Below are 461,373 nucleotides of genomic sequence, written 5' to 3' on the forward strand. Positions count from 1 at the left end.
GTTGCAACGACCGACAGGATCAGACGCGTGAACACGTCCGGCACGTTGAGCTGGCCCGTCCATGTGCTGTGCGCCAGAATCATGTCCGAGCGGAAGACCGAGACGGGCAGTCCGAATTCGTCGAACGCATTGCGCAACAGCACTTCACCGGCCCACTTGGAGTTGCCGTAGCCGTTGGCGTACGAATCGTCCACCGCCCGCGATGGGCTGTCGACGCGTATGTCGCCGTTCTCTCGGAATTCCTCGACGCCCGCTGCGACGGCCACCGTCGACAGATAGGTCACGGGCTTGACATGGTCGGTCAGCGCCAGCCGGATGATCTCGGCCGTGCCGACGACGTTGGGTCCGAAGAGGTGCTCGTACGGCAGGGCATGGTTGACGAGCGCGGCCGGGTGGACGATGCGATCCACCCGTTCGGCCAGTGCCTCGAACACGTCGCGGTCCAGGCCGAAGTGAGGTGTCCCGAGATCGCCCGCCACGACCTCGAGTGCGGCGTCGGCCAAGGTTCGATAGCGCTCCGACAGTCGTGCGTCTCCACTGTCGAACGCTGCATCGAGTCGAGCTCGCGCGTCGGAATCGGAGCGCCCGCGCACCAGACAGATCACCTTTCCGCCGGTCTCGGCCATGCGCCCCAACCATTCCAGGCAGAGGAAACGACCGAGGTATCCGTTGGCACCGGTGAGCAAGACCGTGCCGGTCCGTTCTCGCGGGCCGGCAATTCGGTGTGCGGCGTCGAGTAGGGCGTCGTCGAGAAAAGCCGACAGACGCAGGTCGGAGGCTCGTGCCACAGCGGCACCGCGGCCGTGCACCGAGGCGAACGTCGCTGTGTCGGAATCGTTGTCCCGGGCCGAGGAGATGTACTCGGCCAGCGCTGCCAGGTCCATGGCGGGCCCGGTGATCACCCCGACCGGAACATCGACATCGTAGATCTCGCGGAGAAGCGTGGAGAACGTCAACGCCGACAACGAATCTCCGCCCAAGTCGCTGAAGTGCGCGTCGGGACGGATATCGGACCCGGCGCATCCCAACAGGGCCTGGGCCGCGTCGCCGACGGTGGTCAGAACGGGGGCATCGGCACCGGTACGCCTGAGTTCGCGTAGGCGATCGTTCTGACCGGTCTCGAGTTCCGCGTAGCGACGTTCCAGTTCTTCTCCGTAGCGCTCGACGAGTTTGGGTCGCAGTTGCTTACCTGCCCCGGACAAGAGTCCGTTCTCCTGCGTGAACGGGTCGTGTTCGATGACTACTTCACGTGGAATCTCGTACGAATTCAGCGCTTCCGTGCGTGCGATCTGCTGCAACGATTCGATGACCGAACCCGCAGTCGTGTCCGGGTCGGCCGGTACGACAACTGCCAGAAGGTATGCCCGCTGGCTGTTGCCGTACACGAATATCTGATTCACCAGCTCGCTGGTACCGAACAGGGCTTCCAGGCGCGCCAGCGCGACGAACTCGCCCTGAGCCAGTTTCAGAACGTTCTTGCGTCGGTCGACGTAGGCGAGTCGGTCCGGCTCGATCTCGGCGACGACGTCCCCGGTGCGATAGAAGCCCTCGGAGTCGAAGACGTCGGCCGTGACGTCCGGGCGCTTGTAGTAACCGGGAATGATGGAGGTCGTCTTGAGCAGGAGCTCACCGCGCGGATGCGGTGTGTCGGTGGAGAAGTAGCCGAGTTCGGGTACGTCGTCGAGCTTGTATTCGATCACCGGCGGCCGCTGAACGACGCCGTCGTGCAACACCATTCCGGCTTCTGTGGAGCCGTAGTTGTCGCGCACCCGAATATCGAGCAGCTCGGAGACGAAGTCCTTCACCTCGTCGGCAATCGGCGCGGTACCGACCATCGCTGCGAGGACGCGACCGCCGAACTGTTCGATCCTGTTGCGCTCCAGCACTTCTCGTCGCGTCCTGTCGGCGTCGCCACCGGCAGTCCGTTCGGTTTCCCGGTCGATCTCGGCAAGAACGTTGTGCCGAATCATCTCGCAGACCCGCGGGATCAACAGTGCCATCGTGGGCCGAGCGAGCGCGAAATCCTCGAACAGGGTCGACAGGTCGCTCGCCCCGGCGAAGTGGACGGTGCCGCCTGCTGCAAGAGTCGAGAAGACGAGGCCACGGCCGGCCAGGTGACTCATCGGAAGATAGTCGAGAGTGATGACCGGGAAGGCAGGCCCGTCCGTGGACTCGGAGGAAGCTCCGGTGTGGTGCCAGGCGCCGGTCCAGGCTCCGCACACGATTCGCTCGGTGTGCATCGCTCCCTTGGGGGTTCCGGTGCTGCCGGAGGTGTAGATCAGTGTCGCGAGTCGGTCGGGATCCTCGGCATCGGGTAGGGGAACCGACGGTAGTTGCGCCCCGTCGCGAACCAACTCGGTGAGCGGACGAACGAAGACTCCCGCCTGTTCGGCAACGCTGCGCGCGGTCTCCATGATCTGTGTGTGCGCGTCGATCGCACCGTCGTAATCGAGGACGACGATTCTTCGGATGGATCGACAATGCGTGGCAACCTGGACCGCGACGGACAGATTGTCGACATCGGCTGCCAGGACGACGGGCTCGACTTCCGCGGCGATGGCCGAGAGTTGGCCCGCGGTGGCACCGGCCTGCAGCGGAACGGCGATTGCGCCGAGCCGAATCGTGGCCAATTCCGCGACGACGTAGTCGGCACTCGCGAATCCCAGGGTTGCGAAGAAGTCTCCCGAAGCGATACCGAATGCGTCGTGCGTCAATGCCGATGCCAGTGCACCTGCGTCGTTCCAGGCTCGGCCGTAGGTGACGGTTTCGAAGCGCGGGAGCAGGCGGAGAGTGGTCGTGTCGTCGACTCGTGCGATCTCCCGGGCCCGGCGGCCGAGTGCCGGCCGATCGGAGTAGCGCGTCATGATCTCGGCAACCACGCGGGCCAGGTTGGGCGACAACTCCTGGGCGGCGTCGGCCACTGCGCTGTCCGGTTCGGCGGCTCGGAACTCGTCATCGATCCGGTGGAGCTCGGTGAAGCGATCGCGCCCTCTGATCTCTCGCTCACGTTCGCTGTCGACGGCCAGTGTGTGCGTCATGCTCGACTCCCCTCCGACGATGCGCACCGGAACAGCCGGGCGCTGTCGATTGCTCGATCAAATATCGTTATCAAAGGTAAGCATATGCCGATGTGGCTTTTTTGAATCGTGATGCTGCTCATAGTCCGATTCGCCGTAAATGTCTGCCCGGCTGCGGCTTTCGACATTGCCCCGGTCGACCGCCCGCAGCCAGGACCGTTTGTCGCGACGCTCGGCGTGGCCGTCGCAACGCGACTTGTATGGTGAGGAAAGTAGTCACGTGCGTCACAGCGCTCACGCAGGAGTGGAACCTTCGGAACGACCCATGCGGTGGCGGTGCCCCCTCTCGATCGGAGAAGTGAATGTCGGACGTCCTCTCGCGACGCGACCTGGATTTTCTGCTGTACGAATGGTTGGACGTGGCGGCACTGACTGCTCGACCTCGGTTCGCAGAGCACTCGAAGGAGACCTTCGACGCGGTCCTCGATCTCAGCGCGGATATCGCCCGCAAGCACTTCGCGCCGCACAACAAGAAGGCGGACGCGCAGGAGCCGACGATGAACGCGGACGGTTCGGTGGAGCTGATACCGGAAGTGAAGGCAGCGCTCGATGTCTATGCGTCGGCGGGTTTGATCGCCGGGCAGTTCGACGAGTCGATCGGCGGCATGCAACTGCCAGCGACTGTCTCCCGGGCAGCGATGGCGTTCTTCCAGGCCGCCAACGCCGGGACCTCCTCGTACCCGTTTCTCACCATGGCCAACGCCAACCTGATCGCGACGTACGGCACGCCGGATCAGGTGCGAGATTACGTCCGTCCGATGCTGGACGGGCGCTGGTTCGGCACCATGTGTTTGTCGGAACCGCAGGCCGGCTCCTCACTGGCCGACATCACGACCAAAGCAGTACCGCAGGGCGACGGTAGCTTCCGAATCACCGGCACCAAGATGTGGATTTCGGGTGGAGATCACGAACTGACCGAGAACATCGTTCACCTGGTGCTCGCCAAGACGCCGGGCGGACCGCCGGGGGTCAAGGGAATCTCCCTGTTCATCGTTCCCAAATTCCTTCCCGATGGCAACGGGGGTACGGGCGAGCGCAACGACATCGTGCTCACCGGACTCAATCACAAGATGGGCAACCGCGGCACCACGAACACGCTGCTGGCGTTCGGCGACGGAACCCACTCTCCCGGTGGGCAACCCGGAGCGGTCGGCTTCCTCGTCGCCGAGGAGAACCGCGGATTGTCGTACATGTTCCACATGATGAACGAAGCGCGGATCGGCGTCGGATTCCTTGCGATAGCCCTCGGCTACGTCGGCTACCTGAAGTCGGTGGAGTATGCGAAGACCCGTACGCAGGGCCGACCACTCGGCGCCAAGGATCCGGCTGCACCTGCGGTCGCGCTGATCGAACACGCCGACGTTCGGCGAATGTTGTTGGCGCAGAAGTCCTACGTCGAAGGGGCGCTGGCGCTCGGACTCTACTGTTCGCGCCTGGTCGATCATCAGGACTCTGCGTCCGACGACGCCGAAGCAGCACGATCGACGTTGCTGCTCGACGTACTGACGCCGATCGCCAAGAGCTGGCCGTCGCAGTGGTGCCTCGAAGCCAACAGTCTGGCCATTCAGGTGCACGGCGGCTACGGATACACCCGCGACTACGACGTCGAACAGCACTACCGCGACAATCGACTCAACCCGATTCACGAAGGCACACACGGTATTCAAGGTCTGGATCTGCTCGGACGGAAGGTGATCATGCAGGGCGGCGCTGGATTGGCTCTGCTGGCCGAACACATCGGGCAGACAGTCGATCGTGCGCACTCGGGAGGCGGTGACGCTGCTCGTTACGCGGACGAACTGCACGCACGCGTCGGCAGAATCGTCGAGGTCACCGCTGCGGTGTGGGGCACCGGCGATGCCGCTGTGGCACTGGCCAACTCCACGGCGTACCTGGAGGCGATGGGGCACACGGTCATCGCCTGGATGTGGCTCGAGCAGTTGCTGGCCGTCGGCACGAAGACCGGAGACTTCTACGACGGAAAGCGTTCCGCAGCAAAATACTTCTACGTCTACGAATTGCCGAAGGTGGACGTCCAACTCGACCTGTTGGCGAAGCTGGACCGCACCACCCTCGATATGTCGCCCGCTTGGTTCTGATCAACAGTCACAAGGAGATTCACACATATGTCGATCTTGGACAAATTCCGCCTGGACGGTCGCGTCGTCATCGTCACCGGTGCATCCTCCGGACTGGGCGTGGCCTTCGCCAAAGCAGCCGCCGAGGCGGGAGCGGATGTGGTGCTCGCCGCACGGAGAGTGGACAAGTTGGCGCAGACCGCCGAGTTGATCGACAGCGTCGGAGGGCGCTCGGCCACGGTCGCCACCGACGTGGTCGACCCGGATCAGTGCACCGCGATGGTCGAGTCCGCGATGGCGGAGTTCGGGAAGGTGGACGTGCTGATCAACAACGCCGGAGTCGGCACGGCCTATCCGGCAACTCGTGAGACGCCCGAGCAGTTCCGCTCGGTGATCGACATCAACCTGAACGGTTCGTACTGGGCAGCTCAGGCCTGTGGACGGGTGATGGCACCCGGCAGTTCGATCGTGAACATCTCGAGCATTCTGGGGCTGACGACGGCGGGCCTACCGCAGGCGGCCTACAGCGCCAGCAAAGCGGCCATCGTCGGCCTCACCCGCGATCTCGCCCAGCAGTGGGGCGCACGTAAAGGCATCAGGGTCAACGCGATTGCGCCAGGATTCTTCCAGAGCGAGATGACGGACTCGTACCGGCCTGGATACCTCGACTCGATGGCTCCGCGAATGATCCTCGGACGCAAGGGTGATCCAGAGGAGCTGGCCGCAACCGCGATCTGGCTCGCCTCGGACGCCGGGGGATACGTGACGGGTCAGACCATCGCGGTCGACGGCGGGATCACGATCACCTGACCGCCGCTACGACGTTGCCGTCACCGCGATCCCTTCGCGGATCAGTCTGCGCGCAACCACGCATGCGTCCTCGGTGTCGAGGCCCGGCATCGAATCGAGGCGGCACGGAGCGCCCTTCATCAGGCTCTCGATCGCGTCGGCGCACTGAGACGGCAGCGTGACCGTTTTGTTCCTGAGCACCATCGATACGCCGTCGTTCGTGTGCGAGATCCGCGCGAAGATGCCGGGCCGCAATCGAATCGAGTTGTCGCCCCGCAGCGCACCCATCGCTGCGACGCTCGCCAGTGGACGGACCGGTTCCGGTCTGACGAGGTCGTCGTGACGATCTGCGACGCGTTCGGCGAGACGACGTACCGCGTCGGGGTCTCGGTCGATCTCGTCGAGCGCGGCGCGCATGGCGTCCACAACTCGGTGTACATGCGGGACGATGGACTCCGGGTCGGAGTGGTCGAGGCCGGCAGGGAGGGGAGCACGCAGACTCTCGACGTCGCCGAGCGCCTTCAGCACGTGGTGGGCGAGGTCGTAGTCGTTGTACGACGCGACGCCGATGGTCAAGTGCACGGAGGTGTCGCCGAGCGCCTGGGCAGAATGGATCCACCCGCGCGGCAGATAGAGCACGTCGCCGGGCTCGAGGACGACGTCCAGTTCGGGAGTGTTCGATGCATGGTCTTCGACGGCCGACCGTCGATCCGACCACGGTTGATTGTTGAGCGGATGCACGTGCACCGGCGAGTGAATGCTCCACCGCTTCGTCCCCGCGATCTGGACGACGAACACATCGTGCACGTCGTAGTGCGGTGAGAAGCCCTGGGACGCAGCCGGTGTGACGTACGAGTTCACCTGCACCGGATGACCCAGCTCGCGAACGAGATCGCCGACGAAATGAATCAGCGGTGGCCACAGCCGGTGGAGGCCCTGCAGAACCAGCGTGTTCCCGGCAGCGAACGCAGCCAGCACCGCACCCGAATCCACTTGATCGGTCACCTCTGCTCCGAACCCGCCGGAGGCCGTGAACTGCGTTTTGTCCAGCAAACGGCCGTCCTTGGCCATCCGCACGAACGGGGTACGCACACCGCGTTCGGCTATCAGCTCGTCCACTGCGTCGAGTGTCATCAGATCGTCGAACGACCCCGGCAGTTCGGCGGATCGGGTGAGTTTGGGTGCGGCTCCCCAGAACCGGTCTGCGAACTCCCCGAAGTCGGTACCGGTGAGACGACCGAGCGCGGACCGGTTTCCCGATCCGCGCTCGCCGCTCGGCTCAGTGCTCAAGCGGTGCCGTCCGCACCGCCGTCGTGCCCATTGGGGTTGGATCCGCCGTCGGCCGGGCCCTCGCCCGCACCGGCGGGGCCGTCTGCTCCGCCGTCGTGTCCGTCAGGATTGGATCCACCGTCGGCCGGCCCTTCACCGGCTCCGGCGGGGCCGTCTGCTCCGCCGTCATGACCACCGGGGTTCGATCCGCCGTCTGCGGGTCCCTCGCCTGCGGCTCCGCCCGTGGTGGTGATGTCGTCGTCGTTGATGCTCATCGAAGTCCTTCCGGTCGTAACGGTTCGTGTACCCGCGCAGCGCGAGAACACCGGGGGTATTGACGCAAACTCTGCTTCTCAAACAGCGGTCGCGCCGTGAATCTCAGGCAGAGTCGTCGGCGATCTCGGGCGCGTTCTCCCGCGTCGCCATCCCGCCTCCGCCGCCGCCGTCCACGGGCCCTGGTCGGCCGCCCTTCGGCGTGTCCGAGGCCTTCTCGGACTCGGTCGGGTTCTCGTTGTCGGTGTTCTCGTCGCGTCCCATGGTTCGACAGTAGACCGCCGCGAAGGCCGTGGGACCATGGAACGATGGATCGATCCCGAGCGCAGCACGTGGTGCTGCTCGACGACGAAGGCCGTGCCGTCGGCACACACGACAAGACCACCGTTCACACGCTGGACACGCCACTTCACCTGGCATTTTCCAGCTACGTGGTGAGAGCGGACGGCGCTGTTCTTCTCACGCGTAGGGCGTCGAGCAAGACGACGTGGCCAGGGGTGCTGACCAATACGTGTTGTGGCCACCCGGCTCCGGGAGAGAAGCTCGACGATGCAGTGCTGCGCCGGATCGGTGAAGAACTCGGCCTTCGTGCGGAATCTGCCGAGTTGGTACTGCCGCACTTCCGGTACCGGGCCGTCATGGACAACGGAATTGTCGAGAACGAGATATGTCCGGTGTACCGAGTGCAAGTCGACGAGCACGCGACACTCGATCCGGATCCGGCCGAGGTGGACGAGACTCGATGGGTGTCGTGGCGTGAGTTCTCCGCAGGGGTGCTCGGCGGCACGATCGATGTATCACCTTGGTGCCGAACGCAGGTGGAGCAGTTGACTGCTCTGGCCGACGAGCCACTCGGCTGGCCTGCGTCGCCGGACGACCTGCTACCACCCGCCGCCCGGCCCGCCGATACCCGCTGATCTCGCCGGGCCTCTAGGGTTCGTACTGTGACTGACGACGATTCGGGTAGGCCGAACGAGGACCTGCTCGATCGAGCGTCCATCGCGCGCGAACTCGGCCGTTTCTCCCATCGCACCGCCGAATCCGGCGGACTGCGCGCCGCTGCCGTCGCCGTTGCGGTCGGTGGACCGCCGGGGGACAGGCGCATGCTCTTGACGAGGCGGCCGGATCGGTTGCGCGCGCATCCGGGCCAGTACGCGTTGCCCGGCGGCGGGGTGGACCCGGGCGAATCCACGATGCAGGCCTGTTTGCGGGAACTGGCCGAGGAGTTGGGGATTCGAGCCGAGGAGACCGACGTTCTCGGAAGGTTGGACGACTACGTCACTCGATCCGGGTATGTCATCACTCCGTTCGTGGTGTGGGTCGGCGATTACTCGTCCACGTTGTTGCCCAGTGAGGACGAAGTGGCCGAAGTGTTCGAGGTGACGGTCGACGAACTCGACGTCGACGCCCAGTTCGTGTCGATTCCGGAATCGACACGTCCGGTCATTCGCTGGCCGTACCGAACCGGGGCCATCCATGCTCCGACCGGTGCGATCGTCCACCAGTTTCGTGAGGTGGCGCTGCACGGTCGACACACCCGAGTCGCGGACTTCGAGCAGCCGGTGTTCGCGTGGCGCTAACGTGGCCGCAGGCCCGGTGCGCACACCGCGGCGAGCAGGACGACAAGGAGGTGATCGCCGATGACGAACGACCGTGAGCTCGAGGTATCGGATCGCATCGCGACCATTCCCAACCTGCTCAGCGCAATCCGTCTGTTGGGCGTTCCGCTGTTCCTCTACCTGATGCTGGGCCCCGAGGCCGATGGGTGGGCGTTGGTGATACTGCTCGTCAGCGGTGGAACCGATTGGCTCGACGGCAAATTGGCTCGCATGCTCGGCCAGGCATCGAAGCTGGGTGCCATTCTCGATCCGCTGGTCGATCGGCTCTACGTCGTCAGCACTCTGGTGGCGTTCGTTCTGCGCGGCATCATTCCCTGGTGGGTTGCGGCCATACTCATCGGGCGCGACGCCGTGCTCGGATTGACGATGTTCGTCTACCGCCGCCGGTCTCTTCCGCCTCCGGACGTCATCTATCTCGGTAAGGCCGCCACGTTCGTGGTGATGATCGCGCTGCCGGTCCTGCTGGTATCGGCCGGCAGCAATTCGGTGGCGGACGCCGCGGGACCGCTCGGATACGCGTTGCTGATCTGGGGCACGGCGCTGTACACCTGGACCGGTCTGTTGTATCTCGGCAAAGCGATCGCCGTCGCCAGGGCAATCGATCCGACTGTTGCCGGCACCTGACGGTGGAGCCCGCGGAACGACCAGGGCGGTCGAGTTCACAGGTCAGGAGGAATCCGGTCCCGTCGTTGTTGACGTCGTTGCTGACCGACCATCTGGACCCGGTATACGACGCCGCGGCCGCCGAACGTACTGCGCAGCACACCCGCAAGCCGCGGGTTCCTGCGGCGTTCTGGTTGTTGGGGGGTGCCGTCGTCGTCGGGGTGATCTTCGGCATCGCGTTCTCGCAACTGGCGTCCGGTGCAGCCGATGTCGACCGTGCGGGTGCCGATGCGTCGGCTGCTGTTCGAGCCGCGCAGGATCGCAGCGCCGATTTGGAAGTGACGCAGCAGGCCCTGGCCGAAGAAGTGTCCTCGGAGCGTGAGAGAGCCCTTCGGTCCGATGTCTCGGGCAGTGCGCTGCTGGAACGGTTGAGTGCTGTCGAGTCCGCTGCTGGCATCGATCGGGTGTCCGGACCTGGGCTCTCGGTCGTCGTCACCGAACCGGTTGTCGAGGACGACACGTCGGATCGGTCGGTTCGCCGGGGTTCGGGCGCAGCCGTGCTCGATCGGGACATCGCTGCGATCGTCAATTCGTTGTGGGCGAGCGGGGCGGAGGCGGTATCGGTGGACGGTGTTCGAGTCGGACCGAACGTCACCATCCGGCAGGCGGGTGGGGCGATGCTGCTGGACAATCGCCCGATCGACTCACCGTACGAGATCGACGCGATCGGGCCGCCGCAGCGTATTCAGGTCCAGTTCGTCGTCAGCGACGCCTATCTGCGGATGAGTACGGTGGCGCAGTTGTACGGCGTCGGATTCACGGTGCGCCCGGCCACCGATCTCGAACTCGGTCCCGCTGCTGTGAGAGAGTCGTTCGAGGCAGAGGAGGCAGGCCCACGATGACGGAGCACGATCCACCGAATGCCGTACCGGCCGAGTCCGAGGCGCAGGTGTCGTCGGATGCGCCGATCACTCCGACCCACGGTGTCTATGCCCTCGCAGCGATCGCCGCACTGGTGGTCGGCGTCGTCATCGGGACGGTCGCGGGTCCTCAGGTTCCCGCTGTGGTTGCGCCGTATCTGCCGATCGCCGTCGTCGCGGCGATCGACGCAGTGTTCGGTGGTGTACGGGCTTTCCTCGACGGAATCTTCGACGCCAAGGTGTTCGTGATTTCGTTCGTGTTCAACGTCCTGGTCGCGGCCTTGATCGTGTGGCTCGGTGACCAGCTCGGAGTGGGAACTCAGCTGTCCACGGCAATCGTCGTCGTCCTCGGAATTCGTATCTTCGGCAATGCTGCCGCCCTACGCCGACGTCTGTTCGGTGCCTAGACCATGACGGCAGGCGGCGGTCGACACGGATGGCGTGCGCGGCGTCCCGAGGCAGAAGGGCGAAGGCGCGGAGCGGTATTCGGCTTTCTGGCGCTCGCGCTGCTGTGCGTCCTGGGAATCGGCCTCGCAACGCAGGTACGAGAGACGAGCACGACCGATGGCCTGGAGAACTCCCGGCCCGAGGACCTTCTGGTCGTCCTGGACACCCTGACCCGACGCGAGGCGTCCATCCGGGACGAGATCGGCACCCTGCAGGCCACCCTGGCGACACTGCGTCAGTCCGGTTCGGGATCGGAGGCAGCAGTGGCGGAAGCGCAGGAGCGACTGTCCGCGTTGTCGATTCAAGTCGGCACCGTCGCGGCCCAGGGGCCGGGGGTGACAGTGGTGATCGAGGACCCCAATTCGGGCGTGGGATCGGACGTGCTGCTCGACGCGATGCAGGAGTTGCGCGCGGCCGGTGCCGAAGCACTCCAGCTCGAGGGCGGCGGCAATGCCGTGCGCATCGGTGTCGACTCGTGGATCGCCGGTTCTGCGGGTCGGGTGGTGGTCGACGGGCGAGAACTGCGTGCCCCGTACACCTTCACTGTCATCGGAGACCCGCCGACTCTCGCATCGGCACTGAACATTCCCGGAGGGGTCGTGGACACGGTGACTCGCAACGGTGCAACGACGAACATCGCGCAGTCGGACCAGGTCACGGTGTCCGCCTTGCGGGACCCGCGCCCGCGTCAATACGCTCAGCCCGGAAACTGACCGCCTGATTGCCCCGGGCCACGATCGAAGGGAATGCCGCGTTGAGCGACATCGACACACCAGCTGATCTGTACTACACCCCCGAGCACGAGTGGGTGCAGCGCACGGGGCCTGCAACGGTGCGGATCGGTATCACCGATTTCGCGCAGTCGCAGTTGGGCGACGTGGTGTTCGTTCAGCTTCCCTCCATCGGCGACACCGTCACCGCGGGCGAGTCTCTCGGCGAGGTCGAATCCACCAAGAGTGTCTCCGACGTGTTCAGCCCTCTGACCGCGAAAGTGGTTGCCGTGAACCAGGATCTGGACGGCGAGCCGGAGAAGGTGAATTCGGGCCCCTACACCGGAGGCTGGCTGATCGACCTCGAGGTTTCGACACCGGAGGAGTTGGACGCGGCACTGGCGCAGATGCTCGATGCCGCCGGATATGCTCTCATCACGGCCGAGTGATCGGCCGGCTGTCGACACCGGCCAACAGGCCACACGGCCCCCGCCGCGCAGGGTACGGTCGACACCGAGCGAATACCCTGTCGGGGCGAAGGTCCAGCAAGCTGTACGACGCTACGCACCACCGAACGCCAAGCAACACCCGATGTGAAGACCATGTACTGCGTTACCCGCGGCGATCGCTGCCTCGGGTGAACGGACTGAGAAGGAGTAACGGTGAGCCAGAACGACAACGACAGCAACTATGGGGAGTCACCGGCAGAGACCACCTCGGTCTTCCGCGCGGATTTCCTGCAGGAGCTGGACAACTCCGCGGCCACCCAGAGCACCGAAGCTCCGGTATCGGGTGTCGAGGGGTTGCCTGTCGGTGCCGCGCTGCTCGTCGTCAAGCGGGGACCCAACGCCGGGTCACGGTTCCTGCTCGACCAGCCGACCACTTCGGCCGGTCGGCACCCCGACAGTGACATCTTCCTCGACGATGTCACCGTCAGCCGTCGGCACGCCGAGTTCCGGCAGGACGAGGACGACTTCCAGGTCGTGGACGTCGGCAGCCTCAACGGCACGTACGTCAACCGGGAGCCGGTCGACTCGGCCGTGCTGGCAAACGGTGACGAGGTCCAGATCGGCAAGTTCCGGCTGGTGTTCCTCACCGGACCGCGCGGTGGCAACGGATCTCAGGTCGGCGACACGTCTGCGGGTGCAGGAAGCCAGTGACCGCCGTCGGGCAGCAGTCCAACGGGGGGATGTCGATTGGCTCCGTCCTCGATCGACTTCGGCCCGACTTTCCTGATGTCACCATCTCGAAGATCAGATTCCTCGAAGCCGAGGGTCTGATTTCGCCGGAGCGCACACCCTCGGGGTACCGACGGTTCTCCATCGCGGACTGCGAGCGTCTGCGCTTCGTACTGACCGCGCAGCGCGATCAGTACCTGCCGCTCAAGGTCATCAAGGAACAGCTCGAAGCCATCGACCACGGGGTCGCCACCGTGGAACGGGCCGACGCGACGGTCAAGCGTCCGCGGTCGCTCACGGTCGCTGCCGGTGAGGTGTCGCCCGAGGAGTTTCTGCCCGATCGAGAGGTTCGTATCGCCAAGGCAGACCTCCTCGCTCAGGCGGGGATCGACGATGCGTTTCTGACCGAGCTGCTGCGAGCCGGTTTGATCACTCCCGGGCAGGCCGGTTTCTACGACGACGGAGCGGTGACGCTCGCCCGAACCGCACACGCGATGTTGCAGTTCGGTCTCGAAGTGCGCCACCTTCGAGCGTTCAAGCTCGCGGCGGACCGCGAAGCCGGGTTGGTTGCGCAGATCGCCGGACCCGTTGCCAAGGGCCGAGACGCCGGTGCGCGCGATCGCGCGGAGGAAATGATCCGTGAGTTGGCCGCACTGTCCTTGACCTTGCACACCTGTCTCGTCAAAGCGGCGGTGCGCGGTGCGCTCGACCGGTGACGCGCTCTCGTGTCGTTTCGAATTCCAATAGACTGGGCTGAGCCGGTCTTCAGCGCAGTCCGGATTTCTCGAGTTGAGAGGCAGACACGATGAGTGAGATGCGTGTGGTCGGTATTCGTGTCGAACAACCGCAGAACCAGCCCGTGTTGCTGTTGCGTGAGGCCGACGGCGACCGGTACCTCCCGATCTGGATCGGTCAAACAGAGGCTGCTGCAATCGCTTTGGAGCAGCAGGGCGTCCAACCTGCTCGGCCTCTCACCCACGATCTCGTCAAGGACTTGATCTCGGCACTGGGGCACCAGCTCAAGGAGGTGCGCATCGTCGATCTGCAGGAGGGCACCTTCTACGCCGATCTCGTGTTCGACAAGGACATCAGAGTCTCCGCTCGGCCGTCGGATTCGGTTGCCATCGCACTTCGGGCCGGGGTGCCGATCTTCGCCGAGGAGCCCGTGTTGGCCGAAGCCGGGTTGATCATGCCCGACGAGCGCGAGGACGAGGTCGAGAAGTTCAAGGAGTTCCTCGAATCCGTGTCTCCCGACGACTTCAAAGCCACCGACGGGTAACAGAAGAGTCTCAACCTCAACTTTAGGTTCAGGTTTACGGCGCGTTGCGTTGAATCTGCACGATCGTCCCCATAACGTTCGTGCCAGTGAAGTTCATCGCCGCTGCTGGTCCGATCCGGTGCAGTTCACGCCTCTTCGACAGCTGCCGAGGCGTACTCTGGCCTGGTACACGGTATGACTTCACGCGAGTACACCGAGACATCTCCAGTGTCTCGGACGGATCGCAGTACTGACTCGATCCGAACGCAGTGAGACATCCGAGAGGGAGCAGTCAGTGGGAGATCAGCCGCAGCAGCATCACGGCAGTCGAGAGTCCGCAGCCGCAGGCCGGACCGAGGACACGCCCGTCGGTGCCGATGCTCGGGTCGACACCTCCGACCAGGCGTCGAACGCCCGAATCGAAGCGCCCCAGGACATTCAACCGGGATTGTTCCCCGACGACTCCGTGCCCGACGAACTCGTGGGCTACCGCGTGCCGAGTGCCTGCCAGATCGCCGGCATCACGTACCGCCAGCTCGATTACTGGGCCCGCACCGGGCTGGTCGTGCCATCCATCCGCGGCGCAGCGGGGTCGGGAAGCCAGCGGCTGTATTCGTTCAAGGACATGCTCGTCCTCAAGATCGTCAAGCGCCTGCTCGATACCGGGATCTCGCTGCAGAACATCCGCGTCGCCGTCGACCACCTTCGCCAGCGCGGTGTGGGCGACCTCGCCAACATCACGCTGTTCTCGGACGGCACCACCGTGTACGAGTGCACGTCGGCAGAAGAAGTGGTCGACCTCCTCCAAGGCGGGCAGGGCGTGTTCGGTATCGCCGTGAACGGCGCGATGCGCGAGCTCACCGGCACCATCGCCGACTTCCCGGCCGAACGAGCCGACGGCGGTGAAAGCCAGTCGAGCCCCGAGGACGAGCTGGCGTCGCGCCGCAAGAATCGCGCGAGCCGCAAGACCGGCTAGACTTTCCTCGTCGCGCCCGCGCGGGAGAGTTCCGAGGCACCCAGTCTCGGACGCCGAAGGAGCAACACCTCCCCGTCAATCTCTCAGGCACACGGACCGTGTGGGCTTCGACAACTCTGGAAAGTGGTGGGAGCACCCACCCGCCCAAGGGGAAAGGTGCCGGCGCGCTTGTCTGGCGCGCCGTGTCCGACCGAATCTCTCAGGCGCGCGCGTCAGCGGGCACACGACAGAGGGGGAGGAGCGGCCGGAGCGCATGCCTCGGTCGTCCGACGCCTCGTCTTTCCGGCACCTGGGAGCACATCGTGACCGACCGAACCGCCTCGTCCGCACACACTTTCGTCGACCGCCACATCGGCCCCGACGCCACCGAGTTGGTCCGCATCCTCGACACGATCGGCGTCGACAGTCTCGACGAGCTGGCCCGCAAGGCCGTTCCGTCGTCCATCCTCGACACCGTGGTCGACGGCGTTCCCGAGGGCATGGCAACACTGTCGCCTGCCCTGAGCGAGCACGAGGTACTCGCCGCACTGGCCGAGCTCGCCGGGCAGAACACCGTGGCGACGTCGATGATCGGCCTCGGGTACTACGACACGTTGACCCCGCCGGTGCTGACCCGGGGAATTCTGGAGAATCCGGCCTGGTACACCGCGTACACGCCGTATCAGCCCGAAATCAGCCAGGGGCGGCTGGAAGCACTGCTGAACTTCCAGACCATGGTCGCCGACCTCACCGGCATGGACGTGGCGAATGCGTCGATGCTCGACGAGTCGACGGCCGCCGCCGAATCCATGACCTTGATGCGGCGCGCGAACAGAGCTTCCAAGTCCCCTCGGCTACTGGTCGATTCCGACATCTTTCCGCAGACCGAGGCCGTATTGGCCACTCGCGCCGAGCCGTTGGGGATCGAACTGGTCTACGCCGATCTGGCCGACGGCCTGCCCGACGGGGAATTTTTTGGTGTGCTGGCGCAGCTGCCGGGAGCATCGGGCCGTCTGGTCGATCACACGGCGACGATCGAGGCCGCGCACGAACGTGGCGCGTTGGTTGCCGTGGGAGTGGACCTGCTGGCCGCCACCGTGGTGACTCCGCCCGGTGAGATCGGCGCGGACGTCTGCTTCGGAACCACCCAGCGGTTCGGTGTCCCGATGGGATACGGCGGACCGCACGCCGGCTACCTCGCAGTGCGGTCAGGTCATTCCCGTCAGCTACCCGGCCGACTGGTCGGGGTCTCGCTCGACGCGGACGGCCACCGCGCCTACCGTCTGGCGCTGCAGACCCGCGAGCAGCACATCCGCCGCGAGAAGGCGACCTCCAACATCTGTACCGCTCAGGTCCTGCTGGCCATCGTCGCCGCGATGTACGCCAGCTACCACGGCGCAGACGGATTGCGGGCCATAGCGACTCGGGTGAATGTGCATGCTCGAAACGTGGCCGCAGGTCTGCGAGAGGCAGGCATCGACGTGGTGCACTCGGAATTCTTCGACACCGTCCTCGCGTCGATCCCGGGCAGGGCCGAGGCCGTCGTCGACGATGCCAAGCAACGCGGCATCAATCTGCGGTTGGTCGACGCCGACCACGTCGCCGTAGCGTGCGACGAGGCGACGACACCCGAGCACATCGCGAACGCACTCGCAGCGTTCGGTGCAGAAACCGCCGGTGCCGGAGCCGAGTCGTTGCCGGCGAACATGACGCGCACCTCGGAATACCTCACGCACCCGGCATTCACCCGGTACCGGACCGAGACGGCCATGCTGCGCTACCTGCGCGCGTTGTCCGACAAGGACATCGCTCTCGATCGCAGCATGATTCCACTCGGTTCGTGCACGATGAAGCTGAACGCAACCGCGGAGATGGAGTCCATCACCTGGCCGCAGTTCGCCCGTCAGCACCCCTTCGCTCCGTCCTCGGACGTGCCCGGTCTCCTGAGGGTGATCGCCGACCTGGAACGGTGGCTGGTGGACATCACCGGCTACGACGCGGTCAGCCTGCAGCCGAATGCCGGCAGCCAAGGCGAATACGCGGGACTGCTCGCCATACGTCGCTACCACCTCGGCAACGGCGACGCCGAACGCACCGTCTGCCTGATCCCGTCGAGTGCCCACGGCACCAACGCAGCCTCGGCGGTGATGGTGGGTATGCGCGTCGTCGTCGTGGCCTGCCGTCCCAACGGTGACGTCGACGTCGACGACCTGCGCGCCAAGATCGCCGAGCACGCCGACACCCTCGCCGCGATCATGATCACCTATCCCTCGACCCACGGCGTGTACGAGCACGAGATCTCCGAGATCTGTGCAGCGGTCCACGACGCAGGCGGTCAGGTGTACGTCGACGGTGCCAACCTCAACGCCCTCGTCGGTTTGGCGCGCCCCGGCCGATTCGGCGGCGACGTCAGCCACCTGAACCTGCACAAGACATTCTGCATCCCGCACGGAGGCGGCGGGCCCGGTGTGGGACCGATCGGTGTGCGGTCGCATCTGCAGCCGTACCTGCCGGGGCATCCACTGGCCCCACAGCTCGGTTCGGGACCGACGGTGTCCGGTGCCCCGTACGGCAGTGCCTCGATCCTGACGATCACCTGGGCCTACATCGCGATGATGGGTGCGACGGGACTTCGGCAGGCGACGTTGACTGCCATCGCGTCGGCCAACTACATCGCCCGCCGCCTCGACGAGTACTTCCCGGTTCTGTACACCGGCGACAACGGCATGGTCGCCCACGAGTGCATTCTCGATCTGCGAGGGTTGACCAAGGACACCGGAGTCACTGTCGACGACGTTGCGAAAAGATTGGCGGACTACGGTTTCCACGCGCCCACGATGAGCTTCCCGGTGCCCGGAACACTGATGGTCGAGCCGACCGAGAGCGAGAACTTCGAGGAGATCGACGCGTTCTGCGACGCGATGATCGCCATCAGGGGAGAGATCGATCGCGTCGGATCGGGCGAATGGACCGTCGAGGACAACCCACTTCGAGGCGCACCGCACACCGCTCGGAGCCTGGCCGCCGAATGGGATCACCCGTATTCACGGGAACTCGCTGCTTACCCCGCGGGCTACGACCGACCGAAGGTATGGCCCGCGGTGCGACGCATCGACGGTGCACACGGTGATCGCAACCTGGTGTGCTCGTGCCCACCGATCGAGGCGTTCGCCTGAGCCTGGAACATTGCCCGCCACGTCGGCGTGGCGGGCTCTGTTTTACCCGTGTCGGAGGCTTCAGCCCCGGGTGAGTTCGAGCATCGCGATCTCGGGCGGAGCGGCGACGCGAACCGGTGGACCCCACGCGCCCGCACCCCTGGTGGTGTACAGCGTGGTGTTGCCTATCGTGTCCAGCCCTTCGACACTGGGCTGCTGGAGCGGCACCAGGTACCGAATCGGCCAGATCTGACCCCCATGCGTGTGCCCGGACACCTGCATGTCGACTCCGAAGTCGGACGCCTCCACCGCCTGCAACGGCTGATGCGCCATCAACAATACGAATCGATCCGGGTCGATCCCGTCCAATGCCGCGGCGAGATCGGGTTCGTACGGTGCCGGTGCGGTGGCGTCGTTGATGCCGGCGATATCGATCGCGGCGTCACCACGAGTGATCGTCGTGCGCTCGTTGCGTAGAACGTCGATGCCGAGCGTGGACCAGAAGTCGAGCCATTCGCCGCCGTCACCCGCATAGAACTCGTGGTTGCCGCTGACGGCGAACACACCGAGCGGGGCGTCGAGGTCGCGGAGCGGCTCCAGGTCTTCTCCCACCAGAGCAACCGTGCCGTCGATGAGATCGCCGTCGAGCAGCACGACATCAGGATTTCGAGCGTTGATCGAATCGACGACCTTCCGTACGAACCCCGCACCGCGGGAGGGGCCCGCGTGCAGGTCCGATACCAATGCCACTCGGACGCCGTCGAATTCGGCCGGTAGCCTGTCGAGCGCAACGGCGGTGTTCGTCACCCGCGGAGTTGCCGCCTCGACGAGTCCGTACCCCACTGCGACTACGCTGACGAGTGACACCGCCGCTGAGCCGATCCTCGACACACGCAGTCGAGCCGCGGACGAATCGCGATGCCGCGCCGCGAAAACCACTCTCACGACGGTGCAGATCACGGCCACCAGTACGGTTCCCAGGAACAGGTACAGCACCACGGCGAGCCACGTGAGCCCGACGAACGCGGGGCCCCGTGCCCAGGACGGATCGAATGCGACGCCGCTGCCGAAGCCGATCACCGCACACAGCCACAACAGCGCCAGCACAGCATCGACAGCCCTCTTGGGACGTGTCGGCATTCCGGTGACGGAAAGGAATCGCCAGTGTAGGAACAGGGTGACGAGGAGCAAGAAGACACCGACGAAAATTACGCGAGACATGTTCTAGTACAACAACTTTCCGAGTAGATCGAAGAAATCCGGAGAATCCGACGTCGGCACGGTCGTCGCGGTGCCGCCCGTCCGGGCCGAGATGTCGGTGAACGCGGTCGCGTCGGTGTTATCGCCGATCATCACCACGTTCACTGCGACCGGACGTTCGGCATCGGATGCCGAGTTCAGGTCGGTGAGCAGGTCTTGGGTGGACAGCGATGGGTCGTCGTTGGGACCGTCGGTGATCAGCACCACGGAATTGACGCGTCCGGGGACGAACCCGGCCACGGCATCGCGATAGGCGGCCAGCAACGACCGGGCGGAATACGACGCGGATTCCGGTGTCAACGCCACTGCAACGGAATTCAGCGCGTCGCGCCTGGAAGCCGCTGCGACCTGAGCCGCCATCGGGCCGGTCGGAACGTCGACGCGATAGGGGAGCGATTCGTCCAGATCCTCGCTGAAGCTCCACAGGCCCAGCTCGGTGGAGTCGGGTACTCGCTGGAACTGCTCGCCGAGGGCGCGAACCGTGTTCTGCAGCCGAGTCGCACTGCCCTCGCTCGTGCCCATCGACTCGGACACGTCGAGCAATACGGTGGCTCGACGAGGCAGGACCGGATTTCGCAGCACGTCCAGCAGCGCGTCGGCAACCGGTCCGGAGGGAGCAGCGACGGTGCCGGAGTTCTGTGTTTCGCCGACGCCGAAGCCCGCATCCGTGAGCAGCTGCGCGCCGTCCGGCTGGCGGACGAAATCGACGAATGCGGCGGCCGCCCTGGTCGAGGTCTCGTCGCCGGAGAGTACGGCCGCGGGATGATCGGCAACGGGAGTGAAGCCCTGAGGTCGAACGGCGGTCAACGTCGACGAATCGGTCGACGCCAGTTGCTGTTCGGTGACCGGAACAGCGTGGACGGGGGCGTCGGGGCCGGGCGAGCTCTCCAGGGCGGCGAGTGAGTCGTAGGTTGTGGATGCAGACGTTGCGGAGGCTCCGGTGTCGGTGACAGCAAGCTCCGACACGGCCGAGACCAGTTCTCTCGACGAGACCTGGTCGAGGGTCAGTGCAGTGGCCGGATCGCCGCGTACCCCGGCAGCGATGGCGGCGAGCGCGAGTGTGGTTGCGCCGGCATCGGATCCGGTCGGCAGTGCGAGACGGAGTGCGCCCCACTCGCCGAGGCCGAGTGCCTGTGGGTCGCGTTGCAGGCGGACCAGGTCGGCCCAACTCACCGACGTGAGAGAGTCGGCCACGGCGGACGGCACCGCGAGTGCCACCGGACTCGCCGCGAGTGGCCGCGGGGTGCCGTCGAGGGCTCCTCGGTCGGTCACGGCCGCGACGTCGCCCGACGATTGAGGTATCCACAGGCCCGGCCGAGCGCCGAGTGCTCCGACGTCCCAGTTGTCGATACCGGCGTTCAAGGCCATCCGGACGGCATCGGAGGCCGTGGCTCGAACCTGCACCGTCACACAGTGATCACGGACCACCGGTGCGGTGTCGTTGAACCGAGCAGCCAATTGTTCGACCGGCCCGGAGATGTCGGGATCGGCGGCGACAGTGAGCACCGCCGATCCCTCCACACAGGTGTCGGCAGCTTCGACCCCTTGATCGAGGATTCGATCCCGCAGTTGAAACCATCCGAACACGGCCGCAGCGAGCACCGCGATCGTGATCACGACGATCACGGGTCCGGCGGCTATCGAACGCCCGCGCCCTGTGTTCCGATGTTCACCCACGTGATCGACAAGTCCGTCAGGCGTTGACGGCCTTGTACTCCCGTCGGCGACGATGCAGGATCGGCTCGGTGTAGCCGTTGGGCTGGCTGGTGCCCTGGAAGATCAGGTCGCTGGCAGCCTGGAAAGCGATGTTGGTGTCGAAGTCGGGAGCCAACGGCTTGTACGTCGGATCGGATTCGTTCTGACGGTCCACCACCGGGGCCATCCGCTTCAGCGACTCGCGCACCTGATCTTCGGTGACGATGCCGTGGCGCAGCCAGTTCGCGATGAACTGACTCGAAATACGCAGCGTCGCACGGTCTTCCATGAGTGCGATGTCGTTGATGTCGGGAACCTTCGAGCAGCCGACGCCGTGGTCGATCCACCGCACGACGTAGCCCAGGATCGACTGCGAGTTGTTGTCGAGTTCGTTCTGCTTCTCCTCGTCGGTCCAGTCCGTGGACGGTGCGAGAGGAATTTCGAGAATGTCGTCGACGGTGGCGCGCTTGGCCTGTGCGATTTCGTGCTGACGGGCGAAGACATCGACCTTGTGGTAGTGCAGGGCGTGCAAGGTCGCAGCGGTGGGGGAAGGAACCCACGCAGTGTTGGCACCGGCCTTGGGGTGGCCGATCTTCTGCTCGAGCATGTCGTGCATCAGATCGGGCATGGCCCACATGCCCTTACCGATCTGTGCCTTGCCTTCGAGGCCGGCAGCGAGACCGGTGTCGACGTTGAAGTCCTCGTAGGCGGCGATCCACTTCTCGCCCTTCATCGCTCCCTTGCGTACGACGGGACCTGCCTCCATCGAGGTGTGGATCTCGTCGCCGGTGCGGTCGAGGAAGCCGGTGTTGATGAACACGACGCGTTCGGACGCAGCCTGGATGCACGCCTTGAGGTTGACCGTCGTGCGGCGTTCCTCGTCCATGATGCCGACCTTGAGTGTGTTGGCCGGCAGGGAGAGAACCTGCTCGACACGGCCGAACAGCTCCGCGGTGAACGCGACCTCGTCCGGTCCGTGCATCTTGGGCTTGACGATGTACAGCGAACCGGTGCGTGAGTTCGACAGCACATTGTCCGAGGTCAGCGAGTGCATGCCGGCGAGCGAGGTGAACAGAGCATCGAGAATTCCCTCGGGCACCTCGTTGCCGTCGGCATCGAGGATCGCATCCGAGGTCATCAGGTGACCGACGTTGCGGACGAACAGCAGCGAGCGACCGTGCAGCGTCAGTTCCGAACCGTCGACCGAGGTGTACGTGCGGTCCTTGTTCATCGCACGGGTGAAGGTCTTGCCTCCCTTGGAGACTTCCTCGGTCAGATCGCCCTTCATCAGACCGAGCCAGTTGCGATACCCCAGAACCTTGTCGTCTGCGTCGACGGCCGCGACGGAGTCCTCGAAGTCCATGATGGTGGTGACAGCGGACTCGAGCAGGACGTCCTTGACGCCTGCCCCGTCGGTCTCGCCGATCGGGCTCTCGGGATCGATCTGGATCTCGAAGTGCAAGCCGTTGTGCACGAACAGAATTGCCGACGGTGCGTCCGGGGTGCCCTGGTAGCCGAGCAGCTGTGCCGGATCTTTCAGCCCGACCGTGCTGCCGTCGGCGAGGGTCACCGTGAGCGAGGCGGCATCGACGACGTATCCGGTGGTACCGACGTGCGAGCCGGAGCTCAGGGGCAGCGCCTCGTCCAGGAAGTTCCGCGCGAAGGCGATGACCTTGTCGCCACGGACCCTGTTGTAGCTGGTGCCCTTTTCGGCACCGTCGGTCTCGGGGATGGCGTCGGTTCCGTAGAGAGCGTCGTACAGCGAGCCCCACCGTGCATTGGACGCGTTGATCGCGAACCTGGCATTGAGGACCGGCACCACCAGCTGCGGGCCTGCCGTGGTGGTGATCTCGGTGTCCACACCGGACGTGCTGATCTGGAAGTCTGCCGGCTCGTCGAGCAGGTAGCCGATCTCCTTCAGGAATGCCTTGTAGGCGGCGCGATCGTAGTTCGGGCCCGCGTGTTCGCCGTGCCAGGCGTCGACCTTGCCCTGGATCTCGTCGCGGACCGCCAGCAGTGCCTTGTTCTTGGGAGCGAGATCGGCGATCACCGACGCGGCACCGGCCCAGAAGGCATCGGACTCTACGTCGGTACCCGGCAGCGCCTCCTTCTCGACGAAATCGAATAGGACCTTGGCGACCTGAAGTCCACCAGCCTGCACACGATCGGTCATGAATTCCTCACTCTTTCCGGTCACGGACACCGGTGACCGGTGTCCCCACGACAACGCTGTCGATGTTACTCGGCGGTAGGTCCGACGCCGAACTCGCCGCCGACCAGTAAATTCTGGCATCGAGCGATCAACGCCGAGCGCAGAGGTGCCGCTTCGCTCGACAGTTCTCCCTGCGCGCGCACGTATTCGGCTCGTCCGGCCGGTGTCTCGATCCGAATGGGTTCGAGATCGAAGCCGCTCAGGTCGTACGGACTCGCGCGCATGTCGATCGTTCGCGCGTGCAGGGCCAGCTCGAAGCAATCGGTGAGAAACTCGGAATCGATCAGTGGCCCCAGCTTGTAGCACCACTTGTAGAGATCCATCGAGGCATGAATACAACCGGGTTGCTCGGATGTCAGACGCGACTCCGGTGACAGCGGAAGAGCGTTGCGCGGCGCTGCATCGGGGGTGAAGAACCGGAAGGCGTCGTAGTGTGTGCAGCGCAACGTCATCGAATCGACCACGGCGTCGGTTCCCTCGTGCCCCAGGCGCAGTGGCACCTGCTCGTGCCGCTGTGCCGAGGTGCCCCCGCGGTAGACCATCGCCCACTCGTGCAGTCCGAAACAGCCGAGCACCGGTTGCCTGTCTCGGGTTGCGGCGAGCAGGCCGAGGGTGAATTCGATGCTCGATCGTCGACGCTCCACCAGATCCGACCGCACCCGAAAGCCCGGTCCGTCGTCGGTGTCGACCTGCTCGTAGGACGCGAACGCCGCGAAATCCTGCGCGCGATCACCGGTGAGGACGACGCCGTGACCTGGATTCCATCGACGCAGCTGACCCGGGCGGTGGCTGTAGTAGGTGAACAGGAAGTCGAGTACCGGATGCACGCCGCCGTGGCCCCGGTCCGTCAGATAGTCACCGACGAGGTCCTCCACCCGTGCCGCGTGCGCGGCACGGCGGGAGGTCCACTGTCCTTCGCTCAACGTCGAGTCGGGCATTCACACGTTCCGTGGGGGAGCGGCCGCAGACTTGAAGCTGGACGACGACTGACCCGGACGCGGACCGGCCACCCGGTGCGTGCCGTCCCGAACCGTTCCGACGAACTCCTCGACCAGGTCCTCGAGCGCGACGATGCCGACCGTGGCACCCGTCGCGTCGTGCACGGCACCGAGATGGCTGCTGGCCCGACGCAACTTGGTCAGTGCGTCGTCGAGCACGGTGTCGATGGAGACCACCGGTAGTGCTCGCACGTCGCTGCGCGGAATGACCGTGTCCGGTCCTGCCGATTCGTCGGCCATGGCTTCGAGTACGTCCTTCAGATGCAGGTAGCCCACGAGTGCCCCCGAGGCGTCGCGGACCGGATAACGAGAGAATCCCGTTTCGATGACGGCGCGTTCGACGGAGCCCAGTGTGGGTCCGAGGGTGTGCTCGGGTCCGGACAACTCGATGCTGCGAACCTGGTGAGAGGGAATCAGGACCTCGGCCACGGTCCGTCCGGACGTCTCGAGGGCTTGCCGCAGTCGTCGATGCTCCTCGGCATCGATCAGTCCCTCGGATCGTGATTCGCCGATCATCTGCGACAACTCGACCGCAGACACCGAGGAACTCAGCTCGTCCTTGGGTTCGATCCGCAGTAGCCGAAGGGTCAGGTTGGCGCACATGTTGTAGAACGAGATCAGCGGCAGTGCCACCTTGATGAACAGCAGATGGATGGGCACCAGAACCATGGCAGTGCTCTCCGGACCCGCGATGGCGATGTTCTTGGGCACCATCTCGCCGATGAGAATGTGCAGAACGACCACGAGCGTCAACGCGATGGCGAAGGCGATCGGGTGCAGGAAGGACTCGGGAATACCGACTGCCTCGAGCGGCACCTCGATCAGGTGTGCCACCGCAGGCTCCGCCACGCGTCCGAGAAGAATCGAGCAGATCGTGATGCCGAGCTGGGCCGCCGCAAGCATCTGCGACAGGTTCTGACCGGCCTCGATGACGCTTTGCGCACGCTTCTTGCCTTGCGCGAGTAAGGCTTCGAGGCGATCCCGCCGGGCCGAGATCAGGGCGAACTCGGCCCCGACGAAGAATGCGTTGCCGGCGAGCAACAGGACGGCTAGACCGACGCCGAGGAAATCACCCATCGATCTCACCCTCCGACCTCATCCGAGCCACCGCAGCCGCGTCGACGGGCAGAAGAACCACCCGGTCGATGCGGCGGCCGTCCATCCGAAGCACCCGGGCCACCCAGCCGCCGTCTCGTTCGAGTGGATCCTCGTTCGCCGGGGAAGGCAACAGAACTGCATCCCCCTCGGTCGGAATACGACCCAACTCCGTCAGCACGAGACCGCCGATGGTTTCGTACTCGCCCTCGGGTGCCGAATACCCCGTGGCCGACGCGACCTCGTCGATACGCAGCAGCCCTGCACAGTCCCATCCGTCGCCCGATCTGGAGACATCGAGTTCCGGCTCGTCGTGTTCGTCGCGCACGTCACCGACGATCTCCTCGATGAGATCCTCCATGGTGACCATGCCCGCGGTGCCGCCGTACTCGTCGACGACGAGCGCGACCTGCATACCGTCGGCGCGTACCCGCTCCATCACTGCGTCGCCGTCGAGACTGGACGGTACGACGGGAACGTCGCGGGCCAGGGATTCGACCGTCGTCGACCGTCGGTGCGCCCCGGCGACGGTGAACGCGTGCTTGATGTGAACGACGCCGACGGTGTCGTCCAGGTCGCCGTCGACCACCGGAAAACGTGAGAAGCCGGTCCGCGCAGCCGTTTCGATCAGATCGGCCACGGTCGCGTCGGTGGCGAGTGTTTCTATCTTCACTCGCGGCGTCATCAGTTCCTCGGCCGTGCGATCGCCGAACTGCAACGACCGGTCCACCAGTCGGGCGGTGTTCTCGTCGATCGACCCCTGCCGCGCCGACGTGCGGACCAGCGAACCCAGCTCCTGCGGCGACCGAGCGGATCTCAGTTCCTCCGCCGGTTCGATTCCGAGCCGGCGCACCAGCCAGTTCGCCGAGCCGTTGAGTCCGTTGATGGCCCACTTGAACACCAGTGAGAACCCGGCCATCGCACCGGCGGTGACGCGAGCGGTCGACATCGGTTTCGCGATGGCGATGTTCTTGGGAACCAGCTCACCGAAGATCATCGAGAACGAGGTCGCCAGGATCAGCGCCACTGCGAGCGAGATGCCGGCGGCGAGGGTCTCGGATGCGCCCAGCGTGTCGGCCACCGGCCGAATGAAACCGGCCAGCACCGGTTCGGCGAGATAACCGGTGATCAGCGTGGTGATGGTGATGCCGAGTTGGGCACCGGACAGCTGAAACGACAGTGTCTTGTGGGCGTGCAGAACTTGGCGTGAGCGGAGGTCACCGTTGTCGGCCTGTGACTCGACCGCACTGCGTTCGAGGGCAGTGAGGGAGAACTCGGCCGCGACGAACAGCGCGGTGCCGGCCGTCAAGGCCACGAAACCGAGCAGGCTGGCGATGGTGATGAGAAGTTCCACGCGTCAACTCCGCCTGAGCCGAGGCCGTCGAAGCTGGGACAGGAGCATTGCGCCGCCGGAGTGCACGTGGCTGCCGAAATCGTGTTCGCCGGGTTTCTCTCCCGGCTCGATAGAGGATCCCTCCGAAGTGGAACCGTCGTCGTGTTGTTCTGCGGTTGCCGTGACGGCAACCGAGATAGTGGGTGCCTCGGGCACCTGATTCCCTTCTGTCGGTTCGCGTTGCGGTCCCTTCATGGGGAGCCGACGTCAGGCCACACGCCGAGAATCGATTGCTCGAATTGTCGACGAGTGACGAGCGCGAACAACTGTGTCTGCTGTAGGCGAGAGTCTAACCGTGTCCGGTCGTCACCACCCGGAGGGCAGGGGCCGCCCCTCGGCGAATCCGGCGGCGGACTGGACTCCCAGAACGGCTCGTTCGGCCAACTCCGGCAGCGAACGGGCTCCCGCGTACGTACAGGTACTGCGAACTCCGGCGCAGATGTGATCGATCAGATCCTCGACACCCGGCCGATCGGGATCGAGGCGCATCCGCGAACTGGAAATGCCCTCCTCGAACAAGGCTTTCCGGGCCCGGTCGAACGCGCCGTCGGTGGCGGTGCGGGCGGCAACGGCTCGCTTGGACGCCATGCCGAAGCTCTCCTTGTACCGATTGCCGGATGCGTCGACTCGCAGGTCGCCAGGCGACTCGTAGGTGCCGGCGAACCACGAGCCGATCATGACGTTCGCAGCACCGGCGGCCAGCGCGAGAGCAACGTCACGGGGATGGCGCACACCGCCGTCGGCCCACACCGAAGCCCCGAGTTCGGCTGCCGCAGCCGAACAATCGGCCACAGCCGAGAACTGGGGGCGTCCGACGCCGGTCATCATTCGCGTCGTGCACATCGCGCCCGGTCCTACGCCGACCTTGACGATGTCCGCGCCGGCCTGCACCAGATCGCGCGTCCCCTGGGCGGACACCACGTTGCCGGCCGCCAGGGGAACGCCGAGATCGAGAGAGCGCACAGCAGCGAGGGCTTCGAGCATCTTCTGCTGATGGCCGTGCGCGGTGTCCATGACGAGCACATCGGCACCAGCCTCGACCAGTGCGGTCGCCTTCTCCGCCACATTGCCGTTGATACCGACGGCGGCAGCGATGCGCAGGCGTCCCGACGCGTCGACCGCGGGCGCGTAGATACCGGTCCGAACGGCACCGGTCCTGGACACGACACCGGCCAGGGAGCCGTCGTTCTCGACGACAACGGCGAGATGGGCATGTGCCGCTTCCATCAGCTCGAAGACTTCCTGAGGCGACGCATGGCGAGGTGCGCGCACGAAATCGGCCGACGCCACGGAACTGAGTCGAGCGAATCGGTCGACGTCGGCACAGGCGCTCTCGGTCACCACTCCGATCGGCTTGCCGTGTTCGACGATCACGACCGACCCGTGTGCGCGCTTGTGCACCAGCGCCAAGGCGTCGGACACGGACGCATTGGGGCCGAGGACGACAGGTGTGTCCGCGATCAGGTCACGGCTCTTGACGAATGCGACGGTCTCGGCAACGGCCTCGGTGGGCAGGTCCTGCGGGATCACGGCGATCGCTCCGCGACGTGCGACGGTCTCTGCCATCCGCCGTCCCGACACCGCGGTCATGTTCGACACGACGATCGGGATGGTGGTGCCCGAACCGTCGACCGTGCTCAGGTCGACGTCGAACCTGGACGTGACGTCGGTTCGGTTGGGGACGAGGAAGACGTCGTCGTAGGTGAGATCGTAGGGCGGAAGGTGACCATCGAGGAACTGCACGCTGATCGAGACTACCGGTCGGGCGCATTCGGGGCCGAAGCCACGTCCCCTGTCTCCGTTTCGATGCGGGTCGACGCCTGGGTCCGAGACAGTCGAATCGTCGTCACCACCATGACGAACACCGCTACGGCGATGACGGCGAGGGACGTCCCGTCGGTTCTGATTCGCTCGTCCAGGACCGTGATGCCGATGAACGCAGCGCCGAGTGGTTCGCCGATCGTGACCGCCGGTAGTGAGGCGGACAGCGGACCGGCCTGGAAGGCTCGCTGCTGCAGATAGAACCCGAGAACTCCGGATCCCACCAGCGCGTAGGTCTGCCAGGCTGCCAGGGCTCCGAGCAGGTCGCTCTCCACCAGATCGGTGACGAACTTCGTCAGAGCCGCAGCCAGACCGAACAGCAGCCCTCCCGCGGCTCCGAGCAGCAGAGCCCGCGCGCCGGGCGCTCTCAGTACGAGCCCGCCCACCGCGGCGCCACCGATCACGACCGCGGCGATGATCAGCGGAATGATCCAATCGGCCAGCGGGGCGTCGGTATTGCCTTCGCTGGGATCGCCGACCACGATGAACACCGCAAGGGCGGTGGCCAGGAGAACGGCGAGTGCCCACGTCGAAACCGGGAGTGCCCGGCCCGTCAATTTCGCCGACATCGGGAGTGCGAACAGCAGGGCGGTGACGAGCAACGGTTGCACGACCAGCACCGAACCGACCCACAGTGCAGCGATCTGAACCGCGTAGCCGCCGCCGTCCCCGAGTACGCCCACCCACCATCTCGGGCTTCGGATCAGAGCCGAGAGCAGCGATGTTCCCTCCGGAACCGACGCGGCGGCGCTCTGCTGTGCCACCGACGCAGAGGCGAACAGGAATGCCGACACCAGCGCGAGCAGGATCGACAACCAGGAGGCGGTCACCCGCGTCGTCCTCGGGTGCCGCCTCGCCTGCCTCCGGAACGCCCGGGTCGCTCGTGTCGGGCGGGTGCGGCACCGCGCCGCGAACTACGTGGGGCGGGTGATTCCGTCGCCTCGGCCGGGAGCGGTCGGCCGATGGGGGTACGCGCCCCCGTCAACCGACGCCACGAGGTGGGATCGGTCTCGGTGTCGATCACCGTCGCCGAGACACCGGCGTCGCCGGCCATCGCACGCACGTGATCGAGCTGATCGGCGGTGGCCAACGTCACGACGGTTCCGCTGGCTCCGGCGCGCGCAGTGCGGCCCGCGCGGTGCACGTAGTCCTTGGAGTCCAACGGTGGGTCGACGTGAACCACGAGGGTGACGTCATCGACGTGAACCCCCCGTGCTGCGACATCGGTGGCGATCAGCGCGGTCGACTCGCCGTCGCCGAAAGCGGCCAGCGAGCGTGTGCGGTGAGCCTGAGTCTTGTTGCCGTGCAACGACGATACCGATACACCCAGACGGCGACAGTCGTCGGTGAGTCGGTCGACCGCGTGAGTGGTCCGGACGAACAGCAGCGTGCGACCGTCCCTGTTGGCAAGTGCGGCAGCTACTTCGGTCTTGCGGGCAGCGTCGACCCTGAACACGTAGTGCGCGATGTCGGGCTCGCCGACCGACTCCGCCGTCGAATGTTCGGCCGGATCGTTCAAGAACTTCTCGACCAGGCGGTCGACGTCCTCGTCCAAGGTCGCCGAGAACAGCAGTCGCTGCCCGCCGGCCGGTGTCGCGGCGAGGAGCGAATCGACCTGGGGCAGAAATCCCATGTCCACCATGCGATCCGCCTCGTCGATCACGGTCACCTCCACGCGATTCAACGTGATCGAGCGTCGGGCGAGCAGGTCGTTGAGGCGACCGGGGGTGGCAACCACGATGTCGATTCCGCGCTGGATCTCTCGGACATTGCGCTCGAGCGGGACGCCGCCGACCACACTGACGCTGCGTAGGCCGAACGTCGCACCGTGGATGTCGAGGACTTCCTGGATCTGGAGCGCGAGTTCGCGAGTGGGAGCAAGCACGAGCCCACGCGGAGCACCGGGCTCACTGCGACGGCCGGCAAGCCGCACGAGCAACGGAAGCCCGAACGCGAGAGTCTTTCCCGATCCGGTCGGAGCACGGCCGAGAACATCGCGGCCCTCGAGCGCATCGGGCAGAGCCGCGGACTGGATCGGAAACGGCTCCGAGACACCCGCTTTCCTGAGCGAGTGGACGAGAACCACGGGCAGTCCCAGTTCTGCGAACGATCGAACGGATTGACCCGGCATGGCTGTGACCCTACCGCTGCGTCGACCACGCGTCGGAATCTTCTTGTCGGTGCCCCGCGCAATACTTCGAGTAGAACGCACGTTCGATCGGCGTTCGGCACCGTGATCGCCGAGGGGGCGATCGCACGCAGAGTGTGGGGGAGCTATGTGCAAGATGTGTCAGGGCTACAGCGTCGACGAGTACATCGAAGGTGTGAAACGCACCATCGACAGGTGTGGGTGGGCCTTGCAGTACGTGGAATCGGAAATCGATCTCGACGGTATCCATCCGGCGTTCTGCTACACGGTCGGTCTGACGAATTTCGGCAGCCCGGAGATCGTCATGACCGGACGCGGGCCACATGAGTCCTCGCGAATTCTCAATTCGCTGGGCGCCTCGGTGGCCTCGGGAATGCTCGAGCTCGAATCCGGAATCGGTTGCACTGCAGCAGGATTCGAGCTGTTCACCATCGACGTACCGGACTGTGCGGAAATTCTGTACGCAGCCTCCGACGTCTACGGCCAAGGGTGCTTCAGTGCGGTGCAGGCGGTGTGGAAGGACCTCGAAGGTGCACTGCCGTGGGAAGGAATCCCGTCGACGGTGGTCCAACCGATTCTCGGGCCGGTACCCGGCTGACCGGTTCCCGTGCTGTACCGGTGGCGCTGCGTGGTGAACGCAGCGCCACCGGCGGAAGCTTCTCGGTCAGGCTTCGATCTCGGAACGATCGCCGCTCCACAGAGTGTGGAACTTTCCTTCCGAGTCGGTTCGCTCGTAGGTGTGCGCCCCGAAGAAGTCCCGCTGACCCTGTGTCAGAGCGGCAGGTAGACGCTCTGCCCGCAACGCGTCGTAGTAGGAGAGCGAGGACGCGAACGCGGGGACCGGAATGCCCAGTGAAGCCGCGGTGATGACCACTCGACGCCAGCTGTCGATAGCGTTCTCGATGGCATCACGGAAATACGGGGCCAGGATCAAACTGGGCAGTTCGGCGTTGTCGTCGTACGCGTCCTTGATGCGATCGAGGAACCGAGCGCGAATGATGCAGCCACCACGCCAGATCGTGGCGAGGTCACCGGGATGCAGATTCCAGTCGTATTCGGTGCTGCCCGCGGCGATCTGATCGAAGCCCTGCGCGTAGGCGACGATCTTGGACGCGTAGAGAGCCCGACTGATGTCGTGCGTGAACTGCTCTGCGTCGGTCGGCTTGTCGGCGAGTGTTCCGGAGGCGAGTCCGACGGCTGCCTTGCGCTGAGCGCGTGACCCCGACAGAGCCCGAGCGAACACGGCCTCGGCGATACCGGTGACGGGAACGCCGAGGTCCAAAGCCGCCTTGACGGTCCAGCGACCGGTGCCCTTCTGCTCCGCAGCGTCGACGATCACGTCGACGAGAGGCTGACCGGTCTTGGCGTCGACCTGGCGGAGAACCTCGGCGGTGATCTCGACGAGGTAGCTCTCGAGGTCTCCGTTGTTCCACTCGGTGAACACGTCCGCTACCTGAGCGGGCGTGTATCCGAGCGCGTCACGGAACAGGTTGTAGGCCTCACCGATGAGTTGCATATCGGCGTATTCGATGCCGTTGTGGACCATCTTGACGAAGTGGCCGGAGCCGTCGGGCCCGATGTGGGTGCAGCACGGCGTGCCGTCGACCTGCGCCGCGATCGATTCCAACAGCGGTCCGAGGGCCTTGTAGGACTCCGCGGGTCCGCCCGGCATGATCGACGGTCCGTTGAGCGCGCCTTCTTCGCCGCCGGAGATACCGGCACCGACGAAGAGCAGTCCACGCTCTTTCATGGCGGCCTCGCGCCGGATGGTGTCGGTGTAGAGGGCATTGCCACCGTCGATGATGATGTCGCCCTCCTCCATCGCGCCTGCAAGTTCCTCGATCACGGCGTCGGTCGGGTCGCCTGCCTTGACCATGATGAGCACTCGGCGCGGCTTCGCGAGGGCGGCGACGAACTCCTCGATGGTCTCGGTGCGGATGAAGTTGCCCTCGGTGCCGTGCTCGGCGATCAGGGCATCGGTCTTGGCCACGCTGCGGTTGTGCAATGCGACGGTGTGACCGTGATGGGCGAAGTTGCGGGCGATGTTGGAGCCCATGACGGCGAGTCCGGTGACTCCGATCTGAGCCAGTTCTGTCGGTTCTGCTGCTGAGGTCATACAGACAGCTTTCCTTGCCGCGAGATTTCGCGCGAGCCAACCCCCCGGCCGGTGTCGAAGCCGGCCACCGCCAACGACGAAGGGTGCCGCATTCGCGAAGAATGCGGCACCCGTTCGTGCATTTCGGGTCGGATCACGACCTCACGGTGACGAACCGATCAGTGGCTGCGAGCCGGACCGTCGAAACCGTCGTACGAACGCCGTTCCGTGCGGCTGCGGAAGCCGCCGGACCGGTGCTCGTCCTGGCGGGGACCGGATGCCGGACGGCGATTGTCGGAGCCACGGCCTTCGTATCCACGACCCTCGGAGCCGCGGTACGAGCCCGAATCGGAGCGACGCGGACGATCGCCCTGGTAGCCCTCGCTGCTGCGGGGGTTGGATCCCTGGTATCCGCCGCCGCTGCGCGGGTTGGAGCCCTGGTAGCCGGTGCGGGGACGGTCGCCCTGGTAGCCCTCGCTGCTGCGGGGGTTGGATCCCTGGTATCCGCCACCGCTGCGCGGGTTGGAGCCCTGGTATCCGCCACCGCTGCGGGGGTTGGAGCCCTGGTATCCGCCGCCGCTGCGGGGGTTGGAGCCCTGGTAGCCGGGACGGCTGTTCCGGTCGCGGGGAGCGGACTCGGCGCGCAGGGGCTCACCGGTCGGCTTCTTCGCTCCGGTGATGCTGTTCAGCTCGGCCGAACCGGGCGAGACGTTGACGGCGGTGGCCTTGACGCCGGCCATCCCGGTCAGACGCAGAACCTGACGACGCTGGTTGGGCAGCACGATCGCGACAACGGTGCCCTTCTCTCCCGCGCGTGCCGTACGTCCCGCGCGGTGCAGGTAGTCCTTGTGGTCTGCGGGCGGATCGACGTGGACGACCAGGTCGATACCGTCGACGTGGATTCCACGAGCAGCAACGTCGGTGGCGACGAGGACGGGTGTACGGCCGTTCTTGAAGCGCTCGAGAACGCGGGTGCGCTGATTCTGAGCCTTGCCACCGTGCAGTGACTCCGCGGCGATACCGAGCGCACGCAGGCGGTCGGTGATTCCGTCGCAGCCCAGCTTGGTACGCGCGAACATGATGGTGCGACCGCCTTCGCGGGCACCGATCTCGGACAGAACGAGATCCTTCTGACCCCGGTCGACCATGAGCACGTAGTGATCCATGGTGCGGACGCTGGCTTTGCCGTCCTGGGTGGAGTGCTCGACGTGATCGGGCAGGAACTGGCGTACCAGCGACTGAACCTCACGGTCGAGGGTGGCCGAGAACAGCATGCGCTGTCCGTCTGCCGGAGTGTCGGCGAGGACGGCACGAACCTCGGGCAGGAAGCCCATGTCGGCCATCTGATCGGCCTCGTCGAGCGCGGTGATCTCGATGGAGTCCAGGATGCAGGTGCCCTGACGCAGATGGTCGGCGAGGCGACCCGGGGTGGCGACGAGGACGTCGACTCCGCGCCGGAGCTGCTCGACCTGCTTGTTGAACGGGGTGCCGCCGACGGCGGGCATGACGCGCAGGCCCTGCGCATTGGCGTAGGGGGCGAGGGATTCGACAACCTGGAAAGCGAGCTCGCGGGTGGGGACCAGCACGAGCGAACGGGGGCGCTTGGCCGCCGGGCGGTCGGTGTGCAACGACAGGCGCTGCAGGATCGGCAGGCCGAAGGCGAGGGTCTTGCCCGAGCCGGTCTGCGCACGGCCGAGGACGTTCTTACCGGCGATGGCGTCGGGGAGTGCCTTCTCCTGGATGGGGGAGGGCACGGTGATCGAGTTGCGCGCCAATGCGGCGACGACTGCCTCGGGCAGTCCGAGATCGGCGAACGTGAATGCCGGTGCCGCTGCGGGCGTCGGGACTGCCGTGGTGTCGGAAGCGGTGGAAACGGGTGTGTTGGAAACAGCGTGGGTCACGCAGTAAAGCCTCTCCGGATTGCGGGCACGCCAATAAGCCCGAAGCTGAGAGCACCCGAAGAACCGGGAAACACGAAAAACAGCCAGAACACATTGATACGAGCCAGGGCACTGTCACCTGGCCATCAGAATGCAGACGAGAACTGCATAAAGTGGGGCTGTTTGTGCCATTTCGATTGCTAGGCCGCGATGGCGACCGGTCTCTACTGTACGGGACGTACCGCCGATTGTTCGACTCGAGTCGATGTGACCTGTGCGACCCCGATCGCCCGCGGGACTCACCCGACGAGCTTGCTCAATTCCTCCAGCCACGGCATGGCGACGTAGATCGTGGGAAGAACGAGGATCACCACGGCCGCAGCGTAGGCAGCCGCAGCGATGCGCACATCGGCACCCGGGCCGCTCAAGCGCTGGACACGGATGAGGGTGTGCGGCCCTCCGGCCGCCATCGCACCACGCGGTGCAGTCGACCCGGCGCAGGTGACCAGGGCTCTGGCCAACGGCGTCGGTCCGGTGACCTTGACCGCCGAGTCGTCGGCGAGCAGCTCGACCAGCAGCTGCACGCTGCCGAGCGCCGACTTGCTGCGGACGATCCGAGGGAACGCTTCGTTCACGGCGGTGAATGCTTCGAGGACCAGGTCGTGGCGGGCGCGCAGGTGTGAGCGCTCGTGACTGAGGATGGCGGTGACCTCCGCCTCGGAAAGACTGGCCAACGTTCCACGGCTGAGCACCACCCGCTGACGCAGACCCGGTAGGCAGTACGCGATCGGTTCCGCCGCGTCGAGCACGCGGATGTCTGCATCGCGGAGACCACGGAAAGGGTTCTCGCCCCGATCGCTTCGATCCAGCAGATCGACGAGCACGCGATGTCTGGAACGTCGACGACGGGTTCTGACCGCTACCTGAACGACGGAGAACATGAGCTTGGCACCGATGCCGAGCGTGATGGCGAGGACGACGACGTAGAGGATCCACAGGGGCAGGCCGAGAGCGTCGATCTCGTCGGTCGGTGCCGTCGTGGGCCGACCGTCCGGACCGGGGACCAGCAGCAGTCCGCCGATCGCGAGGCCCGAGCTGAAGGCCGAGAGCACAGCAGCGAGGGCAATTGCCTGCCAGAGCACCAGAGCCGCGCGTGGTGACCGGTACGGCCAGCTCGCGCGGGCGAGCACTGCCGGAACCGGCCCAGCCAGGATCAGCGCGAGTACTGCGAATACCAGCGCAGTCGTCGAGTTCATGTCCTCACTTACTGCCGCGAGCGTCAGTCCGTCGGACGGCCATCTCCAGCCGAAGGGGACTTCGATGTCGATTGTGCCACTTCCAGAGCGGCGAGCGCCTCACGGAGGGCGGCGGCTTCGTCGGCCCCGACCTGTCCGACGAAGTGGACGAGTGCCGCTGCGCGTCCACCCGATGCCGGTGCCTGCGACAGCGCGTCGACCATCAGGCTCGCGACCAGCTCGTCGCGGCCGTGCAACGGGGCATAGCGATGCGCTCTGTCGTCGCGTTGCTGCACGACCAACTTCTTCTTCGCCAGCCGCTGCAGCACCGTCATCACTGTCGTGTACGCGAGTTCGCGATGCGTCGCCAGCGCCTCGTGCACCTGTCGAACGGTCTGGGGATCCGACGACTCCCACAGATGGTCCATCACTGCACGCTCTAGTTCACCAAGACCAGCCATTCGTCCGAGTCTACGGCTACTCCGACGCGGATGCGTACTACTCGTGGTAGTACCGACCTGTCGGCAGGTGTGGGATCGGTCATAGGCGGTGTCGCGACGAATCGGCGGGTCTCGACCGCGGGAATCCCGCGGCGAATATTCTGTGCTGTGATCGTGCCGCCCCTCGGCCCGACTTTCGAGAAGTGAGCGGAGACGAAGGCGTGGACTGGTTCGATTCCCTGTCGTTGATCGACGGCCCGGTACCGGTGATCGTGTCCGTTCTCGGTGCCCTCGGTGGTCTGTGGCTGCTCTTGTCGAGATCGCGGCGATACGCCACGCGTGCGCTGCCGATCGCCGCGACGGCATCGATCGTTGCCACGACGATCGGCTACGTGGTGGTCGAGAAGGTGTGGCGACCGTTCCCGGACCCGATAGAGACCGCGATCTACGTGTGGATCGGCGTCGGTCTCGCTGCGTTGTTCACGATGGTTCCCAGGTCGTTGGCCGCTCGAGGGGTGCTGGGCACCTCGGCGTCCGTGCTGGCGACGGTGTTCGTGGTGGCGGCGTCGGCCCTGCACGTCAACCTGGAGTTCGACGCATACCCCACCGTGGGCAACGCTCTCGGGGCCGAGTCCGCGGCGCGCATTCAGTTCTCGGATGTGCCCGCTGCGGTGGCACAGACCGTCACCGGCACGCCGCTCGACTCGGTCTGGACCGCGCCCGCCGACCTGGCGTCCGCCGGGAGAATCACCTCCGCCTCCATTCCGGCCACTGCGTCGAACTTCTCCGCACGAGATGCGCAGATCTACCTGCCGCCCGCCTACTTCGCCGATCCTCGTCCGCTCCTTCCGGTCCTCGTGCTGCTCGCCGGTCAGCCGGGAGCACCCGAGGATTGGCTCAACGGTGGGAAGCTCGCCGAGACCATGGACAACTTCGCTCGCGATCACGCGGGCCTCGCGCCGGTCGTCGTCGTCGCGGACGGAACCGGGTCGTCGATGGCCAATCCGCTCTGTGTCGACTCACCCCTGGGCAACGTGGACACGTATCTCTCCCGCGACGTTCCCGACTGGATCGACACTGCGCTGCAGGTCGATCCGAATCGCGCGCACTGGGCGATCGGTGGATTGTCTTACGGCGGTACGTGTTCGATACAGATGGCGACCAATCATCCCGATGTCTATCCCACGTTTCTCGACCTGTCCGGTCAGCGCGAGCCGACTCTCGGCGATCGAGACCGAACGGTGCAGCAGGCCTTCGGAGGAAACTCCGCGGCGTTCACTGCCGTCAATCCGCTCGACCTGCTGAAATCACGTCGGTACCCCGACTCGGCCGGTATTTTCGTCGTGGGGTCGGACGACAACGACTACAAACCGGGCCAACAGGAAATGTACGACGCGGCGAAGGCCGCCGGAATGGATGTGCAGTACGTGGAGGTACCGGGCGGACACAGCTTCGCTGTGTGGTCGGAAGGCCTCCGACGTGAGCTCCCATGGTTGGCGACGAGGACAGGGTTGATTTCGTGAACGTGACCGATCCGGAACGACCGTCCGCGGCCGACGCCGAGACACCGACTTCGGGTGTGGCAGGCGCGCACGATCCCGGCGAACCGTCCTGGATGCGCACGCGCACCGAGTCTCTGAGGTCGGGTGCGTCTGCGGTGATGCGCCAGCTTCGCCGGCTGTGGTCGCTCATCGTGTTCGGTGCCGTGGGAGCACCGGTCAGTTTCGCGTTGCTCGCCGTCGTCTGGGTGATGGGCATCGTCGCCGCTGTCGTGGACGACCGGGGCGAGATGGACAGGTACTTCGCTGTGGGCATCATGCCCTTCGAGCACTGGCACCTGTGGACCCCGCTCACCTCGGGTCTGGCGGCACCCAACATCGCGGGATGCGTGGTGGCCACTATCGGGGTGTTGGTCGCCGCCGCTCCGATCGAGCGCCGGATCGGATCCCGTCGCTTCGCCGTCGCGGCCTTGGTGACCCAGGTGGCCGGTTCGCTGTTCGGCCTCGGTCTTGCGGTCCTGGCCAAGACCTTCGACGCGGATTGGGGGTTCCGGTTGCACGTCGGAACCGCTGTGGGTCCGACGACCTGGATCTTCGGCGTCGTCCTGGTCGCGACCTCGCGGATGGATACGTTGTGGCGCAGGCGTATTCGTGTCGGTGTGCTGGCCCTGTTGGTGACGTTGGCTCTGTTCGGTGGGCACCTGCAGGACGTCGTTCGGCTCGCCGCGGCGGTGATCGGTCTGATCGTGGGCCCGTCGATCATCGGTCGGTCGGCACGTGGCCCGCGATTGGCCGGTACCCAACGCGAAGGTCGGGTGCTGGTTGCGTTGATCGTCGCCGCGAGTGCCCTCGGCCCGGTGCTGGCGGCACTGAGCCCCAACGCTGTCGGGCCGTTCGCGGTACTGCGAGATGTGGTGCGGGGGGTTCCGTACACGGCGGCCGAGGTGCGCGAGATCTGCGCCGACGCGACCACCGACCCGGTCGAATGCCGTCGTGGTCTGCTCGATCTCAGACTCGGGGGAGTCGGCCCGACCATCCTGAGCATCATGCCGTCGCTGTTCCTGCTGGTGGTCAGTGACGGCCTGCGCCGAGGAAGGCGATTCGCGTGGGCGATGGCGGTGGTCTCGCAGGGAATTCTGCTCGCGCTGTCGGTGGCCAACTTCGCGATCCGGTTCCTCGAGTCCGGTGACGACCAGTCCCTGTTCTACGGTTTGGAATCGCCGACGGCGTACCGCACTGCGGTGCCGTTCCTGCTGCCGCTGATCGTGTTGTTGGTCCTGTTCGTCACCCGGAAGTTCTTCGACGTGTCGGCACCTTCGGGAACCTATCGGCGATGGGCGGCCTCGGTGGTCGGGGTGGCGGTCGTACTCGCTCTGATCTACTCGATCGGTGGGTATCTGGCCCGAGGCGGATTCGCCGATTCGCCATCGTTCGGCGGCTTGCTGGCGGACTTCCCGCAACGGTTGATTCCCCCGGTCTACCTGCAGTGGCTCGAGCCCTCCCTGCTACCGCAGAACACGCCGACCACTCTGCTCTTCGAGTGGACCGGCGTGGTGTTCTGGGTGGTGGTCTGTGTGCTCGCCGCGAGTACCTTCCTGACCCCGGTGTACGGCAGCGAGACCGACGCCACCGAACGGGCACGCGAATTGCTCATGTCGAGCAGCGGGTCTGCCCTGTCGTGGATGACGACCTGGCGCGGCAACAAGTACTGGTTCGGTCCCGACGGCCGCAGTTATGTCGCCTACCGAGTCATCTCCGGCGTTGCACTGACCACCGGGGATCCTGTCGGTCCGCGGGAATCCCTGCGGGACAACGTCGTCGACTTCGCCGAGTTCGCATCCGAGAACGGATGGATACCGTGCTTCTACTCCGTCACACCCGACGTCCGCCGCATCACCGACTCCCTCGGTTGGGGAGGAATCCAGGTCGGTGAGGAAACGGTTCTCGACCTCGACGGAATCGCATTCACAGGTAAGCGATTCCAGGACGTGCGGACTGCGCTGAACAGAGCGAAGAAGGCCGGCGTCGTCGCCGAGTGGATTCGCTTTCCTTCTGCCCCGCTGGCGATCACGGACCAGATCACGGCGATCTCGGAGGAATGGGTCGCGGACAAGGGCATGCCCGAGATGGGCTTCACTCTCGGCGGTCTCGAGGAGGTCGACGACGAGAACGTGCGGTGCCTGATCGCCGTCGACGAGCACCGGACCGTGCACGGTGTGACCTCGTGGATGCCGGTGTACGAGGACGGCGTCATCGTCGGATGGACGCTCGATTTCATGAGACGGAGATCCGAGGGCTTCAGGCCCACGATGGAATTCCTCATCGCTTCGGCCGCTCTGCTGCTCGAACAGGAGGGGGCTCGATTCCTCAGTCTGTCGGGAGCACCCCTGGCCAAGGTCGACGAGAAGCAACCCGAACATGTCTCGAGTGCCGAGCAGTCGACGCTGTCGGGCTTGCTCGAACGGTTGCTCGACGTCCTCGGACGCACCCTCGAACCTGTATACGGATTCCGTTCACTACTGGCGTTCAAGTCGAAGTTCCAGCCTCGCTACGAACCGATGCACATGACGTTCGCCGATCCGGCCGCACTTCCCAGCATCGGTAATGCAATCGGTCGGGCGTATCTGCCGGACGTGTCGATCGGTCAGGGCTTCAAGCTGGTGCGCACGATGATCGAGCGGTGAGCAGCGTCGTCAGATAGCGGTGAACGGGCCTGTGGCAGAACGATTCCGAGATCTCACAGGCCCGCCGACCGATCCGTACACGTGCCGGGTTCCGATCGGAACGATGAGGGGACGATCGGACATCGGATCGTCGATGACTGCGGCCTCTAGGCCGAACACGTCGAGCAGAAGCTGCTCGGAGATGACATCCTGCGGCCGACCCGCGGTGATGATCTCTCCCTGCTTCATCACGATCAACCGGTCGCTGTAGCGAATCGCCAGGTTCAGATCGTGCAGGACCATGACGATGGTGCGGCCCAGTTCGTCGTGCAGGCGGTCGACGAGATCGAGGACCTCGATGGAGTGCGCCAGATCGAGGTACGTGGTCGGCTCGTCCAACAACAGAATATCGGTGCCCTGTGCCAGTGCCATCGAGATCCAGGCGCGTTGCCGCTGGCCCCCGGACAGCTCGTCGACGGGTCGGTCGGCGAGGTCGCCGACTCCGGTCAGTTCGAGTGCGTTCGCCACCTCGGCCTCGTCGTCCGAGCTCCACTGCCTGATCCACGACTGGTGCGGGTGACGACCGCGCGAGACCAGATCTGCGACGGTGAGGCCTTCGGGGGCGGTCGGTGCCTGAGGCAGCATTCCGAGGGTGCGGGCGACCTCCTTGGTCTTCATCGAGGAGATCGCTCGTCCGTCGAGCATCACACTGCCGGCCTTGGGTTTGAGCAGGCGGCCGAGTGAGCGCAGCAGCGTGGACTTTCCGCAGCCGTTGGGTCCGATGACCGTGGTGATGACACCGGTGTGTATTTCGAGGTCCAGGTGTTCGACGATGGTGCGGTCGCCGTAACCGAGGCTCAGATCGTTCGCGATCAGACGCGAGGTGTGGCTGGTTGTCATACGGAGGCCTTTCGATTACTGCGAACGAGTAGGTAGAGCAGGAACGGTCCGCCGAGGGCCGACGTGACGATGCCGACCGGGAGCTCGACGGGCAGAATCGTGCGAGCGATCAGATCGCTTCCCACGACGAGCAATCCGCCGAGCAGTGCCGACGCGATGATCGGGGGGCCGGGCGTTCGCAGCACCCTCAGCGCTATCTGGGGAGCGGCGAGCGCCACGAACCCGATGGGTCCCGCGGCGGCGGTGGCGATCGCGGCGAGTGCGACGGCAGCGAGCAGCATCATCGCCTGACTGTGTTGCAGACGAATTCCGAGAGATCGTGCGTTGTCGTCGCCGAGTCGCAGGGCACCGAGCGTGAACGTCGCGACGACGGTGCCGCCACCGACCAGGACGACGGCAATGGCAACCGGCCAGACCGCGGCCCAGTCCGCTCCGTTGAGCGACCCGTTGAGCCAGACCTGAGCGCGGGAGACGTCGTTGATGTCGGCGCTGATCAGCAGCCAGCCGACCACGGCGGTGAGCATGGCGTTGACGGCGATGCCGACCAGAATGAGGCGGAACCCGTCGACGCCCTTTCGCCAGGCGAGGGCGTAGATGGCGATCGCGGTGAGCAGCCCGCCGAACAGTGCAGCGAGAGGAAGACCGAGGGTGGCCAGCAGCCCGCTGAAGCTGCCTCCGCCGAGCACGATCAGTGCGACTGCCGCGGCACTGGAACCGGCGGTGATTCCCAGGATGTCGGGGCTGGCAAGGGCATTGCGAGAGATCGATTGTGTGATCGCGCCGGATATACCGAGGGCGGCCCCGACGAGGAGCCCGGTCAGTGATCGGGGCAGTCGCAGGTCCATCACGATGAATCGTTCGATCCTCGAACCGCCGCCGAGCAGTACGTCCAGGACCTGCGCGATCGACAGCGGGAAGTCGCCTCGGCCGATGTTCACGCACATGACCAGCACCAGCGCCGCCGCCAGGAGGACGGTCGTAAGGACCATCACCGGCCGTCGGACCATGGAGATCGGACCGAGGCGGAACGCGGGCCGGGTGCGAACGACGCCGGGGCCGGGTGCCGGTGTGGGGGACTGCAGGTCGGTGGTCACAGGCTGACCAACTTCCGGCGTCGAACGAGAGCGATGAAGAAGGGTGCCCCGATCAGTGCCAGAACGATGCCCACCTGAAGCTCGCCCGGGCGCACCACGACCCGACCGATGACGTCGGCGATCATGAGCATCACTCCGCCCATCAGGCCCGCGTAGGGCACGAGCCAGCGGTAGTCGGGTCCGGTCACCGCGCGGGCGATGTGTGGAACGACGAGGCCGACGAACGCAATGGGCCCGCACGCTGCCGTCGCGGCACCGGTGAGCAGGGTGATGGCGAGGATCCCGACGGTGCGGGTGATCGCGACGTTGGTCCCGAGCGATCGCGCGACGTCCTCGCCGAGGCTCATGACGTTCAGGCCGGGTGTGCTCGCCAATGCGATGAGCACGCCGATGACCAGGAAGGGCAAGACCTGCCACAGTACGTCGAGGCCGCGTCCTGCAACGGATCCGACCACCCAGAAGCGGTATCCGTCCAAGCTGGTCTGATCGAGCAGTACGACGGCGTTCGTCATGGCCGAGAGAAAGAATGCGACGCCTGCCCCGGCCAAGGCGAGATTGACCGGACTCGATCTGCCCGACCCGATCGAGGAGAGACCGAACACGACGATGCTCGCGACCGCCGAACCGGCGAATGCGAACCACAGGTACTGACTCGGTGAGGTGAACCGGAACAGGTAGATGGCCATGACGACGAAGAACGCCGCCCCGGAATTGAGGCCGAGCAGGCTGGCGTCGGCCAACGGATTGCGGGTGTGCCCCTGGATGAGAGCGCCTGCGATGCCGAGCGCAATTCCTACGACCAACGCGAGCACCGTGCGGGGAACTCGCAGCGTACGCACGATGATGTCGGTGTCGGTGCCCGTCGAATTCAGCAGGGCGTGGGCGATTTCGGCGAAGGTCAGTGGTCGCGCGCCGATGGCGATGCTGGCGAGTATTCCGGCGACGAGAGCTGCGACCAGGACGGCCAAGCCGAGCAATCTTCGGCGCCGAATCGCGGCGACCGAACCGTCCTTGGAAATCGGCTCGAATCCCTCCGCTGCCGCGGTCTTCTCTCGAACGATCTCGGACGACGAAGCGTCGATCCCGAACTGGCGCCGGAGGGCACGGCGAACACCGATGGGACCGTGCGTGGCGCTGTCACGCAGTGTCAGACCCATCCAGCGGCGGCCGGTGCTCTGGCCTTCGTTGCCGTCGCGGTAGCCGCGATTCCAGACGAACAGGGCTACGGCGACGCCCACCGCGATGGTGCCGAACACGATTCGGTCCGCCTGGCCGCCGCCGTTGTCGTCGCGAAGAGCGTCGACGATCGACCAGCCGACGAACAGAGGGACCAGCACGATCAGTGCGTCGATCGCGGCTGCAGCGATGCGGGAGCTACGCGGCGGCGGCCCGGTGGGCACGTCTTCGGTCCCGTACGGCTCGTCGGAAGACCGGCGTGCGCCGTGGGGGCCGAGTAGCGGAGCTGTTGTCACAGTGCTCGTGACTCCTCGCTGTTTTCGAAGGGACTCGGTTTAGGTTACGGAACCCTTCCTCGGCATGTGAGGTGAGGTAAGGGTAGCGGTGCCTGACCCGCTTTACGATCTGGTTAGGCTAACCTACATTCATTGGGTAGGGGTGCGACGCGTGCACCCGCCGAGAACCTAAGGAGCGATCAGGTGTCAGTTGCAACAGCGTCATACATGGGCTGGGCCGATGTGCATCGATTCTCGAGTCGATCCGGCGGGGCGGCGCTGTTGGCCGACTCGTGCGCGACCCTGCGTGCACTCAACCCCGATTACCCGCGGATGTACGCGGTGGCAGCCATGGCGAACGAGGGCAAACGCCGTTGGTGGCAGTTGGCGGTGGGACTCGACGACGGTCGCGTCGAGCGGATGTATCGACGATCGCTCGAGGATCTCGATGTTCCCGAGGCTGCGGCAGTGCAGGTCGCAACGGCCCTCATTCACGCCGTCGTCGGACGAGTGGCCGCGTTGCTGGTTCTGGAGGCACGCGCCTGGGATCCGGGCATCGACAATCTGTGGATCCACATGGACAGTGACGGCGGGATCGATTGGGCTGGAGTGGCATCGCCGATCCTGCGAGTGCTGCCCGAGGATTCCGCTGCGGGTGAGCCCGGCACGGTCACACTTCCGTGTGAACAGGCTCTGTTGGTCTGGACTGCGCATCGATGCACGACGTCGCTCGGCGCGGTGTTCCGGGCGATCGCCGACCGCGCACCGCTGGATGCGCGTGTCTTCTGGGCTCTGGTGGGTGACGCCATCCTCGGGGCCTCGACGTATGTGCCGATTCTGGCGGGGGCGAGCGCATCGGCAGGTGCGCGCCGGGGTCAGATGCTGCTCGACGCCATGGTCGCCGCCGGTGCTCCCGTGCGATCACGCGTCGGGGTTCCGGGGCGAGCGAGACTGCGGGCATCGTGAAGGCCTTGCGCCACAACTAAGGTTTGCCTATGCTGACTTCGTACCAACGGACCGCGCCGGAGTCCTGAGGGCTGCAGTGACTCCCGGTCCTTGCCACGGTGGGTCTCTCGTTCTTCGACGAACGAGAGGCCCACCGATTTTTGTGGGTCCATCGTCGTGTATCTCTGAACGGGAGTCGACAGCCGAGTCGGCCACACTCTCGACGCAACCGGAAGGCACAGCAATGACGGACTCGAACGGCACCACGGGGGAGACCTCCTTCGACACGATGACGCCGGAACAGCTCACCGAATTGTGTGCAGGAGGGTTCGACGGGGCCGTCGGCCTCCGATACCTCGAGGTCTCCGGCGACGAGGTACGCGCGGAATGGACCGTCACCCCGCAGCTTCATCAACCGGCGGGAATCATGCACGGGGGCGTGCTGTGTTCGGTGGTCGAGTCGGTGGCGAGTATCGGTGGATCGGCGTGGTTCGGCTCGCGCGGCCACGTCGTCGGAACCAACAACAACACCGACTTCCTGCGCGCGACTCGGTCGGGAACCCTGAGCGCGCACGGACATCCGATTCATCGAGGACGGACGCAGCAGCTCTGGCAGGTCGACATGACGGACGAGAACGGACGCCTGGTTGCTCAGGGCAAGGTCCGGCTGGCGAATATCGAAAACACCGCGCATCTGGGACAGTGATGCCCATGACGGGACACAGCGACAGCGCCGACTCTTCCTTCCGGTCGGGCGCAACGGGACTGACTGCCGACGCGTTCGATCGCCTCGAATCACTCTTCGGTCCCATCGACGACGAACTCGCGCAGCATTATCCAGGTGACCGAGTCGGTGGCCAGCCCTCTCACACCGTCTATGTGTCGGCCGCTGATGCGTCGGCGGCTGTGCCGGCCGAATGGGGTGCCGCCGCCCTGGCAATCCTGGACGCCCACCCCGAGGCGTTCGCCGGACTCGACACCCAGAACGCTATGCCTCTCGTGCGCGACCGGCTCGGCGGTGCGCCCATCCAGGACCTCAGATTCGATTTCGAGGACGGTTACGGGTGGCGATCCGATGTCGTCGAGGACCGTCACGCGACCACGGTCGGGGCTGCCCTGGCCACTCTTGCCGACGATCCGGCCGGTCCGACGTGGCTCGGAATTCGCGCCAAAGGGCTTGCCGCACATGAGCGTCGGCGTGGAATCCGCACCCTCGAGCTGGTCCTGGACGGAGCCGGGGGAGTGCCGGACGGCTTCGTATTCACCGTACCCAAGCTCCGTGCCGTCGAGCAGGTAGCCGCTGTGGTCGCCTTGTGCGAGGAACTCGAACGTGCGCACGGTCTGCCCGATCGAGCCCTTCGATTCGAGCTGCAGATCGAGAGCCCACAGGCGGTGATCGGGGCCGACGGCACGGCGACCCTCGCGCGGGCGATCACCAGGGCGGACGGCCGCTGCACCTCCCTGCACTACGGGACCTACGATTACAGCGCCGCCTGCGGAATCACCTCTGCGCAGCAATCACTCGCCCATCCGGTGGCAGACCATGCGAAGAACGTGATGTTGGTGGCAGCGGCACAGACCGGGGTATGGGTGTGCGACGGTTCGACCCAGGTGGTGCCGACGGGCGATCCGACGCAGGTGGCGGCATCCGCTCGTCGACACTTCGAGCTGGTCACCAGATCCCTCGAGCGCGGCTTCTATCAGGGTTGGGACATGCATCCCGGCCACCTGGTGACGCGATGGTCGGCGACATTCGGCTTCTTCCGTCAGGCCATGCCGGTCGCTGCTGCTCGGCTGGGCAGCTACCTCGATCGCCAGGGTGGTGAGGTGATGGACGAGCCGGCGACGGCGCAGGCGTTGGCAGGTGTTCTGGTGCGGGGCCTGGATTCGGGCGCGTTCGGCATCGCCGAGCTGCAGAACGTGTCTGCCGGCATCGACCGAGACGTGCTGCGGGGGCTGCTCGATCGATCGGTGACAGTGCCTCTCGGATGAGGTGCGTCGGCGCGCTCCGCTGCCGGTAGGTCGCAAGCGTGTCAGAATTGCCGGGCACCATCACCGATCGGGACGGAGAACTCCAATGCGGTTGTCTCCGCACGAGCAGGACCGACTGCTCGTCAGCTACGCGGCCGAACTCGCTCGGCGTCGCCAGGCACGCGGCCTCAAACTCAATCACCCCGAGGCGATCGCGGTCATCACCGATCACCTCCTCGAGGGTGCCCGCGACGGACGATCTGTCGCCGACCTGATGTCCTCGGGACGCGAGATTCTCGGTGCCGACGACGTGCTCGACGGCGTGCCCGAGTTGCTCCCCGAGGTGATGGTGGAAGCGACTTTCCCCGATGGTACGAAGCTGATCACCGTGCACGAGCCGATCTCCCCCAAGCGGGGTGACGGTCACCTGATTCCGGGCGAGATCATCACCGTCGCAGGCGACATCGAGATCAACGAAGGTGCCGAGGTGATATCCATGGCCGTCGTCAACGCGGGAGATCGCCCGGTGCAGGTGGGTAGTCACGTACATTTCCCGCAGTCCAACGCTGCGCTGCAGTTCGACCGCGAGAGGGCGCACGGTTGCCGCCTCGACATACCCGCGGGCACGGCAGTGCGTTTCGAGCCAGGAATCGAACAGACGATTCGGCTCGTGCCACTCGGTGGCACGCGCGAGGTCCACGGATTGAGCATGACACCTCCCGGAAAGTTGGACAGCTGATGGCGCGCATGAGCCGCAGTCGATACGCCCAGTTGTTCGGCCCGACGACGGGCGATCGAATCCGCTTGGCAGACACCGATCTTCTGATCGAGGTGACCGAGGACCGCAGTGGTGGACCAGGCACAGCCGGTGAGGAAGCCGTGTTCGGCGGCGGCAAAGTCATCCGTGAATCGATGGGGCAGTCCCGAGCCACCCGCGCGGACGGCGCTCCCGACACGGTGATCACGGGAGTGGTCGTCGTCGACTACTGGGGAATCATCAAGGCCGATCTCGGTATTCGCGACGGACGGATCGTGGCACTGGGCAAGGCGGGCAATCCCGACACCATGACCGGGGTGCATCCCGATCTCGTCATCGGCCCGTCCACCGAAATCATTGCGGGCAACGGAAAGATCGTCACGGCCGGCGGCATCGACTGTCACGTCCACCTGATCTGCCCGCAGATCAAGGAGGAGGCTCTCGGTGGCGGCATCACCACCGTGATCGCAGGCGGTACCGGACCCGCCGAGGGCAGCAAGGCCACCACCGTCACCCCGGGTGCATGGCACCTGTCCCGGATGCTCGAGTCGCTGGACGATTGGCCGATGAACATCGTGCTGCTCGGGAAGGGCAACACGGTCAATCCCGACTCGATGTGGGAGCAATTGCGCGCAGGCGCATCGGGATTCAAGCTGCACGAGGACTGGGGGTCGACCCCCGCCGCGATCGACGCATGCTTGCGCGTGTGCGAGGACGCAGGTGTTCAAGCTGCTCTGCACTCGGACACCCTGAACGAGGCCGGATTCGTCGAGACCACTCTCGATGCGATCAAGGGACGCGGAATCCACGCGTATCACACCGAGGGTGCGGGCGGCGGGCACGCACCCGACATCATCACCGTGGCGGCGCAGCCGCACGTGCTCCCCAGCTCGACCAACCCGACCCGTCCCCACACCGTCAACACCCTCGACGAACATCTCGACATGCTCATGGTGTGCCATCACCTCAGTCCATCGATTCCGGAGGACCTGGCTTTCGCCGAGAGTCGAATTCGTCCGTCGACGATCGCAGCCGAGGATCTGCTGCACGACATGGGTGCGATCTCGATGATCGGCAGCGATGCTCAAGCCATGGGCCGGATAGGTGAGGTCGTCCTGCGTACGTGGCAGACGGCGCACGTGATGAAATCTCGTCGCGGATTCCTGGCCGGCGACAACGGAGCCGACAACAACCGCGTCATGCGCTACGTCGCGAAATACACCATCTGCCCGGCCGTCGCACACGGCCTCGACGACGAGATCGGTTCGATCGAACCGGGCAAACTCGCCGACCTGGTGCTGTGGGATCCGGCCTTCTTCGGCGTCCGTCCACACATGGTCGTCAAGGGCGGCATGATCGCGTGGGCAGCCATGGGCGATGCGAACGCGTCCATCCCGACCCCGCAACCGGAACTACCTCGTCCGATGTTCGGGGCGTCACCCAAGGCTGCGGCCGCGACGTCGTTGCATTTCGTTGCCCCGCAGGCGATCGAGGACGGACTGGCCGGGCGTCTGAACTGCGATCGCCGGCTCGTTCCGGTCAAGAACGTGCGCGGTGTCAGGAAGTCGGACATGGCACTGAACGACGCTCTACCCGATATCCGAGTGGATCCCGACACCTTCACCGTCCGTATCGACGGTGACGTGTGGACCGAGCAGCCGGCAACCGAACTGCCGATGGCGCAGCGATACTTCCTGTTCTGATGCCCGATGCCCGCCTCCAGGTGACGACGCTTCTCTCGCTTGCCGATTCACGCCTCCCCACCGGTGGCCACGTGCACTCGGGCGGCGTCGAGGAAGCGATCGCCTCGGGGTTCGTTCGAGACATCACGACGCTCGAAGCATTTCTGCGACGCCGTATCCGAACCTCCGGAGCGACGACGGCGTCCATTGCCGCATCGCTGGTGCACGGGTCGTCGAGCACGGACCGGGCCGATGCCGAATCCGACGCACGAACCCCGTCTCCGGCCGCCAGATCTGCCTCCCGCGCTCAGGGTCGCGGACTGCTCCGGCTGGCCAAGTCCGCCTGGCCGCACCATGATTGGTCGTCGATCGGACGGAAGCCGCACCTCGCTGTTGCCGCAGGGCATGTCGGACTCGCGGCGGGTCTGTCGGTGGCGGACACGGCCGCGGTGCAGGTCTACATCACCATGACCGGGTCGGCGATCGCCGCGCAGCGTCTGCTCGCCCTCGACCCGGCCGAAGTAGCGGCGACCACCATCCGGTTGGGTGACTTCTGCGACGACGTGACCGCCACGGTGTGCGACTGCCTGCCCGAGCTGATGGAGTTGTCGGATCCCTTGCTGGACATGTTCGCCGAAGCCCACGCCATCCGCGATCGGCCGTTGTTCGTATCCTGAACACGGATCCATTTTTCCTCTAGTGACAAGGAGTTCGACATGCCCCCGCACCTGATCGACGGTGAGCCCCACGACCACGGTTTGGATCGCCCCAAGCGCGCACGGGCGGCAGGCGACGCGCTGCGAGTCGGAATCGGTGGGCCCGTCGGCTCCGGCAAGACGGCGTTGGTGGCCGCGTTGTGCCGCCAGCTGCGCGACGAGCTCTCACTCGGCGTGCTCACCAACGACATCTACACCACCGAGGATGCGGACTTCCTGCGTCGGCACGCGGTGTTGCCCGACGAGCGGATCACCGCAGTACAGACCGGTGGCTGCCCGCACACGGCAATTCGTGACGACATCACGGCCAACCTCGACGCCATCGACGATCTGATCGAGAACAACCCGCCCCTCGATCTGATTCTCGTGGAATCCGGTGGCGACAATCTGACGGCGACGTTCTCGTCCGGTCTGATCGACGTTCAGATATTCGTCGTCGACGTGGCCGGGGGAGACAAGGTGCCGCGCAAGGGCGGTCCCGGTGTGACGTTCTCCGACCTGCTGGTCGTCAACAAGACCGACCTCGCCCCGTACGTCGGAGCCGATCTCGGTGTCATGGAACGGGACGCGGCCCAGGTGCGCGAGGGGCGGCCGACTGCGCTGATCTCCCTCACCGACGATCCCGCGGCGACCACCGTGCTCGAGTGGGTGCGAGAGCAGCTGAAGGTGATCGCCGACGCCGACGCGCATGCCCACACGCACTGAGCGTCGATGCACACAGAGCTCTGCATCGACGCGAGCCGCAGCCGGAGCCCTCGTATCACCTCGGTGGGCGGACTCGCGGGCCGCCAGACGGGACCGGACACAGTTCACCTGATCGGTACGGCGGCAACTCCTCTCGGCGGAGACACCATCGTTGTCAGAATATCGGTGGCGGCCGGGGCGCATCTGGAGGTGCGCAGTGTCGCAGCCTCGTTGGCGATGCCGGGTGGGCTGCACCGTCACTCGTCCGCGCAGTGGCACTTCGAGGTCGGTGCAGGCGCATCGCTGATCTTCGATCCCGAACCGATGGTCGTCGTCTCCGACGCCTCGCATTCGGTGATCAACACCGTTGTACTGGAGAAGGATTCGACCCTACGGCTGCGTGAGCGTACCCAGATCGGCCGCTTCGAGGAAGCGGCGGGGCACTGGAGCAGTGCGATTCGATGCGATGTCGGGGGTAGCCCGCTGCTACGCCATCGAGTGGAACTGGGCGCGGGATCGGTTGCGCACGACGCGTTGTCGGCACCGCTGTCGATGTCCAGTACTCTGCGCTATCCCGATACCCGGGCGTCCGAGGTCGATCTGGCCGACGGCACCGTCCGGCTGGCGTTGGCCGGCGGTGGCTCGCTGAGTACCTCGGTGGGGCGTCGTCTGCTGCCCGTCGAACCGGGGATGTGAGACCGGCCGCTCGGACAACGAGCAACGCATCGGCCGACGGTATCCCGTCGGCCGATGCGTTGTGTCAGAGCTTGTTTCGGTCGATTCCCGGTTCGGGGTCGATCAGCCTGCTGCCTTCTCGCGTTCGTGCTCCGACTCGTCCGCGGCTGCCTCGACGGCCCCCGCACGCTCGAGGGAATTGAGTTGCTCGATGGCCAGTCGCGCGAACACCTGCTGCTCGGTCGACGCCATCTGCGCGCGGCCCTTGCCGAGGAACGTCACGAACCACGAGATGACGGTCGTGATGCGACTGCGGTAGCCCACGAGGTAGTACAGGTGCAGAGCGAGCCACATGAGCCAGGCGATGAATCCGCCGAATTCGAGTTTGCCGACCTTGGCGACCGCGTTGAATCGCGACACCGTTGCCATCGAACCCTTGTCGAAGTACTTGAACGGGGCCCGCTGGGCGGGATCGTCCTGGCCCTTGACCGATGCCTTGATCAGCTTGGCAGCGTAGGTCGCGCCCTGAATGGCACCCTGCGCCATGCCCGGAACGTCCTTGACCGACATCAGGTCGCCGATCACGAACACGTTCGGGTGGCCCTTGACGGTGAGGTCCGGTTCCACCAGCACACGTCCGGCGCGGTCGGTCTCCGATCCCGACTGGTCGGCGAGCTGCTTGCCGAGAGGGCTGCCCTGCACGCCTGCGGACCAGACCTTGCACTGCGCCTCGATGCGACGCGTGGTGCCGTCCTTCTCCTTGACCGTCAGGCCGTCGTTGTCGACGTCGGTGACCATCGCGTTGAGCTGGATCTCGACGCCGAGCTTCTCGAGCCGCTCGGCGGCCTTGCGGCCGAGCTTCTCGCCCATCGGCGGCAGTACGGCGGGGGCGGCGTCGAGCAGGATGACGCGGGCGTCGCGGGGATCGATGTTGCGGAAGGCACCGTCGAGGGTGCGATCGGCGAGCTCGGCGATCTGCCCGGCGAGCTCGACGCCGGTGGGGCCCGCGCCGACGACCACGAAGGTCATGAGACGGTCCTTCTCCTCCTGATCGTCTGAGAGTTCGGCCTGCTCGAACGCACCGAGGATGCGTCCACGCAGCTCGAGTGCATCGTCGATGGTCTTCATGCCGGGTGCGAACTCAGCAAAGTGATCGTTGCCGAAGTAGGACTGCTGCGCGCCCGCTGCGACGATCAGGCTGTCGAACGGGGTGACGGTGATGCGTTCGAGAAGTTTGGACGTCACCGTCTTGGCCTCGAGATCGATGTTCAGCACGTCTCCGAGCAGCACCTCTGCGTTCTTCTGCTTGCGCAGAATGACGCGGGTGGTGGGAGCGATCTCGCCGACGGACAGGATGCCTGTCGCGACCTGATAGAGGAGAGGTTGGAAAAGGTGGTGTGTCGTCTTGGCGACGAGGGTGATGTCGACGTCGGCTTTCTTGAGGGCCTTGACGCCGAACAGACCTCCGAACCCGGAACCGATGACGACGACGCGGTGACGCTTCGATTCGAGCGGTTGGATGCTCATTACCTGCTCCCTAACGATTGCGGTGTGAGGTCAACGGTAGTCGCCATCCATCGCGACGTCTCGACAAGGTCGTCGTGTCCGTGATGGCAGTGCACACCTATCGGGCGGCTGCTGCGCGCTTCGCAAGTTCCACGGTCGCGGCCCGCAGTTCGGTGGCCGAGTCGATCGGAGTCGCATAACCGACCCGTGTGTACGCGATTCCGCGCGGAGTGAACACCTTCAGATCCAGTCCGTAGCGGTCCGCGGCCGTGCACTCGGCGGACGTGGCATCGGGAAAGCCGCCCAGTTCGCGGGCCATCGCAGTCAAGGACGACGAGTGGTCGGCGTTGAGGTGCTCTATCGCGTACCCCGAGGTCGGCGACACCGGATCGGGCGCAGCCTGGGAATACGCCTCGGCAGTTGCCGAATCCATTCGGCCGTATCCGCCGACCCACCGGACACGATGCACGCGCATGATCCACAGCGTGAAGTCGCTGTAGTCCAGGTAGTACTTCGCCGCCGGTACGCCGTCGAGATGCGCTGCGCGGGCCGCGGCCAATTCGTCACCCTCGGGCCGCTCGACCACGCCTGCCAGCGTGATTCGGCCCGATGCCAGCGGATCGGTCTGCGATTGCGGTGCCACGATCGACAGGCTCATTCGTTGATCGCCTGCGAGGTTGCGTCCGTGCTCGGCCATGCGCGAGACACACAGAACCGGCGCGCCGTCAAGCAATCCGTAGGTCACGAACGAGGCCCAGGGATCGCCGTCCGCGGTCAGGCTCGCAAGAGTTGCGGTGTTGGTGGACGCAGCGATCGTGCGCGCTTCTTCGGCCGCTGAGGGACGACGGTCGTCGACGACCGGGGCCAGGGGAGGGGGAACGGACGGGGCGTCACCGGGATCGCCGTGATCGAGTGCCATGCGCAGAAGCTTACGACGGCGACCTACAGGAGGTCTCCGGCATGAATCAGGGCGTCGGCGACGAGTGCGACGCCGAGCACGACGAAGATGACGCGCACCGTCGGAGGGCCGTACCGCATCAGGGCTCGGACGGTCGCGGTGAACGCGCGCCTGGAGCGTCGACTCTTCCTCGACGCCAGAATCAGAACGAGGACGGGCGGTAGGAGCCCGATCAGGCAGTAGACGACCACGATGGCCGGCCACCACGGCGGACGCGGATCGTAGGTCGAGAGCATCGTCAGCCCCGCGAGGTACGGCACTGCCGTCGGGCCCTGCACCAGACCGATCGTCAGTCCGGTCAAGGCGACGACGGGGATGCTGGAGCCGGCTCGAGCCGCCCACTCCGGTGGGCGGCGCTCGGTGGTGCGCAGAGCACCGAGTGTGATCAGTACCAGCCCGACCGCGAGTTCCGTGCGATACCGCACCGTGGGAGTGATGGTGATGTCGAACAGATCGGTGAAGAAGTCGATGCCGAGAACGGTGAGGATGCCGAATGTGGTCGTCGCCGTGAACACTCCGCCGACGAAGGCCAGCCCGGCTCGGAACGGGGACCGGCGGGTGGTTCTCGCGTGCACTGCGATGGCTGCGGTCACGCCGATCAACAACACGTCGAGCGAATCGAGTATCGCGAATCCGACGAGAGCGAGCAGCAAGGTCACCATGGAGGGTTCAGGGTATCGATCGGGTGAAATCGACCTTCTCGGTGACGACGGCCTCGGCGGTCCGGCCGGGAGCGGTCTGGTTGTCCCAGTACATGTTCGTGTGCGCGATGACCTGGGCAGGTGGCGGCGCGCCCCACTCGGTCAGGTCCTCGGCGGTGTGGGCATCGCTCACCAGCGTCACGTCGTATCCGCGGACCAAGGCTCCGTGCAGCGTGGACCTGATGCAGAAGTCCGTGTGCGCGCCGGCTATGACGACGTGCCCCACGCCGAACGAAGCGAGGTCGGCTTCGAGACCGGTGTCCTCGAAGGCGTCGCCGTGCTTCTTGTGGACGATTCGATCGCCTGGAACCACGGGCAGAGCGTCGAGAAGCTTCCACCCGTCCGTCCCGAAGCGCAGCTCCTTCTCGGCGGAGTGCTGCACCCAGATCACCGGCGTGCTCGTCTCTCGGGCTCGCGATACCAGGGTCACGATGTTGTCGACGACGGGCTGCCGGTCGTGGACGGCGACCATCACGTCGTTCTGGACGTCGACGATGACCAGTGCGGTGGCGTTCCGGTGGGCCAGGGTGGTCACGAACTCAGCTCCCTACGTACGCGGCCAGGTGCCGGCCGGTCAGGGTCGAACCGTCTGCCACCAGATCGGAAGGTGTTCCCTCGAACACGACGAGGCCTCCGTCGTGGCCGGCACCCGGTCCGAGATCGATGATCCAGTCGGCGTGGGCCATGACGGCCTGATGGTGCTCGATCACGATCACCGACTTGCCGGAGTCGACCAGCCGGTCGAGCAACCCGAGCAGCTTGTCGACATCGGCGAGATGCAGCCCGGTGGTGGGCTCGTCGAGCACGTAGATCCCGCCCTTGTCGGCCATGTGCGTCGCCAGCTTGAGGCGTTGGCGTTCGCCACCCGACAGTGTGGTCAACGGCTGGCCGATCTTGAGGTATCCGAGCCCGACGTCGTTCAAGCGCTGCAGAATCTTGTGCGCCGGTAGCAGTTTGGCCGCGCCGTCGGCGAAGAACTCCTCGGCCTCGGCGACCGACATCGACAGCACCTCGTCGATGTTGCGTCCGCCGAAGTGGTACTCGAGTACCGATGCTTGGAATCGCTTGCCCTCGCACTCCTCGCACACCGTGGCGACGCCGGCCATCATCGCGAGGTCGCTGTAAATGACGCCCGCGCCGTTGCACGTCGGGCACGCGCCTTCGGAGTTCGAGCTGAACAGCGCGGGTTTGACGGCGTTCTCCTTGGCGAACGCCTTGCGGATCGGTTCGAGCAAGCCCGTGTACGTCGCGGGGTTGCTTCGCCGCGATCCACGTATCGCCCCCTGATCGACCGAGACCACATCGTCTGTCCCCGAGAGCGATCCGTGAATGAGCGAACTCTTGCCCGAGCCTGCGACGCCGGTGACGACGACCAGCACACCGAGTGGAACGTCGACGTCCACTTCGCGGAGATTGTGGGAGTCCGCGCCGCGAATTTCGAGCACCTCGGAGAATTCGCGTACGGATTTCTTCAGTGATGCCCGATCGTCGAAATGCCGACCGGTGACGGTGTCGCTCCGGCGCAATCCGTCGACGGTGCCCTCGAAACAGACGTGCCCGCCTGCGCTTCCCGCACCGGGACCGAGATCGACGACGTGGTCTGCGATGGAGATCGTCTCGGGCTTGTGCTCCACCACCAGAACGGTGTTTCCCTTGTCCCGCAGCTGAAGCAGCAGGTTGTTCATCCGCTCGATGTCGTGGGGATGCAGGCCGGTGGTGGGCTCGTCGAACACGTACGTCACGTCGGTCAACGACGATCCCAGGTGACGAATCATCTTGGTGCGCTGAGCCTCTCCACCGGACAGTGTTCCCGACTGACGATCGAGGCTCAGGTAACCGAGCCCGATCTCGACGAACGAGTCGAGGGTCTCACCGAGCGTGGTCAGCAGTGGTGCCACCGACGGTTCCTTCAGGCCGCCGACCCACTTCGCCAGGTCGCTGATCTGCATGGAACATGCGTCGGCGATGTTGATGCCCTCGATCTTCGACGACCGAGCGCCCTCGTTGAGTCGGGTGCCGTTGCAGTCGGGACATGTCGTGAAGGTGATCGCGCGTTCGACGAATGCGCGGATGTGCGGCTGCATTGCGTCGACGTCCTTGGACAGGAACGATTTCTGGATCTGAGGCACGAGACCCGAGTAGGTCAGATTGATGCCCTCGACCTTGATCTTCGTCGGCTCGCGATAGAGCAGATCGTCGAGTTCCTTCTTCGTGTATTTCGAGATGGGCTTGTCCGGGTCGAAGTACCCACAGCCGCGGAAAATGCGCCCGTACCAGCCTTCCATGCTGTAACCGGGGATCGTGATCGCGCTCTCGTTCAATGACTTGCTCGCGTCGTAGAGCGCGGTGAGGTCGAAGTCGCTGACGGCGCCTCTGCCCTCGCAGCGCGGGCACATGCCACCGGTCACGGAAAAGGACTTCTTCTCGGTGGTCTGCCTGCCGCCCTTGTCCACCTTGTACGCGCCTGCACCGGACACCGATGCGACGTTGAACGAAAAGGCCTGTGCGGAGCCGATATACGGCTTTCCGATTCGGCTGAACAGGATCCGGAGCATGGCGTTGGCGTCGGTCGCAGTGCCGACGGTGGAATGGGGATTGGCGCCCATGCGCTGTTGATCGACGATGATGGCCGTGGTGAGTCCGTCCATGACGTCGACATCCGGTCTGCCCAGCGTGGGCATGAATCCTTGAACGAAGGCACTGTAGGTCTCGTTGATCATGCGCTGTGATTCGGCCGCAATCGTACTGAAGACCAACGAGCTCTTGCCGGAGCCGGAGACGCCGGTGAACACGGTCAGTCGGCGCTTGGGTAATTCGACATCGATGTCCTGAAGATTGTTCTGCCGCGCCCCCCGCACACGAATCAAATCGTGACTGTCGGCAGCATGCGGTGCCGAGCCCTGCGTGACCTTCTTCGTCGCCATGAGCAGTCAGGCTAGTCGTACCGGAACGTGCCTGCTTCTCGATTCCTGATCGATTTCGGTGGCCGAGAGGGCAGCGTCGAGTCGTCTCAGATCGGCCGCGGAGGACTCCAGAAGTGGGCGTCGCACGGTCGCGTCGGAGATGACGCCGATCCTGGCGAGTGCGGCCTTGGCCATGACGGCTCCCTGCGTCGTGCGCATGACGGCGTCGGTCAACGGCAGGAGTGATCGCTGTACTGCGTTCGCCCGGAGCAGGTCGCCCGCGCGGACCGCATCGATCAGCTCGGCGTAGCGGTCTGCCACCACATTGCCGGTGACGCTGACCAGTCCTGTTGCACCGGAGGCTAGGTAGGGGAGCGCGAGTTCGTCGATTCCGCAGTAGTAGGCGAGGTTCGTCGAGGACATGACGGTCATGGCCTCGTACAGGTCACCCTTCGCGTCCTTGACGGCACCGATGAGAGGGTGACGAGAGAGTGCCTCGAGCGTCGACGCCTCGATGGCCACACCTGTGCGCGCCGGGACGTCGTAGACCATGACGGGCAGCTCACCTGCCTCGGCGATGGCGACGATGTGCTCTGCGATGCCGGTCTGGGTGGGGCGCGAGTAGTACGGAGCGGTGATCAACAGTGCGTCGGCACCGGCTGCCGCTGCGGACCGAGCCATCTCGATCCCCGTGGAGGTGTCGTTGGTGCCGACTCCCGCGGTCACACGAAGAGCGTGATCGCGATGACGACGTGTCCGGGAAATCAGCTGCGAGATTTCGTGGCGCGTCAGGGTAGGTGCTTCTCCGGTCGTTCCGGCGACGACGACGCCATTACACCGTGTTGCCGACAGATGCGCGAGAAGGGCATCGACGCCCCCTCGGTCGAGCGATCCATCGGGGTGCATGGGGGTCGCCATGGCGACGACGTTCGTGCCGAAGCTCGTCGAGGCCGGCGACGCAGTGGTGATCATGGTCCGAGTGTGGACCGCCCGATAGATGAGGTCCAGCGAGGCATTTTCCGTAATACTGCGTATTTTTGCTTCATGATCGATGTCAGTGCTCTGCACGCCCTGCGGGCCGTCGCAGCCCTGGGCACTCTTGCGCGGGCGGCCGACGAGCTCGGCTACACCTCTTCGGCGATCTCCCAGCAGATCAAACGACTCGAACGGCAGATCGGTACCCCGGTGCTGGCGCAGGCCGGTCGGGGAGTCGTGCTCACCCCCGCAGGTCGGGCGGTGGTCGAGTCCGCGGGGGAGGTGTTCGACGCTCTCGAACGGTGCGTCGAGGCGGCTCGATCCGCAGACGAGGGCGTACCACGTGGGGTAGTTCGGCTGGTCGGATTCTCGACCGCGGTGCGCGGCTTGCTGGCGCCCGCGCTGGTCGAGCTGAATCGACGGTATCCGGATCTGACCGTGCACATCAGCGAGGAGGATCCGGATCGTGCACTGCACAGCGTGTATTCCGGTACCGCAGACCTGGCGTTGGTGCACGACGCAGACGGGGTATGGGTGCCCGCTCCTCCCTCGGTCGTTCGGCAACCGATTCACACGGACTTCGGCGACGTGATCATGAAGCGAACTCACCCCCTCGCTCGACGGAAGACCGCGTTGACCCATGCCGACCTCGCTCGGTACCCGTGGGTGACGAGCCCGGCCGGGACGGTATGTCACCAGTGGTTTCGTCGGCTGTTCGCCGAGGCGTCCGCCGAGGTCGACGTTCGCCATCTCGTCGACGACTTCTCCACGCAACTCGCGCTGGTCGAAGCCGACGATGTTCTCGCTCTGGTACCGCGCCTCGCGCGTCCGCTGCTCGGAGCCGGTCTCGTCGCGGTGCCGCTCGAGCACGCTCCCGCTCGTGAGGTGCAGGCTGCGTGGCGGCGCAGCGCCGACGCCAGCCCGGCCATTCATGCCGTGCTGGACGTCCTCGATGCGGCCTCGCGCTGAGTGGTCAGCAGCACCAGCCGTCCGGTCGCGCGTGTCATCGCCACGTACGTGTCGACGGCACCCTCGACTCCTGTCCCGAAGGAATCCGGGTCGATCAGAACGACCAGATCGAATTCGAGTCCCTTCGACAACTGCGGAGTCAGGGATCGGATTCGCTCCGACTCCGGAAATGCGGGATTGCCTATGACGCAAGCGATTCCGGAGGGATTCGAGTCCAGCCATCGGTCGAGAATTGATGCCAGATCTGCCGTGTCTGCGTATTCGACGGGCACACCGGTGCTGCGGATGGAGACCGGAACATTGGCGTCCGGCAGAGCCGCGCGAATCACCGGCTCGGCCGCGGCCATGACTTCCCGCGGGGTGCGGTAATTGACACCGAGGGTGGCGATCCTCACCCGGTCGAGTCCGACCCGTCCGAGCCGTTCGGCCCAGGACTCGGCGAACCCCTGCCGCGCTTGCGCCCGGTCTCCGACAATGGTGATGCTGCCCGACGGGCATCGTCGCAGGACCATCTGCCACTGCGCGTCGGTCAACTCCTGCGCCTCGTCGACGACGATGTGTGCGAACGGCCCCGCCGAGGGATCCGTCGGGATCTCCTCGAAGCCCGCCGAATCGACGAGTGCATCGCGAATTCCGTCCTGCCGCAACTGTGCAGCCATCATCTCGTCGTCGTCCGCGGCCATGAGTTCGTCGACCACGCGGTCCATTCGCGCACGCTCCGCAGCCGCGGCCAACTCGCGACGTCGAGTGCGGCGTGAATGCTCGGGATCTCCGAGCCGCATTCGTGCGGCGTCGAGCAGCGGCAGATCGGACACCGTCCACCGCGTCGGATCGGGTCGCTGGAGTGAACGAATCTCCTCGGGGCCGAGCCAGGGTGCGCACCTACGGAGATACGCCGGAACGCTCCACAGATCTGCGACGAGGTCGGCAGCGTCGATGATCGTCCAGGATCGTTCGAGCTCCGTGCGCAGAGGCTCGTTGTTCTGCAACGACTTCCGTATCTCGGTTGGGTCCTCGTCACCGTCGTAGCGGTCGGCCAGAATCGTCAGTAGCAGGTCCCAGACCTGTTCGCGAGCCTCGTTGTGCGCAGTGCCGGGATCGGGTGCCTCGAACGCCTCGGCCCAGTCGTCCGGCGTCAGCCTCAGGTCGGCCCACTCCGTCTCCACGATCATGTTCCGAGTCGGCGGCTGCTCGTAGAACGCAACGGCCGCCTCTATCGCCACGCTCATGTCGGCGGATGCCTTCAGTTGCGCCACAGCAGGATTCGGCTCTTCGACCACGTCCGTGCCTTCGGCGACGAGATCCCGGAGCGTGCAGGTCCGCACACCGTCCTCACCCAGACTCGGAAGGACGTCGGAGACGTAGGCGAGGTACGGCTCGTGTGGGCCGACGAACAGCACGCCGCCGCGGCTGTGTCCCAGACGCGACTGCGTGTACAGCAGATACGCGGTGCGATGGAGTGCGACCACGGTCTTCCCGGTTCCCGGGCCACCGTCGACGACCAGCGCGCCCCGGGCGTCCGCTCGAATGATGGCGTCCTGATCTGCTCGAACGGTGCCCAGCACGTCACGCATTCGCGGTGAACGTGCCGTACCCAGACTGGCGATGAAGGCAGACTGATCGTCGAGTGCAGCGTCGGTGATCGGTCCGGTCAGGTCGAACACCTCGTCCCAATAGTCGGTGATGGTGCCGTTCGTCCACCGATATCGTCGACGACTCCGCAGCCCCATGGGATTGGCGTGAGTGGCACCGAAGAAGGGTTCGGCCGCGGGGGAGCGCCAGTCGACGAGGAGTTGTTCACCCGATGTCCCCAACAATCCGAGTCGTCCGATGTACACCGGCTCGTCCGTATCGGAGGCCACGACTCGACCCAGGCACAGATCCACCCCGTACCGACGAAGTGAACGGAGACGTCCGCCCAACCTATGAATCTCGAAGTCCCGCTCCATCACCTCTCGGCCCATTCGGCCCGACGACTTCTGCGCGGCCTCGAGCTGCGCCGCGGTATCGGATCGAGACTTCTCGATGCTCGAGCGTATCGCGGAGAAGTGTCGTTCGTCGTGGCCGATCAGCGCTGGATCACGTTTGCGTGCGAGGCTGTCGGGTAGGGCGAAAATGCTTGGGTGCACATGCTTCACAGGACTCCGATCGAATGGTTCTCGGTTGCAGCGAGCCATTCTGAGCCCTGCACGGGGTCTTGCCGCAAGCCCCGGGGTGCGCTATATGTTGAAAGTGGAAAGACGTTATCGTCGCTTTCCGATTCCTCCGCGATTCATCCGGCACCGAGAAGCAGATCGGCGATGGCACCGGCACCGACCGGCCGGCCCAAGAGGTATCCCTGCGCGAAGTCGCAGCCGGTAGCGGCCAGTGCCTCCAGTTGCTCCTCGGTCTCGACGCCCTCGCCGACGACGGTGACGTCGAATGCGCGTGCCAGTGCCACGATGGCCGAGACGATCGCGCGAGCCCTGGGAGCGGGCAGCCGGGCGATGTACGACTTGTCGATCTTGAAGCACTCGAACATGGGGTAGCGGTCGAGATACGACATGGAGCTGTGGCCTTTACCCATGTCGTCGAGCAGCAGAGCCACACCCATTGCGTGCAGGGCAGAGACGGTGTCGGCGACCCGTTCGGTGTCCGCGACCCACACGGTCTCGGTCACCTCGAGTCCGAGAGCGAAGGCAGGCAGTCCTGTCTCTGCGAGTATGGACGCGACCTCGGCGGGAAAGTCGGGATCGCGGAGTTGCAGCGCGCTGACGTTGACGCGAACCACGATGTCGGAGAACGTCCGCCATCGCGCCGCGGCCGTGCAGGCGGTACGCAGCGCCCATGCGCCCAATGGTGTTGCAAGACCTGTTCTTTCGGCGACGCCGACGAACTCGCTCGGTTCGATGGGGCCGAGCTCGTGGTGATTCCAGCGGGCGAGTGCCTCCACCGCGACGATTTTCCGCGACGCGATGTCCACCAACGGTTGGTACGCGAGAGTGAGCTCGTCGGCGCGCAGCGCCGCTCGCAGATCTATCGACAGTGACCTGATGCGATCCGCGTCGTAGAGATCGGTGGGATCGAAAACGGCATGCCCGCCGGTCCCACTGTCCTTCGCGCGGTACATGGCCAAGTCGGCGCGGTGGATCAGCTCGTGCCGAGTCGAATTCGGTTCGGACACCGCGATACCGATGCTGGCGCTCAAGGGAATGGGCACGTCCTCGGCCGAGAAGGGAACCGCAATGGAACTCGTGATGTGTCGCGCCAATTCCTCCGCATGAGCCACGCTGTCCACACCCTCGCAGACGATCAGGAATTCGTCGCCGCCCAGGCGCGCGATGGTGTCGGCGTCTCGGATCGCCGAGGCGAGCCGTTCGACGAACTTGACCAGCGCCCTGTCTCCGGCGTCGTGTCCCAAGCTGTCGTTGATGATCTTGAAGTCGTCGATGTCGAGCAGCAGAAGAGCCACGGTGCCGGACTGTTGTCTCGCGCGGTTCAGTGCCGAATCGATGACCTCGTATGCGAGGGTGCGGTTGGGTAGACCGGTCAGGGCATCGTGAGTACTGCGTCGTCGCAGTTGAAGTTCGAGGTCGATGCGTCGTATCGCCGCGGATACGATGCCGGCCACCGAACTGAGGAACGACACCTCTTCGTCGCGGTAGAGACGGGCCTCGACGCTGTGAATGGAGAGAACTCCCCACGCTTTTCCGGCGGCGGTGAAGATGGGAACTCCGACGCCGCTGCGCAGGCCGAGCGAGATCATCGTGTCGGTCCGGAATCGATTCTCGGTGTGACAGTCGTTGCACACGACAGGCTCCGAGAGGGTCAGGGCGAGTCCCACCAACGAACCGTCCCCGGAGGGAATGTCCTGACGCATACCGAGTACACCGCTGGCCGCGTCCATGGTCAAGTACGGGTCGGTCGGGTGCTCGAGGTGGGCGATGGCGGAGTTTCCCACGCCGATCAGGGTGGCTGCGGTGGCGGTTGCTGCGGTGAGCAAACTGGGTAGCTCGGCGATGACGGCGAATCGGCTCAGATCGGCCAGAGCCTTCTGCTCCTGAGCATGACGACCGGCGACCACTGCATCGGCCGCGATCCTGGCATTGCGCTGCTCCACCGTATGTCGGTGCCGAATGGTGGATGCCACCACGTCGGCGCCGCCGTCGTCACGAGGGATCACATAGGACGACACCACCACCGGCATGCCGGTCCCGGTCACGTGATGGCGCAGCTCGCAGTACCCCTCCCATTTGCCTTCGGAGAGCAGCCCGGCGGCGATGTCGTCGGTGAGATCGACTCCGTCTGAGGTGAGCAGTTCCAAGGCCGAGAGTTGGCCGACATCGGCCACGTCATCGAGTCCGATCAGGGTTGATCCTGCGGGATTGATGTACAGAATTCTCCCCGTGAAGTCGGACAGCGCAACGAAGTCCGGAGAACGTTCCAGGAAGGATCGAAGACTCACCGGATCGTCCGGGAGATCGAACATCGGCCCTCCGATCCGTTTCGCTCGGGATACGAGCGCATCGCACCCATGTTATTCGTGGTTCACGTTCCAAGGGTGCGAACACGACGTAGACCTGTGTGTGCGGGGCGGACGGATTCGCTCGTCGCCGCTCGTCGGTCTGTCCACCGTGGGCGTCGAGGGGACGTTCATCGACGAAGATCGCCACGTCGCCCACCATCGTGACCTCGACCCGCTCGAGTCTGGCGGACGGCGGAACGGTCACCACACGATCGTCATGTTCTCGACACGAACGCGACCGAAGAATCGATGTCGTCCCCGGAGAGGAACGCAGCTGATCGTGACAACGATCTCGCAGTCGCCCCACACGGTCGGTGGCCGAGCGGGCTCACGGTGTCGATCACCTGGGTGGACGGCGACGTCGAACTGACGGTGCGCTTCGCGCTGTCGAGTGTCATGACGCCCGAGAATTCGTGAGCGTTGCAGGGGGCGAGACTGCAGTCCAAACTGGGACCCATCATGACGAACTACGATCTGCGCGCGAATCCACGAAAACTGCGGCCGCGTCCTGCGGTCCCGCGCGAGGCGGCGATCGAACTGACGTCCAGCGGGGTGCCTGTTTCCGAGCGTGACTTCTTCATCGAGGAATTCCGCGGGGTCACGATCGTGATTGCCCTTCCCGTGTTGAGCAGCGCTGCGCTCGAGGCAGTGAAACGAACGGTCGGGGAGTTCGGTCCTGGTGATACGCGATTCATTTTCGTGGTTCCGGTCGACCACGTTTCGCAAGTCGCCGCCGCAGTCAATGGTGTGGCCATGGAGAGTGGAACTGTCTGGAATGACGAGTCCGTCGCCCGTCTGTGGCTCGCTATCGCAGACTCGGAATGCGTCGTGATCGGGGCGGAGGCAACCGCGGTCGCGCGCACCGCAGGCACCGTGTCTGCGAGCGTGCGGGCTTCGAAGATGGTTCTGACCGACCCGGGAGGAGGTTGGGGCGATCCTCCTCGCAGCTTCGCCGACATGGACCTGCACCGCGAGCGACTGGTCGCTCATCTGGCCGAACGGGGTCTCGACGACTTTCCGTCCGCGGCCGAGGCGGCACTTGCCGGCGGTGCATACAGCGTAAACCTCTGCCGCGGCGAGGATCTCGAGTTCGAGCTGTTCACATTCGACGGCCGGGGGACCGTCCTAACCCAGGGGCGCTACCTCCACTTGGCGTCCTTGCAGGTCGACGATTTCCCTGCAATCGAGGCGTTGGTCGCACAGGGAGTGCGAGAAGGAGTCCTCAAGCAGCGCAGTCGGATAGAGATTGCCAGGATGGCGGTCGGAGGACTCGGTGCGCGGGTACTGCGTACCGGGCACCTCGCCGGTATCGTCGGGCTGGAGATAGACCGTTACGCAGGAACGGGATTCGCTGAAGTGTCGGGTCTGATCACAGTCGCCGAGTTCTCCGGACTGGGAGCGGGTGGCCTGCTGATGGACGGACTGTTGGAGGAGTGCCGCACGAGGGGCATCGAAAACCTTTTTGCGGTCACCGTCAGCAGTGAAGCCGCGGAGTTCTTCGTCAAACGCAATTTCGTCGAAGTCGGGCACCGGGAGGTCCCTGCGGCGAAATGGGATGACTACGACGCCCATCGACTCGAGGCTGCACGGTGTTTTCTTCGATCCGTCTAGACGGATCCCTATGAACAGTCACGGGGCAGCGCCTGCACTCGATGCGGTTGCGACTACTTGACATAATGTTGATTATCGGCAAAAAGATGGCGCAGCTCGGAAGCTGACTGGCCGGTCGGCACGGCGGTCGGGTTCGTGTGAGTCGAAATGTACGGGTGTGTCTGCATCCACTCTTCCGCCGGCGTGCGCGCAGTTTTCGAGCATCGATCCGGCCGTCCGCCGTTGGCCGGCTCGGCTCTTCGCTGTGATTGGATGACGTGCGCGTATCCACCTGATCCAGGCCACCTCTGGGGCCGCTCCTGGGTCGGCCCCGTTTCACTACTACGAAACGTCACAGTGACGTTTTGAGGTGATGCGGCGGGAGCTGGAATCTTCTCAGTGCGACGGTGATCATGTCGAAAACGGTCATTTCGATCGGTATCAGCTGATTCCGTGGTCGAAGCGCACGTTTCTGCTACTGTCCGTGAAATTGCTCGGTGCAGATACCAGCCGAAGGTCACCCGATGTTCGCCGTTCGTCCGTTCATCTCGGCCTCGGGTCGACGTGTGTCGTCGCAACAGCGCGCGGACAGTTCGGTGGCGGGGCTGTTGGATCTGGACGCGACTCGAACTCGCGTCATTCGATTACTCGTCGGCTCGGGGACGTTGTCGATCGGTCTCATCGGTTTACTGAGCGCACCGTCCGAGGAATACAGCGGTTGGCGAGTGCATGCGGTGGTAGCAATCAGCCTGACCGCGTTTCCGGTCGCGTTGCGTTGGTTCTTCGGTCGATGGCCGGGACCGCGTCTGCTGACTGCATTCATCGTGTATTCGGATGTATCGATCGCCGCCGGTCTGTTGTTGAAGGACACGACAATGACTGCGATCGGCGGCACGGTACTCTTCGCCGTCATCACCACTCTGGCTGTGGTGGCGGTGCCGCTACTCCCCTGTCTCGTGCACATCGTTTTCGCCACCGGCGTCCTTGCGGTGGTGGCCGTACTCACCGTGCACGCGGACGTCGCCAGCGGCTGGGTCGTTGCCGCACACAGTTCGACCATGCTGTTGATGTTCGCGTCTCCGCTCATTCTGATGGTGTACGTGAGCGAGCTCAGATCTCGGGCGCGGGAGTCGCTGGTGGACCCGCTGACCGGCCTGCACAACCGTCGCGGGCTGTTCGCTGCAGTAGCTGCTACCGCGATGACGACGCCGGATGTGGAACCGAAGGTGATATGCGCCGTCGCCGCCGATGTCGACGGGATGAAGGGTGTCAACGACAGCTACGGACATCACACCGGCGACGCGGTTCTCGTCGATGTGGCCCAGCACATGCGAGCGCTGGCGGCCAACCGCTGGATCGTCGCACGACTGGGCGGTGACGAGTTCGCGTGCATTGCCGTCGGGCGACCTGCCGACCTCACCGACCGAACTGCAGAGCTCGTGGAGCGCCTCGGACGGGCCCGGATGTTGTCCGGACTCACCGTCAGTGTCGGGTCGGCAGTGGTACCCGTCGACGCGGACAGTGATGTGCGGCAGTCCGCACACGACGTACTCCGCATCGCGGACTCGGAGATGTATCGAGCGAAACGCAGTCGCTGGCCGGCGTGAGAGCAGACACCGAGCGAATTCGTCGTCACCGCAACGTCATCGAGTTTTCAGATACCACCGTGGGAGTGCCACCCACAACGTGAGCAGAAGGGTCAGAGCGACCAGTGCCGCTACGATGCCGACGAGCGGACCGACCACGAAGTCGAACGTGAGAGCCACTACTCCCACCAGTGCGATGCCGAGCATGAACAGGCCTGCGATCGCGAGTCGGTTGCCGACCCGTACGAGTGCATCGATTTCTTTGTGACGGAACAGAATTCGGTGCATTCCCACCGGCGCAATCAAAAGGATGGTTGCAACGATCGACGCACTGACGGTGATCAGATACACCGCTCGGCCGAATGTGGACACGTCGTCGAACCGTTGTTGGAACGGCAGGGTCAGGAGAAATCCGGTCAACAGCTGAACCCCGGTCTGTTCGACGCGCAGTTCCTGAAGTAACCCGAGCCAGTTCCTGTCGAGCTGCTGAGTCGGCGTCTCTCCCCTGGCCCGTGCATTCCACTCGGCATTGGGAGGTATCGACCGATCGGTCACGGGCTCTCCTTGTGTGTTGCCGGTTCGGTCACCGGTCGGGTGACGCCGTCGACGGCGGGTGTACCACGATCGTCGGCGAGAGCGTCGTTGCCCTGGACCGGGGACGCATGGCCAACCTGGTCCGCCAGCTCCAAGCCCGCTCCCGCGTATACGTTGAAGGCGATGTCGACACCGTGATCCCTGGCCCACTGCACTTCGTCGTCGTAGCGCGCGACAGCAGCGACCGTGCCACTGAACCCGGATTCGCGCAGACAGGCGAGGGCAGTGACGTTGGCGCCGTGACGCGGCATCGCCAGCACCGCGATTCGAACCGACTCGGAGTGGCGTAGTTGGTTCCAGAAGTCCAGGTCGGTCGCGTCGCCTTCGATCACTCGCAGGCCCTGGTCGGCGAGTCGGCGAATGCGTGGCCCGTCGTAGTCGACACCCACCACACCGAGGCGGTAGTGGTCGGTCAGCCGCTGATACGCCGCGAACCCGACACGCCCCATCCCGATCACGACGACCTCTGCATCGCCGGCGTCACCGGAACGTTCCTCCGGATGCAGACTGTTCTCGTCCTGCTCGGGCAAACGAGTCGCAATCTTCTCGACCATCAGGTGCCCTCGTCCGTTGACCAGCGCCGACGCCACGAAGCTCAGGGCCACGGCTATCGACATCTCGACCAGCCATGCCGGTGCCAGCAGGCCGGTCGTCACTCCGACCGAGACGACGATCAATCCGAATTCCGAATAGTTCATCAGGCTCAACCCGGCAAGGAGAGCTGTTCGATATCGCAACTTCATCAGGGCGAACAACGCGAGATACAGCACGGACTTGAGCGGCAACAGAAACACCATGAGCAGTGCGACGCCGAGACTGGGCAGGTCGGGTAGACCGGACAGACCGATCGAGACGAAAAAGCCGACCAGCAGCAGTTCCTTGATGTGGAACAACGATCGAGACAGCTCGGACGATGCCGGATGCGACGCCAGCAGCACACCGATGATCAGTGCACCCAGGTCTCCTTTGAGACCCAGTGCGGAGAACAGCGCGTAACCGGGCACCAGCGCCATCACGATGCCGAAGAGGGATTGCATCTCACCGTGACCCAGTCCGCTCCATACTCGTCGGAGGATGCGAGTGACGGGCCACAGCAGCACCAGCATCAGCGCCCAGGGACTGGGCAGCGTGCCGCTGGTGACGGTCAGGAACACCACGGCGACGATGTCCTGCATCACCAGGACACCGATCGCCACCCGTCCGTAGAGGGCGTGTGACTCCCCTCGCTCCTCGAGAACCTTGACCACGAAGACGGTGCTCGAGAACGACATGGCGAAGGCGAGCAATGCGATCGTCGTCAGGCTCTGCCCGGACAGCATGGCCAACCCCGCCACGGCAGCCAGCCACAGAACGGTGGTACCGACCACGACGCTGATCACCAGATGCACCGAGGTGGTCAGCCACACTTCCCGTCGCAGCAGAATACGAACGTCGAGCTTGAGACCGATGGCGAACAACAGCAGCGTCACACCCAGATCAGCGAGCAGCTCGAGCTGGGGCACCTCACCGACGTCGAGTGCATTGATGACGAAACCGGCAGCCAGAAATCCGACCAGTGGAGGCAGCCGTACCACCATGGCAAGTCCACCCAAACCGAAGGCGATGACGAGGTAGATCGCGGCAACTGTCATGCACGGTCCCTTTGCTGGTGGGCTGCAACCGGATCTCCAACGGATCGTTCGACATCGGCACATGCCGTCGGAGTGTCCTCAGTATCCCGGCAAGACCGCAATTTCACAGCGCACGAGGCTCGACGCGAACGGCGGTCGACGAAGCGGATCGCTTCGTCGACCGCCGTTCCTACGTGACGCTTCGGCTGGGAACTTTCAGAGCTCGAACTCGGCCGGATCGATTCCGACCGCGAAGCACGCGTTGCGCACTGCGGCCTTCTCGTGATCGTCGAAATGGCCGTCTGCGCCGCCGATGATGATGCCGATCTGGATGACGGCTCGTGCTTGGTCGGGCTTCGATTTCAGTTTGCCGATCGTGGCTGTCGCCTCGACCTTCCCGAAATCGAAATCTCCTTGCAGCTTGTCGCAGTACCAGTCGAATTTCTGCCGAAGTTCGTCGGGCTCGAACACTCGCAGTGCCTCGTTACCGGCGATGAGAGAGGCCGTCTTCTGGCGCTCGGCAGGATCGATGGTGCCGTCGGCCGCCGCGATCAGGGCGCACATGGCCATGCTGCCGTTGGCGAATTCCTTGTTTTTGAACTGGCTGGTCTTCGTCTGCAGCTGGCCGTTCAATTCCTGTGCCTTGGACTTGAGTTGATCCCAGAACGCCATGGAGCTCCTCACTAGGTGGTACTCGCCCGCACAGTCGCGCGGGCTTCGACCATTGTCCACGTAGTCGGTGAACTGGAGAGGAACTCCAGCTCAGCGCAGCCGTTCTGCATCGTGCGCCTTGGCCAACAGTTCGACGCACAGTCGGTGCAATTCGGCGGCGTCGGCACCCTCCGTCACCGCAGTGCTGACGTCCTCGGCAGCACACCGAACTTCGAACGCTCTGTCGGCCGCCGCCGATACCTCCTCGGCGGTCAACACGACAGCGTCGTCGGGAATCGACGTCCCTTTGGTCGCGCTGCGTTGCTCGTAGGCGCGTTGACGGCACGATTGACGGCAGTACCGCCGCTTCCGGCCGGTTCCGGAATCGGCGACCGGGCGTCCGCACCAGGTGCATGTCTGGTCGCGGCGGGTTCTGACGGACATGGTCGTTCAGCCTACTGCGGCCGCGAGGTAAGATCGCCCGATAAGCTGCGCCGATCGGACCGCGCCTGGACCCATCGGCTCGGGAACGAACCGACGTGCGGCGACGTTGTAGATCAGTGGGTAGACGGTGTAGTTCGAAGTCGACGGATGGCTTCGGCGCACGTACCTACTATCGATGGAGAGGACTTCACCATGGCAGATCGTGTACTTCGAGGTAGTCGGCTGGGAGCGGTCAGTTACGAGACCGACCGTGATCACGACCTGGCACCCCGCCGCGTTGCGCGCTACCGGTGCGACAACGGCGAAGAGTTCGACGTACCGTTCGCCGACGATGCCGAGATTCCCGGAACCTGGGCATGCCGCAACGGCCTGGAAGGGTCGCTGATCGAAGGCACCGCGCCGGAGGCCAAGAAGGTCAAGCCTCCCCGCACCCACTGGGACATGTTGCTCGAGCGTCGCTCGGTCGACGAGCTCGAAGAACTCCTCAAGGAACGCTTGGACCTGCTGAAGGTGAAGCGCCGCGGCGCATGACCGTCGCCGCTCACTGCACCGCCTGATTGGAAACAATCCGGCGGTGCAGTTTTTTTTGTGCTATTCGAACCTGCTGAATGTTTCGATGTGCTTTGTCGCATTAATTGTCCACCGAACGAGGATTCCAATACGATCGACTGGCGGTGTCAGAGTCCGAGGTGACATCATCGAGTATCGGTTGTCACACAAGTGGACGATTCGTGAACGGTTGCCGTAACAGTTATCGGACAATATCGATAAACAGCAGGCACCGGAGTCGAATAAACCAGGGGGCATCAACACGTGAGCCAGGATTCTGATCAGCGCTCGACCGACGCCTTGCGTACGGCGGCCTCCGATGCGAAATCGGAAGGTCATCGCGCAGTCGGCGAGCAGAAGCTTGCGGAGTTGAGGCGCGAGTTGGACGGAATCGACGAGGTTCTGCGCGCTGCAATTCGAGACCGCATCGATGTGTGTGTACGAGTTGCACACGTAAAACGTGAACATGACATTCCGATGATGCAACCAGGCCGCGTCGGACTGGTGACCGAACGAGCACGAGAATTCGCGTCGGCCAATGGACTGTCTCCCGATTTTCTCGAAGATCTGTATCGATCGATGATTGCAGAGGCATGTCGCGTCGAGGATTCGATCATCGATTCTCCGACGCCCGGGCCCGGCCTCGACAGTGAACGGTAGAAGCACTCCGATGACGATCCATACGCTCCTGGTGGACAATTACGATTCGTTCACCTACAACCTGTACAGCCTTCTGACCGAGGTGAACGGTCGACCGCCCACTGTGGTCAAGAACGACGTCGAGTGGACGTCGCTGAATTTCGACGCCTACGACAACGTCGTGGTCTCGCCCGGTCCCGGGCGTCCGGATGTGGAGCAGGACTTCGGGATCAGTGCCCGCGTGATACTCGAGTCGGGTCTACCGATACTCGGCGTGTGCCTCGGGCATCAGGGTCTGTGTCATCTGTTCGGTGGCAGTGTGGATCTCGCGCCCGCGCCGATGCACGGCAGGATCACCGACATCACCCATACGGGTGTGGATCTGTTCGAGGGGATTCCGTCGCCGTACTCGGTGGTGCGATATCACTCACTCGTCGTAACCCGCACCCCTGCCGACTTCGAGGAAGTCGCGTGGACGCCCGACGGACTGGTCATGGCCGTTCGTCACCGCAGCAAGCCCATGTGGGGAGTTCAGTTCCATCCCGAGTCGATCAGCACCGAATACGGCCGCGAACTACTCGCGAATTTCCGCGATCTGACGTTGGCTCGATCGAGTGCATCGAGTGATGCGCGTACTCAGGATTCGATGTTCACCATCGAAACACGTTCGCTGGAGGGGGCTTTCGACTCCGAGCAGGTCTTCGAAGCTCTTTTCGCGGACGGCTCGAAGAGTTTCTGGCTGGACGGCAGCGCGGCTCTCGAACCCGACTGCAGATTCACCGTCATGGGCGACTGCTCGGGTCCCCACGCGGAGTACGTGACCTATTCGGTAGCCGAGACCACGGTGACCGTGCAAGGTCCAGACGGTACGACCGAGCGTATTCACTCGACGTTCTTCGACTACATCGACGACCGTTTACGAGAGCGGGCCACTCCCCCTCGGCACGACCTACCGTTCGCTTTCGGTCTCGGTTACGTGGGGTACCTGGGCTACGAACTCAAGGCCGACACCGGTGGGCAACTGGTGCACACCTCTGCGACTCCCGACGCGTCGATGGTCTTCGCAGACCGCGCGTTGGTGTTCGACCACGAGGCAGGCACCCTCTATCTGATGGGGTTGGCCACCACCCCCGGGGATCCTGTGTTGGCGACGTGGTTCGACTCGGTCACCGATACCCTGCATGGTCTGTCCCGAAAGGTCGCCCCCGACAAGCGTCCGGGTGTGCCTGCCTCCGGCACTCCCTTGCTCGGAGCCGATCGGTCGCTCGAACCCCGCCTACGCCACGACCGTGCCCACTACCTCGATCTGATTTCCCAGTGTCTTGCCGAGATTCGTTCCGGTGAGACGTACGAGGTCTGTTTGACCAACACGGCGACCGTGGCCGGTTCCATCGACGCGACCGCCACCTACTCGTACATGCGCGAAATCAACCCCACTCCGTACAGCGCCCTGCTGAAGTTCCCCGAGCTGTCGGTGTTGAGTGCGTCTCCGGAACGCTTCCTGCGCATCGACGCCGACCGCATAGTCGAGTCGAAGCCGATCAAGGGAACTCGTCCTCGCGGAGCCACCGCGCAGGAAGACAACGCACTGAAGGCCGATCTCGTCGCGAACGAGAAGGACAAGGCCGAAAACCTGATGATCGTGGACCTGGTGCGCAACGACCTCGCCCAGGTCTGCGTGCCGGGGTCGGTGCACGTGCCGAAGCTGTTCGATGTCGAAACCTATGCTCCCGTACACCAATTGGTTTCGACGGTCCGTGGGCGCCTGCGCGACGACGCGTCGGCCGCGGACTGTATCCGCGCTGCGTTTCCGGGTGGATCGATGACTGGAGCTCCGAAGATCCGCACGATGGCGATCATCGACAAGCTCGAAGACGGACCGCGGGGGGTGTACTCGGGTGCCATCGGTTACTTCTCGATCACCGGCACCGCGGATTTCTCGATCGTCATTCGCACGATCGTGGCCACCGAACACGAAGTGACGTACGGCGTCGGCGGCGCGATCGTCGCTCTCTCCGATCCCGACGAGGAGTTCGAGGAGACCATGGTCAAGGCTGTGTCGATGCGCCGCGCGCTGACCGGAAGAACCGAAAACAGCGGGTAGGGCACTGACGCCCTACCCGCTGTTCGACACTCCCCGACTCGGGGTCGACGTGCCTACGGAGTGGTGAAGTACTCGAACACTGCAGGCTGAGCCTGCGGGTTTCCGTTGCTGGTACCGATGACTGCGCCCGCGACCGTACCGATGACGGTTCCGATGATGCACCCGGAGATGAAGTTCGGGAAGATCGACACACAGCCGATAGCGAAACCGAGGCCTGCGCCGATCGCCGTGCCGACACCACCACCATTGTTCCAGCCGATCGCGAGCTGGTTGACCATGTTGTCGAACGCCTGCTGCTTGGTCCGCGGACCGGCGACGTCGGCGACGGGAACCGTCTGCGGAGTCAACGTCAGTTCGCGACCCTCGGCACCGATCAGCGGTGCGATCGAGTAGACGGTGCCGTTGACGGTGTACTCCAGCGGGACAGATGCAAGCGTGGCACCGGCCTGGTCGATGACGGACACGGTCTCGCTTGTGGCGTCGACCCGGAACAGTCCGGCATCGAGGATGGTGGTGACCGTTCCGTCGGGGTTGACCGACGTCTCGTAGTTCACCGTGTCCGACGACGGGTCTGCCACAGCATGGCCCGCTCCGGTGGCCACCGCAGCGGTCAACGCCACCGCTACCGTTGCTGTTCTGATCAGTTTCACTTATGTCCCCTGGTGTTGGTTATTCGCCTTCGGCGGCATTCGTGCCGAATGCCGATGGTATTCGCAGATGTGCTCTTCGACGTGAAGAACACACCAATCGTTATTCGGGTGTATTTCCGAGATGAGAATCGACGACAGGCCCGATCACGTTGGCAGCGTCCGCATTGGTCATCTCGTTGTGGAAAACGTCGACATCGTGGATGACGATATCTCCTGTGACATACGGCCGCCATTCCTGCGGGGATCGAACAATTCCATCGCTCGCGCCCTTCGTTGCCGAGAAGAACAAAACATCTCCGTCGAAGACGTCCGGGATGAACTCGGCCATCATTCGAGTCGAGTTCTCGAATCCCGCATTGATACGACGGAGGTCATCGGCGGAGACGCCGGTCGTCTGACCCAACGACTCGTCGAGCAGTTCGACCCCCCGTTCGTAGGTCAGTGGCTCTGTCGACGCCTGAGCCGACAGGTCGAGCCCCAATCCGGCGAGCAGATTCTCGACGCTCAACGCTCCCTCGGCCTGTTCGCCGTCGTGTCCGTCCACGTAGCTGTCGAGGAGAGCAAGGGTGGCGACGTCGCTGCCGGTGCTGCGCAGTTCCACCGCTATCGCATGAGCCAGTGAGCCGCCGAGCGACCACCCCAGAAGGTGGTACGGACCGACCGGCTGGACGGCGCGGATCTCGTCGGCGTACCGGTGGGCGAGATCGCGAATGGATCCGAAGCTCGACCCTTCCACGATGCTCGGCAGCTGCAGGCCGTACACGGGACGGTCGTCGCTCAGGTGTGAGACGAGACCGGCGTATCCCCATGACAATCCGATTCCCGGGTGGACACAGAACAACGGGGCCTTGGACCCGCTGCCGCGCAGCGGAATCACGACTCCGAACACAGAATCGAGGTCGGCGCCCCCCGCGTCGGCATCCGCGGCGACCCGCGCGGCCAACCCTGCCGGCGTCGGATCGACGAACAGTGCCTGCAGCGGCACCCGAACCCCGATGGCGTTCTCGATGGCAGGCACGATCTTCGTGGCCACCAGCGACGTTCCGCCCAACTCGAAGAAGTTGTCGTCCATGCCGACCCGTTCGACCCCGAGAACCTGAGCGAACGCGTCGGCGATCGCGGCTTCGACATCGGTGCCCGGTGCCCGGTACGGAGTTGTCGACACGGTCAGCTCGGGAACCGGCAGCGCCCGTCGATCGAGCTTGCCCACCGGAGTGAGCGGAATGTCGTCGAGCTCGATGATCGCCGACGGAACCATGTGCCGCGGGAGCACTTTGGCCACGCGATCGCGAAGTGCCTCGGTGTCGACCGATTCGCCGTCGGCCGCGAGAACGTAGGACACGAGGACGGTGTCACCGGACGCAGCCGTGTGACCGATCGTGGCGGCGAATCCGACCTGTTCGTGCTCGGTGAGAGCGGAGTCGATCTCACCGAGTTCGATACGGAAACCGCGCACCTTGACCTGGAAGTCACTGCGCCCGACGAACTCGACGGCCCCGGCACTGCCCCAGCGCACGACGTCGCCCGTTCGATACATCCGATCGCCCGGAGTGCCGAAGGGATCGGCGACGAAACGCTCGGATGTCAGTCCGAAACGACCGAGGTATCCGCGGGCGGTGCCTGGACCGGCGATGTAGAGCTCGCCCGACACTCCGGCCGGGACCGGTCGGAGTCGTGCGTCGAGCACCAGGAACCGGAATCCGGTTCCTGGCCTGCCGACGTCCACTGTGCCACCGGGCACCAAAGGTCCACCGACGCTTGCCTGAATGGTGGTTTCGGTCGGACCGTAGCCGTTGAACATCGTTCGGCCCGGTGCCCATTTCGCCACCAACTCGGGAGTGCAGGCCTCGCCGCCGACCGCGAGGACCCGAACGGTGCCCAGACGTGTCTCGTCGATCGACGACAGCGCCGCCGGCGTCAGGAACGCATGCGTGACGTGTTCGGATTCGAGCAGGTCGGCCAAGTCGCCGCCGCCGAAGACTCCCGGCGGCACGATGACGACGGTGGCACCGACGCCGAACGCCATCGTCAGCTCGTAGATCGATGCGTCGAAACTCGGCGACGCGATGTGCGAAACACGCGAATCCCGAGTGGGGCGGAATCGCTCGATCACCTCGGCCTGGAGGTTGGCCAGGCCACGGTGCCGTACCGCAACGCCCTTCGGCCGACCGGTCGAGCCCGAGGTGTAGATCAGGTAGGCCGGGTGGTCGATGTGCAGGGTGGCCGTGCGATCGGCATCGGTCACCGCGTCCGCCGGGTAGCGAGAGAGTTCCGCGGAGGTCTCCGGATCGTCCAGAACCAGCCACGGGACCGTGTCGGGCAGCGAAGCCCTGTTGTCGATGTCGGTCAGACCCATTGCGGCATGGGAATCTTCGAGCATGTGCGCAATTCGGTCCGCCGGGTAGTTCGGATCGACAGGCAGGAACGCGGCACCGGTCTTCGCCACAGCCCACACCGACAGCACCGACTCGATCGATCGAGGCAGCGCCAACGCGACGAACGTTTCGGGACCGACCCCGTAGTCGATCAGCATCCGAGCGATCCGGTTGGACCAGCTGTCGAGATCGGCGTAGGACAGGCTGATGCCTCGGTAGGTCACGGCCACTGCGTACGGATCGAGCGCGACCGCCGCCGCGAGCAACTCCGGCCACGTCCGAACTGCCGCGTCGGCGTTTCCTCGTGCAGGCACCAACGCGCGCTGCTCGTCGCCACCCAGAAGCTCGATGTCTCCGACCACCGTGTGTCGGTCGCGTCCGACGGCAGCGAGAACTCGGATCAGTCGCGCCGCGATGGCCTCGACGCTGGACGCGTCGAACAGCGATGTGGCGTAGTCGAATGCAGCCTCGAAGCCGGACGGACGCCCCTGGTCGTCGAAGGTCTCGGACAGCAGCAATTGCAGATCCTGCTTGGCCACCGGAACGTCGAAGTCGAAGCCTTCGACGCGTAGGTTCGGCAGCTCGAGCGAGGCCTTCTCGTTGTTCTGGAACGACAGCGCGACCTGTGACAGCGGAGCGTAAGCCGTCGAACGCGTGGGATTGAGAACCTCGACGATTCTCTCGAAGGGCATTTCGGTGTGATCGAATGCGTCGAGGTCGTGTGTCTTGACCTGGTTCAGCAGATCGTCGAACGTCGCGGACTCGTCCACTCGGCTGCGCAGCACGAGCGTGTTGACGAACATGCCCACGAGGTCGTCGAGCGCCGCGTCACCGCGCCCGGCCACCGGGGTGGTGATCGCGATGTCGTCGGTGCCGCTCAGGCGGGCCAGAACGACCGCGAACGCGGCGTGCAGAACCATGAACATGCTGACGTTCTGTTCGCGCGTGATGGCGACGAGGGCGCGATGGATGTCGGCATCGACGGTGAACCGGACTCGGCCGCCGCGGAAGTCCTGAGTGGTCGGCCTCGGTCGGTCCGTCGGCAACGGCAACAGATCGGGAAGACCCGCAAGCGCGGTGGACCAGTGCTCGAGCTGAGCCGCAGCCACACTCGACGCGTCCTGCTCGTCACCCAGCAGCGAACGCTGCCAGATCGTGTAGTCGGCGTACTGGACGGGCAGCGGCTGCCAGTTCGGTGCCTGACCGGCACTGCGCGCCGAGTAGGCGAGCACGACGTCGCGAGCGAGAGGTGCCATCGACGCGCCGTCGGCGGCGATGTGGTGCACCACCATGGCGAGTACGAAGACGGGATCCTCCGACGCGTCGTTGTCGGCGTCGAGCACCTCGAACAGCTCGACGTGCACCGGGATCTCGGTGGTCACGTCGAATCCTCGACCGGCCAACAGAGCCACGCGATCGGTGAGAACAGCGGCATCGATCCGTTCGGATTCGACCGCGGGCGCGACCTCGGCAGCCGGGTGCACGAGCTGCACCGGGAACTCGGGGCCGTCGGGGAAGGTCGTGCGCAGGGACTCGTGGCGCCCCAGAACATCGACCACCGCGTCGGCCAGCGCAGCGGTGTCGAGCCGTCCGGTCAGTTTGACGACCAACGGCACGTTGTACGCCGCCGACGAGGTGTCGAACTGGTTGATGAACCACATCCGCTGCTGAGCGAGCGAGAGCGGAATGTGCTCCGGACGCGTCGCCGCAACGAGGGCCGGCCGCTGCGTACGTGGGTCGGCCGAGCCGACTGCGCTCGCCAGACCCGACACCGTCGGGGTCTCGAAGATCGTGCGGACCCCGATCGATGTACCGAATTCGGCATTGACGCGAGCGATCACTCGCGTTGCGCTGAGAGAGTCGCCACCGAGCTCGAAGAAGCCGTCGTCCGCACCGACTCGACCCACCTCGAGGATCTCGGCGAAGGCCGCCGCGACCGTCAGCTCGGCAGGCGTGCTCGGCTCGCGGTACGACGTGGCCGTGCCGAACTCCGGTACCGGAAGTGCTGCGCGGTCGAGCTTGCCTACCGGTGTGAGCGGAATCGACTCGAGCACGACGATGGCGCTCGGAACCATGTGCGACGGCAGCGCGGCGGCGAGATGATCGCGCAGAACGGCCGTGTCGAAGGTATCGACCGTCTCGGCCGGGTCGTCCCCGGTCAGGCGAACGTAGGCCACGAGAACGGTGGCACCGGTCGGCCCGGGAGTTCCGAATGTCGCCGCGAAGTCGACCGCCGGATGAGCAGAGAGCGCTGCGTCGATCTCACCGAGTTCGATGCGGAAGCCACGGACCTTGACCTGGGAGTCGCTGCGACCGACGTACTCGATGGTCAGATCCGGCGACCAGCGCACCACGTCTCCGGTGCGGTACATGCGCGCACCGGGTGCGCCGAACGGATCGGCGACGAATCGTTCGGCCGTCAACCCCATCCGATCGTGGTAGCCGCGGGCCAATCCGACGCCCGCGAGATACAGCTCACCCACAACCCCGACGGGAACCGGCTGCAGTCGCGAGTCCAGAACCACCTCGTACACGCCCCGCACCGGTCCGCCGATCGAGACCGGCTCGCCGGCCACCATCGGTGCACTGATGTTGGACATGATCGTGGCCTCGGTCGGTCCGTATCCGTTGAACAGGTTGCGGCCCGGAGCCCACTTGGTGACCAACTCGGCCGGGACCGCCTCGCCGCCGACGACCACGTCGGCGAAAGTGTCGAGCCCCGCGGGATCGACAGAGGCGAGGGCGGACGGGGTGATGAAGCCGTGAGTGACCGATTCCTCGGCCAGCAACGATGCCAGCTCGGCTCCGCCGTACACGGTGGGCGGAACGATCACCATCGTGGCTCCGACGCCGAACGCGAGCAGGTACTCGAGCACGGACGCATCGAAGCTGGGCGACGAAACATGGAGCGTGCGTGAGTCCTTCGTGACTCGATAGCGCTCGCGTTGCTCGGTAGCGAAGTTGTCGAGGCCGGAGTGGGTGACCACGACCCCCTTCGGAACACCCGTCGAACCCGATGTGTAGATGGTGTACGCGGCACTCGAGAGGGTGACGCGACCGTGGCGTTCGTCGTCGGCGATGGGCTCGTCGCTCACCGCGTTCGGCCCATCGGTGGCGAGGTCGTCCAGAACGATCCACGGCACGGTCGACGGCAGATCGTCGAGGTGACTGCGGGTGGTGACACCGAAAGACGCTCCGGAGTCGGCCAGCATGTGCTCGATGCGATCGGCCGGGTAGTTCGGATCGACCGGCACGAACGCGGCACCGGACTTGGCGACGGCCCAGACGGTCAGCACCGACTCGATGGATCGTGCGATTCCGAGCGCCACGAACGTTTCGGTACGCACACCGTGACCGAGCAGGATGCGGGCGAGACGGTTCGACTGTCGATCCAGCTCGCGGTACGTCAGCTCGCCGTCGACGCTGCGCACCGCGACGGCATCCGGGTCGACGGCAGCTGCGTCGGAGAAGATCTCCGGCAGCAACCGAGTCGATCGGCCTTCGAGTCCGAATACCGGCGCCAGCGAACCGAGTTCGGCATCGGCGAGCAGACTGAGCCGAGCCAGCGGCTGTTGCTCGTCGGCCAGTACCGCATCGAGTACCCGCTCGACCCGATCGACGATCGCGTGCACGTCCTCGATCTCGAACAGTTCGGGCAGGTACTTGGCCTTGAGGTTCAAGCGCTCGTCCACCGACGACACCAGGGTGAGCGGGTAGTGCGCGGCATCGGTTCCGAGGATGTCGGTCACCTGCATGCCGGCGAAATCCGTTGCCGCAGAAGCTCCGGCGCGATCGACCGGGTACGACTCGAACACGGTGAGCGTGTCGAATGCGACGCCGGCACCGGCTGCGCGCTGGATGTCGGTCAGACCGAGGTAGTGGTGGTCGAGCAGTGCTGCCTGTTCGGCCTGCACGCGATCGACCAGAGCACCCAGAGTCTCGGCCCGATCGAGCGTGACCCGAACGGGCAGTGTGTTGATGAACAGCCCGATCATGCCTTCGATGCCAGGGACCTCGGGCGGCCGACCCGACACCGTGGCACCGAAGACGACGTCTTCGCGTCCGGTCAGAGTGGCGAGCACGATGCCCCACGCGGTCTGAACGAGGGTGTTCAGAGTCGAACCGCGGCGCGCTGCGAAATCGCGCAGTGCCGCTGTGGTCTCGATCGACAACGACCTTTCCGTCTCGCTCGAGACGGTGGACAACTGTCGGCCCCGATCACCGGTGACCAGCAAGGTCGGCTCCTCGACACCCGCCATCGCACTGACCCACTGCGCCGTGGAGATGGCGACGTCGCGTTGCCGCATCCACGCGAGGTAGTCCCGGTATGCGGGCACACGCGGCAGCATCGAATCGTCGGACTCGGTGACGTAGAGCGTGATCAGTTCCTTGACGACCAGAGGCGTCGACCAACCGTCGAGCAGGATGTGGTGGTTGGTCAGCAACAGTCGCCAGTGATCGTCGGCGAGGGTGATCAGCGTGAATCGAAGCAGCGGCGCCGAGTCCATCTCGAACCGCACACCGCGATCGGCGGCGAGCACGGCCTCGAGCGCGGAGTCGACGTCGGCCTCACCGCGTAGATCGACCTCGGCCCAGGGAACCGTCACCGAATTCTGCACGATCTGCAGGGATTCGCCGGCGCTGTTGTGCACGAACGCTGCTCGTAAGTTCGGATGGCGAGAGACGAGCTTGTTCACGGCGGAGTGCATCCGCTCGGCATCGACGACGCCACGCAGCTCGAGGCCGAGCTGCACCATGTAGGCGTCGACGCCCGCAGTGTCACTGCCGACCTCGCCGGCGAGGCGCGCGTGGAACAGCAAGCCGGCCTGCAGCGGCGACAGCGACCACACGTCGTCGAGGTCGGGGAACTGCTGCTCGAGCACCTCGATGGAGCGCTGATCGATGTCCACCAGCTCGAGGTCGGACGGGGTCAAGCCTCCCGCACCCTGCACCGAGGCGTGCTCGGTGATCGCGGTCAGCGCCTGCGTCCACAGTTCGATCAACCGATCGACCTCGTCGGAATCGAGGATGCCCGCCGGGAACGCGAAGGTGGCGTCGAGCTGCGGACCGTCGGGCGTCGAGGTGGTGACGGCGTTGATGTCCAGCGCAGCCGGCACGGGCATGTCCGGATTCTGCGCGTCGCCGAGCTCGGCATCGGCGACGGGAATCCAACCGACGTCGGCCATGCTTTCGGTGGAGCCGGTCGCGAATCGTCCGAGGTAGTTGAAACTGACCTGAGGCGCGGCGAAACCGGAAAGCGCCTCGGTTCCAGCCGAATCGAGGTACCGCAACATGCCGTAGCCGATTCCGTGATCCGGGATCTCGAGCAGCTGTTCCTTGACCGCCTTGATCAGTGCACCGGCGGAGTCGCCACCCGACAACGCGTCGGCGACGTCCACCGAACCGAGGTCGAGTCGCACGGGGAAGATCGTGGTGAACCAGCCGACGGTTCTGCCGAGATCGGCTCCGGGAACCACGGCGTCTTCACGGCCGTGGCCTTCGAGCGTGATCAGGGCGCTGCTGACAGCGGCTCCCCGTTCACGACGCCACGCGGTCAGTGCCAACGCCAAGCCGGCCAGGAGGCCGTCGTTGACGCTGCCACGGAAGACGTTCGGCACCGTGGTCAGCAAGCGCTCGGTCACCTCGACGGGAAGTGATGTGCGGATGCGCTGCACGGTGGCGTCGACGTCGATGCGCTTGTCGAGTGGTCGCGAACCGATCGTCGGATCGGCACCGCTCAGAATGCGCTGCCACAGCCCGATCTCGTCGGCGCGGCTCGCCGTGACCTCGGCCAAACCGGTGGACCACCGCCGCATCGATGTGCCGATCGGTGCCAGCGCAGGCGCGTCGCCGGCGATGATCTGGCTCCATGCCGTTGCGAGATCCGGCACGAGGATGCGCCAGGACACGCCGTCGATCACGAGGTGATGCGCGACGACGAGCAGTCGGCCGGACCCGTTCGGGCCCTGGAACCACACCATCTGAACCATGACGCCGTCGGCTGGGATCAGTCGATCTGCTGCGGCGTCGAGCTCCGTTGCGGCGCGGGAAGAGAATGCGGCACCGTCCACGGAATCGACCGAGACCGCATGGATGACCGACGCGGCGGACACGGTGCCGATCGGAGATACTTCCTCGTGCCAGATGCCGTCGGCATCCTGGTACAGCCTCGACCGGAGCATGTCGTGACGATCGAGCACCGCCTGGACGGTGCGCTCGAGCGTCTCGGTCTCGATGCCGACCGGAAGCTGAAGCAGGGCGGTCTGGGTGTAGCGGCCGAAGTCGGTGCTGCGGTCCAGCATCCAGCGAACGACGGGTGTCAGAGGCAGCGAGCCGACTCCCCCACCGTCGAGCTCTTCCAGCACGACGGCGTCGCCCCCGAGAACGACGACCTCGGCCAGCGCCGCAACGGTCTTGCGCTCGAAGATGTCGCGCGGAGCCAGGACCAGACCGGCCGCCTTGGCACGTGAGACCAGCTGGATGGACATGATGCTGTCGCCGCCGAGCGCGAAGAACGAGTCGTCGACGCCGACGGTGTCGAGGCCGAGCACGTCGGCGAACAATCCGGCAAGGATCGACTCGACTTCGGTTGCAGGCAAACGGCTTTCGGTCACGTTGGCCGAGAAGTCCGGAGCCGGCAGTGCACGGCGATCGAGCTTTCCGTTGGCAGTGAGCGGCAGCTCGTCCAGCACTATCAGCGCAGCCGGAACCATGTAGGACGTCAGCGAGTGCCCGACGAAATCCAGAACGGCGGAGTGGTCGAGGGTTCGACCCGCCTCGGCAACGACATATCCGATCAGGCGATCACCGGATCCGTCGTCACGGACCGAGACCACGGAGGCCGCGACACCGTCGTACGCCAGCAGAGCACTCTCGATCTCGCCGAGCTCGATGCGGAAGCCGTGCAACTGCACCTGCATGTCACTGCGGCCCAGGTATTCCAGTGCACCGTCGCGATTCCATCGCGCGGTGTCGCCGGTGCGGTACATCCGGGCACCGGGGTCTCCGGACGGATCGGCGACGAAACGGGTGGCCGACAGCCCGGCCCGGCCGAGGTAACCGCGAGAGAGCTGTGCCCCCGAGACGTACATTTCACCGGTCACGCCCGGCGGCACCGGATTGAGACGGGTGTCGAGAACCGCGACGTGCAGCGCGGGAATCGCCTGACCGATGACGCTGGCCGAGGCCGAGGCGGCGAACTGTTCTGTCAGGGCCAGGTGACTCACGTGGACGGTCGTCTCGGTGATGCCGTACATGTTGACCAGAGTCGGAGCGGATTCGTCGTGCCGGGCGTACCAGCGAGCCAACTGACCGAGATCGAGTGCTTCTCCGCCGAAGATCACGTACCGCAGCGACAGATCGGAGTCCGCGGTTCCGGCGAGGTTTCCGGTCGCAACTCGATCCGCTTCCGCGAACTGGTAAAACGCCGTCGGTGTCTGGTTGAGAACCGTGACCTTCTCGCGTACCAGCAACTCGCGGAACAGCTCCGGGGAGCGCGCGGTGTAGTAGTCGACGACGACGAGTGTTCCGCCGTGCAGCAGCGGTCCCCACAGCTCCCATACCGAGAAGTCGAACGCATACGAGTGGAACATCGTCCAGACGTCGCGATCGTCGAAATCGAAGAGATCGGCTGTGTTCGCGAACAGCGTCGCCACGTTGCGGTGCGCGATCTGCACGCCCTTGGGGCGACCGGTACTGCCCGAGGTGTAGATGACGTACGCGATCGAATCCGCGCTGGTGCCACCCGAGCGGTCCGCATCGGTCAGCGGGGCACCCGACATGACGTCCAGTTCGGCGATCAGCTCGGGCGAATCGATCTCGAGGACATCGAGATCCGAGGCGGGCACTGCCGCACTGTCGGCAACCGTGGAGATCACACAGACGGGCGAGGCGTCCTCGAGCATGAACGCGAGCCGATCCGCTGGGTAGGACACGTCGATCGGAAGGTAGCCTCCACCGGACTTGATCACCGCGAGCAGAGCGACGATCAGCTGCTCGTTGCGCGGCATCGCGACCGCCACGAGCGATTCCGATGTCACACCGCGCTGGACCAGAAGCCGCGCGAGTCGGCTCGACCGGTCGTCCAACTCGGCGTAAGTCAGCGTGTGATCGCCGAAGACGACCGCACGCGAGTCGGGGTATCGCGCTGCTGCGGTGGCGAATCGATCGGCCAATGTCGCGTCGGATGCCGCGAGACCTGCGTGGTTCCACTCACCCGTCATGGCATCGAGCTCACCCGGGAGCAAGAGGTCGATGTCGCCGACTGCGCGCTCGGGATCGGTTGTCACCGAGGCGAGCACAGCACCGAATCGTGCCGAGAACTCCTGGACGGACGATTCCTCGAACAGATCGACCGCGTAGGTGATCGCGGCGGTCATCCCGGCCGGCGCACCGGACTCGTCGTACTGCTCGGCGACGGTCAGCTGCAGATCGAACTTCGCGACGTGCGCGTCGATGTCGACGGCCTCGACCGTGAGCTCCGGTAGTTCGAGCGCGGCCGAGGTGTTGTTCTGGAATTCGACCAGCACCTGGAACAGCGGCGAACGGTCCGTCGAACGCGCGGGATCGAGAACGTCGACCAGTCGCTCGAACGGAACATCGGTGTTGTCGAACGCCGCCAGATCTGCTGTGCGGGTGGCACGGAGCAGATCGTTGAACGAGAGCCCCGGTGTCACCTGGGTACGCAGAACCAGCGTGCCGACGAACATGCCGATCAGATCGTCGAGCGCGGCCTCGCCTCGACCGGCGATCGGCGTTCCGACGGCGATGTCCTCGGTGCCGCTGATGCGTGCCATCAGAATCGACCATGCCGCGTGCACGGCCATGAAGACGGTCGCCTCGTTGGTGCGCGCCGACTCGACCAGTGCCGAATGGGTTGCTCGGTCGATCTCGAACCGAACACTGTTGCCGCGCATGGACTGCCGAGTGGGCCGCGGGTGATCGAGCGGCAACGGCAGTACGTCGGGAAGATCCGCGAGAGCGGTCTTCCAGAAATCCAACTGCTGCGCGGCGAGGGACGCGGGATCGGCCTCGTCGCCGAGGACGGTGCGTTGCCAGATCGCGAAGTCCGCGTACTGAACGTCGAGTGGTGCCCACATCGGAGCGCCGGTCGCTACGCGAGAACCGTAGGCGACCATGACATCTCGCGCCAAGGGTGCCATGGAGGCACCGTCGGCGGCGATGTGGTGCACAACGATCGACAGCACGAATTCGTCCGCTGCAACCCGATACAGCACCGCGCGGAACGGTAGATCGGTCGTGACATCGAAACCTGTTGCGGCAGAGGCAGAGATGGCCGACACGATCTCGTCGGCGGCCAGATCGACGACGGCGAGATCGGTTCTCACCGTCTGCGCATCGAGGATCTTCTGCTCGGGGCGCTCACCGTGGCTCGGGAACACCGTGCGCAGCGACTCGTGCCGTTCGAGAACGTCCCCGACCGCCGCACTCATCGCGTCGATGTCGAGTCGACCCGTCAGCCGGACCGCAAGCGGGATGTTGTAGGCCGCAGAGTCGACGTCGAATTGGTTGATGAACCACATCCGTTGCTGCGCGAGCGACAACGGAATCGAATCAGGTCGCGGCTTGGCCACGAGTGCGGGACGGCGCTCGGTGCCGGTCGGATCGCTGTGTACGCGCACCGCAAGCGACTCGACAGTGGGAGCCTCGAACAGTGCACGCACGCTGATCGTGGTGTCCAGGGCGGCATTGACCCGAGCGGTGAGTCTGGTGGCGCTGAGCGAGTCCCCACCGAGGTCGAAGAAGCTCGAATCGATTCCGACACCGCCGTCGATCCCCAGTACCTCGCCGAAGATGTCGGCAATGACCTGCTCGGTGTCGTTGCGCGGTGCACGCGAATCGTCCCCGAGATGAAGATCGGGTGCGGGCAGGGCGTTGCGGTCCAGCTTGCCGGCCGGTGTCAGCGGAATCGATTCCAGGGCGACGAAGGCCGTCGGGATCATGTGGGTCGGTAGCGAATTCGACACATGACTGCGCAGAGACGCCGCATCGATCTGCTCGCCGGACCGCGGAAGGACGTAGGCGACGAGAATAGTGTTACCGGCCGGACCGTCGACACCGACGGTGGTCGCGAACTCGACGGAAGGATCATCGGTCAGGACGGCGTCGATCTCGCCCAGTTCGATGCGGAAACCGCGCACCTTGACCTGGAAGTCGCTGCGCCCGACGTATTCGAGCGTTCCCGACTCGGTCCACCGGACGACATCGCCGGTGCGGTACATCCGCGCACCCGGCTCGCCGAAGGGATTCGCCACGAAACGCTCGGCCGTCAGGCCGAATCGGCAGTGATAACCCCGGGCGAGCGCCGGACCGGCGAGATAGAGCTCACCCGCAACACCGACGGGTACCGGGTGCAGTCGCGAGTCGAGGACGACCTCGCTGAACCCGATTGTCGGCGAACCGATGTCGATCGTCGAATCGATATGCAGCTGATCGCTGACGGACGAGAAGATGGTCGCTTCGGTCGGACCGTACGCGTTGAACATCCGGCGGCCCGGTGCCCAGCGGGCGACGAGTTCCGGAGGACAGACGTCGCCACCGGTCGCGACGACTCGCAGCTCCGTCAGGCCGTCCGGATCCACCGATGCAAGCGCGGCTGGGGTGACGAACGCATGCGTCACCTGCTGCGCAGCGAGCAGCTGAGCCAACTCGGCTCCACCGTAGACCGACGTCGGCGCGATGACCATCGTCGCGGCACCGGAGAGCACCATCAGCAGTTCGAGAATCGAGGCATCGAAGCTCGGAGACGCGAACGCCAGAACCCGAGCGTCCGGGGTCACCTCGAAACGAGTGCGCTCCTCCTCCGCCAGGTTCGCCAACCCCCGGTGAGTGACGGTGACGCCCTTGGGCACACCGGTCGAGCCGGAGGTGTAGATCAGGTACGCGACCTGATCGATGTGAATCGGGCGGATTCGGTCGCCGTCGAGAACCGGCGCGGTCGAGTGACCGGCGATGTCGGCGCTCGTGTCGTCGTGATCGAGAACGGTCCACCGGGCGGATCCCAGACCCTCGACGGCTGATGTGTGCGCGGACACGGTCAGGCCGAGCGAGGCGTTCGAGTCGACGAGCATGTGCTCGACGCGATCGCGCGGGTAGTTCGGATCGATCGGCAGGAATGCCGCGCCGGTCTTCGCGATCGCCCAGATTCCGAGTACCGATTCGATGGAACGTGGCAGAGCCAGTGCGACAACGGTTTCCGGACCGGCACCGCGAGCGATCAGCGTTCGGGCGAGAGCCGAGGACTGCGCGTCGAGCTCGGCGTAGTCGACCGTGCGCCCGTCATTCCACAGAGCGGTGCCGTGCAGGTTGCCCGCAGCAGCGGCGGTGAGGATGTCCGGGAGCAGTCGAACTGCTTCGGCAGCCGGCCCCTGGACCGGTGCCAACCGGACCAGTTCGTCGTCGGACAGCAACGACAGGGACCCCACGAGTCGACCGGTGTCGGTGGCAATGGCGTCGAGGACCCGCACGATCCTGTCGACCGTCGCCTCGACGACGCTGTGCTCGAACAACTCCGGCAAGTACTTCGCCTCGATGTGCAGCCGGTCGTCGACCATGGCGACCAAGGTCAGCGGATACTGCGCTGTGTCGCTGCCGTCGTGCACGTCGTGCACCTGCATTCCGGCGAGGTCGGTCTCGGCCGACAATCCCGCGCGGTCCATCGGGTAGGACTCGAACACCGTCAGGGTGTCGAAGGCGACGGCCGGTCCCACCGCACGCTGGATGTCGGTGAGGCCGAGGTAGTGGTGATCGAGCAGAGCGGCCTGTTCGGCCTGCACCCGCTCGAGGTACTCGCCGAGTGTCTCCGACGGATCGAGCACGATCCGCACCGGCAGAGTGTTGATGAACAGACCGACCATGGCCTCGATGTCGGAGACCTCCGGCGGGCGTCCGGACACGGTGGCACCGAACACGACGTCGGAGCGTCCGGTCAGAGTGCCGAGCACGAGGGCCCACGACGCCTGCACCATGGAGTTCATCGTCACGCCACGTACACGAGCGACGCTGCGCAGCCGGTCCGTCTGCTCCACATCGAGCGAGACCAGCGACCGACCTGCCAACGTCGACTCCTGGCGTCGGCTCTCGACCGGCGTCAACAGGGTCGGCTCGGACAAGCCTGCGAGCGCGTCGGTCCACGCGGCCAGTGCCGACGAACGGTCACGCTTCGCCAGCCATGACAGGTAGTCGCGATAGGCGGGAACCCGCGGGAGCACGGTTTCGTCGCCGTCGACCACGTAGAGCGTCAGCAGGTCCTTGAGCAGCAACGGTGTGGACCAACCGTCGAGCAGGATGTGGTGGTTGGTCATCACCAGACGCCACTCGCCGGGTGCCACCGTGATCAGCATGAAGCGCAACAGAGGTGCCTGCGCCATGTTGAATCTGGTGGCGCGGTCGTCGTGTTTGATGCGATCGAGCTCGACGGCTCGATCGTCGGCGTCCAGTCCGGTCAGGTCGATCGACGACCAGGGAGCGTCCACGTCGTGGTGAACGATCTGTATGGACTCGCCGTCGTCGTTGTGAACGAAGGCAGTCCGCAGGTTCGCGTGTCTACGCAGGAGCGCTCGAGCAGCACGTCGGAACCGTGCCTCGTCGACGCTTCCGCGCAGCTCCAACACGAGTTGGACGATGTAGGCGTCGACGGACTGATCCGACAGCTCGGCGTGGAACAGCAATCCGGCCTGCAGGGGCGTCATGGACCAGATGTCGTCCAGCGTGGGATAGACCCGTTCGAGGTGGTCGATGGAACTCTGATCGAGCCGCACCAGATCGAGGTCGGACGGCGTGAAGCCACCGGCCCCCGGTCGCTGGGCGAGCTGTGTCAGCGCGGTGAGGGCCTGACGCCACAACTCCGCCAGTTCGGTGACCTCGGCGGCGGCGAGCACCCCGGTGGGGAAAGCGAACGTCGCCTCGAGGCGCGGGCCGGTCGGCGTCGCGGTGGTGACGGCATTGATGTCGAGCACTGCTGCTACCGGTAGATCGGCGTCCTGCGAATCGCCGACACCGGAGTCGTCGACCGGCAGCCAGCCGTGTGCACGCAGCTCGTCCGGAACGTCGGTGCTGTAGCGCCCGAGATAGTTGAAACTGACCTGGGGAGCCGGGAAGTCGCGCAGAGCAGCGGCGCCGTCCTCGTCCAGGTAGCGGAGCATGCCGTAACCGATGCCGTGATCGGGGACCGCCAGCAACTGCTCCTTGACCGACTTGATCAGTCGCGCTGCGTCGGCACCGCCGGCGAGTGCGTCGTCCAGGTCCAGACCGGCGAGGGTGAGCCTGAGCGGGTAGATCGTGGTGAACCAACCGATGGTCCGGCCCAGATCGGCACCGGGTACCACGTGGTCCTCGCGGCCGTGACCCTCCAGCGAGATGAGAGCGTCGTCCACGGTCACTCCCCGACCACGTCGCCACACCGCCGTGGCGAGCGCGAGTGCGGCGAGCAGACCGTCGTTGACGCTGCCGTGGAACGCATCGGGCAGTGCTGTCAGTAGCCCCTCGGTGACGTCGGTGGACAACGTCATCTCGACCTTGTCCACCGTCCGGTACACGTCGATCTCGCGATCGAGCGCGCGTGATCCGATGAGCGGATCCGGTTGTGCCAGAACGTCGCGCCAGATCGCCAGCTCGTCGCCGCGGGTGGCGGTGACCTCACGCAACCCGTGCGACCACCGACGCATGGAAGTGCCGACCGGAGCAAGCTCAGGAGTGTTCCCGCCGATGATCTGGGCCCATGCCGACGCGAGGTCCGGAACCAGGATTCGCCAGGACACGCCGTCGATGACCAAGTGGTGGGCGACGACCAGCAGACGGCTCCCCTCGGGGCCGGCGTCGAACCACACCATCTGGATCATCACACCGGAATCGGGTGCCAACCGGCCGACTGCTGCTTCTGCCTCGGCCGTTGCCTGCTTCGAGAACCCTTCTCCCCGAACGGTCGTCGACGCCACGCGGTGCACGACCGAGTTCGCCGCGATCGATCCGGCGGGAAGCACCTCCATCGTGGGGTGCTCACCCCGGTGCAGAACGCCGCGGAGCATGTCGTGGTGATCGAGGACCGTTTGCACGGTTGCCTCGAGCACATCCAGCTCGATATCGACCGGGAGGGTGAGAACCGCCGTCTGCGTGTGCTTGTCGAGGACAGCCGTCCGATCGAGCATCCAGGCGACGATCGGAGTCAGCGGTACGTCACCGACACCGCCACCTGGCAATTCCTCCAGTACGAGAGGTGCAGTGCCGTCTCCGGACGCGACCACCTCGGCCAGTGCCGCAACGGTCTTGTGCTCGAACACATCTCGTGGCGACAGGGACAATCCGGCTGCCTTGGCACGCGAGACCAGCTGAATCGACATGATGCTGTCGCCGCCGAGAGCGAAGAACGAATCGTCGACGCCGACGCGGTCCAGTCGAAGAACCTCGGCGAACAATCCGGCCAACGTCTTCTCGACCGCGTTGTCCGCATCGCGACCGGCCGTGACCTGAGCGGACCAGTCCGGTTCGGGGAGTGCGTTTCGGTCCAGTTTGCCTGCGGGAGTGAGAGGAATGGACTCGAGCATCACGAACGCCGAGGGCACCATATGCGCAGGCAACACCGAACCGGCATGCTCGCGCAACGCATCCGCCTCGACCCCGGCACCGGCCACCGGCAACACATACGACACCAACAACGTTGCCCCAGCAGCACTCTCACGACCGATGGTGACCACGAAATCGACACCCGGCACCGCAGCCAACACCGAATCGATCTCACCCAACTCGATCCGGAAACCACGCACCTTCACCTGGAAATCGCTACGCCCCACATACTCCAACGCACCCGAAGCATTCCACCGCACCACATCACCGGTGCGATACATCCGCGAACCCGCACCACCGAACGGATTGGCCACGAACCGCTCCGCCGTCAAACCCAACCGCGCGTGATACCCACGAGCCAACGCCGGACCCGCCAGATACAACTCACCCACCACACCCACCGGCACCGGATTCAACCGCGAATCCAACACCACCTCCGCGAAACCGATCGTCGGCGAACCGATATCGACCGACTCCCCCACCACCAACGCCGACGAGATCGACGAGAAAATCGTCGCCTCCGTCGGACCGTACGCATTGAACATCCGCCGACCCGGCGCCCACCGCGCCACCAACTCCGGCGCACACACATCACCACCGGTCACCACCACCTCGACCGACTCCAACCCCACCGGATCCACCGACGCCAACGCCGCAGGCGTGACGAACGCATGAGAGACCCGCTCCTGCGCCAACAACGACGCCAACTCCACCCCACCGAACACCAACGGCGGAGCAATCACCATCGTCGCCCCACCCGAGAACGCCAACACGAACTCGAGAATCGAGGCATCGAAACTCGGCGACGCAAACGCCAACACCCGCGACGACGGACCCACACCGAACCGAACCCGCTCCTCGGCAGCCAAGTTCCCCACACCACGATGAGTGACCACCACACCCTTGGGCACGCCCGTCGAACCCGACGTATAGATCAGATACGCCGCATCATCGAGCCGCAACACACCCGAACGCTCGGCATCCAACACCGGAGCAGACGACCGAAACGCCAGATCCGCCACCACATCGGCATCATCGAGCACCACCCACGACACCCCACCCACACCCGACAACACACCCACATCGGCACCCAACGTCACACCCACCACAGCACCCGAATCGACCAACATGTGCTCGATCCGATCCACCGGATACTTCGGATCCACCGGCAAGAACGCACCACCGGCCTTCGCCACCGCCCACACCGCCACCACGGACTCCACCGACCGCGACAACGCCAACGCCACGAACGACCCCGGACCCACCCCACACGACATCAACATCCGCGCCAACCGCGACGACGCCGCATCCAACTCACCATACGAAACAGACCGCGACCCCGACACCACCGCAACACCACCGACACCAGCAACACCCACAGCACCAGCCAACAACTCCGGCAACACCACACCCGCCACAGACCGCGGCCCACGAACCGGAGCCAGCGAGTCGTACTCGTTGGCAGACAAGATTTCGATGTCACCGACTCGGATGGACGGCACGGCGGTCACGGCGTCGAGGATTCGTACCAGGCGATCGGCGAGAACTCGGACGGTATCCGCGTCGAACAGTTCTGTGGCGTAACGGAATCCGGCTTCGATGCCGACCGGTGCGCCGGACGCGTCGAATTCCTCCGAGATCGTCAACTGCAGATCGAAGTTGGAAATGTCGTTGGGTAGCTCGATGCTCTCGATCGACAGTCCGGGCAACGTCACGGTCGGTCGGTCGGTCTGCTGGAACTCGAGCATCACCTGGAACAACGGCGCATGGGCAGTCGACCTCGCGGGATCGACCGCGTCCACCACCCGTTCGAACGGGACATCCGAATGCGTGAACGCGGCCAGGTCCACGGAGCGAACGTCCGAGAGCAGGTCCTCGAACCGCATCGAGCCGGGAACCTGAGTGCGCAGAACGAGGGTGTTGACGAACATGCCGACGAGTTCGTCGAGTGCGGCGTCTCCTCGGCCCGAGATCGGCGTTCCGACCGAGATGTCCTCGGTACCCGAGAGTCGGGCCAGCAGTACGGCAAGAGCCGCGTGCACGATCATGAACGAGCTCGAATTGTGTTCGGCGGCAACAGTAGCGAGGCGGGCATGAACCGAGGCGTCGATCTCGAACGTGACGCTGTCGCCGCGCAGGGAAGCCACCGCGGGACGCGGGCGGTCGGTCGGCAGCGTCAGAACCTCGGGGCTGCCGGACAGTGTCTCGACCCAGTAGGCGAGCTGCTTGGCCATCAACGACTCGGGGTCGGACTCCGCGCCGAGGAACCGGCGCTGCCACAGTGCGTAATCGGCATACTGCACCGGCAACGGTTCCTGGCTGGGTGCATGCCCTGCGGCGCGGGCACTGTAGGACACCATCAGGTCGCGGGCCAGCGGGGCGCTCGAGAACCCGTCGGAGGAGATGTGGTGTACCACCATCACGAGCACATGCTCGTTCTCGCTGACCCGAACCAGTCGAACTCGCAGCGGAACATCGGCCACGACGTCGAAGCCCGAGCCTGCGACGTCGGCGATCAACTCCATGACGTGGCGCTCGTCGTTCGCGAGGATCGGAGTCAGATCCGGCAGTGCAGATTCCACGTCGAGGATCGACTGCACCGGAGCGTCGTCGGTCAGCGGGAACATCGTGCGCAGCGACTCGTGTCGACCGAGCACGTCGGCGATGGCCGAGTGCATCGCATCGACATCGAGCGCGCCGCTCAGGCGCATGGCGAACGCGACGTTGTAGGCAGCCGATTCGGTGTCGTACTGATTGATGAACCACATCCGCTGCTGGGCCAGCGACAGGGGCACTGCATCCGGTCGCTCCTGCGGGACCAGCCGAGGGGCGGCTGCAGCGTCGTGCTCACCGAGTTCGATGCCTGCCGACAGCGCTCGCACGGTGGGGGCGTCGAACAGATCCCTGATACCGATATCGGTTCCGAGTGCCGCATTGATTCGCGCGACCAACCGCATCGCGATCAGCGAGTTGCCGCCGATTTCGAAGAAGCTCGACGTGACACTGACCTGGGCCATACCGAGCAGATCGCCGAAGACTCCGGCGACGATCTCCTCGACCGGGTTCTCGGGCCCGAAGAATTCCGATGCAGCGACAGTGAATTCGGGCGCAGGCAATGCCTTCCGGTCGAGCTTGCCGCTGGCGTTGACCGGCAGCGAGTCGAGTACCACCACGTGTGAGGGCACCATGTACCCCGGGAGACGGCGCGCGGCCTCGGCCGTCAGATGCGCGGGATCGACGGCGTGGCCGGGCGCACCGACCACGTAGGCCACGAGGGTCTCACCGGTGTTCGGGTCCTTGTGCACCAGTGCGATCGCCTGTGCGACCGATTCGGATCGAAGGAGAACCGCTTCGATCTCGGGCAATTCGATCCGGAGCCCTCGCAGCTTGACCTGAAAGTCCGTGCGGCCGATGTACTCGAGCTCGCCGTCGGCGCGCCAGCGCACCAGATCACCTGTGCGATAGAGCCTCTCGCCCGGCTCGCCGAACGGATCCGCGACGAAGCGATCCGCTGTCAGGTCGCCTCGGCCGACGTACCCGCGAGCGAGTTGCACACCGGCGAGATACAGCTCGCCGGGAGCACCGATCGGAGCCGGTCGCAACGACGCGTCGAGCACGTACAAACGCGTGTTCCACACCGGTGCGCCGATGGGAATCGAGACGGACTCGCGCCCGGTCACGTGGTAGTAGCTGACGTCGACTGCCGCCTCGGTCGGACCGTAGAGGTTGTGCAGTTCCGCGAGTGAGAACTGCGCGAACTGCGCCGCGGTGGCAGGTGGAAGCGCCTCGCCGCTGCAGAAGACCAGTCGGAGCGAGACACATTCCGCAGCCCGTGCCCCGGCTGCGAACACCGCGAGCATCGACGGCACGAAGTGCGCCGTGGTGATGTGCTCCTGCGCGATGATGCGGGACAGATATACGGGATCGCGGTGTCCGTCGGGTTCGGCCACGACGAGCTTGGCACCGACCTGTAGTGGCCAGAAGAACTCCCACACCGAGACGTCGAACGTCGCCGGAGTCTTCTGCAGAACGGTGTCCGCAGGCTCGAGGTGATATTCGTGCTGCATCCACAGCAGCCGGTTCACGATGGCCGAGTGCGTGACTGCGACACCCTTGGGCCGACCGGTCGAGCCGGAGGTGTAGATGACGTATGCGGTGTTCGAGCCGTGCAGTCTTCCCAGTCGGTCCGAGTCGGTGATCGTGGAGTGGTCGCGATCGGAGACGTCGAGCAGATCGACGGCCAGGACCGGAGTTGCAACCGGGATGTTGATCCAGTCGCGACTGGTGGTGAGGATGCACACGGGCTGGGCGCTGGAGAGGACGTAGGACGACCGCTCGACGGGATGGTCCGGGTCGATCGGTACATAGGCACCACCGGCCTTGATGATCGCGTACATGCCGACGAGCAGATCGATCGACCGGCGAATCGCCAGGCCGACATGGGATTCGGGGGTCACGCCGAGCGAGATGAGATGACGCGCGAGCTGATTCGCGCGTTCGTCCAGTTCGAGATAGGTGATGTGTTCGTCCTCGAACACGAGCGCTGTCGAGTACGGACTGCGCTGTACCTGTCGGTCGAACAGACTGCTGAGCGTCATGTCGGCGCCGCCGGCCGGAATCTGCTGGTGGACCGGAGGTTCGATCAGACGTGCGGTGTCGTTCCACTCGAACAGGACGAGTTCCCGCTCCGCGGCGGACAGAATGTCGATGTCTGCGGTGCGTACGTCCGTCGACGTTCCGATGGTCGACACGATCCGCAGGAAGCGATCGACGAACCGGTCGATGGTTTCGGGATCGAACAGATCCGTGGCGTAGGTGAACGACGCCGACAGTGCACCGGACGGGTCGACAGGCTCCTGATCCACACGCAGCTGTAGATCGAATTTTGCCGTGTCGGTGCCGATCTCCTCGAACCGAACGGTGAGATCGGGCAGCTCCAACGTGACGGCTGCATTGTTCTGGAACTCGAGCAGAACCTGGAACAGCGGCGAGTGGTCGGTCGACCGCACCGGATCGAGTACGTCGACCAGACGCTCGAACGGGATGTCGGTGTTGTCGAAGGCGGCGAGGTCGGAGCGACGAGTGTCGGCGAGCAGATCGGTGAAGGTTGCTTGCGGCTCGACCTGTGTTCGCAGAACGAGGGTACCGACGAACATGCCGACCAGGTCGTCCAGGGCCGCGTCGCCTCGACCGGCGATCGGCGTACCGACAGCGATGTCCTGAGTTCCGCTCAGCCGCGCGAGCAGGAGTGCAAGCGCCGAATGAACAACCATGAACAGGGTCGAGTCATGTTCGGCAGCAACCGAACTCAACCGTGCGGCGACGTCGGCCGGAATCGTGAACGGGGTGACGCTGCCGCGCATCGACTGCCGGATGGGACGCGGACGATCGAGCGGCATCGGCAATACGTCCGGCAGATCCGCCAGAGCCGACTGCCAGAATTCGATCTGCCGCGACGCCACCGAGGTGGAATCGCTCTCGTCGCCGAGAACGGCGTGCTGCCACAACGCGAAATCCGCGTACTGGACGGCGAGTGGCTCCCACACCGGAGCCGAACCGGCGGATCGGGCACCGTAGGCGACCATCACGTCTCGGGCCAGCGGTGCCATCGACGCACCGTCCGCCGCAATGTGGTGGACGACGATGGAGAGTACGAAGTCTTCCGAACCGGTCCTGTACAGCACCGCACGGAAGGGAAGATCGACCGTGACGTCGAATCCTGTTGTCGCGGCAGCACGGACGAGCGTATCGACCGAGCCGGCGTCGACGTCGACCACATCGAGGGGCAGGTTCGATCCGGTGACGTCCTCGACCTGTGTGATGACCTGGTTCGGCAGATCGCCCACGGTCGGGAACACGGTGCGGAGCGACTCGTGCCGGGACAGAACGTCGCCGACGGCCGCAGCCATCGCATCGACGTCCAGTCGACCGGTCAGTCGCACGGTGAGCGGGATGTTGTACGCGGGCGAGGACACATCGAACTGGTTGATGAACCACATCCGCTGCTGTGCGAGAGACAGTGGGATCGAATCGGGCCGGTCCACGGCGACGAGCACCGGACGGCGATGCAGCGATGCGCCCTTGGCCTCGGCGCGTTCGGACAGGGTCCTCACGGTCGGCGCCTCGAAGAGGTCCAGCACCTTGAGATCGGTTCCGAGAGCCGAATTGACCCGAGCGATCAGACGCGTTGCCACGAGGGAGTTTCCGCCGAGATCGAAGAAGCTGTCGGTCACGCCGACCCGGTCGACCTCGAGAACATCGCGGAACACGGTCGCCACTGCGGCCTCGTACTCAGTTTCGGCGGCCTCGAATGCACCCTGCGAACCGAGTTCGGGTTCGGGGAGTGCGTTTCGGTCCAGTTTGCCTGCGGGAGTGAGAGGAATGGACTCGAGCATCACGAACGCCGAGGGCACCATATGCGCAGGCAACACCGAACCGGCATGCTCGCGCAACGCATCCGCCTCGACCCCGGCACCGGCCACCGGCAACACATACGACACCAACAACGTTGCCCCAGCAGCACTCTCACGACCGATGGTGACCACGAAATCGACACCCGGCACCGCAGCCAACACCGAATCGATCTCACCCAACTCGATCCGGAAACCACGCACCTTCACCTGGAAATCGCTACGCCCCACATACTCCAACGCACCCGAAGCATTCCACCGCACCACATCACCGGTGCGATACATCCGCGAACCCGCACCACCGAACGGATTGGCCACGAACCGCTCCGCCGTCAAACCCAACCGCGCGTGATACCCACGAGCCAACGCCGGACCCGCCAGATACAACTCACCCACCACACCCACCGGCACCGGATTCAACCGCGAATCCAACACCACCTCCGCGAAACCGATCGTCGGCGAACCGATATCGACCGACTCCCCCACCACCAACGCCGACGAGATCGACGAGAAAATCGTCGCCTCCGTCGGACCGTACGCATTGAACATCCGCCGACCCGGCGCCCACCGCGCCACCAACTCCGGCGCACACACATCACCACCGGTCACCACCACCTCGACCGACTCCAACCCCACCGGATCCACCGACGCCAACGCCGCAGGCGTGACGAACGCATGAGAGACCCGCTCCTGCGCCAACAACGACGCCAACTCCACCCCACCGAACACCAACGGCGGAGCAATCACCATCGTCGCCCCACCCGAGAACGCCAACACGAACTCGAGAATCGAGGCATCGAAACTCGGCGACGCAAACGCCAACACCCGCGACGACGGACCCACACCGAACCGAACCCGCTCCTCGGCAGCCAAGTTCCCCACACCACGATGAGTGACCACCACACCCTTGGGCACGCCCGTCGAACCCGACGTATAGATCAGATACGCCGCATCATCGAGCCGCAACACACCCGAACGCTCGGCATCCAACACCGGAGCAGACGACCGAAACGCCAGATCCGCCACCACATCGGCATCATCGAGCACCACCCACGACACCCCACCCACACCCGACAACACACCCACATCGGCACCCAACGTCACACCCACCACAGCACCCGAATCGACCAACATGTGCTCGATCCGATCCACCGGATACTTCGGATCCACCGGCAAGAACGCACCACCGGCCTTCGCCACCGCCCACACCGCCACCACGGACTCCACCGACCGCGACAACGCCAACGCCACGAACGACCCCGGACCCACCCCACACGACATCAACATCCGCGCCAACCGCGACGACGCCGCATCCAACTCACCATACGAAACAGACCGCGACCCCGACACCACCGCAACACCACCGACACCAGCAACACCCACAGCACCAGCCAACAACTCCGGCAACACCACACCCGCCACAGACCGCGGCCCCCGAACCGGAGCCAGGCGAGCGCGTTCGGCGGTGGACAGCAGGTCCACATCGCCGATCCTCAGATCCGGCTCGCCGATCACAGCGTCGAGCACGCGTACGAGGCGGCGGGCGAGCTGAGCCATGCTCGCGGCTTCGAACAGTTCTGTGGCGTAGTCGAAAACGACCGCGACATCGTCGGACTCGTCGACGGTGACTACCAGGTCCATGCCAACCCCGTCACGCGGCAGCGCGGACGGACCGAACCGGAGCGCAACCTGGGCAAGGGGGCTGTACGACTCCGAGCTCGGCAGACCGAGGGCCGTGACGACGTCCTCGAAGGACGTCTCCCCGTGCGCCATCGCAGCATCGAAGTCGGTTCCGGACGCATCGACGAAATCGGCGAACGAGTGCCGGACGTCGGGTCGGGACCGCAGCACCACGGTGTTGCCGTCACCCGCAGGCACGGCGATCGACACGTCGTCGGTGTTGGCCAGTCGCGAAAGCAACACGGCGAGAACGGATTCGAGCACCACGAACGGAGTCGTGGAACGTTCGGCGGCCAACCGAGCCACTGCGGACCACGATTCGGATCCGATGGTCACCTCGTGGGATGCGCGAACATGACCGATGCGCGAGGGGCGCGAACGGTCGGTCGGAAGATCGAGGAGATCGGGGGCATCGGCGAGCCGGTCGGTCCAGTAGGCGAGCTGGGCTGCGGCGCGACGTCGACGTTGGCCTTCGCGTGCGCTGTCCGGATGTACGTCGACAACGGCGACATCGGGTCCGGCCGCGATGAAGGATTGCACCATGTCGACGAAACTCGAATGGTGTGCGGTGAGATCGTCGTCGTCGTACCGGTTGGGGTTGGCCCTGAAATCGACGAACGTCCTTGCCGGAGAACCGCTCTGATAGACGTTGACCAGAAGGTCCTCGACAGGACCCGAGGTCACGATGTTGAATTCGCCGACGATCGAGCCGAGTTCGATCTGCTGATGAAACAGCATCATGTTGACCATCGGGCCGGACAGTTGCTTGTCGCTGCCCGAAGCCGCCAGCTCACGCCGAATGTCCTCGATGCTGAAACGCTGGTGCCGCAGGGCCCCCATCAATTCGAGCTGGACCTGCTGAACCAGCTCGCCGACGGTCGCGTCCTGGGGTACATGGATCGGAATGGGTGCGACGTTGACGAGCATCCCACCGGATCGGCGAAGCAGTGCGGTGGTGCGCGCGGACACCGGGATGTTGACCGAGACGTCCTCCCGCCCGGTCATCCGCGAGAGGTAGCAGCCGAAGGCGGCGATGAACACCGCGGCCGCGGTTCCGCCCTTGGTCGCGTCGGACGCTTCGAGCTCGGTGACGACATCGTCGGGTAGAGCGACGCTGCGCAATTTACTGGCGGCGATCGTGCGCCCGGCAGTGTTGGACAGGGTGGCTCCGTCGTGGATGTCCGCGGCGCGAGCGGTCCAGTACTCCTTGTCCGTCTCGAAGCGAGACGACGTCCGGTATTCCTGATCGAGCTCGTAGAGCCGCCGAAGCTCGGCCGCCTTGCTGGGGGCAGGCTCGACGTGTTCGACGGCCGCGGTGTACAAGGCTGCGGTTCGATTGACGAGCGTCATCGCACCGTAACCGTCGAGTGCGACGTGATGAATCTTGCTGTACCAGAGGTTGCGATCGTCCTCGACCTGAATGATCCAGCTCTCGACGAGTGGATCGTGTTCCATGTCGACAGGTTGGACGTAGTTCTCGTCGATCCAGGCCAGCGCAGAGGTCATGGGATCGTCTTCGCCGCGCAGATCCAGGTAGTGCACGGACTGATCGATGGAGTGATCGACCATCTGGACCGGTTCGCCGTCCACCTCGGCCAGTCTCAGGTAGGCGGATTGAAATTCGTGTGCTGCGAGAGCCGACGCGTCCTGGAGAACGGCGATGTCAAGATCGCCGCGGAGGTCGACGTATTGCGCGATACAGACCGGGACGTCAGGAGCCAGCTGTTGAGCGAACCACATGCCACGCTGAGCGGACGACAGCGGGAACCCGTTCTCGAAGCCGGGGCCGGTCGGAGGCGTCTGAGACCCACCGGTGATTGCGGCGCGCATTCAGATGCCCTTCGGCGGCACGGTCACGACGACGAAGGCCGACGTCGAGTCGATCGACTCGGAGCCCTCGGGTCGGTTGGGAGTGTCGAGCCGCGGCGGCCTGTGCGCGCGATTGAGCAATTCTGGCTTCCGTTCTGGTCTGCGTTCGTGTCGTTTCACACACGTTCGGTGGTGATATGGCTCTGTATCAATTCGTCGCGCATCACCGATCGGATTGAAACAGGGAGAGAACCCGGTTCTACCGGATGGAACAAACCGCGAGTTCTACGAATGAGTGTGTGGTGACTCTCGAATCCATTGTCCTGTACGACACGAACTCCCCTCCCCGCCAGGCGTACGACACGCTCGACACTGTCGGCGTCGGTGCAGCGCTCACATACCAACGCGAGACTGTCGGTCATCCACTGAAAGTCGAGCCCGGAAATCCCGCGTCGAGCATCCCAGCGGCTTACAAAGATACAACATCGGCAAGGTTCTTTTGGACGGTAATCATAAGAACCATCGATCGCCGTCTCCAGCCTGTTACAGAAGTGACCGCGAGTGCTACTCGAACAGATGCTATTCGGTCGATCGAATGACTCCGCGTGCCGGGTCGAACGCCTTTGCCCTACTCGTATCCGACTCGGCGACGCGAAAAACCCACTGTTCACCGACTCGGCGATTGTTTCACGAGGCGGAACGGCGGCGCCCGGACAGAAGCGTTGCGCCGAGTGCTCCGACGGCTGCCAGACACAGCACCAGTTCCGATCCGACGCCGATTCGTGTCGCGACGGTGAGGGATTGTCGCAGTACGACACTGGACACCAGCACGTCAGGGGTGAACAGCGGCGTCTGCTGCAGAACGTGTCCGTCGGGCGACACGATCGCGCTGACGCCGCTCGTCGCCGCCACCACAACTGTTCTCCCGTGCTCGACGGCGCGCACTCTGGACATCGCGAGTTGTTGGTAGGTCATTTCGGTGTCACCGAAGGTCGCGTTGTTGGTGGGTATGGCGATGAACTCTGCGCCCGATCGGACCGATTCCTCGAGGGCGCGATCGAATGCGACTTCGTAGCACGTCGCTATTCCGGCCGCTATTCCCCCGGCGCGTACCACTCCATTTCCGTCGCCTGGGACGAAATAACCCGCTCGGTCGGCATATTCCGAGAACAAGCGGAAGAAACTTCGGAATGGCAAGTATTCGCCGAACGGTTGAATTATCTTCTTGTCGTGCCGCTCACCGGGCCCATCGGTACCGTTCCACGCAATCACCGAATTGGTGTTCGTGCCATCGGCATTGACCAGTACGGTGCCGACGAGAATCGGAGCCCCCACGGCCACCGACGCCTCTGTGATGAGAGTCGCAGCGTCGGCATTTCTCAACGGATCGATATCGGACGCATTCTCGGGCCATACGACGAGATCCGGAGCAGGCTGCCTGCCGGCCTCGACGTCAGCGGCCAACGTCATCGTCTCCCGCACGTGATTGTCCAGCACCGCTCGCCGCTGTGCGTTGAAATCCAGACCCAGCCGCGGAACGCTTCCCTGGACCGCCGCGATCGTCACCGTCCGTTCGTCGCCCTCCGGTGCAGCGTTGCTGTGCAGCGTCGGTAGCAGCATCAGCGCCACGATGGACGCCACCGTCGTTGCGGCGACCGGTCCGAGGTACGAACGCACTCCTCCTCGTCGACCGACCGCGAACAGCAGAGCAGCCGCTCCGGTTCCGGTCAGCGCCACCCCGAAACCGAGCAACGGTGCACCCCCGATGCTCGCCAAGGGAAGCAGCCAGCCCTCGGGTTGTCCGAATGCCAGTCGACCCCACGGAAAGCCACCGAAGGGAACACTCGATCTGAGCCATTCGGTCAGGCTCCAGGCCAATGCCATGGACAACGGCCACCATGCACTCCGTGCCGCCAACACCCCGAGCACTCCGAACAGGCCGACGAAGACCGATTCGGCGAGGGCGAGCGCCAGCCAGGGCATCGGTCCCACGTACACACCGATCCATGGGAGCAGCGGAACGAAGAATCCCAGGCCGGCGGCACAGCCGTAGCCGAATCCCGCTTTCAGCGATACCGAACCACGGCCGCCGAAGCCGGTCAGAACGAGGGCCAGCAGCGCGATACCCAGCGGTGCCAGGAACCACAGGGTTCGCGGCGGAAAGCTCGCGAATATCAGCGCACCACCGGCAACTGAGAGCGCAGTGGACAGTGCGGCCCGGCGCAGCCGCTCCGCCGATGACACCACCATCTCGACACCCGAAGCGGACTCAGTTCTCATGGATGACCTGTCCGCGATGCACGGTCATCGAGCACCGTGGAGCCGTGGACGACGGGTCGAGACCGGGCAAGGGGGATACCCCCGCGCGTGGGTCCGTCGACCACCGTTGCACGCTGTCCTTGGGTGCTCGGACGACGAGCTCGTCGACCTCCCACACCGCAAAGGACGCGGGAGCCCCCGGCACCAATGTCCCTGCCAATCCGTCTCGGACTCCGCCCGCGCGCCATGCTCCGCGGGTGGAGGCCGAAAACGCTGCCCGGGGCGAGATGGCACTGCCCGGCGTGCGGTGATCGACCGCCGCCCTGACCGTCGCCCACGGATCGAGTCGGGTGACCGGCGCATCCGACCCGAACGCGAGCGACACCCCCGCCGACGCCAAGCGCGCGAACGGATGCAGCGCCGACGCCCGGTCTGCGCCGAGCCGTGCCGAGTACAACCCTTCCGTGCCGCCCCACAGTGCGTCGAACATCGGTTGCATGCTGGCGATCACGCCCCACGACGCCAATCTGTCGGCCTGTTCGGGTGCGACCATGGCCAGATGTTCGAGCCGGTGCCCGCACGCGGCGACGGCAGGAGTTCCGAGTTCGGCCACCACCTGCTCGAATGCAGTGACGGCAGCCGAAATCGCCGCGTCACCGATGACGTGGAAACCAGCCTGCACTCCTGCCGTCGTGCACGCCGAGATGTGTGCTGCGATCGCATCGACGTTCTCGTACGACACGCCCGATCCGGCATCGTCGGCGTACGGCGACGACAACCATGCGGTCCGCGACCCCAGCGAGCCGTCGACGAAGATGTCGCCGGCCAACCCGTGGGCACCGGTGCTCTCGAGAAGCTGTCGGGCCTGCTCGGCCGTCTCGACCAGCTCGCCCCAGTATCCGCGCACCTCCACTCCGTGTCGGGTGGACATCAGTTCACGGAAGTCGTCGATCCCCGACACGATCGGACCGGCACATTCGTGGACAGCGACGATTCCCTGCGCCGCAGCACTGTCGAGCGCAGCCGTTCGAGCCCGATCCCGGGTATCGGCCGTCATCATCGACCGCGCGGTCAGCCTGGCAAGGTGATGAGCGGCAGCGGTGAGCGGAGACTGCCCCGCGAAGCCGCTGGTCGATTCGATACAGGCGGCGGCAACGCGCAACGGCGTCGAGACGGCGGCCGAATGCGCATCGATGCGAGCGAGATACACCGGGCGCCCGGGCGCGGCCGCATCGAGGTCGGCTGTCGACGGTGCGCGACGTTCGGGCCACTCGGTTTCGTCCCACCCGTGTCCCCAGACGAGAGCGTCCGACGACGACGATGCGTGGTCGGCGAGCACCCGCATACAGTGTTCGAGCGAGATACAGCCGGACAGATCGAGTCCGACCAACGACAGCCCCAGGTCGGTGACGTGCACGTGAGTGTCCACGAACGCCGGTGCCACGAAGGACCCGGCCAGATCGGTGATGCGGACCCCTGGGTGGAGCGCTCGCCCGGTGCGATCCTCACCGATCCAACTGACGATTCCATCGGTCACGGCCATGGCGGTGGCGTCGGAAGCCATCGGACTGTAGATCCGTCCGCCGCAGAACAATTCGGTGGTCACGAACGACCAGTCTGCCCCTACCGGTGTGGCTTCCGGAAATCCCCACCGGCGGGATCGAACCGGTCCGCCTCGATCACCTGTCCCTCGAGGATCAGCGCAGAACCGGATGCATTCGGCGCGCGAGTACTCCTGTCGACGTCATCGTCGAGGATCTCACCGTCGATGACGGTGGGGCGCATGCGCCGGGTCGCGGTCGCAACCTGCGGCAACCAGCGTGCGGCGGCCCACATCACCGCTGGGCGTAGCAGCCACCTGGTCGGCGGGATCATCAAGAGCAATCCGATCACCGTGGTCACCAGACCCGGCACGAACATCGCGACCGACCCTGCGGCGAAGAGAGCTCCATCGGCCACGGCTCCGCCGGCCGATCGTTCGCCTCTCGATGCCCTCTGCAGACCGTCCAACACGCGTCTGCCCTGCGATCGCACCAGCAGTGACCCGACCAGCGATCCGCCGATCAGCAACACCACTGTCCAGAGCACACCGAGTGCGCTTCCCACGGCGACCAGCGCTGCGACCTCGACCACGACATAGAGTACGAACAGAGCGAGCATGACGGTCCTTTCTTCGCTTCATCGGTACAACGCGCGGGGCATCGAAATCGCTCCCGGTGTGACCGGTTTGCCGGGAGATTCTCAGGAACCCGGCCGCACGAGTCCGGTTTCGTACGCCAGCACGACCGCCTGAACTCGATCACGGACACCCAATTTCGTCAGAATTCGGCCGATGTGGGTCTTGATCGTCGCCTCGGACAGATGCAGTGCGGTCGCGATCTCCGCATTGGACAAGCCGGTCGCCAGGTGCACCAGCACCTCGCGCTCACGGCCGGTGAGAGCGTCGAGAACGGAGGCGTCGGTGGTCGACGGAGTCTGTGCGACGAACCTCGAGAGCAAGCGCTTGGTCACCTTCGGTGAGACGACGGCGTCGCCTGCGGCCACGCTGCGAATCGCGGAGACCAGGTCCTCCGGTGGAGTGTCCTTGAGAAGGAATCCACTGGCCCCCGCCCTGAGTGCACCGAGGACGTGTTCGTCGAGATCGAAGGTCGTCATCACCAGAACCTTGGCGTCCGAACCGGATTCGGTGATGGTGCGGGTAGCGGTCACGCCGTCGACACCGGGCATCCGGACGTCCATCAGCACCACCGCCGGTGCCAGTCTCGCTACGGCTTCGACGGCACTTGCCCCGTCGGCCGCCTCCCCCACCACCTCGATGTCGTCCTGCGCCTCGAGCACCATGTTCAATCCCATGCGCATGAGTTCCTGGTCGTCCACGACGACAACGGTGATCGACACCGACCCAACCTAGCCCTCACTCGATCGGCAGTGTCGCCCGCACGAGCCAAGTGCCGTGTGGCGTCCGACCCGCATGCAGGGTTCCTCGAAGCACCGCTACTCGCTCACGCATTCCGAGCAGTCCGTGCCCACCGCCGTCCGCGGACGTCGGTGCGCCCGAGCCGGTGCCGTTGTCGGAAATCTCGACGGTGACCGTCTCCTCCTCGCGAACGACCTTGACGACGGCGCGCGGCGCATGGCCGGCGTGCCGGAGAACGTTGGTCAGCGATTCTTGGACCAACCGATGAACTCCGAGGCTGATCGCCGGGCTGATGTCGTCCAGATTTCCGGTCTGTTCGAGTTCGACGTTCAACCCGGCCCGACCCATCATCTCGACGACACGCGCCAGTCCCGCTGTCCCGTACTGGGGCATGTCGTCCGAGTCGGGCGACGTCCGCAGCAACGCGACCGTTCGACGCAACTCCGCGAGCGCCGACCGGCCCGTGGCGGAGATGTTGGCAACGGCCTGCTCTGCACGCTCGGGGTTGCGTCTGATCGCATACGAGGCACCGTCGGCCTGGACCACCATGACACTGACGCTGTGGGCAATGACGTCGTGCAGCTCGCGTGCGATGCGCGTGCGCTCGGAGATCACCGCTTCTTCGGCGCGTCTGTCCCTGTCGTACTCGGCCACGACGAGACGGGCCTGCGTCGCTTCGTCGTATGCCCTGCGGGCACCGAGAAATTCCGCCGCAACCCACGACAGCGCGTACATCAGCGCGCTGAACAACAGCGTCGTGAAGACCGGTTGGTCGAACAGGTACAGGCTCGCGGCGGTGTACGCAGCGAGCGCGACGGCATAGATGCCGGCCTGGATTCGACCGACGTACGCAACCAGGGTGTAGAGCATGATCGGCAGGGCCAGAGCGGCCGGGTGACCGTTGTACGCATCGCCCGCCAGGCTGCCTGCTGTGTCGGAGGCGAGCGCGGTGACGAGAGTGAGCGCTGCGATCGAGCGCGGCAGACGGCGCCGCCATGCAACGGGAATCGTCAGCACGACCGAGAACACCAGGAACAACGGTGCGTTGAGACCGTCGACCGAGCTGACGAACACCAGAATGTCGAGGACGAACAGCCCGGCCGCCAGCAGGGCGTCGGCCACGAACGGCTGCCCACGGAGCCACAGACTGAATCGACGCATGTGATTGAGTTTGCCGTATGACTGCTGCCGACTGGGGATTGCTGATGGTCGCTGCCACGGCCGCCGGTTGGGTCGACGCCGTGGTGGGCGGAGGTGGTCTCATCCTGCTGCCCGCCATCCTTCTCGTGGCCCCTCAGCTGACGCAGCAGGCGGCGCTGGCGACGAACAAGGCAACTGCCGTGTTCGGTACCGTCGCTGCCGTCGTCACCTTTTCGCGGAAGGTCCCGCTGAACTGGCCGGTGCTGATTCCGGCCGCCGTCCTTGCCGCCGTGGCCTCGGCCGCAGGCGCTGCTGCGGTGTCGTTGATCGATCGCGAGCTGTTCATCCCGATCATCATGGTCGTTCTCGTCGGTGTGGCCGTACTGGTCACCTGCCGTCCGACCATCGGCCGAACGGCGGCACCGTCGCCGCCGACCCATCGCAAGGTTCTGATCGTCATCGGCTGCGCAGCCGCCGGAATCGGCTTCTACGACGGCATTCTCGGGCCCGGCACCGGAACGTTCCTCATCATCGCCTTCGCCACGCTGCTCGGTACCGAGTTCGTGCGCAGCGCCGCGATGGCCAAGGTGATCAACGTCGGGTCCAACGTCGGTGCCCTCGCCTTCTTCGCGGTCACCGGCAGCGTCTACTGGCAACTCGGAGCGGTCATGGCGGTGTGCAACGTGTTCGGTGCCGTCCTCGGGTCGCGTACAGCGGTCGCCCGCGGTGCCGGATTCGTGAGAATCGTCCTGCTCGTCGTGGTGGTGGGGATGGTCGTCCGACTCGGATGGCAACAATTCGGCTAGCGTCTTCAGGCGTGACGAGACAATCGGATCGGTCGGTCGACGCCGACTTCCTGGCTCTGCCCCTGCAGGCCCTCGCGGACGCCGCCCTGAGCACGGCACGGACCGCCGGGGCAACGCACGCCGATGTTCGCGTGCAGCGCTCGACGACTCAGTCGATCTCGCTGCGCGACGGCTCCGTTCAATCCGCAGTCGACGCCGGGGAGATCGGTCTCGCCGTGCGGGTCGTGGTCGACGGGACCTGGGGTTTCGCATCGCACGCCGAACTCGGCACCGACGCTGCCGCAGCCACGGCCCGGAGCGCAGTCGAGGTGGCCACAGCGCTGCGCGCACTCAATCGTGAACGCGTGGAACTCGCTGCCGAGCCGGTGTACTCGAACGCAACGTGGGTGTCGGAGTACGACATCGACCCCTTCGAGGTACCCACCGCCGAGAAGGTGTCACTGCTCGCGGAGTATTCGTCCCGGCTGGCCGCGTCGGATGGCGTCGACCACGTCACCGCCTCGGTTCTGCAGGTCAAGGAGCAGTCGTTCTACGCGGATCTGGCCGGCAGCAGCATCATTCAGCAGCGGGTTCGACTCCATCCTCAGTTCGAGGCCACCACCGTGGATCGATCCGCCGGTGCGTTCGAGACCATGCGTACCCTCGCGCCACCGGTCGGACGAGGCTGGGAGTACCTGGGTGAGAACGGCACCTGGGACTGGGCCGACGAGCTTGCGCAAATACCCGAATGGTTGGCCGAGAAGGTGAAGGCACCGTCGGTCGTGGCAGGACCGACGGATCTCGTCATCGATCCGACCAACCTGTGGCTCACCATTCACGAATCGATCGGGCACGCAACGGAATACGATCGGGCCATCGGCTACGAGGCCGCTTACGCCGGCACCTCGTTCGCGACTCCGGACCAGCTGGGTACGTTGCGCTACGGATCGCCCATCATGCACGTCACCGCGGACCGAACCGAGGTCAACGGTCTGGCCAGCATCGGCTGGGACGACGACGGAGTGGCATCGCAGAAATGGGATCTGGTGCGCGGCGGGACGTTGGTCGGCTACCAACTCGACCGAGTGTTCGCCCCGAAACTGGGTCTCGAGCGGTCCAACGGGTGCTCGTACGCCGATTCTGCGCATCACGTGCCGATCCAGCGTATGGCGAACGTGTCGCTGCAGGCCGACCCCGACACCGATCGATCCACAGCCGACGTCATCGGTGAGGTGCAGGACGGCATCTACGTCGTCGGCGACAAATCATGGTCGATCGACATGCAACGGTACAACTTCCAGTTCACCGGCCAACGCTTCTACCGAATCCGCAACGGCGTGCTCGACGGCCAGGTGCGTGATGTGGCGTACCAGGCGACCACCACCGAATTCTGGGGTTCGATGGAACTGCTCGGTGGACAGTCCACGTGGCGACTCGGCGGCGCATTCAACTGTGGCAAGGCCCAACCCGGGCAGGTTGCCGCCGTCAGCCACGGCTGCCCCGTCGCGTTGTTCCGCGGCGTCAACGTCCTCAACACCCGATCGGAGGCAGGCCGATGATCGCTCCGCAGCTCGTGATCGAACGTGCACTCGCCCACGCGAGTGTCGACGACACCATCGTGATCGTCACCGACTCCAGTGACGCAACGTTGCGGTGGGCCGGAAACTCCATGACCACCAACGGAATCGCCACCTCGCGTCGTTGGGAGGTCATCTCGATCGTGCGCGGGGCGGACGGCACTCGAGTCGGTACCGTGTCGTCGACGAGTGTCGACCCGGACGACATCGAGGCGGTGGTGCGGGCGAGCGAATCGGCAGCACGATCGGCAGAGACCGCGGAAGACGCGATGCCGCTGCTGCCTTCGGATTCGGTCGGGTCCGCCTCCGGATCGGAGAACTGGGACCGCAGTGCGACGCACACGTCGATCGACGTGTTCGGTTCGCTGGCAACGGAATTGAACGTCGGATTCGACGGCGAGGACACGCTGTACGGATTCGCGCAGCACACCGTCGACAACGTCTGGCTCGGAACCTCGACCGGTGTGCGCCGTACGTTCACCCAACCCACCGGATCGGTCGAGATCAACGGCAAGCGATCCGGGGCGAGCGCCTGGGTGGGCACAGGAACAACCGACTTCCAGGACGTCTCGGTCCGAACCATGTTGGCGGAACTGTCCACCCGACTCGGCTGGGCCCGAAACACCGTCGAACTGCCCGCCGGTCGGTACGAGACTCTGCTGCCCCCGTCGGCGGTGGCCGATCTGATGATCTACCTGATGTGGACCATGGAAGGCCGTGGAGCGCAGGAAGGCCGCACCGCTCTCTCGCGGGCCGGGGGAACGAGAGTCGGTGAGAAACTCACCGACCTGCCGCTGACGCTGTACTCCGACCCACGCGCATCCGGACTCGAGTACGCGCCGTTCGTGATCGCCGGCTCGTCGAGTGATGCGGTATCGGTGTTCGACAACGGCATGGACATCGAGCGGGTCGACTGGGTGCGCGACGGTTCGGTCGCGGCCCTGTCCTACCCGCGTGCCGCCGCGCAGAAGTTCGGGGCACCCGTCGCGGTGCCGGGCAACAATCTCGTCATGACCGGCGGCACCGATACTCGGCTGGACGAGATGGTTGCCGCAACCGAGCGGGGCCTGCTGCTGACCACTCTCTGGTACATCCGAGAGGTCGATCCCACCTCGCTGCTGCTCACCGGGCTGACCAGAGACGGGGTCTACGCCATCGAGGACGGTCGGATCACCGGCGCAGTGAACAACTTTCGCTTCAACGAGAGCCCGCTCGATCTGTTGCGACGCGTCACCGAGGCAGGCGCAACGGAGGCGATACTGCCGCGCGAGTGGAAGGACTGGTTCACTCGCACGGCGATGCCGCCGCTACGCATCCCCGACTTTCACATGTCGTCGGTGAGCGCCGCGCAGTAGGGCTCGGTAGCGCGACCTACTTGTCGGGGCCGGAGAGCTCGAGTGCGATGTTGTCGGGGTCGCGGAACTCCACGATGGACAGTCCGGGCCCGGCGTCCTTGATGCCCTCGTGCGCGATACCCAACTCGTCGAGTGTCTTCACGGCGTCCTCGAGGGCGGCGCGGGTGTCGACGGTGAAACTGAGGTGATCGAGTCCGCAACGGTCCTCGGCGAATGTGTCGTCGCTCGGTGCGACCGGGCGCAGACCGAGCAGGCCACCACCGAATTTGTAGATGACGCCGCCGAAGAGGAACCACAGCGCCTTCTTGGTCTCTTCGTCCGCGTCGGGATCCCAGGCGTACGCGACGTCGAAGCCGAACACCGAGTCGTAGAACGACCGGGACCGTTCGATGTCGCTGACGGTGAGGCGAACATGGTTGTAATCGGTCACTGCGATTGGCACGTGGTGCTCCATTCCGGCAGCAGGGGAAGCTGCCTCACGAAGCATTCGGAACCGCGCATGCGAACGATGGCACCGCTCGCAACTCAGGCGGCGGTGATCGCCAATCCGACGGAACCGCTCTTGCCCCGTCGCAGCACACTGCCCTTGACCGTGAGCCATCCGATGAGTCCGTACTTCGACGCGATCGCCGAGCGAGCCTTCTCCGTCTCGGCCGCGTCGAGAATCTCGGCCCGTGCGTCGACCGCGTCGCCCTGAGGGTTACCGCGCATGTCGCACGGTGCCAGCGTGACTGCGGGGTTGCGGCGAATCCGTTTCACCTTCCACGAATCGGCCACCGTCCAGACCAGCAGCCGATTCCCGTCGAGGGCACCCCACAGCGGAGTCGGAACCCCGGTGCCGTCTTTCTTGAACGTCGTCAGCAGTACGTACTTGCCTTTGGCAATGTCTTCGAAGGTGGCAGCCATACTGCTCAGAATACGTCGCTATTCGCCCTCGAGCTCGCCCTCGGTTTCCAGATACACCTTGCGCAACCCGTCGAGAACCTGCTTGTCCGGCTCGGCCCACATCTTCCGTTCGGCCGCTTCGAGCAGCCGCTCCGCGATACCGTGCAGCGCCCACGGATTGGACTGTTGCATGAACTTCTGGTTCTGCTCGTCGAGCACGTACGTCTCGGCCAGCTTCTCGTACATCCAGTCCTGCACCACGTCGGTCGTCGCGTCGTAGCCGAACAGATAGTCCACGGTCGCCGCCATCTCGAACGCGCCCTTGTACCCGTGCCTGCGCATCGCCTCGAGCCACCGCGGGTTCACCACCCGGGCGCGGAACACTCTCGCGGTCTCTTCCGAGAGCGTGCGCGTGCGAACCGATTCCGGCCGCGTGCTGTCACCGATGTACGCCTCGGGCGACTTCCCGGTCAACGCACGCACGGTTGCGACCATGCCTCCGTGGTACTGGAAGTAGTCGTCGGAATCGGCGATGTCGTGCTCACGCGTATCGGTGTTCTTGGCGGCAACGGCAATGCGCTTGTAGGCGGTGCGCATGTCGTCCGAGGCGGGAACGCCGTCGAGACCACGGCCGTACGCGAAGCCGCCCCAGGTGGTGTAGACCTGCGCCAGGTCGTCGTCGCTGCGCCAGGTCTTGCTGTCGATCAGCTGCAGCAACCCGGCACCGTACGTCCCCGGCTTCGATCCGAAAATGCGTGTGGTGGAACGCCTTTCGTCACCGTGCTCGGCGAGATCGGCCTGCGCATGCGCTCGAACGTAGTTCTGATCGGCCGGCTCGTCCAACGCGGCGACCATCCGAACCGCATCGTCGAGCAATGCGAGCACATGGGGAAATGCGTCACGGAAGAACCCGCTGATGCGGACCGTCACGTCGATGCGGGGTCGGCCGAGCTCGACGAGATCGATCACCTCGAGCCGAGTGACTCGGCGCGACGCCTCGTCCCACACCGGTGACACGCCCAACAGTGCGAAGACTTCGGCGATGTCGTCACCGGAGGTCCGCATGGCCGACGTGCCCCACACCGACAGCCCGACCGATTTCGGCCACTCGCCGTGGTCCTGGCGGTAGCGAGCGAGCAGTGACTCCGCCATCGCCTGACCGGTCTCCCACGCCAACCTCGACGGCACGGCCTTCGGATCGACGGAGTAGAAGTTGCGGCCGGTGGGCAGAACGTTGATCAGCCCGCGCAGCGGTGAACCGCTGGGCCCTGCCGCGATGAAACCGCCGTCGAGCGCGTGCAGTACCTGGGCGATCTCGCGTGAGGTCCCGCGCAGTCTCGGAACGACCTCGGCTGCGGCGAACTCGAGAATCTGTGCAACCACGCCGCCGTGCTCGCCCGCAACTCGCGCGGCCGCTGCGGGATCCCACTGAGTTGCCTGCATCGCCGCGACCAATCCGTGGGCGACGGCCTCGATACTGTCGACGCGGGTGCGATCCTCGTCTCCGTCCTCGCTCAGACCCAGCGCCTCGCGCAGACCTGGAACCGTCTGCTCCCCGCCCCACATCTGCCGAGCACGCAGCATGGCCAGAACCAACTCGACCTCGGCATCGCCGACGGGTTCCTGGCCGAGAATGTGCAGGCCGTCGCGGATCTGCACATCCTTGATCTCGCACAGCCAGCCGTCGACGTGCAACAGCATGTCGTCGAACACTTCCTCGTCGGGGCGCTCCTCCAGTCCGAGGTCCTTGTGCATCTGCGCCGCGGTCATCAGCGTCCAGATCTGCTGGCGGATGGCAGGCAGCTTGGCCGGATCGAGTGCCGAGATGTTCGCGTGCTCGTCGAGCAATTGCTCGAGCCGGGAGATGTCACCGTAGCTCTCCGCACGCGCCATCGGCGGAATCAGGTGATCGACGAGAGTGGCGTGCGCGCGACGCTTGGCCTGCGTGCCCTCCCCCGGATCGTTGACGAGGAACGGGTAGATCAACGGCAGGTCGCCCAACGCCGCATCGGTTCCGCAGGAGGCGGACATACCGAGTGTCTTGCCCGGCAGCCATTCCAGGTTGCCGTGCTTGCCCAGGTGGACCATGGCGTCCGCACCGAAGCCGCCGTCGGCCTCGGTGGCCGAGATCCACCGGTAGGCCGCCAGATAGTGATGGCTCGGCGGCAGGTCCGGGTCGTGATAGATCGCAACCGGCTTCTCGCCGAATCCCCGAGGTGGCTGCACCATGATCACCACGTTGCCGAATTGCATTGCTGCAATGACGATTTCACCGTTCGGATCGGCAGACCGATCGACGTAGAGATCGCCCGGCGCCGGGCCCCAGTGCTCGATCACGCCGTCGCGCAGATCTGCGGGAAGCTGCTCGAACCACCGGCCGTACTGCGCGGCCGAGATGCGAATGGGATTGCCCTCGAGCTGGGCGTCGGTGAGCCAGTTGGGATCCTGGCCGCCGCGGGCGATCAACGCGTGAATGAGTGCGTCACCGTCGCGAGCAGCCAGACCGGGCACCGAATCCGGGCCGTCGAGCGGTCCGAGGTCGTAGCCGGCGGCGCGCATGTCCGACATCAGCGCGATCGCGCTCGCCGGAGTGTCGAGACCGACGGCGTTGCCGATCCGCGCATGTTTGGTGGGATAGGCCGAGAACATCAGCGCGATGCGGCGGTCGGCAGCGGGAATATGCCGCAGCCGGGCGTGCCGCACCGCGATGCCCGCCACCCGAGCAGCACGCTCGTGGTCCGGAACATACGTGGTCAACCCGTCGTCGTCGATCTCCTTGAACGAGAACGGAACCGTGATGAGCCGGCCGTCGAACTCCGGGACGGCGACCTGCGTGGCCACGTCCAGCGGGGAGAGTCCGTCGTCGTTCTCGGACCACGTCGCGCGAGAACTCGTCAGACACAGTCCCTGGAGGATCGGGACGTCGAGGGCAGCGAGTTCGGCGACGTCCCAGGCCTCGTCGTCCCCGCCTGCCGACGCTCCGGCCGGTTTGGTGCCTCCCGCGGCGAGAACGGTGACGATCAGGGCATCCGCCGACTTCAGCGTGTCGAGCAGGTCGGCTTCCGCGGTGCGCAGCGACGCGCAGTAGATCGGGAGCGCGGTGGCACCGGCGTTCTCGACCGCGGTGGCGAGAGCGTCGATGTAGGTGGTGTTACCGGCAAGATGTTGGGCGCGGTAGTAGAGGATCGCCACCGTCGGACCGTCGGAACTCGCGGCGGAGTGGCGCTCGAGGTGACCCCACGTCGGGAGGTGTCGTGGTGCGTCGAAACCGTGCCCGGTCAGCAACACGGTGTCGGAGAGAAAGTTGTACAGCTGACGCAGGTTGTCGGACCCACCTTCGGCCAGATAGTTGTGCGCCTGCGCGGCGACGTTCGCGGGGACCGTCGAGATCTCCATCAGGTCGGCGTCGGGTGCCTGCTCGCCGCCGAGTACGACGACGGGCAGTCCGGTGGCGAGGACGGCGTCGATCCCCGACTCCCAGGATCGACGAGACCCCAGGATGCGCACGATGATCAGCTCTGCCGTCGCAGCCATCGCCGGTATGTCCTCGGCGAGAAGGCGAGAAGGGTTTCCCCAGGTGAAGTCGGCTCCACTGGCACGGGCACTGAGCAGATCGGTGTCCGATGTGGACAGCAGCAAGAACACGGGTAACGCCCTCCTCGGGGGTTTCGCGCCCCTGGAAATCGGTGTCTCGGTCTTCGACTCGTCGGCGAGAGGGTCTGACTCCTGCCCCGTCCCGAGGGACTGGATGGGGCGTCACAGTGGCGCGACCGTACCGGATTCTCGCCGGTTTCCTCTCGGCCTGAGCCGTGGACATCGAATGCTACCGGGGCGAGCATGGAATCGAGCCACCCGCTGCGCTTGTAGCCTGGTGACCATGAGTTCGCCAGAGAGGTCGGTGCCCGACGGCTGCCCCGGAGCGCTGACGACCCATCTGGCCGCGGACGGGCCGCTGGCACGAGTTCGGCTGCCGGGCGGAGTCGTGTCGCCGGGCCAGATGCAGGTGCTGGCGCAGGCCGCTGCAGAGCTGGGTGACGGCACATTGGAACTGACCTCGCGAGGCAACATCCAGGTGCGCGCGGTCTCGGATCCGGACGGCTTCGCGAGCAGGCTGGCCGACGCAGGATTGCTTCCGTCCTCGACGCACGAGAGGGTCCGCAACATACTCGCCTCTCCACTGTCGGGCCGGGTGGGCGGCCTCACCGATGTGCGTGCGCTGATCGGCGCGCTGGATGAAGGCCTGCGCGCACGAGCCGACCTGGCCGAACTGCCGGGGCGAACGCTCTTCGCGCTCGACGACGGCCGCGGCGATCTGTGCGGACTGGAACCGGACTTCGGTGCCTACGCCCAGCCCGACGGTTCGTTCGCTGTGCTGCTGGCCGGCCGGGACAGCGGCGTTCGCGTGGACCGCGACAAGGTCGTCTCGACGCTGCTGGACTGCGCCGGTGCCTTCGTGGAACTGCGGCAGTCCCAGTGGCGGGTGGCCGAACTGGATGACGGCCCGGCGCAGATCATCGACCGTCTCGGGCTCTCGGCCGGCCCCGCCCTGACGTTGCCCGCACCCGTGGAGGTGCCACCGATCGGATGGCTCGACCAGGACGACGGTCTGGTGGTGCTGGCCGCAGGCTTGGCCAACGGTGTTCTCGGGGCGCGGCTCGCCGAGTTCCTCGCCGCCATCGACCGTCCGTTGATCATGACGCCGTGGCGATCGCTGATCGTGTGCGACCTGGACGAGGAACCGGCCGAACAGGTCGTCCGCGTGCTCGCCCCGATGGGACTGATCTTCGACGCAGCATCTCCGTGGATTCGGGTGAGTGCGTGCACCGGATCGCCGGGGTGCGAGAAGTCGTTGGCCGACGTGCGAGCCGACCTCTCCGCGGCAGTCGATGCCCGGATGACGCCGCGCGACGAGCGGCAACACTGGTCCGGGTGCGAACGGCGTTGTGGACGGCCCAAGGGCGAGGTGACCGACGTCATCGCGACGGGAATCGGCTACCGCGTGTCCTGAGTGGGTGCCTTCACCCCAGGTGCGACCGGTTTTCTGCTGAGGGGTCCCTCTCCCCTATCGTGAAACGCATGCACGACTACGTCCGCGACGGCGCGGAGATCTATCGGCAATCGTTCGCGACGATCCGAGCCGAAGCAGATCTGTCTCGGTTCGCACCGGACGTGGCACAGGTCGTCGTGCGCATGATTCACGCGGTCGGAGAGATCGATCTGACCGAGACCATCGGCTACACCCCCGCGGTCGTGACCTCCGCTCGCGCGGCACTGAACTCCGGCGCGCCGATTCTGTGCGACGCCAACATGGTTGCCGCCGGTATCACCCGTCGTCGTCTTCCGTCCGACAACGAGGTGCTGTGCACCCTGTCCGATTCGCGGGTGCCGGAGCTGGCGAAGCGGATGGGCACCACGAGAACCGCTGCGGCGCTGGAGTTGTGGGGCGACAAGCTCGACGGTGCCGTCGTCGCGATCGGCAATGCACCGACTGCGCTCTTCCACCTGATGGAGATGCTCGCGGCCGGAGCGCCGAAGCCGGCGGCCATCGTCGGCGGCCCGGTCGGATTCATCGGGGCGGCCGAGTCGAAGGAGGACCTGATCGCTGCGGACCTCGGCGTCGAGTATCTGGTCGTTCGAGGCAGACGGGGTGGCAGTCCGATCACCGTCGCGGCCGTCAATGCCATCGCGAGCGAGCAGGAATGACCACTACCGGAAAACTGTGGGGTGTCGGCGTCGGTCCCGGCGATCCGGAGTTGTTGACGGTCAAGGCCGCTCGTGTGATCGCCGAGGCCGATGTGGTCGCTTTCCACAGTGCGCAGCACGGTCGCAGCATCTCCCGCGGACTGGCGGCCGGGTACATGCGGGACGGGCAGCTCGAGGAACATCTGGTCTATCCGGTGACCACCGAGACCACGGCGCACCCCGGCGGATATCAGGGTGCGATCGACGAGTTCTACGAATCCGCTGCCGCACGGCTGGCGTCCCATCTGGATGCGGGACGCTCCGTAGTGCTTCTCGCCGAGGGCGATCCGCTGTTCTACAGCTCCTACATGCACATGCACAAACGGTTGGCCGACCGCTTCGAGGTCGAGGTCGTGCCCGGCGTGACGTCGGTCAGTGCGGCCTCGGCCGCGCTGGCAACTCCGCTCGTGGAGCGAGACGAAGTGTTCACCGTGCTTCCCGGCACACTGCCCGCAGACGAACTCACGCGCCGACTGCGCGGCACCGACGCGGCCGTGATCATGAAGCTGGGCCGGACCTACCCCACGGTGCTCGAGGCACTGGAGCGTTCCGGCCGGTTGGGTGAGGCGCGCTACGTCGAACGCGCCAGCACGCCCCAGCAGCGAGTACTCGACGCCACAGACGCCGACAACGTGCCCTACTTCTCGATGATCGTCGTGCCGAGCCCGTCCAACCGAGCCGAAACGCGCACCGGCACCGGAGAAGTGGTCGTCGTCGGCCTCGGTCCAGGCGACGACGCATGGACGACCGACGAGGTGCGCGCCGAACTGGCCGCCGCCAGCGATCTCGTGGGCTACGTCACCTACATCGATCGGGTACCTCCGAGACCCGGACAGGTTCGACACGCCAGTGACAACAAGGTCGAATCCGAACGCGCCGCCTTCGCACTCGATCTCGCCAAACAGGGTCGCCGAGTGGCCGTGGTCTCCTCCGGCGATCCGGGGGTGTTCGCGATGGCCACCGCCGTGATCGAAGTGGCAGCCGAGCAGCAGTGGAACTCGGTACCGGTACGGGTGGTGCCCGGAATGACGGCCGCCAACGCCGTCGCCAGTCGAGTGGGCGCACCGCTCGGCCACGACTATGCCGTCGTCTCCCTCTCCGACCGCCTCAAGCCCTGGGACGTCGTCGCAGCACGGCTCTCGGCGGTAGCCGGAGCCGACATGGCGATCGCAATCTACAACCCGGCCTCGAAATCACGAACGTGGCAGGTTGCGGCGATGAAAGACATTCTGCTCGAGCACCGTTCGTCGCAGACCCCCGTGGTCATCGGACGCGCAGTGGGCAGCGCGCAGGAATCCGTTCGCACCGTCACGCTCGGCGAACTCGACCCGGAGTCGATCGACATGCGGTGCCTGCTCATCATCGGATCGTCGATGACGACGGTGGTCGAGACGGGAAGCGGACCGAAAGTGTTCACCTCCCGCCGGTACCCGTCAGAGGGTGGAGCGTAGTCGATTCGTCAGCCAGTCCACGGCGGCCGCGATGTCGAACACCGTCGGCGCCGAGCCGGTGCGCGCAGGACGGTCGACCACGATCACCGGAATCGATGCCGCTCGGGCAGCATCGAGCTTGGCTCGCGTCATGTCGCCGCCGCTGTTCTTGGTGATCAACAGGTCGATTCGGTTGTCCGCGAGCATCATCGCCTCGTGGTCGACGTCGAAGGGACCACGGTTCAGGTGCAGCGTCATGTGCGGCGGGACCGGGCCGGTCGGAGGGTCGATCGCTCGGACCAGAAACCACGAGTGATCGACACTCGCGAAATGATGAACACCCTGCCTGCCGGTCGTGAGGAACACCCTGCTTCCGGGGGTTATCGCCGACGCCGCGTCGGGCAGTGAGGCGACCGAGGTCCATCGATCACCCTCTCCCGCGGTCCACGGTGGCCGCGTCAGTACCAGCAGCGCGACCGACGCTTCCCGCGTGGCCTGCTCGGCGTGTGCACCGATGGTGGAGGCGAACGGATGTGTCGCGTCCACCACCACGTCGATTGCGTTGTCTCGCAGCCACACTGCAAGGGCGTCCGGACCACCGAAGCCACCGATTCGCATCCGTCCGACGGGCAGAATCGGCTCGGCAACCCGTCCGGCCAACGAGGTGATCGTCTCGATCCCCTGCACCGCGCCCAGAGCGACCGCGAGTGCCCGCGACTCCGTCGTACCACCGAGAATCAGGACTCTCACCGTTCGGTCGCAGTCCATTGTTTTGTCGCACACCATTGCGTGACCGGCAGCTGCGGTCTCCACGTCGTGAACGCGCCCAACGGTTCACCGCGATAGATCTGGAACCTGCGGAGCTCTCCGCCGTACTTCGCCGCCGCGGTCAGCAACAACGAATCCGATTCTGCGGTCACCGAATTGGCGACCAGTCGTCCGCCGGCGCGCACCGCGTTCCAGCACGTCTCGAGCATGTCGGCCCCGGTCAACCCGCCACCGATGAACACCGCATCCGGTACCGAATACGAGTCGAAGACCGCAGCGAAGCTCCCCGGGGCATCGCCGTGCACCACGAGCCCCGGAACTCCCAGGCGCAGTGCATTGGTCTCGATCTGCTCACGGCGTGCCTGCGAGCTCTCGAACGTCACTGCGCGACAGGATCGGTCGGTCCGCATCCATTCGATGGCAATGGTTCCCGAGCCGCCTCCGATGTCCCACAGCAACTCTCCGGGTGCCGGCGCCAACGCGCTGAGAGTGAGTGCTCGAACCTCCTGCTTGGTCATCTGGCCGTCTCCGGTGTACGCAGAGTCGGCGAGGCCGGGATTGCGGGTGTGGCGGGGCGCGTCGGGATCTCGGACACACAGCAGTGCAACGACATTGAGTGGGTCGACGCCCTCGAACGTCGACTCTCGGGCGATTCCGCCGACGACCCGCTCGGCCGGTCCGCCGAGCTGCTCGAGGACGGTCAGTTCACTCGATCCGAAGCCGTTGGCGCACAACACAGCCGCGATCTCGCCCGGCGTACTGCTGCCCCTGCTCAACACCAGTATCCGACGACCGTCGGCCAACTCGGGCAACACCGTCTCGGCCGGGGTGTTCACCAGGGACACCGTCGAGGTGTCCTGTAGTGCCCAGCCCAGTCGCGCGCATGCCAGTGACACCGAGGACGGTGCCGGGTGGACCCGTACGCGATCGGCACCGAACTCCCGCACCAGCGTGACCCCGATGCCATGGAACATCGGATCCCCGCTGGCCAGCACGCAGACGCGAGCACCTGCGCAGGCGTCGAGCATCGGCCGTAGATTCGGCACCAACGGACTGGGCCACGTCCTGGTCTCGGTGCAGTGCTCTCGCACCTCCGCAATCTGGCGGGCCGAGCCGAACACCACATCGGCGTGCTCGATCGCCGTGCGGGAACCGACAGACAGTCCGTCCCAGCCATCCGCACCGATTCCGACGACCACGATCGGGTTGGGCACCGGTGCCACCATCAGCGCGGCATCCTGCGCCAGAGCCATTGCGGCAGTAGACGCATGCCGAAGAACACCGGTCGCAGAGTGCCGGGGATCCACACGGTGGCCCGACGCTTGCCCAGCGCGGTGACCACGCCGTCGGCGACCTGATCCGGTGTACTCGACATGGGCGCGGGTGTCATCCCCTCGGTCATGGAACCGATGACGAATCCCGGACGAACGAGTAGGAGATGGACCCCGCTGCCGTGCAGGGAATCGCTCAGTCCGCCGGCGAACCCGTCGAGACCGGCCTTGGCCGACCCGTACACGTAGTTGGCGCGCCGCACTCGAACTCCCGCCACCGACGAGAACACGACCAGGTCGCCGCTCCCCTGCGCTCGGAGCAACTTCGCCACATGCGTCAGCACCGAAACCTGCGCCAGGAAGTCGGTGGTGATGACGTCGAGAGCGTGCTGAGCGTCGTTCTCGGCGCGCGCTTGATCCCCGAGGATGCCGAACGCCAACACCACGATCCCGATCGGACCGTATCGCTCGGCAATCCGGCTCACGAGCTCGGCGTGGGTGTCCATCGCGTTCGCGTCGAACTCGACGGTGTGAACGGCGTCCGCGCCTGCCTGCTGCACTCGTCGTTGCTGGGCATCGAGGTCGCTGCTGCGCCGAGCTGCCAGTACGACGGTTCGGCCGGAGGCGAGTCGGGTAGCGACCTCCAGTCCGATCTCGCTGCGCCCACCCAACAGCAACAGCGTTCCGGCCGCGGGTTCTGCTCGTCTGCTCACGCCGACCAGTCTTGCCGATGAAATCGCATTCACTACAGTCGGGGCATGGCCGCCATTCCCGCAGACGCGACTGCCCTCGCCGACGACGCATTCGAGTTCCTTGCCGAGCGGCATCTGGCCACTCTGACGACACTGCGACCCGACGGAACCCCGCACGTGGTCGCCGTCGGGTTCACCTACGATGCCGAATCCCGCTGCGCTCGGGTCATCACCAACGACGTATCGCAGAAGGCGATCAACGCCGGCCGTGGCGCCTACGCCGCCGTCACCCAGATCGACGGCGCCCGCTGGTTGACGTTGGAGGGCCCCGCGTCGGTCCGAAACGATCGTGAATCGGTCGTCGATGCGGAGAACCGCTATGCGCAGCGCTACCGCGTACCCAGGGAGAACCCCACCCGAGTCGTCATCGAGATACAGGTCCAGCGGGTACTGGGTAGCCGTTCGCTGCTCGACCGGTAGCGGGCCGTCCCGTCGGCTTTCACCGCCAGGGAAGCACGGTCAGGTTCGGCCATTCGGTCGTCCACCGGGCAGCCTTGGCCTCGTACACGTGCCGCATCGGCAACCGCGGGTTCGGCCGCACGATTCCCGCGAAGAGATCCTCGAATCCGTGCGGTGCGTACACGACGTCCGTACCGCCCTGGTCGGTGGTGATGCCGAAGCAGCACGTCGTGGAGACGAAGTGATCGATCGCATCCTCGGTGCTTCGGTACGGTGCGATCGCAGTGCCGAAATGCTGCTCGTACCACAGGTGTACCCGCGCCTCGTTGCGTACTTCGACGTCCACACCGAGGTCGGCGAACACCGATGCCGCGCGCTCGATCACCTCGTTCTCCGATTCGTAGGACAGATCGGAGTCGTCGAAGTAGAAGAAGTCGTAGTCCCGGATACCCGCACGAAGGTCCCTACCGGCCAGGTGGTTCCAGACCGTCTGGAACAGGCCACCCGCCGTCAGGTACCACCCGGGAAGCTTCAGTTCTGGTGCACGTCGAAGTATCTCGGCGACAGCAGGATTGGATCGAACGATCGAGACGAACTCGGGCTCGCCTCGATTCGTCACGCCGGCAGGACGGCCAGGCCGTGCGGCCGCAGGTTGACCGACTCGCACCCGTCCGCGGTGACGACGACGATGTCCTCGATGCGCGCACCCCACTGTCCGCGGAAGTAGATTCCCGGCTCGATGCTGAACGCCATTCCTTCGGTCAGCGTGATGTCGTTGCCGGCAACGATGTACGGCTCCTCGTGCACCGACAGGCCGATCCCGTGCCCGGTCCGGTGCAGGAACGCCTCGCCCAGACCGGCGTCGACCAGCACGTCGCGGGCTGCCGCATCGATGGACTGCGCCGTGACGCCGGGCACCACCGCATCGACAGCTGCCTGCTGGGCCCGCTCGAGTACCGCGTACTGCTCGGCGATCTCTGCCGAGGGCTCGCCGAGACTGTAGGTGCGGGTCGAGTCGGAGTTGTATCCCGGTGCAACGGGTCCCCCGATGTCGATCACCACGATGTCGCCTGCCTCGACGACTCGATCGGAGACCTCGTGGTGCGGGTCGGCACCGTGAGGCCCGGACCCGACGATGATGAATTCCGGTGCTGTGTGGCCTTCTTCGACGATCGCGGCCGCGATGTCCGAGGCGATCTCCGCTTCCGTGCGGCCTACTCGAAGCCACTCGCCCATCCGGGCGTGCACGCGGTCGATGGCGTACCCGGCGCGGCGCAACGCGTCGATCTCGGCCGCATCCTTGACCATTCGAAGTTCGCGAAGCACGTCGGTGGCCAGCACCGGGACCGTGCCGAAGACACCCGCCAACGGCACGAAATGCAGGGCAGGCATGGCGTCGGCGACGGCTGTTCTCGTTCCGCCGGGAACTGCCGCTGCCACCAGTGCGTACGGATCCACACCGTCGACCCAGTCGACGAGCGTCAGAGACAGCTCCTGCGCCGCGGAATCACCCAGTGCGGCGAGCTCGAGCCGCGGAACCACGACCGTCGGGGTGCTGCCGTCTGCCGGAACGACCAGAGCGATGAGACGCTCGAACGAGCTGGCCTTCGATCCGATCAGGTACTGCAGATCGGGACCCGGGGTGATCAACAGGGCATCCAAGCCTGCTTCCGACGTCAGGCGAGCCGCGCGGGCGAGTCTGGACGCGTAGACATCGCTGGAGAAACGTGAGGAACTGACCGAAGAATCGACACTCATACCTTCAGGCTAATGCCGTACGGCAAGATGAGCCCCATGACCGCCCCCGGAAAGTCTCCGTTGCTGCTCCTCGACGGTGCGAGCCTGTGGTTCAGGGCCTACTACGCACTGCCCGAGTCGATTACGGCCCCCGACGGGCGACCCGTCAATGCCGTTCGCGGCTTCCTCGACATGATCTCGGCGTTGATTGCGCGCACCGAACCCAGCCGACTCGCTGTGTGCCTCGATCTCGACTGGCGCCCACAGTTCCGCGTCGACCTCGTGCCGTCCTACAAGGCGCATCGTGTTGCCGACGCTGCCCCGGAGGTCGCCGAGAGCGAAGAAGTTCCGGAGACACTGACACCACAGGTGGACATGATCATGGATGTGCTCGCCGCATTGGGGATCGCGACCGCAGGCGCAGACGGTCTCGAAGCCGACGACGTGCTGGGAACCCTGGCAGCACGCGAGCGTCAGGACCCGGTGGTCGTGGTCAGCGGGGACAGGGATCTACTTCAGGTCGCCGCGGACGAACCGAACGAGGTGCGCGTTCTGTACGTGGGACGCGGTTTGGCCAAGGCCGAATTGTTCGATCCCGCACTGGTTTCCGAGCGCTACGGTGTTCCGCTTCATCGAGCGGGTGCGGCGTACGCGGAACTCGCCCTGCTGCGCGGCGATGCCTCGGACGGCCTGCCCGGTGTCAAAGGGATCGGTGAGAAGACGGCATCGACGTTGATGCTGAACTACGAATCCGTCGCTGCGTTGCGCGCTGCGGCCCTCGACCCAGCATCGGACATGGCCAAGGGCATCCGGGCGAAGCTGGCCAATGCGAGTGAGTACCTGGACGCCGCACTTCCCGTCGTCCGAGTTGTCACCGACGCCGATGTCGTCCTGTCGAAATCCGACGAGATTCCGGCCGAGCCCGCCGATCTCGACGCGCTGAACACACTCGCCGAAACCCTCGGTATCGAGAACGCCGTGGCCCGCCTCGTCGCTGCCATGGCGGCCACGGCCTCGACAGCCTGAACGGCCGACCGACGCGGGACTACTTGGGTAGGGAGACCTCGTAGTTGGCGTCGTCGTCGAGGAAGGTCAACGTCACCGTCTTGAACGCACCGTCGACCGTCAGGGTGCAATCGACACTGGTCTTTGCCTTGACCTCGATGTTCTGGGGGCAGGACACACCGGAGACGTCGGACGCCCCGTAGGACTCGGTGACGACCGTGCGAATGCCCTCCTCGGCCGCCGCGGTATCGAGGGTGGTCGTGCGGCCGAAGGCGAAGAACAACACCACAGCGATCACTGCGACCACGGCGACGACGGCACCCGCGATGATCAGAGGCTTCTTGGACTGTGATCCGGCCCGCCCTGGCCCCTGCTGATTCGGGTATTGCTGATTCGGATACGGCTGGTTGGGATTCCAGGGCTGCTGCGGCGGCTGTCCGTACTGCCCTTGTCCGTACTGCCCACCACCGAATTGCTGTGGTGCGTAGGGGTTCTGGTAGGCCGCATCGCCCGAAGCAGGCACGCCGGCACCGGGATAGGGCGCGCCGTACTGCTGACCGGCCGGATACTGACCGGCCGGATACTGACCGGTGGGGTTCTGGCCCTGGGGGTAGCCGCCCTGCGGATTCGTGCCCTGGGGGTAGCCACCCTGCGCGTTCGGGGCCTGGGGGTATTGACCCTGCGGGTAGCCGGCAGATGGGTACTGGCCCTGGGGATACTGCCCCTGCGGGTACTGGCCGCCGGGCTGCTGCGGGCTCTGCCCGTACGGCGTGGCCGGCGGCTGTCCGTACTGACCCCACGCCGACGGCGTCGGTTGATCGGCCGAGGGGCCGCCGGGTTGCGTCTCCGGCGTGTCGTTCGCGGCACCGTCCTGCTGATCGGGCTTGCGCGACCAGCTGTTGTCCGGATCGGTCGGACCGTATGGGCCGCTCATCTCGCCTCCACTGAAAATTCGGATTCGTCGGGGGTACAGTATCCCGCCCGTACGACTCTCCGCTGTACCGACCCGGCAGTCCGATTCGCTCCTGTCATGCGGCATCGACGGCGACCACACCGCGGCGCAGAGCCGCGATCGCCCGCGCCGCAGTGCGCGAGAGTTCCGGCTCCGGGGCCGCGAGCCGAACCTGATCCAACAGGTCGATCACCTGCCGACACCAGCGCACGAAGTCTCCGCCCGACAGTGCTTTGCCGTTGTCGCCCGCGGTGACGAGAGCATCGACCAACGAATGGTTCGACGCCCACTTGTAGATCGCCTTCACGAATCCCATGTCGGGCTCTCTCGTCGGCGGAAGCTTGTGCCGAACTTCGTCGGACCTCAACTCGTGCCACACCCGCACCGTCTCGGTCAGCGCGTGTCGAATCGGACCCGTCGGACCGTGCGGAGTGATATCGCCCTCCGACCTGGACTCGTAGACCACCGCCGAGACCACCGCCGCCAACTCTGCCGGAGAAAGGCCTTGCCACAGGCCGCCGCGCAGGCATTCGGCGACCAGGAGGTCGGACTCCGAATAGATCCGACTCAGCCGTGCGCCGTCGTCGGTGACCTTCGGATCCTTGCCTGCCGTCACGTACCCGCGGTCGGCGAGCAACGCCAGGATACGGTCGAACGTTCGGGCGAGGGAGTTCGTCGTCGCCGATACCTTCTGGCGCATCGTTTCGGTCTCCCGAGCCAGCCGGTTGTAGCGCTCACCGGTGCGGCCGAGCTCGTCGCGATCGGGGCGCGCGTGCACCGGATGCGATCGAATGGCTCTCCGAAGCGTGGCCAGTTCCTTGTCGTCCGCTGCGGTCGATTTGCGGCGGACTCGGTCCGACGGCTGCGAGATTCCGCGTGTGACCAGGGCGGCCGCGAGATCGCGCCGGGTCTTGGCGGTGCGATGATCGACGAAGCGCGGAAGGCGCATGGTGCCCAAAGACGTTGCAGGCGAAGGGAAGTCCGCTGCCGAAAGCCGCCCGGCCCATTTGTCCTCGGTCAGTACGAGCGGCCGCGGATCGGCCCGGTCGTCATCCGCCTCCAGGACCACCGCAAGACCGCTGCGGCGACCGGTCGGCACCGAGATCACGTCGCCGCGCCGCAAGGCACGGAGTGAATCGACTGCCTTGTCCCGTCGATCGGACCTGTTCTGGCGTTCGAGGGTCTTCTCACGATCCTTGAGCCGCTCACGCAGCCGCGCATACTCGAAATACTCGCCGTCGGGGCCGCCGAGGCGTGCCCCGAGCGCCTCCAACGTCTGCATGTTCTTCTCGATGCCGCGCACCATCCCGACGACGGACCGGTCGGCCTGGAACTGGGCGAATGACCGTTCGAGCAACAGACGCGAATCGGCCGCACCGAACTGTTCGATCAGGTTGATCGACATGTTGTATGCCGGCGCGAACGAACTGCGCAGCGGGAAAGTGCGGGTCGACGCCAGACCGGCGACCTCGGTCGGCTCCGTACCGGGCTGCCACAGCACGACGGCATGCCCCTCGACATCGATACCGCGCCGTCCGGCCCGGCCGGTCAGCTGGGTGTACTCCCCCGGCGTCAACTCGGCGTGTGTCTCACCGTTGAACTTGACCAGCTTCTCGAGCACGACGGTTCGAGCAGGCATGTTGATCCCGAGAGCCAACGTCTCGGTGGCGAAGACCGCCCGGACCAGGCCCTTGACGAACAACTCCTCGACGGTATGCCGAAAGACCGGCAACATCCCGGCGTGGTGAGCGGCGAATCCACGCTCGAGCGCGTCGCGCCACTCCCAGAAGCCCAGGACCTCCAGGTCCTCGCGTGGCAGCTCCGAGGTGTGCTTCTCGACGATGTACCGAATCTCCTCGGCCTGCTCGGGCGTGGTCAGCACCAGCCGCGAACGCATGCACTGGGTCAGCGCGCCGTCACAGCCTGCGCGGCTGAAGATGAATGTGATCGCCGGGAGCAGACCTTCTTCGTCGAGTTTGGCGATCACATCGGGTCGGGCCAGTGGGCGGTTGTTCGCTCCGCTGCCGTGACCGCCACCGCGACCTCCGCCGCCTGCCCGACCGCCTCGGCCTCTGCTGTGTGGTGCATGCCAGCGGTCCATCGAGTCGAGGGACTGACGTTGTTTGACGTGTCGTACGAGTTCCCGATCGACGACGATCTTCTGACTGCCGTCCGCCGACTGGGCTCGCGTGTCGAACAGATCGAACAATCGGCGACCCACCATGATGTGCTGCGACAGGGGTACTGGGCGGTTCTCGTCGACCACGACCGAGGTGTCTCCGCGGACCGTGCTCATCCAGGCACCGAACTCCTCGGCGTTGCTCACCGTGGCCGAGAGGCTGACCAGTCGAACGTCGTCGGACAGGTGCAGGATGACCTCTTCCCACACCGCGCCTCGGAAACGGTCGGCGAGGTAGTGCACCTCGTCCATGACGACGTGCGAGAGACCTCGCAATGCGTCCGAGGATGCGTAGAGCATGTTGCGCAGCACTTCGGTCGTCATTATGACGATGGGGGCATCGGGGTTGATCGACGAGTCTCCGGTCAGCAGCCCGACCGTGTCACGCCCGTACCGCGCGGTCAGCTCGGCGAACTTCTGGTTGCTGAGCGCCTTGATCGGGGTGGTGTAGAAGCACTTGCGCCCGGCGGCGAGCGCCAGGTGCACCGCGAATTCGCCGATGACGGTCTTGCCTGCACCGGTGGGGGCGCAGACCAGAACGCCGTGACCGTTCTCGAGTGCCGTACACGCGTCCACCTGGAACCGATCGAGCGGGAAACCGAGTTCGGACGAAAAGCGTTGCAGCTGGGTGGGTCGGGGGCTCGTCCCCGTATCGACGATCGGCTCGGTCATGCGATCGACCCGACGGTTCGGCCGCGCTCAGATCGTGTCGTCGTACTGTGCCTGCACTCGGGTCGCGGTACCGAAGCCGCTGGACGGCGGTGTCGGAGCGACGGCATCCGGTGACTCGATCGAACTTGCGCCGTCGATGCGCGTTGCTTCGTCATCTGACACATCACCCCATTCGTCTCTTCTCTTGCGCAACTTACGCTTGTCGTGAATCCGCGCAATCTGCACTGCCATCTCGAAGAGCACCGTCAACGCCAAGGCCAAGGCCAGCATCGAGAAAGGGTCCTGCCCCGGAGTCGCGATGGCCGCGAAGACGAACAGCCCGAAGATGAGACCTCGACGCCACGCCTTGAGTCGCTCGTAGGTGAGTACGCCGACGAAATTCAGGGCGACGACCAGCAACGGAATCTCGAAGCTGACGCCGAAGATGATGAGGAGGTTGATCAGGAATCCGAAGTACTGGTCACCGCTGAGCGCGGTGATCTGGACGTTGTCACCGATCGAGAGCAGGAAGTGCAGGCCCTTGGCCACCACGAAGTAGGCCAGGACGGCTCCGGTGACGAACAGCACCGCGGCTCCGGTCACGAACGAGACCGCGTATCGACGTTCGTTCGCGTACAGACCCGGGGTGATGAACGCCCAGATCTGATACAGCCAGATGGGACAGGCCAGGACGACACCGGCGGTGAACGCGACCTTGAATCGCAACAGGAACTGATCGAACGGCCCGGTCGCCAGCAGACGACACTGGTCGTCGTTGCTCAGATTCGCGCGGAGGCTCGGATCGAGCGTGCAGTAGGGACCTCGTAGGAGGTCGCCGAGGCTCTCGACGCCGACGATGGTGTGCGAGTACCAGAAGAACCCGAAAGCAGTCGTCAGCGCGACGGCGACCAACGACCACAGGAGCCGGGTTCGCAGCTCGTACAGGTGATCGACCAACGACATCGTGCCGTCGGGATTGACTCGGCGCTTGCTACGCCGCGGATCGAACGGAATGCGCATGGTGTTCTACGGTCAGCCTTCTTCGGTCGGACGACGGCGCGGAGCCGTCACCGACAGCAGTGAACCTTCGGTGCCACCTGGCACCGAAGGTGTGCTGAGCGGCCGTGCGCTCAGGCAGACTTCGCGTCGTGCTGGGTCTCGGTGTTCGGCTGCACGACAGGCGCAGGCGAAGGCAGCTGAGCGGGAGCGGTCGGCTGCTGCGCCGTCGCGGTGTCGGCGTCGGACTTGCCGTCGTTCTGCATCTCCTTCACCTCGCTCTTGAAGATGCGCAACGACCGGCCGAGTCCGCGAGCAGCCTCGGGCAGCTTCTTGGAACCGAACAGAATGATGACGACCACCGCAACGATGGCCCAGTGCCAAGGACTGGTGAATCCCATGCGAACCTCCTACAGATCAGATGAATCGAGCGTACCCGACCGCGGGCATCGCCTCCGGCAGCAGCGGGTGTCGGTTTGCCCCGTGTTCACGTGGGGACGGTGCCGTCCGCGCTGGTGGCATCGAGCTCGGCATACGCATCCAGGGCCGAGCGGGCACGATCGCGGACGGAGTTCACCAAGGATTCAGGTGCCAGTACCGTGACGCCGCCGCCGAAGCCCAAGGTCAATCGAGTCATCCACTGCAGCGTCGCGAACCTCATCGTGACCACGATGGAACCGTCGGCATCCGCGGCGACCTGCGTCATCGGGTAGTAGTCCAGAATCCAGGTGAAGGAGGGCGACACCTTCAGCCGCGCCTGCGAAAGCGAGGGATCGTCGTTGAAGATCTCGAAGGCGTCCTCGTCCTGCACCGATTCCGGAGGCGCGGCGGGTTCGTCGAGTTCGGTTGCCGAGTCGATGCGGTCGAATCGGAACAGCCGCACTCCCTCGGCGCTTCGGCACCACGCCTGGACGTAACTGTTGTCGTCGACGACGACCGTCCTGATCGGGTCCACGGTCCGTTCGGTGACGACATCCCGCGATGCGGAGTAGTAGGTCAGCTGCAGGGCATGCCGGTGACGCAGCGCAGAACGAACGGTACTCGAGACCGGTCCCTCCTCGGCACCTGCGCTGTCGTGATCCGACGAGAGCGGCACGTTGGCCGCAGCCGAGCCCGCTGCGGTCTCGATCTTCGCGATTGCGCGCTGAGCGGCGGACGGGTCGACCATGCCGGGCATGGACGTCAGGGATCGAAGCGCAACCAACAGGGCCGTCGCCTCGGTCGACGTCAGGCGCAGCGGTCGATCGATTCCGGCCGAGAACGTGACGTCGATGCTCTCCTCGGAGAACGACAGATCGATGAGATCACCCGGACCGTAACCGGGCAGACCACACATCCAGAGCTGATTGAGATCGGCCATCAACGTCGCCGTCGACACCCCCAGCTCACGCGCGGCCTCCTCGGCACTCAAGCCGGGATTGGCCATGAAGAACGGCACCATGTTGAGCAACCTGGCCAGCCGAACCGACAGTCGTGCGCTCATCGCTGGTTCTCCACGTCGGCCGCTGTCTGCAGGGTCGAGATCACGTCGGCGCGCAATTCCGCGGGTTCGAGAACCACCGCATCCGCGCCGTGACCGGCGATCAACCGCGAGACCCAATCCCAGGACCGCACGGGCACCTCGACGACCGTGCCGCTTCGGGTGCCGAGACTCTGCACGCCCACCACCGTTCCCATTCTGCGCAATTCCAGCGCCCTTCCGTCCTGCAGCCACACTCGGGCCGTGCCCGATACCGAGGACGTGCCCGCCACTCGGCGGACGATCTCCTGCAGATCGACACCGTCGGGCTTGCGGACGCTCTGCGGGGTGCCGAACGACTTGACCTCGTCGCCGATTCGGGACAGGCGAAACGTGCGGGTGTCGTCGCGGTCCACGTCGTGCCCCACCAGATACCAGCGGCCGCGAAACGTCACGACGCCCCACGGCTCGACGGTTCGGGTGGTGAACGGCTCGGTCAACGACGGGCGGTGTTGGAACCGTACCGACTTTCCGTCGTCGATCGCGGCCAGCAGGGCACCCAGGGCGGGTTCGGAGCCTCGGGTACGGGCGGGAACCGCGGTCACCGCTGCGGCGGACTCGTTCTGGTCGACCTGAATTCCGGCGGCGCGGAGTTTGAGCAACGCACTCTGTGCCGCCGAGGTGAGCTCCGGCGATTCCCACAGTTTGACCGCTACTGCGACGGCGGCCGATTCCTCGCTGGTGAGGTCGATGTCGGGAAGTTCGTAGGCATCGCGGTTGATGCGATAGCCCTCGACGCCGCCGAACCTGGTGGCGGTACCGGTTTCCAACGGGACACCGAGGTCACGCAGTTCGTTCTTGTCTCGCTCGAACATTCTGCTGAACGCTTCGTGGCTGGTGGAGTCGTCGTATCCGGCAACGCTCTCGCGGATCCACTCCGCGGTCAGGAACTGACGTGTCGACAGCAGACAGATGACCAGATTCATCAGGCGTTCGACTTTGGTGGTGGCCACGACAGTCGAGCCTAGTTGCTCACCGGTGGACGCAGCGGTAACGACCCGACTGCGTCCGGCACTACATCGACGCGATCAACCGTTCCACTCGCTCGTCGACCGATCGGAACGGGTCTTTGCAGAGCACGGTTCGCTGAGCCTGGTCGTTCAACTTCAGGTGTACCCAGTCGACGGTGAAGTCGCGACCCGCTTCCTGAGCGGCCGTGATGAATTCTCCGCGCAGCTTGGCCCTGGTGGTCTGCGGCGGCAGATCGACGGCCTCGTCGATCTGCTCGTCCTCGGTGACTCGCTTGGCCAGACCCTTGCGCTGCAGCAGATCGAACACTCCGCGGCCGCGCTTGATGTCGTGGTAGGCCAGGTCCAGCTGAGCGATCTTGGGATCGGACAGCTCCATCGAGTAACGGTCCTGGTAACGCTGGAACAGTTTGCGTTTGATGACCCAGTCGATCTCGGTGTCCACCTTCGCGAAATCCTGTGTCTCGATGGCGTCGAGCGTTCGTCCCCACAGGTCGACGACCTGCTCCACCTGAGTGTTCGGCTCGCGCGTCTTGAGATGCTCGACGGCTCGCGAGTAGTACTCGCGCTGGATATCGAGGGCGCTGGCCTGTCGTCCCCCGGCGAGTCGAACGGGGCGACGTCCGGTGAGATCGTGACTGACCTCGCGGATTGCGCGAATCGGATTGTCCAGCGCGAAATCTCGGAAGGACACGCCCGCCTCGATCATCTCGAGAACGAGGGCTGCTGTACCGACCTTGAGCATCGTCGAGGTCTCGGCCATGTTCGAGTCGCCCACGATGACGTGCAGTCGGCGGTACTTCTCGGCGTCGGCGTGCGGCTCGTCGCGCGTGTTGATGATCGGCCGCGAACGAGTGGTGGCCGAGGAGACGCCTTCCCAGATGTGCTCGGCGCGCTGCGACAGGCAGAACGTCGCAGCCTTCGGCGTCTGGAGCACCTTGCCAGCGCCACAGATCAACTGACGCGTGACCAGGAACGGCAGCAGAACGTCCGAGATTCGGGAGAACTCGCCGGCACGGTGGACGAGAAAGTTCTCGTGGCAGCCGTAGGAGTTACCCGCCGAGTCGGTGTTGTTCTTGAACAGATAGATATCGCCCCCGATGCCCTCTTCGGCCAGGCGCTGCTCGGCGTCGATCAGCAGGTCTTCCAGTACCCGCTCGCCTGCGCGGTCGTGGGTTACCAGCTGCAACAGACTGTCGCACTCGGCGGTGGCGTACTCGGGATGCGAGCCCACGTCGAGGTACAGGCGGGCTCCGTTGCGCAGAAATACATTCGAGCTGCGACCCCACGAAACGACTCGGCGGAACAGATAGCGAGCCACTTCGTCCGGACTCAGCCGTCGATGTCCGTGGAAAGTACATGTGACACCGAACTCTGTCTCGATGCCCATAATTCGTCGCTGCACACTTCGACACTACAACGCAACCCGCGGATCGATGTGTCGGAGCGCCCCGATGTCGTCCGTCCGTGAGGATGCCGTCGCACGTGCCTAGGCTGGGCGTCATGACATCCACGCGCACCCCGATCTCAACGGCCGTCCACGCGTGGGATCTGTCCCTGGTGGCACGAAGCGCCGCCCTGCGGCAGAGCAGAGCGGACGGTGGACTGCGTGCCCTGAGCAACGCCGCCGATCACGGTCGTCTGTGGCTCGGGGCGGCTGCGCTTCTCGTGGCCGCAGGTGGCCCGGCCCGACGCGGCGGCGTCCGGGGGCTGGTGGCGCTGGCCGGTGCGAGCTCCGTGGCGAACGGGCTGCTCAAACCGCTGTTCCCGCGGACTCGTCCCGATTCCGAGTCCGTTCCCGTCCTGCGTCAGGTTCTGGCTCCGCCGGTGTCGTCGTCGTTTCCCTCGGGCCACTCGGCGTCCGCAGCTGCGTTCGTCACAGCGGTGGCGATCGAATCCCCCGTCGCAGGCGTGCTGCTGGCACCCGTTGCGGCCGCGGTGTGTTACTCGAGGGTCCACGTGGGCGTGCACTGGCCGACGGACGTCATCGCCGGCGCCGCTCTCGGCTCGGCCATCGCGTTGTCCACTCGTCGGTGGTGGGCCGTGCGATCGGAAAAGCCTGCCGATCTCGGCTCCCCGGTCCAGGTCGAGCCACTGCCGGGCGGCCGGGGGCTACTGGTACTCGTCAATCCGGGGTCGGGCACCGATTCGGACGCGGTGCCCGATGCGATCCGTCGAGCACTTCCCGATGCCGATCTGTTCGTGCCGAATCCCGATCAGGACTTCAACGAGCAACTGGAGCAGCGCATTCGGAGCACGTCCCCACGTGCCCTCGGTGTCTGCGGTGGTGACGGAACCGTGGTCAGCGTCGCCGCATCCGCGGTGCGCAACGGATTACCGCTCGCAGCATTTCCGGGTGGCACCCTCAATCATTTCGCGCGCGACACCGGATTGACCGTCGTGCAGGACACCGCTGCCGCCGTGGAAGCGGGCACCGCCGAACTGGTCGACATCGCCGAGGTGTCCGTCGACGGCCGCAGTGTGTCGTTCGTCAACACCGCAACGTTCGGTGGCTACCCCGACTCGGTTCGGCTACGTCAGAAGTTGCAACGCCGAATCGGCAAATGGCCCGCGGCCGCCATCGCGATGACGCGGGTCCTGGCGGCTGCGGAACCACTGAACATCGGACTCGACGGCACCGAGCAGTCGGTCTGGATGCTCTTCGTCGGCAACGGCAATTATGTACCGGCCGACCAAGTACCCATGTCTCGCAGCAGTATTCACACCGGCACCCTCGATGTCCGGTTTCTTCCGTCCGAGCCGAAAGCGTCCAGAACCAGACTGCTGTGGGCAACGTTGACCGGCACCCTCGGGTCCTCGCCCGCCTACGTCCGTCGAGCGGTGAAGGAGTTGACCGTCGAGGTGGAGGGTGCCCCCGTTGCCCTCGCGGCCGACGGCGAAGTGGTGGGCGACGGACGAAGGTTCGAGTTCACCAGTGACAAGAACGGCCTCGCGCTCTACCGAAAGCGATAGCGCGCGAGGCCGAACGAGTGTCGGGACCATCGGTCAGGACGGCGGTGCACCTTCGGTGTCGGGTGCCGTCTCGACCGCTGCAGTCGGCGCCGGCAACATGTCCTCCAGCGCAGCCCCGGCAATGCGTCTGAACGCTCGTCGCGGCCGCGCCTGGTCCAGCACCGCGACCTCGAGCGCCGACACCTCGAGAACCTTCTTCTCCGGCTCGCCGCCCGCCGCGGGCGGCGCAGTCGGGCCTGCCGTGAGTGCGTCGACGGCCACACGTACCGCGTCTGCCAGGTCCAGCCCGGCGCGATAGGTGTCCTTCAGTGCGGCCACGATCGGCTCGGTCGTCCCGCCCATGACGACGAAATCCTGCTCGTCGACGATGGATCCGTCGTAGGTGATGCGGTAGAGCTGCGTGGCGATCGGCTCGTCCTGGTGCGACACCTCCGCGACACAGATCTCGACCTCGTACGGCTTGAGCTGCTCGGTGAAGATCGTGCCGAGTGCTTGCGCGTACGTCTTGGCAAGCGAACGGCCGGTCACGTCGCGCCGATCGTAGGTGTAGCCCTTGATATCGGCGTGCTGGATACCGGCCTTGCGCAGGTTCTCGAACTCGTTGTACTTGCCCACGGCCGCGAAGCCGATCCGGTCGTAGAGTTCGCTCACCTTGTGCAACGCGGTCGAACGGTTCTCGGCGACGAAGAGGACCCCGTCCGCATACGTCAGCACGATGACGCTGCGGCCGCGGCCGATTCCCTTGCGCGCCAACTCCGAACGATCGCGCATGATCTGTTCGGCAGATGCGTAGTACGGCATCGTCATGGTGCGCTACCCCCTTCGCTCACTTGCTGGCCGGCCCGAGTGTGGTGCTCGGCACCACCGGAATGCGCTGCACTCTCCGTCCGCTCCGCGAGAACCGACCGAGCTGCAGCCGAAATCCTCTCGTGTGCAACGTCGTCCGCCCCAACACTGGTGATGGCAACTGCCGTCGGGTAGATCCCGCGGGTGACGTCAGGACCGCCTGTGGCCGAGTCGTCGTCGGCGGCGTCGTACAGCGACTCCACCGCTGCACGAATCGCCTCCTCCTCGGTCATTCCGGGGCGATAGAGCTTCTTGAGCGCGGACTTGGCGAACAACGATCCCGATCCCACGGCGTGGTAACCCGAACGCTCCTCGTATCGCCCGCCGACCACGTCGTAGGAGACGATGCGTCCGGCTCGATCCGGGTCCGAGATGTCGATGTCGAATCCGACCAGCAACGGGACGGCGGCGAGCCCTTGCATCGCGGCACCGAGGTTGCTTCGCACCATCGACGACAGCTTGTTCGCCTTGCCGTTGAACGTGAGCGGCACGCCTTCGATCTTCTCGTAGTGCTCGAGTTCGACGGCGAAGAGCCGAACCAGCTCGATCGCGATGCCCGCGGTACCGGCGATACCCGCGGCGGAGTAGTCGTCGGTGACGTAGACCTTCTGCATGTCGCGGTTGGCGATCAGATTGCCCTGCGTGGCTCGCCGGTCACCCGCGATCAGAACGCCGCCTGCGTAGGTCAGTGCAACGATCGTCGTCCCGTGTGGAGCGATCCCGGACTTGTCCGAGCCGCCGTTCGCAGTGTTGGTCGCCAGATCCGCCGCGATACCGCTCTCGGGCAACAGATGAGGGGCGTGCCGACGAAGATAATCGGAGAACGACGAGCTGCTCGTCCCGAATGGGATCGCCGTTCCGTCGCCTGCCGACCGTGGGTCCGAACGATCCACCGTCACTGGCCGCCCTTCTGAACGTAGGCGCGGACGAAGTCCTCGGCGTTTTCCTCGAGCACGTCGTCGATCTCGTCGAGAAGGTCGTCGGTCTCCTCGGCCAGCTTCTCGCGTCGTTCCTGACCACCGGCTCCGGTGTCGCCGGGAACCTCATCGTCGTCGCCGCCGCCAGAGCGCCGTGTCTGCTCCTGTGCCATAGTCGCCGACCTCCTCCGTGTATCGAGAAAACAGATCTACTGCACTCTCACCGGTCGATCCGAGGTGCACCGTCGTGGATGTGCAAGTGCAACCGAACGTTCCGCCGAAAGTGCACGGACCTTTACCCTACCGACTGACCGACTCCGCCGGTCGACAAGACACCGCCTTTGGTCGGCGTCGGTCCCGGGGTGCGTCAGTTGGTGAGCTGATCGACGAGCTCTGCGGCGCTGTCGACCGACTCCAGCAGTGCACCGACGTGCGATTTGGTGCCCCGGAGCGGCTCGAGAGTCGGGATGCGAACGAGGGAGTCACCGCCGAGATCGAAGATGACCGAGTCCCAGCTCGCCGCAGCGATGTCTGCCCCGAACTTGCGCAGGCACTCGCCGCGGAAGTACGCCCTCGTGTCCTCCGGCGGCGTGCCGACGGCATCGAGCACCTGCTGTTCGGTGACCAGTCGATCCATCGACCCACGAGCGACCAGCCGGTTGTACAGGCCTTTGTCCAGCCGAACATCGGAGTACTGCAGGTCGACCAGATGCAGTCGCGGAGCCGACCACCCGAGCCCCTCGCGCTGGCGGAATCCCTCCAGCAGGCGCAGTTTCGCGGGCCAGTCCAGCAGATGGGCGCACTCCATCGGATCCCGCTCGAGAAGGTCGAGGACCATGGCCCACTTGTCGAGCACGTCGAGTGCGCGCGCATCGTCACTGCCCTCGGCAGCGACGAACTTGGCAACGCGCTGGTGGTAGATCCGCTGCAGCGCAAGCCCGGTCAGTTCGCGGCCGTCGGCGAGAGCGACGGCCTTGCGCAGCGTCGGATCGTGGCTGATCTGATGGACTGCGGTCACCGGCCTGGCCAGCTGCAGATCGGACAGGTCGACGCCGGCTTCGATGATGTCGAGCACGAGCGCTGTGGTGCCGACCTTGAGGTAGGTCGACATCTCGGCGAGATTGGCGTCGCCGATGATGCAGTGCAGGCGGCGATACTTGTCCGCGTCCGCGTGCGGTTCGTCGCGCGTGTTGATGATGCCGCGTTTGAGGGTGGTCTCGAGGCCCACCTCCACCTCGATGTAATCCGCCCGCTGCGAGAGCTGGAAGCCTGCTTCGTCGCCGGACTGGCCGATTCCGACGCGTCCGGACCCGGTGATGACCTGCCTCGAAGCGAAGAACGGCGACAGACCCGCGATGACCGCCGAGAACGGCGTCTCGCGCGACATCAGGTAGTTCTCGTGAGTGCCGTACGACGCGCCCTTACCGTCGACGTTGTTCTTGTACAGCTGCAGGCGCGGCGCTCCCGGGACGCTCGACGCATGGCGGGCTGCGGCTTCCATCACCCGCTCGCCTGCCTTGTCCCAGATGACTGCGTCCAGCGGGTCACGTACCTCCGGAGCCGAGTACTCGGGGTGGGCGTGATCGACGTACAGGCGAGCACCGTTGGTGAGAATCATGTTGGCTGCGCCGATCTCGTCGGCGTCGATCACCGGTGCGGGGCCACTGAAGCGTCCGAGGTCGAAGCCGCGAGCGTCACGCAGAGGCGATTCGACCTCGTAGTCCCAGCGCGTGCGCTTGGCCCGGGGAACTCCGGCGGCCGCCGCGTAGGCGAGCACTGCCTGGGTCGACGTCAGGATCGGGTTGGCGGTGGGTTCGGTGGGCGAAGAAATGCCGTACTCGACCTCGATACCGATGATGCGCTGCATGTGTCGAGCCTAGACGTCGACCGAAGAGCGCTTTCGGGGCGCGCCCTGTGCGGACGCGCCCCGAAAGTGGTGTTCGACGAAGCTACAGGTACTGGCCGGTGTTGGCCTCGGTGTCGATCGCCCGGCTCGCGCTGGCGTTCTTGCCGGTGACCAGCGTGCGAATGTAGACGATCCGCTCGCCCTTCTTGCCGGAGATTCGAGCCCAGTCGTCCGGGTTCGTGGTGTTCGGCAGGTCTTCGTTCTCGGCGAACTCGTCGACGATGGAGTCGAAGAGATGCTGAATCCGCAGACCGCTGTTTCCGGTTTCGAGTACCGACTTGATGGCGTACTTCTTCGCGCGGTCCACGATGTTCTGGATCATGGCCCCGGAGTTGAAGTCCTTGAAGTACAGAACCTCCTTGTCGCCGTTGGCATACGTCACCTCGAGGAAGCGGTTGTCGTCGCTTTCGGCGTACATGCGCTCGACGACGCGGTCGATCATCCCTCGGATGCAGGCTGCGCGGTCTCCAGCGAACTCCGCGACGTCGTCGGCGTTGACCGGCAGCGAATCGGTCAGGTACTTGGAGAAGATGTCCTGTGCCGATTCGGCGTCGGGCCGCTCGATCTTGATCTTGACGTCCAGGCGACCGGGCCGCAGGATCGCGGGGTCGATCATGTCCTCACGGTTGGAGGCACCGATCACGATGACGTTCTCCAGCCCCTCGACGCCGTCGATCTCGGCGAGCAGCTGCGGAACGACCGTCGTCTCGACGTCGGACGAGACGCCCGAACCGCGGGTTCGGAAGATCGAGTCCATCTCGTCGAAGAACACGATGACCGGGGTGCCCTCGGACGCCTTCTCCCGTGCGCGCTGGAAGATCATGCGGATGTGCCGCTCGGTCTCGCCGACGAACTTGTTGAGCAGTTCGGGGCCCTTGATGTTGAGGAAGAACGACTTCGCTTCCTTGGCGTCCTGCCCGCGGGCCTCGGCGATCTTCTTGGCCAACGAATTGGCAACGGCCTTGGCGATCAACGTCTTTCCACAACCGGGAGGGCCGTAGAGCAGCACACCCTTGGGCGGACGCAGGGAGTACTCGCGGAACAGATCCTTGTGCAGGAACGGAAGTTCGACGGCGTCGCGAATCTGCTCGATCTGTCGCCCGAGGCCACCGATGTCCTCGTATCCGACGTCCGGCACCTCTTCGAGGACCAGGTCCTCCACCTCGGCCTTGGGGACACGTTCGAAGGCGTAGCCGGCCTTGGTGTCGACGAGCAAGGAGTCGCCGGGGCGAAGTTTGCGGGACGGTTCGTCCGGGTCGATCGGACCCTCGTCGTTGACCATGTCGATCAACGGCTTGGCCAGCCACACGACTCGTTCCTCGTCGGCGTGACCGACGACGAGTGCCCTCGACCCGTCGCCCAGAAGCTCACGCAGAGTGCTGATCTCGCCGACCTGGTCGAAGGTGCAGGCCTCGACGATGGTCAACGCTTCGTTCAGTCGCACCGTCTGTCCCGGTGCGAGTGAATCGGCCTCGATGTTCGGTGAACACGTCAGCCTCATCTTGCGTCCCGAGGTGAACACGTCGACCGTGCCGTCCTCGAACACGCTCAGCAGAACGCCGTAGCCGCTCGGTGGTTGGCCGAGGCGATCCACCTCCTCCCGGAGCGCGATGAGCTGCTGTCTCGCCTCTTTGAGGGTGTCCATCAGTTTCGCGTTGCGCAGAGACAGTGAATCGACGCGACCTTCGAGTTCGCGTACCTGCTCGGGGGACTCCCCCAGTTGACGGCGCAGCGAAGCAGCTTCGGCTCGCACGGCGTCCAGTTCGGCTCTGGCCGCGGCCACATCCGGATTGTCTGTTGAGCTCATGAGCGACTCCTCCCAGTGACGATCTATCAACGCTACCGGCACCGGCCCGAATGTGCGGACCGACACCACGATCGGGACGTGTGAGCACTGCGTCTCGACCGCACCGAGCGTCGGTCGAATTCATGTTAGCCTCACCTGACCAAACAGCGGACCGACCACGGAATCAGGGGCTTCACCAGTGAAGATGCGTAATTTCTCGGTAGCTGTCGCGCTCGCGACGGCGGTGATGTCGGTAGCCGGGTGCAGCTCGGCCGATGAATCCGATCAGACCGATCACAATTCGACGTCGGTCGCCGAGAGCAGCGTTCCGGCAGCCGATGCGCCCGCCGTCGCGCCGCCGACATCCGGTGAACTCGAAGCATCTCTGCTGCAATTGGTGGCCCCGAACGTCGACGCGGCGACGAAGGCGGCGTCGGTCGAGAACGGGCAGGCACGCCTGACCAACCTCGAAACGATGACCGCGGCCCTGGCGAACTACGGCGCGATCACGTTCGAGGTCGCCGAACCGACGGTCGAGGGCGAGACGTCGACCGCCGACGTCGCGATCGCCACCCCTCGGGGAACGGCAGCTCCGGCCCCTCAGACCTGGGTGCTGATCGATGGCGACTGGAAGCTCTCCGATGCCAGCACCTGCCGGATTCTCGCAATGGGACAGGCTCCCTGCGCCTAGACCGAGAGGTCGGAATCCCCGCCGACGCCGATCGTCAGCCCTTGCCGGATCGACGCTGCGGCTTCGGCGTGACAGTGCCCTCGGCGAGGCGTCGAACACTCACGAGGAATGCGGTATGCCCCTGCATCCGATGCTCGGGCCGAACCGCCAGTCCCACGACGTGCCAACCGCGCACCATCGACTCCCACGAACGGGGTTCGGTCCAGCATTCCTGTGCGCGTAGGGCTTCGACGACCTTGGACAGCTGCGTCACCGTCGCGACGTAGACCAACAGCACTCCGCCCGGAACGAGAGCTTTCGATACGGCGGGCAGTGCGTCCCAGGGGGCCAGCATGTCGAGAACCACCCGATCCACCTGCTCCCCCGGTCGATCGACACCGAACCGATCCACGTCGGCCACCGTCAGGTGCCAGTTGGACGGCCGCTCGCCGAAGAACGTCTCGACGTTCTTGATCGCGTAGTCGGCATGGTCCTGGCGGATCTCGTAGGAGATGACCGTTCCTTCCGTACCCACCGCACGCAGCAGCGAGCACGTCAGAGCGCCCGATCCGGCACCGGCCTCGAGTACGCGGGCTCCGGGGAACATGTCGCCCTCGTGGACGATCTGGGCTGCGTCCTTGGGGTAGATGACCTGCGCGCCACGCGGCATCGACAGCACGTAGTCGGTCAACAGCGGCCGAAGCGCGAGGTAGGGGGTGCCGTTGACGGACGTGACGACGCTGCCCTCGTCGGCCCCGAGCAGTTTGTCGTGGGTGATCCCGCCCCGGTGCGTGTGGAATTCCTTGCCCGCCTCGAGCACCACCGTGTAGTGACGGCCCTTGCCGTCGGTGAGCTGGACTCGGTCTCCGACGCGGAACGGACCGCTGCGGGCGGGTCCGGTCGGTACCGGCTCGACGGGCATCCGGTCGTCGATCGTCGTAGCGTCGTCGAGTTCGATCTCGTCGACGGTCGCGGTGACCACCTCGTCTGCACCTGGAGCCGGAACGTCGACGATCGCGTCGACCTCGGAACCGTCGCTCGCCGCGGACGCGGAATCACCGAAGGACACAGCATCATCGGACGGCACAGCGGAACCTGCTTTCGTTGCTCTGTTCGACGCCCGACCTGTTGGTCCGACACCTGGGACGACTCGACGTGCCAGACTACGGCCTTGACCGAAGATGTCGGACCAACGGCATAGTCTCGCAGTCGTGAGTATTTCCGTGTCGACGCCCATCGACTTGCCTCTACTCGACCTCGGCGACAGCGCGCGACCGCCGCTGGCGGTGCCGAGCCCCCGCAGCACGCCGGCGTTGTCGCCCTCCCGCGCAGGCGATTTCAAGCAGTGTCCTCTCCTCTACCGCTTTCGCGCGGTCGACCGCATTCCGGAGGTCTCCACCGAAGCTCAGGTCAAGGGAACTGTGGTGCATGCCGCACTGGAGGCTCTCTACGCGTTGCCTGCGCAGGACCGAGTGCCGGCGACTGCGCGCGACCTGGTGGATCCGGCGTGGGAGCGAGTGGTTGCCCAGTCGCCTGCCATCGAGTCGTTGGTTCCGGCCGACGAGCGGACGGCTTTTCTCGATCGCGCTCGGGCTCTGGTCGCCGGATACTACGAACTCGAGGACCCCACTCACTTCGAGCCCGAGTCCTGCGAGCAACGGGTGGAGATCGATCTGGACGACGGCACGCCGCTTCGGGGATTCATCGATCGAATCGACGTCGCACCCAACGGCATGATTCGCGTCGTCGACTACAAAACCGGTCGGGCACCGCGGGAGTTCACCGAGTCCAAGGCGCTGTTCCAGATGAAGTTCTACGCCCTGATGATCATGCGCATGCGCGGCGTCGTTCCGGCGCAACTGAAATTGATGTATCTGGCCGACAAGCAGGAACTGACCTACGCTCCGGACGAAGACGAGCTGCGCAGGTTCGAGCGCATGCTGTCTGCCATCTGGAAAGCGATTCTGGCTGCAGGCGAGACCGGTGACTTCCGCGCCAAGAAGGGCGCACTGTGCAAGTGGTGCGACCACCAGGCCCTGTGCCCCGAGTTCGGCGGCACTCCCCCGCCGTATCCGGGTTGGCCGCAGACGGCCCAGGCTTCTGCGGTGGCCGAGCAGTGACGATTCCGAACGCCTTCTTCGTCCCCGCCGGTGTCGGCAGTGAAGGCCACGAGAGGGTCACCGCCACCGAGCACACCGTCAGCCTGTGGGCACCGACGATGCAGCACGGGGCACCGCCGTCCGCCCTGTTGGTCCGTGCACTCGAGCGCGTCGACGCGCGCGAGGACACCCGGATCAGTCGGGTGGCCGTGGACATCCTCGGACCGGTTCCGGTCGGCGACATCGAGATCCGAGCATGGACGGAGCGTCCCGGTACCAACATCGAGCTCGTCGTGGCGGAACTCTGGGCGGCCGGTGCCTCGGGAACTGCGCGCGCTGTCGCCCGGGGCAGCGCATGGCGTATGCGCACCACGCCGACGGACGACGTGGCTCACTCGGGCGATCCGGTGATGCGACCGGTGAGCGACGGTGTCGACTACACCTTCGGTGGCACCTGGTCGTCGGGTTATCTCGACGCCGTCGAGTTCAAGATCCTCACCGGACTCGGAGCCGACGGACCGGGTGAGATCTGGGCCAGGCCCACACCCGTTCTCGTGCAGGGTGAATCGATGACGCCCCTGGAACGACTCTTCTCGATTGCGGATATCGCCAACGGCATCGGCGCGAAACTGCCGATCGACGAATGGACGTTCTTGAACACCGACCTGACGGTGCACGTATTCAGGGTGCCGCAGGGTGAATGGGTAGGAGTCTCGGCGGAGACCTCCACCGGTCCCGACGGTATCGCCATGTGTGCAGGCACGCTCAGCGATGAACTGGGACCGGTCGGGCGCATCGCGCAGACGGTATTGGTTCGGCGTCGCACCTGACGAGCGAGAACGATCGGGGGCACCCGCGGCGCGCACGCAACGCGCGAAACGACCCGTCGGCTGACCGGACTCAGAATGCTCGGCAGGACCTGATGTCGGAAGCGAGGATCGCCTTGGCACCCAGCTCGGCGAGCTGATCCATGACGTTGTTGTGAACCTTGCGAGAAACCATGGCGCGCACGGCAACCCAGTTGTCGTCGACCATCGGGGCGAGGGTCGGCGATTCGATTCCCGGGGTGATCTTCACGGCCTCGTCGAGGATCGCCTTGGGGCAGTCGTAATCGAGCATCAGGTACTGCTGCGCGAAGACGACGCCCTGGACACGGGCGATGAGTTGCTTGCGTGCGGAGTCGGTGCCCGGAGCGCCTGCTCGTTCGATCAACACACCCTCCGAATCGCAGAGAGATTCGCCGAAGGCCACGAGGTTGTTCTGACGCAACGACCGTCCCGACTCCACCACGTCGGCGATCGCGTCGGCCACACCGAGCTGGATGGAGATCTCGACCGCACCGTCGAGGCGGATGACCGTAGCCTCGAGTCCTCTGGCGGCCAGATCCTTACGCACCAGGTTGGGATAGGACGTGGCGATGCGCAGTCCGCCCAGGTCCTCGGGTGCCCACTGCTTGCCCGCGGGTGCGGCGTAGCGGAAGGTCGATCGGCCGAACCCGAGTGCCAGCCGTTCCTCGACCGCGGCACCGGAATCGAGCGCCAGGTCGCGTCCGGTGATACCCAGATCCAATTGCCCGGATCCGACGTAGATCGCGATGTCCTTGGGGCGGAGAAAGAAGAACTCGACGCCGTTCGCCGGATCGAGAACCGTCAGGTCCTTCGAGTCGCTTCGGCGTCGGTAGCCGGCTTCACTGAGAATTTCGGCGGCGGACTCGGAGAGAGCGCCCTTGTTGGGTACGGCTACGCGCAGCATGGAGTGTCCTTGTTCGACGAGTTCGTGAGCGACAAGCGGATCGAACTCACAGATGTTTGTAGACGTCCTCGAGTTCGAGGCCTCTGCCCACCATCATCACCTGGACCCAGTAGAGAAGCTGCGAAATCTCCTCGGCGAGCGCCTCGTCGCTCTCGTGCTCGGCAGCGATCCACACTTCACCTGCTTCTTCGAGGACCTTCTTGCCCTGGAAATGAACTCCAGCGTCCAACGCTGCGACGGTGCCCGAACCCTCAGGACGGGTCTTCGAGCGATCGGTGAGCTCGGCGAACAGCGAATCGAAAGTCTTCACGACTGGATATTCTTTCACGTCGTCACTCGGGTACACGAATACGGTCGAGATTAGGGCGTTCGGCCCGACCAGGCCCGGCGAACGTCCTCGGCAGTGAGTCCGACGAGACCGTCGCGAATCGTGTATCCGGGTGCCGCCTGCACTGCGATCTCGGAGGGAACCACCAACACCGGACACCCCGCCGTGTGGGCAGAGAGCGATCCGGTGGGCGAATCCTCGACCGCAAGGCACGACGCGGCCTCGAGTCCGAGCAACGCAGCACCGCGCAGGTACGGTGCCGGGTGCGGTTTGCCTGCCTCGACCTCGTCGCCGGTGACGGTGATATCGAAGTACTCGCGGCCCAGGGTGTCCAGTGCCCGCTCGACCAGACCGCGTTCGGTGTTGGTGACCAGCCCAGTGGACAGGCCCATCTCGCGCACGAGCGCAAGGGCGTCCTTGGCACCTGGTCGCCACGGAATCCCCTCGGCGAACAGGTCTCCGACGCGGGCGGTCAGCCATTCGCGCCCCTCGGCCAGATGATCGTCGGTGACCTCCACCGAGGCGTTGGCCAGCACCTTGCTCAGCGCGTCCCGCATCGAGTTACCGAGGGTGCTCTCGCGTACTTCCGCGCTGAGTTCGGTTCCCAGGGAGCGGGAGTACTCACCGATAGCGACGTCCCAGATCTTCTCCGAGTCGAGCAGTGTGCCGTCCATGTCCCACAGGACACCGTGCAGGTGAGTTGGACTAGACATTGAAGTACTTGGCCTCCGGGTGATGAAGCACGAATGCATCGGTCGACTGTTCGGGGTGCAGCTGCAGTTCCTCGGAGAGCTTCACGCCGATCCGCTCGGGTTCGAGAAGCGCGGCGAGCTTGATGCGGTCCTCGAGATCCGGGCAGGCTCCGTAACCGAACGAGTAACGCGCACCGCGATATTCGAGTTTGAAGAAGCCTTCGGCCTCGGTGGGATCCTCCGAGGCAACGGAATTGCCGTCGGACAGTTTCAGTTCCTCGCGTACCCGGCGATGCCAGTACTCGGCCAAGGCCTCGGTGAGCTGAACTCCGATTCCGTGGACCTCGAGGTAGTCGCGGTACGAGTCGGCAGCGAACAGCTCGTTGGCGAAGTCCGCGATGGGCTGACCCATCGTCACCAGGTTCATCGGCAGAACATCGACCTGGCCCGATTCCCGTGCAGCCGAACGCGATCGAACGAAGTCCGCGATGCACAGGAACCGGTCGCGGTGCTGACGCGGGAACGTGAATCGGAAGCGTTCGGGCGCGTCGGGTTCGGGTTCGGTGAGCACGACGACGTCGTCGCCCTCGGACACCGCCGGGAAGTATCCGTACACCAACGCCGCATGCGCGAGGATGCCGTCGGTGCTCAGGCGATCCAGCCAATAACGCAGGCGCGGTTTGCCTTCCGATTCCACCAGATCCTCGTACGTGGCACCTTCGCCCTTACGTGCACCGCGCAGACCCCACTGCCCCAGGAACAGAGCCCGCTCGTCGAGCAGCCCCGAGTACTCCGACAGCGACACGCCCTTGACGATGCGCGTGCCCCAGAAGGGTGGCACCGGGATGTCGATATCGGCAGCGACATCGGATCGCTCGGGCACGACCACCGGTGCCTCGGCGGCCTTGCGCTTCTCGGCGATTCGCTTGGAGCGCTCGTGACGTTCCTTGCGCTCGGCCGCCTTGGCCTTCGCGGCGAGTGCCTCGGGGCTGTCCGGAGCCGGACCGCCGCCACGCTTGGTGGTCATGATGGTGTCCATCAACCGAAGACCTTCGAACGCGTCTCGCGCATAGTGCACGTCGCCTTCGTAGACGTCCTGCAGATCGTTCTCGACATAGGACCGCGTCAGCGCGGCTCCGCCGAGGAGCACCGGGAATTGCTCGGCGACACCGCGCGAGTTGAGTTCGATCAGGTTGTCCTTCATGACCACCGTCGACTTCACCAGCAGCCCGGACATGCCGATCACGTCGGCGCGCTTGTCGATCGCGGCTTCCAGAATGGTCGAAATCGGTTGCTTGATACCGAGATTGACCACCTCGTAGCCGTTGTTGCTCAATATGATGTCGACGAGGTTCTTGCCGATGTCGTGCACGTCGCCCTTGACGGTACCGAGCACGATGCGGCCCTTGCCGTCGTCGTCGGTCGCCTCCATGTGCGGCTCGAGATACGCCACAGCAGCTTTCATCACCTCGGCGGAGGCGAGCACGAACGGCAGCTGCATCTGCCCGGAGCCGAACAGCTCGCCCACGGTCTTCATCCCCGAGAGCAACGTCTCGTTGATGATCTCGAGCGGCGGCTTCTCGGTCATCGCGGTGTCGAGATCGGCGTCGAGGCCGTTGCGTTCACCGTCGACGATGCGCCGTTCGAGTCGCTCGAACAGCGGCAGTCGGCCGAGTTCCTCGGCGCGGGATTCGCGAGCGGAGGCCGCGGAGACGCCCTCGAAGAGCTGCATGAGCTTCTGCAGCGGGTCGTAGCCCTCACTGCGGCGGTCGTACACCAGGTCGAGTGCCGTCTCGCGCTGCTCGTCGGGAATCTTGTTCATCGGCAAGATCTTCGACGCGTGCACGATGGCGGTATCGAGACCGGCCTGCGTGCATTCGTGCAGGAACACCGAGTTGAGCACCTGGCGTGCAGCGGGATTGAGGCCGAACGAGATGTTCGACAGCCCGAGGGTGGTGTGCACCTTCGGGTACTTCTCCTTGAGCTGCCGGATCGCCTCGATGGTCTCGATGCCGTCGCGTCGCACCTCTTCCTGGCCCGTCGAGATCGGGAAGGTGAGGGTGTCGACGATGATGTCCTCGTGGCGCAGGCCCCAGTTCTCGGTGATGTCGGTGATCAACCGGTCCGCGACTCGCACCTTCCACTCGGCCGTACGTGCCTGTCCTTCTTCGTCGATGGTCAGAGCGACGACAGCGGCACCGTGCTCCTTGACCAGACGCATGATCTTCTGGAACCGCGAGTCGGGCCCGTCGCCGTCCTCGTAGTTGACCGAGTTGACCGCGCTGCGGCCACCGAGGTGCTCCAACCCTGCTTCCAGGACGGCAGGTTCGGTGGAGTCGAGCATGATCGGCAGGGTCGACGCGGTCGCCAGGCGGCTGGCCAACGCGGCCATGTCTGCGGCACCGTCGCGACCGACGTAGTCGACGTTGAGATCGAGCATGTGGGCACCGTCGCGCGTCTGATCCTTGGCGATGTCGAGGCACTTCTCGTAGTCCTCGGCGAGCATCGCGTCGCGAAATGCCTTGGACCCGTTGGAGTTGGTGCGCTCACCGATCATCAGGATGCTCGCATCCTGTTCGAACGGAACGGCGGTGTACAGCGAGGACACGCCCGGCTCGGGTGCAGGCCGACGTTCCAGTTTCGTTGCCCCGTGGACCATGTCGGCAACCTGGCGGATGTGTTCGGGCGTGGTGCCACAGCAACCGCCGACCAGAGCCAACCCGTACTCGTTGACGAAACCGCTCAGAGCCTCGGCCAGTTCGGGGGCGGTCAGGGGGTACTCGGCACCCTTCGCGCCCAGCGTCGGCAGGCCGGCGTTGGGCATGACCGACACCGGAAGTCGTGAATGCTTGGACAGATGCCGCAGATGCTCGCTCATCTCGGCCGGACCGGTCGCACAATTGAGCCCGATCATGTCGATACCGAGGGGTTCGAGTGCGGTCAGTGCGGCACCGATCTCGCTGCCGACGAGCATCGCGCCCGTCGTCTCGACGGTGACGTGGGTGATGATCGGGATGCGGACGCCGAGGCGGTCCATCGCATGCTGACTGCCGATGATCGCAGCCTTGACCTGCAGTAGATCCTGGCAGGTCTCGACCAGGATGGCATCGGCACCGCCGTCGATCATGCCGAGGGCGGCCTCGGTGTACGCGTCGCGCAGTCGGGCGAAGGGAGCGTGTCCGAGGGTGGGGAGCTTGGTGCCCGGGCCCATCGAGCCCAGCACGTAGCGGCCCATTCCATCGCGGCCGGGGCCCATCTCGTCGGCGGTCTCGCGCGCGAGACGGGTGCCCTTCTCCGCGAGTTCACGGATGCGGTCCTCGATGTCGTAGTCGGCGAGGTTCGGCAGGTTGCACCCGAAGGTGTTGGTCTCGACGGCGTCCGCGCCTGCCGCGAAGTACTCGCGGTGGATCTCCCGCAGGACATCCGGCCGGGTGTCGTTGAGGATTTCGTTGCAGCCTTCGAGACCGATGAAGTCGTCGAGAGTCAGCTCGGCATCCTGGAGCATCGTGCCCATCGCGCCGTCGCCGATGACAACGCGACGTGAAATCGCATCGAGCAGACTGGGCTTGTGTTCAGCGGGCATCACTACAGAGTAGTGGGCACCGATGTTACGTCGGGTCGTAGGCTGTCGTGGTGAGTCCCCGAAACCTCGATGGCCAGTCCCCGATCGACGACGGTACCGAAAATACGGACATTTCAGGTGCCGGATCGGATGTGCCTCTCGATGCTGCATTGATCGAGGCCGTCCACGACGCTGTGGCCAACGCCACAGATCCCGACGATCTCGATGATCTCGACGACGACATTCCCGAGTTGCGCTCCCCGATCCTGGTGGCTGCCTTCGAGGGGTGGAACGACGCAGGCGATGCGGCCAGCGGTGCGATCGAACATCTGGAGCTGATCTGGGACGCCAGCCCGTTGGCCGAGCTGGACTCCGAGGACTACTACGACTACCAGGTCAACCGCCCGACCGTCCGCCAGGTGGACGGCGTCACTCGCGAGATCGAGTGGCCGTCGACGCGGCTGTCGGTGTGTTCGCCTCCCGGCAGCTCACGCGATGTGGTGCTGCTGCGCGGAATCGAGCCGAACATGCGCTGGCGCAGCTTCTGCGACGACCTGCTCGAATTCGTCGAACAGCTCGGCGTCGAGACCGTGGTGATCCTGGGAGCCCTGCTGGCCGACACCCCACACACCAGGCCCGTTCCGGTGACCGGTACCGCCTACAGCACCGAGTCGGCCGAACAGTTCAACCTCGAACAGACCCGCTACGAGGGACCGACCGGAATCACCGGCGTGCTGCAGGACGAGTGCGTCAAGGCCGGGGTGCCCGCGGTCTCCTTCTGGGCTGCTGTTCCCCACTACGTCTCTCAGCCGCCCAACCCGAAGGCGACCGTGGCGCTGCTGCAGCGGGTCGAGGACGTGCTCGACATCGAGGTACCTCTCGGCGAACTGCCGACCCAGGCCGAGGAATGGGAAGAGGCGGTGACCGAGATGACGAAGGAAGACGAGGAGATCAGCGAATACGTCCGCAGCCTCGAGGAGCGCGGCGACGCCGAGGTGGACATGTCCGATGCGATCGCCAAGATCGACGGCGACGCCATCGCGGCCGAGTTCGAGAAATACCTGAGGCGACGCGGTCCGGGCAACTTCGGACTCTGACCGACCGCACACGAGGGACCGGGAGCCGGTGAGGTCTTTCTGATCCCGACGTAACGTCACCGCAGCGGTGACGTCACCCCGACCCCGCAACCTCGTGGGTATGGCCAGCACACCGCGATTCCTGCACGGCATCTTCTCCTTCACCGGGAACGGTCTGGACAAGCCAGAGCTGATCGATCCCAGCCTGAGCTTCGTCGTCCCCGAGGGTGCGACTGCTCAGCCCCTGTACTTTCGCGGCGGAAACTCGAGCGACGAGCTGGTGGTCGTGACCCTGCTACGCGACGGCAGCCCGATGCGCATGTTCCCGATGGGCGCCAAGAGCGGAGTGAACATTCCGCTGCGCGTGGTCGAGGACGTGGATCCGGACACGGTGCTCGAACTGGTGATTGCCGCCCCTGCCGGAACCAGCGGAGAGGTCGTCGTCGATTTCGGTCTGGTGCTGATCTGATGACCGCAGGCAAGCAGCGACTGTTGGTGGTCGGTAACGGGATGGCCGGTGCCAGGGCCGTCGAAGAAATCATCAAACGCGACGGCAGTTCGCTGTTCGAGATCACCATGATCGGCGACGAGCCGTACGGCAACTACAACCGAATCATGCTCTCGCACGTGCTGTCCGGCGAGGCCACCGTCGACGACGAGGATCTGATCCTCAACCCGATGAGCTGGTACAGCGAGAACGGCGTTACGTTGCACGCCGGGGACCGCGCGGTCACGCTCGACCGGTTCTCCAAGACCGTCGTCTGCGAGAGCGGGCGGTCCGTCGACTACGACGTGCTGATCATCGCCACCGGCAGCAACACGTTCTTCCCGAACATGGACGGCCTGCGCGAGTCCGACGGCAGGCTGGCGCGCGGCGTGTTCGGCTTCCGCACCATCGCCGACACCAACGGCATGCTGCAGATGGCGCAGTCGCGTGACGACGTCTCGGCGGTCGTCATCGGCGGCGGACTCCTCGGACTCGAAGCCGCCTACGGCTTGCGCACGCAGGGTCTGGAGGTGAACGTGGTGCACTCCCCCGGTCACCTGATGAACCAACAGCTCGACGAGCGCGGCGGACGGGTGCTGCGCAACAAGATCGAGTCCCTCGGCGTGGGCGTGCACACCTCCAAGCGGACCACGTCGGTGTTGCGATCCGAGGACGGCGTCGTCACGGGCGTCGGGTTCAACGACGGCACCTCACTCGACGCGGACATGGTCGTGGTCACCGCGGGTATTCGTCCCAGTGTCGATTTCGCTCGCGCCGGAGGTCTGGTGATCGAACGAGGAATCGTCGTCGATGACCAATTGCGTTGCGAGGACGAGGGTTCCATCTATGCCGTGGGTGAATGCTGTCAGCATCGCGGCGAGGTCTACGGTCTCGTCGCGCCGCTGTGGGAGCAGGCCGTCGTGTTGGCCGATGTGCTCACCGGAGCCGATCCCACTGCGGCGTATCACGGTTCGCGGCTGACCACCAAGCTCAAGGTGGCCGGCGTGGACGTCGCCTCGATGGGGATCACCGCGCCCGAACGCGACGACGACGAGTTCGTCCAGTTCTACGAGCCGCGCAGTGGCACCTACAAATCGGTGATCGTCCGGAACAACAAGCTGGTCGGTGCCACCCTGCTCGGCGACATCTCCAAGGCCAACTTCCTGACGCAGGCGTTCGACGAGAAAGTGCCGTTGCCCGACGAGCGCATCAGCATGCTCTTCGACATGGGAACTCCCTCCGCGGCAACGGGAGCCGCCGAACTGGCCGACGACGTGCAGGTGTGCAACTGCAACGGTGTCACCAAGGGTGCCATCGTGGCCTGCGTGCACGCGGGCGCGAAGAACCTGAGCGACGTGACCGCGAAGACCCGTGCGGGCAAAGGGTGCGGATCCTGCAAGGGTCTGGTCCAGGACATCATCGCGTGCGCTGCGGGCGGTGCGGTCGAGGCCGATCCCACCGCCGACTGGTATGTGCCCTGCATCCCCATGACGAAGCCCGAGCTGATCGACGCCGTTCGGGCGCAGGATCTTCGGGCGGTGTCCGCGGTGTTCGCGGCGCTGGCGACCGAGGGAACGGAGGACGCCGCCGCCAAGATGCCGTTGGCATCGTTGCTGCGGACGGTGTGGGGCCCGGACTGGGTCGACGAGCGCGGCGCACTGTTCATCAACGACCGCGTCCACGCCAACATCCAGCGCGACGGCACGTTCTCGGTGGTGCCGCAGATGAAGGGTGGCGTCACCACCCCGGATCAGTTGCGCAGGATCGCCGACGTCGCGGACAAGTACCACGTTCCGCTGGTCAAAGTCACCGGCGGACAGCGGATCGACCTTCTCGGCATCAAGAAGGAGGATCTACCGAAGGTGTGGGGCGATCTGGACATGCCCTCCGGCTTCGCCTACGGCAAGAGCATGCGCACGGTGAAAACCTGCGTCGGCAGCGACTTCTGTCGCTTCGGCCTCGGCGACTCGACAGCCCTGGGCATCGCCCTCGAAGAGCGGTTCCAGGGCCTGGAGACCCCCGCGAAGTTGAAGCTTGCGGTCGCGGGCTGCCCGCGCAACTGCTCGGAGGCACTGTGCAAGGACTTCGGCGTCGTCTCGGTCGGCGAGGACAAATGGGAGATCTACGTCGGTGGCGCGGCAGGCGCACACATCCGCAAGGGTGATCTACTGGCCACCGTGACAGGGGCCGAGGAGGTTCTCACCGTGGCAGGCAGGTTCATCCAGCACTACCGCGAGAACGCTCAGTGGCTCGAGCGAACGTACGCATGGGTTCCCCGTGTCGGCCTGGAAGAACTGCAGGCCGTGCTGATCGACGACCGGGACGGCATCGTCGCCGGACTCGACGAGCGGGTGCAGGCATCGGTGGACGGGTACGTCGACCCCTGGCAGGACCGCGCGGCACCGAAGTCACCGGCCCAGTTCACCCCGTCGCTGCCCCTGCTTCCGCTCCCACAGGTACCGGTCCGATGAGTGTGCCGGTCGGGGCCGTGGAGGACATGACACCCGGCGAGGGACGCGCCTACGTGGTGGACGGCAAGCAGGTTGCCGTGTTCCTGCTCAGCGACGGCTCGGTGCGGGCGATGGATGCCGTGTGCCCGCACAAGGGTGGGCCACTGGCAGACGGTCAGATCGACGGATCCATCGTCGTCTGCCCACTGCATCAGTACACGTTCTCGCTCGACGACGGCACCTGCCCCAGCGGCATAGGCTCCGTGCGCACCTACCCCGCCGCAGTGGTGGACGGAAAAGTGACCGTGGAGCTGTAACCGGCACGGTTCAACGACCGAGACCCTGCGCCCCCTGGGCGTTTCACAGGCTCCACTCCTACCCCCTACCCTGTTCCAGTGAGCGATTCAGGTGAGGACGCGCGGCGGGGAGTCGCGAACGCGTTCGTGGTGGAAGATCGTCTCGGTCTGTTCTCCTTCGCCGTTGCCGAGAAGCGATCCGAGTACCTGGCCGTTCTCCGGGCATTCGACACCGCACGAGCCAACTACGTCGTCCTGCTGCACTCAGGAGACGTGGCCGACCTCATCGCACGCAGCCCGGGTCGGCACGACGCACTGACCACCCTCGACATCGCACCCCTGCTCGATCAGCTCCACGCCTGGGGTCTGCTCGAACGCAGCTACGACGGCACCCGCGCCGCGACACTCGCCGAGTACCGCAACCGTCACTTCGTCTACCAGTTCGGTCAAGCCGGCTACAAGGCCTACCGCGCGGTCGAGGATGTGCTCGGAGCCCGCCTGGACGACGCCGCGCTGTCGCGGCTGGTGCTGCCCGAGCTGCTGGCCGACATGCACGAGCTGGCCGAGGCGAACCGTCAGGCCGACGGCGATCGCATCTACCGCAAGCTCAGCCGACTCGATTCGACGCTGTCGGAGATGGCGACCCGCGCCGCCCACTTCTATCTCGTCCTCGGTGACCTCGTGCGCACCACGGAGATCACGCCGGAGTCGTTTCTGGTCCACAAGGACGCCCTGCTGACGCACATGCGTGAATTCAGCTCCGATCTGACCCGCTACGCACCGAAGCTCGCCGAGGCGATCGCACTCGTCGAGAGCACCGGGATCGAGGAACTGGTCGAGCGAGCCGCGATCAGCGACGAACGAGTCTTCCTCACCGTCGCCGAACGCCGCGCCGACTGGACCGATCGCTGGGCGGGCCTGTCGCACTGGTTCGTCTCGGCCGAGTCCGAACTCAGCGAGTCCGAGCGACTCCGCGAGGGCACGATGAGCGCGATTGCCGCCGTGCTGTCGCTGCTGCGCCGCGTCACCGAAACCCGCAGGGGTGGTGTGAGCAGGGAAAGCCAACTGCGGCATCTGGCCGGCTGGTTCGCTGCCACGCCTACCGAGGACAGCGCGCACGCCCTGTTCCATGCCGTGTTCGGTCTCGGCAGGCCCAGGCACCTGTCGATGGTGCATCCCGACGCCGACATCATCTCCACGTCCCGATCGTGGTGGGAGGCACCGCCGGTCGAGATCTCGCGCACCCTGGCCGAAACCGGGCGCACCCCCACCCCCGGCGTTCCGGGTCGGGTACAGCGCAACGACGGCGGCATCAGACGGCTCAGGGAACAGCAGCTCGAATCGCAGCGATCACGAAGTGCCGCAGCGCAGTCGCTCGCGTCGACCGGAATCCACGACCGAATTCTGAACGAGCAGGAAACCGAGGTGCTCTTGAGCCTGCTCAACGCTGCGTTGACCGCGCGGGTGCGCGTGAGCGGTCGCACCTCCGACTCGTCCGGATCGGACAGCGGCGTGCGCCTGACGCTCAGCGACAGCGACCGTTCGACGATCGTGCGGACCAGCAGAGGCCGATTGCATCTGGACCGCCTCGCGCTCGAGGTCAGCGAGGTGGCACGCCGATGAGAGCTCGTGAGATCTCCACCCTCGCACTGGATTCCTACCAGCGGGCCGCCCGAGTCGCGCTGTCGAACCACCTGGTGACCACGACGTATCCCGATAGGATTGCGCTGCCTCTGCTGCGTCGATGGGCGACCGAACTGCGCGAGGACCTGCTCGAACTGTTCGGATATCGCCTCGAGGTCACCGAGACCACGGCACGTCTGTACCCGGTGATCGATCGGCTCGACGACAGCCAGCCCGCGCGAACGTCCACCGACCGAATCTTCGACCGCCGCAGATACGCGTATCTGGCACTGGCACTGGCGGCCCTCGGCCGGGCGGGCAACCAGATCACCCTCTCCGAGCTGGCCGATCATGTTGCGGCAGAAGCAAGTCAAGTAGACGGAGTAGAGCTGACGACCGACCGAGCAAGCGACCGAGACGCGTTCGTCGACGCGATCGGGTGGCTCGCTACACGCGGAGCCATCGCGTTGGCCGACGGTGATGCGACCGGCTGGGCGAACAACCCGTCCGCAGGCGAGGCCCTCTACGACATCGACCGTCCCGTCGTCGTCGCCATGTTCCGGCCGCCGCGCGCCGTGCAGCACCTGCGATCGATTCGTGGTCTACTGGCCGGCTCGGACTCCCCGATCGATCCCGAGGATTCGGACCCGGGACAGACCGACTCCGGGCGTGAGGCAGATCCGAAGGAAACGCTGCGCGCGGTCCGCCGAGCGTTGGTCGAGCAACCGGTCGTCTATCACGACGATCTCGACCGGAACGGCCGAGCCGCCATGGCCGCGTCGCGCACCGTTGCGGACGTCGAGTTGCTGACCGGCCTCGTTGCCGAGCGTCGCGCCGAGGGAGTCGCCCTCATCGACACCTCGGGACGACTGTCGGACCACCGGTTCCCCAGCACCGGAACCATTGCCCAGGTCGCACTGCTGATTGCGGGCGAGATCTCGGACCGAGTGATCGATCCCGAAGCACCCGCGCTGGCAACCCACCCCCTACCCGACGGCGACGCCCTGATCGAGCAGCTGGACGGCGCCATACCCGACGGCGGGATCTTCGGCGATCTCGCCGAATTCGGGTTCGGTTCCGATGCAACGGCATCGGAAGATGCGGACGAGAAGAAGCTGTATCCGTTGATCGAGGACAGTTGGCTGACAACGGTCGTCGACGATCTCGTCGAACGCTTCGGCCGCACCTTCGCAGCTCAGTGGCAGACCGATCGGGATGGACTGCGAGTGCGGGCGATCGCGCTGCTGCACCGACTTCGACTGATACACAGCGTTTCCGGCGGCGTACTGGTGCTGCCGGTGATCGCGCGCTACCGCGACGTGATGGTCAGCGTGCGTGATCGAACTCCACAGGACTCACTGTTCGGCACCGCACGAACCACCAGCACCGCAGAAGCACCCAGAACCGCACAGTCCATCAGTAACGAATCGTCCGAAGTAGAGGCCTGAGTAGATGACCGCACACTCGACACGCTTTCGGCCGACACGAGCAGGGATCGTCAACCTGTGGGACTACCGCGATCAGGAGTTCTCGTTCGCCGACGGTCGCCTGGTACTGCGCGGCCCCAACGGATCCGGCAAGACCAAGGCACTCGAAGTGCTGTTTCCCTTCGTCCTGGACGGCCGCATCGAACCACGCCGGCTCAATCCCTTTGCGGGAGAGGAGCGGACGATGAAGTCCAACCTGCTCTACCGGGGGCAGGAAAGCGCGCATTCTTACGTGTGGATGGAGTTCGGCCGCGGATCTCGTCAGGATCCCGAATCGGTGACGGTCGGAATTGGAATGCGGGCGAGCCGCCACAACGACAAGGTGACCCGCTGGTACTTCGTGGCCGACGGCCGAGTGGGCGTGGACTTCTCGTTGTTGGGTTCCGACGACCGACCGTTGACGAAGAAGCAGCTCGGTGAGCAGCTGGGCACCGACGCCTTGACCGATCGCCCGGTGGACTATCGCGCCGCGATCGATGCCCGCATGTTCGGGCTGGGCGCGCAGCGATACGACCAGCTGATCAATCTCATTCTGACGCTTCGCCGCCCGCAATTGGCGAAGAACCTCGACCCCAAGGGACTCTCGCAGGCGTTGACCGACGGACTGCGACCGTTGGACGAGCAGCTGGTACTCGAGGCTGCTCGCTCCTTCAGCGACATGGAGGAGGTGGGCCGGGCGCTCGAAGGATTGGCGCAGGCCGATCACGCCGCCAGGAACTTCGTTTCGGTGTACTCCAAATACCTTCGGGTGCAGACTCGATCGGATGTCGAGCAGGTCTCGCGCCGGCTGGAGGCGGTGACTCACGCGACCACCGCACACTTCGCCGCTGCCGCCCTGAAGGACCGGCGCCTGCTGGAACGGGCGGCTGCGGAAACCCGATTCGACGAGGCCGAACGCGCACTGGATCAGGCCGTTGCGGACCGCGAGACTCTGCAGCGCTCGAGCGCATACGAGGGCAAGCAGCAACTGGACGACCTGGCCGAATCCGCCGCGAAGCTGGAGATCTCGACCGCCCAGCAGGCCGACCGCGCCCGCAAGGCGCACGCCGAACTGGAACAGCGCACCACCGAGGCGGCGCGTGCCGACGCCGCACTCCGGGACTCCGTCGCCGCGGTTACCCGTGCCGAAGAGGAACTGCAGACCGCCGCCGAGGACGCGGGCATCGCCTGGACACCACTGCCCGGAACAGCCCGCAGCGATCAGATCGGCACTGCTCTGCGCGGCCATGCCGAGGAACGCGACGGCGACGTGCGGGCGGTTCGCGAGGCGCTGGGAACCGTCGAGAAGGCGTCGACCGAGCGCGCCCGTGCGGAGAAGGCCGCATCGAAGGCTCGCGAGATGCTCGAGGCGGCGTCGGCTGCGGTCACCGAGGCCGAGGCGACCGTCGACCTGGAGAAGGCGCAGTTCGCGTCGGGACTGCGGGCCTGGTGGTCGAACAATTCGGCGCTGTACTCCTCGGCGGGTATCACCTCCGCAGCGTTCGAGGCCCTCGATGCCGCGTTGGCGGGCATCGGCGACGACGATGCCCCGAGCCTGGAATCGGTGCTGGCCGACCAGACCGCAGACGCGGTCGACGCACTTCGTGCCCGCCAGGCCCAGGCGCACGTGGACGTTTCGACCCGCACGGCCGAGCTGAACTCGCTGCGTGACGAACTGTCTCTGGTTCGGGCCGAACACGACGACGCGCCGCCGCCGTTCGCGGCACGAACCGACTCTCGTGCCGAACTGTCCGGTGCGCCACTGTGGCAGCTGGTTCGGTTTCCCGATTCGGTCTCCCCCGCCGATGCGGCAGGGATCGAATCCGCACTGCAGGCTGCGAATCTGCTCGACGGCTGGGTCCACCCGATCGCGGACTTCCCCGTCGACTCGAGCTCGGAGCAGTATCTGTCGCCGCTGCCGGAGGCCTCGAGGCCGACCGGAACCACGCTGGCGTCCGTCCTCGAACCCGAGCCCGGCACCGCCGTATCCGAATCGCGGATCCTGGACGTTCTGAATTCGGTTGCACTGCAGCAGGATCGAGGTGCCGACTCGGGTGGTGCCGTCTCGATGAGCGTCGACGGTCGGTACCGGCAGGGGGTGCAGCAGGGCCGACACATCAAGACCGATGCCGAGTACATCGGCGCGACGGCCCGTGCACGGCGCCGAGAGCAACGGATCACCGAACTCGGTGCCGCGATCGATGCCGCGACAGCCGCACTGGAGGCCGCGGCGGCCGACGAGCGAACTGCCCGCGAATCGGTGCAGGCACTGGCCGCGGCGGCCAAGCAACTGCCTCGTGTCTCGGCCATCGTGAAAGCGCAACGCGCCGTCACCGCCGCCGCAGGGGCGCTGCGCACGTCGACGCAGAGTTCGGCTGCAGCGGACCGAGAGTTCGACCAGGCGATCGCAGACCTGTCCGCGAAGGAGAAGCAGCTGCGTACCGTCGCCGTGGCTCACCGCACCCCACACATCGGTCGAGACATCGATGCCCTCGCCGCGGCGATCAGGCATTTCGAGCACCAGGGCTCGGTGGTGATCCGCAAGCGCGGCGATCACACGCGCGAAGCAGAACGCGCCCGCGAAGCAACCAACCGACTCGAAGAAGCGAGTGGCCTGGCCGAGGAGCTCGCCGAGGAAGCCGCGATCGCCGACGAGAACTACCGACAGCAGGTGCAACGCCTCGAGCTACTCAGCGAGAAGCTCGGTGCCACCGCAGAACAGATCGACACCGATCTCGAGAACGCACGCGAACGCATCGAGAAGTGCCGCGCCGAGCAGCGGGCCGCACGCAAAGCGGACAAGGAAGCAGGCGAAGCGATCGGCAAGGCCGAGGGGGCCTGCAACACAGCACTGGAAAGCCTGCGCGGTGCCGTCACCGAAACCCTGGGTGACGCCGTGCGGCTCGCGCCCTACGCTCGCAAGGACCTTCTCGGCATTCTCGGCGTCCACGAGGCGTACACCTGGCCGGCGAGCGACTCGGCGTGGTTGAGCGTGGAGCAGATTCTGTATCGGGTGCAGCAGGCCGAGGGTCCCGACGACGAGGTTCCGGTACTTCCGCCCGTCGTGCGCGCTCTGCATTCGGCGCTCGATGCGGCGACGGCGTCGGTGAAGGTCAGTGACTCGAGCCGAAAGTCGACCCGGACAGCCCTGACGAGTGCGCTGCAGGAGTTCGACTCGCAACTCGCTGCGTCGGGTCAGGACTATCGACTGCAGTGGGATGCGCCGGACGGTTTGACCGTCGTCCGTGTTCAGGACGAGCAGGGCTACTCGTCGGTCGGAGATTTCGCCGACCGAATCGGTGCGGCGAGAGCCGATCAGGAGTTGTTGCTGACCGAGCAGGAGCGCCGAATTCTCGAAGATGCGTTGCTGACCGGCCTGGCGCAGCAGATTCACGAGCGCACCGTCGACGCACGCGAGCTGATCGCGCAGATGTCCGCCGAGATGAAGCAGCGCCGCATGTCCTCGGGCAACACGATCGGTGTGCACTGGGTGCTCGCGGACAACCTCGACGACGGTGCCAGGGCGGTGTCCAAACTGCTCGACCGCGACGCCTCGGCGTTGAACCAGGACGATCTGGCCGCGATGCGCGCGCACTTCGCGTCGGAGATCAGGATCGCTCGCGCGGCGCATCCGGAACGGTCCTACCCCGAGATCCTGTCCACGACACTGGACTATCGCCGCTGGCGCGTGTTCGCCTTCACCCTCATCAGCGGTGACGGCAACGAGGATCGTCTCACCGTCGCACGCCACAGTGCGCTCTCGGGCGGTGAGCAGTCGGTGTCGCTGCATCTGCCCCTGTTTGCCGCTGCGCACGTGATGCTCTCGTCCGCCGATCCACATTCACCTCGGCTGCTGGCGCTGGACGAGGCCTTCGCCGGAGTCGACGACAACGGCCGCAGCGAATTGCTCGGCCTGAGTGTGCAATTCGATCTCGATCTGTTCATGACCGGATACGACCTGTGGATCACTTACGGTGATGTGCCCGGTTGCGCGCACTACGACCTGGCGCATTCGGCAGCCGAGAACACCGTCAGCGCAGCTCTTCTGGTGTGGGAGAACGGCGAACTGTTCGCCGAGCACGACGGCACCGACCTCGCGGCCGCACTCGGGTCACCGCTGACACGCCGTGTGCCGACCCGAACCGAAGGTGGGCTGGAGTTTGACCGGTAACAGCGAATGGCGAGGCAGCGCCGAATTGGCTGCACTGCTCGATGCGGCACGAAAGAAGTTGGAGTCCAACTGGCTTCGCGTCGGTGGCAACATCACCGTCGACCTGAGCGAGGCCCCGGAACTGTGGCGTCTGTGCAGCGCGATCTCTCGGTCCAATTCCAGTCTGCATTCGCGAGCGCGTAGCGCCAGACTCGACCTCGAGCGGTTCGACGCGTGGCTGAGCCATCCGCTCAACGGTGGCCTCGGACTGATCGACACCCTCTCTCAGCAGGCTCCGTTGCAGGACAAGAAGCAGATCGCAGCCGACAAGGCTCGGGTACGTGCCGAGGCACTCGATCGGGCCAGGGAGGTTCTCGGTGGCGGGACCGATAGGGAGTGGGTCGAGTACTGGATCGCCTCCTTGCTCAATCAGGACGGCACTCTCGGGGGCCGCGTCGCCGTCGATGCGCTCGCGGTGGCGACACAGGTCCTGGCGCTGCTTCCGGTCGACGGGATGTCGCTGACCGAACTCGCGGAACTGGCCTGCGGTGATACGAAGGCGCTCTCGGGCGGCGGTGCCCCGAAGCTCGTCCTCGACGCTCTGTCGTTGCGCGAGAACGTGCCTCGGCCCGTCGATCCGGTGGGAACAAGGGCATTGTGGGAGACCGCGGGCGTGTCGGTCGACTCGGTGTCCAGCCGGGTGCTGGTGCTCGGCTACCGCGTCGATGAGGCCCACACGGTGGCTCGTTGGCTGAACGACGCGGCGGACGTGGGCATCCCCTTCCCCGTCACCGTGGACATGCTCTCGCGCGGCCCGCTCACCAACAGCTCGTCCACAGTGTTCGTCTGCGAGAACGTCGCCGTGCTCGCCGCCGCAGCCCGCACCCTCGGCTCGAACTGCGCGAGCCTGATCTGCACCGACGGTCAACCCTCGGCAGCGGTGCACCGGCTGCTCGCCTCCCGAGCGCCCGGCACCACGATTCGGTGGCGAGCCGACTTCGACTGGGCCGGAGTGCAGATGGTGACCCGAGCCATCTCCCGATACGACGCGGTGCCGTGGCGGATGGACGTCGATTCCTACCGACGCGCACTCGATGCACGCAATTCCGAACCGCTGAAGGGCCATCGAACGGACAGCCCGTGGGATCCGGAACTCGCTGCCGCCCTCCGCGACTCGGGCCGAGCAGTCACGGAGGATCGACTGATCCCGGATCTGCTGACGGATCTGCGGCTGGGACCTGCGACCTAGTTCGGGACGAGATCAGCGCAGCGCAACCCCGAGCAGAGCATCGACCGCATCGGCGAAGGCACCGGGCGCGCCCGCATCCGATCCGCCGCGTTCGACTGCGAAACTCGCCCACGCGTCGAGCGCATCGAGGGCCTTGGGGGTGTCCAGATCGTCGGCCAGGTGCTGCCGCAACCGGTTGATCACGTCGTCGGCCGATGCAGCGCTGTCGAGCGCCGCGGCCCGACGCCACAGTGCGAGCCGAGTGTGAGCGCGTTCGAGAACCTCGTCGGACCACGGTCGATCCTGGCGGTAGTGCCCGGCGAGCAGACCGAGTCGGACAGCTGCGGGGTCGACGTTCTCGGCGCGGAGCTTGGATACGAACACCAGATTGCCGCGGCTCTTGGACATCTTCTCGCCGTCGAGCCCGATCATCCCGGTGTGCACGTAGTGCCGGGCGAAGCGCGGATCACCGGTCGCCGCCTCGGCGTGCGCGGCCGAGAACTCGTGGTGCGGGAAGATCAGATCGCTTCCGCCGCCCTGAATGTCGAAGCCGGTACCGATGCGGTTGAGCGCGATGGCTGCGCATTCGATGTGCCACCCGGGCCGCCCCGGACCCCACGGCGACGGCCACGACGGCTCGCCCGGCCGTACTGCGCGCCAGAGCAACGCATCGAGTGGATCCCGCTTACCGACCCGATCGGGGTCGCCCCCGCGTTCGGCGAAGAACGTATCCATCGTGGCTCGGTCGTATCCGGACTCGTAGCCGAACTGCTCGGTGGCATCGGCACGGAAGTACACATCCGGGTATTGGGCGTCGTCGACGACATACGCCGCACCGGACGCGACCAGCTTCTCCACCAGTTCGACGACCTCGTCGACGGACTCGACGGCACCGATGTAGTCGCGCGGAGGGAGTACCCGGAGCGCTTCCATGTCGGCGCGGAAGAGTTCGATCTCACGGGTTCCCAGATCGCGCCAGTCCTCGCCGTCGCGGTCGGCGCGCTCGAACAGTGGATCGTCGACATCGGTGACGTTCTGCACGTAGTGCACGTCCGTGCCCGCATCCCGCCACAGCCGGTTGATCAGGTCGAACGTCAGGTACGTCGCCGCGTGCCCGAGGTGGGTGGCGTCGTACGGGGTTATTCCGCAGACGTACATCCGAGCCGTCGAACCGGGGGTGACGGGACGGACCTGGCGGTCGGCGGTGTCGAACAATCGAAGCGCTGGACCCTGTCCGGGAATTGTCGGGATCTCCGGGCTCGACCAAGAATGCATGCGGTCGAGCCTATCCGAGCCCGATCAGAAGGCGGGCCAGGGTATGGGTCTGCTCGAGCGAGGTTCCGGCATGATCGGGCGGGCGATCAACTCCTGCGCCCGGTCGAGAACCGCGACCGTTTCGGTCAGGGTGATCTTGTCGACCAATCGAGGAGCGGTGACCGTGTCGAACGTCTCGACGAATCGCACCACGTCGGTCATCAACGCATCGTCCACCGCCTGGCCCGCCCAGCCCCACAGCACCGTGCGCAACTTGTTCTCGGCGTGCAGGCAGATGCCGTGATCGACCCCGTACACGTAGCCGTCGAGACCTTCGAGCGCGTGCCCGCCCTTGCGATCGGCGTTGTTGAGGATCACGTCGAGCACCGCCATCCGCTGCAGCCGTGGATCGTCGGCGTGGATGAGCGCGATCTCCTCGCCCTCGCCGTCGTACGCCTGCAGTACCGGAATCCAGCCCGCAGGTACGAGATCGGGACGGCAGATATCGACCAGGTCGACGCGTCCCTCGGCGTGATCGTCGGGCGTGTCGATCCACTTCTGCACCATGCCGGGACCGAACGGGCCGTCGCGCAGCACCGTCGGCGGGATGACGCCCCAACCGAGGGCCTCGGAGATTTCGTACGACGCCACTTCCCGGCCCGCAAGAGTGCCGTCCGGAAAATCCCACAGCGGGACTTCCCCGCGAACCGGTTTGTACACGCACCGGACGGCCTTCTCGCCCTCGCCCGCCTCGCACACCAGCGTGGCGTTGCTGGCCGACACCACCCGACCGACGACGGTCAGGTCGCCGGTCTCCATGGTTTCGCGGCCCTCGAACGGCGGCAGTTCGACGGTCAAGACTCGTCGACCTCGGTCACCGGACCGAACGTCGCGCCGCGTCGGTAACCGTTGGTTCTGATGCAGACGTGTCCCTCGGGAGCCAACGGCTGTCCGCACAGCGGGCACGGAGCACGGCCCGCCGCGATGACGCGTTCGGACCGCACCGCGAATTCGCGGGCCTGTACCGGGGTGAGGAACACCCGAACGGCATCGGGGCCCTCGTCGGTGTCGTCGAGAACGACCGATTCGTCCACCTCGACCTCGCTGACGGCCAACAGCTCCACCACGACGGCGTTGGCATCGGCGTCCCAGCCGAGCCCCATCGTGCCGACACGGAACTCGGTGTCGATCGGAGTCAGCAGCGGACTCGTGTCGACCGTATCGGCCTCCTCGGCCGGTACCTCTGCCCCGAAACGACGGTGCACCTCTTCGAGGAGAAGCCCCATCCGGTCGGCCAGTACCTGGACCTGCTGCTTCTCCAGCGCAACCGACACCACGCGGGCGTCGTGCACCGCTTGCAGGAAGAACGTTCGGTCGCCCGGTTCACCAACGGTCCCGGCAACGAAACGATCAGGGGTGCGAAAAACGTGTATGGCGCGCGGCATTGCACCTCCTAACGACTCGAACAGCTCCGCGAAGCGATTCGCGGAACTTTCATTATCGGCCACGGATCGACCGTGGACGGTATTGCTTGCCCTCCAGCCTGCCACCGATCGGGGTGTCAGCGCCGAATCGGAGCTCTAGGTGCCTGCCCCACCACCGACTACCGCGTCCGAAGAGTCCGCGTTGCCCGCTTCCGGCGTGCTGGGCTCCTCGGCTTTGGGTACGAACACGCTCAGGTCGGACCCGGTGTCGTTGGTCCGCAGTACGAAGGGTCGCGTCGAGGTGTAGCGAACGACACTGATCGATGCCGGATCGGCGACGATGCGCTGGAACGAATCGAGGTGGGCACCCATCGCGTCCGACAGCACCGACTTGATGACGTCCCCGTGCGAGCACGCCACCCACAACACGTCACGGCCGTGATGGGCGGCCAGCCGGGCGTCGTGTTCGCGCACGGCCTGCACGGCCCGTTGCTGCACCGTGGCCAGTCCTTCACCCTCGGGAAACACCGCGGCCGACGGATGCTGCTGCACCACCTTCCACAGCGGCTCGGCCAGCAATTCCTTGATCGTTCGACCGGTCCACTGCCCGTAGTCGACCTCGACCAACCGGTCCTCGACCAGCGGCGTGAGCCCGAGCCTGGCAGCCAACGGCTCGACGGTCTGCTCGCACCGCAGCAGCGGCGAACGAACGATCTCCGCGACCGGCAGGTCGCCGAGACGGTCGGCGACCGCCTGCGCCTGTTCACGACCACGATCGTCGAGCTCGACTCCCGCGCTCCGACCCGCGAGCGTGCCTGCGGTGTTCGACGTCGAGCGGCCGTGCCGAAGCAAGATGACTGTCATTGCACCGAGCCTAACGACCGGGGTCTTCCGACTCCGCTCCGGAGGCCACTGTGCCGAACGACTAGGTGGCGGACACGACCCCGCCGGCCAACAGACCGAGCACCACGACACCCAGCACGATGCGGTACCCGACGAACCAGTACAGCGAGTGGTTCGCGACGAACTTGAGCAGCCAGGCGATCGAGGCGTAGCCGAGGGCAAAGGCGATGATCGTGGCCACCAGCAGCTGCGGACCCGACGCGGCCAGTCCCGAGCCGACCGGCTCGAAGGCGTCGGGCAGCGAGAAGAGACCGGAGGCCGTGACCGCCGGAATGGCGAGCAGGAACGAGAATCGCACCGCTGCCTCGCGTTCGAGTCCGAGAAACAGGCCGGCGCTGGTCGTCGCCCCGGAACGGGACACACCCGGGATCAGAGCGAGACACTGCGCCAGACCCATGACGATGCCGTCCCGGGTGGTCAACTTCTCGATCGGGCGTTCCTTCCGGCCGACCTTCTCGGCGACTGCGATGACGACGGCGAACGCGATCAACATGAACGCGATGAGGTACAGGTTTCGGGCACCGGTTCGGATCTGGTCCTTGAACAGCAGTCCGAGAACGCCGATGGGAATGGTGGCGATGATCACGTACCACCCCATGCGGTAGTCGAGCCCGCGTTCGTCCTTCTTCGTCAGACCGACGAACCACGCTTTCACGATCCTGACGATGTCTCGCCAGAAGAACAGCAGCACAGCGGCTTCGGTGCCCAGCTGGGTCACCGCGGTGAAGGAGGCACCTGCGTCCTCGTTCCAGAACACACTGGACACGATGCGCAGGTGCCCGGACGAGGAGATCGGCAGGAATTCGGTCAGGCCCTGCACCGCACCGAGGACGATCGCCTGCAGCCACGTCATGTCGATCATGCGGCGTCACCCTCCGAGATCGGTGTCGATGGACTGATCACTGTCGATGCGCGGCCGCCGGCCCGCCCCCTGAGTTCGCGATTCACGGGCACGACCGTACCCGGCGCGGCACGTACGCACCGGGCGGCGCGGCGCACTACTGTGCACTGGCGGCAGTGCAGTTCGACACCGACGATTACACGTAAAAGGACATTCGGCACATATGAAGCAGAGATCGGTCGGCACCAGCGGACTTCGAGTCTCCAGACTCGGCCTCGGCACCCTCGGATGGGGTAGCGGAACCGACGGTGACGACGCCGCGGCGCAGTTGTCGGCGTTCGCCGAGGCCGGTGGCACGCTCGTCGACACGTCTCCGGCATACGGGGACGGACGCGCGCAACGAGTGCTGGCCGAGTTGCTCGACGACGTGGTACCGCGGCACGAATTGGTGATCAGCAGCGCAGCGGGTCTCAGTTCGCGCTACGGCCGCTATCACGTGGACTGCTCGCGGCGCGGACTGCTCGGCCAACTCGACGCCACGCTGCGCGAACTGGGAACCGACTACCTCGATCTGTGGCAGGTGGCCACCTGGGACCCGATGACTCCAGTCGACGAGGTCGCCGCCACACTCGACTACGCCGTCACCAGTGGACGGGTCCGCTACACCGGAGCCCGTGGCTACCTCGGGTGGCAACTGGCGACGGCGGCAGGAGCAGCAGGCACCGGACGGATCGTGGCCACACAGGCGGAGTACTCGCTGCTGGCCCGCGGGATCGAGGACGAATTGATCCCCGCCGCAGACCACCACGGCATCGGTGTCCTCGCCGCGATTCCCCTCGCGGGCGGCGTGCTGACAGGCAAGTACCGCAGCGGAATACCGGCGGACTCACGCGGTGCCGACGAGGTGCACGCAGAGTCCGTGCTGACGTACCTGATCGACTCTGCCGTCAGCATCGTCGACGCCGCCGTCACCGCCGCCGACGGGCTGGCGACCTCTCCCCTGGTCGTCGCGCTCGCGTGGGCTCGGGACAGGCCGGGTGTGAGCAGCGCGATCGTGGGGGCTCGCGATCTGGCTCAGTTGATGGGCGCGTTGATGGCCGAGGAACTCGAGCTGCCGCCCGCGATCGCGTCGGCCTTGGACGACGTCAGCGCCTGATCGCCTGCGAACATCGGACAGGCTAACCTTCGGTGGTGACCGTCAACCGTCTCGCCGCCGTGCTCCTCGTCGCCGGACTCCTGGTCGGCTGCTCGGCGAACACCCCCGCCGCAGGACCCGCGGACTCGATCGGCCCCCGCACCGCCGTCGTCGACGATCCGAATCCGGAACCGATCGCCGACGATCCGGCCGAGGTACTGCCCGTCACCGTGACCGGATTCGACGGCGTCGCCGTCACGGTCACCGACAACAGCCGCATCGTCGCCGCCGACCAGTACGGCACGCTGGCCGAGACCGTCTTCGCGCTCGGGCTCGGTGAGAACCTCGTCGGGCGCGACACCTCGGCCGCATTTCCCGCGGCCGAGAACGTGCCCGATGTCACCCCGACCGGCCATTCTCTGAGTGCCGAGGGGATTCTGGCGCTGTCGCCGACCGTCGTCCTGACCGATACCAGCATCGGTCCACGCGCCGTGCAGGATCAGATCCGAGCCGCCGGCATTCCCGTCGTGTACTTCGATCCCACCCGCACTCTGGCAGGCGTCGCCACCCAGATCGAGGCCGTGGCGGCCGCCCTCGGTGTGCCCGACGCCGGGGCTGCCCTCGCCGAACGAACGAACGCCGAGATTTCGGCAGCGGCGAACGAGCCACCCGAGTCCACCGAACCGCCGAAGATCGCGTTTCTGTACATGCGCGGGCCTGCGATCACGATGCTCGCCGGGCCCGGCTCGGGAGCGGATGCACTGATCGAGGCTCTCGGAGCCAGGGACGCCGGTGTCGAATCGGGTCTGACCGAGCAATTCGTGCCGATCACCAGCGAAGCCCTGATCGCCGCAGCACCCGACGTGATTCTGATGATGACCAAGGGCCTGGAATCGATCGGTGGAATCGAGGGTCTGGAGCAGATCCCCGGAATCGCCCAGACCCCCGCAGGCCGAGAACGCCGGGTGGTGGACATGGACGACGGGACCATCCTCAGTTTCGGCCCGAACACCGGAAAGGTGTTGGTCGCACTGTCGAAGGCCGTGTACGACCCGGCGTCATGACGAACCGCACACTCGCCGAACGCCGCACGGGCCGAGGACGGGTTCTTGCCATTTTCGGAGCCCTGGTTGTGGCGCTGGTCGGCCTGGCGTTGATCTCGGCCGTTGTGGGGCAGGTGCCGACGACTCCGCTGGAAGTGTTGGGCAGCCTCGCGCATCGGGTGGGACTCGAGATCGGCCCGATGCCTGCACATCCCAGCGGCGAGGTGACGCTGTGGCAGGTCCGATTCCCACGGCTGACGCTGGCAATTCTCGTCGGCGCGTGTCTGGGCTGCGCGGGTGCGCTGCTCCAGGGGGTGTTCGCCAATCCACTGGCCGAGCCGGGTGTGGTCGGGGTCTCCTCGGGCGCTGCTGTCGGGGCCAGCTCGGTCGTCGTGCTCGGCGGCAGCTTCGCGGGAGTGTGGAGCGTGGCGTTCGCCGCCTTCGTCGGCGGGCTCGTCACCACGGTCGCCGTGTACTTTCTCGCTCGCAACGCAGGCCGCACCGAAGTGGTGACGCTCATCCTCACCGGTGTTGCAGTCAACGCCTTCGCCGGCGGTGTCATCGCGTTCTTCACCTTCGTCGCCAGTCCCGCCGCCCGCGATCGGATCGTGTTCTGGCAACTGGGGTCGCTCGCGGGCGCAACCTGGGAGTCGGTGGCGGTGGTCGGCCCGCTCGCGCTGCTCGGAATCGGCACCTCCCTGGCGATCGCCCGCCGACTCGACCTGCTTGCGCTCGGTGAGAACGTGGCACGCCATCTGGGCGTGAACGTCGAACGACTCAGACAGTTCGCGATCGTCGTCGTCGCCCTGCTCGTTGCGTCCGGGGTGGCTTTCACCGGAATCATCCTGTTCGTGGGTCTGGTGGTTCCGCATGCCATGCGGATGGTGCTCGGCCCCGCGCATCGACTCCTCATTCCGGCCAGCGCCCTCGCCGGGGCGGTCGTGCTTCTTGCTGCAGACCTCGTGACGCGGACTCTCGTCGCGAACGTCGACCTGCCACTCGGCATGGTGACGTCGCTGGCGGGTGCCCCGTTCTTCTTCTGGCTGCTTCGCCGTACCCGGGCTCGCCAGGGGGGTTGGGCATGATGGGACGCACAGCACGCCGCGACATCCCGGTCATCCCTGAACCGGGTTCGAACGCCCTGGTCGCCCGCGGAGTCTCCGCACGACGTGGGGACGCGACGGTGTTGTCCGGGGTCCACCTCGACGTGGTGGCCGGCGAGATACTGGCGCTGGTGGGACCCAACGGCGCAGGCAAATCGACGCTGCTGTCGGTCCTGGCGGGAGACACCGAGCCCAGCGCCGGATCGGTGCTGCTGGGCGACGAACCGCTGTCCCGCATCCGCTCGGTGGACGTGGCGAGGCGACGCGCTGTGCTGCCTCAGCAGCACAGCGTCGGATTCGCGTTCACGGCCGGCCAGATCGTCCGGATGGGCCGAGCCCCCTGGGCCGGTACCTCGGCGGCACGCCACGACGACGACCGCATCGAAGCGGCCATGACTGCATGCGAGGTGACGGCCTTCTCGCATCGACCGTTCGCATCGCTCTCCGGCGGCGAGCAGGCCCGGGTCGCACTGGCCCGCGTCATCGCCCAGGACACGGCGACGATCATGCTGGACGAGCCCACCGCAGCACTCGACCTGGGACATCAGGAGTCGGTGATGGCCGTGGTGCGTTCACTCGCCGCCGCAGGCCGCGCCGTGGTCGTCGTGCTGCACGATCTGGGCCTCGCGGCGGCCTACGCCGATCGCGTCGCGATCCTGGACTCGGGTGAACTGATCGCAACCGGTCCGCCGCGGGAGGTGCTCACCGCCGCAACGCTGGCCCGGGTCTATCGACACCCCGTCGACGTGTTCGATCATCCCGACACCGGCGAACAGCTGGTGGTTCCCCACCGTGTCAGAAACCTTCCAACACGGAATTGACCCGGTTGAAGAAGGACCGCACTGCCGTGGTGTCGCGCTGTGACGCATCGGACAGCTGCTGCGCGTGGGCGACCGCATCACGCACCACTCCGACGATGCTGCGCTCGTCCGTCAGATCGACTTCGGTGACCGAATGCTCGGCCACCGCTTCGACCTCGGACCGGTCCGGTACCGGGGATTGCACATCGGCGCGGTATATCTCCACGTACAGGGTGCTCCTGTGCACCCGAAACGCGAACGCCCGGCCGTCGTCGGTGCGCCCGAAGCCGTTCGGATGCGTTCCCGCGTTCACTTCCTCGACAACGAAGTGTGTTTCCTCGGTTCCCACGTCCACTCCCATGTCGTGCACTGACCTCGGACGATCACGCTACCGCGTCCTCCGCCGCGACCGGTCGGCAACCAAATCCGCTGTGGTGGATTTCGCCGAGATCGCCGCACGCTGGTACAGATGTGGCAGCGCCTCCACCGGCAGCATCTTCTCGAGGAAGTAGGTTCGGCCTCATGCGAACACCGTCGACCCGTTCGATTCGGGCGGCAGTCGCGTCCGCGCTCGCCGTCGTCACAGTCCTGTCGGTCGGCGGCTGCTCCAGCGACGACGAGAACGCCGACGACATCTCCGTCGAGCCCCTACCGCCGGCGGAGTCCCCCGAACCGACCGTGACCCCCGCCGGTACCGTCGGCGCGTTCGCGCCCGTGGACGCCCTCAGTTTCGACCCCGTCACGCGAACCCTGGTGGCGCTGACCGACGCATCGACGACGGTGACCCTCGTCCGCGACGGCACCGCAGCCGAGACCCGCGTGGTCGACCTGGGCTCGACGGCAGCAGAACTCGTCGCCGGACGGGACTCGACAGTGCTCGTCCCGATGGACGGCGCCGTCGCGAGGATCGCCGTCGCGGACGGACAGCGCACCGACCTGACGGTCGACGCCGACGCGCTGTCCGCAGCAGACCTGCCCGACGGCACGACGGCCGTCGGCGACGACACCGGCGCGGTGCGCGTGCTCGATCCGAACGGTCAGGTCACCACCACGATCTCCGGCGGCAGCGTGACCTCAGCCGATGCTCTGGCCAGTACACCGAACGGTGTCTCGGTCCTCGATCGTCGCCAGACGTCGGTGACCGACCTGAATCTGGACGACGGCACCCTCGGAGTGGCCTTGCGCGCAGGCGAAGGTGCCGCGGAGATGACGAGCGACGAGTTCGGCCGCCTTCTGGTCACCGATTCGACCGGTACCGAGTTGCTCGTCTTCACCTCACACGACCTGCTGATGCGGCAACGGTTTCCGGTCGGGTCGCAGCCGTGGGCGATCGCCTACGATGAGCAGTCCGGTGTCGCATGGGTGACGCTTCCCGCGTCCAACGAGGTGGTCGGGTACACACTCGACACCGGAATTCCGGTCGAGGTCACGAGGTTGGCCACTGTGCGGCAGCCGAATTCGGTTGCCGTCGACGCCGACACGGGCGACTTGTACGTGGGATCGGCAACCGGTGACGGGCTGCAGCGTATCCCCGCTGCGGGTCGCTGAGCTCGAAGCAGGAGTGGAGCCTGCAGGAACGACCGATAAGGACGGAGGAGGCATGTGAACGCACACGAGAGTTCGGCACCTGGCCGCGCGAAGATGCCCGTCGGATGGGAAGTGTCGCCGTCCGACGACTGGGAGTACGTGCCGTTGCGGTTGCCACCGGACGTGACCCGTGTGACGGCCTCGATGCGTCTGGCGATTCAGGCGGAGTTCGGTGGCTGGGAACTGTCGCGGGTTCGCCTCTACACCGACGGCAGCAGGCGTGTGCTGCTCAAACGCAAGAAGACCGCGCATCACATCCCCGAGCCCGGAATCTGAGCGCCTCGCAGTACTGTTCGACCGCACGATCGCTGAATCACAGCACGAGTTCTACCCTGCCAGATCGACCGGAGAGAAGACCGTGGGAGACCGCCTGTACCGCGTCCTGTTGCGCCTGATGTTCCTCGTGCCACCGGAGAGGATTCACCATCTGGCGTTCGGTGTGCTTCGCGCTGTCGCCGCGGTGCCTCCGCTCCGCTTTCTGGCCGAGAAGATGTTCGTGGTCGACGATCCACGACTGCGCTCGACGGTGTTCGGCGTCGACTTCCCGGCTCCGCTCGGTCTCGCGGCCGGTTTCGACAAGAATGCCGACGGAATCGATGCGTGGGGGCCGATCGGATTCGGTTTCGCCGAGATCGGCACCGTGACTGCGCAGAGCCAGCCGGGCAATCCGACTCCGAGACTGTTCCGGTTGCCTCTCGACCGGGCCATCGTCAACCGCATGGGCTTCAACAACCACGGTGCCGAGCACGCGGCCCAGCGCGTCCGTGCCAGGCGCACCGGTATCCCGATCGGCGCCAACATCGGCAAGACCAAGCTCGTCGAGCCGGACGGTGCCGCCGCGGACTACACGGCCAGCGCCCAACTTCTGGGCCCGTTGGCGGACTTCGTCGTCGTCAACGTCAGCTCCCCCAACACCCCTGGACTGCGTGACCTGCAGGCCGTGGAATCGCTGCGACCGATCCTGGTGGCGGTGCAGTCGGTGGTGACGGTCCCGGTACTGGTCAAGATCGCCCCCGACCTGTCCGACGAGGACATCGACGCCGTGGCCGATCTGGCCGTCGAACTCGGTCTCGACGGGATCGTGGCCACCAACACGACGATCTCCCGCGCCGGTCTGCGCACCGACGCAGAACTGGTTGCAGGAATGGGAGCCGGCGGCCTGTCCGGTGCTCCGTTGGCCGACCGCTCGCTCGAGGTACTGCGACGCCTGTACCGCCGAGTGGGTACGCATCTGGCGCTGATCTCCGTCGGCGGAATCGAGACCGAGGCGCAGGCATGGGAACGCATCACCGCGGGCGCGTCGCTGGTGCAGGGCTACACCGGGTTCGTCTACGGCGGCCCGCTGTGGATCGAGAACATTCACCGCGGACTGGCCGCTCGGCTCGAGCAACACGGATTCGCCACGATCGCCGATGCGGTGGGCTCGGCGAACAAGCCCTGAACCGCCGGGTGCCGGAACATAAATCCGGCACCCGACGACCGAGCTCAGGCCTCGTAGATGCCGGTGAGGACCGCACGACCGATGGCGTGCGAGAACAGATTGAAACCGAGGTAGGCCGGGGTGGCCGTCTCGTCCACTTCGAGCCGTTCCACGTCCACCGCGTGAACCACGATGAAGTAGCGGTGCGGGCCGTGGCCTGCCGGCGGTGCAGCACCGATGTAGCGGAACAGGCCCGCATCGTTCTTGAGCGTCACCGCGGTGCTGGGCACCCCGGTCCCGCCGTCGTCGCCCGCGCCGGACACCAGCGATGTCGTCTCGACGGGGATGTTCGCCACTGCCCAGTGCCAGAAGCCGGATGCCGTCGGCGCGTCGGGATCGTAGACGGTGACAGCGAAGCTCTTGGTGCCCTCGGGGAATCCGGACCAGGACAGCTGCGGGGAGTTGTCGTGCCCACCGGCTCCCATGATTCCACTGACCTGCTGAGCGGCCAGTGTCTTGCCGTCTTCGACGTCCTCGGACGTCAACTCGAAGGACGGTAGGTCCGGAAGCGAGTCGTATGGGTTGTACGCCACGATGGTTCCTTTCGTATCAGCTGTGCAGCAAGAAGTGTTCGAGTACCTGTGTACCGAACTCCAACGATTCCACGGGTACTCGTTCGTCGATGCCGTGAAACAACGCCGCGAAATCCAATTCCGGCGGCAACTTCAGCGGAGCGAAGCCGAAACAGCGAATACCGATGCGCGCGAATGCTTTTGCGTCGGTTCCACCGGAGAGCATGTAGGGAACGGTTCGACCGTTCGGGTCGTGTGCCAACACTGCGTCGTTCATCGCATCGACGAGATCACCGTCGAAAGTGGTCTCGTACGGTTCCAGTTTCGTGATCCACTCGCGTTCGACGTTCGGGCCGATCAACTCGTCGACCTCCTTCTCGAAGGCCGCCTGCCGCCCCGGCAGCACTCGGCAGTCCACCACTGCCGTCGCCGTCTGCGGAATCACGTTGGCCTTGTAGCCGGCCGAGAGCATCGTCGGGTTCGCTGTGTCGCGCAGGGTCGCTCCGACGATGCGGGCGATGCTGCCGAGCTTGAGCAGGGTGCCGTCGATGTCCGGTGACGTCGGATCGAAATCGAGCCCGGATTCCTCCGAGACCGCCTGCAGAAACTGCGAGACCGACTCGGTGAGCACCAGCGGGAACGTGTGATTGCCCAGTTTCGCCACTGCTTCGGCCAGGTACGTCACGGCGTTGTCGTCGTGCAGAAACGATCCGTGCCCGGCTCGCGCCTTCGCCGTCAGCCGCATCCACGCCAGGCTCTTCTCCGCCGTCTCGACCATGTAGAGCCGCTTCTCGGTGCCGTCCGGGCGGGGGACGGTCAGGGAGAAACCGCCGACCTCGCCGACTGCCTCGGTGACGCCCTCGAACAGGTCCGGTCGGTTGTCGACCAACCAGTGGGATCCGTACTTGCCGCCTGCCTCCTCGTCTGCCAAGAACGCGAACAGGATGTCGCGGGGTGGGACGGTTCCGTTGGACTTGAACTGTCGGGCCAGCGCCAGGGCCATGCCGACCATGTCCTTCATGTCCACCGCGCCCCGGCCCCACACGTACCCGTCCTCGACGGCCCCGGAGAACGGATGCACGCTCCAGTCGGCGGGCTCGGCCGGCACGACGTCCAGGTGTCCGTGGAGCAGCAGCGCGCCGCGAGAGGAGTCCGATCCGCGCAGCCAGGCGAACACGTTTCCTCGACCGGGGGCCCCGGACTCGACGTACTCCGTCTCGTAGCCCACTTCCTCGAGTTTGCTCGCCACCCACTCGGCACATTCCTTCTCGCCGACCGTGGTGTCGAGCTCCCCCGTGTTCGAGGTGTCGAACCGGATGAGGGAACTGACGAGATCCACGACCTCGTCGAGGGCAACGGTGGCGTCGATATCGGTTGGGTTTCCGGGATTGCTCACATCGTTGGGCACACGTCGTTCCTACCACCAGAATCCGCTCCGGGCACCATGAGAAACGGCCTCGAGGACGAACTGACGTGGGGATTTGGGTTATCGGGAACCCGTCGGATAATCTTACGCAGCACACAGCGGCCGGCTGTGAAAGCAACAAAAGAATATGCGGCAGCGGTCGCACTTGTCCGAGTGGCGGAATGGCAGACGCGCTAGCTTGAGGTGCTAGTGTCCTATTAACGGACGTGGGGGTTCAAGTCCCCCCTCGGACACCGTCTGAAAGATGTAGCCAGACAGAAATTTTCACAGATCTGAGTTGAGACAGACGAAACGGACCCTGATTCTTCGGAATCGGGGTCTTTTTCGTTCTGCACTCGCTCCCTTCGGCTCGAAGGGGCCGATGCTAGGAGACCGACGATGAACGCGATCGACCCGACCGATCTCGAGACGTGCCTGCGCGTGCTGAAGCAGGCGGCCGAGCTGGACAAGAACCATCCCGATTCGATCGCTGTCCAGCGCGCCTCCGGTGCCATGTTCAAGGACCTCAAGCGTGCTCGACGCGTCGCGGCACGCAACGCTGTCAACGCGGCCGACCGCGCCGTCGTCGCCGCCACCGCAACAGGATCCCCGGACCGGATCGACGACGAGACAGCAGGCCTCTCCCTCACCTCCCGCGCCGAGGGAGACATCGCGGGCACGCTGATCAAGGCCCGCCCCTGCTACATCTGCAAGCAGCGCTACACCCACGTCGACTCGTTCTATCACCAGCTGTGCCCGGAGTGCGCGACGCTCAATCGCGGCAAGCGCAACGCTCGAACCGACCTGTCCGGACGTCGGGCGTTGCTGACCGGCGGGCGAGCGAAGATCGGCATGTACATCGCTCTTCGACTGCTCCGCGACGGTGCTCACACCACGATCACCACTCGCTTCCCCAACGATGCCGTACGTCGCTTCGCAGCGATGGACGACAGCGATCAGTGGCTGCACCGTCTGCGCGTCGTCGGTATCGATCTTCGCGATCCGGCTCAGGTGGTGGCACTTGCCGACTCCGTCGCCGCCGAGGGGCCTCTGGACATCCTGATCAACAACGCCGCACAGACCGTCAAACGCTCCCCCGGTTCCTACAGTGCACTGGCCGATGCGGAAGCCGAACCATTGCCCGCCGCCCTGACCGAGGGGGCAGGACCGCAGCGAATCACGTTCGGCAAGACCAGCGATGCGCACCCCGCGTCACTGGCGAGTTCGTTGCCCGCCACGGCGATCGGCGGCCGATCGACTGCTGCCCTGAGCGCGGACGACGTGGCCTCCCTCGCCATGGTCGCCGGCTCGGTCACGGCCGAGAGGATCGAGAGCGGGCTCGCCATCGACGCCGGGGGTCTGGTACCCGATCTCGCCGAGACCAACAGCTGGATCCACACCGTCGAGCAGGTCGACCCGGTGGAACTGCTCGAGGTGCAGCTCTGCAATTCCGTCGCACCCTTCATCCTGGTCTCGCGGCTCCGCACCGCGATGGAGGCCTCCGACGCTCGACGAAAGTACGTCGTCAACGTCTCCGCCATGGAGGGCCAGTTCGGCCGCGCATACAAGGGGCCGGGCCATCCCCACACCAACATGGCCAAGGCCGCGCTGAACATGCTGACGCGCACCAGCGCGAAGGAGATGCTCGACAGCGGAATCCTGATGACCGCCGTCGACACCGGCTGGATCACCGACGAACGGCCGCACCCCACCAAGATGCGGCTCGCCGACGAGGGTTTCCATGCTCCACTCGACCTGGTGGACGGGGCCGCGCGGGTGTACGACCCGATCGTGCAGGGAGAGCTCGGAAACGACCTGTACGGCTCGTTCCTCAAGGATTATCAGCCCTCACCCTGGTGATTTTCGCGTGCGTCCCCCTCGGCGAACGCGTACTGCGATACTCGTAACTCGAAGTCGTTGCGCGTGAGCGAACGGCCCATCTTCACGCACCGATAGGCGGTCACCATGGGCGAGGACGTCGAGCGCCGTAAGTTCACCAGGCAGGATCGGCACGAGTTCCGCCAGAAGGTCCAGGACTGTCTCGATGCCCTGGCGGTCATGTTGGCCGACGAGACCTTCCACGTCGGTGAACCGCAGATCGGCATGGAGATCGAGCTCAATCTCGTCGACGACGACATGGAGCCGTCGATGGCCAACGCCGCCGTGCTCGACGCCATCGCCGACCCCGACTATCAAACCGAGCTCGGACAGTTCAACATCGAGATCAACGTCGACCCTCGGCCACTGCGCGGTGCGTCGATCGCCGAGTTGGAGACGGACCTGCGCAGATCGCTGAATGCGGCGGACGAACGCGCCCGCACCTCCGGTAGCCGTCTGGCCATGATCGGCATGCTCCCGACTCTGGACGAGGAACACTTCGAGCACCGGTGGCTCTCGGCGAATCCGCGCTACGACCTGCTCAATCAACAGATCTTCGCCGCGCGCGGTGAAGACATCGAACTGAAGATCGGTGGAGTGCGGCTGCCCGGTGCCGCTGCCGCCGAGGACCTCGACATCGTGACAGACACGATCCTGCCCGAGGCAGCCTGCACGTCGGTTCAGCTCCACCTGCAGGTGGCTCCGGACGAGTTCGCATCGTATTGGAATGCAGCGCAAGCTCTTTCGGGCGTACAGGTGGCGCTCGCCGCCAACTCGCCGTTCTTCGCCGGTCGCGCGCTGTGGCACGAGACTCGTATCCCGTTGTTCGAGCAGGCCACCGACACCAGGCCGCAGGAGCTCAAGAATCAGGGAGTCCGACCACGGGTGTGGTTCGGCGAACGGTGGATCACCTCGATCTTCGATCTGTTCGAGGAGAATTCGCGCTACTTCCCTGCGTTGCTTCCCGTCTGCAGCGAAGAGGACCCCAAAGCTGCGCTGGCCGAGGGCAAGACACCGTCACTGTCCGAACTGCGCATGCACAACGGAACCGTCTACCGGTGGAACCGACCGATCTACGACCGGTCCGGCGACGGCCACCACATTCGGCTCGAGAATCGTGTCCTCCCGGCCGGCCCGTCGGTGGTGGACACCCTCGCCGACGCGGCGTTCTACTACGGAACCGTCCGCGCACTGGCCGATGCAGACCGCCCGCTGTGGTCCCAGATGTCGTTCGACGCGGCCGAGGAGAACGTGCACTCCGCTGCCCGCGGCGGGTTCGATTCGATGCTCTACTGGCCCGAGGTGGGCTGGGTGAGTCCGCAGGAACTGGTGTTGCGCCGGCTGCTGCCACTGGCCGACGCCGGCCTGGCCGCCTACGGCGTCGACGCGCCGGTCCGCGACCGCTATCTCGGGGTGATCGAAGCGCGGTGCCTGGCCAAGCAGTCCGGCTCGGTGTGGCAGCGCAACGCCGTCGTCGCCCGTGAACGCGCCGGTGAGAAGCGCGATCGCGCCCTCGCCGGAATGCTCGGCGACTACGTCACCCTCATGAACGCCGGAGAACCCGTGCACACCTGGACGAACTGACGGCGCGTCGACTCACGGGGGTGACCCGCGTTAGTGTCGCTGGTATGAACTCGCCAGCATCCGACTCGACCGTCGGCCCCGATCGCACTCACGACATCGTCGTCTACGGCGTCACCGGCTTCGTCGGGAAACTGACGGCGAAATACCTCGCCGAGCATGCACCGGCCGACACCCGGATCGCCCTCGCCGGGCGCTCGACGGCGCGGGTGGAGGCCGCCAGGAAGGACCTGGGCTCCAGGGCTCAGCAGTGGTCCGTTCTCGAGGCCGACGCCACCGACGTCGCATCGCTCGAGGCCATGGCCCGATCGACCCGCGTCGTCATCACCACGGTCGGCCCCTACGCCAAGTACGGCCTGGAATTGGCGACGGCGTGCGCCGAGGCCGGGACGGATTACGTCGACCTCACCGGCGAGGTGCTGTTCGCTCGCGAGAGCATCGACACCAATCACGAGATCGCTCAGCGCACCGGGGCCCGCATCGTCCACTCGTGCGGCTTCGATTCCATCCCGTCCGACATCGGCGTACACGCCCTGTACGAGGCCGTCACCGCGGACAACGCCGGGGAGCTGACCGACACGACCCTGGTGGTCACGTCGATGTCCGGTGGGGTCAGCGGTGGCACCATCGACTCGCTGCGAGGGCAGATCGAGGCGATGAAGAAGGACAAGCGGGCCCGACGCATCGCCGCGCGGCCGTACTCGCTCAGTCCCGATCGCGGCCTCGAGCCGCAACTCGGTCGCCAACTCGACACCGTACTGATCGACGGCAAGAAGATCGACCCGAGCCTGCGCGGTTGGAAAGCACCGTTCGTGATGGCCTCGTACAACACGCGAGTCGTCCGGCGGACCAACGCACTTCGCGACTGGGCCTACGGAAAGCAGTTCCGCTACAGCGAGGTGATGAGTGTCGGCTCGTCGTTCGCCAGCCCCGTCCTCGCCGGTGCTCTGTCGGCTGGGCTTTTCGTCGGCGTGTCCGCGATGACTGTGCTTCCGAGCAAGGTGCTCGATCGCATTCTGCCCAAGCCGGGCACCGGCCCCAGTGAAAAAGCCCGCGAGAAGGGACATTTCACGGTCGACCTGTACACCCTCACCACATCGGGGGCTCGCTACCGGGCCCGGGTCAAGGCCTCGGGAGATCCCGGCTACAAGGCCACCGCAGTCATGCTGGCCGAGTCGGCACTCGCACTCGTGCACGGCGGTGACGCCCTGCCGAAGGCCAGCGGAGTCCTCACTCCGGCCACTGCGATCGGCGACGTCCTCGTGGACCGTCTCAATGCTGCCGGTATGGAGATCTGGGCCAAGCGCAGTTGATGTCGGGAACGGCAGTCCCCTCGGCGCGGTGCCCGCACCCGTGAGTGCTTGGCTCGCGGCGACACTGCCGGTGGCGACCATCGCTGCCGAATCGGTCGGTGCCCTGGGTACCGCAGTCGGCAGGCTGAGGGGTGTTCTCGAACCGTCTTCGACCGGCGCGGTCCCGACGGCATCGGCGGAGCGGATAGCAGCATCGTTCATGGGGGACTCGATGGTGCGCCTCGACGGTGCACCGGTGCAGCCGTTCGCAGATCTGTCCGGCTTCTTCCGCGTGTCCGACGGCTGGGTGAGAACTCACGCGAACTATCCGCACCACCGGACTGCGCTGCTCGAGACGGTCGGTCTCGACGAAGATTGCGGCACTGAAGAATTCGCGGAGCGGGTGGCGGGGATCACCGCTGTCGAGCTCGAATGGTCGTGCGCACAGAACGGCGCTCTCGCAGTGCGGGTCCGCACCGAAGACCAGTGGCCCGCCGAGCCCGCAGGTGGTGCAGCCGAGTCCGGTCCGGTGATTGCACGCTCGAACGACACGGGCTCCGACACATGTCGAGTTCCCCGATTCCGAGGGACTACCGCTGCTCCGCTGGCCGGGGTCCGGGTGTTGGACCTGACCCGCGTCATCGCCGGACCGGTGGCCACCCGCGCGCTCGCCCTGTTCGGTGCCGAGGTGCTCCGCGTGGATCCGCCCCACCGCCCCGAGATCAGCTGGCAGCACATGGAAAACGGTCAGGGGAAGCGTTCGGCGACGGTGGACCTGAACACGCGTGAAGGGCGTGCAGTGATGAACCGACTGCTCGAGTCCGCCGATGTCTTGGTCACCGGGTACCGCCCGGGCGCTCTCGCACGGTTCGGACTAGAACACCGAGCGGACGTCCTGCATGGACGGGTCAGTGCGTGGAGTACCCACGGACCATGGTCGGATCGGCGGGGCTTCGACAGTCTCGTCCAGGCTGCCACCGGCATCTCGGTACTCGAAGGCAGTGGTGGAGAACCCGGGCACCTGCCGGCCCAGGCGCTGGACCACGCCAGCGGGTATCTACTGGCCGCAGGGATCGTCGGCGAGCTGGCCGATCGCGCGAACAGAACGGGTTCGACCGCCTCCGTCGAGGTGTCGTTGGCCCGGACGGCCGCATGGCTACTGCAACTACCAGGGCGGGATCCGCATCACGGCCCTCGGGCGACGCCGCCGCCCGACTGTGTCGTGACCCACGGGCGTGTCACGACAGCACGGCCGGTTTTCGACGATCATGCCGACTACCCGTTTCCCGCACGCCCGTGGGGCACCGATGAGGCAACCTGGGGGTGAAGGCGAGCCGAGGCCGGATCAGTGGCGTCCGGCGGTCGCCGCTGCCTCGGAATAGAGCTCCTTGGCTTCCTCGGTCGAGTCGACCTGAGGCGGTGAGCCTTCCAGAGGTTGGGTGGCGGACTCGCGCAGGAATCCGACGGCGACGAGGCCGACGAGACCGCTCACGACGAGGTAGTACGCAGGGATCATCGGGCTACCGGTCGAGCTGACCAACGCCGAGGTCACCAACGGCGTCGTACCCCCGAAGATCGACACGGACAGGTTGAAGCCGATCGACAGCGCCGCGTAACGAATCCGGGTGGGAAACAGGGCCGGTAGCGTCGATGCGCTCGGCGCCGCGAAACAGGCCAGAACGAGGCCGAGGAGCAAGCACGCGATCAGCGGACCCAACCACCCGCTACTGCGCAGCAGCAAGAAGCAGGGCACCGCGAGAACGATCTGCCCGACGGCACCGAAGACGAACACCGGTTTGCGGCCGATTCGGTCGGTGAGCCTGCCGACACCCACGATGACGCTCACCACGACGACCATCGCCGACAGGACGAGCAAGTCCGCACTGAGCTGACTTCGACCGACGACCTCGGTGAAGTACGTGGGTAGATATGACGTCACCATGTAGTTGGTCACGTTGTACAACAACACGATTCCCATGCAGATCAACAGCGCCCGCCAATGATCGGTGAAGATCTTCCCGATCGACCTCCGGCCGCTCTCCTGCGCCTTGACCTTGTTGTCGTGTTCGTCGAGTTGCTTGCGGAACGCGGGCGTATCTTCCAGCTTGAGCCGCAGGTACAGCCCGATCAGCCCCATCGGACCCGCGACGAAGAACGGTATGCGCCAACCCCATTCGATCATGGTGGCGTCGCCCAACACCGCGTTGAGGATCGTCACCAGGCCCGAGCCCATCGCGTAACCGACGAAGGTGCCGAAGTCGAGCCAACTTCCGAGGAACCCGCGCCGCTTGTCGGGTGAATATTCTGCGATGAACGTCGTTGCACCGCCGTATTCACCACCGGTGGAGAAGCCTTGGACCAAGCGGGCGACGAGCAGCAGAATCGGTGCCCAGATGCCGATGGTCGCGTAACTGGGGATGAGGCCGACAGCCAGAGTGCCGATCGCCATCATGATCATGGTGGCGGCCAATACCTTCTGCCGACCGATCCGGTCACCGAGCGGCCCGAAGAACAGGCCGCCGAGCGGACGAACGACGAACGCTGCCGCGAACGTGGCGAACGTCGAGATGAGTTGCACCGCAGGCGTGGCATCGGGATAGAACACCTTGCCCAACGTTGCCGCCAGATAGCCGTACACACCGAAGTCGAACCACTCCATCGTGTTGCCGAGAGCAGCTGCCGAGACGGCGCGCTTGAGCATCGGCTGATCGACCACAGTGATGCCCTCCTCCGAGAGGGCCGGCTTCGTGCGCATCCGTTTCGAGAACGCAACGCGGCGAAGATGCTGGACGTGGCGGCGTCCCCATGTGGCCTGCTCTCGGCCGGGTTCGAGACTGGGCACTGATGTCATTCGTTCAACGTTAGCCAGACAAACGATTCGTTTTCAAACGACCGCTGTGCAGATCGACGCACACACTCGGGCGAATGCCCAGGTGAACGCGCGCAACGACGAATGTGCCACACCGCTTTGGCAATCGAGGCATTACGGTCAATGCGGACAACGGTTTCCGCGGCGGATTGTCACCGAACGGGCGGGTACTGGCACGATGGACCAGTGCCGAACCACGATTACGGACTCACGCTGAACTGGACGGGCAACCGCGGTGCTGGGACCACCGGTGCCGAAGCCTACGACCGCGATCACATCGTGTCGGCACCCGGGAAACCCGACCTGCACGCGAGCTCCGATCCGAGCTTCCGCGGCAATCCCGAACGCTGGAATCCCGAGGAGATGCTCGTCGCCTCGCTGTCCAGTTGCCACATGCTCTGGTACCTCGGACTCGCGGCCGCATCCGGAGTGGTGGTCACCGAATACACCGACTCCCCCACCGGAGTGATGACCGAACAATCCGATGGTTCGGGTCAGTTCGTCGAGGTCACCCTGGCTCCGGTCGTGACCGTTGTCGACCCGTCGATGGTGCCGCGCGCCGAGAAACTGCACGCGTCTGCGTCGTCGAAGTGCTTCATCGCGCGATCGGTCAACTTCCCGGTGCGGCACACCCCGACGACCGAGGTCGCATCGTGACCGTCCCCATGATCGTCGACGTCGACACCGGAATCGACGATTCTCTCGCCTTGCTGTACCTGCTGGCCAGCGACGATGCCGAGATCCTCGGTATCGCATCCACCGCGGGCAATGTGCCGGTGAACCAGGTTGCTGCGAACAATCTCGCCTGGCTCGACCTGTGCCGCGCGGGTGACGTCGAGGTCTCGCTCGGCGCACAGGTACCCCTCGTGGCGCCGCTGATGACCACCGAGGACACCCACGGCCCGCAAGGCATCGGGTACGCGGAGCTTCCGGTGTCCACGCGGTCGCTGTCCGGCCGGGACGCCACCACGATGTGGGTGGAGCTGGTTCGTTCGCGACCGGGTGAGATCACCGGACTGGTCACCGGTCCGCTGACCAATCTCGCGCTGGCGATCCGTCGGGATCCCGAGCTACCTCGACTGCTGAAGCGACTGGTGTTGATGGGCGGCGCATTTCAGCACCAGGGCAACACGACACCGACTACCGAATGGAACATCGCCGTCGACCCCGAGGCCGCAGCGGAAGTGTTCGCAGCCTTCTCCGGACTACCGCCGGAACGACATCCCATCGTCTGCGCGCTCGACATCACCGAGACCATCGAAATGACCCCCGATCACATCCGACGGCTGGCAGCGCGAGCGCGGAGCCTTCCGCCCGAGGTGATCTCGCCCGACGACGCACCGGGTGTTCGATCGACGGCGTCGAACCCGATCGTGCGGCACTTCTCCGATGCGGTGCGGTTCTACATGGAATTCCATCGCGATCACGATCAGGGATTCTTGGCGCACATGCACGACCCCTTCGCGGCGGCCGTCGCACTGGATGCCGATATCGCCACCTACCGTCATGCGACCGTCGACGTCGAACTCGTCGGAACCCTCACGCGCGGAACGACGGTCGCGGACTGGCGCGGTATGTGGGGCAAGGCCCCCAATGCGGCGATCGCAACACACACCGATCCCGAGGCATTCTTCGATCGACTCATCGAACGCGTCGGAGCTCTTGCCGACCGGCTCTATCCCGCGCTCCCGGCCGCCGGGGCAGATTCAGGAGTCGAACGCGTCGAGTAGCTCCTGGGCGGCCAGCGCGGCCGTCAGAGAACCGTCGCGTACCCGGGCTTCGACGTCGCCGCGGATGGCCTTGACGGACGGGTTCTGCGCCAGCCGGCGCAGCAGTTGGTCGTTGACCATCGTCCACGTCCAATCGACCTGCTGCTTGCGACGCTTCTCCGCGAATTCGCCTGCGTCACTGAGCACTTGCTGATGGCGCAGCACGGTGTCCCAGTACTCGTCGAGTCCGGTGCCCTCGATGGCGCTCATGGTCAACACCGGGGGCTTCCAGATCGCATCGTGCGGATAGATCAGCCGCAGCGCGCCCGCCAATTCCCGCGCCGCGTTCTTCGCGTCGGTCGCGTGCTTGCCGTCGGCCTTGTTGACGGCAACCAGATCGGCGAGTTCGAGAACGCCCTTCTTGATGCCCTGCAACTGATCTCCGGTACGCGCGAGCGTCAGGAACGTGAAGCAGTCGACCATGTTCGCGACCGTCACCTCGGACTGCCCGACGCCCACCGTCTCCACCAGAATGACGTCGAAGCCTGCCGCTTCGAGGAGCACGATCGTCTCCCTCGTCGCACGTGCGACACCACCCAGGGTTCCCGAGGTCGGAGACGGCCGAATGTATGCGTTCTCCTGCACCGCGAGACGCGACATCCGGGTCTTGTCACCCAGGATCGAACCACCGGTACGCGTCGACGACGGATCGACGGCGAGCACCGCGACCCGGTGCCCCTTCTCGATCAAGCGCATCCCCAGCGCGTCGATGAAGGTCGACTTGCCGACCCCCGGCACGCCGGTGATACCGACGCGATGGGAACCACCCGCATCGGGCAGAACCCGAAGAAGCAACTGCTGAGCCAGATCACGATGATCCGAGCGAGTGGACTCGACCAGCGTGATGGCACGCGCCAGCCCGGATCGCTCGTTCGCACGGACCGAATCGGCCACCGCGTCGATATCGATGGTTCGGCCTCTCGGCGACGGTGCACCGGTCGGAGAACCCGTCTTGTCGTTCGGAGAACCCATACTCAGGCGTTGGCCTCGCGTGGTGCGTGCCCCAGCGCAACGGACAGCTTCTCCACCAGCCCGATCGCCGCGTCGGCGATGACGGTGCCCGGAGGGAAGATCGCCGCAGCGCCCGCCGCGTAGAGCTCGTCGAAATCACCGGGCGGGATGACGCCACCGACGACGATCATGATGTCCTCACGGCCGACTTCGGCCAAGGCCTGTCGCAAGGCGGGCACCAGCGTCAGATGGCCTGCGGCCAGCGACGACACCCCGACGACGTGCACGTCGTTGTCGGCGGCCTGCCGGGCCACCTCCTCGGGGGTCTGGAACAGCGGGCCGACGTCGACGTCGAAGCCGATGTCCGCGAACGCCGTGGCAATCACCTTCTGACCTCGATCGTGCCCGTCCTGACCCATCTTGCACACCAGGACGCGAGGCCGACGGCCCTCGTCCTCGGCGAACTGCTCGACCAGCGCGGTGGCGCGGGTGATGTTCTCGGATTTGCCTGCCTCGTCGCGGTACACACCACTGATTGTCCGGATTTCGGCCTGATGGCGCCCGTAGACCTTCTCCAGTGCATCGGAGATCTCGCCGACGGTGGCCATCTTGCGTGCCGCGTCGATGGCGAGAGCCAGCAGGTTGTTCTCCATCCCCGGCTGGTCCGAGGCCGCCGCTCTGGTCAGGTTCGCCAGGGCTGCCTCGACCTCGGCGGTGTCCCGTTCGGCCCGCAGCCGCTCGAGCTTCTCTATCTGCTCGCGCCGAACCTTGGAGTTCTCGACCTTGAGCACCTCGATGGTGTCGGGCTCGTCGGGAACGTACTTGTTGACGCCAACCAGGGGTTGACGGCCGGAGTCGATCCGCGCCTGGGTGCGGGCCGCAGCCTCCTCGATGCGCAACTTGGGGATGCCCTCGCCGATGGCCTGAGCCATGCCGCCTGCTTCCTCGACCTCGGCGATGTGTGCCCGAGCCCGATTCGCGAGCTGGTGGGTGAGCCATTCGACGTAATGCGAGCCGCCCCACGGATCGATCGGGCGCACGGTGTTGGACTCCTGCGCGATGAGCAGCTGGGTGTTGCGGGCGATGCGCGCCGAGAAGTCCGTCGGCAGGGCGAGTGCCTCGTCGAGGGCGTTGGTGTGCAGCGACTGGGTGTGCCCCTGGGTGGCCGCCATCGCCTCCACACAGGTGCGGGCAACGTTGTTGAACACGTCCTGTGCCGTCAACGACCAGCCCGACGTCTGCGAATGAGTGCGCAGCGAACGGGATTTGGCGCTCTTGGGCTCGAACTGCTGCACGAGCTCGGCCCACAGCAGACGCCCGGCACGCAGCTTGGCGACCTCCATGAAGAAGTTCATTCCGATGGCCCAGAAGAACGACAGTCGCGGTGCGAAGGTATCTATGTCCATGCCTGCATCCAGACCGGCCCGGATGTACTCGACACCGTCCGCGAGGGTGTAGGCGAGTTCGAGATCGGCTGTGGCTCCGGCTTCTTGGATGTGGTAGCCGGAGATGGAGATCGAGTTGTACTTGGGCATCTTCTCGCTGGTGTACGCGAAGATGTCCGAGATGATGCGCATCGACGGTTTCGGCGGATAGATGTAGGTGTTGCGCACCATGAACTCTTTGAGAATGTCGTTCTGGATGGTGCCGGCGAGTTTCTCCGGCCCGACGCCCTGCTCCTCGGCGGCCGCGACGTACAGCGCCAGGATCGGCAGCACAGCGCCGTTCATGGTCATCGAGACCGACACGCTACCGAGGTCGATGCCGTCGAACAGTTGCCGCATGTCGTAGATGGAATCGATGGCGACGCCTGCCATTCCGACGTCACCTTGCACTCGGGGGTGATCGGAGTCGTAGCCGCGGTGGGTGGCCAGGTCGAACGCGACCGACAGACCCTTCTGGCCGGCCGCCAGGTTACGGCGGTAGAACGCGTTGGACTCCGCCGCCGTGGAGAAACCTGCGTACTGGCGGATGGTCCACGGCTGGTTGACGTACATCGTCGGGTACGGCCCGCGGAGAAACGGCGGAGCACCCGGGTAGCTGTGCAGCGGGTAGCCCTCGGCCTCGGCGGCTGCACGGTCTGCCTCGGTGAACACCGGCTTGACGTCGATGCCCTCGGGGGTGGACCACACCACCTGCTCGGGCGTGTAGAAGTTGGCCTTCGCGCCCTGCCGTACATGGGCGTCGACGTCCTGGGCCGACGGCGGCGTCGGCGTCGGCTCGTCGGGGTCGACCAGTGGCACGTCGGCGAAACTGCCGATGGTGTGCGAGATTCGGTTCTCGTCGGTCGTCACTTCGAGGCTCCCAGGGTGTCGAGAAGTTCGGTCAGCACTGCCACGGCGTCGATCTTCGCGGTCAGAAATCCGTCGGGACGCGAGGTGCCCTCGGTGCCGGTGAAGATCTTCTCGGGGCCGGCAAGCAGCACCTGGGTGACGCCTGCGGCCCGCAATGCATCCACGGCAGTGGCGGCCTCGTCGGCGTACCGCTTGTCGGTTCCGCACACCACCGCTATCCGAGCTCCGGACGTCTCTACCGATCCGGCGATTCCGTCGACGGTCAGGGGGCCGGGATCGACGGCCTCGATTCCGCCCGACGCCAGCAGGTTCGACGCGAACGTCGTTCGGACATTGTGTTCGGCGACGCTGCCCAGCGGCACCAGGAGCACCGTCGGGCGCGAATCGTGCTCGGCCAGATAGGCATCAGACCGGTCTCGCAGCGACTCGAATGCCCGGCCGTACCGATACACCGTTGTCGAGCCCTGCGGCGCGGTTCGTTGGGGATCGAGCGGAGCCTCGGCCAGGTTGGGAAATTCGTTGACGCCCGTCAGCGGGGTGACTCGGTGAGCGATGTCGGAATCGCGTTCGGCGCGGGTCTTCTCGATCGCAGTCATCAGCGAACCGTCGTCGACGGCGGCGCGGAAACCTCCGGACGTTTCGATGGTCTGGAAGAACTCCCAGGCCTTCGCCGCGACCGCTGCCGTCAGCTCCTCGATGTACCAGGACCCGGCACCGGGATCCAGGACCCGTCCGAGATGCGCTTCTTCGAGCAGCAGCAGCTGGGTGTTTCGGGCGATACGGGCCGCGAATGTCTTCGACACCCCGGCTGCGCCCCCGGCGAGTGCCGCATCGAACGGGAGCACGGTCACCGAATCGGCACCGCCCACTCCCGCTCCGAACGACGCCAGCGTGGTCCGCAGCATGTTCACCCACGGATCCCGCTGCGACATCATCGCTTCCGAGGTCACCGCATGCTGAGGAGCGTCGCCGGCGTCGGGGACTCCGCACACCTGCGCGATGCGCGCCCACAGCGTGCGAGCGGCCCGGAACTTGGCGATGGTCTGGAACTGGTCGTCGGTGGCCGAGAACCGGAACTCGATCTGCCGCAGGGCATCGGCGATGCCGATACCGGCATCGGTCATGGACCGGAGGTACTCGAGCCCTGCGGCGATCGCCGCACCGAGCTCCTGTGCGTCGCTGCCACCGAGATTGTGGAACACGGTGCCGTCGACCGTGATCGCACGAATCGTCTCGGCACGACCGATCGACTTGCGAGCCAGCTCGAGCGCCTCGGTCATCTCGATCGACTCGGTTCCGCTCAACCCGGCTGTGAGAGTGGACACGCCCAGCCGGATGTCGACTGCGGCGCGCTCGTCGATATCGGCGGAGTCGAGCACCTCGAACACCGCCGCTGCCGCTGCGGACACGTCCCCGCGCGCATCGATCGTCAGCGGTGCGAGCTCGAGAAACACCCCACGCAGAACCTCCGGCAGAGCGGTCGGGTCGACGCCACCGTCGCCGACCGTCAACCACAGGGCGCTGGTGCCGTTGGAGAGCGAATCGAGAATCTGGGTGTTCGCAGTCGCCGCGTCGTCGGCACCGTCGCCCCGGACCGAGCCGTGGCGGGTGCACACCTTCCAGCCCGCGTTGACGTCGCGGTGGGGGTCGCGTCCCCGCAGGTAGGGGAACTGCCCGGGCAGCGGACCTTCCGGTCGTTCGTCGAAGGCGGTGTACAACGGGGACACGGTGATCCCGTCGTACGTCGTGGAATCGAGTAGGTGTTCGGCATCGGCCGGCAGATCGGACACCTCGACCCGACGCGATTTGGCCAGGACACCTGCCACTGCCTTCTGCCAGGCCGCATGAGCGCTGCGTGCGGCATCTTCGTGCGACGCGATGGACACGTGTGCTGCTCCCTCGGTTCGGCCGGGTAGTCCTTCGCCCGACGTGAAGTGATGCTAACCCCACCGAGTTGCACATTATCGTGAGGATCACCTCACGTTCGATCGTGCAGCGCGGCTCTCGGACTCGGGAGGCGACGAGGTGTCGTCTCACGCCGGTACGCTGGCCTCTCGTGACCCGGCACCTGCGTGACGTTCGACTGATCGCGCTGCTGGCGGTGATTGCCGTCTTCGCTCTGGTAGCGGTGTTCGCACCCCATCCGAGTGTCGAACAGATTCGTGATTGGGGTGCGTCCGTCGGTCCGGCATTCCCGCTCGTGTTCTTCGGTGTGCACGCGATCGTGACCGTTGCGCCTGTCCCGAGAACGCTGTTCACGCTCAGTGCAGGAGTGTTGTTCGGGCCCCTGACCGGTCTGGCGGTCACCATCGGCGCGTCGACCGTCAGTGCGATGCTGGCGCTGCTGTTGGTCCGTGCCATCGGTCGCGACGCCGTGGCAGCGCGGATGTCGCACTCGGCTCTCGATTCGGTGGACGAGAGTCTGCGTCGACGAGGATGGCTGGCCGTCGGCTCCCTGCGCCTGATCGCGCCGGTGCCGTTCTCGTTGGTGAACTACGCGTGTGGGGTGTCGGCGGTTCGGCTCGTCCCGTTCGCCCTGGCGACGGCCGTCGGGATGCTGCCGGGCACGCTCGGAATCGTCCTGATCGGCGGAGCGATCGGAGGCCAGACACATCCGGCGCTGCTGGTGTTGTCTGCGGTCTGTATCGCGATCGGTCTGAGTGGGCTGGTGGTGGATTGGCGGCTCTCGCGAGGTTCGCGATCCGTGCCTGCGCCTGCGGGCGGTCGACAGGCCGGGAACCTTGATTCCGACGAATCAAGCCTTGAAGCTTGACTGGACCACATCAACGATCTAGCCTTGTCCGATGTTCGTGCTGACCGTGGACCAACGACGCAGTAGACGCGATATCGATCGCGTGCCCGAACTGCTCGAACGCTATCGCGACCACGAACTGATCCGGCCCTTCGAGCGCACCGCAGGAGACGAAGTGCAAGCCGTCTGCGAGGACGCCGCTACCGTCGTCTCGATCGCTCTCGAACTGGTCGCCACCCCGCACTGGAGCGTCGGCATCGGCATCGGTTCCGTCGAACTCCCGCTACCCGAGACGACTCGCGCCGGACGCGGACCGGCGTTCGAAGCAGCCAGAGACGCCGTGACCCGAGCCAAGAACGCCCCGGCTGCGCTCGCCGTCAGCGGTCCCGACGACGCTGCCGCCGAGGACGCGGAGACGGCATCGACCCTGGTTGCGCTGCTCGTGATCAGACGATCGGACCAGGGGCGAGAAGCGGTGGAACTCATGGCCCGCGGGTTCTCGCAAACCGAGGCGGCCGAACGGTTGAAGATCAGCAAACAAGCCATGTCGCAACGACTCTCGGTAGCCGGCTGGCACGTCGAGAACGCAGGTCGCACCCTGGCGACTCGACTGCTAGACACCGCGAACACGACGGGAAACCACAGGCCATGATCGTTGCCACCCTGGTGCTACTGGCACTGACCGCAATCGCCGCTATCGTCCCCACCGGCACCGGGATTCGCCGATGGCTGCCCACCGTCGCCGCGTCGAGTCTCCTCGTGGCAGCGGCAGTCCTGGCCACGGTGGCCGGACCGGCCTACGGTCTCGGCCATGCCGTCGGAGTCGTCCTGAGCGTCGTCGCAGCAGCCCTGGGTGGAACGGCGGCGGTACCCACCGTGTTTCGCATCGCACGACGACGCAGCGACTCGACCGGAGACGATCCGGTCGAGCCGCTGCGTGGTGGACTGACCATAGGCGTCCTCGAACGCGTGGCCGTCGCCGTGTCGATTCTCGCCGGATGGCCGGAGGGCATCGCGATCGTGCTGGCAGTCAAGGGCCTCGCGCGCTATCCAGAACTGCGCGAATCCCATGCCTCCGAACAGTTCATCATCGGTACCTTCGCCAGCGTCCTGTGGGCTCTGGCCGCTGCCGGGGTCGGCACGGCCCTGATCAGCTGATCGGGGCCGTCCCTCAACGCTGTTCCGGCTCCGGCTCCGGCTCCGCCTCCGGCGACGCCGCCAGGGCACCGACGTCGAACCCCTTCGACAGCTCGGGCGCGGACGCCAGCGACGTGTCGACCGGCTTGCGCGCCACCGCTTCTGCAGCCTTGACCGCCTCGGCGACCGCCGGATCGGTCTTGGTCTCGAACCATTCGGCAACCTCGTCCGAATCGTCCTCCGGCTTGGGCTCGTTGCCGGCCGACTCGTTGGGCTCGTACCGGAACACACCGTCTTCGCCGGGCGCACCGAGTGTCTTGGCGAACCCCTTGAGAGCGTCACCGAAATCGCTCGGGATCATCCACACCTTGTTCGCATCGCCCTGAGCCATCTGCGGCAGCGTCTGCATGTACTGGTACGCGAGCAACTCGGGCGTCGGCTTGCCTGCCTTGATGGCGCCGAACACCTTCTCGATCGCCTTGGCCTGACCCTGAGCTTCGAGGTACTTCGCGGCGCGGTCACCCTGCGCCCGCAGGATGCGGGACTGGCGCTCGCCCTCGGCGGTGAGGATGGCTGCCTGCTTGCCGCCCTCGGCCGCGAGAATCCGGCTCTGCTTGTCTCCCTCGGCCGTCTTGATCGCCGATTCGCGATGGCCTTCGGCGGTGAGGATGGTCGCTCGCTTCTCGCGATCGGCCTTCATCTGCTTCTCCATCGACTCCTGGATCGAGGGCGGCGGGTCGATGCTCTTGAGCTCGACTCGGGCCACGCGCAGGCCCCAACGGCCGGTGGCCTCGTCCAGTACGACCCGCAGCTGCCCGTTGATCGAATCACGCGAGGTGAGAGTTTCCTCCAGCGTCATTCCACCGACGACGTTGCGCAGAGTGGTGGTGGTCAACTGCTCGACACCGACGATGTAGTTGTTGATCTCGTACACGGCCGATTGCGGGTTGGTGACCTGGAAGTAGACGACGGTGTCGATGGACACGGTCAGGTTGTCCTTGGTGATCACCGGCTGCGGCGGAAACGACACGACTCGCTCACGCAGGTCGACCTTGGCACGGATACGGTCGACGAACGGCACGAGAAACGTGAGCTGACCGGACACGGTGCGCGTGTAGCGGCCGAGCCGCTCGATCACGGCGGCCTCGGCCTGCGGGACGATCGAGATGGACTTGGCCATCAACACCGCGACGAATGCGACGATGACAGCCAGTGCGATGAGTGCTTCCACGTGGCTACGGTCCCTTCCATACGACGGCGGTTGCGCCGTCTATTTCCATCACGGTCACGGTGGTACCCGGGGCATAGACCTCGGTCTCGTCGAGTGGACGAGCGGTCCACACCTCCCCACCGAGCTTGATCTGGCCTTCGTGGGCAGTGACCTGCTCGAGAACGATCGCACTCTTGCCGGTGAGCGCAGCCATCCCCATCGGGGTTTCGGGCGGAGTCGCGAAGCGACGCAACAGTATCGGTCTCAGACCGAGCACCAATGCCAGCGACAGGACGCCGAAGACGATCGCATCGGCCCACACCGGGAAGTCGGTCAGAGCCGATACGCCTGCGGTGCCGAGCGCGCCGCCGGCGATCATGAGAAGAAAGAAGTCGCCCGTCAGTGCCTCGGCACCGGCGAGAACCACTGCCGCTATGAGCCAAATGATCGCTGCCACAGCCTCCATCCAAGCACGAATCGGACAATTGCCGGTGCGTTGCTGGACACAGCCCTACTCGGTGACGAAGTCGACCAATTGCTCGACGGCTCCGATCAACGGTGCTTCGAGATCACGGAAGCTCGACACCGACGAATACACCCGACGCCACCCCTCCCGCGGACTGCCCCACCCCAACTCTCGACAGATTCCGGTTTTCCAATCCTCACCCCGCGGGATCTTCGGCCAAGCGTCGATGCCGACAGCAGCGGGCTTGACCGCCTCCCAGACGTCGATGAACGGATGACCGGTGACCAGAACGTGTTCGCCCAGCGACCTCGTCAACTTCGACTCCTTGGAACCGGTCACCAAGTGGTCCACCAGAACTCCCACACGGCGGCCCGGTCCGGGACCGAATTCCGCCAACCGCTCCCCCAGATTGTCCAGACCTTCCAGATGCTCGACGACCACGCCCTCCACCCGAAGATCGTGTCCCCACACACTTTCCACCAGGGCCGCGTCGTGCACGCCCTCGACCCAGATGCGACTGGCGCGGGCGGTGCGCGCGCGCAGGCCCTCGACCTTGGTCGAACCGGATGCGGAGCGCGTCGGTGCCGCCGCAGCCGCCGCAGGCTTGGGCCGAACCAGGGTGACCCGACGTCCGTCGATCAGGAACGCCGCCTCGCGCAGGGCGAACAGCCGCGTCGTGCGGGCACCGTCCTCGAGCCGGACGAAATCTCCGTCGTAGGTGCGCTCGAAGCCGACCACGGCACCGCAGTACCCGGTGCCTGCATCTTCGACGACCAATCCGCGCTCGGCCGACACCTCCGGTGCCGGAACCTTGCGCATGCGACTGTGCCCTCTGAGAATGTCTCCGCCGTACATGTCGTTCACGGCGACCAACGCTAGCGACACCGGCGTCCCGAGCACGGTTCGCCACGCCGACCTATGCTCGTGAGTCGTGTGTTCCTCAAGCGCAAGTCTCGCCCTGTGGGCCGGTTCCTGGCTGGCCGGTGCCAGCTCGCCCGACGACGTCATCGACGCCATGTACGAGTGGGCACCTATGCATCTGGTGGGTGCAGGCGATGCGGACGCGGCAGTGAATTTCGGGCTCGAGCATCCCGGCTACGCCGATGGAATCGCGGGCCTGCTGCACGCGATCAGGGCGGCTGCAACAGCGTCGACTCCCGAGGCCGGCGACGATCGAGTCAAACTCGTTCTGCCTGCCCCCGGCGCAGTGACTGGACTGCCCGCGAACACGGATTTCTCGCGTGCCGCCCTGAACGCGGGGCAGGCCGTGATCGTCGGGACCTCGGGCAACGCCGGCATCGGTGTGGTGCCCGTCGTGGAGGGACCGGATGTGTTGCGCTGGACCGTCTACTCGATCGTCGTCCCCGAGCACGGTCATCGAGATCAGGGGTTGGGTGAGGCCGAGTACGAAATGCGTGAGGCCGTGCGCGGCGCAGCGGACGCTCTCGCGCAGATGCAGTCGCTACCCACCCGCACCCTCGACACCGATCCGCGCACCCGTATCGCCGCACTGATCGCCGACGCGGCACGGCATCGCTACCCGGCAGAGATGTCCGACAGAGCGTTCCGCGTCCTCGAATCGGCAGATCGGGTCGCCGCCATTCTGACGGTCGCGGCGGGATCGGCTCCGTCGGAGGCACCGACCGCGTCGGCAGCCGCGGCCCGTGAAGAACTCGTTCGACCGCTGTGGGCTGCGGTGCGCACCGCGCGCACCATTGCGGTCGCGACGAGCATCGAAGCGGCGATGCACTCCGCCTGACACCCCGTCGGACGCAGGTGCCGGGCGGACGCGTTCACGACGTGGCTGCGGGCCTGGAGGGCCGGGTGGGCTGCTCACAACAGCCGACGGCGCAGCGACTGCCGTCCAGCGTCGAACCGTAGCCGGGCACACTGCCGAGGCCGCGGCACCGTCCACCGACTCGGTATTCGTCCACGAGCTCGCGAATCATCTGCGGAAAACGCGCATCGGATCCGGGAGTACCTGCACGGGCGAAGGCCATTCCCAGTTCACGGGCTTTCTCCTCCGCTTCGGTGTCCAGATCCCACACGACCTCGAGGTGGTCGGACACGAATCCGATCGGACACACGATGACGGCGTCGACGGACTTCTCCGACAGCGCTTCGAGGTGATCACAGATGTCGGGGTCGAGCCACGGCACCTGCGGAGGGCCGGAGCGGGATTGCCACACCAGGTCGTAATCGTCGACGCCCGACGCGGCTGCGACGAGCCTCGATGCCTCGGCCACCTGACGGCTGTAGAGGTGACCGCCGTCCTGGGGCGGGCCCGCATTGGCGTCGGCGGCCGAGGGGATGGAGTGTGCGGTGAACACCAGACGTGCACCGGCGCGGTGCTGCTCGGGCAGCGAGGCTCGCGCCGATGCGACGGCGTCGCCGAACGCGTCGACCATCAGCGGGTGGTCGTAGTACTGCCGGATCTTGAGCAGATGCGGTGCATCGTCACCGACGGCGGCGCGGGCCCGGGCGATGTCCTCGTGGTACTGCCTGCATCCGGAGTATCCGCCCCACGCGGAGGTCGGGAAAACGAGCGCGTTCCTGATTCCGTCCGACTTCATGGTCGCGACGGTGTCCTCGATCATCGGATGCCAGTTGCGGTTTCCGAAATAGATCGGCAGATCGACTCCGGCGGAATCGAATTCGCTGCGGAGCGCCTCGATGATGTCTCTGTTGAGTCGGTTGATCGGCGAGACTCCGCCGAAGTGCATGTAGTGCTCGACGACGGCGTCGAGCCGCTCGGGCGGCACTCCACGACCGCGAGTGACGTTCTCCAGGAACGGGCGTACGTCGGCGGGCTGTTCCGGCCCGCCGAACGAGAGCACCAACAATGCGTCGAAGTCTCCAGGGGTGGTCATGTTTTCCATTGTGCCCCCGTCGCCGACCGGCCCCTGCGGGGGTCCGATCGGCGAACCAAACCTCTCGGCGGGCGCACGTGCGGGTGCGCCCACCGCGGCATCACATGTTCTCGGGCAGGTACGTGTTGTGGCTGGCTCCGCCGTCGACGTACACGATGGATCCGGTGGTGCCGGGCAGCCAATCCGAGAGCAACGCGACGATGGACTTGGCGACGACGGTGGGGTCGTTGACATCCCAACCGATCGGGGCAGCACCGTCCCAGTAGACGTTGAGCTGGTTCATCTTTGCCGCGTCGTCCGTGGCCGTACCCGCGATGGCCTTGGCGGCGAGGGTCTTGATGGGGCCGGCAGCGACGAGGTTGGAGCGAATGCGCTTGGCGGCGCCCACTTCCCGGGCCACGTAGCGGTTGACCGATTCGAGAGCAGCCTTGGCCACGCCCATCCAGTTGTAGTACGGCATCGACGTACGAGGATCGAAGTCCATTCCGACGATGGAGCCACCCTCGTTCATGACCGGCAGAACTGCACGCGCAAGCGATGCGTAGCTCCACGCCGAGATCTCGAATGCCTTCGCGGCGTCGGGGCCGGGGCCGTCGAGGAACGGCTTGGCGTCGGGGCCCATCAGGGTGCGGGGCGCGAATGCGATCGAGTGCAGAACCCCGTCGATACCTTCGGGCGCGACCTCGCGAACGCGGTCGGCCAACGCCGCCAGGTGCTCCTCGTTGGTGGCGTCGAGCTCGATCGCCGGCGGCACCTCCTTGGGTAGACGCTGTGCGATGCGGTCGATGAGCCGGAGCCGATCGAACCCGGTGATGATCACCTTGGCACCCTGCTCCTGCGCCATGGCCGCGGCGTGGAACGCGATCGAGGCATCGGTGATGATGCCGGTGACGAGAATGGTCTTGCCTTCGAGCAATCCGCCCATAGTGCTGTGTTCCTTAGCTTTCGAAGATGAAATCGATGACGTCGAACTGAAAAATACTGTGCAAGAACGGCTCTCAGTGACCCATGCCCATGCCGCCGTCGACGGGGATGACGGCACCGGACACGTAGGAGGAGTCGGGGCCGGCCAGGAAGCTCACGACCGCCGCGACGTCCTCGGGCTGCCCCAGACGCTGAAGCGGGATGAATTCCTTGGCCTTGCCGCGTAATTCGTCGGAGAGTTCTGCGGTCATGTCGGTTTCGATGAATCCCGGGGACACCACGTTCGCGGTGATCGAGCGTGATCCGAGCTCACGAGTGATCGACCTCGCCATGCCGATGACACCGGCTTTCGAGGCGGCATAGTTGATCTGCCCCGGTCCGCCGGCCATGGCCACGACCGAACTCAGGAAGATCATCCGGCCCCAACGCGCGCGCAGCATGGCACGGTTGGCGCGCTTGGCGACCCGAAAGGCCCCGGTCAGGTTCGCGTCGATCACGCGCTGGAACTGCTCCTCGGTCATGCGCATCAGCAACGTGTCGTCGGTGATTCCGGCGTTGGCCACGAGCACCTCGACCGGACCCTGCTTCTCCTCGACCTCCTTGAAGGCCGCGTCCACCGAGGCGGAGTCGGTGACGTCGCAGACGACTCCCAACAGCCCGTCGGGGGCGCCGGAGCCGCGGTGGGTGACGGCCACCTTGTGTCCGTCGGCTAGGAGCCGCTGGGCAATGGCGAGACCGATACCTCGGTTACCTCCGGTGACGAGTACCGATCGCGCGATGAAGTCAGGTGTGGACATGCCTAGCAACCTATCTGTTCGTCCTGGAATGACAAAGCGAAACTTACTGGTGAGTAAGAACAAAGATCACGGCAGACGTTGCCGCATCACCAACGCCGAACCGAGGCCGACCGATATGCAGAGAACACCGAGTATCAGCCACGGACGCGACGCGTCGCCGCGGGTGATCTCGAACCCGATCTGTTCTTCGAGGGTGTCGTAGACGTCTCGGAGACCCTCGAGCGACGACGCGGAGAAGAAGCTGCCGCCGGACAGGTTCGCGATCTCTCGCAACGACGGATCGTCGACCGGTACGGGGACGCGTTCGACGCCGTTCTCGTCCTCGATCTCGACCGAGCCGTAGCTGGTGCCGAACGAGATCGTGGAAATGGGCACGTTCTTGTCCTTGGCGGCACGCGCCGCGGTGTACCCGCCGCGTGGGTCGTCGAGGTTCTGCGGGACGGTCTGCTTACCGTCCGAGAGCAGCACGATGCGCGCAGGCGGTGCCGCGTCGCCGCCGCCGAGGATGGCACCGAGAGTGTCGATGGACTGGAGCGAGGTGAAGATCGCCTCGCCTGTGGCCGTTCGCTCGCTGAGCTGCAACTTGTCGATGGCGGACTTGGTGGCCTCGCGGTTGGCCGTTGGCGAGACCAGAACCGAGGCCGTACCGGCGAACGCGACCAGTCCGAGATTGATGCCGGGTGTCAGACCGTCGGCGAAGGATTTCGCTGCTTCCTGCGCGGCGGCCAACCGAGTCGGCTCGACGTCCGTGGCCTCCATGGACAGTGACACGTCGATCACCAGCATGACCGTTGCCCGGTTCCGGGGCACGCGTTGATCGGCGGTGGGGCCGGCCAACGCGACGGTGAGGAACATCAGGCCGACCAGAACGAGAGCCGTCGGCAGGTGCCGCAGCCGATTGGGCCGATCGGGTGCGACGGACTCGAGCAGTTCCATGTTGGAGAACCGCAGTACGTGCTTCTGCTTGCGCCGCTGGACCCAGACGTAGCCGACCGTCAGTGCGACGACGACGACGAGAAAGCCCAGCCACCACGGCGAGGCGAAATCGGTCAGGCTCATCGCGGCGCCCGCGCGGTGTTGGTGAACCCGGCCCCGATGGTGTGCCTGCGTGCGGTCACGAACCGTACGACGTCGGCGATCCAGTCACCGTCGGTACGGAGCGTCAATCGAGGTGCGCCGCACCGCCGCAGCGCTTTCTCCACGTCGTCGCGGTGTGCCGCGGCTGCGCGCGCGAAATCTGCCCGCAACCGCGGTGTCGTACTGAATTCGCGAGTACGACCGGATTCCGGATCGTGGAGAACGACGTCACCGACGTCGGGCAGTTCGAGATCACGTGGGTCGAGGACCTCGACGGCCAAGACGTCGTGCCGCGCGGAGATGGCCCGGAGCGAGCGCTCCCAGTCGATCGGCCCGAGAAAGTCGCTGATCACCACTGCCATTCCACGGCGTCGTTCGGGGCGTCGCAACGCTTCGATGGCCGCGCGCAGGTCGCCGCGCACACCGTCGGCTGCAGCAGGAGTGGTGGCAATGGCGCGAAGCATCGACTGCGTGTGCACGCGGCCGCCCCGTGCCGGAATGCGGTTGGTGTCCGAACCTGTTGCCACCACCGCGCCGATTCGATTTCCGCCACCGCCGGACAGGTGCGTGATGGCAGCCGAGGCCGCGACCGCGAGGTCGCGCTTCTCGCACCCGGTGGTGCCGAAGTCCAGGCTGGCCGACAGATCGACCACGAGCCAGGTCTCCAGCTCGCGGTCGGCGACGGACTGCCGCACGTGCGGATGCGTCGTACGCGCGGTGACCGACCAGTCCATCTGGCGAACGTCGTCACCCGGCTGGTACTCCCTGGCATCGCCCGGCTCGGACCCCGGACCGGGTATCAATCCGAGATGGTCACCGTGCAACACCCCGTCCAGCCGTCGACGCACGGTCAGTTCCAGGGTCCGCAGCGCTGCGGCCAGCTTCGGATCACGCAGCTCACCCGAGCGGAACGACGGTGGCCGGGAAACGACGGCTCGGCCCGCGGAGGCGGTGTCGGGTCCGCTCACTGCCCCGGCGTACCGATCGATGATCCGTCACCGGACGGCTTCTGCAGAGACGGTGCGGGCTGGCCGTACTGCCCGGCTTGCGGATGGCTCTGGGGCCCTGGCTGCTGGGGACCCGGCTGCTGGGGCGCAGGCGGTTGGCCCTGGCCGGGAAACTGACCGGGTGCCGGGTACTGCCCCTGCGGCGGGTAGGGCCCCTGCGGCTGACGTCCGTCGAAGTGCTGCCCGGCCGGACCCCCTCCGTTGCTCTGCGGCACCGGTACCGCCTGCGGCGACACCTGCGGTAGACCGACGGTCTGCAGCACCCGGGAGATGACCGTCTCGGGGGTCACCTCGTCGGCCAGAGCGTCGTAGGAGAGCACGAGACGGTGCCGGAGCACGTCGGGAATGACTTCGAGAACGTCCTGAGGAACGACGTAGTCGCGACCACGGAGCAGAGCCAGTGCGCGGGAGGCCGCGATGATGCCGAGTGTCGCACGTGGCGATGCACCGTAGGCGATCCAGCTCGCCACGTCGTCCATCCCGAACTGCTCGGGCGTTCGGGTAGCGGCGATGACCCGCACCACGTAGTCGACGAGCGCGTGGTGCACGAACACCGAGCTGGCCAGATTCTGCAGCCGAACCAACTCGGCCGGGTCGAGGATCTGCTTGGGCTCGGGGGCCTTGATGCCCATGCGGTAGACGATCTCGCGTTCCTCTTCGACCGTCGGGTAGTCGACGACGATCTTGAACAGGAACCTGTCTCGCTGAGCTTCGGGAAGGGGGTACACACCCTCGTTCTCGATGGGGTTCTGCGTGGCCATCACCAGGAACGGGTCGGGCATCGGGAACGTCTTGCCGCCGATGGTCACGTGCCGCTCCGCCATGACCTCGAGCAGTGCGGACTGAACCTTGGCCGGTGCACGGTTGATCTCGTCGGCCAGCACGAAGTTGGCCACGACGGGTCCCAGTTCGGTGTCGAACTCCTCACGGCCCTGACGGTAGATCCGGGTGCCGACGAGGTCGGTGGGCACCAGGTCGGGAGTGAACTGAACTCGTGAGAACGAACCACCCACCACCCGTGCGAAGGTCTCGACGGCGAGGGTCTTGGCGACACCGGGGACGCCCTCGAGCAACACGTGTCCGCGTGCGAGCAACCCCACCAGAATGCGCTCCACCAGTCGGTCCTGACCGACGATCACGCGCTTGACCTCGTACACGGCCTTCTCGAGAAGTTGGACGTCCTCGGCCAGGGCCGGACTGTCCACCCGCTTCGGCTCCGCACTCGGTGGATTCGGAGTCGCAGACTCGACTCGCGTCGACCCCTCGTCGTTCGAAATCCGGCCGTCACGTGATGTCACCAAGAATTCACCGCTTTCAGTCGATCGTCGTCGGGCTCGTTTCGTACCGCCGCAATCAACTATTCCAGGTGATCGGTGTGTGCGCCGAAAGGCACCCCCGACGGGAAGCCGGAGTGGAGCCTGCGGAACGACTCGAGAAGCCGGAGTGGAGCCTGCGGAACGACTCGAGAAGCCGGAGTGGAGCCTGCGGAACGACTCGAGAAGCCGGAGTGGAGTCTGCGGATCGCGGTCAGGACACCATGCGCACGGCGTACGGCGTCATTCCGCTGTAGCGAACGTCGGACACCTTCACCACCGAACCCGATTGCGGGGCTTCGAGCATCTTGCCGTCGCCGAGGTAGAGCGCGACGTGTTGGCTGGCGTTGGGTCCGTAGAAGATCATGTCGCCGCGCTTCATCTCCGAGGACGGTACCTGCTTACCGGCGGTGTATTGGTAGCCGGTGTAGTGCGGTAGCGAGATACCCAGTCCTGCGAAGGCGTAGATCATCAGCCCCGAGCAATCGAAGCCGACCTTGTTGTAGTCGCCGTAGGTGTCGGCGACTCCGCCGTCCCTGATGCCCTTGGTCGGTCCGTTCTCGTCGCCGCCGCCCCAGGAGTACGGCACACCGAGCTGGCTCATTCCGCGGTCGATCGCCAACTCGACAGCTGCGCTGCCGGTGACGGACGGGGTCGTGGAGGTCTTCGGTTTGGTGGGCGTCTTGGGCTTGGTGGGGGTGGTGGGCGTGGTCGTGGTCGAGCTGTCCGAGTCGGTCGACGCGCTCGAATCGTCGTCCACGTCCACGTGCGAACGCTGGCCCTCGGCGATGGCGGCCGCGCGTTGCTGCGCCGCCAGGTTGGCCGACACTCGGGCAGCTGCCTGCACAGCAGCTTCCTTCGCTGCGGCCGTGGCGGCGGCGATGGCCGCGTCCTCGGCCGCCTTCTGCGCCTCCCAGTCGCCGTATGCGGCTCGCTGGTCTTGCAGACCGGCGACGTTGCTGCGGGCGGCATCGAGTTCGGTCTGCGCCGAGTCGCGCTCCGATTCGATCGTGGCCTTCCGGTCGGCCTCTGCCTGCAGCGCGGCCTGCGCCTCGGCGATGGCCTGCTCGGCCTCCGCCTTCTTCGCCTCTGCTTCCGAGGCAGCGGCGTCGGCCTGCTGCTTGGACTCACGCGCTGCCGAGTCGCGGTTCGCCTGCTCGGTACGGGCTCGCTGTAGGCCGTCGAGTACTGCGTTCTGACTGTTGGAGAGAATCTTCAGGACCTGGGCGCGGTCCAGGACGTCGTCCGGTCCGCTGGATCCCAGGAACGACGCCATCGAGGCGACGCCCGAGCCCTGGGTGTAGCTCGATTTGGCGAACTCGTCGAACTTGGCCTGGGCCGCCTGGATCTGGGTGCCTGCGTCGGCGAGAGCCTGCTGTGCGGCACCGACGACCGCGGCGGCCACGTCGGCCGCGTCGCGCGCATTCTGCAGATCGACCAGGGCCTTGTTTACGCCTTCGCGCTTCGACGCGACCTCGTCGTCGAGTTGGGCGAGCTGCTGGTTGGCCGAGGCGATCGCGTCGATCAGTTGGCCGACTCGGCCGAGGCTCGAATCGACGGCGCTGCCCGCGGCGGCGATGTCGGTGTCCGAGGGGTTGGGCGGTGGCGGTGGTACCGCGGCGGCAACCCCGGGAAGGGTCGCCGTCAACGCGAGAACGAGGCCTGCGCCTACCAGCACGAATCGGGTACGGACGAGTGCACGGCGGTGAGTTCCGCGGACTTGACGTCGGCTCACAAATGTCTCCCTCGGGTCCGGCATTCACTCGGGTTCGCGTCGAACCGTCGTGCCGTCGGGAAGCTCTCCGTCCTCCACCCCGATCGCAGGTGACGGTGAGCGCTCTCGCCGGGCAGGAAAGAAACACGCAGCGATACGACAGGTGCGAACCACGTCAGTCACACCCGAAGCAGTGGCCTCCCGAGTTCCCCACGGATGACAACCGCCTTCTGCGACACTCCTTCCCCAGCAGTGCCAATGGCACCGTACGACACTTCGCACCCTAAAGAAACTCCAGTCACAAATGACACATTGGTAATTTCACCAGGCACAACGCCGTGAACTCGGGGTTTACCGAAAACAATTTTTCCGACTTTTTCGGACGACCCGACGGTCACCATCGGGGCGGGGTCGAACGGGGCGAGCGTCGGTCGGTCGAACGACACTCCGACGCGCGTGTTCAGTCGGCGACGGACTCGCTGTGCGCGCGGTCGTTCGACTCCGAACGCGAGCGATATCTGCGGACCTTCACGACGGCGGTCAGTGCCGCAACCGCGGCGACCACGACGACCAGGCCGCCCGTGAGCAGACCCCACGGTGTCTGATCCTCGACGAGGGTGTCGACGAAGTTGTCGGCCGCCACGACGTGGTTCCCGGTGTAGGTACGGTCCTGGCCTGCTTCGAGGGTCACCCGGCTGATCGAGTCGCTGAACGTACCCACCTGCCCTGGGCTGAGCACGAGAACAGTCCCGCCCTCGCGTGCTCCGACAGCGGTTGCGAGGTCTCGAAGTTGCGAGTCGTGGCGAGGTTCGGTCGGCACGATGACGATGCTCAGATCGATGCCGTGGTCCTCGGCGCGCGCGACGGCCGCGGACAAACCGGCCTCCTCGTCGGCGGGGGCACTGACGCCGGACTCGCGGACCGTGGCGACGATGCTGTCGACGTCCAGACCTGCCGGTATATCGGTGGCAAGTGGGGAAACGGCGTGAATCGGCTCAGGCATCTCTCGTCCAGTCGGTAGGAACCAGTCGGCTCGAACCCTACGTCACCGCCACGTGCGAACCTGGTTGCCCCGCAGGTCCGGCTTCACTACTGAGGTCGCCCTTCATTGCGCAGCCGGGAGCACTGCGTGAGGATCGTCGTGTGGTTCGGTGCCTCCAGACCCACCGAGGACCCGACCGCAGGTTTTCACAGGACAAGCGTACTGTTAGACTTCCATCGAGACACCGACCGTGCGTCCGCCCCGAACTCTCGCTACCGAGATTCGAGGCCGAGGCCCGCAGTCGGCGCCTCGCTTCAACCGTCGACACAGCCCCGTCGGCGGTGTGCCTCATAGACGAGTGGAGCTGAAGTGACCGCAAGTAAAGATTCATTCGGTGCAAAGGGCACCCTCGAAGTCGGAGAGAACTCGTACGAGATCTTCCGACTGTCGGCCTTGCCCGGTGCCGAGAAGTTGCCCTACGCACTGAAGGTCCTCGCGGAGAACCTCCTTCGCACCGAGGACGGTGCAAACATCACCGCCGACCACATTCGTTCGATCGCCTCGTGGGATCCGTCCGCGGAACCGAGCTTCGAGATCCAGTTCACCCCTGCACGCGTCATCATGCAGGACTTCACCGGCGTTCCCTGCATCGTCGACCTCGCCACGATGCGTGAAGCCGTCACCACCCTGGGTGGCGACCCCAACAAGGTCAACCCCCTCTCCCCCGCCGACATGGTCATCGACCACTCGGTCATCCTCGACGTCTTCGGCCGCGCCGATGCTCTCGAGCGCAACGTCGACCTCGAGTACGAGCGCAACGGTGAGCGCTACCAGTTCCTGCGTTGGGGACAGGGCGCGTTCGACGACTTCAAGGTCGTCCCTCCGGGCATGGGCATCGTGCACCAGGTCAACATCGAATACCTCGCACCGACGATCATGACCCGCAAGGGCCAGGCCTACCCCGACACCTGCGTCGGCACCGACTCGCACACCACGATGGTCAACGGCCTCGGTGTGTTGGGCTGGGGCGTCGGCGGTATCGAAGCCGAGGCGGCCATGCTCGGCCAGCCCGTCTCGATGCTGATCCCCCGCGTCGTCGGTTTCAAGCTCTCGGGTGAGATCCAGCCCGGCGTCACCGCGACCGACGTGGTGCTGACCGCCACCGAGATGCTGCGCAAGCACGGCGTCGTCGGCAAGTTCGTCGAGTTCTACGGCGAGGGCGTGGCCGAGGTTCCGCTCGCGAACCGCGCCACCCTGGGCAACATGAGCCCCGAGTTCGGTTCCACCGCAGCGATCTTCCCGATCGACGAGGAAACCATCAACTACCTGCGCCTCACCGGCCGCAGCGACGAGCAGCTCGCGCTCGTCGAGGCGTACGCCAAGGAACAGGGCATGTGGCACGACCCGAAGAACGAGGCCGTGTACTCCGAGTACATCGAACTCGACCTCAACACGGTCGTTCCGTCCATCGCAGGACCGAAGCGCCCGCAGGACCGAATCCTGTTGTCCGAGTCCAAGGTTGCCTTCCGCAAGGACATCCACAACTACGTCGAGGAGAACCACCCGGCGCACGAGGGTGACAGCAAGCTCGACGAGGCACTCGACGAGTCGTTCCCGGCCAGTGATTCCGCTTCGCTGAGCTTCGCCGAAGAGGACTCCGTCGACGTACGTTCTGCCGCATACGGTTCCGAGGGCCGCCCGAGCAAGCCGATTCGGGTCACCACCGACGAGGCCGGCGAATTCGTCCTCGACCACGGTGCCGTCGTCGTCGCAGGCATCACCTCGTGCACCAACACCTCGAACCCGTCGGTCATGCTCGGCGCAGCACTGCTCGCCCGCAATGCCGTCGAGAAGGGGCTGTCCACCAAGCCGTGGGTCAAGACCAACATGGCACCCGGTTCGCAGGTCGTCACCGACTACTACGAGAAGGCCGGCCTGTGGCCGTACCTCGAGAAGCTCGGCTACTACCTCGGTGGTTACGGCTGCACCACGTGCATCGGTAACACCGGTCCGCTGCTCGAGCCGATCTCGAAGGCGATCAACGACAACGACCTCTCGGTCACCGCAGTCCTGTCGGGCAACCGCAACTTCGAAGGCCGCATCTCCCCCGACGTGAAGATGAACTACCTGGCTTCGCCGCCGCTGGTCATCGCCTACGGCCTGGCGGGCACGATGGACTTCGACTTCGAGACCGACGCTCTCGGCGAGGATCACGAGGGCAATCCGGTGTTCCTCAAGGACATCTGGCCGTCCTCGCAGGAGATCGAGGAGACCATCCAGTCCTCGATCAGCCGGGACATGTTCAGCAAGTCCTACGAGACCATCTTCGCCGGTGACAGCCGCTGGCAGAACCTGTCGACCCCCGAGGGCGACACGTTCGAGTGGGATCCCAAGTCGACGTACGTGCGCAAGCCTCCGTACTTCGACGGCATGACGATGGACCCGGCTCCCGTCGAGGACATCAAGGGTGCACGCGTGCTGGCGCTGCTCGGCGATTCGGTCACCACCGACCACATCAGCCCGGCCGGTCCCATCAAGGCGGGTACACCTGCCGCGCAGTACCTGGATTCGCACGGCGTCGAGCGCAAGGACTACAACTCGCTCGGTTCGCGCCGCGGAAACCACGAGGTCATGATTCGCGGAACGTTCGCGAACATCCGCCTGAAGAACCAGCTCCTCGACGACGTCTCGGGTGGCTACACCCGCGACTTCACGCAGGACGGCGGACCGCAGTCCTTCATCTACGACGCGTCGCAGAACTACCAGAAGGCCGGCATCCCGCTGGTCGTGCTGGGCGGCAAGGAGTACGGCAGCGGCTCCTCACGTGACTGGGCCGCCAAGGGCACCTCGCTCCTGGGCGTCAAGGCCGTCATCACCGAGTCGTTCGAGCGCATCCACCGCTCCAACCTCATCGGCATGGGCGTCGTTCCCCTGCAGTTCCCGGCCGGTGAGAGCGCATCGTCGCTCAAGCTGGACGGCACCGAGACCTTCGACATCGTCGGAGTCGCGAAGCTGAACGAGGGCACCACCCCGAAGACGATGACCGTCATCGCCACCAAGGAAGACGGCTCGAAGGTCGAATTCGAGGCAGTGGTTCGCATCGACACCCCGGGTGAAGCGGACTACTACCGCAACGGCGGCATCCTGCAGTACGTGCTGCGCAACATGATCAGAGGCTGAGTGCGCGTCGTCTGACGTACGCCTCGAACGGCGATGGGCCCGGAACCGACAACGTGTTTCCGGGCCCATCGCCGTCTCGGTCGAGGCCCTCATCGAAAGTAGGAAACCCACACGTGCCCAAGGTCAGCGAAGACCACCTGGCTGCCCGTCGAAGCGAGATTCTCGACGGCGCGCGTAAGTGCTTCGGCGAGTTCGGTTACGAGGGCGCGACAGTACGGCGTCTCGAAGAAGCCACCGGCCTGTCGCGCGGAGCCATATTCCACCACTTCAAGGACAAGGACGGGCTCTTCCTCGCGCTGGCTCAGGAAGATGCCCGACGCATGGCCGAGGTCGCGGCCACTCAGGGTCTGGTGCAGGTGATGCGAGACATGCTGGCGCAACCCGAACAATTCGAATGGCTCGGCACGCGGCTCGAGATCACCCGACGATTGCGCACGGACGCGGACTTCCGGTCCAGCTGGGCCGAGAGGTCGGCCGAGCTGACCGACGCCACACTCGGACGACTCGAGCGTCAGAAGACCGCAGGACGACTGCGCGACGACGTACCCAACGACGTCCTCGCCGACTACCTCGATCTCGTACTCGACGGCCTGGTGGCTCGCATTGCGTCCGGCCACGGCGGCTCGAACCTCGCCGCGATCCTGGACCTGGTCGAGGAGTCGGTCCGCAGGCAGGACTGAGCATTGTTACGCGAGCTGGATCAGTTCCAGGTATTCCTGCGACCAGTGGTCCTCGGTGCCGTCGGGAAGCAGAATCACTCGTTCGGGTGAGAGCGCTTCGGCGGCACCGGGATCGTGGGTCACCAGTACGACAGCGCCCTTGTAGCTGCGGAGCGCGTCGAGCACCTGCTCACGGGAGATCGGGTCGAGGTTGTTGGTCGGTTCGTCGAGCAGGAGAACGTTCGCCGCGGAGGACACCAACCCGGCGAGAGCCAAACGGGTCTTCTCGCCACCGGACAGTGTTCCTGCCGGCTGGTCGAGCTGGGGCCCGGTGAACATGAAGGCTCCGAGCAGCGACCGCAGTTCCTGTTCGCCGGTGTCGGGTGCCGCGTGCCGGATGTTCTCCCAGACCGACGCGTGGTCGTCGAGGGTGTCGTGTTCCTGTGCGAAGTATCCGACGCGCATGCCGTGGCCGGGTTCGATCTCACCGGTATCCGCCTTCTCGGTTCCGGCGAGGATCCGCAGCAGCGTCGTCTTGCCTGCACCGTTGAGCCCGAGCACTACGACACGGCTGCCCCGGTCGATGGCGAGGTCGACGCCGGCGAAGATCTCCAGCGATCCGTACATCTTGGTCAGGTTCTTCGCCATCAGCGGCGTCTTGCCGCACGGTGCCGGCTCGGGGAAACGAATGTGCGCCACCTTGTCGGACACCCGTTCGGCATCGAGGTTGGCGAGCAGCTTGTCGGCGCGCTTCGCCATGTTCTGTGCTGCAACGGCTTTCGTCGCCTTGGCCCCCATCTTGGCGGCCTGCACGCGCAGTGCCCCGGCTTTCTTCTCCGCGTTGGCGCGCTCACGACGGCGACGCTGCTCGTCCGTGGCGCGGGCGTCGAGGTACTTCTTCCAGTTCATGTTGTAGATGTCGGCTTCGCCGCGGACGGCGTCGAGGAACCACACCCTGTTCACCACGTCTCCGAGCAGTTCGACGTCGTGGCTGATCACGATGAGTCCGCCCTCGTGGTTCTGGAGGAATCCGCGCAGCCAGGTGATGGAATCGGCGTCGAGGTGGTTGGTCGGCTCGTCGAGCAGCAAGGTGGTGTTCGATCGTCCACCACTGCCGTCGGACGCGGCGAACAGAATGCGAGCCAGCTCGACGCGTCGACGCTGTCCACCGGACAGGGTCCGTAGCGGTTGGCCGAGGATGCGGTCGGCCAGGCCGAGGCTGTTGCAGATGCGGGCCGCTTCGCTCTCGGCTTCGTAACCGCCGAGGGAGGCGAAACGCTCTTCGAGTTCGCCGTATTTACGGACGGCTTTGTCGAGCAGCGCCTCGTCGGCGACCTCGGCCATCAGCGCTTGCTGCTTTTCCATCTTGTGCAGGAGGGTGTCCAGGCCACGGGCCGAGAGCACGCGATCCTTGGCCAGCACGTCGAGGTCGCCTTCTTTGGGATCCTGCGGCAGGTAACCGAGTTCGCCGGTGCGCACGACCTCGCCCGCGTAGGGCTCGCCTTCGCCCGCCAGGATGCGCAACGTGGTGGTCTTTCCTGCACCGTTGCGACCGACCAACCCGATGCGGTCGCCCGCCTGTACCCGGAGCGCGGGCCCCTCGGTGGACAGAAGGGTCCGCACACCGGCACGAACTTCCAGGTCGGTGGCGGTGATCACGCGTGAGCTCCTAGCGATTGCCGAACAAGATCGTCGCCCGTCGACCGACGGGCGAACCATGCCGCCGAACAGCACAGCAAACCCCCATTTTAGCTCAGCATTCACGTGCCCTCACCCAGGAACGACGGTGACACCGGTAACGTCTGATCGATGACCGACGCCTCCGAAACAGTCAGCTCTTCCAGCGCGCCGACCCTCGATCTCGCCGGGCGCACCGCACTCGTCACCGGCGGCAGCCGAGGCATAGGCAAGGCCATCGCCGCGGAACTGCTCGCCCGCGGCGCGAACGTCGCCATCACCGCTCGCAAGCGCGAACCTCTCGTTGCGGCGGCAGCGGAACTCGGCGATTCCGTGCTCGCGATCGACGGTAATGCGGGCGACCCGGAGCACCGACGCAACGCGGTCGCGAGCACCGTGGAGACCTTCGGTTCACTGGACATCCTGGTCAACAACACCGGCATCAACCCCGTCTACGGCTCACTCATGGACGCCGACCTGGCCGGCGTGAGCAAGATCTTCGACACGAACGTCGTGGGTACCCTCGGATTCGTCCAGCAGGCGTTCCATGCCTGGATGGGCGAGCACGGCGGCGCGATCGTCAACGTCGCCAGCGTGGCCGGCATCCGCTCCACCGGCGTGATCGCCGCGTACGGCGCATCCAAAGCCGCTCTGATCCGCCTCACCGAGGAGCTCGCCTGGCAGCTCGGTCCGAAGATTCGCGTCAATGCGGTGGCTCCGGGCGTGGTGAAGACGAAATTCGCCGAGGCTCTCGTCGCCAACGGCGAAGACGCGGCAGCGGCCGGCTATCCGATGAAGCGTCTCGGCAATCCTGAGGACGTAGCGGCCCTGGTGGCCTTCCTGGTGTCGGACGCGTCCTCCTGGATCACGGGCGAGACCGTGCGCGTGGACGGTGGTTTGCTCGCCACCGGCGGAATGTGAACGATTTCTCGGCCGACGTCGCGGTGGTCGGACTCGGTCCCGCGGGGCGGGCCGTCGCCCATCGGTGCGCCGAGGCCGGACTCGATGTGCTCGCACTCGATCCACACCCGTCGCGCACCTGGACACCGACGTATTCCGCTTGGGCCGACGAGTTGCCGTCGTGGTTGCCTCCGACCGCCGTCGCCTCGACTGCACAGAAGCCGGCGGTATGGACCGACCGTCATCGGATCATCGACCGGACGTACTGCGTGCTGGACACACCTGCCCTGCAAGCGACCCTGTCCCTCGACCGGGTCCGAGTGCTGGCGGGGACAGCCGTCGACGTCACCGGTTCCCGGGTGACGACCGCCGACGGCACCATCGTCGACGCTCGTCACGTCGTCGACGCCCGCGGCACGCTCGATTCTCGGGACCTCGCACAGCAGACGGCGTACGGCATCGTCGTCGACCGGGACCGCGCCGAGCCGATCCTCGAAGGGTCGGACGCCTGGTTCATGGACTGGCGCACCGACAACGGAGCTCGGCCCGGTGAGGCCCCGAGTTTTCTCTACGCCGTGGCGCTCGACGAGGATCGGATCCTGCTCGAGGAGACGTGTCTGGTCGGCCGGCCACCGCTGGAACTCGCACTGCTTCGATCGCGGCTGCACCACCGGCTCACCCGTCGGAACCTGGAACCGACCGGCGACGAGGACGTCGAGCGAGTGCGGTTCTCGGTCGAACCGCCGCCTCGGTCGCGGCTGCACACCGGGCGAGGCGGACCGGTGCTCTTCGGTTCCCGCTCCAATCTGATGCATCCGGCCACGGGGTACAGCGTTGCGGCGTCGCTGGCGACGACGGATCACCTCGTCGAGAGATTCCGAGGCGGTGGACGTTCGCGCCCGATGCGCCCGGTGCACGTCTGGACGGTTCAGAAGCTTCGCAACCTCGGGCTGCGCACGGCACTGGCTCTCGAACCCGAGATGGTCCCCCAGTTCTTCTCCAGCTTCTTCTCGCTCCCGGTCGAACTGCAGCGCTCGTACCTGTCCGGGTACGACGACGCCCTCGGAACGATGACCGCGATGCTGAAGATGTTTCCGACGCTCCCGGGATCGGCCAGGCTCGCGATCGCGCGCACGATAGTGCGCACTCCGGGCCGCGGCTGAGTTTCCCGTCAACGGTCGACACGCGGGCGCCCGGTCGGCGATCATGGACAGATGCGCAGCATTTGGAAGGGCTCGATCGCCTTCGGACTCGTCAATGTTCCGGTGAAGGTCTACTCGGCCACCGAGCAGCACGACATTCGGTTTCATCAAGTGCACGCGAAGGACGGCGGGCGCATCAAGTACGACCGCATCTGTCAGGAATGCGGCAAGTCGGTGCAGTTCGCCGATATCGACAAGGCGTACGACTCCCCCGACGGGGAACGCGTCATTCTCACCGACGACGACTTCGACAAGCTGCCTGCGGCGGAGAAGCACGAAATTCCGGTTCTCGAATTCGTGCCGACCGAGCAGATCGATCCGATCCTCTACGACAAGAGTTACTTCCTCGAGCCGGACTCCGCGTCACCCAAGGCCTACGTGCTGCTTCGGGAGACGCTGGAGGAAACCGAACGCACCGCGCTGGTGCATTTCACTCTGCGACAGAAGACCCGCCTGGCCGCACTACGCGTGCGCGACGACGTACTGGTGATCCAGACACTGCTGTGGCCGGACGAAGTCAGGGCCGCAGAGTTTCCTTCGCTCGAAGACGCGCCGTCCGCGCGCCCGCAGGAAGTGAAGATGGCGACGTCCCTGGTCGAAAGCATGTCCTCGGAATTCGATCCCACCGAGTACACCGACGACTACCAGATCGAACTGCGCAAGCTGATCGACGAGACGCTCGCCAACGGCGGTGAGAAGGTCATCCACACCGAGACGGAGAAGGACGACGACGGAGAGGATGCCGAGGTCGTCGATCTCGTGGCGGCTTTGCAACGCAGCGTCGAGGCGGCAGGCAAGAACACGAAGTCGGGGTCCTCCACATCCGCTTCGGCGAAGAAGACACCCGCGAAGAAAGCCCCGGCGAAGAAGGCGGCCGCCAAGAAGACGGCAGCGAAGAAGTCGACCCCCGCCAAGACCGCCGACTCCAAAGCCGACGAAGCCAAGGGTGCGTGAGGGGGCCGACTCGGCCGTACGTCAGACGGTGAAGCCGAGGGCCCTGAGCTGCTCGCGACCGTCGTCGGTGATCTTGTCCGGACCCCACGGCGGCATCCAGACCCAGTTGATCTTGAGGTCGGCGGCCAGACCGCTGCGCACGAGCGCGCCGCGAGCCTGATCCTCGATGACATCGGTCAACGGGCATGCCGCCGACGTCAGCGTCATGTCGACCGTGACGATGTCGTCGGCGTCGATCTTGATGTCGTACACCAGTCCCAGGTCGACGACGTTGATCCCGAGTTCGGGGTCGACGACGTCGCGCATCGCTTCTTCGAGGTCCTCGAGCACCTTGATCTCGTCGGCGGTCAGAGCCACAGGAGTGGTCTCCGATGTCTCCGACGCTGACTGGGTCGTATCTGTTGTATCCGTCATGATCACTGTCCTCCGGAAAATGCCGACTGGGCGGTCTCGCCCGTCGTGACTGTCGAATCTGCGTCCACTACCTGAACAACCGCGTCCTTGAAAGCCATCCATCCCAGCAGGGCGCACTTGACACGGGCCGGGTATTTGGCCACACCGACGAACGCGATTCCGTCACCGATGACGTCTTCGTCGCCTTCGACGGTACCTCTGCTGCCGACCATGTCGCTGAACGCGTCGACCGTCTTCAACGCATCGGCGACGCTCAGTCCGACAACCTGGTCGGTGAGCACCGATGTCGCCGCCTGGCTGATCGAGCAGCCCTGGCCGTCGTACGAGACGTCGGCGACGGTGCCGTTCTCGATCTGCACGCGCAGTGTCACCTCGTCGCCGCAGGTGGGGTTGACGTGGTGTACCTCGGCACCGAAGGGCTCGCGCAGTCCACGGCCGTGCGGGTGCTTGTAGTGATCGAGGATCACTTCCTGGTACATCTGTTCCATGCGCATCTACCGCTGACCTCCCCCGCCGTTGTCGGTGGTGCCGAAGAACGACTGTGCGCGGCGAATCGCCTGTGCCAGAACCTGCACTTCCTCGACCGTGTTGTAGAGCGCGAACGAGGCGCGCGCTGTCGCAGCCACACCGAACCGACGATGCAGGGGCCACGCGCAGTGATGTCCGACGCGGATGGCGACCCCCTCGTCGTCCAGGATCTGTCCGAGGTCGTGGGCATGAATGCCGTCGACCACGAACGACACCGCCGAACCGCGGTCGACGTTCTCCGTCGGTCCGATCACGCGAACACCGTCGATCTTCGCGAACTCGGCGAGAGTTGCTGCGACCAAGGCCTTTTCGTGCGCGGCGATGACATCGATGCCGATGTTCTCCAGGTATTGCACAGCTGCGCCGAGTCCGACGACCTGCGAGGTCATCGGAACCCCGGCCTCGAACCGTTGCGGCGGCGCGGCGAACGTCGTCTTCTCCATGGTGACGGTCTCGATCATCGAACCGCCGGTGATGAACGGAGGCATCGCTTCGAGGAGTGCAGCCTTGGCGTACAACACGCCGACCCCCGATGGACCGAGCATCTTGTGACCGGAGAACGCGGCGTAGTCGACGTCGAGCGCGTGGAAATCGACCTTCATGTGCGGCACCGACTGGCATGCGTCGAGGACGACGAGTGCGCCCACCGCCCTGGCCCGACGCACCAATTCCTCGACCGGAGCGACCGCGCCGGTCACGTTGGACTGATGCGTGAACGCGAGAACCTTTACGGCAGAGGACAATTCGAGCGAGTCGAGGTCGATTCGGCCGTCGTCGGTGACGCCGTACCAGCGCAGCGTGGCACCGGTTCGAGCTGCCAGTTCCTGCCACGGAACGAGGTTGGCGTGGTGTTCGAGTTCGGTGACGACGATCTCGTCGCCGGGACCGAGGTGGCGATCGAATCGCTGATCGGCAAGCACGTACGTCACGAGGTTGAGTGACTCGGTCGCGTTCTTGGTGAACACGATCTCGTCGACGTCGGCACCGACGAACGACGCGATGGCGGCGCGCGCACCCTCGTAGGCATCGGTGGCCTCTTCGGCCAACTGATGCGCCCCGCGGTGTACGGCGGCGTTGCACGTGGTCAGAAATTCACGCTCGGCGTCGAGTACCTGCACGGGCCGCTGAGAGGTGGCACCGGAGTCCAGATACACCAACGGCTTACCGTCTCGCACGGTACGCGAGAGGATGGGGAAGTCGCGGCGAACCGTGGCGACATCGAACGATGCCGCCACCGCCGCAGCTGCGGGTGCAGCCATACTCATGCTCCGGTGGTCGCGGCCTGCGTGTAGCCGGCGTATCCGTTGGCCTCGAGCTCGTCGGCCAGCTCTGCACCGCCGGACTTCACGATTTCACCGTTGACGAAGACGTGGACGAAGTCGGGCTTGATGTAGCGCAGAATGCGGGTGTAGTGCGTGATCAGCAGCACTCCACCGTCTTCGCGCTCCTTGTACTTGTTGACACCCTCGGACACCACGCGCAGAGCGTCGACGTCGAGGCCGGAGTCGGTCTCGTCGAGGATGGCGATCTTGGGCTTGAGCAGTCCCAGCTGAAGAATTTCGTGACGCTTCTTCTCGCCGCCGGAGAATCCCTCGTTGACGTTGCGCTCGAGGAAGTTCGCCTCGATCTCGAGCTCGCTCATCGCGGTCTTGGCTTCCTTGACCCAGTGCCGCAGCTTCGGAGCCTCACCCCGCACGGCGGTGGCGGCGGTGCGGAGGAAGTTCGACATCGACACGCCCGGCACCTCGACCGGGTACTGCATCGCCAGGAAGAGGCCGGCGCGCGCACGCTCGTCGACGCTCATCTCGAGCACGTCTTCACCGTCGAGGGTGATGGTGCCCGAGGTCACCGTGTACTTCGGGTGGCCGGCGATGGCGTAGGACAGGGTCGACTTGCCGGAACCGTTGGGACCCATGATCGCGTGCGTCTCACCCGACTTCACGGTGAGGTCGACACCCTTGAGGATGTTGATGGGCTCCGCAGTGGCGTCGGAGTTGGCGACGCTGACGTGCAGATCGCGGATTTCGAGTGTGGACATCAAAAAGTTCCTTTGTGCAGTCGAGAAAGGTTCGGGTGTGACCTACGCGCCGACGACGGCGAGTTCGGTCTCGATGGCAGCGTCCAGGCGCTCGCGCACGGCGGGGACCGGAATCTTGTCGATGACCTCGTGGAAGAAGCCGCGGACGACGAGTCGGCGAGCGACCTCCTCGGAGATCCCACGAGCGCGCAGGTAGAACAGCTGCTCGTCGTCGAAACGGCCGGTGGCACTGGCGTGGCCTGCTCCGACGATCTCCCCGGTCTCGATCTCGAGGTTCGGTACCGAATCGGCGCGCGCGCCGTCGGTGAGAACCAGGTTCCGGTTGAGCTCGTAGGTCTCGGTTCCCTCGGCCTCGGCGCGGATGAGAACGTCGCCGATCCAGACGGTGTGCGCGTCGTGCTTGCCCGGGCCCACTTCGCCCTGCAATGCGCCCTTGTACATGACGTTGGACTTGCAGTGCGGAGCCGAGTGGTCGACGAGCAGACGCTGCTCGAGGTGCTGGCCCGCGTCGGCGAAGTACAGACCCAGCATGTCGGCGTCACCACCGGGCGCGCTGTAGCGCACGGTCGGGCTGATGCGCACCAGGTCGCCGCCGAGACTGACGTTGTAGTGCCGCAGCACGGCGTCGCGTCCCAGGAGTGCATGGTGTGCCGCCACGTGCACGGCGTCGGACTGCCAGTCCTGGATCAGCACGACGTGCAACTGCGAGCTGTCACCGAGAACGAACTCGATGTTCTCGGCGTACGTGCCACTACCTCGCTGGTCGATCACGACGGTGGCGCGAGCGAACGTGCCGAGTCGGATCTGGAGGTGACCGTAGGCGACGTGGTCGACACCGGGACCGTCGACGGTGATCTCGATCGGATCGGCCACCTCGACTTCGTTCGGCACGGAGACGATCGTGGCCTCGGTGAACGCCGAGAATGCCTGAGCGGCAATACGATCGGCAGGAACGCCGGCCTTGCCCAGTCGCTCGTCCTCGCGCCCGACGGTCTCCACGGTCACCGATTCCGGGGCGCCGACGGTGACCTGAGCGGCCCCGTCGGCGACGGCGGAACCGTCGTGCAGGCCGCGCAGCCGACGCAGCGGCGTGAAACGCCACAGCTCGTCACGACCCGACGGGATCTCGAACGCATTCACGTCGTAGGACGTGAACTGAGCGCCCTTGTTCACGACGAGCTTCGACTTGTCTTCCTTGGCCGACTCGGGGTTTTCGGATGCCACGGCACCCATCACTCCGGTGAGGGGGTTGTTCACTTATCCGACCGACCCTTCCATCTGCAGCTCGATGAGCCGGTTGAGCTCGAGCGCGTATTCCATCGGCAGTTCGCGAGCGATCGGCTCGACGAAGCCGCGCACGACCATCGCCATCGCCTCGTCCTCGGTCATGCCGCGGCTCATCAGGTAGAACAACTGATCGTCGCTGACCTTCGAGACGGTGGCCTCGTGGCCCATCGAGACGTCGTCCTCGCGGATGTCGACGTACGGGTAGGTGTCGGAACGACTGATCGTGTCGACGAGCAACGCGTCGCACTTGACCGTCGAACGCGAACCGTGCGCACCCTTGTTGATCTGGATCAGACCGCGGTACGACGTCCGGCCGCCGCCGCGAGCGACGGACTTGCTGACGATGTTCGACGACGTGTGCGGTGCCAGGTGCAACATCTTCGAGCCGGTGTCCTGGTGCTGGTCCGGGCCTGCGAACGCGACCGAGAGAACCTCGCCCTTGGCGTACTCACCGGTCATCCAGACGGCCGGGTACTTCATGGTGACCTTGGAGCCGATGTTGCCGTCGACCCACTCCATCGTTGCGCCTGCCTCGGCCTTGGCGCGCTTGGTGACGAGGTTGTAGACGTTGTTCGACCAGTTCTGGATGGTCGTGTAGCGGCAACGACCACCCTTCTTGACGATGATCTCCACCACGGCGGAGTGCAGCGAGTCCGACTTGTAGATCGGCGCGGTGCAACCTTCGACGTAGTGCACGTAGGCACCCTCGTCGACGATGATCAGCGTGCGCTCGAACTGACCCATGTTCTCGGTGTTGATCCGGAAGTAGGCCTGCAGCGGGATGTCCACGTGGACGCCCGGCGGGATGTAGATGAACGATCCACCGGACCACACCGCGGTGTTCAGTGCGGAGAACTTGTTGTCGCCTGCGGGGATGACGGTTCCGAAGTACTCGCGGAACAGCTCCGGCTGCTCCTTGAGGGCGGTGTCGGTGTCGAGGAACAACACTCCCTGAGCCTCGAGGTCCTCACGGATCGAGTGGTAGACGACCTCGGACTCGTACTGGGCGGCGACACCGGAGACGAGGCGCTGCTTCTCCGCCTCGGGGATGCCGAGCTTGTCGTACGTGTTCTTGATGTCCTCGGGCAGGTCTTCCCACGTTGCAGCCTGCTTCTCGCTGGACCGCACGAAGTACTTGATGTTGTCGAAATCGATGCCGTCGAGGTCGGAACCCCAGTTCGGCATCGGCTTGCGCTCGAACGTCTTGAGCGCCTTGAGACGCGCCTCGAGCATCCACTCGGGCTCGCTCTTCTTCTGCGAGATGTCGCGGACGACGGCCTCGGAGAGACCGCGCTTGGCGCTTTCACCTGCTACGTCCGAGTCGGCCCAGCCGTATCCGTAGGTGCCGAGCGAGGCGATGGTCTCGTCCTGGGTCAGCGGCGCGGTGGGTGTCACCTGGTCTGGTGTGACGGTCATGCGGGCTCCTTCCGGAGGCGTGGGCGTTCTCCGACACGGGGCTGCGCGTCGGGAGTCTTCTTGTCGGAACTATCGGTGTTCGAGTACCGCGTCGATGACAGCGGTACGTGCGTCGTACACGCGCAATTACCGTTGGCGATGGTCGCCAAACGCTGCACGTGCGTGCCGAGGATCTCGGCGAACGCGGTCTGCTCGGCCTCGCACAGCTCCGGAAACTCGGAGGCGACGTGCGACACCGGGCAGTGGTGCTGGCAGATCTGCACACCGTTGCCCACCTGACGGGTGGTGGCCGAGAATCCGGCCGCGCTGAACGCGTCGGCGATTCGGTCGGCGGCGTCCTCCACGGCATGCGCATCGGATCCCGCCGCAGGCTCCACGTCGGCCACGATGGTGTTGACGCGTTGCCGAGCGAATGTCTCGATTGCCGCGTCTCCCCCGATCTTGCGCAGCTGCCGCATGGCGGCACCGGCAAGATCGTCGTAGGTGTGGCCGAGACGGTTGCGCCCGGCTGCGGTGAGCTGGAAATGCTTGGCCGGTCGGCCCCGGCCACGTTGCCGAGCACCTGCGGGGGTGGTGATGCGGGCCTCGCCCGCGTCGATGAGTGCGTCCAGGTGACGTCGGACACCCGCAGCGCTCAACCCCAGCCGAGTACCGATGTCGGAGGCGGTGATGGGGCCCTCTTCCAGCAGTAGAGTGACCACAGCGCTCCGCGTCTGCCCCTCGGGGGCCGACGTGGGTCGCACCGACGAAACGCCTGCGCCGGACGCCGAAGACTCGACACTTCCCGGACGCACGAGCGAGCTCTCGGTTGTTTTCACAACACCAGTGTGACGGAATTGCGGTACCCGGTCCAGCAAGGGTGCCCTATGCAGGGCGCTCGTCCGACGACGTGGCCGATGCCGTGCCTGCGGATGGAGCACGGTGCAGGCCGTGCGCGAGTGCACAGCTACGCTCCCACTGTGCCATCGACCGACAGTGAGCCCAGTTCCGAGAGCTCACCTTCCGCGAGCGGTTCCGAGTCCTCCTCGGCGTCCGGCACATCGAAGTCCACCCCGGGCGCGCTCGTCCAGCGGTTCGTCGTGGTCCCCGCCCGTCGAGTCATCGGCCTGGAACCGACGCCTCCCGGCGGGGCGGTCGCCACCCTGCACGGAGACGAGCAGGAGGCACCGGGGCTGAACCCCTCGGAGACGAACCAACTCAGGAACATCCGTCGTTTCGGTGCCGCGGGTGCGCTGCTGATGGCGATCGGTGCCCTCGGCGCGGGCGCGCAGCCGGTGCTGCAGAACCCGATCGCGGGTGTCCGACTGCTGAGCTTGCCGTCCCGAATGGCGACCACCGCACTGGCCGTCACGATGACCGGAACCGTCATCGTGGTGCTCGCGTGGTTGCTGTTGGGAAGATTTGCGTTGGGACGAACGCGATCGGGAACCACTCCGCGTCGACTCACTCGTTCCCAGATGGACCGCACGCTGCTGCTGTGGATCCTGCCGTTGTCCGTGGCACCGCCCATGTTCTCGCGTGACGTCTACTCCTACCTGGCACAGAGCGAGATCACCGCGCGCGGACTCGACCCGTACGAGGTCGGTCCGGTCGACGCGCTCGGGGCCGACAACGTACTGACCCGAACGGTTCCGAACATCTGGCGGGAGACCCCGGCACCCTACGGTCCGCTGTTCCTGTGGATGGGCCGTGGAATCACGTACCTGACCGGCGAGAACATCGTCGCCGGCATTTTCCTCCATCGCCTGCTCGCTCTGGCGGGAGTAGCGCTGATCGTCTGGTCGCTGCCACGTCTGGCTCGGCGCTGCGGGGTCGCGTCGGTCACGGCACTGTGGCTCGGCGCCGCGAACCCGTTGGTGCTGTTCCACCTGGTGGCCGGTATCCACAACGAAGCCCTGATGATCGGGCTCATGCTGGCGGGTACCGAACTGGCACTTCGCGCGATCGAGCACTCCGGAGCGCTACGCGGTACCGACATCGCGTTCCTCGTCGGCGGAGCAGGCCTGATCGCACTGTCGTCCGCGATCAAGATTCCCTCGCTCATCGCGCTCGGCTTCGTGGGAATGGCGCTGTCGAGGCGGTGGGGCGGGACCCTGCGATCCGTGATCCACGCGGCGCTCCTGCTCGGCTCGATCGCCATCGCGGTCCAGGTGGCGGTGAGCCTGGGCAGCGGTCTCGGCTTCGGCTGGATCAACACTCTGGGAACTGCCGGAGTGGTGCGCAGCTGGATGTCGATCCCCACGATCCTCGGTCTCGGCACCGGATTCGTCGGTGTGCTCCTGGGCCTCGGCGACCACACCACCGCTGTGTTAGGTCTCACTCGCCCGATCGCAGCCGTCGTCGCGGGCATCATCGTCGTCCGCATGCTCATCGCCGTCCTGCGTGGCCGCCTGCATCCGGTCGGCGCACTCGGCGTCGCACTCGGAGCCGTCGTCCTGCTGTTCCCCGTGGTGCAACCCTGGTACCTGCTGTGGGCGGTCATTCCGCTGGCGGCGTGGGCCACGACTCCCTCGTTCAGGCGTCCGGCCATCGCCTTCTCGTCGTTGGTGAGCGTGATCCTCATGCCGAACGGCAGTGAGTACCAACCGTTCCAGATCGTGCAGGCCGCCGTCGTGACCATCCTGACGATCGCGGTGCTCTATCTGCTCACGCGAAACCGGATGCCGTGGCCCATCCGCACCGGACCACCGGAACGCGACCTCAGCACCGACGAATACGCTGAGTCCTCGTGATCTCCGGGACGTCCGACGCGGCGCAACCTGTCGTACAGCTGACCGACGTACGCAAGTCGTACGACGGTGTCAGTGCCGTCGACGGACTGAGCCTGAACATCGGCCCCGGCGAGGTTCTCGCGCTGCTGGGCCCCAACGGAGCAGGAAAGACCACCACCGTCGAGATGTGCGAGGGGTTCGTCGTGCCGGACAGCGGCTCGGTCCGGGTCCTCGGACTGGACCCCGTGGCGCAGTCGGCGCAGCTGAGGCCACGCATCGGCGTCATGCTCCAGGGCGGAGGTGCGTACCCCGGTTCCAAGGCAGGCGAGATGCTCCAACTCGTCGCCTCGTACTCGGCCGACCCCCTCGACCCGGCATGGCTGCTCGACTGCCTCGGCCTGACCTCTGCAGTCCGCACCCCGTACCGGCGGCTCTCCGGTGGGCAACAGCAGCGGCTGGCTCTGGCCTGCGCCATCGTAGGGCGGCCCGAACTGGTGTTCCTCGACGAACCGACCGCCGGGCTCGACGCCCAGGCCCGGCTGCTGGTGTGGGAATTGATCGACGCCCTGCGCCGCGACGGTGTCGGCGTATTGCTCACGACACATCTGATGGACGAGGCCGAGCAGCTCGCGGATCGGCTGACGATCATCGACAACGGCCGCGTAGTCGCCTCGGGCACACCCTCCGAGCTGACCAAGCAGGGTGCCGAGGGCCAACTGCGCTTCACCGCACCCCCGGGACTCGAACTGTCCATGCTCGACGCGGCACTCCCCCCGGGTTACGTACCGTCGGAACCGACGCCCGGCTCCTATGTGGTCTCCGGTGTGATCGAGCCGCAGATTCTGGTGATCGTCACGTCCTGGTGCGCACAGCAGGACGTGTTGGCCACCGAATTGCAGGTCGACCAGCGCCGCCTCGAGGACGTGTTCCTCGAACTGACCGGCAGAGAATTGAGGAAGTGACCGTGCGCAGAGAAGCCCGGCTCGCCGACAACCGATTCGAGACAGGCCTGTTCGCGCCTCGCCCGCAGCCCGCCTCGGCTGCGCGGATGCTGCTCGCACAGACCCGTCTCGAACTGAAGTTGTTGCTGCGCAACGGTGAACAGTTGCTGCTGACGATGTTCATTCCGATCACCCTGCTGATCGGATTGACCCTGCTGCCCTTCGGCGAACTCGGTGCCGACCGAGTGGCCCGCGTCGTCCCGGCCGTGATGATGGTGGCCATCATGTCGACGGCGTTCACCGGCCAGGCGATCGCTGTCGGCTTCGATCGCCGCTACGGCGCGCTCAAGAGGCTCGGGGCGACACCCCTTCCGCGGTGGGGCATCATCGGCGGCAAATCCGCCGCCGTGGTGATCGTGGTCATTCTGCAATCGATTCTGCTCGGCTCGATCGGCGTCGCTCTCGGATGGCGCCCGAGCGCGACGGGTCTGTTGCTCGGGGCCGTCATCATCGCTCTGGGAACCGTCACCTTCGCGTCGATGGGACTGCTGCTCGGCGGCACCCTGCGCGCCGAGATCGTGTTGGCGCTGGCGAACATCGCCTGGTTCGTGATGCTCGGCATCGGCAGCGCGGTGTTCGTGGACGACCAGATCCCCCAGGGACTGCAGAACGTCGCACGCATCGTGCCGTCCGGCGCGCTCGGTGAGGCACTGAGCAGAGGTGTGTCCTCGTCCTTCGACATCTTCGGTGTGGTCGTACTGCTGGTGTGGGCTGCGGTGTGCGGCACCCTCGCGGTACGCACGTTCAAGTTCACCTGAGCGGGGCTCGCCACCCAACGACGCTCGCCACCCAACGACGCTGTGTAGTTGATCGGCGTTTACCATCGAGGGGTGCTGTACAGAGCGTTCTTGCGCGTCGTCGATATCCTGCCCGTGCCCTCGCTTCGAGTGCAGCGGGTGCTGGCATTCATTGCGATCCTGACGCAGGGTGGCATCGCTGTCACCGGCGCCGTCGTTCGTGTCACCGGTTCCGGACTCGGGTGCCCCACGTGGCCGCAGTGCTTTCCCGGTAGCTTCACTCCCGTCGGGGTGTCAGAGGTCCCCGTTCTGCACCAGGCCGTGGAGTTCGGCAACCGTCTGCTCACATTCGTGGTGGTTCTCGCGGCCGCCGCGGTCGTCATCGCCGTCACCAGGGCACGGCGGCGTCGGGAAGTGCTGTTCTTCGCGTGGCTGATGCCGCTCGGTACCGTCGTACAGGCCGTCATCGGCGGATTCACGGTGCTGACCGGACTGCTGTGGTGGACGGTAGCCGTTCACCTCGTCGTCTCGATGGCCATGGTGTGGCTGGCCACGTTGCTGTACGCCAAGGTCGGCGAGAGCGATGCGCCGGCCGAGTCCACGCCGACGGTGCCGGGTGCTCTGCGAGCGCTGACGGGGCTGTCCGGGATCGCTCTGACGGGCGTGCTGATCGCGGGCACCATGGTGACCGGAGCCGGCCCGCACGCGGGCGACAAGAGCATCGAGGAACCGGTACCGCGTCTCGGTATCGAGATCGTGACGCTGGTGCACGCACACTCGCAGTTCCTGGTCGGCTACCTGGCCCTGCTCGTCGGATTGGCATTCGCGCTGTATGCGGTTCGTGCGCCGAAGGCGGTCACGTTCCGACTCAACGTCCTGATCGGCCTGGTGCTGGCGCAGTCTCTGATCGGACTGGTGCAGTACTTCACCGGGGTTCCGGCCGTGCTCGTCGCCTTCCACGTGGCCGGTGCGGGCGCATGTACCGCCGCCACCGCTGCAGTCTGGGCGGCCTGCCGCACTCGCGGTCCGGTGGCGACCGAGACGGTCGAGACCACCGAGGACGTCGCAGTTCGCTCGTGACGATCGGTCGAGCTTCGAACAGGGTGGAGGGGCAGCCGGCCTCCCCCTCAGATGGCCGACTGCCCCTCCACTGACTTCGACGCATCGGGTACCGAGATGGTTCCCGCCGGATCGAAGGAATTTCCGCAGTTTTCTCCGCTCAGACGATCGCCTGGTTGCGCGCCTTCGGGAACTTCTTCTGACCGGCCACCCACCCGGCCATCTTCTCGTAGTGTCCGGGGGCCGGATTGACCGAACTGACCAGCTCGCGGTCCCATTCGGCCTCGGTCAACTGGTCGAGACCGTCGACGATCGCGCGGGCGATGGCGGTCGTCGCCACCACCTGGTCGCCCAGTACGCCGTCGGCACCGACCATGGTGAGCCGAGTTCCTGCTCGACCGATCGGCTGGATCACCACGTTGGCGGAGTTGCCGTGGTCGGCGAGAAAGCTCTTCACGGCCGCGAGTGTTCCCTTCGGAACCTCGTTCGACTCGTTCTTCTCGATGCCCGCGCTGTCGATTTCGGTAGCCATGCCGACACGATACCGAGGCCGTCCGCGTCGCCCGCATCCACCCGTCGAGTCGTTACTGATCGGTAACTTCGGCCGCGTGCGTGTGTTACCCGGATCCGTGTACCCGAGTGTGACGCGCCCGTGTAGAACGGTCTCATGCGTGCCATTCGAATAGACAACACCGGCGGACCCGAGGTCATGAACGTCGTCGACATTCCGATACCGACGCCGGGACCGGCTCAACTACTGGTCCGGATCGAGGCCGTCGGCATCAACTACATCGACACGTATTTTCGACGCGGTCTGTATCCACGCGCGCTGCCGTACGTTCCCGGCGACGAGGGATCCGGGGTGATCGAACAGGTCGGAACGGACGTCACCGACTTCGCACCGGGACAGCGCGTCGCCTGGGCCGCAGCGCCGGGCAGCTACGCGGAATACGTACTGGTCGACGCCTCGTCGGCCATCGCGGTTCCCGAGGGCGTTCCTGCCGATCAGGCCGCCTCGGCATTGCTGCAGGGTATGACGGCGCACTACCTGATCGAATCCACCTACCCGGCCCAGCAGGGTGACACCGTCCTCGTGCACGCCGGCGCAGGTGGCGTCGGACTGTTGCTGACGCAGATGGCGGTGGCGAAGGGAGTGAACGTCATCACCACGGTCTCCACGGATGCGAAGGCCGAGCGGTCCGCGCAGGCCGGTGCCGCCCACGTGTTGCGCTACGAAGAGGACATCGCTGCTCGCGTGCGCGAGATCACCGACGGCGAGGGTGTCCATGCGGTGTACGACGGCGTCGGTGCCGACACTTTCGAGGCAAGTCTGGCGTCGTTACGGATCAGAGGGACGTTGGCCCTGTTCGGAGCGGCGAGCGGTCCGGTCCCGCCCCTGGACCCGCAGAGGTTGAACGGCGCAGGATCGCTGTTCCTCACCAGGCCGACACTCGCCCACCACATACGGGACCGGGCCGAGCTCGAGTGGCGGGCCGGAGATGTGTTCGGGGCGATATCGCGTGGCGCGCTCACGGTCGAGGTCGGCGCTCGATACGCGCTGGAGGACGCCGCGCAGGCCCACATCGATCTGGAGTCACGCCGAACGACGGGATCGATCGTGCTCGTTCCCTGACCGATCCGTCGGGTGACGCTCGCTCAGGAGAGAAGCTGGGCGAGCGTCTGCCAGCCGAGGACCGAGTCGACGGCCAGGCCGCAGAACACCAGTGCCAGGTATTCGTTGGAGAGGATGAACAGCTTCAGTGGCTTGACCGGAGTTCCCGCTCGCACGCCTGCGTACAGGCGGTGTGCGACGACGAGAAACCACACTCCCGACGCCACGGCGACGGCCGCGTAGACGATGCCCGAGCCCGGTGCCAACGCAAGTGTTGCGGCAACGGTGGCCCACGCATACAGCACGATGTGCTTGGTGACCTTCGTCTCCGACGCGACCGCAGGCAGCATCGGTACGTTGGCCGCCTGGTAGTCCTCCTTGTAGCGGAGCATGAGCGCCCAGGTGTGCGGCGGCGTCCACAGGAAGATGACCAGGAACATCACCAGCGCTTGCCACCCGATCGTGCCGGTCACAGCGGACCAGCCGATCATCACCGGCATGCAACCGGCCGCGCCACCCCACACCACGTTCTGCGAGGTGCGCCGCTTGAGCACCAGCGTGTAGACGAAAATGTAGAAGCAGATGGTGACGACGGCGAGCACACCGCTGAGCAGATTCGTGGTGGCCCACAGCCAGAAGAACGAGAACACACCGAGTACGAGCCCGAAGATCAGCGCGTGCGAGACGGGCATGGCACCGCGGGCGAGCGGGCGCTTCTCGGTGCGCTTCATCACCTTGTCGATGTCTGCGTCGACCACCATGTTCAGCGTGTTGGCACTGGCCGCGGCCAGCATTCCGCCGAAGAGGGTGGTGAGGATCAGCCACGGATCGACGTTTCCCCGGTCGGCCAGCAACATCGCCGGAATGGTCGTGACGAGGAGGAGTTCGATGACCCGGGGCTTCGTGAGCGCGACATACGCAAGAAAGAGTGCGAATGCTCTACGTGGGGCGGACGTCGCCGGCGCGGCCTGCGTCGGCTCACCTGTCTCGTCTGCTCCGAATCCGGGGCCGCCGGCGAAACCGTGTCCGCCCGGCTGCTGCCCAATTCGCACTGCGTCTCCTCGCACGACTGTCGTTCTCTGGCGCTCGGCCACTTGCTCACGCGCCACCGGCACGCGGGTTGTCTCTCGACGGCGACACTTCGGCGCCTGCGCGCACGGGCAACTCCGCGACCACAACCGCGGGAGCCGACGACCGTGCGCCTACTACGACCGATGGTAGACGGCGGGGTTTGCACCTCCAATTCGCAGGGCACCCAAAGTGAGGAATACGTCGCCTACGAGTAACCCGCGCGCAATCGCCCGGGGGAAGGCACGACAGTAGGGTCGGACAGAACTAGGCTGGTGGAGGACGTCCTTCGGCACCGACCACATGCGTGCTCCACCCAGGCGCATTGCAGTCGCCGCCGGGCGACGATTCCCCGGAGCCACAACTCGAACGAATGTCAGGAGATTTCTGCTCGTGTCGATCACAGACGATATTGACGTCCTCACCACGGCGCACCACCCGAGCGACTGGACGGACCTGGACACCCGAGCGGTCGACACCGTTCGTGTTCTGGCAGCGGACGCAGTGCAGAAGGTCGGCAACGGCCACCCCGGAACCGCGATGAGCCTGGCTCCCCTCGCCTACACCCTCTTTCAGCGCACCATGCGTCACGACCCCACCGACACGCACTGGATCGGCCGCGACCGGTTCGTGCTCTCGTGCGGGCACTCGAGCCTGACTCTCTACCTGCAGCTGTACTTGGGCGGCTTCGGTCTCGAGCTCGCCGACATCGAGGCACTGCGCACCTACAAGTCGAAGACTCCCGGACACCCCGAGTTCCGCCACACCGACGGCGTCGAGATCACCACCGGCCCGCTCGGTCAGGGACTCGCCTCCGCCGTGGGCATGGCCATGGCGGCGCGGCGCGAGCGCGGTCTGTTCGATCCCGAGCCCGCACTCGGTGAGAGCCCGTTCGATCACTACATCTACGTGATCGCCTCCGACGGAGACATCGAAGAAGGCGTGACGTCCGAGGCGTCGTCTCTGGCCGGCACTCAGCAGCTCGGCAACCTGATCCTGTTCTACGACGACAACAAGATCTCCATCGAGCACTCCACCGACATCGCTCTCTCCGAGAACACGGCCGCGCGCTACGAGGCCTACGGCTGGCACGTACAGGTGGTCGAAGGCGGCGAGAACGTCACCGCGATCGAAGAAGCCGTCGAGGCTGCCAAGGCCGTCACCGACAAGCCGTCGATCATCGTGCTGCGTACCATCATCGGCTTCCCGGCCCCCACCATGATGAACACCGGCGCAGTCCACGGTGCCGCACTGGGCGACGAGGAGATCGCGAAGGTCAAGCAGGCCCTCGATTTCGACCCGGCCAAGACGTTCGAGGTCACCGACGAGGTCATCGGCCACACCCGCAAGCTGCAGGAGCGCGGCCGCAAGGCCCACGCCGAGTGGACCGTCCAGTTCGACGCCTGGGCCGCCCGCGAGCCCGAGCGCAAGAAGCTGCTCGATCGCCTCACCCAGGGCACGTTGCCCGAGAACTGGACCGACGTTCTGCCCACCTGGGAGCCCGGCAGCAAGGCCGTCGCCACGCGTGCCGCGTCCGGTGAGGTTCTCAACGCCGTCGGACCTGTTCTCCCGGAACTGTGGGGCGGCTCGGCCGACCTCGCAGGCAGCAACAACACGACGATCAAGGGTGCGAAGTCCTTCGGCCCCACGTCCATCTCCACCGACGACTGGGACGCCGAGCCGTACGGCCGCACCCTGCACTTCGGTATCCGTGAGCATGCGATGGGCGCGATTCTGTCGGGCATCGTGATGCACGGCCCGACCCGTGCATACGGCGGAACGTTCATGCAGTTCAGCGATTACATGCGGCCTGCGGTCCGGCTCGCGTCACTCATGGACATCGACCCCATCTACGTGTGGACCCACGATTCCATCGGCCTCGGTGAGGACGGCCCGACGCACCAGCCGGTCGAGCATCTCGCCGCGCTGCGGGCCATCCCCAACCTCTCGGTGGTACGCCCCGGCGACGCCAACGAAACCGCGTTCGCATGGCAGGCAGTGCTGGCCAGGTCCAGCAGCAGCGGACCCGTCGGCCTTGCGCTGACGCGTCAGGGCATCCCGATTCTCGAGGGCACCAGCTACGAGGGCGTCTCGAAGGGCGGATACATCCTCGTCGAGTCGTCCAAGGCGACCCCCGACGTCGTGCTGATCGGTACCGGTTCCGAGCTGCAGTACGCCGTGGAGGCACAGAAGCAGCTCGAGGCGCAGGGCATCGCCGCCCGCGTCGTCTCGATGCCGTGCGTCGAGTGGTTCGAGAGCCAGGATCAGAACTACCGCGACCAGGTGATCCCGCCCACCGTCAAGGCCCGGGTGTCGATCGAAGCCGGCATCGCGATGCCGTGGTGGAAGATCGTCGGCGGCTTCGGCGAGATCATCTCGCTCGAGCACTACGGCGAATCTGCCGACGCTGCAACACTTTTCCGCGAGTTCGGCTTCACGGCCGAGGCCGTCACGGCAGCCGCACAGCGCTCCATCACCAATGTGAAGGGATAATTCATGACCCAGAACAAGAATCTTGCAGAACTCTCCGCCGCCGGAATCTCGGTATGGCTGGACGACCTCTCCCGTGATCGCATCCGCTCGGGCAACCTCCAGGACCTCATCGACACGAAAAGTGTCGTCGGAGTGACCACCAACCCGTCGATCTTCCAGGCGGCCCTGAGCAAGGGCGAGGCGTACGACGAGCAGGTGAACAAGCTCGCCGGTGAAGGTGCCGACGTCGAGACCACCATCCGCACGGTCACCACGGACGACGTTCGCGAGGCCTGCGACATCCTGATGCCTCAATACGAGGCAAGTGCAGGCGTCGACGGCCGCGTGTCCATCGAGGTCGATCCGCGCGTGGCACACGACGCCGACAAGACGTACGAGCAGGCCGTCGAACTGTGGAAGATCGTCGACCGTCCGAATCTGCTGATCAAGATCCCGGCGACCGAGGAGGGGATTCCCGCTATCGCCAAGGTGATCGGCGAGGGCATCAGCGTCAACGTCACGCTCATCTTCTCCGTCGAACGCTACGAGCTGGTGATGAACGCCTACCTCGACGGTCTGGAGAAGGCGCGTGCGGCCGGCCACGACCTCGACAAGATCCACTCGGTCGCGTCGTTCTTCGTCTCCCGCGTCGACAGCGAGATTGATTCCCGTCTCGATGCAATCGGTACCCCCGATGCCGAGGCACTCAAGGGCAAGGCCGCTCTGGCCAACGCTCGTCTGGCGTACGTGGCGTACCAGCAGATCTTCGAGGTGGCCCCTCGGTTCCGCGAGCTCGTCGGCAGTGGCGCACGCCCGCAGCGTCCGTTGTGGGCGTCGACCGGTGTGAAGTCCGACGCCTACCCCGACACCATGTACGTCACCGAGCTCGTCTCACCGAACACGGTGAACACGATGCCGGAGAAGACCATGGACGCGGTTGCCGATCACGGCGAGATCGTCGGCGACACCGTCTCGGGCAAGGGACCGGAATCGCAGGAGATCTTCGACCGCATCTCGGCGCTCGGGATCGACATCACCGACGTCTTCCTGACGTTGGAGAACGAAGGCGTCCAGAAGTTCGAGGCGGCCTGGAACGAGTTGCTCGAAGCCACCGGCGAGCAGCTTCGCCAAGCAGGTCAGAAGAGCTGACCGACTGTGCCCACCGCAGAAACCGAACCTCTCCACTCCGCGGACTGGGTCAACCCACTCCGCGACGCGCGGGACAAGCGGCTCCCCCGCATAGCGGGCCCGTGCAGCATGGTCATCTTCGGAGTGACCGGCGATCTCGCGCGTAAGAAGCTCATGCCTGCGGTGTACGACCTGGCGAACCGGGGGCTTCTACCCCCCGGTTTCGCCTTGGTCGGCTTCGCCCGTCGGGAATGGCAGAACCAGGACTTCGCGAAGATCGTGCACGATTCCGTGCGCGATCACGCGCGCACTCCGTTCAGCGAGGAGGTCTGGAACACCCTCGCCGAAGGATTCCGGTTCGTCCAGGGCACGTTCGACGACGACGCAGCGTTCGACGAGTTGTCGCGGACACTGACCGAACTCGACGAGACCCGCGGCACCGGCGGCAATCATGCCTTCTACCTGTCCATTCCGCCCAGCGCCTTTCCCGTCGTTCTCGAGCAGCTGTCTCGGTCCGGTCTGGCGCAGGGCGAGGACGGTAATTGGCGACGTGTGGTGATCGAGAAGCCGTTCGGCCACGACCTGCAGAGCGCGAAAGAGCTCAATGCCGTCGTCAACCGAGTGTTCCCCGAGGACACCGTGTTTCGCATCGATCACTACCTGGGCAAGGAGACGGTGCAGAACATCCTCGCACTGCGCTTCGCGAACCAGTTGTTCGATCCGATCTGGAATGCGCACTACGTCGACCACGTTCAGATCACGATGGCCGAGGACATCGGATTGGGTGGTCGCGCAGGGTATTACGACGGAATCGGTGCCGCCCGCGACGTCATCCAGAACCACCTTCTACAGCTCCTCGCCATCACCGCGATGGAGGAGCCGGTCAGCTTCAACCCCAAGGAGCTGCAGTCGGAGAAGATCAAGGTGCTCTCGGCGACAAAACTCGCCGAGCCACTCGATCGAACCTCGGCGCGCGGTCAGTACACCGCGGGGTGGCAGGGCAGCCAGAAAGTGAAGGGGCTCAAGGAGGAAGAAGGGTTCGACTCCGAGTCGAACACCGAAACCTACGCCGCCATCACCCTCGAGGTGGATACGCGGCGATGGGGTGGGGTGCCCTTCTATCTCCGTACCGGCAAGGCACTCGGGCGCCGAGTCACCGAGATCGCGATGGTGTTCAAACGCGCCCCGCACCTGCCGTTCGACGCCACGATGACCGAGGAACTCGGTCAGAATGCGTTGGTGATCCGAGTCCAGCCCGACGAGGGCGTGACGATGCGGTTCGGCTCCAAGGTGCCGGGTTCGAGCATGCAGGTGCGCGACGTCAGCATGGACTTCAGCTACGGCCAGGCGTTCACCGAATCCTCCCCCGAGGCCTACGAACGACTCATCCTCGACGTGCTGCTCGGCGAGCCGTCGTTGTTCCCGGTCAATGCCGAGGTGGAACTGTCGTGGAAGATCCTCGATCCGATCTTGGAGTTCTGGGCCTCCGGCGGCACCGCGGAACCGTACGAAGCCGGTACCTGGGGGCCCTCCTCGGGTGACGAGATGATGCACCGCACCGGACGCGAATGGAGAAGACCGTGATTGTCGACATCCCCGCCACGACGACGGCCGAGGTCGGCAAGAAGTTGGTGGAGGTGCGCGAAGCAGGCGGTGCGGTGACCATCGGCCGAGTGCTGACTCTGATCGTGGCCAGCCGTGATCCGGCCAAGGCCGAACGAGCGATCGACGCGGCGAACGAGGCGAGCCGTGAGCATCCGTGCCGCGTCATCGTGCTCATCCACGGAGATCGGTCGGCCGAGTCGAGCCTCGACGCGCAGATCCGGGTGGGCGGCGACGCCGGTGCATCGGAGGTCGTCGTGTTGCGCCTGAACGGCGAACTCGCCGACCACGAACACAGTGTCGTCATCCCGTTCCTGCTGCCCGATACCCCGATCGTGGCCTGGTGGCCGGACGAGGCACCGACCGTTCCGGCGAAGGATCCGTTGGGGCGCTTGGCGATTCGACGCATCACCGATGCCACGAACTCCCCCGACACCACCGCGACGATCAAGGGACGGCTCAGCAGCTACACCGAGGGCGACACCGATCTGTCCTGGAGTCGCATCACGTACTGGCGTGGCCTGTTGGCCACCGCGCTCGACCAGGCTCCGTTCGAGGCTGTCGTCTCGGCCACGGTGTCGGGACTGGCCGAGGAGCCCGCACTCGACATCCTTGCCGGTTGGCTGGCCGCGAAGCTGGACGTGCCGGTCCACCGCCGTGCGGGTGAGCTGAAAGTCGAGCTGATCCGGGAGAACAGCAGCATCTCGCTGACGCGACCGCAGACCGGTAAGACCGCAACCCTGCGGCGTACCGGTCAGCCCGACGCCGAAGTCGCACTGGCGCGGCGCAACACGCGCGAGTGCCTCGCCGAGGAACTGCGCAGACTCGACACGGACGAGATCTACGAACTCGCCTTGAACGGACTGTCGAAAGTGAGCTATGAGTAAGACATCGGTACTCCAGTACCTGGACGCACAAGCCCTTGTCGACGCAGCGCGATCGCGCTTCGTCGACGTGATCACCGCCGCGCAGGCCGAGCGAGGATCTGCGTCGGTGGTGCTGACCGGCGGTGGCACAGGAATCGCATTGCTGGAGGCGCTGCGCACGGACTCCGGCTCGATCGACTGGGGCAGAGTGGACGTCTACTTCGGTGACGAACGCTTCCTGCCCTCGGGCGATCCCGAGCGCAACGAAGTTCAGGCCTCGGATGCGCTGCTCGATCACGTCGATGTCCATCCGGATCGGGTGTTCCGGATGGCCGCATCCGACGGACCACACGGAAGCGACCCCGAAGTTGCCGCGGCAACGTACGCACAGATCCTGCATTCCGGATCCGAAGGCGAGCCGACGCCTCGGTTCGACGTCCATCTGCTCGGCATGGGCGGCGAAGGCCATATCAATTCACTCTTCCCCCACACCGATGCAGTGCGCGAACAGCATCGCTTCGTCGTGGCGGTCGAGGACTCCCCCAAGCCCCCACCGGTGCGCATCACACTGACGCTGCCTGCGGTCCGCCGCGCGCAGCACGTGTGGTTGCTCGTCTCGGGAGCGAACAAGGCCGATGCCGTCGCTGCTGCGGTGGGCGGGGCCGATCCCGACGACGTCCCGTCGGCCGGAGCACTGGGCACCGAATCGACGGTCTGGTTCCTCGATACCGGCGCAGCGTCCAAGCTGGACACGGTGTGAGAGCCCGGAGCTAGTCCGGTTCGACTGCGTCGGGGTCACGTCCCGGCCACGCATCGTCGTAACCGCCGACGCACCGAACACGTCCTGATGTCGAGCGATCTATCCGCCTACCGTTCGCACGGTAGGCGGATCCCTCGCGCCAGGCATCGGTGTCGTTGCTGCACTGCCTCATACCTCGTTGGACGCTTCTCGCCGCCGACCGGTTCCACGCCCCCCGTGCGGGTCAGCCGCTGTTACGCAGTGCCGTCGCGAGACCGTTCATCGTCAGCAGGATTCCTCGCTTGACGCGTTCGTCGTCGTCCCCGTTTCGGTAGCGCCGGAGCATCTCCACCTGCATCTGATTGAGCGGCTCGAGGTACGGGAATCGGTTGTGCACGGAGCGTTCGAGAGACGGATTGTCTTCGAGCAGTCGACTGTGACCGGTGATCTTCAGGTACATCCGCACCGTCGTGGCGTGCTCGGCCTCGATCATGCCGAAGATACGAGCCCGGAGATCGGCGTCGGGAACCAACTCGGCGTAGCGAGCCGCGATGCCCAGATCGGACTTGGCCATGACCTGCGCGAGGTTGGACAGAACCGTCTGGAAGAACGGCCACTTCCGGTAGAGGTCGGTCAGCACCTCGAGCCTGGAATCGTCGTCGCCGACCCACTCCTCGAACGCCGATCCCGTTCCGTACCACCCGGGCAACATCACGCGGCACTGACTCCACGACATCACCCAGGGAATGGCACGCAGGTCGTACACCGAGTTGGTCGGCTTCCGCGATGCCGGACGGGAGCCGATGTTCAGCTCCCCTACCTCCGCAACGGGAGTCGACGTTCGGAAGTACTCGACGAAACCTGGCTCCTCGTGCACCAGACGGCCGTACGCTGCGCGTGCCTTGGCGGCCAGATCGTCCAGAATGTCGTACGCGGCTTCGGCACCGTCACCGAGGCCCTCGACGTCGAGCAGAGTCGATTCGAGAGTTCCGGCAACCAGGGACTCGAGGTTTCGTCGCGCCAAGGACGGCTCCGCGTACTTCGCTGCGATGATCTCGCCCTGCTCGGTCAGACGCAGGGATCCCTGCACCACACCGGGCGGCTGCGCCAGGATCGCGTCGTAGCTCGGACCGCCGCCGCGGCCGACCGTGCCACCGCGACCGTGGAAGAGCCGCAACCGGATCCCCGTCTTGCGCGATGCCTCGAGTAGATCCAACTCGGCGCGATACAGCGCCCAGTTGGCCGCGAGGTATCCACCGTCCTTGTTCGAGTCGGAGTACCCGAGCATGACTTCCTGGTTCATGCCGCGACCGGCGACCAGCGCGCGGTAGATCGGAACGTCGAGCGTGGCCAGCAGAGTCGCCGCGCCCTGCTGGAGGTCCTCGATGGTCTCGAACAGCGGAACGACACCGACGGTCGAGGTCGGTGCCGAACCGTCGGTGCCGGGGTCGAAGATGCCGGCCTCCTTGAGCAGCAACGCCGCTTCGAGCATGTCGCTGACCGACTGGCACATGCTGATGATGTAGTTCTGGATGGTGTCGGGGCCCAAGTGGTCGATGGCCTCCTTGGCCGCCCTGACGATGCCCAGTTCCTTCGTCGCGAGCTCACTGAGCTGCGCGTTGGGGCCGACGAGCGGCCGCCTGGTCGCGAGTTCCCGCGACAGCACCGACACCCGCTCGTCCTCGCCGAGGGACACGTAGTCGGGGTGAACACCGGCCCAGGCCAGCAGCTCGGCGACCACCTCTTCGTGGGTCTCCGAGTTCTGCCGCATGTCCAACGCCTGCAGATGGAATCCGAACGTCTCGACCGACTGTCGAAGCCGGAGCAGTCGATCGTCGGCGATCAACGCGTCACCGTCCGCACGAAGTGCCCGGTCGATGACGTCGAGGTCGTCGAGGATGTCCTGCGGGCCGTCGTACTTCTGCGCTCCGAGGTCGATGCCGGAGACCGGTACGGCGTCGAGCACCGCCTCGGCGGTGGCGGTGAGCCGAGCCCGGATGCCGACCACCGCGACCCGATACGGCTCGTCCGATCGGCGGTCGTCCGGTTCGGCCGATGCGCCGGCCAGAGCCGCGAGCTCCTCGGTGACATCCACCAGGCGCGCGGACATCGACAGTTCCTTCTCCAGCGCGACCAGCTCGTCCAGGTAGTGCTCGAACGCGACGTAACCCGCCTGATGTGTCGCAGTGTGCACCACGTCGGCGGTGACGTTCGGATTGCCGTCGCGGTCGCCGCCGATCCAGGAACCGGGGCGAAGGATGGGGCGCGGCAGAAGATCGTCCTCGGGCCACCGTGCGCGCAGCGCGGCACGCACATCCGCATTGAGGGCAGGCATGACGTCGAACAGAGACGACTCGAAGTAACGGAGGCCGACCTCGATCTCGTCCTGAATTCGCAACCGCGACAACCGAATCAGAGCTGTCTCCCACAGGGTCAGTACCTGCCTGCGGATCTGCACGTCGATGGCGGCCAGTTCCTTGGCCGCGCGGGCGGCCTTGCCCTCGACCGCCGCAACGGCGACATCGCGGCGACGCATCAGCTCGGTGATCTTCGATTGCACGTCGAAGATGGTCCGTCGACGTGTCTCGGTGGGGTGCGCTGTGATCACCGGGGCGACCAACGCATCGGTGAGAGCGGCTGCCACCTGCTCGCGCGACGGTGCCGCGGCATCGATCTTGAGCCAGGTGGCGTCGAGGCTGCTGTCCTGCGGCGGATCCTGGCGGTCGAGGTGAATCGCGCGGCGACGTTCGCGGTGCAGGTCCTCGGCGAGATTGGCCAGCAGCGAGAAGTGACTGAACGCGCGAATCAGTGGAACTGCCTGTGCCACTTCCACATCGGTGTAACGTCCGACCGAATCGTCACGCTCGATCTCGGATCTGCGTACCGCGAATGATTCGACGCGCGCTGCCTCGATCAGGTCGAAGACGTCCTCGCCCTCGTGCTCGCGAATGATCTCGCCCAAGATACCGCCGAGATAGCGGATGTCCTCACGGAGAGGCTCTGTCAACTCTCGACCCTGAGCTGTCGGTGGGACGAAGGCTGGGGAACCGACTGACTCGTAGGAGGATTCGCTCATCCACCCAGTATCGTCGCTCCGTCACCAACTCGCACTCGGAGCCGAATTCGATCAGGTGTACTTGATCTCCAGACCGATACCGAGGATGGCGATGAGCCAGATGATGCCGGTGAAGACCGTGAGGCGATCGAGATTCTTCTCGACGACGGTCGAACCGGAGAGGCTGGACTGCACTCCGCCACCGAACAGGCTGGACAATCCGCCGCCCTTGCCGCGATGCAGCAGGATCAGCAAGATCAGTGCCAGGCTGGTGATGACCAGCAGAATATCCAGAAACAGATCCATGTCCACCTCAAACTCGATTCGATGCCTTCAGCAGCCTACCTGGCCCCGTGAACGGCTTCGGACACCCCGCCGAAGCGAGGTGCCCGAAAACCGTTCGTCGTAGCGTTGCCGATCAGGGCAGGGGTCCTCCTGCAGCGATGGCCGACAACGTGGCGAACTCGTCGGCCTTGAGCGAAGCGCCACCGACCAGTGCGCCGTCGACATCGGGCTGACCGACGATCTCGCCGACGTTCTTGGCGTTGACCGATCCGCCGTAGAGCACGCGTACGCCTGCGGCGACCTCGCCCGAGGAGAGCGACTTCAACTCCTCGCGGATGGCACCGCACACTTCCTGAGCGTCCGACGCGGACGCGACCCGGCCGGTTCCGATCGCCCACACCGGCTCGTAGGCGATGACGACCTTCGAGATGTCCTCGGCCGACAGTCCGTCGAGTGACCCGCGGAGCTGCGCGACGTTGTAGGCCACGTGCTCGCCCGCCTCGCGGATGTTCAGACCCTCGCCGATGCACACGATCGGAGTCAGTCCGTTCTTCAGCGCCGCCTTCGTCTTGGCGAGAACGACGGCGTCGTCCTCGTTGTGCAACGTGCGTCGTTCGGAGTGACCGACGACGACGAAGGTGCACCCCAGCTTGGCCAGCATCGATCCGCTGATCTCGCCGGTGAACGCACCCTTGTCCTCGGACGAGACGTCCTGTGCACCGTAGGTGAGCAGGAGCTTGTCGCCCTCGACCAGAGTCTGGACGCTCCGGATGTCGGTGAACGGCGGGATCACCGTGACGTCGACCTTGTCGAAATACTTCTCGGGCAACGAGAATGCGATCTTCTGCACCAGCGAGATGGCCTCGAGGTGGTTGAGATTCATCTTCCAGTTGCCCGCGATGAGCGGCTTACGTGCCATGCGTTACGCCTCCAGGACGGATAGGCCGGGGAGCTGCTTGCCTTCGAGGTATTCGAGGGATGCACCGCCGCCGGTGGAGATGTGCGAGAAGCCGTCGTCGGGCAGTCCGAGGGTGCGCACCGCAGCCGCGGAGTCGCCGCCACCGACGACGCTGAACGCGCCCTTCTCGGTGGCTTTGATGATCGCTTCCGCGATGCCCTTGGTGCCGGCCGAGAACTTGTCGAACTCGAACACTCCTGCCGGTCCGTTCCAGAAGACGGTCTTCGCATTCGAGAGCACGACAGCGAAACGACTGACCGAGTCGGGTCCGATGTCCAGGCCCATCCAGCCGTCCGGAATTTCGGACGCCTTGACGGTCTTCGCCTCGGCGTCCGCCGCGAACTTGTCTCCGACGACGATGTCGACGGGCAGGTGGATCACGTCGCCGAAGCGCTCGAGCAGGTCCTTGCAGACCCCGATCTGATCCTCCTGCAGCAACGAGTTGCCGACCGAATATCCCTGCGCAGCAAGGAAGGTGAACGCCATGCCGCCGCCGATCACGAGGGTGTCGACCTTGGGGGCCAACGCCTCGATGACGCCGAGCTTGTCCGAGACCTTGGAGCCGCCGAGCACAACCGCGTACGGACGCGCAGCGTCCTCGGTGAGCTTCGCCAGCACCTCGACCTCGGCAGCGACGAGGGTGCCCGCGTAATGGGGCAGCAGCTGCGCCACGTCGTAGACCGACGCCTGCTTGCGGTGCACGACGCCGAATCCGTCGGAAACGAACGCCGCGTCGTCGCCGGCCAGAGCCACCAGCTCGCGAGCCAGGGCAGCTCGCTCGGACTCGTCCTTGCTGGTCTCGCGCGGATCGAAGCGAATGTTCTCGAGCAGCAGCACGTCGCCGTCCGTCAGACCCTCGGCGCGAGCCTCGGCGTCCTGACCCACGACGTCGCCCGCGAGCTGAACATGGCGTCCGAGCAGCTCGCCGAGTTTCGCGGCGACCGGAGCCAGGCTGTACTTCGCGTCGGGCTTACCGTCGGGACGACCGAGATGCGCGGTGACGATGACCTTGGCACCGGCCTCGACCAGAGCCTCGAGAGTCGGGATCGACGCCTGGATACGGCCGGGATCGGTGATCGTGCCGTCCTCGAGCGGGACATTGAAGTCCGATCGCACGAGGACGCCACGGCCTTCGACACCGGCATCGAGCAGATCCTGCAGTGTCTTGACAGCCATCGGTGTCAGAGGGACTTGCCGACGAGACCGATGAGGTCGGCGAGGCGGTTGGAGTAGCCCCACTCGTTGTCGTACCAGGAGACGATCTTGACCTGGTCGTCGATGACCTTCGTCAGCGGCGCGTCGAAGATCGACGAGTGCGGGTCGGTGACGATGTCCGAGGACACGATGGGATCGGTGTTGTACTTCAGGATGCCCTTCAACGGTCCCTCGGCAGCAGCCTTCATCGCAGCGTTGATGTCGTCGGCGGAGGCCGACTTCTTCAGCAGCGCGGTGAGGTCGGTGACCGAGCCGGTGGGGATCGGAACCCGGAGCGCGTAGCCGTCGAGCTTGCCCAGCAGCTGCGGGAGCACCAGGCCGATGGCCTTGGCTGCGCCGGTGCCGGTCGGCACGACGTTCAGAGCCGCAGCGCGAGCGCGACGCAGATCGCTGTGCGGGCCGTCCTGCAGGTTCTGATCCTGTGTGTACGCGTGGATCGTGGTCATCAGTCCCGAGACGATGCCGAACTCGTCGTCGAGAACCTTGGCGATGGGGCCGAGGCAGTTGGTGGTGCACGACGCGTTGGAGATGATGTTCTGGCTGCCGTCGTACTTGTCGTCGTTGACGCCCATCACGATGGTGATGTCCTCGCCCTTGGCGGGCGCGGAGATGATGACCTTCTTCGCACCGGCGTCGATGTGACCCTGGGCCTTCGCAGCGTCGGTGAAGATGCCGGTGGACTCGACGACGACGTCGACACCCAGGTCACCCCACGGAAGTGCGGACGGGCCCTCGCGCAGCGACAGTGCCTTGATCTTCTGGCCACCGACGACGATGGTGTCTTCGCCCTCGAGCGAGACATCGTGCGGCAAACGGCCCAGGATCGAGTCGTACTTGAGCAGGTGTGCGAGCGATGCGTTGTCGGTCAGGTCGTTGACAGCAACGATTTCGATGTCGGTGGTACCGAGCGCCTTCTGCGCGTCGACAGCCCTGAAGAAGTTACGCCCGATGCGGCCGAAGCCGTTGACGCCTACCCGGATCGTCACTGTTCGCTCCTAAAAGTTGTGAAAACAGATGTCTGATTGTGCCTGCGTGCGGGGTGCCACACGCGGTTCCCACCCTAGTGTGCGCGCAGGCAGAGCGCGCGCATCACGTGATCGGGCCGATCACGCCTCGTCGAGCAGCTCGGCGGTGACCGCGGACTCGGTGTCGGGAATTCCGGTTTCCTTGGCCTTGCGATCGGCCATGGACAGCAGGCGTCGAATTCGGCCGGCCACGGCGTCCTTGGTCATCGGAGGGTCGGCCAACTGGCCCAGTTCCTCGAGTGACGCCTGCCGATGCTGGACTCGGAGCGATCCGGCTGCGGCCAGATGGTCCGGCACGTCGTCGCCGAGGATGTGCAGGGCGCGCTCGACTCTCGCTGCGGCGGCGACGGCGGCCCTGGCCGAGCGGCGCAGGTTGGCGTCGTCGAAGTTGGCGAGCCGGTTCGCAGTGGCTCTGACCTCGCGTCGCATGCGTCGTTCTTCCCAGATCAACCGGGTGTCCTGTGCTCCCATGCGGGTGAGCAGGGCTCCGATGGCCTCGCCGTCGCGGACGACCACTCGATCGGTGCCGCGGACCTCACGAGCCTTCGCGGCCACTCCGAGGCGGCGGGCGGCTCCGACGAGCGCGAGCGCCGCCTCCGGTCCGGGGCAGCTGATCTCCAGGGCCGAGGACCTACCCGGTTCGGTGAGGGAGCCGTGCGCCAGAAATGCGCCCCGCCATGCCGCCTCGGAATCCCCCACCGTGCCGCCGACGACCTGTGCGGGGAGGCCGCGAACCGGGCGTCCCCGCAGATCCAGCAGGCCGGTCTGGCGGGCCAGCGCTTCGCCGTCCTTGGCCACTCGGACCACGTACCGCGAGGTCTTGCGTAGCCCGCCTGCGCCGAGCATGTGCACGTCGGAGGAGTAGCCGTACAGCTCGAAGATCTCCCGCCGCAGCCGTCTCGCAATGGACCCGAGGTCCACCTCGGCTTCGACCACCACCCGGCCCGCCACGATGTGCAGTCCACCGGCGAATCGCAGCAGTGCGGACACCTCGGCCTTGCGGCAACTGACCTGGCTGACGGTCAGCCTGCTCAGCTCGTCCTTGACCTCCGCTGTCATGGCCACGAAGTGATCCCCTCTCTGCGTGCGGCAGTCGGTGCGGTGCCGCCGGTGGGCGACACGATGGAGCCGAGAGCCGCGGCAAGCTTGCCGTAATGATGTGCGTGGGTGCCGTTTTCGGCAACGTCGACGTAGACGACCTCGGCACCGAGCCGGGCCGCAGCCCGCGCCACGTGCTCGCGGTTGCTGCCTTCCGGGACCGAGGCGGAATCGACCAACACGTAGTCGATTCCCAAATCCGGTGCGTGTTGGGAGAGTACGTGGACATGGCGCTCGGCGGAGAATCCGGTGGTCTCACCGAGTTCGGGGGCCAGGTTCAGCACCAGTACCTTCGGCGCGCTCGTACGAGCCAGCGCGGTGAGCTGATCCGGCACCAGTACGTGCGGGATCACGCTGGAGAACCACGATCCCGGTCCGAGCACCACGAGGTCTGCCTTCTCGATCGCAGCGAGTGCATCCGCGGACGCCGGCGGTTCGGGGGGAAGCAGCCGAACGCGGCGAACCTTGCCGGGAGTCGTCGCCACCGCCACCTGTCCGCGAATGACGCGGCTCACGCGCGGATCGTCCTCGAGACCGGAGACGTCGGCCTCGATGTCGAGTGCGATCGGCGACATCGGAAGCACTCGTCCGTCGATTCCGAGCATCCGCACCATCTCGTCCAGTGCGGCGATCGGGTCGCCCAGTACCTCGGTGAGGCCGGCGAGGATGAGGTTGCCCACCGAGTGCCCGGCCAGCGCGCCCGTGCCACCGAAGCGGTGCTGGAGGACGTCGGTCCACAGCTGTGTTCGCTCGTCCGAGCGTGCCAGCGCGGCCAGCGCCATGCGCAGATCCCCGGGCGGAATGACGCCGAGCTCGGCCCGCAGACGTCCCGAGGATCCCCCGTCGTCGGCGACCGTGACGATGGCGGTGACGTCGTGACCGAGCAACCGGGCCGCCGACAGCGTTGCGTACAGGCCGTGACCGCCTCCGAGTGCGACGATCCTGGGGCCCGATACCGGTACTTCGGTGTCGACCTCGCTCATTCGCGACCCAGATCCCGATGCAGCACCCGCACCGACACATCACCCTGATCGGCGAGAATCGCGGCCAGTGCCTCGGTCATCGCAACACTTCGATGCTTCCCTCCGGTGCAGCCCACGGCCACCGTCATGTATCTCTTGCCTTCCCGCACGTATCCCTCGATCGTTAGATTCAGCAGATGCGTGTACGTCTGCAGGTAGTCGCGTGCCCCGTCCTGCCCCAGCACGTAATCCCGAACGTCCGCGTCCTGGCCGGTGTGTTCGCGCAGCTCCGAAACCCAATGGGGATTGGGCAGAAAGCGCACGTCGCAGACCAGGTCGGCGTCCATCGGCAGGCCGTACTTGAAGCCGAACGACTGCACGGTGACCCCGACGCCGGTGGTGTCGGACTCGCCGAACACCGTCTCGATCTTGCCCCGCAGTTGATGCACCGACAGGGATGTGGTGTCCACGGTCAGATCCGCGGCCGCCTTGACCTGGGCGAGTCGCAACCGTTCGGCGGTGATGCCCTCGGTCAAGGTTCCGTCCTGACCGTCGTTCTGCAGAGGATGGCTGCGCCGGTTGGACTCGAATCGACGGATCAACACGGCGTCGGACGCGTCGAGGAAGAGCACTCTGTTGCGCACGCCCTTGGAATCGAGTTCTTTGACCACCCAGCCCAGATCGCCGGTGAACAGGCGACTTCGAACGTCCATCACCAGCGCCAGTCGCTCGATTCTGGGCTTGGACTCGCGGCCGAGATCGACCATCTTGGAGATGAGCTCCGGCGGTAGGTTGTCGGCGACGTACCAGCCGAGATCCTCGAGAATCTTGGCCGCCGTGCGCAATCCTGCTCCGGAAACCCCGGTGACCAACGCCACTTCGATCTCGTCGTGCCGCGACTCCCCCGCGGAGGGCTGTTCGAGATGGTCTTCGGACGGTGGGTGTCTCTGTGTCTGGTGTTCGCTCACTACGAAGCCTGTCCCGCCGATTCCACGCGCGGTGCGATCGCATGTTCCGCCGTGTTCTCGCCCGATGTCGTTGCAGTTGCGCTGCCATCATCGCCTACATCGGCGTCGTCCGTGTCGGAACCCAGTGCGGCCAGCACCGACTTGGCTGTGGTCTCTCCGATCCCGGGCACCTCGACGATCTCCGCGACCGTCGCGCGTTTGAGGTTGGCGACGGAACCGAAGTGTGCCACCAGCGCCGTTCGACGCGACTCGCCGAGTCCGCGAACCGAATCCAGAGCCGAGGCCGTCATGCGTCGCGATCGCTTGCTGCGATGGAACGTGATCGCGAACCGGTGCGCTTCGTCGCGGACCCGTTGGAGCAGGTAGAGCGACTCGCTCGTACGCGGAAGGATCACCGGATCCTCCTCCCCCGGAACCCATACCTCCTCCAGCCGCTTCGCCAGACCGACCACGGCCACGTCGGTCACGCCGAGCTCGTCCAGCACGGCCGCGGCAGCGGCCACCTGAGGGGCACCGCCGTCGACGACGAACAGATTGGGTGGATACGCGAATTTGCGCGGTCTGCCGGTCTGTGGATCCAACGCCGCTTCGGGGGCGAGATCGCCTCCGGTCCCCTCGGCCGAACCGTCCGCGGAGTGCCGTAGGAACCGGCGACGGGTCACCTCGGCGATGCTCGCCACGTCGTCGGAGTGCCCGTCGCCTGCCGCTTCCTTGATCGCGTAGTGGCGGTAGTCGCTCTTGCGGGGCAATCCGTCCTCGAAGACGACGAGCGAGGCCACCACATCGGTTCCCTGCACGTGGGAGATATCGATGCACTCGATGCGCAGCGGTGCCGAGTCCAGATCGAGTGCCTCCTGAATACCCTGCAGCGCAGCCGATCTCGATGTGAAGTCGCCCGCGCGCTTGAGCTTGTGCTGCTGCAGGGCTTCCTTGGCGTTGCGTTCGACGGTCTCGGCCAACGCCTTCTTGTCGCCGCGCTGGGGAACACGCAGAGTCACGTTCGAGCCCCGAAGTTCACTGAGCCAGGCCTGAACCTCGTCGGCGTTGTCCGGCAGGACCGGAACCAGCACTTCCCTCGGGACGGCGTTGGAACCACCGTCGTCACCGCCCGGTGCCTGTGCGGACAGGGCGGCCTGCTCGCCGTAGAACTGCGTCAGGAACTGCTCGACCAGAGCGGGCAGATCGGCCTCGTCCTGGCGTTCGATCACCTCTCCTGCCTTCTCCACCACCCAGCCGCGCTGCCCGCGCACGCGGCCGCCTCGGACGTGGAAGACCTGAACGGCAGCTTCGAGGGCGTCGGTGGCGAAGGCGACGAGATCGGCGTCGGTGCCGTCGCCGAGCACCACCGCCTGCTTCTCCAATGCCCGACGCAGCGCACCGACGTCGTCTCGCAGACGTGCGGCGGTCTCGAAATCGAGGTCCTCGGATGCAGCCTGCATCTTCTTCTCGAGCTGACGAACCAGCTTGTCCGTCTTTCCGGCCAAGAAGTCACAGAAATCCTCGACGGTCGCCCGATGCTCCTCGGCGCTGACCCGTCCGACGCACGGTGCCGAGCACTTGTCGATGTAGCCCAGCAGGCAGGGCCGGCCGATCTGATTGTGGCGCTTGAACACTCCGGTCGAGCACGTGCGCGCGGGAAATACTCGCAGCAACAGATCCAGCGTCTCGCGAATGGCCCACGCGTGCGCGTAGGGGCCGAAGTAGCGGACACCCTTGCGCCGGGGTCCGCGGTAGACGAACAACCGAGGAAACTCCTCGTTCATCGTCACCGCGAGCATCGGATAGCTCTTGTCGTCGCGGTAGCGGACGTTGAACCGTGGATCGAATTCCTTGATCCAGTTGTACTCGAGCTGGAGGGCCTCGACTTCGGTGGTCACCACGGTCCACTCCACCGATGCCGCGGTCGTGACCATCTGGCGAGTACGTGGATGCAGCGAGGCTATGTCTGCGAAGTAGGAATTGAGTCGACTGCGGAGGCTCTTGGCCTTTCCCACGTAGACGACGCGGCCGTGCGGATCGCGAAATTTGTACACCCCCGGCTCCACCGGGATGGTTCCGGTGGCCGGGCGGTAGGTAGCGGGGTCGGACACGGCATCCACGTTAGCCGTCGGGTCCGACGTTCTCCGCATCCGCAGCTCAGCCGCGGTGCGGAGGTAGGACGTCAGTCCCGATCGACCGGGATGTCCGGAACGGAGGCGGCGGGCGCGTAGGTGCGTTCGAGAGTGCGGAACTTTCGTACGGCCGCGACCGCATGGTCACGATCGTTGGACTGGATGGCCATCACATTGATGAACTCGTCGTCGGGAATGTCGATCCTGGCCCACATGGCTCCTTCGGGGAAGGACAGACCACGCACCAGATCCCATTCGATCAGACGCTCCGACAACAGGTTCCGCACCGCGACACCTGCAGGCCCGACGCGAATGCGCGGGCGCGTCAGCACGAGCGCCAGGCCTCCCAGAAGAAGTCCGATACCTGCCATCGCCAGTTGGTCCGCGGTTCTGAAGTACACCCCGGTCGGCGAGACCCTCAGCAGGACGGCCACGGTCGAATGCGCCACCACGAGCAACACCGCCGTCGCGACGGCGTAGCGAGCCGACTTGCGCGACTTCACCACCATGTCCCACTCGGCGGACGGTGCGCTGCCGGTCACGTGAACTCCTGATTCGTCCAGGGTTGGCGTAGGTGTTTGAGAGTCAGCGCTGTGTCGATCGCGGCCGCCGTGGCCTGCGCGCCCTTGTCCTCGAACGAACCGGGCAACCCTGCGCGATCGAGCGCCTGCTGCTCGTCGTTGGTGGTGAGCACGCCGTTGGTGACCGGAGTGCCCTCGTCGAGCGAGACGCGCGTCAGCCCGGCCGTGACGGCGTCGCATACGTACTCGAAATGCGGTGTGCCACCGCGGATGACGACGCCGAGTGCGACGACGGCGTCGTGGTTGCGGGCCAACGCCTGCGCGACGACGGGCAGTTCGATGGCTCCGGCCACACGGATGACCGTGACGTCCTCGATCCCGGCCGACTCGGCTTTGCGAAGTGCACCGTCGAGCAATGCCTGAGAGATCTTCTGGTGCCACTGACCGGCGACGATCGCCAGTTTGAGATCACTGGCGCCTGCGAGCTGCAGGGTGGGTTCGCCTTCGCCGCTCATGAGGTGGCCCCGTTCTCGGATGCGGGAGTGGAGCCTGCGGAACGACCGTTCTCGTACTCGTCCAACCCGGTGAGGTCGTGGCCCATCCGGTCGCGTTTGGTGCGCAGGTAGGTGAGGTTCTCGGCGTTGGCGCGCAACGGCATCGGCACTCGTTCGGTGACGTGCAGACCGTAGCCGTCGAGTCCCACTCGCTTGGCGGGGTTGTTGGTCAGCAGCCGCATCGACGAGACGCCGAGGTCGACGAGGATCTGAGCACCGATTCCGTAGTCACGGGAGTCGGCCGGCAGGCCCAGTTGCAGGTTGGCGTCGACGGTGTCGGAGCCTGCGTCCTGCAGCTGGTAGGCCTGGAGCTTGTGCAGCAGACCGATTCCGCGACCTTCGTGTCCGCGCATGTACAACACGATGCCGCGTTCCTCGGCGGCGACCATCTCCAGGGCCGCGTCCAACTGTGGTCCGCAGTCGCAGCGGAGTGATCCGAACACGTCGCCGGTGAGGCATTCGGAGTGCACTCGAACGAGGACGTCGTTGCCGTCTCCGTCGGGGCCCGCGATGTCGCCGCGGACGAGCGCGACGTGCTCGACCTCGTCGTAGATGCTCTGGTAGCCGACGGCGCGGAAGGTGCCGTGGCCGGTGGGGATCCGGGCGTCGGCGACGCGGACGACGTGCTTCTCGTGCTTGCGACGCCAGGCGATGAGGTCGGCGATGGAGATGAGGGCGAGGTCGTGCTCGTCGGCGAAGACGCGCAGTTCGTCGGTCTGGGCCATCGCGCCCTCGTCCTTCTGGCTGACGATTTCGCAGATGACGCCTGCAGGCCGCAGGTCTGCCATGCGGGCGAGGTCGACGGCGGCTTCGGTGTGGCCGGGGCGACGCAGCACTCCGCCGTCCTTGGCGCGCAGCGGTACGACGTGGCCCGGACGGGTGAAGTCGTTGGCCCCGGTGTCGGGGTCTGCGAGCAGTCGCATCGTGGCCGCCCGGTCGGAGGCGGAGATTCCGGTGCCGATGCCCTCGCGGGCGTCGACGGTGACGGTGTACGCGGTTCCGTGCTTGTCCTGATTGGTGGCGAACATCGGCGGCAGGCCCAGCCGGTCGCAGTCCTCACCGGAGAGTGGAACGCAGAGATAACCGGAGGTGTAGCGGACCATGAAGGCGACCAGTTCCGGGGTGGCCTTCTCGGCGGCGAAGATGAGGTCGCCTTCGTTCTCGCGGTCCTCGTCGTCGACGACCACCACTGCTTTGCCCGCAGCGATGTCCGCAACTGCGCGCTCGATACTGTCGAACCTGGTCACCACGGTGTGCTCCATACGTCTCGGGCCTGGCTCAGCGCCCTGGAAATTCTCCGATGCACCATCGATTGCGTGCATGTCAACAGTACTTACTGTGCGTCGATCGTCTGCAGCCGCTCCACGTACTTGGCGATGACGTCGACTTCGAGGTTGACCGGCGATCCGACCTCGGCCGTGCCGAGAGTGGTCAAGTCGAGGGTGGTGGGGATCAGGGAGATCTCGAACCAGTGCGCTCCGTCGTCGACGCCGAGTCCGGAGACGGTGAGCGAGACGCCGTCGACGGTGATCGAGCCCTTCTCCACGACGTAGCGCGCGACCGAGGTGGGCAGTGCGATGCGCACGACGGTCCAGTTCTCGGACGGCGATCGGCCGATGATCGTTCCGGTGCCGTCCACGTGACCCTGTACGAGGTGTCCGCCGAGACGGCTGCCGAGCGCGGCCGCACGTTCGAGGTTGACGCGGCTGCCCACGTCGAGGGCACCGAGGCTCGAGCGGTTCAGCGTTTCCTGCATCACGTCGGCGGTGAATCCGCCGTCGGGCAGCACCTCGACGACGGTCAGGCACACCCCGTTCACCGCGATGGAGTCGCCGTGGCCTGCATCGGAGGTCACCACCGGGCCCCGAACGGTGAACCGGGCGGCGTCGGGCAGTTCGTCCTTGGCGACGATCTCGCCGAGCTCTTCGACAATTCCGGTGAACATCTACTTCGCTCCTTCGGGCACGACGCCGATCAGAATGTCGTTGCCGATCATGGTGACTGTCTCCGTGCGGAACCGAATTGCGTCGGCAATTGTTCCGATGCCCGCATTCTCCACCGCTGTGGGCCCGCTGCCCAACACCGCCGGTGCGACGTACGCCACGACGCGGTCCACCAGGCCCGCAGCGAGGAATGCCCCGGCCAACGTCGGGCCGCCTTCGATCTGGATGTCGGTGTGCTCGCTGAGGGCGTCGATCACGGCCGCGGGGTCGTGTGTGTCGAGGAACACCGTGGGGGCGTCCGTCCCACGTATCGCTGCGGTCGACGGTATCGACCGCGATCCGACGACGACGCGCACGGGTTGGTGCGGCGCGAGGGTCCCGTCCGGACGTCGTGCGGTCAGTCGCGGGTCGTCGGCCAGCACGGTGCCGGTTCCGACGACGATGGCGTCGAGCTTGGCCCGCTCGGCATGGACGTGCGCCCGGGCCTGCGGTCCGGTGATCCACTGGCTCGTGCCGTCCGCCGCGGCGCTGCGTCCGTCGAGGGTGGCGGCATATTTCCACGTCACGTGCGGCCGACCGGTGCGTTGCTTGTGCAACCAGGCGCGCAGCGGCCCCTGCCGCACCGCGATCTCACCGATCCCCTGTTCGACGCGAATGCCCGCCGCGCGCAGGGCTGCCGCGCCGCCCGATGCGAGCGGATTCGGATCGGCGACGGCGTGCACGACCGCCGCGATGCCCGCGTCGATCAGGGCCTGCGAGCACGGTCCGGTGCGGCCGGTGTGGTTGCAGGGTTCGAGGGTCACCACCGCGGTGCCGCCGCGCGCTCGGTCACCGGCCTCGGCCAGCGCGACGATCTCGGCGTGCGGACCGCCGGGCGGACGCGTCGAGCCGATGCCGACGACGACGCCACCGGCATCGAGAATCACCGCACCGACCGCGGGATTGGGACTGCTGATGCCTCGGGCGGACTCGGATGCCTCGACGGCGAGGGCCATGGCGTCCGCGACGGACAGTGCTGCGCCCTGGCCGTTCATTACGACAGGTGGTGTGATGCGCGGGCGGCTCGGTCGCGTAGGTCGCGCACTGCGGCTGCGGGGTCGGCGGTGTTGTAGACGGCCGATCCGGCGACGAAGCAGTCGATTCCGGCCTCCGCGGCCTGCTCGATCGTGTCGGAGTTGATGCCACCGTCGATTTCCACGACCAGTCGCAGATCCCCGGAATCGACAAGTGCTCGAACGGCTTTCGCCTTCGCGAGTACCTCCGGCATGAACGACTGCCCACCGAAGCCCGGCTCGACGCTCATCACCAGCAGCGTGTCGAAGTCGCGCAGGATCTCGAGGTACGGCTCGATGGGTGTTCCCGGCTTGACGGACAGTCCGGCTTTGGCTCCCGCCGCCCGGATGTCGCGCGCAACCGCGGACGGGTCGTCGGTCGCTTCGGCGTGGAAGGTGACGTTGTACGCACCCGCCTCGGCGTACGGCGGTGCCCAGCGGGCCGGGTCCTCGATCATCAGGTGGCAGTCGAGCGGAATGTTCGTCGCCTTCAGCAAGCTCTCCACGACCGGCAGCCCCAGGGTGAGGTTGGGTACGAAGTGCGCGTCCATGACGTCGACGTGCAACCAGTCGGCTCCGGACACCGCCTCGGCTTCGGCGGCGAGCCGGGCGAAATCGGCGGACAGAATGGAGGGGGCGATCATCGGGGAAACCACGATTGACGAGCCTAGCCCAGCCGGTATCGTTCGCCCATGACCACCATGGATTCCGTGACAGCGGTGATCGCCGAGTTGCCCGAGGTCACCGAGAGTGTCCGGTACGGCCGTCCGGCGTGGTCGGTGGGCAAGAACGTGTTCGCGTGGGTCCGCCCGTTCAGCAAAGCCGATCTGAAGCGGTTCGGCAGCGAGATCCCGCCCAGCGGACCGATTCTCGCCGTCCGCACCGCGGATCTCAACGAGAAGGAAGCGATTCTCGCCGCACACCCGCGGGCGTGTTTCACCATCTCGCATTTCGACGGGTTCGCTGCCGTTCTGGTCGACCTCGACAACACCGAGGACGACGAACTGCGTGAACTGATCATCGACGGGTGGCTGGTCCACGCCCCGACAGACGTGGCCGAGACGTTCCTGGCCGGCAACTGATCACACCGCTTCCCGGTCACGACGGCTCACCGGTCACATCGGCTTACGCAGCGCCGCCATGAACATTGCGTCCGTGCCGTGTCGATGCGGCCACAATTGCACCGATGTACCGTCGCCGAGTTGCGGCACTCCTGGGACCAGCTCGCGGGTGTCGAGCTGTTCGACGCCGTAGCGGCGGACCGCGTCGGCGACGACGGCGGTGGTTTCGGACAGGTGCGGCGAACACGTCGAATACAGCACCACTCCGCCCGGGCGGACCAGCTCGATTGCCGCGGCCAGCAGTTCCTTCTGCAATGTCACCAGTGCCGCCACATCGGAGGGCAGTCGTCGCCACCGGGCCTCGGGCCTGCGGCGCAGGGCACCGAGCCCGGTGCAGGGCGCGTCCACGAGCACGCGATCGTAGCCGCCATCGAGTCCGGACTGCCTGCCGTCGACGGTGTGCACCGTCACCGGAAGGTCCTTCGTCGTCTTGGACACCAGATCGGCTCGGTGCGGCGTCGGTTCGACGGCGTCGACCGTGGCACCGTCGATCTCGGCGATGGCACCGAGGAGGGCAGCTTTACCGCCCGGTCCGGCGCACAGGTCCAGCCACCGGCCACCGTCCTCGCCGACGAGCGGCGCCAAGGTGAGCGCTCGGCCGACGAGTTGACTTCCTTCGTCCTGCACCCCGGCCAGTCCGTCCCGGACGGCGTCGAGCTTGCCGGGATCTCCGCCGTCGAGGTGCACTGCGTACGGCGAATAGGGTCCCTCTTCTCCCCCGGTGATCAGCGCCAGTTCCTCGGCGGAGATCTCACCGGGCCGAGCCACCAGGTGGACCGAGGGACGGGCGTCGTCGGCCTCGAGCACCGCGGCGAGTTCACCGGCGTCGGCACCGAGTGCATCGGCGAAGGCCTGCGCGATCCACTTGGGATGGGCGTACTCGAACGCGAGGTGGCCGACGGGATCGGTTGCCGCAGCGGGCGCGAGCTCGTCGACCCACTGGGCAGCCGTCCGCTCGGACACGCGGCGCAGTACCGCGTTGACGAAACCTGCTTTGCCGGTGCCGAATTCGGCCCGAGCCAGGTCCACCGACGTGGCGACGGCCGCGTGCGGTGCCACTCGGGTCCGGAGCAGTTGGTAGGAGCCGAGTCGCAGAATGTCGAGCAGCGGCCCGTCGATCTCGGCGGCAGGCCGACCGGCTGCATGGGCGATCACCGCGTCGAGCACACCACGCGCGCGGGACGCGCCGTAGGCGAGTTCGGTGGCCAGTGCCGCGTCGCGCGAGTCCAGTTTGCGCTCTCGTAGCAGGCCCGGAAGCACCAGATTGGCGTAGGCATCCCGCTCGCGTACCGCCTTGAGGACGTCCCGGGCAGCCCGGCGGGCAGGGTCGATCGCGTCGACGGCACGCGGTCCCGCGCCTTGCGGGGGCCGGTTTCCCTTCGGCCCGCGGGCTCCGGGCGACTTCTTGACGTGCTTGCGAGCTGGACTGGACTCGCGCTTTCGGGGCCTGTCGGGTTCTGTCATCGTGCTACCGCCGTATCGTCCAGCCGAGCGCCGCGCGCCCAGTCGAGTGCCTTCATGAGCTTCTTGCCCTGCGGCTGAACTTCGCCGAGAACCACTGCCGTCGTGCCTGTTCCGATGTGTACGCCGGACTTTCGCACCGATATCTCGCCCGGGGCCAACGTGTCCTCCGAGGGCGTTGTCGGAGCGATCTTGACGCGAAGTTCACCGATCGTGGTCCATGCGCCCGGTGCGGGGGTGACCGATCTGATGTGCCGGTCGACGAATGCCGCAGACCGAGTCCAGTCGATGCGCGCGGCGTCGACGCTCACCTTGCTCGCGTAGGAGATCCCGTCCTCGGGCTGTGGATGCGCGGATGCCGTCCCGTCCTCGATCGCGTCGAGGGTGGCAGCCAGTAGGTCTGCTCCGCTCGACGCCAGTCGGGTGAGCAGGTCCCCCGTCGTATCGGTTGCGCGCACCCGCTCGGTGACGACGCCGAGTACCGGGCCGGTATCCATTCCTGCGTCGAGCAGGAAGGTGGAGGCGCCGGTGATCTCGTCGCCCGCGGCGATGGCGGCCTGTACCGGCGCGGCACCTCGCCACGCGGGCAGCAGCGAGAAGTGCAGATTGATCCAGCCGAAGCGAGGGATGTCGAGCACCGGCTGCGGCAGCAGTGCCCCGTATGCGACGACCGGACACACGTCGGGCGCGAGTTCGGTGAGCTGTGCGACGAAATCCGGATCCGAGGGCTTCGCGGGTGCGAACACGGGGATTCCGTGCTCGTCGGCCAGCAGGCCGACCGGTGAGCGCATCGTCTTGCGGCCCCTACCGGCTGCGGCGTCGGGCCGGGTCACCACCGCGATCACCTCGTGGCGTTCGGACTCCAACAGTCGCTGCAGCGACGGGACTGCGGGCTCCGGTGTACCGGCAAAGACGACGCGCACTCGAGCAACTCCCTGGATGGACGAAAGGATCTCGGGTGTTCATCCTAGGGAGTCGCGAGCGCCGCGGACGATTCCGCAGGTGCCGATCACGTCGCGTCGGGGGCGTCGACCGTGTCGTCGGGATCTCGATCGGTCGGACCGTCGTCGGCGAGGATCCGATACAGCGACCTGCGTGCTTCGGTGAGGATCTCGGCGGCCTGCTCCACCTGTGCCGGTGTGCCGACTCCGGCGACCTGACCGGCTGCGCCCATCAACTGGCCGATCAGGGCCCGAAGATCGCGAGCGTCGACACCGACGGACTCTGCCACGTCGTCCCATGGGCTGCCCAGATCGCCGCGATGAGCGTCGACGTGCGTTCGCCCCTCGTCGGTCAGCGCAGCCGTCTTGCGGCCGGCCACCTTGTCGATCAGGACCAAGCCCTCGTCTTCGAGTTGGGACAGGGCCGGATAGATGGAACCCGGACTCGGCTTCCAGGTTCCGTTGCTCTTCGCGGCGATCTGCTGGATCAGTTCGTATCCGTGCATCGGACGTTCCTCTAGCAGTAGCAGGATCGCAGCGCGCACGTCCCCGCGTCGTCCGCGTCCTCCCCGACCCCGGCCTCGACCGAAGTCTCCGTTCGGCCCGAAACCGCCGGGACCGAAGCCGGGGCGCATGCCTTCCCGTCCCCGTCCGAAAGGGCCACCCTCACCGTGCCTGTTCCGTTCACCATGAGCTCTCCTTCCACGGCCTCGTTCTCGCGGACCGTGATCGTCCGACGGGCCTCGATCGTCGCTCTGCGCGACCCACATCTGAAAGGGCGCGCCTCGCATCTGGCGACGTACTGCGCGGCGTCCGAATTCGTGAGCGAATCCCTCGAATGCGTGATTCATGTCGTTCTCCTTTGTATCGATTGCAAGTCGACGATATATCGTCAATAGAACTTTGACAATACCCAGAGGCAACCTCTACGTTTTCCGGATCCGAGGAACACGTCGTGGATCGCTTCCGCTCGTTAGAATGGCGCGGTCGGTGCGAGCTCACGTCCAACGAACCGTGTACAGCGGCCGGCTCGACAGCGATCGCTCACGAACGAGGGGGGCCGTGTGGCCGGATCGACGAGGCGACGCGTGACTGTCGTTCTCGGCTGCGTCCTGGCCATCGTTCTGCTCGCCGGCTCCAACGTTCTCGGCCAGAGAATCTCGGTACTGATCGACGACGTCGCACAGCTCGCAGGTGGCATCACCGCAACGGTCGTCTGCTGGCGAACGGCGTCGAGACGGACGGGCTCCGAACGGCAGTGGCGCGTTCTGATGGCCGCGGGAATGGCGTGTTGGAGCGCAGGCATGGCCGTGTGGGCTTTCTATCGATCCGCTCTCGACATGCCACTGCCGAATCCATCGGTCGCCGACGTGGGGTTCTTTCTCTTCCCGATCTTCGCCGTGCCCGCGCTGCTCGCCTTCGTCGGCCCGTCGCCCCGGCGGGCGGCCGCAGGTACACGCCATGTCTGGGTGATGTCGTTGCTCGACGGGGCCGTGGTCGTCGGGTCCCTCTTCGTTCTGTCCTGGGCCACCGTCCTCGGGGCGGTCGTGCACTCGTCGGAATCGGAGTCCATCGCATTCCTCGTGGCGATCATGTATCCCATCACCGACCTCGTTCTCGTGGCCATGATCGTGCTGCTCGCCGTGATCCCGAAGATCGCGTCGCGTTACCGAACGCAACTCACCCTGCTCGGTGCCGGAATCCTCATGATGGCGATGTCCGACAGCATCTACGCGTACCTCGTCGCCACCGGTGCGGACTTCATGCCGGTTCTGACCGACGGCGGATTCATCGCAGGCACTGCACTCATCGCTCTCGCGGCCGCCGCCCCGAGGACCGTCGAGGACGATCCGCCTGGTCCGCCGATACACGGCTCGTCACTGCACGGATCGGCGACAGCTGCGCGGGTGTACACCGAGACCGTCACCGGTGAGAGAACACAACTGTTGTTGCCGTACGGGCTGATGGGCGCGATAGGGATCGTGCTGGCGATACTGCGCGTGCAGACCGGGGACCTGGATTCGACGGTGGTGGTACTCGGGGTGGCGGTGGTGCTGCTCTCGCTCGTGCGCCAGGTGATCACCCTGGTTCAGAACGACAATCTGCTTCGGAGCCTGTCTCTGGCCCAGGCCGAGCTGACGTATCGCGCGCACCACGACGGACTCACCGGGCTGCTCAACCGGTCGTCGTTCGACGAACACCTTCGAGCGGCGGTGAACGACGCCAGGGCGGGCCGGGGCCGCGCCGTCCTGCTGCTGATCGACCTCGACGACTTCAAGAGCGTCAACGACAGATTCGGCCACGGCGGCGGCGATCGACTACTCGTCGAACTCGCCCGCCGCCTCGACCGATGCGTGGTCGACGGAGTGGTTGCGCGCTTCGGCGGCGACGAGTTCACCGCCCTGGTGAACGCGGATCTGCGAACCGGCCGTACCACGGCGGTCCGCATCGCCGAGGCCATGCGGACCGCGCACGAGATCGACGGCCATTCGGTGTCGGTCGGCGCGTGCGTGGGTGTGGTGCAGATCGGTCGTCCCGACCGCACCGCCGACGCGACGACGACCGTGGCCGGCACCGACACCTCCGACGTCGACGAGGACGAGCTGATGCGCCTCGCCGATCGCGCGATGTACAAGGCCAAGCGCTCGGGCAAGGCCGGCGTCTACGCCTACGACACCGCAGGAACACTCAGCATGGTCCCGAGCGGTTCCGATCAGGCAAGCTTGGGAATCAATCCGAAAATGGTTGCAGGCGAACCGGATCCGGCCCGGTTGATCGGTCCGCCGACCAGAACGTAGGCACCCGTGGTCGGTATCGACTCCAGATTGGTCAGGTTCTCGAGACTGATCCGACGCCGGTCGTAGAGCTTGACCGATACCGGATAGGTTTCGTCGTTGCCCAAGTCGGGTCCGAAGGTGTCGGTTCCGAGGGCACCTCTGTCGGCGAGCCTGCCCGTGTCGATCAACCACTGCGCCGCCTCCGCCGAGAAGCCGGGTTGGTGCGTCACGCCGTCCGCGTCCGCGTTCGCGTAGGCGTCGGTACCCCAGCGTGACGCCCATCCGGTCCACAGAATTACGGCCGCGCCGTGCGGAATGGCTCCGTTGACTGCTTCCCAGTTCTGCAGGTCGGCCACGGTCACGGCGTAGTCGGCGTCGGCTGCCGCCCGATCACGAATGTCGATCTTCACCGCGGGCAGAAACAGATCCTCCGGATCGAGCTGGTCGGCGGTCAGCCCACCTTCCTGGAAGTGTGCGGGCGCTCCCCAGTGCGTGCCGGTGTGCTCGCCTTCCTTGACGTACTGGAGGTAGAAACCGTCGTCCGCGACGGTGAACGCCGTCTCGAGCGAGAATTCGGGATCGCCGGGAAAAATCGGGGTGAGCGCCGGATCGTTGACGTGCGACAGAGACACGATCCGTAGCAGTCGATACAACGGAACGGCCGGTGTCGGCGGCTGCGCCGAGCCGGTACCGGGCAGGGCGTCGGCGGAGGCAGGTGCCACGAGCCGGGCTCCGATCACCACTGCCAAACCTGTTGTCGCACGGCGAAAGAGCTGCCTTCTCTTCATGTCCCCGACCCACCTCTCATCGGCGCCCCGTGCGCCGCCCCGACGCAACCTTAGGCCACGGCTGCCCCGGACGGCAGTGTCAGCCGATTCGAATCGGGTCTATCTGAACCCGCACTCCGCCGCCGAGCTTCTTGGCGCTACGAGATGCCTGAGCGGCGGCCAGCGCCCGCGCCAAGGCCGCCCCGGTGCTGCGCGGCACGCGTATCAACAGCCGCTGCACATCACCGGGAAGCACGTCCTCACCGCCGCCCGCGGGTGCGCGTTGGCCGTCCGGCAGATCGACCGGTCCGAGTATCTCCACTGCCTCGGGCAGATCTGCACCCTCCACCAGCGCCGTGATCGCATCGGTGGTTCCGTCGATCGCCGCGACGTGTACGGCGGGCGGGAACCGTACCTCCACTCGTTCGTCCAACTGACTTCTGGCGTGCCACAGAGGATCCCAGCGAACCAGCGCCTGCACTGTCGGTATCTCGGACTCGGCGACGACGACAACGCGACCTCCCGCAGAGCCGGGCCGGACCAACGCGGCGGCCGTCATCCACCGACGCAGTGTCTCCTCTGCCGCGCGCAGGTCTGCCCGGCCGAGCAGGGCCCAGCCGTCCAGCAGAAGAGCTGCGCCGTACCCACCGTCGACCGTCGGCTCGGCACCGACGGTCGACACGACCAGACCGGCACCGGGTCGGACGGAGTCGAGCACGGCGGCACCTCCCGAGTTGTGTATCGGTACGCCGGGAAATGCCCGTCCGAGTTCCTCGGCGGTGCGGCCCGCTCCGATCACGACCGCCCGCAGGTTGCGTGATCCGCATACGGTGCAGCGATGCGCGGTGTCGGCGATTCCACACCACGAGCAGGTCGGACTGCCGGCTCCGTCGCTTCCAGGGGCCGACGGCAGGGCCAACGGCCCGTTGCACCGGCGACACCGAGCCGGGTGCCGACACTTCGCACACGCCAGTGACGGCACGTATCCGCCGCGCGGAACCTGAACCAGCACAGGCGAATCGGCTTTCAGTGCGGCTCGCGCCGCCTCGAACGCGATGGCGGGAAGCCGGGCGACACGGGCTGCCGGGTCCCGCGCGAGCGCATGGTCCGAGTCCGCCAAGGCCACCACATGGGGTTGACGCTCACGGACCAGCTCACGAGGAGCCACCAGATCGTGTGCCCAACCGGAATCGACGAGAGCTTCCGCCTCCGCCGTCCGCGAATGTCCGCCGACCACCACCGCCGCCCCGGATACGTGCGCTCGGAGCAACGCGACTTCTCTGGCGTGCGGATACGGCGAACGGGGCTCGGCGAAGCTGTCGTCACCGTCGTCCCAGACGGCGATCATGCCCAGAGTGGACACCGGAGCGAACACGGCGCTGCGCGTCCCCACCACAACGACCGGGCCCGATCGCAGACCGCGCAACCATTGCCGATACCGCTTCGCCGGACCCAGTCCGGCCGACAACGTCACCACCCGGTCGGCTCCGAGCAGAGCCGTGCAGGCCGTTTCCAGTCGATCGAGATCACGCTGATCGGGTACCACCACCACGGCGGATCGACCGGCGGCGACGGTCACGGCAGCGGCCTCCGCCAGCCGCACCGGCCACCGCTCACCGGGCAATGCCTGCCACACCGCGCGGGGTACGCGTCCCGATGCCAACGCGTCGAGGAAGTTCGAGCCGTGGGTGTAGGCCGACCATGCCGACCTGTCGACGGCAGGCTCGACCGGGGGCTCGACGACGGGTGTCGGTTCCGCCTCGACTCGGGCGTGGCGAGCCGGGATCGCCAGACGCAGTACGTCCGCTCTGGTCCCGGCGTACCGATCGGCCACCGCCTCGGCCAGTTCCGCGATCTCGGGAGTCAGAACTTGCTCTGCCGACACCACCCGATCGAGCCAGCCGAGCTTGCCGGAGTGCTCGGTCTCGGCCAGTCTGGCCAGCACGAAGCCGTCGACCAGTCGGCCCGCGAACCGAATCCGAACTCGCACACCGGGCCGAGCATCGCTGCTCATCTCCTCGGGTACGAGGTAGTCGAACTCTCGGTCGAGATGCGGCAGCGGCAACATCGGGAGAATGCGCGCGATCGGGAGATCCGACGCCGCCACCCGCGCTACGCCCGCCACCGCACCTCCTCCTCGATTCTCACCCCACACTCGATGACGGAGCACCGAGCCGGTGCGAGCAGGGTACGTGCCGAACGGTCGACGCCGAACTCAGAGTCCGGCAGCCTCGCGGAGCTTGCCTGCGCGATCGGTGGACTCCCACGGGAGATCGATGTCGGTGCGGCCGAAGTGCCCGTACGCCGCAGTGGGCGCGTAAATCGGTCGCAGCAGATCCAGATCGCGAATGATGGCACCGGGGCGCAAGTCGAACACCTCGCTGATCGCCGCCTGAATGCGCGCGGGATCGGTCTTCTCGGTGCCGAACGTCTCGACGAACAACCCGACCGGCGCGGCCTTGCCGATGGCGTACGCCACCTGGACCTCGATGCGATCGGCGAGCCCAGCCGCGACAGCGTTCTTCGCGACCCAACGCATCGCGTATGCAGCGCTGCGGTCGACCTTGGACGGGTCCTTGCCGGAGAATGCGCCGCCGCCGTGCCGTGCCATGCCGCCGTAGGTGTCGACGATGATCTTGCGACCGGTCAGCCCGGCGTCACCCATCGGACCACCGAGCACGAACTTTCCGGTGGGATTGACCAACAGACGTACATCGGACGTGTCCAGCGTCGGCACGTCCAACTCGGCGAGTACCGACCCCAGTACCTTCTCCCTGATATCGGGGGTGAGCAGGTTGTCGAGATCGATGTCGGCCGCGTGCTGAGTCGAGATCACCACGGTGTCGAGGCGAACGGCGTTGTCACCGTCGTATTCGATCGTCACCTGTGTCTTGCCGTCCGGACGCAGGTAGGGCAGAACCCCACTCTTGCGGACCTCGGTCAGCCGCCGAGAAAGACGGTGCGCCAACGCGATCGGCAACGGCATCAATTCGGGAGTGTCGGTGTTGGCGTAGCCGAACATCAACCCCTGATCCCCCGCGCCCTGACGGTCGATCTCGTCGTCGGACAGTCCTTCGACTCGGGCCTCGTGCGAATGATCGACGCCCTGCGCGATCTCGGGAGACTGCGCGCCGATCGCGACGTTCACACCGCACGAATTTCCGTCGAATCCCTTGGCCGACGAGTCGTACCCGATCTCGAGCACCTTCTCGCGCACGATCTTGGGGATGTCGGCGTAAGCGGTGGTATTGACCTCACCCGCAACGTGGACCTGGCCGGTGGTGACGAGGGTCTCCACGGCCACCCGAGCACGCGGATCCTCCGTCAACAGAGCATCGAGAATCGAATCGCTGATGGCGTCACAGATCTTGTCGGGATGACCCTCTGTGACGGACTCGCTGGTGAAAAGCCGACTACCGGACTTGCTCACGGACTTCCTCTCGACGCATGTTCCTGTCCGACCCGACGCCGCGCGCCGGTCGGGCACTCCATGAAAATTTGACGTTCCCTCGGTGTTATCGCCCCTGCCGGAGCCAGGCAAACCTCTACGGCCTCACACGTGGTGCTCAGCACGGCAGCCGGTGCGACATCGCTCGTGCACCCTCACCGTCGTCACTGTGTCGACCTCGTTCGGGGACTACGTGCGTCGAGCATCTGCGCCACAGAATCCAGTACGCGGCTCGCGAGAAGCGCTTTGGAGCCCTCGCCGAGCGCATCCTCGGAACCGTCGGAACCGAGCAACCATCCGTCGTTGTGGTCGACCTCGAAGGCCTTACCGTCACCGACAGCGTTGACCACGAGCAGGTCGCAGCCCTTGCGTTCGAGCTTGGCCCGCGCGTACGTCAGTACGTCTCCGTCCGCGTCACCGGTCTCCGCCGCGAATCCGACGATGACAGTGGACGATTCGAGCTCACCGTCGCGGCGAGCCGAGACGAGGCCTGCGAGTATGTCGTCGTTGCGGACCAACGGGATCGACGACGGCTCGTTCGCCCCCTTCTTGATCTTGCTGCCCGCGATGGACTCCGGGCGGAAGTCGGCGACCGCGGCCGCCATCACCACTGCATCGACACCGACGGCGAGTTTACGAACCGCATCCTGCATGTCCGACGCCGTCTTGACGTGCACCACGTCGACCGCGGCCGGATCGTCGAGGTCGCTGGTGTACCCGGCGACCAACGTCACCTGGGCTCCGCGTTGCGCTGCCACGCGGGCCAGTGCATATCCCTGCTTGCCCGAGCTTCGATTGCCCAGAAAACGGACCGGATCGAGAGGCTCACGAGTGCCGCCGGCAGACACCAGAACATGCCGTCCTTCGAGGTCACGAGGAAGCGCATCCGCTCGCTCGGTCACGAGCATCGACAGTGCGAAGATCTCGTCCGGCTCCGGCAGCCGACCCGACCCGGTGTCACGTCCGGTCAGACGACCAGACGCAGGTTCGATCACGTGTGTACCGCGCGAACGAAGCGTCGCGACGTTGGCGACCGTGGCCGGGTGCTCCCACATCTCCGTGTGCATCGCGGGAGCCAGGACCACCGGGCACCGCGCGGTGAGCAGGGTGGCCGTCAGAAGATCGTCGGCGCGTCCCCCGGCGATGCGCGCCATCAGATCTGCGGTGGCGGGGGCCACGACGACGAGGTCCGCCTCCTGACCCAGGCGCACGTGCGGGACCTCCGGCACGTCCGCGAAGACTCCGGTGTGCACCGGTTGGCCGGACAGCGCCTCGAACGTCGCACGCCCGACGAACTCCAGAGCGGACGCGGTCGGGATCACCCGTACCTCGTGTCCGCTCTCGGTGAAGCTGCGAATGAGCGAACAACTCTTGTAGGCGGCGATACCTCCGCCGACTCCGACGACAACGCGCAAGTCAGATGTCCTCTGTGAGGTTCTTATTCGCCTTCGGTGTGCTCGAGCAGATCCGCGTGGATCTCGCGGAGAGCGATCGACAGCGGCTTCTCCTGCAGACCCGGCTCGACGAGAGGTCCGACGTACTCGAGGATGCCGTCACCGAGCTGGTTGTAGTAGTCGTTGATCTGACGTGCACGCTTGGCTGCGTAGATCACGAGGGCGTACTTGGACGAGGTGCGGGCGAGCAGCTCGTCGATGGGTGGATTGGTGATGCCGAGCGGCGTGTCGTAGGCCGGCAGAGCGCTGCGTCCGTCGAAGTCGGAAACGGCCGCTGAAATGCTGCTCACTGATGATCTCCTGAAATTGCATCGTTGGTGCTACGAACTAGCTGGTCGGGGCCTCGTGCGCCGTGAAACTGGTCAGCTGTTGCCGACCGACGACCTACCGACCAACAAGGATACCAACTGTTCGCACGAATGGTCGACATCGGTATTGACGACCACGGTGTCGAACTCGTCCTGTGCGGCCAATTCCACCCGTGCGGTCTCCAACCTCCGCTCGGTGGCCGCGCTCTCCTCGGTCGCGCGCCCGACCAGTCGGGAGACCAGGTCGTCCCATGTCGGTGGCGCCATGAACACCAACAAGGCCTCGGGCTTGGACACCCGCACGGCACGCGCACCGGCCAGATCGAGCTCGAGCAGCACCGGGCTGCCCGCCTCCAGCGCGGCCTCGACGGGTGCGGCCGGAGTTCCCGACCGCTGCAGACCACCGTGAATGCTCGCCCACTCGAGCAGCTCGTCGTCGGCGATCATTCGATCGAACTCGCCGGCGGAGACGAAGTGGTAATCCTGCCCGTCCACCTCGCCCGGCCGCGGCGATCGCGTCGTGACCGACACGCTGAAGACCAGCTCGGGCAGCGCCGCACGCACGAGCCGAACGACACTGGACTTGCCGACGCCGGAGGGGCCGGACAGCACCACCAACCGGCCGCGCTCGTTCTCCGGGACCGATGTCGCCGCAGTGTCACTCACCGTCGTCAGGCCTCGAAATCGAACTTCGTCAACAGCGCCTTGCGCTGCCGATCACCGAGACCGCGCAGTCGACGGGTTGGCGCGATCTCCAATTCCGTCATCAACTCCGCGGCCTTGACCTTGCCCACCTTCGGCAGGGCCTCGAGCAGCGCGGAGACCTTCATCTTTCCGAGGATCTCGTCCGTCTCGGCGTCTTCGAGCACCTGCTTGAGGTCGGTGCCGCCGCGCTTGAGGCGCTCCTTGAGTTCGGCGCGCGCTTTCCGGGCGATCGCAGCCTTCTCGAGGGCAGCGGCGCGCTGCTCGGGGGTCAACTGGGGAAGGGCCACTGTCGGTTCCTCCGTCTTCTCGTTTCTGGGCGATACGACGCACACGATCGCTGTCGGCACGTCGACCATCGGTCTTCCACTGCCACCGATCGCGGTCATCAGCGCTGCGCACTGGCGATCAGCACTGTTCGTCGGCAGCGTTAGCGACCGTACCGACGACCCGCGTGAACCGCTAACTCGCCCCCGAGCGCCGATGCGCCGCAGCATCGACTATGCGAGACCGGCTTCGATCTCGTCGCGCAATCGTGTCGCCGCATCACGCAAGGCCGTCACCGACGGGCCAGCGGCCAGGACACCGCGAGAGGAGTTGGGCAGCAACAGCTCACGCGAATCGCGGAAGATCTCCGCGAGATCGGCAACCGTTGCTCCCTGCGCTCCCAGACCAGGCGCGAGAATCGGACCGGTGTAGTTCGACAGGTCGAGACCGTGATCACGAGTGGCACCGACGACTATCCCCACCGTGTCGGCATCGACGCGATTGCGCGCGGCTGCGGCGTCGACGATCGACTGAGCCACCGACCCACCGTTCGACGTCGTGGCCTGCTGCAGGGCCGAGCCCTCCGCATTCGAGGTGCGGGCCAGCACGAACAGCCCGCGCCGGTATAGCACCGCTCGATCGACGGTCTCCCCCAGCGAATCGAAGCCCAGGTACGGCGAGACCGTGACGGCATCGGAGGACAACGGCGAATCGGGTTCGAGCCAGGCCTGCGCGTACGCATCCATCGTGGTGCCGATGTCGCCGCGCTTCGCATCGGCGATCACCAGGGTGCCCGCGTCCCTGAGCACACTGACAGTGCGTTCGAGCACCGCGTACCCGGCCGATCCATAGGCCTCGAAGAACGCCACCTGAGGCTTGACGATCGCCACCTCACCGACGAACGCTTCGACACACAGCTCGGCGAACACCTCGAGACCGTCCGCCGAGCGTGGTAGGTCCCATGCCTCGAGCAGAGCCGGATGCGGATCGATACCGACACACAGTCGACCGCGCGCCGCGACTGCCGAACGCAGACGATCCGACCAACTCCGATCGTGCGTCATTCCACTCCCAGCCCCTGCTTCAGACCCGCATGCAGATCCTGCAACGAGCGAACACCGATTCCGCCGGCGATACCGGCTTCGATGCCCTGCACGGCTGCCGACGCGCCCTGCACCGTGGTGATGCACGGAATGTTCTGCGCCACTGCGGCGCTACGGATCTCGTACCCGTCGACGCGGGGGCCCGAGTTGCCGTACGGGGTGTTGATCACCATGGCGATGTCACCTGCGAGTATCCGGTCGACGATGGTCCGCTCCCCCTCCGGCACGTCCTCGCCGGACTGCTTGTACACCTGCTCACACTTGATTCCGTTGCGCCGCAACACATCTGCAGTGCCTTCGGTCGCCAGAATCGTGAAGCCCAGATCCGCGAGTCGCTTCACCGGGAAGATCAGTGATCGCTTGTCCTTGTTGGCCACCGACACGAACACCGCGCCGCCCGCAGGCAACGAGCCGTAGGCGGCGGTCTGACTCTTGGCGAAGGCGGTACCGAAATCGAAGTCGATTCCCATCACCTCACCGGTGGACTTCATCTCCGGGCTGAGCAGAGTGTCCACTCCGGTTCCGTCCGCACGACGGAACCGGTTGAACGGCAACACCGCTTCCTTAACCGCGATCGGGGCGCCGGCCGGTACGGTGCCACCGTCTCCGGTCTCGGGCAGGATGCCTGCGGTCCGCAGCTCGGCGATGGTCTCCCCCAGCATCACTCGGGCGCAGGCCTTCGCGAGCTGTACCGCAGTCGCCTTGGAGACGAACGGAACCGTACGGCTCGCACGCGGGTTGGCCTCGAGAACGTACAGGATGTCGTCCTTGAGTGCGTACTGCACGTTGAGCAGGCCGCGCACGCCGATGCCCTTCGCGAGAGCCTCGGTGGACCGCCGGACGTTCTCGATGTCGGTCTTGCCGAGTGTGATCGGCGGCAACGCGCACGCCGAGTCGCCGGAGTGGATACCGGCCTCCTCGATGTGCTCCATGATGCCGCCGATGTAGACCTCGGTGCCGTCGCACAGTGCGTCGACGTCGATTTCGACCGCGTCTTCGAGGAACCGGTCGACCAGCACCGGCCGGTCGTCCGAGATCTCCGTCGCGTTGGAGATGTACGTCGCGAGCGAGGCCTCGTCGTACACGATCTCCATGCCGCGTCCGCCGAGAACGTAGGACGGACGCACCAGGACCGGGTACCCGATTCCTGCGGCGATCTCACGGGCTCCGTCGAACGTCGTCGCGGTGCCGTACTTCGCTGCCGGCAGTCCGGCTGCGTCGAGCACCTTGCCGAATTCGCCACGATCCTCGGCGAGGTCGATGGCCTCGGGCGATGTTCCGACGATCGGGACGCCTGCGGCCTTCAGTCGCTTGGCGAGTCCGAGCGGGGTCTGCCCGCCGAGCTGGACGATGACGCCCCGCACCGTGCCCGACGCCGCCTCGGCCCGGTACACCTCGAGGACGTCCTCGAAGGTCAGTGGCTCGAAGTACAGGCGGTCCGCGGTGTCGTAGTCGGTGGAGACGGTTTCGGGGTTGCAGTTGACCATCACCGTCTCGTAACCGGCCTCGGACAGGGTCTGCGCCGCGTGCACACAGCTGTAGTCGAATTCGATGCCCTGGCCGATGCGGTTGGGACCCGAGCCGAGGATGAGCACCTTGGGGCGGTCCGGCTGCGGGGCGACCTCGGATTCGGCTTCGGGGTCGAGCTCGTAGGTGCCGTAGTGGTACGGCGTCTTGGCCTCGAACTCGGCGGCGCAGGTGTCGACCGTCTTGTAGACCGGATGCACACCGAGCTCGGTACGGAGCGCCCGCACACCGTCCTCACCGTCGAGTTCGGGGCGCAGAGCCGCGATCTGGCGGTCGGACAGACCGTGATACTTCGCCTGGCGCAGCAGCGCCTCGTCGAATTCGGCCGCCTCGCGAACCTGAACGCCGAGTTCGTGGATCTGTTGAAACTGGTCGAGGAACCACGGGTCGATCTTGGTCGCCTCGAACAGCTGCTCGAGGGTGGCACCCATTGCGAAGGCCTTCTCGATCCCGTACATCCGACCGTCCTGAGGAACGGACAGGTCCTCGAGCAACGCCTCCAGGCTCTCTGCCTCGACCTCGGGGCCGGTCCAGTAGCCTGCGCGCTTGGTTTCGAGCGAGCGCATCACCTTGCCGAAGGCCTCGGTGAAGTTGCGGCCGATCGACATCGCCTCGCCGACGGACTTCATCGTCGTGGTCAGCGTGCCGTCGGCACCGGGAAACTTCTCGAACGCGAACCGCGGTGCCTTGACGACCACGTAGTCCAGGGTCGGCTCGAAGCAGGCCGGGGTCTCGCGGGTGATGTCGTTGACGATCTCGTCGAGGGTGTAGCCGATGGCCAGCTTGGCCGCCATCTTCGCGATCGGGTAACCGGTTGCCTTGGACGCCAGCGCCGACGAGCGTGACACACGCGGGTTCATCTCGATGACGACGAGGCGACCGTCCGCTGGGTCCATCGCGAACTGGATGTTGCAGCCGCCGGTGTCGACGCCCACCTCGCGCAGGATGTCGATGGAGAGGTCGCGCATCTTCTGGTATTCGCGGTCGGTCAGCGTCATGGCCGGGGCGACGGTCACCGAGTCGCCGGTGTGCACGCCGACGGGGTCCACGTTCTCGATGGAACACACGATGACCACGTTGTCGCGGCCGTCGCGCATCAGCTCGAGCTCGTATTCCTTCCAGCCGAGGATGGACTCCTCGATGAGGACGTTCGCCGTGGGCGAGGCCGCAAGTCCGCCGCCGGCGATCCGGGTCAGGTCCTCGTCGTTGTACGCCAACCCCGAACCGAGACCGCCCATCGTGAACGACGGACGTACGACCACCGGGAAGCCGAGCTCGGCGACGGTCTCGCGGACCTCGTCCATCGTGTAGCAGACGGCCGACTTGGCGGACTCGCCACCGACCTTGGCCACGATGTCCTTGAACTTCTGCCGATCCTCGCCGCGCTGGATGGCGTCGAAGTCGGCACCGATCAGCTCGACGCCGTACTTGGTGAGAATGCCCTGATCGTGCAGCGCAACAGCGGCATTGAGCGCCGTCTGTCCACCCAGAGTGGCGAGCACTGCCTGAATGGGGTGACCCTGCTCGGCTTCGCGGGCGAAGATCTTCTCGATGAACTCCGCCGTGATCGGCTCGACGTAGGTGGCGTCGGCGAACTCGGGGTCGGTCATGATCGTCGCGGGGTTGGAGTTGACGAGGCTGACCCGCAGTCCTTCCTCGCGCAGCACTCGGCAGGCCTGGGTGCCGGAGTAGTCGAACTCGCAGGCCTGACCGATGACGATCGGGCCGGATCCGATGACCAGGACGTGGTTCAGGTCTGTGCGGCGTGGCATTACTTCTTCTCCTGAAGGACGCTGGTGAAACGGTCGAAGAGGTAGGCGGCGTCGTGTGGACCGGCCGCGGCCTCGGGGTGGTACTGCACGGAGAAGGCGCTACCGCCGATCAGCTCGACGCCCTCGACGGTGCCGTCGTTGGCGCAGGTGTGACTGATCCGGGCTCGGCCGAAGTCGGTGTCGAACTCCTCGCCCGCTTCGCCTTCGAGTGCGAATCCGTGGTTCTGCGCGGTGATCGCGATGCGGCCGGTGGTGTGCTCGATGACCGGGATGTTCATACCGCGGTGGCCGAACTTCATCTTGTAGGTGCCACGGCCGAGTGCGCGCCCGAAGATCTGGTTTCCGAAGCAGATACCGAACAGCGGCAGCTCACGCTCGAGCACTTGCCTGGTCAGTGCAACGCTGGTGTCGGCCGTGGCCGGGTCGCCCGGTCCGTTCGACAGGAAGACGCCGTCGGGGTTCAGTTCCAGAACCTGCTCGATGGTGGTGTTCGACGGCACCACGTGCACGCGGATACCGCGCTCGGCGAACATCCGCGGGGTGTTGGTCTTGATACCGAGATCGACTGCGACGACGGTGAATCGAGCATCCCCGGTCGGCTCGATGGTGTAGCCGGCTCCGGTGGTCACTTCACCGGCGAGGTCGGCACCGAGCATCGACGGCTGACCGACCACCTGCGCGAGCATCTCGTCGGAGGTGCCGAGGGCGTCGCCCGAGAATACTCCGGCACGCATGGACCCGCGGGTGCGCAGGTGCCGGACCAGGGCGCGCGTGTCGATTCCGGCGATGCCGACGACGTTCTGCGCCTCGAGCTGGTCCTGCAGCGTTCCGGTGGAGCGCCAACTCGAGGTGCGGCGTGCCGGATCTCGGACGACGTAGCCGGCGACCCAGATCTTGTTGGGATCCTGCGCGCTTGCAGCTTCGCCGTCCTCTTGGTTCCAGCCGGTGTTACCGATCTGCGGCGCGGTCGCGACGACGATCTGTCGGTGATAGCTCGGGTCGGTGAGAGTCTCCTGGTACCCGGTCATTCCGGTGCAGAACACGGCCTCGCCGAGGGTGCGCCCCTGTGCGCCGAATGTGGTGCCGCGGAATGTCCGGCCGTCCTCCAGAACAAGAACTGCGCTGCTCACGCGGTTTCCTCCTTGGTTTCTCCGGTGGAACTCGCTGTCCACACCGGGTAGATCTGCTTGTCGTCGGCCCGGAAGCCGGTGTCTATCTCGGTCCCCGTCGGCAGCTCCCAGCGAATGACCAGGAGCCCGTCCTTGGTCATGACCTTGCCTGCCAACCCGCGTTCGGTACGGATCGCGCGGATCGATTCCGCCGGGATCCAGATGGGAGATTCACCGTCTCGGTCGAGCAGGATGCCCTTCTCGTGTCGGGACAGTTCACCGGTGGCGCGGTGGCCGATGTCGCCGACGGCGATGCGGTCCTGCCAGCTCGGAGCGATGGTGCTGCCGACGTACAGGCCGGTGCTCGGCTCGACGAGGGTTGCTCCCAGATCGTCCGGCACGGCCGGGAAGTCACCGATTCGCTCTTCCTGGCGCTTCTGCCGTCCTCGCCAACCCCAGAAGATCAGCGCGATCATCAGTGCCCAGAACAGGATGAATCCGATGACGATGAGAACTCTGTCCACGGCTCTACTCTCCCGCTCTGTTCGCCACGGCTCCGTCGCGGACGGTGATTCGCCCGCGCAGCACCGTCGTGGTCACCTTCGAGGAGAAGCTCATGTCCTCGAACGGCGTGTTGTGTGCGACGCTGGCCAGCTTCTTGCCGGAGACCGTCCAGCTCGCTTTCGGGTCGACCAGCGTGAGGTTGGCGATCTCGCCGACCTCGATGGGCCGTCCCTGATCGGCCAATCCGACGATCTGGGCGGGACGCTCGCTCATCACCCGCGCCACGCCGCGCCAATCGAGCAGTCCCGGGGTCACCATCGTGTCGACGACGATGGACAGTGCGGTTTCGAGCCCGAGCATTCCGGGACGGGCGATCGAGAACTCACAGCACTTGTCCTGCTCGGCATGCGGCGCGTGATCGGTTGCCACACAATCGATCACACCGTCGGCCAAGCCCTTGCGCAGGGCGTCGACGTCGGACTTCTCGCGCAGTGGTGGGTTCACCTTGTTGATCGCGTCGTACGTCTCGAGCCGCGAATCGTCGAGCAGCAGGTGATGCGGGGTGACCTCGGCGGTGATCGAAATACCCTGTCCGCGTGCCCATTTCATCAACTCGACGGTGCCTGCAGTGGATGCGTGACAGATGTGCACCCGCGCACCTGCGTCACGAGCCAGCAGGGCGTCGCGAGCGACGATCGATTCCTCGGCCGCACGCGGCCAACCGGCCAGTCCGAGGCGCGCCGCCGTCGGGCCCTCGTGTGCGACGGCACCGACGGTGAGCCGGGGTTCCTCGGCGTGCTGAGCGATGAGCACACCGAGGGAACTCGAGTACTCCAGCGCCCGACGCATGATCAGTGGATCGTCGACGCAGTGGCCGTCGTCGGAGAACATCTTCACCCGGCCGATTCCCGCGGCCATCGTGGCCATCTCGGCGAGCTGCTTGCCCTTCAATCCGACGGTGATCGCTCCGACGGGGTGGACGTCGACGAGACCGACTTCCTGCCCCCGACGCCATACGTGGTCGGTCACCACCACCGAGTCGGCGACCGGGTCGGTGTTCGCCATCGCGAACACCGCGGTGTAGCCGCCCAGAGCTGCTGCGGCCGAACCGGATTCGATCGTTTCGGTGTCCTCGCGGCCGGGCTCGCGCAGGTGCGTGTGCATGTCGACGAATCCCGGCAGCAAAATCTGGCCGCGGGCGTCGACGACCTCGGCTCCGTCGGCGTCGAGGTCAGAGCCGATCCCCGCGATCTCCTCACCGGCGATCAGGACGTCGGTCTCGGGGCCCTCGCCGTACAGCAGCACGCCGCGCAGCAGAACGGAGGTCGCAGGTGCGGTCACGACGCACCCCCGTCCGAACCGACCAGCAATCGGAACAGCACCGCCATCCGCACGTGAACTCCATTCGTAACCTGTTGCAGGACTGCAGTTTTCGGAGAGTCGGCCACCGAGGACGCGATCTCCATACCGCGCAGCATCGGACCGGGGTGCAGTACGACGGCATGCTCGGGCAGCAGGTCGAGCCTGCGCTGCGAGAGCCCGTACGTGATCGAGTACTCACGAGCGGAGGGGAAGAATCCGCCGTTCATCCGCTCGGCCTGCACTCTGAGCATCAGCACCGCATCCAGTCCGGGAAGTTCGGCGTCGATGTCGTGCGAGACCCGCACCGGCCAGCCGGTCACTCCGACGGGCAGCAGGGTCGGTGGTGCGATCAGCACCACCTCGGCACCGAGCGTGGCCAGCAGGATCGCATTCGAGCGCGCCACCCGGCTGTGCAGGATGTCGCCGACGATCGCGATCCGACGGCCGGCGATGTCGCCGAGTCGTTGGCGCACCGTCAAGGCGTCGAGCAGAGCCTGGGTGGGGTGTTCGTGCGTGCCGTCGCCTGCATTGATCACCGCGGGGCCACCTCCAGGAGTGGAGCCTGCGGAACGACCGACGAGGCCAGGAGTGGAGCCTGCGGAACGACCGACGAGGCCGGGAGTGGAGCCTGCGGAACGACCATCGGTGGTGCTGCCGGTGCCCTGATCGGCGGTCCATTGGGCGATCTGATGTGCGGCACCGGATGCCGGGTGCCTGACGATCAGTGCATCGGCTCCGGCGGCGCGCAGCGTCATCGCGGTGTCGCGGAGCGACTCCCCCTTCGACACCGACGAGCTGCTGGCGCTGACGTTGATGACGTCGGCGCTCATCCACTTGCCTGCGACCTCGAACGAGACGCGGGTACGTGTCGAGTTCTCGAAGAACACCGTCATGATGGTGCGTCCGCGCAATGTCGGGAGTTTCTTGACTTCGCGGCCGAGAAGCGCCTGCTCGAATCGTTCGGCTTCGTCGAGGAGTTCGGTGGCCGATTCGGCCGTCAGGTCGGCGACCGAGAGCAGATGCTTCATCGAGCGGATCCTCCCTCGGACAGGCTGACCCCGTCGCGGCCGTCGTGTTCGGAGAGCAACACCGACACGTCCTCGGTGCGCGCTGTGGGGACGTTCTTGCCGACGTAGTCCGCCCGAAGCGGAAGCTCGCGGTGGCCGCGGTCGATCAGGACTGCGAGCTGCACGGCGCGGGGGCGGCCGAGGTCACGGAGGGCGTCGAGCGCAGATCGCACGGTTCGGCCGGAGAACAGCACGTCGTCGACAAGCACCACGAGTGCGTCGTCGACACCGCCTGCGGGCACCGACGTACGTTCGAGCGGACGGTGCGGCTTGTTTCGCAGATCGTCGCGGTAGAGGGTGATGTCGAGAGAACCCAGCGGGGGGCGTACTCCGGAGAATGCCTCGATACGTTCGGCGAGACGTTCCGCCAACGTGGTCCCGCGGGTGGGAATGCCGAGGAGCACCACGCGCGGCGAGTCGGCGGCGTCGAGGGCCGTCTTCTCGATGATCTGGTGGGCCATGCGGGAGATGGTGCGCCCCACATCGGCCGAGGACAGCAATTCGCGAACGGCGGGGTTCGCGGACGAGCTTTCGGGCGCAGGCAAACTACGACCTCCTTCTCCGCCTCTCTGGACGGATCGTTAAAGGATGTCTGACAACAACTGCGTAGAGCCTAGCAACGCTCTGCGAACCACGACCAGCAGGCTCGCAGAGCGTTCGGTCACACGGGCGTCGACCGGTCGATCACTGCTCGGCGTCGACCGATGCCTCACCGGACGCGTCGGACTGTGTACGGCTCGAGACCGCCGCGGCCGCGGCGCGTACCTGCGGCGCGACGAGGACGATCTGACCCAGTACGCCGTTGACGAAGCCGGGCGAATCGTCGGTGGACAACTGCTTGGCCAGCTCGACGGCTTCGTCGACGGCCACGACCGGTGGAACATCGGTGGCGTGGAACAACTCCCACACCGCGACGCGCAGGATGGCCCTGTCCACTGCGGGCAGACGGGTGAGCGTCCAGTCCTTGAGGTGATCGGCGATCACGCCGTCGAGGCGATCGAGATTCTCGGCGACGCCCTCGACCAGGGTCGAGGTGTAGTCGCTGACGGGAGCGATGGTGTCGTCGCCGCGTGCGAGTTCGATTCGCTCGGTGGTGAGGTTCACCGGATCGACGTTGCGCGCCTCCGCCTCGAACAGAAAGTCCACCGCGCGCTTGCGGGCCTTGTGGCGCGCACCCAGCTTCTTCGCACCGGGGGCACCGTTCTGCGAGGCGGAGGAGGTCGACTTCTTCGATGACACGTTAGGAGTTCACACGCCCGAGGTAGTTTCCGTCACGCGAGTCGACCTTGAGCTTGTCGCCGGTGTTGATGAACAGCGGCACCGAGATCTCGGCTCCGGTCTCGAGGGTTGCCGGCTTGGTGCCACCGGTGGAGCGATCACCCTGCAGGCCGGGGTCGGTGTGCTTGACCTCGAGCTCGACGGTGACGGGAAGCTCGACGTACAGCGGAACGCCCTCGTGCATGGCGACCTGCACGCGCAGGTTCTCGAGCAGGAAGCGTGCGCCGTCACCGACGGTTGCCTCACCGATCGAGAGCTGGTCGTAGGTGTCGGCGTCCATGAACACGTAGTCGCTACCGTCGTGGTAGAGGTACGTCATGTCGCGACGGTCGACCGTTGCGGTCTCGACCTTCACACCGGCGTTGAACGTCTTGTCGACGACCTTGCCCGAGAGCACGTTCTTGAGCTTGGTCCGCACGAATGCGGGCCCCTTACCCGGCTTGACGTGCTGGAATTCGATGATCGACCACAGCTGGTTCTCCAAGTTGAGAACCAGTCCGTTCTTGAAATCGCTGGTGGAAGCCACTTGCTTCGCGTCTCCTCAATCGTTTGTGCGCGTGACGCGCCGTCGGTCACGTGCTTGGATTCGCTCCAGCCCGCGCGCTAGACGGACGTGAGTTCCTTGCTTGTCAGGGTGAGCAGTTCCGGACCCCCGTCGCGAACGACGAGTGTGTCCTCGATCCGAACGCCGCCGCGACCGGAGAAGTAGACACCCGGCTCGACGGTGACCGCTGCACCGCTCAGCAGTGTACCGGTGCTCGTCTTCGCGATTCCCGGCGCTTCGTGGATTTCCAGACCGACGCCGTGGCCGAGCCCGTGCAGGAAGTACTCCCCGTACCCCGCATCCTCGATCACCGAGCGCGACGCGGCGTCGACCGAGGCGGTGGTCACCCCTGGAGCCAGAGCGTCTCGACCGGCTGTCTGCGACCGCTGCACCAGCTCGTACAGATCGCGCTGCCACTGCGCGGGAGTCCCGATGACGAAGGTGCGAGTCATGTCCGAGTGGTAGCCGCCGACGAGTGCACCGAAGTCGAGCTTGACGAAGTCTCCGTCGGCCAGCACCGCATCGGTCGGCCGGTGATGCGGGACCGCCGAATTGGCTCCGGCAGCGACGATGGTCTCGAACGACACAGCATCGGCACCGTGATCGAGCATCGACGACTCCAGCTCGCGGGCGACCTCACGCTCGGTCCGGCCTGCACGGATCCCGCCCCCACCGATCAGGTCGGCCAGCGCGTCGTCGGCGGCGCGGCAGGCGTCCCTGAGCAATCCCACCTCGAACTCGTCCTTGACCATGCGCAACGACTCCACGACACCCGGTGCGCGCACCAACTCCACGGCACCGTCGAGCTCCGACCACGCTCGGTGTGCATCCACTGTCACCACGTGGCTCTCGAAGCCCACGCGACCGGTGTTGCCCGCGACCGACGATCCAAGCAGATGCACCGCCGACGCCCGGTCGATCTCGGCGCGCAGATCCGGGACCTGTTCGGCCACCTGAGTGACGTACCGACCGTCGGTGCAGATCACCGTCCGATCCTCGTCGCCGGCCGAATCGGCCGCCGAGACCAGCAACGCGGCATTCGAGCCGGTGAATCCGGTCAGGTATCGGACGTTGAGGAGATCGGTGATCAACATCGAATCGAGTCCGTCGGCGGCCAACAGTTCTCGTAGGGCACCACGACGGGCACCGAAATCGGCAGGCATGGTTTCGACATTACCGGGCGTGGCACACGCTCCGTTCGACTCGACCGGGTCATCGAACTTGTGGGCCCCGACACACAAAGTTCGACGTGCGGATATGCTGTGCCGCATGACTGGGTGGGCAGTGCGTGGCATAAGTATGGGATTGGTCAACGTCGTCGTTCGACTGCTGCTGGGGGCGGCAGTGTCGATGTGGCCGCTGAGCGGATCGGCACTGCGCTGGGTGGCCTACGCCCTCGTGCTGCTCGTCATCATCGTGTGGGCCGGCATCGACGGAATCCGCGACCGACGCAGGCACCCCGACCCCGACGACGGCGAGGACCTGACCATGGTCTGGATCAAAGCCGCAGTGGTCGGCGGGCTCCTCGGAGGTCTCCTGAGCTGGATAGTCGACTTCTTCGTCGACTTCAGCCTGGGGCAGAACGGTCTGGTCTTCGAGTTGACGTCCGGAGCCGCGTTCACCATTCTCACCATCTTCATCGCCGCGAGCATCGCGGTGTTCGCGGGAAGGCAGATCGTCAACCGCGAGGCCAAGAAGAAACTGGCCACGTCGGACGCCGAACGCGCGCACGACCGCCAGCTGGTCAACGCCGGTCAGGAGAATCGGTCGAGACAGGGCGAGGCAACGCAGTCCGAACCCGCGCGGTCCGAAACTCAGCGGTCCGAAACTCAGTGGGCCTCCGAGCACGGCGAAGCCGACACCGAGGTGTTCTCGGCGGTGGACGCAGACGGCAAGCCGCGTCTGGACAAGCGTGGACGTCACGGCAGCGCCGACGGTTCCTGACTCCCCCACATCGACCGACGGGCGGTGATCGACGCTTTCGCGTCGATCACCGCCCGTTCTTCGTCCGTACCCGAGTCGCCTCTCACGAGGTCACAACAGAATGGCCGACCCACCTGCGGCCGGGGCCTCGCGACCGACCGCGGAGAATGCGGCGACGAGCAGTGCCGGGTCCGGCCCCTCGAGCCGTCCGGGCTTGGCGAGACCGTCCAGAACCACGAACCGCAACAGCCCGGCCCGGTTCTTCTTGTCCGTCTGCATGCCCTTGAGCAGATCCGAGAACGCGTGCTCGTCGTACGTGACCGGCAAGCCCACCGATTCGAGAATCGAACGGTGGCGGTCGGCAGTCGCGTCGTCCAGGCGTCCGGCCAGGCGTCCGAGCTCGGCCGCGAACACCAGACCGACCGACACGGCGGCACCGTGGCGCCATCGGTACTGCTCCCGCCGCTCGATGGCGTGCGCGAGCGTGTGCCCGTAGTTCAGAATCTCGCGCAGGTTCGACTCGCGCAGATCCGCCGCCACGACCTTCGCCTTGACCTCGACCGAGCGCCTGATCAGCTCCGGCAGCACGTCGCCGGTCGGATCCAGCGCTGCGGCAGGATCCGCCTCGATGATGTCCAGGATCTTCGGATCGGCGATGAACCCGGTCTTGATCACCTCGGCCAGGCCCGAGACGATCTCGTTCTTCGGCACGGTCTCGAGCGTCGCCAGATCGATCAACACGGCGGCCGGTTCGTGGAACGAGCCGACGAGGTTCTTGCCCGCATCGGTGTTGATGCCGGTCTTGCCGCCCACGGCCGCGTCGACCATTGCCAGCAGCGTCGTCGGCACGTGGACGATACGGACTCCGCGCATCCAGGTCGCGGCAACGAAGCCGGCCAGGTCCGTTGCCGCGCCGCCGCCCAGACTGACGATGGCGTCGCTGCGGGTGAGACCGATTCGACCGAGAACCTCCCAGCAGAACCCCGCCACCGCCAGATCCTTGCCGTCCTCGGCATCCGGGATCTCGATGCGGTGAGCGTCGATTCCCTTGTCCGCCAACGCAGCTCGCACAGCCTCCGCGGTCTCGGCCAGCGGAGGTTGGTGGAAGATCGCCACGGTGGCCGTTCCGGCGAGCTCGTCGACGAGGTCCGTCAACAGACCTCGGCCGATGATCACCGGGTACGGGTTGGCTGTCTCGACCTGGACGCGCACGGGCTCTGTCATCGAATCACCTTCATCTACTGGGGGTTTCTCTCGTTCGCATCGCGCCCGGGAACAGGGGCGATCGCCGTCAGCTTCGCCACCAACTGGCCCACGACCCGAGCGGGGCTGCGACTGTCGGTGCGCACTCGCACCGTGGCCACCGAACGATAGAGAGGTCGCCGATGACGCATCAGTTGCTGGTACTTCGCACGCGGGTCGGGGCCGGCGAGCAGCGGCCGAACCGTGTTCGCACCGGTTCGCCGAAGCCCCTCGGCCACACTGATCTCCAGGTACACCACGGTGTGCCCGGACAGTAGGGCGCGGGTCGCGGGCGAGAGCACGGCACCACCGCCGAGGGAGACGATCCCGTCGTGCGAGGCCAGAGCACCGGCGACTATCCGCTCCTCGATCTGCCGAAACGCCGGTTCGCCGTCGTGCGAGAAGATGTCGGCGATCGTGCGACCGGTGTCTCGCTCGATGGCCACGTCGGTGTCGAACAGGTCCAGGTCCAGCGCCTGTGCCAGCCGTCGACCGATCGTCGACTTACCTGCTCCCGGCGGTCCGACGAGGACCGCGTACGGGGTCATCGTGGAGGTCGGGCGGCGGTGCCCTTCACGTAGTGGTCGACGTTGCTCGTCGTCTCCGCCAGCGAGTCCCCACCGAACTTCTCCAACGCTGCCTGCGCGACCACCAGGGCGACCATGGTCTCCGCGACGACGCCTGCAGCCGGAACAGCGCAGACGTCCGAGCGCTGATGAATGGCCACTGCCTCGTCACCGGTCGTCATGTCGACCGTTGCCAGCGCACGCGGAACCGTCGAGATGGGCTTCATCGCCGCCCGCACTCGCAGTGCCTCACCGTTGGTCATACCGCCCTCGATGCCGCCTGCGCGGTTGGTCGAGCGCAAGACACCGTCGGGCCCGGGCTTGATCTCGTCGTGGGCGACGCTTCCGCGTCGACGTGCGGTCTCGAAGCCGTCCCCGATCTCGACCCCCTTGATGGCCTGGATGCCCATCAGTGCTGCGGCCAGTCGGGCGTCGAGTTTGCGTTCTCCGGAGACGAACGATCCGAGGCCGACGGGTAGGCCGTGCACGACGACCTCGACGACGCCGCCGAGGGTGTCGCCGTCCTTCTTCGCGGCTTCGATCTCGGCGATCATCGACTCCTCGGCGGCCTTGTCGAAGGCGCGAACCGGGGAGGCGTCGATCGCGTCGAGGTCGGCACCTGCGGGCGGCGGTCCAACGTAGGGGTCGGACGCACCGATGGAGATCACATGGGACACGACGTCGACGCCGAACGCCTGCTTCAGGAACAGACGGGCGACAGTGCCGATGGCGACCCGGGCGGCGGTCTCACGAGCACTGGCGCGTTCGAGCACCGGACGAGCGTCGTCGAATCCGTACTTGAGCATTCCGGAGAAGTCGGCATGACCGGGCCGCGGCCGGGTCAACGGAGAGTTGCGCGCAAGATCCGCGAGCACTGCGTCGTCGACGGGGTCGGCCGACATCACCTGCTCCCATTTGGGCCACTCGGTGTTGCCGACCTCGATCGCAACCGGCCCGCCCATGGTGCGTCCGTGTCGAACACCGCCGGTGAGGGTCACTTTGTCGGCCTCGAACTTCATGCGGGCACCACGGCCGTAGCCGAGGCGACGGCGCGCGAGTTGAGAGGCAATGTCGTCCGAGGTCACCTCTACTCCCGCGACCATTCCTTCGAGGATGGCGACGAGAGCGGGTCCGTGGGATTCTCCGGCAGTTATCCAGCGCAGCACTCGAACATCTTTTCACGCCAGGGACGCCGCGGATGCCAGCAGGGTGGCCGCGCACATGGACGGCCCGTGCGCGATGCGCGCGCGCCCGTGCCCGAACGCCGCGACGACCGACCCCACCACGGCAGTTACCACCGGTGCCGACAGTGCGGCGATCGCCCATCCTTCCTCGCCGCCCACGCATGCGATCGATCCCACCGACCAGGCGAGTTTGACGTCCCCCGCTCCGAACGCCGCCGGCGCGAGAAGGTGAACGACCAGGTAGATCGTGAACAGCAGAGCGCCGCCGAGCACTGCGCTCGCCGAGCCGGTGACGACGAGCGCGATCGTCACCACGATCGCTCCGGGGACGGTCAGGACGTTCGGCAACCGGCGCTGCTGCAGGTCGACGGCGCTGAGGGCGGCGAACCACCACATCGTTATGCACAACGAGAACGCGTACTCGGAGCCGCCGAACCGCCACCAGACCCATCCGGTCCCGATCGCAGACAGCAGCGGCAGGAGCCGAGGATTCCATCGGACCAGGCAGCGGCGCATCGTCATCCCCGCGGCGGCGCCGACCACGACCGCGACACACAGACCCGTCATGATCGAAGGGTTGCATCGCGGTGGCGGCCGGCTGTGACGAAAGCCCAGGTGGCAGATTGCCCTGTGTACAACTCACGGCCTGTGGACAACTCGCGGCCCGTGGACTATCGGCGGACGAAGCTCACCGCACGGTGGCCAGCGCGTCCCGCATGATCGCTCGTGGTGCCGGCTTGCCGGTGAATTGCTCCACCTGCCCGTACGCCTGATTGAGCAGCATCGACAATCCGCTGATGACGGTTCCACCGGCCGCCTCCACGGCAGCGGCCAGGGGCGTCGGCCAGGGATCGTAGATGGCGTCGAGTACCAGCGGCGCATGGGCGAGATCCGACGCGATGTCGGCCGCTCCGGCCGCCGGAACGGTGCTCACCAGTACCGCCGAGGCCGCTGCGAAAGTGGCGAGACGAGGGTCTGTCATGTTCACGAACTCCGCGCGCATTCCCGCGGCGACGGCGCAGTCCAGTGTGTCCCGGGCGCGCTCGGCCGACCGCGCGACCACGGTGACCGTAGCCGCTCCGAGCCCGGCCAGCGCCACGATCGCCGGCCTCGACGTTCCCCCGGCACCGACCACCGTCACGGTGCTACCGGACAGGTCCGCGACTCCGGCGTCGCGCAGTGCACCCACGATTCCGTCGACGTCCGTGCAGTCGGCGCGCCAGCCCGACGCGGTCCGCACCAGGGTGTTCGCCGAGCCGGCCAGAACTGCCCGCGCGGTGCGTTCGGTCGCGTACTCCAGAGCAGCAACCTTGCCCGGCATGGTGACCGACACGCCGACCCATTCGGGGCCGAAACCGTCGAGCAGGCCGGGCAACTGCTCACCGGTGCAGTCGATGCGCTCGTAGGTCCAGTCGGTGAGGCCGAGCGCGCGGTACGCAGCGCAGTGCAGCACCGGCGACTTCGAGTGTTCGACGGGGCTACCCAGCACCGCGGCGCGCACGTCAGCGGCCGCTGTCGAGGAAGCCACCCTCGACCTTGGTGATGTTGGCCAGGTGTTCCTCGTAGCTGCGGGTGAACAGGGTTTCGCCCGCCTGGTTGATGGTCACGAAGTACAACCAGTCACCGTCGGCGGGCATCTCGACCGCCTGCACCGCACCGATACTCGGCGAGGAGATCGGGGTTGCCGGTAGCCCTTCGCTGGCATAGGTGTTCCACGGGGTGACGCGGGCGCGGTCGGCGTCGGTGGTGGCCACCTCGGTGGTGTCGAGCGAGTAGTTGACCGTCGAGTCGAACTCGAGCTTCTGCGGTACGGCGAGGCGATTGAGAATCACCCGGGCCACTTTGCTGAAGTCCTGGGGCAGGGACTCACGCTCGACGAGCGACGCGGCGACGAGGGTGTCGTACGGAGTCAGCCCGGAGTTGGCGCCCGCGGTGAGAATTCCGGTGTCCTCGTAGCGGGTGGCACTCTCGGACACCAACTGCTCGAGGATGTCGGTCGGTGACGCGCTGGGATCGAAGTCCCAGGTTCCCGCGGCGATCAGGCCCTCGAGCTGCCGATCGCGGTCCGGGACTCCTTCGACGCGATCGGTGGCCCAGTCGGGCACGCCCAGGGCAGCCGGGTCGTCCACAGCTCCGGCCGCGTTGAGGTCGTCGTAGCTCACGCAGGTCGGGGTTCCACTGCCGGTTCGGTCCACGCAGCTGGCCTCGGAGATCAGGGTGTAGATGCCCTTCTTGACCGCACCGGTGTTCACGTCGCGAGCGTCGTGCAACTGGCGGCCCTCGGAGATCACCATGTTGCCCACTCGGGACGCGGGGTCGACCAGTTCGGAGACGGCCTGCGAGGCAGGCACGTTGCTGGCGAGCAGATAGAAGCCGGGTTGAACCGAGGTGATGGCGTTGTTCGACAGCGCTGCTTCGAGGAACGCACCCGAGCTGGCCACGACACCTTTGTCCGCTGCCTGGGTACCGATCTGTTGCGCGGTGTCGTTCGGATGAACCTGAATCACCACGCCGTCCCCCGGTGAGCCTGCGGCGAAGTCCGCGTTCGGTGTCGTGCGATTGCCGAACTTGTTCACCGCGAAATACCCTCCGCCTGCCACTGCCACGATCAACACGAGCCCGAGCACCGCAGCCACCAAGCGGCCGCGACGCTTGCGGCTGGACGCGGCTCGGTCCTTGCGGCTCGCAGCACGGCTGCGTCCGACCTCCTGGGGCACCGCTGGGCGCTCGGCCTCGCGATCGGGCTCGCGATCGCCGTGACGAGAGGCCCGTGGGTGCGGCTCCTGCCGCTGCGGATGGCCGTGCAGGCTGCGGTGGAACTCGCTGCCCTCGTCCACCGAATAGCCGATCGGGTCGGTGTGCGCCTCGTCCGCGCGCGGGTCTCGGCGGTCCCGATCGGGCCCTTGGTAGTTCACTCGTCGACCTCCGTCGATCCTGAATTCGTCGCTGCACGATCCGATACGGCGCGGCGCTCGTCGAGCCACCCCTGCAGTATCGCCACCGCCGCAGCCTGATCGATCACCGATCGTTGGTTCTTGGCTCGCACTCCACTGTCCCGTAACGCACGCGATGCGCTCACGGTAGTCAGTCGCTCGTCGGCCATCCGAATCGGAACATCACCCAACCGCCGGTACAGGGAACGGCCGAATCTCTCGGCTGCCTCGACGGCGCTGCCGCGTTCTCCGCGCAGCGTCCGCGGAAGCCCGATCACGATCTCGACTGCCTCGTACTCGGCGACGATCTCCGCCACTCGCACCACGTCCGGCGCGTCGGGACCCTTGATCTTCGAGCGCGGCACGGTCTCGACCGGCGTGGCCAGCACACCGTCCGGATCGCTCGCGGCGATGCCGATGCGGACGCTGCCGACGTCGATGCCGATACGACGGCCACGTCCGGGATCGTCGGCACCGGGCCGATCGGGGCCACGCCCCTGAGTCACCACGATCGTCAGTGGGTCGTGAGTTCGGTCAGTCGAGCCCGAGCGGCGTCGATACCGGCGTCGATTCCGGCGACGTCCGATCCCGATCCCTGGGCCAACTCGGGCTTGCCGCCGCCTCGGCCACCGATGCTCGGACCGAAGGCCGCCACCAGATCGCCTGCCGCGACGCCTGCATCCTGAGCTGCCTTGTTGGCCGAGACCACGAACGGGACCTTGCCGCTGACGGTGCCGAACAGCACCACCACGGCCGGATCGGTGCCCAGTCGTCCTCGAATGTCGCTCACCAGGGTGCGCAGATCGTTACCGCCGACACCCTCCGGTGCTCGGGCAACCACCGCTCGCACGTCACCGAATCGCTCGGCCTTGCCGACGAACTCACCTGCCGAGGCCAGCACAGCGGCGGCCTTGACGGCGTCGAGTTCCTTCTCCGCCACCCGCAGTCGCTCGACCAAGGTCTCGATGCGCGCCGGGACCTCCTCGGACGGAACCTTCAGCGAGGAGGCGATGCCGGCCAGCAGCGCGCGTTCCTTGGCGAGGTAGCGGTAGGAGTCGAGGCCGACGAATGCTTCGACTCGGCGCACTCCGGAGCCGACGGACGATTCACCGAGAATGGTGACCGGTCCGATCTGCGACGAGTGCTGCACGTGCGTACCACCGCACAGTTCCATCGAGAACGGTCCACCGATCTCGACCACCCGCACTTCGTCGCCGTAGTTCTCGCCGAACAGGGCCATCGCGCCCATCTTCTTGGCGCTGTCGAGGTCGGTGACCAGGGTGTTGACCGCGAAGTCCGAGCCAACCGCGTCGTTGGCGACGTTCTCGATGTCGTCGCGCTGCGCCTCCGAGAGCGCGCCCTGCCACGAGAAATCGAATCGAAGGTAGCCGGGCTTGTTCAACGAACCCGCCTGCGTCGCGTTCGGACCGAGGACCTGTCGCAGGGCCGCGTGCACCATGTGGGTACCGGAGTGGCCCTGCGTCGCACCCTTGCGCCAGGCGTGATCGACGTCGACGTGGACGGTGTCGCCCTCGGTGATCTGCCCCGACTCGACCACGGACTTGTGGGTCCAGAGCTTCTTGGCGATCTTCTGCACGTCGTCGACCTTGACCGAGAGCCCGGGCGCGGTGATGGTGCCGATGTCGGCGATCTGGCCACCGGACTCGGCGTAGAGAGGGCTGCGGTCGAGAATGATCTCGATCCGCTCTCCCGCAACCGCGGTCGGAACCCGGACGCCGTTGGAGATCAGGGCCAACACCGTTGCGTCGGAACCGAGTTCGTCGAATCCGGTGAACTCGGTCGGCGAACCGTCGACGAAGTCCTTGTAGACCGTCAGGTCGGCGTGTGCGTGCTTACGGGCGCGAGCGTCGTCCTTGGCCCGGTTGCGCTGCTCGGACATCAGCGACCGGAATCCGTCCTCGTCGACGGACAACCCCGCCTCGGCGGCCATTTCGAGCGTCAGATCGATCGGGAACCCGTAGGTGTCGTGCAGTGCGAACGCTTCTGCGCCGCCGATCTTCTTCGCACCCGACGCCTTGACTGCCTCGGCGGCACCCTCGAACAGCCGTGAACCCGAGGTGAGGGTCTTGAGAAACGCGGTCTCCTCCCCCACAGCGACGGTGAGAATTCGATCGAAGTCGGTGACGAGGTTCGGGTAGGACTCGGCCATCGTGTCGCGCACGACGGTGATGAACTGCGCCATCGTCTCGTCGGGTGCTCCGAGCAGCCGTGCCGATCGCACGATGCGGCGCAGCAACCGACGCAGCACGTAGCCGCGGCCGTCGTTGCCGGGGTTGACGCCGTCCGAGATGAGCAGCGCGGCGGTGCGCGCGTGATCGGCGATGACGCGGAAGCGGACGTCGTCCTCGTGATTCGCACCGTAGGCGCGTCCCGAGAGCTCCTCGGCCTTGGCGATGACCGGTCGGACGAGGTCGGTCTCGTAGACGTTGTCCACGCCCTGCAGTAGGAATGCGACGCGCTCGACGCCCATGCCGGTGTCGATGTTCTGCTTAGGCAGCGGACCGAGAATTTCGAAATCGTCCTTGCTGATCCCCTTGCCGCGTTCGTTCTGCATGAACACGAGGTTCCAGATCTCGATGTACCGGTCCTCGTCGGCCTCGGGACCACCCTCGGCACCGAACTCGGGTCCGCGGTCGTAGTAGATCTCCGAGCACGGGCCACAGGGCCCGGGAATGCCCATGGACCAGTAGTTGTCGGCCATTCCGCGACGTTGAATTCGTTCGTCGGGCAGGCCTGCGATCTCCTTCCAGAGCTCGATGGCCTCGTCGTCGTCGAGATACGCAGTGGCCCAGATCCGCTCGGGGTCGAACCCGTACCCGCCGTCCTCGACACTGTCGGTCAACAGCGACCAGGCATGCCGAATGGCGTCGCGCTTGAAGTAGTCGCCGAACGAGAAGTTGCCTGCCATCTGGAAGAACGTGTTGTGGCGGGTGGTGATACCGACGTTCTCGATGTCGAGGGTGCGCACGCACTTCTGAACGCTCGTCGCCGTCTTGTACGGCGGCGTCTGCTGACCGAGGAAGAACGGGACGAAGGGGACCATGCCCGCATTGACGAACAGCAGATTCGGGTCGTCGAGGATCAACGACGCACTGGGTACTTCGGTGTGTCCCGCCTTCACGAAATGGTCGAGGAAACGCCTGCGGATCTCATGGGTCTGCACTGATACAGGTTAGCGTCCGAGGCCGTGTACCGACTCGAGGGCCTATCGGCCTCGGATGATGCGTCGCAGTTTCCCCACTCTGGTCGCGATTTCTCGCTCGGCACCGTGTTCGGTGGGCTCGTAGTAGTTCACGCCCACCAGCTCGTCCGGTGGGTACTGCTGCCCCAGCACGCCGCCGGGACTGCTGTGCGGGTACCGGTATCCGACGGCGTTTCCCAATCCTTGCGCTCCCTTGTAGTGGCCGTCGCGTAGATGCGGCGGCACCGATCCCGACTTGCCCGCCGCCACGTCGGCCATCGCCGCACCGAGTGCGCCGATCACCGCCCCGGACTTGGGCGCGGTCGCCAGGTGGATCGTGGCCTGCGCCAGAGCCAACCGCGCCTCGGGCATCCCGATCATCTGCACCGCGCTGGCAGCGGCCGTCGCGGTCTGCAAGGCGGTGGGATCGGCCATCCCGATGTCCTCGCTGGCGTGCACCACCAGACGCCGCGCGATGAACCGCGCGTCCTCGCCTGCCGTGATCATCCGAGCCAGATAGTGCAGGGCGGCGTCGACGTCGGACCCTCTGATCGACTTGATGAACGCACTGATGACGTCGTAATGCTGGTCCCCGTCGCGGTCGTATCGCACGGCGGCCTTGTCGACACTGGCTTCGACCGTCGCGAGGTCCAGCGTTCCGTCGGTCGCGGCACCCGCTGCCGCCTCGAGAGCCGTCAGCGCTCGGCGGGCGTCGCCGGCCGCGAGACGCACCAGGTGATCCATGGCGTCCTCGGCGATGGTCACCGCGCCGTCCAATCCGCGCGGATCGTTGGCGGCACGAGTGAGCAACAACTCGATGTCCTCGGATCCCAGCGGTTGCAACTGCAGCACCAACGACCTGGACAGCAGCGGAGACACCACCGAGAACGACGGGTTCTCGGTGGTCGCAGCCACCAACAGCACGATCCGATTCTCGACGGCGGCGAGCAGTGCATCCTGCTGCGTCTTGGAGAACCGGTGCACCTCGTCGATGAACAGCACGGTCTGCTCACCCGAGAGGAGTCGGCGTCGCGCCAATTCGATGACGTTACGCACTTCCTTGACTCCGGCCGACAGGGCCGACAGCGCCTCGAACTTGCGTCCGGTCGCCCCAGAGATCAGCGACGCCAGCGTCGTCTTGCCGGTTCCCGGTGGACCGTAGAGCATCACCGAGGACGCACCGGAGCCCTCGACGAGCCGCCGCAGCGGTGCGCCGGGAGCCAACAGATGAGACTGCCCCACCACCTCGTCGAGGGTCGTCGGCCGCATTCGCACCGCCAGCGGGGCGTCGGGCCTGACATAGGCGGACGTCGGACGGGATTCGGCGATCGTCGCCTCCGGTGCCGCAGGACTGTCGAAGAGTCCGTCCTCGCCGAACTCGTCGCTCCCCGAGATGTCCCCGCCCGAGATGTCACTTCCGAAACCGCTGCTCACCGGTCGAACGCTACCGATCCGACCGCTGCGAGCGCGAACGACGTCTTTCTCAGCGCTCCCACTTCGTCCGCAGAGCGGTTCCGACCGACGTCGCGTACTCCGCGATGCCTGTTTCGCCGACGCGCGCCGCACTGTCCGCCAGCACCGCCCACCGCGAGATCAGTGCCTGCGACCGCGGAACCGACAGGTGGTGCGCCCGCGCGGCTGCGATGCGAGTGTGGTCGTCGGGCAGGAACCAGTAGGTGCTCAGCCACACCCAGATCAGACGCGCGTCGAGGATCTTGCTCGCCAGGGCGGTGTCGTCGGCCAACGCAGGCCAGATGCCCACCACTTCCGCGCGCCAGGCGTCGATCATCGCCTGCTCGCGATCGTGCGAGAGCTCGAAGCTGCACAGGCAACCGGGGAACGACGCCAACGCGTAGGTGATGTCGAGGGTGGCGTCACGGAATCCGCCCCACTCGTAATCGAGGAATCGCACGCCTTCGTCGTTGACGATGATGTTGTCGGGGCACAGGTCGGACGGGCTGAAGGCACGGAAGGCTCCGTGCGCGAACAGCCGTCCGCTGCGAGAGACGCGATCGAGAATCGCATCGGGGGTGGCTCCGACGCCCAGGAGATCGGTCAGCATCCCTGGAACCTCGGCGAGCGCGCCCGGTATCTGGGCGGAGATCCCGTCGGTCGAGTCCGGTTGCCCCACCCGACGCAACAGAGCGGCGAAGTCGTCCTCGCGGCCGACGGTGGCGGCGTGCATGCGGCCGAGTGCCTGGGCCATGGCCATCAGAGAATTGGTCACCGCGGCTTCGTCGGAATTGCGCAGCAGAGTGGTGATGGGACTGGCGTCGCCGAGATCGCTGAGCACCAGCAGCCGCGCATCGAGATCGTAGGCGTGCAGCTCGGGTCCTGGCCTGCTGTCCGTGGCCAGGGCGTTGGCGAACTGGTACGAGGCCGCCTCGCGCAGGAACGCACTCGAGCTGGAGATGTCGGCGAGCTCAGCGGGCTGTCCGGATTCGGCAGGCAGGTCGCGGACCTGCTTGATCACCAGGGTGCGGGGAAGTTGAAACGGGTTCTCGGAGACTCGGACTCGCAACACGATCGCTTGGCCGCTACCCCCCAGGTTCACCGGGTCGATCAACGTCACCGGAGCTCCGGTGCGTTTGGTGAGGAGTCGCTGAGCTGCTGCTACTACCTCTGATACAGGGTCTGCCAGTGTTGCGGTCATCGATGTCCAAGCTACCCGTTCGGTGCGTTCTGCTGTGCTGTGTCGACGACTACGAATGAGACACGATTGTCCGTTTTGCGGCATTTTTCGTTCTACATCCCCAGATTCGACCAGATGGTCGGTTACCCCCGAGCCATCAGATTATGCCGGGTTCGCTACAGCGGTGCAACGTCCACCGACACGGCGATGGTGCTCTCCTCCGCCTCGGTGTAGATCACCCCGCGCAGTGGAGGTACATCGGCGTAGTCGCGTCCCCACGCCACGGTCGCGTACCGCTCGTCCACCAATTGATCGTTGGTGGGATCGAAGGCCAGCCAACGATCGTTCGGCATCCACACCGCAGCCCACGCATGGGTCGCGTCGACACCGATCATCCGCTCCTTGCCGGGCGGAGGTTCGGTGGCGAGATAACCCGACACGTACCTCGCCGCGAGACCCTGGGACCGCAAGCACGCGATCGCGAGACGAGCGAAGTCCTGACACACTCCCGATCGCGCGGCGAGCACGTCGACCACGGTGGTCGAGACCGTCGTCGAGCCCGAGAGATAGCGAAAATCGGTGAAGATCCGATGCGTCAGATCGACCACGACGTCCGCCAGAGGACGACCCGGCCAGAAGCTGGGTGCGGCGTAAGCGCGTACCTCGTCGGTGATCTCCGGGGTCGGCAGATCCAGAGCGAACTCCACAGCCGACGCGCGAGCCGGATCGGCAGGCACGTTCGCACCGAACAGCGCCATCCGAGCTGACTCCCACGACGCCGTCGCCGGCCACGACGTGGTTTCGTCCGCCGGGCGCGGATACACCTCCACGAGAGAATCCGCCGTCACCACCAGTTTCTCGTGGTCCTGGGTGACGTGGAAGTACACATCCTCGTTGCCGTAGACGTCGACACCGAAGGATTGATCGGTCGGTGCCGGCTCCACCGTGACCGACTTCTCCACGCAGTGCTGCCCGTCCATGTCGCGCGGAGCCAGGAATCCACGGCCGTAGGACGAGGTCACGCGGTCGGAGTACGTGTAGGTGGTGATGTGCTTGATTCGATACCGACGACTCATCACCGCACCCCGTTCGCAGATCGGATGTTCGAGCTGCCCCACAACGGCTGCGTGCCGCCGGGCAACGACATGTGCGTGGCGAGGACGACGCGAGACAACTCCTCGAGTGAGTCGTGGATCCCGTCCACCAGTTCGAGCAACTCCACCCGGCGACCGTTCGCGTCGACCGACTCGAGATCGCCCGGGTCGACCCGTCGCAATCGCACCCGCATCTGCTCGACGAGCTGCTCGGGCCGTGACGTGCCCGAGGCATCGGGCAACGAACCCAGATCGTCCCGAAGCCGGTCGAGCTGGTAGACCAGCGCTCGCGGGTTGCCTTCGTCGAACAGCAACAGCTGCGCGACGGCCGCCGGACGCGCGCGCCCACTGTTGCGTCTGCGGTAGATCACCGAGGACTCGGCGGCGGACAACACCGAATCGATGACCGCCTGTTCCGTGGACGGGGTGAGAGCGTGACTCAGGGTGGCCGAGAGCAGCGCAGTCAGCTGCAGACCACGCTCGATCCGCTTACCGGCGTCCATCAGGTACCAGCCCGCGTCTCGCACCATCGATTCCGACGCCAGGCCGGCCAAAGCGAGCAGACCACGCAGCACACTCGACTGCGACGACGCCAGTTGCGCGCCGTTGTGAACTGGTGACTCGGCCAGCTCCTCCAGCGCGGTGTCGATGCGGTTCAGAACCGCCCAGGTGTCGTTCGAGAGCTGGTCGCGTACTGCGCGCGCCGCTTGCTGCATCCGGTCCACCGATTGCGCCAGCGAACCCATACGGCCCGTCGACAGCATCAGCGAACGCATTTCCACGGTCGCGTCGCCGTGGTTCTTCTCGTCGAGGAACCCCGGCCAGGTACGCGAGACCTTCGTGACCGCTTCGAGCAGGATCGGCAGACTGTCGCTGCCCTCGAGCCACGGCATCGAGCGGTAGTCCTGATTGCGTTCGCGCGCAGCGATCAGCAAGCGAGTCATGTCCTCGGCACGTTCGCTGTAGCGCCCGAACCAGAACAGATCACCGAGCACACGCGGAGAGCTGACGACATCGACGTTGGACGCGGCGTACTGCGGCAACTCCTCCACCGTGGCGGGAGGGGTGTGCGGAGCGGAGTCCGCCGGGGTGACCCGTTCCACCGACTTGACCCACACGTCCTTCGACGCCACCGTGATGAGCGGATCGGTGACCGGCGCGGTGAGCACCACCTGCCCCAGGCCGCCGCGCATCGGTGTGTACCCACCCCGTTGCGCAACCGTGAACAGCCGCATCCCCACCTGCGCAGGGGCTACCGCCAACTGCGACCCCGACTCGCCGTCGATCGACGAACCGACCGGAGCCAGCGAGAACTCGGGGACTTCCTGCCCGGTCCACTTCCACGGCTCGGCCACGATTCGATCCCACAACTCCCTGGCTGCGACGTCGGTGAGATCGTGCCCCACCACCGTGCGACGCGAGGTGGTCGACCGCAGTACCAGCGAACGCAGCCGGCTGCCGATGTGCGAGAGCTGATTCGGGTCACCGCCCCAGTAGGTCCGTACCGAACCGAGAATCAGATCCTCGTCCAGCAGCGCACGGCTCAACGCCGGAAGCAGCGGAAGCAGAGCCGGGTTCTCGAGCACACCGCTACCGAGGGTGTTCACCACGCTCACGGCCCCGCGGCGTAACACCTCGACCAGACCGACGACACCCAGGTGCGAATCCGGACGTAGATCGAGTGGGTCCGCAAACTCGGCGTCGACTCGGCGCAGCACCACATCCACCCGGCGCAACTTGCCGAGCGACCGCATCCACAGACAACCGTCACGGACCACGAGATCGGCATTCTCCACCAGCGGAAAACCGAGAACCGTTGCGAGATAAGCCTGATCGAATGCCGTCTCGGAGTGCGAACCAGGACTGAGCACCACCACGACCGGATTTTCGGCCGACGCGGGCGCAGCATCGCGAAGCGCCAGGCGCACCGCGCGTGCGAACGTCGAGAGCGGCCTCGGATTGCTCGCCTGGAACAACTCGGGCATCGCGCGAGACATCACCCGTCGATCGGCGAGCGCGTACCCCACTCCCGACGGTGCCTGCGTGCGGTCGGCGACGACTCGGAAGTCACCGTCCGAACCTCGGGCGACATCGGCGGCATGCATGAACAGCTGATGCGGCCCCGGAATGGTGATCGCGTGCGCAGTGCGCAGATAACCCGGATTACCGAAGACCAACTCCGGCGGAATCAACCCCCGACGAACGGTTTCCTGGGCGCCGTAGATATCGGTGAGCACCGCGTCGAGCAGCATCGACCGCTGAACCAAACCGGCTTCCAGACGATCCCACTCATCGGCCGCGACCACCAACGGAACACTGTCCAACCCCCACCGAACAGCACTGGGCAATGCCTCGCTGCCACCCGACGGCGGAATGGGGTTGTACGTGATGCCGTGGTCGTCGACCAGACGGCTCACCCGCGACTGCAACGTCTGCATGGCACCGGAGCCGGCCTCACGCATACCGTCGACCAACTCCGCCCAATGCGGACGAACGGCGTCGTCGGCGTCGAGCAACTCGTCGAACCGGTCGACGCGACCGCTCACGGCCTCGCGCCGACCGCGGTACGCGAGCCACGGCGACCCGGCACCACTCGAAACACCGTCGTTCCTGCCGGCTCCACTCGAGACATCGTCGTTTCTGCCGGCTCCACTCGAGACATCGTCGTTTCTGCCGGCTCCACTCAGGGTGGTATCCACGGGCACCATCGAGCCGTTGTTCCTTCCGTCGGTCGATCACACTCCGCCGCCGGGCGGCTCCGCTTGCTGCGGACCCACCCGATACGCGTCGGACCGAGATCGCTACCGGTCGACTCGTTCTCCTGTGCAGTCGCGTCTCAGGACGTGATGACTCCGGTCCGGCGCAGGTCGAGCATGCCGGGCGCGGACACATCGATCGCTTGGCGAGCGTGCATCTCGAGCAATCTTGCTACGTCCACCTTCCCCGAGGTGAACCCGCCCTCCTCGAAGCGGCCGTTGCGGCGAGCCTCGGCTTCGACCGAGTTGACGGGAGGCCCCTCGTACGAGCGCCCGCCCGGATGCACGACGTGGTACGAGCATCCACCGACTGCGCGTCCGGTCTGCATTTCCACCAGGTCGAAACGCAGTGGACTCTGCACCTCGATCGTCGGGTGCAGAGCGCTCGGCGGCTGCCAGGCGCGGTAGCGCACACCGGCGACCTGAACGTCCTGACGCTCGGTGCGCACCATCGGTACCGGCACACCGTTGCACGTCACCATGTATCGGCCCGCGTCGGCTCCGGCGACCCGAACCTGGATCCGCTCCACCGAGGAGTCCACGTACCGCGCGGTGCCGGAGGACGTCGACTCCTCGCCGAGGGTGTTCCAGGGCTCGATCGCGCCACGTAGTTCGATCTCGGCATCGCCGACCACGGTGGTGCCGATCCGCGGGAATCGGAATTCGGTGAACGGATCGAGCCAGCTGGTGTCGAAGTCGATACCGTGCTCACGGAGGTCCTCGGCCACGCGGCCGATGTCGCTGATCACGAAGTGCGGAAGCATGTATCGGCCGTGCAGATTGGCACCGTGCCGGATCAGCGGAGCCTCGAGCGGGGTGTCCCAGAATCGCGAGACCATCGATCGCACGAGCAGTGACTGCACCATCGCCATCTGATGGTGCGGCGGCATCTCGAACCCGCGCAGTTCGAGCAATCCGAGTCGGCCGCGGGTGGAGTCGGGGCTGTAGAGCTTGTCGATGCAGAACTCGGCGCGGTGCGTGTTGCCGGTGATGTCGGTGAGCAGGTGCCGCAGTGCTCGGTCGACCACCCAGGGCGAGGCCGATCGATCGGCCCCGGTCAGTCGCTTGATCTCGCTGAATGCGACCTCGAGCTCGTAGAGCGATTCCTCTCGACCCTCGTCGGCGCGAGGTGCCTGCGAGGTGGTGCCGATGAAGCGGCCCGAGAACAGGTACGACAGCGACGGGTGCCGCTGCCAGTGAGTGAGCAGCGACACCAACAGATCCGGTCGACGCAGAACGGGTGAATCGACCGGCGTCACGCCGCCGAGAGTGATGTGGTTGCCGCCGCCGGTTCCGCGGGTGGTGCCGTCGTTGTCGAATCCTTCGGTGCTCAACCGGGACTGGCGAGCCTCGAGGTAGAGACGCTCCATCAGTTCGTTCTGTTCGGCCCACGAGGAGGTCGGTTGCACGTTGACCTCGATCACACCGGGATCCGGTGTGACAGTGAGGGTTTGGATACGCGGATCCGACGGCGGGCCGTAGCCCTCGATCACGACGGGGGTGTCGATGGTCGACGCCGCCTGCTCGACGCGTGAGACGAGGTCGACGAAATCGTCCAACCGATCCATCGGCGGCATGAACACGTGCAGGATGCCGTCACGGACCTCGGCGACCAGAGCGGTGACGGCGGTGCCGCCGACCCTGGACGTCTCGTCGACCAACTGCGCGTACCGCGACTCGGCCGGGTTCACCGCGCGCGGCGGCTGCTGCGTGAGCTGCGGTGTCGGCAGATCCGGCTTGGGGGCGGTGGGGTCGGCCGGGTTCTCGACCGGTCCCCCGTCCCAGGAGATCGCTCGCAGGGGCAGCCGCAGGCCCGCAGGAGAATCGCCTTCCAACAACACGATTCGGCCACGGCGCAACTTCCAGTCCGAGCTCTCCCAGCCGGACCCGTCCTCGGTGCGCGAGATGGGCAGCACGAATGCCGCCGGCTCGTCGGTGCTGGCATCGAGCCGTTCGAGCAGTCGCTTCCTGGCGTCCGCGGAATCGGCTCCAGGTTCGAGGTCGTCGTCGTCGGCGGGCGGGTCACCGTAGGGCTGACGAACCAGGTCCAACAGTTTCACCAACGGGTCCTCGTAGGCGGGACGCGCTTGTGAGGCAGGCAGTCCGAGAGCCTTGACCAACTCGTCGATCAATTCCTGCGACGCCGAGTTGTCCACCGGTTCCGGGCGCAGATCCTCTGCCAACCAGGGATCGGCGATCAGGTCGGAGTCGTGCCACAGGGCTTGACCATCGGTGCGCCAGAACAATCCCACTTGCCACCGTGGCAGCGGCTCACCCGGGTACCACTTGCCCTGACTGCGTTGCACCAGGCCGTCCGGTGCATAGATGGTGCGAAGCCGTTCGGCGAGCACACTTGCCAGCTTGCGCTTGTGTGGGCCATCGGCCGTGGTGTTCCACTCGGGCGCTTCCTGATTCTCGATCGCGACGAATGTGGGCTCCCCGCCGACGGTCAGTCGAATGTCCTGATCGAGCATCCGCTTGTCGATCTTCTCGGCTGTCGCCTTGATCGACTCCCACTGTTCGGCGGTGTAGGGCAACGTCGTTCGCGGATCCTCGTGGACGCGTACGACGGTGTTGGAGAAGTCGAGTTCGGCCTTGCACTTGCTCGTGGCACCGGAGATCGCGGCGGCAGTCGACGGGTGTGGCGTCGCCGACAGTGGAATGTGACCTTCGCCGGCGAACAGGCCGGAGGTCGGATCCATCCCGACCCAGCCCGCACCGGGGAGATAGACCTCGGTCCACGCGTGCAGATCGGTGAAGTCCTCCACCGGCCCGGACGGGCCGTCCAAAGACTTGACGTCGGAGGACAACTGAACCAGGTAACCCGAGACGAAGCGCGCGGCCAGACCCATCTGACGCAGGACCGACACCAGCAACCACGCCGAGTCGCGGCACGACCCGACGGCGGACGTCAGGGTCAGATCCGGGGTCTGCACTCCCGGTTCCATCCGCACCGAGTACCCGACGTCCCCCATCACGGCTTGGTTTGCCATCACGAGAAAATCGATGGTGCGCAACGACTCTCCGCGTTCGACGACGGCTGCCTGTAGCTTCTCCACCCATGCCGAGACCACCGGGCCCGGTCCTGATCCCGCCTTGCCCTCGTCCACCGGGCGCAGGTACGGCTCGAGGTCGGGAAGGTCGTGCTCCTCGTACGCGAACCCGAAGTGCTCGGCCCATTCCTCGACGAAGAAGTCGAGGGGGTTGATCGACGCCATGTCCGCGACGAGTCCGACGGTGATCGACAGGTGGTCGGTTCGCTCGGGGAAGACCACCCGAGCGAGGAAGTTTCCGAACACGTCCTGCTGCCAGTTGACGAAATGCTCCGCCGGTTCGATCTTCAGCGAGTACGCCTCGATGGGAGTACGCGAATGCGGTGCCGGTCGCAGCCGAATCTCGTGCGGAAAGATCTTGACGGTGCGGTCGAATTTGTAGCTGGTGCGGTGTTCGAGTGCAACCTTGATGCCCACGGCGAGCCCCTCGTGATAGTCCCGGTATGGGTAGAACACCCAACCCTAGTAGGACCGGGCCCGGTGCGCTCGGCGAGAAATCGTGTCCGAAATGTGCCGACCGGGCAGGCGCGTAGTCCTTGACACCCCCTTCGTGGTGCGGTTCGCTCAGCGAGAATCGAGTACTCGTTCGACGCACGTCACAGTTTGCAATCAAAGGGAATCTCGTGAGCGACAATCCATCCGACGGACCGCACTACGGCTCCGATCCGAACCGACCCCAGTACCCCACGAATCCAGCGTCCGGCTACCCGCCACCCGGCAACTACCCGCCCCCGGGCAACTATCCACCGCCGCCGGTCGGCGGCAACGCGGCCTTCGGCATGGGTTCCCCGCTGCCCGGCGGCGCGCAGCCCGGCAGCCTCGGAGCACGGTTCGCCGCCCGCTTCCTGGATGGGCTCGTTCTCGCGGTCGTCCAGTTCATCCTGTACGTGATTCTCCCGAGCGGGTTCTTCGGAACTGTGCTGCTGAGCCTCGCGTCCGCACTCCTCGGCTTCGCGTACTTCACGCTGCTCGAGTCCTCGCGCGGCCGGACCCTGGGCAAGCAGCTCCTCGGTCTGCGAACCCTCGGCGCATCGGGCGGACTGCCCACCCAGGCCGAAGCGGCCAAGCGCAACGCCTTCCTGCTGCTGAACGTGGTACCGCTGCTCGGCACCTTCCTGGTGATCGTGGCGTACATCGTCATTGCGGTGACCATCAACTCGAGCCCGACCAAGCAGGGCAAGCACGACGAGTTCGCCGGCGGAACCCAGGTCGTCGCCATCTCGTAAACCCCATCCACGCACGAGCGGACCTCCGACACACGGCGGAGGCCCGCTCGTCTGCGTCCGGGTGTTCAAGGGCCTCGACGCCCCGAATGACCCCATTGCTCCCGACCACAGACCAGGAGAACGACGTTGAGCGACAATCCGACCGGCGAACCCCGGCCCGGCGAGGGATCCGATCCCGACCGCACCGACACGCCCAACACTCCCCCGCCGAGCACGGGAAACACCCCGCCGACTCCCGGCGGTCAGTACCCACCCCCGACCGAAAGCTACCCGCCGCAGGGCAACTACCCGCCGCAGGGGAACTACCCACCGCAGGGCAGCTACCCACCGCAGGGTGGCTACCCGCCTCCCGGCAACTACCCACCGCAGGGGAACTACCCACCGCAGGGGAACTACCAACCGCAGGGCGGCTACCCACCTCCCGGCAACTACCCACCGCAGGGTGGTGCACCCGGCGGCTATCCACCGCAGGGTGGTGCGTACCCGCCGCCGCCCGGCACCTATGGAAACCAGGGCTACGGGCAGACGCCACTGGGTCCGAATCCCGGACGGCTCGACGTCGGGGCAGCGCTGAGTTACGGGTTCGACAAATTCAAGGCCAACGTCGGCCCATGGCTCGGAATCACCGCCATCGTGTGGGCCGTGACGGCTATCGGTCTCGCCGTGGTCTTCGCGTCGACGTTCACCGCGGCAATGGTGGCAGCCGACAGCGGCGACACGACATTCACGGCCACGACATCCGGGGTGGCCGTCGTGCTGACGGCGATCATCACGTTCGTGTCGTATTTCGTCAACGCCGCGTACGTTCGAGGTGCGCTGGACGAGACCGGTGCCCCGCAGAAGCCGTCGTTCGGTAGATTTTTCCAGCTCACCAACGTCGGCCAGATCGCCGTTCTCGCACTGATCTGGACGATCGTGAGTGTGGTGGTCAGTTTCATCCCGTTCCTCGGAACGGTCGTTCTGATCGTGATCGGCTTCCTCGCCAATTTCGCACTGACGTTCCTGATCGATCGCAATCAGACGGCGATCGAATCCATCAGATCGAGTGTCGACCTGACCGTGAAGAACTTCGGTCCCGTGGTGTTGCTCCTGCTGCTGCTGGCCGCGATCAACATCGTCGGTGCGCTGCTGTGCGGTCTCGGTCTGCTGTTCACCATCCCGATCTCGGTGATCGCAACCAACTACGCCTACCGCGTACTGACCGGTGGGCCGCTGTCCCCCGCACGCTGACCTGCCCGACAACAGACGACTGTCCCCGTAGCGCACAGCGCTACGGGGACAGTCGTTTTCGAAACTTCTCAGGCCTCGGCCGGTTCTTCCTTCTTCTCCGGCTTGAAGTCGACGCCCGATTCCTTACGCTGCTGCGGGGTGATCGGGGCGGGCGCGTCGGTCAACGGGTCGATGCCGCCACCGGACTTGGGGAACGCGATGACCTCGCGGATGGAGTCGACGCCGGCGAGCAGCGCAGTGATGCGGTCCCAACCGAACGCGATACCGCCGTGCGGCGGTGCGCCGTAGGAGAAGGCGTCGAGGAGAAAACCGAACTTCTCCTGGGCTTCTTCCTTGCCGATACCCATGATCGCGAACACCCGTTCCTGAATGTCCTTGCGGTGGATACGAATACTGCCGCCGCCGATCTCGTTGCCGTTGCAGACGATGTCGTAGGCGTAGGCCAGTGCGGATCCGGGATCGGTGTCGAACGTATCCATCGACTCCGGCTTCGGCGACGTGAAGGCGTGGTGCACGGCAGTCCACGCACCGGATCCGACGGCCACGTCACCACTGGCGGTGGCGTCGGACGTGGGCTCGAACAGCGGAGCGTCGACGACCCACACGAATGCCCATGCCTTCGGGTCGATCAGGTCGAGCTTGCGAGCGATCTCGCCGCGCACGGCACCGAGCAAGCCACGTGATGCCTTGATCGGGCCCGCGGAGAAGAAGATCGCATCACCGTTGTTCGCGCCGACGTGCGCGGCGAGGCCGTCACGCTCGGCGTCGGTGAGATTCTTGGCAACCGGGCCACCCAAGGTGCCGTCCTCGCCGACGAGCACGTAGGCGAGGCCTTTGTGGCCACGCTGCTTGGCGAATTCCTGCCACCGGTCCAACTGCTTGCGGGGCTGCGATGCACCACCGGGCATGACGACGGCACCGACGTACGGGGCCTGGAACACTCGGAACGTGGTGTCGGAGAAGAAGTCCGTGCATTCGACCAGTTCGATGTCGAAGCGGAGATCGGGCTTGTCCGAACCGTAGCGACGCATCGCCTCGGCGTAGGTGATCCGTGGAATCGGAGCCGTGAAGTGGTGGCCGACGAGCTTCCACAGCGACGCCAGGATCTCCTCCGCCAGGAGGATGACGTCGTCCTGGGTGACGAAGCTCATCTCGACGTCGAGCTGAGTGAACTCCGGTTGACGGTCGGCGCGGAAATCCTCGTCTCGGTAGCACCGGGCGATCTGGTAGTAGCGCTCGATACCGCCGACCATGAGCAACTGCTTGAACAGCTGCGGGCTCTGCGGCAGAGCGTAGAAGCTGCCCGGCTGCAACCTCGCCGGCACCAGGAAGTCGCGGGCGCCCTCGGGAGTGGATCGCGTGAGCGTCGGAGTCTCGACCTCGACGAACTCGTGGTGCGCGAGTACCGAGCGGGCTGCTGCGTTGACGTGCGAGCGCAGGCGAATGGCGTGGCCCGGTCCCTCGCGACGCAGATCGAGGTAGCGGTACTTGAGCCGCGCTTCCTCGCCCGGCTGGTCGTCGAGCTGGAACGGCAGCGGCGCGGCCTCGGACAGGACCTCGATCTCGGAGGCCTCGACCTCGATCGCACCGGTGGGGATCTCGTAGTTCGCGTTGCCCTCCGGACGACCCTCGACCTTGCCGGTCACCTTCACCACGTATTCGGCGCGCAGGCGGTGGGCCTGCTCGAGTGCTGCGCCCTCACGGAAGACGACCTGGGACACACCGGACGCGTCGCGCAGATCGATGAAGATGACGCCGCCGTGATCGCGTCGGCGGGCCACCCATCCCGTCAGCGTCACGGTTCGGTCGACGTGCTCGGGGCGTAATGAGCCGGCGAGGTGGGTGCGCAGCACGGGTGTCCTTTCGAGAAAAATCCGCTGATCGTGTTGTTCGATCCTCGATCCTACGGAGCACATCGCCGTAGAAGGAAACGAGATCGCAACGCGGCATGCGAAGCTGAGGCCGACAGTGGCGGTATCGGTTCGCATCACAGATGCGCGCTCGGCGGAGGGGAACTCCAGCATGACGTTCAGAGAAGGCTCGCAATCGACACCAGGCCGAGTCTCCGTCGGTGGCAGCGGAGGGGGTGGCGGACGCGGCAAGTTGGCGATCGGAGGCGGCGCGGGTGGACTGGTCGTCATCGTCCTTGCCCTGCTGTTCGGCGGCGATCCCGGCGCGATCCTGAACCAGATCAGCGGCGGCGACAGTTCCGCCGGCCAGAACGACTCCGGGTCGTCCGGAACGCTCGACTGTGACGTCACAGAGGCGAACAGCAACGTCGACTGCCGGGTGGATTTCACGGTGGCGAGCCTCGATACCGTGTGGGAATCGCAGCTGCAATCGCAGACCGGCGTCGCCTACGTCCAGCCGGCCGTGAGATTGTTCTCCGGTTCGACCGGCACCGGCTGCGGCAACGCCACCAGCGCCGTCGGGCCGTTCTACTGCCCGGCCGATTCCACCGCCTACTTCGACACGAGTTTCTTCCAGGTACTCGTCGACCAGTTCGGCTCCAGCGGCGGACCACTCGCACAGGAATACGTGGTGGCGCACGAGATCGGCCACCACATCCAGAATCAGCTGGGCGATATCGGACGCGCGCAGGCCGATCCCCAAGGACCCGAGTCCGGTGGCGTCAAGGTGGAGTTGCAGGCCGACTGCTACGCGGGAATCTGGGCGCACTACGCAGCCGAGACGGTCGACCCGAAAACTGGAGTCCCCTTCCTCGAGCCGCTGACCGCTACCGACATCGACGACGCACTCTCGGCGGCGTCGTCGGTGGGCGACGACCGCATCCAGCAGGCATCCACCGGCCGCGTCAACCCCGAGGGTTGGACGCACGGTTCTTCTGCGCAGCGTCAGGCATGGTTCACCGCGGGCTACGAAACCGGACAGGTGGCGGCCTGCGACACGTTCTCGGCACGCGACCTGAACAACCCCTGATCATCCAGCTCAGAACAGGGTGAGAGCCGGCCCCGAGGTCACCGGTGCTCGGGGTTCGGCGGGCTCGTTGGCGGGCAGCGAGCGGGTCTGCTCGGCGGCGAACCCGTAGGTGTCGAGCAGCGGATCGATTCTCGCTTTGAGCCACTGCTTGTACTCCGGAGTCACATAGGCCCCGTGTCCGTAGAGCTGACGGTATCGACGCACCAACGCGGGGTGCTCCTTCACCAGCCAGCTCATGTACCAGTCCTTGGTGCTCGAACGCAGATGCATCGGCAGCGCCGTCACGGTTGTCGCACCCGCCTCTGCCAGGGCACCGATGAGGCCGTCCAACTGCTTGGCCCCGTCGGTGAGAAACGGAATCACCGGTGCCACCAGAACGCCGCAGTCCAGGCCCGCGTCGCGGACCGCACGAACGAGATCCAATCGCGCTCGTGGACTGGGGGTTCCGGGCTCGAGCTGCTTCTGCAGGTCGGCATCGTGAATGGCCAGGCTGATGCTCACCTGCACCTCCACCTGCTGCGCAGCCAGCGTCAACAGGGGCAGATCACGCCGCAGCAGTGTGCCCTTGGTGAGAATGGAGAACGGCGTCCCGGATTCGGCCAATGCTCGAATGATCCCCGGCATCAACCGATATCGCCCTTCCGCGCGCTGATAGGGGTCGGTGTTGGTCCCGAGCGCCACCGGCTCCCGTTTCCACGACCGGCGCGCGAGTTCCTTGCGCAGTACCGCAGCAACGTTCGTCTTCACGACGATCTGCGAGTCGAAGTCGTTGCCGGAGTTCAGATCCAGATATTCGTGCGTCGGGCGGGCGAAGCAGTATCGACATGCGTGCGAGCACCCGCGCATCGGATTGACGGTCCACGAGAAGGGCACCTGAGATTCGCTCGGCACTTCGTTCAGAGCGCTCTTGCACAACACTTCGTGGAAGGTGATGCCCTCGAACTCGGGCGTCTGGACGCTGCGGACCAGTCCCGATCGCTCGAGCCCCGGTAGCGCCCCGTCGTCCGCGGCATCGAGAGTCTGGCCGGCCCATCGCATGCACACAGTCGAACATTTGTTCTATGTCGTGTCAAGGGCGGCTCTCCCCCGCGGATCCCCGCTCGGGCATGGTCACCGGAAGGCGATAGCGTAGGTCCCCAGCCGATCCTAGGAGTGCACCACAAGTGACCGCCCCGAACACACCGACCCTCGAGCCGATTCTGCGTCTCGGCCTCACCCTCGGACCGGGAATCGACATCGGCTCGGTGCCGGCCGGTGAGCGGGTGGTCACCACCGTGCTCGGCGGCGCAGCTCCCGGCCCCGACATCGAGGGCACCCTCGCCGCCGGGTCGACCGTCGTCAGCGTGACGCGGCCCGACGGATGCACCGAGTTCAGCACCGACCTCGTCCTGGAGTTGGCAACCGGCGGTTATCTCTCGCTCGACTACCGCGGAGTTCAGTTCGGGCCGGCCGAGGTGATCGACGCTCTGAACGATCCCGAGCGTGAGGTGGACCCCGCCACGTACTACTTCCGCGGCACCCTTCGCGTGTCGACCGCGGTCCCGAAGTTCACCTATCTCAACCGTGCGCTCGTCGTCACGTCCGGATCTCGCTCGGCCGAAGCCGTCGTACTCGACGCATTCCTGGTCACCTGATCCCGGCTCAGTCGAGCAGGTGGGCGACCTCCCGGTCGGTCAGAGTCGCCTGCGGAGTTCGTCCCTTGCTACGGACGAGTTCGACGGCGCGGTAGAGCGGCCGTTGGTCGAGCCCGGCGTCGCGTGCCTCGGCGCGCAGCTGATCGACCAGCACCGATGCGATCGCCGCAGCCGGCACCAACTCGGTGGTCCACAGCGAGTCGGCGAGGGTGCGCAACGACAGAATCGGCAGTTCCCGGCCCCCGTCCCTGGTGTAGAGCGCAAGCGGAACCACGACGTGGGTACGCCCGTCGTAGAGCCGTAGCGAGATCTGATCGATTCCGGCCGTCCGAATGGTCAGTTCGGCGGTCACCACCTCCGGCATCTTCAGTCGGCGCGTGCGCAACCCTCGTGCACACAGTTGCGGACCGTCGAGCCAAATCCGGCGGCGCAGACCGAGCCAGCCGGACAGTACCGCGGGACCGCCGACGATCACTCCGACGAGAACTGCGACCCACACCGGCGCGAACAGCGCCAGCACGACGGCGACAACGATCCCGATCGCCGCCGACCCGACCATGATCTTGCGCAGGCGCGGTTTCAGGAACTCCACCGAGACCAGGTCCAGTGCTACCGGCCCCGCGTTGGACCGGGAGTCACCGGGCGGGGACTCACCGGGCAAGACGCGCTCCGAGGGCGTCGACCACGTCGGCCATCGGAACGGTGTCCTGCTCACCGTTCGAAAGGTCCTTCACCAGAACCGCTTCGGCAGCGAGTTCCTGATCCCCGAGCACCAACGCGAAACGTGCTCCGGATCGGTCGGCGGCCTTCATGGCACCCTTGATTCCGCGATTCCCGTAAGCCATGTCCACCGCTATTCCTCGTTCGCGTAGCTGAGCCGCGATGTCGACGATCGCCAGCTTCGCACCGGCACCCATCGGAACACCGAAGACCTGGCATCGTGCCGTCGCGCCCGCAGTCTTGCCCTCGGCGGCCAGGGCCAGCACCGTGCGGTCGACCCCGAGGCCGAACCCGATTCCGGAGAGCGCCTGCCCGCCGAGCTGTTCCATCAAACCGTCGTAGCGGCCGCCGCCGCCGATGCCCGATTGTGCGCCGAGTCCGTCGTGCACGAATTCGAACGTCGTCTTGGTGTAGTAGTCGAGGCCACGCACCATTCGCGGGTTCACCAGGTACGGGACGTTCATCACGTCCAGGTAGGCCAGCACTTCGTCGAAGTGTTCCTTCGCCGAATCCGAGAGGTGATCGAGCATCAGCGGTGCGTCCGCGGTCATCGCGCGCACCTCGGGCCGCTTGTCGTCGAGCACACGAAGCGGGTTGATCTCGGCACGTCGGCGAGTGTCCTCGTCGAGCGGAAGGGCGAACAGGAACTGCTGCAACAGCTCTCGGTACTGCGGTCGACAGGTGTCGTCGCCGAGCGAGGTGATCTCGAGCCGGAAGCCGGTCAGACCCAGGGCCCGGAAACCGGCGTCGGCCACGGCGATGACCTCGGCATCCAGTGCAGGGTCGTCGACGCCGATCGCCTCGACCCCCACCTGCTGCAGCTGCCGGTAGCGGCCGGCCTGCGGGCGTTCGTAGCGGAAGAACGGCCCGGCGTAGGCCAACTTGACCGGTAGCGCTCCCCGATCCAGTCCGTGCTCGATCACCGCGCGCATGACTCCGGCGGTGCCCTCGGGGCGCAGCGTCACCGATCGGTCTCCGCGATCGGAGAAGGTGTACATCTCCTTGCTCACCACATCGGTCGACTCCCCGACCCCACGGGCGAACAGGCCGGTGTCTTCGAAGATCGGCAGTTCGATGTGGCCGTAGCCGGCGGTGCGGGCTGCGTCGAGCAACCCTTCGCGTACGGCGACGAACTCGGCCGAGTTGGGCGGGAAGTAATCGGGAATGCCCTTGGGCGCGGAAAAGGCGGTCGGCTTGCTCACGCTCACAGCTTTCCTTGCCCGGGGTCGGTGAGTCCAACGAGGAACGGGTTGGATGCGCGCTCCTGGCCGATCGAGCTCTGTCCGCCGTGTCCCGGGAGCACCACCGTGTCGTCGCTCAGAGGGAGCAGCCGAGTCGCGATGGAGCGCAGCAGTTGATCGTGATCGCCGCCGGGCAGATCGGTGCGCCCGATCGACCCCGCGAAGAGGGTGTCCCCGGTCAGAGCCAACGGAACCGAGCCGTCGGGCCCGTCGGCGTGAGCGAGGAACACCACCGATCCCTGAGTGTGCCCGGGGGTGTGTACCACCGTGAATTCGATTCCGGCGAGTTCGAGCCGTCGACCGTCCGTGAGCTCGATCACCTCGGCCGGTTCGTGGAACTCGAGGTCGCCCAGTACCGCCGCCAACGTCGGGCCGGTTCCCTTGATCGGATCGGCCAGCATGTAGCGGTCCTCGGGTGCGATGTACGCCGGGATGCCGTACTTTGTGCAGATCGGCTCCACCGACCACGTGTGGTCCAGATGGCCGTGCGTGAGCAGTACTGCGGTGGGGGTGAGCGAGGACTGCGTCAGGAAGTCGATCAGCGGATCCGCGGCGTCCTGACCGGGATCGACGACGACGCACTCGGACGCGTCGTCCTGGGCCAGGATGTAACAGTTCGTCTGAAACATGCCTGCGGGGAATCCGGTGACGAGCAAGACAAACGCTCCTAAATGGCTGAGGCCGAAGTACCGAACAAGCTTAGTGGGGCCGATCCCGTCGGGTCCCCCCAGCATGCTCTCAGGCAGTGATGGCAAACTCGCGTTGGCCGATTCTCGGCCGGTTACCACACGATCGGTCCGTGCAGCGAGCGGGCGAGGTCGTTTTTCGACAAGCGGGAGGAACACGAATTGCCCAGCAACGAGCAACGGCGCGAGGCTGCCAAACGAAAGCTCGAACGCCAACTCGTACGCCGTGCCGAACGAGCCCGGCGTCGTAAGCAATTGACGATCGCCGGTTCCATTCTCGGCGTCGTTGCGGTGGTGGCCGTCGTCTCGGTCGTGTTCGTGGTGACCCGCGGTGACGACGATGCCAGTACCGCCCAGGAATCCTCGACGTCGGCACCCGCCGATTCGATCATCGCAGCCGGACGCACCGAGCCGTTGCCCGAGACGGTGAACTGCTCCTACCCCGCCGCGGCGGGGCCTGCGGCCAAGCCGAACACTCCCCCGCGTACCGACAACGTGCCGACCAGCGACGAGCCGCTGAGCTACAGCATGACCACGACTGCGGGAAACATCGGTCTGACGCTGAACAACCCCGAGTCTCCCTGCACGGTCAACAGTTTCGTCTCGCTCGCCAATCAGGGTTACTTCGACGGCACCACCTGCCATCGACTCACCACGGGCGCGGGTCTGCAGGTTCTCCAGTGCGGCGATCCTACCGGCACCGGCTCCGGCGGACCGGGCTACCAGTTCGCCGACGAATTCCCCACCGATACGTTCGCCGAAGGCGACCCTGCCGCGCAGACCCCGATCTCCTACCCACGTGGAACGTTGGCCATGGCCAATGCGGGCCCGGGAACCAACGGCAGCCAGTTCTTCCTCGTCTACGGCGATTCCGAACTGCCGCCCGCCTACACCGCGTTCGGCACCATCGACGAGACCGGACTCGCCACCCTCGACGCCATCGCGGCCAAGGGAGTCGAAGGCGGCGCGTCCGACGGAGCCCCCGCCGAACCGGTCGACATCACGTCCATGTTGAGCGACCTGTGAACCGCACCTGGGCTCTGACGATCGCGATCTCGGCCACCGCGCTGGTTCTCGCAGGGTGTTCCGGTTCGACCGAACCGGCAGCAGCGCCGGCCACCACGCCGTCGTCGACGACCACCACGACAACCGAAGCACCCGCGCCGCGGCCTGCACTCGATCTGTCCCGTTTCGGGGCTCTGCCGCCCGTGCCGCAGCCGACGACCGACACGGTCTCCTGCTCGTATCCGGAGCAGTCTCCGGCCGTCAAGCAGGTCACCGCTCCGGCTACCGACAACGTCGACGTGTACGGAACCGTCGATGTGACGTTGTCCACCACTGCAGGTCCGATCGGCATCACACTGGACCGGACACCAGCACCGTGCACGGTCAACAGTGTCGTGAGCCTCGTCGAGCAGGGGTACTTCGACGGCTCGCCCTGTCATCGACTGACGACGTCACCAGGCCTCGAGGTACTGCAGTGCGGTGACCCGTCCGGTTCCGGTCGAGGCGGACCGGGATACACCTTCGCCAACGAGTACCCCACCACCGCGTACACGGACGATCCGGCGCAGGCCGAGAACCCGGTGGTCTACCCCCGCGGAACGCTGGCGATGGCCAATGCCGGCCCCGACACCAACGGCAGCCAGTTCTTCCTGGTGTACGCCGATTCGGTGCTGCCGCCGCAATACACGGTGTTCGGCACCATCTCGGACGCCGGTCTGCAAACCCTGGACGCCATCGCAGCGGGCGGGGTGACCGGTGGCTCGGAAGACGGCGCACCGGCGACTCCGGTGATCGTGGAATCGGCAACGGTGTAGCTCCGATCGAACGACGAGAGGGTGAGCAGAGATTCTCTGCTCACCCTCTCGTCGTTCTCCGGACCGCTCAGGCGGCCGACGTCAGCCGGTACACGTCGTACACGCCCTCGACGTTGCGCACGACGTTCAGCACGTGCCCGAGGTGCTTCGGGTCACCCATCTCGAACGTGAACTTGCTGATCGCCACCCGGTCCCCGGACGTGGCAACCGATGCCGAGAGAATGTTGACTCGCTCGTCGGCGAGCGCCTTGGTGACGTCGGAGAGCAGTCGGTGACGGTCCAGTGCCTCGATCTGGATGGCGACCAGGAACACCGAGGACGCCGACGGTGCCCACTGAACCTCGATGAACCGCTCGGACTGCTCTTCCAGCGATCGTGCATTGGTGCAGTCGGTGCGGTGGACACTCACCGATCCACCACGGGTGACGAATCCGAGGATCTCGTCTCCCGGCACCGGCGTACAGCACTTCGCGAGTTTCGCGACGACGCCCTCGGCACCGGTGACCAGCACGCCCGCGTCGCCGACCTGACGGGGTCGAGTGGGAATGGTCGACGGTGTCGACCGCTCGGCGAGCTCTTCCTCGACGTCGCCGACTCCACCGAGATGGGCGACCAACCGCTGCACCACGTGGCGAGCGGATACGTGATTCTCGCCGACCGCGGTGTAGAGAGCGGAGACATCGACGTACCGTAGCTCGTGCGCGATCGCCGACATGGACTCGGCATTCATCAAGCGCTGCAGGGGAAGTCCGCCTCGACGGACCTCCTTGGCGATGCCGTCCTTGCCTGCCTCCAGGGCTTCCTCGCGACGCTCCTTGGCGAACCACTGGCGAATCTTGGTCTTGGCTCGCGGTGAGGCGACGAATCCCTGCCAGTCCCGACTCGGGCCTGCGGTGGCGGCTTTCGAGGTGAACACCTCGACCACTTCACCGTTGTCGAGTGTTCGTTCCAGGGCGACGAGTCGACCGTTGACCCGCGCGCCGATGCAGCGATGTCCCACTTCGGTGTGCACGGCGTACGCGAAGTCGACCGGGCACGATCCGGCAGGCAGGGTGACGACGTCGCCCTTGGGGGTGAAGACGAAGATCTCCTTGACCGCGAGGTCGTAGCGCAGCGACTCGAGGAACTCCCCCGGATCGGCGGCTTCTCGCTGCCAGTCGAGCAACTGGCGCATCCACGCCATGTCGTCGACCTCGGCGTTGTCCTGCGAGTGCTTGCCCTTGGTCTCCTTGTACCGCCAGTGTGCCGCGATGCCGAACTCGGCTGTGCGGTGCATGTCGCGCGTACGAATCTGCACCTCGAGGGGCTTGCCCTCCGGTCCGATCACCGTGGTGTGCAGCGACTGGTAGACGCCGTAACGCGGCTGCGCGATGTAGTCCTTGAAACGGCCCGCCATCGGCTGCCACAGCGAATGCACCACGCCGACAGCGGCGTAACAGTCACGGATCTCGTCGCACAGAATTCGGACGCCCACGAGGTCGTGGATGTCGTCGAAGTCGCGACCCTTGACGATCATTTTCTGGTAGATCGACCAGTAATGCTTCGGGCGACCCTCGACGACCGCGCTGATTCTCGACGCGGCGAGCGTCGCGTTGATCTCGGCCCGAACCTTCTCGAGGTAGGTGTCGCGGGACGGTGCCCGATCGGCGACGAGCCGCACGATCTCGTCGTACTTCTTGGGATGAAGAATCGCGAACGCCAGGTCTTCGAGCTCCCACTTGACCGTGGCCATTCCGAGCCGATGGGCAAGCGGCGCAATGACTTCCAACGTCTCCTTGGCCTTGCGCGCCTGCTTCTCCGGGGGAAGGAACCGCATGGTGCGCATGTTGTGCAACCGGTCGGCGACCTTGATGACCAACACCCGCGGATCTCGCGCCATCGCGATGATCATCTTGCGGATCGTTTCGCCCTCGGCTGCGGTTCCGAGCACGACCTTGTCGAGTTTGGTCACCCCGTCCACGAGATGGGACACCTCGTCGCCGAACTCCTCGGTCAGCTTGGCGAGCGAGTATCCGGTGTCCTCGACCGTGTCGTGCAGCAGAGCTGCAACCAGCGTTGTCGTGTCCATCCCCAGCTCGGCCAGAATGTTGGCCACGGCGAGCGGATGCGTGATGTAGGGATCGCCGGACTTGCGCATCTGCGAGGCGTGCAGCTCGTCGGCAACGTCGTAGGCCCGCTGCAGCAGCGTCAGGTCTGCCTTGGGATAGAGCTCACGGTGCAGGCTGACGAGTGGCTCGAGCACCGGTTTGACCGCCGCGCTGCGCCCAGCGGTGATGCGGCGCGCCAGGCGTGCGCGGACCCGCCTCGACGCGGAGGTGGGAACGGGTGCCGAATTACGGGTTCCGGACGGAGCCTGCGAATCGGTCGCCGCCGGGTCGTGGGGAACCGGGCCGTGGGGAACCGGAGCGTCGACGGCCGGGCGGACACCATCGGACGCGGACTCGTCGGTCGTGACGACGTCGACTCCGGTCCGATCGGCAACTCCGGTCCGATCGGCAACTACGGGCCGCTCGGGGACGGCAGGCCCGTCGGGCAAGGGTTGATCGATGTATCGGGTCACTCTCATCACCTCCTGCCACACATTCCGCGCTGTCGTCGAAACGTCAACGCATTGTGACAGAGACTTTAGTCCTCATACTCGAACCAGGCAGCCGAGCGGGTAGCCACTGCACTTGTCGCGCCCGCCCAGAACGGCGATCTCGAGAACGACAGCGGCACCGACGATCACCGCTCCCTGCTCGGTCAACAACCGAGCCGTTGCATCGACGGTACCGCCGGTCGCCAGCACGTCGTCGACCACGAGCACTCGTTTTCCGGCCACGTCGATCGCAGTCGGGATCTGCAGTGCGGCGGTTCCGTACTCGAGTTCGTACGACCGTGAATGCACCGGAGGCGGCAGCTTGCCCGCCTTGCGCACCGCCAGCACACCGCACCCGAGTTCGAGGGCAACTCCGGCACCGAGCAGGAACCCCCGTGCATCGATACCCGCCACCAGGTCGACGTCCTCGAAACCCTGCGCCAGCTCCGACACGACACTGCGTAACGCCGGTCCGTCCGCGAACACCGGCGTCAGATCGCCGAAACGAACGCCCGCGACGGGGAAGTCGTCGACCCACCGCGTCAGCCTGGTCACCGCGGCGGCAGCACCCGCTCGCTCGTCCACGTCGTTCATCGAAGAAGCACCCACCGATCCATGTTCCAACCGGCACCTGCGGCCGTCGGGTTGGGCACCACGTCCTGCATGCCGTCGCTGACGACGGTGGTCCGTGGCTCGTTGTACAGGGGAAGCGACGGCATGTCGTTCCACAGGATGTTCTCACCCTCGGTGGCCAGAGCCAGCACTCGCTCGGGGTCGTCGGTCACCGCCAACTGATCGACGATGGAATCGATCCTGCCGTTGCTGTATCCGCCGACGTTCAGGCCGATTCCCGTCCGCAACGAATACCGTGCGGTGACCGCGGCAGCAGAACCCGACGGTCCGGGAAGGGATCCGCTGCTACCGAGCACGGCGTCGACGGCCCCGGCGCGCAGTGCGGACGGTGTGAAGTCCGGTGAGCTCGCGTCCTCGACGGTGATGCCCGCAGCCGCGCAATCGGCAGCCATGCGACTCACCACCTGGGCGCGGCGCGCGTCCGGTCCCCGGTAACCGACACGAACGGTCAGAGCATTAACGCCCGCAGCCTCGAGTTCTCGGCTCGCCTGGTCCAGGTCCGAGCGCTGGTATCGATCGCCCACCACCGTTGCGACCGACGGATACTCGAGCGTGTCGGGCTGGACGAGACGAGAGTCGACGACGCCCGAACCCAGACCCGCCGCCTCCGCCTCGAAACCGGGGTGACCCAGAGTGTCGAACAGGTCCGACCGCGGGATGCACGCGGCCACGGCTCGACGAGCACTCGCATCGGCCAGCACCCCCTGGGTGGCGAACGTCAACTGCTCGACGCCCCGCGACGGTTCCTCGGTCGTCGTGAATCCCTCGGTGGTCCCGAGGTCGACGGCACCGGCACCGTGGTCGATCACGTCCAACGATCCGTCCGCGGACTTCGCGGCCAGGTCGGTGCCCTTGGGCCAGACCACCACCTGCTGGGTCTGGGGTGGGTTTCCCCACCAGGCGTCGTTCGCCACGAGCACGAGACCGTCCTCGGCGGTGTAGGACTCGATGCGGTAGGGGCCGGCCGAGGGCAGTAGCGCGAGGTCGATCGAGCCCGGTGTCAGGGTCCAGCCGGTGTTCCAGAAGTCGGCGATACGGGTCACCACGTCGTCGTCCTCGGCCAGGATGGGATCGACGACGTTCGGCACGCCCGCTGCGCGAGCCGCGACATGTGCCGGTAGCAGGTCGGTGGCTCCGAACAGGGCACGCCAGTTCTGGTAGCTGCGACCGGACGCGAAGACGACCGTCGCTTCCTTGGCCCCCGGTACGCAATCGATGCGCTCGATGTCGGAGTACCCGGCCGTCGACGCCGCGTCGAACAGGGGGCGGTCGGTGGCGAACTTTCCACTGTTCGCCGCCCACGCCAACACCAGATCGTCACAGGCCATCGGCGCACCGTCCGAGTACGTCGCCGCGGGGGCGATGGAGTACTGCACGGTCAGGGTGTCGCCGGGAACCACGGACACGGTTCCGATGTCGTTGTCCGACAACGCGTCTCCCTCGGGCCCGAGATAGCTGAAGCCCACCTGCACCCGAGTGAACGCCTGCCGGGCTCCCGACGCCGCGCCGTCGACGGTTCTCGCGTTGTAGGTGTCGACCACATTGTCGAACGAATAGCCGATCGAGGGCACCTTGTCTTCGGGCGACGAGCACGCAGTGATGGACACCGCACCGACACTCGCTGCCACCAGTGCCGCGCTCCACCGTCGTTTCACGTGCACTCTCCGTCCCTGTCGAGGATGGACATCTACCGTCGCTTCTTGTTTCGCTTTCCGGTGGGCCGGTTGCCCGGCTGCGGAGCCGACGCCTTCGGGGCGGCCACACCGACGGCCACCGGTTCCGGAGCGTGGCCTGCGGCACGAGCTGCCGCTTCGGCGCGCTTGGAGTGGACCTTGCGCGTGTGAACTGCGACGGGACCCCACTTCTCCTTGAGCGTCACCAGCAACGGAGTGGCGAAGAAGATCGACGAGTAGGCACCGACGATCATGCCGACCAGCTGTACCAGAGCCAGGTCCTTCAGCGTGCCCACTCCGAGCAGCCACACCGCGATGATCATCAGTGCGATCACCGGGAGGACACCGATAACGGTGGTGTTGATCGAGCGCATCAGGGTCTGGTTGACGGCCAGGTTGGCCTGTTCGGCGTACGTCTTGCGATGCAGGTTGAGGATGCCGCGAGTGTTCTCCTCGACCTTGTCGAACACCACCACCGAGTCGTACAGAGAGAAACCGAGGATCGTCAACAAGCCGATCACGGTTGCAGGCGTCACCTCGAACCCGACGAGCGAGTACACGCCTGCGGTCACGAGGAGGTCGAATGCCAGGGCGGCCAGCGCCGCCAACGCCATGTCTCGCTCGTATCGGACACCGATGTAGATGCTGACGATCACCAGGAAGACCACGAGTGCGATCAGGGCTTTCTGGGTGATCTGGCTACCCCACGTCTCACTGACGTCGGACACACTGATGGCGTTGGGGGTCGCGGTACCGGAGTTGTCCTGCGGCTGGAATGCCTCGAACAACGCCTGGCGAAGGGTGTCCACTTCGGCGGGGTCGAGTGCTTCGGAGCGAATCTGCACCGTTGCTGCGGCACCCGAACCGACGGTCTGCACCGACACCGGCGGCATGCCGAGCGAGTCGTCGTACACGGTTTCGACCTGCTCGGTGGTGATGTTGTCGGCCGCGGGCAGCGCAATCCGCGTTCCGCCCTCGAAATCGATACCGAGGGTGAAGCCGCGGACGACGAAGCTCAGCAGGCACACCAGCACGATGACGCCGGTGAGGATGTAGTAGAACCGGCGACGACCGACGATGTCGAAGGCACCGGTACCGGTGTACAGCCTGGACAACCAGCTGTGCTTGGGCTGGGCGGATTGATCGACACCCGAGTCGTCGAGGGGCGATGGGGTCGACGTGGTCGTGTCCGACATGTCATGCCTCCTTCGACGGCGCAGCGCCGGTCTTGACGGCGAGTGCCTTGTTGGCTGCGCGCTTGCGTTCGAGCGCGATCTGCTGGACGGCACCGAGACCGTTGACGGACGGCTTGGACCAGAACGTGGATTTCGACGCCAGGTACACCAGCGGCCACGTCACCAGCACCACGACGATGATGTCCAGGATCGTCGTGAGCCCGAGCGTGAACGCGAAGCCGCGGACCTGACCGACGGCCAACACGTAGAGCACTGCGGCGGCGATGAAGCTGACCGCATTGCCCGACAGGATCGTCTTGCGTGCGCGTGCCCAACCGCGAGGAACCGCCGATCGGAAGCTGCGGCCCTCCCGGATCTCGTCCTTGATGCGCTCGAAGAACACAACGAACGAGTCAGCGGTCATGCCGATACCGATGATCAGGCCGGCGATGCCGGCGAGGTCGAGCGTGAAGCTGATCCATCGACCCAACAGAACGATGATTCCGTAGACGACGAGACCGGCCAGCGCCAACGACAGCGCAGTGAGCAGCCCGAGGGCCCGGTAGTAGAGCAGGCAGTAGACCAACACCAGAGCCAGTCCGATGGCACCGGCCAGCAGTCCGGCTTCCAGAGAGGCCAAGCCCAGCGTTGCCGACACCGTCTCGGCCTCGGAGGACACGAAGGACAGCGGCAGGGAGCCGTACTTGAGGGTGTTGGCGAGCTCGGACGCGGTCTGGTTGTTGAAGTTGCCGGTGATCGAGGTGGCGCTGCCTGCAGGGGTGGCCCCCTGAATGACCGGCGCACTGATCACCTTCGAGTCCAGTACGAACGCGGCCTGCTTCTGGAGATTGGCCGCGGTGAACTGAGCCCAGGTGTTCGAGCCGTCCGTGTCGAACGTCAGGCTGACCTGGAACTGGGCCTGCTGACTGTCGAAGCCGGAGGTCGCGTCGGCTATCTGCTGGCCGTCGATGATCGTCGGACCCAGCAGGTAGACCGCTGTTCCGTCGGTCGAGCACGCCACCAGGGGAAGCGCCGGATCGTCGTTGCCTGCGAGCGGGTCGGCGGCGTTGCAATCGAGGGACTGCATGGCCAGCTGCTGGATCTGCGGATCCTCGCTCTGTCGGAGCGTCTTGGCGTCGGCGATCTCCTGCGCTGCGCGCTCGGCGTCGGACAGGTTCGCGTCGGTGGCGGGATCGTCTGCCGCCGGTGCGTCGGTGGCGGGCGCATCGGTGGTGGGGGCGGGAGCCGGATCGACCGTGGTCGGATCCTGCGCCGGGAACACCCGGTTCTGCGGAGTGGCCGGGTCTGCGGGCGCAGCCGGATCGGCCGAAGCAGCAGGGTCTGCCGGTGCAGCAGGATCGACCGGCGCGGCCGGGTCGACCGGGGCCTGCTGCGAACCTGCTCCCTCGCCTGCCGACGGAGCTACCGAGCTCAGAACCGGTCGAATGAACAGTCGCGCCGTCTGCCCGAGAGTGCGCGCCTGGGAGCTGTCGTCGCCGGGCACCGTGATGACGAGATTGTCGCCGTCGATGACCACCTCGGAGCCCGAGACACCGAGACCGTTGACACGAGTCTCGATGATCTGCTGCGCCTGCTTCAGGCTGTCCTGCGTCGGCGCGTTGCCGTCGGGTGTCCGCGCGGTGAGTGTCACGCGCGTGCCGCCCTGCAGGTCGATTCCCAACTTCGGCGAGGGGTCTTTGTCTCCGGTGAAGAAGACCATGGCGTACACCGCTGCCATCAGCACCGCGAAAACGGCGAGATAGCGGGCGGGTTGCACCGGTCCGCTGGAAGGTGCCACGGTGTGTGTTTCTCCTCTGGGCGATGAAAAGTGTCGGTTCCTGCAGGGCCTGGCGGCCCGATGTGTCGGCGATGAGCGGTGCGATTGTGCACCACATCGGTCACCGCAGAGAAAACCGCTGCCGGATACTGTCTCCGACAGCGGTTTCGATCACATCCTGCTCACTCTTTTTCCAGCCTCTTCGACGTCTGCTCGATGGTCTCGTCCGGCCGACTCACGTCCGCCTTGCTCAGCGACGGTCCAGCGGTGTCGTTCGAGCCGAGCGCCGTGATGTCCGACTCGGTGGTGGCGTCGAGGTCGGTGTCGTCGAACTCGGAGTCGTCGGGCAGAACCTCACGTACCACTGCACGCGACCAGGTGGTGATCACGCCGTCGGCGATCTCCAGATCGATGGTGTCGTCCTCGACCAGGACCACTCGGGCGTACAGGCCTGCGGTGGTGACCACCTCGTCACCGATCTTCAGCGAGTCCTGCATTTCCGTTGTCTTGGCCAACACCTTCTTCTGTCGACGCGCATTGAGAAACAGCGGTACCAGAAGTGCCACGATCAGCAGCGGGAACAGCAAATCCATCGGAAGGTCAGTCCTCGAAGTCGGGTTCGAAATACGTCATTGTCTCGTGCGAGAGCGTCGCCGGTGCGGGCCTCGCAGCTACCCAGTGTGCCATTACCTGGAACCGGTCCGGTCCGTTCGTGTCCTGTTGTGCCCGATTCATTCGAATAATCCCTGCTGGACCTCCGAGGATCGGACCGAAATTCCACCCACCGCGAGATCCGGTGGCGGCGTCAGACCGAGGTGTTGCCACGCAGCAGCGGTCGCGACGCGCCCGCGGGGGGTACGGGCGATCATTCCGGCACGTACCAGGAACGGCTCGCACACTTCCTCGACCGTCGACGGTTCCTCCCCGACGGCGACGGCCAGCGTGGACACACCCACCGGCCCTCCGCCGAAGCTCCGGATGAGCGCGCTCAGTACGGCGCGGTCGAGTCGATCGAGCCCGAGTTTGTCGACGTCGTACACCACCAGGGCGGCCTTCGCGGTGTCCTGAGTGACGGTGCCGTCGCCGCGCACGTCCGCGTAGTCGCGGACTCGGCGGAGCAATCGGTTCGCGATACGGGGGGTGCCACGCGAGCGCCCGGCGATCTCCGCGCATCCGTCCCGATCGATCGGCACACCCAGGATTCCCGCGGACCGCATGAGGATGCGCTCGAGTTCGTTCGGCTCGTAGAAATCCATGTGCGCCACGAATCCGAACCGGTCGCGCAGCGGTCCGGTGAGCGCACCCGACCTGGTGGTGGCACCGACGAGGGTGAACGGTGCGACCTCGAGTGGAATCGACGTCGCTCCCGGCCCCTTGCCGACGATGACGTCGACGCGGAAATCCTCCATCGCCAGATACAGCATCTCCTCGGCCGGGCGAGCGATGCGATGGATCTCGTCGATGAACAGCACGTCGCCTTCGACCAGGTTGCTGAGCATCGCTGCGAGATCGCCTGCCCGCTCGAGCGCCGGACCCGACGTGAGCCGCAGCGAGGTTCCCAACTCGGCGGCGATGATCATCGCCATACTGGTCTTGCCGAGGCCCGGCGGCCCGGACATGAGGATGTGATCGGGGGTTCCGCCGCGCATCTTGGCACCCGACAACACGAGCTGCAGCTGCTCCCGCACCCGAGGTTGACCGATGAAATCGGTGAGGTTCTTCGGACGCAGACTCGTCTCGACATCCAGGTCGTCGGACATCGGGTCCGCACCGACCTGGGATTCTGCGAACCGATCTTCCTCGGTCACCCGGGCCTACCTGGACTTTCCGAGGTATGCCAGCGCCGACCTCAGCGCGGTCGACGTCGTGGCCTCGGGCTGCTGAGCGAGCACCGCGTCGGTCGCTTCCTCGGCCTGTTTCACGGGGAATCCGAGACCGATCAGCGCCTCGACGATCTGGTCTCGCATCGAGTTGCCGACTCCGGATCCCGGCACGGCCGCGCTTCCTGCGCGTCCGACCACTGCGTCGACCTTGTCGCGCAGCTCGACGACCATTCTCTCCGCGCCGCGCTTACCGATACCGGGAACCCTGGTCAGTGCTCCGATATCACTGTCGGCCAACGCAGTTCGCAGTGCGTCGGGCTCGTGTACGGCAAGAGTTGCCATGGCGATCCGCGGGCCGACGCCGGTCACGGTGAGGAGCAACTCGAACAGCTCCCGCGACTCCTTGTCGGGGAATCCGTACAGCGTCTGCGAATCCTCGCGCACGATCATGGTCGTCAGGAGGGTCGCTTCGCTCCCCCGGTGCAAAGTGGCCAACGTGGCCGGCGTGGCGTTGACGCGGTACCCGACGCCCGCAGCCTCCAGCACGGCGTGATCGAGCGCGATGTCGAACACCGAGCCCCTGATCGACGCGATCATCGGGCGCCCGCCTCCTTCTTGGCCATTTTCTCGATCCTGCGTGCCACGACGGCGCGAGCTTTGCGCTCCTCGGCCAGACGAGCGTCGTACTTGCGTTTCTGTTCGGCGGCCATGGCCTCGGCCTTGGCCATGCGGGCGATCATGGGCGCTCGCCAGCAATGACAGATGCCGAGGGCCAGCGCGTCGGCGGCGTCGGCGGGAGTCGGTGCCGTCTGCAGACCGAGAATGCGCATGACCATCGCGGTCACCTGAGCCTTGTCGGCCGAGCCGTTGCCCGTGACGGCGGCCTTGACCTCACTGGGAGTGTGAAAGCAGACGTCGATGCCGCGTCTGGCCGCCGCGAGGGCGATGACGCCACCGGCCTGGGCCGTACCCATGGCCGTACGCACGTTGTGCTGAGCGAAGACTCGCTCGATGGCCACCACCGAGGGCTTGTGGGTGTCGAGCCAGTACTCCGCGGCCTCGGAAATCGCCAGCAACCGCTGCGCCAGATCCATGTCCGCAGGCGTTCGCACCACATCGACATCGAGGGCGACCACCGTTCGGCCCACACCACCCTCGATCAGACTGAGCCCACACCTGGTGAGACCGGGGTCGACACCCATCACCCGCACGCCACCACACCTTCCGCTTACGAACTGTTGTTCGATAGCGTAGCGGAGCCCACCGCTGGATCAGGGATACGACACCCGGTCGAACACGTCGTCGGATGCGAGGGGCGTCAGTCCTCGTCGTCGAGCTCGGCCATGACCTCGTCGGAGAGGTCGACGTTGGACCACACGTTCTGGACGTCGTCGCTGTCCTCGAGGGCATCGATGAGCTTGAACACCTTGCGGGCACCGTCCGCATCGACCGGGACGTTGACCGATGCCTGGAAGCTCGCCTCGGCCGAGTCGTAGTCGATTCCGGCCTCCTGCAACGCGGTGCGCACCGCGACCAGGTCGGTCGGCTCGCTGACGACCTCGAACGTATCGCCGTTGTCGTTGACTTCCTCGGCGCCGGCTTCGAGGACGGCCATGAGCACGTCGTCCTCGCTCTGCCCGTTCTTCTCCAGGGTGACGACGCCCTTACGGGAGAACAGGTAGGACACCGATCCCGGATCGGCCATGTTCCCACCGTTGCGGGTCATCGCCACGCGTACCTCGCCCGCGGCGCGGTTGCGGTTGTCGGTGAGGCACTCGATCAGAATGGCGACACCGTTGGGGCCGTAGCCCTCGTACATGATGGTCTGCCAGTCGGCACCGCCGGCTTCCTCGCCCGCTCCGCGCTTGCGCGCGCGCTCGATGTTGTCGTTGGGGACCGACGTCTTCTTCGCCTTCTGGATGGCGTCGTACAAGGTCGGATTGCCCGTCGGGTCACCACCACCCGTGCGGGCCGCCACCTCGATATTCTTGATGAGCTTGGCGAAAGACTTGCCGCGTCGGGCGTCGATCACCGCCTTCTTGTGCTTGGTGGTGGCCCATTTTGAGTGGCCGCTCATGCGATAGGGCCCCTTCCTGCTCGAAATCAGTGTTGTCGACTTTACTCGCCCGGTACCGCGCTCGGCACCGACCGACCGCCGAGGGATTCTAGCGGCGTCGCACCATGTCGACGAAGAGTGCGTGAACGCGATCGTCCCCGGTGACCTCGGGATGGAAGCTCGTCGCCATGACGGAGTTCTGGCGAACGGCCACCACGCGTCCGGCAGCCGGGCCGTGCGGCACGGTGGCGAGCACCTCGACATCCTCGCCCACCCGCTCGACCCAGGGCGCGCGAATGAACACCGCCCGCACCGGTCCGCCGTCGACGCCGGTGACATCGAGATCGGTCTCGAAGGAATCGACCTGGCGCCCGAAGGCGTTTCGCCGGACGGTGATGTCGAGCGCATCGAGATGCCGGGCGTCGGGCCTGGTGTCGAGGATCTCGGAGGCCAGCAGAATCATGCCCGCGCACGAACCGTAGGCGGGCAGTCCCTCGGCCAACCGAGCACGCAGTGGATCGAGAAGGTCGAACACGCCGAGCAGGTTGCTCATGGTCGTCGATTCCCCGCCGGGGACGATGAGTCCGTCGATCTGCGCGAGCTCGGCGGGCCGACGCACCGTGACACCGCGTGCACCGCTCGATTCGAGCGCAGCCAGGTGTTCGCGAACGTCGCCCTGCAGGGCGAGAACACCGATGGTCGGAGCGCTCACTTGCGGCCGAAGGGATCGACATGGGGCGCGTCGGGGTCCCGCTCGTAACGCATCAACCCCTCTTGCACCACCGCGGCGACCAACCGGCCGGACGTATCGAAGATTCGTCCCTGCGTCAGCGCCCGCCCGAAATCTGCCGACGGAGACGTCTGGTCGTAGAGCAACCATTCGTCGGCCCGGAAGGGCCGCAGGAACCACAGCGCATGATCGAGCGAGGCCGTCTGAGTGACGGCGTCCGGGTGCGGAACCTTGGCCGATCCGAGCAGCGTCATGTCGCTCATGTAGGCCAGCGCACACACATGGAAGACCTGGTCGTCGGGCAAGGTGTCGCGGTAGCGGAACCAGACACGTTGTTGCGCAGCGAAACTGGGATGCTTGACGGTCTGGTCCTCGGGAATGAGACGGATGTCCCACTCGGACCACTCCTTGTAGTAGGAGTGGTCGTACTCGGCGAGGGTGGTGGGATCGGGCAGGGTGTCCGGCCCGACGACCTCGGGCATGACGTCCTGGTGCGAAATGCCGTCGTCGTCGCCGTGGAACGAGGCGGACATCGTGAAGATCGCCTTGCCGTGCTGAATGCCGGTGACGCGGCGGGTGCAGAACGACCGTCCGTCGCGAATCCGGTCCACCATGAACACCGCCGGCTCGTTCGGATTGCCCGGACGCAGGAAGTAGCCGTGCAGCGAGTGCACACGAAACTCGGGGTCCACCGTGCGCACCGCAGCAACGAGCGCCTGGCCCGCAACCTGACCGCCGAACGTACGGGGCAGCCGAGAAGGAAAGGTCCGTCCCCGATAGATGTCGTTCTCGATCCGTTCCAATTCGAGAATGTCCTCGATGCTGGCCATGGCTGGTGTCCACCTTTCTGTGACAACGGCTCAGGCTAACAATGATCGGACCAGGCAAGATGGTCGGCGTGGGTCAACCGATGCCGATATTTCCCGACCTTCTCGTCGAGTCGATCGTCGATTCGTGCCGGGACGGTGCCCGATCGATCGTCGTGATCGACGGCGCGGATGCCGCGCGGCCGGTCGAGTTCGCAACGCGCACAGCCGAACACGCCCGCTCTCGGGGCCGTCCGGCTGCCGTCGTCGACCTGCACGACTACGTCCGACCTGCGTCCATTCGATTCGAGTACTCGCGCACCGACGAATTGAGCTATCGCACACTGTGGTTCGACTACGACGCCCTCGTCAGAGAGGTCATCGCCCCACTACGCCCCGGTGGCGGAGGTCACTTCCTGCCGCGACTGTGGGATGAGGCCACCGATCGTTCGGCGCGAGCCCGCAGCGCCTCGGCAGCAACGAATCAGATAGTCCTGATCGCGGGACCGATGCTGCTCGGCCGCGGATTGGACGTCGATCTGTCGGTGCATCTACGCCTGTCCGGCAGCGCATTACGCCGCAGAACGAGCGCCGACGATCAGTGGACCTGCGCCCCGCTGCTCGAGTACTACGACGGCCTCGACCACGCGGCCGGGCGGCCGGACTTCCTGGTCCGCTGGGACCATCCCGACCGCCCGGCCCTCGAACGCAACTGATCGAAAACCGTCACCAACCGCGCTCGGCGAGACGGTGTCCGACGGGGAGGTCGTCGACGTTGATTCCGACCATCGCCTCGCCGAGACCGCGCGAGACCTTGGCGAGCACATCGGGGTCGTCGAAGAACGTGGTGGCCTTGACGATCGCCTCGGCGCGTTCCTTGGGGTTGCCGGACTTGAAGATTCCCGATCCGACGAACACGCCCTCGGCACCGAGCTGCATCATCATCGCTGCGTCTGCGGGAGTGGCGATGCCGCCCGCGGTGAACAGGGTGACGGGCAGCTTGCCGGCCCGGGCGACCTCGACGACGAGGTCGTACGGGGCCTGCAGTTCTTTCGCCGCCACGTACAGCTCGTCCTCGGGAAGCGAGGTGAGGCGACGGATCTCGTCACGGATCTTGCGCATGTGCGTCGTCGCGTTCGAGACGTCGCCGGTTCCGGCCTCGCCCTTGGAGCGAATCATGGCCGCGCCCTCGGTGATTCGGCGCATTGCCTCACCCAGGTTGGTGGCACCACAGACGAAGGGAACGGTGAAGTTCCACTTGTCGATGTGGTTCGCGTAGTCGGCCGGGGTGAGCACCTCGGACTCGTCGATGTAGTCGACGCCGAGGCTCTGCAGGATCTGTGCTTCGACGAAGTGGCCGATGCGGGCCTTCGCCATCACCGGGATGCTGACCGAGGAGATGATGCTGTCGATCATGTCGGGATCGCTCATTCGCGACACCCCGCCCTGCGCGCGAATGTCGGCGGGGACGCGCTCGAGTGCCATGACGGCCACGGCTCCTGCGTCCTCGGCGATCTTGGCCTGATCGGCGGTGACCACGTCCATGATGACGCCGCCCTTGAGCATCTCGGCCATTCCTCGCTTGACGCGTGCGGTGCCGATTCCGTTCTCGGCCGCCCCGCCTTCGGCGGATCCAGCGGGTGTAGTGGATGCGTGTGGGGTACTCAAGCCGACTCCTGTGTTCTGGGCACCGAACCGGTGCTCCGGACTGATACACGCGACCACGCTCAGCCGCGGTAATCGAGGACGATCGCACGCGGCGCGAAGTCGCGCCCAGAACTGTAGGCCTCGACGCGACGGTTTCCCATAACCACTTGACGATTGCTGGACTGCTCGAAAAGGGTCCAGATCGCTAGCGGATAGCGCGCACGTCCGGATCACCGCGTCGAGCGAGAGCCACGTTGACCTCGTCGAGCAGTTCCGCCAGGTCCTGGGGATAGACGTTCTCGCCGACCGCGCTCAGCGCACGGATGTCGGCCTCGGTGCACCATTGATGGCCGGTCACGGTGCGGCGTTCGAAATCGGTGAAACCAGCACTGTGCGGTTCGAACTCCTGCGTCCGGGTCGCGAAGAACAATTCTTCCGAGCGGATCAGAGTTCCGTTGAACGGGAACGTCGCAACCCGACGCCACAGCGGACCGCGCAGGTCGGCCGGAGCAATGGTCAGGCCGGTCTCCTCGTGTACCTCCCGCACCGCTGCCTCGCGGAGCGATTCGCCCTTCTCCACTGCCCCACCGATGGTGAACCAGAAGAAGGTGTCGGGAACCGTCGGATCGTGTCCGCGCAGCAGCAGTACGCGACCGCGCTCGTCGAGCAGCACCACCCGCGCGGACGTTCTCGGGGTGGCGCGGTTCTCGCTGCCGAACGTCGCGGCAGCAGACCGCTCGGCGATCTCGAAGTACGACGGCAGTGCCGCGGTTCCGCCGAGGTGCAACCAACGGACGGGACGTCTGACGCGCAGGGCAAGGGTGTCGCGAACTGCGTCGTTGTGAAACCGTCGTGCGATCAACACGCGGGCCTCGGCGTCGGCCAGTTCGGCGACCAGTTGCGGGGGCAAGTCGTTCGGTTCGACGACGGCCAGAGCCATGGACACCGCGTTCTCGGCCTCTTCACGCTGTGACCGGTCGACGCGTTCGGCCCGATCGGCCAACGCAGCGAGTTCTCTGCTCGACGGGGCCGAGTCCCGGGTCGCCGCGGACACCGCGCGCGCGACGACGGCACGGCGGGCGAGTGCTGCATCGAGCGCCTGCCAGGCGAGGTCGGTGCGCACGTGTAGGCGGTCGAGTCGGTTCGCCGTTCCGTAGGCCCACAGGCCGACGACGAGGATCAGTACGGCGATCAGCCCGAGTACCAGAATCGTGAGCGCTGAGAAGGTCATCAGTTCGCTGCCCGCACCTTCTGGCCCCCGAGGGTGACGGTTTCGTAGACACGCAGGATCTGCTCGGCGACGACGGGCCAGTCGTAGGTGGTGACAGCCACGGAGGCGGCGTCGACCAGACGTGCACGGACGGCATCGTCGCCGAGGATCGAGCAGACGGCGACGGCGAGGGCAGCGGAGTCGTCGATCGGAACGAGGAGTCCGCACGTGCCGTCCCGCAGGACCCGTCGGAAGGCGTCGAGTTCGCTTGCCACCACCGGTGTTCCGGCGGCCATGGCCTCGACCAGGACGATGCCGAAGCTCTCACCGCCGAGGTTCGGTGCGCAGTAGACGTCGGCGCTGCGCATCGCGGATGCCTTGGTCGCATCGTCGACCTGCCCCAGAAACGTCAGGTGCGACGCGAGTGCGCCCGCGTCCTTGCGTAGCTTGTCCTTGTCGCCACGGCCGACGATCAGGATCTCGATGTCGGGGTGGGATTCGACGAGTGTGGGCAGAGCGCCGAGCAGGACTGCCATTCCTTTGCGCGGTTCGTCGAAACGGCCGAGGAAGAGCACCGTGCGACCGGCGCGTGGATAGCCTTCCAGCACAGGGGCATCGGCGAATGCGGGCACGTCGACTCCGTTGGGGATCTCCACGGCGTCGGAGCCGAGGGCCTCGACCTGCCAGCGCCGGGCGAGTTCCGACACGGCGATACGGCCGCTGATCTTCTCGTGGTACGGACGCAGCACTCCTTGAAAGGTGCTGAGCACCAGGGACTTCGTCGTCGAGGTGTGGAAGGTCGCCACGATCGGGCCGTCCGCGGCCTTGAGCGCCAGCATCGACAGGCTCGGCGCGTTCGGTTCGTGGATGTGCAGCACGTCGAAGTCGTTGTCGGAGATCCACTTCCGGATTCGAGAATACGTGATCGGTCCGAATCGCAGCCGTGCGACGGATCCGTTGTACGGAATGGCGAGAGCCTCGCCCGCCGACACCACGAAGTCCGGTAGCTCGACATCGTCGGACGCCGGAGCCAGGACACTGACGCGATGCCCGCGTTCGATGAACACCTCGGCCAACTGCTGAACGTGTGCTTGCACTCCACCGGGAACGTCGAACGAGTACGGGCACACCATGCCGATCTTCACGCGCCCTCGATTCGGGCGCGTCGATCGGACGACCAGTCGCTCATCCACAACGGCTGCAGCATGTGCCAATCCGCCGGATGGGCTCGGATTCCGGCTGCGAAATGATCGGCCAACGTCTGGGTGGCAGGCCCGACCCCGGCCGAGACATCCACTGCGGGCGAGATGTCGAATCCCCAGCCGTCGCCGTCGAAGTAGCCGTGCACCGGGAGCAGCGTCGCCCCGGTGTCGATCGCGAGTTTCGCCGCGCCCGCAGGCATCCGGGTCGGTTCACCGAAGAAGGTGACCGGCACCCCGTGCTTGGCGAGGTCCCGCTCGCCGAGCAGGCAGACGACCTTGTTCTGGCGCAGTCTCTCGGACAGTGCGAGCAGAGGCGGTTGCTCGCCGCCGCTGAGCGGGAATATCTCGAAGCCCAGGCTCTCTCGATAGGCGACGAATCGCTGGTACAGGGATTCGGGCTTCAGCCGTTCGGCAACGGTGGAGAGGCCTCCGTGCGTGCGCACCAGCCACATTCCGGCCATGTCCCAATTGCCACTGTGCGGCAGAGCCAGGACCACTCCCTTACCGGCCGCGAGCGCACCCTCGAGATGTTCCTTGCCGTTCACGCACCGATCGATGACGGCGGCCTGCGCGGCCAGATCCATCGACGGCAACCGAAACGCCTCGCGCCAGTATCGAGCGTAGGAGCGCAGGCTGTCGCGAATCAGCTCGTCGGGTACCTCGGCGGGAGTGGTTCCCAGGACGCGAGCGAGATTGCGACGCAACTGATCCGGGCCGCCGTTGCGCGTCGACGCGAAGTCTGCGCCGCGATCGAACAGGCGTCGTGCCACCGGCTCGGGCAGAGACCGGACCAGGCGCCAACCGGCCGCGTAGCCGGCGTCGCTCGCTCTGTCGGAGAGATTCACGACGCGGCCACGTCGCCGTCGTCGGGTGCCGGTGCCACCGGAGGCACGATGATGTCACGGGCACCCTCGGATCCACGAACTGCGAGAACGCGCTGGAACACGGTGACGATGCTCAGGGCGGCGAGAATCCACATGGCCGGGTAGATCAGGCTGTCCAGCCACGGAATGTCGAAATGTCTTCCGACACCGGTGAGCCCAGCTCCGACCAGAACGATGACGAGGCGGTCCGGTCGTTCGATCCAACCACCGTCCGCTGACAGGCCGCTGGCCTCGGCGCGGGCTTTGGCGTACGAGATGACCTGCGAGGTGACCAGGCAGATCAGGGTGGCCACCAGCAGCAGCTTGTCCTGCTCGGAATAGACGGCCCACCAGGCCAATCCGCCGAAGATCGCACCGTCGGCCACTCGATCGCACGTCGCATCGAGGACGGCACCGTACTTGGTACCACCACCCCGAGCCCGCGCCATGGCACCGTCGAGCATGTCGAACAGGACGAACAGGGTGATGACGATCGAGCCCCACCACAGGTAGCCGGCGGGGTACATCGTGACCGCCGCGGTCACGGTGACGACGGTGCCGATGATCGTCACCGAGTTGGGGGTCAGTCCGGTGCTGTTGAGGGCGCGCCCGAGCGGGGCGGTCACCTTCGAGACCGGCGCACGGCCGAAAATGCTCAGCACGGCGCGTGCTCCTCTCGCCTGTGGTTCATTCGTTCCAGGCCGACGCCAGCAGGGCCCGAGTGTCGCGGAGCAGCTGCGGCATCACTTTTGCGCCGCTGATCACGGTGATGAAGTTCGCGTCGCCGCCCCACCGGGGCACGATGTGCTGATGCAGATGCTCGGCCAAGGACCCGCCCGCGGCAGCTCCGAGGTTGAGCCCGACGTTGAACCCGTGCGGACGTGACACTCGCTTGATGACGCGAATCATCTGCTGCGTGAAGGCCATCAGTTCCGCGCTCTCCGCGGGCGTGAGGTCTTCCAGTGCCGCGACGCGACGGTACGGCACGATCATCGCGTGGCCCGGGTTGTACGGATACAGGTTGAGGACCGCATACACCGATTCGCCTCGTGCGACGACGAGACCGTCCTCGTCGCTCATCTTGGGGATGTCGGAGAACGGCTCGTTCGACTTCGCCGAGCCCTGAGGAGCCTCGGCGATGTAGGACATCCGATGCGGCGTCCACAGTCGCTGCAGCCGATCGGGCTCACCGGCCCCGGTGACGACGATCGACTCGTCCTGTTCCGACATGATCAGCTCACTCCTGCGGGTTCGGTCTGCACGAGCTCGGCGGTCGGTGATGCGTTGTTGCGCTGGGAGATCCAGTCGGTGACGACGGTGACGGCCTGCGCCACCGGGACGCCGTTGACCTGAGTGCCGTCCCGGAATCGGAAGCTCACGGCACCGGCTTCGACGTCGCGTTCGCCGGCGAGGAGCATGAAGGGAACCTTCTGCGCCGTCTGGTTGAAGATCTTCTTCTGCATCCGGTCGTCACTGGCGTCGACCTCGGCGCGTACGCCACGCTTCTTCAGCTCGTTCACCACCGCGAACAGGTGGTCCTGGTAGACCTCGGCAACCGGGATGCCCACGACCTGGACCGGTGCGAGCCAGGCCGGGAACGCGCCCGCGTAATGCTCGGTGAGCACTCCGAAGAAGCGCTCGATGGATCCGAACAGCGCGCGGTGAATCATCACCGGGCGTTCCTTGGTTCCGCCCGAGCCGGTGTATTCGAGTTCGAAGCGTTCGGGCAGGTTGAAGTCGAGCTGAATGGTCGACATCTGCCAGGTACGCCCCAGCGCATCCTTGGCCTGTACCGAGATCTTCGGTCCGTAGAACGCCGCACCACCCGGATCGGGCACCAGGTTCAGGCCCGACGCAGCCGCCACCTCGGCGAGGGTGTTGGTCGCTTCTTCCCAGACCTCGTCGCTGCCGACCGACTTCTCCGGGTTGCGAGTGGAGAGTTCGAGGTAGAAGTCGTCGAGGCCGTAGTCCTTGAGCAGCCCGAGAACGAACTCGAGGGTGCTGGTGAGCTCGCCGCGCATCTGCTCGCGGGTGCAGAAGATGTGCGCGTCGTCCTGGGTCATCCCGCGCACCCGGGTCAGACCGTGGATGACGCCGGACTTCTCGTAGCGGTAGACCGAGCCGAACTCGAACAGGCGCAACGGCAGTTCGCGGTACGAACGGCCGCGAGAGCGGAAGATCAGGTTGTGCATCGGGCAGTTCATCGGCTTGAGGTAGTAGTCCTGGCCGGGCTTGCGCACGTCGCCGTTCTCGTCGAGTTCGGCGTCCAGGTGCATCGCCGGGAACATGCCGTCCCGGTACCAGTCGAGGTGACCCGAGACCTCGTAGAGATGGCCCTTGGTGATGTGCGGGGTGTTGACGAACTCGTAGCCCTCTTCGATGTGCCGCTGGCGGGAGTAGTTCTCCAGCTCGTTGCGGATCACACCACCCTTCGGATGGAACACCGGAAGACCGGAGCCCAATTCGTCGGGAAAGCTGAACAGGTCCAGCTCGGATCCGAGCTTGCGGTGATCGCGACGCTCCGCCTCGGCCAGCAGTTCGAGATGCGCATCGAGCGCTTCGGCAGACTCCCAAGCCGTTCCGTAGATGCGCTGCAGGCCTGCGTTGTCCTGATTGCCGCGCCAGTAGGCGGCCGAACTGCGGGTGAGCTTGAACGCGGGCACGTACTTGGTGGTGGGGATGTGGGGTCCGCGGCACAGATCGCCCCAGATGCGCTCGCCGGTCCGGGGATTGAGATTGTCGTAGGCGGTCAGCTCTCCCCCGCCGACCTCCATGACCTCGGGATCGTCGATGCCGGATTTGTCGTCGATCAGCTCGAGCTTGTACGGCTCGTTCGCCAACTCCTCACGGGCCTGCTCCACCGACTCGTACACCCGACGTGAGAAACGTTGTCCGGCTTTGACGATCTGCTTCATCTTCTTCTCGAGGGCCGTCAGATCCTCGGGAGTGAACGGCTGCTGAACGTCGAAGTCGTAGTAGAAGCCATCCTTGATGAACGGTCCGATGCCCAGCTTGGCGTCGGGAAAGAGATCCTGAACGGCCTGCGCCAGCACGTGCGCAGCCGAGTGCCTGATGACGCTTCGTCCGTCCTCGGTGTTCGCCGGAACGGGCTCGACCTCGGTGTCGCCCTGCGGTGCCCATGACAGGTCACGGAGCTTGCCGTCGGGATCGCGCACGACGACGATCGCGTCGGGTCCCTTGTTGGGCAGGCCGGTGTCGCGGAGCGCCGTACCTGCCGTGGTTCCGGCCGGCACCATGATGCGGGCGGGCGAAACAGCGGCGACAACGGGCATGCTCACAGCGATGTACTCCTCGATCGGTTCTTCTGGCCAGGAAGGCCTCCGACAGCCTATCGGCATCGGTCCACTCGATTGGCCTCAGCGCGACGCGTGACGTCAGATCGGGCTTTCGAGCCACGTCCAGTCGAGCCCGATCCACCCTCCGACCAACGCGAACGTTCCCAGCAGCCACAGCGTGGCCAGCACGACCACGGTGGTGAACAGAACGCCGAGGCCCTTGACGAACATCGATTGCTTGGAGAACCACGCCATGAATGCGTCGTATCTCTTGCGGACGAACCGCAGCGCACTCTTGGCCCACGCGAATTCCGAGGCCAGGATGCCCAGACCCGCGAACACGATCAGCCACCCGGGCCCCGGGTACGGAATGGCGAGTACACCCAGCACCAGCACGACCGTTCCGACGACACCGATCGTTATCCGGTACGCGAGGTCGAGCGACTTGTTCTCGGCGATGCGCGCCCGGAAGCGCCGATGCTTCACCTTGGCTGTGTCCATCGGACCCTGGTCGTCGACGGCCTGCGGCTTCGTCTCTTCGGTGCTCACCGACCCAGGTTACCGGCCTCGAACGCAAGAAGGCCCACACCGACGAGCGGTGCGGGCCTTCTTTTCTGTGGTCCCGGCTGGGATCGAACCAGCGACCTTCCGCGTGTGAAGCGGACGCTCTCCCACTGAGCCACGGGACCGAACGAGGCAAAACATTAACACGAGGTGCCGCGGCGAACCGAATCGCCTGCCCGATCATCGAATTCGACGATGGACTACCTCCACTGGACTCGTTCCGCCTCTGCTTTCACATCGTTCACATGGGCCGATCGGTCGAATTCCGCGGCTGACCACGAGATTTGTGAGTTTCACTCCCGTTGGGTTAATGTTTTCCCCGCACCACGGAGACAGCAACTGCCCAGCAGTGAACGGCTCCGGGGTATGCGGATGTGGCGCAGTGGTAGCGCATCACCTTGCCAAGGTGAGGGTCGCGGGTTCGAATCCCGTCATCCGCTCGAGGGTCTCGACCCATGGTGGAGTGGCCGAGTGGTGAGGCAACGGCCTGCAAAGCCGTGCACACGGGTTCGATTCCCGTCTCCACCTCGCTAGTGCGTCGGTCGCAAGGCCGATGCGAGGACACGCGCGATTAGCTCAGCGGGAGAGCGCTTCCCTGACACGGAAGAGGTCACTGGTTCAATCCCAGTATCGCGCACCACAGCAACACAACGAAGGCCCCCTTTCGAGGGGGTCTTTTTTGTGCTTGACGAATCAAATGTGGTGATTCACGCCATAGAAGTGCACAGTGGAGACGACGCACACACTTCGACGGAAGGACACTCACGTGTCGGACGAAGCTCAGAGCGAACCCACAGTCGACGATGCCACCCTGGAGGAAGCGAAGAAGTCCGTCGAGGGCCTCGACGACCGGTATCGACCCGGTGCCCGGCCCACCGTGGCCCTTCCGGGAACCAACGGGACCGTCGCCGGCACCGCGTTCGCGGACATGGTCGACGACAACGGTGAGATGGTGGACGCCGACGACCGGGACTCCGACAGTTCCGATGACGATTCCGCCACGGATCACGCCGACAACCAGGAAAAGGTAACGTCCTCGAACGATGCCTGAACTCGAAGGTCCCGACGCCCCCGCCGACATCGATCTCGGCGGGGGTGTCGCCTTTCTGCACACGCCCGCGATCCCGTCACGGGGCGGCCTGGCTCTCACCCACGGTGCGGGCGGCAACTGCGAGTCGCCGCTGTTGCAGCGCATCGCCGCAGTATGGACGGCGGCCGGGTTCACGGTGCTGAGGTTCGACCTTCCCTTTCGGGTACGCAAACCCAAAGGACCGCCGCACCCGTCCCGCTCGGCCGAGGACCGGCTGGGTATCTCCGTGGCCGTCGAACGCCTCCGCGCCGAGACACACGGATTCATCGCGTTCGGTGGGCATTCCTACGGTGGCAGGCAAGGGTCGATGATCGCGGCCGAACGACCGGGCCTCGTCGACGGGCTCGTGCTGACGTCCTACCCGTTGCACCCGCCGGGCAAGCCGGAAAAGGTTCGTACCCAACACCTTCCGGAACTGCGAACACCGGCGGTGGTGGTGCACGGCACGAAGGACCCGTTCGGCACCACTGCCGAGCTGAGCGCTGCGCTCACGCTCGTCCCGGCACCCACACTGCTCGTCGACATCGAGGGCGCAGGCCACGACCTCGCTCCGGTCAGGTACGACGCGGCGACGAAAACCCTTGCCGGTGCCACCTCGTTGTTCGCTGCCCCGACGTCCGATTCGTCCGTTGACGTCCCGCTCTTCGACCCGTCACGCTGAAGTGGTCTACTAAGGCATGCCGACCTGGGGATGGTTCATCGTGGCGTTGGTCCTCGTCGACGCGGCGGTGCTCGCGGCGTGGCTGCTGGCCCGCAAGAAGCCCGGCTCGTCCTCGGACACCTCACGCCACATCATGTTCGTCGGTCTCGACGAGAGCGCCCGCACAGACATTCATCAGCTACTGGCCGCCAACAAGAAGCTCCAGGCGATCAAGGTCTTTCGCGAACGAACAGGTGCCGGCCTCCACGACGCGAAGATCGCGATCGAAAGCGTCCAGCGCGGCGAGCCCCTTCCGTCCTCGGCCACCATCGTCGACGCCGCGCAATCCGGTCCGACACCCTGGAACGATCTGATCCCGCGACTGCAGTCCCTCAAATCGGAGGGCAAGACGATCTCGGCCATCAAACTGCTGCGCGACCGGACCGGTATGTCGTTGCGCGATGCCAAGAACGCAGTGGATCTGCTGTGACCGTGCGGGTAGCAACACTCGGCGATGCACATCGCGTCGCCGAGGTGGCCGCGTCGACCTTTCCGCTCGCCTGCCCGCCGGGAACCCGGCCCGACGACATCGAGCAGTTCATTTCGAACGTGCTGTCGGCCGAGCACTTCGAGAACTACATCGCCGATCCGAACAGAGCCGTCCTGATCGACGAAACTGTGGACGCTCACGTGGTGGGCTACGCGATGCTCGTGTCGGGGACGCCCACCGACCCGGATATTCGCGCCACCCTGTCGCACGAGCCGACCATCGAGATCAGCAAACTCTACGTGGAACCGACCCAGCACGGCAGCGGAGCCGCGGGCCGACTGATGTCGTCGTCGCTGAGCCACGCACACGAATCCGGTTGTGCGGCAGCATGGTTGGGCGTCAATCAACAGAACGTACGGGCGCAGAAGTTCTACACCAAACACGGCTTCCAGATCGTGGGCACCAAGAAATTCGTCGTCGGCGTCCAGACACACGACGACTACGTCATGGAGGTGAGGCTGTGACGGCCGCTCAGCCGACTGCGGCGAACCGGGACAACGCGAGCAGCCGCGACGTGGCGCGCAGATACTTCTTGCGGTAGCCACCGGCCAACATCTCCTCGGTGAAGATCTCGTCGAGCTTGCCGCCCGACGCCGTCACCGGGATACCCGCGTCGTACAGGCGATCGGCGAGGACCACCAGGCGCAGGGCGATGGCCTGATCCGATGCCGGGTGCACGTTCTTCAGGAACACCGCAGGAATGCCGTCGAGCAACTTGCCGTAGCGCGAGGGGTGCAGCGTGCTCAGATGCGCCAGCAGCTCGTCGAAATCGTCCAGGGTTGCGCCCTCGACGGTATCGGCGCGGTCTATCAGCTCGGCCTCGGACGTGGGCTCGGGAGCCGGGGGCAGGTCGCGATGGCGGTAGTCGGGTCCGTCGACCCGGATGGACTCGAAGATAGAGCCGAGTTTCTTGATCTCCCGCATGAAGTCCTCGGCGGCGAAGCGACCCTCACCGAGCTGCCCGGGCAAGGTGTTCGAGGTCGCGACGATGGACACTCCGCGCTGCGAGAGCTCGGAGAGCAACCGAGAGACCAACATCGTGTCGCCGGGATCGTCGAGCTCGAACTCGTCGATACACAGCACGCTGTGGTTGGAGAGTTCTTCGAGGGCCTTGTTGAAGCCCAGAGCACCGACCACGTGCGTCAGCTCGACGAACGTGCCGAACGCCTTGGGCTCGGGAACGCTGTGGTAGATCGAGGCGAGCAAGTGAGTCTTGCCGACACCGAAGCCGCCGTCGAGGTACAGGCCTGCACCGATGGCCGGGGTCTTCTTGCCGAACAGACCTCGTTTGCCCTTGCCGCGGATCTTCTGCACCTTGTTCGCGAACTCCTCGGCCTTCGCGACCGCAGCAGCCTGCGTCGGCTCCTTGGGGTCGGGAATGTACGAGGAGAAACTGACGTCGTCGAACATCGCCGGCGGGACCATCTGCGCGATCAACTGATCGGAGGGGACCACGGGATTTCGGTCGACAAGGCGTGCGGGCATTTGTCGAGCGTAACGACGTGGTCTGATCTCTCTCATGCAGCTTCTCGATAATGGGACCTACTTCACATCGGAGCAGGCAGCCGACTCCGCGCCCGCCGTCGGCTCGATCCTCGACGACGATGCCATCCGGGCCCTGTACTCCTACCCCACACAACCGGACCGACCGTGGATTCGCACGAACTTCGTCGCCAGCATCGACGGATCGGTCACCGCTGAAGGTAAGTCGGCGGGCCTGGGAACACCCGCGGACGCCCGACTGTTCGGCATTCTGCGTGAACTCTGCGACGCCGTACTGGTCGGTGCCGGAACCGCTCGCGCCGAGAACTACGGCGGCGTTTCGCTGTCCGCCGAAGCGAAGGCACGGCGGGTGGCCGGTGGACTCGAACCGGTTCCGACGATCGTGGTGGTGACCGCCTCCGGTTCCATCGATGCGGATTCTCGATTGGTCACCGACGCCGACGTGCAGCCGGTGGTGCTGACCTCCGCGGCGGCGGACAGCTCGACGGTGGCCGCGCTTCGTTCGGCGGGTGCGACGGTGATCGGGGTGTCCGGCGAATCGGTGTCTACCGGCGACATCGTTGCGACGCTGAGCGACCTCGGATTCCGCCGCATCCTGTGCGAGGGCGGACCGGGACTGTTCGGGCAACTCGTCTCCGACGGGGCGGCGGACGAATTGTGTCTGACGACCTCGCCGATGTTGGTCGCAGGAGAGGCGGGCCGTATCGCCCACGCAGGCGTCGCGTCCGACACGCCCATGCACCGGGCACACGTTCTGGGCGATGCGGACGGAACGCTGCTCACGCGCTGGGTTCGTCGCCCATGAGCTGCGCGCCACCCGGCAACGATCGAAAAGTCGATAGCCTCGCACGGTGACGCAGAAACGAACGTTGCTCGCCGCGGTCCTCGTCCTCGCCACGATGTGCGCGGCCTGCGGCGCCGGCCCGTCGCTCCGACCCGACGTCGCGGTGGAACAACGATCCCCCGGTCAACCGGCGGAAACCTCGGCGGACGCGCCACCGGAACCGGTCGCGCTTGCCGTTCCGGCTACCGATCTCGCCTGGACCGACTGCACCACAGCCACACTCGGCACCTTCGGGCTCACCTCCACCACCCCCGGGCTGACACTGGAATGCGCAGAGTACGAAGCCGACGTCGATGCCAGCGGGCAGATGTTCGGCACCTTCGCCGTCGGCGCGCTGCGAGCTCGGCTCGACCGAACACCCACCGATGCGGGACCGCTGGTGTTCACGTCCGGTTCGGATCGGTCCTCGATTGCCACGTTGGCGACGATGGCCGCCGGCCCGCTCGCGACGCTGCTCGAGGCCCATCCGATCGTCGCGGTGGATCGACGCGGCATCGGCCGATCCACCGCCGTCGACTGCATCGACCCGACGACCAAAACGGACGTCGACGCGCTGGGGCAGTTCACCAGATCCGATGCCGACAGCGTCGACCGCGCTGTCGACGCCGGTCGTGACGCCACGATCGAGTGCACCGACACGTTGCAGCCGCAGGAGCTCGCCTTCGGAACCACTTACGCCGCCGACGATCTCGACCGTCTGCGTCAACTCTGGGGCGTGGAACAGATCGGCCTGATCGGCTCGGGCAACGGCGCGCTCACCGCGTTGGCCTACGCAGCGAAGTTTCCGGCCAACATCTCGCGCCTGATCCTGGACTCACCGGCCGGAGTGGGTGCCGACCAGATCACGTTGGCAGAGCAGCGGACACAGGGCAAGGAAGCAGCGTTCGGTGCGTTCGCGCAGCGATGCGTCGCGCTGAACTGCTCCCTCGGCCCCGACCCGACGGCCGCCGTCGCGCAGCTGCTCCGACGCGCCGCCGGTGGCGAATTCTCGCCGCTGTCCACCCACGAGATTCTCGACGGCATCACCTTCGCCCTCGCCTCGACAGCAGGCGACGCGTCGTCTCGGGCCACCGGGCTCGCCGCCGCCCTGTCCTCGGCTGCCGGGTCCGACACCACCGCGTTGTCCGCCCTCGCCGAGCGAGGCCGCAACGCCTACGGCACCGACGGGCAATTCGTGTCTCGGTGCACGGACGGGCAGCAATGGCCATCACCGCAGGGCGTTCGCGACCTGACTTCGCAGTGGACCGACCGCTATCCGATCTACGGCACCGATGCTGCACTGACGGCGTTGCTGTGCTCGTCCTGGCCGACGGCTCCGTCCACTCCCCTGCCCACCTCTCTGGACGTTCCGGTACTGGTCCTGTCCAACGCAGGCGACCCGATCGTCGGCAACGGCGGACTGTCCTCGGTCACCGGGTTGGTCGGTGCGACCGGTGCAGGCGTCGCCTCGGCTGCATGGCAGGGCAGCGGGCATCCGAGCCTGGGCGGATCGCAGTGTCTGCAGAGCGCAGCGGTGAACTACGCACGCGACACCGCGCTTCCGACCGACGGCACGGTCTGCCCCGCCTGAGTCGGTACCCGTCGCGGGGTGTCCTTCGCCGGGACGGTCACCGCCTCGGGTACCGTTCCCGGGTGTCACTTAGCTTTCTGGAGCCGCGTTCGGGGCGGACGACCGCCGAGGTAATCAAGTACGCCCTGTGGCCGATCGCCATCATGACCGTCATCCAGCGCGTGGTGATCAAGGCGGTCAACGGTGACATCACCAACGACTTCAACCCGGTGTACAGCGCTGCCCTGGCATTTCTCAACCGTCAGCCGGTGTACACCGCGAACTTCGACTCCGTCGATCCGCACTACCTGTACCAACCGAGCGCGACGATGCTGCTGTCCCCCATCGCCGTCATCGACCCCGAGCGGTCTCGTTGGCTGTTCATCCTCGCCAGCACGATCGCCATTCTCCTGGCGTTGTACATCCTGTTGCGCATCTTCGGGTTCCGGCTCGATTCGGTCGCGGCCCCCGCTCTCCTGCTGGCCGCCTTCGTCAGCGAAACCGTCACCAACACGTTGGTGTTCACCAACTTCAACGGCTTCGTTCTGCTCGGCGAGGTGGCCTTCCTCGGGTTCCTCCTTCAGCGCAAGGACCTGTCGGCAGGCGTCGCCATGGGTTTGACTCTGGCGATCAAGCCGATGCTCGCGCCGCTCCTCCTGCTCCCGCTGATGACGCGTCAATGGAAGGTGTTCATCACCTCGATCGCCATTCCGGTCGTGATGATGGCCATCGCCTGGCCTTTGTCGGTGGATCCGATGAACTTCATCGACCGGACGCTGCCGTACCTGCTGCAGACTCGCGACTACTTCAACAGCGCGGTCGTCGGCAACGGCCGCTACTACGGTGTCCCCGAACTCCTCACCCTCGGAATACGAGCGGTACTGGGAATCATGGTTCTGATCTCGCTGTGGCTGCTCTACCGATACTGCCGCGAGGACCGTCTGTTCTTCTTCGCCACCACATCGGGGTTGATCCTCACCGCGCACTGGCTGCTGGGCTCGCTCGGCCAGATGTACTACTCGATGATGCTGTTCCCGCTGCTGATGACCGTCGTACTGAAGAATTCGGTGCTGCGGAACTGGCCCGCCTGGCTCGCGATCTACGGGTTCATGAACTACGACCGATGGCTCTCGGGGCGCTGGATCGAAACCGGCCGGGCCTTGGACTACCTGCGCACCACCTTCGGCTGGGCACTGCTGATCGTCGTCATCTTCGGGGTCCTCGTCGCCCGCTGGTTCGCCGCACGCAGCGAAGGGCGGTTGGAGGACGGAATAGAACCCAGCTACCTACTGCCGAGCGCGCCACCAGCGAAAACGGCATAGCCCGACAAAACGTATTAGCGTGTGAGCATGAGTTCAGCTACCGACAACAATTCCGCCCCGGCCGTCCAGCTCACCGATGCACAGTGGCGCGAGAAGCTGACCCCCGAGGAGTACGCGGTGCTGCGGCAGGCAGGCACCGAGCGCCCAGGAGTCGGCGAATACACCGACACCACCACCGAGGGCATCTACGAATGCCGCGCCTGCGGTGCCGAACTGTTCCGCAGCACCGAGAAGTTCGAGTCGCACTGCGGCTGGCCGTCGTTCTTCGACCCGGCCGACAGCGACGCCGTCATCCTGAAGGAGGACACCTCGCTCGGGATGCGTCGCGTCGAGGTCATCTGCCGCACCTGCCACAGCCACCTCGGCCACGTCTTCGAAGGGGAGGGCTACCCCACGCCGACCGACCAGCGGTACTGCATCAACTCGATTTCGTTGACACTCAAGCCTGCATCCTGATCTGCCCGGAAAATACCGGAGATCACGGTGTCGAATTGCGAGTCATGAACGGCGGATGCGCCGACGCGCAGCCGGGGTATTCCTGAATTTACTTTTGTTTTGCTTAATACATAGAGTAAATTTTACTGGCATGGCCACGTCGATCAAGACTTTCTGGTGGCGCCAGGTGAAACTGACCGGCGTCAGACCCAATTTCGGCGACGAACTGACGCCCGGACTGGTGAGATCACTGTTCGGACAGAAATGCTCCTGGCGTCGTGCGAAGCGGAGCGACATGATCGGGGCGGGTTCCACTCTCGAAATGGTCCAGCTCATGCAGGCGCGGAAAGGTCTGAAGGTCTGGGGTTCGGGATTCATGCTCGGCGACACTGCCCGTGAAAGGAACTTCAGCTACCCCGACTTCGACTTCTACGCTGTGCGAGGGCATCTGTCGTTGAGTCGCATCGAGTCCGAGCGCAAGGTCGCGGTCGGGGACCCAGGGCTTCTGGCGAACAGGGTCTATTCACGCTCCCCAGTCGTACCCGGTCGAATCGGCCTCGTTTACCACTGGGTGCACAAGAAGGATCCTGTCGTGCTCGCGCTTGCGCGAGAAAAGAATGTGACGTTGATCGACCCGTCCAGAAAGCCTGCCGACGTCATCGCGGACATCACTGCATGTGAGTTCGTGATGTCGACGAGTCTGCACGGGTTGATCGTCGCGGATTCGTACGGCGTCCCCAACGCGTGGATCAAGCTGACCCAGGACATAGGCGGCAACGGATACAAGTTCGACGACTACTACTCCGCTTTCGACCGACAAGCACTCCAGCATTCGTCGGACCTTGCGCGGGATCACGAGAAAATCGCGCAACTTCGGAAGGAATATCGACCGATCCCGAATCTGACGGAAATCCAAGACGATCTGATCGCCGCATTTCCGTTCGCTGCGCGCTACACCGCCTGAATTGAGCAGGCCGAGAACAGAGCTGAACATCGTTCGCGCTACTCGATCGCCTGCTCCGACGGTGCATACTGTGAGCATGCGCACTTTCACGTCACCAGAGCAGATCAAAGCGGCCGTCGGCGAAGACCTGGGCACCAGCGATTGGTTGCAGATCACCCAGGAACGGGTGAACACCTTCGCCGACGCCACCGGCGATCATCAGTGGATCCACGTCGACGTCGAGCGGGCGAAGAAGGAAAGCCCCTTCGGCGCACCTATCGCCCACGGATTTCTGAGCCTGTCCCTGGTGTCGATGCTCAACTGGCAGATCTACACCATCGAGAACACCAAGCTCGGAATCAACTACGGCTCCAACAAGGTTCGCTTCATCAACCCGGTGAAGGTCGGAGCCCACGTGCGTCTGCAGACCACCCTCGTCTCGGTCGAAGAGGTATCCGGCGGAGCACTGCAGATGGTGACGGCGGGAACATTGCAGATCGAGGGCGAGGACAAGCCTGCACTCGTCGCCGAGATCATCTCTCGGGTCGTGTTCTGACCCCGGACCGAACCGGTGGATCGAACGCTCTGATCGGCGGCAACGGCTCGTCGTAGCGTTCGATCTCCACCAACACGTGTTGGCCGGTGCAGCCGCGTGCGAGCGCCGACGATCCCTCGTCTGCGGTGAGCACGTTCACGCTCCCGTGAACGCACATCGAATCGGGATCGGCCGGATCTTCGGGGTCGTACCAGGCCCCGGTGGACAACTGGACGACAGACTCGAGCAGCGCGTCGTCGACGACCACACCGGCCAGGCACGAACCGCGGTCGTTGAACACCCGCACCACGTCGCCGTCCGACACTCCCCTGGCCCTGGCCGCCGACGAGTGCATGCGTATCGGCTCGCGGCCCCGAATTTTCGAGTTCCGGCTCACCGCACCGTGATCGAGCTGACTATGCAGCCTGGTGCGCGGCTGATTGGCGATCAGGTGCAACGGAAACTGCTCGGCCCTCGGTCCGCCGAGCCACTCGGTCGGCTCGAACCACATCGGATGACCCTGGCAGTCGTCGTAGCCGAACCCGTCCACCGTCGCCGAAAAGATCTCGATTTTCCCGCTCGGGGTGCGCAACGCGTTGCCCACCGGATCGCGTCGGAAATCCTCGAAGAACGTCAGATCGTCCTCGGTCTTCATCCGAAACGAACCCTCACGCCGGAAGTTTTCGTATTCCGGAGTGTCGACGCCGTCGGCGCGTAGATATCCGCGCCACTGCTCGTACATGTGCTCGAGCCACTGCTGCGAGCTACGCCCCTCGGTGAACTGCTCGCCCACACCGAGTTTCGTCGCCAGCTCGGCGAACGTGTCGTAATCGTCGCGGGATTCGGCGAAGCGCTCGGCGGCGGGTGACATGGCGACGAGCAAGGGATCGTTGCGCGTGCAGCTCAGGTCCGATCGCTCCAACGACGTGGTCGACGGGACGACGATGTCGGCGTGCTTGGCCATCGGTGTCCAGTACGGATCGTGTACGACGACCGTGTCGGCTCTGCCGAGCGCGCGACGCAGCCGCCCGAGGTCTTGGTGGTGGTGGAACGGATTGCCGCCGGCCCAGTAGACGATCTTGATGTCGGGATAGGTCAATCGCTTACCGTCGTAATCGAATTGGGAGCCCGGGTTCAGCAGCATGTCCGAGACGGCGGCGACCGGAACGAGGTCGGGAACGGGATTGATCCCCTGCGGCAGAGTCGGCAACGGATACGGCACCGGGGCCAGACCGGGCTCGTTCATCGACCCGTACCCGTGCCCGAATCCTGCTCCCGGAACGCCTATCCCACCGAGCATCGACGCCAAGGTGACGCCCATCCACGGGGCCTGCTCGCCGTGCCGCGTCCGCTGCAGCGACCAGGTGACCGTCACCATCGTGCGTTTCGACGCCATCTCTCGGGCCAGATCCGCGATCACCGCGGCCTCGATGCCGCAGATCGTCGACGCCCACCGCGGGGTCTTGGGTGTGCCGTCCGTGCTGCCGAGCAGGTAGCGCTCGAACTCGGGGTATCCCTCGCAGTACTTCTCCAGAAACGCTGTGTCGTGCAGCTTCTCGTCGGCCAGCACGTACGCGAGTGCCAGCATCATCGCCACGTCGGTACCGGGTCGCGGCGCAATCCATCGAGCGTCGCCGCTCATGTCGTTGCGTAGCGGACTCACGGTGACGATCTGCCCACCGCGAGCCCGCATCGCGTCGAGTGAGTCGACCGTCGGATGATCGGACGTACCGCCGTGATTGATGCCGGTGTTCTTCACCGGAACTCCACCGAACGCCACCAACAATTCGGTGTGCTCGGCTATCACGTTCCAGGATGTGGAGCGCGAGAACATCTTCCAGTGCGCGCCGAGAACGTGCGGCATGATCACACCGGTCGCACCGAGTGAGTAGCTGTGCACCGATCGCGTGTAACCGCCGATGCAGTTCAGGAAGCGATGCACCTGGCTCTGCGCGTGATGGAAGCGCCCTGCACTCGCCCACCCGTACGACCCGCCGTAGACGGCGCTGTTACCGAATGCGTCGATCACTCTTCGCAATTCGGCCGCCAGAAGATCGGTCAGCTCGTCCCAGGAGACGTCGACGAACTCATCGCTGCCACGCTTGTCGGTCGGACCCGGCCCGTGATCTAGCCAGCCTTTGCGCACTGCCGGGGAGGCGACGCGGGATCGATGGGTCACCGACCCGACGAGGTTTCCCAACACCGGGGAAGGGTTTCTGTCGGTCACCTGGGGATGGACCGCAGTGACTTCTCGTCCGTCCGACTCGGCCCGAAACATTCCCCAGTGGCCCATGTGCTGGACGCCGGCCGCTCCGGTCATCGAACCACCCTGGTCATCGAATTCCGAACGCGCTCAACGCTGCCAGCAGTGCATCCGGCCGCTGCGCCGTCGGCACCGGATCCACGAGCGCGAAGTTGCATCCGATCTCCCGCGCGGCACCGTCGGCCTCGTCGCTGTCGCCGACCATCAGCGTCCGCGACGGATCGACGCCCAGAGCGGCGACGGCGTGCCGAAAGATCTCGGGCTGCGGTTTGACGTGACCCACCTCGAACGAGAGCACGAATTCGTCGACGTACCGATCGAGACCGCGATCGACGAACGCAGGACGGATGTCGAAGGCGATGTTGCTCAACACTCCGACCCGAACCGACTCGTGCGCAAGCCTTTTCAGCACCGCCTCGGTGTCCGGATACGGCGTCCAGGAATCTGCGTCGATCACGCGTCCGTACACCGACTCGGCCTGCTGCGGGTCGCTGACCCCCGACTGTGCGAGTACGTGCAGGTACGCCTGTCGGTGCAGCGCCGGGTCGAGATCTCGGTTTCGCCAGGCGTGCCTGGTGGCGTCGTCGAACTCCACCGTCTCCCCGACCGGAGCAGTCATGCGCCGCATCAGCTCTGCAGCTCCCGCTCCGTCGACCGGAGTGCCGTCGGCGTCGTGGACGCCGTCGAACCACGAGGGCTCCTCCTCGAGCCTGAACAGCGTGCCCGAGAAGTCGAACAGGACGGCTTCGATCGCGGGTGTGCCCGTGGTCGTCACGGCAGAGATTCGACGAGCGCGTCCACCTCGACCCGAGGGCCGGTGAAGAACGGAGTCTCCTCGCGCACGTGACGCCTCGCCTCGGTGGCCCGCAGGTCACGCATCAGGTCGACGATGCGGTCGAGCTCGGGAGCCTCGAAGGCCAGAATCCACTCGTAGTCGCCGAGCGCGAACGACGGCACGGTGTTCGCCCGAACGTCCTTGTAGTCGCGTGCTGCCTTGCCGTGGTCGGCCAGCATCGTGCGACGCTCGTCGTCGGGCAGCAGGTACCAGTCGATCGAGCGGACGAACGGGTAGACGCAGATGTACGCGCCCGGATCCTCACCGGCGATGAAGGCCGGGACGTGGCTCTTGTTGAATTCGGCCGGACGGTGCAGCGCGGTGTTGCTCCACACCGGTGTGCTCGCCTTGCCCAGCGCGGTGGTGCGACGGAAATCGGAATACGTCGCCTGCAGGTCCTCGATGCGCTCGGCGTGGGTCCACACCATGAAATCGGCGTCGGCGCGCATGCCGGCGATGTCGTAGACCCCGCGCACCGCGACACCCTTGTCCTCACGACCTTCGAAGAACACCTTCGCTTCCTTCGCGGCCGCGGCCCGATCCTCGCCCAGAACGCCGGGCGTGACCTTGTAGACCGAGAACATCAAGTAGCGAAGTGTCGAGTTGAGCGCTGAGTAATCGAGGCGTGCCATGGCCCTATCGTGCCACTTCGATCAGACGAGCGGCAGCGGTGGTGGCGGACGCAATACACGCCGGCACCCCGACGCCGCGCTGCCAGGCCCCGGTGACCTCGAGGCCGGGTAGGTCGGCGACCCCGGCCTCGATGGCGGCGACGCGATCGAGGTGACCCGGCGCGTACTGCGGCAGGCCCCCCGGCCAGCGCTGCACGGTCGCGGCGAGCGGCCGCACATCGATTCCGGCTACCGTCCGCAGATCGTTCGAGGCTGTCTCTATCGACTCCGCATCGGATCGGTCCGACGCCGTGGTGTCACCGAATCGGCCGAGCGAGGCCCGCAGCAGTACCGCGTCACGCTCACCGAGGTGTGGCCACTTGCGGCTCGACAGGGTGAATGCCTTGACGTCCAGGCCCGCGTCCGTGGCCACCAGGATTCCCGAATTCTGGGGTAGCTCCGTGGTCTTGGGGAACGCGAGCGCGACGACGACCGAGGATGCGAGTTCGATCTCCCGCGCGGCCTGCGACGCCGCGGGTGCCACCTCGGCGATGAGCCGACCGAGAACTGGGGCAGGGACCGCGAGCACCACTCCGTCGACGGATCCGACTCCGTCGACGAACCATCCGTCGGACTCGCGGCGGATCTCGCCGACGCCTGCTCCGAAGACCGTCCTGGCATCGGTCGCAGCGACGAGGGCATCGAGCAACACCGCATAGCCGTCGCGCAGTCCGCCGAACACCGGCCCCGGCGACGGGGTGGGCAGTGCTGCCTGCACTGCCTCGGTGAGGTTCGCCGCTCCGCCGTCCAATGCCGCAGCCAACGTAGGCAGTGCCGCGCGGACGCCGATGGAGCTCGACGAACCGGAGTACACGCCGCCGAGCAGCGGATCAACCGAACGGCTGACCACCTGGGAGCCGAATCTGGTGCCCACGAGTTCGGCCACGCTGACATCCGATCCCGCGGTCCAGGCGAAGGGCCGGGCGGTTTCGGTCTCGATGACGTGCAGGTCTTCGGGGTCCACCAGATCCCGAACGGAATCGGCGGACGACGGGATGCCCATCAGGGTGCCGGGCGGAAGCGGGTGTGTTCGACCGCCGGAGAAGACGAGCGGTCGCACCGGTGCCGGGTACACCAGCTGATCCGACAGACCGAGCTCGGCGAGCAGTGCCGGCACCTCGGGACGTCGACCGATGAAGGCCTCCGCACCGACGTCGAGGGAGTCCGTGCCGACCGCGGTGGTGCGCAGCGTGCCGCCGATGCGAGACGAGGACTCGACGAGAGTGATCTCGGCATCCGGCCCGCAGGACTGCCGAAGGCGATACGCCGCGACGAGGCCGGAGATTCCGCCGCCGACGACGGCATATCGCCGCACCGTCACAACGAATGCACCAGCGACACCACGCGCGTAAGAATGTCGGGATCGGTATCGGGAAGCACTCCGTGTCCGAGGTTGAACACATGTCCGCGCGCACCGGCCGCGACAGCGCGGTCTCCCTCGGCGGCGATGCGTCGAACTTCGGTCTCGACGGCGTCCCAACCGGCGAACAGCACCGCCGGATCGAGATTGCCCTGCAAGGCTTTGCCGTTGCCGACACGATGCACGGCGTCGTCGAGTGGAATCCGCCAGTCGACGCCGACCACATCGGCACCTGCCTCACCCATCGCCCCGAGCAACTCTCCGGTTCCGACGCCGAAGTGGATCTTCGGCACACCGGCCGAGGACACGGCCTCGAACACTCGCTGCGAGTGCGGCAGGACGTACTCGCGGTAGTCGGCGAGGGACAGCGCACCCGCCCAGGAGTCGAACACCTGCACGGCGTCGACGCCTGCGGCCAACTGAGCCTGCAGGAAGGTGATCGTCGTGGTGGCCAATGCGTCGAGCAGGGCGTGCCAGGTCGCCGGATCGGACCGCATGAGCGCTTTGGTCTTCTCGTGGTTGCGACTCGGGCCGCCTTCGACCAGATACGACGCGAGGGTGAACGGTGCACCCGCGAAACCGATGAGCGGCGTACCGGCGAGCTCGCGGGTGAGGATCCGCACCGCGTCGGCCACCGGCTCCACCTGATCGACGGTCAGGACCGGCAGAGCCGCGACGTCGGCAGCCGACCGCACCGGCTGCGCCACGACCGGTCCGGTGCCTGCGACGATGTCGAGATCGATACCGGCGGCCTTGAGCGGAACGACGATGTCCGAGAACAGGATTGCCGCGTCCACGTCATGACGGCGAACGGGTTGAAGAGTGATCTCGGCCACGAGATCGGGCCGGAAGCACGAATCCAACATGCCGATGCCTGCACGAATCTTGCGGTACTCGGGCAGCGACCTACCGGCCTGGCGCATGAACCACACCGGCCGACGCGAGGGAGTTCGACCCGCGATCGCGGCCAGGAACGGTGCGTCCGGGAGTTCCCGGCGGGCTGGGGCTGTGGCGTGCGGTTCGGCGTTCATCGGGTTCCATGCTGCCACGCGTCGGGAAAGCTCCCGCCACCAAGGGCGACACACCCACTTCGGTTGCATCACGGCTCGGCGCGCCTCCGCCTCGGGGCAACGTGACGCGTCTAACGTCCGGTGACGTGACCGAACCCCATTCCACCGCCGAACCTGCGCCGTTCCGCGCCGCCATCGACGCGATGCATCGGGCTCAGGTACACCCGGCGATCGAAATCGGTCCGATCCGGCCGCCGCAGCGTCTCGCCCCCTACAGCTACGCGATCGGTGCCGAGGTCAAGCATCCCGATTCCGAACAGGTCGACGAACAGAGCGACGGCGACGCCTTCGGCCGCCTCATTCTGCTGTATGACCCCGACGGTGCCGAGGCATGGAACGGCACCCTTCGACTGGTCGCATACATCCAGGCGGACGTCGACGAGTCCCTCGCCGACGATCCCCTGCTCCCCGAGGTCGGATGGAGTTGGCTGGTCGACGCGCTGGAGTCACGGTCGGAGCCGCTCAACGCACTCGGCGGCACGGTCACTTCGACCAGCTCGGTGCGCTACGGCGACATCGCCGGTCCACCCAAGGCCCACCAGCTCGAACTGCGCGCCTCGTGGACGGCCACGTCCGAGGACCTCTCGACGCACGTCGAGGCGTTCTGCGAGGTGCTCGCCTACGCGGCCGGTTTGCCGCCTGCGGGCATCACCACCCTCGGCCAGCGCAGTTCCAGCCGGACATAGTGGGCGGTTCTCGAACCCGCAGGGCCTAGAGTCACATCTCATGTCAGCCGAGAGTTCTCCCGAGACCACGCCGGACGACGAGGCGAACGCGCCTGTCGCCGTTCCGCTACTGGCCCCGGCTGACGGCGTACCCGACGTGGTCGACACGCCGGACGCCGTGCGCGCCGCTGCCGCTCTGCTCGCAGCAGGTCACGGCCCACTCGCCGTCGACGCCGAACGCGCCTCCGGCTTCCGCTACTCCCAGCGCGCCTACCTGCTGCAGTTCCGTCGCCGCGGCGCTGGCACGGTCCTGCTCGATCCGATCCCGGTCACCGGCGATCTCGCCCCGCTCGCCGAGGTGATCAACCCGCTCGAATGGGTATTGCACTCCGCCGATCAGGACCTACCCGGGCTCGGCGAACTCGGCCTGGTGCCTGCCACGCTGTACGACACCGAACTGGCAGGACGCCTCGCCGGATTCGATCGCGTGGGGCTCGGTGCCATCGTCGAACGCACCCTCGGACTGGCCCTGCAGAAAGGCCACGGGGCAGCCGACTGGTCCACCCGGCCGCTGCCCGACACCTGGCTGAACTATGCCGCGCTCGACGTCGAGGTTCTTCTCGAACTGCGCGACGCGATGGCCGAGGAGCTCGAACAGCAGGGCAAGACGGACTGGGCAGCGCAGGAATTCGCCCACATCCTCACGCTCGGGCCACCCAAACCCAAGACCGACAGATGGCGTCGGACATCGGGGATCCATGCGATCAAATCTCCCCGCACCCTCGCTGCCGTTCGCGAATTGTGGACCACGCGAGACGAACTGGCAGCCAAGCGTGATGTGGCACCGAGCCGGGTACTGCCCGACTCGGCGATCGTGGCGGCGGCAACAGCGGACCCGAAATCCTCGCGGGAGCTCGAGCAACTGCCGGTCTTCGGCGGTCCCCGTCAGCGCAGATCGTCCCGATTGTGGGCCTCGGCTCTGACCCGTGCGCGGGCGCTTCCGACGTCCGAATTGCCCTCGATGGCAGCCTCGTTCGACGGCCCGCCTCCGGTCAATCGGTGGGCTCGCCGCGATCCCGACGCAGCGGCGCGACTCGCCGACGTACGAGCCGCGATGACCGAGCTCAGCGAATCGGTTGCGGTGCCGGTCGAGAATTTGTTGATGCCGGATCTGCTGCGCCGCCTGGTGTGGGATTGGCAGAATCCGGTCGATTCCGACGTGGACCCGGCCGAGCTGATCGACGCCCGACTGGCCGACGGCGGGGCCCGACCCTGGCAGCGGACGCTGGTGGTGCCGGTACTGGCGAAGGCACTGGACCCTTCCCAAGTTACCGACGGGTAATACCGGCTACAGTAGTGGACGCGTCCGGGCACCCGGGCGAGTCGTCCGCATCTGTCGGGAGGATCGAAAAGCGTGTCTGTACCCGCGTCCACCAGCTCACAGAGGAATGTCGTCTTCGTCGACGGCATCCGTACCCCGTTCGGCAAGGCAGGCCCCAAGGGCATGTACGCCGACACTCGCGCAGACGACCTCGTCGTCAAGGCAATCCGCGAACTGCTTCGCAAGAACCCCAACCTCCCTCCCGAACGGATCGACGAGGTCGCGATCGCCGCGACCACGCAGACCGGTGACCAGGGCCTGACCATCGGACGTACGTCCGCACTGCTCGCCGGACTCCCCCGCAGCGTCCCCGGCTTCGCCATCGACCGCATGTGCGCAGGCGCGATGACCTCGGTGACCACCACCGGATCGGGCATCGGCTTCGGCCAGTACGACGTCGTCATCGCCGGTGGCGTCGAGCACATGGGCCGCCACCCGATGGGTGAAGGCGTCGACCCCAACCCGCGCTTCCTCGCCGACAAGCTCGTCGATCCCAGCGCGCTGGTCATGGGCAACACCGCCGAAAACCTGCACGACCGGTTCCCGAGCATCACCAAGGACCGCACCGACGCGTACGCCGTCGCCAGCCAGAACAAGTACGACGCCGCCAAGAAGGCCGGCTACATCGCCGACACCCTCGTGCCCGTCGCCACCAAGTCGGCCGCAGGCTGGGGCCTGGCCACCGAGGACGAGCCGCCTCGCCCCGGCACCACCGTCGAAGACCTCGCCAAGCTCAAGACGCCGTTCCGGCCCGCAGGCCGCGTCACCGCAGGCAACGCCGCTGGACTCAACGACGGCGCAACCGCCGCGATTCTGGCCGGTGAGGACACCGCGCACGAGCTCGGCCTGAACATCGGAATGCGGATGGTCGGCTTCAGCTTCGCCGGCGTCGACCCGGCCGTCATGGGCATCGGACCGGTCCCCGCGACCGAAAAGCTGCTCGGCCGAACCGGATTGAGCATCGACGACATCGGCCTGTTCGAGATCAACGAGGCCTTCGCCATCCAGGTTCTCGCCTTCCTCGAGCACTACGGAATCGCCGACGACGACCCCCGCGTCAACCAGTGGGGCGGTGCCATCGCGTGCGGCCACCCCCTCGCGTCCTCGGGCGTCCGCCTGATGACGCAGCTGAGCCGCCAGTTCGCTCAGCAGCCCGACGTGCGCTACGGCCTGACGACCATGTGCATCGGTCTCGGCATGGGCGGCACCGTCATCTGGGAGAACCCCAACCACGCTGACTACTCGGGAGCGGCCAAATGAGTGACATCACCACAGCGTTCACCGACGAGGTAGTCACGAACGCATTCACCAAGATCGTCTCCGTACCGGGGCTCGAGGGCTCCATCGCCCTCGTCACGCTCGACAACGGCTTCGATCACACCAAGCCGTCGACCTTCGGTCCCGGCGGTCTGGCCAAGTTCGACGCCGCACTCGACGAGGCGTTCGCAGCGAACCCGGTGGCCATCGCCGTCACCGGCAAGCCGTTCATCTTCGCCGTCGGTGCCGACCTCAACGGTGTGCCGAACATCGAGACCAAGGACGAAGCGCTGCAGATCGGGCAGCTCGGGCACAAGGTGTTCCGTCGCCTGCGCGAGTCGACGATTCCGACGTTCGCCTTCATCAACGGTGCTGCACTCGGCGGTGGCCTCGAAGTGGGACTGCACTCGCACTACCGCACCGTCGCAGAGAACGCCGCTGCCCTCGGCCTGCCCGAGGCCTTCCTCGGCCTGGTCCCGGGATGGGGCGGAACCCAGTTGTTGCCCAACATCATCGGAGCCTCGAACGCCGTCACCGTCGTCATCGAGAACGCTCTCAACCAGAACCGCGTCCTCAAGCCGCAGCAGGCACTCGATCTCGGCATCGCCGACGCCCTCTTCGGCGGAGCCGACTTCCTCGAACAGTCCCTCGCGTGGGCTGCTCAGGTCGTCAAGGGCGAGATCGTTCCCGACCGTCCCGAGATCGACCGCGGACAGGCCTGGGACGACGCCATCGCCCGTGCCAGGGGCATCGTGGCCGGTAAGACCGGTAATTTCGCACCGGGCCCCGTCGCCGCAGTCGATCTGCTCGAGCTCGCCAAGAGCACCGACATCACCGACTCGGCCTCGCTCGACAAGGCCTTCGCGGCCGAGGACGAGGCGCTGTCGACGTTGCTGGTCAAGGACGAGCTCCGCGCCGGGCTGTACGCCTTCGATCTGGTGCAGAAGCGCGCGAAGCGTCCGGCCGGCGCACCCGACAAGTCGTTGGCGCGCAAGATCTCCGGCGTCGGCATCGTCGGTGCCGGACTGATGGCCAGCCAGCTCGCCCTGCTGTTCGTGCGCCAGCTGAAGGTGCCGGTGATCCTCACCGACATCGATCAGGAGCGCATCGACAAGGGTGTCGGGTACGTCCACGGGGAGATCGACAAGCTGCTCGGCAAGAAGCGTCTGTCCCCCGATGCCGCGAATCGGTTGAAGGCGTTGGTGTCCGGCTCCATCGACAAGTCGGCGTTCGCGAACACCGATTTCGTCATCGAGGCCGTGTTCGAGAACCTCGACGTGAAGAAGAAGGTGTTCGCCGAGGTCGAGGAGTTCGTCTCTGCCGACACGATCCTTGCTACCAACACGTCCTCACTGTCGATCACCAAGATGGCTGCAGACCTGAAGCACCCCGAGCGCGTCGTGGGCTTCCACTTCTTCAACCCCGTTGCGGTCCTGCCACTGCTCGAGGTCGTCAAGGGTGAGAAGACCGACGACGCCACCCTGGCAACGGCATTCGCGACGGCCAAGACCCTCAAGAAGTCGGCCGTGTTGTCTGCGGATCTCCCCGGATTCGTCTTCAATCGTCTTGTCACACGTGCGTCCAACGAGATCATCAGCGCGATCGACGAGGGCACCCCGTTCGATGTCGCCGACGGCGCAGTGGGCGAACTCGGCATGCCGATGAGTCCGCTGACCCTGCTGGCTCTCGTCGGCCCGGCCGTGGCACTGCACACCGCGGAGACCCTCGCCGAGGCATACCCGGAGAGGTTCAAGGACTCGCCGGGATTCCGCGCTCTCGTCGAGGCGAAGAAGCCGGGTGTGTGGACCTACGGACCCGAGGGCCAGGTCGTCGATCCCGAGGTCGCCGCGCTGTGGCCGCAGGGCGATTCGCCCTCGACTGCCGAGCAGGTTCTCGACCGGACCCGTCGGGCATTCGCCGACGAAATCCGCATCATGCTCGACGAGGGAGTCGTAGCAGCAGCCGAGGACATCGATCTCTGCCTGCTGCTCGGCGGCGGCTTCGGCTTCTGGAACGGCGGCATCACCCCGTACCTGGACCGCAGCGGTGCCTCCGAGGCAGCGACCGGTCGCCGCTTCCTCGCGCCGGGTGTCGCCAGCGTCTAGTACGGCCCGCCGAGTTCGAGGTTACGGACGGATTTTCGCGTTTTTTCGTCCGTAACCTCGAACTCGGTATCGTCCGCTCGCGCTATGGTGCGATCCGATGAACAACGAACGCGGTCGACTGATCGGGATCGCCTACCGGATGCTCGGCTCCTACAGCGACGCCGAGGACGCCGCATCCGAGGCTCTCGTTCGCTGGTACCGGCTCACCGACGCCGAACGTGACGCCATCGACGTTCCAGCGGCGTGGCTGACCCGCGTCGTGAGCCGCATCTGCCTCGACGTTCTCGGCTCTGCTCGCGCTCGCCGCGAGAACTACATCGGGCAGTGGCTGCCGGAACCCGTCTACGGCCTCGACTCCGAGACTCCTGCCGCCGCGGACCCCGCCGACCGAGTTGCGCAGCAAGAATCGGTGACGCTGGCACTTCTCGTGGTGCTCGAATCGCTCGGTCCGGCGCAACGAGTCGCATTCGTACTGCACGACGCGTTCGCCGTACCGTTCGACGAGATCGCGACCGTTCTCGATCGATCCGCGGCTGCCTGCCGTCAACTCGCCTCTGCTGCACGAACTCACGTCCATTCCCGTCGCCGCTCCGTTGCCGACCCCATCGAGCACGACCGTGTGGTGCGGGCTTTCGCGTCGGCCTCCGCAAGCGGGGACATCGCATCCCTGATCTCGGTGCTCGCACCCGACGTCACGTTGGTCAGCGACGGCGGCGGCCATGTATCCGCGGCCCGCAATGCCATCCTCGGATCCGATCGAGTCGCTCGCTTCGTTCGCGGCATCACTGCCAAGTCGATCGATCTCGACTGGTCGATAGAACCCGTCAACGGCCTGTCGGGCATCGTGATGCGGCGCGACGGCGCGGTGTTCGGGGTGATCGGGTTCGACGTCATCGGGTTCGACACCGCCGACTGCATGGTCGCGAGCGTGTGGATCGTGCTCAATCCGGACAAACTCCGGCACTGGGTCGATACACACGACAGACATTCGCCTCGGCTGCGTCGTCAGAGAGTGGAGGGCCGCGCAGTGCGGTCCGCATCATCACTCGAGAATCAGGTGGAAACGCGATGAAGCTAGCCGTAGCCGGTGGAACCGGAACCGTGGGAGTGCACGTCGTCGAGGTTGCTCGGGAACGCGGACACGAGGTGGTAGTCCTGTCGCGGTCTGCCGGTGTGGATCTCGTCTCCGGATCGGGACTGCCCGACGCCCTGTCCGGCGTCGACGCGGTGATCGACGTCGCCTCGACGCAGACGATCTCGGCGAAGGAATCGACGGCGTTCTTCGCTGCCGTCACCCGTAACCTGCTGACGGCGGAAGGCGCGGCCGGAATAGGGCACCACGTGGCGTTGTCGGTCGTGGGGATAGACAAAGCCCCGTACGCGTACTACGCCGGAAAGGTGAAGCAGGAGCGCCTCGTTCGCGCTGGAGCCGTACCGTGGACGATCCTGCGAGCTACTCAGTTCCACGAGTTCGCCGCGCAGATCCGGTCGCAGACCTCGTTCGGTCCACTGACGGTCGTCCCGAGGATGGTCTCGCAACCGATCGCAGCCCGCGAGGTCGCCGAGCGACTGATCGACCTGGCGGAGCGGCCACCAGCAGGCCGAGTCGCCGATCTCGGTGGACCACGTGAAGAGCGCATGGCGAAGATGGTGCGGCGCTACGCACGAGCAATCGGTGCGCGCGGCCCGGTGCTCGAGGTGCCGCTTCCCGGCGCGTACGGCCGCGCGATGCGAGACGGAACGCTGGTCACCACACAGGATTCGGATCACGGTCTACAGACCTTCGATCAGTGGTCGGACGCCCAGGCGCGTTGAGTCGCATCTCGCCGAACTCGAAGTTGTGGACGATATTCCGGCCTTTTTCGTCCACAACTTCGAGCTCGACCGGTGGAATATCGGACAATTCGCCGTTTTCGGCGAGCCGTTTTCCACCCGCCGCGAATGCCGTGTCGATTTCGCTCCCATTGCGTCGGTGCGAGGACGATGATGGCGATCGACCACCAAGGACGCTGGTTCACCTCGAAAGCTGGGTCACGTGATGACGCAATCCACCGATCGGCACACTGCCAAAGTCATCGGAGTCACCGTTGCCGCCGCTGTCGGCGGCTTCTTGTTCGGGTTCGATTCCTCCGTTGTCAACGGCGCAGTGGACTCCATTCAGGAGAACTTCGCCCTGTCGTCGTTCGTCACCGGCTTCGCCGTCGCCATCGCACTTCTCGGTTGTGCGGTCGGTGCCTGGTTCGCCGGCCGTCTCGCCGACACCTGGGGCCGGAAAAAGGTGATGCTGCTCGGTTCCGCGCTGTTCACCATCTCGTCGCTGGGGTCCGGGTTCGCGTTCAGCGTCCCGGATCTCATGCTCTGGCGTGTACTCGGCGGCCTTGGTATCGGCATCGCCTCGGTGATCGCGCCCGCGTACATCTCGGAGATTGCCCCGGCCCGCTACCGGGGTGGTTTGGCCTCGCTGCAACAGCTGGCGATCACCGTCGGAATCTTCGCCGCGCTGCTGTCGGACGCGGTGCTGCAGAACGCCGCGGGCGGACCGTCGAACGACCTGTGGTTCGGACTCGAAGCCTGGCGGTGGATGTTCTTGGTCGGCGTCGCACCGGCCCTCGTCTACGGCTTTCTCGCCACTCTGATTCCGGAGTCGCCCAGATATCTCGTCGGAAAGCACCTCGACGAAGAAGCGGCCCGCATTCTGGGAGACATCACCGGGGAAGTGGACCCGAACGAGAGGGTCAAGGAAATCCGGTTGACCCTGCGCCGGGAATCCAAGTCCTCGTTCGCCGATATCCGTGGACCGAAGTTCGGTCTGCAACCGATCGTCTGGGTCGGCATCACCATGGCGATTCTGCAGCAGTTCGTGGGAATCAACGCGATCTTCTATTACTCGACAACGTTGTGGAAGTCCGTCGGTTTCAGCGAGAATCAGTCGTTCGTCACCTCGGTGATCACCTCGGTCATCAATGTCTCGATGACATTCGTCGCCATCTTGTTCGTCGACCGATTCGGCCGACGAAATCTGCTCATGATCGGCTCGATCGGGATGTTCGTCGGTCTCGTACTGGCGGCCATCTCGTTCACTCAGGCCGTGGGCAGCGGCGACCAACTCGAATTGCCGTCGCCGTGGGGCCCGGTTGCTCTCGTCGGAGCCAACCTGTTCGTGGTCTTCTTCGCCGCGACCTGGGGTCCGATCATGTGGGTGATGCTCGGCGAGATGTTCCCCAACCGAATGCGCGCCGTCGCCCTCGGTATCAGTACCGCCGCGAACTGGATCGCCAACTTCGCCATCACACTGGCATTTCCGCCGTTGTCCGACACCATCGGACTCGGATTCATCTACTCGTTCTTCGCGTTCTTCGCGATCCTGTCTTTCTTCTTCGTCAAGTACAAGATCAAGGAGACCAAGGGAATGGAGCTCGAGGACATGGAGATCTGACATGCCGATGTTCGTCGTCCAATACACCTACACCCCCGAAACGTCCTCCGGGCGTGACGATCACCGAACCGATCACCGCGCGTGGCTGCGCGAACTCGAGCGCCGCAAGATCCTCCGATCGTCGAGCCCACTCGCCGATCACAGCGGTGCCACGATGATCGTCGAAGGCACCGACAAGGCAAGTGTGGAGCGAATGTTCGCACACGATCCCTTCGCCCTGGCCCATCTGATCGATCGCGTTCAGATCGAAGAACGTGTGGCCGGGACGTAGCAGGCCGTCGAGTCCTTGCGCAGTCCTACGGCCACCACCGCCAGAACGATCACGTAGACAACGCAATACGCGTTCCGTAGTCCGGCGTCGACGATCGGCGATACGGACTGCATGAACGTGCCGATCACCACAACATCGGCCTGTGTGCGATACCAGGCCACGAAAGGTGCAGTGGCGGCGAGCACTCCGAGGACACGCAGCGTGCGGCCGCGCCCGCTCGTTCGCGAACTCGTACACGCGTCGAGTCCGATCACCAGCAGCGGAACACACCACACCCAATGGTGGCCCCAGGAGAACGGCGAGACCATCGGGGCCGTGAGACCACACACCGTCATGGCCAGCAGTGTTCTACCCGCACGGTGAGCTCGGTACGACACCCACATCCCCGCAGCGAGGACGACCGCCGCGGCCGGCAACCACACGATCACCGGCGGGTGCTCGGTTCCCCACGCCCGCGCCACCATTCCCCGAACCGACTGATTCGCGGGAGACGTGGTCGACCCCACTCGGTCCGAGGCGAGGATCGCCGAGGTCCAATAGCGCCACGCGTCGGAGGACACGACCACGAACCCGATCACCACCGTGACCAGACCGGTGCCGGCCGCCGTCCATGCCGCTCGCCACTGCCGCTGCACGATCGACATGACGATGAAGAGGCCGGGCGTCAGCTTCAGACCGGCCGCGATTCCGACGCCGACCCCCCGAAGCCGACTGCCCTCGGGCCGGCCGAGATCCCACAGCACCAACACGAGCAACAGCAGGTTGATCTGACCCAACCACAGCGACATGCGCACCGGCTCGAGCCACGAGCAGCCCAGTGCCAGAGCAGCACTTACCACTCTGGTCCGTGTGCAGTTCTCGTATCCGAGTCGTCGCCAACTCAGATGGACGACGACGTAGAGCAATACGACATTGGATATGTTCACCAGCAATCCGGCCGCGGTGTCGGACAGCAACCCCAGCGGAGCGAACAGCACAGCAGCGAACGGCGGATACGTGAACGGCAGTGTGCCGAACAGCGAGAACGAGTACAGCTCTTCGCTACTGAGCACGGTTGCACCGCCGTGTCGGTAGACGAGCGCGTCGACACCGTTGCCGAACAATCCGTACAAGGAGTCGAACGACAGCAGACGATCGTGTGCGGCGAACGCCACCACACCGATCACCGCCGTCATCGCCACGAACCACCGCGAATGCCGTCGCCCGGTCCCGTCGTTCCGGGAATCCGGTGCCGGTGTTCCATCCACGGATTCCATGGCCGCCCAGTCGGGGTCACCGTTGCGTGGAGTCGGATCGATTTCGCTGTCCGAGACGCCGGTTCTACCGTCGAAGACGAGGGTCATGAGCGAAACATGCCAGTCGTCCCGGTTTCGGCATCTACGACACACCAGTCACACAGGTCACATATTCGCAAAGAAAAACATCGAAGCCCGGAGACGACGCCGACGAACCTGCGGGCCGCAACGGCACGCGACGGTGCATTGCCGAGTTCGATTGCTCGGACTGTCGGCTACGGTGCCGGCATCCCGCGGGCCTTCGGTGTGCTGCGTCGTGCACTGGGCGACGCAACGGTGGGAACCGTCGGTTCTGTTCCTCCTCGTGATGACGGCTCCGAGAGCAGTCGCGGGCGCGGTGGCCGGACGACGCGCGTTCTACGGCGTCGACGTCCGGCGAGAGACCGTCGTCAGAGGCTCTTGACCCAGTGCGACACGCGCTGCACGACGTCCTCGCAGGTGAGGCCGAGTTCGTGGTGCAGCTGATCGCGCGATGCGTGGTCCAGGAATCGTTGTGGCACACCGAGATCGCGGCACGGGGTATCGACGCCTGCGCCACGCAGAGCCGCAGACAGTGTCGAACCGATGCCACCGTGCAGGCCACTGTCCTCGAGGGTGACCACGAGCCGGTAATCCTCGGCCAGCTTCAACAGCGACTGCGGGATCGGCAGCACCCACCTTGGGTCGACCACGGCAGCGGAGATGCCGTCGTGCTGCAGCTTCTCGGCTGCATCCATGGCCATCTGCCCGAACACTCCGACGGCCACGATCAGCACATCGCCCGTGGCACCGGACGGCTCGGTCAGCACGTCGACGATTCCGTCCAGTCTGCGCGTCGCGGGCACGGTTTCGGTCACCGCGCCCTTCGGGAAGCGCAGGGCAGTGGGTCCGTCGGACGTTGCGATGGCCTCTGCCAGTTCTTCTCGCAGGGTCTCGGCATCTCGCGGTGCCGCCACCTTCATACCGGGGACGATGCCGAGCAGAGACATGTCCCACATGCCGTTGTGGCTGGCACCGTCGGCCCCGGTGACACCGGCACGGTCCAGCACCACCGTGACCGGCAGTCCGAGCAACGCCACGTCCATCAGCAACTGATCGAACGCGCGATTGAGGAAGGTGGAGTAGATGGCGACCACGGGATGCATTCCGCCCAGCGCGAGCCCGGCCGCCGACGTCATCGCGTGCTGCTCGGCGATCCCGACGTCGAACAACCGATCGGGGAAGCGAACCCCGAACGCGGCGAGACCGGTGGGCGCGGCCATCGCTGCGGTGATCGCTACGACGTCCTCGTTCTGCTCGCCCTGCTCGATCAGTGCCGCAGAGAACACCGAGGTCCAGTCCGGAGCCGACTTGGACCGCGCCAGCCCCGTCAACGGATCGATGATCCCGGTGGCGTGCATCTGATCTGCGACGTCGTTCTCGGCGTGAACGTAGCCCATACCTTTGCGCGTCACCGCGTGGACGATGACCGGACCGCCGTATGCCTTGGCTCGGCGCAGCGCGGATTCCATTGCATGCTGGTCGTGACCGTCGACCGGACCCAGGTACTTGATGCCGAGATCGGTGAACATGACCTGCGGGCTGATGGCGTCCTTCACCCCGGCCTTCATACCGTGCAACATGGCGTAGGCAGTGGGACCGACGATCGGAATGCGACGAACGATGCGGCGACCGTTGTCCAGCACCTTCTCGTACCCGGGCTGAAGGCGAAGGGCCGCCAGATGATCGGCCAATCCCCCGATGGTCGGGGCGTACGAGCGACCGTTGTCGTTGACGACGATCACGAGGGATCGATCGCGGCCTGCGGCGATGTTGTTGAGCGCCTCCCAACACATGCCGCCGGTGAGCGCACCGTCACCGACGACAGCGACGACGTGCCGGTCGGTTTCGCCCTTGAGCGCGAAGGCTTTGGCAAGGCCGTCGGCGTAGGAGAGCGAGGCCGACGCGTGCGAGGACTCCACCCAGTCGTGCTCGCTCTCGACCCGTGACGGGTAGCCGGACAGGCCGCCCTGCTTACGGAGCGTGTCGAACAGACCCGTGCGTCCGGTCAGCATCTTGTGCACGTACGCCTGATGACCGGTGTCGAAGATGACCGGATCGTTCGGGGAGTCGAAGATGCGATGAATCGCCAACGTCAGTTCCACGACACCGAGATTGGGACCGAGGTGGCCGCCGGTAGCGGACACCTTCTCGACGAGAAACGCGCGGATCTCGCGAGCCAGTTCGGCCAGCTCCGCACTGCCGAGGTCGCGCAAGTCCTCGGGCGTCTGAATTCGAGCTAGGACACCCAACGAGATCGCTCCCTTCGGCCGGAAAACACAATGGAAATTTCAGTCTACGGAGTGACCGTGCCCTGCTGCTCCGCCCAGCGTCGTGACGCCGACAGTACCGTCGAACGTCGAGGTGCCCTGGGTCAGCCGCCCCTAACCTCGACGCTGCCGAATCGGACATCACACATACAGTGTGGCCCATGAGCAACGTGGTCGATGCCATCCTGCGCCGAGTTCACGAACTGTGCCGTGACGACACGTCCGGGCAGGTGGCGGACTACATCCCCGAACTCGCTGCCGTCACGCCGGACGGATTCGGTATCGCGCTGACGACCACGGACGGTTACGTCTACGAAGTCGGCGACACCGGACTCCCCTTCACGATCCAATCGATCTCCAAGCCGTTCACGTACGCATTGGCGCTGGCCGACCGGGGCCTGGACGTCGTGGCGAGCAAGATCGACATCGAACCGTCAGGGGAACCCTTCAACGAGATCAGCCTCGATCCCGTCACCGAGCGACCACGCAACCCGATGATCAACGCCGGTGCCATCACGTCGGCGTCGCTCATCGCCGGTCGCAGTGCCGAGGATCGATTCGAGCGCATTCGCGCCTCGTACTCGCGGTATGCGGGGAGGTCTCTGACGTTCAACGACGCCGTCTATCGGTCGGAGGCGCGCACCGGCAATCGCAACCGCGCCATCGGGTACATGCTCCGTTCGTTCGACATCATCGACCACGATCCCGATGCTGCCGTCGATCTGTACTTCCGCCAGTGCTCGATCGATGTCACCGCCGCCGACCTCGCCATGATGGCGGCCACCATGGCCAACAACGGCGTCAATCCCCGGACGCGGGAGCGTGCGCTCGCACCGGCCCTCGTCGAACGAGTGCTGTCGGTCATGACGACATGTGGGATGTACGACGGCGCAGGCGACTGGGTCGCGAGGGTCGGCCTGCCGGCCAAGAGCGGAGTCGGGGGCGGGATCCTCGCGGTTCTTCCGGGACAGATGGGCATCGCCGTCTACTCCCCGCGGCTCGACTCGCACGGCAACAGCGTGCGCGGAGTCGCCGCCTGTCGCGAACTCTCGACACGCCTCGAACTGCACTTTCTGCATGTCACTCGTGCGGCGAAGTCCTCGATCCGGCGTCGCTACGTGGTGACCGAGGCTCCGTCGCGCAAGCGGCGTTCCGACACCGAACAGGCCACTCTGGCCGCCGTGGGCGAACGCGCCCGCGTGTACGAACTGCACGGCGATCTGCTGTTCTCCGGTGCCGAGACCGCCGTTCGTGAGATCGGCGACCTGGATCGGGAACTCGATGCGCTCGTCATCGACGTGCGCGGCGTCGACGAGGTCAGTGCGATCGCCCGCACCATGTTCGAGGACCTTCGTCGGGATCTCGCCGAACACGGCTGCGTGGTGGCTCTGGTCGACCCGAGAGCGATCATGGGGCACACGACCTCGAGCCTCGACCCGTCCGATCCGGCCGGTCGGGTGTACTCGAGCCTCGGTTCGGCCGTTCAATGGGCAGAGAACCTGCTGCTGGATCGTCACTGCGCAGGCGCGCGACAGCCGGCCGTCGTCGCTATCGCAGAGCACCCGCTGCTTGCCGGGCTCTCGGCCGAACAGTTCGAGGCGGTGACGCCCTACCTGGAGAAGCGGCACTACGCGCGTGGCGACGTGATCGTTCGTCACGGTGCCCCGGCGGCAGGCCTGTTCCTGATGCTGCGCGGCGAGGTGACCTCGACGGCCGTCGCCGCCGACGGTGGCAAGCACCGCATCACGACTCTCTCCCCCGGCATGAGCTTCGGCGAGATGCCGTTGCTGATGTCGGTGCCCTTCTTGCTCGACATGGTCGCCGAGACACCGGTCGACCTGGTGGTGGTGTCGGTGGAGCACTTCCAGGCACTCACACGCGACGCACCGGAGGTCAAGCTGGCGCTGCTGGAGAACCTCGCCACCGGAGCCTACGGCCAGATGGCAGCGGTGATCAGAACGCTCGGGCGGTTCGACATCGGCATCTGACCGAATGTCGAACCGCCCGAGGCGACTGTTCTCGTGCTGTGGTCAGGCACCCAACGTGAGCATCGTGAGCACCTCGGTGGGCTGGGCCGACCCGCCTGCGGGTTCCAGCGAGAACGCGAAGTTGGTCGAGGAACCGAGACCGTCGACCACCGTTCCGGACTCCGAGGTCAGCTGATCCTCGGTCACGACGCCGGCCGAGCGAGGTGAGCCGTCCACGAACCACATCTGGTACACGCGACCGGGCGGCGGCTGTGGGACTCCGTCGAGATCGACGACGACCGCGTTCTGGGAAAGCGAGTACGACACGGTGGCCGAGCCGCCACCGGGGAACTCCGCCGACACCTGACGTGAGTCGGGCGCGGCCACGATCTGCTCCGCCTGAGACGGCTGCGCATCGTTGCCCATCGTCTGGCTGACGACCACCACTCCGCCGACGGCGACGACCACCGCGGCCGCAGCCGAGACCATCGAGTACCGCCAGGCCTTCGAGCGCTCCCGCCGATGCCGGTGCAGTGGTGTGACGTTCGGTGGCAACTGGTGGACCGTGGGCTCCTGGTCGCTGACGGCGACCCGATCGAGCACCGAGCGACGCAGTCGGTCGGGTGCGGGTGTCGCATCCGCCGCGGCCGCCAGGGCCAGCGTCTCGTGGATCTCGCTCACGAGAATGTCGAACTGGGCTCGCGCGGTGTCGTCGACGCGTAGGCGCTCGGCCTCGATGTCGCGTCGCTCGGCGTCGGTGGTCGCGTGGAGGGCGTAGACCTCCGCGTCGTCGAGTAGTCGCTGCCGTGACGAGTCGCTCATTGCGGGATCACCCCCAGACATGTTTTCAACTTGATCAATCCATCTCGTATGCGCGATTTGATGGTGGGAACCGCGACCCCGAGCCGCTCCGCAACTTCGCGATAGGTGTAACCGCTGTAATAAGCCATTCGTACCGACTCGCTCTGCGTATCGGTCAGAGTTTCGAGACAGGCCACGACGGCCTCGGACTCGAGACGCTGCGTCACCGTCTCGAGTACCTCATCGTGCTCCGGTGTGTGGCTGACTGCGCCGTACGCGGCCTCACGATCGGTACCCGATTGCTCGCTCCGGACACGATCGACCGCGCGACGGTGCGCCAGAGTCATGATCCACGCCAGTGGACTGCCCTGGTTCGGGTCGTAATTGGGTGCCGCCCGCCAGATCTGGAGGAACACCTCCTGCGCTGTCTCCTCGCTGTACCCCGGGTCTCGAAGCACCCGCAGCACCATTCCGTAGACCCGCGACGACGTCGCGTCGTACAGCTCGGCGAACGCCGCCCGGTCGCCTTGGGCAACCGACGCCATCAACCGTCGCAGACGATCGGTTTCGTCGGCACGCAGGTTCTTGAGCTGTGGACTGGGAACAGCGCACACCGCGTCCTGTGCCGCGTAGCTTTCCGAGGCATCGGGCGTCGTCCGGTCACGGCCGGCATTCGACGTTCCCGACGCATCCGACATCGGCGCGCTCATCGGAAGGTCGTCCCAACAGACGGGTTCATGATCGAGTTCATCGATCACGACACTAGTGGTCATATCGCTCTCATATCGAAACCTCCGCGTTTTCCCGCCGCAGTACATATTCGGAACAAACCGACCGGAGGATGGTTCGGGACGAAAATTCGTTTGCGCAGATGTGGACCGCATTTCATCCTTGGTGGAGAATCGGACAATCGCGGGGAATCGGGCGGCGGCCCATCGGAGGAATCGAGAGACATGGCGGCGATCGAGACACACGGTCTGGTCAAACGTTTCGGAACGAACACCGCGGTCGACGGAGTCGACCTCTCCATCCCCTCCGGTGGTGTCTACGGCGTGCTCGGGCCGAACGGGGCAGGGAAGACGACGACCATCCGGATGCTGGCCACGCTGCTTCCGATCGACGGAGGCAGCGCCCGGGTGCTCGGTCACGACGTCGCGAGCGAACCTGAGGCCGTACGCCAGAAAGTCGCTCTGACAGGGCAATTCGCGTCTCTGGACGAGGATCTCACCGGTACGGAGAACCTGGTGCTGCTCGCCCGGTTGCTCGGCTACTCCCGTCCCGCCGCCCGATCACGAGCCGAGCAGCTGCTGACGGCATTCGACATCGCCGATGCCGGACCGCGACAGGTCAAGACGTACTCCGGCGGCATGCGCCGTCGCATCGACATCGCCGCCAGCATCATCGTCACTCCCGAACTGATCTTCCTCGACGAGCCCACCACCGGACTCGACCCTCGCAGCCGAAACCACGTGTGGGAGATCGTCCGCGCCTTGGTCGCAGGCGGGACGACTGTGTTGCTGACCACACAGTATCTGGACGAGGCCGATCAATTGGCCGGGCGTGTCGCAGTCATCGATCGCGGCAAGGTCATCGCCGAGGGAACGACGGGCGAGCTGAAGGCGTCGGTGGGATCGAATTCACTGCACCTGCGAGTTCTCGAGGCGTCCCAGCGGTCGGCCGCCGCAGGGATCCTGCGAGATCTACTCGGCAGCAACGTCACCGAGGACCCGGATCCGTCCACCGTCACCGCACGGTTGAGCAACCCGGCGCAGGCCGCACCGGTCCTGCCTGCACTCGAGACCGCAGGCATCTCGATCGCGTCGTTCACGCTGGGACAGCCGAGCTTGGACGAGGTGTTTCTCGCTCTCACCGGGCACGACGCCGGTGCCACAGGCGAATCCGACCGGGAGGTTGCATCATGACCACCGAAGCCCAGCAGACGGCGCCACAGGCGTCGACGATCATCGATGTACTCGGTGCCGCCGGGCCTCGCCCGCCTCGTCCGTCGTCGTTGTCGACGTCGTTGAGCTTCGGATGGCGAGCGCTGCTCAAGATCAAGCACGTTCCCGAGCAATTGTTCGACGTGACGGCCTTTCCCATCATGTTCACGTTGCTCTTCACGTACCTGTTCGGCGGCGCACTTGCCGGGTCGACCGAGGCGTACATCCAGTTCCTGCTCCCCGGCATTCTCGTGCAGACCGTGGTGATGATCACGATGTACACCGGAGTGACGATGAACAAGGACATCGAGAAGGGCGTCTTCGATCGATTCCGTTCGCTGCCCATCTGGCGGCCGTCGCCGTTGGTCGGTGCCCTGCTCGGCGACGTCGTGCGCTACACGCTGGCTTCGGTGATCGTGCTGATCCTCGGATTGATCCTCGGTTTCCGGCCGCAGGGTGGTCTTGTCGGTGTGGTGGCGTCGATCGCTCTGCTGCTGTTGTTCTCGTTCTGCCTCTCCTGGATCTGGACCATGATCGCGATGATCGTCCGTACCGAGGCTGCGGTGATGGGGGTGTCGATGTTCATCCTGTTTCCGCTCACGTTCGCGAGCAACATCTTCGTCGACCCCAGCACGATGCCCGGTTGGCTGCGCGCGTTCGTCGACGTCAACCCGGTCAGCTTTCTGGTCACGTCGCTGCGTGGACTGATGCAGGGCGATGTCGACACGGGCGGGCTGGGAGTGACGCTGATGCTGTGCGCGGCAATGCTGGCGGTGTTCGGGCCGATCACGATGCGCCTGTACAACCGAAAGTCCTGACGAACGCGCTGCGCTGCGCCTCGATCACGAGGCCGCGCGTGCTCGATGCCTGCGTACCGCGTCGCGATTGGAGCACACCGTTCCGCAGTACCGCTGCCTGCCCGTTCTCGAGGTGTCGGCGAAGGCGAGTGTGCAGTCTGCGGCGGCGCAGCGAGCGAGGCGAGACATCCCGCGTCCGGTCAGATGCAACGCGGTGCCGACGCTCACCAGGGCCCTGATGACCCCGCCGAGTTCGATGTTGGGGTCGCGATAGTGCATGTGCCAGCCGTCGTCGGCATGGTTGGTCAACCGTGGGTAGGCCGACGCCTGTGCCAGTAGAGCATTGAGCTCGTCGGCCCGATCGGTTTCGGTGCTCGCGTCCACCACCCGCGCCCAGTCACGCAGGAACTGGAGGGTGTCGACCAGATCGGCATCCGTGGCGATCCAGTCCGGTACGAGGCCGGCGTCCACGCAGCGTTCGCCCAGCTCGGTCGCCGACGTGGGCGGCGAATTGAGCAGGTCGATACCGAGTTTCACGGCATACTCGCCGTAAGGGTTGATGTGCACAAGACCATTACATCACGATGGACGCATGCACACCGAACACACCACACACACCTGGACCACCCACTCCACCCACGACACGAGCGAGGGGCTCGTCGGATACCAGGGCTGCCGGTGCGGTGCTCAGCGCATCGTGTCCGTTCCCATGCACACCTTCGCCCCGGTCGCCGAAGTTGCACACCGGATCTGATCGGTTGCCGCAGCCCTCACCGACGAACGAAACGACCGATGCACTCGACGTGGCTGGTCGACGGAAAGGCGTCGAAAGCGCGCATGTCGTCGAGCTCGTATCCAGCAGCCCGATACAAGCTCACATCCCGTGCGAACGAGGCCGGATCGCATCCGATGTGCACCACCGAACGCGGAGACCGGACGGCGACGGCATCGACGACGTCCCGTCCTGCTCCCGCGCGAGGTGGATCGAGCACCGCTACCGACACCGGATCGGTCAACGCATCGATCGAGCGCTCGACCCGACCCGGCACGAACGTGACCTGCGGCAGATCCCGCAGCGCCGAACGGCCGTCCTCGGCTGCCCGACGAGAGAACTCGACACTGGTGACCCGGCCGCTCGGACCCACACGATCGGCCAGGGCGGCGGCGAACACCCCGACGCCTCCGTACAGATCCCACGCACCGTCACCCGACGTGGCGTCCGCCCATTCCCGCACCACATCGGTGTACACCTGCGGCGCGCCGCGGTGAGCCTGCCAGAACCCGGTGGCGTCGAGGGTCCATGCCCTGCTCGAGACGTATTCGGTCACCCGACCCGATCCGATCACGGCCTTCTCGGGCCGGGAGCGAGACGACGCTGCCCGACGCGCCGACGCTCCACGACGACCCGGCGATCGGCGTCCGGTGGGCGAGAGTTGCGCCGGCGCGATCTCCACCACATGCCGCTCGCCGTCCCCGTCGAGCACCACCTGCAGCTCGGCACCCGGCCGCCACTGCTGATCCGACAGTCCCACGAACGCGGCAGAATCCATTTGGGGACAGGTGAGTTCGGTGACGATCGAGCTACTGCGATAGCGGTGATAGCCGGGCCTACCGCCGGCATCGACGGCGAGTCGCACTCGGGTTCGCCACCCGGTGCCGTCGCCGGATCCCGGTAGTTCCTCCACCTGCACCTCACGCTCGATTCCGGCGACGCGGCGAAGTTGTTCGGCGACGACGAACGACTTCAGTCGCCGCCCTGCATCGGCAGTGGCGTGGGAGTAGTCGCAGCAGCCCGAGCCGCCCGGTCCGGCAATGGGACAGCGCGCGTCCACTCGGTCCGGCGAGGCCGACAGAATCTCGACGGCATCGGCACGACAGAACGACCCGCCTCGATCTTCGGTCACCTTGGCCAGGACCCGTTCACCGGGCAATCCGTGACGCACGAACATCACCCGGCCGTCGTGGCGGGCCACGCAGAATCCTCCGTGCCCCGGCGCGCCCAGTTCGACCTCCAGCAGCAGCCCGAACCAGCTCTCGCTCACTTGCCCGCCGGAGGCTCGTAGCCGCGACGCGACGCACCGGGCGCATTGCCGAGCACCTCACGCTTGGCCTTCTCGGACGACCGCAGCTGCCACGGCACGCTCGTGACCATCACGCCCGGCTGGAACAGCAGGCGAGACTTCAGTCGCAACGCGCTCTGATTGTGCAGAACCTGCTCCCACCAGTGACCGACCACGTACTCGGGAATGAAGACCGTGACGACGTCCCGAGGCGAGTCGCGGCGAACCCGTTTCACGTAGTCCAGGACCGGTTTGGTGACTTCTCGGTAGGGCGACTCGACGACCTTGAGCGGCACCGAGACGTCACTGGCTTCCCACTCCCGAACCAGTGCGCGAGTATCGGCTTCGTCGACGTTGACGGTCACGGCCTCGAGGGTGTCGGGCCTGGTTGCTCGGGCGTACGCCAACGCGCGCAGGGTCGGCATGTGCAGCTTCGAGACCAACACGATCGAGTGTGTGCGGCTGGGCAGAACTCCGTCCCATTCCTCGTTCTCGAGCTCCCGCGCCACGGTGTCGTAATGCTTTCTGATCATGCGCATCAGGACGAAGATCGCCACCATCGCCACGATCGCGATCCACGCGCCGGCGGCGAACTTGGTGATCAACACGATGACCAGCACCGTTCCGGTCATGCCGAGACCGACTCCGTTGACCACCCGTGAGCGGTGCATGCGCCGCCGTTGCTCGGGATCGGTCTCGGTGGCCAACAGCCGCGTCCAGTGCCGAACCATCCCGGTCTGACTGAGGGTGAACGAGACGAACACCCCGACGATGTAGAGCTGAATGAGCTTGGTTACCTCGGCACCGAACGCGACGACGAAGACGATCGCAGCTCCGGACAGAAAAAGGATGCCGTTGCTGAAGGCAAGACGGTCGCCACGAGTGTGCAGCTGCCTCGGCAGGTACCGGTCCTGGGCCAGAACCGAACCGAGAACGGGGAAGCCGTTGAACGCGGTGTTGGCCGCGAGTACCAGGATGAGGGCCGTGACGGTCGTGATGAAGAAGAATCCAGCGGGGAATCCGCTGAACACCGCCTCCGCGAGCTGCGCGATCAACGTCTTCTGCTGGTACCCCTCCGGCGCGCCGACCAGCTGAATATCGGGATCCAGGGCGTACTTGATGCCGATCTTCTGTGCGAGCACGATGATGCCCATCAGCAATGTGATGCCGATGGCTCCGAGCAGCAACAAGGTGGTCGCGGCGTTACGCGACTTCGGCTTCTCGAATGCGGGTACCCCGTTGCTGATGGCCTCCACCCCGGTCAGCGCCGCGCAACCGGAAGAGAAGGCGCGCGCGATGAGGAACGCGAATGCGATGCCGTACAGGTGCGAATCCTCGGCCTTCAGATCGAAGGTTGCCGATTCTGCATGAATGTCGTCGCCGAGAACGTAGACCCGGAACAGGCCGTACGCCAACATCAGGAACATGCCACCCATGAAGGCATACGTCGGGATCGCGAACGCAGCCCCGGACTCGCGGATGCCCCGAAGATTGACGGAGGTGACCAGGACGATGGCCACCACGGCGAACAGCACCTTGTGCTGGGCCACGAACGGAACCGCTGATCCGATGTTCGACGCCGCCGCCGAGATCGACACCGCCACGGTCAACACGTAGTCGACCAACAGTGCGCTGCCGACCGTCAATCCGGCCGCGGGGCCCAGGTTTGTGGTCGCGACCTCGTAGTCGCCGCCGCCGGACGGATAAGCATGCACGTTCTGTCGATAGCTGGCCACGACGACGGCCATCACCACGCAGACGGCGAGACCGATCCACGGGGTGAAGGCGACTGCCGAGATGCCCGCCACCGACAGCACCAGGAAGATCTCTTCCGGTGCATAGGCAACCGACGACATGGCGTCCGAGGCGAACACCGGCAACGCGATCCGCTTGGGAAGCAACGTATGACCGAGCTTGTCACTGCGGAACGGCTTACCGAGCACTAGCCGCTTGGCGGCAGTCGAGACCTTGGACACGCACAGAAGCGTAGGCCGTCCTCCTGCGGACGTCTCAACCACGCGCCCGAAACTGCGTCGGAGCGCACCCTCGGTCGGTACGGTGACCGATCCCCCGATACGTTGGTGCACGCCTGCCGGTCGTGGCAGTGTCGGTCGGCAGTGGTCGACCATCGAGATCGGGACGGAGCTGGGCGTTGTACGTAGTTGTGATGGGATGTGGCCGCGTCGGCGCATCGCTGGCCGGGGCGCTCGAACGCATCGGACACGAGGTCGCGATCATCGACCGCGACGAAACAGCCTTTCTGCGCCTGGACCCCGACTTCGCCGGGCATCGCGTCGTCGGCATGGGTTTCGACCGAGATGTGTTGGTGAGCGCAGGAATCGAGAAGGCCGAGGCCTTCGCGGCCGTGTCGTCCGGCGACAACTCCAACATCATCTCCGCCCGCGTCGCTCGAGAGACGTTCGGCGTCGACAAAGTGGTCGCAAGGATCTACGACGCCAAGCGCGCGGCCGTCTACGAACGCCTCGGCATCCCGACGGTCGCCACCGTCCCCTGGGCCACCGATCGTTTTCTGCACAACCTGTTGCGCGACGACCCCACCACCAAATGGCGCGATCCCTCGGGCAGCGTCGCCGTCGTCCTGCTCGACTTCCACGACGCCTGGATCGGCAAGAAGCTCTCGGTACTCGAGGACGCCACCAACTCGCGGGCCGCGTTCGTCATCCGGTTCGGCAGCGGACTGCTACCGGACAAGCGAACCGTCATCCAGGCCGGCGACGAGGTGTACGTCGCCGCGGTCTCGGGAACCGTCGCCGAAGCCATTGCGCTGGCAGGCAACCCGCCGCCCTCGGACGACTGATGCACGAGCGCACGTTCCCCACCTCCCCCATCGACCCGAACGGGAAGCCATGAAAGTCGCTATCGCCGGAGCCGGCGCAGTCGGCAGATCCATCGCACGCGAGTTGATTCGCAGCGAACACGATGTGATGCTCCTCGAACGCAAACTCGACCACGTCGATCAGGCCGCCATCCCGGAAGCGGAATGGGTGTTGGCCGACGCGTGCGAGTTGAGTCTGCTCGAAGCCGCGAACCTCGAGAATTACGACGTGGTGATCGCTGCCACCGGAGACGACAAGGCCAACCTGGTGCTCAGCCTGCTGGCCAAGACCGAGTTCGGCGTCAACCGCGTGGTGGCCCGGGTCAACGATCCGCGCAACGAATGGCTGTTCGACGCTGCCTGGGGTGTCGATGTCGCCGTGTCCACCCCGCGCATGCTCGCGTCCCTGGTCGAGGAGGCCGTATCGGTGGGCGACCTCGTTCACCTGATGACGTTCCGTAAGGGTCAGGCCAACCTCGTCGAGATCACGCTGCCGGAGAACACTCACCTGGCGGGCAAGCCGGTCCGCAAGCTCCAGTTGCCGAGGGACGCAGCGTTGGTGACGATTCTGCGCGGCGGTCGGGTGATCGTTCCCCAGCACGACGATCCGCTGGAGGGCGGCGACGAACTGCTGTTCGTCGCGGCCAAAGAGGTCGAGAACGAACTACGCGCCGCTGTCGGCCTGATCTGACGGCCGGTCCTGCTTGCGGACTTCGCTCGACGCTGCGTCGAGCGCACGATCGGCCGCACGCACGGCCCAGAGAGTGACCAACAGCGCCACTCCCGTGAGCGGCCAGCCCATGCCGATGCGGGCAACGGCGAGCCAACCCGTCTGGTCGGAGTCGTAGAGCTGGGACTGAACGATGTATCGGGCACCGAACACCGACGCCCAGGCGATCGTGGCCACGTCGTAGTACCGCACGGCCGACCGGTTGCCACGCCACGACGTTCCGTTGCCGTTGAGGTATCCCCAGATGATGCCGACCAACGGCCAGCGCGCGAGCACCGACAGCACGAACGCCGCGCCGTAGGCGAGCGAGGTGTAGATGCCGAACAGGAAGTAGCCCTTGGCATCTCCCGTCCGGTATGCGATGAATGCGCAGATTCCGACCCCGAAGAATCCCGAAATGGCGGGCTGAATCGGGCTACGACGAACCAGCCGCCACACCAACACCGCAGCGGCGACTCCCAGAGCGGACCACAGAGCAGCGGCGAGACCGGCATAGCTGTTCACCGGAACGAAGACGACGACGGGCAAGGTCGAGTAGACGAGCCCGCTCAACCCGCCGAGCTGCTCGAGGACGGTGGGAGCCACCTTCTCGGCGGTCGTCGACGCGTCGGGCGCAGGTTCCGGCGTCGTCGACGGGGGCGGCACGAAATCGTCGCTGTTGGTCACGACAACGAGAGTGCCATACCGGCGACGATCAGCTGTCGTCGCGCAGTTCGTAATAGGGGTTGTAGACGATCTTGCGTCCGTCGCGCTCGCCGACGCGTCCGCGAACGAGCAGAGTCTTGCCGGGCTCGATTCCAGCGATCTTGCGTCGTCCGATCCACAGCAGCGTCACCGTGTCGGTGCCGTCGAAGAACTCGGCCTCGATGTTGGCGTTGGCCGCCTTCGAACAGGCTTCGACGCTGCGCAGTCGACCCAGCATCGTGACTTCTTCACCTCGCGAGCAATCGCACGCCCGCCGAGCCCCGGAGGCTTCGGAGGTTTCGGCCATCTCCTCGGCATCGAGTTGATCGATGTCCTCTGTCAACTTCCGCGTCAGACGGCGAAAGTATCCTGCGGCAGCGGGTGCCATTCTGTGCTCCAGCGGTGTGGGTCGTCCCCTCGTCGGGGTGGTACTTCGCCACTGTAGACCCGAAGTGTCACGCTGACCAACCGTCGTCACAGCGGTGTCGGCAGGCGTGCACAATCGTGTCGTGCACAGCCGATTCCACACCAGCACCGCGGTCGTTCTACCGGGGACGGGGTCCGATGCGCGGTTCGCCGCCGACGCGTTCTCGGCGGCATTCGACAGTGTGGGATTGACCACCGTGGCCGTCGAACCCGACCCGACCGCGGTGGTGGAAAGCTACCTGTCCGCCCTCGACGACGCAGCACATCGCCTCGGACCCGTCGTGGTCGCAGGGATATCCCTCGGGGCGGCCGTCGCGGTTCGCTGGGCTGCCGACAACGCATCGAACACCGCGGCTCTCGCACTCGCGCTGCCTGCGTGGACCGGAGACCCGGCCGGCTCCCCCGCGGCCCTGAGTGCGGAGTTCACCGCGCGATCCCTGCGCGAGCAGGGACTCGACGTCGTCACCGCGGCGATGGCAGCGTCGAGCCCGCCGTGGCTCGCGCACACTCTGCGCAGATCCTGGGCTGCCCAGTGGCCCGCCCTTCCCGGCGCGCTGGACGAGGCGGCTCGCCACCGCAGCCTCGAACTCGACGAGCTCGCTCGGGTAGAGGTACCCGCTGTCGTCGTGGGTGCGGTGGACGATGCAGTCCATCCGATCGAGGTCGCTCGACAGTGGGCTCGGGCACTGCCGAACTGCGAACTGCGCACGGTGACCCTGGACGGCATTGGAAGCGACCCGGGATGCCTCGGCCGAGCGGCCGTCGACGGTCTCGGCGAGCGGTCGGGTCAGCCGCCCAGCTGCTGAATCGCCGATCCCGACGCTCCCCGACGCGGCGCTCGGTCACGCTCGGCAGCGGTCGGCTGCGGAGCCGTTTCCTGTTGCGGCGCTGCAGATTCCGACGTCGGTACCGCAGCCCGAGGCTCCGCGGCCGGTTGCGCCGCGCTCTGCTGAGCTGCCGCCTGCTGCTGTGCGGCTGCCGCGAGCTGCTCGGCCAACACCTGCGGCAACACCACCGGTAGCGGTGTCCGAACGGGGTGCGGTTCGGTACCCCGATCCACCACTGTCTGCCGCAGGATCGTGTGTGCCAGCCGGACGAGCGGTTGGCCCTCGGCCACCGCGCCCGAGGGACCCGCCAGCACGCAGCGAACCATCCAGCGATATCCGTCGACTCCGATGAAGCGCAGGTCTGCGTTGGCCGTGACACCGAGCAGTTCGCGTCCCCACGGACCCGTCTCGACCGTCGTCTCGGCCTTGTCGTTGCGCAGAGACGTCGCCAGATCCGCTGCCACCTCACGCCACTGACCGGGCGATTTCGGTGCCGCGTAGGCCGCGATGGTGATGCGCCCGAACTGCGTGACGATGTGCACTGCCTGCGGGCTGCCTGCCTGCGACATCTCGACCTGGAGTTGCCCGCCCTCCGGCAACGGAATCAGTACCGAACCGAGGTCGAGACGCGTCGCCGCGACCGTCTCGCGATCGTCGTCGAGGTCCCCGAGGTCGTGGGGACCGTCGGCGGCCGTGTTCGCGGCCTCGATATCGTCGTCCTCGTCTTCGACGCTGTCGACGAATGGCTCCGCACCGGGCGCGGAGGCACTGCCGGCGTCGTTCTTCTTACGCCGTCCGAACATGTTCAACTCTCTTCTTCTCGGTTGCTTCCACTGTGCCTGCCCGCGGCGAACGTCGTGGCGGAACTCACTGCTCCAGACTCGCATGGCCACCGGTCGAACCGTGACCACCGGCCCCTCGAACGGTGTCGTCCAACTCGTCGACCTCGACGAAAGTCACCAGCTCGACTCGCTGCACGAGCAGTTGAGCAATACGGTCGCCTCGCTCGAGCTCGATCGGAGTGTGCAGGTCGTGATTGATCAGACAGACCTTGATCTCGCCGCGATATCCGGCATCGATGGTGCCCGGGGTGTTGACCACCGACAGACCCGATTTCGCCGCCAACCCCGATCGCGGATGCACCAGTCCGACGGTTCCGACCGGGAGAGCGATCGCGATTCCGGTCCCCACCAGGACGCGTTCGCCCGGAGCGATGGTCACTGCGGCCGTCGTTCGCAGATCGACTCCCGCATCACCCTCGTGCGCCCGTGTCGGCACCGGAAGCTCCGGATCGAGTCGGCGCACCCGGACCTCGGACAACGGATCGGAGGGCCGGCGCGGGGTGCGGGGTCGGTCGACGGACGGTTCGGTGCCGGTCTCGGTGACTTCGTCGCTCACGTCGAACGAGACTACGCTGGCCGGCTTCGGTCTCGGCGTGGCGACTACCCTGGGACTCGTGACTGCAGATCGACAGGCCGAACACGCGTCGGAGTCCGGCGACTCCACCCCCGACACGGGCTCCACCGCACCCGAGAACTCGGTGCTGTACTCCGAGCGACTGTGGGTACCGATCTGGTGGTGGGGAGCGGGCGCGGCCGTCGCTGTGTTGCTGGCTGCGGAGATCCACATGGGTGCGCCCGGCATCCGTGCCTGGCTGCCCTACGTCGTGTTGCTCCCGCTCATCGCGTGGGCGTTGTTCGCTTTCAGCAGGCTGCGCGTCGAGGTGGTCGCCGGTGCGACCGGTGCCGAGTTACGCGTCGGGTCCGCTCATCTGCCCCTCGATATGGCGTCCAAGGCCGCCGTCGTTCCCGGGACAGCAAAAAGTGCGGCGCTGGGAAGGCAGCTCGATCCGCTGGCCTTCGTGCAGCACCGCACCTGGGTGAAACAGATGGTGATCGTGGTCCTCGACGACCCCGACGATCCGACGCCCTACTGGCTGATCAGCACCAAACGCCCCGAGGAGCTGTTGGCCGTCCTGACCGCGCACGGTGTCGAGGCGCGCTGACCTACCGGTCGCTCGACGGTCGGAGCCGTCGACACAGACCTGACCGAACCGATCAGGTCTGTGCGGAGAAGGTCACGCCGCGCAGTCGCGGCACATCAGAACACCGTTGGCGTCACTGGCCAGACGGCTGCGGTGATGGACCAGGAAGCAGCTCGAGCAGGTGAACTCGTCGGCCTGCTTGGGAACCACCCGGACCGAAAGCTCCTCACCGGACAGATCTGCACCGGGGAGCTCGAAGGACTCCGCGGTGTCGGATTCGTCCACGTCCACCACGGCGGACTGGGCCTCGTTGCGTCGGGCCTTCAATTCTTCGAGCGAGTCCTCCGACACATCGTCGGATTCTGTTCTTCTCGGTGCGTCGTAGTCGGTTGCCATTGTCCTCGTACCCCTCATCTTCGTGCGTGTGTGTGGTGAAAGCTGCCGATGTGGTCGGCTTGTGGCCGTCGGCTGTGAAGAGGGCGCTTGCTCGCTCCCACCGATGTTCGTATCTGTTCGAATCGTTCGTCGTCGCGCGGTGCCCGAAACTACACCGGGTAGTTCCCAGAACTCGCGGGTTGAAACCCGATCGAGACCTCGCTCACCTGATCGATTGGTGCACCGGCGTCCGATTCTTGAAGCACCGCGGCCGCCAGACAATAGCCGAAGCCGGTAGCAAAGCAGAAACCGAACCGCCGACGAGTCCATCACCTGGGTGCACGCCGCATCAACACCGGGATGGGCAGCTTCATTCCACCCTTCACAGAACACTTCTCGGTGCCGGTTTCGGCCTCCGAATCGGCCACCGCGCACTGGATCGAAGGAGGGTACGGCCGAGTGTGCCGCCCTCGCGCACCCCGGCCATCTACAGTAGGCACCGCGTCGGTGTGAACCGACTCTGCGAACCGGTCTCGGCGACTGCCGACGGAAAGGCGAAGATCACTGTGGTTTCTCTGATCACCGAAGGCCATTCGGTCGACGGCAAAGGTCGTCCGTTCCGTCGACGCCGTGCGTTTCCGATCATCGCGGTCTTCACGGTGCTCGCTCTCCTCGGAGTGCTGGTGTGGGTCAAGGTGTTCACCACCGCCGAGGCCACCTCGGCGACCGCCGAGTGCAATGCCCCGACCACAGCCGCCGCGACGGACGGTACCCAGCCGGTACCGCTCGGCGAGGAAGTGGACCCGTCGACCCTGCTCGACGTCGAGCCCGCCGCCCTGTCCGCATCGAAGGTCCGTGTCTTCAACGCGAACGGTGAGCGCGGACAGGCCGCTCACGTGGCCGCCCAGCTCAGCGATTACGGGTTCGCGAGCGCACCGGACGTCCAGGTCGGCAACGATCCGGTCTACGTCGACCAGAACATGCAGTGCCAGGGGCAGATTCGGTTCGGCCCGGCCGGCCTGGCGGCAGCGAGCGCGGTGTCGCTGGTCGCCCCATGCGCCGAACTCATCGAAGATGCCCGCACCGACGACTCGGTCGATCTGGCACTCGGTACTTACTTCAGCGAGATCCAGCCCAACGACGACGCCGAGGAAGTGCTGCGCACTCTGGCCGGGGCCGCACCCGGTACTCCGCCTGCCCCACTCGATGCCGATCTGCTCGCGGCAGCACGCGAATCCCGCTGCTGACGCGCCGACGGCCTGTCAGCCGGGAATCGGATCGAGGGCGCCCGCGCTGCGCAGGACGGCCACGAAGGCGTCCGCGATCCCCGGGGCCGTTGCCACCGTCACCGCACCCTGCGCACTGCTGCTGTTGGCGGCGGGCACCCTGACGATCGCGCCTGCCTCGGCGGCGATCAGCGCACCCGCCGCCCAATCCCACGGACTGAGTCCGTGTTCGAAGTGAGCGTCCACCACTCCGGACGCGACCATGCAGAGATCGAGCGCAGCCGAACCGATCCGGCGTATGTCTCGCACCTGAGGCAGCAGTTCGGCGATGATCGCGCCCTGCACCGCTCGACGCCCTGATCCGTAGCCGAATCCGGTGGCCAACAACGTCATCGACACGTCGGTCACACCGGAACAGCGCAGCTGCTCCTGCGTACCGTCGGCCCTCTCCACCGTCGCCCCACGCCCGAGAGCGGCCGAGTAGACGAGCCCGCGGGCAACATCGATCACGGCCCCGGCAACACTGACACCGTCGATCTGGACCGCGACCGAGACCGCGTACGCCGGAATTCCGTACATGAAGTTGACGGTTCCGTCGATCGGGTCCAGCACCCAGCGCACACCGTCGAGCGAGTCGTCGTCGCTGCCTTCCTCCTCTCCGAGAATCGCATCCTCCGGCCGCAGCCGCGCCAGCATCTCGCGCAGGACGCGCTCGGTCTCGGTGTCCACGACGGTCACCGGATCGGTCGGCGTGCTCTTGGAGTGCACCGCGCCGTCACCCTCGCTCGAATCGCCGCCGAAGACCTCCGGGCGGCGCCGTCCGACATGCTCGGCGGCTCGCGTCGCGACCCGTACGGCGACCTCGCGCAGCGCATCGACCTCGCGCGTGTTCGATCCCTCGGCTGCCACCTGCTCTTCCGGCAATCGTGTACTGGCGGTGTCGGTCTGCGATCGGTCTGGTGTCGGCACGCGTACATCGCAACACACACCGACCTCCGAGCACCACCGCAGCGACCGCCGATGACGTCAGCGTCCCGCGAGCGCCGAAACGCACTATTGTTCGGAGGCGACGGCATCACACGGATTCGATCACGCCAGGAGCGGCATCCTCATGACACAGGCAGGTTCGGACAACACCACCGCTGCGGCAGCGCGCCACGGATTCGGCGTGGACGTGGGCGGCAGCGGCATCAAGGGCGGAATCGTGGACCTGAGCACCGGAGAGCTCGTCGGCGACCGCCACAAGATCGAGACGCCGCAACCGTCGACCCCCGATGCCGTCGCGCGCACCGTCGCCGAGATCGTCGCGCACTTCGAATGGACCGGCCCGGTGGGCGTGACGTTGCCCGCCGTGGTGACCGGCGGTGTCGCTCGCTCGGCCGCCAACATCGACAAGTCCTGGATCGACACCGACGCCCGCGCGTTGTTCGCGAAGGCCATCGGCACCGACAACGTCACCGTGCTCAACGATGCGGATGCGGCCGGAGTGGCCGAGGACAAGTACGGCGGCGGCAAGGGCAAGGACGGAGTCGTCGTGCTGTTGACGTTCGGCACGGGGATCGGTTCGGCCGTCCTGCACAACGGGGTTCTGCTTCCCAACACCGAATTCGGCCACATGGAGATCGACGGCAAGGAAGCCGAGCATCGTGCGGCGTCGTCGGTGAAGGAGAACCAGGGACTGTCCTACAAGGAGTGGGCCAAGGAGGTCTCGAAGGTTCTCGAGACGTTCGAGGCGCTGTTGTGGCCGGATCTGTTCATCGCAGGCGGCGGCATCAGCCGCAAGAGCGAGAAGTGGATTCCGCACCTGACCAATCGCACGCCCGTGGTTCCGGCAACCCTGCTGAACACTGCCGGGATCGTCGGTGCCGCTCTCGCAGCGGACTCCGCCGTACCGTCCGCCGAGACCGGTACGTCCGCGGGATCGGCACACTGACACGCGGGTTGCCACCTGCATAGGGCAAGGGTCGGTAACAAACTCCTGAGAGGTCGTTACAATGGTGTGTGCCGGTACGCAGCCGGCCGAATCCGAAGACCTCTCCGCCGGAAACAACTCTGGCGTGACGCCGCACGACTTCGTCACGAAAGGGCGTACGTGGCAGCCACCGATATCCGTCAGACCGTAGATTCCGAAACCGAGTCTGCGACACCTGCACCTGCTGTCAAGGCACCCGCTGCGAAGGCACCGGCAAAGAAGGCTCCCGCCAAGCGCGCCGCAGCCAAGAAGGCACCGGCGAAGAAGGCCGCAGCAAAGAAGACAGCAGCCGCACCGGCATCCGGGGACGACGCCGACGAGAGCACTCCCGGCATCGAGGACATCGACATCTCCGAGGGCGACCTCGCCGCCGCCGCCAACGATGTCGTCGAGGTGGTCGCTGCAGGTGACGACACCGAGGAGGACGTCACCGCCGAGCCGACCGCCGAGGACAAGGCATCCGGTGATTTCGTCTGGGACGAAGAAGAGTCCGAGGCACTGCGCCAGGCCCGTAAGGACGCCGAGCTCACCGCGTCCGCCGACTCCGTCCGCGCCTACCTCAAGCAGATCGGCAAGGTCGCGCTCCTCAACGCAGAGGAGGAAGTCGAACTGGCCAAGCGCATCGAGGCCGGCCTGTTCGCGGTCGAGAAGATGCGCGAGTCCGCGGAGAAGGGCGAGAAGCTCCCCGTTGCGCAGCGCCGCGACATGACGTGGATCTGCCGTGACGGTAATCGCGCCAAGAATCACCTCCTCGAGGCAAACCTTCGTCTCGTCGTCTCCCTCGCCAAGCGCTACACCGGTCGTGGCATGGCTTTCCTGGACCTCATTCAGGAAGGCAACCTCGGTCTGATCCGCGCGGTCGAGAAGTTCGACTACACGAAGGGCTACAAGTTCTCGACGTACGCCACGTGGTGGATCCGACAGGCGATCACCCGGGCCATGGCCGACCAGGCCCGCACCATCCGAATTCCGGTGCACATGGTCGAGGTCATCAACAAGCTGGGCCGTATCCAGCGCGAGCTGCTCCAGGATCTGGGCCGCGAACCCACCCCTGAAGAGCTGGCGAAGGAAATGGACATCACGCCGGAAAAGGTGCTGGAGATCCAGCAGTACGCGCGTGAGCCGATCTCGCTCGACCAGACCATCGGTGACGAGGGCGACAGCCAGCTCGGCGACTTCATCGAGGATTCCGAGGCGGTCGTCGCCGTGGACGCCGTGTCGTTCACGCTGCTCCAGGATCAGCTGCAGTCGGTTCTCGAGACGCTGTCCGAGCGCGAGGCGGGCGTGGTTCGACTGCGATTCGGCCTCACCGACGGTCAGCCCCGCACGCTCGACGAGATCGGTCAGGTCTACGGTGTCACGCGCGAGCGGATCCGTCAGATCGAGTCCAAGACGATGTCCAAGCTGCGGCACCCGTCGCGTTCTCAGGTACTGCGCGACTACCTGGACTGATTCGTTCGCTCCACCTCCAACAACGACCGCCGATCACGTGATCGGCGGTCGTTGTTCTGTGCGCGGGCGTCACACCTGCGGCACCCCGAACGTTCCGTCCGGCCCCGGCCGATAGTCGAGCACTGCCGTGACGGCCGCGATCGGAAGCGGTCCGTACAGGTGCGGAAAGCGCATGGACTCCGGATCGGACGGTACCCCCGGTTCCCACCGAACGGGTGCAGTCAGACGAGTCGGATCGACACGCAGCAGAACCAGATCCGTGCGGCCCGGGAAGAGCCGGTTCGCCGGCAAGTGCACTTGCTCGGGTGTGGACAGATGCACGAAGCCCACGGATTCGTACGAGTCCGGGGTGTAGTCGGCCCGACCACGCATCGCGAGCCACTCCCCTGCCGTACAGATGTGAACGAGGTCGTCCTGCTTGCTGGTCACATGTCCATTCTGCCGTGTCGTGCGCGGGTCAGGGCGGCGGAATGTCGGCAACGCCCCGATCTCTTCGGGTCGGCAGCCCACCGACCACGACTGCCACGATGACGGCCAGGATTCCGAGAGCCTCGTACGTCGTCGGAATCTGAGTCAGCACCACGGCACCGACCACCGTCGCCGTTGCCGGAAGCAGAGCCAGCAACAACGCGAAGCGGGCCCGGCCCACTCGCACCAGGACGTACTGATCGAGAACGTAGGGAACCACACTCGACAACAGCCCGACGCCCAAACCGAGAACCCAGATCCGCCAGTCTCCCAACGCATTCGGGTGCGCGACCGCGAACGGCCCGAACAAGGGAACGGCCAGGAGCACGGACGCGATTGCGAAACCGGCAGCCATGTCGTCGAGTCCCTGGCCTGCGTCGGCAACCGACTTGCCCAGCACGATGTAGGCAGCCCACAGCGCCGCCGAGCCCAGCGCGAACGCGATCCCGACCAACCCCACCTCGCCGCCCTCGAACTGCGCAGAGGCGATGGCTCCGACGCCGGCCACCACCAGCAGCAGCGCGCACACGTCGGCAGGCCTTCTGGACCCGGCAGCGGCGACCGCGATCGGTCCGAGAAACTCGATGGCCACGGCCGCGCCGAGCGGCAGCCTGGCGATCGCCTCGTAGAACATCGCGTTCATGCCGATCGTCGCGCCGCCGAACGCGGCGGCCGTGATCGCCCGACGCACGGTCCATGCGCCGGCACCGGCCCGACGCCGCCACGGCCGCCGCCAGAGCACCAACACCAGCGCCGCACCGAACCCGCGCAGCCACGCCACCGCGGCCGGGTCGACGGTGTCGAACAGGAACACACCGATCGCCGCACCGACGTACATGCACAGCGCACCGATCACGAACAGCGAGGGGATACCCAGCTTCGATGCGCCGGAGAGCGAAGTAGAAGTCGAAGCCACACCGGCGACCCTACTGCCGCGGCACGGGCGAACTCCGATCAGCTGTCAGCGAACACCGTCGACGGCGTTCCTGCTCGTGAACGATGTTTCGTGTTAGTGACAACACAAAGAAACGCGCTCGGGAACAACGCATGACCGCCATACGTCTGACAGAGTGAACGGACCGCGCCATACCGACGCGGCGGACCGGCCCCAGGCGAACGGGACAACCCGCAAGCCAGTACGGAGGAGTCATGCCCGGAACATTGACCAGCCCACAATTGACAGCAGCGGACCGGTGCGACCGGTGCGGTGCAGGGGCTCGCGCGCGTGTCGTGCTCTCGACCGGTGGAGAACTTCTCTTCTGCGGTCACCACGCCACCGAGCACGAAGCCCGTTTGCGTGAAGTGAACGCAACGGTGATGACCGAATCGGACTCCACGGTGTAACCCACCTTTTGTGTCGGGGAAAAACAGGTTCGCCACGATCGACGAACACAACGACGAAGACGGACGGTCACCAGACCGTCCGTCTTTTTCGTGCCCGGACCCGCCGGGGATCTCTACATCTTCCGCAACTGCGCGATTCGCTCACCCAACTGATCCGCCGACGCCATCGCCGTCGGCGGGCCACCACAGATTCGTCGCAGATCGCCGTGAATCACCCCGTGCGGCTTCCCCGTGCGGTGGTGGTACACCGCAACCAAACTGTTCAGTTCACGCCGCAGACCGGCCAACTGGCCCGCACTGGTGGCCCTGTCGTTGACGACGGCAGGTGCCGGAACCGCCGGTCCGGCGGCCGGCTTGTCGATCTGTTCCTGTTGGCGCTGGCGCAGCAGGTCGCGCATCTGCGTCGCGTCGAGCAAACCGGGCAGACCGAGATAATCGGCTTCCTCGTCGCTGCCCGAGAACGTCGCGGTACCGAACGACGAACCGTCGTAGATCACCTGGTCCAGTTCCGCATCCGCGCCCAGCGAGGTGTACGCCTTCTCCTCCTCGCCCAGCTCGTCCTTCTGCTTGTTGGCGTCGGCCAGCAACTCGTCGTCGAAGCCGTCCTTCTCCCGATGCGGCTTGCCGAGGATGTGATCGCGTTGCGCCTCGAGCTGCGACGCGAGATCCAGTAGCACCGGTACCGACGGCAGGAAGACGCTCGCCGTCTCACCCTTGCGCCGAGACCGCACGAATCGGCCGATGGCCTGCGCGAAGTACAACGGGGTCGACGCACTCGTCGCGTAGACACCGACGGCCAGACGCGGAACGTCGACGCCCTCGGACACCATGCGGACGGCAACCATCCACCGCTGGTCGCTCTTGCCGAACTCGGCGATGCGAGCAGAGGACGTGGGGTCGTCCGAGAGCACGATCGCAGGCGTCTCCCCCGTGATCACCTCGATCAGTTTCGCGTAGGCCCGCGCCACCGTCTGATCGGTCGCGATGACCAGACCGCCGGCATCGGGCATGCCGCCTGCGCGCAGTTGCGCGAGCCGGGTGTTGGCCGCCAACAGCACCGCAGGCATCCAGTCGCCCTGCGGATCCAGAGCGGTGCGCCATGCCCGCGCGGTCTGTTCGGCATTGAGCGGCTCCCCCAGCCGAGCGGTATATTCCTCGCCTGCGCTGTCCCGCCAGCGCGCCTCACCGGAGTACGCGAGGAACACGACCGGACGGACGACGCCGTCCGCGAGAGCATCGGAGTAGCCGTACGCGTGATCGGCCTTGGACCGCATCAACCCGTCCTGATCGGGTTCGTAGTTGACGAACGGGATGGGACTGTCGTCGCTACGGAACGGCGTACCGGTCAGTGCGAGACGTCGGGTGGCGTCTCCGAACGCTTCGCGAATTCCCTCACCCCAGCTCTTCGCGTCGCCGCCGTGGTGGATCTCGTCGAGAATCACGAGGGTCTTGCGTGATTCGGTGCGCACTCGATGCTTGAACGGGTGCGAGGCGATCTGCGCATACGTCACGACCACGCCGTGATAGTCGCTCGACGTCTGACCGGTCGAGTTCGAGAAGCGCGAGTCCAAGGCGATTCCGACCCTGGCGGCCGACTCCGCCCACTGGTGCTTGAGGTGTTCGGTGGGCGCAACGACCGTCACCTGGTCGACGGTGCGATGCGCGAGCAGCTCCGCGGCCACCCGGAGGGCGAAGGTCGTCTTGCCTGCGCCGGGCGTCGCGACCGCGAGGAAATCCTTGGGCGAGGCGACGAGATACTTCGTCAACGCCCGTCGCTGCCACGCACGCAGCGGTGCGCCCCCGATCGCGGGAGCGGCAGTCTGCTCGGTGGACGGTGGTGTGGGATCGAACATGTCAGCGCTCACTGGCCGCCGGTTCCTGGCATCGATGTAAATTCCTCGCGCTCTCGGTAGCCCTGCAGTGTCCGCGGAGGAGCCTATCTCTCCGCACCGACCGATCCCACATCGCTGGGGTGAGTCGGATGCGACACGGCGAGTCGGCTGTTAGGCGAAGTCGCCTGTCGTCAGGAATGCTGGAGGAACCATGAGCGAGTCTGCAGGCGGAACTCCACCACCGGAACGGTTGTCGGCGAAAAGGCCGATACACGCCGCGTGGAAAGTGACTCTGCGCACTCTGAGCAAGGCATGGGACGACTCGATCTTCAGCAAGGCCGCAACGGCCGCGTTCTGGCAGACGTTGTCGCTGCCACCGCTGTTGCTCGGCGTGCTGGGCAGCCTGGGACTCGTCGGCGGATGGTTCGGACCCAACACCGTCGAGATCATCGAGTCCAAGATCATCACGTTCAGCAACACCCTCTTCAGCGGTAGCGTCGTGGACCAGATCATCGCTCCGACGGTCAAGGACGTTCTCGCCCAAGGAAGCGGGGAGATCGTGTCCGTCGGCTTCCTGCTCTCGTTGTGGGCCGGGTCCTCTGCGATCTCGACGTTCGTCGACTCCATCGTCGAAGCGCACGGTCAGGCCGACGCACGACATCCCGTCTGGCAGAGGTTCTTCGCGCTGCTTCTCTACGTGGGTTTCCTGGTGATCGCGGTCTTCGTGCTTCCGCTCGTCGCACTCGGACCGGTGTACGTGCAGCAGATCCTGCCCGACTCGTGGATCACCGTGGGCAGCGAGGTCATCGACTTCTTCTACTATCCGGCCGTCGGGCTCCTGCTGATCATCGGTTTGACCACGCTGTACAAGGTGGCCCTGCACACCTCGCTGCCCTGGCATCGCCTCCTCGGCGGAGCTCTGCTGGCCGGGGTGTTCTTCATGATCGCGAGCGCGGTACTGCGCCGGTACCTCGGCTGGGTGACGAGCACCGGATACACCTACGGCGCGCTGGCGACGCCCATCGCGTTCCTGCTGTTCACGTTCTTCCTCGGCTTCGCCGTCGTTCTCGGTGCCGAGTTCAACGCGACGATCCAGGAGTTCTGGCCCGCCCGGGCGACACGAATGGACCAGATGCGGGAGTGGATCGCGGCGCAGGCCGCCACCGACGACAAGCCGTCGGGACCGGTGACCGCCGTCGCCCGACGGCTGGCCACGGGGCCGATCAAACTGACCGGCGACCGAGCCCGTTCGGATCGACCGGAACCGACCCAGGACCGGCACCCGGGCGACGGTGCTCAGTCGCCTTTCTTGAGACCCTCGTAGACCTTCTTGCAGTCCGGGCACACCGGTGATCCGGGCTTCGCGGACTTGGTGACGGGAAACACCTCACCGCACAGCGCGACGACGTGTGTACCCATCACCGCGCTCTCGGCGATCTTGTTCTTCTTCACGTAGTGGAAGAACTTCGGCCGGTCGTCATCGGTGGTTTCGTCCGGTGCGATATCGGGACGGTCCTTCGTCTGAGTGCTCATGAACACAGATTAATCCGTGCGTCCACAGCACGGGGTAACCGGTTCCACAGCTCGTCGTATGCATTCTGTGAGCAGTAGTGCCACAGTGGAGGTATGACGAGAACCCCAGGGTTCGACGGAAGCGCGTACAGCGACTCGCCGGATGGGCCCGTCCTGATCACCGAGGCGCAGCAATCGGTCGAGGAGCAGCACAAAGCTCGCGTCCGCAAATACATGTTCATCATGTCGTTCCGCATCCCGGCGCTGGTGTTGGCTGCCATCGCGTACGGGATGTGGATGAATCCGTGGATCTCCATGGCGATAGTCGGAGCGTCCATCCCACTGCCGTGGATGGCGGTGCTGATCGCCAACGATCGGCCGCCCCGCACCAAGGACGAGATGAGCCGATACGACTACCGGACCGTGGACAGGCCGCAACTGGAATCGAGCAACCACCGCGTGATCGAACCGGGCGACGACTGACGCCCCGGCCGTCGCCGGTGCGACACTTGCGTCGTGACTGCACCGAATCCCACGTCCCCGCTCACCGTCGCCTGCTCCGGTCTTCGTGAGGCCTTCGAGCGGGCGGGATACGACGCCGACGGCGTACTGACACTGCTCGGCGAGGACGCCCACGCTGCCCTCGGTCGCAGCGAACCGGTGCCGGTACGCAACGCCAGTCAGGACGGGGGTGCGCTGGGTGTTCTGGTACGCCTGTTCCTTCTAGTCGACGACTGCCCCGAGTCCGACGTCGCCGACGCCATCGCGCCACTGACGGTCGCCGACGCCGTCGCAGCCGGAATTCTCTCTCGATCGGGATCGACGGTGCGGACGCTGCTCGACATTCGGCCTCTCGACGCCGGCCACGGGACTCGGTGGATCGTCTCGGATCCCGACGGCAGCATGCGCGCCGCCGAGACCGCTCCCGATCACGTGCTCGGCGTCGGACAGGCTTCCCTGTCTCTGTTGCGCGGAACGCCCACGTCCCCGGCGACCAGTGTTCTCGACGTCGGTACCGGCTGCGGCGTCCAGGCCGTACACGCCTGCGGCTACGCAGAGCAGGTGACCGCGACCGACATCAGTCCGCGATCGATGGACCTGGCTGCGGCGACGATGGCGCTCAACAACCTCGACGTCGAGTTGCTGCACGGTTCCTGGTTCGAGCCCGTCGCCGGGCGTCGGTTCGATCGCATCGTCGCCAACCCGCCCTTCGTCGTCGGCCGCGCCGAAGTGCAGCACTCGTACCGCGATTCCGGCCTCGACCTCGACGGAGCGAGCGCTCTGATGATCGGCCGAGCCCCGGACCACCTGACGCTCGGCGGTACTGCGGCGATCCTGGCGTCCTGGGTGCACGTCCGCGGCGAGGACTGGCGCGCGCGGGTGGCGTCGTGGCTGCCTGCGCACGGCATCGACGCCTGGGTCGTCGAGCGTGACGTCGCCGATCCCGCGCTCTACGTGGGCACGTGGATGCGCGACGGCGGACTCGATCCACGCGATCCCGACGCGGCCGCGGTGGCACAGTCCTGGCTCGATCACTTCGCCGCCGCCGACGTGGAAGGAATCGGCTTCGGGTTCGTATATCTCCGCAGAACGGACGAGCCCACCGATCTTCTCGCGGAGGAACTCACCCATGGCTTCTCCGACCCGCTCGGCAACGAATCGATCGAGTACTTCGCGCGGCTGGACTGGCTGCGGGAGCACGACATTCTCGACTCGGTGCTCACCGTCGACCCGAACACCGCGCTCGAACGCGTCTACCTTCCCGGCGAGGAGGGCTGGGCCGAAGTGGCGGTGCGGGTCCATCGCGGGAACGGCCCGCAGTGACAGCACGACATCGACGAACTCGGTGCGGCTCTGCTCGCCGGGCTGCGACCCGACGGTCTACCGGTCGGTGAACTGGTGGAGTTGCTCGCTGCTGCGCACGGCGAGGACGCCGAGGAACTGGCAGTGCATGCGGTGACGATGATGCAGGGTCTCGTCCGGCACGGGTTGGTTGTGCCGGCTCGATGAGTCGCCGACATCGACCCGGGAGAGCGCGCGTTCCCGGCGGCTTCACTTCTCAGCAACTTCTCAGGACGAACATGACGTAATCCCTGGTCACGCGGGTATCCACGGGATCGGCGTGGGAACTTATCGGAGTCTCCCAAGCGTTGAGCCTTGTGAGACACCACCGACCAGGAGGCAAGTCATGACCAGCCCCAGCACAACGATTCGTCCGCGGCCAACCGATGCCGATCTGGACGCTCAGAGCCCAGCAGCCGATCTCGTTCGCGTGTATCTCAACGGCATCGGCCGCACCGCATTGCTGACGGCTGCCGAAGAGGTCGATCTGGCCAAGAGGATCGAGGCCGGTCTCTACGCGAAGCAGGTTCTCGAGAACACGAAGCGACTGAGCGCGGTCAAGAAGCGCAACCTCGCCATCATCGTTCGCGACGGAAGTGCTGCGCGTAGCCACCTGCTCGAAGCGAACCTTCGCCTGGTCGTGTCTCTCGCCAAGCGGTACACCGGTCGCGGTATGCCCCTGCTCGACCTGATCCAGGAGGGCAACCTCGGACTCATCCGCGCGATGGAGAAGTTCGACTACGCCAAGGGCTTCAAGTTCTCGACCTACGCGACGTGGTGGATTCGTCAGGCCATCACCCGCGGCATGGCAGATCAGAGCCGTACGATCCGGCTGCCAGTCCACCTGGTCGAACAGGTCAACAAGTTGGCCAGGATCAAGCGTGAGCTGCATCAGCAACTCGGCCGCGAGGCAACGGACGAGGAACTGTCGAGCGAATCGGGCATCGCGGTGGAGAAGATCGCGGACCTGCTCGACCACAGCCGTGACCCGGTCAGCCTGGACATGCCGGTCGGCAGCGACGAGGAAGCGCCTCTCGGCGACTTCATCGAGGATTCCGAGGCGACGTCCGCCGAGAACGCCGTCATCGCCGGCCTGTTGCACAGCGACGTCCGTGTGGTCCTCGGAACTCTCGACGAGCGAGAGCAGCAGGTCATCCGTCTGCGCTACGGCCTGGACGACGGACAGCCCCGCACCCTCGATCAGATCGGCAAGCTCTTCGGGCTCTCCCGCGAGCGTGTCCGCCAGATCGAGCGCGAGGTGATGGTCAAGCTTCGGCAGGGCGACCGCGCCGAGAAGCTGCGGTCCTACGCCAGCTGAGCACAGCCACCGACCGGTGGAGCAGCGGTGACCGTCCCCGTTCGCTCCACCTCACGCGGTAGCCGGGCCGACGTTCTCTCCCCCTCGGAACGTCGACTCGGCTGCCGCTTTGTCGTGGCCCGTCCGCTCAGCGCAGGCGACGCGGACCCAGATCGGCCTTGGTGGGCTCGGGCCCGATGCGCACCCGGGCGTCGGTGATCTGCGCGCCGTCGGCGGAGGCCAACACCGGCTCGCAGGAGATTTCGCGAATGTCGGCGATGTCCTCTGCCAGAGCAGAAATACGCTGAACGAGGTCGATCAGGGCATTCTTGTTGACGGGCACCGCATTTCGGTATCCGGACAGCAGCGGAGCCGCTTTGGGCGCGTCGATGAGCTGCGCGGCCTCGTCTTCGGTCAGCGGCAGCACCCGGTACGCGCGGTCACCCAACAAGTCCGAGATGACCCCGGCCAGCCCGAACGAGATGAGTGATCCGAACGACGGGTCGTCCTGCACGCGCACGACGCATCCGATGCCCTTGACCGCCATACGCTGAACGTGCAGCAACGGCTCGCCGGAGTCCGCAGCGAGGTTCCGGTACGCCACGCGCACTGCCGAGGCGTCGGCCATGTCCAAGCGCACTCCCCCGAGATCGGGCCGGTGTCGCCACCGCTCCCCGGTCGCCTTCACCGCCACCGGGTAACCCAGTTCGTCCGCCGCGGCGACCGCCTCGTCCTCGTCGGTCACGATTCTGAAGGCCACGACGTCGAGTCCGTAGCAGGACAACAGTTCTGCGGTCTCGAAGTCCGAGAGCCACCGTCCGTGACTGCCCGACGACCGCCATCCTTCCACCAGTCGCTTCGCGCGATCGGAGTCGATGCTCTTGGGACGGACGAGGTTCGACACCGGTCGCGAACGCCACGACGAGTAGCGCCACGCGGCAGCCAGGGCCGCAACCGCCCGCTCCGGACTCGAGTACGACGGCACCGAACCGCGAACGGGATGACCACCCGGTCCGCGTACCGCCAGGACGTCGGGGATTCCTTCGGTGGCCAGGAAAGTCGAGAGCACGGGCTTGTCGGATCCACGAACGGCATTGCCGAGCGCGGCCGCGAACGGTTCGACCTCGACGGCGACCGGAGGCACGAACACGACGATGACGGCATCGATGTCCGACGCGGCCAAGGCCGAGGACACCGCCGCAGCGAACTCTTCGGGACCCGCCTGCGGACCTACGTCGGTCGGATTGCTCGCATGCAGGCCCTTGGCTCGCGCAGCGTCGACGGCCAGCACACCCAGAGCCGTCGAATTTCCCACCACGGCAACCCGCGGGCCGACAGGAAGAGGCTGATTTCCGAACAGGACGGCGCAGTCGAACAGTTCGGAGATGGTGTCGACCTGGATGACGCCGGCCTGCGCGAACAGTGCGCGCACGATCGAGTCGTCGATGTCGGCACCGATCGCGTGGGCGGGCGGCACGGCACCGCGTCCGCTCTTGACCGCGATGATCGGCTTGGTGCGTGCGACCCGTCGAGCGATCCTGGTGAACTTCCTGGGATTACCGAAGCTCTCGAGGTAAAGCAGGATCACCTCGGTGGCCGGATCCGAGTCCCAGTACTGAAGTAGGTCGTTGCCGGACACATCGGCGCGGTTTCCAGCCGAGACGAACGTCGACAGTCCCAGCCTGCGGTTGGCGGCCTCGTCCAGAATCGCGATGCCGAGGGCTCCGGACTGACAGAAGAACCCGACGTTGCCCGGCGTGGGCAGATGCGGAGCCAGGGTGGCGTTCAGACCGAACTCGGGATCGGTGTTCGCCACACCGAGCGCGTTGGGCCCGATCAAGCGCATTCCGTGCGCCCTCGCGGCGAGCACCAGCCTGCGTTCGCTCTCCTGTCCCGCGGGTCCGGTCTCGCCGAATCCGCCCGAGACCACCAGCAACGCTTTGACGCCCTTGTCGAGGCAGTCGTCCAGTACCGCGTCGATCGCATCGGCGGGTACCGCAGCGATCGCCAGATCGACCGGATCCGGGATGTCGTGCACCGTGGCGTAGGCGCGGACTCCGCGGACCGAACGGTGGTCGGCGTTGACGGGATACACCGGGCCGGTGAAGTTGCCCGCCAGCAGATTCGCGAGAACGGCGTTGCCCACCTTGGAGCTGTCCGTCGACGCTCCGATCACGGCGACCGATCGAGGGCTGAGCACGTTGCGCACACTGCGGGCCTCGGCGGCACGTTCACGCGAATTGCGCACCGAGAGCAGCGCTTCGCTCGGGTCGATCGCGAACTCGAGTCGCAACACTCCCCCCTCGAAGGACCTGCTGACCTGATAACCCGCTTCGCGGAAGACGGTGACCATGTTCCGGTTCTCGGCGAGCACCTCGGCGACGAACATGTTCACCCCGTTCTCGGCGGCCGCCCCCGCGAGGTGTTCGAGCAGGATCGGCCCCAGCCCGCGGCCCTGATGCGCGTCGGCGACGACGAAGGCCACCTCGGCGGAATTGCCGTCTCCCTCGGGAAGTCGTTCGTACCGGCCGACCGCGATGATGTCGTCACCGAGCACCGCGACGAACGCGACTCTGTCGTGGTGGTCGACGGTGGTGAAGTTGAGCACGTCACGCTGGGGCATCGTGGGGTAGGGACCGAAATACCGCAGGTACCTCGTCCGCTCGGACAGCCGGCCGTGGAACGCGACGATGCGCTCGGAGTCCGACGGGACGATGGGACGCAGGTGCACCACACCGCCGTCGGCGGTCAGGACGTCGGCAACCCAGTGCCGCGGAAACGACGTCTCCGCTCGCTCCCGTGCCAGGTCCTTCTCGCTCGGCTCCGACGCCGCAACGGCAGGCTCCTCGGCCGAGGGGCTGTCGGTCGGATCAGTCACGCGGGTCCTCCGGATCGAGTCCGAGCAGTGGAAACACTGCTCGACGGGTGGCGATGATCGCCGAATCGACGCGTTCGAGCGCCCTGTCGGTGCCGTCCGCGCCTGCGAGAGACCCACCGGGTCCGTCCCAGGCGGGATAGTCGACGTCTCCCCCGTCACCCATGGTCTGCGGTAGGTCGACGCTCGGTGCCATGGTCCGCACCCGCTCGCGCCACGTGTCCGGCAGCGGAGACATCGGGTCGATGTCGCGGCCGAGCGCGGCAGCGATGAGGTACGTCCAGGACCGTGGAACGACGCGCACCAAGCCGTACCCACCACCGCCGACGGCCAACCACCGACCTTCGGAATGCTTGTCCGCCAGATCGCGCATGGCCAGGAACGCAGCGTTCTGGCCGTCGACGGTCAGGGCGAGGTCCGCGAGGGGATCCTCGCGGTGGCTGTCCACACCGCATTGGCTGACGATGATCTGGGGCCGGAACGCCGCGATCGCGCCCGGCACGATCGCGTGGAACGCGCGCAACCACAACCTGTCCGCGGTTCCGGGCAGCAACGGGACATTGATCGAGCTTCCCTCACCGCGTTCGGTTCCCACCTCGGTGGACCATCCGGTGTTCGGCCACAGCGTCGCCGGATGTTGATGCAACGAGACCGTGAGCACTCTCGGGTCACCGAGGAAAGCCGCTTGAACGCCGTCCCCATGGTGAGCGTCGACGTCGATGTAGGCGATTCGGTCGAACCCGTTGTCCAGCAACCACGAGATGGCGATGGCGGCGTCGTTGTAGACGCAGAAGCCCGATGCCCAGTCGGCCATCGCGTGGTGCATACCGCCACCGATGCTCACCGCGCGTCGAGCGCGACCCGACGCGATCTCGCGGGCGGCGGCCAGCGAGCCGCCGGCGAGCATGGCGCTCGCCTCGTGCATCTGCGGAAACACCGGATTGTCGTCGGAACCGAGTCCGTGGACGACGTCGTCGGGATCGCGCAGGGCCGGGCCCTGAGACGGTGCCTGTTTGACGGCCTCGATGTACGCGCTGGTGTGAAACCGGAGCAACTCCGAATCCGGTGCTGCGGCTGGCTCGACCAATTCGACACCCTCGAGCAGGCCGATGTCGGTGGCGAGCGCCATCGTGAGATCGAGTCGAGTCGGGTTCATCGGGTGGTCGTCGCTCCACCGGTAGCCGAGGTAGTCCGCGCTCCACACGACGATGTCCTCGGGGCGGTTCGGGATGGACGCGGCGGCGCGTGTCGCCTGATCAGACATAGGGACAAAACTACGTTGTCGGGCGGGATGGTGTTGCCGGGTTCCGTTGTTGTCCCCGGAGTCCCCCTGTGAGAAGCCACGGGAAAAGACGTCCACCGTTGTGGTGCGCCGCGCCCGCTGCGACTGGGTGCAGCGCCTATTTCGGGACGCTGACGGTAGGATCGAGCCCGACGAAGGGGTTGAGTGTGAAGGATCTGGTCGACACCACGGAGATGTACCTCCGGACGATCTACGATTTGGAAGAAGAGGGCGTGATTCCGCTCCGCGCGCGAATCGCCGAGCGGCTCGAACAAAGTGGTCCCACCGTCAGCCAGACCGTTGCTCGGATGGAGCGCGACGGCCTGTTGTCCGTCGCGGGCGATCGGCACCTGGAGCTGACCGAGAAGGGCCGAAGTCTGGCGGTTGCGGTCATGCGCAAGCACCGTTTGGCAGAGCGCCTGCTCGTGGACATCATCGGTCTGCGCTGGGAAGACGTTCACGCCGAGGCGTGCCGCTGGGAGCACGTGATGAGCGAGGAGGTCGAGCGTCGTTTGGTGACCGTACTGAACAACCCGACGACCTCGCCGTACGGCAACCCGATCCCGGGGTTGGCCGGACTCGGTCTCGGCCAGTCGACTCTGGCACCGGAGGCTCTCATCCGCCTCACCGACGTTCCGGTCGGCCAACCGACTGCCGTCGTGGTGCGTCGTCTCGCCGAGCACGTCCAGTCCGACCCCGAGGTGATCGCTCAGCTCCGCGAGGCAGGCGTGGTCCCCGATGCTCGCGTTACAGTCGAGGCCAAGCCCGGATCGATCACGATCACGGTGCCAGGACACAGCGGTGTCGACATATCCGAGGAGATGGCGCACGCCGTCCAGGTGAAGAAGGTCTGACCTCCCACCGACGACGGCGTTCGACGCGTGTGAGGGAGAACGAACAGTGAAGCTTCTGGTCACCGGTGGTGCGGGCTACGTCGGCAGCGTCTGCGCGGCCGTGCTCGTCGAGCGCGGACACGAGGTCGTGGTCGTGGACAACCTGTCCACCGGTAACCGGGACGCCGTGCCCGGTGGTGCCACGTTCGTCGAAGGTGACGTCAAGGACGTCGCCGCGGACGTGTTGATCGGCGGCGGCTTCGACGCCGTCCTGCACTTCGCCGCGCAATCTCTGGTGGGCGAGTCGGTGGTCTCGCCCGACAAGTACTGGAGCGGGAACGTCGTCACCTCGCTGGCGTTGCTCGATGCCATCCGAGCATCCGGCACCGCGAAGCTGGTGTTCTCCTCGACCGCCGCCACGTACGGCGAGCCCGAGAAGACTCCCATCACCGAGGACGCACCCACCCGCCCCACCAATCCCTACGGTGCCACCAAACTCGCGATCGATCACGCGATCACCTCGTACGCCGCGGCCTACGGCCTCGCAGCCACCAGCCTCCGGTACTTCAACGTCGCGGGTGCCTACAACGGTTTCGGCGAGAATCGCGTCGTCGAGACCCACCTGATTCCGCTCGTGCTTCAGGTCGCTCTGGGGCAGCGCGAGAAGATCTCGGTGTTCGGCACCGACTGGCCCACTCCGGACGGTACGGCTGTTCGCGACTACATCCACGTCGCAGACCTGGCCGAGGCACACATTCTCGCCGTCGATGCCGCACAACCGGGTGAGCACACCATCTACAACCTCGGCAGCGGCACCGGGTTCTCGGTGCACGAGGTCATCTCGTCCTGCGAGCGCGTCACCGGTCTGCCCATCGCCGTCGAACATGCTTCTCGTCGTGCCGGTGATCCTGCGGTCCTGATCGCCTCGAGTGCGCGTGCGGTCGAGGAGCTGAATTGGACGCCGGAGCTGACCGATCTCGATCGGATCGTGGCCGATGCGTGGACCTTCCTGCAGCAGCTCGGCGATCGGTCGCACGCAGCGCGCTGACCCGCGTTGCCGGCCGATCATCGATGTGCCCGACCGGCCGTCACCGTCGACCGAACGGGTCGCCGGGCAACCGAACTCCGCAGGCGCGCGCGCACGCGAAGCCGCTCTCGGCCACTTCGCGAACGAGTTCGGGACCTGCTCCTGCGCTGAGCGATCGGTCCAGCAGTCGCGCCAGTGAGTAGGTCTCGTCGGCTTCCAGTGCAGCGTCGATCGCGACGCGGGCCATCGGCCCGTCTCCGCGCACGTACGCGCTGAAGGCCAGAAGTGTTGCGGCGACGGCGCGTGCGCCCTTCGGCAGGACGCGGGACATTCTTGCCCAGAACTCTTCGACGAATCCGGCGTCGTCGCCAAGCGTCAACGCCAGCACTGCGTCACGCACCTGGACGTGGCCGATCGCGAGTGCGATGCGAGCGATGTCGGTCGGATCCAATTCGGTGTCGTACGGTCCGCGTGCGATGTACGACAGCACCGAGGTCAAGTCGTCGGTACGAGACCGGGTGCCCTCGCGTCGTTGTCGCGACATCTCGGCCGCCACGGCCCGCACCGTCGCGTCGGGGCCCGGTGCGATGGTCTCGGCGAGCTCGCACCTGGACTTTCGGACGGAGTAGCCGTCGAGCACGCGTGCCACGGTCATCGGAGACGCCGAAGGATCGGATATCAGGCCGTGCCGCTGCGGTCCGCGCAAGGTCCACCACTCGGCGGAATCGGCGATCTCCGACGCCGCGAGGGCCTCGCCGAGCTGCACTCCGAACGATGCGAGTGCGGCGTCGAGTTCGGTCACCAGCGCTTCGACGTCGAGCAGATGAGCTGTTCTGACGGCTCGGTCGAGCCTGTCGTCGACGAACACCGCCATGACCGCGGGGATGTTCTCCCTCGCGCAGTAGCCGGCAAGGTAGCCGATGGCGTCGAGCATCTCCTCGGTCGCGCGGGTACGACCGCCTGCGCGCCGATCGGCGTGTTCGCCTGCCAGGACGAGGTCGTGACGCATCGTGGGTCCGACGCCGGCACCGCCGTCCTGGACCGCGATGAGCACCATCGATCGATGCGGGTGGAATCCGAGCATGGCCGGCACGGCTGCCATCAGGTCGCTCACGTGACCGAGTCGAACGCGATGGCGGGAGTCGAAGTTGTCGTGTGAATTCGTCGGTGTGTGCATACCGGAGAATCCTGGCCGGGGTCCTGACGACCGACGAAGTCCCGACCTGGGCTTTCGAACTGCCCTGTGGAGAACCGGTGTGTTGTGGACCGATCGTGTCGCCGGAGCTGTGGACGACCGATTCGTGTCGGTGCGATCTGCTATCGCTCCGTCAGCTCTGGCCGATCTTCTGGACGGCCGCGGTGAACAGCTCGTCGAGGGTCGTCGCGTCGGGCGTGCCCGAGCCGAACGACATGAACGTGGCCGACACTCGCACCCCGTCGATCTGGGCCATCAACGTCAGCATCGACTGCGTGACGGCGTCGCCGCCTGCTCCCGATGCAACGGTCTGCCGGACGGCCAAGGTGTCGTCCGCGTCGATGGGCGGTGCCGGCGTCAGAGTCGAGGTCACCGTCGAGGTCGCACCGGACTTGGTTGCCGTCACCTCCCCGCACTGTTCGAGCTGCTCCTTGCGCGCCGAGAGCGGTTCGTCCACTGCGGTCAACTCGATCGAGATGGTCGATCGACTGTCGTTGTCGGTTCCGACGATCATGGCCGTTCCCGTCGGGCCGAAGTCCTGGTCGGCAGGCTTGCATCCCGCCGGGCTGACCTCGGCACCGGCCGGTATTCCGCTGAGATCGGGTGCGGCTTGCGAGATCGCCTGCTGGGGCAGAACCAGGGCGTCGTACGGTGCCGGGAAGCTGGACGGGTCGATCAGCAGCGTGTTCAGATCCACACCGGACCGCGACGACGACGTGGCACTGCCTGCGCTGGGTTCAGCGGTGCCCGTGACGGTCGAGCTGCACCCCACCAGTACGAGCGCTCCGATCGCCGCCGACGTGGCAGCGCTGGTCAGGCGGGTTCTCCGTGCGGCGGGGCTCACAAGACGTCCTCTTCGAGTAGGTGGGACGCCGCAGCACTCGCTCCGGCGTCCCACCACTGTCTCATTCCGACCACCTCGAACGCGGCAGGCGACCTACCGCAGTGTCGCGATGTCAGCTTCCGCGGGCGATCCACTCCTCGAGGTGCGGTGCCTCGTCGCCGATGCGCGTGCCGTCGCCGTGCCCGGTGTTGACGCGAGTCTCGACGGGAAGCGCGAAGAGTCGATCACGGATGGACCCGATGATGGTCGGGAAATCCGAGTACGACCGGCCGGTGGCACCCGGACCGCCGGAGAAGAGGGTGTCGCCGCTGAACAACTCCCCCGCCTCCGGCAGGTACAGGCACGTCGATCCCGGTGAGTGCCCGGGTGTGTGCAACGCCAGGATGTCGGTTCCGGCAACGGTGATGCGCTGGCCGTCCTCGAGGGTCGAGTGCCCGACGCCCGGGTGCGTCTGCTCCCACAGCATCTCGTCGGCCGGGTGCAGCAGAATCGGCGCGTCGAGGGTGTCCGAGAGCTCGGGTGCCACGGTCACGTGATCGTTGTGACCGTGTGTGCAGACGACGGCCTTGACCGTGCGACCGGCTACCGCGTCGACGATCGGGGCCGCGGTGTGCGCTGCGTCGACGATGACCACCTCGTCGTCGTCGCCGATCAGCCAGATGTTGTTGTCGACGTCCCAGGTGCCACCGTCGAGACTGAACGTGCCCGAGGTGACCACGTTCTGGACACGGAATCGACCACTCACAGGATCACCACCGACCGCAGCACGGTGCCCTTGTGCATCTTGTCGAACGCGGCTTCGACGTCCTCGATGGTGATGCGTTCGGTGACGAACTTCTCGAGCGGCAGACGGCCCTGCTGGTACAGGTCCACCAACTGCGGGAAGTCGCGCTCGGGCAGGCAGTCTCCGTACCAGGACGACTTCAGCGAGCCACCGCGGGAGAAGAAGTCGATGAGCGGCATCTCGAGAGTCATCTCGGGAGTCGGAACGCCGACGAGCACCACGGTTCCGGCGAGGTCGCGTGCGTAGAACGCTTGCTTCCAGGTCTCCGGACGGCCGACGGCGTCGATCACCACATCGGCACCGAAGCCTCCGGTCAGCTCCTGCACGGCCTCGACGGCGTCGACCACGGAAGAATCGACGGTGTGGGTGGCTCCGAGTTCGAGGGCCCATTCGAGCTTGCCCGGGTCGCGATCGACCGCGATGATCGTCGATGCGCCCGCCAGTCGGGCTCCGGCGATCGCGGCATCGCCGACGCCGCCGCAGCCGATCACGGCCACCGAGTCTCCGCGCGAGACGTTTCCGGTGTTCATCGCTGCCCCGAGCCCGGCCATCACTCCGCAGCCGAGCAGTCCGACGACGGCGGGATCGGCGTCTGCGGCGACCTTGGTGCACTGGCCCTCGTGCACCAGGGTCTTCTCGGCGAATGCGCCGATGCCCAGCGCAGGGGTCAGCTCGGTGCCGTCCTCGAGGGTCATCTTCTGTGCTGCGTTGTGGGTGTCGAAGCAGTACCACGGGGTGCCGCGCTTGCAGGCTCGACATTCGCCGCACACGGCGCGCCAGTTCAGGACGACGAAGTCTCCGACCTCGACGTGCTCGACGCGGTCGCCGATGGTCTCGACGATTCCGGCTGCCTCGTGTCCGAGCAGGAACGGGAACTCGTCGTTGATGCCGCCTTCGCGGTAGTGCAGGTCGGTGTGGCACACCCCGCAGGCCGCGATCTTGACCACGACCTCGTTCGGCCCGGGATCGGGGATGGTGATCGTCTCGATGGAGACGGGCTCGCCCTTGCTCTTGGCAACGACAGCGCGGACCTGCTGCGGCATGTGTTCCTCCACTGTGAATCGGGTGTTTCGTGCTGGGCTCAGCCTCGCACAACGCATCAGTACGTGGCGACATCTGCATGGGTTCGGCCTCCGAATCTCGGAGTTCACAAGGTTGTGACCGGGTGGGCACGCAGTCTTTGCGTGCGAGCGGTACCTATGACGAATGTCTGAACCCATGGAGTACGACCTGGTGGTCATCGGCTCCGGCCCAGGTGGCCAGAAGGCGGCCATTGCGGCTGCGAAGCTCGGCAAGCGGGTGGCGATCGTGGAGAAGGGCCACATGCTCGGCGGGGTCTGCGTCAATACCGGCACCATTCCGTCCAAGACGCTGCGCGAGGCCGTTCTGTACCTCACGGGCATGAATCAACGTGAGTTGTACGGGGCGAGCTATCGGGTGAAGGCCGACATCACTCCGGCCGATCTGTTGGCGCGAACCCAGCACGTGATCGGTAAGGAGATCGAGGTGGTGCGCTCGCAACTGCTGCGCAACCGGATCGAACTCATCACGGGCGTCGGAAAGTTCCTCGACGCGCGCACCATCGTGATCGAGGACGAGTCGCGAGGTGAACGCATCACGGTCAAGGCAGCCAATGTGGTGATCGCGACCGGCACGGCTCCCGCGCGTCCCGCCGACATCGCGTTCGACGATTACCGCGTCCTCGACTCCGACGGGATTCTCAATCTCGAATTCATTCCGGCGTCCATGGTCGTGGTCGGGGCCGGGGTCATCGGAATCGAGTACGCATCGATGTTCGCTGCCCTGGGAACGAAGGTCACCGTTGTCGAGAAGCGCGATTCGATGCTCGACTTCTGCGATCGCGAGATCATCGAGTCGTTGCAGTTCCACCTCCGCGATCTCGCGGTGACGTTCCGATTCGGGGAGGCGGTGACCGCAGTCGACGTCGGCCCGAACGGAACGGTGACCACCCTTGCCAGCGGCAAGCGGATCCCGGCGGAGACGGTGATGTACTCGGCAGGCCGTCAGGGTCTGACGACGGCACTCGAACTCGAGAACGCCGGTCTGGAGGCCGACGCGCGCGGTCGCATCTTCGTCGACGAACATTTCCAGACCAAGGTCGATCACATCTACGCGGTCGGTGATGTCATCGGATTTCCGGCGTTGGCCGCGACGTCGATGGATCAGGGCAGGCTGGCGGCGTACCACGCGTTCGGCGAGTCCAGCGCGAAACTGACCGATGTGCAGCCCATCGGCATCTACTCGATTCCCGAGGTCTCGTACGTCGGAGCCACCGAGGTCGACCTGACGAAGGGATCGATTCCCTACGAGGTGGGGGTGTCGAGGTACCGCGAACTCGCTCGGGGTCAGATCGCCGGCGACTCGTACGGCATGCTCAAGCTGCTCGTCTCCACCGAGGACCGGTCGATTCTCGGCGTACACATCTTCGGGTCGGGTGCGACGGATCTGGTGCACATCGGACAGGCCGTGATGGGGTGCGGCGGCACCGTCGACTACCTCGTCGATGCGGTGTTCAACTACCCCACACTGTCGGAGGCGTACAAGGTTGCCGCCCTCGATGTCACGAACAAGATCCGTGCGCTGGCCAACTTCGACCGCTGATGTCGTCCTCGGCACGAGGGCAACCCGGGACGGGGAATGAACAGCGGTCCACCGGTTGTTCTTTCGGATAGTGAATCGCCACGATCGACGTCGGCGGGTACGGGGCTCGCGCCCAGGATCGGCGTATTCTTACCCGATGCTCGCTTCGAGGTACCTACGAGTCGATCCGAAAGGGGCCCGGCCATGACCGAACAGTCGAAGATGTACGAGCTGGAGTTTCCGGCACCGCAAATCTTCTCCAACGACGGAGTCGGACCCGTCCTCGTGCACGGTCTGGAGGGCTTCTCCGACGCGGGTCACGCAGTGAAGTTGGCGACGACTCATCTGCGCGAGAGCCTGGAGTCGGAACTCGTCGCGTCGTTCGACGTCGACGAGTTGATCGACTACCGGTCCCGTCGTCCGACGATGACGTTCAAGTCCGATCATTTCTCGGACTACGACGCTCCCGAACTGAATCTCTATGCCGTCAAGGACCGCACCGGCACCCCGTTCCTGCTGCTGGCCGGTATGGAACCGGATCTGCGGTGGGAGAAGTTCACCACTGCCGTTCGCTTGCTCGCCGAACAGCTCGGAGTCCGTCGGACCATAGGTCTCGGCTCGATCCCGATGGCCATTCCGCACACTCGGCCGCTCGGTGTGACGGCCCACGCCAGCGACAAGGAGCTGGTCAAGGAAGGCAACAGCTGGGCAGGTGACCTGCAGGTGCCCGGCAGCGCGTCGTCCCTGCTCGAGCTCAGGATGGCGCAGCACGGTCACGAGTCGATGGGCTTTTCGGTGCACGTACCGCACTACCTCGCCCAGACGGACTACCCCGGTGCAGCCGAAACGCTGCTCGAGAACGTCAGCGAAGCCGCCGAGTTGGACCTGCCGCTGGCCGCGCTGGGTGAAGCTGCCGCACGGGTTCGGGAGCAGGTGAACGAGCACATCACCGGAAACGAAGAAGTCCAGTCGGTGGTGCAGGCACTCGAGCGTCAGTACGACACCTACGTGGCCGCGCAGGAACAGCAGTCGACGCTGCTGGCCAGCGACGAGCCACTGCCGAGCGGCGACGAGCTCGGGGCCGAGTTCGAGCGCTTCCTCGCGGAGCAGGCCGGTCTCGACGAGGGAGAAGACACCACCGAGCAGTAGCAGTGTGAGCGGTCACAGAAGATGATCGCTCGGGCGCGCACATCGGACAGTTCGGGCGGATCGAAACATACCTGTAACCGCAAATACGCCCGATGTTCTGCCCCGAGCGTCATCTCGTGCAAGAGTCGTACCAACACGTACTCGGGTACGTACGTCCACACACTCGTGCACGGCGTCGCCGTCGTGTGCCGCCTCGCGCGGTGCACCAGGGAATTTCAGGAGGCGCAGATGAGCACCAATCCGCGCAGTCGCAAGCTCCGCCCGGTTCCCGACGAAGAGCCACGGCTGATCTTCCGGACCATTCACGGATACCGGCGGGCGTTCCGCATGGCCGGTGAAGGACCGGTCCTGTTGTTGATCCACGGGATCGGCGACAACTCCGAGACGTGGAACGAGGTGATCCCGCACCTCGCGAAGAACTACACCGTCATCGCTCCGGATCTGCTCGGGCACGGTCGCTCGGACAAGCCCCGTGCCGACTACTCCGTCGCCGCGTACGCCAACGGCATGCGTGACCTGCTCTCGGTGCTGGGCATCGAACACGTGACCGTCGTCGGACACTCACTGGGCGGCGGGGTCGCCATGCAGTTCGCCTACCAGTTCCCGGGCATGGTCGACAGGTTGGCTCTGGTGTCCTCCGGTGGCGTCACCAAGGACGTTCATCCCCTTCTTCGACTGGCATCCATGCCGTTTCTCAGCGAGGCGGTCAAACTGCTCCGCCTGCCCGGTGCCATCCCCGCGGTGAAGTTGGCGGGCAGCCTCCTGAGCACACTGCACAGCTCTCCCCTGCGTCCCGGGTCGCTCCTGCACGACACTCCGGATCTGATCCGAGTGCTGAGCGAGCTTCCGGCCCCGACGACGTACGAGGCGTATCTGCGGACCCTGCGCGCCGTCGTGGACTGGCGCGGCCAGGTGGTCACGATGTTGGACCGGTGTTACCTGACCGAGAATCTGCCGGTGCTGCTCGTCTGGGGTGATCAGGACTCGGTGATTCCGGTCAGTCATGCGCACCTCGCTCACTCGGCCATGCCCGGTTCCACATTGGAGGTGTTCGAGAATTCCGGACATTTTCCGTTCCGAGACGACCCGATGCGCTTCCTGCAGGTCGTGGAGGACTTCATCGATTCCACCCCGTCGTTGACGTTCGACGAAGTGCGGTGGCGCAACCTGCTCATCACCGGTGTCGGCGAGGACATGATCACCGGCAGCGCGAGTACGCGACTGGCAGTGCTCGGAGCCATGGGCTCGGACGAACGCAGCGCCACCTGACGCATCGCCGGACCCCGCCCGGCGCGGTGTCGATGCGGGTCCGGCCGTCGATCCCACATAGCCTGTAGAGGTGCTTCTCACCGAACTGATTCCCGATACCGCCGCCGCTCGGTCCGACGGCGTCGACCCGGACGTCCTGTTCGACACGTTCACCACCTGGACTGCCGATCGCGGTCTGACCCTGTATCCCGCGCAGGAGGAAGCTCTCATCGAGCTGGTCTCCGGCTCCAACGTCATCCTCGCGACGCCGACCGGATCGGGTAAGTCGATGGTGGCCATCGGAGCCCACTACGCCGCGATGGCCGCGGGCATACGCAGCTTCTACACCGCGCCGATCAAGGCACTGGTCAGCGAGAAGTTCTTCGCTCTATGCGAGATCTTCGGTGCTCAGAACGTCGGCATGATGACGGGCGACGCGTCGGTCAATTCCGGAGCCCCGATCATCTGCGCCACCGCCGAGATCGTCGCGAACCTCGCCCTGCGTCAGGGCCGCGGCTCCGACATCGGCCAGGTGATCATGGACGAGTTCCACTACTACTCCGAGCCCGATCGGGGGTGGGCCTGGCAGGTGCCGTTGATCGAATTGCCGCACGCCCAGTTCCTGTTGATGTCCGCGACCCTGGGCGATGTCTCGTTCTTCCGGGACGATCTGACCCGGCGCACCGGACGCACGACCACCGTCGTCTCGGGCTCCGAACGTCCGGTTCCGCTGATGTTCTCGTACGTCACCACTCCGATCAGCGAGACCATCGAAGAACTGGTGGAAACGCATCTCGCGCCGGTGTATGTCGTACATTTCACGCAGGCCGCGGCACTCGAACGAGCCCAGGCGCTGACGAGCGTCAACGTCGCGTCCAAGCAGGAGAAGGCCGAGATCGCCGAGGCCATCGGTGCCTTTCGCTTCACCACAGGTTTCGGGAAGACCCTGTCGAGACTGGTTCGGCACGGCATCGGGGTGCACCACGCCGGCATGCTTCCCAAGTATCGACGGTTGGTCGAGAAGCTGGCGCAGGACGGTCTGCTCAAGGTGATCTGTGGAACGGACACGTTGGGGGTGGGCATCAACGTTCCCATTCGCACGGTGTTGTTCACCGGACTGACCAAGTACGACGGCATCCGCACCCGCAAGCTTCGGGCCCGCGAGTTCCATCAGATCGCGGGACGCGCGGGCCGAGCCGGCTACGACACCCTCGGCACCGTCGTGGTGGAGGCCCCCGAACACGACATCGAGAACGCGCGTCTGGTGGCCAAGGCCGGCGACGATCCGAAGAAGCTCAAGCGTGTGCAGCGCAAGAAGGCACCCGACGGTTTCGTCTCGTGGGGTGAGCCGACATTCGAGCGGATCATCGCCGCCAGCCCGGAGCCGCTCACGTCCCGGTTCTCGGTGAGCAACGCGATGTTGCTCAATGTCATTGCCCGGCCGGGCAATTGCTTTCATGCCATGCGACACCTGCTCGAGGACAATCACGAGACCCGGCCCGCTCAGCGCAAGCACATCTTACGGGCGCTCTCGCTCTACCGTGGTCTGGTCGATGCGGGCATCGTCGAGCAACTCGACGAGCCGGACGCCGACGGTCGACATGCTCGACTGACGGTGGACCTGCAACCGGACTTCGCGCTCAATCAGCCGCTGTCGACGTTCGCGGTCGCGTCCTTCGACCTGCTGGACGCCGAATCACCGACCCATGCCCTCGATGTGGTGTCGATCATCGAATCGACCCTCGACGATCCGCGTCAGATCCTCATGGCACAGCAGCACGCCGCGCGCGGCGAAGCGGTGTCGCAGATGAAGGCCGACGGCATCGAGTACGACGAGAGAATGGAGCTGCTCGAGGAGGTCACGTGGCCGAAACCTCTTGCAGAGCTGCTCGTTCCGGCATTCGAGATCTACCGCGGCACCCATCCGTGGCTCTCCGAGGTCGGCCTGTCGCCCAAGTCCGTGGTCCGCGACATGGTCGAGCGCGCGATGACGTTCGCAGAATTGATCAGCCACTACGGTCTGATGCGGTCCGAGGGACTCGTCCTGCGGTATCTCGCCGACGCTTATCGCACACTGCGCCAGACGGTTCCGCCGGAGTCTCGAACCGAAGAGGTACAGGACATCACCGAGTGGCTGGGTGAGCTCGTTCGGCAGGTGGATTCGAGCCTGCTCGACGAGTGGGAGAACCTCACCGATCCCGGTGCCGAGCCGGAAGCGCTCGTGGAGGCGTACGGATCCGACGTGCCGCGTCCGATCTCGGCCAACCCGCGAGCCTTCCGAATCCTCGCGCGCAATGCGATCTTCCGCCGCGTGGACCTGGCGGCGCGCCGACAGTGGAACACGCTCGACGACCTCGACGACGGCCCGGACTGGGAGGCCGAACTCGAACCGTTCTTCGCCGAATACGGCTCGATCGGAACCGGCCCGTCGGCCCGTGGCCCCGCATTGTTCACCCTGAACGTCGGTGCGGAGTCCACGACGGTGCGTCAGGTGTTGGAGGACCCCGACGGGGACCACGGCTGGTCGCTCGACGCCGTCGTCGATGTGCCCGAGTCCGATGCGGCAGGCGAGATCGTGTTCGACGAGATCGTGATCACGCCCGGCTGAGGCCATCTGCTTGGCCGGCACGAACCTCGGTGGCGAGAAGACTTGCCAGCGCCCGGTATTCGGCCGAGCGCGCACTCGTGGATCGGTGCACGAGACCGATCGTGCGGCCGGGAGCCGGGTGTGCGAATTCCGCGGTGGACAGGCCCGCACGAGCGACCTCGACCTCGACGGCGCTGCGCGGCAGCAGCGTCAGACCCAGCCCGCCTGCAACGCACTGCACCACCGTGGTCAACGACGCCGCCCGGGTAGAGCTCGCGTCGGGTGCGATGTCGACCGAGCGGCACAGGTCGAGGGTCTGCTCGCGCAGGCAGTGCCCCTCGTCGAGCAGGAGCAGAGGCAGGCCTCGGAGGTCGGCGACGTCCAGATCCCGCCGCCCCGCCAGTGGGTGCTCGGCAGGTAACGCGAGCACGAAATCCTCGGTGTACATGGATATTTCGATCAATCCCGGGTCGGCGAGGGGCAGCGCGAGAACGGCGACGTCGAGGTCACCGGAGCGGAGTGCGTCGAGCAGTCGGGCGGTGTGATCCTCCACTATCCTCGGCACGAGGTCGGGGTACTCGGCGCGTACGGCCGGGAGTACTGCCGGGAGCACGTACGGTGCCACGGTCGGAATGATTCCGAGCCTGACACCACCGGTCAGGTGGCCACCCAATCCTGCTGCGGTAGCGACGAATCCGTCCACCGCGTCCAGTGCCGCGGTGGCCCGAGCGAGCAACTGACCGCCGGCAGGCGTCAACAACACCCGGCGAGTGCTGCGCTCGATCAGCTGCACTCCCAGCCCCTTCTCGAGCGCAGCAAGAGCCTGCGACAGCGAAGGCTGGGTGATACTCAGTTGCGCTGCGGCAGAACCGAAGTGGCGATGACGTGCGATCGCTGCGAACGCCCGCAGATGCGACAGGGTCGGCTGATAGCTTCGATCGGTCACGCCTATCAGTGTAGTGCCACTCATCACGTTTACCTTTGACCACACTTTTGGCACACTCGTACCGGTCGGCCGGGCTCGTACGGCTGCAGTCACGCCACCGACCCCGAACCGCTCACATACGGAACCGACGCGATCATTCGACACGAGGAGACCACATGGCACTGTTGACAATTGGCGACCAGTTCCCTTCATACAACCTGACCGCCGTCATCGGCGGAGACCTGTCCAAGGTGAACGCTCAGCAGCCCGACGATTACTTCACCACCGTCACCAGTGACGATCATGCAGGCAAGTGGCGCATCGTCTTCTTCTGGCCCAAGGACTTCACGTTCGTGTGCCCCACCGAGATCGCCGCGTTCGGCAAGCTGAACGAGGAGTTCGAGGACCGTGACGCACAGGTCCTCGGTGCGTCGGTGGACAACGAGTTCGTCCACTTCCAGTGGCGGGCACAGCACGACGAGCTCAAGACCCTCCCGTTCCCGATGCTGTCGGATCTCAAGCGTGAATTGGCTGCTGCCACGGGTGTTCTCAACGCCGATGGTGTCGCCGACCGCGCCACGTTCATCGTCGACCCCAACAACGAGATCCAGTTCGTGTCGGTCACGGCAGGCTCGGTGGGCCGCAACGTCGACGAGGTCCTTCGAGTTCTCGATGCCCTGCAGTCCGACGAGCTCTGCGCCTGCAACTGGAAGAAGGGTGATCCCACCATCGACGCAGGCGAACTGCTGACGGCGAGCGTCTGACATGACGATCGACAACCTCAAGAACGCCGTCCCCGAGTACGCCAAGGACCTCAAGCTCAATCTCGGTTCCATCGCCCGTTCCACGGTGCTCAGCGAGCAGCAGCTGTGGGGCACGCTGCTGTCGGTGGCGGCAGCGTCGAAGTCCGCGACGACGTTGAAGGAGATCGCCGAGGACGCTGCCGATTCACTGTCGGCCGAGGCGTACAACGCGGCACTCGGTGCGGCGTCGATCATGGGCATGAACAACGTCTTCTACCGAACCAAGGGATACCTCGGCGGCAAGTACGACGATCTGCGCGCCGGCCTGCGCATGAACATCATCGGCAACCCTGGCGTGGACAAGGCCGACTTCGAGCTGTGGTCGCTCGCGGTGTCGGCCGTCAACGGGTGCAACCACTGCCTGGAGGCACACGAGAAGACCCTGCGCGCCGAGGGCGTCGACCGCGAGAAGATCTTCGAGGCCATCCGTGCCGCGTCGATCGTCGCAGGTGTCGCTCAGGCGATCGAAACGGGGCGAATCCTCGACGGTGCCGCCGTCTGAGCGTCGTCTCGCACTGTTCACCGAACGAGGGATCCGCGGCCGCGGGTCCCTCGTTCTGCGTTCGGTACCATCCGGGCATGGCTACCGACATCTCCGTCGTCCGAGTGTTCACCGATGCCGACGGCAGGTTCGGCAACCCCCTCGGCATCGTGGCCGCGGGCGACGTGGACGAGGCCGACAGGCAGCAGTTCGCCGCCGAGCTCGGCTTCAGCGAGACGGTGTTCGTCGATCGCACCGAGTCCGGTACGGCCTCGGCGACCATCCACACCCCCGCCGTGGAGCTGCCCTTCGCCGGACATCCCACGGTCGGACTCTCGTGGTGGCTCCGCGAGCGGGGACATCCCGTCGACGTGCTCACCGTCCCTGCCGGACCGTTGAGCATCCGCTACGACGGCGAGCACACCTGGGTTCGCGCTCGCGTCGACTGGACTCCGCAGTTCACCTTCCATCGGGTTCACGATGCGGCCGAGGTGGCGGCAGCCGATCCGAGTGCCTACGACAGTGGGCACCACTACGTCTGGGCCTGGACCGACGAGGAACACGGCACGCTGCGATCGCGCATGTTCGCACCGATGATGGGTATCGCCGAGGACGAGGCGACCGGTGCTGCCGCCGTCCGGCTGACCGGTGAACTCGGCCGGAGCCTGAACATCGTGCAGGGAGCCGGATCTCGGTTGCGCACCACCATCGGCGACGGCTGGGTGGAACTGGGCGGACGCACCGCGGCGGACGCGTCGATCAGCGTGTGACGGGTACGTCCACTTCGATTTCCTCGCCGAGACGAACTCCGTCGGCCAGTGGCAGTCGGTCGCCGCTCCAGAACTTTCCCGGGTCGAACCAGTTGGCTTTCTTGTTGCCCGTGAGCAGACCCATCGCGTCGTAGGTCATGGCGACCACCTCGGCGCAGTAGGCGGTTTCGAGTGCCGCTCCCTCGCGTCGGTTGCGACGCAGTGCGGGGACTCGGCCCCGGAACCACCGACCGGCGAGCGCCGCAGTGGTCGGGAACGCGGTTCCGTCCATGCGGGCGATCGTGCGCAGCAGGGCGTCCTCCTGCGCAGTCGTCACGGACTCGTCCAATTGCCGCAGCCAACAACGCTGTTCGTACTTCGTGGCCCACTGGGTGACGGCCGCACGCAGATCGTGCAGCTGAACCCCGCGTTGGAAATTTCCGCTCCACATGTCCTGCAACGACTTTCCCAGTTCGGCGTGCCACATCAGCGGAGGCAGGTCGTCGATCACGACGGCCATTCCGACGTGGTTGACGGGACTGTTGGTCAGTGCCTGGATAGCGCGATCGGCGTTCGACTGTCCGCGGAAGATCCAGATGTCGCCCGTTCTGGTGGCCTCGACTGCAGTATCGAGGCTGATTCGCGACGGATTCATGGTCCACACCCTAGATCTCGTGACGGTACGGTGGCCGGATGAACGTGTGGAAGGCCCTCGGTCTCGCCGGGATGGTCGGTGTCGCGGCCACCGGGGCGTTGGTGGTCCGATCCGAACGCAAGCGTCGCGCATACGCGCCCGAGGAAGTACGAGATCGGCTGCACCGGCGCTTCGCCGCCGTCCCCGACGAGCCGCAGCCCGCAGCTGCTGCCCCGCGCTCACGCGGACAGCAGCTGCGCAGCAGGCTCCGGTTCAGCCGAGCGCGCTGAGGATTCGCGCGGCCAGCTCTTCGATCTCGGCATTCGTCATGACGAATGCCGGCGAGATCTGCATCGCCCCCTGACCGGCCGCGCGACTGGACACACCGTGCGCTCGAAGCGTCTTGACGAAGGGCAATGCCTCGGCCGGGTCGGCGAGCTGCACGGCGGCAACCGCACCGATTCCGCTCCGGATCTCCGAGACCCTCTCGTGTGCGGCCAACGGCGCGAGGTGGGTGTGCAACGCCGCCTCGATGCGCTTCGAGTGTGACAGCAGTTCCTCGCGCTCGATGATGTCGAGGTTGGCCATCGCGGCCGCGGCCGCTCCGGCATGGCCACCGTAGGTGTACCCGTGCCGCCACCACACGCCGCCCGCGAAGAACGGCTCGGCGATCGTCGGGGCGATGAACACCGCACCCATCGGTACGTATCCGGACGTGAGCCCCTTGGCGGTGGTCATCAGATCCGGTTCGAGCTCGAATCGAGTGGAGGCGAACCAACTGCCGCCGATACGGCCGAATCCGGTGACGACCTCGTCCGCGACGAACAGTACGTCGTTGTCGCGGCAGATCTGCCGCACCTCGCGCAGGTAGCCCTCCGGTGGGAGGTAGATGCCGCCGGCACCGATCACGGGCTCGCAGAAGAATGCGGCCACGTTCTCGGCACCGACCTCCTCGATCAGTGCCAGCAGCGACTTCGCGTCGTCCCACGCCACCGTTCGGGCGTCGGACATGAGCTCGCCGTAGTGCTCCTTGTTCACCGGAATGCCGGCCAGCGCTGTTCCCGCGACGTGCATCCCGTGGTAGGCCTTCTGCCGGCCGACGATCAGTGTCTTGCTCGGTCGACCCATTTCGACCCAGTAGCGCCGGGCGAGTTTCGCGGCGGTGTCGATGGAGTCCGAGCCACCCGAGGTGAAGAAGATCTTGCTGCCCGGTACCGGGGCGATCGCCGCGAGACGATCGGCGAGTGCCAGTGTGGTCTCGGGTACGAAGTCACCGAAGTTCGAGTAGTGGGCGATCGAGCTCAACTGCGTCGCAACGGCGTCGGCGATCTCCCGACGGCCGTGGCCGACGTTGGTGAACCACAGGCCCGCGGTGGCGTCGAGGTATTCGGTACCCGCGTGGTCGTAGATGTAGGCACCTTCACCGCGGGAGACGACGAACGGGCCGCTGGTCGTGACGGCTCCCATGTCGGCGAAACCGTGCCAGAGCGCGGAAGAGTGTGTGGTTCCGGTGGCAGAAGACATGCGGTACACAGTAGTCACGTGGTTCCGGCCGAGCCCGATCCGTACCTCCACCGTCCGGCGATCCTCCCGAGTGCACCGACCGCGAGAGCCATCAACGCGAAGGCGACGGTGAGAACGAGCAGGCCGATGGCGAGCGCGAGGTAGCCCTGGACGCGTGGGTCGAGGAACGGATAGGGATACCAGTCGACAACGGGCCCACGGACGAGGGTGTAGATCCCGTAGAGAAGCGGAAACAGCAGCCATGTCAGGCTGCGCGATTCCGAGATCTGCCGTCGCGGTGGCGTGAGGATCCAGTCGATCAGCAGGACGACGGGCATGATGCGGTGCACCACGTTGTTCGTCCACGGATCCGCCACGCCCACATCGATGTTGGCGAGCAGTACGGCGTAGATGATTCCGGTGATGACCATGTAGAGGGTGACGGCACCCCGAACGAGCTGCCAGTGCGCTGCGCGTGGATCGACGACGCCGCCGACCAGCAGCACCAGCACCGTCAGCACGTTGCTCATGACGGTGAAGTAGCTGAAGTAGTTGGCCAGCGAGAACGTCGTGGAGGCGAGACCGTCCAGGACGATCGAGATCAGTGCCGAGGCGGTGAGCGCCGCGAACAGTACGCGCAACGTCCTGATCGGTACGGGAGTGCGCGGCTGGACCATCACATCCTGCGAGATGCTCATGTGGCGATCCTGGCACAGTCACGACCTGCATTCGGTGGCACTGCCGAAACCGATATCCTGGGTGAAGTATGTCTACCTCGAACCCGTCCGTTCAGCGTCGCGCTCTCGCCACACGTCTGGCCCAGGTCACCATCCGCGACGAGAACCGGCTGCGGCGGCGATTGGACAAGGCGCGTACCGACGACGCGTTCGCCGCACTCGACCGCGACATCACCCGCGCCGAGACCGTGGTCGCCAACCGCCGCGCTGCGGTGCCCAAGCTCGAATTTCCCGAGTCACTTCCGGTCAGTCTTCGCAAGGACGACATCGCCGCGGCCATCGCCGAGCACCAGGTGGTGATCGTCGCCGGCGAGACCGGCTCCGGCAAGACCACTCAGATCCCCAAGATCTGCCTCGAACTGGGGCGCGGGATCCGGGGCTCGATCGGTCACACACAGCCCCGTCGACTCGCCGCTCGCACCGTGGCCGAACGTATCGCCGAGGAGGTGGGTGAACCACTGGGTGAATCCATCGGCTACAAGGTGAGATTCACCGATCAGTCCTCGGATGCGACCCTCGTCAAGCTGATGACCGACGGCATCCTGCTGGCGGAGATCCAGCGAGACCGGCTGCTCCGCCAGTACGACACCCTGATCATCGACGAGGCCCACGAGCGCAGCCTCAACATCGATTTCATCCTGGGCTACCTCGCGCAGCTCCTCCCCCGCCGACCCGACCTGAAGATCGTCATCACCTCGGCGACGATCGATCCCGAGCGTTTCGCTCGGCACTTCGCGCGCGACGGCGTGCCCGCGCCGATCATCGAGGTCTCCGGCCGCACGTTCCCGGTCGAGATGCGCTACCGGCCACTGACCGTCGACGCCGGGGACACCACGATCGATCTCGACCCCGTCGACGCGACGTGCCAGGCCGTCGACGAGTTGATGGCCGAGGGCGACGGTGACATTCTGGTGTTCCTGTCCGGTGAGCGCGAGATTCGCGACACCGCCGACGCCTTGAACGATCGAAATCTGCGCAACACCGAGATCGTTCCACTCTATGCGAGACTCTCTGCGGCCGAACAACATAGAGTGTTCTCCCCGCACTCGGGCAGGCGCGTGGTGCTCTCGACGAACGTTGCGGAAACATCGCTGACGGTCCCCGGAATCCGCTACGTGGTCGACCCGGGTACCGCCCGAATCTCGCGATACTCGTTGCGTACCAAGGTTCAACGACTTCCCATCGAGCCGATATCCCAGGCATCGGCGCGGCAGCGGGCCGGCCGCTGTGGTCGCGTCGCCGACGGCATCTGCATCCGGCTGTACTCGGAGGAGGATTTCGAGTCACGTCCGCAGTTCACCGAGCCGGAGATTCTGCGTACCAACCTGGCGTCGGTGATCCTTCAGATGACCGCACTCGGGCTGGGCAAGATCGACGCGTTCCCGTTCGTCGAACCACCCGATCCGCGGAGCATCCGAGACGGAATCGGACTGCTCGAAGAGCTCGGGGCACTGAAGCCTGCTACCAAGGACGGCACCGCGGAGCTCACCCCCATCGGCCGGGAACTCTCGGCGCTTCCGGTCGATCCACGGATGGCGCGAATGCTGGTCGAGGCCAACGGCAACGGATCTCTCCGCGATGCGTTGGTGGTCGTTGCCGCGCTATCGATCCAGGACGTTCGGGAGCGGCCGGCAGAGCATCAGCAGGCGGCGGACGAGAAGCATGCGCGCTTCGCGGTGGAGAACTCCGACTTCCTCGCGTACGTGAAGCTGTGGACCTATTTGCGCGAACAGCGGAACGAGTTGTCCTCCAACCAGTTCCGCCGTATGTGCCGCACCGAGTTCCTGCACTACCTACGTATTCGCGAGTGGCAGGATCTGCACGGTCAGCTACGTCAGATCACCCGTGGACTCGGGTGGACGGTTCCCGACGCCGACTCCACCGAGACCGCGCTGCATCAGTCGCTGCTGTCCGGACTGCTCTCGCACATCGGGCTCCGGGAGGGTGACAAGCGTGAGTTCCTCGGCGCGCGTGGGGCTCACTTCGCGATCTTCCCCGGGTCGGGTCTGTTCAAGAAGCCCCCGCGCTGGGTCATGGCCGCCGAATTGGTCGAGACCGGACGCCTGTGGGGCCGGATGGCTGCGCGCATCGAGCCCGAGTGGGCCGAGCGGTTGGCGCCGCACCTGGTCAAGCGGACGTACTCGGAGCCGCACTGGTCCATCAAACGGGAATCGGCGATGGCCTACGAACGGGTGACGCTCTACGGCATTCCGTTGGTGACGCAACGTCCGGTGAACTATCACCGCATCGACGCCGAGGCGTCTCGAGAGCTGTTCATCAGACATGCGCTGGTGGAGGGTGAATGGAAGACCCAGCACGCGTTCTTCCACAAGAACCGGGCGCTGCTCGACGACGTGGGTGAACTCGAACATCGCGCTCGGCGACGAGACATCGTGGTCGACGACGACGCTCTCTTCGACTTCTACGACGCACGTATCGCCCCGGAGGCGGTGTCGGCGCGACACTTCGACACCTGGTGGAAGAAGGCACGCCGACAGGACCCGCACCTACTCGACTTCACCACCGACACCGTCGTCAACTCCGACGCGGCCTCGGTTCTGACCGGCGCGTATCCCGACGCATGGCGACAGGGCGAGATCCAGTTCCCACTGACGTATCAGTTCGAGCCGGGCACCGCGGCCGACGGAGTCACCGCGCGCATTCCGATCGCGCTGCTCGCTCAGGTACAGCCGGTGGGCTTCGACTGGCTGGTCCCGGGAATGCGCGGCGAGCTGGTCACCGCATTGATCAAGACGCTACCGAAGGCACTGCGGCGCAACGTGGTTCCGGCTCCCGACTTCGCGGCCGCGGCGTTGGCGGCCATGAAGCCGCGCGCGGAAACTCTGGTGACGGCGCTGGCCCGTGAGTTGTCCCGGGCTGCCCGGTGCGACATCACGGCGAAGGACTTCGACCCCGCCGCGCTGCCCGAGCACCTGAAGATGACGTTCGCGGCCGTCGACCCGTCCGGAAAGGTGCTGGGCAGCAACAAGGATCTGACTGCTCTTCGGACGAGCCTGTCGGGTGAGGTCGGCCGTCAGGTGGCGAGCGCGGTCGGCGACGCGGAGCGCGCACCCTCTCTGGCCTGGACCTCCGGCACGCTGGGTCGGTTGGAGCCGACGGTGACTCGGCAGGTCGGTGGACAGAAGGTCACCGGCTATCCGGCGCTGGTTCCGGAAGGACCCGGCGTCGCGGTGCGGGTCCTCAGCACCCCCGCCGAGGCGCGGGCGGCAATGCGCTCGGGAACCAGAACTCTGCTTCTGTCGACGGCTCCGAAGGGCACCAAGGCATTGCTGGCCGGCCTACCGACCGCGGAACGTCTTGCACTGGGCCAGAATCCGTACGGTGGAGTCGACGCAATCCTCGAGGAGTGCCGAGTACTTGCGGTCGAAGAGGCCATGGATGCGCACGGAGGACCGGTCCGGGATCCGGATGCCTTCGAGAAACTGAGGGCACTCGTCAACGCCGAGGTTCCGCAGCGCACCGCTGCGATACTGGCGTTGGTTCGCCCGGTGTTGACCGCCGCCCTGGCGCTGTCCGCACAACTTCAGTCCTCCTCGGGCGAGCCGGCGGACGATGTTCGGGAACAGTTCGACGGCTTGATCTTTCGAGGGTTCGTCACCGAATTCGGCTCTCGCAGACTCGCAGACCTGCCGCGCTACCTCGCCGCGGCGACCAAGCGGTTGACGACGCTGCCGAGCAGTGCAGGCCGGGACGCGGCTGCGATGGACGTACTCGATCGGGTGTACGCCTCGTACGGGCGACTGTTGGATTCGCTGCCGGAGAGCAGAAAGAACAGTTCCGGGGTTCAGGAACTGTTCTGGATGATCGAGGAGTTGCGCGTCGGACTGTTCGCGCAGGGCATTCGCACGGCGTACCCGGTGTCGGAGAAGCGCATCGAGAAGGCGATCTCGGACCAGCGTCGCTGATGGGCGGGCCTGTCAGTCGATGTCTGCGGACTCGCGGTGCTTGCGCAGTTCGTGGATTTCCTTCTCGAAGTCTTCTGCCGAGCTGAACGAGCGGTAGACGGAAGCGAAGCGCAGGTAGGCCACTTCGTCCAGGTCGCGGAGTGGACCGAGAATGGCCAAGCCCACTTCGTTGCTGGGGATCTCCGCGGATCCCGCTGCACGGATGGCGTCCTCGACCTGTTGTGCCAGTAGGTTCAGCGCGTCGTTGTCGACATCTCTGCCCTGGCAGGCGCGACGGACTCCCTTGACGACCTTCTCTCGGCTGAACGGCTCGGTGACACCACTGCGTTTCACGACGGCCAGCACTGCGGCCTCGACCGTGGTGAATCGGCGACCGCACTCCGGGCAGGAGCGACGACGCCGGATTGCTTGCCCCTCGTCCATCTCACGCGAGTCGACCACGCGTGAGTCGGGATGCCTGCAGAACGGGCAATGCATGAGGGATCCTCCGTCGTAGCCGATGCTCCGACGACGAGCACGCACATCGGGGCAGTCTGTCGAGGATACTCAGTCTCCTCGAACCCGACGGTGCCGGTGGTCATCTGCCGGGCGTGTACTCGACGACAGCTCCGTCGTGCACCTCGACCACACCCGCCGGTTGCGCGCCGGCATCGGGGGCGACGGCCCGCAGGTTCGCGATGCCGATCAGCCCGCCCGCCACCACCAGGACCGCCAACACCGTCAGCACGATCGAACGCATCCGAACCGGCTGGCCGGCAAAGTGCGCCGAGGTCGCGTCGAACTCGCGATCGGCCTGCTCGCGATCGGTGACATCGGTCCACGACGAATCGAGGACCGGGAGGCACGGTGAACTCTGTGTGCGGGGTCCCGTGACACCGTGCGTTCCGATGGGACTCTGCAGAACGGGACGCGCCCGGCGGCGGCGCTCGACGGCAGTGGATCGGGCGCGGACACCGGCGGCGGTGGGGCGATCGGTGATGATGGTCATCGGAACCTCGACTTCGCTCGTTGGATCGATTGTTCGATCAGGCGTTCGATGGACGCTTGTTCGAAGTTCTATCACGAGCCTCCGACAAAGTCTGCAGAAAACGCGACACGAGTCGAACAGATGTTTGATTCAACAGCTGATACACGCTAGATTCGTGTCAGAAACCACACGCCACACGAGTCGACACCATCAACTCCAGTCCGCGCAGACCTACCACGCAGACCGGATCCAGGACACCAGCAGGAGGCCGACAGCATGAAGGACGAGACCTCGACGAGGTCGACCACGCTTTCCACGACCACCGGTTCCAAGGCGACCGGAGCCAGGGCCACCGCACCGAAGGCCGCAGCGGGTAAGCCTGCCGCGGAACCGACATCCAAGGCCATGGAAGTCGGCACCGACATCAGCGCGGGTCTGACGGAGCGGCAACGGAAGGTACTCGAGGTCATTCGAGCTTCGGTGACCGAGCGCGGCTACCCACCGAGCATTCGAGAGATCGGTGACGCGGTCGGCCTGACATCGACCTCCTCCGTCGCTCACCAGCTCCGTACGCTCGAACGCAAGGGTTTCCTCCGGCGCGACGCCAACCGGCCCCGCGCGGTCGACGTCCGCGGTCTCGACGAGGTGCAGGCCGATCAGGCAGCCGCCGCGGTCGACGGATCGCAGGCGTCCGAGGAGCAGGATCGGTTGCCTACCCCGACATTCGTGCCGGTACTGGGCCGGATCGCTGCAGGCGGTCCGATTCTGGCCGAGGAAGCCGTCGAGGACGTCTTCCCGCTCCCCCGCGAGCTGGTCGGACAGGGTTCGCTGTTCCTGCTCAAGGTGGTCGGTGAATCGATGATCGACGCGGCCATCTGCGACGGTGACTGGGTGGTGGTTCGTCAGCAGTCCGTGGCCGACAACGGCGACATCGTCGCTGCGATGATCGACGGCGAGGCCACCGTCAAGACGTTCAAGCGGTCCAAGGGCGAGGTGTGGCTGCTGCCGCACAACCCGCTGTTCGAGCCGATCCCGGGCAACAACGCCGCGATCCTCGGCAAGGTCGTCACCGTGATGCGCAAGCTGTAGGGATCGTCACCGAGGTGACACGCGAAGGGCCGCAGCACAGGAGTGCTGCGGCCCTTCGCGTGTCTCGGATCAGCGGATCACAGATTCAATCCGCGGCCGATGATCTCCTTCATGATCTCGGTGGTGCCGCCGTAGATGGTCTGTACACGGGAATCCATGTACGCCTTGGCGATCGGGTATTCCTTCATGTAGCCGTAGCCGCCGTGCAGCTGCAGGCACCGGTCGATCAGTTTGACCTGATTCTCGGTGGTCCACCACTTCGCCATGGCGGCTTCTTGCACAGTCAACTTGTCTGCGTTGAGCAGTTCGATGAACTTGTCCACCATGATGCGGGTGGCGGTGGTTTCGGTGGCCAGTTCCGCCAACACGAAGCGCGTGTTCTGGAACTTGCCGATCGACTTTCCGAAGGCCTTGCGGTCGCGGCAGTACTGGATCGTCATGTCCAGTGCCGATTCCATTGCCGCGGCCGCGACGACGGCGATCGACAGGCGTTCCTGCGGCAGATTCTGCATGAGGTAGATGAAGCCCATGCCTTCCTCGCCCAGCAGGTTGGCGGCGGGCACGCGAACGTCGGTGAAGCTGAGTTCGGCGGTGTCCTGGGCCTTCATGCCGATCTTGTCGAGGTTGCGGCCTCGCTCGAATCCGGGCATGTCGCGTTCGACGACCAGCAGGCTGAAGCCCTGCGCGCCCTTCTCGGGGTCGGTGCAGGCCACGACGACGATCAGGTCGGCGTTGATTCCGTTGGTGATGAACGTCTTCGAGCCGTTGAGCACCCAGTCGTCACCGTCACGTACGGCCTTGGTCTTGATTCCCTGCAGGTCGCTTCCGGTTCCCGGCTCGGTCATCGCGATCGCGGTGATCAGTTCGCCGGAGCAGAATCCGGGAAGCCAGCGCGCCTTCTGCTCGTCGTTCGCAAGATCGATCAGGTACGGCGCGACGACGTCGTTGTGCAGGGTGAAACCGATACCGCTGTATCCGCCGCGGGTGGTTTCCTCGGTGACGATGGCGTTGTAGCGGAAGTCCTTGACTCCGCCGCCGCCGAATTCCTCGGGCGCTGCCGTTCCGAGGAAGCCCTGCTTACCGGCCTCGACCCAGACGTCGCGATCGACGATGTTCTGCTCTTCCCACTTCGCGTGGTTCGGCGCTACGTGCTGATCGAGAAATTTCCGGTACGACTCCCGGAACAGCTCGTGCTCGGGCTCGAAAAGTGTGCGTTCCACGAATGTCTCCTTGTTCGGTGCATACCGGCAGCGACCACGCGAAATCTCTACGAATCTCGATCGCCGGTACGACTGACGTCACAGGGAAACACTACGTCCGCGGCGTCGGGGCGGTCGATGACCAAAACGCGCGCGATCCGTGACCGACCCCGCTAACGACCTCGGGTGCCTGCACTCCTGGCGAGCGCCGAGACGATCGGGTACCCCAGCAGGATGCCCACCGAACCCCAGGCGATACCGCCGAGTTCGACCGATCCGACGGACAGTGTCAGGTCACCGATTCCGGCGACCAGCGCCGCAGCAACGACGATGAGATTGACCGGGTCGGTGAAGTCGACCTTCGCGTCGGTCCAGATGCGTACGCCGAGAAGCCCGATCAGGCCGTACAGCACCAGAGTTGCGCCGCCGATGACTCCGTCGGGGACGGTGAAGATCAGCGCACCGAACTTGGGCGAGAACGCGAGCACCATCGCCGTGATCGATGCGACCCAGTACGCCGCGGTCGAGTACACGCGGGTGGCGGCCATGACACCGATGTTCTCCGCGTAGGTGGTGGTTCCCGAACCGCCGCCTGCTCCGGCGAGTGTGGTCGCCAGCCCGTCGGCGATCAATGCGTCACCGGCCACGTCGTCGAGGTTCTTGCCGGTCATCGCGGCGACGGCTTTGACGTGTCCCACGTTCTCGGCGACGAGGACGATCACCACCGGCAGCGCCACGAGGATCACCGACAGCTCGAAGGACGGACCGCGGAACTCGGGCAGACCGATCCAGCTCGCCGCGCTCAGTGCGTCGAGACGCGGTTGCGCGATGCCCCCGGTGACGGCGGCGAACACCCAACCCACGACGACACCGAGCAGAATTCCGAGTCGCCCGATCAAGCCGGGTCCGAGCGCCGTCGCCAGCAGAATCGCGATCAGGGTGACGGCTGCGATCAGCGGCTGTGCCTCGAACGACGTGGTGGCGGCCGGTGCCAGGTTCAGCCCGATGAGCACGACGACGGCACCGGTCACGACGGGCGGCATGGCCGCGTCGAGTACCCGTTGGCCCGCGAACTTCACCACGAAGCCGACGGCGGCCAGTACGAGGCCGACACACAGGACCGCTCCGAGTTGGGCGGCGGGTCCGTTCGCTTGGGTGGCGCCGAGCGGGGCCAGGAAAGCGAAGGACGAACCCAGGTAGCTGGGAACGCGCCCTCGAGTGATGACGAGGAAGAGTGCCGTTCCTATGCCCGAGAACAGCAGCGTCGTCGATACCGGAAATCCGGTGATCGTCGGAACCAGCAGTGTCGCACCGAACATCGCGACGACGTGCTGCATTCCGATACCGATGGTGCGTGGCCACGTCAATCGTTCGTCGGGTGAGACCACCGCCCCGGCCTCGACGGTCTTTCCGTTTCCGTGCAGCGTCCAACCCAGAGTTCTCATGATGGAAGGCAACACTATTGGATCAGCCGAGGATCGCGCTCACTGCCTCGCGGGCGGCGGCGGTGCTGTCCGTTTTCAGGGCTGCGGCGGCCGCTTCCTTGCACTGGTCGAGCGTGACCGTCGCCAACTTCGAACCCACGTGCGCGACGGCAGCCGATGCAGCGGACAGAGAGGTGATGCCGAGGCCGACCAACACACAGGCCAGGAGCGGATCGGCAGCGGCCTCGCCGCAGACCCCGACCGGCTTGCCTGCCTTGGCTCCCGCGGCAGCGGTGTGGGCGACCAGTGCCAGTACCGCCGGCTGCCACGGATCGGTCAGGCCTGCGAGCTGAGCGGACATGCGGTCGGCGGCCATCGTGTACTGCGCCAAGTCGTTGGTGCCGATGGACAGGAAGTCGACGTGCTCGAGGATGTGTTCGGCGAGCAGCGCGGCTGCGGGTACCTCGATCATGACGCCGGGGGTGAGTCCTCGTTCACGGACGTCGGCGGCGAAATCCTTCGCCTCCAACGCGGTTGCGATCATCGGAGCCATCACCCACGGGGAGGAGTCGGTCGCCTTCGCGGCTGCCGCGATGCCGTCGAGCTGCCGGTACAGAATCCCGCGGTCGGCCTCGGCGATGCGGATTCCGCGAATGCCGAGGGCCGGGTTTGCCTCGTCGGGATGCGTGGCGAACCGAAGCGGCTTGTCCGAGCCTGCGTCGAGCGTCCGTACGACGACCTTCTTGCCCGCGAACGCGTCGAGTACCTGGGCGTAGATCTCGGCCTGCTCGTCGACGGTGGGTTCGGAGTCGCGGTCGAGGAAGCACAGTTCGGTACGGAACAGTCCGACGCCGTCCGCTGCACTGGATCGCGCCGCGCGAGCACCGGCACCGTCCTGGACGTTGGCGAGAATGTCGACCGCGTGGCCGTCGGCGGTGGTACCGGGACCGACCCACTGGGACACCCGGTCGAGCTCGTCGCGGGCGGAGACGACGGCGGCGCGGGCCGACTCGGCATCGGGTTCGAGTTCGATCCGGCCGCTGGTGCCGTCCACCGATGCGTTCGTACCCGCGGCGATGTCGTCGAGGCCTGCCACGGCGACGATGCACGGAATGCCCAACTGACGCGCGATGATCGCGGTGTGGCTGGTCGGACCGCCCAGCGAGGTGGCCAGACCCACGATCAGCGCGGGGTCGAGGCCGGCGGTGTCGGCGGGTGCCAGGTCGTCGGCGAACAGCACGGACGGTTCGTCCGGCACCGGAACACCGGGCTCCGGAACGCCGAGGATCTCGGCGATGACGCGATCACGGATGTCGCGCAGGTCGGTCACGCGCTCTGCCATCAGTCCGCCGAGCTGGGTGAACATCGCGGCGAACTTGTCCGTCGCCGCCGCTGTCGCGGTGACGGCCGAACTGCCCTTGGCGATCGAGGAGCGCGCGGCTCCCAGCCAGCCGCGGTCCGTTGCCATCGCGGCGTTGGCCGACAGGACTTCCGAGGCAGCTCCGGTCGCCAGCTCCGCGCGACCGCGCAGTCGAGCGGCGACGGCGTTCGCTGCGGCGTCGAAGACGTCCTTCTCGGCATCTCGATCCGCCTCGGCCACCTCGCCGGTATCGGCAGGGATGGCGGGACGGGCACCGGGGCGGATCACGCGGCCGTATCCCACGCCGGGCACGACCGGCGTGCCGTGCAGCGTGGTCTGCGCTGCTCCGGTTCCGGCTGCATCGACTGTCGTGTCTCTGTGTCCGGTCGAAGCGGTGCTAACCGATCCCGTCATGTGGTCCTCCTCGGATCCTGCGTGAACAAAGGTCTTCGTACTGTCCGGCGAGCTGTGGTGGGGGCCATCAGTCGCTTGTGTTGTGACCGAGATTACTCCAAACCCTTGACATGTCAACACACACGGGCGTAAAACAACATAAAGCAACATCAACGAGGAAGGAGACGCAGGTGTACGCAGAAGAACGACAGCACTCCATAGCCGAACTCATCAGCACCCAGGGCCGCGTCTCCGTCAACGATCTCTCCGCCACCTACGGCGTCACAACGGAAACCGTGCGCCGTGATCTCGCCACCCTCGATCGAATGGGTGTCGTGCGCCGCGTACACGGTGGCGCAGTGCCCGCATCGGCACTGACCACACTCGAACCGGGCGTCTCGGAACGAGAGTTCACCCGGGCCGATCAGAAGGACGCGATCGCGGCCGCCGCCCTGTCCTTCCTCCCTCCCGTCGGAGGCAGCGCCGTGTTCGATGCCGGCACCACAACCGGTCGACTCGCCGGTTTGCTTCCTCACGATCGCGAACTGACGTTGGTGACCAACTCGGTCCCGATCGCCGCGCGCGCCGCGACGATGTCGAATGTCAACCTTCGACTACTCGGCGGGCGGGTACGCGGGACCACCCAGGCGGCAGTCGGCGACGAAGCGCTGAGCGCCCTCGAATGGCTCCGGGTGGACGTCGCGTTCATCGGCACCAATGCCATCAGCGTCGGGCACGGACTGTCCACTCCCGACAGCGACGAGGCAGCCGTCAAGCGTGCAATGGTCGAGGCAGCCAATCATGTCGTGGTGCTGGCGGATTCCTCGAAGATCGGCCGCGAGCATCTGGTCAGCTTCGCCCGAGTGGGCTCCATCGATGTCATCGTCACCGATAGCGACATCTCGATAAATGACCGAAAGAATCTCAGCGACAAAGGAATCGAGGTGGTGATCGCATGATGGTCACACTCACGGCCAACCCGAGCATGGACCGGACGGTCACACTCGACACGCCGCTCGTCCGTGGCGGCGTCCACCGGGCATCGACGTCGGCCATCGACCCAGGAGGCAAGGGCGTCAACGTCGCTCGCGTTCTCGGCGGATCGGGAGTCGGGGCGTTGGCAGTTCTCCCGGCCAACGTCGGAGACCCCCTGCTCGACGCGATGGCCGCGAAGGGAGTGCGGTATTCCGCGGTTCCGACGTCGGGTCCGGCGCGGACCAACATCACGGTGAGCGAAGTCGGTGGCACCACCACCAAGATCAACGAGCCCGGTGCCACGGTGTCGGAGCGGACCCGTGCGGAGCTGCGGGAGCGGATACTCGCTCTCGCAGTCGATGCCGAATGGGTGGTTCTCTCCGGTTCGCTCCCGCCGGGCCTCCCCGTCGACTGGTATGCCGAGCTCGTCACTGCCCTGCGTGCCACGTCGGCGAAAGTCGCGGTGGACACCTCCGACGAGCCGTTGCTCGCTCTCGCCGCTGCCTTCCCGGAGTCGGCACCCGATCTGATCAAACCCAATTCCGAGGAACTCGCCCAACTCACCGGGTACGATTCCGAAGAGCTGGAAAGCGCAGCGGCGCAGGGTGATCCGACGGCTGCCATCGCAGCCAGCACGATCCTTCTCGGCCGAGGCGTCGGCGCGGTACTTGCCACTCTCGGCAGTGCCGGAGCCGTACTGGTCACCGAGGACGGTTCCTGGTACGCCAGCCCGCCCCCGATCACCGCGGTCAGCACGGTCGGCGCAGGCGATTCCTCGCTCGCCGGCTACATCCTCGCCGACGCCGAGAACTGTTCCGATGCAGACAAACTCCGCCGCGCCGTCGCCTACGGAACGGCAGCGACCGCGCTTCCAGGCACCACGCTTCCCCTGCCCGAGCAGACCCACCCGAATTCGGTGACGGTCCGTGCGCTCGACATCCCCACCTCCGTCACTCCGTCCACGCTCTCCCCTTCTTCGAACCGTCTCTAGGAGCCTGCAATGTCCACCCCCACCGAAGATCAGCAGATCATCGCCGAGGATCTGATCCTCCTCGACGCCGATCTCGGCGAGTCCAAGGAAGCCGTCATCGAACGCCTCGCAGGCGTTCTGGCTACCGCGGGTCGCGCAACCGAAACCGATGCCCTGCGCGACGCCGCTCTGGCACGCGAGGCGCAGTCGGCAACCGGCCTGCCCGGCGGCATCGCCATCCCGCACTGCCGCTCCGAAGCGGTCACCTCGGCCTCTCTCGGATTCGCCCGCCTGAACCCTAAGGTCGACTTCGGTGCCCCCGACGGCCCCGCGGACCTGGTGTTCCTCATCGCCGCTCCTGCCGGTGCCGGTTCGGCCCACATGAAGCTGCTCTCGAGCCTGGCGCGCGCACTGGTGAAGCCGGAATTCGTCACCTCCCTGCGCAACGCGTCCTCGGCTGCCGAGATCGTCACCCTCGTCGACGGGGTCATCAACCCCGCCGCCAAGCCGGCCGTGACGGCCCCGGCCGCAGCTCCCGTGTCGACTGCCAAGCACAGCGCGGCCGCCACCCCGGCCGAGACCACTGCCCCGAAGCACATCGTCGCAGTCACCGCCTGCCCCACCGGAATTGCGCACACCTACATGGCTGCCGATTCACTCGTCGCAGCGGGCGAGCGTGCCGGAGTCACCGTTCACGTCGAGACCCAGGGCTCGAGCGGCAGCACGCCGCTGGACCCCTCGATCATCGCCGGAGCCGAAGCAGTCATCTTCGCCACCGATGTGGGCGTCAAGGGTAGGGAGAGGTTCGCCGGTAAGCCCGTCATCTCCTCGGGCGTCAAGCGCGCCATCAACGAGCCCGACGTCATGCTCACCGAAGCCCTTCGCGCTGCGCTGAACCCGGACGCAGCCCGCGTCGGCGGTACCGCAGTGGCCGCAGGCTCCACCGAATCCGCAGGCGAACTCGGCTGGGGCACCCGCATCCGCCAGATTCTCTTGACCGGCGTCAGCTACATGATTCCGTTCGTCGCCGCCGGCGGTCTGCTGATCGCCCTCGGCTTCCTGCTCGGCGGATACGAGATCTCCGGAGTTGCCGAGGACATCGTCGTCAACAACTCCATCACCTCCCTCCCCGAAGGCGGAATCGCCGCCTACCTCGGTGCCGTGCTCTTCCAGATCGGCGCACTGTCCTTCAGCTTCCTGGTGCCCGCACTGGCCGGCTACATCTCCTACGCCATCGCCGACAGGCCGGGACTCGCACCAGGCTTCACCGCCGGTGCGGTGGCCGTTCTCGTCGGCGCAGGCTTCATCGGCGGCCTCGTCGGTGGTCTCATCGCCGGCTTCGTCGCACTGTGGATCAGCAAATGGAAAATCCCCGCGGTACTGCGTGGCCTGATGCCCGTCGTCATCATCCCGCTGTTCGCCACCCTCATCGTCGGCGCGATCATGTTCCTGCTGCTCGGCAAGCCGCTCGCCGCGATCACCAGCGGACTGACCGACTGGCTCAACGGTCTCAGCGGCTCCTCGGTCATCATCCTCGGCATCATTCTCGGCCTGATGATGTGCTTCGACCTCGGCGGACCGGTCAACAAGGCTGCCTACGCATTCGCAACCGCAGGCCTGTCGGTCACCGACACCGCATCACTGCGCATCATGGCAGCAGTCATGGCCGCAGGTATGGTGCCGCCGCTGGCCATGGCACTGGCCTCGACCGTTCGCTCGCGTCTGTTCACCGAAGCCGAGCGTGAGAACGGCAAGGCAGCCTGGTTCCTCGGAGCAGCATTCATCTCCGAGGGTGCCATTCCGTTCGCCGCGGCCGACCCGTTCCGCGTCATCCCCTCGATGATGGCCGGCGGCGCAGTCACCGGTGCCATGATCATGGCCTTCGACGTCACCCTCAGCGCTCCCCACGGCGGAATCTTCGTGTTCTTCGCCATCGGAAACATCCTGTGGTTCATCGTGTCTCTGGCCGTCGGCACCATCGTCTCGGCGTTCCTGGTCGTCTCGGCCAAGCAGTTCGTCAAGGGCAAGAACGCCCCGACCGAGGCCGAGCTCGATCCGGCACTCGCCACCGTCTGACACTCGCTACGATCGCAACAACCCCACTACGAAGGAGCACCACATGCCCAGCACCACAGTCGCCGTCGGATCCTCGATCGGTCTGCACGCTCGACCCGCAGCACTGATCGCCGACGCCGTCGCCGAAGCCGGCGTGGACGTCACCCTCGCAGTGGCCGACTCCGAGCCCGTGGACGCAGGTTCGGCCCTGATGATCATGACGCTCGGTGCCACCAAGGGCACCGAGGTCACCGTCAGCAGCGACGACCAGGCAGCACACGACAAGGTGGTCGCCCTCGTCGAAGCGGACTTGGATGCCTGACCAGACTGTTTGGCCAAGCTCCTAGCGAGCACGCATCGATCGCCGGACGGTGAATCCCACCGCTCCGGCGATCAGCACCACACCGGCAGCGACGGCCGCTCGGAATGTCCATTCCGACTCCGTCGCTGTCGGCGTCTGTGCCGACTGCTCGGGAACGACGGTCGGCGATACCGGCTCCACAGCAGCAGGTTCGGGGGCAGACATCTCGAGATCGACCGCGTCGGGGACCCTCAGGATCGGCGGAAGCGTGGCCTCCGCGGATCCGAATCCGGCCTCGGATGCGATGAGCAAGGAACCGTCGTCGGTGAAGACCGATGCCTCGCCCTGCGGCTGGTCGGGCAACGGCACCACGGCGCGAGGCGCTGTCGGATCGACCAACGCCGACGCGATGTCCCCGTCCGGCACGCGGAACAGGTAGGAGTCGGTGTAGGTGCGCACTGCGGCCACGGCACCGTCGGCGCTCACCGCTCCCCCGGTCGCCAGTATCGATCCGACCACGAACGGCGGCCCACCGACAGTGTCGGTCGCCGTGAACGCCAGATTCCCGACCTTGCGCATCGGCGTCGGGCCAGGGCTGGACAGATCTGCGACCGATTGGTCGGCGGCGGGTACGTACACCCCGCTCACGCCCGAGAGATCCTTTGTCACGATCACCGGCCTACCACCGGGCTCGATCAGTATCGTCTCGGCGTCGTGCGCGCCGTCGGGGTAGGTCAATCGGTACAATTCGCCCGCGCCCGAGGCCGGGTCCATTCGCGTCAATGCCACTGTGTCGCGGCGCATCCGATTGTCGCCGATGTCCGCCAACCACAGCGAGCCGTCGTACGACGTCAGGTCCTCGACGTCGTACGGGTCGACGGGCACGTCGATCCATCGCGCGACCGCGCAGTTCGCATCGAGTTCGGCGACCCGATCATCGGCTCCGCTGTCTCCGATCGCGTAGAGGACGCCGTCGATCGAGGTCAGCCCCGACAACTCCGCGAGTCCAGGATCGGTTGGACCACAATAGGTTTCGGTCTCGATCGGTGCACCCGAGGCGACTCCCCCGAATGCGGCGGCCGAGGCCACGACAGCCACGACAGCACCGCGGGCCACCAGCCGTGGTCCCACCACCGAGGTCAGACGCTGGGCACGATCGCCGTGAATTCGACGAGCGCCGCCGCAAGCGATTGCGGCACACGAGCTTCCACACGCGTGCCCTCTTCCTCGTGGGCCGTCTTCACGATCCGGCCGTCGGTGTGGATTCGCGCGACCAGATCACCACGGGTGTAGGGCACGAGAACATCGACCAACACGTCCGGCTCGGACAGGATCTCGGCCAGATGATCTCGCAGAGCGTCGATTCCCTCGCCGGTCTTGGCCGAGACGAATCGAGCGCCGTCGAGCAGCCCGCGCAGCTGAGTCAGTTGAACCGGATCGGCAGCGTCGATCTTGTTGACCACCAACAACTCCGGCGGCATCTTCGCGTCCTGCTCGCGAACCACCTCGGTGATCACCTCACGCACGGCCTTGATCTGATCGATCGGAAGAGGATCCGAACCGTCGACCACGTGCAGCAGCAGATCTGCATCGGTGACCTCCTCGAGCGTCGAGCGGAACGCCTCGACCAACTGAGTCGGAAGATGCCGAACGAAGCCGACCGTGTCGGTCAGCACGATCTCGCGACCGTCCTCGAGCGTCGACTTGCGCGTGGTGGGATCGAGGGTGGCGAACAGAGCGTTCTGAACCAACACACCGGATCCGGTCAGCGCATTGAGCAGACTCGACTTGCCTGCGTTGGTGTAGCCCACGATAGCGATCGACGGCACCGTGCCGCTCAGGCGCTGTTCGCGTTTGGTGTCGCGGGCCTGCTTCATGCCCTTGATCTCACGGCGCAGCTTGGCCATCCGCTCACGGATGCGTCGACGGTCGGTCTCGATCTTCGTCTCACCCGGTCCGCGCAGACCCACACCACCGTTGCTGCCTGCCCGTCCACCGGCCTGCCGCGACATGGATTCGCCCCAGCCGCGAAGCCTGGGCAACATGTATTCCATCTGCGCGAACGCGACCTGCGCCTTGCCTTCTCGTGAGGTCGCGTGCTGGGCGAAGATGTCGAGGATCAGCGCGGTGCGGTCGATGACCTTGACCTTGACGACCTTCTCCAGCGCATTGAGCTGAGCAGGGGTCAGTTCACCGTCGCAGATCACCGTGTCGGCGCCGGTCGCGAGGACGATGTCGCGCACCTCCTTGGCCTTACCGGAACCGATGTACGTCGCGGCATCGGGCTTGTCGCGTCGCTGCATCAGCGCTTCGAGCACCTCCGAGCCGGCGGTCTCGGCCAATGCAGCCAGTTCGGTCATGCTGGACTCGGCCTGCGCGGCCGTGCCGGTGGTCCAGACTCCGACCAGCACGACGCGTTCGAGCCGCAGCTGCCGGTACTCGACCTCGGTGACGTCGGTGAGCTCGGTGGACAGGCCGGCCACTCGACGCAGCGCGGTGCGGTCTTCGAGCTGCATGTCGCCGGAGGACGGGGAATTCTCGTCGCCCAGCGGAGACCGAGCCAGTCGTCTCGACCACGCGTCGGACTCTTCTCGGGTCCAGGCGGATTCGGTTTCGGGAGCGCCGTCGATGTCGTCGCGACCGTCGTCGACCGGCTCGCCTGCAGGGGATGTTCCATGTGAGTTCGTCATACGAGCTCCATGATCCACGAAAAGCCCAGCGTATGCACGCGGGTTTCGGTCCACGTGGGTGCCGAGGCCTGCACGATCGTCAGGACTGAGCCTTCAGCCACCGGTCGTCGATCTCGCCCCGGGCCAGCAACACCGACGGTCCGCGCAGAGTGGCACCGACGTGATCGATGTTCACACGCACCCGACCGCCGAGCACACCGACGCTCACCTCCCCGGTCTCGAGGCCCTCGTAGGACAGCGCCGCTGCGGCCGCTGCCACGGTTCCGGTGCCACAGGATCGCGTCTCCCCGACGCCACGTTCGAACACACGCATCTGGACGGCACCGTCGTCGAGCCTGGTCAGGATCTCGACGTTCGCACCGTGGGGGAAGAACTCGGAATCCAGTGTCGGCGGTTGGGACAAGTCGAGCGCGCCGAGGGATGCGCGTGTCAACGCACCGTCGACACAGGCCAGGTGAGGATTGCCGACGTCGATTCCGATGCCCTCGTACGTCCCGCCCGCGAGGGTCGCCGAGCTCGAGCCCATCAGCGTGACGTCCCCCATGGCCACGGTGACATCGGCGTCGGTGTCGTCGAACGAGTGAACGGTCACAGCGCGTGCGCCGGCCCGCGAACCCACCACGAACTGGTCACGTTGTTCGAGGTCGTGCACCCGCAGGTAGTGCGCGAACACCCGCACACCGTTGCCGCACATCTCGGCGATGGTGCCGTCACCGTTGCGGTAGTCCATGAACCAGTCCTCGGGCTCGACACCCGGCGGCATTCGGTCGAGTACGCCTGCATCTCGGAGCACACCGGCCCGGGCGACGCGCAGAATCCCGTCGGCACCGAGGCCCTGGCGTCGATCGCACAACACCGACACCGCCGACCTGGTGAGTTCGAGCTCGGCTGCCGGATCCGGCAGCACGACGAAGTCGTTCTGAGTTCCGTGGCCTTTGGCGAATTCCATGGTCGCGAGTCTACGGGCGTACGGCTAGGAGGGGTCGATCGCGGACAGCGCGTCCGAGGTCAGCGTCGGCGAGGTGCCGTCGAGCCACCGGACGCGTTCGTCGCGACGAAACCAGGATCGCTGGCGTCGTACGTAGCGTCGGGTTCCGATGAACGTCCGTTCGCGTGCGTGCTCGACGTCGTAGTCCCCCGCCAGCACGTCGAGAGCCTGCGCGTACCCGATCGCCCGCGACGCGGTCACGCCCTCACGCAGCCCCAGGGCGAGCAGCCCTTCCACTTCGTCGAGCAATCCGGTCTCGAACATCAGCCGAGTACGCTCGGCGATCCGCTCGTCCAGTTCGGCCGTGTCGCGGTCGACTCCCAACACCACCGTGCCCCAGCGAGGTGCACCGATCTTCGGGGCCGATGCCGCGAACGGCTGCCCGGTCAGCTCCACCACCTCGAGCGCTCGGACCATGCGCCTGCCGTCGGTGGGCAGGATCGACGCGGCAGCCTCGGGATCGGCGGCCGTCAACACGCGATGGATCTCCTCGACGCCGTCGCGCTCGAGGACGGCTTCCCATTTCGCGCGAACGACGGGGTCGGTGGCCGGAAACGCCCACTCGTCGAGCAACGACTGCACGTACATCATCGATCCGCCGACGATGATCGGCCGCGAACCCCGCGATCGAATGTCCTCGACGTCGGCGACCGCAGCCTCCTGGTAGCGGGCGACGGTAGCGATGTCGGTGACCTCGAGCACATCGAGTTGGTGGTGCGCAATCCCGCGCCGCTGCGCGACGGGCACTTTCGCGGTCCCGATGTCCATCCCCCGGTACTGCTGCATCGCGTCGATGTTGACGATTTCGCCGCCGAGTTCCTCGGCCAGATCGAGAGCCAGATCGGACTTTCCTGTGGCAGTCGGCCCGATGACCGCGACCGGTGTCGTGGCCGAATCGTTAGCCCCGTCAGTCACGAGCCCAGGTCCCCACGAAGTATCCGACCCCGAAGGGCGCACCTCGGTAGAGCTCTGTCGTCGTTGTCGCATCGGCTCCAGCGAGTGCCGCCAGCACCTGCCACGCCGCTCTGCCGCCGACACCGAGCGAAGCGCACAGGTCCGGATCCAGATCCGCCAATGCATCGACGTCGGCGCTCGCGAGGGCATCGTCGATACTGCGCTGGACCCCCTCGGCGCGCTCGTCGAACGATCCGGGTGCCTTCGGAGTCAGTGTGTTCGCCCCGTCTGCCAGCAGCAGAACGCCCCAGGTCTCCGCCGAGGCGTCGAACTCTCGGCGCAGCTGCTCGCCGAACTCGGCGCACGACCCGGGGCTCGCATCGGCCGCGATCGTGCGGACCTCGACCGCAGCGTCGGGTGCTGCCACCCCGCGCAGCCACCCGGCGATCAGAACCGCCAGCGGCAGGTCCGGATCTGCCGCAGAGTGCGCTGCGCCGCCGGACAGGCTCACCACCACGTCGACTCCGAAGCCCCGGAACGTGCCGACGGTGGCCGTGCCGTAGGTGGACGACACGCGGTCGACGCCGACGGCGATCCAGCGGTCGACCGTCGACGCCAGATGGGCGGTCGCGCCGACGGCGGCAGTCCGCAAGTCGGCTGTCCGGGCCGCCCCCGCGCCCATCAGTTCGGGGACCAGCAACGGTGGAGAGGGCACCAGGGCCGCGGCACGAAACACGAGCACCACGCTAGTCGGTGGCGCGACTTGCCCCGACGAGTCCACCTCGAGTCGTCTGAGCTGTTTCAATGGTCCGATCGGTCGTCACCTAGTTCAATGGTGTCCAGATCGCGATTGAAGGCAGCCGTGACGCGCGGCAGAGATGAGGAACAATGACCGACCCGAACGCCGGCACTCCCACCACCCCCGAGGCTGCATCCTCGGATGCACCCGCCCAGACCCCCGGTGCGACCGCACCCGGTGCAGCGAACCAGGGCGGACCCAAGCCCGGCGGTGGACCCAAGCCCGGCGGTGGACCGAAGCCCGGTGGAGGACCCAGGCCCGGCGGCCCGGGTCCCGGCTCTCCTCGTCCCGGCGGTTCGGCCGGTGCCAAGCCCCACCCGACCCCCTCCCACGTCCCGACCGCGATCCCGACGGTCGCGCCTGCGAGCGACCCCAGCAAGTTCGGCAGAGTCGACGACGACGGCACCGCATGGGTGACCACCGCCGACGGTGAGCGGCAGATCGGGTCCTGGCAGGCAGGAGACGCGGCGGAAGGACTCGCCCATTTCGGTCGGCGCTACGACGATCTGGCCACCGAGGTCGCTTTGCTCGAAGCTCGATTGACCTCCGGTACCGGCGATGCCAAGAAGACCAAGGCCGCAGCGTCCGCGTTGTTGGAGAGCCTGCCGACCGCTGCTGTGATCGGCGACCTCGATCTGCTCGCCAGGCGACTCGACGCGGTCGTCGAGCATTCGGACGCCGCAGCAGCGGTGGCCAAACACGAAAGGGAGCTCGAACGCGCCGAGCACACCGCGCGCAAGGAAGCCCTCGCCGTCGAAGCCGAGCAGATCGGTAGCGAATCGACCCAGTGGAAGCATGCGGGCGATCGGCTGCGAGAGATCCTCGACGAGTGGAAGACGATTCGCGGGGTCGACCGCAAGATCGACGATGCCCTGTGGAAGCGGTACTCCAAGGCACGGGAGAACTTCAACCGTCGCCGCGGCGCCCATTTCGCCGATCTCGATCGTGAGCGCGGTGCGGCCAAGACTCGCAAGGAAGAACTGGTCGAGCGGGCCAGAGCCTTGTCGTCGTCCACGGACTGGGGACCCACCGCAGCAGCGTTCCGCGATCTGCTGGTGGAGTGGAAGGCATCCGGCCGTGCCCCACGCGATGCCGACGACGCGCTGTGGAAGAACTTCAAGGCCGCACAGGACGTGTTCTTCGCTGCCCGCAACGCCGCGGCCTCCGAGCGGGACGCCGAGTTCGAGGCCAACGCCGAGGCCAAGGAAGCCCTGCTGGCCAAGACACACATAGATCCGAGCAAGGACCTCGATGCCGCCCGTTCGGCACTGCGCGACCTGCAGGACAAGTGGGATGCCATCGGCAAGGTTCCGCGCGAGAAGATGCAGGAACTCGAGGGCAAGCTGAGGGCGATCGAGAAGTCCGTCCACGACGCGGTGGAGGCCCAGTGGCGTCGTTCGGATCCCGAGGCCGTCGCCCGCGCCGCCCAGTTCCGCGAGCGGGTGGCTCAGTTCGAGGATCAGGCCGCCAAGGCGACCGCAGCAGGCAAGACCAAGGATGCCGAGCGTGCGCTCGCACAGGCGCAGCAGTGGCGCGAGTGGGCCGACGCAGCAGAGAGCGCCGTCGACGAGTTGTGATCGACCGGCACTCCTGACCGGGGGCGGCCGATCGGACCTACGGGGCCGAGTGGCCGTCCCACAGGCGCAGCTTCTGTTCGCCCGACGCGGCGGCGATGCGCCGCTGCTCCTGAGCTGCGAGCTGGGCGTTCGTCTTGTTCCACACGGCCTTGAGCCAGTGGAAAGTCAATGCGATGACGGCGATCCAGGCGATGATCAGGCCGATTCCCGGTCCGGCACCCTGCAGGTTGTCCGGCACGGTCTGCCGCGTCCAGATCGAGAGCATCCCGTACACCGACGACACCGCACATCCCGCGAGGGCGGCCCACGCCAATGCCCAGATACGGGTGACGAGCGCGAGCACCGACATCACCACGCCGAACGTCAGCACCAGCACGACGAAGACGCGTGACGGCAGCGCGATGGACTCGGCAACTGCGGCTTCTCCACCCGTGAGCACGTCGAATCCGCTGGCCGATCCGGTGTGCGGCAACGCGAACGTGACCAACAGGACCAGCACCAGCCCGGCCACGACCATGGCCCGCGCTCCCGGGTCCAGTTCCGTCATCACCGCCCTCTCCGTTCGCCCGAGTTCCTCGGCGGATCGAGAGGGTACGACGCGATCGGGTCCGTCTGTGTCTGTCATGCGGTGCATCCTGTCTCTACCGGTAGCGGCGCCGGTGCGCCGATCGAGGGAAGTCCGAGGCCGACGCCGATCGGTGCCGTCTTGGGCATCACACCGCGTTCGTGGGCGTCTCCTGCTGCCGTACGGCGATGCGTGAGCACGCCGGCGTCGGCGATGAGGTGGTACGGCGCAGCGGCCGTCAGCGTGGTGGTGACGACGTCGCCCGGGCGGATCTCGCTCACGCGATCGGCGTCGACTGCGAAATGCACGAGTCGGCCGTCCCTGGCTCGCCCGCTCATCCGATGCGTCGCGGCGTTCTTGCGACCTTCACCGGTGGCGACGAGTAGTTCGACCTCGGTACCGATCAACTCTCGGTTGGCAGCGAGAACGATCTCTTCCTGCAGAGCGATCAATCGCAGATACCGTTCTTGCACAACCTCTTTGGGGATCTGATCGGGCATCTCGGCGGCAGGCGTTCCCGGCCGCTTCGAGTACTGGAAGGTGTAGGCATTGGCGAACTTCGCCCGCCGAACCACGTCGAGCGTCTGCTCGAAGTCCTCATCGGTCTCACCGGGGAAGCCGACGATGATGTCGGTGGTGATGGCCGCGTGTGGCATGACCGCGCGCACCTTGTCGATGATGCCCAGGAACTTGCTCTGCCGGTAGGACCTGCGCATCGCCTTGAGGATGCGATCCGATCCGGATTGCAGCGGCATGTGCAGGGTGGGACAGATGTTCGGGGTGGACGCCATCGCCTCGATGACGTCGTCGGTGAACTCGGCCGGGTGCGGAGAGGTGAACCGCACTCGCTCGAGACCATCGATCGAGCCGCATGCGGTCAGCAGCGATGCGAACGCGCCGCGGTCGCGAGGCATGTCCGGATCGGCGAACGAGGCACCGTACGCATTGACGTTCTGGCCGAGCAGCGTCACCTCGAGTACACCCTGATCCACCAAAGCCTGTACCTCGGCGAGGATGTCGCCCGGCCTGCGGTCGATCTCCTTGCCGCGCAGGGCCGGGACGATGCAGAACGTGCAGGTGTTGTTGCAGCCCACCGAGATCGAGACCCAGCCCGCGTATGTCGATTCGCGTTTCGCCGGCAGGGTCGACGGGAAGGCCTCGAGGGATTCGAGAATCTCGACCTGTGCCCGTTCGTTGTGCCGGGCGCGCTCGAGCAACACCGGCAACGACCCGATGTTGTGGGTTCCGAAGACCACGTCGACCCACGGAGCCTTCTCGACGACGGTGCTGCGATCCTTCTGCGCCAGGCAACCACCGACCGCGATCTGCATGTTGGGGTTTCGCGTCTTCGCGGGCCGCAACATGCCGAGGTTGCCGTACAGCTTGTTGTCGGCGTTCTCGCGCACCGCGCAGGTGTTGAAGACGACGAGATCTGCGTCGGTGCCTGCGTCGGCCGGAACGTAGCCCGCTTCCTCGAGCAGCCCGGACAACCGCTCGGAATCGTGGACGTTCATCTGGCATCCGTGCGTACGCACTTCGTAGCTGCGGGGAACCGACGCCGACGGGTCCGTCACCGGGACGGGATCGGTACTCCCGTGATCGGCCACGTCCACGGTCGGAAAAACACTCGTTTGCACCCCTCCAGGGTACGTCCATCGCACCGACCGGCCCGCCGGGGTCGCGGGCTCCACCGCAGACTGTGCAGGGCCGATGCGGGGCAACAGTAAAGTTTCCATTACATAATCGAAGATGGCGGGCGAAAACACCGGTCGGCGAGGAAACTACGCATAGGGTTTCGACTTATGACGCACGCCACCGACGCGCCGGCATCGACACCCCCGCCGGGCGCGCCCTCGATGATCTCGCTCAAATCCGTCGACAAACATTTCGGTGATCTGCACGTCCTCAAGGACATCAACCTGGAAGTGCCGGCCGGTCAGGTCGTCATCGTCGTCGGCCCCTCCGGCTCGGGCAAGTCGACTCTGTGCCGGACGATCAACCGCTTGGAGCCGATCGATTCCGGTGCCATCGAGGTCGACGGAGATCTACTTCCCGCGGAAGGCAAGGCCCTTGCGGCCCTGCGCGCCGACGTGGGCATGGTGTTCCAGTCGTTCAACCTGTTCGCGCACAAGACGATCCTGCAGAACGTCATGCTCGCGCCCATGAAGGTACGCAAGCAGAAGAAGGACGAGGCCGAGAAGAGCGCCTTGGCTCTGCTCGAACGTGTGGGAATCGCCAACCAGGCCGACAAGTACCCCGCTCAGCTCTCCGGTGGTCAGCAGCAGCGTGTCGCCATCGCGCGATCTCTCGCCATGAACCCCAAGGTGATGTTGTTCGACGAGCCGACCTCGGCCCTCGACCCCGAGATGGTCAACGAGGTACTCGACGTCATGACCTCGCTCGCCAAGGAGGGCATGACGATGCTCGTCGTCACCCACGAGATGGGCTTCGCCCGCAAGGCCGGCGACCGCGTCATCTTCATGGCCGACGGAGCCGTCGTCGAGGACACCGATCCCGAGACCTTCTTCAAGTCGCCCAAGTCCGAGCGTGCCAAGGACTTCCTCGGCAAGATCCTCGGTCACTGACCCGCTTCACCGTTCACCCCGAATACCCGAACCGATCCCTAAGGACATTCACTGTGAGAATCACCCGACCGCTTCGCTTCGGTGTCGCCATCGCCGCTCTGTCCATCGTCGCCACCGCCTGCGGCGGCGGAGAGGAAGCTCGCACCATCTCGAGCAGCGCCGAGTCCGGCAACCTCATCGTCGGCATCAAGTTCGACCAGCCCGGTCTCGGTCTGCGCAATCCCGACGGCACGTTCAGCGGCTTCGACGTCGAGGTGGCCAAGTACGTCGCCGGCAAGCTCGGTGTCGACGAGGCCAACATCGAGTTCAAGGAGTCCCCCTCGGCGCAGCGCGAGACTCTGATCGAGAACGGCGAGGTCGACTACATCGTCGCCACCTACTCCATCACCGACACCCGCAAGGAAAAGGTCGGTTTCGCCGGCCCGTACTTCGTGGCAGGACAGTCGTTGCTCGTTCGTGAGGACAACACCGACATCACCGGTGCCGATTCGCTCAACGACGGCAAGCGACTCTGCTCGGTCACCGGTTCCACCCCGGCCCAGAACATCGCCGACGAGTACCCCGGCGTGCAGCTGCAGCCATACGACACGTACTCCGCGTGCGTCGAGGCGCTGCGCAACGGCACCGTCGATGCGGTGACCACCGACGACATCATCCTCGCCGGCTACGCCGCTCAGTCCCCCGGACAGTTCAAGGTGGTCGGTGAGCCGTTCACCACGGAGAACTACGGCATCGGCCTGAACAAGGACGACACCGAAGGACGTAACCAGATCAACGACGCCATCGAGGAGATGGTGTCGAGCGGTGCATGGGAGCAGGCCTTCAACGACACCGTGGGCGCATCGGGCTACCCGCTGCCGACCCCGCCCACCGTCGACCGCTACTGATCGACCCTCTCGTCGTGTTCCGCGAGCGCGTGCGCGCGGAACACGACGGTTGGATCTCGCCGAGCCGTGAGGATCAACAAGCACCGTGAACCTATTGAGCAAGTACGGCGATCAATTGATCGACGCGTTTCTCTCGACCATCTACCTGACGTTGGCATCCCTCGTCGGCGCACTGGTCATCGGAACGATCATTGCCGCGATGCGGGTGTCACCCATCCCGATCGCGCGTGGCATCGCCGCGACGTACGTCACCATCTTCCGTAACACCCCGTTGACCCTGATCATCCTGTTCACCTCGTTCGGCCTGTACCAGACCATGGGTGTCTCGCTCGCGTCGGAATCGTCCTCGACCTTCCTCGACGACAACAACTTCCGCCTGGCAATCCTCGGTCTGAGTGTCTACACCGCGTCGTTCGTCGCAGAATCTCTGCGATCGGGAATCAACACGGTCCCCGTCGGTCAGGCCGAGGCCGGCCGCTCACTGGGTATGACGTTCACCCAGAACATCTCCATCGTCGTTCTGCCACAGGCGTTCCGCGCCGTGGTCGGACCGCTCGGCAGTGTCGTGATCGCACTGACGAAGAACACGACGATCGCATCGGTCATCGGCGTCGCCGAGGCGTCGTTCCTGATGAAGAACATGATCGAGAACGAGGCCGCGATCTTCGTGGTCGGCGGCATCTTCGCGCTCGGTTTCATGATCCTGACGCTCCCGACCGGGTTGCTGTTCGGCTACATCAGCAAGCGATTGGCGGTGTCATGATGAGTGATGCAGTAGCAGTTCTCTACGACGTTCCGGGCCCGAAAGCGGTGCTGCGCTACCGGATTCTGACCGGGGTCGTTGCCGTCGTCTCGCTGGGCGTCGCGTTCCTCATCTACCGAGCACTCGACTCCAAGGGTCAGTTGACCGCCGAGAAGTGGGATCCGTTCCTCGAATCGACCACGTGGACGACGTATCTGATCCCCGGAATCCAGGGCACGCTGGTTGCAGCGGCGCTCTCGATCGTGTTCGCACTGATCCTCGGTGCCGTCCTCGGTATCGGCCGCCTCTCGGATCATCGCGCGGTACGGATCGTCAGCGGCGCGATCGTCGAGGTGTTCCGCGCAGTACCCGTACTGATTCTGATGATCTTCCTGTACGCGGTCTACGCCGATTACGAGGTCTTCAAGGTCAAGTACCTGGCCTTGGCGGCCGTGGTCACCGGCCTGACGCTGTACAACGGTTCGGTCATCGCCGAAATCGTGCGTGCCGGTGTCAATTCGTTGCCCAAGGGCCAACGGGAAGCTGCATCCGCGCTGGGAATGCGCAAGAGCCAGGTCATGCTTTTGGTTCTGCTCCCCCAGGCCGTCACCGCCATGCTTCCGGCGATCATTTCGCAGATGGTTGTGGCGTTGAAGGACTCGGCGCTCGGTTACGTCATCGGGTACGTCGAAGTGGTCCGTTCCGGTCAGCAGGTAGGCGCGTTCTACAGCAACTACCTCCCCTCGCTGATCATCGTCGCCGTCATCATGATCATCATCAACTCCGCGTTGACGAAGCTGGCCACCGTGGTCGAACGTCGTTTGCGTTCGCGTAAGCGCAAAGCCGGCGCGACCGACGTGGTTCCCGCTCTCGACGGTGGTCAGGCAGCCTGATCACCATCGCCGGCAACGAGTAAGGCCCGCAACACCGATGGTGTTGCGGGCCTTACTGTTTCTCGACGGCTCCTACTCGAGGTGGACGATCACATCGAGTCTGGGCCGTCGAAGCCTTCGGTGTCGGCACCTGCGCTGTCGAGTTGCTCCTTGACCACCGCGAACGCCATGCCCTGCGAGTAGCCACGGCGCGCGAGCATGCCGACCAATCTTCGGACAACCTTGTCACGCTCGGCGCGGGCATCCGGCCCACTCGAGTCCGGCATTTGTAGTGTGCGAAATCGCTTGCGTACCAGCTCGGCTGCACGCTGACGTTCGTCGTCGGCATCGATCGTATCCAGTGCGTGCAGAGCGAGTTCGTTACTGACTCCCTTGTTGCGGAGCTCCATACTCAGTGCGCGTTTACCCTTGCCCGAGTACTTGTGCCGGGATTGAACCCATTGCTGCGCGAAGGACTCGTCGTCGACAAGCTTTGCCTTTTCGAGCCGGTCGAGAACGGCGTTCGCGATCTCGGCAGTGAAGCCCTTCTTCGCAAGATTTGCTTCGAGTTCGTGCCTGCTACGCGCTCGGTCGGTCAGCAACCGAAGGCAGACATCTTTCGCCTGCGCCTCGGTGCCGCCACTCTCGTCTCGCTGCTGCACAGCGACAACAGGTTAGAAGTCCACCGGAGCGGCTGCAGGCTCCTCCGCGGTGACGTCCGCGCCGATCTGCAGCTTCTCCATGATCTTCTTCTCGATCTCGTCCCGCACGTCGGGGTTCTCGAGCATGAACTTGCGGGCGTTCTCCTTGCCCTGACCGAGCTGGTCACCCTCGTAGGTGAACCACGAACCCGACTTGCGGATGAAGCCGTGCTCGACGCCCATGTCGATCAACGAGCCCTCGCGGCTGATGCCCTTGCCGTAGATGATGTCGAACTCGGCCTGCTTGAACGGCGGCGCAACCTTGTTCTTGACCACCTTGACCCGGGTGCGGTTACCGATGGCGTCGGTTCCGTCCTTCAGGGTCTCGATGCGGCGGATGTCGAGGCGAACCGAGGCATAGAACTTCAATGCCTTACCACCGGTGGTGGTTTCGGGAGAGCCGAACATGACGCCGATCTTCTCGCGCAGCTGGTTGATGAAGATCACGGTGGTACCGGAGTTGCTCATCGCGCCGGTGATCTTGCGCAACGCCTGGCTCATCAGGCGGGCCTGCAGACCGACGTGACTGTCGCCCATCTCGCCCTCGATCTCGGCGCGCGGTACCAGTGCCGCCACGGAGTCGATCACGAGGATGTCGAGTGCACCCGAACGGATCAGCATGTCGGCGATCTCGAGAGCCTGTTCACCGGTATCGGGCTGCGACACGAGCAATGCATCGGTGTCGACACCGAGCTTCTTGGCGTAGTCCGGATCCAGGGCGTGCTCGGCGTCGATGAAGGCCGCGATGCCGCCTGCTCGCTGAGCACTGGCCACCGCATGCAGGGCGACGGTGGTCTTACCCGAGGATTCCGGACCGTAGACCTCGATGACACGTCCACGCGGCAACCCTCCGATGCCGAGTGCCACATCGAGCGCGATCGATCCCGTGGGGATGACGGCAATGGGCTGGCGGACCTCGTCACCGAGGCGCATCACCGAACCCTTGCCGAAGTTCTTGTCGATCTGCGCGAGTGCGAGATCGAGCGCTTTGTCGCGATCGTATGCAGCCATCGTGAGCTCCCTGTGTCGTGTCGTTCAGCTGTGTCGTGTCGATCAGCTTTGTCGTCGGTAACGCTAGATCGGGGTACCGACAAGAAGTTTCTCGACACCGACCGGCAACCGTTGACCCAAGCATAGGGGAACACGTGTTCGAGTCAACTACCGCAGCAATCGACACGCCGAGAGGATCGACAGGACCTGGGGAACTACCAGCGTTCTCTCGGTACATCGAACTCGTAGCAGATCGACCGCCACACTTCCCGTGGATCGACGCCGTCCTCGATGGCCTGCGCTCCGGTTCGGCCGATACCGGACAGCACGTGATCGGTCAGCAGCGAATCGCCACGAACGGAGCCGAACTCCTCGGTGAGCAGTTCACGAAATTCGGTCAGACGCACAACGACAACCCTAACGTCCGCGCCGTGGAGTGCTGCGGTCGAGCACCCGATGACAGACGGACACGGGATCCTCGACGGACTGCGCCCCGTCCGCCGCCGTCGCCGCCGCCCGGGCGAAGCGCGGATCGGACAGTACGGTGGCCACCGCGTCGGCGATCGAGGTCGGCGTCGGGGGTCGTACGATGACGGCGCTCCCCTGCCGTGCGGCGCGATTGGCCAGCTCCCACTGATCGCCACCGCCCGGGACGGTCACCACCGGAACGCCGTGCATGAGCGCCTTGGCCAGCATTCCGTGCCCACCACCGCACACCACCACATCGGCATGACGCAGCAGTTCGTCCTGGCGGCCCAAGCCGGCGTTCGCCCAGTTCGGGAGTACGGCGGGAACTCCGTCGAGAACGGACGCCACCACCCGAACTCCCCTGCCGTCCAACCCTTTCAGCGCCATCTCGAGCATTCCCTCCGCCCCGGTGAAGGCTGTCGACGGCGCGACCATCACCAGCGGTGACGTGCCGTCCGGAGTGTCGAGCAGGTCGTCCGTCGGTTCCCACAGCAGCGGGCCGACCACGTGTGCGTCCTCCGGCCAGTCGGGACGGCGCACCTCGAGCGCAGGAATGGTGGCGACGAGCCGAGCAGCCGGGCCCGGATCCTCGGCAGGCAGCCCGATGCTCGTCCGTGCGCTGGACCGCTGAGCTCGTCCCTGAGCGATCGAGCGTGCCGTCAACGCGCGCATCACGGTATCGCGCAACCTGCCGCGAACCCCGGTACCCGGAGCCAGGCCACTTCCGATGGGAGGCAACCCTTTCGAGGGCGAATACAGTGGATGGGGCGAGAGCTCCACCCAGGTGATCCCGAGCCGCTCCGCGGCCATGCCGCCCCCTGCGGTCAGGATGTCGGACACGACGAGATCGACGTTCTCCCGCTCGAGGTCGGGCAGCAACTCGGTCGAGACGAACGCCGCCCGTGAATGGATACGTTGTCCGGCGTCGAGATCGTCGTCCTCCGGCCGCGGCGCAAGACCACCCAGCGGAAACGCCCGCAGCCCCGCTGCGTGCGCGTCGGGCACCCAGCGGCTACCGGTGAAGAGGATCGGTTCGTCGCCTGCCGCGCGGAAGAGCAGGGACAGCGCGATCGCCGGAAAGGCATGCCCCGGATCGGGCCCGGCCACCACTGCTACTCGCACGAACCCAGCGTGCCACACTCGAGCCCTACCGCTCGACGGGTGCCGGGATCAGGTCGGGAGAGCCGGCCCGAACCCGAGCGGCGAAATGTGCACTCGGTCCCGCATAGCGGTCGACGCAGACTCGTTCACGCACTCTCGGGCCGCAGGTAACTGTCCACTGCGTACGCCATCTGACGCGTCACCTCGGTCCCCGAGACGCGCTCGGACACCATCTCCGCGGACTGCACCGCGGACTGCACCATCAGTAGCACCAGCGTGGCCAGCGTGGTGGGATCCCCTGCGCGAATCGAGCAATCACGTTGTCCGGCAACGACCAGAGAAGACAACGCGTCGATGATCAACGACTGACTGGTTCCGAGTCGATGAAGAATGTATGTGGCCAGCACGTCGGAATCGGAACGCAGAATCTTCACGAACAACGGATGGAGTCGAATGCGGTCGGCCACTTCACCCACGGCAGTGACGATCTGATCGCGAGCCGACGCGGTGGCGTCGAAACTCGGAATCAGGGCACCGATCTCACGAGTGAGCAGGCTCGACACCACAGCTCGCGTGTCGGCCCATCTCCGGTACACGGTGGGCCTGCTGACCTTGGCGCGGCGCGCGATTTCGGCCAAGGTGGTGCGCTTGACGCCGTGTTCGAGGATGCAGGACCGGGCCGCGTCGAGAACGGCGTCTTCGACCGACTTCTCGGGAGCTTCTGTTCGGGACGGCGACTGCAGGGGCTCGGACGAGGCAGGACTCGACACCGGCTGCTCGATCACGTGCCACCCTTCGTAGTTCGGACAAAAGGACTGTATTTCCAGCAATAACAGTCTCTTTCGTTACAGTACCTCACGGTTACACGCACCTTCGGCCCCGAAATCACCGGCCACACGCCCGAACAACGTACGCCGGAGGCATACCGCTGCGAATCGCCTCGGTCACCACCACGGGAACCGTCGACCCTGGCAAGCTGATCGATGTGATCGACGAATCGTTGCGACCATGACCCGATCGGTGACGGTGTTGACCAATCCGATGGCCGGCGGTGGTCGCGCGGGCCACGCCGGGCGCTGCGCCGTGGCGCGCTTGCGGGAGCGAGAACTTCACGTCACGACCATCGAAGGCCGCACGCCCGGGGATGCATTGTCATTGCTCGAGAAGGCCGTCGGCAGCGGTACGGACGCCGTGGTCGCCGTCGGCGGCGACGGGCTCGTCAATCTCGTCGTTCAAGTGCTCGCCGGCACCGACGTTCCGATGGGCCTGATCCCGGCAGGCACCGGCAACGACCTGGCCCGAACTCTGGGCCTACCTCGCGACGACGCTGCCCACGCAGCCGACATCGTCGCCGACAACGTCACGCGCGCAATCGATCTCGGACGGATCGGCGAACGGTGGTTCACCACCGTTCTGTCCAGTGGTTTCGACTCGCTGGTCACCGAGAGGGCCAAGCGACTGCGCTGGCCGCGCGGACCTCTCCGGTACAACGCGGCCATGGTGCTACAGCTGGCGTCACTCACGAAGCTGCCGTACGTCATAGAACTCGACGATGCCGAACTTCGACTCGATGCCACCTTGGTCGCGGTCGGAAACGGCAGGAGTTACGGAGGCGGCATGGCCGTGTGCCCTGCCGCGCGAGTGGACGACGGTCTGCTCGATGTCACCGTCGTTCGCGGGGCGAGTCGGACGCGCTTGCTCGGACTGTCGCCGACTCTCTATCGGGGAACACACATCGACTTACCGGAGGTCGACACGTACACCTCGACGCAGGTCACCTTGCGGTGCGACGGAATCGTCGCCTACGCCGACGGGGAACGTGTCGCGGAACTACCCGTCACGGCACGCTGCGTACCGCGGGCCCTTCGGGTGTTCGTCGAGCAGGGCTCTGCTGCTCTCGGTTGACGGAACGGCGCATCGGCGTCAGAACTTCAGCGACGAGCGATCGTTGTCGGAGGCGATCGCCTTGTACAGCCACACCAGTCCCATCACGATCGCGCCTGCCACCACCAGCCAGAAGAGACCCTTGATGATGCTGCCCAGAAGCGCGAGCGCAATCCAGATCAGAACGATGAATCCCAGAATCTTCCAGAACATGAGTGCTCCTACCGTGTCGCCGCGCACCGTGTCGTATCGCGTACGTCGATCCTGGCATCCGGCCGCGACGAACACATCGGGGTGAACCCTGAATTGTCTCAGCGGTGCCGCGACCGGATCTGATCGATTTCGGTGAGTGCCTCGGCCCATCCCTGCAGTCGATCCGTCGCCGACAACAGCTCGCGTCGGTGCGATTCCACGACCGTCGTCGACGCCGGTCCGGCGGGGCCGGTCATCCGCGCGGCCGCGGCGACAAGCTGCTCGTACTGATCGACCCCGGTCGCGAGTTCGGCTGCCGCCGAGGCTATTGCGCCGCGGAGGTGCTCGCGGGTCACAGCGCTCGCCGCCCCCGCACGTTCCAGAGCAGCGATGTCGACAGCAACTCCTTCGAGACCGCGAGCCGCATCGGAAGTAACCCCGATCATCTCCTCGACGTCGTCGGTACCGATCGTCTCGGACCTCGCGAGGATCCCCAGCAGCTCGAACAGACTCTGCTCGGCACCGGCCAGTCGGGCCATCGACTCGTACGCGGCGGATCCGCGCTGCGGCGACACGCGCTTGGTGGGCAGGCCGACGGGGACCGGTTGGGCGCGAAGACGCCGCAACCGCGTCACCGCGAATGCCGCCGGTACCGCCATGAGGGCAGCACTACCGCCGCCCACGAACAGAGTCCACTCCGGAGCCGACAGCACGGCCATCCCCGCGGTTCCCACCGCTGTCGTCGTGGACGCAGCACCGAACCTGATTCCGCGTCGTCTGGCACGGCGAATCTTCTTCAGATGCTTGACACGGGGGTCTTTCCGACGGCCGGCGGCGTCGAGGATCGAGGTACCGACACTTCGAGCGGACTCCGCCAGAGATCTGACCACTGCACCGGACTCGGAGACGGCGGTGGTCACGGATTCTCGATCGAGCGAAACGGCCGGCCGCTTACGCGACCGGCCGGATTCGTGATCTCTTCTACCCATCTCGGCGCTGCTGTCGGACGACCGAGTTGTTCGTCAGGTCGATCTACGCCTGAGCCGGGGGCTCGGGCGTCGCGTCCGGGGACTTGGCAATCGACGGCTTCGCCGCGGCATTTCCCGACGGCAGCGAGTCGCCTGCCATCGAAGCGCGGATCTGCTCGAGGCGGCTGTGGCCCGCCATCTGCACGGATGCCTGCTGGACCTCCATCATGCGACCGGAGACCGAGTTCTGAGCCAGCTCCGCCGATCCCAGGGCGTCTGCGTAGCGACGTTCGATCTTGTCCCGAACGGCGTCGAGGCTCGGGGTGTTGCCGGGCGCGGACAGGGTGCTGTCCATCGACCGAAGGGATTCGCTGACCTTCTCCTGCATCTTCGCCTGCTCGAGCTGGCTGAGCAGCTTGGTGCGTTCTGCGACCTTCGACTGCAGGGCCATGGCGTTCTGCTCGACGGCCTTCTTGGCCTGAGTGGCCGCCTGCAGCGACTGATCGTGCAGGACCTTGAGATCCTCGACGCTCTGCTCGGCGGTCACCAGCTGCGCGGCGAAGGCCTCGGCGGCGTTCGTGTACTGCGTGGCCTTCTCGATGTCGCCCGCAGTGGCGGCCTGATCGGCCAGCGTCACCGCTTGCCGAGCGTTCGCATTGAGCTTCTCGACCTCGTCCAGCTGCCGGCTGAGCTTCATCTCGAGCTGGCGCTGATTACCGATGACGGACGCGGCCTGCTGGGACAGAGCCTGATGCTGGCGCTGTGCGTCCTCGATCGCCTGCTGAATCTGAACTTTGGGGTCGGCCTTCTCGTCGATCTTGGAATTGAAGAGCGCCATCATGTACTTCCAGGCTTTGACGAAAGGATTAGCCATGGGGTGGTCCTGCCTCCATCTGTTGCGCCGCGGTGGCCGCGTACGGGTCGGCTGCTCTCGCAGTGACCGAAATGAACCTGTCCGTGCTGTGAAAGTCGGGTGCGTGATCTGGGTCAGGAGTGGAAACTGATTGCTTTTCCGATCTTAGGCGGCGGCGAGAGCTCTGGCAGCAGGTGCCGGAATCACGACGCGAGTATCGCCGTCGATACGGGTGGCGACCGCTGCCTCGTCGAGCCGCGCTGCGGCGGTGGAGGCGTCGGACAGCGTCACACTGACATCGCTCATGACGTCCGAGAGCGGGACGGCGAGTGCGTCGCAGATCGCGGCGAGGAGTTCGCTCGATGCCTCCTTGCGACCGCGTTCCACCTCGGAAAGGTATCCGAGGCTCACGCGTGCGGTGTTCGAGACTTCACGCAGGGTTCGGCTCTGTGCGACGCGAGTACGCCGCAAACTGTCGCCGAGTGCTTCACGCAATAGCAGCGCCATCTCGCTCCTCCTCGTTGGTGTTCGTGCCGACGACTGTGCCGTCGGGACGACAACGTTCATATCTCGTTCGTCCGGAGCCGTCACGATGTTCAACGTCCCAGCCGGTCCGATTGGTTCCCGACCCTATATGCCCGTTCACTCCAACACGTGCCGAAGCTGCTCCGACACGGCTTCCAAGACTGTATCCCGCCGAATCCTCATCCTGCTCGCCCGCGCGCGACACGGCCGCTGCGGAGGTCACGTCGGAGCGATTCACGTCGAGGACACGCCTCGGCGCAGGCGAACGGCCTGCACCACGTAGTCCAGGCCGGTGTACACGGTGAGCAGTACCGCCAGCGCCATCAAGGCAACGGCGAACGGGTCGACGACACTCGGCAGCGGGCACAGGTACACCCCTATCGCGAACGTCTGCACCAGTGTCTTGACCTTCCCGCCGCGGCCTGCGGGTATGACGCCGTGGCGGATGACGGCGAACCGCACTGCGGTGATGCCGATTTCTCGCACTCCGATGATCACCGTCACCCACCACGACAGGTCGCCCAACATCGACAGCCCGACGAGCGCGGCGCCGATCAACGCCTTGTCGGCGATGGGGTCGGCCATCTTCCCGAAGTCGGTGACGAGACCGTACTTGCGGGCCAGCTGGCCGTCGATCCGGTCGGTGATGGCAGCGGCGGCGAAGATCGCGGTCGCGGTCAGCCGCCAGGAGGTGTCGTGGCCGTCGCCGACGAACAGCGCTGCGAGAAAGACCGGAACCAGTGCGATCCGGAGCACCGTGAGCACGTTCGCGATATTGAGCAACGGCACTAAGTCCGGGCCGCCCGCGACAGCGTTGCTGTGGGGCAGCCCCGTCGTGCGCGGAGCATCAGCCGGTCCGGAGGCGCGGTTGCCGGAAATCTCACCGCTGGACGGAACGCCGTGATCGGGCGCAACCGGCCCGGTCATCGGCACACCCGCGAGCCGTCGACGACGTACCGGCTCGTATGTCCGCTGTTGCGCAGCACCGATCCGCCGAGACGGGGACACAGCTGCAGAAGCGACACACGGAAAGTTTATCGGTTGAGGTACTGACTACTGTTCACCCCATGACTTCTGGGCCGAATCGGGCGAGTCGCGACATCGCAGACCCCGAATCCGACGTGCATTCCGACCTCGCGGACCGTGGCTCCGTGAACGACGGCACCCTCGTCGTGCGTCGAGCCAGGACCTCCGACATCCCCGAGATCAAACGTTTGATCGACATCTACGCAGGACGCATCCTGCTCGAGAAGAACCTCGTCACCCTCTACGAGGCGGTGCAGGAGTTCTGGATCGCCGAACGTGACGGTGAGATCATCGGCTGCGGTGCGTTGCACGTGCTGTGGGCCGATCTGGGCGAAGTTCGCACAGTGGCCGTCGATCCTGCGGCGAAGGGGCACGGCGCAGGCCACCTGATCGTCGCAAAACTGATCGAGGTCGCTCGTGAGCTGGCACTGCAGAAGGTGTTCGTGCTGACCTTCGAGGTGGACTTCTTCTCCCGACACGGGTTCGCCGAGATCGACGGAACCCCGGTCACGGCGGAGGTCTACGCGGAGATGTGCCGGTCGTACGACACCGGCGTGGCCGAATTCCTGGACCTTAGCTACGTCAAACCGAACACTCTGGGCAACACGCGGATGCTGCTCTCACTCTGACAGAATCCCGGTATCGATCCTCGAATCCGGAAGAGAGCTCCATGCCCCTGATCGCCGTCACTTACACCTACTCCCCCGCCACCACGGAGGGCCGCGACACCCATCGCGCGGCACATCGCGCCTGGCTGGCCGATCTGCTCGACCGGAAGACCCTGGTGTCGAGCGGACCGTACGCCGACGGCAGCGGAGCACTGCTGCTGGTCGAGGGACCGGATGCCGCCACCGTCGAAACACTGTTCGCCCAGGACCCGTTCGCGGTGGAGAACCTCATCGAGACGGCGACGTTCCACGAGTGGACGCCCGTCATGGGGACCTTCACGTCCTGATCGGCCCGCTCACCCGGTTCGGGTGAATGGACCCTTGCACCGCCCAGACGGCTGCAGTGGTCCATTCACCCGGGACCGGGGAGCGCTCAGAACTCTTCCGACACGGGCTGCTCGTCCGGGTCGCCGCCCTTGATCGACCACAGCAGACCGTCGAGCTCGTCCGGCTTGACGAGCACCTCGCGGGCCTTCGATCCCTCGCTCGGGCCGACCACCCCGCGGTTCTCCATCAGATCCATCAATCGCCCGGCCTTGGCGAATCCGACTCTCAATTTCCGCTGCAACATCGACGTCGAACCGAACTGACTCGTCACGACCAACTCGACCGCCTGCAACAGCACGTCGAGGTCGTCGCCGATGTCGGGGTCGACATCCTTCTTGTCCGAGACCTTCGCTGCGGTGACGGTGTCGTTGTACTCCGGCTCCGCCTGATTCTTGGCGAAGTCGACGACCGCAGAGATCTCCTCGTCGGTGATGAACGCGCCCTGCAGACGCGTCGGCTTGCCCGCGCCCATCGGCAGGAACAAAGCGTCACCCATACCGATCAGCTTCTCCGCACCCGGCTGATCCAGGATGACGCGAGAGTCGGTCAGGGACGAGGTCGCGAAGGCCAGACGCGACGGCACGTTCGTCTTGATCAGACCGGTGACGACGTCGACCGACGGACGCTGAGTGGCGAGCACCAGGTGAATGCCGGCCGCACGTGCCTTCTGTGTTATCCGCACGATCGCTTCCTCGACGTCGCGGGGAGCGGTCATCATAAGGTCGGCCAACTCGTCGACGATCGCGAGGATGTAGGGGTAGGGCCGATAGACGCGCTCGCTGCCGAGGGGTGCGGTGATCTCGCCGGAACGCACCTTCTTGTTGAAGTCGTCGATGTGGCGGACCTTGTTGATCTGCATGTCCTGGTAGCGCTGCTCCATCTCCTCGACGAGCCAGGCCAACGCCGCGGCAGCCTTCTTGGGCTGCGTGATGATCGGAGTGATCAGGTGCGGAATGCCCTCGTAAGGCGTGAGCTCGACCATCTTCGGGTCGATCAGGATCATCCGAACCTCGTCCGGCGTCGCCCGCGCGAGCAGTGAGACGAGCATCGAGTTCACGAAACTCGACTTACCGGAACCGGTGGATCCGGCCACCAACAAGTGCGGCATCTTCGCGAGATTGGCACTGACGAAGTCGCCCTCGATGTCCTTGCCCAGTCCGATCACCAACGGGTGGTGATCCTTGCGGGTCGACGGCGCGGTCAGCACGTCCGCCAGGCGGACCATCTCCCGGTCCGAGTTGGGTACCTCGATACCGACCGCGGACTTCCCGGGGATCGGCGCGAGCAGGCGAACGTTGTCGGTCGCGACGGCATAGGCGATGTTGCGTGCGAGCGCGGTGATCTTCTCGACCTTGACGCCGGGTCCGAGCTCCACCTCGTAGCGAGTGACCGTGGGCCCGCGGGTGAAACCGGTGACCGCGGCATCGATCTTGAACTGTTCGAGTACCTCGGAGATCGCCTCGATCATGGCGTCGTTGGCCTGGCTGCGGGTCTTGGGCGGATCACCGTCGATCAGCAGCGACAGCGACGGAAGCGTGTAATCGCCGTCGACGACTCGATCGACGACGATCTTGTCGTCCTCGGCTGCCTGCTTCGGTTCGGCCGCTTTGACGATCGGCTTGGGCTTGGGCCGTGGGGGCGCGACCGGCTCGGGGGCAGGTGCGGGGACAGCCGCGTCAGGCACGATGACCTCGGTGGCCGCCTCGGGTGGCGGGGTCTTGCGCGCGCGGGGCGGCTTGGTGACCGGGATGTACTCCTCGGTCGGGTAGTTGTCGTACGGGTCCGCGCTGCCGTGGACCGGGTAGCCGTCGGCGTCGAAGTTGCTGTCGTAGTCGCCGTAGCCCTCGTCCCCGAACTCGGAGCCGAAGTCGGCCGGGTCGTACTCGTCGTATTCGTCACCGCGACTGTCGGTGCCGAACAGTGCTCGCATCCGATCCGGCACGTCGCGCACGGTGGTGCCGGTGAGCAGGAGTACTCCGAACAGACCGGCGAGCAGCAGCAGCGGCACAGCCAGCCACACGGTGAGGCCGTCGGCGATGGGTCCGCCCGCTACGTAGCCGACGAAGCCTGCGCCCTCGGATCGGCCGGCGGCATCGGTCGGTGAACCGGCGGCCATGTGCCACAGTCCGAGGATCGGCAGACCGAGCAGGATCGAGCCCAAGACCAGTCGCGGTCGTACCTCGGGATGCGGTTCGGACCGCATCAGAACAACGGCGATCGCGACACCGAGCACGGGCGCGACGTAGCCGGCTTCGCCGATGACGGCGCGGATGCCCACCTCTATCCATTCACCGACCGGTCCCCCGGCGCTCAACCAGACACTCGCGGCGACGACCACGCTGACGGCGATCAGTCCGAGAGCGATGCCGTCCCGGCGGTGGCCGTGCTCGATGTCGGCGGCCTTGCTCACCGTCCGAGTCGTGGCACCGACTCCGCGTGCCGCCATCGACCAGGTGGACGCGATGCCCCGCCCGATCGCATCGAGAGCACCGCGTGACTTCTTCTTCGCCGCAGGCCGCCGAGCCGTCGACGCACCCCTGGCGGGTCCCTTGCCGCGCGAGGATGCGTTCGCACGGGAGGTCGCCGGGTTGCGCGGCGCGGTGGGCTTCTTGGGCGTGGTGACGGTGCGCGCGGTGCGGCCGCCACCGGATTTACGGGCGGTGCCGGACGCGCGCGAGGAGCCGGATCCACTGGACCCGGCCCTGGCGGTGGAGGTGCTGGTCTTTCCTGCCATGCCCCCAGGCTAGTCGCAACAGCCCCGTCGAAACCATCCGCAACACCAGTAACAGCGGAGCCGAATGTGTCAGAAGCTCAGATCGAGTGCCTTCACGACAGCGACATCGTCGGCCGAACCCTCGTACAGAACCTCGATCCGGTCGCGTCCGAATGCGTAGAGCAACAGTTCCGACGGCTCCCCCACCACGGTCACGCCGGGGCCGGACCCGCCCTTGAACGTTGCCCGTCGCCCATCGGGTGTGCGTACGTGAACCGGTACGGGTGACGAGCGATGACCACCCCGACCCACCAAACGGACCTGCGTCCACAGTCGGGTCTCCACGGCGGTGGGCAACACTCGCCGAGTCCAATTCTCGCCTGCCCGGCGCAGATCCTCGTGATGAACGAACATCTCACCGAGGTTGATCAACGGGTCCAGCAGTGCGAACGGTGACCACATGGGCGGCCCGGTCCGAACGTCCTCCACCACGGCGGCGAACGGCTTGTTCGCCACGGATCGCTGAACCCGCGCCGTGTACCCCGCGAGCGGAGACAGAAATATGCCCGGCGAGGCGCCCAGGCGTCGCTCCCGAACGACGAGATGCGCCGCCAGATCGGCCGCTGTCCACTCACCGCACAGCGTCGGCGCATCGGGACCCACGTCGAGAAGGGTCTGGACCAGTTGGGAACGTTCATCCTGGGCAAGGCTCACGTGCTCCAGGCTACGGCCAGACGGAACCAGCGGCATCCTGCCGCGGGATACCACCCTTTGCCTGGGTAACCTCCCAACAGTGCCGGTATCGGAAATTCTCGTCATCCTGCTCGCCGGGTTCGGAGCCGGAGCCATCAACGCCGTCGTCGGCTCCGGGACGTTGATCACGTTTCCGACGTTGGTCGCATTCGGCTATCCCCCGGTGGTTGCCACCATGTCCAATGCGGTGGGACTGGTCGCGGGAAGTGTCTCGGGTACGTGGGGCTATCGCCGCGAGCTGCGCGGACAGTGGCATCGACTGCGATGGCAGTTGCCTGCCTCGTTCTTCGGAGCACTCGGCGGGGCCTGGCTGCTGCTGCACCTGCCCGAAACGGTGTTCGCCGCGGTGGTTCCGGTGTTGCTCATCGGCGCGCTGATCCTCGTTGTCGCACAACCGAGAATCCAGGCCTGGGCGAAGCGTCGATCGGAGGCCGCGGGCAAGGCCGCGAACCACATCGGTCGCACCAGGATGGCGTTGGTCACCGGAGGCACTCTGCTGGTCGGCATCTACGGCGGCTATTTCACTGCCGCACAGGGAATTCTGCTCATCGGAGTGATGGGGGCACTGCTCCCCGAAACCATGCAGCGGATGAACGCCGCCAAGAATCTGTTGTCACTGGTCGTCAATGTCGTTGCGGCGGTGACGTACACGATCTTTCGATTCGACGACATCAGTTGGCAGGCAGCCGGACTGATCGCGGTCGGCTCTCTGATCGGTGGAGCCGTCGGAGCACGCTACGGCCGCCGGCTCTCGCCGGCGGCCCTGCGTGGTGCCATCGTCGTTCTCGGTCTGATCGGACTCTGGCGACTGCTCGTCTAGCCGATCGCGTCCAGTTCGGCTGCGGGCGTGCCTAGTTCGACTGCGGCTGCGGCTTGACCGCGATGATCGTCGGAACGATCATCGGCTTGCGGCGATACTTGTCCGCCACCCACCGACCGACCACGCGGCGCACGGCCTGCGCGATGCGATGCGTATCGGACACGTTGTCGGAGGCCAACCGCTGCAACTCCGACTCGACGAGTTGACCGGCCTCCTTGAGTGCGGCCGGATCGTCGGAGAATCCGCGACCGGACACCTCGGGTGCGGTCACCGCACGTCCGGTGGCCGAGTCGACGGCAACGCTGATCGCGATGAATCCGCCCTCGCCCAGTACCAATCGATCGGAGAGCGTCGAATCGCCGACGTCACCGACCGAGAGGCCGTCGACGTACACATGCCCCACGGGCACCTGTCCGACGATCTCGGCGAGACCGTCGACCATGTCGACCACCACGCCGTCCTCGGCCAGCACCACGCGGTCCTCGGGAACACCCGTCGCCTTGGCCAGCGCCGCGTTGGCGCGCAGGTGACGCCACTCGCCGTGTACCGGCATGGCATTGGTGGGCCGCACCGCGTTGTAGAGGTACAGCAGCTCGCCCGCCGAGGCATGGCCCGAGACGTGAACCTTCGCATTCTGCTGCGTCACGACGGTCGCACCTCGCTTGGCGAGGCCGTTGACCACTGCGAACACCGAGTTCTCGTTACCCGGAATCAGCGAGGACGCCAGCACCACGAGGTCGTTCGCCTTGACGTTGATCTGGCGGTGCTCGCCGCGAGCCATCCGGGACAGCGCCGACAACGGCTCGCCCTGCGAGCCGGTGGAGATGAGCACCAACCGGTCGTCGGGAAGTGTTGCGGCCGTGTCGACATTGACCTCGAGGCCGTCGGGCACACGCAGGTAACCGAGGTCCTGAGCGATCTGCATGTTGCGGACCATCGACCGCCCGACGAATGCCACTCGGCGGTTGTACCGCTCGGCGACGTCGATGACCTGCTGGATGCGGTGCACGTGACTGGCGAACGACGCGACGATGACGCGCTGCTTCGCCTTGCCGATGACGGTGTCGAGCACTCCGCCGATCTCACGTTCCGGCGTGACGAATCCGGGCACCTCGGCATTGGTGGAGTCGACCAGAAACAGGTCGACGCCCTCGTCGCCGAGCCGTGAGAAGCCGGCCAGGTCGGTCAGGCGACCGTCGAGCGGCAGCTGATCGAGTTTGATGTCACCGGTGTGCAGCACCAGACCGGCGTCGGTCCTGATGGCGATGGCAAGCGCATCGGGAATCGAGTGGTTCACTGCGAAGTACTCGCAGTCGAACGGACCGTGCTGGGTGTGCTGGCCCTCGATGACCTCGACGAGGTTGGGACGCAAGCGATGCTCACGGCACTTGGCCGCGACGAGTGCGAGGGTGAACTTGGATCCGACGACGGGCAGGTCGGGACGCAGACGCAGCAGGAACGGCACTGCTCCGATGTGGTCCTCGTGACCGTGCGTCAGGACCACTGCCTCGACGTCGGCCATGCGATTCTCGATGTGGCGGAAGTCGGGCAGGATCAGGTCGACGCCGGGCTGCTGGTCCTCGGGAAAGAGCACGCCGCAGTCGATGATCAGCATCTTTCCCTGATGCTCGAACACCGTCATGTTGCGACCGATTTCTCCGATGCCGCCGAGTGCCACCACCCGAAGGCCCTTGAACGGGGCCTTCGGCGGTGTGCCGAGGCGCTCCGTCGGATCGAATTCACGACGCTTGTCGGGACGCTGAGTGCGCGCAGAGTTCTGCACCATCGGCTTGCCCTGGCGGGATCCTGCCGGTTGGCCCTGCTTCGGGGCCGGACGCTCGGAGGGAGGTCCGGCGTTTCGGGTTGCGCGTCCGCGCGATCGGTTCGGTCGTGTCATACAAGAACTCCTGCCGCCCGCAGCTCTGCTGCGAGCAATTCGATGTGGTCGATGCTCGGTGGCACCTGGGGAAGTCGTGGTTCGCCGACATCGAGTCCGATGAGGCGAAGTCCGGCCTTCGATGCGCTGACGCCGCCGAGGCGCGCGACCGAACGGATGACCGGGATGAGGCTGACGTTGATCGCCTGTGCACGTGCGATGTCGCCCATCATGAAAGCGGTGTGCAGCTCACGCAGACGCGCCGGAACGAGGTGGCCGATGACGCTGACGAAGCCGGTGGCACCCACCGAGAGCCAGGGCAGGTTGAGCGGGTCGTCGCCGGAGTAGAACTGCAATCCGGTCGACGCGATCAGTTCGGCACCGGCGTTCAGATCGCCCTTGGCGTCCTTGACCGCGAGGATCCGGGGATGTTCGGCCAGCCGACGCAGCGTCTCGGTCTCGATGGGAACGACCGATCGCGGCGGAATGTCGTAGAGCATGACGGGCAGGTCGGTGGCATTCGCGACCGCGGTGAAGTGCGCGTACAGACCGGCCTGCGGTGGCCGCGAGTAGTACGGGGTGACGACCAGGAGACCGTGCGCGCCTGCGCGAGCGGCATCACGAGCGAGTTCGACGCTGTGCGCGGTGTCGTTGCTGCCTGCCCCGGCGATGATGCGAGCCCGATGGCCGACCGCGGCGATCACCGCACGGAGCAGTTCGAGCTTCTCGTTCTCGGTGGTGGTGGGCGACTCGCCCGTCGTGCCGGCCAGAACCAATCCGTCGTTGCCCTGCTCGACGAGGTGGTGTGCCAGCCGAACGCCTGCATCGATGTCCAACTTACCGTCCGCTGTGAACGGGGTCACCATGGCGGTGAGCACCGTACCGAACACAGGCGCAACGGAAGGAGCGGCGTCACCGTAGGTCATGGCAGCAGATTACCCGGTGCTTTACCCACTCTCGCGCAGCGGGACTCCCCGCCGACACCGCCGGTGCATACCCGGTCTTCGCGGCAACCGAACCTCGTCGTCAGACCTCGGTCACGAACGGGCTGCGGGCGATTTCCGTGCCGTCCGGCAGCGTCGAGATCTCGAAGTCACCGAACACGTCCGGAGCCACGTCCACGAGCTTACGCAGACATTCCACGGCAACACGTCGAATTTCCACGTCCGCATGCTCGGAGGCTCGCATCGACACGAAATGTCGCCATGCGCGGTAGTTTCCGCTCACCACGACCCTCGTCTCGGTCGCATTCGGCAACACCGACCGGGCCGCCTGACGCGCCTGCTTACCTCGCAGCGCGGCGTTGGTGACCGATTCCAGCTTTCCTTCGAGCGCACCGAGCAGTTCGGTGTAGGCCGCCCGGCTGGCCTCGGTAGCCGAGGCGAACAGCGCCTCGAGTTCGGGATCGCCTTCGACTGCGGGCGGAAGAACCACGTTGGCGTCGTGCTCGGGAACGAATCGCTGCGAGAGCTGCGAGTAGGAGAAGTGCCGGTGCCGAATCAGCTCGTGTGTGCACGATCGTGAGATTCCGGTGATGTAGAAGCTCACGCTCGCGTGTTCGAGAACCGAGAGGTGTCCGACGTCGAGCAGATGCCGCAGGTACGACGCGTTGGTTGCGGTCCGGGGATTGGGCTTGGACCAGCTCTGATAGCAGGCCCGGCCGGCGAACTCGACCAACGCCTGTCCCCCGTCCGCGTCGGTTTCCCAGGGGATGTCGACGGGCGGAACGAACTCGGTTCGGGCGACCAGTTGCACTCTCAACGCAACCGTACGCGGCACAGCTCTACCTTCGTTTTCTGCTGACACCGCACAACCCTAAACGCGGCACCGATGCCCGGCGAGCGATGGCGTCACTGCACGGAGACGTGACGCCACCAGCACTCCTTGACCGACGTCATTCATGGCGTCACACTGGCGTCATGGAACTGGACAAGTACACCGCGTCACTGCGCACGGATCTACTCGCGGCGGCCGCCCTGGGAGACGAGCACACCCGACAGACAGCGGAGGCTCTCGGAAAGACGGCCGAAGCGTCGGCCAGATTGATGCTGCTCACCGCACTGTCCGACTTCGCGGCCGAGGTCTCGAACGATCTGGACGGACATACGGTCACCGTTCGTCTCGACGGCACGCAGGCGCACGCCGATGTTCGACGCGACAGCCCGGTGCCCGGTCTGCACGAGGGCGATCCGGCGGAGCCCGTCACCGAGGACTACCCCACCATGGACGATGTGTCCGGTGAGGTGCGACGGGTGACGCTGCGACTGGTCGAGCAGATCAAGGAACGTGCCGAGGACGCCGCGAACAACAGCGGAGTGTCGCTCAATTCGTGGTTGTCGCAGGCAGTTCAGGGCGCACTGCGCGATCAGATGCGCAAGGAACGCGGCTGGAACAACTGAGGCCAGGAGTTCGAGCGAGCGCCGGCCCTACTTCTTCTCGCGCCACTCCCGCTCGAACGGCAACCGCCACGCGTGTGGGGCGATGAGTTGATGGATTGCGTTGGGACCCCACGACCCCGGTGCGTACAGACGAACCGGGGGCGGATCGGCCAGGAGCGGCTCGGACACCTGCCACAGCCGCTCGATGCCCTCTGCCGTGGTGAACAGCGTGTGGTCGCCGTACATGGCGTCGAGAATGAGCCGTTCGTACGCCTCGAGGACGTCGCCGACCCGCTCGGTTTCCTGGATGGCGAACTGCATGCTGAGTTTGTCCAGACGCATACCGGGTCCTGGACGCTTGCCGTAGAACGACAGTGACACCTTCGAGGCGTCCGCGAGGTCGAAGGTCAGGTGGTCGGGACCTTGCGCACCCACGCCCGAGCCGGCCGGGAACATGCTCTTCGGTGGTTCCCTGAACGCGATCGAGATGATGCGCTGCCCCTCGGCGAGGCGTTTGCCGCTGCGCAGGTAGAAGGGAACTCCGGCCCAGCGCCAATTGTCGATCTCGCACTTGAGAGCCACGAAGGTGTCGGTGTCGGAGTCGGCGGCCACCCCCTCCTCCGAGCGATAGCCCGTGTACTGGCCCCGGACAACGTTTTTCGGGTCGAGCGGCATCATGGACCGGAAGACCTTGTTCTTCTCCTCGCTGATGGCGCGGGGTTCGAGCGCCGTCGGCGGTTCCATCGCCATGAATGCCAGCACCTGGAACAGGTGGGTGACCACCATGTCCTTGTACGCGCCGGTGGATTCGTAGAACCCGGCTCGTCCGTCGAGGGCGAGCTTCTCCGGGATGTCGATCTGGACGTGATCGATGAAGTTGCGATTCCAGATCGGCTCGAACAACCCGTTGGCGAAGCGGAAGGCCAGGATGTTCTGCGCGGGTTCCTTGCCGAGAAAGTGATCGATCCGGAAGATCTGATCCTCGTCGAACGTCTCGTGAACCCGAGCGTTCAGGGCGATCGCGCTCTCGAGGTCTGTGCCGAACGGCTTCTCCATGATGATTCGGGAGCGCTTGACCAGATCTGCCGACGCGAGCGTATCCACCACTGCCAGAGCAGCTCTCGGTGGAACGGACAGGTAGTGGAGCCGTTTGGCGCTTCCTCCGAGTTCGATCTCGGCCTCGGCCACGACCTCCCCCAGCGCCGCCGGTCCTGCCTTCTGCGACACGTAGGTCAGTCGCGAGGCGAAACGACTCCACTGCTCGTCGCCGACTTTGCGGCTCGAGTAGGTGTTGATCGATTCGCGAGCGAGAGCGCGGAATTCGTCGGTCGACATCTCTTCGAGCGAGGTTCCGACGACCCGGATGTTCGGCGCGAGATCGGACAGCGCCAGATGCATCATCCCGGACAGCAGTTTTCGCTTGGCCAGGTCTCCTGTCGCCCCGAACAGGACGACGACCTGGGGTGGGAGTTCCGTGGCGGTGTCCGACCGGCGTGAAGTCACGGTTCGAATAGTGGCACCGATTCTGCCCGAGTGCACTTCGGCGGGACCCGACCCGGCCGACGAAGATCAACGCAATGCGGCGACGAGGTCTCCCCGGTCACCCACCACCACGCGTTCGAGTTCGAGCCAATCCGCCATCTCCCGCAGCACCTCTCGCAGTCGAGGCGCGATGTCGCCCGCGTTGCGGTCGCCTTCGACGAAGGCCGCGACCACGTGCAGCTCGGACCGCGCTCGCACTGCCTTGAGATCGAGTCGGGCCACCAGATGCCCGTCCAGCAGAAAGGGAAACACGTAGTAGCCGTGAACTCGCTTGTGCTGTGGGGTGTATATCTCGATTCGATAGTGGAAGTCGAAGATTCGCTGGACCCGCGGCCGGTAGAAGATCATCGGATCGAACGGGCACAGCAGAGCGGCAGCGGTGGCCGTTCGCGGTGTCCTGGCCTCGCGGTGCAGGAATGCCGGTGCGTTCCAGCCTCGAACGGTCACCTGTTCGAGCACACCGTCCTCGACGAGTTCGGCGATCGCCGCCTTGGCCTGCTTCTGCGAGAGTCGGTAGTAATCCCTCAGATCCGGCTCGGTGGCGACTCCCAGTGCCCGCGAGGACTTCTCGATCAGTGCACGTACCGCGACCGGTTCGTCGACGCGCCTGCGCAGAACGTCGTCCGGGATCACCCGTTCGCTGAGCTCGTACCGGCGCACGAAACCCGTCCGTGCCGGCACGGTCACCACGCCCGCCGCGAACAGCTGTTCGCAGACGACCTTGACGTCACTGCGATCCCACCACGGCCCCTTGCGACCGGGTGTGTCCACCTCGAGGTGCTTCTCGATCTCACCTGCGCTGGCCGCACCGTTGTCGCCGATCACCGCGAGGACGTCCTCGACGAGAGTCGGTTCACGGTCGAGAATGTGGGCAGCTCCGCCCCACCGCCCGTGTCGATACAGCTCCATTCGCCACCGCATCAGCGCCCAGTCCTCGACGGGTAGCAGCGCGGCCTCGTGTGCCCAGTACTCCACCAATCGACGGGGCCGACGAGCGGTGTCGGTCCATGCGGCGTCGTCGACGATCGAGCGGTCGTACACGCCGACGCGGCTGAACACCGGTGCATAGTGCGCACGAACCACCACCGACACCGAGTCGATCTGCAGCAACCCGGTGGTGTCGATCGCCGCGTGCACCGCGGCCCTGCTCGCCGGCCGAGTACGCGACCGCCTCGACGCCAGCCCCTGGGCGGCCAGGGCCGTGCGACGGGCGGCGGCGGCACTCATCTCCTGCATCGGGCCAGCCTGTCACGGCCCACCGACACGTCGAATCAGGTACTGAACAGATTCGCCGCCTTGAGGATCAATTCGTACAGTCCGTAGGCGAACGGCACGCCGACCCACGCCCATGCGACCGCCATCGTGACCTGCCTCTGTACGCCGCTCATGCCTTCACTCCCGTAGTGGCTGCAGAACCCGCGTGATCGGATTCGTGGTACTTGGAGGCGACCGGTTTGATTGCCTCGTTGGCCAGGAAGCCGACCACCAGCAGGCCGATCATCACGTAGAACGCCGGCAGGTATCGGCCGGTGGTCCCCGGCTCACCCGCGTCGGCGATGGCATTGACGATCAGTGGCCCCAACACACCGGCCACCGACCATGCGGTGAGCAGTCGTCCGTGGATCGCGCCGACCTGGTACGTACCGAACAGGTCCTTGAGATAGGCGGGAACCGTCGCGAAACCCGCACCGTAGAACGAGAGAATCAACAGAGCCGAGACCATGAACAGGATCTTGTTGGTGTTGGTGAACAGTGCGATGTACAGGTACAGCAACGCTCCGACACCGAGATACATCCGGTAGATGTTCTTGCGACCGACCACATCGGAGACCGAGGACCAGACGAACCGCCCGATCATGTTGGTCAGGGAAAGGAACGCGACGAAACCGGCTGCTGCGGCAGCAAGGGATTCGGGCGAGGTCGCGTCGGGAAAGAAGTCCTGATAGATGCCCGATCCGCGTTCGAGAATGCCGATTCCGGCAGTGACGTTGAAGCACAACACGACCCACAGCAGCCAGAACTGCGGGGTCTTCACTGCGTTCGCGGCCGAGACGTTGTGCGTCGAGATCATCGACGACGACGCGGGCGGGGTCCACCCGGCCGGCTTCCATCCCTCGGCCGGCACTCTGATGAGCACGACACCGAGGGCCATGAACACCGCGTATCCGACGCCCAGCGTGAGGAACGTCTTGGCGATGGAACCGTCGGTGAAGCCGCCGAAGTTGACCATCAGCTGACTGGTGAGCGGAGACGCGATGAGTGCGCCGCCGCCGAAGCCCATGATCGCGATTCCCGTGGCCATACCCGGCCGGTCGGGGAACCATTTCATCAGCGTCGAGACAGGTGAGATGTAGCCGATTCCGAGGCCGATGCCGCCGACGAATCCGTAGCCGAAGATCACCAGCCAGAACTGTCCGAGGGCCATGCCGAGCGCGGACAGCAACAGTCCGGAGACGAAGAAGACCAGGGAGACGGCCATGGCCCACCGTGGACCGTTCTTCTCGACGCGGGTTCCGAAGATCGCCGCGGACAGGCCGAGCATGACGATGGCGAGCTGGAACGGAATGGCGGTGACGGTTCCGCTGAGTCCGAGCGCGTCGGGCTGCGAGATGGCGTTCTTGAACACGCTCCAGGCGTAGGCGGACCCGATCGCGAGGTGAATCGACAGGGCCGCCGGGGGTATCAACCAGCGACTCCACTCGGGTGTGGCGACGATTCTGGACCGGTCGAGAATGGGGAGGGTCATCGAAATCCCTTGGAATAGAAAGTGGTACAAACTTGTACGAGCCCTAGCAGTCAAACACGGGCACCACCCCGGCTGCTCACAATCAGGAATAGTTTCTGTGCCGAAGTCACTATCTGCTCCGGGTATCTTCGAGAAAGTGGATATCGAACGGTGGCTCAGTCGCCTGCCCGTCAAACGGGCCTCCGACGGCGAAGTGATCGGATGGACCGTCGCGCACGAATCGAATACGCGGGACGAGTACGACGAGGGCTATCTCGTCGATGCCGTCAATCCTGTCGGGGTCACCGTGGCTCGGGGCGTTCCGATCGAGCGCGCAATCGAGCACCTGGAGGATCGGGGTCTGGCATCGCTGTCGGCGCCGCACTGGACGAAGGCCCCGCTACCACTCGAGCCGGAGACGGACCTGTCCGCACCGCATGACGATTGGCCCTGGCGGCGAGTGCTGATGACACAACTCGACGACAACCGGGTGTGGATCAGGCCCGCGTATCCGAGCTGGCCGGAGCGGCTGCTCGAGATTCCGCTGCAGATTCCCGCCGACGAGATTCTGCGTGCCGACTCCCCCGACAATTCCGACTGAATTCGGTGGCGACCCGGGACGGACCTGATGGCGTCGGCCGTCGCAGGTGTCGGACGGACCGTCGTAGTTCTCGGGGCGCGCGAGTCAACGTGGAAGCCCGTCGGGAAACCGTCACCGTCAGTCGGACAGCCCCGCCGCGACGGTTCCGCCCAATTCGTAGCAGCGTTCACGTGCGGGCTTGCCGCTCTCGGCAATGTGTACGGTCCCGAAGACCTTCTCGAGGCCCCAACCCGACGCGATCTTCTCGATGGCCCGTCCGGCACCCACGGTGTCGTCGTTGCCGTGAACCCAAGCGGCGTAGGGCTTTCCGGCAACGGCACCGAGGCACGGGTAGTACACGGTGTCGAAGAAGTGTTTCAGCGCCCCACTCATGTACCCGAAGTTCGCCGGCGTTCCGAAGAGAAATCCGTCGGCACCGAGGACATCCGGAACGGTCGCACCGAGAGCAGGCACACTGCGTACGTCGACGCCGGTGATCTCGGGGTCGTGTGTGCCGTCGAGCACTGCCTCGAGCAGCTCACGTGTGAGCGGGCTCGGGGTGTGATGAACGACCAGAAGGGTGCGCGGCATCGACGGTCAGTTCTCGTTCCGTTCGAGTGCCACGGCGCGCTTCATCGTCTCGCGGGCCCGCCCGCGGTCACCGGCGTAATCGTAGGCACGAGCCAACCGGTACGAGTTGCGCCAGTTGTCCGGATCCTTCTCCCACTCGGTCTTGATCCGTTGGAACAACTCGTCTGCGGCATCACGTTCGATGCGTCCCGACGGTCTGCGCGGAAGGTCCGAGACGTCGAGTTCGAGGCCTTCCTCGTGAATGCGCGATGCCAGCCTCTGATGGTCGAAACCGGCTTTCAACGTGGCCCACACGATCCACAACCCGAGTATCGGCAGCAGCAGGACCCCGATCCCCAGGGAGATGCTCGCCACACCACCGTTCTGGATCAGCGTCACACCGCGCTGACCGAGCAGGAAGAAGTAGAAGCCGAGGATCAGCACCATCACCGTGATGATGGCGAGCACCTTCGTCGTCTTGTTCACCGTCGATCAGCTCACAGTTCCAGCAGCGGATCGAGCCCGACGGTCAACCCCGGTCGTCCGGCGATCTCGCGGACTCCCAGAAGGACTCCGGGCGCGAAGGACGTTCGGTCGAGCGAATCGTGCCTGATGCTCAGCGTCTCACCCTGCGTGCCGAGCAGAACCTCTTGGTGCGCAACGAGTCCCGCGAGCCGGATCGAGTGCACCCGCACGCCGTCCACGTCGGCACCACGTGCGCCGTCGAGTTCGGTGGTCGTCGCATCGGGGCTCGTCGGAGTTCCTGCGGCGGCGCGTGCCTCGGCGATCAGCGCGGCAGTGCGATACGCCGTGCCCGACGGCGCATCGGCCTTGTTGGGGTGGTGCAGTTCGATCACCTCGACGGAGTCGAAGAACCGCGCTGCCTGCTGCGCGAATCGCATCGACAGCACCGCACCGATGGCGAAGTTGGGCGCGATCAGCACACCCGTCTGCGGCGATCCCGCCAGCCATTCGCGAACCTGCTCGAGCCGCCGGTCGTCGAAACCGGTGGTACCGACCACAGCATGGATGCCCTGCTCGATCAGGAACTGCAGGTTGTCCATCACCACGTCGGGATGGGTGAAATCGACGACCACCTGGGCGTTCGCGTCGACGAAATTCGCCAGCGGATCACCCTGGTCGACGGTCGCCACGAGCTCGAGATCGTCGGCCGCCTCGACGGCGGCACAGATTGCCTGACCGACCTTGCCGCGTGACCCCAGTACCCCTACTCGAACAGGTGCCGTTGCACTCACGTCGTACCCACACTCGTTTCGTCGTCTTGTCGGTTGTACCGACCTCAGAGCCTACTTCTCCGCGATCCGCACCGGCAGCTACGGTCGTCCGGTGCCATCCAGCGTCCTGTTCGCCGACCGAGTCGATGTCGTGCGCGGCGGCCGATACCTGCTCAGCGACGCCACGATACGGGTCGAGGAGGGCGAGCACTGGGTGTTGCTCGGTGCGAACGGCGCAGGTAAGAGCACTCTGCTCAGCTTGCTCGGTGCCGTGGTGCATCCCACGCACGGTTCCGTGCACGTTCTCGGTCATCGCCTCGGCCGGGTGGACATGAGCGAATTGCGGACGCGCATCGGCCACGTCGATCCCCGTCTGACGGTCGAGGCTCCGCTGACTCTGTTCCAGGTGGTGCTGACCGGCCTGACCAACACTCCCGACCTGATCCCGAGATGGTCGGCCACCGAGGACCAGATCGCCCGTGCCCATCGGTTGATCGGTTCCCTCGGCGTCGCCCATCGCACCGAGGCATCGTGGCACACGCTCTCCCAGGGAGAACGTGGCCGAGCGCTCATCGCGCGCGCCCTGCTCCCCGACCCCGCAGTGCTGTTGCTCGACGAGCCCGCCACCGGACTCGATCTCGCTGCCCGCGAACAACTCCTCGGTGCGCTCGACTCGTTGCGGGCCGAGCACCCGAGCCTGGCGAGCATTCTGGTGACGCACCACCTCGAAGAGATCCCCGTCTCGACCACCCACGCCCTGCTCATCCGCAACGGAAAGGTGTTGGCGCAGGGAGCCGTCGACGCGGTGCTGACCACCGCAAACATCAGTGAGTGTTTCGACCATCCCATCGAGATCTCGACGCAGCGCGGCCGGTGGGTCGCGACCGCCGCCAACAGCTGATGCTCAGTCGAAGACGATGACCTGACGGATCGCGTTGCCGTCGGCCAATTCGTCCATGCCGCGGTTGATCTCGTCCAACGTGATTCTCGAGGAGATCAGCTTCTCGACGGGAAGCCGTCCCTCACGCCACATCTGGGCATAGGTCGGGATATCGCGCGCCGGCACGGCGGAGCCCAGGTAGCTGCCGATGATCGTGCGCGCCTCGGCCACCAGGCCCAGCGGCGAGATGGACGAGCGGGCGTCGGGCGACGGGAGACCGACGGTGATGGTCTTGCCGCCGGGAGCCGTTGCAGCGACGGCGGTTTCGAAGGCTCGGGCGTTGCCTGCCGCCTCGATCACGATATCGGCCTTGATTCCCTTCTCGGCGAGCTCGGCCGGTGAATAGACCTGCGTTGCGCCCAGATCGGTTGCGGTGGAGAGCTTGTCCGGGACTCCGTCGACTCCGATCACCTCGCCTGCACCCACCGACACGGCTGTCAGAACGGCGGCCATGCCGACTCCGCCGAGACCCACCACCATCACCGATTGACCGGGCTTCGGAGTTCCGGCGTTGAGCACCGCGCCACCGCCGGTCAGTACCGCACAACCGAGAACTGCGGCGATATCGGCCGGGATGTCGTCCTCGACCGGCACGACGGACTTTCGGCTCACCACCGCATGGGTGGCGAATCCGGAGACTCCGAGGTGGTGTTTGACCTCTTCCCCGTCACGGTGCAACTTGATGCCGCCGCCGAGCAGGGTCCCGGCATTGTTCGACGCGCTACCGGTGATGCACGGCATCTGACCGTCGGTGGCGCACCCGGCACACTCGCCGCAGCGCGGCAGGAACGTCATGACGACGCGGGTACCGATCGCGATGTCGTCGACGCCCGGTCCGACTTCCTCGACTCGGCCTGCGGCCTCGTGGCCGAGCAGCATCGGGACCGGACGAACTCGATTGCCGTCGACCACCGACAGGTCCGAGTGGCACAGCCCCGCGGCTTCGATTCTGATCAGCAGTTCGCCGTCGCCCGGCGAACCGAGCTCGAGGTCCGAGACGGTGATGGGATGCGAGTCCGCGAAGGGACGAGATCGGCCGATTTCTTCGAGTACTGCGCCGCGAATCTTCATCCCGCCAGACTATGCGGCTCCGCCGCATGTGCGTGGAACTTCGTAGCCCACTACGAAGTTCCACTCACATGGGCCGCAGGCCCTCAGAGCGGCAGACGCGGCCTGAGCAGGTGCGCCACCAGCGCTGTCCACCCGGTTTGGTGCGTTGCCCCGAGTCCCTCGCCGGTGTCTCCGTCGAAGTACTCGTTGAAACTGGGATGCTCGGACCACAACGGGTCGGCACTGGACTCGATGCGATCGCCGTCCGCGGGCCGCT

At 65.7% G+C, this 461,373-nt stretch carries 394 protein-coding genes, 5 tRNA genes, 1 pseudogene and 1 riboswitch (2 of these 401 running past the window's edge); of the genes and pseudogenes, 161 read left to right on the forward strand and 239 right to left on the reverse strand.

Going from position 1 to position 461,373, the window contains the following annotated elements:
* Nucleotides 1-3,038 carry the 5' portion of a carboxylic acid reductase gene (gene car, locus CH296_RS21785; protein WP_094685926.1) on the reverse strand. It extends 490 nt beyond the left edge of the window, so 3,038 of the gene's 3,528 nt are visible here — the first part of the coding sequence; it begins with the start codon at nt 3,036-3,038; the stop codon falls past the left edge of the window.
* A 341-nt stretch (nt 3,039-3,379) separates the two neighbouring features.
* Here car and CH296_RS21790 point away from each other — a divergent pair, with 341 nt between their 5' ends.
* Nucleotides 3,380-5,176: an acyl-CoA dehydrogenase gene (locus CH296_RS21790; protein ID WP_094685745.1), complete on the forward strand. Its 1,797-nt coding sequence runs from the start codon at nt 3,380-3,382 to the stop codon at nt 5,174-5,176.
* Between the two features lie 27 nt (nt 5,177-5,203).
* Nucleotides 5,204-5,965 (forward strand): SDR family NAD(P)-dependent oxidoreductase, encoded by a 762-nt coding sequence (locus CH296_RS21795; protein ID WP_094685746.1) that lies wholly within the window; start codon nt 5,204-5,206, stop codon nt 5,963-5,965.
* Between the two features lie 6 nt (nt 5,966-5,971).
* On the opposite strand, the gene CH296_RS21800 is transcribed toward CH296_RS21795, so the two are convergent.
* From CH296_RS21800 to CH296_RS29060, 3 genes are all read right to left on the reverse strand, one after another.
* Nucleotides 5,972-7,234 carry a cupin domain-containing protein gene (locus CH296_RS21800; protein WP_094685747.1) on the reverse strand — a complete coding sequence of 421 codons (1,263 nt, stop codon included), beginning with the start codon at nt 7,232-7,234 and terminating at the stop codon, nt 5,972-5,974.
* Nucleotides 7,231-7,488, reverse strand: coding sequence for a hypothetical protein (locus tag CH296_RS21805; protein WP_032398144.1), 258 nt, complete (start codon nt 7,486-7,488; stop codon nt 7,231-7,233). The genes CH296_RS21800 and CH296_RS21805 overlap by 4 nt, the downstream gene beginning before the upstream one ends.
* A 103-nt stretch (nt 7,489-7,591) precedes the next feature.
* The gene (locus CH296_RS29060; RefSeq protein WP_179275515.1) at nt 7,592-7,750 is read right to left on the reverse strand and encodes a hypothetical protein; all 159 of its coding nucleotides are present in this window, start codon (nt 7,748-7,750) and stop codon (nt 7,592-7,594) included.
* Nucleotides 7,751-7,794: 44 nt separating this feature from the next.
* Here CH296_RS29060 and idi point away from each other — a divergent pair, with 44 nt between their 5' ends.
* The 12 genes from idi (at nt 7,795) to gcvP (ending at nt 18,352) form a co-directional block, all read left to right on the forward strand.
* Nucleotides 7,795-8,403: an isopentenyl-diphosphate Delta-isomerase gene (gene idi / locus CH296_RS21810; protein ID WP_045195088.1), complete on the forward strand. Its 609-nt coding sequence runs from the start codon at nt 7,795-7,797 to the stop codon at nt 8,401-8,403.
* A 27-nt stretch (nt 8,404-8,430) separates the two neighbouring features.
* Entirely contained in the window at nt 8,431-9,066 is a 636-nt protein-coding gene (locus CH296_RS21815; protein WP_094638040.1) for a CoA pyrophosphatase, read from the forward strand.
* Nucleotides 9,067-9,126: 60 nt separating this feature from the next.
* Nucleotides 9,127-9,729: a CDP-alcohol phosphatidyltransferase family protein gene (locus CH296_RS21820; RefSeq protein WP_094629433.1), complete on the forward strand. Its 603-nt coding sequence runs from the start codon at nt 9,127-9,129 to the stop codon at nt 9,727-9,729.
* A 65-nt stretch (nt 9,730-9,794) separates the two neighbouring features.
* On the forward strand, nt 9,795-10,610 hold the full coding sequence (locus CH296_RS21825) for a DUF881 domain-containing protein (protein WP_256980536.1): 816 nt from the start codon (nt 9,795-9,797) through the stop codon (nt 10,608-10,610).
* A complete protein-coding gene (locus CH296_RS21830) occupies nt 10,607-11,035 on the forward strand; it encodes a small basic family protein (RefSeq protein WP_094685748.1) in 429 nt (142 codons plus the stop codon). The genes CH296_RS21825 and CH296_RS21830 overlap by 4 nt, the downstream gene beginning before the upstream one ends.
* A 3-nt stretch (nt 11,036-11,038) precedes the next feature.
* Nucleotides 11,039-11,788, forward strand: coding sequence for a DUF881 domain-containing protein (locus CH296_RS21835; protein ID WP_094685749.1), 750 nt, complete (start codon nt 11,039-11,041; stop codon nt 11,786-11,788).
* A gap of 41 nt (nt 11,789-11,829) precedes the next feature.
* Nucleotides 11,830-12,234, forward strand: a complete 405-nt coding sequence (gene gcvH, locus CH296_RS21840; RefSeq protein WP_045195096.1) for a glycine cleavage system protein GcvH — start codon at nt 11,830-11,832, stop codon at nt 12,232-12,234.
* 213 nt (nt 12,235-12,447) lie between these two features.
* The gene (locus tag CH296_RS21845) at nt 12,448-12,945 is read left to right on the forward strand and encodes an FHA domain-containing protein (RefSeq protein WP_032398138.1); all 498 of its coding nucleotides are present in this window, start codon (nt 12,448-12,450) and stop codon (nt 12,943-12,945) included.
* Nucleotides 12,942-13,679 (forward strand): MerR family transcriptional regulator, encoded by a 738-nt coding sequence (locus CH296_RS21850; protein ID WP_032398137.1) that lies wholly within the window; start codon nt 12,942-12,944, stop codon nt 13,677-13,679. Before CH296_RS21845 ends, CH296_RS21850 begins: the two co-directional genes overlap by 4 nt.
* Nucleotides 13,680-13,768: 89 nt before the next feature.
* The gene (locus tag CH296_RS21855) at nt 13,769-14,242 is read left to right on the forward strand and encodes a bifunctional nuclease family protein (protein WP_045195099.1); all 474 of its coding nucleotides are present in this window, start codon (nt 13,769-13,771) and stop codon (nt 14,240-14,242) included.
* Between the two features lie 397 nt (nt 14,243-14,639).
* Complete coding sequence (locus CH296_RS21860) at nt 14,640-15,197, forward strand: MerR family transcriptional regulator (RefSeq protein WP_052050517.1); 558 nt, start codon at nt 14,640-14,642, stop codon at nt 15,195-15,197.
* Between the two features lie 11 nt (nt 15,198-15,208).
* Nucleotides 15,209-15,306: riboswitch (glycine riboswitch) on the forward strand.
* 193 nt (nt 15,307-15,499) lie between these two features.
* A complete protein-coding gene (gcvP, locus tag CH296_RS21865; protein WP_094685750.1) occupies nt 15,500-18,352 on the forward strand; it encodes an aminomethyl-transferring glycine dehydrogenase in 2,853 nt (950 codons plus the stop codon).
* Between the two features lie 60 nt (nt 18,353-18,412).
* On the opposite strand, the gene CH296_RS21870 is transcribed toward gcvP, so the two are convergent.
* The 9 genes from CH296_RS21870 to CH296_RS21915 form a co-directional block, all read right to left on the reverse strand.
* On the reverse strand, nt 18,413-19,552 hold the full coding sequence (locus tag CH296_RS21870; RefSeq protein WP_094682749.1) for a metallophosphoesterase: 1,140 nt from the start codon (nt 19,550-19,552) through the stop codon (nt 18,413-18,415).
* A 3-nt stretch (nt 19,553-19,555) separates the two neighbouring features.
* Nucleotides 19,556-21,217: a substrate-binding and VWA domain-containing protein gene (locus tag CH296_RS21875; RefSeq protein WP_094685751.1), complete on the reverse strand. Its 1,662-nt coding sequence runs from the start codon at nt 21,215-21,217 to the stop codon at nt 19,556-19,558.
* 67 nt (nt 21,218-21,284) lie between these two features.
* Nucleotides 21,285-23,459 carry a malate synthase G gene (locus CH296_RS21880; protein WP_094647995.1) on the reverse strand — a complete coding sequence of 725 codons (2,175 nt, stop codon included), beginning with the start codon at nt 23,457-23,459 and terminating at the stop codon, nt 21,285-21,287.
* A 65-nt stretch (nt 23,460-23,524) separates the two neighbouring features.
* A complete protein-coding gene (locus CH296_RS21885; RefSeq protein ID WP_032398132.1) occupies nt 23,525-24,436 on the reverse strand; it encodes a hypothetical protein in 912 nt (303 codons plus the stop codon).
* Entirely contained in the window at nt 24,437-25,573 is a 1,137-nt protein-coding gene (locus tag CH296_RS21890) for a hemolysin family protein (RefSeq protein WP_094682751.1), read from the reverse strand.
* On the reverse strand, nt 25,566-26,945 hold the full coding sequence (locus CH296_RS21895; RefSeq protein WP_094685752.1) for a hemolysin family protein: 1,380 nt from the start codon (nt 26,943-26,945) through the stop codon (nt 25,566-25,568). Before CH296_RS21895 ends, CH296_RS21890 begins: the two co-directional genes overlap by 8 nt.
* 345 nt (nt 26,946-27,290) lie before the next feature.
* On the reverse strand, nt 27,291-28,727 hold the full coding sequence (locus CH296_RS21905) for a GuaB1 family IMP dehydrogenase-related protein (protein WP_094685753.1): 1,437 nt from the start codon (nt 28,725-28,727) through the stop codon (nt 27,291-27,293).
* 11 nt (nt 28,728-28,738) lie between these two features.
* Nucleotides 28,739-29,635, reverse strand: coding sequence for a DMT family transporter (locus CH296_RS21910; RefSeq protein WP_094682753.1), 897 nt, complete (start codon nt 29,633-29,635; stop codon nt 28,739-28,741).
* Nucleotides 29,632-30,936, reverse strand: coding sequence for a DEAD/DEAH box helicase (locus CH296_RS21915; RefSeq protein ID WP_256980537.1), 1,305 nt, complete (start codon nt 30,934-30,936; stop codon nt 29,632-29,634). The genes CH296_RS21910 and CH296_RS21915 overlap by 4 nt, the downstream gene beginning before the upstream one ends.
* A gap of 145 nt (nt 30,937-31,081) precedes the next feature.
* Between CH296_RS21915 and CH296_RS21920 the strand changes: the two genes are divergently transcribed.
* Nucleotides 31,082-31,552, forward strand: coding sequence for a DUF4262 domain-containing protein (locus CH296_RS21920; RefSeq protein WP_045195115.1), 471 nt, complete (start codon nt 31,082-31,084; stop codon nt 31,550-31,552).
* A 66-nt stretch (nt 31,553-31,618) separates the two neighbouring features.
* Here CH296_RS21920 and gndA read toward each other — a convergent pair whose 3' ends face one another.
* The 4 genes from gndA to CH296_RS21940 all read right to left on the reverse strand — a co-directional run bounded on the left by gndA (nt 31,619) and on the right by CH296_RS21940 (nt 36,625).
* Nucleotides 31,619-33,070, reverse strand: coding sequence for an NADP-dependent phosphogluconate dehydrogenase (gndA, locus tag CH296_RS21925; RefSeq protein WP_094629442.1), 1,452 nt, complete (start codon nt 33,068-33,070; stop codon nt 31,619-31,621).
* A 158-nt stretch (nt 33,071-33,228) separates the two neighbouring features.
* A complete protein-coding gene (locus tag CH296_RS21930; RefSeq protein WP_045195119.1) occupies nt 33,229-34,950 on the reverse strand; it encodes a DEAD/DEAH box helicase in 1,722 nt (573 codons plus the stop codon).
* Between the two features lie 278 nt (nt 34,951-35,228).
* Nucleotides 35,229-36,185 carry a M56 family metallopeptidase gene (locus CH296_RS21935; RefSeq protein WP_045195121.1) on the reverse strand — a complete coding sequence of 319 codons (957 nt, stop codon included), beginning with the start codon at nt 36,183-36,185 and terminating at the stop codon, nt 35,229-35,231.
* A 23-nt stretch (nt 36,186-36,208) separates the two neighbouring features.
* Entirely contained in the window at nt 36,209-36,625 is a 417-nt protein-coding gene (locus CH296_RS21940) for a BlaI/MecI/CopY family transcriptional regulator (protein WP_032398122.1), read from the reverse strand.
* A gap of 200 nt (nt 36,626-36,825) precedes the next feature.
* On the opposite strand from CH296_RS21940, the gene CH296_RS21945 reads away from it, so the two are divergent.
* The gene (locus tag CH296_RS21945; protein ID WP_094629464.1) at nt 36,826-38,127 is read left to right on the forward strand and encodes an esterase family protein; all 1,302 of its coding nucleotides are present in this window, start codon (nt 36,826-36,828) and stop codon (nt 38,125-38,127) included.
* A gap of 92 nt (nt 38,128-38,219) precedes the next feature.
* A complete protein-coding gene (locus tag CH296_RS21950) occupies nt 38,220-40,787 on the forward strand; it encodes a bifunctional lysylphosphatidylglycerol flippase/synthetase MprF (protein WP_094685929.1) in 2,568 nt (855 codons plus the stop codon).
* Between the two features lie 9 nt (nt 40,788-40,796).
* Here CH296_RS21950 and CH296_RS21955 read toward each other — a convergent pair whose 3' ends face one another.
* The 3 genes from CH296_RS21955 to CH296_RS21965 all read right to left on the reverse strand — a co-directional run bounded on the left by CH296_RS21955 (nt 40,797) and on the right by CH296_RS21965 (nt 44,232).
* Nucleotides 40,797-41,666, reverse strand: coding sequence for an ABC transporter ATP-binding protein (locus tag CH296_RS21955; RefSeq protein ID WP_045195125.1), 870 nt, complete (start codon nt 41,664-41,666; stop codon nt 40,797-40,799).
* Nucleotides 41,663-42,673 carry an iron chelate uptake ABC transporter family permease subunit gene (locus CH296_RS21960; protein WP_256980568.1) on the reverse strand — a complete coding sequence of 337 codons (1,011 nt, stop codon included), beginning with the start codon at nt 42,671-42,673 and terminating at the stop codon, nt 41,663-41,665. Before CH296_RS21960 ends, CH296_RS21955 begins: the two co-directional genes overlap by 4 nt.
* An 83-nt stretch (nt 42,674-42,756) precedes the next feature.
* A complete protein-coding gene (locus tag CH296_RS21965) occupies nt 42,757-44,232 on the reverse strand; it encodes an iron ABC transporter permease (protein ID WP_094685754.1) in 1,476 nt (491 codons plus the stop codon).
* A 207-nt stretch (nt 44,233-44,439) separates the two neighbouring features.
* On the opposite strand from CH296_RS21965, the gene CH296_RS21970 reads away from it, so the two are divergent.
* The 8 genes from CH296_RS21970 to CH296_RS22005 all read left to right on the forward strand — a co-directional run bounded on the left by CH296_RS21970 (nt 44,440) and on the right by CH296_RS22005 (nt 51,662).
* A complete protein-coding gene (locus CH296_RS21970; RefSeq protein ID WP_373557303.1) occupies nt 44,440-45,177 on the forward strand; it encodes a hypothetical protein in 738 nt (245 codons plus the stop codon).
* 268 nt (nt 45,178-45,445) lie between these two features.
* On the forward strand, nt 45,446-45,862 hold the full coding sequence (locus tag CH296_RS21975; protein WP_256980569.1) for a PaaI family thioesterase: 417 nt from the start codon (nt 45,446-45,448) through the stop codon (nt 45,860-45,862).
* Nucleotides 45,863-45,867: 5 nt separating this feature from the next.
* Nucleotides 45,868-47,148: an aldolase/citrate lyase family protein gene (locus CH296_RS21980; protein WP_143546408.1), complete on the forward strand. Its 1,281-nt coding sequence runs from the start codon at nt 45,868-45,870 to the stop codon at nt 47,146-47,148.
* Between the two features lie 85 nt (nt 47,149-47,233).
* Nucleotides 47,234-47,866, forward strand: coding sequence for an urease subunit gamma (locus tag CH296_RS21985; RefSeq protein ID WP_045195131.1), 633 nt, complete (start codon nt 47,234-47,236; stop codon nt 47,864-47,866).
* Nucleotides 47,866-49,587, forward strand: coding sequence for an urease subunit alpha (locus tag CH296_RS21990; RefSeq protein WP_045195133.1), 1,722 nt, complete (start codon nt 47,866-47,868; stop codon nt 49,585-49,587). The genes CH296_RS21985 and CH296_RS21990 overlap by 1 nt, the downstream gene beginning before the upstream one ends.
* Nucleotides 49,587-50,243 carry an urease accessory protein UreF gene (locus CH296_RS21995; RefSeq protein WP_032398115.1) on the forward strand — a complete coding sequence of 219 codons (657 nt, stop codon included), beginning with the start codon at nt 49,587-49,589 and terminating at the stop codon, nt 50,241-50,243. Before CH296_RS21990 ends, CH296_RS21995 begins: the two co-directional genes overlap by 1 nt.
* A 39-nt stretch (nt 50,244-50,282) precedes the next feature.
* Entirely contained in the window at nt 50,283-50,987 is a 705-nt protein-coding gene (gene ureG, locus CH296_RS22000) for an urease accessory protein UreG (RefSeq protein WP_032398114.1), read from the forward strand.
* A gap of 6 nt (nt 50,988-50,993) precedes the next feature.
* Nucleotides 50,994-51,662, forward strand: coding sequence for an urease accessory protein UreD (locus tag CH296_RS22005; protein WP_094685757.1), 669 nt, complete (start codon nt 50,994-50,996; stop codon nt 51,660-51,662).
* Nucleotides 51,663-51,764: 102 nt separating this feature from the next.
* On the opposite strand, the gene CH296_RS22010 is transcribed toward CH296_RS22005, so the two are convergent.
* The 6 genes from CH296_RS22010 to dapA (CH296_RS22035) form a co-directional block, all read right to left on the reverse strand.
* Entirely contained in the window at nt 51,765-53,168 is a 1,404-nt protein-coding gene (locus tag CH296_RS22010; RefSeq protein WP_094685758.1) for an NAD(P)/FAD-dependent oxidoreductase, read from the reverse strand.
* A gap of 97 nt (nt 53,169-53,265) precedes the next feature.
* The gene (locus CH296_RS22015; protein WP_094647887.1) at nt 53,266-54,066 is read right to left on the reverse strand and encodes a HugZ family protein; all 801 of its coding nucleotides are present in this window, start codon (nt 54,064-54,066) and stop codon (nt 53,266-53,268) included.
* A gap of 23 nt (nt 54,067-54,089) precedes the next feature.
* Nucleotides 54,090-54,767 (reverse strand): GAP family protein, encoded by a 678-nt coding sequence (locus CH296_RS22020; protein WP_094647888.1) that lies wholly within the window; start codon nt 54,765-54,767, stop codon nt 54,090-54,092.
* 7 nt (nt 54,768-54,774) lie between these two features.
* Complete coding sequence (locus tag CH296_RS22025; protein WP_094647889.1) at nt 54,775-55,341, reverse strand: isochorismatase family protein; 567 nt, start codon at nt 55,339-55,341, stop codon at nt 54,775-54,777.
* Nucleotides 55,342-55,345: 4 nt separating this feature from the next.
* A complete protein-coding gene (locus CH296_RS22030) occupies nt 55,346-57,730 on the reverse strand; it encodes an excinuclease ABC subunit UvrA (RefSeq protein WP_094685759.1) in 2,385 nt (794 codons plus the stop codon).
* Between the two features lie 6 nt (nt 57,731-57,736).
* Nucleotides 57,737-58,681, reverse strand: a complete 945-nt coding sequence (gene dapA, locus CH296_RS22035; protein ID WP_094685760.1) for a 4-hydroxy-tetrahydrodipicolinate synthase — start codon at nt 58,679-58,681, stop codon at nt 57,737-57,739.
* A gap of 72 nt (nt 58,682-58,753) precedes the next feature.
* Here dapA (CH296_RS22035) and CH296_RS22040 point away from each other — a divergent pair, with 72 nt between their 5' ends.
* Entirely contained in the window at nt 58,754-59,653 is a 900-nt protein-coding gene (locus CH296_RS22040) for a LysR family transcriptional regulator (protein WP_094629452.1), read from the forward strand.
* Here CH296_RS22040 and helR read toward each other — a convergent pair.
* Together helR and CH296_RS22050 are read right to left on the reverse strand one after the other, a co-directional pair.
* The gene (gene helR, locus CH296_RS22045) at nt 59,614-61,791 is read right to left on the reverse strand and encodes an RNA polymerase recycling motor ATPase HelR (RefSeq protein ID WP_094685761.1); all 2,178 of its coding nucleotides are present in this window, start codon (nt 61,789-61,791) and stop codon (nt 59,614-59,616) included. The genes CH296_RS22040 and helR overlap by 40 nt on opposite strands.
* A gap of 134 nt (nt 61,792-61,925) precedes the next feature.
* Nucleotides 61,926-64,121: an EAL domain-containing protein gene (locus CH296_RS22050; RefSeq protein WP_094685762.1), complete on the reverse strand. Its 2,196-nt coding sequence runs from the start codon at nt 64,119-64,121 to the stop codon at nt 61,926-61,928.
* Between the two features lie 285 nt (nt 64,122-64,406).
* Between CH296_RS22050 and CH296_RS29065 the strand changes: the two genes are divergently transcribed.
* From CH296_RS29065 to CH296_RS22060, 3 genes are all read left to right on the forward strand, one after another.
* Nucleotides 64,407-64,574 carry a hypothetical protein gene (locus CH296_RS29065; RefSeq protein WP_179277795.1) on the forward strand — a complete coding sequence of 56 codons (168 nt, stop codon included), beginning with the start codon at nt 64,407-64,409 and terminating at the stop codon, nt 64,572-64,574.
* A gap of 42 nt (nt 64,575-64,616) precedes the next feature.
* Entirely contained in the window at nt 64,617-65,768 is a 1,152-nt protein-coding gene (locus CH296_RS22055; protein ID WP_094685932.1) for a GNAT family N-acetyltransferase, read from the forward strand.
* A 503-nt stretch (nt 65,769-66,271) separates the two neighbouring features.
* The gene (locus CH296_RS22060; protein ID WP_094685763.1) at nt 66,272-67,354 is read left to right on the forward strand and encodes a diguanylate cyclase; all 1,083 of its coding nucleotides are present in this window, start codon (nt 66,272-66,274) and stop codon (nt 67,352-67,354) included.
* A 36-nt stretch (nt 67,355-67,390) separates the two neighbouring features.
* Here CH296_RS22060 and CH296_RS22065 read toward each other — a convergent pair whose 3' ends face one another.
* The 4 genes from CH296_RS22065 to CH296_RS22080 all read right to left on the reverse strand — a co-directional run bounded on the left by CH296_RS22065 (nt 67,391) and on the right by CH296_RS22080 (nt 70,632).
* The gene (locus tag CH296_RS22065) at nt 67,391-67,888 is read right to left on the reverse strand and encodes a DUF6328 family protein (protein WP_094685764.1); all 498 of its coding nucleotides are present in this window, start codon (nt 67,886-67,888) and stop codon (nt 67,391-67,393) included.
* Nucleotides 67,885-69,558, reverse strand: coding sequence for a cation:proton antiporter family protein (locus tag CH296_RS22070; RefSeq protein WP_082322663.1), 1,674 nt, complete (start codon nt 69,556-69,558; stop codon nt 67,885-67,887). Before CH296_RS22070 ends, CH296_RS22065 begins: the two co-directional genes overlap by 4 nt.
* Nucleotides 69,559-69,753: 195 nt before the next feature.
* On the reverse strand, nt 69,754-70,209 hold the full coding sequence (locus tag CH296_RS22075) for a tellurite resistance TerB family protein (RefSeq protein WP_032398482.1): 456 nt from the start codon (nt 70,207-70,209) through the stop codon (nt 69,754-69,756).
* Between the two features lie 90 nt (nt 70,210-70,299).
* Nucleotides 70,300-70,632, reverse strand: coding sequence for a hypothetical protein (locus CH296_RS22080; RefSeq protein ID WP_032398096.1), 333 nt, complete (start codon nt 70,630-70,632; stop codon nt 70,300-70,302).
* 192 nt (nt 70,633-70,824) lie between these two features.
* Between CH296_RS22080 and CH296_RS22085 the strand changes: the two genes are divergently transcribed.
* From CH296_RS22085 to pabB, 3 genes are all read left to right on the forward strand, one after another.
* Nucleotides 70,825-71,163, forward strand: a complete 339-nt coding sequence (locus CH296_RS22085; protein WP_027497120.1) for an RNA polymerase-binding protein RbpA — start codon at nt 70,825-70,827, stop codon at nt 71,161-71,163.
* 282 nt (nt 71,164-71,445) lie between these two features.
* Nucleotides 71,446-71,841 (forward strand): chorismate mutase family protein, encoded by a 396-nt coding sequence (locus CH296_RS22090; RefSeq protein WP_230597022.1) that lies wholly within the window; start codon nt 71,446-71,448, stop codon nt 71,839-71,841.
* A 10-nt stretch (nt 71,842-71,851) separates the two neighbouring features.
* A complete protein-coding gene (pabB, locus tag CH296_RS22095; RefSeq protein ID WP_094685765.1) occupies nt 71,852-73,924 on the forward strand; it encodes an aminodeoxychorismate synthase component I in 2,073 nt (690 codons plus the stop codon).
* A gap of 53 nt (nt 73,925-73,977) precedes the next feature.
* Here pabB and CH296_RS22100 read toward each other — a convergent pair whose 3' ends face one another.
* The 7 genes from CH296_RS22100 to CH296_RS22135 all read right to left on the reverse strand — a co-directional run bounded on the left by CH296_RS22100 (nt 73,978) and on the right by CH296_RS22135 (nt 107,765).
* Nucleotides 73,978-74,574 carry a hypothetical protein gene (locus tag CH296_RS22100; RefSeq protein ID WP_032398095.1) on the reverse strand — a complete coding sequence of 199 codons (597 nt, stop codon included), beginning with the start codon at nt 74,572-74,574 and terminating at the stop codon, nt 73,978-73,980.
* A 100-nt stretch (nt 74,575-74,674) separates the two neighbouring features.
* Nucleotides 74,675-101,449 (reverse strand): non-ribosomal peptide synthetase, encoded by a 26,775-nt coding sequence (locus CH296_RS22105; RefSeq protein WP_094685766.1) that lies wholly within the window; start codon nt 101,447-101,449, stop codon nt 74,675-74,677.
* A gap of 666 nt (nt 101,450-102,115) precedes the next feature.
* Nucleotides 102,116-103,678, reverse strand: coding sequence for an apolipoprotein N-acyltransferase (gene lnt / locus CH296_RS22115; protein WP_094648001.1), 1,563 nt, complete (start codon nt 103,676-103,678; stop codon nt 102,116-102,118).
* Nucleotides 103,679-103,697: 19 nt separating this feature from the next.
* Complete coding sequence (locus CH296_RS22120) at nt 103,698-105,251, reverse strand: amidohydrolase (RefSeq protein ID WP_094685933.1); 1,554 nt, start codon at nt 105,249-105,251, stop codon at nt 103,698-103,700.
* Between the two features lie 59 nt (nt 105,252-105,310).
* Entirely contained in the window at nt 105,311-105,847 is a 537-nt protein-coding gene (locus CH296_RS22125) for an FxsA family protein (RefSeq protein WP_094629971.1), read from the reverse strand.
* Between the two features lie 81 nt (nt 105,848-105,928).
* Nucleotides 105,929-106,585, reverse strand: coding sequence for a response regulator transcription factor (locus tag CH296_RS22130; protein WP_045195171.1), 657 nt, complete (start codon nt 106,583-106,585; stop codon nt 105,929-105,931).
* A 16-nt stretch (nt 106,586-106,601) separates the two neighbouring features.
* A complete protein-coding gene (locus tag CH296_RS22135; RefSeq protein WP_094685767.1) occupies nt 106,602-107,765 on the reverse strand; it encodes a sensor histidine kinase in 1,164 nt (387 codons plus the stop codon).
* Nucleotides 107,766-107,782: 17 nt separating this feature from the next.
* Here CH296_RS22135 and CH296_RS22140 point away from each other — a divergent pair, with 17 nt between their 5' ends.
* The 3 genes from CH296_RS22140 to CH296_RS22150 are packed head-to-tail and all read left to right on the forward strand — an operon-like array spanning nt 107,783 to nt 111,461.
* Entirely contained in the window at nt 107,783-108,550 is a 768-nt protein-coding gene (locus CH296_RS22140; RefSeq protein WP_032398089.1) for a TSUP family transporter, read from the forward strand.
* Nucleotides 108,532-110,088 (forward strand): TldD/PmbA family protein, encoded by a 1,557-nt coding sequence (locus tag CH296_RS22145; RefSeq protein ID WP_094682772.1) that lies wholly within the window; start codon nt 108,532-108,534, stop codon nt 110,086-110,088. The genes CH296_RS22140 and CH296_RS22145 overlap by 19 nt, the downstream gene beginning before the upstream one ends.
* A complete protein-coding gene (locus CH296_RS22150) occupies nt 110,085-111,461 on the forward strand; it encodes a metallopeptidase TldD-related protein (protein ID WP_094685768.1) in 1,377 nt (458 codons plus the stop codon). The genes CH296_RS22145 and CH296_RS22150 overlap by 4 nt, the downstream gene beginning before the upstream one ends.
* A gap of 16 nt (nt 111,462-111,477) precedes the next feature.
* Here CH296_RS22150 and CH296_RS22155 read toward each other — a convergent pair whose 3' ends face one another.
* The 3 genes from CH296_RS22155 to cobN all read right to left on the reverse strand — a co-directional run bounded on the left by CH296_RS22155 (nt 111,478) and on the right by cobN (nt 115,991).
* Nucleotides 111,478-111,903, reverse strand: coding sequence for a VOC family protein (locus tag CH296_RS22155; protein WP_032398478.1), 426 nt, complete (start codon nt 111,901-111,903; stop codon nt 111,478-111,480).
* 83 nt (nt 111,904-111,986) lie between these two features.
* Nucleotides 111,987-112,367: a PPOX class F420-dependent oxidoreductase gene (locus CH296_RS22160; RefSeq protein ID WP_032398086.1), complete on the reverse strand. Its 381-nt coding sequence runs from the start codon at nt 112,365-112,367 to the stop codon at nt 111,987-111,989.
* Nucleotides 112,368-112,385: 18 nt separating this feature from the next.
* Complete coding sequence (gene cobN, locus CH296_RS22165; RefSeq protein WP_094685769.1) at nt 112,386-115,991, reverse strand: cobaltochelatase subunit CobN; 3,606 nt, start codon at nt 115,989-115,991, stop codon at nt 112,386-112,388.
* A gap of 232 nt (nt 115,992-116,223) precedes the next feature.
* Here cobN and cobG point away from each other — a divergent pair, with 232 nt between their 5' ends.
* The 3 genes from cobG (at nt 116,224) to cobJ (ending at nt 119,539) form a co-directional block, all read left to right on the forward strand.
* A complete protein-coding gene (gene cobG / locus CH296_RS22170; protein ID WP_094685934.1) occupies nt 116,224-117,354 on the forward strand; it encodes a precorrin-3B synthase in 1,131 nt (376 codons plus the stop codon).
* A gap of 68 nt (nt 117,355-117,422) precedes the next feature.
* Complete coding sequence (locus CH296_RS22175; protein ID WP_094685770.1) at nt 117,423-118,049, forward strand: precorrin-8X methylmutase; 627 nt, start codon at nt 117,423-117,425, stop codon at nt 118,047-118,049.
* Nucleotides 118,046-119,539, forward strand: coding sequence for a precorrin-3B C(17)-methyltransferase (gene cobJ, locus CH296_RS22180; RefSeq protein WP_094629977.1), 1,494 nt, complete (start codon nt 118,046-118,048; stop codon nt 119,537-119,539). Before CH296_RS22175 ends, cobJ begins: the two co-directional genes overlap by 4 nt.
* On the opposite strand, the gene CH296_RS22185 is transcribed toward cobJ, so the two are convergent.
* The 3 genes from CH296_RS22185 to CH296_RS22195 are packed head-to-tail and all read right to left on the reverse strand — an operon-like array spanning nt 119,522 to nt 122,270.
* On the reverse strand, nt 119,522-120,286 hold the full coding sequence (locus CH296_RS22185; RefSeq protein ID WP_094685771.1) for a cobalt-precorrin-6A reductase: 765 nt from the start codon (nt 120,284-120,286) through the stop codon (nt 119,522-119,524). The genes cobJ and CH296_RS22185 overlap by 18 nt on opposite strands.
* Nucleotides 120,265-121,539: a precorrin-6y C5,15-methyltransferase (decarboxylating) subunit CbiE gene (cbiE, locus tag CH296_RS22190; protein WP_256980540.1), complete on the reverse strand. Its 1,275-nt coding sequence runs from the start codon at nt 121,537-121,539 to the stop codon at nt 120,265-120,267. The genes CH296_RS22185 and cbiE overlap by 22 nt, the downstream gene beginning before the upstream one ends.
* Entirely contained in the window at nt 121,512-122,270 is a 759-nt protein-coding gene (locus tag CH296_RS22195) for an SDR family NAD(P)-dependent oxidoreductase (RefSeq protein ID WP_256980541.1), read from the reverse strand. Before CH296_RS22195 ends, cbiE begins: the two co-directional genes overlap by 28 nt.
* A gap of 45 nt (nt 122,271-122,315) precedes the next feature.
* Here CH296_RS22195 and CH296_RS22200 point away from each other — a divergent pair, with 45 nt between their 5' ends.
* Nucleotides 122,316-122,729, forward strand: a complete 414-nt coding sequence (locus CH296_RS22200; protein WP_045195190.1) for a TIGR03618 family F420-dependent PPOX class oxidoreductase — start codon at nt 122,316-122,318, stop codon at nt 122,727-122,729.
* A 19-nt stretch (nt 122,730-122,748) separates the two neighbouring features.
* On the opposite strand, the gene CH296_RS22205 is transcribed toward CH296_RS22200, so the two are convergent.
* Both CH296_RS22205 and CH296_RS22210 read right to left on the reverse strand, forming a co-directional pair.
* Entirely contained in the window at nt 122,749-123,327 is a 579-nt protein-coding gene (locus tag CH296_RS22205) for a nucleotidyltransferase family protein (protein ID WP_032398474.1), read from the reverse strand.
* Nucleotides 123,324-124,466 (reverse strand): Xaa-Pro peptidase family protein, encoded by a 1,143-nt coding sequence (locus CH296_RS22210; protein WP_045195192.1) that lies wholly within the window; start codon nt 124,464-124,466, stop codon nt 123,324-123,326. Before CH296_RS22210 ends, CH296_RS22205 begins: the two co-directional genes overlap by 4 nt.
* 27 nt (nt 124,467-124,493) lie before the next feature.
* On the opposite strand from CH296_RS22210, the gene CH296_RS22215 reads away from it, so the two are divergent.
* Nucleotides 124,494-125,471 (forward strand): 5'-3' exonuclease, encoded by a 978-nt coding sequence (locus CH296_RS22215; protein WP_094685936.1) that lies wholly within the window; start codon nt 124,494-124,496, stop codon nt 125,469-125,471.
* 19 nt (nt 125,472-125,490) lie between these two features.
* On the opposite strand, the gene CH296_RS22220 is transcribed toward CH296_RS22215, so the two are convergent.
* From CH296_RS22220 to pafA, 7 genes are all read right to left on the reverse strand, one after another.
* Complete coding sequence (locus CH296_RS22220; protein WP_094685773.1) at nt 125,491-126,384, reverse strand: DUF4333 domain-containing protein; 894 nt, start codon at nt 126,382-126,384, stop codon at nt 125,491-125,493.
* Between the two features lie 94 nt (nt 126,385-126,478).
* Entirely contained in the window at nt 126,479-129,253 is a 2,775-nt protein-coding gene (locus CH296_RS22225) for an RNA helicase (RefSeq protein WP_045195196.1), read from the reverse strand.
* A 27-nt stretch (nt 129,254-129,280) separates the two neighbouring features.
* Nucleotides 129,281-130,252: a twin-arginine translocase subunit TatC gene (gene tatC, locus CH296_RS22230; RefSeq protein WP_094685774.1), complete on the reverse strand. Its 972-nt coding sequence runs from the start codon at nt 130,250-130,252 to the stop codon at nt 129,281-129,283.
* A gap of 110 nt (nt 130,253-130,362) precedes the next feature.
* Nucleotides 130,363-130,629 carry a Sec-independent protein translocase subunit TatA gene (tatA, locus tag CH296_RS22235; RefSeq protein ID WP_032398077.1) on the reverse strand — a complete coding sequence of 89 codons (267 nt, stop codon included), beginning with the start codon at nt 130,627-130,629 and terminating at the stop codon, nt 130,363-130,365.
* Between the two features lie 86 nt (nt 130,630-130,715).
* A complete protein-coding gene (locus CH296_RS22240; protein ID WP_094629982.1) occupies nt 130,716-131,711 on the reverse strand; it encodes a YafY family protein in 996 nt (331 codons plus the stop codon).
* Nucleotides 131,708-132,700 carry a YafY family protein gene (locus CH296_RS22245; RefSeq protein WP_032398075.1) on the reverse strand — a complete coding sequence of 331 codons (993 nt, stop codon included), beginning with the start codon at nt 132,698-132,700 and terminating at the stop codon, nt 131,708-131,710. The genes CH296_RS22240 and CH296_RS22245 overlap by 4 nt, the downstream gene beginning before the upstream one ends.
* Before the next feature lie 61 nt (nt 132,701-132,761).
* Entirely contained in the window at nt 132,762-134,120 is a 1,359-nt protein-coding gene (gene pafA / locus CH296_RS22250) for a Pup--protein ligase (RefSeq protein WP_179277796.1), read from the reverse strand.
* A gap of 98 nt (nt 134,121-134,218) precedes the next feature.
* Here pafA and CH296_RS22255 point away from each other — a divergent pair, with 98 nt between their 5' ends.
* Entirely contained in the window at nt 134,219-135,688 is a 1,470-nt protein-coding gene (locus CH296_RS22255; protein WP_094629984.1) for a bifunctional phosphatase PAP2/diacylglycerol kinase family protein, read from the forward strand.
* A gap of 33 nt (nt 135,689-135,721) precedes the next feature.
* Here the strand turns inward: CH296_RS22255 and prcA are convergent, their stop codons facing one another.
* The 5 genes from prcA to arc all read right to left on the reverse strand — a co-directional run bounded on the left by prcA (nt 135,722) and on the right by arc (nt 141,164).
* A complete protein-coding gene (gene prcA / locus CH296_RS22260; protein ID WP_032398072.1) occupies nt 135,722-136,495 on the reverse strand; it encodes a proteasome subunit alpha in 774 nt (257 codons plus the stop codon).
* Nucleotides 136,492-137,433 (reverse strand): proteasome subunit beta, encoded by a 942-nt coding sequence (gene prcB, locus CH296_RS22265; RefSeq protein WP_032398071.1) that lies wholly within the window; start codon nt 137,431-137,433, stop codon nt 136,492-136,494. The genes prcA and prcB overlap by 4 nt, the downstream gene beginning before the upstream one ends.
* On the reverse strand, nt 137,430-137,624 hold the full coding sequence (locus tag CH296_RS22270) for a ubiquitin-like protein Pup (protein ID WP_008716348.1): 195 nt from the start codon (nt 137,622-137,624) through the stop codon (nt 137,430-137,432). Before CH296_RS22270 ends, prcB begins: the two co-directional genes overlap by 4 nt.
* A gap of 194 nt (nt 137,625-137,818) precedes the next feature.
* A complete protein-coding gene (dop, locus tag CH296_RS22275) occupies nt 137,819-139,318 on the reverse strand; it encodes a depupylase/deamidase Dop (RefSeq protein WP_032398070.1) in 1,500 nt (499 codons plus the stop codon).
* 82 nt (nt 139,319-139,400) lie between these two features.
* Nucleotides 139,401-141,164 (reverse strand): proteasome ATPase, encoded by a 1,764-nt coding sequence (gene arc, locus CH296_RS22280; protein WP_045199741.1) that lies wholly within the window; start codon nt 141,162-141,164, stop codon nt 139,401-139,403.
* 184 nt (nt 141,165-141,348) lie between these two features.
* On the opposite strand from arc, the gene CH296_RS22285 reads away from it, so the two are divergent.
* Nucleotides 141,349-141,834 (forward strand): hypothetical protein, encoded by a 486-nt coding sequence (locus tag CH296_RS22285; RefSeq protein WP_094685937.1) that lies wholly within the window; start codon nt 141,349-141,351, stop codon nt 141,832-141,834.
* 34 nt (nt 141,835-141,868) lie between these two features.
* Here the strand turns inward: CH296_RS22285 and CH296_RS22290 are convergent, their stop codons facing one another.
* The gene (locus CH296_RS22290; RefSeq protein ID WP_045199744.1) at nt 141,869-142,735 is read right to left on the reverse strand and encodes a tRNA (adenine-N1)-methyltransferase; all 867 of its coding nucleotides are present in this window, start codon (nt 142,733-142,735) and stop codon (nt 141,869-141,871) included.
* A gap of 358 nt (nt 142,736-143,093) precedes the next feature.
* Here CH296_RS22290 and CH296_RS22295 point away from each other — a divergent pair, with 358 nt between their 5' ends.
* Together CH296_RS22295 and CH296_RS22300 are read left to right on the forward strand one after the other, a co-directional pair.
* Nucleotides 143,094-143,933, forward strand: a complete 840-nt coding sequence (locus CH296_RS22295) for a RecB family exonuclease (protein WP_094630092.1) — start codon at nt 143,094-143,096, stop codon at nt 143,931-143,933.
* Nucleotides 143,930-144,742: a thioesterase family protein gene (locus CH296_RS22300; RefSeq protein ID WP_094629986.1), complete on the forward strand. Its 813-nt coding sequence runs from the start codon at nt 143,930-143,932 to the stop codon at nt 144,740-144,742. Before CH296_RS22295 ends, CH296_RS22300 begins: the two co-directional genes overlap by 4 nt.
* Nucleotides 144,743-144,812: 70 nt before the next feature.
* On the opposite strand, the gene hisG is transcribed toward CH296_RS22300, so the two are convergent.
* Genes hisG through metH form a run of 4 tightly spaced genes read right to left on the reverse strand, consistent with a single transcriptional unit; the run spans nt 144,813 to nt 150,267 of the window.
* The gene (hisG, locus tag CH296_RS22305) at nt 144,813-145,664 is read right to left on the reverse strand and encodes an ATP phosphoribosyltransferase (RefSeq protein ID WP_032398069.1); all 852 of its coding nucleotides are present in this window, start codon (nt 145,662-145,664) and stop codon (nt 144,813-144,815) included.
* A 46-nt stretch (nt 145,665-145,710) separates the two neighbouring features.
* Nucleotides 145,711-145,974, reverse strand: coding sequence for a phosphoribosyl-ATP diphosphatase (locus CH296_RS22310; protein WP_032398466.1), 264 nt, complete (start codon nt 145,972-145,974; stop codon nt 145,711-145,713).
* A 50-nt stretch (nt 145,975-146,024) separates the two neighbouring features.
* On the reverse strand, nt 146,025-146,705 hold the full coding sequence (locus CH296_RS22315) for an HAD family phosphatase (protein WP_032398068.1): 681 nt from the start codon (nt 146,703-146,705) through the stop codon (nt 146,025-146,027).
* On the reverse strand, nt 146,698-150,267 hold the full coding sequence (gene metH / locus CH296_RS22320) for a methionine synthase (protein WP_032398067.1): 3,570 nt from the start codon (nt 150,265-150,267) through the stop codon (nt 146,698-146,700). The genes CH296_RS22315 and metH overlap by 8 nt, the downstream gene beginning before the upstream one ends.
* 173 nt (nt 150,268-150,440) lie before the next feature.
* Here metH and CH296_RS22325 point away from each other — a divergent pair, with 173 nt between their 5' ends.
* From CH296_RS22325 to CH296_RS22360, 8 genes are all read left to right on the forward strand, one after another.
* Nucleotides 150,441-151,343 (forward strand): PAC2 family protein, encoded by a 903-nt coding sequence (locus CH296_RS22325; protein WP_032398465.1) that lies wholly within the window; start codon nt 150,441-150,443, stop codon nt 151,341-151,343.
* Between the two features lie 100 nt (nt 151,344-151,443).
* Nucleotides 151,444-151,791, forward strand: a complete 348-nt coding sequence (locus CH296_RS22330) for a molybdopterin oxidoreductase (RefSeq protein ID WP_094629987.1) — start codon at nt 151,444-151,446, stop codon at nt 151,789-151,791.
* Nucleotides 151,791-154,280 carry a nitrite reductase large subunit NirB gene (nirB, locus tag CH296_RS22335; RefSeq protein WP_094647915.1) on the forward strand — a complete coding sequence of 830 codons (2,490 nt, stop codon included), beginning with the start codon at nt 151,791-151,793 and terminating at the stop codon, nt 154,278-154,280. Before CH296_RS22330 ends, nirB begins: the two co-directional genes overlap by 1 nt.
* On the forward strand, nt 154,277-154,576 hold the full coding sequence (locus tag CH296_RS22340; RefSeq protein ID WP_032398064.1) for a Rieske 2Fe-2S domain-containing protein: 300 nt from the start codon (nt 154,277-154,279) through the stop codon (nt 154,574-154,576). The genes nirB and CH296_RS22340 overlap by 4 nt, the downstream gene beginning before the upstream one ends.
* A gap of 126 nt (nt 154,577-154,702) precedes the next feature.
* Nucleotides 154,703-156,178 (forward strand): TIGR02677 family protein, encoded by a 1,476-nt coding sequence (locus CH296_RS22345; protein WP_306436983.1) that lies wholly within the window; start codon nt 154,703-154,705, stop codon nt 156,176-156,178.
* The gene (locus CH296_RS22350) at nt 156,175-157,626 is read left to right on the forward strand and encodes a TIGR02678 family protein (RefSeq protein ID WP_256980542.1); all 1,452 of its coding nucleotides are present in this window, start codon (nt 156,175-156,177) and stop codon (nt 157,624-157,626) included. Before CH296_RS22345 ends, CH296_RS22350 begins: the two co-directional genes overlap by 4 nt.
* Nucleotides 157,627-157,630: 4 nt before the next feature.
* Nucleotides 157,631-161,815, forward strand: coding sequence for a TIGR02680 family protein (locus tag CH296_RS22355; protein WP_094685777.1), 4,185 nt, complete (start codon nt 157,631-157,633; stop codon nt 161,813-161,815).
* Nucleotides 161,805-163,043: a DUF2399 domain-containing protein gene (locus tag CH296_RS22360; protein ID WP_256980543.1), complete on the forward strand. Its 1,239-nt coding sequence runs from the start codon at nt 161,805-161,807 to the stop codon at nt 163,041-163,043. The genes CH296_RS22355 and CH296_RS22360 overlap by 11 nt, the downstream gene beginning before the upstream one ends.
* A gap of 12 nt (nt 163,044-163,055) precedes the next feature.
* On the opposite strand, the gene mshC is transcribed toward CH296_RS22360, so the two are convergent.
* The 5 genes from mshC to CH296_RS22385 all read right to left on the reverse strand — a co-directional run bounded on the left by mshC (nt 163,056) and on the right by CH296_RS22385 (nt 167,456).
* Nucleotides 163,056-164,297, reverse strand: a complete 1,242-nt coding sequence (gene mshC / locus CH296_RS22365) for a cysteine--1-D-myo-inosityl 2-amino-2-deoxy-alpha-D-glucopyranoside ligase (RefSeq protein WP_094629991.1) — start codon at nt 164,295-164,297, stop codon at nt 163,056-163,058.
* 24 nt (nt 164,298-164,321) lie between these two features.
* Nucleotides 164,322-165,095: an SCO1664 family protein gene (locus CH296_RS22370; protein ID WP_179272770.1), complete on the reverse strand. Its 774-nt coding sequence runs from the start codon at nt 165,093-165,095 to the stop codon at nt 164,322-164,324.
* A 35-nt stretch (nt 165,096-165,130) separates the two neighbouring features.
* Nucleotides 165,131-165,721 (reverse strand): DUF3090 domain-containing protein, encoded by a 591-nt coding sequence (locus CH296_RS22375; protein ID WP_032398057.1) that lies wholly within the window; start codon nt 165,719-165,721, stop codon nt 165,131-165,133.
* Between the two features lie 135 nt (nt 165,722-165,856).
* On the reverse strand, nt 165,857-166,564 hold the full coding sequence (locus CH296_RS22380) for a histidine phosphatase family protein (protein WP_032398056.1): 708 nt from the start codon (nt 166,562-166,564) through the stop codon (nt 165,857-165,859).
* A gap of 61 nt (nt 166,565-166,625) precedes the next feature.
* Nucleotides 166,626-167,456 carry an undecaprenyl-diphosphate phosphatase gene (locus CH296_RS22385; protein WP_371828408.1) on the reverse strand — a complete coding sequence of 277 codons (831 nt, stop codon included), beginning with the start codon at nt 167,454-167,456 and terminating at the stop codon, nt 166,626-166,628.
* 211 nt (nt 167,457-167,667) lie between these two features.
* Here CH296_RS22385 and CH296_RS22390 point away from each other — a divergent pair, with 211 nt between their 5' ends.
* From CH296_RS22390 to CH296_RS22405, 4 genes are read left to right on the forward strand one after another with little or no spacing between them, the layout of a single operon-like run.
* Nucleotides 167,668-168,600: an aldo/keto reductase gene (locus tag CH296_RS22390; protein ID WP_094685778.1), complete on the forward strand. Its 933-nt coding sequence runs from the start codon at nt 167,668-167,670 to the stop codon at nt 168,598-168,600.
* Between the two features lie 35 nt (nt 168,601-168,635).
* A complete protein-coding gene (locus tag CH296_RS22395) occupies nt 168,636-169,643 on the forward strand; it encodes a hemin ABC transporter substrate-binding protein (RefSeq protein ID WP_094630094.1) in 1,008 nt (335 codons plus the stop codon).
* Nucleotides 169,640-170,707: an iron ABC transporter permease gene (locus CH296_RS22400; protein ID WP_094685779.1), complete on the forward strand. Its 1,068-nt coding sequence runs from the start codon at nt 169,640-169,642 to the stop codon at nt 170,705-170,707. The genes CH296_RS22395 and CH296_RS22400 overlap by 4 nt, the downstream gene beginning before the upstream one ends.
* Entirely contained in the window at nt 170,704-171,546 is an 843-nt protein-coding gene (locus CH296_RS22405) for a heme ABC transporter ATP-binding protein (RefSeq protein WP_094685780.1), read from the forward strand. Before CH296_RS22400 ends, CH296_RS22405 begins: the two co-directional genes overlap by 4 nt.
* Here the strand turns inward: CH296_RS22405 and CH296_RS22410 are convergent.
* On the reverse strand, nt 171,521-171,886 hold the full coding sequence (locus CH296_RS22410; RefSeq protein ID WP_052050357.1) for a hypothetical protein: 366 nt from the start codon (nt 171,884-171,886) through the stop codon (nt 171,521-171,523). The two genes, CH296_RS22405 and CH296_RS22410, sit on opposite strands and share 26 nt — an antisense overlap.
* Nucleotides 171,887-172,047: 161 nt before the next feature.
* Between CH296_RS22410 and CH296_RS22415 the strand changes: the two genes are divergently transcribed.
* From CH296_RS22415 to CH296_RS22425, 3 genes are all read left to right on the forward strand, one after another.
* Nucleotides 172,048-173,073, forward strand: coding sequence for a YncE family protein (locus tag CH296_RS22415; protein ID WP_094685781.1), 1,026 nt, complete (start codon nt 172,048-172,050; stop codon nt 173,071-173,073).
* A gap of 93 nt (nt 173,074-173,166) precedes the next feature.
* Entirely contained in the window at nt 173,167-173,388 is a 222-nt protein-coding gene (locus tag CH296_RS22420; protein ID WP_032377864.1) for a DUF5703 family protein, read from the forward strand.
* 94 nt (nt 173,389-173,482) lie between these two features.
* The gene (locus tag CH296_RS22425; RefSeq protein WP_094630095.1) at nt 173,483-174,553 is read left to right on the forward strand and encodes a quinone-dependent dihydroorotate dehydrogenase; all 1,071 of its coding nucleotides are present in this window, start codon (nt 173,483-173,485) and stop codon (nt 174,551-174,553) included.
* Between the two features lie 44 nt (nt 174,554-174,597).
* Here CH296_RS22425 and CH296_RS22430 read toward each other — a convergent pair whose 3' ends face one another.
* Together CH296_RS22430 and CH296_RS22435 are read right to left on the reverse strand one after the other, a co-directional pair.
* Complete coding sequence (locus CH296_RS22430; RefSeq protein ID WP_032398050.1) at nt 174,598-175,125, reverse strand: YbhB/YbcL family Raf kinase inhibitor-like protein; 528 nt, start codon at nt 175,123-175,125, stop codon at nt 174,598-174,600.
* A gap of 16 nt (nt 175,126-175,141) precedes the next feature.
* Nucleotides 175,142-176,473: a M20/M25/M40 family metallo-hydrolase gene (locus CH296_RS22435; protein ID WP_094630096.1), complete on the reverse strand. Its 1,332-nt coding sequence runs from the start codon at nt 176,471-176,473 to the stop codon at nt 175,142-175,144.
* Between the two features lie 204 nt (nt 176,474-176,677).
* Here CH296_RS22435 and CH296_RS22440 point away from each other — a divergent pair.
* The 5 genes from CH296_RS22440 (at nt 176,678) to CH296_RS22460 (ending at nt 182,587) form a co-directional block, all read left to right on the forward strand.
* Nucleotides 176,678-176,763: transfer RNA gene (locus CH296_RS22440), tRNA-Leu, on the forward strand.
* A gap of 145 nt (nt 176,764-176,908) precedes the next feature.
* Nucleotides 176,909-178,369, forward strand: a complete 1,461-nt coding sequence (locus CH296_RS22445) for an SDR family NAD(P)-dependent oxidoreductase (RefSeq protein ID WP_032398049.1) — start codon at nt 176,909-176,911, stop codon at nt 178,367-178,369.
* Between the two features lie 105 nt (nt 178,370-178,474).
* Complete coding sequence (locus CH296_RS22450) at nt 178,475-179,971, forward strand: glutamate-cysteine ligase family protein (protein ID WP_045195231.1); 1,497 nt, start codon at nt 178,475-178,477, stop codon at nt 179,969-179,971.
* A 44-nt stretch (nt 179,972-180,015) separates the two neighbouring features.
* Nucleotides 180,016-181,281, forward strand: a complete 1,266-nt coding sequence (locus tag CH296_RS22455) for a trans-acting enoyl reductase family protein (protein ID WP_094685782.1) — start codon at nt 180,016-180,018, stop codon at nt 181,279-181,281.
* 40 nt (nt 181,282-181,321) lie between these two features.
* Entirely contained in the window at nt 181,322-182,587 is a 1,266-nt protein-coding gene (locus tag CH296_RS22460) for a CoA transferase (RefSeq protein WP_256980544.1), read from the forward strand.
* Nucleotides 182,588-182,605: 18 nt separating this feature from the next.
* On the opposite strand, the gene proP is transcribed toward CH296_RS22460, so the two are convergent.
* A complete protein-coding gene (gene proP, locus CH296_RS22465; RefSeq protein WP_373453532.1) occupies nt 182,606-184,015 on the reverse strand; it encodes a glycine betaine/L-proline transporter ProP in 1,410 nt (469 codons plus the stop codon).
* A 300-nt stretch (nt 184,016-184,315) separates the two neighbouring features.
* On the opposite strand from proP, the gene CH296_RS22470 reads away from it, so the two are divergent.
* Both CH296_RS22470 and CH296_RS22475 read left to right on the forward strand, forming a co-directional pair.
* The gene (locus CH296_RS22470) at nt 184,316-184,786 is read left to right on the forward strand and encodes an OsmC family protein (RefSeq protein WP_256980545.1); all 471 of its coding nucleotides are present in this window, start codon (nt 184,316-184,318) and stop codon (nt 184,784-184,786) included.
* 8 nt (nt 184,787-184,794) lie between these two features.
* Entirely contained in the window at nt 184,795-185,859 is a 1,065-nt protein-coding gene (locus CH296_RS22475) for a nucleoside hydrolase (RefSeq protein WP_256980571.1), read from the forward strand.
* Here the strand turns inward: CH296_RS22475 and meaB are convergent.
* From meaB to mutA, 3 genes are read right to left on the reverse strand one after another with little or no spacing between them, the layout of a single operon-like run.
* A complete protein-coding gene (meaB, locus tag CH296_RS22480; RefSeq protein WP_094630001.1) occupies nt 185,836-186,870 on the reverse strand; it encodes a methylmalonyl Co-A mutase-associated GTPase MeaB in 1,035 nt (344 codons plus the stop codon). The genes CH296_RS22475 and meaB overlap by 24 nt on opposite strands.
* A 2-nt stretch (nt 186,871-186,872) precedes the next feature.
* Nucleotides 186,873-189,143, reverse strand: coding sequence for a methylmalonyl-CoA mutase (gene scpA, locus CH296_RS22485; protein WP_094630002.1), 2,271 nt, complete (start codon nt 189,141-189,143; stop codon nt 186,873-186,875).
* Nucleotides 189,140-191,029, reverse strand: a complete 1,890-nt coding sequence (gene mutA, locus CH296_RS22490; protein ID WP_094685783.1) for a methylmalonyl-CoA mutase small subunit — start codon at nt 191,027-191,029, stop codon at nt 189,140-189,142. The genes scpA and mutA overlap by 4 nt, the downstream gene beginning before the upstream one ends.
* A gap of 170 nt (nt 191,030-191,199) precedes the next feature.
* Here mutA and CH296_RS22495 point away from each other — a divergent pair, with 170 nt between their 5' ends.
* Genes CH296_RS22495 through CH296_RS22505 form a run of 3 tightly spaced genes read left to right on the forward strand, consistent with a single transcriptional unit; the run spans nt 191,200 to nt 193,053 of the window.
* Complete coding sequence (locus tag CH296_RS22495) at nt 191,200-191,916, forward strand: TVP38/TMEM64 family protein (RefSeq protein WP_094685784.1); 717 nt, start codon at nt 191,200-191,202, stop codon at nt 191,914-191,916.
* Between the two features lie 31 nt (nt 191,917-191,947).
* Complete coding sequence (locus tag CH296_RS22500; RefSeq protein WP_032398042.1) at nt 191,948-192,547, forward strand: hypothetical protein; 600 nt, start codon at nt 191,948-191,950, stop codon at nt 192,545-192,547.
* A complete protein-coding gene (locus CH296_RS22505) occupies nt 192,544-193,053 on the forward strand; it encodes a hypothetical protein (RefSeq protein ID WP_032398041.1) in 510 nt (169 codons plus the stop codon). The genes CH296_RS22500 and CH296_RS22505 overlap by 4 nt, the downstream gene beginning before the upstream one ends.
* 13 nt (nt 193,054-193,066) lie before the next feature.
* Here the strand turns inward: CH296_RS22505 and CH296_RS22510 are convergent, their stop codons facing one another.
* From CH296_RS22510 to CH296_RS22520, 3 genes are read right to left on the reverse strand one after another with little or no spacing between them, the layout of a single operon-like run.
* Nucleotides 193,067-194,263, reverse strand: a complete 1,197-nt coding sequence (locus CH296_RS22510) for an SPFH domain-containing protein (protein WP_094685785.1) — start codon at nt 194,261-194,263, stop codon at nt 193,067-193,069.
* Nucleotides 194,264-194,267: 4 nt separating this feature from the next.
* Nucleotides 194,268-194,699: an NfeD family protein gene (locus CH296_RS22515; protein ID WP_032398457.1), complete on the reverse strand. Its 432-nt coding sequence runs from the start codon at nt 194,697-194,699 to the stop codon at nt 194,268-194,270.
* A gap of 54 nt (nt 194,700-194,753) precedes the next feature.
* A complete protein-coding gene (locus tag CH296_RS22520; protein ID WP_032398456.1) occupies nt 194,754-195,563 on the reverse strand; it encodes a DUF3097 domain-containing protein in 810 nt (269 codons plus the stop codon).
* Between the two features lie 76 nt (nt 195,564-195,639).
* On the opposite strand from CH296_RS22520, the gene CH296_RS22525 reads away from it, so the two are divergent.
* Nucleotides 195,640-196,467, forward strand: a complete 828-nt coding sequence (locus tag CH296_RS22525; protein ID WP_179273200.1) for a hypothetical protein — start codon at nt 195,640-195,642, stop codon at nt 196,465-196,467.
* Nucleotides 196,468-196,501: 34 nt separating this feature from the next.
* Here the strand turns inward: CH296_RS22525 and CH296_RS22530 are convergent, their stop codons facing one another.
* The 8 genes from CH296_RS22530 to CH296_RS22565 all read right to left on the reverse strand — a co-directional run bounded on the left by CH296_RS22530 (nt 196,502) and on the right by CH296_RS22565 (nt 205,413).
* Complete coding sequence (locus CH296_RS22530) at nt 196,502-197,578, reverse strand: ferrochelatase (protein WP_094648011.1); 1,077 nt, start codon at nt 197,576-197,578, stop codon at nt 196,502-196,504.
* Nucleotides 197,579-197,678: 100 nt separating this feature from the next.
* A complete protein-coding gene (inhA, locus tag CH296_RS22535; protein ID WP_032398037.1) occupies nt 197,679-198,503 on the reverse strand; it encodes an NADH-dependent enoyl-ACP reductase InhA in 825 nt (274 codons plus the stop codon).
* Nucleotides 198,504-198,576: 73 nt separating this feature from the next.
* Nucleotides 198,577-199,299 carry a 3-oxoacyl-ACP reductase FabG1 gene (fabG1, locus tag CH296_RS22540; RefSeq protein ID WP_094630006.1) on the reverse strand — a complete coding sequence of 241 codons (723 nt, stop codon included), beginning with the start codon at nt 199,297-199,299 and terminating at the stop codon, nt 198,577-198,579.
* Between the two features lie 66 nt (nt 199,300-199,365).
* Nucleotides 199,366-200,358 carry a VWA domain-containing protein gene (locus CH296_RS22545; protein ID WP_094647933.1) on the reverse strand — a complete coding sequence of 331 codons (993 nt, stop codon included), beginning with the start codon at nt 200,356-200,358 and terminating at the stop codon, nt 199,366-199,368.
* Nucleotides 200,355-201,344, reverse strand: a complete 990-nt coding sequence (locus CH296_RS22550; RefSeq protein ID WP_032398034.1) for a DUF58 domain-containing protein — start codon at nt 201,342-201,344, stop codon at nt 200,355-200,357. The genes CH296_RS22545 and CH296_RS22550 overlap by 4 nt, the downstream gene beginning before the upstream one ends.
* Nucleotides 201,341-202,588 (reverse strand): MoxR family ATPase, encoded by a 1,248-nt coding sequence (locus CH296_RS22555; RefSeq protein ID WP_094657285.1) that lies wholly within the window; start codon nt 202,586-202,588, stop codon nt 201,341-201,343. Before CH296_RS22555 ends, CH296_RS22550 begins: the two co-directional genes overlap by 4 nt.
* Before the next feature lie 322 nt (nt 202,589-202,910).
* Nucleotides 202,911-204,431, reverse strand: coding sequence for an NlpC/P60 family protein (locus CH296_RS22560; protein ID WP_094685939.1), 1,521 nt, complete (start codon nt 204,429-204,431; stop codon nt 202,911-202,913).
* A 439-nt stretch (nt 204,432-204,870) separates the two neighbouring features.
* Entirely contained in the window at nt 204,871-205,413 is a 543-nt protein-coding gene (locus CH296_RS22565) for a DUF6676 family protein (RefSeq protein WP_032398033.1), read from the reverse strand.
* Between the two features lie 348 nt (nt 205,414-205,761).
* Here CH296_RS22565 and CH296_RS22570 point away from each other — a divergent pair, with 348 nt between their 5' ends.
* Complete coding sequence (locus CH296_RS22570) at nt 205,762-208,572, forward strand: aconitate hydratase (protein WP_032398032.1); 2,811 nt, start codon at nt 205,762-205,764, stop codon at nt 208,570-208,572.
* A 113-nt stretch (nt 208,573-208,685) separates the two neighbouring features.
* The gene (locus CH296_RS22575) at nt 208,686-209,252 is read left to right on the forward strand and encodes a TetR/AcrR family transcriptional regulator (protein WP_032398031.1); all 567 of its coding nucleotides are present in this window, start codon (nt 208,686-208,688) and stop codon (nt 209,250-209,252) included.
* Nucleotides 209,253-209,258: 6 nt separating this feature from the next.
* On the opposite strand, the gene CH296_RS22580 is transcribed toward CH296_RS22575, so the two are convergent.
* Complete coding sequence (locus CH296_RS22580; RefSeq protein ID WP_032398030.1) at nt 209,259-210,890, reverse strand: ABC-F family ATP-binding cassette domain-containing protein; 1,632 nt, start codon at nt 210,888-210,890, stop codon at nt 209,259-209,261.
* A gap of 150 nt (nt 210,891-211,040) precedes the next feature.
* Between CH296_RS22580 and CH296_RS22585 the strand changes: the two genes are divergently transcribed.
* From CH296_RS22585 to CH296_RS22595, 3 genes are read left to right on the forward strand one after another with little or no spacing between them, the layout of a single operon-like run.
* Nucleotides 211,041-211,829: an SDR family oxidoreductase gene (locus tag CH296_RS22585; RefSeq protein WP_094685786.1), complete on the forward strand. Its 789-nt coding sequence runs from the start codon at nt 211,041-211,043 to the stop codon at nt 211,827-211,829.
* Nucleotides 211,826-212,971 carry a lycopene cyclase family protein gene (locus tag CH296_RS22590; RefSeq protein WP_094630010.1) on the forward strand — a complete coding sequence of 382 codons (1,146 nt, stop codon included), beginning with the start codon at nt 211,826-211,828 and terminating at the stop codon, nt 212,969-212,971. Before CH296_RS22585 ends, CH296_RS22590 begins: the two co-directional genes overlap by 4 nt.
* A 51-nt stretch (nt 212,972-213,022) precedes the next feature.
* Nucleotides 213,023-213,964 carry a Ku protein gene (locus CH296_RS22595; RefSeq protein ID WP_094630011.1) on the forward strand — a complete coding sequence of 314 codons (942 nt, stop codon included), beginning with the start codon at nt 213,023-213,025 and terminating at the stop codon, nt 213,962-213,964.
* 21 nt (nt 213,965-213,985) lie between these two features.
* Here CH296_RS22595 and CH296_RS22600 read toward each other — a convergent pair whose 3' ends face one another.
* The 7 genes from CH296_RS22600 to CH296_RS22630 are packed head-to-tail and all read right to left on the reverse strand — an operon-like array spanning nt 213,986 to nt 220,390.
* A complete protein-coding gene (locus CH296_RS22600) occupies nt 213,986-214,378 on the reverse strand; it encodes a metal-sulfur cluster assembly factor (protein ID WP_032398026.1) in 393 nt (130 codons plus the stop codon).
* Between the two features lie 2 nt (nt 214,379-214,380).
* Complete coding sequence (gene sufU / locus CH296_RS22605; protein ID WP_094630012.1) at nt 214,381-214,872, reverse strand: Fe-S cluster assembly sulfur transfer protein SufU; 492 nt, start codon at nt 214,870-214,872, stop codon at nt 214,381-214,383.
* On the reverse strand, nt 214,873-216,165 hold the full coding sequence (locus CH296_RS22610) for a cysteine desulfurase (RefSeq protein WP_094685787.1): 1,293 nt from the start codon (nt 216,163-216,165) through the stop codon (nt 214,873-214,875).
* A 2-nt stretch (nt 216,166-216,167) separates the two neighbouring features.
* Nucleotides 216,168-216,944, reverse strand: a complete 777-nt coding sequence (gene sufC / locus CH296_RS22615) for a Fe-S cluster assembly ATPase SufC (RefSeq protein ID WP_032398023.1) — start codon at nt 216,942-216,944, stop codon at nt 216,168-216,170.
* Between the two features lie 42 nt (nt 216,945-216,986).
* Nucleotides 216,987-218,177 carry a Fe-S cluster assembly protein SufD gene (sufD, locus tag CH296_RS22620; RefSeq protein ID WP_094630100.1) on the reverse strand — a complete coding sequence of 397 codons (1,191 nt, stop codon included), beginning with the start codon at nt 218,175-218,177 and terminating at the stop codon, nt 216,987-216,989.
* 24 nt (nt 218,178-218,201) lie between these two features.
* Nucleotides 218,202-219,647: a Fe-S cluster assembly protein SufB gene (sufB, locus tag CH296_RS22625; protein ID WP_032398021.1), complete on the reverse strand. Its 1,446-nt coding sequence runs from the start codon at nt 219,645-219,647 to the stop codon at nt 218,202-218,204.
* Nucleotides 219,644-220,390 (reverse strand): helix-turn-helix transcriptional regulator, encoded by a 747-nt coding sequence (locus CH296_RS22630; RefSeq protein ID WP_373557304.1) that lies wholly within the window; start codon nt 220,388-220,390, stop codon nt 219,644-219,646. The genes sufB and CH296_RS22630 overlap by 4 nt, the downstream gene beginning before the upstream one ends.
* 336 nt (nt 220,391-220,726) lie before the next feature.
* Here CH296_RS22630 and mptB point away from each other — a divergent pair, with 336 nt between their 5' ends.
* The 4 genes from mptB to CH296_RS22650 all read left to right on the forward strand — a co-directional run bounded on the left by mptB (nt 220,727) and on the right by CH296_RS22650 (nt 225,176).
* A complete protein-coding gene (gene mptB, locus CH296_RS22635; RefSeq protein WP_094685788.1) occupies nt 220,727-222,379 on the forward strand; it encodes a polyprenol phosphomannose-dependent alpha 1,6 mannosyltransferase MptB in 1,653 nt (550 codons plus the stop codon).
* A complete protein-coding gene (locus tag CH296_RS22640; protein WP_032398020.1) occupies nt 222,376-223,320 on the forward strand; it encodes an ABC transporter ATP-binding protein in 945 nt (314 codons plus the stop codon). Before mptB ends, CH296_RS22640 begins: the two co-directional genes overlap by 4 nt.
* A gap of 2 nt (nt 223,321-223,322) precedes the next feature.
* On the forward strand, nt 223,323-224,117 hold the full coding sequence (locus CH296_RS22645) for an ABC transporter permease (RefSeq protein WP_371828407.1): 795 nt from the start codon (nt 223,323-223,325) through the stop codon (nt 224,115-224,117).
* 72 nt (nt 224,118-224,189) lie between these two features.
* The gene (locus tag CH296_RS22650) at nt 224,190-225,176 is read left to right on the forward strand and encodes a heme A synthase (RefSeq protein WP_032398018.1); all 987 of its coding nucleotides are present in this window, start codon (nt 224,190-224,192) and stop codon (nt 225,174-225,176) included.
* 139 nt (nt 225,177-225,315) lie between these two features.
* Here the strand turns inward: CH296_RS22650 and CH296_RS22655 are convergent, their stop codons facing one another.
* On the reverse strand, nt 225,316-225,687 hold the full coding sequence (locus CH296_RS22655) for a hypothetical protein (protein WP_045195275.1): 372 nt from the start codon (nt 225,685-225,687) through the stop codon (nt 225,316-225,318).
* 135 nt (nt 225,688-225,822) lie between these two features.
* Here CH296_RS22655 and CH296_RS22660 point away from each other — a divergent pair, with 135 nt between their 5' ends.
* Nucleotides 225,823-226,788: a quinone oxidoreductase gene (locus tag CH296_RS22660; RefSeq protein WP_032398016.1), complete on the forward strand. Its 966-nt coding sequence runs from the start codon at nt 225,823-225,825 to the stop codon at nt 226,786-226,788.
* 23 nt (nt 226,789-226,811) lie between these two features.
* Here the strand turns inward: CH296_RS22660 and CH296_RS22665 are convergent, their stop codons facing one another.
* The gene (locus CH296_RS22665; RefSeq protein ID WP_045199760.1) at nt 226,812-227,819 is read right to left on the reverse strand and encodes a heme o synthase; all 1,008 of its coding nucleotides are present in this window, start codon (nt 227,817-227,819) and stop codon (nt 226,812-226,814) included.
* A gap of 409 nt (nt 227,820-228,228) precedes the next feature.
* Between CH296_RS22665 and tkt the strand changes: the two genes are divergently transcribed.
* Genes tkt through pgl form a run of 5 tightly spaced genes read left to right on the forward strand, consistent with a single transcriptional unit; the run spans nt 228,229 to nt 234,663 of the window.
* Nucleotides 228,229-230,328: a transketolase gene (tkt, locus tag CH296_RS22670; RefSeq protein WP_094630015.1), complete on the forward strand. Its 2,100-nt coding sequence runs from the start codon at nt 228,229-228,231 to the stop codon at nt 230,326-230,328.
* Between the two features lie 3 nt (nt 230,329-230,331).
* Nucleotides 230,332-231,456 (forward strand): transaldolase, encoded by a 1,125-nt coding sequence (gene tal / locus CH296_RS22675; RefSeq protein WP_094630016.1) that lies wholly within the window; start codon nt 230,332-230,334, stop codon nt 231,454-231,456.
* 6 nt (nt 231,457-231,462) lie between these two features.
* Nucleotides 231,463-233,019 carry a glucose-6-phosphate dehydrogenase gene (zwf, locus tag CH296_RS22680; RefSeq protein ID WP_032398013.1) on the forward strand — a complete coding sequence of 519 codons (1,557 nt, stop codon included), beginning with the start codon at nt 231,463-231,465 and terminating at the stop codon, nt 233,017-233,019.
* Nucleotides 233,016-233,924: a glucose-6-phosphate dehydrogenase assembly protein OpcA gene (gene opcA / locus CH296_RS22685; RefSeq protein WP_179275669.1), complete on the forward strand. Its 909-nt coding sequence runs from the start codon at nt 233,016-233,018 to the stop codon at nt 233,922-233,924. The genes zwf (CH296_RS22680) and opcA overlap by 4 nt, the downstream gene beginning before the upstream one ends.
* Complete coding sequence (gene pgl / locus CH296_RS22690; protein ID WP_094657131.1) at nt 233,917-234,663, forward strand: 6-phosphogluconolactonase; 747 nt, start codon at nt 233,917-233,919, stop codon at nt 234,661-234,663. The genes opcA and pgl overlap by 8 nt, the downstream gene beginning before the upstream one ends.
* Before the next feature lie 223 nt (nt 234,664-234,886).
* Here pgl and ppc read toward each other — a convergent pair whose 3' ends face one another.
* The 15 genes from ppc to rpe form a co-directional block, all read right to left on the reverse strand.
* Nucleotides 234,887-237,718, reverse strand: a complete 2,832-nt coding sequence (ppc, locus tag CH296_RS22695) for a phosphoenolpyruvate carboxylase (protein ID WP_094647942.1) — start codon at nt 237,716-237,718, stop codon at nt 234,887-234,889.
* 51 nt (nt 237,719-237,769) lie between these two features.
* Nucleotides 237,770-238,003, reverse strand: coding sequence for a preprotein translocase subunit SecG (gene secG, locus CH296_RS22700; protein WP_032398009.1), 234 nt, complete (start codon nt 238,001-238,003; stop codon nt 237,770-237,772).
* Between the two features lie 112 nt (nt 238,004-238,115).
* Nucleotides 238,116-238,901, reverse strand: coding sequence for a triose-phosphate isomerase (tpiA, locus tag CH296_RS22705; RefSeq protein ID WP_032398008.1), 786 nt, complete (start codon nt 238,899-238,901; stop codon nt 238,116-238,118).
* Nucleotides 238,902-238,904: 3 nt separating this feature from the next.
* Nucleotides 238,905-240,116, reverse strand: coding sequence for a phosphoglycerate kinase (gene pgk, locus CH296_RS22710; protein WP_094630019.1), 1,212 nt, complete (start codon nt 240,114-240,116; stop codon nt 238,905-238,907).
* A 5-nt stretch (nt 240,117-240,121) separates the two neighbouring features.
* Nucleotides 240,122-241,141, reverse strand: a complete 1,020-nt coding sequence (gene gap / locus CH296_RS22715) for a type I glyceraldehyde-3-phosphate dehydrogenase (RefSeq protein ID WP_032398006.1) — start codon at nt 241,139-241,141, stop codon at nt 240,122-240,124.
* Nucleotides 241,142-241,261: 120 nt separating this feature from the next.
* Entirely contained in the window at nt 241,262-242,245 is a 984-nt protein-coding gene (gene whiA / locus CH296_RS22720) for a DNA-binding protein WhiA (protein WP_032398005.1), read from the reverse strand.
* Nucleotides 242,236-243,261 carry a uridine diphosphate-N-acetylglucosamine-binding protein YvcK gene (gene yvcK / locus CH296_RS22725; RefSeq protein ID WP_032398004.1) on the reverse strand — a complete coding sequence of 342 codons (1,026 nt, stop codon included), beginning with the start codon at nt 243,259-243,261 and terminating at the stop codon, nt 242,236-242,238. The genes whiA and yvcK overlap by 10 nt, the downstream gene beginning before the upstream one ends.
* Nucleotides 243,258-244,208 (reverse strand): RNase adapter RapZ, encoded by a 951-nt coding sequence (gene rapZ / locus CH296_RS22730; RefSeq protein WP_373557296.1) that lies wholly within the window; start codon nt 244,206-244,208, stop codon nt 243,258-243,260. The genes yvcK and rapZ overlap by 4 nt, the downstream gene beginning before the upstream one ends.
* Entirely contained in the window at nt 244,208-246,298 is a 2,091-nt protein-coding gene (gene uvrC / locus CH296_RS22735; RefSeq protein WP_094630103.1) for an excinuclease ABC subunit UvrC, read from the reverse strand. Before uvrC ends, rapZ begins: the two co-directional genes overlap by 1 nt.
* Before the next feature lie 71 nt (nt 246,299-246,369).
* On the reverse strand, nt 246,370-246,828 hold the full coding sequence (locus tag CH296_RS22740) for a PH domain-containing protein (protein ID WP_094685941.1): 459 nt from the start codon (nt 246,826-246,828) through the stop codon (nt 246,370-246,372).
* Between the two features lie 29 nt (nt 246,829-246,857).
* On the reverse strand, nt 246,858-247,355 hold the full coding sequence (gene ribH / locus CH296_RS22745) for a 6,7-dimethyl-8-ribityllumazine synthase (RefSeq protein ID WP_032398003.1): 498 nt from the start codon (nt 247,353-247,355) through the stop codon (nt 246,858-246,860).
* A complete protein-coding gene (locus tag CH296_RS22750) occupies nt 247,352-248,641 on the reverse strand; it encodes a bifunctional 3,4-dihydroxy-2-butanone-4-phosphate synthase/GTP cyclohydrolase II (RefSeq protein WP_052050500.1) in 1,290 nt (429 codons plus the stop codon). The genes ribH and CH296_RS22750 overlap by 4 nt, the downstream gene beginning before the upstream one ends.
* 86 nt (nt 248,642-248,727) lie before the next feature.
* Nucleotides 248,728-249,339, reverse strand: a complete 612-nt coding sequence (locus CH296_RS22755) for a riboflavin synthase (RefSeq protein ID WP_032398002.1) — start codon at nt 249,337-249,339, stop codon at nt 248,728-248,730.
* Complete coding sequence (ribD, locus tag CH296_RS22760; RefSeq protein ID WP_094657127.1) at nt 249,340-250,371, reverse strand: bifunctional diaminohydroxyphosphoribosylaminopyrimidine deaminase/5-amino-6-(5-phosphoribosylamino)uracil reductase RibD; 1,032 nt, start codon at nt 250,369-250,371, stop codon at nt 249,340-249,342.
* Nucleotides 250,371-251,045, reverse strand: coding sequence for a ribulose-phosphate 3-epimerase (gene rpe / locus CH296_RS22765; RefSeq protein ID WP_032398000.1), 675 nt, complete (start codon nt 251,043-251,045; stop codon nt 250,371-250,373). Before rpe ends, ribD begins: the two co-directional genes overlap by 1 nt.
* 36 nt (nt 251,046-251,081) lie before the next feature.
* On the opposite strand from rpe, the gene CH296_RS22770 reads away from it, so the two are divergent.
* Nucleotides 251,082-251,471 (forward strand): MmcQ/YjbR family DNA-binding protein, encoded by a 390-nt coding sequence (locus CH296_RS22770; protein ID WP_032397999.1) that lies wholly within the window; start codon nt 251,082-251,084, stop codon nt 251,469-251,471.
* A gap of 33 nt (nt 251,472-251,504) precedes the next feature.
* On the opposite strand, the gene CH296_RS22775 is transcribed toward CH296_RS22770, so the two are convergent.
* The 3 genes from CH296_RS22775 to CH296_RS22785 form a co-directional block, all read right to left on the reverse strand.
* Nucleotides 251,505-252,974 carry an RsmB/NOP family class I SAM-dependent RNA methyltransferase gene (locus tag CH296_RS22775; protein ID WP_179277797.1) on the reverse strand — a complete coding sequence of 490 codons (1,470 nt, stop codon included), beginning with the start codon at nt 252,972-252,974 and terminating at the stop codon, nt 251,505-251,507.
* The gene (gene fmt / locus CH296_RS22780) at nt 252,971-253,894 is read right to left on the reverse strand and encodes a methionyl-tRNA formyltransferase (protein WP_094657124.1); all 924 of its coding nucleotides are present in this window, start codon (nt 253,892-253,894) and stop codon (nt 252,971-252,973) included. Before fmt ends, CH296_RS22775 begins: the two co-directional genes overlap by 4 nt.
* Before the next feature lie 86 nt (nt 253,895-253,980).
* Nucleotides 253,981-254,703, reverse strand: coding sequence for a PadR family transcriptional regulator (locus CH296_RS22785; protein ID WP_256980573.1), 723 nt, complete (start codon nt 254,701-254,703; stop codon nt 253,981-253,983).
* Nucleotides 254,704-255,000: 297 nt separating this feature from the next.
* On the opposite strand from CH296_RS22785, the gene CH296_RS22790 reads away from it, so the two are divergent.
* Nucleotides 255,001-256,710: a GGDEF domain-containing protein gene (locus CH296_RS22790; protein WP_256980546.1), complete on the forward strand. Its 1,710-nt coding sequence runs from the start codon at nt 255,001-255,003 to the stop codon at nt 256,708-256,710.
* Here the strand turns inward: CH296_RS22790 and CH296_RS22795 are convergent.
* From CH296_RS22795 to CH296_RS22875, 17 genes are all read right to left on the reverse strand, one after another.
* Nucleotides 256,626-257,477 (reverse strand): cyclase family protein, encoded by an 852-nt coding sequence (locus tag CH296_RS22795; RefSeq protein WP_094685791.1) that lies wholly within the window; start codon nt 257,475-257,477, stop codon nt 256,626-256,628. The genes CH296_RS22790 and CH296_RS22795 overlap by 85 nt on opposite strands.
* Nucleotides 257,478-257,556: 79 nt before the next feature.
* Nucleotides 257,557-259,524, reverse strand: a complete 1,968-nt coding sequence (locus CH296_RS22800; protein ID WP_179277814.1) for a primosomal protein N' — start codon at nt 259,522-259,524, stop codon at nt 257,557-257,559.
* Between the two features lie 147 nt (nt 259,525-259,671).
* Nucleotides 259,672-260,886, reverse strand: a complete 1,215-nt coding sequence (metK, locus tag CH296_RS22805; protein WP_032397994.1) for a methionine adenosyltransferase — start codon at nt 260,884-260,886, stop codon at nt 259,672-259,674.
* A 182-nt stretch (nt 260,887-261,068) separates the two neighbouring features.
* The gene (gene coaBC / locus CH296_RS22810; RefSeq protein WP_094638045.1) at nt 261,069-262,319 is read right to left on the reverse strand and encodes a bifunctional phosphopantothenoylcysteine decarboxylase/phosphopantothenate--cysteine ligase CoaBC; all 1,251 of its coding nucleotides are present in this window, start codon (nt 262,317-262,319) and stop codon (nt 261,069-261,071) included.
* A 23-nt stretch (nt 262,320-262,342) separates the two neighbouring features.
* Nucleotides 262,343-262,648 (reverse strand): DNA-directed RNA polymerase subunit omega, encoded by a 306-nt coding sequence (gene rpoZ / locus CH296_RS22815; RefSeq protein WP_032377808.1) that lies wholly within the window; start codon nt 262,646-262,648, stop codon nt 262,343-262,345.
* A 72-nt stretch (nt 262,649-262,720) separates the two neighbouring features.
* The gene (gene gmk, locus CH296_RS22820; RefSeq protein WP_094685792.1) at nt 262,721-263,332 is read right to left on the reverse strand and encodes a guanylate kinase; all 612 of its coding nucleotides are present in this window, start codon (nt 263,330-263,332) and stop codon (nt 262,721-262,723) included.
* Between the two features lie 5 nt (nt 263,333-263,337).
* Nucleotides 263,338-263,658 carry an integration host factor, actinobacterial type gene (gene mihF, locus CH296_RS22825; protein WP_045199768.1) on the reverse strand — a complete coding sequence of 107 codons (321 nt, stop codon included), beginning with the start codon at nt 263,656-263,658 and terminating at the stop codon, nt 263,338-263,340.
* A 210-nt stretch (nt 263,659-263,868) separates the two neighbouring features.
* Nucleotides 263,869-264,699 carry an orotidine-5'-phosphate decarboxylase gene (gene pyrF / locus CH296_RS22830; protein ID WP_094685793.1) on the reverse strand — a complete coding sequence of 277 codons (831 nt, stop codon included), beginning with the start codon at nt 264,697-264,699 and terminating at the stop codon, nt 263,869-263,871.
* On the reverse strand, nt 264,696-268,037 hold the full coding sequence (carB, locus tag CH296_RS22835) for a carbamoyl-phosphate synthase large subunit (protein ID WP_094647949.1): 3,342 nt from the start codon (nt 268,035-268,037) through the stop codon (nt 264,696-264,698). The genes pyrF and carB overlap by 4 nt, the downstream gene beginning before the upstream one ends.
* Entirely contained in the window at nt 268,037-269,167 is a 1,131-nt protein-coding gene (gene carA, locus CH296_RS22840; RefSeq protein WP_032397989.1) for a glutamine-hydrolyzing carbamoyl-phosphate synthase small subunit, read from the reverse strand. The genes carB and carA overlap by 1 nt, the downstream gene beginning before the upstream one ends.
* Complete coding sequence (locus tag CH296_RS22845; protein WP_045195300.1) at nt 269,164-269,670, reverse strand: hypothetical protein; 507 nt, start codon at nt 269,668-269,670, stop codon at nt 269,164-269,166. The genes carA and CH296_RS22845 overlap by 4 nt, the downstream gene beginning before the upstream one ends.
* 4 nt (nt 269,671-269,674) lie before the next feature.
* The gene (locus tag CH296_RS22850) at nt 269,675-270,991 is read right to left on the reverse strand and encodes a dihydroorotase (protein ID WP_032397987.1); all 1,317 of its coding nucleotides are present in this window, start codon (nt 270,989-270,991) and stop codon (nt 269,675-269,677) included.
* On the reverse strand, nt 270,988-272,040 hold the full coding sequence (locus CH296_RS22855; protein ID WP_094685794.1) for an aspartate carbamoyltransferase catalytic subunit: 1,053 nt from the start codon (nt 272,038-272,040) through the stop codon (nt 270,988-270,990). Before CH296_RS22855 ends, CH296_RS22850 begins: the two co-directional genes overlap by 4 nt.
* Nucleotides 272,037-272,624: a bifunctional pyr operon transcriptional regulator/uracil phosphoribosyltransferase PyrR gene (pyrR, locus tag CH296_RS22860; RefSeq protein WP_032397985.1), complete on the reverse strand. Its 588-nt coding sequence runs from the start codon at nt 272,622-272,624 to the stop codon at nt 272,037-272,039. The genes CH296_RS22855 and pyrR overlap by 4 nt, the downstream gene beginning before the upstream one ends.
* Nucleotides 272,625-272,763: 139 nt before the next feature.
* Complete coding sequence (nusB, locus tag CH296_RS22865; RefSeq protein WP_094641906.1) at nt 272,764-273,318, reverse strand: transcription antitermination factor NusB; 555 nt, start codon at nt 273,316-273,318, stop codon at nt 272,764-272,766.
* A 1-nt stretch (nt 273,319) separates the two neighbouring features.
* Nucleotides 273,320-273,883 (reverse strand): elongation factor P, encoded by a 564-nt coding sequence (gene efp / locus CH296_RS22870; RefSeq protein ID WP_027496978.1) that lies wholly within the window; start codon nt 273,881-273,883, stop codon nt 273,320-273,322.
* Nucleotides 273,884-273,960: 77 nt separating this feature from the next.
* Nucleotides 273,961-275,064 carry a Xaa-Pro peptidase family protein gene (locus CH296_RS22875; RefSeq protein WP_094685943.1) on the reverse strand — a complete coding sequence of 368 codons (1,104 nt, stop codon included), beginning with the start codon at nt 275,062-275,064 and terminating at the stop codon, nt 273,961-273,963.
* Between the two features lie 106 nt (nt 275,065-275,170).
* On the opposite strand from CH296_RS22875, the gene CH296_RS22880 reads away from it, so the two are divergent.
* Complete coding sequence (locus CH296_RS22880; protein WP_094657278.1) at nt 275,171-275,845, forward strand: B-4DMT family transporter; 675 nt, start codon at nt 275,171-275,173, stop codon at nt 275,843-275,845.
* A gap of 90 nt (nt 275,846-275,935) precedes the next feature.
* Here CH296_RS22880 and aroB read toward each other — a convergent pair whose 3' ends face one another.
* The 13 genes from aroB to CH296_RS22945 form a co-directional block, all read right to left on the reverse strand.
* Complete coding sequence (aroB, locus tag CH296_RS22885; RefSeq protein WP_032397983.1) at nt 275,936-277,048, reverse strand: 3-dehydroquinate synthase; 1,113 nt, start codon at nt 277,046-277,048, stop codon at nt 275,936-275,938.
* A 14-nt stretch (nt 277,049-277,062) separates the two neighbouring features.
* The gene (locus tag CH296_RS22890; protein ID WP_032397982.1) at nt 277,063-277,614 is read right to left on the reverse strand and encodes a shikimate kinase; all 552 of its coding nucleotides are present in this window, start codon (nt 277,612-277,614) and stop codon (nt 277,063-277,065) included.
* Nucleotides 277,611-278,798: a chorismate synthase gene (aroC, locus tag CH296_RS22895; protein WP_032397981.1), complete on the reverse strand. Its 1,188-nt coding sequence runs from the start codon at nt 278,796-278,798 to the stop codon at nt 277,611-277,613. Before aroC ends, CH296_RS22890 begins: the two co-directional genes overlap by 4 nt.
* Before the next feature lie 12 nt (nt 278,799-278,810).
* Nucleotides 278,811-279,383: an A24 family peptidase gene (locus CH296_RS22900; protein WP_256980547.1), complete on the reverse strand. Its 573-nt coding sequence runs from the start codon at nt 279,381-279,383 to the stop codon at nt 278,811-278,813.
* A 121-nt stretch (nt 279,384-279,504) separates the two neighbouring features.
* Nucleotides 279,505-280,344 (reverse strand): shikimate dehydrogenase, encoded by an 840-nt coding sequence (locus tag CH296_RS22905; RefSeq protein ID WP_373557297.1) that lies wholly within the window; start codon nt 280,342-280,344, stop codon nt 279,505-279,507.
* Nucleotides 280,319-281,731, reverse strand: a complete 1,413-nt coding sequence (mltG, locus tag CH296_RS22910) for an endolytic transglycosylase MltG (protein WP_094685796.1) — start codon at nt 281,729-281,731, stop codon at nt 280,319-280,321. The genes CH296_RS22905 and mltG overlap by 26 nt, the downstream gene beginning before the upstream one ends.
* Nucleotides 281,728-282,258: a RuvX/YqgF family protein gene (gene ruvX, locus CH296_RS22915; protein WP_373453912.1), complete on the reverse strand. Its 531-nt coding sequence runs from the start codon at nt 282,256-282,258 to the stop codon at nt 281,728-281,730. Before ruvX ends, mltG begins: the two co-directional genes overlap by 4 nt.
* Before the next feature lie 5 nt (nt 282,259-282,263).
* Nucleotides 282,264-284,933: an alanine--tRNA ligase gene (gene alaS / locus CH296_RS22920; protein ID WP_094685797.1), complete on the reverse strand. Its 2,670-nt coding sequence runs from the start codon at nt 284,931-284,933 to the stop codon at nt 282,264-282,266.
* Between the two features lie 42 nt (nt 284,934-284,975).
* The gene (locus CH296_RS22925) at nt 284,976-286,385 is read right to left on the reverse strand and encodes a replication-associated recombination protein A (protein WP_254924105.1); all 1,410 of its coding nucleotides are present in this window, start codon (nt 286,383-286,385) and stop codon (nt 284,976-284,978) included.
* A 49-nt stretch (nt 286,386-286,434) separates the two neighbouring features.
* Nucleotides 286,435-287,604, reverse strand: a complete 1,170-nt coding sequence (locus CH296_RS22930; protein WP_094685798.1) for a kinase — start codon at nt 287,602-287,604, stop codon at nt 286,435-286,437.
* A 155-nt stretch (nt 287,605-287,759) separates the two neighbouring features.
* On the reverse strand, nt 287,760-288,659 hold the full coding sequence (locus CH296_RS22935) for a transglutaminase family protein (RefSeq protein WP_045199773.1): 900 nt from the start codon (nt 288,657-288,659) through the stop codon (nt 287,760-287,762).
* Entirely contained in the window at nt 288,659-291,385 is a 2,727-nt protein-coding gene (locus CH296_RS22940; protein ID WP_256980548.1) for a circularly permuted type 2 ATP-grasp protein, read from the reverse strand. Before CH296_RS22940 ends, CH296_RS22935 begins: the two co-directional genes overlap by 1 nt.
* A 128-nt stretch (nt 291,386-291,513) precedes the next feature.
* The gene (locus tag CH296_RS22945; RefSeq protein ID WP_094685946.1) at nt 291,514-294,903 is read right to left on the reverse strand and encodes a DUF2126 domain-containing protein; all 3,390 of its coding nucleotides are present in this window, start codon (nt 294,901-294,903) and stop codon (nt 291,514-291,516) included.
* Nucleotides 294,904-295,109: 206 nt separating this feature from the next.
* Between CH296_RS22945 and CH296_RS22950 the strand changes: the two genes are divergently transcribed.
* Both CH296_RS22950 and CH296_RS29070 read left to right on the forward strand, forming a co-directional pair.
* Nucleotides 295,110-295,712 carry an RDD family protein gene (locus CH296_RS22950; RefSeq protein ID WP_254924107.1) on the forward strand — a complete coding sequence of 201 codons (603 nt, stop codon included), beginning with the start codon at nt 295,110-295,112 and terminating at the stop codon, nt 295,710-295,712.
* 126 nt (nt 295,713-295,838) lie between these two features.
* The gene (locus CH296_RS29070) at nt 295,839-296,942 is read left to right on the forward strand and encodes a hypothetical protein (protein ID WP_179277798.1); all 1,104 of its coding nucleotides are present in this window, start codon (nt 295,839-295,841) and stop codon (nt 296,940-296,942) included.
* A 68-nt stretch (nt 296,943-297,010) separates the two neighbouring features.
* Here CH296_RS29070 and aspS read toward each other — a convergent pair whose 3' ends face one another.
* On the reverse strand, nt 297,011-298,795 hold the full coding sequence (gene aspS, locus CH296_RS22965) for an aspartate--tRNA ligase (RefSeq protein WP_094647959.1): 1,785 nt from the start codon (nt 298,793-298,795) through the stop codon (nt 297,011-297,013).
* Between the two features lie 169 nt (nt 298,796-298,964).
* Between aspS and CH296_RS22970 the strand changes: the two genes are divergently transcribed.
* Nucleotides 298,965-299,882 (forward strand): neutral zinc metallopeptidase, encoded by a 918-nt coding sequence (locus tag CH296_RS22970; RefSeq protein ID WP_094630111.1) that lies wholly within the window; start codon nt 298,965-298,967, stop codon nt 299,880-299,882.
* A 9-nt stretch (nt 299,883-299,891) separates the two neighbouring features.
* Here the strand turns inward: CH296_RS22970 and CH296_RS22975 are convergent, their stop codons facing one another.
* Nucleotides 299,892-300,920 (reverse strand): Rv2578c family radical SAM protein, encoded by a 1,029-nt coding sequence (locus CH296_RS22975; protein ID WP_094630041.1) that lies wholly within the window; start codon nt 300,918-300,920, stop codon nt 299,892-299,894.
* Nucleotides 300,921-301,045: 125 nt separating this feature from the next.
* Here CH296_RS22975 and CH296_RS22980 point away from each other — a divergent pair, with 125 nt between their 5' ends.
* Nucleotides 301,046-301,516: a DUF3237 domain-containing protein gene (locus CH296_RS22980; RefSeq protein ID WP_032397972.1), complete on the forward strand. Its 471-nt coding sequence runs from the start codon at nt 301,046-301,048 to the stop codon at nt 301,514-301,516.
* A gap of 7 nt (nt 301,517-301,523) precedes the next feature.
* Here CH296_RS22980 and CH296_RS22985 read toward each other — a convergent pair whose 3' ends face one another.
* The 3 genes from CH296_RS22985 to CH296_RS22995 are packed head-to-tail and all read right to left on the reverse strand — an operon-like array spanning nt 301,524 to nt 304,133.
* On the reverse strand, nt 301,524-302,231 hold the full coding sequence (locus tag CH296_RS22985) for a hypothetical protein (RefSeq protein WP_256980549.1): 708 nt from the start codon (nt 302,229-302,231) through the stop codon (nt 301,524-301,526).
* On the reverse strand, nt 302,167-303,438 hold the full coding sequence (gene hisS / locus CH296_RS22990; protein WP_032397971.1) for a histidine--tRNA ligase: 1,272 nt from the start codon (nt 303,436-303,438) through the stop codon (nt 302,167-302,169). Before hisS ends, CH296_RS22985 begins: the two co-directional genes overlap by 65 nt.
* A 2-nt stretch (nt 303,439-303,440) precedes the next feature.
* Entirely contained in the window at nt 303,441-304,133 is a 693-nt protein-coding gene (locus CH296_RS22995; protein ID WP_094685801.1) for an MBL fold metallo-hydrolase, read from the reverse strand.
* A gap of 192 nt (nt 304,134-304,325) precedes the next feature.
* On the opposite strand from CH296_RS22995, the gene CH296_RS23000 reads away from it, so the two are divergent.
* Together CH296_RS23000 and CH296_RS23005 are read left to right on the forward strand one after the other, a co-directional pair.
* Nucleotides 304,326-305,189: a peptidylprolyl isomerase gene (locus CH296_RS23000; protein ID WP_094630044.1), complete on the forward strand. Its 864-nt coding sequence runs from the start codon at nt 304,326-304,328 to the stop codon at nt 305,187-305,189.
* Nucleotides 305,186-305,983, forward strand: coding sequence for a peptidylprolyl isomerase (locus CH296_RS23005; RefSeq protein WP_094685802.1), 798 nt, complete (start codon nt 305,186-305,188; stop codon nt 305,981-305,983). The genes CH296_RS23000 and CH296_RS23005 overlap by 4 nt, the downstream gene beginning before the upstream one ends.
* 67 nt (nt 305,984-306,050) lie before the next feature.
* Here the strand turns inward: CH296_RS23005 and CH296_RS23010 are convergent, their stop codons facing one another.
* The 12 genes from CH296_RS23010 to CH296_RS23065 all read right to left on the reverse strand — a co-directional run bounded on the left by CH296_RS23010 (nt 306,051) and on the right by CH296_RS23065 (nt 319,258).
* Nucleotides 306,051-308,543 (reverse strand): bifunctional (p)ppGpp synthetase/guanosine-3',5'-bis(diphosphate) 3'-pyrophosphohydrolase, encoded by a 2,493-nt coding sequence (locus CH296_RS23010; RefSeq protein WP_179277799.1) that lies wholly within the window; start codon nt 308,541-308,543, stop codon nt 306,051-306,053.
* Between the two features lie 72 nt (nt 308,544-308,615).
* A complete protein-coding gene (locus CH296_RS23015) occupies nt 308,616-309,146 on the reverse strand; it encodes an adenine phosphoribosyltransferase (protein WP_373453533.1) in 531 nt (176 codons plus the stop codon).
* A gap of 5 nt (nt 309,147-309,151) precedes the next feature.
* The gene (locus CH296_RS23020) at nt 309,152-310,855 is read right to left on the reverse strand and encodes an ABC transporter substrate-binding protein (RefSeq protein ID WP_094685803.1); all 1,704 of its coding nucleotides are present in this window, start codon (nt 310,853-310,855) and stop codon (nt 309,152-309,154) included.
* A 26-nt stretch (nt 310,856-310,881) separates the two neighbouring features.
* A complete protein-coding gene (gene secF / locus CH296_RS23025; RefSeq protein ID WP_094682808.1) occupies nt 310,882-312,063 on the reverse strand; it encodes a protein translocase subunit SecF in 1,182 nt (393 codons plus the stop codon).
* Between the two features lies 1 nt (nt 312,064).
* Nucleotides 312,065-313,840 carry a protein translocase subunit SecD gene (gene secD, locus CH296_RS23030; RefSeq protein ID WP_179272742.1) on the reverse strand — a complete coding sequence of 592 codons (1,776 nt, stop codon included), beginning with the start codon at nt 313,838-313,840 and terminating at the stop codon, nt 312,065-312,067.
* A 161-nt stretch (nt 313,841-314,001) separates the two neighbouring features.
* Nucleotides 314,002-314,412, reverse strand: a complete 411-nt coding sequence (gene yajC / locus CH296_RS23035; RefSeq protein WP_094630047.1) for a preprotein translocase subunit YajC — start codon at nt 314,410-314,412, stop codon at nt 314,002-314,004.
* A gap of 138 nt (nt 314,413-314,550) precedes the next feature.
* On the reverse strand, nt 314,551-315,579 hold the full coding sequence (ruvB, locus tag CH296_RS23040; RefSeq protein WP_045199784.1) for a Holliday junction branch migration DNA helicase RuvB: 1,029 nt from the start codon (nt 315,577-315,579) through the stop codon (nt 314,551-314,553).
* 54 nt (nt 315,580-315,633) lie between these two features.
* A complete protein-coding gene (ruvA, locus tag CH296_RS23045; protein WP_045195348.1) occupies nt 315,634-316,239 on the reverse strand; it encodes a Holliday junction branch migration protein RuvA in 606 nt (201 codons plus the stop codon).
* Nucleotides 316,236-316,853, reverse strand: coding sequence for a crossover junction endodeoxyribonuclease RuvC (gene ruvC, locus CH296_RS23050; protein ID WP_032397961.1), 618 nt, complete (start codon nt 316,851-316,853; stop codon nt 316,236-316,238). The genes ruvA and ruvC overlap by 4 nt, the downstream gene beginning before the upstream one ends.
* 107 nt (nt 316,854-316,960) lie before the next feature.
* Entirely contained in the window at nt 316,961-317,719 is a 759-nt protein-coding gene (locus CH296_RS23055) for a YebC/PmpR family DNA-binding transcriptional regulator (RefSeq protein WP_032397960.1), read from the reverse strand.
* Nucleotides 317,720-317,807: 88 nt separating this feature from the next.
* Nucleotides 317,808-318,410, reverse strand: a complete 603-nt coding sequence (gene pdxT / locus CH296_RS23060; RefSeq protein ID WP_094630048.1) for a pyridoxal 5'-phosphate synthase glutaminase subunit PdxT — start codon at nt 318,408-318,410, stop codon at nt 317,808-317,810.
* A complete protein-coding gene (locus CH296_RS23065) occupies nt 318,407-319,258 on the reverse strand; it encodes an acyl-CoA thioesterase II (RefSeq protein WP_094630049.1) in 852 nt (283 codons plus the stop codon). The genes pdxT and CH296_RS23065 overlap by 4 nt, the downstream gene beginning before the upstream one ends.
* Before the next feature lie 41 nt (nt 319,259-319,299).
* Between CH296_RS23065 and CH296_RS23070 the strand changes: the two genes are divergently transcribed.
* Nucleotides 319,300-319,950, forward strand: coding sequence for a hypothetical protein (locus tag CH296_RS23070; protein WP_230597014.1), 651 nt, complete (start codon nt 319,300-319,302; stop codon nt 319,948-319,950).
* A 10-nt stretch (nt 319,951-319,960) separates the two neighbouring features.
* Here CH296_RS23070 and pdxS read toward each other — a convergent pair whose 3' ends face one another.
* The 9 genes from pdxS to CH296_RS23115 form a co-directional block, all read right to left on the reverse strand.
* A complete protein-coding gene (gene pdxS, locus CH296_RS23075; protein ID WP_082073976.1) occupies nt 319,961-320,902 on the reverse strand; it encodes a pyridoxal 5'-phosphate synthase lyase subunit PdxS in 942 nt (313 codons plus the stop codon).
* A gap of 184 nt (nt 320,903-321,086) precedes the next feature.
* Nucleotides 321,087-322,112 (reverse strand): NUDIX domain-containing protein, encoded by a 1,026-nt coding sequence (locus tag CH296_RS23080; protein WP_094685804.1) that lies wholly within the window; start codon nt 322,110-322,112, stop codon nt 321,087-321,089.
* Nucleotides 322,112-323,236: a glycosyltransferase family 4 protein gene (locus tag CH296_RS23085; protein ID WP_094685805.1), complete on the reverse strand. Its 1,125-nt coding sequence runs from the start codon at nt 323,234-323,236 to the stop codon at nt 322,112-322,114. The genes CH296_RS23080 and CH296_RS23085 overlap by 1 nt, the downstream gene beginning before the upstream one ends.
* Nucleotides 323,233-324,138 carry a phosphatidylinositol mannoside acyltransferase gene (locus tag CH296_RS23090; RefSeq protein WP_094685806.1) on the reverse strand — a complete coding sequence of 302 codons (906 nt, stop codon included), beginning with the start codon at nt 324,136-324,138 and terminating at the stop codon, nt 323,233-323,235. Before CH296_RS23090 ends, CH296_RS23085 begins: the two co-directional genes overlap by 4 nt.
* A complete protein-coding gene (pgsA, locus tag CH296_RS23095) occupies nt 324,135-324,818 on the reverse strand; it encodes a phosphatidylinositol phosphate synthase (RefSeq protein ID WP_032397954.1) in 684 nt (227 codons plus the stop codon). Before pgsA (CH296_RS23095) ends, CH296_RS23090 begins: the two co-directional genes overlap by 4 nt.
* Before the next feature lie 25 nt (nt 324,819-324,843).
* Entirely contained in the window at nt 324,844-325,386 is a 543-nt protein-coding gene (locus CH296_RS23100) for an HIT domain-containing protein (RefSeq protein WP_032397953.1), read from the reverse strand.
* Nucleotides 325,387-325,388: 2 nt separating this feature from the next.
* Nucleotides 325,389-327,449, reverse strand: a complete 2,061-nt coding sequence (gene thrS / locus CH296_RS23105) for a threonine--tRNA ligase (RefSeq protein WP_094630052.1) — start codon at nt 327,447-327,449, stop codon at nt 325,389-325,391.
* Between the two features lie 102 nt (nt 327,450-327,551).
* The gene (locus tag CH296_RS23110) at nt 327,552-327,953 is read right to left on the reverse strand and encodes a TIGR02611 family protein (protein WP_094630114.1); all 402 of its coding nucleotides are present in this window, start codon (nt 327,951-327,953) and stop codon (nt 327,552-327,554) included.
* Between the two features lie 116 nt (nt 327,954-328,069).
* Nucleotides 328,070-328,141: transfer RNA gene (locus CH296_RS23115), tRNA-Val, on the reverse strand.
* Between the two features lie 243 nt (nt 328,142-328,384).
* Here CH296_RS23115 and CH296_RS23120 point away from each other — a divergent pair.
* The 7 genes from CH296_RS23120 to CH296_RS23150 all read left to right on the forward strand — a co-directional run bounded on the left by CH296_RS23120 (nt 328,385) and on the right by CH296_RS23150 (nt 330,760).
* Nucleotides 328,385-328,456, forward strand: a tRNA-Gly gene (locus CH296_RS23120).
* Between the two features lie 17 nt (nt 328,457-328,473).
* Nucleotides 328,474-328,544, forward strand: a tRNA-Cys gene (locus CH296_RS23125).
* 37 nt (nt 328,545-328,581) lie between these two features.
* A tRNA-Val gene (locus CH296_RS23130) sits at nt 328,582-328,656 on the forward strand.
* 126 nt (nt 328,657-328,782) lie between these two features.
* Nucleotides 328,783-329,067, forward strand: a complete 285-nt coding sequence (locus CH296_RS23135; protein WP_256980550.1) for a hypothetical protein — start codon at nt 328,783-328,785, stop codon at nt 329,065-329,067.
* A complete protein-coding gene (locus CH296_RS23140) occupies nt 329,060-329,767 on the forward strand; it encodes an alpha/beta family hydrolase (RefSeq protein ID WP_094685807.1) in 708 nt (235 codons plus the stop codon). Before CH296_RS23135 ends, CH296_RS23140 begins: the two co-directional genes overlap by 8 nt.
* A 16-nt stretch (nt 329,768-329,783) precedes the next feature.
* Entirely contained in the window at nt 329,784-330,236 is a 453-nt protein-coding gene (locus CH296_RS28630; RefSeq protein WP_143546409.1) for a hypothetical protein, read from the forward strand.
* Nucleotides 330,233-330,760 (forward strand): GNAT family N-acetyltransferase, encoded by a 528-nt coding sequence (locus tag CH296_RS23150; protein WP_094685808.1) that lies wholly within the window; start codon nt 330,233-330,235, stop codon nt 330,758-330,760. Before CH296_RS28630 ends, CH296_RS23150 begins: the two co-directional genes overlap by 4 nt.
* 7 nt (nt 330,761-330,767) lie before the next feature.
* Here the strand turns inward: CH296_RS23150 and zapE are convergent, their stop codons facing one another.
* A complete protein-coding gene (zapE, locus tag CH296_RS23155; protein ID WP_032397948.1) occupies nt 330,768-331,781 on the reverse strand; it encodes a cell division protein ZapE in 1,014 nt (337 codons plus the stop codon).
* 34 nt (nt 331,782-331,815) lie between these two features.
* On the opposite strand from zapE, the gene CH296_RS23160 reads away from it, so the two are divergent.
* The 6 genes from CH296_RS23160 (at nt 331,816) to CH296_RS23185 (ending at nt 337,448) form a co-directional block, all read left to right on the forward strand.
* Nucleotides 331,816-332,604, forward strand: coding sequence for a pyrimidine reductase family protein (locus CH296_RS23160; RefSeq protein WP_094685809.1), 789 nt, complete (start codon nt 331,816-331,818; stop codon nt 332,602-332,604).
* 46 nt (nt 332,605-332,650) lie between these two features.
* Nucleotides 332,651-334,213 carry an alpha/beta hydrolase gene (locus CH296_RS23165; protein ID WP_094647977.1) on the forward strand — a complete coding sequence of 521 codons (1,563 nt, stop codon included), beginning with the start codon at nt 332,651-332,653 and terminating at the stop codon, nt 334,211-334,213.
* Nucleotides 334,214-334,275: 62 nt separating this feature from the next.
* Nucleotides 334,276-335,514: a glycosyltransferase family 87 protein gene (locus CH296_RS23170; RefSeq protein WP_032397945.1), complete on the forward strand. Its 1,239-nt coding sequence runs from the start codon at nt 334,276-334,278 to the stop codon at nt 335,512-335,514.
* A 27-nt stretch (nt 335,515-335,541) separates the two neighbouring features.
* On the forward strand, nt 335,542-335,970 hold the full coding sequence (gene msrB, locus CH296_RS23175; RefSeq protein WP_032397944.1) for a peptide-methionine (R)-S-oxide reductase MsrB: 429 nt from the start codon (nt 335,542-335,544) through the stop codon (nt 335,968-335,970).
* A 130-nt stretch (nt 335,971-336,100) separates the two neighbouring features.
* Nucleotides 336,101-336,913, forward strand: a complete 813-nt coding sequence (locus CH296_RS23180) for a polysaccharide pyruvyl transferase family protein (protein ID WP_179277800.1) — start codon at nt 336,101-336,103, stop codon at nt 336,911-336,913.
* A 76-nt stretch (nt 336,914-336,989) separates the two neighbouring features.
* Entirely contained in the window at nt 336,990-337,448 is a 459-nt protein-coding gene (locus tag CH296_RS23185; RefSeq protein WP_045195371.1) for a MaoC family dehydratase, read from the forward strand.
* Here CH296_RS23185 and CH296_RS23190 read toward each other — a convergent pair.
* The 5 genes from CH296_RS23190 to hemE are packed head-to-tail and all read right to left on the reverse strand — an operon-like array spanning nt 337,426 to nt 343,587.
* Nucleotides 337,426-339,747: a molybdopterin-dependent oxidoreductase gene (locus CH296_RS23190; protein ID WP_256980551.1), complete on the reverse strand. Its 2,322-nt coding sequence runs from the start codon at nt 339,745-339,747 to the stop codon at nt 337,426-337,428. The genes CH296_RS23185 and CH296_RS23190 overlap by 23 nt on opposite strands.
* Before the next feature lie 13 nt (nt 339,748-339,760).
* Nucleotides 339,761-340,465, reverse strand: a complete 705-nt coding sequence (locus tag CH296_RS23195) for an HAD family hydrolase (protein WP_032397942.1) — start codon at nt 340,463-340,465, stop codon at nt 339,761-339,763.
* On the reverse strand, nt 340,462-341,157 hold the full coding sequence (gene hemQ, locus CH296_RS23200) for a hydrogen peroxide-dependent heme synthase (RefSeq protein ID WP_032397941.1): 696 nt from the start codon (nt 341,155-341,157) through the stop codon (nt 340,462-340,464). Before hemQ ends, CH296_RS23195 begins: the two co-directional genes overlap by 4 nt.
* A gap of 4 nt (nt 341,158-341,161) precedes the next feature.
* Nucleotides 341,162-342,517, reverse strand: a complete 1,356-nt coding sequence (locus CH296_RS23205) for a protoporphyrinogen oxidase (protein ID WP_094647980.1) — start codon at nt 342,515-342,517, stop codon at nt 341,162-341,164.
* Nucleotides 342,514-343,587 (reverse strand): uroporphyrinogen decarboxylase, encoded by a 1,074-nt coding sequence (hemE, locus tag CH296_RS23210; protein WP_045195375.1) that lies wholly within the window; start codon nt 343,585-343,587, stop codon nt 342,514-342,516. Before hemE ends, CH296_RS23205 begins: the two co-directional genes overlap by 4 nt.
* A gap of 125 nt (nt 343,588-343,712) precedes the next feature.
* Between hemE and CH296_RS23215 the strand changes: the two genes are divergently transcribed.
* The 8 genes from CH296_RS23215 to CH296_RS23250 all read left to right on the forward strand — a co-directional run bounded on the left by CH296_RS23215 (nt 343,713) and on the right by CH296_RS23250 (nt 352,741).
* Nucleotides 343,713-344,312, forward strand: coding sequence for a DUF3000 domain-containing protein (locus CH296_RS23215; protein ID WP_032397938.1), 600 nt, complete (start codon nt 343,713-343,715; stop codon nt 344,310-344,312).
* Nucleotides 344,313-344,352: 40 nt separating this feature from the next.
* Entirely contained in the window at nt 344,353-345,633 is a 1,281-nt protein-coding gene (locus CH296_RS23220) for a ribonuclease D (RefSeq protein WP_094685811.1), read from the forward strand.
* 72 nt (nt 345,634-345,705) lie between these two features.
* Complete coding sequence (locus tag CH296_RS23225; RefSeq protein WP_094657082.1) at nt 345,706-346,932, forward strand: thiolase family protein; 1,227 nt, start codon at nt 345,706-345,708, stop codon at nt 346,930-346,932.
* Nucleotides 346,929-349,034, forward strand: coding sequence for a 3-hydroxyacyl-CoA dehydrogenase NAD-binding domain-containing protein (locus tag CH296_RS23230; RefSeq protein WP_094657081.1), 2,106 nt, complete (start codon nt 346,929-346,931; stop codon nt 349,032-349,034). Before CH296_RS23225 ends, CH296_RS23230 begins: the two co-directional genes overlap by 4 nt.
* A gap of 97 nt (nt 349,035-349,131) precedes the next feature.
* Nucleotides 349,132-350,106 carry an RNA polymerase sigma factor SigJ gene (sigJ, locus tag CH296_RS23235; protein ID WP_094685812.1) on the forward strand — a complete coding sequence of 325 codons (975 nt, stop codon included), beginning with the start codon at nt 349,132-349,134 and terminating at the stop codon, nt 350,104-350,106.
* Complete coding sequence (locus CH296_RS23240; protein ID WP_094685813.1) at nt 350,103-350,849, forward strand: SDR family oxidoreductase; 747 nt, start codon at nt 350,103-350,105, stop codon at nt 350,847-350,849. Before sigJ ends, CH296_RS23240 begins: the two co-directional genes overlap by 4 nt.
* Nucleotides 350,850-351,072: 223 nt before the next feature.
* Nucleotides 351,073-352,470 (forward strand): sugar porter family MFS transporter, encoded by a 1,398-nt coding sequence (locus CH296_RS23245; protein WP_094647983.1) that lies wholly within the window; start codon nt 351,073-351,075, stop codon nt 352,468-352,470.
* Nucleotide 352,471: 1 nt separating this feature from the next.
* A complete protein-coding gene (locus tag CH296_RS23250) occupies nt 352,472-352,741 on the forward strand; it encodes a YciI family protein (protein WP_032397932.1) in 270 nt (89 codons plus the stop codon).
* Here the strand turns inward: CH296_RS23250 and CH296_RS23255 are convergent.
* The gene (locus CH296_RS23255; RefSeq protein ID WP_094685814.1) at nt 352,711-354,084 is read right to left on the reverse strand and encodes a glycosyltransferase 87 family protein; all 1,374 of its coding nucleotides are present in this window, start codon (nt 354,082-354,084) and stop codon (nt 352,711-352,713) included. The genes CH296_RS23250 and CH296_RS23255 overlap by 31 nt on opposite strands.
* A gap of 172 nt (nt 354,085-354,256) precedes the next feature.
* Here CH296_RS23255 and CH296_RS28635 point away from each other — a divergent pair, with 172 nt between their 5' ends.
* Nucleotides 354,257-354,439, forward strand: coding sequence for a hypothetical protein (locus CH296_RS28635; protein ID WP_143544573.1), 183 nt, complete (start codon nt 354,257-354,259; stop codon nt 354,437-354,439).
* On the opposite strand, the gene dxs is transcribed toward CH296_RS28635, so the two are convergent.
* Nucleotides 354,426-356,306 carry a 1-deoxy-D-xylulose-5-phosphate synthase gene (dxs, locus tag CH296_RS23260; RefSeq protein ID WP_032397931.1) on the reverse strand — a complete coding sequence of 627 codons (1,881 nt, stop codon included), beginning with the start codon at nt 356,304-356,306 and terminating at the stop codon, nt 354,426-354,428. The two genes, CH296_RS28635 and dxs, sit on opposite strands and share 14 nt — an antisense overlap.
* Nucleotides 356,307-356,485: 179 nt before the next feature.
* Here dxs and glsA point away from each other — a divergent pair, with 179 nt between their 5' ends.
* Nucleotides 356,486-358,312, forward strand: a complete 1,827-nt coding sequence (gene glsA / locus CH296_RS23265) for a glutaminase A (RefSeq protein ID WP_094630066.1) — start codon at nt 356,486-356,488, stop codon at nt 358,310-358,312.
* 42 nt (nt 358,313-358,354) lie between these two features.
* Here glsA and CH296_RS23270 read toward each other — a convergent pair whose 3' ends face one another.
* Nucleotides 358,355-359,113: an anti-sigma factor gene (locus tag CH296_RS23270; protein ID WP_032397929.1), complete on the reverse strand. Its 759-nt coding sequence runs from the start codon at nt 359,111-359,113 to the stop codon at nt 358,355-358,357.
* On the reverse strand, nt 359,110-359,865 hold the full coding sequence (locus CH296_RS23275) for a sigma-70 family RNA polymerase sigma factor (RefSeq protein WP_032397928.1): 756 nt from the start codon (nt 359,863-359,865) through the stop codon (nt 359,110-359,112). Before CH296_RS23275 ends, CH296_RS23270 begins: the two co-directional genes overlap by 4 nt.
* A 180-nt stretch (nt 359,866-360,045) precedes the next feature.
* Here CH296_RS23275 and CH296_RS23280 point away from each other — a divergent pair, with 180 nt between their 5' ends.
* Nucleotides 360,046-361,014 carry an ATP-binding cassette domain-containing protein gene (locus tag CH296_RS23280; RefSeq protein ID WP_094685815.1) on the forward strand — a complete coding sequence of 323 codons (969 nt, stop codon included), beginning with the start codon at nt 360,046-360,048 and terminating at the stop codon, nt 361,012-361,014.
* On the forward strand, nt 361,011-361,850 hold the full coding sequence (locus CH296_RS23285; RefSeq protein WP_032397926.1) for an ABC transporter permease: 840 nt from the start codon (nt 361,011-361,013) through the stop codon (nt 361,848-361,850). Before CH296_RS23280 ends, CH296_RS23285 begins: the two co-directional genes overlap by 4 nt.
* A 24-nt stretch (nt 361,851-361,874) precedes the next feature.
* On the opposite strand, the gene CH296_RS23290 is transcribed toward CH296_RS23285, so the two are convergent.
* The gene (locus CH296_RS23290) at nt 361,875-362,396 is read right to left on the reverse strand and encodes a CGNR zinc finger domain-containing protein (RefSeq protein ID WP_032397925.1); all 522 of its coding nucleotides are present in this window, start codon (nt 362,394-362,396) and stop codon (nt 361,875-361,877) included.
* Between the two features lie 25 nt (nt 362,397-362,421).
* Here CH296_RS23290 and CH296_RS29075 point away from each other — a divergent pair, with 25 nt between their 5' ends.
* Nucleotides 362,422-362,583, forward strand: coding sequence for a hypothetical protein (locus CH296_RS29075; RefSeq protein ID WP_176459288.1), 162 nt, complete (start codon nt 362,422-362,424; stop codon nt 362,581-362,583).
* Nucleotides 362,584-362,599: 16 nt separating this feature from the next.
* Here CH296_RS29075 and CH296_RS23295 read toward each other — a convergent pair whose 3' ends face one another.
* Nucleotides 362,600-363,871 carry a class I SAM-dependent RNA methyltransferase gene (locus tag CH296_RS23295; RefSeq protein WP_094657075.1) on the reverse strand — a complete coding sequence of 424 codons (1,272 nt, stop codon included), beginning with the start codon at nt 363,869-363,871 and terminating at the stop codon, nt 362,600-362,602.
* Complete coding sequence (locus CH296_RS23300; RefSeq protein WP_045199809.1) at nt 363,868-365,865, reverse strand: APC family permease; 1,998 nt, start codon at nt 365,863-365,865, stop codon at nt 363,868-363,870. Before CH296_RS23300 ends, CH296_RS23295 begins: the two co-directional genes overlap by 4 nt.
* A gap of 176 nt (nt 365,866-366,041) precedes the next feature.
* On the opposite strand from CH296_RS23300, the gene CH296_RS23305 reads away from it, so the two are divergent.
* Both CH296_RS23305 and CH296_RS23310 read left to right on the forward strand, forming a co-directional pair.
* Nucleotides 366,042-366,707: a TrkA family potassium uptake protein gene (locus CH296_RS23305; protein ID WP_176459289.1), complete on the forward strand. Its 666-nt coding sequence runs from the start codon at nt 366,042-366,044 to the stop codon at nt 366,705-366,707.
* A gap of 49 nt (nt 366,708-366,756) precedes the next feature.
* Nucleotides 366,757-367,416, forward strand: coding sequence for a TrkA family potassium uptake protein (locus CH296_RS23310; protein ID WP_094685816.1), 660 nt, complete (start codon nt 366,757-366,759; stop codon nt 367,414-367,416).
* Here CH296_RS23310 and CH296_RS23315 read toward each other — a convergent pair.
* Complete coding sequence (locus CH296_RS23315; RefSeq protein WP_256980574.1) at nt 367,390-368,040, reverse strand: DUF3159 domain-containing protein; 651 nt, start codon at nt 368,038-368,040, stop codon at nt 367,390-367,392. The two genes, CH296_RS23310 and CH296_RS23315, sit on opposite strands and share 27 nt — an antisense overlap.
* Before the next feature lie 109 nt (nt 368,041-368,149).
* Nucleotides 368,150-368,527 (reverse strand): OB-fold nucleic acid binding domain-containing protein, encoded by a 378-nt coding sequence (locus CH296_RS23320; protein ID WP_032397922.1) that lies wholly within the window; start codon nt 368,525-368,527, stop codon nt 368,150-368,152.
* A gap of 121 nt (nt 368,528-368,648) precedes the next feature.
* Between CH296_RS23320 and CH296_RS23325 the strand changes: the two genes are divergently transcribed.
* A complete protein-coding gene (locus tag CH296_RS23325) occupies nt 368,649-369,371 on the forward strand; it encodes an alpha/beta fold hydrolase (protein ID WP_254924113.1) in 723 nt (240 codons plus the stop codon).
* On the opposite strand, the gene CH296_RS23330 is transcribed toward CH296_RS23325, so the two are convergent.
* Complete coding sequence (locus tag CH296_RS23330; RefSeq protein ID WP_045195399.1) at nt 369,353-370,195, reverse strand: DUF3710 domain-containing protein; 843 nt, start codon at nt 370,193-370,195, stop codon at nt 369,353-369,355. The genes CH296_RS23325 and CH296_RS23330 overlap by 19 nt on opposite strands.
* A 64-nt stretch (nt 370,196-370,259) precedes the next feature.
* A complete protein-coding gene (gene dut / locus CH296_RS23335; protein WP_032398419.1) occupies nt 370,260-370,712 on the reverse strand; it encodes a dUTP diphosphatase in 453 nt (150 codons plus the stop codon).
* A 220-nt stretch (nt 370,713-370,932) separates the two neighbouring features.
* Between dut and CH296_RS23340 the strand changes: the two genes are divergently transcribed.
* Nucleotides 370,933-371,397 (forward strand): DUF3093 domain-containing protein, encoded by a 465-nt coding sequence (locus CH296_RS23340; RefSeq protein ID WP_094685948.1) that lies wholly within the window; start codon nt 370,933-370,935, stop codon nt 371,395-371,397.
* 72 nt (nt 371,398-371,469) lie between these two features.
* On the opposite strand, the gene CH296_RS23345 is transcribed toward CH296_RS23340, so the two are convergent.
* Nucleotides 371,470-371,772 (reverse strand): DUF4193 domain-containing protein, encoded by a 303-nt coding sequence (locus tag CH296_RS23345; protein ID WP_027496891.1) that lies wholly within the window; start codon nt 371,770-371,772, stop codon nt 371,470-371,472.
* Between the two features lie 545 nt (nt 371,773-372,317).
* Here CH296_RS23345 and cei point away from each other — a divergent pair.
* Nucleotides 372,318-372,998 carry an envelope integrity protein Cei gene (gene cei, locus CH296_RS23350; protein WP_094648030.1) on the forward strand — a complete coding sequence of 227 codons (681 nt, stop codon included), beginning with the start codon at nt 372,318-372,320 and terminating at the stop codon, nt 372,996-372,998.
* A 15-nt stretch (nt 372,999-373,013) separates the two neighbouring features.
* On the opposite strand, the gene CH296_RS23355 is transcribed toward cei, so the two are convergent.
* Nucleotides 373,014-373,901: an inositol monophosphatase family protein gene (locus CH296_RS23355; RefSeq protein ID WP_373453534.1), complete on the reverse strand. Its 888-nt coding sequence runs from the start codon at nt 373,899-373,901 to the stop codon at nt 373,014-373,016.
* Between the two features lie 187 nt (nt 373,902-374,088).
* Between CH296_RS23355 and ppgK the strand changes: the two genes are divergently transcribed.
* Nucleotides 374,089-374,910, forward strand: a complete 822-nt coding sequence (ppgK, locus tag CH296_RS23360; protein WP_052050332.1) for a polyphosphate--glucose phosphotransferase — start codon at nt 374,089-374,091, stop codon at nt 374,908-374,910.
* 159 nt (nt 374,911-375,069) lie between these two features.
* Complete coding sequence (locus CH296_RS23365) at nt 375,070-376,401, forward strand: RNA polymerase sigma factor (protein WP_032397920.1); 1,332 nt, start codon at nt 375,070-375,072, stop codon at nt 376,399-376,401.
* A 69-nt stretch (nt 376,402-376,470) separates the two neighbouring features.
* Here CH296_RS23365 and CH296_RS23370 read toward each other — a convergent pair whose 3' ends face one another.
* Both CH296_RS23370 and CH296_RS23375 read right to left on the reverse strand, forming a co-directional pair.
* Entirely contained in the window at nt 376,471-376,830 is a 360-nt protein-coding gene (locus CH296_RS23370; protein WP_032397919.1) for a DUF952 domain-containing protein, read from the reverse strand.
* A 28-nt stretch (nt 376,831-376,858) separates the two neighbouring features.
* The gene (locus tag CH296_RS23375) at nt 376,859-377,785 is read right to left on the reverse strand and encodes a DMT family transporter (RefSeq protein ID WP_094630072.1); all 927 of its coding nucleotides are present in this window, start codon (nt 377,783-377,785) and stop codon (nt 376,859-376,861) included.
* A 233-nt stretch (nt 377,786-378,018) separates the two neighbouring features.
* Here CH296_RS23375 and CH296_RS23380 point away from each other — a divergent pair, with 233 nt between their 5' ends.
* Nucleotides 378,019-378,213, forward strand: coding sequence for a hypothetical protein (locus CH296_RS23380; RefSeq protein ID WP_027496884.1), 195 nt, complete (start codon nt 378,019-378,021; stop codon nt 378,211-378,213).
* A gap of 113 nt (nt 378,214-378,326) precedes the next feature.
* Here CH296_RS23380 and CH296_RS23385 read toward each other — a convergent pair whose 3' ends face one another.
* On the reverse strand, nt 378,327-380,066 hold the full coding sequence (locus CH296_RS23385) for a DEAD/DEAH box helicase (protein WP_032397917.1): 1,740 nt from the start codon (nt 380,064-380,066) through the stop codon (nt 378,327-378,329).
* A gap of 190 nt (nt 380,067-380,256) precedes the next feature.
* On the opposite strand from CH296_RS23385, the gene CH296_RS23390 reads away from it, so the two are divergent.
* Nucleotides 380,257-381,369: a YihY/virulence factor BrkB family protein gene (locus CH296_RS23390; RefSeq protein ID WP_256980552.1), complete on the forward strand. Its 1,113-nt coding sequence runs from the start codon at nt 380,257-380,259 to the stop codon at nt 381,367-381,369.
* Here the strand turns inward: CH296_RS23390 and CH296_RS23395 are convergent.
* Nucleotides 381,342-381,578 carry a DUF3039 domain-containing protein gene (locus CH296_RS23395; RefSeq protein WP_032398413.1) on the reverse strand — a complete coding sequence of 79 codons (237 nt, stop codon included), beginning with the start codon at nt 381,576-381,578 and terminating at the stop codon, nt 381,342-381,344. The genes CH296_RS23390 and CH296_RS23395 overlap by 28 nt on opposite strands.
* Nucleotides 381,579-381,671: 93 nt before the next feature.
* On the opposite strand from CH296_RS23395, the gene CH296_RS23400 reads away from it, so the two are divergent.
* The 3 genes and pseudogenes from CH296_RS23400 (at nt 381,672) to CH296_RS23410 (ending at nt 384,717) form a co-directional block, all read left to right on the forward strand.
* Complete coding sequence (locus CH296_RS23400; protein ID WP_032397916.1) at nt 381,672-382,040, forward strand: DUF3099 domain-containing protein; 369 nt, start codon at nt 381,672-381,674, stop codon at nt 382,038-382,040.
* A gap of 33 nt (nt 382,041-382,073) precedes the next feature.
* Nucleotides 382,074-383,567: pseudogene (locus CH296_RS23405) on the forward strand (methyltransferase).
* Nucleotides 383,568-383,745: 178 nt separating this feature from the next.
* Nucleotides 383,746-384,717, forward strand: coding sequence for a sigma-70 family RNA polymerase sigma factor (locus CH296_RS23410; protein ID WP_032377730.1), 972 nt, complete (start codon nt 383,746-383,748; stop codon nt 384,715-384,717).
* 127 nt (nt 384,718-384,844) lie between these two features.
* Here the strand turns inward: CH296_RS23410 and CH296_RS23415 are convergent, their stop codons facing one another.
* Together CH296_RS23415 and CH296_RS23420 are read right to left on the reverse strand one after the other, a co-directional pair.
* The gene (locus CH296_RS23415; RefSeq protein WP_094685949.1) at nt 384,845-387,502 is read right to left on the reverse strand and encodes a bifunctional GNAT family N-acetyltransferase/acetate--CoA ligase family protein; all 2,658 of its coding nucleotides are present in this window, start codon (nt 387,500-387,502) and stop codon (nt 384,845-384,847) included.
* A gap of 64 nt (nt 387,503-387,566) precedes the next feature.
* Nucleotides 387,567-388,835, reverse strand: coding sequence for an acetoin utilization protein AcuC (locus tag CH296_RS23420; RefSeq protein ID WP_094685817.1), 1,269 nt, complete (start codon nt 388,833-388,835; stop codon nt 387,567-387,569).
* A gap of 185 nt (nt 388,836-389,020) precedes the next feature.
* Between CH296_RS23420 and CH296_RS23425 the strand changes: the two genes are divergently transcribed.
* Entirely contained in the window at nt 389,021-389,707 is a 687-nt protein-coding gene (locus tag CH296_RS23425; RefSeq protein ID WP_094685818.1) for a metal-dependent transcriptional regulator, read from the forward strand.
* A gap of 46 nt (nt 389,708-389,753) precedes the next feature.
* Nucleotides 389,754-390,734: a UDP-glucose 4-epimerase GalE gene (gene galE / locus CH296_RS23430; RefSeq protein WP_094685819.1), complete on the forward strand. Its 981-nt coding sequence runs from the start codon at nt 389,754-389,756 to the stop codon at nt 390,732-390,734.
* A gap of 40 nt (nt 390,735-390,774) precedes the next feature.
* Here the strand turns inward: galE and CH296_RS23435 are convergent, their stop codons facing one another.
* The 4 genes from CH296_RS23435 to CH296_RS23450 form a co-directional block, all read right to left on the reverse strand.
* A complete protein-coding gene (locus CH296_RS23435; protein WP_179277801.1) occupies nt 390,775-391,827 on the reverse strand; it encodes a DUF4192 domain-containing protein in 1,053 nt (350 codons plus the stop codon).
* A gap of 214 nt (nt 391,828-392,041) precedes the next feature.
* Complete coding sequence (locus tag CH296_RS23440) at nt 392,042-392,752, reverse strand: DUF5642 family protein (protein WP_094685821.1); 711 nt, start codon at nt 392,750-392,752, stop codon at nt 392,042-392,044.
* Between the two features lie 112 nt (nt 392,753-392,864).
* A complete protein-coding gene (locus tag CH296_RS23445) occupies nt 392,865-393,497 on the reverse strand; it encodes an MBL fold metallo-hydrolase (RefSeq protein WP_045195419.1) in 633 nt (210 codons plus the stop codon).
* A complete protein-coding gene (locus tag CH296_RS23450; protein ID WP_032397911.1) occupies nt 393,494-394,579 on the reverse strand; it encodes an S-(hydroxymethyl)mycothiol dehydrogenase in 1,086 nt (361 codons plus the stop codon). The genes CH296_RS23445 and CH296_RS23450 overlap by 4 nt, the downstream gene beginning before the upstream one ends.
* A gap of 163 nt (nt 394,580-394,742) precedes the next feature.
* Between CH296_RS23450 and sthA the strand changes: the two genes are divergently transcribed.
* The 4 genes from sthA (at nt 394,743) to CH296_RS23470 (ending at nt 401,142) form a co-directional block, all read left to right on the forward strand.
* Complete coding sequence (gene sthA / locus CH296_RS23455) at nt 394,743-396,158, forward strand: Si-specific NAD(P)(+) transhydrogenase (protein ID WP_094685822.1); 1,416 nt, start codon at nt 394,743-394,745, stop codon at nt 396,156-396,158.
* A 183-nt stretch (nt 396,159-396,341) separates the two neighbouring features.
* Nucleotides 396,342-397,286 carry a proteasome assembly chaperone family protein gene (locus CH296_RS23460; protein WP_032397909.1) on the forward strand — a complete coding sequence of 315 codons (945 nt, stop codon included), beginning with the start codon at nt 396,342-396,344 and terminating at the stop codon, nt 397,284-397,286.
* A gap of 228 nt (nt 397,287-397,514) precedes the next feature.
* On the forward strand, nt 397,515-398,555 hold the full coding sequence (locus tag CH296_RS23465) for an alpha/beta fold hydrolase (RefSeq protein ID WP_032398408.1): 1,041 nt from the start codon (nt 397,515-397,517) through the stop codon (nt 398,553-398,555).
* A 70-nt stretch (nt 398,556-398,625) separates the two neighbouring features.
* Nucleotides 398,626-401,142, forward strand: coding sequence for an RNA helicase (locus CH296_RS23470; protein WP_045195424.1), 2,517 nt, complete (start codon nt 398,626-398,628; stop codon nt 401,140-401,142).
* Here CH296_RS23470 and CH296_RS23475 read toward each other — a convergent pair.
* Complete coding sequence (locus CH296_RS23475) at nt 401,129-402,067, reverse strand: hydrogen peroxide-inducible genes activator (RefSeq protein ID WP_094685823.1); 939 nt, start codon at nt 402,065-402,067, stop codon at nt 401,129-401,131. The two genes, CH296_RS23470 and CH296_RS23475, sit on opposite strands and share 14 nt — an antisense overlap.
* A 155-nt stretch (nt 402,068-402,222) precedes the next feature.
* Between CH296_RS23475 and CH296_RS23480 the strand changes: the two genes are divergently transcribed.
* From CH296_RS23480 to CH296_RS23490, 3 genes are all read left to right on the forward strand, one after another.
* A complete protein-coding gene (locus CH296_RS23480) occupies nt 402,223-402,810 on the forward strand; it encodes a peroxiredoxin (RefSeq protein ID WP_032397906.1) in 588 nt (195 codons plus the stop codon).
* 1 nt (nt 402,811) lies between these two features.
* Nucleotides 402,812-403,351, forward strand: a complete 540-nt coding sequence (locus CH296_RS23485) for a carboxymuconolactone decarboxylase family protein (protein ID WP_032397905.1) — start codon at nt 402,812-402,814, stop codon at nt 403,349-403,351.
* Between the two features lie 77 nt (nt 403,352-403,428).
* Nucleotides 403,429-404,100 (forward strand): PhzF family phenazine biosynthesis protein, encoded by a 672-nt coding sequence (locus CH296_RS23490; protein WP_094685824.1) that lies wholly within the window; start codon nt 403,429-403,431, stop codon nt 404,098-404,100.
* Here the strand turns inward: CH296_RS23490 and CH296_RS23495 are convergent.
* Entirely contained in the window at nt 404,090-404,734 is a 645-nt protein-coding gene (locus CH296_RS23495; RefSeq protein ID WP_032397903.1) for a hypothetical protein, read from the reverse strand. The two genes, CH296_RS23490 and CH296_RS23495, sit on opposite strands and share 11 nt — an antisense overlap.
* A gap of 38 nt (nt 404,735-404,772) precedes the next feature.
* On the opposite strand from CH296_RS23495, the gene CH296_RS23500 reads away from it, so the two are divergent.
* Nucleotides 404,773-405,003 carry a hypothetical protein gene (locus CH296_RS23500; RefSeq protein WP_032397902.1) on the forward strand — a complete coding sequence of 77 codons (231 nt, stop codon included), beginning with the start codon at nt 404,773-404,775 and terminating at the stop codon, nt 405,001-405,003.
* On the opposite strand, the gene CH296_RS23505 is transcribed toward CH296_RS23500, so the two are convergent.
* Both CH296_RS23505 and CH296_RS23510 read right to left on the reverse strand, forming a co-directional pair.
* Complete coding sequence (locus tag CH296_RS23505) at nt 404,987-406,237, reverse strand: aspartate aminotransferase family protein (protein ID WP_032397901.1); 1,251 nt, start codon at nt 406,235-406,237, stop codon at nt 404,987-404,989. The two genes, CH296_RS23500 and CH296_RS23505, sit on opposite strands and share 17 nt — an antisense overlap.
* A gap of 14 nt (nt 406,238-406,251) precedes the next feature.
* A complete protein-coding gene (locus tag CH296_RS23510) occupies nt 406,252-406,914 on the reverse strand; it encodes a Pr6Pr family membrane protein (RefSeq protein WP_254924118.1) in 663 nt (220 codons plus the stop codon).
* 68 nt (nt 406,915-406,982) lie between these two features.
* Here CH296_RS23510 and hrpA point away from each other — a divergent pair, with 68 nt between their 5' ends.
* Nucleotides 406,983-410,879, forward strand: coding sequence for an ATP-dependent RNA helicase HrpA (hrpA, locus tag CH296_RS23515; protein ID WP_094685825.1), 3,897 nt, complete (start codon nt 406,983-406,985; stop codon nt 410,877-410,879).
* 12 nt (nt 410,880-410,891) lie between these two features.
* Here the strand turns inward: hrpA and nrdR are convergent, their stop codons facing one another.
* Both nrdR and CH296_RS23525 read right to left on the reverse strand, forming a co-directional pair.
* Complete coding sequence (gene nrdR / locus CH296_RS23520; protein ID WP_008716872.1) at nt 410,892-411,356, reverse strand: transcriptional regulator NrdR; 465 nt, start codon at nt 411,354-411,356, stop codon at nt 410,892-410,894.
* Between the two features lie 100 nt (nt 411,357-411,456).
* On the reverse strand, nt 411,457-411,867 hold the full coding sequence (locus CH296_RS23525; protein WP_094630082.1) for a hypothetical protein: 411 nt from the start codon (nt 411,865-411,867) through the stop codon (nt 411,457-411,459).
* Nucleotides 411,868-412,251: 384 nt separating this feature from the next.
* Between CH296_RS23525 and lexA the strand changes: the two genes are divergently transcribed.
* The gene (gene lexA, locus CH296_RS23530) at nt 412,252-412,935 is read left to right on the forward strand and encodes a transcriptional repressor LexA (protein ID WP_032398406.1); all 684 of its coding nucleotides are present in this window, start codon (nt 412,252-412,254) and stop codon (nt 412,933-412,935) included.
* A 77-nt stretch (nt 412,936-413,012) separates the two neighbouring features.
* Here lexA and CH296_RS23535 read toward each other — a convergent pair whose 3' ends face one another.
* The 3 genes from CH296_RS23535 to ptsP all read right to left on the reverse strand — a co-directional run bounded on the left by CH296_RS23535 (nt 413,013) and on the right by ptsP (nt 417,332).
* Nucleotides 413,013-414,155: an acyl-CoA dehydrogenase family protein gene (locus CH296_RS23535; protein ID WP_094685826.1), complete on the reverse strand. Its 1,143-nt coding sequence runs from the start codon at nt 414,153-414,155 to the stop codon at nt 413,013-413,015.
* A 152-nt stretch (nt 414,156-414,307) separates the two neighbouring features.
* Nucleotides 414,308-415,579 carry a uracil-xanthine permease family protein gene (locus CH296_RS23540; RefSeq protein WP_179275522.1) on the reverse strand — a complete coding sequence of 424 codons (1,272 nt, stop codon included), beginning with the start codon at nt 415,577-415,579 and terminating at the stop codon, nt 414,308-414,310.
* A gap of 22 nt (nt 415,580-415,601) precedes the next feature.
* Nucleotides 415,602-417,332 carry a phosphoenolpyruvate--protein phosphotransferase gene (gene ptsP / locus CH296_RS23545; protein WP_032397897.1) on the reverse strand — a complete coding sequence of 577 codons (1,731 nt, stop codon included), beginning with the start codon at nt 417,330-417,332 and terminating at the stop codon, nt 415,602-415,604.
* 170 nt (nt 417,333-417,502) lie between these two features.
* On the opposite strand from ptsP, the gene CH296_RS23550 reads away from it, so the two are divergent.
* Genes CH296_RS23550 through CH296_RS23565 form a run of 4 tightly spaced genes read left to right on the forward strand, consistent with a single transcriptional unit; the run spans nt 417,503 to nt 421,633 of the window.
* Nucleotides 417,503-418,270 carry a DeoR/GlpR family DNA-binding transcription regulator gene (locus tag CH296_RS23550; RefSeq protein WP_032397896.1) on the forward strand — a complete coding sequence of 256 codons (768 nt, stop codon included), beginning with the start codon at nt 417,503-417,505 and terminating at the stop codon, nt 418,268-418,270.
* Complete coding sequence (locus CH296_RS23555; RefSeq protein WP_032397895.1) at nt 418,267-419,277, forward strand: 1-phosphofructokinase family hexose kinase; 1,011 nt, start codon at nt 418,267-418,269, stop codon at nt 419,275-419,277. The genes CH296_RS23550 and CH296_RS23555 overlap by 4 nt, the downstream gene beginning before the upstream one ends.
* Before the next feature lie 9 nt (nt 419,278-419,286).
* Nucleotides 419,287-421,332 carry a fructose-specific PTS transporter subunit EIIC gene (locus CH296_RS23560; protein ID WP_094685827.1) on the forward strand — a complete coding sequence of 682 codons (2,046 nt, stop codon included), beginning with the start codon at nt 419,287-419,289 and terminating at the stop codon, nt 421,330-421,332.
* A gap of 43 nt (nt 421,333-421,375) precedes the next feature.
* Complete coding sequence (locus CH296_RS23565; RefSeq protein WP_032397893.1) at nt 421,376-421,633, forward strand: HPr family phosphocarrier protein; 258 nt, start codon at nt 421,376-421,378, stop codon at nt 421,631-421,633.
* A 21-nt stretch (nt 421,634-421,654) separates the two neighbouring features.
* On the opposite strand, the gene CH296_RS23570 is transcribed toward CH296_RS23565, so the two are convergent.
* From CH296_RS23570 to CH296_RS23590, 5 genes are all read right to left on the reverse strand, one after another.
* Nucleotides 421,655-422,710 carry a hypothetical protein gene (locus CH296_RS23570; RefSeq protein ID WP_256980553.1) on the reverse strand — a complete coding sequence of 352 codons (1,056 nt, stop codon included), beginning with the start codon at nt 422,708-422,710 and terminating at the stop codon, nt 421,655-421,657.
* A 41-nt stretch (nt 422,711-422,751) separates the two neighbouring features.
* Nucleotides 422,752-424,302, reverse strand: coding sequence for a GTPase HflX (hflX, locus tag CH296_RS23575; RefSeq protein ID WP_256980554.1), 1,551 nt, complete (start codon nt 424,300-424,302; stop codon nt 422,752-422,754).
* Between the two features lie 79 nt (nt 424,303-424,381).
* Nucleotides 424,382-425,251, reverse strand: coding sequence for a diaminopimelate epimerase (dapF, locus tag CH296_RS23580; RefSeq protein WP_094630083.1), 870 nt, complete (start codon nt 425,249-425,251; stop codon nt 424,382-424,384).
* Nucleotides 425,252-425,275: 24 nt separating this feature from the next.
* A complete protein-coding gene (gene miaA, locus CH296_RS23585; RefSeq protein ID WP_094685828.1) occupies nt 425,276-426,205 on the reverse strand; it encodes a tRNA (adenosine(37)-N6)-dimethylallyltransferase MiaA in 930 nt (309 codons plus the stop codon).
* A complete protein-coding gene (locus CH296_RS23590; RefSeq protein WP_179277802.1) occupies nt 426,198-426,920 on the reverse strand; it encodes a class III extradiol dioxygenase subunit B-like domain-containing protein in 723 nt (240 codons plus the stop codon). Before CH296_RS23590 ends, miaA begins: the two co-directional genes overlap by 8 nt.
* 152 nt (nt 426,921-427,072) lie before the next feature.
* Between CH296_RS23590 and CH296_RS23595 the strand changes: the two genes are divergently transcribed.
* Nucleotides 427,073-428,560 carry a DUF349 domain-containing protein gene (locus tag CH296_RS23595; protein ID WP_094685829.1) on the forward strand — a complete coding sequence of 496 codons (1,488 nt, stop codon included), beginning with the start codon at nt 427,073-427,075 and terminating at the stop codon, nt 428,558-428,560.
* A gap of 37 nt (nt 428,561-428,597) precedes the next feature.
* Here CH296_RS23595 and CH296_RS23600 read toward each other — a convergent pair whose 3' ends face one another.
* Complete coding sequence (locus CH296_RS23600) at nt 428,598-429,185, reverse strand: hypothetical protein (RefSeq protein ID WP_032398401.1); 588 nt, start codon at nt 429,183-429,185, stop codon at nt 428,598-428,600.
* On the reverse strand, nt 429,182-430,699 hold the full coding sequence (miaB, locus tag CH296_RS23605; RefSeq protein WP_094685952.1) for a tRNA (N6-isopentenyl adenosine(37)-C2)-methylthiotransferase MiaB: 1,518 nt from the start codon (nt 430,697-430,699) through the stop codon (nt 429,182-429,184). The genes CH296_RS23600 and miaB overlap by 4 nt, the downstream gene beginning before the upstream one ends.
* A gap of 282 nt (nt 430,700-430,981) precedes the next feature.
* Between miaB and CH296_RS23610 the strand changes: the two genes are divergently transcribed.
* From CH296_RS23610 to CH296_RS23625, 4 genes are all read left to right on the forward strand, one after another.
* Nucleotides 430,982-431,710 carry an amino acid ABC transporter ATP-binding protein gene (locus tag CH296_RS23610; RefSeq protein WP_170944851.1) on the forward strand — a complete coding sequence of 243 codons (729 nt, stop codon included), beginning with the start codon at nt 430,982-430,984 and terminating at the stop codon, nt 431,708-431,710.
* 53 nt (nt 431,711-431,763) lie between these two features.
* On the forward strand, nt 431,764-432,597 hold the full coding sequence (locus tag CH296_RS23615; protein ID WP_094685830.1) for a glutamate ABC transporter substrate-binding protein: 834 nt from the start codon (nt 431,764-431,766) through the stop codon (nt 432,595-432,597).
* An 85-nt stretch (nt 432,598-432,682) separates the two neighbouring features.
* Complete coding sequence (locus CH296_RS23620; protein ID WP_032377154.1) at nt 432,683-433,360, forward strand: amino acid ABC transporter permease; 678 nt, start codon at nt 432,683-432,685, stop codon at nt 433,358-433,360.
* Entirely contained in the window at nt 433,360-434,232 is an 873-nt protein-coding gene (locus tag CH296_RS23625) for an amino acid ABC transporter permease (protein ID WP_032397888.1), read from the forward strand. The genes CH296_RS23620 and CH296_RS23625 overlap by 1 nt, the downstream gene beginning before the upstream one ends.
* Nucleotides 434,233-434,321: 89 nt before the next feature.
* On the opposite strand, the gene CH296_RS23630 is transcribed toward CH296_RS23625, so the two are convergent.
* The 5 genes from CH296_RS23630 to CH296_RS23650 form a co-directional block, all read right to left on the reverse strand.
* The gene (locus CH296_RS23630) at nt 434,322-434,873 is read right to left on the reverse strand and encodes a regulatory protein RecX (RefSeq protein WP_094685831.1); all 552 of its coding nucleotides are present in this window, start codon (nt 434,871-434,873) and stop codon (nt 434,322-434,324) included.
* A gap of 12 nt (nt 434,874-434,885) precedes the next feature.
* Nucleotides 434,886-435,923 (reverse strand): recombinase RecA, encoded by a 1,038-nt coding sequence (recA, locus tag CH296_RS23635; RefSeq protein ID WP_008716921.1) that lies wholly within the window; start codon nt 435,921-435,923, stop codon nt 434,886-434,888.
* A 194-nt stretch (nt 435,924-436,117) separates the two neighbouring features.
* A complete protein-coding gene (locus CH296_RS23640; RefSeq protein ID WP_032397886.1) occupies nt 436,118-436,309 on the reverse strand; it encodes a DUF3046 domain-containing protein in 192 nt (63 codons plus the stop codon).
* 10 nt (nt 436,310-436,319) lie between these two features.
* A complete protein-coding gene (locus CH296_RS23645; protein WP_176459294.1) occupies nt 436,320-437,492 on the reverse strand; it encodes a glycosyltransferase in 1,173 nt (390 codons plus the stop codon).
* 125 nt (nt 437,493-437,617) lie between these two features.
* A complete protein-coding gene (locus CH296_RS23650) occupies nt 437,618-438,214 on the reverse strand; it encodes a TetR/AcrR family transcriptional regulator (RefSeq protein ID WP_052050488.1) in 597 nt (198 codons plus the stop codon).
* A gap of 265 nt (nt 438,215-438,479) precedes the next feature.
* Between CH296_RS23650 and CH296_RS23655 the strand changes: the two genes are divergently transcribed.
* Nucleotides 438,480-439,376 (forward strand): diacylglycerol kinase, encoded by an 897-nt coding sequence (locus tag CH296_RS23655; protein WP_094631730.1) that lies wholly within the window; start codon nt 438,480-438,482, stop codon nt 439,374-439,376.
* Between the two features lie 18 nt (nt 439,377-439,394).
* Here the strand turns inward: CH296_RS23655 and CH296_RS29080 are convergent, their stop codons facing one another.
* The 5 genes from CH296_RS29080 to pgsA (CH296_RS23680) all read right to left on the reverse strand — a co-directional run bounded on the left by CH296_RS29080 (nt 439,395) and on the right by pgsA (CH296_RS23680) (nt 442,820).
* Complete coding sequence (locus tag CH296_RS29080) at nt 439,395-439,568, reverse strand: hypothetical protein (protein ID WP_032398397.1); 174 nt, start codon at nt 439,566-439,568, stop codon at nt 439,395-439,397.
* Nucleotides 439,569-439,666: 98 nt separating this feature from the next.
* Nucleotides 439,667-440,467, reverse strand: coding sequence for a hypothetical protein (locus CH296_RS23665; protein WP_179272752.1), 801 nt, complete (start codon nt 440,465-440,467; stop codon nt 439,667-439,669).
* Between the two features lie 112 nt (nt 440,468-440,579).
* Nucleotides 440,580-441,389, reverse strand: a complete 810-nt coding sequence (locus CH296_RS23670) for a PspA/IM30 family protein (RefSeq protein WP_037189526.1) — start codon at nt 441,387-441,389, stop codon at nt 440,580-440,582.
* Nucleotides 441,390-441,533: 144 nt separating this feature from the next.
* Nucleotides 441,534-441,875 carry a helix-turn-helix domain-containing protein gene (locus CH296_RS23675; RefSeq protein ID WP_032397883.1) on the reverse strand — a complete coding sequence of 114 codons (342 nt, stop codon included), beginning with the start codon at nt 441,873-441,875 and terminating at the stop codon, nt 441,534-441,536.
* A 252-nt stretch (nt 441,876-442,127) separates the two neighbouring features.
* Nucleotides 442,128-442,820: a CDP-diacylglycerol--glycerol-3-phosphate 3-phosphatidyltransferase gene (pgsA, locus tag CH296_RS23680; protein ID WP_373557298.1), complete on the reverse strand. Its 693-nt coding sequence runs from the start codon at nt 442,818-442,820 to the stop codon at nt 442,128-442,130.
* Nucleotides 442,821-442,960: 140 nt separating this feature from the next.
* On the opposite strand from pgsA (CH296_RS23680), the gene CH296_RS23685 reads away from it, so the two are divergent.
* Nucleotides 442,961-443,548: an amino-acid N-acetyltransferase gene (locus CH296_RS23685; protein ID WP_230597007.1), complete on the forward strand. Its 588-nt coding sequence runs from the start codon at nt 442,961-442,963 to the stop codon at nt 443,546-443,548.
* Between the two features lie 41 nt (nt 443,549-443,589).
* Nucleotides 443,590-443,874: a YciI family protein gene (locus tag CH296_RS23690; protein ID WP_032397882.1), complete on the forward strand. Its 285-nt coding sequence runs from the start codon at nt 443,590-443,592 to the stop codon at nt 443,872-443,874.
* 86 nt (nt 443,875-443,960) lie between these two features.
* On the opposite strand, the gene CH296_RS23695 is transcribed toward CH296_RS23690, so the two are convergent.
* Both CH296_RS23695 and CH296_RS23700 read right to left on the reverse strand, forming a co-directional pair.
* A complete protein-coding gene (locus CH296_RS23695; RefSeq protein WP_179272753.1) occupies nt 443,961-446,648 on the reverse strand; it encodes a DNA translocase FtsK in 2,688 nt (895 codons plus the stop codon).
* A 69-nt stretch (nt 446,649-446,717) separates the two neighbouring features.
* Entirely contained in the window at nt 446,718-447,341 is a 624-nt protein-coding gene (locus CH296_RS23700) for a TIGR03085 family metal-binding protein (RefSeq protein ID WP_179277803.1), read from the reverse strand.
* 79 nt (nt 447,342-447,420) lie between these two features.
* Here CH296_RS23700 and CH296_RS23705 point away from each other — a divergent pair, with 79 nt between their 5' ends.
* Complete coding sequence (locus tag CH296_RS23705) at nt 447,421-448,200, forward strand: sulfite exporter TauE/SafE family protein (RefSeq protein ID WP_032397880.1); 780 nt, start codon at nt 447,421-447,423, stop codon at nt 448,198-448,200.
* Between the two features lie 31 nt (nt 448,201-448,231).
* On the opposite strand, the gene CH296_RS23710 is transcribed toward CH296_RS23705, so the two are convergent.
* The 3 genes from CH296_RS23710 to thyX form a co-directional block, all read right to left on the reverse strand.
* Nucleotides 448,232-449,986 (reverse strand): ribonuclease J, encoded by a 1,755-nt coding sequence (locus CH296_RS23710; protein WP_032397879.1) that lies wholly within the window; start codon nt 449,984-449,986, stop codon nt 448,232-448,234.
* 107 nt (nt 449,987-450,093) lie between these two features.
* Nucleotides 450,094-451,002, reverse strand: a complete 909-nt coding sequence (gene dapA, locus CH296_RS23715) for a 4-hydroxy-tetrahydrodipicolinate synthase (RefSeq protein WP_027496818.1) — start codon at nt 451,000-451,002, stop codon at nt 450,094-450,096.
* Between the two features lie 100 nt (nt 451,003-451,102).
* Nucleotides 451,103-451,855: an FAD-dependent thymidylate synthase gene (gene thyX, locus CH296_RS23720; protein ID WP_094685832.1), complete on the reverse strand. Its 753-nt coding sequence runs from the start codon at nt 451,853-451,855 to the stop codon at nt 451,103-451,105.
* A 140-nt stretch (nt 451,856-451,995) separates the two neighbouring features.
* On the opposite strand from thyX, the gene CH296_RS23725 reads away from it, so the two are divergent.
* Entirely contained in the window at nt 451,996-452,475 is a 480-nt protein-coding gene (locus tag CH296_RS23725) for a hypothetical protein (protein ID WP_094631734.1), read from the forward strand.
* Nucleotides 452,476-452,502: 27 nt separating this feature from the next.
* On the opposite strand, the gene zwf (CH296_RS23730) is transcribed toward CH296_RS23725, so the two are convergent.
* From zwf (CH296_RS23730) to CH296_RS23740, 3 genes are all read right to left on the reverse strand, one after another.
* On the reverse strand, nt 452,503-453,957 hold the full coding sequence (gene zwf / locus CH296_RS23730; RefSeq protein ID WP_094685833.1) for a glucose-6-phosphate dehydrogenase: 1,455 nt from the start codon (nt 453,955-453,957) through the stop codon (nt 452,503-452,505).
* Nucleotides 453,958-454,023: 66 nt separating this feature from the next.
* On the reverse strand, nt 454,024-455,232 hold the full coding sequence (locus tag CH296_RS23735; RefSeq protein ID WP_094685834.1) for a winged helix-turn-helix domain-containing protein: 1,209 nt from the start codon (nt 455,230-455,232) through the stop codon (nt 454,024-454,026).
* 148 nt (nt 455,233-455,380) lie between these two features.
* A complete protein-coding gene (locus CH296_RS23740) occupies nt 455,381-456,742 on the reverse strand; it encodes an OFA family MFS transporter (RefSeq protein WP_032397875.1) in 1,362 nt (453 codons plus the stop codon).
* Nucleotides 456,743-456,839: 97 nt separating this feature from the next.
* Here CH296_RS23740 and CH296_RS23745 point away from each other — a divergent pair, with 97 nt between their 5' ends.
* The gene (locus CH296_RS23745; protein WP_256980555.1) at nt 456,840-457,322 is read left to right on the forward strand and encodes a hypothetical protein; all 483 of its coding nucleotides are present in this window, start codon (nt 456,840-456,842) and stop codon (nt 457,320-457,322) included.
* Between the two features lie 117 nt (nt 457,323-457,439).
* Here the strand turns inward: CH296_RS23745 and CH296_RS23750 are convergent, their stop codons facing one another.
* From CH296_RS23750 to dapB, 3 genes are read right to left on the reverse strand one after another with little or no spacing between them, the layout of a single operon-like run.
* Nucleotides 457,440-457,892: a flavodoxin family protein gene (locus CH296_RS23750; RefSeq protein WP_032397874.1), complete on the reverse strand. Its 453-nt coding sequence runs from the start codon at nt 457,890-457,892 to the stop codon at nt 457,440-457,442.
* Between the two features lie 6 nt (nt 457,893-457,898).
* Nucleotides 457,899-458,318 carry a hypothetical protein gene (locus tag CH296_RS23755; RefSeq protein WP_052050479.1) on the reverse strand — a complete coding sequence of 140 codons (420 nt, stop codon included), beginning with the start codon at nt 458,316-458,318 and terminating at the stop codon, nt 457,899-457,901.
* Nucleotides 458,319-458,368: 50 nt separating this feature from the next.
* Entirely contained in the window at nt 458,369-459,127 is a 759-nt protein-coding gene (dapB, locus tag CH296_RS23760; protein WP_094648061.1) for a 4-hydroxy-tetrahydrodipicolinate reductase, read from the reverse strand.
* Nucleotides 459,128-459,218: 91 nt separating this feature from the next.
* Here dapB and CH296_RS23765 point away from each other — a divergent pair, with 91 nt between their 5' ends.
* Nucleotides 459,219-460,007 carry an ABC transporter ATP-binding protein gene (locus CH296_RS23765; protein WP_094685835.1) on the forward strand — a complete coding sequence of 263 codons (789 nt, stop codon included), beginning with the start codon at nt 459,219-459,221 and terminating at the stop codon, nt 460,005-460,007.
* 3 nt (nt 460,008-460,010) lie between these two features.
* On the opposite strand, the gene CH296_RS23770 is transcribed toward CH296_RS23765, so the two are convergent.
* Both CH296_RS23770 and CH296_RS23775 read right to left on the reverse strand, forming a co-directional pair.
* Nucleotides 460,011-461,117: an alcohol dehydrogenase catalytic domain-containing protein gene (locus CH296_RS23770; RefSeq protein WP_094648063.1), complete on the reverse strand. Its 1,107-nt coding sequence runs from the start codon at nt 461,115-461,117 to the stop codon at nt 460,011-460,013.
* Nucleotides 461,118-461,200: 83 nt separating this feature from the next.
* Nucleotides 461,201-461,373: the final stretch of a glucosidase gene (locus CH296_RS23775; protein WP_256980556.1), read on the reverse strand. The gene runs 2,506 nt beyond the window's last position; 173 of the gene's 2,679 nt are visible here — the last part of the coding sequence; its start codon lies off the right edge, out of view; its stop codon occupies nt 461,201-461,203.

Origin of the sequence: Rhodococcus sp. 14-2496-1d (assembly GCF_002259365.1) — a bacterium.
Classification (GTDB): Bacteria; Actinomycetota; Actinomycetes; order Mycobacteriales; family Mycobacteriaceae; genus Rhodococcoides.

What these genes read in the sequence shown, in the direction of transcription:
- CH296_RS23625 (WP_032397888.1), top strand. Translation starts at nt 433,360, where the DNA reads ATGAGTGATGCAGTAGCAGTTCTCTACGACGTTCCGGGCCCGAAAGCG.
- CH296_RS21885 (WP_032398132.1), bottom strand. Translation starts at nt 24,436, where the DNA reads ATGCCCGACTCGACGTTGAGCGAAGGACAGTGGACCTCCCGCCGTGCC.
- CH296_RS21855 (WP_045195099.1), top strand. Translation starts at nt 13,769, where the DNA reads ATGAGTGAGATGCGTGTGGTCGGTATTCGTGTCGAACAACCGCAGAAC.
- idi (WP_045195088.1), top strand. Translation starts at nt 7,795, where the DNA reads ATGGATCGATCCCGAGCGCAGCACGTGGTGCTGCTCGACGACGAAGGC.
- CH296_RS22530 (WP_094648011.1), bottom strand. Translation starts at nt 197,578, where the DNA reads ATGACCACCCCTGGAGACTTCGACGCATTGTTGGTGCTCTCGTTCGGC.
- CH296_RS23480 (WP_032397906.1), top strand. Translation starts at nt 402,223, where the DNA reads ATGGCACTGTTGACAATTGGCGACCAGTTCCCTTCATACAACCTGACC.
- CH296_RS22120 (WP_094685933.1), bottom strand. Translation starts at nt 105,251, where the DNA reads ATGGCTTCCGACGCCACCGCCATGGCCGTGACCGATGGAATCGTCAGT.
- ribD (WP_094657127.1), bottom strand. Translation starts at nt 250,371, where the DNA reads ATGAACGGCCAGGGCGCAGCACTGTCCGTCGCGGACGCCATGGCCCTC.
- CH296_RS22400 (WP_094685779.1), top strand. Translation starts at nt 169,640, where the DNA reads ATGACGAACCGCACACTCGCCGAACGCCGCACGGGCCGAGGACGGGTT.
- hemQ (WP_032397941.1), bottom strand. Translation starts at nt 341,157, where the DNA reads ATGGCACGCCTCGATTACTCAGCGCTCAACTCGACACTTCGCTACTTG.
- CH296_RS22020 (WP_094647888.1), bottom strand. Translation starts at nt 54,767, where the DNA reads ATGGTGACCTTGCTGCTCGCTCTCGTCGGATTCGCGATACTCGATTCG.
- CH296_RS23735 (WP_094685834.1), bottom strand. Translation starts at nt 455,232, where the DNA reads ATGCAGGAGATGAGTGCCGCCGCCGCCCGTCGCACGGCCCTGGCCGCC.
- dapF (WP_094630083.1), bottom strand. Translation starts at nt 425,251, where the DNA reads ATGGAATTCGCCAAAGGCCACGGAACTCAGAACGACTTCGTCGTGCTG.
- nrdR (WP_008716872.1), bottom strand. Translation starts at nt 411,356, where the DNA reads ATGCATTGCCCGTTCTGCAGGCATCCCGACTCACGCGTGGTCGACTCG.
- CH296_RS23275 (WP_032397928.1), bottom strand. Translation starts at nt 359,865, where the DNA reads ATGACCACTAGTGTCGTGATCGATGAACTCGATCATGAACCCGTCTGT.
- CH296_RS23460 (WP_032397909.1), top strand. Translation starts at nt 396,342, where the DNA reads ATGACCGAACAGTCGAAGATGTACGAGCTGGAGTTTCCGGCACCGCAA.
- CH296_RS23310 (WP_094685816.1), top strand. Translation starts at nt 366,757, where the DNA reads ATGAAAGTCGCTATCGCCGGAGCCGGCGCAGTCGGCAGATCCATCGCA.
- CH296_RS22055 (WP_094685932.1), top strand. Translation starts at nt 64,617, where the DNA reads ATGACGAACTACGATCTGCGCGCGAATCCACGAAAACTGCGGCCGCGT.
- hrpA (WP_094685825.1), top strand. Translation starts at nt 406,983, where the DNA reads ATGTCTACCTCGAACCCGTCCGTTCAGCGTCGCGCTCTCGCCACACGT.
- ruvA (WP_045195348.1), bottom strand. Translation starts at nt 316,239, where the DNA reads ATGATCGCGTCGATCAGGGGCTCGGTGTTCGACATCGCGCTCGATCAC.
- CH296_RS22150 (WP_094685768.1), top strand. Translation starts at nt 110,085, where the DNA reads ATGATCGCTCCGCAGCTCGTGATCGAACGTGCACTCGCCCACGCGAGT.
- tpiA (WP_032398008.1), bottom strand. Translation starts at nt 238,901, where the DNA reads ATGGCACGTAAGCCGCTCATCGCGGGCAACTGGAAGATGAATCTCAAC.
- CH296_RS23740 (WP_032397875.1), bottom strand. Translation starts at nt 456,742, where the DNA reads ATGACCCTCCCCATTCTCGACCGGTCCAGAATCGTCGCCACACCCGAG.
- CH296_RS23070 (WP_230597014.1), top strand. Translation starts at nt 319,300, where the DNA reads ATGATCGGACCAGGCAAGATGGTCGGCGTGGGTCAACCGATGCCGATA.
- CH296_RS22545 (WP_094647933.1), bottom strand. Translation starts at nt 200,358, where the DNA reads ATGAGCCTGACCGATTTCGCCTCGCCGTGGTGGCTGGGCTTTCTCGTC.
- CH296_RS23465 (WP_032398408.1), top strand. Translation starts at nt 397,515, where the DNA reads ATGAGCACCAATCCGCGCAGTCGCAAGCTCCGCCCGGTTCCCGACGAA.
- CH296_RS23270 (WP_032397929.1), bottom strand. Translation starts at nt 359,113, where the DNA reads ATGAGCGACTCGTCACGGCAGCGACTACTCGACGACGCGGAGGTCTAC.
- yajC (WP_094630047.1), bottom strand. Translation starts at nt 314,412, where the DNA reads ATGGATTTGCTGTTCCCGCTGCTGATCGTGGCACTTCTGGTACCGCTG.
- CH296_RS22030 (WP_094685759.1), bottom strand. Translation starts at nt 57,730, where the DNA reads ATGGCGACGAAGAAGGTCACGCAGGGCTCGGCACCGCATGCTGCCGAC.
- sigJ (WP_094685812.1), top strand. Translation starts at nt 349,132, where the DNA reads ATGAACAACGAACGCGGTCGACTGATCGGGATCGCCTACCGGATGCTC.
- CH296_RS23485 (WP_032397905.1), top strand. Translation starts at nt 402,812, where the DNA reads ATGACGATCGACAACCTCAAGAACGCCGTCCCCGAGTACGCCAAGGAC.
- tatC (WP_094685774.1), bottom strand. Translation starts at nt 130,252, where the DNA reads ATGCGCATTCCGTTCGATCCGCGGCGTAGCAAGCGCCGAGTCAATCCC.
- CH296_RS23685 (WP_230597007.1), top strand. Translation starts at nt 442,961, where the DNA reads ATGACTTCTGGGCCGAATCGGGCGAGTCGCGACATCGCAGACCCCGAA.
- hisG (WP_032398069.1), bottom strand. Translation starts at nt 145,664, where the DNA reads ATGCTGCGCGTAGCCGTACCCAACAAGGGCGCTCTCTCCGAGTCCGCC.
- CH296_RS23250 (WP_032397932.1), top strand. Translation starts at nt 352,472, where the DNA reads ATGCCGATGTTCGTCGTCCAATACACCTACACCCCCGAAACGTCCTCC.
- ppc (WP_094647942.1), bottom strand. Translation starts at nt 237,718, where the DNA reads ATGAGCGAATCCTCCTACGAGTCAGTCGGTTCCCCAGCCTTCGTCCCA.
- CH296_RS23750 (WP_032397874.1), bottom strand. Translation starts at nt 457,892, where the DNA reads ATGCCGCGCACCCTTCTGGTCGTTCATCACACCCCGAGCCCGCTCACA.
- CH296_RS22290 (WP_045199744.1), bottom strand. Translation starts at nt 142,735, where the DNA reads ATGCCCGTCGAGCCGGTACCGACCGGACCCGCCCGCAGCGGTCCGTTC.
- CH296_RS23525 (WP_094630082.1), bottom strand. Translation starts at nt 411,867, where the DNA reads ATGACCATCATCACCGATCGCCCCACCGCCGCCGGTGTCCGCGCCCGA.
- CH296_RS22755 (WP_032398002.1), bottom strand. Translation starts at nt 249,339, where the DNA reads ATGTTCACCGGAATTGTCGAAGAGCTCGGCGAGATCGTCGCCAAGGAC.
- CH296_RS22125 (WP_094629971.1), bottom strand. Translation starts at nt 105,847, where the DNA reads ATGCTCGCTCTGTTCGTACTCTATGTCGTGGTCGAGGTCGCAGCGCTG.
- CH296_RS23110 (WP_094630114.1), bottom strand. Translation starts at nt 327,953, where the DNA reads ATGGACACAGCCAAGGTGAAGCATCGGCGCTTCCGGGCGCGCATCGCC.
- CH296_RS22145 (WP_094682772.1), top strand. Translation starts at nt 108,532, where the DNA reads ATGGCAACAATTCGGCTAGCGTCTTCAGGCGTGACGAGACAATCGGAT.
- CH296_RS22225 (WP_045195196.1), bottom strand. Translation starts at nt 129,253, where the DNA reads ATGACCGAGCCGATCGTCGATACGGGGACGAGCCCCCGACCCACCCAG.
- CH296_RS22215 (WP_094685936.1), top strand. Translation starts at nt 124,494, where the DNA reads ATGAGCCCCATGACCGCCCCCGGAAAGTCTCCGTTGCTGCTCCTCGAC.
- CH296_RS21805 (WP_032398144.1), bottom strand. Translation starts at nt 7,488, where the DNA reads ATGAGCATCAACGACGACGACATCACCACCACGGGCGGAGCCGCAGGC.
- CH296_RS22455 (WP_094685782.1), top strand. Translation starts at nt 180,016, where the DNA reads ATGAACTCGCCAGCATCCGACTCGACCGTCGGCCCCGATCGCACTCAC.
- CH296_RS22315 (WP_032398068.1), bottom strand. Translation starts at nt 146,705, where the DNA reads ATGTCTAGTCCAACTCACCTGCACGGTGTCCTGTGGGACATGGACGGC.
- CH296_RS22255 (WP_094629984.1), top strand. Translation starts at nt 134,219, where the DNA reads ATGACATCCACGCGCACCCCGATCTCAACGGCCGTCCACGCGTGGGAT.
- glsA (WP_094630066.1), top strand. Translation starts at nt 356,486, where the DNA reads ATGAGCAACGTGGTCGATGCCATCCTGCGCCGAGTTCACGAACTGTGC.
- CH296_RS22940 (WP_256980548.1), bottom strand. Translation starts at nt 291,385, where the DNA reads ATGGTGCCCGTGGATACCACCCTGAGTGGAGCCGGCAGAAACGACGAT.
- CH296_RS21970 (WP_373557303.1), top strand. Translation starts at nt 44,440, where the DNA reads ATGGGCTGGGCCGATGTGCATCGATTCTCGAGTCGATCCGGCGGGGCG.
- CH296_RS22370 (WP_179272770.1), bottom strand. Translation starts at nt 165,095, where the DNA reads ATGGAGACCGGCGACCTGACCGTCGTCGGTCGGGTGGTGTCGGCCAGC.
- CH296_RS21835 (WP_094685749.1), top strand. Translation starts at nt 11,039, where the DNA reads ATGACGGCAGGCGGCGGTCGACACGGATGGCGTGCGCGGCGTCCCGAG.
- secG (WP_032398009.1), bottom strand. Translation starts at nt 238,003, where the DNA reads ATGGATCTGTTTCTGGATATTCTGCTGGTCATCACCAGCCTGGCACTG.
- aroB (WP_032397983.1), bottom strand. Translation starts at nt 277,048, where the DNA reads ATGACAGAGCCCGTGCGCGTCCAGGTCGAGACAGCCAACCCGTACCCG.
- CH296_RS23280 (WP_094685815.1), top strand. Translation starts at nt 360,046, where the DNA reads ATGGCGGCGATCGAGACACACGGTCTGGTCAAACGTTTCGGAACGAAC.
- CH296_RS23395 (WP_032398413.1), bottom strand. Translation starts at nt 381,578, where the DNA reads ATGAGCACTCAGACGAAGGACCGTCCCGATATCGCACCGGACGAAACC.
- CH296_RS23285 (WP_032397926.1), top strand. Translation starts at nt 361,011, where the DNA reads ATGACCACCGAAGCCCAGCAGACGGCGCCACAGGCGTCGACGATCATC.
- CH296_RS21790 (WP_094685745.1), top strand. Translation starts at nt 3,380, where the DNA reads ATGTCGGACGTCCTCTCGCGACGCGACCTGGATTTTCTGCTGTACGAA.
- meaB (WP_094630001.1), bottom strand. Translation starts at nt 186,870, where the DNA reads ATGGGTTCTCCGAACGACAAGACGGGTTCTCCGACCGGTGCACCGTCG.
- CH296_RS23080 (WP_094685804.1), bottom strand. Translation starts at nt 322,112, where the DNA reads ATGACCTTCTCAGCGCTCACGATTCTGGTACTCGGGCTGATCGCCGTA.
- CH296_RS29080 (WP_032398397.1), bottom strand. Translation starts at nt 439,568, where the DNA reads ATGTTCTGGAAGATTCTGGGATTCATCGTTCTGATCTGGATTGCGCTC.
- CH296_RS22220 (WP_094685773.1), bottom strand. Translation starts at nt 126,384, where the DNA reads ATGAGCGGCCCATACGGTCCGACCGATCCGGACAACAGCTGGTCGCGC.
- sufD (WP_094630100.1), bottom strand. Translation starts at nt 218,177, where the DNA reads ATGGGTGCCGTGGCATCCGAAAACCCCGAGTCGGCCAAGGAAGACAAG.
- CH296_RS22595 (WP_094630011.1), top strand. Translation starts at nt 213,023, where the DNA reads ATGCGCAGCATTTGGAAGGGCTCGATCGCCTTCGGACTCGTCAATGTT.
- CH296_RS23600 (WP_032398401.1), bottom strand. Translation starts at nt 429,185, where the DNA reads ATGACAGACACAGACGGACCCGATCGCGTCGTACCCTCTCGATCCGCC.
- CH296_RS22340 (WP_032398064.1), top strand. Translation starts at nt 154,277, where the DNA reads ATGAGTGTGCCGGTCGGGGCCGTGGAGGACATGACACCCGGCGAGGGA.
- CH296_RS22975 (WP_094630041.1), bottom strand. Translation starts at nt 300,920, where the DNA reads ATGCGATGGGCCGGCCAGACTCTCGATGCCGCGGACGACGGGGCGCTA.
- CH296_RS23380 (WP_027496884.1), top strand. Translation starts at nt 378,019, where the DNA reads ATGCCCGGAACATTGACCAGCCCACAATTGACAGCAGCGGACCGGTGC.
- CH296_RS22890 (WP_032397982.1), bottom strand. Translation starts at nt 277,614, where the DNA reads ATGACCCCGTACGCGGTCCTCGTCGGACCGCCGGGAGCAGGTAAGTCG.
- CH296_RS23565 (WP_032397893.1), top strand. Translation starts at nt 421,376, where the DNA reads ATGCCCAGCACCACAGTCGCCGTCGGATCCTCGATCGGTCTGCACGCT.
- CH296_RS21995 (WP_032398115.1), top strand. Translation starts at nt 49,587, where the DNA reads ATGCCCGATGCCCGCCTCCAGGTGACGACGCTTCTCTCGCTTGCCGAT.
- mshC (WP_094629991.1), bottom strand. Translation starts at nt 164,297, where the DNA reads ATGCATTCTTGGTCGAGCCCGGAGATCCCGACAATTCCCGGACAGGGT.
- ptsP (WP_032397897.1), bottom strand. Translation starts at nt 417,332, where the DNA reads ATGACGGGATCGGTTAGCACCGCTTCGACCGGACACAGAGACACGACA.
- pgsA (WP_373557298.1), bottom strand. Translation starts at nt 442,820, where the DNA reads ATGACCGGGCCGGTTGCGCCCGATCACGGCGTTCCGTCCAGCGGTGAG.
- CH296_RS22420 (WP_032377864.1), top strand. Translation starts at nt 173,167, where the DNA reads ATGCCCGTCGGATGGGAAGTGTCGCCGTCCGACGACTGGGAGTACGTG.
- CH296_RS22520 (WP_032398456.1), bottom strand. Translation starts at nt 195,563, where the DNA reads ATGTACGGCGGAGACATTCTCAGAGGGCACAGTCGCATGCGCAAGGTT.
- CH296_RS23230 (WP_094657081.1), top strand. Translation starts at nt 346,929, where the DNA reads ATGAGTGACATCACCACAGCGTTCACCGACGAGGTAGTCACGAACGCA.
- tal (WP_094630016.1), top strand. Translation starts at nt 230,332, where the DNA reads ATGACCCAGAACAAGAATCTTGCAGAACTCTCCGCCGCCGGAATCTCG.
- CH296_RS23555 (WP_032397895.1), top strand. Translation starts at nt 418,267, where the DNA reads ATGATGGTCACACTCACGGCCAACCCGAGCATGGACCGGACGGTCACA.
- nirB (WP_094647915.1), top strand. Translation starts at nt 151,791, where the DNA reads ATGACCGCAGGCAAGCAGCGACTGTTGGTGGTCGGTAACGGGATGGCC.
- dop (WP_032398070.1), bottom strand. Translation starts at nt 139,318, where the DNA reads ATGCAGCGCATCATCGGTATCGAGGTCGAGTACGGCATTTCTTCGCCC.
- sthA (WP_094685822.1), top strand. Translation starts at nt 394,743, where the DNA reads ATGTCTGAACCCATGGAGTACGACCTGGTGGTCATCGGCTCCGGCCCA.
- CH296_RS22210 (WP_045195192.1), bottom strand. Translation starts at nt 124,466, where the DNA reads ATGAGTGTCGATTCTTCGGTCAGTTCCTCACGTTTCTCCAGCGATGTC.
- CH296_RS29065 (WP_179277795.1), top strand. Translation starts at nt 64,407, where the DNA reads ATGTCGTCCCCGGAGAGGAACGCAGCTGATCGTGACAACGATCTCGCA.
- tatA (WP_032398077.1), bottom strand. Translation starts at nt 130,629, where the DNA reads ATGGGATTCACCAGTCCTTGGCACTGGGCCATCGTTGCGGTGGTCGTC.
- hflX (WP_256980554.1), bottom strand. Translation starts at nt 424,302, where the DNA reads ATGACGAACTCACATGGAACATCCCCTGCAGGCGAGCCGGTCGACGAC.
- CH296_RS21915 (WP_256980537.1), bottom strand. Translation starts at nt 30,936, where the DNA reads ATGCCGGGTCAATCCGTTCGATCGTTCGCAGAACTGGGACTGCCCGTG.
- CH296_RS21820 (WP_094629433.1), top strand. Translation starts at nt 9,127, where the DNA reads ATGACGAACGACCGTGAGCTCGAGGTATCGGATCGCATCGCGACCATT.
- ureG (WP_032398114.1), top strand. Translation starts at nt 50,283, where the DNA reads ATGCCCCCGCACCTGATCGACGGTGAGCCCCACGACCACGGTTTGGAT.
- CH296_RS22085 (WP_027497120.1), top strand. Translation starts at nt 70,825, where the DNA reads ATGGCAGATCGTGTACTTCGAGGTAGTCGGCTGGGAGCGGTCAGTTAC.
- pgk (WP_094630019.1), bottom strand. Translation starts at nt 240,116, where the DNA reads ATGGCTGTCAAGACACTGCAGGATCTGCTCGATGCCGGTGTCGAAGGC.
- CH296_RS21955 (WP_045195125.1), bottom strand. Translation starts at nt 41,666, where the DNA reads ATGACAACCAGCCACACCTCGCGTCTGATCGCGAACGATCTGAGCCTC.
- cbiE (WP_256980540.1), bottom strand. Translation starts at nt 121,539, where the DNA reads ATGGCTCTGGCGCAGGATGCCGCGCTGATGGTGGCACCGGTGCCCAAC.
- fabG1 (WP_094630006.1), bottom strand. Translation starts at nt 199,299, where the DNA reads ATGTCCACACCTGACTTCATCGCGCGATCGGTACTCGTCACCGGAGGT.
- CH296_RS22050 (WP_094685762.1), bottom strand. Translation starts at nt 64,121, where the DNA reads ATGTTCGATCTCCCGGACGATCCGGTGAGTCTTCGATCCTTCCTGGAA.
- CH296_RS21940 (WP_032398122.1), bottom strand. Translation starts at nt 36,625, where the DNA reads ATGGCTGGTCTTGGTGAACTAGAGCGTGCAGTGATGGACCATCTGTGG.
- CH296_RS23420 (WP_094685817.1), bottom strand. Translation starts at nt 388,835, where the DNA reads ATGTCTGATCAGGCGACACGCGCCGCCGCGTCCATCCCGAACCGCCCC.
- CH296_RS22175 (WP_094685770.1), top strand. Translation starts at nt 117,423, where the DNA reads ATGCACGACTACGTCCGCGACGGCGCGGAGATCTATCGGCAATCGTTC.
- proP (WP_373453532.1), bottom strand. Translation starts at nt 184,015, where the DNA reads ATGCGCACGAAGCCGGCCCTCTCGGAGGAGGGCATCACTGTGGTCGAT.
- CH296_RS23255 (WP_094685814.1), bottom strand. Translation starts at nt 354,084, where the DNA reads ATGACCCTCGTCTTCGACGGTAGAACCGGCGTCTCGGACAGCGAAATC.
- CH296_RS23345 (WP_027496891.1), bottom strand. Translation starts at nt 371,772, where the DNA reads ATGGCAACCGACTACGACGCACCGAGAAGAACAGAATCCGACGATGTG.
- lexA (WP_032398406.1), top strand. Translation starts at nt 412,252, where the DNA reads ATGGAAGTCGGCACCGACATCAGCGCGGGTCTGACGGAGCGGCAACGG.
- CH296_RS23390 (WP_256980552.1), top strand. Translation starts at nt 380,257, where the DNA reads ATGAGCGAGTCTGCAGGCGGAACTCCACCACCGGAACGGTTGTCGGCG.
- CH296_RS22660 (WP_032398016.1), top strand. Translation starts at nt 225,823, where the DNA reads ATGCGTGCCATTCGAATAGACAACACCGGCGGACCCGAGGTCATGAAC.
- CH296_RS23770 (WP_094648063.1), bottom strand. Translation starts at nt 461,117, where the DNA reads ATGAAGATTCGCGGCGCAGTACTCGAAGAAATCGGCCGATCTCGTCCC.
- zapE (WP_032397948.1), bottom strand. Translation starts at nt 331,781, where the DNA reads ATGCCCGCACGCCTTGTCGACCGAAATCCCGTGGTCCCCTCCGATCAG.
- CH296_RS22500 (WP_032398042.1), top strand. Translation starts at nt 191,948, where the DNA reads ATGTTCGTGCTGACCGTGGACCAACGACGCAGTAGACGCGATATCGAT.
- CH296_RS23100 (WP_032397953.1), bottom strand. Translation starts at nt 325,386, where the DNA reads ATGTCGGAACAGGACGAGTCGATCGTCGTCACCGGGGCCGGTGAGCCC.
- CH296_RS22060 (WP_094685763.1), top strand. Translation starts at nt 66,272, where the DNA reads ATGTTCGCCGTTCGTCCGTTCATCTCGGCCTCGGGTCGACGTGTGTCG.
- CH296_RS29075 (WP_176459288.1), top strand. Translation starts at nt 362,422, where the DNA reads ATGCACACCGAACACACCACACACACCTGGACCACCCACTCCACCCAC.
- CH296_RS22855 (WP_094685794.1), bottom strand. Translation starts at nt 272,040, where the DNA reads ATGAAGCATCTGCTCTCGGTCGCCGACCTGACGGCCGAATCGGCCACC.
- CH296_RS22390 (WP_094685778.1), top strand. Translation starts at nt 167,668, where the DNA reads ATGAAGCAGAGATCGGTCGGCACCAGCGGACTTCGAGTCTCCAGACTC.
- CH296_RS22935 (WP_045199773.1), bottom strand. Translation starts at nt 288,659, where the DNA reads ATGAGTCGTCGGTATCGAATCAAGCACATCACCACCTACACGTACTCC.
- CH296_RS21990 (WP_045195133.1), top strand. Translation starts at nt 47,866, where the DNA reads ATGGCGCGCATGAGCCGCAGTCGATACGCCCAGTTGTTCGGCCCGACG.
- carB (WP_094647949.1), bottom strand. Translation starts at nt 268,037, where the DNA reads ATGCCACGCCGCACAGACCTGAACCACGTCCTGGTCATCGGATCCGGC.
- CH296_RS22350 (WP_256980542.1), top strand. Translation starts at nt 156,175, where the DNA reads ATGAGAGCTCGTGAGATCTCCACCCTCGCACTGGATTCCTACCAGCGG.
- CH296_RS23495 (WP_032397903.1), bottom strand. Translation starts at nt 404,734, where the DNA reads ATGAATCCGTCGCGAATCAGCCTCGATACTGCAGTCGAGGCCACCAGA.
- CH296_RS23055 (WP_032397960.1), bottom strand. Translation starts at nt 317,719, where the DNA reads ATGAGCGGCCACTCAAAATGGGCCACCACCAAGCACAAGAAGGCGGTG.
- lnt (WP_094648001.1), bottom strand. Translation starts at nt 103,678, where the DNA reads ATGGTGGTGTCATCGGCGGAGCGGCTGCGCCGGGCCGCACTGTCCACT.
- CH296_RS22450 (WP_045195231.1), top strand. Translation starts at nt 178,475, where the DNA reads ATGGGCGAGGACGTCGAGCGCCGTAAGTTCACCAGGCAGGATCGGCAC.
- CH296_RS21870 (WP_094682749.1), bottom strand. Translation starts at nt 19,552, where the DNA reads ATGTCTCGCGTAATTTTCGTCGGTGTCTTCTTGCTCCTCGTCACCCTG.
- CH296_RS22140 (WP_032398089.1), top strand. Translation starts at nt 107,783, where the DNA reads ATGACTGCTGCCGACTGGGGATTGCTGATGGTCGCTGCCACGGCCGCC.
- arc (WP_045199741.1), bottom strand. Translation starts at nt 141,164, where the DNA reads ATGAGCTCAACAGACAATCCGGATGTGGCCGCGGCCAGAGCCGAACTG.
- CH296_RS22880 (WP_094657278.1), top strand. Translation starts at nt 275,171, where the DNA reads ATGACTGGGTGGGCAGTGCGTGGCATAAGTATGGGATTGGTCAACGTC.
- CH296_RS22380 (WP_032398056.1), bottom strand. Translation starts at nt 166,564, where the DNA reads ATGACAGTCATCTTGCTTCGGCACGGCCGCTCGACGTCGAACACCGCA.
- CH296_RS22505 (WP_032398041.1), top strand. Translation starts at nt 192,544, where the DNA reads ATGATCGTTGCCACCCTGGTGCTACTGGCACTGACCGCAATCGCCGCT.
- CH296_RS23450 (WP_032397911.1), bottom strand. Translation starts at nt 394,579, where the DNA reads ATGCCGCAGCAGGTCCGCGCTGTCGTTGCCAAGAGCAAGGGCGAGCCC.
- ribH (WP_032398003.1), bottom strand. Translation starts at nt 247,355, where the DNA reads ATGAGCGGCGAAGGCGAACCCACCCTGCAGCTCGCAGGCGCCAGTGAT.
- CH296_RS23670 (WP_037189526.1), bottom strand. Translation starts at nt 441,389, where the DNA reads ATGGCTAATCCTTTCGTCAAAGCCTGGAAGTACATGATGGCGCTCTTC.
- CH296_RS22080 (WP_032398096.1), bottom strand. Translation starts at nt 70,632, where the DNA reads ATGTCCGTCAGAACCCGCCGCGACCAGACATGCACCTGGTGCGGACGC.
- CH296_RS21960 (WP_256980568.1), bottom strand. Translation starts at nt 42,673, where the DNA reads ATGGTCCGACGGCCGGTGATGGTCCTTACGACCGTCCTCCTGGCGGCG.
- CH296_RS23240 (WP_094685813.1), top strand. Translation starts at nt 350,103, where the DNA reads ATGAAGCTAGCCGTAGCCGGTGGAACCGGAACCGTGGGAGTGCACGTC.
- CH296_RS22285 (WP_094685937.1), top strand. Translation starts at nt 141,349, where the DNA reads ATGCGTAATTTCTCGGTAGCTGTCGCGCTCGCGACGGCGGTGATGTCG.
- cobJ (WP_094629977.1), top strand. Translation starts at nt 118,046, where the DNA reads ATGACCACTACCGGAAAACTGTGGGGTGTCGGCGTCGGTCCCGGCGAT.
- sufU (WP_094630012.1), bottom strand. Translation starts at nt 214,872, where the DNA reads ATGCGCATGGAACAGATGTACCAGGAAGTGATCCTCGATCACTACAAG.
- CH296_RS22875 (WP_094685943.1), bottom strand. Translation starts at nt 275,064, where the DNA reads ATGCCTGCCGATTTCGGTGCCCGTCGTGGTGCCCTACGAGAACTGTTG.
- CH296_RS22795 (WP_094685791.1), bottom strand. Translation starts at nt 257,477, where the DNA reads ATGAAGAGAAGGCAGCTCTTTCGCCGTGCGACAACAGGTTTGGCAGTG.
- CH296_RS22410 (WP_052050357.1), bottom strand. Translation starts at nt 171,886, where the DNA reads ATGGGAGTGGACGTGGGAACCGAGGAAACACACTTCGTTGTCGAGGAA.
- dapA (WP_094685760.1), bottom strand. Translation starts at nt 58,681, where the DNA reads ATGATCACCACTGCGTCGCCGGCCTCGACGAGCTTCGGCACGAACGTC.
- CH296_RS23725 (WP_094631734.1), top strand. Translation starts at nt 451,996, where the DNA reads ATGGAACTGGACAAGTACACCGCGTCACTGCGCACGGATCTACTCGCG.
- CH296_RS23500 (WP_032397902.1), top strand. Translation starts at nt 404,773, where the DNA reads ATGAACGTGTGGAAGGCCCTCGGTCTCGCCGGGATGGTCGGTGTCGCG.
- pyrF (WP_094685793.1), bottom strand. Translation starts at nt 264,699, where the DNA reads ATGACGCACGATCGGAGTTGGTCGGATCGTCTGCGTTCGGCAGTCGCG.
- CH296_RS23560 (WP_094685827.1), top strand. Translation starts at nt 419,287, where the DNA reads ATGTCCACCCCCACCGAAGATCAGCAGATCATCGCCGAGGATCTGATC.
- CH296_RS22900 (WP_256980547.1), bottom strand. Translation starts at nt 279,383, where the DNA reads ATGACGGGTCTGTGTGTCGCGGTCGTGGTCGGCGCCGCCGCGGGGATG.
- CH296_RS23385 (WP_032397917.1), bottom strand. Translation starts at nt 380,066, where the DNA reads ATGTTCGATCCCACACCACCGTCCACCGAGCAGACTGCCGCTCCCGCG.
- thrS (WP_094630052.1), bottom strand. Translation starts at nt 327,449, where the DNA reads ATGCCCGTTGTCGCCGCTGTTTCGCCCGCCCGCATCATGGTGCCGGCC.
- CH296_RS22200 (WP_045195190.1), top strand. Translation starts at nt 122,316, where the DNA reads ATGGCCGCCATTCCCGCAGACGCGACTGCCCTCGCCGACGACGCATTC.
- CH296_RS23595 (WP_094685829.1), top strand. Translation starts at nt 427,073, where the DNA reads ATGACCGACCCGAACGCCGGCACTCCCACCACCCCCGAGGCTGCATCC.
- CH296_RS28630 (WP_143546409.1), top strand. Translation starts at nt 329,784, where the DNA reads ATGCCGACCTGGGGATGGTTCATCGTGGCGTTGGTCCTCGTCGACGCG.
- CH296_RS22445 (WP_032398049.1), top strand. Translation starts at nt 176,909, where the DNA reads ATGAACGCGATCGACCCGACCGATCTCGAGACGTGCCTGCGCGTGCTG.
- CH296_RS23710 (WP_032397879.1), bottom strand. Translation starts at nt 449,986, where the DNA reads ATGGTGCAGAACTCTGCGCGCACTCAGCGTCCCGACAAGCGTCGTGAA.
- CH296_RS22405 (WP_094685780.1), top strand. Translation starts at nt 170,704, where the DNA reads ATGATGGGACGCACAGCACGCCGCGACATCCCGGTCATCCCTGAACCG.
- CH296_RS22135 (WP_094685767.1), bottom strand. Translation starts at nt 107,765, where the DNA reads ATGCGTCGATTCAGTCTGTGGCTCCGTGGGCAGCCGTTCGTGGCCGAC.
- CH296_RS23180 (WP_179277800.1), top strand. Translation starts at nt 336,101, where the DNA reads ATGGCCACGTCGATCAAGACTTTCTGGTGGCGCCAGGTGAAACTGACC.
- CH296_RS23185 (WP_045195371.1), top strand. Translation starts at nt 336,990, where the DNA reads ATGCGCACTTTCACGTCACCAGAGCAGATCAAAGCGGCCGTCGGCGAA.
- sufB (WP_032398021.1), bottom strand. Translation starts at nt 219,647, where the DNA reads ATGACCGTCACACCAGACCAGGTGACACCCACCGCGCCGCTGACCCAG.
- CH296_RS21985 (WP_045195131.1), top strand. Translation starts at nt 47,234, where the DNA reads ATGCGGTTGTCTCCGCACGAGCAGGACCGACTGCTCGTCAGCTACGCG.
- CH296_RS23755 (WP_052050479.1), bottom strand. Translation starts at nt 458,318, where the DNA reads ATGGTGCTGATCCTCGGCTTCTACTTCTTCCTGCTCGGTCAGCGCGGT.
- CH296_RS21950 (WP_094685929.1), top strand. Translation starts at nt 38,220, where the DNA reads ATGCGCACGCGCACCGAGTCTCTGAGGTCGGGTGCGTCTGCGGTGATG.
- CH296_RS22375 (WP_032398057.1), bottom strand. Translation starts at nt 165,721, where the DNA reads ATGCCGCGCGCCATACACGTTTTTCGCACCCCTGATCGTTTCGTTGCC.
- CH296_RS22385 (WP_371828408.1), bottom strand. Translation starts at nt 167,456, where the DNA reads ATGACGTGGCTGCAGGCGATCGTCCTCGGTGCGGTGCAGGGCCTGACC.
- CH296_RS21795 (WP_094685746.1), top strand. Translation starts at nt 5,204, where the DNA reads ATGTCGATCTTGGACAAATTCCGCCTGGACGGTCGCGTCGTCATCGTC.
- CH296_RS22330 (WP_094629987.1), top strand. Translation starts at nt 151,444, where the DNA reads ATGGCCAGCACACCGCGATTCCTGCACGGCATCTTCTCCTTCACCGGG.
- recA (WP_008716921.1), bottom strand. Translation starts at nt 435,923, where the DNA reads ATGGCTGCATACGATCGCGACAAAGCGCTCGATCTCGCACTCGCGCAG.
- CH296_RS22075 (WP_032398482.1), bottom strand. Translation starts at nt 70,209, where the DNA reads ATGGCGTTCTGGGATCAACTCAAGTCCAAGGCACAGGAATTGAACGGC.
- CH296_RS23510 (WP_254924118.1), bottom strand. Translation starts at nt 406,914, where the DNA reads ATGAGCATCTCGCAGGATGTGATGGTCCAGCCGCGCACTCCCGTACCG.
- CH296_RS23330 (WP_045195399.1), bottom strand. Translation starts at nt 370,195, where the DNA reads ATGTTCGGACGGCGTAAGAAGAACGACGCCGGCAGTGCCTCCGCGCCC.
- CH296_RS22010 (WP_094685758.1), bottom strand. Translation starts at nt 53,168, where the DNA reads ATGAGCATCCAACCGCTCGAATCGAAGCGTCACCGCGTCGTCGTCATC.
- CH296_RS23160 (WP_094685809.1), top strand. Translation starts at nt 331,816, where the DNA reads ATGCAGCTTCTCGATAATGGGACCTACTTCACATCGGAGCAGGCAGCC.
- CH296_RS23695 (WP_179272753.1), bottom strand. Translation starts at nt 446,648, where the DNA reads ATGGCAGGAAAGACCAGCACCTCCACCGCCAGGGCCGGGTCCAGTGGA.
- CH296_RS21890 (WP_094682751.1), bottom strand. Translation starts at nt 25,573, where the DNA reads ATGGGTGATTTCCTCGGCGTCGGTCTAGCCGTCCTGTTGCTCGCCGGC.
- CH296_RS23320 (WP_032397922.1), bottom strand. Translation starts at nt 368,527, where the DNA reads ATGGCACCCGCTGCCGCAGGATACTTTCGCCGTCTGACGCGGAAGTTG.
- CH296_RS23220 (WP_094685811.1), top strand. Translation starts at nt 344,353, where the DNA reads ATGTCAGCCGAGAGTTCTCCCGAGACCACGCCGGACGACGAGGCGAAC.
- CH296_RS22970 (WP_094630111.1), top strand. Translation starts at nt 298,965, where the DNA reads ATGACGTTCAGAGAAGGCTCGCAATCGACACCAGGCCGAGTCTCCGTC.
- ppgK (WP_052050332.1), top strand. Translation starts at nt 374,089, where the DNA reads ATGACACAGGCAGGTTCGGACAACACCACCGCTGCGGCAGCGCGCCAC.
- CH296_RS22355 (WP_094685777.1), top strand. Translation starts at nt 157,631, where the DNA reads ATGACCGCACACTCGACACGCTTTCGGCCGACACGAGCAGGGATCGTC.
- CH296_RS23490 (WP_094685824.1), top strand. Translation starts at nt 403,429, where the DNA reads ATGGCTACCGACATCTCCGTCGTCCGAGTGTTCACCGATGCCGACGGC.
- CH296_RS23610 (WP_170944851.1), top strand. Translation starts at nt 430,982, where the DNA reads ATGATCTCGCTCAAATCCGTCGACAAACATTTCGGTGATCTGCACGTC.
- CH296_RS22415 (WP_094685781.1), top strand. Translation starts at nt 172,048, where the DNA reads ATGCGAACACCGTCGACCCGTTCGATTCGGGCGGCAGTCGCGTCCGCG.
- CH296_RS23245 (WP_094647983.1), top strand. Translation starts at nt 351,073, where the DNA reads ATGACGCAATCCACCGATCGGCACACTGCCAAAGTCATCGGAGTCACC.
- CH296_RS22240 (WP_094629982.1), bottom strand. Translation starts at nt 131,711, where the DNA reads ATGAGCGCACGACTGTCGGTTCGGCTGGCCAGGTTGCTCAACATGGTG.
- CH296_RS23540 (WP_179275522.1), bottom strand. Translation starts at nt 415,579, where the DNA reads ATGAGAACTCTGGGTTGGACGCTGCACGGAAACGGAAAGACCGTCGAG.
- CH296_RS23690 (WP_032397882.1), top strand. Translation starts at nt 443,590, where the DNA reads ATGCCCCTGATCGCCGTCACTTACACCTACTCCCCCGCCACCACGGAG.
- CH296_RS22600 (WP_032398026.1), bottom strand. Translation starts at nt 214,378, where the DNA reads ATGACGGATACAACAGATACGACCCAGTCAGCGTCGGAGACATCGGAG.
- CH296_RS21975 (WP_256980569.1), top strand. Translation starts at nt 45,446, where the DNA reads ATGACGCCGGAACAGCTCACCGAATTGTGTGCAGGAGGGTTCGACGGG.
- CH296_RS22610 (WP_094685787.1), bottom strand. Translation starts at nt 216,165, where the DNA reads ATGGCTGCACCCGCAGCTGCGGCGGTGGCGGCATCGTTCGATGTCGCC.
- msrB (WP_032397944.1), top strand. Translation starts at nt 335,542, where the DNA reads ATGAGTTCAGCTACCGACAACAATTCCGCCCCGGCCGTCCAGCTCACC.
- CH296_RS22585 (WP_094685786.1), top strand. Translation starts at nt 211,041, where the DNA reads ATGACCGACGCCTCCGAAACAGTCAGCTCTTCCAGCGCGCCGACCCTC.
- CH296_RS22785 (WP_256980573.1), bottom strand. Translation starts at nt 254,703, where the DNA reads ATGCGAGGCGCGCCCTTTCAGATGTGGGTCGCGCAGAGCGACGATCGA.
- CH296_RS23190 (WP_256980551.1), bottom strand. Translation starts at nt 339,747, where the DNA reads ATGACCGGAGCGGCCGGCGTCCAGCACATGGGCCACTGGGGAATGTTT.
- sufC (WP_032398023.1), bottom strand. Translation starts at nt 216,944, where the DNA reads ATGTCCACACTCGAAATCCGCGATCTGCACGTCAGCGTCGCCAACTCC.
- CH296_RS22040 (WP_094629452.1), top strand. Translation starts at nt 58,754, where the DNA reads ATGATCGATGTCAGTGCTCTGCACGCCCTGCGGGCCGTCGCAGCCCTG.
- CH296_RS22565 (WP_032398033.1), bottom strand. Translation starts at nt 205,413, where the DNA reads ATGCCTGAGCCGATTCACGCCGTTTCCCCACTTGCCACCGATATACCG.
- yvcK (WP_032398004.1), bottom strand. Translation starts at nt 243,261, where the DNA reads ATGAGCGAGGTCGACACCGAAGTACCGGTATCGGGCCCCAGGATCGTC.
- inhA (WP_032398037.1), bottom strand. Translation starts at nt 198,503, where the DNA reads ATGGGCGGATTGCTCGAAGGCAAGACCATTCTCGTCACCGGCATCATC.
- CH296_RS22185 (WP_094685771.1), bottom strand. Translation starts at nt 120,286, where the DNA reads ATGGACTGCGACCGAACGGTGAGAGTCCTGATTCTCGGTGGTACGACG.
- CH296_RS22775 (WP_179277797.1), bottom strand. Translation starts at nt 252,974, where the DNA reads ATGACAGAACCCGACAGGCCCCGAAAGCGCGAGTCCAGTCCAGCTCGC.
- CH296_RS22015 (WP_094647887.1), bottom strand. Translation starts at nt 54,066, where the DNA reads ATGGCACTCGATCACGGCGATCCCGGTGACGCCCCGTCCGTTCCCCCT.
- cobG (WP_094685934.1), top strand. Translation starts at nt 116,224, where the DNA reads ATGAGTTCGCCAGAGAGGTCGGTGCCCGACGGCTGCCCCGGAGCGCTG.
- CH296_RS29060 (WP_179275515.1), bottom strand. Translation starts at nt 7,750, where the DNA reads ATGGGACGCGACGAGAACACCGACAACGAGAACCCGACCGAGTCCGAG.
- CH296_RS21880 (WP_094647995.1), bottom strand. Translation starts at nt 23,459, where the DNA reads ATGACCGATCGTGTGCAGGCTGGTGGACTTCAGGTCGCCAAGGTCCTA.
- CH296_RS22930 (WP_094685798.1), bottom strand. Translation starts at nt 287,604, where the DNA reads ATGACCGCAACACTGGCAGACCCTGTATCAGAGGTAGTAGCAGCAGCT.
- CH296_RS23655 (WP_094631730.1), top strand. Translation starts at nt 438,480, where the DNA reads ATGACCCGATCGGTGACGGTGTTGACCAATCCGATGGCCGGCGGTGGT.
- metH (WP_032398067.1), bottom strand. Translation starts at nt 150,267, where the DNA reads ATGCCCGCTGAACACAAGCCCAGTCTGCTCGATGCGATTTCACGTCGC.
- hemE (WP_045195375.1), bottom strand. Translation starts at nt 343,587, where the DNA reads ATGAACGCCGAACCGCACGCCACAGCCCCAGCCCGCCGGGAACTCCCG.
- CH296_RS23675 (WP_032397883.1), bottom strand. Translation starts at nt 441,875, where the DNA reads ATGGCGCTGCTATTGCGTGAAGCACTCGGCGACAGTTTGCGGCGTACT.
- CH296_RS22105 (WP_094685766.1), bottom strand. Translation starts at nt 101,449, where the DNA reads ATGCGCGCCGCAATCACCGGTGGGTCTCAGACGCCTCCGACCGGCCCC.
- CH296_RS21935 (WP_045195121.1), bottom strand. Translation starts at nt 36,185, where the DNA reads ATGAACTCGACGACTGCGCTGGTATTCGCAGTACTCGCGCTGATCCTG.
- CH296_RS23400 (WP_032397916.1), top strand. Translation starts at nt 381,672, where the DNA reads ATGACGAGAACCCCAGGGTTCGACGGAAGCGCGTACAGCGACTCGCCG.
- pgl (WP_094657131.1), top strand. Translation starts at nt 233,917, where the DNA reads ATGAGTAAGACATCGGTACTCCAGTACCTGGACGCACAAGCCCTTGTC.
- prcA (WP_032398072.1), bottom strand. Translation starts at nt 136,495, where the DNA reads ATGACGATGCCGTACTACGCATCTGCCGAACAGATCATGCGCGATCGT.
- CH296_RS21920 (WP_045195115.1), top strand. Translation starts at nt 31,082, where the DNA reads ATGTGCAAGATGTGTCAGGGCTACAGCGTCGACGAGTACATCGAAGGT.
- CH296_RS23065 (WP_094630049.1), bottom strand. Translation starts at nt 319,258, where the DNA reads ATGGCCAGCATCGAGGACATTCTCGAATTGGAACGGATCGAGAACGAC.
- CH296_RS22770 (WP_032397999.1), top strand. Translation starts at nt 251,082, where the DNA reads ATGACCACCATGGATTCCGTGACAGCGGTGATCGCCGAGTTGCCCGAG.
- CH296_RS21830 (WP_094685748.1), top strand. Translation starts at nt 10,607, where the DNA reads ATGACGGAGCACGATCCACCGAATGCCGTACCGGCCGAGTCCGAGGCG.
- CH296_RS22475 (WP_256980571.1), top strand. Translation starts at nt 184,795, where the DNA reads ATGATCGTCGACGTCGACACCGGAATCGACGATTCTCTCGCCTTGCTG.
- CH296_RS21980 (WP_143546408.1), top strand. Translation starts at nt 45,868, where the DNA reads ATGACGGGACACAGCGACAGCGCCGACTCTTCCTTCCGGTCGGGCGCA.
- CH296_RS23410 (WP_032377730.1), top strand. Translation starts at nt 383,746, where the DNA reads ATGACCAGCCCCAGCACAACGATTCGTCCGCGGCCAACCGATGCCGAT.
- CH296_RS22070 (WP_082322663.1), bottom strand. Translation starts at nt 69,558, where the DNA reads ATGACAGTTGCCGCGATCTACCTCGTCATCGCCTTCGGTTTGGGTGGA.
- CH296_RS22160 (WP_032398086.1), bottom strand. Translation starts at nt 112,367, where the DNA reads ATGGCTGCCACCTTCGAAGACATTGCCAAAGGCAAGTACGTACTGCTG.
- ruvB (WP_045199784.1), bottom strand. Translation starts at nt 315,579, where the DNA reads ATGTCCGACGACCTGGATGTCGAGACGAGTCTGCGTCCGAAGAACCTC.
- secF (WP_094682808.1), bottom strand. Translation starts at nt 312,063, where the DNA reads ATGTCGGACACGACCACGTCGACCCCATCGCCCCTCGACGACTCGGGT.
- pabB (WP_094685765.1), top strand. Translation starts at nt 71,852, where the DNA reads ATGACGATCCATACGCTCCTGGTGGACAATTACGATTCGTTCACCTAC.
- CH296_RS22270 (WP_008716348.1), bottom strand. Translation starts at nt 137,624, where the DNA reads ATGGCACAGGAGCAGACACGGCGCTCTGGCGGCGGCGACGACGATGAG.
- CH296_RS22740 (WP_094685941.1), bottom strand. Translation starts at nt 246,828, where the DNA reads ATGGTGGTGAAGTCGCGCAAGTCGGCTCGCTACGCCGTCGCGACGGCG.
- CH296_RS22005 (WP_094685757.1), top strand. Translation starts at nt 50,994, where the DNA reads ATGCACACAGAGCTCTGCATCGACGCGAGCCGCAGCCGGAGCCCTCGT.
- CH296_RS23505 (WP_032397901.1), bottom strand. Translation starts at nt 406,237, where the DNA reads ATGTCTTCTGCCACCGGAACCACACACTCTTCCGCGCTCTGGCACGGT.
- CH296_RS23140 (WP_094685807.1), top strand. Translation starts at nt 329,060, where the DNA reads ATGCCTGAACTCGAAGGTCCCGACGCCCCCGCCGACATCGATCTCGGC.
- gndA (WP_094629442.1), bottom strand. Translation starts at nt 33,070, where the DNA reads ATGACCTCAGCAGCAGAACCGACAGAACTGGCTCAGATCGGAGTCACC.
- dapA (WP_027496818.1), bottom strand. Translation starts at nt 451,002, where the DNA reads ATGACCTACGGTGACGCCGCTCCTTCCGTTGCGCCTGTGTTCGGTACG.
- CH296_RS22800 (WP_179277814.1), bottom strand. Translation starts at nt 259,524, where the DNA reads ATGTTGCCGCTGCCGCATCTCGACCGAGAGTTCGACTACCTCGTACCC.
- CH296_RS22655 (WP_045195275.1), bottom strand. Translation starts at nt 225,687, where the DNA reads ATGGCTACCGAAATCGACAGCGCGGGCATCGAGAAGAACGAGTCGAAC.